Below are 461,373 nucleotides of genomic sequence, written 5' to 3'. Positions count from 1 at the left end.
AGGGCCGGGACAGGCGGGCCCCCCTGGAGGCCCCCTTCGGGGCCCTGGAGGTGGGGTCCACCTTTTACGCCCTGCCCAGGGCGGAGGCGGTCTTCCGGATCTCCGTGTCGGTCCCCAAGGGCTTCCTACTGGGGGTCAAGGCCTTCGGCCTCTTCACCCACCACCCGGTGAGGTCCCAGGCCCTGCCCGCCTGGGCCAGGCCCCAGGGGGCGGATCGGGTGCTCCGCCACATGGTTCCCCCCAGGGTCCGCCGGAGGCTCTATGCCGCCTTCCTGGAGGCGCTGGAGCCCCTCCGGTCCTCCGGAAAGCTGGGGTACCTGCTCTTCCAGTTCCCCCCATCCTTCGAGCCCTCCGGGGAGGCGCTGGACTACCTCTCCGCCATCCGGGAGCTCTCCCCCGGCTGGCCCCTGGCGGTGGAGCTGAGGAACCCCCGGTGGTTCGCCTCGGGCCCACTGGAGGGGCTGCTTGAGACCGCCCGGGATCAGAACCTGGCCCTGGTTGGAGCCGATCTTTCCCCCCATGGGGCCATGCCCTGGCACCTCACCGCCACCTGGGGTGCCATAGCCCGCCTCCACGGGAGGGGCACCGGCGGTGGACCCTTCCCCACCCCGGAGGAGCGGGGGAACTACGTGTACCCCGCCCAGGAGCTGAGGCCTTGGAGGGACCTGGCGCTGCGGCACGCCCAGCGGGTGCCCCGGGTCTTCGTCATGTTCAACAACTGCGTGGGGGGTAGCGCCCTCAAGTCCGCCCTGGCCATGGCGGGCCTCCTGGGACTGGGGGAGGGTACCCCATCCCAGACCCGGCTGGGGCTGTGAGGGGACCCCTTCCCTTCAGCCCCGGTGGGTATGATGCTAAAATGAAGGCCATCTAGCCATCGAAGGGAAGGTAAAGACCATGAAGCTCAAGAGGCGCTTCAGCTTCAGCGCCGCCCACTGGTTGCCCAGGTACAAGGGCCGGTGCGAGGCCCTGCACGGGCACACCTACTCGTTCGTGATCACCCTGGAGGGCTCCCCGGACCCGGAGGGGATGATAATGGACTTCACGGAGCTCAAGGGACTGGTGGAGGAGATGGTCCTCTCCAGGCTGGACCACTCGTGCCTCAACGACCTGCTGGAACAGCCCACCGCCGAGGCGTTGAGCCGGTGGATCTTCGAGGCCCTGGCGGACCGGCTGGAGGCCCCCAACCGACGCCTGGAGTCCGTGGAGGTCTTCGAGAGCCCCGACTGCTCCGCCCTGTTCCTCCGGGAGGACCGGCGGTGAGGGACCTCCAGTCCGAACGGGACCTGAGGGGCATAGGCCTGAACCGGGTGGGGGTCCGGGGGATCAAGCGGCCCATGGAGGTGCTATCCATGGAGGGACCCGCGCTACACACCGTGGGGCGCTTCTGCGCCTTCACCGACCTGCCGCCGGACGTGCGGGGCTCCCACATGAGCAGGATAGCCCAGCTGGTCCTCCAGTGGGACGGCCGGGTCCCCTGCCCCTCATCCGCCCGGGAGCTGCTCTCCTCCCTGTCCTCCTCCCTGGGGGCCAGCGCCTCCGAGGCGGAGGTCCGGTTCCCCTTCTTCGTCCCCAAGGCCTCGCCGGTGACCCGGATCCCCTGCCCCCTGGAGGTCCGGTGCCGGGTCCTGGCCTCCCTCCGGGGGGAGGACCTGTCCTTCCGCCTGGCGGTGAAGGTGCCGGTGAAGACCCTCTGCCCATGCTCCCGGGAGATATCCAGCTTCGGGGCCCACAACCAGCGGGCCCACGTCACCATAGAGGTGGGATCCCGGCGCATGATCTGGATCGAGGAGCTGGTGGCGGTGGCGGAGGAGAACGCCTCGTCCCCGGTCTACCCGGTGCTCAAGCGCCAGGACGAACGGTTCGTAACCGAAGGGGCCTACATGAGGCCCCGGTTCGTGGAGGACCTGGCCAGGGACTGCGCCGCCCGGCTCTTGGAGGACCCCCGGGTGGAGTCCCTCAGGGTCCGGGTGGTTAGCCACGAGAGCATCCACGACCACGACGCGGTGGCGGAGGTGATCCGGCCATGAGCCACCTGCCCAAGGTGCACCTCAAGCCCTCCGCCTCGGAGGGCATCGCAAGGCGCCATCCCTGGATCTACCGGGGGGCGGTGGCCCACTCCCAGGGGGAGATGGGGGACCTGGTGGAGGTCCTGCTGGACCGCCGCCCGGTGGCCTTCGGCCTCCTCGGCCCCTCGGACATAGCGGTCCGGATCCTGGGCTTCGGACCCGCCGAGGACCTGGGGGCGGTCCTCTCCAGGCGCCTGGCCTCCGCCGCCTCCTGGCGGATCCCCATGGCCCGCTCGAGAGGGGTCCAGGCCTTTCGGCTGGTCCACGGGGAGTCGGACGGATTGCCCGCCGCGGTGGTGGACCTCTACGGATCCACCGCGGTGCTCCAGCTGTCCCACCTGGGGTGGATCAGGAACCTGGACCTCTTCGTCCGGTGCCTCCTGGAGGCGGTGCCCTCCATCCGGTCCGTGGTGCTGAAGAACACCGGGAAGCACCTGCCCAAGGAGGGCCTCCAGGAGGACGTGCGGGTCCTCATCGGCTCCCTGGACCAGGACCTGACGGTCCCCCTGGGGCGGGTCCCCCAGCGGGTGCCGGTCCTGAAGGGCCAGAAGACCGGTCTCTACCTGGACACCCGGGACTGGGCGGAGGACCTGTCCCGCCTGCCCCTGGAGGGGGCTAGGGTGCTGGACGCCTTCTCCTACCAGGGCCACCTGTCGCTGAACCTGCTCGCCCTGGGGGCCCGGGAGGCGGTGCTGGTGGAGCAGTCCCCCCTGGCCCTCTCCAACGCCCTCTGGTCCGCCCGCGGCCTGGGACTCCAGGAGAGGGTGACCCTCCTGGAGGGCAACGCCTTCGACCTGCTCAAGGGGCTCGACCAGCGAGGGGAGAAGTTTAATTTAGTTATAATGGATCCGCCCCCCTTCGCCCCCTCCAGGCGGAACCTGGAGGGGGCCATGAGGGGCTACCGGGAGCTGATGGTGAGGGCCATCAACCTGGTCCTCTCCGGGGGCTTCGTCCTGTTCGGCTCCTGTAGCCACGCGGTGTCCCATGATGCGTTGCTGGAGCTGGCCCTGAAGGGGGCCCTGGACAGATCCGCCCAGGTGAGGGTCATCCACAGGCCCGCCCAGCCCTGGGATCACCCGGTCTCCCCCCAGGTTCCCCAGGGGGAGTACCTAAAGGGCATACTGATGGAGGTCGACAAGTAATGAAAGCTAAATTTGATCTCTCCCCCCGGGGGGTGGTGTTCGATTTCGACATGACCCTGGTGGACTCCAGCCACGCGGTGACCCACTGCCTTAACCTGCTGGCGGAGGATGAGGGCCTGAGGCCCATAACCCACCAGGACCTGATGGGCACCATAGGGTTGCCCTTCGATCTGTCCCTTCGGCGCCTCTTCGGCGGGTACGACCCCCGGTGGGTGGAGGCCTACAGGAGCCGGTACCGGCACCTGGAGCACTCCATGATAAGGCCCATAGAGGGGGCCCTCGCGGCCCTCGAGGCCCTCAAGGCCATGGGTCTAAGGCTCGGGGTGGTGTCCAACCGGAACATGGTGGGAGTGGTGGCCCAGAGGATGGGGCTCATGGAGTTGCTGGACGTGGCCATCGGGCTGGAGTCCGGCCTGCCCGCCAAGCCGGAGCCGGACATGCTGCTGGAGGCCCTGTCCAGGATGGGGATAAGCCCGGAGGAGGCCCTGTACGTGGGGGACACCGACGTGGACATGGAGTGCGCCCTGAGGGCCAAGGTGGTGCCCGTCGGGGTGGCCACCGGCCCCTTCCGCCCGGAGGAGCTCCAGTCCGCCGGGGCCCGGCTAGTGCTGGGGTCCGTGGCGGACCTGCCGGGGACCATAGGTCCCCTGGTGAAGGTTGGCTAGGGGGGAGCTCACGGGACCCAAGCGGGTGATCTACTGGCTGGTGCTGATCACCCTGGCGGTCCTCTGGGTATTCGGGTACCTGAGCTACGTGGACCACCACAAGAGGACCAATCCCAGGATAACCTGGGGGGTCCCCTGGACCGAGTGGTACCTGATCCCCGTCAAGGGGGCCCTCATATGGCAGGAGCGGGTGGTGAGGTCCCCCTCCTCCGGCCCGGTGGTCTACCCCAGGGGGGAGGGGCCCGTGAAGGTCCCCGCCGGGGCGGTGGTGGCCCGGGTGGGGGGGGTGAACGTGAAGGCCCCGGTCCAGGGGATCTTCCTGGCCCGGCTGGACCGCATGGAGGGCATCTGGCGTTACGCCTACCTCTGGGACCGGAGGGACCAGTTGCCCCCCGTGGCGCCGGAGCCGTCGCCCCCTCTCAGGACCGCCTCCCCGGGGCAGCCGGTGGGGAAGGTGATCGAGTTCCCCCAGGAGATCCGGTTCCTGGGCTACGTGCCCCTGGACGGGACGGTGCCCGAGTCCATTAAGGCTCGATCCCTGCCGGTCCGGAGGGACCGGTTCGAGGTTAACCTCTTCGGGGAGGTCCGGTTCTACGAGATCCACGGCCCCAAGGCGCTGGTCTACATGGACCTGCCATGGATGACCGAGGAGGTGGTGACTAGCCGGGTCATGGAGCTCATGGTGGAGGCGGGCCGGTTCGACGGGATCGCCATCCCCGAGAGGTCCGTGGTCCAGCGGGATGGGGTGACCGGCATATACGTGGTCCGGGGGAACATCTCCTCCTTCCGGCCCGTGGAGGGACGCCCCATAGGGGGCAACCGGTTCCTGGTGATGAAGGGCCTCTCCCTTGGGGAGGCGGTCATAGTGGACGGCCAGATGGCCAAGGAGGGAAGGGTTCAGCTGTGGTGACGTCCTTTGAGCACGTGAGGGATAACCTGGCCGCTGCCATGGAGGCCATAGAACGGGCGGCCGGCTCGGTGGGGCGGGACCCCGGGGAGGTCCGGGTGGTGGCGGTCACCAAGAACCACCCGCCCCAGGCGGTCCGGGCCGCCGCCCAGGCGGGGATTCGCATCGTGGGGGAGAACCGGGTCCAGGAGGCCATGGAGAAGCGGCGGGAGCTCCAGGACCTGGACGTCCAGTGGATCATGATAGGACACCTCCAGAGGAACAAGGTACGAAAGGCCCTGGAGACCTTCCACCAGGTCCACACGGTGGACAGCCTGGAGCTGGCCAGCTCCCTGAACCGGGTCCTGATGGAGACCCCGGACGCCCGCTGCCCGGTCCTGATGGAGGTCAACATCTCCGGCGAGGCCTCCAAGCACGGGGTGAGCCCGGACCTGGCACAGCCCCTGGGGGAGATGATACTCTCCCGGTGCGAGCGGCTGGAGCTGAGGGGGCTCTTCGGGGTGGGACCTCTGGTGGATGACCAGGCCAGGATCCGGGCCTCCTTCGCCTCCCTCCGGAGGCTCAGGGACCAGCTGGAGGCCGCCCTGGGGATCCATCTGCCGGAGCTCTCCATGGGCATGAGCTCCGACTACCCCCTGGCGGTGATGGAGGGGAGCACCATGGTCCGGCTGGGCACCTGCCTCTTCGGCCCCAGGAGGGGATTTTAAATTTGTGATTATGTTTTATAATATGGGGCCATGGGGCACTGGGTTCAAGCCCCGGCTTTAAAGACCTTAGGGAGGGAACCGGTTTGAGCTATCTTACGCCCTTAGACGTGGTGAACCAGTCGTTCAAGAGGGGTTTCAGGGGGTACGAGACCGCGGAGGTGGACGACTTCCTGGACCAGGTGGCGGAGAGCCTCCAGGCCTACATCCAGCGGAACAAGGAGCTGGAGCGGGACCTGGAGACCATGAAGGAGCAGATGGAGGAGTTCAAGGGCCTGAAGGAGTCCCTGAACGAGGCGCTGATCCTGGCCCAGCGGAGCGCGGAGGAGCGGGTCCGGGCCGCCCATCAGCAGGCGGAGGCGATCCTGGCGGATGCCAAGGCCCGGGCGGAGAAGATGATCGCCGACGCGGAGGCCCAGGTGAGCTCCCTCCGCCGGGAGATGAACCGGCTCACCCAGGTGCGTTGCCAGTACGTGGCGGAGTTCCGGGCCATGCTCTCCAAGTTCGACATGATGATCCGGGAGGAGGCCCCATCGGGCATGTGCGACCCGGAGGTCCACCGGGAGGGGGCCCCCATGGCGGACCCGCAGATCCGGGAGGCTAAGCCCCCGAAGGTGGAGCGTATCCCCATTCCCGAGGACCCCTTCAACGTCCAGGAGGCCCCCTTCGAGGTGCTGGACATCTTCGGCGACGCCCGGGAGGGACAGGGGGCCTGATCTGCTCGGATCTCCCGGTAGGGTCCCTGAAGGGTGTGGGCCCCAAACGATCCGCCGCCCTAGAGGAGGAGGGGATCCGCACATTGGGGGACCTCCTCCTCTTCCTCCCCAGGCGCTACGAGGACCTGCGCCGCCCGGTCACCCCCGCGGAGGCCCTGCCGGGCAGGAGGTGCCTGGTGGAGGGATCCGCCGGCAGACCCTCCCCCATGATGGGTCGCCGGGGCATGAGGTACCCGGTGACCGGCGGAGGGGGCACCATGTGGGTCTTCGTCTTCGGACCCCGACCCATGGTGCCCCAGCCGGGGGAGCGGGTCCTCCTCTACGGCCCGGTCCGGACCTCCCCCCTGGGACCCTGCATGGCTAACCCCAAGCTGCTGGACCGCTCATCCCCCCTCTTGGGACGCATAGTCCCCGTATACCCATCCAGCAGGGCCCTGCCCTCCTGGTGGATGAGGAACCTTATCCTGTCCGCCCTGGAGCGGACCTCCCAGGATCCCCCGGAGGACCCCATACCGGAGGAGATCCGGTTCCGCAGGTCCCTCCCGGACCTGGTGGGGTCCTTAAGGGAGATCCACTGGCCCTCCTCCGGGGCCTCTTGGCGGGAGGCCCGGCGGAGGCTTGCCTACCAGGAGCTACTCCTCCTGCAGGCCTGCTTCGCCCTCAGGCGGCGCATGAGGCCCCTGGGAGCCGCCCCCGCCGCCCCCGCCCGGGAGGCGGACGTGGAGGAGTACGCCTCCAGCCTTCCCTTCCGCCCCACCCGGTCCCAGGAGTCCTGCATGAGGGCCATAGCCCAGGCCTTCAACCGGGGCAGGTTCGACCTGTTGCTCCAGGGGGACGTGGGGTCCGGCAAGACCGCGGTGGCCCTCTTTGCCGCCCACCTGTATCTTAAGCGGGGCCGGTCGGTGCTCTTCCTCTCCCCCACGGAGATCCTGGCCCGCCAGACCTTCCAGGTGGCCCGACGGCTGCTCCCGGACTTCAAGGTGGAGCTGGTAACCGGGGACACAAGGGCGGATGCCTCACCGGGGCCGGGGCTCTACGTCGGCACCTCCGCCCTGCTCTTCCGGAAGGCCCTGGGGGAGGCATCCGCCCTGGCCATCGTGGACGAGCAGCAACGCTTCGGCGTGTCCCAGCGGGCAGCCCTCACCCGAGGGGGACGGATGAGCCTCCTCATGGTGAGCGCCACCCCCATACCCAGGACCATGGCCCTGGCCCTCTACGGGGACCTGGAGGTGCTCACCCTGGGTGAGTCCCCCCCTGGGAGGGGCCGGGTCACCACCATGTCCATGGGCCCCCGGGGGCTGGGCCGGGTGCTGGATCGGCTGGTGGGAGAGCTGGAGAGGGGAGGAAGGGCCTTCTGGGTCTGCCCCTCCCTGGAGGCGGGTCCCTCCGCCGCGGTGTCCCGTCACCGGCAGCTCTGCGAGTCCCTGGGCTGGGCGAACCCCCAGCTGGTGCACGGCCGGATGCCCTCGGAGGAGAAGGAGGCGGCGGTCCTCCGCTTCAGGGAGGGGAGCTCCCGGCTCCTGGTGGGCACCACCGTACTGGAGGTTGGGATAGATGTGCCGGACGCCACCGTGATGGTGGTGGAGGGGGCGGACATGCTGGGGCTGAGCCAGCTCCACCAGCTGCGGGGCCGGGTGGGCCGGGGAGGATCGGACGGGCTGTGCGTGCTCCTGTCGTCCCGGGAGCCGGTGCCCCAGAGGCTCAAGGCCCTGGAGGAGCTGTCCGACGGGTTCAAGGTGGCGGAGCTGGACCTGGCGGAGCGGGGGCCTGGCACCCTTCACCACCTGAGCCAGCACGGTGACATGGGGCTCAAGGTGGCGGACCTGAGCAGGGACCTGGAGCTACTGGAGGCCGCCCGGGAGGACGCGGCCAGTCTGGTGGAGGAATGGGCCATCCATGGGGAGCTCCTCCGGGAGGTTCGATGCCGCTTCCCGGGGATCATGGAGATCCTTGGGGGCGGGTGATGTTCTACAAGTCTCCCCGGTCGGTATATAATACGCAGTGAGGGGCCATGGGCCCCCGGTGATCTACGATTACGGATGGATCAGCGAACTGCACCTTGACAACCGAACAGGGGGGAATGGAATGTCGTTTGTGATGATGGCGGCGGGTGCCGCTTTGGGCGCCGCCGTGGTGTTCCTTTTGCTCCGTCATCTGGACGCCAAGAGGAACAAGGACGCGTTGAGCGAGGCGGAGCGGGTCCTCAAGGAGGCCGCCGCGTCGGCGGAGAGGTCCAAGCGGGAGATGCTCACCGAGGCCAAGGAGGAGATCCTCCGGTTGAGGCAGGAGGTGGAGCGGGAGACCAAGGAGCGGCGCAGCGAGCTTCAGCGGGCTGAGCGCCGCCTGGAGCAGAAGGAGGAGGCCCTGGACCGTCGTCTGGAGGCCCTGTCCAAGCGGGAGGAGGATCTGAAGGCCCGCCAGCGGCAGCTGGAGGAGCGGATGGAGTCCCTTTCGGAGAGGGAGTCCCAGATAACCGCCAAGCTGGAGGAGGTGGCCTCCCTGACCAGGGAGGAGGCCCGGGATTTGCTCCTCAAGCAGGTGGAGGACGAGGCGGCCCATCTGATAGGCCTGCGGCTCAAGGAGATGGAGGAGAGGGCCCGGCGGGAGTCGGACCGCAAGGCCCGGGAGATAATAGCCACCGCCATTCAGCGGTGCAGCGCGGAGCACACCTCCGAGGTGGCGGTGAGCGTGGTGCCCCTGCCCTCGGACGAGATGAAGGGTAGGATAATAGGCCGTGAGGGGCGCAACATAAGGACCTTCGAGACCCTCACGGGGGTGGACCTCATAGTGGACGACACCCCAGAGGCGGTGACCATAAGCTGCTTCGATCCGGTTCGCCGGGAGGTTGCCCGGCTGGCGTTGGAGCGGCTGGTGGCGGACGGGCGGATACACCCGGCCCGCATAGAGGAGATCATCGAGAAGGCCCAGCGGGACGTGGAGGAGGAGATCGTGGAGGCCGGGGAGGGGGCGTTGCTCCAGACGGGGATCAAGTCCATGAACCCGGAGCTTATACGGATCCTGGGGCAGCTCAAGTTCCGGTTCAGCTACGGCCAGAACGCCCTCCAGCACAGCCTGGAGGTGGCGTACCTCACGGGGATCATGGCCTCAGAGCTGGGGCTGGACGAGATCCTGGCCCGGCGGGCGGGTCTCCTTCACGACATAGGCAAGGCGGTGGACCACCAGGTGGAGGGTCCCCACGCCGCCATAGGGGCGGACCTGGCCAGGAGATATGGGGAGCCCCACGAGGTGGTGAACGCCATAGCGTCCCACCACGAGGACGAGGAGCCCACCACCATATATGCGGTGCTGGTGGCGGCGGCGGACGCCATAAGCGCCTCCAGGCCCGGGGCCCGGCGGGAGAGCCTGGACGCCTACGTCAAGAGGCTGGAGAAGCTGGAGTCCCTGGCCAAGGAGTTCTCCGGGGTCAGCAAGGCCTTTGCCATCCAGGCGGGCCGGGAGGTGCGGGTGGCGGTCTCCCCCCAGGTGACCGACGATGGGGCCATGCAGAAGCTGGCCTACGACATAGCCCGCAAGATAGAGCAGGAGATGAAGTACCCGGGCCAGATAAAGGTCACCCTCATAAGGGAGACCCGGGCGGTGGAGTACGCCAAATGATCGACCCGGGGGTCATGAGGGTCCTCTTCGTTGGGGACGTGATGGGCAAGCCGGGCCGGCGGCTTCTGCCCAGGGTCCTGAAGGACCTGGCCTCCGAGAGGGGGCCCTTCCACTTCGTTGTGGCCAACGGGGAGAACGCCGCGGCGGGGTTCGGCATTACCAGGCCGGTGGCGGAGGAGCTCTTCGCCGCCGGGGTGGACGTGATAACCGGCGGCAACCACAGCTTCGACAAGAGGGAGGCGGCGGAGATGCTGGCGGAGGACCTGAGGATACTCAGGCCCGCCAACTACCCGCCGGGGGTGCCCGGGCGGGGCAGCGGGGTCTACCGCAAGGGGGACATGTGCCTGGGGGTCCTCAACCTCCAGGGCAGGGCCCTTCAGCACCCCATAGACTGCCCCTTCCGGAGGGCCCAGGAGGAGCTGGAGGCCCTGGAGGCTCGGTGCGTCCTGGTGGACTTCCACGCGGAGACCACCAGTGAGAAGCGGGCCCTGGGGCTCTTCCTGGACGGCAGGGTATCGGCGGTGATAGGCACCCACACCCACGTCCAGACCGCCGACGAGGAGCTGCTGCCCAAGGGCACCGGTTACATAACCGACGCGGGCATGACCGGCGGCTCCGGCGGGGTGATAGGCATGAGGTACGAATCGGTGATACCCCGGTTCATCTACGGAACCCCAAGCAAGTTCGAGGTCTGCGACGAGCGCCTCAGGTTCTGCGGGGTGGTGGTGGAGATCTGCACCCACACCGGGCTGGCCCTGTCGATCCAGCGGGTGCGGATAGACCTTTAACTCCGGTTCACGTTTCGTTTTCTTCGTGTGGTCCCGGCCCCGGGCCTCGCCATGGCGAGGCCCGGGGCCTTTTTAACTGGTTTTTTACCTGATCACCCCGCCTTCGGCTTTGACATGACAATATCTAACTTGACAAAACAGGGAGAGGAGGGTTTATTTATTGCATCCATGCGACAGACTTTTCTTGAGCGGTCCTGGGGCGATTATTTAAGCTTCAGCCCGCCGAGGGGGTGGTTTGGGGGAAAGATTGCAAGTGTTTTTGGTGTTTTTGTTGTATTTTTTATTGGTTATAGGTTTTTTATTTGGAAAAAGAGGAGTGATGGTGGTGTCTACCAACGATCGTGAACAGTGGGGCAGCAGGTTGGGCTTCATAATGGCGGCGGCGGGTTCTGCTGTGGGGCTTGGTAACATATGGCGTTTCCCCTACGTGGTGGGCATGAACGGGGGCGGAGCCTTCGTTCTCATCTACCTGGCCATAGTCTTCATCATCGGCGCCTCGGTGATGCTGGCGGAGATGGCCATAGGGCGTGGTGCGGGGCTCAACGCGGTGGGCTCCTTCAAGAAGCTTGGGGGCGGCGCTTGGCCCCTGGTGGGCTGGATGGGGGTCATAGCAGGTTTCATAATCCTCTCCTTCTATGGGGTTGTGGCGGGCTGGACCATCGCCTACATGCTCAAGTCCTTCACGGGCCTCATGGAGGTGGCATCCCAGGGCAAGGCGGGGGACGCCTTCGGGGCCTTCGTCTCCAACCCCACCCAGGTGATCCTCTATCAGGCGCTCTTCATGTTCGGCACCATCTGGATCGTATTCAAGGGCATAGGTGAGGGGATCGAGAAGTACTGCAAGGTCATGATGCCCGGTCTCTTCCTCCTGTTGCTGGTGCTCATCCTGAGGGCCGTGACCCTTGACGGGGCCATGAAGGGCATCGAGTTCTACCTTAAGCCGGACTTCAGCAAGGTCACCGGAGGCACCGTCCTTTCCGCCCTGGGGCAGGGCTTCTTCTCCCTGTCGCTGGGCATGGGTTGCATGATCACCTACGGCAGCTATCTAAACAAGGATGAGGCGCTCCCCTCTGCGGCCTTTACCGTTACCTTCTTGGACACCCTGGTGGCCTTCTTGGCGGGTTTTGCCATATTCCCCGCGGTGTTCGCCTTCAACATGGAGCCCGCTGCCGGGCCGGGGCTAACCTTCATAACCCTGCCCTCGGTGTTCTCCAAGATGCCCATGGGGGCCGTCTTCTCCTTCGTGTTCTTCCTGCTCCTCTTCTTCGCCGCCATAACCTCCTCGGTGTCCCTGTTGGAGGTCTGCGTGGCCTACTTCAAGGACGAGCTGGGCTGGGACAGGGCCAAGGCCTCCTGGGTTCTGGGGCTGGTTATCTTCCTCTTGGGGGTCCCCTCCGCCCTGTCTCTGGGAGGGCACTTCCCCAAGATAGCCGGCAAGGACTTCCTGGACGCCATGGACTTCGTGGCCAGCAACCTGTTGCTCCCCTTGGGCGGCATCCTCATCTCCCTCTTCGCCGGCTGGTTCTGGCTTGACGGCTGCAAGAAGGAGATCTCCAACCAGGGGCGTCTCCCCTTCGTCTTTGAGGGCATATGGGTCTGGATCTGCCGGCTGGTCGCCCCGGTGGTGATCGCCATAGTGTTCGTCAAGGGGCTCAAGTGGTAGTACCCGCGCAGGTAAAACCCGCTGGGGGGGCTTCGGCCCCCCCTTCGTTTTGTTAAACTCCCCTCATGAGGTGTCCCCTGTGATAATATCTTCAGTGTCACAAGAAAGCGGAGGGAGATGAACACATGCTTAGGTTGATGCGACTTGGCTTTGCGGTCCTGGTCATGACGCTCCTGGCCTCCTGTGCGGGGGCCTCCACGTTCACCGACGCCATGGCCAGGTGGACCCGGTCGGTGAAGTACACCAACAAGCTGGGTTCAAGCCTGGAGGTGAGGGCCACTTACTACTCGGCGGAGTACGTGGAGGCCATGATCCAGGCGGAGGCGGACAAGAACATGTGGACCAAGGACGAGCTGGAGAACTTCAAGTACACCTTCCTAAAGAACGTGCGGGTCGGTGAGACCATACCTATCCGAATCGAGTTTGAGAACCTGGGTCCATCCATGAGGATGGCCCCCTTCGATGAGCAGGTGAGCCTGGTTATAAACGGAAAGAGCTACAGGCCGGTGGACTACGACCCCCGGTTCAACTTCAAGCTCCAGGGCAAGAGAGACGGGCTGGTCTTCTTTCCCCGGTACGATCAGAAGACCAACAAGGACCTTCTGGAGGGTGTCAGGAGCGTTAGGCTGGTCATAAACGGCGGGGTCAGCCCCATCACCGAGGGTAAGAAGATAGACTTCATCTGGGACGTGGACAAGGATAACCCCTCCAGGCTATTCCAGGGCCGGGCGGCGGCCAAGCTTGAGGCGGACCGGCTCATAAAGAGGCTGGAGGTGCTATCCAAGGAGAAGCGGGAGCTGGAGTCCAGGCTGTCGGAGTTGAGCGGGGAGATCGAGTCGGTCAACAGGAGGTTGGAGGAGCTGTCCAAGCAGTAGATTTCCTTGGGGCCCTTCGGCGGCGCTCTTTAAACTGCGGAGAGGGGAGATGCGCTTTGAAGAGGATTGCGGTGCTGACCAGCGGCGGAGACTCGCCGGGCATGAACGCGGCCATAAGGGCGGTCACCAGGACCGCCATCTACCGGGGCCTTGACGTCATAGGCTTCCGGCGAGGTTACGAGGGTCTCCTTGACGGGGATGGGATCCCCCTCACCAAGAGCTCCGTGGGGGGGATAATCCTTCGGGGGGGCACCATCCTGAGGACCGCCCGGAGCGAACGTTTCCGGCGCCCCGAGGGGGTCAACGAGGCCTACGCCAGGCTGAAGGAGTACGACATCGACGCCCTGGTGGTCATAGGGGGCGACGGTTCCTTCCGGGGGGCCTGGAGGCTTCACGAGATAGGCTTCCCGGTGGCGGGCATACCGGGCACCATCGACAACGACATAGCGGGGACCGACTACACCATCGGTTTCGACACCGCCTGCAACACCGCCCTGGAGGCGGTTCAGAAGCTGAGGGACACCGCTTCGAGCCACGACCGGCTCTTCATCGTGGAGGTCATGGGCCGGTCCGCGGGCTTCCTGGCGCTAGAGGTTGGAGTGGCCTCCGGGGCGGAGTACGTGCTGGTGCCGGAGGTGCCCTTCAAGATCGAGGACCTGTGCGAGAAGCTCCGCTACGCCCGGCAGAGGGGCAAGACCCACTCCATGATAATCCTGGCGGAGGGGGTCATGTCCGCCGGGGAGCTGGCCTCCCAGCTGAAGGACACCGGGGGTTACGAGGCCCGGATAACCGTGCTGGGGCACATCCAGCGGGGAGGGGCCCCCTCCTCCTTCGATGCGGTCCTGGCGTCCCGGATGGGGGCCGCGGCGGTGAACTCCCTCATCGAAGGCCAGAGGGGCTTCATGGTGGGGTACGTGAACGGCAAGATAGTCACCCCCCCCATGTCCACCGCCTGGGAGGAGAAGCGTCCCCTCAACGCGGAGATGATGGAGCTGGTGGACTGCCTCAGCATATGATGGATCCGATGGACCTGCGGAAATTGGGGGATCTTCTGGCCTCCGACCGGGCGGGCCGCATGGCCCCCCGGTTCTTCGACCCCTCCAGCCTCCATGGCGCCGCCCTGGCCCTCCGGGAGGCCCGGCGGGTGGTCTTGGTCACCGGCTTCATGATCCCCTCCGCCATGGCCCCCGAGACCGACGGCCCCCCGGGGGCGGTCTGGTTGGCCCGGGCCCTCCATGAGGCGGGGAAGGAGGTCAAGGTGATCACCGACCGGGGGTGCCTGGATGCGGTATCCGCCGCGGGGGCTGCCATCCGGGTGCCCCGGGAGACCTTCTCCCCCGGGCTGGTGGACCCCCTGGAGTGGGACGCCCTGGTCTACGTGGAGCGGATCGGCAGGTCCCAGGACGGCACCTACCGGAACATGCGGGGGTTGGACGTGTCCCACTGGGTGGAGCCCCTGGATCAGATAGCCTTGGATGCCCTTAGCGCCCCCCAGGGGCCCACGGTGATCGCCGTGGGGGATGGGGGCAACGAGGCGGGGATGGGGAACTACCGGGATGCCCTATCCCCCCTGGTGGGGGACTTCGCCCGTTGTCTTTCGGTGGTGGAGAGCCACCTGCCCCTGGCGGTGGACGTGTCCAACTGGGGGGCCTACGCCCTGGCGGGGCTTGCCTTCGGCCCCCGCTGGGTCCCCTCCCCGGAGGCGGAGCTGGACATGTTGGACGCCATGCTGGACCTGGGGGCGGTGGACGGCGCCAGGCTCCGGAGGACCCGGTCGGTGGACGGCTTCGACCCTCCGGTCCTGGGGGAGGTTTTAATCGGTCTCTCCAGGGCCCTGGACGGGTCCTTGGGGTAGGGGTTTAGGGGTGTTGTGAGGATCCATATTAATTAGGAGGTTTTATTGGGGATGGGCCGGTGGACCCCGGGCCGTCTTTTTATTGTAGGGAGATATTTAGTTATTTTGCTTAATTCAATCGCCCCTGCATAAGGGGGTGATTGTTTTTATTTTCCTGTAAAATTCCAGAAAGGCTTGACGTTTGAAGGCATAGGGGGTATTTATTCTAGCAATTTCATATTTTGCCACCGATCTTTGTTGTTTATTGAACGACGGGTTCTCGGAGGTGATGTGGCGTCAGCTCGGTTAGGTAGTTAAAGCAAAATCGTCTGTTTGTGTGTGTTTATTAGGCTGTTTTCTTGAATTACCTTCGTTTAAAGGGGTGGTATCCGTGTCCAGAGGGAGGGAGCAGTGGGGAAGCAAATTCGGTTTCATCATGGCCGCCGCCGGGTCCGCGGTGGGGCTGGGGAACATATGGCGGTTCCCATACCTCACCGGCGTCAGCGGCGGGGGGATCTTCGTGGTCCTGTACCTGATCCTGGTGGCCGCCATCGGCATGCCCATAATGCTGGCGGAGATGGCCATAGGCCGAGGCGGGGGGCTGAACGCTGTGGGGTCCTTCCGGAAGCTCAAGGGGGGACTCTGGCCCATGGTGGGCTGGGCCGGGGTGGTGGCCGGCTTCGTGATCCTATCCTTCTACGGGGTGGTGGCGGGTTGGACCGTGGCCTACATGTTCAAGTCCTTCGGACCCCTCATGTCCATGGCCGCCGCCGGGGGCGCCGCGGAGGCCTTCCAAACCTTCACCAACGACTACGTCCAGGTGATCGCCTACCAGGGGGCCTTCATGCTGGCCACCATATGGATAGTCTACAATGGGGTGGGGGGCGGCATCGAGCGGTACTGCAAGGTCATGATGCCCTCCCTCTACATAATCCTGGCGATCCTCATGGTCCGGTCCCTCACCCTGGAGGGGGCCATGAAGGGGGTTGAGTTCTACCTGAAGCCGGACATCTCCAAGCTCACCGCCCGGACCGTCATGGGCGCCCTGGGCCAGGCCTTCTTCTCCCTCTCAATCGGCATGGGGTGCATGATAACCTACGGCAGCTACCTTAGCGACCGGGAGTCCCTGCCCAGTTCGGTCTTCATCGTCACGGTGATGAACGTGGCGGTGGCCATCCTGGTGGGCTTCGTCATCTTCCCCGCGGTCTTCGCCTTCAACATGGAGCCCTCCTCCGGCCCAGGGCTCATCTTCGTCACCCTTCCCGCGGTCTTCGCCCGGATGCCCATGGGCTCCCTCTTCTCCTTCCTCTTCTTCACACTCCTCTTCTTCGCCGCGGTGACCTCCTCGGTGTCCCTGCTGGAGGTCTGTGTGGCCTACATGAAGGACGAGTTCCGCTGGGACAGGGGCAGGGCCGCCTGGATCATAGGGCTGGCCTGCTTCCTCCTGGGGATCCCCTCCGCCCTTTCCCTGGGGGACCACTTCCCCAGGGTGTTCGGCATGGACTTCCTGGGCGCCATGGACTTCCTATCCAGCAACGTGCTACTTCCCCTGGGGGGCATCTTCATCTCCGTCTTCGCCGGATGGAGCTGGTTCGAGGGGGCCCGGCAGGAGGTCCGCCGGGGCGGTGCGCTACCCAAGCCCCTGGAGACCTTCTGGGTCCTGGCGTGCCGGATCCTGGCCCCAATAGCGGTGGCCTGGGTCTTCGTGGGCAACTTCCGCTGATTCACCCGGGGGATGGGCTTGCCGCCCCTCCCCCCCTTTCGCCTCAATCCGCCCGGTCCTTCAGCACCCGCCCAAGGACCCCCAGGGCCACCAAGGCCCCCAACGCCCCCACCGAGGACTGGACCAGGTCGGTGACGGCCTCCACCGGCGCCGCCGCGGGGCCGTAAAGGACCCAGGCGCTGGCGGTGTAGCCCGCGATCATCACCGCCGCCCCGGCCGCAATGGCCACCGGGGGCTTGAGGCGCCTGCCCAGATGTCCCACCACTGCCCCCTCCAGCCCCTTGATCACCAAAGACAGGGGGGCCCACATGGGATACCCCAGGATCAGGTCACCCAGCGCGGCCCCAAGGCCCCCCGCCGCCATGCCGATCCGGGGCCCGAAGAGAAGGGCGGCGAGGTATATGGTCCCCTCCCCCAGGTTGAAGTAGAGCCTGTAGCCCGGCACCGGTACCGACACCATGGTCAGAGCCGTGACCGCCGCGGCGCAAAGCGCCCCCAGGGCCACCTGGTTGGATAACTTTACCGGTTCTTTCATCTTGGTGTTCCTCCCTTTGCGTTTTTGTGGTATCTTGTCCTGTATGGATTTTCCCACCGGTTCGCGCCCTTCGCCATGCACAACCGGCGGCGGTTGCGTGCCCCATCTGGCACCGTTACCCCGCCTGCCTAGGGAGGTCTGTCAATGAGGAATCTCATCCAAAGGATCCGCCAGGGTGACAGGGGAGTCCAGATCCTGTGCGTCACCGCCGGGATCCTCCTGGTCCTGAGCGTGTGGGTCTTCGGGGGCGGCGCCTTCGTGGACCGGTTGGAGGTAAGGGACGCGGTGTCCTGCCTGGACCTGGACGACTCCATGGAGCCCCAAGGCGTCTCCTCCCAGTTCCCCCCAGGCACCCGGCAGGTGTGCCTGTTCTTCCGATACAGCTCCCCCTCGGACGAGGACCTGTCCATAATATGGTCCCATCAGGGCAGGACCGTCCAGCGGGAGTCCCTCTCCCTCAAGCGGGGGGAGGGCAAGAAGGCCTTCTACCTCCTCAGGGAGGACGGTAGCCCGTTACCCAGCGGCGGTTATCGGGTGGACATGTTCTGGGGCATAAGGAAGCTGGCGGGGGTGGAGTTCTCCATCCGCTGACGCCTCTAGCGACCCGCCGGCCCCATTGGGACCGGAAATCTCGACAGAAAAGAAAAGGAGGAGATCAAGCTGAGGTTCTTTCTGGACACTGCAAACCTGGAGGAGATAAGGTCCTCCATCTCCATGGGGGTTGTGAGCGGGGTGACCACCAACCCCACCCTGGTGGCCCGGGAGGGGGTCCGGGACTTCCACTCCCATGTGAAGAAGATAGCCCAGATGGTGGACGGGCCGGTCAGCGCGGAGGTCATCTCCCTGGAGGCGGACGGCATGGTGGCCGAGGCCCGGGAGCTGGCGGCCCTGAGGGACAACGTGGTCATAAAGATACCCATGACCCCGGAGGGGATGAGGGCGGTCAAGGTGCTATCCTCCGAGGGGATCCGCACCAACGTGACATTGGTCTTCTCCCCCCAGCAGGCCCTCCTGGCCGCCGCCGCCGGCGCCTCCTACGTGAGCCCCTTCGTGGGCCGGCTGGACGACATAGGCGAGGACGGCATAGGCCTGGTCCGGGACGTGGCGGAGGTCTTCTCCATCCACGGGATCGAGACGGAGATAATAGCCGCCAGCCTCCGGCACCCCAAGCACGTGATCGACTCCGCCATGGCGGGGGCCCACATAGCCACCGTCCCCTACAAGGTCCTAACCTCCCTCTTCCATCACCCGCTGACGGACCAGGGGATAGACCGGTTCCTCAAGGACTGGCAGGAGCTGTCGAAGGCCAATGGATGAGGGGCTGAACCAGGTGATCCAGCAGGAGGCGGCCCCGTCGCCGGAGCAGCCCCTGGAGGAGTCCAGGCCCAAGGACAAGGGGGAGGACCGGAAGCGCTCCACCCAGAGGGAGCAGCCCAAGCACTCCTTCGCCAAGCTGATCCAGCTGGGGGTGTCGGAACTGCGGCGGCTGGCCAAGGAGGCCCAGGTGACCGGCTACTCGGCCATGAAGAAGGAGGAGCTGGTGCTGGCCATCATGGGGGCCCAGGCGTCATCCCAGGGGCAGCGGCTGGGGGGGGGGACGCTGGAGTGCCTCCCGGAGGGCTACGGGTTCCTCCGGGGGCCGGGGCTTCTCCCCGGGGACTCGGACATATACGTCTCCCCCTCCCAGATAAAGAAGTTCGGCCTCCGGAACGGTGACGTGGTCTGGGGGGTGGTCCGTCCCCCCAAGACCCAGGAGCACTACGAGGCCCTGGTCAGGGTGGAGACCGTCAACTACCAGGACCCGGAGCTGGCCAGGTCCAGGCCCCTCTTCGAGCACCTGACCCCCATATTCCCCGACAGCCGGCTACGACTGGAGACCACCTCCCGGGAGATCTCCACCCGGCTGATAGACCTCTTCGCCCCCATAGGCAAGGGACAGCGGGCCCTCATAGTCTCCCCCCCAAAGGCGGGGAAGACCACCCTGCTCAAGAAGATAGCCAACGCGGTGACCCAGAACCACCCGGAGGTGATCCTCATGGTGCTCCTCATCGATGAGCGCCCCGAGGAGGTCACCGACATGTCCCGGTCCATAAGGGGTGAGGTTATAGCCTCCACCTTCGACCGGCCGTCGGAGGAGCACATCCGGGTGGCCACCCTGGCGCTGGAGAAGGCCAAGAGGCTGGTGGAGGCCCGAAAGGACGTGGTGCTCCTCCTGGACTCCATAACCCGGCTGGCCAGGGCCTCCAACCTGGTGGTGGCCCCCTCGGGCAGGACCCTCTCGGGCGGCATGGACCCGGCGGCGCTCCACTTCCCCAAGCGGTTCTTCGGCGCCGCCAGGAACATAGAGGACGGGGGCAGCCTAACCATCATAGGCACCGCCCTGGTGGAGACCGGCAGCCGCATGGACGACGTGATCTACGAGGAGTTCAAGGGGACCGGAAACATGGAGATACACCTCTCCAGGAAGATATCCGAGCAGCGGATCTTCCCCGCGGTGGACATAACCAGGTCCGGCACCAGGAGGGAGGACCTGCTGATCCCCGAGGACGACCTGCAGAGGATATGGGTGCTCAGGCGGCGGATCGCCAACATGGACGAGGCGGAGGTCCTCAACCTCATCCTGGAGAAGCTGAGGAACACACCCACCAACCGGGACTTCCTGGCCACGGTCAAGATGGCCTGAGGCCCCAATGGAAGGGAGGAGATCCTTGTGAGTTTCAAACCCCGACGCAGGTGGGGGCTCGCCGCCTTCTGTCTGGCGGCGGTGTCCGCCTCCGCCGCCCTGTCCCTGGCGGCCTCCGAGAGGGCGGGGCTACTCTGGGGGAGCCTGTCGGAGGACGGGCTGGTTCCCCGAAGCGCCAGCGGGTTCGTGATGGTGGAGGTGGGATCCCCCACCCAGTCCAAGGCGGCGGAGGGGAGAGCCGACCGGTTCGGCGTGGGCCCCTTCGAGTCCCCCAGCCTGTCGGACGACGGGCTGGTGATAAGGGACGCCGATGAGGTCCGGGAGGAGAGGGAGGCGGCGGAGGCCAACAGGCCCTTCCAGCAGGTGACCGTCCAGGAGGGGGAGACCCTCTCCGCCATAGCCGCCAGGAGCGGCGTGTCCGTCAAGGACCTGGTGCGGGCCAACGAGATAAGGAACCCGGACTCCATCCAGGAGGGGCAGGTGCTCTTCGTCCCCTCCTCCCCGGAGACGGTCCTGGAGACCCTGGCCTACGTGAAGGAGCTGCATCGCAAGGAGGAGGAGGCCCAGAAGAACCCCCCGCGGGTCGGGGTGCGCTACTACACCGTGAAGGAGGGGGACTCCCTCTGGTCCATCGCCAACTCCTTCGGGCTGGACGTCAACACCCTCTTCGGGTCCAACCGGCTATCCGGGGAGCTCATAAGGCCCGGCAAATCGGTGAGGATCCCAAACCAGGACGGTATCTTCGTGAAGGTCAAGTCCGGGGACACGGTGGCCTCCCTGGCCCAGAAGTACGACGTCTACCCGGAGGCCATAAGGTCCGCCAACGGCCTTGACCTGGCAGCCAGGCTGACCGCCGGGGAGGAGATCTTCATCCCCGGGGCAAAGGTGGAGATAGACGAGGCCAAGTCCGCGTTGGTGGAGCGGCGCAGCGCCTCCGCCAGGATGATCTGGCCGGTGAACGGAAGGATAAACAGCCCCTTCGGCTGGAGGTCCGACCCATTCGGCGGCAGGAGGTCCTTCCACACCGGGCTTGACATAAAGGCCCCCCACGGGAGCGGCATAAGGGCCGCCATGTCCGGCGTGGTGGTCTACGCGGGCTGGATGAGCGGCTACGGCAAGACGGTGGTCATCCAGCACCAAAACGGCACCTCCACCCTCTACGCCCATTGTAGCGCCCTCACAGTCCCGGCGGGCCGCAGAGTCTCCCAAGGGGATATAATAGCCCGGGTGGGCAGCACCGGCCGATCCACCGGGGCGCACCTCCACTTCGAGGTCCGCGCGGAAGGGGTGCCGGTGAACCCCTTGAGGTCTCTCCGGTAGCCATCGGGGCTATTCGGGGGGTTCGACATTCGGATTAGATCGGGGGAGCGTGTTCAGAATGGCCAAATTCGTGTTCGTAACCGGCGGGGTTGTGTCCTCCCTTGGCAAGGGCATAACCGCCGCATCCCTTGGGGCCCTGCTCAAGCGGCGGGGGCTCAAGGTGTCCATAATCAAGCTGGATCCCTACATCAACGTGGATGCGGGGACCATGAACCCCTTCCAGCACGGGGAGGTGTTCGTCACCGACGACGGGGCGGAGACCGACCTGGACCTGGGACATTACGAGCGATTCATCGACGAGTCCCTGTCGGGGGCCAACAACGTCACCACCGGCAAGATCTACTCCTCGGTGATAAGGAAGGAGCGGGAGGGGCTCTACCTGGGGGCCACGGTCCAGGTGATCCCCCACATAACCAACGAGATCCAGGAGCGGGTCCTCAAGGTGGCGGAGAACCGGGACGTGGTGATCGCCGAGATAGGGGGCACCGTGGGGGACATAGAGGGTCTGCCCTTCCTTGAGTCGATCCGGCAGTTCGCCGGTCGGGTGGGCCGGGAGAACGTGCTCTACTGCCACGTGACCCTGATCCCCTACATAGGGGCCGCGGGGGAGCTGAAGACCAAGCCCACCCAGCACAGCGTCAACGAGCTCCGGCGCATAGGCATCCAGCCGGACGTTATAGTCTGCCGCAGTCAGTACCCCCTGGACCGGGACATAAGGGACAAGATAGCCCTCTTCTGCAACGTCCCCAAGGACTCGGTGGTGGAGGCCCTGGACGCGGACAGCATATACAAGGTCCCCATGGAGTTGCTCCGCCAGCGGTTCGACGAGCTGGTCCTCAGGAAGCTTGGGGTGGAGGGTTACGGTCCCCTGGACCTCACCGACTGGAACGCCTTCCTGGACGCCTCCGCCTCGGTCCAGCGGGAGGTGGAGATCGCCATGGTGGGCAAGTACACGGGCCTCAAGGACGCGTACCTGAGCGTGGTGGAGGCCCTGGGACACGCGGGCACCGCCAACGGCGTCCGGGTCAAGGTCCGGTCCGTGGAGGCGGAGGACGTGGAGGAGAAGGGTCCCGAGGCGGTCCTGGCGGGCGTGTCGGGTATCCTGGTCCCCGGCGGGTTCGGCTCCCGGGGCTTCGAGGGCAAGATCATGGCGGCCTCCTACGCCAGGACCAACGGGATCCCCTACCTGGGGCTCTGCCTTGGCATGCACGTGGCGGCGGTGGAGTTCGCCCGGAACGTGTTGGGCATAGCGGCGGCCCACAGCTCCGAGATGGACCCGGGCACGCCGAACCCGGTGATCCACCTGATGGAGGAGCAGCGCAACGTCTCCCGCCTTGGGGGCACCATGCGGCTTGGGGCCTACCCGTGCAGGCTCACCCCAGGCACCAGGGCCCAAGGGGCCTACGGGGCCGAGACGGTGATGGAGCGGCACCGGCACCGGTACGAGTTCAACAACGACTACCGGAAGCGGTTCGCCGAGGCGGGCATGACGGTGGCGGGCATATACGAGGAGAAGGACCTGGTGGAGATCCTGGAGCTCAGGGATCACCCCTGGTACGTGGGTGTCCAGTTCCACCCGGAGTTCCTCTCCCGGCCCACCAAGCCCCACCCGCTCTTCAAGGGCTTCGTGGCCGCCGCGCTGGGGCGTTAGATCCCTTGAACCCTATCTTTGGAGGTGAGATTCCATGGCCAGGATCTTCAGATCCCTTTGCCTAGCCCTGGTCCTGATGGGCACCGTGGCCGGTTTGGCCTTGGCCCAGGATGAGGCGGTCTCCACCGGCTTCACCCAGAGCCTGGAGCGGGTGGAGACGGTGCTTTACGGGGGACCCCAGGCGGGGGGCCTCTTCGAGCGGCTGGGTCGGGCGGAGAGGGACCTCTTTGGCCGGGAGCTGCCGGGTAGCCTGGTGGAGAGGCAGAACGCCCTGGTCCAGTTCCTGGACAGGGGGACCCAGGGCCAGCCGGGCTTCCTCTTCAAGCTTTCGGTGGCGGAGTGGGCCCTGTTCAAGAAGGTTAACTCCGAGAGGTTCGCCGCCTCCAGAATAGAGGCCCTGGAGCAGGTGCTGGAGGGGTCCATACAGCAGGGGCCCCTGGCCATGAGGCTGGAGCGGATGATAACCAGGCTCCTGCCCGGCGGCGTCCAGTCCGCCCTGGTGACCGTCCCGTCCGGCACGGTGATGAAGGTCACCCTGCTTCAGCCCCTCTCCGCCCGGGCCTCCAAGCCCTCGGACAGGGTCAAGCTGGAGCTGGCGGAGGACCTGGTGCTCAACAACGTGCTGGTGGCCCCCAAGGGGAGCCGGATCATGGCCCAGGTGGACAAGGTGGAGGGGCCCAGGAGCTTCGGACGCCCCTCGGAGGTGAAGCTGGCCTTCCAGCACCTGGAGACCGTGGGGGCCGAGAGGCTGCCGGTGGTGCTGGGGGAGAACGCCAAGCGGGCGGCGGACCTTGACCGGGGGACCATCGGGGCCGCCGGGGCCAGCGTGGCGGGGCTCGCCATCTTCGGACCCCTGGGGCTGGCGGGGGGCTTCCTGGTCCGGGGGGACGATAAGACCATACCGGCGGGGACCCAGTTCTACCTTGAGGCCGCCGGTGGTGCCGACACCCAGGTGTTCGGATATCCCGTAACCAACGAGATGATGCCGCTGGTGGGTGGATCCGGCGGCTCAGGAGGTGCGAAATGAAAATGAACGTTAGAAACCGCAAGCTGAAGAACCTGATCGTCACCGGGGCCCTTTTGACCGCCCTGGCCTTCCCTGCTTCGGCCTTCGACCTCTCCAGCCTCATAGGGGTGGTGGGTGGAGGCTTCCTGGTCTCCGCCGTGGCGGAGCCCCTCAACAAGTTCATAAACACCATCACCTTCAACAAGGGGCTGGAGAACCAGTCGGCCACCAAGGTGGTCCCCATAGTCTCCATCGGGGACGGCACCAGGATAGGCGCCGCCCAGGTCTCGGGGCCCAAGGGGGCCATCGACAGGACCAAGGCGGTGGCCCAGCTGGAGACCTCCTTCCAGGACAAGCTGCGGGTCAAGATCCTGGTCCCCATCGACTCCGAGAACCCCATCCAGCAGTTCCGCCGGGTCCAGGGGGTTGGCGTGTCGGCGGTCATAGACCTTAGGATATAGCCCCGGTGCGGGAGGGTTGCCCGTGTTCCGATCCCTGACCTTGCTCATGGCGGCCCTCCTGGCCCTCCCCTGGGCGGCCCTGGGGGCCCAGCCCCCGGAGGAGGCGCTGGCCCGGCAGCTCAACCGGTGGAGCGCCATAACCTGGGGGGAGGGTTGCGTGGTGTGGCTGGTCCACTACCCGGATGAGATGGTGGCCCCCTGGGCGGCCCTGGAGGCCAGGAGGGGCAGGGTTCGGCCCAAGGACCTCAAGGCCTACGAGAGGTCCTTTCGGGACAGCCTCAAGATGGACAGGTCCCGCCCGTTCCTGATGACCTTTCAGGTCTTCGGGGGCCCCCTGAAGCTCTCCCCCTTGAGGGACCACGTTGCCCTCCGGGCGGGGAACAGGACCTTCCGTCCCCTGGACTACGACCGGCGGCTGGACCAGCCCATGTCCGGCATAGTCCAGGGGCTGGTCTTCTTCCCCAGGGAGGCCAGGCCCCCCTTCGAGCTCACCGTGAAGGGCATACTCCCCTCGCCGGTGAGCCTCAAGCTCCCAACCGATGCGCCGGAGATGGGAGCGCCGGTGGTGAGGGCCCTTAAGGTCCAGGACGTGAAGCCCCAGCGGGCCCCCAAGGAGCAGGGCGGCAAGGAGGCCAAGGCCTCCCAGCCCGTGAAGCCCCAGTCCCCCAAGCCGGAGGCCCCCAAGGCCCCGCCGGAGAGGCCCCAGCCCACCAGGGCGGAGACCAAGCCCCAGGAGGCGCCGGAGACACCCAAGGTTGAGGTCCAGAGGCCCGAGGCCCCCAAGCCGGAGGCCCCCGAGAAACCCAAGGAGGATCCAAGGCGGGCCCGGGAGGAGGCGGTGAGGGCCTTCCTGGAGGCCTGGCGCAGGGAGGACGTGGACGCCGCCTACGGGATGCTCTCCTCCGCCGCCAAGAAGAGGACCGGCCGGAGGGAGTTCGGCGAGAGGCTCATGGGGCACCCCTTCCGGTGGGCCCTCAAGGAGGGCTACAAGGTGTCCATCACCGACCAGGGGGCCAAGGTTGCCGCCACCCAGCGGTTCCTGATGGTCCGTATGATCAAGGAGGAGCGGCTGAGGCTGGTGGAGGAGGGGGGGCGCTACCTGATTGACTGGTAGGATTGGTAGGATGAAGATCCTGTTGCCCCTGGCGGCCCTGCTGGCCGTGGGGGCCTTCTTCCTCTATAGGGACCTGTCCCTCCCCGAGAGGGCCAAGGAGGCGGGGACGTTGAGGTCCCTGCCGGACGTGGAGGCCCAGGGACTCTCCATCGACAGGACCATAAAGGGGGAGAGGTGGTTGATGGAGGCCCAACGGGCGGAGAAGTCCGGTGGCACCGTGAGGGTCTGGGACTTCCGGGTGAGGCGATCCTCGCCATCGGGGCGGCCGGTGATGGAACTGACCGCCCGGGAGGGGCTCTACGACGAGGATGGGACCTTCGTTAAGACCCTGGACTTCAGCGGCACCTTCCGCTCCGCCGGGAGGGACTACGTCTGCTCCGGTGGGGAGGCGGTCTACCACGTGGACCAGGACCGGTGGGATCTGGCCCGGGGTGTCAAGGTGAGCCGGGATGGGTTCACCGCCCAGGGGGATGGGGGCGTTATACACCGGGACGGACGGATCTCCCTCCGAGGCGGGATCCGGGTGACCTTGGAGGTGAGGTAGGTGTTCGTTCGTATCGTAAGGGGTTCCCTTGGGGCGTTTCTTCTGGCCGCCCTCTTCCTTCTGTGCCAGTCAATGCCCTCCTGGGCATATGAGGCGCGCCTCACCGCCGAGAGCCTGGAGGTGGACGAGCACAGCGGCCTGGCGGTGGCCCAGGGCAACGCGGTGCTGACCCACGGCCAGGTCAGGCTCTTGGCGGATAGGATAGAGTACCACCCCGACCGGGGCCTGGTGGAGGCCAGCTCCAGCGGGGGAGAGGTGACCCTCATATCCCAGGGCCGCCGCCTCCAGGGCCGCCACCTGAGGTATAACCTGGAGTCCCGCTCGGGGGTCCTGACCGGGGCCCACGGGGAGTCGGAGGGGGTCTTCGTCAGGGGATCCGACGTGGAGGTGATGACCGTCGCCGAGGCGGCATCAAGGGGGCTCACGTCCAAGAGGCTCAAGAGGGCCCAGGGGGATGAGCAGGCGGCCCTTTGGAGGGATGTGTCCGCCACCACCTGCGACCAGGAGAGGCCCCACTACGTCCTCAAGGCCCGGGAGCTGTTGGTGATACCCGGAAGGGGTACGGTGGTGAGGAGACCAAAGGTCTACCTGGGGGGGGCGCTTCTCTTCAGCTACCCCTTCGACTACGTGTTGAGGGATAGGAGTGGCCGGTCCCGGCAGGAGGACTCGTTCATGCCCTCCATCAAGTACGACTCCGACAAGGGGGTTGGGATCGGGGTCTCGGGCCCCCTCCTGTACGAGGATCTTCGGCTCTCACTTGGGGTGATCGGCTGGACTAGGGTGGACCCGGAGGGATGGGTGGACCTCCGGTGGGACCTGTGGAACCGGGGGTACCTGTTCGGCCTGCTCAACCGGGTCTACGACTCGGACTCGAAGGAGATGCTGTGGCGCCCCAGCTGGGGGGCCCGGTGGACCATGGGGCAGGTGGAGGGCTCAGTCACCTGGTCCCAGCGGGAGAGCTACAAGGTGGAGAAGAGCCTGGGCAGCACCACCACCTACTTCCGGTACCGGGAGCCGGAGGTGTCCCTCGCCGGGCCCTGGATGAGGATGGGGGACCTCATGGGGCGGCTCAGCGCCATGTACGGCCGCTACGAGGAGGGGCGCACCTCCTCCGAGCGGGCCTCCCTGGGCAGCGAGCTCCTATGGGCCCAGCGGGAAGGGGCCTTGAGGCCCAGGATCTACCTTTCCCACTGGCACCACGATTATTCGGGAGACGGGGGGTATCAGGCCGTAACCTACGGGGAGGCGGGGCTCGACTGGAGGCTAGGCTCCCTTGACATGTCCACCGTTTACGGCAGGAGGTGGGTCTTCGGCGGTTCCCCCATGGAGTGGGATCGGTACTCGGAGGCGGAGAGCCTGTACCAAACCGTGGGGTTCTACCTGGGGGATCCCGCGGGGGACTACAACTGGCGGGTATCCGTCCGGTGGGGGTACGATCTCAAAGCTTCAAGCCTGGCCCAGATGCTCTACTTGGTCTCCTACAAGCACCACTGCCTCACCTGGGACTTGATGGTGAAGGACAACCGGTCCGGCGGGGATCTTTGGTTTGGCGTCAACGTGAGGCTAAGCGATGCCCCCAGGAGCGGTTTCCAGGATGGTACCTACTATGAGCCTGTGGTGGACCAAGCGGATCAGATATATGGCGGGCTGGAGACCCAGTCTGCCTCGGAAGGCACCCCGGAGGACCCCTTCGGCGGCGGCGACTCTTCGGAAGGAAAGTGACGGATTTGAAGGTTCTGGTGGCTTATGGGGGCGACAGCCCCGAGCGGGAGGTGTCGCTCCGGTCCGGAGAGGCGGTAAAGGAGGCCCTGTCCTCCCTGGGCTGGACGGTGGAGGGGCTGGACGCGGACAGCCCCTTGAGGGTGGTGGAAAGGGCCCTCTCTGGGGCCTTCGACCTGGTCTTCGTGGCCCTTCACGGGGGCTGGGGGGAGGATGGGACGTTGCAGTGCCTGCTGGATACCCACCGGATACCCTACACGGGTCCCCGCTGGGGGGCCTGTATGGCCTGCATGGACAAGGAGATAACCCGGGGGGTCCTGCTGGCCCGGGGAGTGAGGGTGCCGGAGGGGATCCCCTTTGATGGCTCCATGGACCAGGGGGTGCTGTTGGAGCTGCTCCGGCGGTGGGGGAGGCTGGTGGTGAAGCCCTGTCGGTGCGGCAGCACCGTGGGGATCGGCATAGTGGACCACCCGTCCCGGCTGGACCGGGCCCTGGATGAGGCGTTCCGCTACGATCGTAGGCTGGTGGTGGAGCGCTTCATAGAGGGGAGGGAGCTTACCGTAGCGGTCTTCGACACTCCCGAAGGGCCGAAGGCCTTGCCAACGGTGGAGATAAGGCCCCGTAGCGGCTTCTACGACTACAGCAGCAAGTACACCAAGGGGATGACCGAGTACCTGTGTCCTGCCCCCCTATCGGAGCAGGAGGCGGAGGCGGTGGCCAGGGCGGCGGTTGAGGCCTACCGGGCCATGGGATGCTCGGTCTACTCCCGGGTGGACGTGAGGCTGGAGGAGGGGACCGGGGAACCAAGGGTGCTGGAGGTCAACACCGCTCCTGGCATGACCTCCACCAGCCTGGTGCCCAAGGCGGCCAATGCCTTCGGGTGGGACTTCCCGGAGATGCTTCGCCGCATATGCGAGGCCTCGCTGGCCCTTCAGCCCGGATCAGCTATACCTGATTAGCACGTAGGCGGCGGAGACCGCCAGGGTGGCGATGGTGACCACCGATCCGGTCTTCATGAAGCCCCTGAAGGTTATCTGGCAACCGCTCCTCTCCGCGTTGGCGGAGGCCCCAACCAGGGTCCCGTTGCCCCCCAGGCACGCCCCTAGAGCCAGGGACCACCAAAGCGGCTCGGGGGGGAAGCCCGTCAGGTGCGACACGTTCTTCACCATGGGGATCATGGCCGCCGCGTAGGGAACGTTGTCCAGTACTGAGGAGAGGAGCCCGGAGGCCCAGAGGATGGTCATGGAGAGGATATGCGGGCTTCCCCCCACGTGGCTCACCACCCCCTTGGCGGCCATCTCTATGACCCCCAGGTGGTCCACGGTGCCCACCAGCATGAAGAGGGCGGAGAAGAAGACCAGGGTGGTCCAGTCCACCTCGTGGGTTATGAGCTCCTCCACGTTCACCGGGCACGTTAGCATCGCCAGGGCGGCGCCGGTGAGGGCTATGGTGGCCGCCTCCAGGTGGAGAACCCCGTGGAGCAGGAAGGCGGCCAGCACCCCTCCCATTATGGCCAGCACCCGGGGGGTGAGCCGCCTGTCCAGCCTCTGGCGGGCATGGTTGAAGGAGGCTCCTCCCCTGGGCCGGTCCATCAGGTCCCTCCGGTAGATAACCACCACGATCCCCAGGGATAGGATGAGGCAAACAAGGCTCACCGGGGCCATGTTGAGGAGGAAGTCGTTGAAGGATAGCCGGGCGGCGGATCCGATCAGGATGTTGGGCGGATCCCCCACCAAGGTGGCGGTGCCACCTATGTTGGATGCGAAGATCATGGAGAGGGCGAAGGGCATGGGGTTCAGGTCCAGGGCGTCGCAGACCGCCAGCATTATGGGGCCCATGACCAGCACGGTGGTCACGTTGTCAAGCATGGCGGACAGGAGGGCGGTGAGGGAGGATAGCAGGACCAGCAGTCTCACCGGACTGCCGGCGCTCAAGGTTATGGCCCGGACCGCCGCCAGCTCCACCAGCCCGGTCTTCTTCACTATGCCCACCAGGATCATCATCCCCAGAAGGAGCCCTATGGTGTTGAAGTCGATGAACGAGAAGGCCTCCGACTGCTCCACCAATCCCATGATCAACATGGCGCAGATCCCCGCCATGGCGGCCGCCAGGCGATCCACCTTCTCGGAGATGATCAACCCGTAGGTACCTCCGAAGATCGCCAGGGCCACCAGCTGATCGCGTCCCATCAGTATCACCTTCATGTATTTAATTTGATGAACTCAACAAGGGAAAGCCCCCCCTTCACATAGGGAGGCTAATTTGATGCCCGTTTGTTCAGTTTAGGATACGGATATCCTCTCGATCCTGAGATGCCTGGTCCCCTTGGGGACCCGGACTATGACCTCCTCTCCCTCCGCCCGGCCGATTATGGCCTTGCCCACCGGGCTCTGGGCGGATATCCGGTTGGCCTTGGGGTCCGCCTCCTCGGAGCCCACCAGCACGTAGGTGTAGGTGTTGCCCGTGTCCAGGTCCCTCAGCTGCACCGTGGCCCCCAGGCTGACCGTGCTGGTGTCGATGTCCGAGGACTCCACCACCTTGGCCTTGCTGAGCTGGTACTCCAGCCACATGATCCGGCTCTCCAGCTTCTCCTGCTCCTCCTTGGCGGCGTGGTACTCCGCGTTCTCGCTCAAGTCACCGAAGGCCCGAGCTTCCTCCAGCTTGGAGGCTATCTCGGACCTTCCATCCCCCCTGAGGGAGGCCAACTCCTGCTTCAGCTTCTCGTAACCCTCCCGGGTCATTATCACCTGCTCTTCGCCGGAACGCTGCACAGCCATAAACCCTACCTCCAAGATAGAAAGAGTTCACCCATAAGGTCCGGGGCCCCCGGGGGCCCCATCAGATGTCGCAATATACCACAAGGAGCCGTCTTTTGAAAGGGGGCCTTCCCGTCCGTGGCGCCCACCATTTTCACCTGCACCCCCATTGACAAGGGGTCAAGCATATTGTATAAAACCTCCCAATTTAACCACCCATTGGCGTCATTCCAAAGGGTCTATAGCTAACGCGATGAAGGGAAGAGTACCGGATCGGCGGGATCACAGAGAGGGGGTCTCACGGGCTGAGAGGGCCCCCATCCAGGCCCCGGGAAGACCGTCCCGGAGCGGACGCCGAAACCCCCCCCGGGGGGATTAAGGCGTACGCGTTCCCGGCGATACCGGGATGGAGGGCCGGATCGGCTGATCCGGAACTGGAGTGGAACCGCGGCGACCCCGTCTCCTGATGACGGGGTCGCCTTGCGCATACATATAAGAGGAGGTGGCTTCATTGGGCATCCTTGGTCGTTACGGCGATTTCTTTCCCCTAACTCCCAGGACCCCCAGGCTGGACCTTGGGGAGGGCAGCACTCCCCTGGTCCCCCTGAGGGCCCTTGGGGAGGAGCTTGGGGTGGATCTCTGGGGCAAGTTCGAGGGGGCCAACCCCACCGGGTCATTCAAGGACCGGGGGATGGTCCTGGCGGTCTCCAAGGCCATGGAGGAGGGGGCCAGGGGGGTCATATGCGCCTCCACGGGGAACACCTCCGCCTCCGCCGCCGCCTACGCCGCCTGCGGGGGGCTGTCGTGCACGGTGTTGCTCCCCAGCGGCAACGTGGCCAAGGGCAAGGTGGCCCAGGCGCTCATATACGGGGCCACCGTGGCGGCGGTGAGGGGCAACTTCGACAGAGCCCTGGAGCTGGCCAGGGCCATGGCGGAGAGGCGGGGATACAGGATCGTGAACTCCGTGAACCCCTTTAGGCTCCGGGGGCAGATGTCCGGCGCCTTCGAGATCTGCGACCAGCTGGGGGACGCCCCGGACTGGCTGGCCATCCCGGTGGGCAACGCGGGCAACGTGACCGCCTACTGGGCCGGTTTCGTGGCCTACATGAGGCGCCGCCGGTCAAGCCGGGTGCCGGTCATGATGGGCTTCCAGGCCCAGGGGGCCTGCCCCATGGTGACCGGTCAGTTCACGGACCACCCGGAGACGGTGGCCACCGCCATAAGGATAGGAAGGCCGGTGAACGCCCGGAGGGCCCGCTGGGCGGTGATGATGAGCGGCGGGGCCTTCGAGGCGGTGGAGGACCGGGAGATCCTGAGGGCCCAGATGGACCTGGCCCGGTGTGGCCTCTTCGCGGAGCCCGCCTCCTGCACACCCCTAGCGGGGCTCCGCAAGCTGGCCCGGGAGGGGCGGCTACCCCGGGGGATCCGGGTGGTCATGGTGCTCACCGGCAACGGCCTGAAGGACGTGGAGACCCCATTGCGGTCCGCTGGATCGGTGGTGGAGTTGGAGGACTCCCTGGAGACCCTGGAGGGGGTGATCCCGTGAGGAGGCCCCTAATTTCCATCAAGGCCCCGGCCACCAGCGCGAACCTTGGGCCCGGGTTCGACGCGTTGGGCATGGCGCTGTCCCTGTACAACGTGTTCGACCTGATGGAGGAGTTGCCCCCCGGGCAGTTCAAGGTGGAGGTGATAGGGGAGGGGGCCCTGGAGGATCCGGTCCCGCCGGAGGAGAACCTGCTGATCAGGAGCTACCTTGGGGCCCTGGAGGCCCTGGGGGTGCCCCAGGGGGAGCGTCCAGGCCTGTGGGTTAGGTGCCACAACGCCATCCCCATGAGCCGGGGGCTCGGCAGCTCCGCCTCCGCGGTGGTGGCGGGGGTCCTCATGGGGGCGGAGCTGGCCCGGGCCAAGCCCTCGGAGGAGCTCCTGCTGGAGATCATGGTCTCCCTGGAGGGACATCCGGACAACGTGGTGCCCTGCTTAACCGGCGGCGTGGTGGTCAGCTGCGTCAGCGGTGGGGCGGTTAGGCACCTTAAGCTCCCCCAGCCCCCGGAGGACCTGCTGGCGGTGGTGGCGGTGCCGGACGTGAAGGTTAGTACCCAAGAGGCCCGGAGCGCCCTGCCCAGCCGGGTGGACTTCCACGACGCGGTCTTCAACGTGGGCCGGGCCGCCATGCTGGCCTCCGCCTGGGCCATGGGCAGGTACGACCTGCTCCGGCTCGGCATGGACGACCGGCTACATCAGCCCTACCGGGCCAAGCTATTCCCCGGTGGGGATCAGATAATGGAGCGGGTCTCGGACGTGCAGGGGTGCCTTGGGGTGGCCATAAGCGGCTCGGGCCCCAGCGTAATAGCCCTGGTGAAGGGCTCCCCCAGCCTGGTTGCCCAGGCCATGTGCGGCACCTTCCGGGAGAACGGGGTCAGGTCCAAGTTCTTCGTTCTCAGGTGCCCACCCAGGGGCGCCGAGGTCAGGCGGATAGGTGGGAGGTGAGGTCCATGGATCGGGGCCTTCCATTGACGGTGCTCAAGTTCGGAGGCAGCTCCGTGGCGGATCCCGCCAGGATGAGGGAGGTGGCCCGGCGGGTCAGGTCCGAGATGGACCGGGGCTTCCGGGTGGCGGTGGTGGTGTCCGCCATGGGGAAGACCACCGACCGGCTCATATCCCTGGCCCGGGACGTGAACGTCCGGTTAGACGGGAGGGAGCTGGATCAACTTTTGGCCACCGGGGAGCAGCAGAGCGCGGCCCTCTTGGCTCTGGCCCTCAAGGCGGAGGGGGTGATGGCCCAGTCCTTCACCGCCCCCCAGGCGGGGTTCAAGGCGGTGGGCTTTCCCATGGAGGGGAGGATCTACCGGGTGGACGCCCAGGAGGTGGAGGAGACCCTGGCAAACGGGGTGGTGCCGGTGGTGACCGGCTTCCAGGCGGTGACCGACCGGGGGGACCTGATAACCCTTGGGCGGGGGGGCTCGGACCTGTCCGCCGTGGCCCTGGCGGCGGCCCTGGGAGCCCACAGCTGCCAGATTCTCAAGGACGTGGCGGGGATAATGTCCGCGGACCCCAGGGTGGTAAGGGGGGCCAGGAAGCTGAAGGTCCTGAGCTACGAGGAGTGCATGGAGATGTCCGCCCTGGGGGCCAAGATGCTCCAGGCCAGGAGCGTGGAGATGGCCATGCGATATCAGGTGCCCCTTTACGTGGGGTCCAGCTTCACCGATGAAGAGGAGGGGACGTGGGTCATGTCGAACCCGGTTAGCGAGGGACTGGTGATAAGGGCGGTGGTGCACGACACCAACGTGGCCAAGATAACCGTGATAGGGGCACCGGACATGCCCGGCGTGGCGGCCCGGCTGTTCAGGAGCCTGGAGCGGCGGGGGATAGGGGCGGAGATGATCGTCCAGAACACCATGAGGGGGGGGCTGACGGACATGACGTTCCTGGTTAAGAAGTCCTCCCTGGACGACGCCATCGATGTGACCCAGGAGTTCTGCTCTCAGGTGGACGCCCAGGGGGTCAGCTTCGACTCCGAGGTGGCCCGGGTCTCGGTGGTGGGGGCCTGCATGGCCAACCACCCGGAGCTGCCGGTCAGGATGTTCGAGACCCTGGCGGAGGAGGGCATCAACATAGACATGATCTCCTCCAACGCCCTCTCGCTCACCTGCGTGCTGTCCGCGGACCGCTGCGAGGATGCGGTCCGGGCCCTGCACGAGGCCTTCGTGGAGGAGGCGTCCTTCTGATGCGGGTGGCGGTGCTTGGGGCCACCGGGCTCGTGGGGGGATGGATGCTCAGGGTGCTGGAGGGGAGCAGGCTTCCGGTGGAGAGGGTGATCCCCCTGGGATCCGAGAGGTCCGCGGGGAAGAGGGTCATCTTCAGGGGGGAGGAGATAGAGGTTTTCCCCGTGGAGGAGCGCCACTTCCACCGGGTGGACCTGGCCCTATTCTCCGCCGGATCCGGGCCCTCCAAGAGGTGGGTGCCGGTGGCGGCCTCAAGGGGGGCGGTGGTGGTGGACAACAGCTCCGCCTGGAGGATGGATCCCCAGGTCCCCCTGGTGGTCCCGGAGATCAACCCCCACCACCTGGGCAACCACCGGGGGATCGTGGCCAACCCCAACTGCGCCACCATCCAGGCCCTCATGACCCTCTATCCCCTTCACCGGCGATATGGCCTTCGGTACTTCTCCGCCGCCACTTACCAGTCCGTTTCGGGCACCGGCAAGCGGGCGGTGGAGGAGCTGAGGGCCGCCTCCCAGGCGTTCCTCCGGGGGGAGGATTTCTCTCCCTCGGTCTACCCCCGGGACGTGGCGTTCAACCTGCTCCCCCACATAGGCCCCTTCGACCGGGATGGAATATCCGAGGAGGAGTGGAAGATGGTGAGGGAGTCCAGGAAGATCCTGGACATGGAGGACCTCCGGGTGAGCGTCACCACCGTCCGGGTCCCCACCTTCAGCTGCCACGGGGAGGCCATAAGCGCCTCGTTCCAGGAGCCCGTGAATCCCCGGGAGGCCCGGGAACTGCTGGAGGCCTTCCCCGGCGTCCGGGTGGTGGATGACCCAGATGCGGCCCTCTACCCCACCCCCAGGGACGGGGCGGGCCTGGGGGACGTGCTGGTGGGCCGGATAAGGCCCGACACGGGGCTGGAGAACGGGCTCGCCATGTGGGTGGTGTCCGACAACCTACTCAAGGGGGCGGCGCTGAACGCGGTCCAGATCGCAGAGGCCCTCTTCGCCGGGTGATATCCGGTATCCCATGAATGGTAGAATAGGGGCGCCCCTCGGGGCGTCCTTTAAGTTTTGGGGAGGTAGATCGGATGAAGACCTTTCGTTTGGCCCTTGGGGTCCTTATCTGGGCGGCCATGGCCGCCGGGGCCCTGGCGGGGCAGGTTCAGCTCACCGCCCATCGGCTGGACTACGACCCCCGCACGGAGCGCTTCCGGGCGGAGGGGGATGTGGTGGTCCGGAAGGACCAGCTGGAGGCCCGGGGCTCCGTGGGGGAGGGGACCGTGGACGGCCATAGTTTCACCCTCCGGGGCGACGCGGTGGCGGTGTCCAGGAGGGACAACGTGACCGTAAGGGCCCAGACCATCCAGGTGAACTCCCTCAAGGGGGGCGGCTACTCCCTGTCGGCCCAGGGCAACGTCCGGGCCACCCGGGGGGACGAGACCATCACCTGCCAGAGCGCCCGCTGGGACTCGAGCGGGCGGAGCTACGTTCTGAAGGGGGCGATCAAGGGTACGTTCCTGGGTCGCCAGGTGGACGCGGACCAGGTCCAGCGGGAGGGGGCCTCCTTCTCGGGGGTGAACGTCCGGAGGTACGCGGACCTCAAGGGGGGCTTCGAGGTCTCCGCCCGGCGGGTGGATGGCACCCTGGGCCGGAACGACCAGGTGCTCTCCGCCACTGCGGAGGGGGACCTCACCTTCGTCACCCGGGACCGGGAGGGGAGGCGGACGGTCCTCACGGGAGATAGGGGGTCCTACTCCGTGGCGGACGACACCCTGACCGTATCGGGCTCCGCCAGGGCGGTTCAGGAGGGCGGCAGGACCATATCCGCCCAGCGTATGGTCTACCACATCGCCGCCCGGAGGCTGGAGGCCCAGGGGGCCATCCAGGTGACCTTCCCGGTGAGGGACGGGGGAAGCGAGGGGGAAAAGCGGTGAACGAGCCCCGGGTCGGGACGTTGAGCGTGGTCCAGGTGGCCAAGAGCTACCGGGGCCGGCGGGTGGTGGACCGGGTGTCCTTCCAGGTCCGCCGGGGCTCCGTCACCGGGCTTCTGGGGCCCAACGGGGCAGGGAAGAGCACCACCTTCTACATGACCGTGGGGCGCATAAGGCCCGACGAGGGGTCGGTGCTGATCGACCAGGAGGATGTGACCCACCTCCCCATGTATCAGCGGGCCCGGCGGGGGCTGGGCTACCTGCCCCAGGAGGCCTCCATCTTCAGGAACCTGACGGTGCGGGAGAACCTGGAGCTGGTGTTCCAGGAGCTGGGTTGGTCCCCGGGGGACTACCTGCCCCGGGTGGACCAGCTCCTGGAGGAGTTCGGCATAGGTCACATAGGGGACACCAAGGGCTACGCCCTTAGCGGCGGGGAGCGCCGGAGGGTGGAGATCGCCCGTTGCGTGGCCTTAAGGCCCTCGTTCCTCCTTCTGGACGAGCCCTTCAGCGGCATAGACCCCATAGCGGTCTACGACATCCAGCAGATGATCCTGGCCCTGAAGGAGAAGGGCTACGGGGTGCTCCTCACGGACCACAACGTCCGGGAGACCCTGAGCATAACCGACGAGACCTACCTTATCCACCAGGGCCGGGTGGTGGTCCACGGTACCCCCGATGAGGTGGCCCAGAGCGAGGTGGCCCGTAAGTTCTACCTGGGGGAGGGTTTCAGTTGGTGACCCAGCCTAACCGATCCCCCGGGGCGTCCATGTCCCGGATGGTGGGCAACGCCCTGAGGATGACGGTGGGGACCCTGGCGAGCCGGGTGTTGGGGCTGGTCCGGGAGATGATAACCGCCGCGGTCTTCGGCGCCACCCGCCAGCTGGACTCCTTCTACGTGGCCTATACCCTGGCCAACCTGGCGAGGCAGCTACTGGCCGAGGGGGCACTGTCCGCCGCATTCGTGCCGGTCTTCACCCGAGTTCTCAGGGACCGGGGGATGGACCGGGCGGCCCGCCTGGCCCGGCAGGCCTCAGCGGTGCTGATCGGATGCACCCTGGTGGCGGTGATCCTGGGGATCCTGTCCTCCGGCCAGCTGGTGTCCCTAATGGCCCCGGGCTTCTCCCCCGAGGAGCGGGCCCACACCGCCCGGGTCACCGCCGCCCTGTTCCCCTTCCTGTTCTTCATGTCCACCGCCGCCCTGGCCATGGGGGTGTTGAACAGCCTGGACAGGTTCTTCGTCCCCGCGGTGGCCCCCGCCCTGAGCAACCTGGTGTTCATCCTGTCGGTATGGGTCTGGTACCCCAAGGTGACCGTGTGGCATCTGGTGGCGGCGGTGATGATGGGTGGGGCATCCCAGATGGCCCTCCAGTGGGTCTGGAGCTATCGCTGCGGGGTGCCGCTGGCGCCGGAGCGGCCGGACCTGGAGGATCCGGACCTAAAGCGAATGCTCAAGCTGTTCCTTCCCTACGCGGCGGGGCTATCGCTGAACCAGCTGAACCCGGTCATAAGCCGGATGCTGGCGTCGTTCCTGGAGAGCGGCGCCATATCGGCGCTGAACTACGCGGACCGGGTCCTTCAGCTACCGCTTGGGCTCTTCGTGGTGGCCACCTCCCAGGCGGTGCTCCCCATGCTCTCCCGGATAGACCCGGAGGACGTGGCCTCCTTCCGGGACTTCCTGCGGGACGCCCTCCGGTTCAACCTGCTGGTGGTGCTTCCCGTGTCGGTGGGGCTTGTCCTCTTCGCCCGCCCCACGGTGCACCTTCTGTTCTACCGGGGGGCCTTTGGCCCGTGGGCCCTGGAGGCCACCTCCGGGGCCCTCAGGATGTACGGCCTGGGGCTGGTGTTCATGAGCTGCAACTCGGTGATAATGCGGGCCCTCTACGCCAGGGGCATGGCTCGGGCCGCCATGGGGGTAACGGGCGTTACGGTGGTGTCCAACCTGGTCCTGGGGGCGGTGCTCATGAGGTTCATGTCCTACTCGGGCCTGGCGCTTGGGACCTCCCTGGCCTTCCTCCTGGCGTCCATCGCCGGGGGGCTGGCCATATCCCGCCGGATGGGGCTCCCCCTGGGGCTATTGGACCTCCGGTGGGCTGTTAGGCAGGGCCTCCCCCTCCTGGCCCTTACGGTGACCCTCGGGGCCTACGGGGGCTTTCTAGGCTACCCTTACCAGGGGGGGGTTGGGGCCCGGGTTGGGTGGTTCGTCCTCTGCGGCGTCCTGGCGGTGGTGTCGTACTTCGGTTGCGCGGCCCTGGTGGGCCTTGAGGAGCTGCGGCTGCTTCGCCGCTCCGGAGGCAGAAGGGAGATGAGATAGGGTATGAGGAATCCTGGGGTGGGTTTGCGTTGGTTCGTGGCAGTGCTCTTGGCCCTACTGGTTGCTCCCTGCTCCTGGGCCATGGACGAGGAGCTGGAGCGGGTGCTTCAGTCCCAGGGGGTCCGGTTCCACGTGGAGGGGCAGGTGCTGGGGGACATGGTGATCGGGTCCCGGGGGACCGTGGAGGTGATCTGGGTCAACCGGCGCCTAGCGGAGGCCCTATCCAGGGCCCAGTTCCCGCCCCAGTGGCTGGTTGACCAGGTTCAGAAGCTGGACTCGGTACCCCGGGGGCACAGCCTCTTCGCGGTGGCGGTGAGGGCCAATAAGCCCTTCACGGTGGACCTTAACAGGCTCATAATAGGGGTCCCCCTCAGGAGAGAGCTCCTCCTCACCAGGGAGGACCGGATGCTCACCGAGCTCTCCTCCGGGGAGGAGAGCTTCTTCGGCGTCCTGGCGCCGGTGACGGTCAAGCCCGGGTCCTTCATCCCAGTGGGCTACGGGGAGGACAGGGCGGAGCTGAAGGTCTCCCGGTGAGGGCCGGGGGCGGACGGATCTATTTTCCGGAGGTGTTTGCTTTGCACGTCTATCGTTGTGTTGAGTGTGGCAGGAGGATCCAGTCGGATAAGCACCTTAGTTCCTGTCCCCACTGTCGGTGCAAGGTGCTGATCCACGAGTCGGGGGAGCGGCGCAAGTCCTGTTCCTGTGGCGGCTCCCGGTGCGGCACCTGCGGCAGTTGTTCCTGCGGATGACCATGGACTCCCCCTTTCTGGTCCTGGGGATCGAGAGCAGCTGTGATGACACCGCGGTGGCGGTACTGGAGGAGCCCAGGAGGATCCGGGCCTCGCTGGTGATGAGCCAGGTGGAGGACCACGCCCCTCACGGGGGGGTGGTCCCCGAGCTGGCCAGCCGCCGCCACCAGGAGGCCATCATGGGGCTGGTGCGCAGGTGTCTGTGGCAGGCGGGGGTCTCCAACCCCATGAGGCAGCTGTCCCTCATAGCGGTTACCGCCGGGCCGGGCCTCATGGGCTCCCTGCTGGTGGGGGTTATGGCCGCCAAGGGACTGTCCCAGGGTTGGGAGGTGCCCATCATGGGGGTGAACCACATGGAGGGGCACCTCTTCGCCAACGTGCTGGCCCACCCGGATCTCAAGCCCCCGTTCCTGTGCCTCATTGTGTCCGGGGGCCACACGGAGGTTCACCTGGTCAGGTCCTTCGGGGACTACCGGCTGCTGGGGGCCACCCGGGACGACGCGGTGGGGGAGGCCTACGACAAGGTGGCCAAGATGCTTGGGCTGGGGTACCCCGGTGGGCCGGTGATCGACCGCCTGGCCCGGGAGGGGGACCCGGACAGGTACCAGTTGCCGGTGCCCTTCAAGGGGAGCTCCCAGGTGGAGTTCAGCTTCAGCGGTCTCAAGACCGCGGTGCTCTGGCTGGTGCGTCGGGAGGGGGAGGCCCTTTCGGTGCCGGACCTTTGCGCCTCCTTTCAGAGGGCGGCGGTGGAGTCCCTGGTGTCCAAGGTGAAGCTGGCCATGAACCAGACCGGGGTCCGGACCGTGGCGGTGTCCGGGGGCGTGGCGGCCAACCGGGAGCTTCGCCGGAGGCTGGAGGACCTGGCGGGCTCCTCCGGCGGGAGGGTCCGGGTCTACCTGCCCCCCCTGGAGCTGTGTACCGACAACGCCGCCATGGTGGCCGCCGCTGGTCTTTGGGCCTACCGGCGTGGTGTCAGGGACGACCTCAGCTTCCGGGCGGACCCCTCCTGGGAGTTGAGCCGCTAAGTCAAAAAACATCAAAAAACAGAGCTTTGGCCGGTTAGGGCGGGTTATATCCGCTCTAACCGGTTTTATTTGGCGCTGATCGTTCTTGAGATGTGGGCCCCCATTGAATAGACTTTCACCTGCAAGGTTTAGCACTCGGCACATGGGAGTGCTAACACGGAACCGGGGAGCCCCGGTCCGGGATGAGGCAAAACCAAACTCCAAGGAGGAGGGATTTAGATGCAGCTTAGGCCTCTTGGCGACCGTCTGGTGGTGAAGGCGGTGGAGAAGGAGGAGATGACCAAGGGGGGCATAGTGCTTCCCGACACCGTCAAGGAGAAGCCCGTGGAGGGCGAGGTTGTGGCGGTGGGCACCGGCAGGGTTCTGGATAACGGCCAGCGCCTTCCCATGGAGGTCAAGGTGGGCAACCGGGTGATCTACAGCAAGTACTCCGGCACGGAGGTCAAGTTCGACGGCCAGGAGTACCTGATCCTGAGCGAGCGGGACGTGCTCGCCATCGTTGAGAAGTAAGCGAATCCCAAACCAGGTTTCAGGATAGAAGGAGGGCGAGTCTAGAATGCCGAAGGTTCTGCTTTTCAGGGAGGAGGCCCGCAGGGCCCTTGAGCGGGGCGTCAACAAGGTGGCGGACACGGTGGGCGTGACCCTTGGTCCCAAGGGCCGCAACGTGGTTCTGGAGAAGAAGTTCGGCTCCCCCACCATAACCAACGACGGGGTCACCATAGCCAAGGAGATAGAGCTGGAGGATCCGTTTGAGAATATGGGGGCCCAGCTCCTCAAGGAGGTGGCCTCCAAGACCAACGACGTGGCTGGTGACGGTACCACCACCGCCACCGTGCTTGCCCGGGCCATGATCCGGGAGGGCCTCAAGAACGTGGCCGCCGGCGCCAACGGCATGCTGCTCCGCCGGGGCATCGAGAAGGCGGTTGACGTGGTGGTGGAGGAGCTCAAGAAGCAGGCCATCCCCGTTAAGGAGCACTCCAAGATCGCCCAGGTGGCCTCCATCTCCGCCAACGACAAGAGGATCGGTGAGCTCATCGCCGAGGCCATGGACAAGGTCACCGAGGACGGGGTCATCACCGTGGAGGACAGCCAGACGGTGGGTACCACCCTTGAGATGGTGGAGGGCCTCCAGTTCGACAAGGGCTACGTGAGCCCCTACATGATCACCAACCCGGAGAGGATGGAGGCGGTCCTGGAGGACGCCTACATCCTGGTCCACGACGGCAAGATCAGCAACGTCAAAGACCTGCTCCCCATCCTGGAGAAGGTGGTCCAGACCGGCAAGCCTCTGCTGATCATCGCTGAGGACGTGGAGGGCGAGGCCCTGGCCACCCTGGTGGTCAACAAGCTCCGGGGCATCTTGCAGGTTGTGGCCGTCAAGGCCCCCGGCTTCGGCGAGAGGCGGAAGGCCATGCTCCAGGACATAGCCATCGTCACCGGCGCCAAGGTGATCAGTGAGGAGATCGGCATAAAGCTGGAGAACGCGGACATCTCCATGCTGGGCCGGGCCAAGAAGGTCCGGGTGGCCAAGGAGGAGACCACCATCGTGGAGGGCGCCGGGGATCCCCAGGCCATAAAGGACCGGGCCGCCCAGATCCGCAAGGAGCTGGAGGACTCCACCTCCGAGTACGACAAGGAGAAGCTCCAGGAGCGGCTCGCCAAGCTGGTGGGCGGCGTGGCGGTCATCCAGGTTGGCGCCGCCACTGAGACGGAGCAGAAGGAGCTCAAGCACCGCATCGAGGACGCCCTCAACGCCACCAGGGCGGCGGTGGAGGAGGGCATCGTCCCCGGCGGTGGCGTGGCCCTGGTCTCCTGCGCCAACGTGCTGGACGAGTTCATCTCCAAGCTGGAGGGGGACGAGAAGACCGGCGCCTCCATCGTGCGGAAGGCCCTCACCGAGCCCCTCCACCTGATAGCCACCAATGCGGGCCTGCAGGGCGACGTGGTGGTGGAGCGGGTCCGGGACCTCAAGAAGGGCCAGGGGCTCGACGCCTCCACCGGCGAGTACGTGGACATGATCGAGTCCGGGATCATCGACCCCGTGAAGGTCACCCGGAGCGCGGTCCAGAACGCGGGCTCCATCGCCGCCATGATCCTCACCACCGAGGTGCTGGTGGCGGACAAGCCGGAGAAGAAGTCCGACATGCCCAAGATGCCCGGCGGCATGGACGACTACGACTAATCCTGACCGGATCGAACCGATCCATCACCGGGGCGGGGGAATCTCCCCCGCCCCGGTTTCGTTTACCATAGCACCTGTCCTGGACTATCATTCCACCCAAGACCCGATGCTTGAACCGGGATCTGCCAAATTACGAGGTAATGGGTGAAGCCCGTGAACCATCCCATCCAGTGCCCTCCCTCCCGGTTGCCCTGATGGCCCTGCTGGTGACCTGCTCCACCGCTGATCCGCCTGCCGAATGTGGCGCCTAAAGTGATCCCAATCGGTGCCTTCCTCCTGGTTTCTAACCCCATGGCCTTCCACGCCATCGCAGGGCGTTTGGGAGGAGGACCCGGGCGGGTGCGATCCCATGACCTATCCGGTGATGCTTATCCTCTGCGCCCTGGTGGTCCTGACCGCCCTCACCGATGACCTCCTGGGCTCCCTGGTGTCCCTGTCGGTCCTGGGGGGCTCATAGCCGCCCTCCTTAGCCACCGCCTTCATCCTCCTCTGGGTGGTCTACGGCTCGGGCTTCAAGGGGGTCAGCATATTCAAGGCTCGCAAGGAGGCGTTGGCGGTCATGGGGGCCTTGTGGGGGTCGTGGCCCTGGGCCTTGGGGGCCTGATATGGGGGGAGGCTTCCTGGCGAACCTGTGGGGCCACTTCTCGAAGAGGCCGCCCTGGATCCGGGGACCTAAGTGGAAGCGGTGCTGGGAGGATGCCGGTGATGGCCCCCGTGCTCCGATCCACTAGCCCTTGGCCTAAGGGGGCTCCTGTGGCATACTCTTATGCGCTTACTTTGACATCAAGGGCCTGGTAATAGTAAAGGCCCATCGGGAAGGAAGTGTTTGGATGATCGACAGGGACACGGTGGTGGTGCTGGACTGTGGGTCCCAGTACACCCAGCTGATCGCCCGCAGGATAAGGGAGCTGGAGGTCTACAGCCAGATCCTCCCCTGGGACGCGTCAGCGGAGGAGGTCCTCTCCCTATCCCCCAAGGGGATAGTGATCTCCGGGGGGCCAATGAGCTGCGTGGAGGAGGGATCCCCCAAGCTGGACGAGCGGATCCTGAAGTCCGGTATACCCCTTCTTGGCATATGCTACGGGATGCAGCTCCTGGCCCACCAGCTGGGGGGCCAGGTGGTCAAGGCCCCCAGCGCCGAGTACGGCAGGTCCCGGGTGGACCTGGAGGGTCAGGATTCCACCCTCCTGTCCGGCCTACCCGGATCCTTCACCGCCTGGATGAGCCACTGGGACCAGGTGGAGCAGGTGCCCCCCGGAACCCGGGTCACCGCCAGGAGCGAGTCCGGGGCGGTGGCCGCCTTCGAGGGGGCCTCGGGGCGCATATCCGCCCTCCAGTTCCACCCGGAGGTGGCCCACACCCAGGGGGGGATGGACATCATCTCCAACTTCCTCTTCAAGGTCTGCGGCTGCCGCCGGAGCTGGATACTCAGCGACTGGATCGATGGGGCGGTGGAGGAGATCCGTCGAAGGGTGGGGGATGACACGGTCATATGCGGCCTCTCCGGCGGGGTGGACTCCACCGTTGCGGCGGTCCTCACCTCCAGGGCCATAGGTGACAGGCTCAAGTGCATCTTTGTGGACAACGGACTCCTCCGGAAGGACGAGGCCCGGTCGGTGATGGAGACCTACTCGTCCCTCAACCTGGACGTGAAGATGGTGGACGCCTCCCACAGGTTCCTCTCCGCCCTGGAGGGGGTGGAGGAGCCGGAGAGGAAGAGGAAGGTGATCGGTGAGGTCTTCGTCCGGGTCTTCGAGGAGGAGGCGTCCTCCATACCGGGGGCCCAGTGGCTCCTCCAGGGCACCCTCTACCCGGACGTGATAGAGAGCGGCCACCAGGGCAAGGGGGCCTCGGTGATCAAGTCCCACCACAACGTGGGGGGCCTTCCCGACTTCATGAGGCTGAAGGTGTTGGAGCCACTGCGGGACCTCTTCAAGGACGAGGTGCGGCGGATAGGCTCCCTGCTGGGGGTACCCCAGGGGTTCATCCGCAGGCACCCCTTCCCGGGTCCCGGGCTGGCGGTGCGTTGCCTGGGGGAGGTGAACCGGGAGAGGCTCCAGGTCCTTAGGGAGGCGGATCACATCCTCCAGGAGGAGTTGCTGGCCTCCGGCCTGTACGACTCCCTCTGGCAGTGCTTCTGCGTCCTGCTCCCGGTGAGGTCCGTGGGGGTCATGGGGGACGTGAGGACCTACGCGGAGACCGCGGTGATCCGGGCGGTGGAGTCCCAGGACGGCATGACCGCCGACTGGGCAAGGCTCCCCTACGACCTGCTGGACCGGGTGAGCCGCCGGATATGCAATGAGGTCCGGGGGGTAAACCGGGTTGTGATGGACGTGACCGGCAAGCCGCCGGCCACCATAGAGTGGGAGTGATGAGAGGGGTCCCGTGAGCCTCCCGGTCATAGCCGGGGCCCTGGGGGCCCTCCTGGGCATGGCGCTCGGGTGGGCCCTCCCATCCGGCTTGGCCTGGTCCAGCGGCTCAACGTGAGCCCCCTCAGGTCCATGATGGGCCGGCTTGTCGCCGCCGCGGTGGGGGCCATCTGGGGCTTCTTCATCGCCCACGGGCTCTCATCCTAGAGGGAGCCTCAGAGGGCCCTCTTCCCCTCCCAGCCCAGGTACTTGCATATCCCCTCCCGGGAGCGCTTCAGGTCCAGCAGCTTGGGCTCCCTCACTATGGACCCGTCGGGGGCCACCTTCACCAGAACCACGGGCCTCATCAGGTCCTCCCCGCCGGAGGAGACCACAACCCCCACCGACCCGTCGGACAGCTCCACCACCGAGCCCGGGGGGTATAGGCCGAAGGCAAGAAGCAAAACCCGGCTCACTTTCGGGTCGAAGTGGGTCCCCGAGTCCGTCAGGATGTTTTTCACCGCCGACCGGTAGTGGATGGGGGCCTTGTAAGACCGCTCGGCGGTCATGGCGTCGAAGGAGTCCGCCACCGCCACCACCCGGGCGAGGAAGCCGATGCTCTCCCCGGACTTGCCGTCCGGGTAGCCTATGCCGGACCAGCGCTCGTGGTGCTCCCTTATGATGGACAGGATGTCCGGGTCGTCTATGCCCACCTTCACCGCCAGCTCCTCCCCCACCACCGGGTGGGTCTTGATCACCTGGAACTCCGAGTCGGTGAGGGGACCTGGCTTGTTCAGTATCTCCAAGGGGATCTTGGCCTTGCCTAGGTCGTGCAACAGCCCCCCCAGCACCGCCTTCTCCACCAGCCGGGGGTCCATCCGGTTGACCAGGAACCCCGCTATGGCGGCGGTGTTGAAGGAGTGGATGAAGGTGTACTCGTCCCACTGCCTCACCCGGGCCACCGAGAAGAGCACCTTGGGCCTCCGGAGGATCTGCTCCACCAGCTCCCGGGCCATCTCCATCACCGGCCCCACCAGCTCGGGGGTGAGCTTGTTGTGCCTCAAGGACTCGAAGAGCCGCTTCACCTCCCGGATGGACGTCCTGGCTATCTGGGAGTCGATGATCATGTTGGAGGAGACCACGCTCTCCACAAAGGAGTCCAACGCGTCGGAGGTGACCTCGTCGGAGCGCATCACGTGCAGATGGTCGATCCCCTCGTCCTCCAGGCGCTTCAACACCTGGAGGAGGCTATCGCCCAGCAGGACGATCTTGGTCCCCTTGGGCAGGATCACTGCCCCGTCCCGGGAGATCACGTCATCCGCCACGGTGCCGCCGAAGGTGGTCAGCTCCTCTATCGGAACCCGGTAGATGTCCGGTGTCAGACGGGTCACCCCCCTTCCTTGAAAACCGTTGTTGACCATTATAGCACTGGGGCTGACTTTTCCGTAAATTTGGCCCCCGGGCCGGTTGGGTGTATCATCTTTCAACCCCAACCGATGGAGGTGTTACCGTGTTGCCCATAGTGTGCGTTTGCGGCCTCAAGGACAGCGGCAAGACCACCCTGTGCTCGGAGCTCCTCGTGCGCCTCTCCCAGAGGGGGTGCCACGTGGGGTTCATAAAGCGAACCCACGAGGAGGTGCTATCCCCCGTTTCCACCGACACTGGCAAGGCGCTCCCCATAAGCGGCTCCGCAGCCCTGTTGGGCCCCGATGGGGTCCGGTTCGAGATGGCGGGGGAGTGGGAGGTGGACCAGGTGGCTAGGCGCCTCTTCCCCACCAAGGACCTGGTGATCGTGGAGGGGGGCAAGTCCCTCCCTTTCCCCAAGGTATGGGTGGGAAAGGAGGTCCCCCAGGGGGTCCAGGGGGTATTCTTCCGGTACGACCCGGGGGACCAGGCCCAGCTGGATGAGCTGTGCGAGCGCCTCCTGGAGCTGGCCCGATCCAACCACCGGCACGCCAAGGTGATGACCCCCGGCGGCGAGGTGCCCATGAAGGGGTTCGTGGCGGACTTCCTCCGGGGGAGCCTGCTGGGGATGCTACGGGAGCTGAAGGGGGTCCGGTTCAAGCGGGGCTGGATAGGGGCCTACGTTTGGTACGACGGGGAGGAGGAGTAGGGCGTTTTCTGAATTTGCGATACCGCCTCTTCCCTTGTACGCCTCACGGGAGATGGCTATAATCAACGTCGGCTTTTGGGTCCCCTGATGGGGGCCAGGTCTGCTATTTCAAATCGCGCTGAGGAGGTCTGGGTTATGGATTACACGTGGTTAGGGTTGGTGGCCGGGACCGGAGTCCTGGCCATCCTGTTTGCGATGGTTGTCACCGGGCGTATAAACGCCTTCAAGGTGGACAACGAGAACGTGGTGCGCCTCTCCAGCATCATCCAGCGGGGGGCCATGGCGTTCCTCTATCGGGAGTACAAGGCCCTGATCCCCTTCGTGGCCATCGTGGCGGTGCTACTGGGCTACAAGCTGGGGTTGCCCAGCGCGGTGTGTTTCCTGGTGGGGGCGGTGTGTAGCGCCTCCACCGGCTACGCGGGCATGAGGGTGGCCACCAAGTCCAACGGCAAAACCGCCTTCGCCGCCACCTCGGGGATGAACGCCGCCCTCCGGGTGGCCTTCCAGGGGGGCAGCGTCATGGGGATGACCGTGGTGGGGGTTGGCGTGATCGGCATCGTGGCCATGTACGTCCTCTACGGGGATCCCAACGTGATAGCCAGCTTCGGTTTCGGCGCCAGCTCCATCGCCCTCTTCGCCAGGGTGGGGGGCGGCATCTACACCAAGGCGGCGGACGTGGGGGCCGACCTGGTGGGCAAGGTGGAGGCGGGGATCCCGGAGGATGACCCCAGGAACCCGGCGGTCATAGCGGACAACGTGGGGGACAACGTGGGGGACATCGCTGGCATGGGGGCCGATCTGTTCGAGTCCTACGTGAACTCCATCATAGCCGCCATGTCCGTGGGGGCCATGATCTACGGCACCGCCGGGGTGGCCTACCCGCTCTTCCTGGCGGCGGTGGGCATAGTGGCCTCCATCCTGGGCACCTTCTTCGTCCGGGTCAAGGAGGGGGGCGATCCCCAGCTGGCCCTCCGGATGGGGCTCATCTCCACCGGGGCCCTCATGATCCTGGGAACCTTCTTCGTCACCCGCTGGATGTTCCAGGGGGACCTTAGCCTCTTCTGGGCGGTGCTGGGCGGCGTGGCCTCCGGGGTGGCCATCGGCTACGTGACCGAGATCTACACCTCCGCCAGCTACAGGCCCGTGAAGGAGATCGCCGAGGCGTCCAACACGGGCTACGCCACCAACATCCTCTCCGGCATCGGGGTGGGGATGAAGTCCGCCGGCTGGCCGGTGGTGCTCATCTGCGCCGCCACCCTGGTGGGGGTCAAGTTCGGGGGCCTCTACGGCATCGCCTGCTCCGCGGTGGGCATGCTGGCCATAACCGGCATGGCCCTGTCGGTGGACGCCTACGGCCCCATAGCGGACAACGCGGGGGGCATCGCGGAGATGAGCGGCCTGCCCAAGACGGTCCGTAGCATCACCGACAAGCTGGACGCGGTGGGGAACACCACCGCCGCCATAGGCAAGGGGTTGGCCATCGGCTCCGCGGCCCTCACCGCCCTGGCCCTCTTCGTGGCCTACGGCCAGGCGGTCAAGCTCTCCGCCATAGACCTAAAGGACCCCCACGTGATGGTGGGCCTCTTCATCGGCGGCCTGCTCCCCTTCATCTTCAGCGCCCTCTCCATCCAGGCGGTGGGCCGGGCGGCCCAGAAGATGATCGATGAGGTGCGCCGCCAGTTCCGGGAGATCCCGGGCATCATGGAGGGCACTGCGGAGCCCCACTATGAGAGTTGTGTGGATATCTCCACCGCCGCGGCCCTCCGGGAGATGGTGGTACCGGGCCTCATGGCGGTCATAGTCCCCGTGCTGGTGGGCTACTTCCTTGGGGTCCACGCCCTGGGCGGGCTTCTCGGCGGCTCCATAGTGACCGGCGTCATGCTGGCCATCTTCATGTCCAACGCGGGCGGCGCCTGGGACAACGCCAAAAAGTACATTGAGGAGGGGCATCACGGCGGCAAGGGCACCCCGGCCCACGCGGCGGCGGTGGTGGGCGACACGGTGGGCGATCCCTTCAAGGACACCGCTGGCCCCAGCCTCAACATCCTCATAAAGCTCATGTCCGTGGTGGCCCTGGTTCTGGCTCCTCTCTTCATCTAAACGATCCGAATCGGGTCCCTTCGGCCCCCCGGCGCAGCCGCCGGGGGGCCTTTGAGGCTTTTGGGCCCCGGGGGCCCCGCACTGGGGAGGTGTGAACCCTGGACGATCCAGTTCGCGCCATAAAGGAGCGGATAGATATAGTGGACCTGGTGTCCTCTTACATCCCCTTGAGGAAGAGGGGCAGGAGCTACGTGGCCCTGTGCCCCTTCCACTCGGAGCGCACCCCGTCGTTCACCGTCTCCCGGGAGAGGCAGACCTACCATTGCTTTGGCTGCGGCAAGGGGGGGGACATTTTCTCCTTCGTCATGGAGATGGAGAACCTGCCCTTCCGGGAGGCGCTGGAGAAGCTGGCCCCCATGGCGGGGGTCCAGCTGGACTCCGGTCCCGGGAGGCGCAGGTCCCGGGACGTGCTGGAGGAGGCACTACGGTTCTTCCGGGACGCCCTTGCCTCCCGGGAGGGGGCCTACGCGGCGGCCTACCTGGAGCGCCGGCGCCTGGACCGACGGGCCCTGGAGCTCTTCGAGATAGGCTGGGCCCCCGCCTCCTGGGGGGCCCTTCGGGATCACTTGTCCTCCCTTGGGTTCTCCAGGGAGGAGATGCTGGAGGTGGGGCTTCTGGTGGAGGGCTCCAAGGGGCCCTACGACCGGTTCCGGGGTAGGGTCATCTTCCCCCTGAGGAACGAGACCGGCCGGCTGGTGGGTTTCGGGGGCCGGCTGGTGGACGGGGAGGGGGCCAAGTACGTCAACAGCCCCGAGGGACCCCTTTTCGAGAAGCGCAAGTTCCTATATCTTCTTAACATGGCGAAGCACGCCATAAGGGAGAGGGGCCGGGTGATCCTGGTGGAGGGCTACATGGACGCCATAAGGTGTCACCTTACGGGCTTCAGCGAGGCGGTGGCCTGCCTCGGGACATCCCTTACGGAGGAGCAGTGCGGGGTCATAGCCCGGCACGCGGATCGGTGCCTGATCTGCTTCGACTCGGACCTGGCAGGACAGGAGGCCACCATAAGGGGCATGTACATGCTGAACCGCCTGGGGGTTGACGTGGAGGTGGTCCGCCTCCCCCGGGGGAAGGACCCGGACGAGTTGCTCTCCCAGCCCGATGGGGCATCGGACTTCCGGCGGGCCCTGGAATCCACCCTGCCGCTGCCGGTGTTCCACGCGGAGGTTAAGGGGGGGGGAGGGTCCCTGAAGGAGACTGGGGACCTGCTTGACCAGTTGGCCACCCTCTCCCCCGCGTACCTTAAGCGGCACATGCCCCGGGTGGCGGAGGCCCTCTCCCTGCTGCCCCACGAGGTGGAGCGGGAGGTGGCCGGAAGGCGCAGCAGTAAGCCCCGGGTGGCGGAGCCCGCCAGGCGGGAGGCCAGCGTGCCCCCCTCCCGGGGGGACAGCCGGGAGGACCTCTGGGAGTGGGGGCTGTGTAGCTTGCTATGGACCAACCCTGACCTTAGGTCCAGGCAGTCTCCTGAGGCGCTCCTCCCCCTTCTGATGCGGGAGGAGGCCCGGGTCTTGGTGCTGGCCCTGCTCTGCGGCGAGAGGCCCGAGGAGCTGGAGTCCCGATGGCACAGGACCGGGGAGACGGTCTTCCTCTCCGTCCTGGCCAAGGGGGGGGCTTTCATAGATGGGCTGGGTTTGGATGATCCGTTGGGTGCGGTATTATTGAACCTGGAGCGGAACCGTGACCTGAGACGTTACGAGGCCTTGAAGGTCAAGATAGCCCGGGGGGACCAGGTCACCCAGGAGGACCTTAGGGAGTTCTTCGCTCTGGCCGCCAAGATGAAGGGAAGGGGGTAGGGCGTCCCATATGGACGACATCAACAGGAAGGAAGAGGACGTCAGGGTGGAAGGGGAGGTGGCAGCCCCGGAGGCCTCAGCGGACAACATGATGGACTACATCGAGAACGTGAGGGACCTGCTCCACGACGCCCGGGAGAAGGGGTTCGTCACCTACGATGACATAGAGAAGCACCTCCCCAAGGAGCTCCTGTCCGCCGACGTGCTGGACAACCTCTACTACAACCTTATGGAGCTGGGCATAGACGTGGTGGACGAGACGAAGGCCCAGCGGGGGGATAGCATAGGGGAGGAGGTACTCCCCCAGATATCCCCAGCGGACGACCTGGGGGACCTTGAGGACCTGCCCCTGTCGGACCCGGTCAGGATGTACCTCCGGGAGATAGGCCGGATACCCCTCCTGTCCCCCGAGGAGGAGGTGGAGCTGGCCAAGGGGGTCGAGGCGGGGGACAAGAGGGCCAAGGAGAAGCTGGTGGAGGCCAACCTGCGGCTGGTGGTCAGCATAGCCAAGAAGTACATAGGCCGGGGCATGCTCTTCCTGGACCTGATCCAGGAGGGTAACCTGGGGCTCATCCGGGCGGTGGAGAAGTTCGACTACCGCAAGGGCTACAAGTTCAGCACCTACGCCACCTGGTGGATAAGGCAGGCCATAACCAGGGCCATAGCCGACCAGGCCAGGACCATAAGGATCCCGGTCCACATGGTGGAGACCATAAACAAGCTTATCCGGATCTCCCGGGTGCTGGTCCAGCGGCTGGGGAGGGAGCCATCGGCGGAGGAGATAGCCCAGGAGATGGGGGTCACGGTGGACCGGGTGGAGGAGATCCAGAAGATAGCCCAGGAGCCGGTCTCCCTGGAGACCCCCATAGGGGAGGAGGAGGACAGTCAGCTGGGGGACTTCCTGGAGGACAAGGACCTCCCCAGTCCCGACGAGGCGGCGGCCAACCAGATCCTCCGGGAACAGCTGGAGGAGATGCTGGAGGACCTGACCGACCGGGAGAAGGAGGTGTTGCGCCTCAGGTTCGGTCTTGAGGACGGCCACTCCCACACGCTGGAGGAGGTGGGGCGCAGGTTCGGCGTGACCCGGGAGAGGATAAGACAGATAGAGGCCAAGGCCCTGAGGAAGCTGAGACACCCCAGCAGGAGCAAGCGGCTCCGGGACTTCCTGGACTAGCCGCTGGATCCGGGGGTCTCGGGCTCTCCTCGAACCCAAGAGAGGAGGGGTTACCATGGCTGGAAGGGCGATGAAGGTGTTGGAGGCCTTCGGCGGTGAGGATCGGGTGCTCACCTTGTACCTCCCGCTCGGTGGGGACGTGAAGCAGCGGATAGCCCACCTGAAGACCCGGTCCAAGAAGCTGGCGGAGGAGGTGGGGGATTGGGCCTCCCGTCCCCTGGAGGGGCTCCTGGAGGACCTGCACCTCGGCGAGGGGAGGTCCCCCCTGGGGGTGGGGCTCTTCGCCTCCCCCTCCGGAAGGTCCCTGGCGCTCCCCCTCCCGTCCCCGGTGGATGGGCAGGTGATCTCCAAGAGGCCCTGGATCCTGCCGGCCCTGGAGGCCCTATGCCCCCTCCTGGAGGCCTGGGTGGTGTGGATCCACCGGGGCAGGGGGGAGATCTTCCGTCACCATGCGGTGCTGGAGCGGGTGGAGGAGCTGTCGGAGGAGATCCCCCGCAAGGTGAGGGACGCGGGATTTCGGGGGGGCGAGGAGCGCCGGCTGGAGAGGCGGGCGGAGACGTCCCTGTCCAAATTCCTGAAGGACCTGGCCTGGCGCCTCCGGGAGCTGAACGCCGAGCGCCCCGCCGGGGAGGTGTGGGTCACCGGCTCCGAGGAGGTAATGCCCGAGGCCCTGGAGGCCCTGGGGCGGTTCAGCCTCCCGGTCCGCTCCCTTAAGGCCCCCAAGTCCCAGGAGGACCTGGAGAGGTCCGTGAGGGAGGCCATGGGGGCCCGGTTCTTTCAGGAGGCGGAGGACCTGGTGGAGAGGATCCTGGAGAGCCCGGGCCGGTCCGTCCTGGGGCTCCGGCAGGCCATCGATCAGGTGAACCGTAGGGCCCTGATGAGCCTGGTGGTGGAGGAGCGGCGGACCGTAAGGGGGGTCCGGTGCACCTCCTGCGGGGCCCTGGGGCTGGACGAGGACCAGTGCCCCCTTTGCGGCTCCGGGATGGAGGAGGAGACGGACCTGCTGGATGCCATGGCCCATAGGGCCCTGCTCAGCGGGGCGGAGGTCCTGGTGCTGGGACGCCCGTCATCGCTCAGGGAGCATGAGGGGGTTGGGGGGCTGACTAGGCTCTCCCGGTGAGCGGGGTTTGTAAAGGGTCCACCCTTTTGGTATACTTCCACGCAGATTGTTAGTGGAGGTACAAGCCTTGAGGGTGGACAAGTTTCTTAAGCTTGCCAGGATAGTGAAGCGGCGCACGGTGGCCCAGGAGATGGCGGAGGCGGGTGCGGTCCGGGTATCGGGCCGGGTGGCGAAGCCCTCAACGGAGGTGAGGGCGGGGGACCAGCTGGAGGTGGACTTCCCGTCCCGGTTCCTGCGGGTGAAGGTCCTCACCGCCGACGAGGGGGAGATCAAGCGCAAGGCCGCCGCGTTCGAGGTTCTGGAGGACAGGAAGGTCTCCAGGGAGGAGCCCTGGTGACCTTCCTTCTCTGAGGGGCTAAGGTCCCGGAATAGAAAAAATACATCGGAGGTGTTTCATCTTGAAGAGGATAGTGAACACGGACAAGGCCCCGGGGGCCATAGGACCCTACAGCCAGGGTGTGGCGGCGGGTCCCTTCTACTTCTTCTCCGGCCAGATCCCCCTGGATCCCAAGACCGGGGAGATGGTGGGGGACGATGCGGCCTCCCAGGCGGAGCGGGTGCTTGAGAACGTGAAGGCCCTCCTGGAGTCTGAGGGGATGGATTTCAGCAACGTCATCAAGACCACGGTCTTCATCACCGACATGGCCAACTTCGGGGCGGTCAACCAGGTCTACTCCCGCTACTTCACCGATCAGTACCCCGCCAGGTCCTGCGTGGCCGTGGCCGCCCTGCCTAAGGGTGCCCTGGTGGAGATAGAGGTGGTAGCCTACAAGGGCTAGGCGGGTGGCCAGGCCATGAGGGTGGCTGAGCCTACCGTCGAGCGGCTGGTGCAATACTACCGGCTCCTGGAGCAGCTCCGAGAGGAGGGCCGGCTGGTGGTCTCCTCCCATCAGATGGGGGAGATGCTGGGCATAAAGGCCAGCCAGGTCCGGAAGGACCTATCCTACTTCGGTGAGATAGGCAAGAGGGGCGTGGGTTACCACGTGGACCGGCTCTACGGCCACATAAGCAGGATCCTGGCGTCCCCCCAGATCTGGAGGATAGGCCTGGTGGGGGTGGGACACCTGGGGTATGCCCTGCTGGGTCACTCCGCCTTCCGGAGCGATAAGTTCAGGATCGACGCCCTGTTCGACGTGGATCCCGCCAAGGTGGGGCAGGAGATAAGCGGGGTGCCCTGCTTTCACCTGAACGACCTTCCAGAGGTGGTGAGGGAGAGGGACATCCAGGTGCTTATCCTCACGGTGCCCGCCTCGGCGGCCCAGGCCTGCGTGGACAAGGCGGTGGAGAGCCAGGTGGTGAAGGGGATCCTCTCCTTTGCCTCCACCGCCCTGGTGGCGCCGGAGGGCATGCTGGTCTACCGGGTGGACATATCGGTGGAGCTGGAGAAGTTGCTCTTCTTCTTGAAAGGGGGCGCGGGTGTTTAAGCCCCCAGCTGGTCGTGGTAAAATCTCTTGCGTGCGCTCCAGCGCGGGGCGCACGCAAAGTTTTTGTTCAAAAAATGCTAAGGAGGGGTTCCTTTGGGTAACCAGCAGCAGGGTCTCATGGGCATGTTGATGCCACTGGCGCTATTCGTGGTGATATTCTACTTCCTCATAATACGGCCCCAGAAGAAGAAGCAGAAGGCCCACGAGGAGATGCTGGCCTCCATAAGCAGGGGGGACAAGGTGGTGACCGCCGGGGGCTTCTTCGGCACCGTCCGGGACATCCTGGACGACAGCTTCATCATCGAGGTGGACGAGGGGGTCAAGATGCGGATCCTGAAGGGCTCCATCTCCTACAAGAGGACCCCCGAGGGGGAGAAGCCGGCTCCCAAGGCCAAGAAGGAGTCCGAGGAGAAGAAGGACTAGCCCCTATCCATATCCACCATAAGGAGGAAGATCTCATATGACCAGAAGGGACTTCTGGCGGTTGGGCCTGGTCCTGCTGGTGGCCCTGGTGGCTGCCGCGGTGGCCTTTCCGCTGGATGGTAGGATAAGGCTCGGCCTGGACCTGAAGGGCGGGGCTCAGATACTCTTGAGGGCCAAGGGGACCCCGGACAACCCCCTCACAGAGGACGGGATCCAGCGGCTGTTGGCGGTGCTGAGAAACCGGATCGACCAGTACGGGGTGGTGGAGCCCCAGATACAGCGCCAGGGAGGGGACCGGATCCTGGTCCTGCTCCCCGGGGTGGAGGATCCGGACGCGGCGCTGGATCTGATAGGCAAGACGGCGCTCCTGGAGTTCCGCTCGGTGCTCGGGGCCTCTCCGGAGTTGCCCCCGGGGCCCGAGAGGCGGAACTACGATAGCGACGAGGCCTACAACGCCGCCAAGGCCCGCTGGGAAGCCATAAAGGCCCAGGCGGACCAGGTGGCGGAGGAGATGCGCAAGTCCGCCCCGGAGGGGAGCCTGGTGGCCAAGGGGGAGGACGGCCGGTGGTACCTGCTGGGCAGGCCCTACCTGACCGGCAAGGAGCTCAAGGACGCCCGGACCAGCTTCGACCAGTTCGGTCGCCCGGTGGTGTCCCTCAAGTTCAACGACGCGGGGGCCAAGCTGTTCGACGAGGCCACCGCCCAGAACGTGGGACGCCAGATCGCCATAGTGCTCGACGGGGTGGTGGTGTCCGCCCCGGTGGTGCAGGAGAGGATAAGGGGCGGCGAGGCCCAGATATCTGGCCGGTTCACCGAGGCGGAGGCCAAGAGGCTGGCCATAATGCTCAGGGCCGGAGCCCTCCCGGTGGGGGTGGAGATCCTGGAGAACCGGTCCGTGGGGCCCACCCTGGGGGCGGACTCCATAAGCCGGGGCATAAGGGCGGGGCTCATCGGCGCTGGTTTGGTGGCCCTGTTCATGCTGGTCTTCTACGGCCTCATGGGCCTTGCGGCGGACGTGGCCCTGGCGGTGGCGGTCACCCTGGTGATGGCCGCCATGGTGCTCCTCAAGTCGACCCTAACCCTTCCCGGCATAGGGGGTATCATCCTCACCATAGGGATGGCGGTGGACGGTAACATCCTGATATACGAGAGGATCAAGGAGGAGCGCCGGGCGGGGAAGACCCTGCTGGCCGCCCTGGACGCGGGCTTCAGGAAGGCCCTCACGGTCATCCTGGACTCCAACGTAACCACCCTCATAGCGGCGGCGGTGTTGTTCTACTTCGGCACCGGACCCATACGGGGCTTCGCCGTCACCCTGAGCATCGGCGTGGTGGCGTCGGTGTTCTGCAACGTGGTGGTCACCCGGGCCATCCTGCAGATCCTCATGGGACGCCGCAGGGCGGCCCTCTAGGGAACGGAGGTCGGATCACCATGTTCAACAAGAGTAGCTTAAACATTCCGTTCATGCGCTACCGGCGAGTTGCCCTGGCGATCAGCGCGGTGGCGGTGGTGCTTAGCCTCCTGTTGGTCCTTACCCGGGGGCTCAACCTGGGGGTGGACTACACCGGCGGGGTTCTGATGCACCTGGAGCTCCCCCGGGAGGCCCAGGTGGGGGACATAAGGTCCGTGGTGTCCCCCCGTGTTTCCGGGGAGCCCATAATCCAGGCCTACGGGCCCAGGGACTTCATGCTACGCCTCAAGAGCCCCTCCGAGGCGGAGCGCAAGGCGGTGCTGTCGGTCCTTAGGGAGAGGTTTGGGGACGTGAAGGTCCTCAAGCTGGAGACCGTGGGTCCCGTGGTGGGGGCGGAGCTCAAGTCCGAGGCCATGGTAGCCCTGGCGCTGGCCCTCCTGGGCATCCTCCTCTACATGGCGTTCCGGTTCCAGTTCAGGTTCGGCGTGGCGGCGGTGCTTTCCCTGGTCCACGACGCGGCCATAATGCTGGGGGTCTACAGCCTCACCGGCCGGGAGGTGTCGGTATCCTTCATAGCCGCGGTGCTCACCGTTGTGGGTTACTCCCTCAACGACTCCATCGTGGTGCTGGACCGGATCCGGGAGAACTGGAGGGACGTGCCCAAGAAGGGCATATCCCAGGTGGTGGACGACTCAATCAACCAGACCCTCTCCAGGACCATAAACACGTCCCTCACCACCTTGCTCCCGGTGCTGGCCATGTTCTTCCTGGGGGGAGACGTGATATCCAACTTCGCCTTCGCCTTCCTGGTGGGCATAGGGGTCGGAACCTACAGCTCCATATACATAGCTGGGGCCATCCTCGCCGAGTGGTTCCTCAAGTCACCCGTCAGGTAGGCATCCGGAGGCGGACCGCCCAGGCCGAGGCCATTTTGACCTCGGCCTTTTTCATGTCCCGTGTTCCCTTGCGGTATCTGTTGGTTTATCATAGCTTCAAAGACCCGTTGGATGTTAGCATGGGAGGGGTTGTATGAAGAGCTACATATTGGCCATAGCGTTCTCCATGTTGCTGTCGGCGGTCTACGCCTTCCAGAACGGGGCGGCGGTGACGGTCAGGTTCCTGTTCCTGGAGAGGACCATGCCCCAGGGGATATGGGAGGTCCTCCTCTTCGCCGCCGGCGTGGTCCTCATGTGGATCACCTCCCTCTTCGCCCTCATGGAGGTCCGGGGGAAGCTCAAGGCCAAGGTCAAGGCCCTGGAGGAGCGGGTATCGACCCTGGAGGAGGAGAAGCGGGCGTTGATGGGCATGGGCCGATCGGTCCAGCTTGAGGAGCCGGCCCCCCTATACCAGGAGGAAGGACAGACCGGGACGGAATGATGTTCTGCGGAATAGACGAGATAGACATCACCCCCCGAAGGGAGACCCCAGGGGGGGCGATGTCGCAGTTCCTATCCGCCGTGGCGGGGATCCGGGGCTGGGGGGAGGAGGAGTTCCTATCGTGGCTCTGGGCGGACCTCCAGCAGGAGCTGGAGGCGATCCCGTTGGCGGAACCGGAGGTCCGGGCCCTGCAGGTCATATCATCCGTGAGGCCCGGGGAGCGGGTCATAATATACGGGGACTACGACGTGGACGGACTCTCCGCCACCACCCTGGCGATGGAGCTCATGCTGGCCCGGGGGGCTGCGGTGCGTTACTTCATCCCCCATCGCTTCCTGGAGGGCTACGGCTTCCACGTGAACACCGCCCGGAAGATAGCCGCCCGGGGGTGTGACCTGCTGCTGGTGGTGGACTGCGGCACCAAGGACGTGGAGGCCCTGGAGGTCATAGACCAGGCGGGGATCCCAACGGTGGTGTTCGATCACCACACCCCGGGGGATGGTCTACCCAAGGGAGTCCTGGTGAACCCGCACTGCTTCGACCTCCCCACCCCCCTCACGGCCCTCTGCGCCGCCGGGGTCCTCTGGTCATGGATATGGCGAAGCCGAATAATGGACAGGTCCTGGACCGCCGCCCGGCTGGACCTGGCCTGTCTGGCCACCGTGGCGGACTGCATGGACCTGTCGGTGCCGCTCAACCGGTGCATCGTCAAGGAGGGCCTCAAACTGATCCGCCGGAGCCCCAGGAGGGGCATAGGTGCCCTGCTGGGTAGGCTCGGGGTGGAGCCCCAGGACGTGGACGAGGAGGTCCTCTCCATGAAGCTGATCCCCTGCCTCAACGCCCCGGGCAGGCTGGACCTGGCGGAGGAGGCGGTGAGGCTCCTCTATCCCGGGGACGGATCGGTGGAGCCCCTGGTGGACCGGGTGCTGTCCCTGAACGAGGAGCGGCGCCGCCTGTCCTCCGTGATAATGAAGGACGCCCAGGGGGACCTGGACCGGCACGTCTACCACGGCAAGGACTGGCCCGTGGGGGTCCTGAGCAGCGTGGCCAGCCGGCTCTGCAACGACCGGGGCCGCCCGGTGGCCCTGGTGGCCCCCGCGGGGGATGGCCTTAGGGGTACCCTTAGGATCCCCAACGGCGCCGGCGATGCGGTGAAGATATTGAGTCGCATGTCCCACATGCTAAGCGCCTTCGGTGGACACCGCTGCGCCGCTGGGTTCTCGGTGCAGCGCCACCATTGGGAGGCGGTCAGAGAGGGGCTTGAGGCTGCATTGAGGGAGCTCCCCTCCGACCGGTGCCGGCTGGACGTGATCCACTGGCCCCTGGATCGGATAGACCAGTCCATGGAGGAGGACCTGGACGCCCTGGGCCCCTTCGGAATGGGGAACCCGGCGCCCCTCCTGTATCACCCCGGGGGCTTCCAGGTGGAGCCCATGGGGAGGACCGGCCGGGTCAGCAAGCTGCTGGCCCAGGGGAGGGAGATAGTGGCCTTCGCCTCCCCCCTGGAGCTCCAGGGGATGGAGGCCAGGGGGATAGTGTACAGGCCCAAGATGGAGGCCTGGCGGGGCAGGCGCCGACTCAAGCTGTACCTGGAGAAGGTGGTCCTGTCCTCCGGGGAGGGGGTGGACCGTTGAAGCTGGTCAATGCGCAGGGCGATCCGTCCCAGCAGGGGGGGAGCAGGGCGCTCATGGAGAGCTTCGTGGGGCGGCTACCGGAGGATCACCGGGTATCGTCGGTCCGGGTCCCCCTGCAGGAGCTCTGGACCAAGGCGTCCAAGTACCTGGACAGGCAGGATCTGATGAAGTTAGGGGAGGCGCTGGTCTTCGCCGCAAACGCCCACCGGGAGCAGCGACGCCACAGCGGCGAGCCCTACATAGTCCACTCCATCAGCGTGGCGGCCATCCTGGCCGACATGGGGCTGGACGTGGAGACCCTCTCGGCGGCGCTCCTCCACGACGTGCTGGAGGACACGGAGGTGGGCAAGGAGGAGATGCTGAGCCGGTTCGGCGAGGGGGTCCTCACCATGGTGGATGGGGTCACCAAGCTGGGCAAGCTGGCCTTCAAGTCCATGGAGGACTACCAGGCGGAGAACCTGCGGAAGATGTTCCTGGTGATGGCCAAGGACATAAGGGTGGTGCTGATAAAGCTGGCGGACCGGCTCCACAACATGAGGACCCTTCAGGCCCACCGGCGGGACAAGCAGATAACCATCGCCAAGGAGACCTTGGAGATATACGCCCCCCTGGCGCATAGGCTCGGCATATACAACGTGAAGCGGGAGCTGGAGGACCTGTGCTTCAAGATACTGGAGCCGGACATCTACTACGAGATCCGGCGCCGGGTCCGGAAGAAGCTCCCCGAGCGGGAGGCCATAATAAAGCAGGCCCTGGATGTGCTCCAGGGGAAGCTCAAGGAGGAGGGGATCGAGGCCTACCTGAGCGGCCGGCCCAAGCACTTCTACAGCATCTACGAGAAGATGAGGCGGAAGAACCTGTCCCTGGACCAGCTCTACGACCTCCTGGCCCTCCGGGTGATCGTGGGGACCGTGGCGGAGTGCTACCAGGTGCTGGGGCTGGTGCACACCATATGGAAGCCCATACCGGGCCAGTTCGACGACTACATAGCCAACCCGAAGAGCAACATGTACCAGTCGCTACACACCACCGTCCTTGGCCCCAGCGGGGAGCCGCTGGAGGTCCAGATAAGGACCTGGGAGATGCACTGGCTGGCGGAGTACGGGGTGGCGGCCCACTGGCACTACAAGGAAGGCAAACGGCGGGTAGACCAGATAGACCAGAAGCTGTCCTGGATAAGACAGGTGCTGGAGACCCAGCAGGAGGGGTCCCCGGCGGAGTTCCTGGACAGCCTCAAGACCGACGTGCTCACCTCCGAGGTGCTGGTATTCACCCCCAAGGGGGACGTGGTGTCCCTGCCCAACGGCTCCACCCCCATAGACTTCGCCTACGCGATCCATACCGAAGTGGGGCATAAGTGCGTGGGCGCCATGGTGAACGGCCGGATCGTTCCCATGGACCACAAGCTCTCCAACGGGGACATCGTCCGGGTGCTCACCTCCCCCCAGGGGAAGCCCTCCCGGGACTGGCTCAAGATAGCCCGGAGCAGCCGGACCAGGAACAAGATAAAGGCCTACTTCCGCCAGATGGACCGGGCGGACCGGGAGGAACGGGTAGAGAGGGGAAGGGACCTCCTGCAGCGGGAGCTGAACAAGCGGATCCCCTACGGGACGGTCACGGTGGACATGATCATGCCCCAGCTGAACCAGCTGGCCCACGACATGGGCTACGGGGGCGGCGAGGAGCTCATCGCCCTGGTGGGGTCCGGGAACCACACCCCCTCGGGGATCCTCTCCCGGATATCCCTCGAGAGGTTCGAGAAGGACCGGGAGAGGGAGAGGCCCCAGGAGACGGTGCCGGAGGTGACGTCCCCGCCGCCCCAGCGCAAGGAGGTGGACGCGGAGATAGTGGTGGAGGGTGCCGAGGGGGTGCTGGTCTCCCTGGCCCAGTGCTGCCGACCGGTCCCCGGGGACCCCATAGTGGGTACGGTCACCAAGAGCCGGGGCATCACGGTCCACCGCTCCGACTGCGTCAACCTCCGGGGCAAGGGGGATGACAAGCTGGTCACCGTCTTCTGGGGTAGGCCAAAGACCAAGTACACCGCCCGGATCCTCATAGAGGGCTTCGACCGGCCGGGGCTCTTCTCGGATGTCACCTCCGCCATAGGGGTGATGGACGGGTCCCTGGTGGGGGTCAAGGCCAACGTGATAGGGAACGCCAAGGCCAGGATGGCCTGCGACGTGATGGTGAACGACCTGGAGCACCTCTATCGGATAATGGGCAGGATCAGCCAGGTCAACGGGGTGTCGGGAGTGCAGCGGGGGTGAAGTGAGATGAGGGTGGTGCTTCAGCGGGTCTCAAGGGCCAGCGTGTCGGTGGACCACCAGGTGGTGGGCCAGATAGGCCCAGGGGTGTGCCTCCTGGTGGGGTTCTCCCCCAGGGACGCCATGGACCAGGTGAACTGGATGGCCGACAAGGTGGTAAACTTGAGGATCTTCGAGGACGAAAAGGGGAAGCTGAACCTGTCGCTCCTGGACGTGGAGGGGGAGGTCCTGGTGGTGTCCCAGTTCACCCTCTACGGGGACTGCGTCAAAGGGCGTCGCCCGTCCTTCACCGACGCAGCTCCGCCGGATGTGGCGGTGGAGCTGTACGACGCCTTCGTTGAGGCCCTGAGGGCCCGGGTCCCGGTGGTGAGGACCGGGGTCTTCGGGGCCCATATGGAGGTGGAGCTGGTGAACCACGGGCCGGTCACGCTGATAATCGAATCCACAGGGAGGGTTTCCGGTTGAGCATAAACTTGAGACGCTTCCCGCTGGGGGAGCTTTGGACCAACTTCTACCTGGTCTGGGATGAGGGGGGCGCCGCCTTCGGGGTGGATCCAGGGGGCAGCTGTCCCGAGGTGGTGGATTTCATCGCCCAGCGGGGTCTTAGGCTGGAGTGGGTGCTGCTGACCCACGGGCACTGGGACCACATGGGGGGCCTGGGAGACCTCAGATCCCTCTCCGCCCACGGGGTGGGGATCCATCGCCTTGACCGGGAGGCCCTGGTGGATCCCCGGGTCAACCTGTCCACCTTCCTGGGCCAGGAGGGGGCCTTCGAGCCCGCGGACCGGCTCCTGGAGGAGGGGGACCTTCTCCAGGTGGGGGCCATGGGGGTGAGGGTGATCCACACCCCGGGGCACACCAGGGGGAGCTGCTGCTTCCTGGTGGAGGCGGAGGGGGATAGGATCCTGCTCTCCGGGGATACCCTCTTTGCCCGGAGCGTGGGCAGGACCGACCTGCCCGGGGGGGACGGTGACCAGCTGGAGGGGTCCATAAGGAGGCTGTCGGAGCTGGATCGGTCCATCCGGGTCTACCCGGGGCACGGGCCGGAGACCACGTTGGGGGAGGAGAGCCTTCACAACCCCTTCTGGCCCCGGTGATCAAGTTGCCCCCGCGGGGCCTATGATGTATCCTCTTCGGGGCCCGGAGGGGCCTTGATATCCGATCCCCATCTGGGAACGTGGGGGACATACGAACTTTTCGGAGGGGTTTAGGTGTTTAGATTCTTAGGTTTCTTCAGGGAGGACGTGGGTATAGATCTGGGCACCGCCAACACGGTGGTGTACGCCTCAAGGCGCGGCATAGTCTTCAACGAGCCGTCGGTGCTGGCCACCCGGAGGTCCGGCAGGAAGGGGCAGAAGGAGATCCTTGCGGTGGGCTCCGAGGCCAAGCGGATGATCGGCAAGACCCCCGCGGGGGTGGAGACCATAAGGCCCCTGCAGCACGGGGTCATAGGGGACTTCGAGATGACCGAGACGTTGCTTAGGCACGCCATCACCAAGGCGGTGGGGGGCCGGGGGCTGTTCTCCCACGTGAGGGCCATCGTGTCGGTCCCCGCCTGCGTCACCGAGGTGGAGAAGAAGTCGGTGGTGGACGCCACCCTGAGGGCGGGGGCCAAGGAGGCCATGGTGGTGGAGGAGCCCTTGGTGGCCGCCCTGGGGGCTGGGCTCCCCATCCACGAGCCCAGGGGCAACATGATCGTGGACATCGGGGGCGGCACCAGCGAGGTGGCGGTCCTGTCCCTGGGGGGCATAGTGGTGAAGGACTCCATCCGGGTGGCGGGGGACGAGATGGACAACGCCATCGTGGACATGATGAAGCAGAACTATGCCCTGTCCATAGGCCAGACCACCGCGGAGGAGATAAAGTTCGCCTTGGGCTCCGCGGTACCGTTGGAGCAGGAGCTGGAGATGGAGGTTAAGGGGAGGGACCTGATGGACGGGCTCCCCAAGGTCATAAAGGTCAGCTCCGTGGAGGTCCGGGAGGCCCTTACCCCCATAATCGAGGGCATAGAGGAGATCCTGAGGAACGTGCTGGAGCGGACCCCACCGGAGCTGGTCAAGGACATAGTTGACCAGGGGCTGGTGCTCAGCGGTGGAGGTGCCAACCTGCGGGGGCTCAACATGAGGCTCTCGGACTCCCTCAACGTGCCGGTCCATCTGGCGGAGCAGCCCCTGTTCTCGGTGGCCCTGGGGCTCGGGAGGATGCTCAAGGACCGGAGCTTCACCACCAAGGTCTCGGTGGCCTCGGAGGTAAGCTCCTTTTAGCCCGGGATGACGGCTCATGAAGAGGTTTGAGCCCCTCTGGATCCACGGACTCATGGCCACACTGGTGGGCCTGTCGCTCACCTTGCTGAGCCTCAACCTTCCCCTTTCCAAGGCCCTGGGGGACCCCTGGTGCCAGCTACTCAGCTGGCCCGAGCGGCCCGCCCTCCAGGGCCGGTTGCTGTTTCAGGCCTTCACCGGGTGGCTCATAGAGAGGAAGAGCATGCAGGAGCGGCTCCGGGAGCTGGAGGCGGAGAACCTGGCCATGAGGAGGACCTTGAGCCTGTCGTCGGTGGAGCTTCCCCAGAGGGGGGGTGGTCTCCTCCCCGCCCTGGTGACGTTGAGGTACCCGGAGGCCTGGTGGTCCGAGGTTAGGCTGGACAAGGGGTCCGCGGACGGGGTGTCCCCCGGGGATCCGGTGCTTTCCAGCGGATACCTGGTGGGGATCGTGTCCTCGGTCAAGAGGGACCACTGCTGGGTTCGGCTGCTGACCGCCGAGGACTCCATGGTGGCGGTGGTGGTGGACCAGACCCGGGACCTGGGGGTGCTCACCGGGGACGGGATGGGCAGGATCTTCCTCAACTACCTGCCCCCTGACAGGGAGGTGAACCGGGACATGACGATCTCCACTGCCCTCATGGGGGGCAACGTGCCCCCCGGCGTGCCGGTGGGTCGCATACTCTCCAAGGACAGGGAGTCCGGGGGGTTCGTGGTCTACAACGTGGCGCTGATGGCCCACCTGACCCAGCTCTACTGGGTGGACATAATGATATCCGGTGACGGACGATGACGCTGATCATCCTTTGGCTCCTGCAGGACATGTTGCAGGCGCTCTTCATGGGGTTCTTCCTGGTGCCGGACCTTTTCTTCATAGGGTTGCTCAAGGCCTTCATAGGTCACCGGGATGTGCCCTACCAGTGGCCCGTGTGGGCCGCCCTGTTGGGCGGGGTGCTGTGGGACATGCGGTGGACCAGCGTGGTGGGGCTCACCGGGGCGATCCAGGCGGTGACCATAACCGTGGCGGGCTCCATATGGGCCAGGACCCCATCGCCGGGCAGGACCCCCCTTCTGTGGGTGGTGCTGGCCTGTTCGTCCCAGCTGGCCTTGGGGGTGGTCCGGCTGATCCTTTGGGGGGACAGTAGCGTTGCGGCCCTCAGGATGCTTCTCATCCAGCAGCTGACCGCCATGCCCCTGATACTGATCTACGCGGTGGCGGTCCTCTTCCGCGGGAGTTCCCATGATTAAGGGCTTCGAGCGGTTCTACATGGATAGGCGCCTTCGGCACCTGCAGGTCCTCATGGTGGCCCTCCTGGCCCTGCTGATAGGGGGGCTTTTTCACTTCCAGGTGCTGAAGGGTGACCAGTACGTGGAGCTGGCCTCCCGGAACCGGCTCCGGGTGATGCGCATATCCCCCCCAAGGGGGATAATAAGGGACGCCAACGGGGTCCCCCTGGCGGTGAACGTGAGGACCTTCGACCTGAAGGCCTACCCCATGGACCTGGCCAGGGACGACAACCTTAAGCGGGTGGCGGACCTCCTGTCCCGGAAGGGGATACCGGTGGACCAGGACTCCCTGGCGGAGGAGGTTGAGGAGCAGTACGTGGCCCCCTACCGGGCGGTCAGCCTGGCCAGGAACCTGACGCTGGCCCAGGTGGTGGACCTGATGGGGGAGGACCAGTTCCGGGGTCTCCTCTTCCCCATGCCGGTCTGGCGGAGGGTCTACCCCTCCGGCGAGCTGGCGGCCCACGTGGTGGGCTACGTGGGGGAGATAACCCGGGATGAGCTGGAGGACCTGGCGGACCCCCGTTACCGTGGGGGGGACATGATAGGCAAGATCGGCATCGAGGCGGTCTACGAGGAGGAGCTCCGGGGTGAAGTCGGGGAGGAGGCGGTGGAGGTGGACTCCCGGGGGCGCAAGCTGCGGGACGTCTCCCACCGGGAGCCCAAGCGGGGCAAGGACATCACCCTGACCCTGGACCTGTCCGCCCAGAGGCTGGCTTCGGAGCTGATGGCGGGCCAGCGGGGGGCGGTGGTGGCCATGGACGTGAGGGACGGATCGGTGAAGGTGCTGTTCTCCTCCCCCAGCTTCGATCCCAACCCCATATCCTGGGGCATATCCTCCAAGGAGTGGGGGGCCCTCATGGGGGACCGGCAACGGCCCATGATGAACCGGGCGGTGAGCGGCACCTATCCCCCCGCCTCCACGTTCAAGGTGGTTACTGCCATAGCGGCCCTGGAGGAGGGGGTGGTGACCCAGTCCACCACGGTCTACTGCCCCGGCAGCTTCACCCTGGGCAACAGGACCTTCAACTGCTGGAAGAAGACCGGCCATGGGACCGAGGACCTCACCAGGGCCCTTCGGGACTCCTGCGACGTATACTTCTACCAGGTGGGGGTATGGCTTGGCATAGACCGGCTCCTCAAGTGGAGCTCCATCCTGGGGGTGGGGGAGAGGACCGGGGTGGACCTGACCGGGGAGGTCCAGGGGAACATCGCGGGTCCCAAGTGGAAGAGTGCCCGGTTCAAGGAGCCCTGGTACAAGGGGGATACGGTAAACTACTCCATAGGCCAGGGGTTCTTGCTCATGACCCCCATCCAGGTGTTGAGGATATACGCCGCCATCGCCAACGGGGGCTACCTGGTCACGCCGCACCTGAACGCCGCCGCCCCCCACCTGGAGAGGGACCTCCGGATCCCTAAGTTCGGCCTTAGGGCCATGCAGAGGGGGCTGGAGGAGGTGGTGAACAGCGGGACCGGCAAGAGGGCGGCGGCCTACGGGGTCACCGTGGCTGGCAAGACCGGCACCGCCCAGAACCCCCACGGGGACGATCACGCCTGGTTCGTGGGCTACGCCCCCCGGGAGAACCCCCGGTACGTGGCGGTGGCCATAGTGGAGGCCGGGGGGCACGGGTCCTCCGCCGCGGCCCCGATAGTGGGGCAGGTGTTGGCATACCTGGTTAAGAACGATAACTCCCTGCTTAGGAGGGTATCTCCATGATCCAGCTGAAGGGTAACGGAGGTCGCCTAAGGTGCGTCATCCCGGACCAGATCCCCGATGGGGAGCTGTCCCAGGAGGTCCGGCGCCTGGCGGAGGAGGGGGAGCACATACTGAGGGGCTCCGAGCTGGTGGTGGACTTCGAGTCCCGTCGGGTCACCTTGGACCTGATGTGCCTCATAATGAGGGAGCTGGTGATCCCCCTGGAGCTCAAGGTGGTGGCCTGGAAGTCGATTCACCGGGAGAGCCTCGAGCTGCTCAAGTCCGCGGGGCTGCCGGTGGAGGAGGTCCCCGCCAGGCCCCGGTGGGAGGGGCTGTTGCCCGCCTTGAGGGTTCGGAGGTCCTTGAGGTCCGGGCAGCGGGTGGAGCACCGGGGGGACGTGATCGTGGAGGGCAACGTGAACGACGGGGCCGAGGTGGTGGCGGAGGGGCACGTGGTGGTCCTGGGGCGCCTGCAGGGGCTGGTGCACGCGGGCTCCGGCGGCGACGAGGAGGCCACCGTGTGCGCCCGGGCCTTCGAGGCCCCCCAGGTGAGGATCGGCTTCAAGGTGGGCTCCATGGGCAGGGAGGACCCCTGGTGGGGCAAGGCGGTTACTGTGGCGGTGGAGGACGGGGCCGTGGTGGTATCCCAGTGGCCATCCGCATAGATCGATTTGGGGGGATGAGGTTTGGGTAAGGTCATAGTGGTGACCTCCGGCAAGGGTGGGGTGGGCAAGACCACCACCACCGCCAACCTGGCGGTGGCCCTGGCCAAGAGGGGACGTAGGGTGGTGGCCATCGACGCGGACATAGGCCTCAGGAACCTGGACCTGGTGATGGGGCTGGAGAACCGGATAGTTTACACCCTGGTGGACGTGGTGGAGGGTACCTGTCGGCTGAACCAGGCCATGGTGAGGGACAAGCGGGTGGAGAACCTGTACATGATCCCCGCCGCCCAGACCAGGACCAAGGACGCGGTGACGGCGGAACAGATGGAGGCCCTGTGCGGGGAGCTCCGGGAGGCGTTTGACTACGTGCTGGTGGACAGCCCGGCGGGCATAGAGGCGGGATTTAGGAACGCCGCCCAGGGGGCCGACGAGGCCCTGGTGGTGACCACCCCGGAGGTGTCGGCGGTGCGGGACGCGGACCGGATAATCGGCCTCTTGGAGTCCATGGGCAAGTCGCCCCTGAGGCTGGTGGTGAACCGCATAAGGACCGAGATGGTGAAGCGTAGGGACATGATGAGCGTGGATGACGTGCTGGAGATCCTGGCCATCGACCTGATCGGGGTGGTACCCGATGACGACTCGGTGGTGACCTCCTCCAACCGGGGGGAGCCCTTGACGCTGGGGGAGAGGTCCCCGGCGGCCCAGGCCTTCCGGGACATAGCCCTTAGGTTGGAGGGGGAGGAGGTGCCCTTCGCCCCCCTTGATGACGGGGAGGGCAAGGGGATACTGGCCAAGATGAAGAAGATCTTCCTGGGTTGAGGGGAGGGGGACCATGGGCTTCATAGACAGGCTTTTCGGCGGCAGATCCCCCTCGGGCAGCACCGCCAAGGAGAGGCTGCAGCTGGTGCTGATCCACGACAGGAGCGACATCTCCCCGGAGATGATGGAGAGCCTCAGGAAGGACCTCATCTCGGTGATAAGCAAGTACATGGAGATAGACGAGAAGAAGATCGAGCTGGACCTGGAGCGGGAGGACCGGTCGGTGGCCCTGGTGGCCAGCATACCGGTGGTGAACGTGAGGCGCTGCGGCAGGTCCGGGGGGTCTAGATGTCCCTGAAATCCCCCTCCTGGAACGAGATAAGATCCACCCTGGACAGGCCCCTTGGGCTGATCACCGGGGCCCTCTTCTCCCTGGGTATGGTGGCCCTGCTCAGCGCCTCCACCGGGGTCTACAAGGCCAACTACTCCTTTCCCATAAGGCAGGCCCTTTGGGGGATGGTGGGCTTCGCCGGGTACATTTGGGTGATCAAGGTGGGCTACCGGAGGATCCTGGAGATGTCCGAGAGGATCTACGGGGCCTCCCTCCTGTTGCTGTTCTTGGTGCTGGTGATGGGTCACACCGCCAAGGGGGCCCAGAGCTGGTTCAACCTGGGGCCCGTCAGGCTTCAGCCCTCGGAGCTGGGCAAGCTGGCCCTTGGGGTCTTCATGGCCCGGCACCTGTGCAGGTTCCCCCCGGAGGACCTTAGGTCCATAGGGATGGCCCTGGGGCTCTCGGGGCTTTCGCTGGCGCTCCTGATGCTTCAGCCGGACCTGGGTAGCGCCCTGGTCTACTGCGCCATGATAGGGGCGGGGCTGTGGGCCGCCGGTATAGGTTCCCGGTACATGGGGGGGCTTGTGACATTGGGGCTGATGGCCCTACCGGTGGCCTGGGGGTTCCTCAAGCCCTACCAGAGGATGAGGCTCCTGGTGTTCATAGACCCCAAGGTGGACCCCCTGGGGGCGGGCTACAACGTGATCCAATCCAGGATAGCGGTGGGATCCGGAGGGCTCTTCGGCAAGGGCTTCATGGGGGGCACCCAGGGCAGGCTCCACTTCCTGCCGGAGCCCCACACGGACTTCATCTTCAGTGTCTTCGCCGAGGAGTTCGGCTTCGTGGGGGGCGTGGCGGCGGTGCTCCTCTTCGTAGCCCTCATATGGCGGATATTCCAGATCGCCTTCGAGGCCAGGGACCTGCGGGCCAAGGTGCTCTGCTCCATGCTGGGGGCCTGGATGTTCTTCCAGACCTTCGAGAGCATCGCCATGAGCATGGGGCTGGCGCCGGTGACCGGCCTGCCCCTGCCGCTGTTCAGCTACGGGGGCAGCTCTCTGGTGGCGGAGATGCTGGCGTTGGGATTGGTGCAGAGCGTCGCGGTGGAGTCCAGGAGGGAGAGGTTCGACCTTCCCGGGTCGTGATGGGTTCACAGATCAACTGAGAGAGTTAAACTGGGCTGGATCCGGCCGCAGCCTTTGGAGGAGATAGGATATATGCATTTCACCGATATGGACGATCCCCGATGGCCCCTTTGGGCATCGGTCAAGCGCCCCTCCCGCTACGTGGGAGGGGAATACGGTCTTTTGCCCCCCAAGGAGGGGGACGTGGTCCGGGTCTGTCTCGCCTTCCCGGACGTCTACGAGGTGGGGATGAGCTACCTGGGGTTCCAGATCTTCTACCAGTTGCTCAAGGAGAACCCCCTATCGGACGTGGAGAGGGCCTACTGTCCGTGGGTTGACATGGAGGCCGCCATGAGGGGCCAGGGCATGCCCCTGGGGTCCCTGGACACCGGACGCCCGCTCAAGGAGTTCGACGCGGTGGCCTTCACCCTCCAGTACGAGCTTTCGTACACCAACGTGCTCACCATGCTGGACCTGGGGGGCGTGCCATTGAGGTCCTCCCACCGGGGTGATGGGGACCCGCTGGTGTTGGCCGGCGGCCCCGGCGCCCTTGTGGCGGAGCCGTTGGCGGAGCACGTGGACGCGTTCCTCATAGGGGACGGGGAGGTCCTGTGGCCCCCGGTGGTGGAGGCCCTGCACGCCACCCGGGGTATGGACCGAGAGCGGCGCCTCTCCGCCCTCTCCAGGCTTGAGGGGGTCTACGTGCCCTCCCTCTGGGAGGGGCAGACGATCCGGCGGCAGATCCTCCGCCACCTGGACCGGGGCTTCATCCCCCGTAGGATGATCGTCCCCTCATGCGGGATAGTTCACGATCGGGTGGCGGTCCAGGTATTCCGGGGCTGCACCCGGGGGTGCCGCTACTGTCAGGCGGGGATGATCGATCGGCCCGTGAGGGAGCGCAGCGCCGAATCGGTGGCCCGGCAGGTGAGGGAGCTACTGGACTTCACCGGCTGGGAGGAGGTGGGGTTCCTGTCCCTGGCCACCTGTGACTGGACCCAGCTGGACCGGGTCATCCAGGAGTTGAGGCCCCTTCTCTCTGAGAGGGGGATCAAGCTGAGCCTCCCAAGCCTCAGAATGGATGCCTTCTCGGTCCAACTGGCCTCATCGCTGGAGACCATGCGCAAGGGGGGGCTTACCTTTGCCCCCGAGGCGGGGACCCAGAGGCTCCGGGACGTGATAAACAAGGGGGTCACTGACCAGGACGTGGACACCGCGGTCCGGTCCGCCTTCGAGCACGGATGGGACAGGCTCAAGCTCTACTTCATGATGGGGCTCCCCACCGAGACCCGGGAGGACCTGGAGGGCATAGGGGAGATATGTCGCCGGGTCCTCAAGATAGGCCGCTCCATGGGCAAGAGGCCGGAGCTGGCGGTCTCCCTGTCGGGTTTCGTCCCCAAGGCCCACACCCCCTTCCAGTGGGAGGCCCAGGCCTCCATGGAGGAGCTAAGGGAGAGGGGGCGGCTCGTGAAGTCCCTCCTCTCCCGGGAGAGGGCGGTCAAGCTGTCCTACCACGAGCCCGCCCAGACCTTCCTGGAGGGGGTCTTCTCCCGGGGGGACCGGCGTCTCGGGCCCGTGTTGGAGGAGGCGTGGCACCTGGGGGCCCGGTTCGACGGGTGGACCGAGACGTTCAACCTGGACAACTGGCTAGAGGCCTTCCACCGGTGCGGGGTGGACCCGGGGGCCTACACCGCCGCCAGGAGGGTGGATGAACCCCTCCCCTGGTCCCACATAGACCCGGGGGTGAGCATCCAGTTCCTCAGGATGGAGCGGGAGAGGGCCCTCGGGGGAGCCAGGACCCGGGACTGCCGGGAGGGGGGCTGCAACCTGTGCGGCTTCCACCTCAGGTCCTGTCCCATGATCGAGTCCGCCAGGGGGGGTGAGGGTCATGGGGGCTGATTTCGTGCGGGTCCGTTTCGCCTACTCCAAGAGACGGGGGGCCTGCTTCATCCCCCACGCGGAGCTACCCACCCTCTTCGCCCGGGCCATGAGGCGGGCGGGGCTCACCCTGGAGCTGACCCAGGGGTTCTCCCCCCATCCCAAGATAACGCTGGGGCCCCCCCTTCCGGTGGGGGTGGTGGGCCTCTTCGAGGTAGCGGAGGCCAGGGTGTCCGCTGACACCCTGGGGTCCTTCGAGGGGGTTGGGGGCCATCTGCCCCAGGGCTTCGGCATCGGGCCCCACGCCCCGGTGGAGGGTCCGTCCCCGGCCCTTTCCAAGCTATGCTCCGCCGGGGAGTACCTGATCGGGCTTGCGGGGGACGGTCCGCTGGAGGCCATACCGGAGGCCCTTGGCGCCTGGGACGGGGCCCACCTGCTCAGGGGGCTTGACGTCCAGGGGGGGATGGTCCGGTTCTTCATGCTGGAGCCCGACTCGGTGGGCCCCTCGGCGGTGGTGAAGCACCTCATCTCGATGGGGGTGGCATCCGCCTGGTCGGACCTGGTCTTCGTCCGGGTCAGGCTGGGGGGGTGGGACGAGTCCCGGGGCTTCCTGGACCTGCTCCCCTACGATAGCCCTTGGGAGGTGTAACCTTTGAGGCGCGGCAAGACCATCGTGGCCAACACGCTGGAGAGCGAGGAGTCCCGGGTGGCGGTCCTGGACCCGTCGGGCAGACTGTTGGACATATACATCGAGCGCATGTGGGAGCGACAGAAGGCGGGGGAGATATACAAGGCCCGGGTGGACAACGTGCTGCCCGGGATGAACGCCGCCTTCGTCAACCTGGGGGACGGGAGGAACGGGTTCCTGTACCTGGAGGACCTGGGGCGCAGCCCCCATCCGGGGGAGGAGATACTGGTCCAGGTGGCCAAGACCGCCCGGAAGGGCAAGGGGGCCCGGGTGACCCCCAAGCTCTCCCTTCCGGGGCGCTACCTGGTGTTGGTCCCCGAGGGGAAGGACGTGGGGGTCTCCAAGAGGATAGAGGACGAGGAGGAGAGGCAGCGCCTCAAGGTGCTGGGTAGGGAGGTCAGGCCCCAGGGGTTCGGGATCATCGTGAGGACCGTGGCCCAGGGGTGCCACATGGACCAGCTCAAGAGCGATGTGGAGGACCTGATGGACCTGTGGGATAGCATATGCGCCGCCGCCTCCCGGTCCCCCGCCCCCTGCCTTCTCTACCGGGACAGGGGGCTACTGGACCGGGTGCTTAGGGACGAGCTGGATCACCAGGTGGCGGAGGTGGTGGTGGACAACCCGGAGGAGCTGGACCTGGTCCGGGAGATGGTGGGACGTTTCTTCTCCCAGGGGAAGGGGCCGGAGGTGACCCTCTACCGGGGGCGGACCCCGGTCTTCGAGGTGTACGGGGTTGAGAGGGAGATGGAGCTGGCGCTGGAGCGGAAGGTGTGGCTCCCCTCCGGGGCTTACCTGGTGATAGACCAGGCTGAGGCGCTGACGGTCATAGACGTCAACACCGGCAAGTTCACCGGCTCCAAGGACCTCAAGAGCACCATCCTTAAGACCAACCTGGAGGCGGCGGAGGAGATAGCCCGGCAGCTCAGGCTTCGGGCCATAGGGGGCATCGTGGTGGTGGACTTCATCGACATGGACGACGAGTCTCACCGGCAGATTCTGCTGGAGACCACGAGGGAGCTACTAAAGGGGGACCGGCAACGGGCCAAGGTCTTTGGGGTCACCTCCCTCGGGTTGGTGGAGCTCACCAGGCGTCGCACCAGGGGGGATCTCAAGAGCGTGATGACCCGGGGCTGCCCGATGTGCGGCGGGTCCGGCTTGGTGGAGAGGGAGGACGCCTGCGCCATGAGGCTCAAGAGGGCGGTGAGGAAGATGACCGGGGACAGCCCCCCCGAGGCCTTGCTGGTGGCCGCCAACCCCCAGCTGGCCAGGCACTGCGCCGAGTACCTCCTCGCCTGGGAGGAGGAGTTCCGGTGCAGGATCCTGCTCCGGGAGGACCAGTCCCTCCAGTGGGGCCGGTTCAAGGTGGAGCACCAGGGGGCCCTGAGGCAGGCGGAGCACCGGATGAGGAGCGTCGAGGGAGGAACCTCGGTTGTACATAGGACGGATAGGGCTTAACGGCTTCAAGAGCTTCGGCGGGGTCCACGAGCTGCCGTTGGAGATGGGCATGGTGGCCATCGTGGGGCCCAACGGGAGCGGCAAGAGCAACATACTGGACGCCCTCAAGTGGACCCTGGGGGAGGGATCCCCGTCGCGGCTTCGCATAAACCGGCAGAGCGACCTGCTCTTCCAGGGATCCGCGTCCCTGCCCCCCGCCAAGGAGGCGGAGGTGTCGGTGCTGTTTAGGGGGGACGGGATGTCCACCTCCATAAGCCGCAGGGTCCAGCAGGACGGCACCACCGCGGTGTTCGTGGACGGGGTCCGAAGGACCCTGGCGGAGCTGGAGGAGGCCAAGCGGAGGATCCACATGGAGGGTGACCGGTTCGCCTTCATAGGCCAGGGGGAGGTGTCGGAGGTGATCCAGCAGCGCCCCATGGCCAGGCGGATGCTGCTGGAGTCCCTGCTGGGCATAGACTTCTACCGGAAGCGCCGGAACGAGTCATCCGACCGCCTCAAGGAGGTGTCCGAGGACCTGGGCAGGCTCATGGCCTTCTACGGAGAGCTCTCGAGCCGCCGGAGGGAGATATCCCAGGAGGTGGAGAGGGCCCGGCGGGCCCGGGAGATCCAGTCGGAGCTGGAGGGCCTCCACCGGGATCACTACTGGTGGAGGCGTAGCTCCCTGGAGGCTAGGCTTTCGGAGGTCCGGTCCGCCCTCGAGTCCTTGACGGCCCAGCGGGAGATGAGAGCCCGGTGGCTCAAGGTCTGGCGGGAGGCGGCTTCGGGCCTGGACTCCAAGGGCCGGGAGCTGGACCTGGCCCTGGGGGGCGCTAGGGCCGCCATGGAGGACCTGGAGCGCCGGATGGAGGAGTGGCGCAGGAGGTGCTTCTCCCTGGGTACCATGGTGATGGAGGCCAGGAGGTCCGGGGCGGAGGTGGCCCGGGAGAGGGACTCCCTGCTCGAGGCCCTTGCCTCCGCCCATGAGGAGTTGCGTCAGGCCACGGAGCAACTGGCCTCCGCCCAGGGGGAGGTGGAGGCCTTGAGGTCCCAGGAGGCGTCCTCCCGGGGGAGGCTCCAGGATCTGGAGGAGCGGGTCCGGTCCAACCAGTCCAGGCTTGAGAGGATCCGGCAGGAGGAGGCCAGGGCTAAGGAGGCCCTGTCATCCTCCATGGCGTCCCTCAAGGCCCTGGGGGTCCAGAGGCTGGATGCCCTTAAGGGCCTTCGGGGCCTCGAGTCCGCCCTGGAGGAGGCCCGGGGAAGGCTCATGCAGGAGAGGGCCCGGCTCGACCTGGCGGAGGAGGGGGCCCAGAGGGCCAACTCGCTCCATCGGCAGGCCTTGGCGGAGTTCCAGGCCGGTGCGGAGAGGCTCCAGTCCCTGAAGAGGCAGCTGGCCAAGGTCCGCTCCTCGGTGGACGAGCTGGAGGAGACCCTGGAGCTGCAGGTGCTGCCCAAGCCGGTGCAGGGGATAGTGTCCGCCGCCAGGCTGGGGAAGGTGAGGGCCAAACCCACGGTGCTCATGGATGCCTTCCGGTGCCCCAAGGAGATATCCGGTGCGGTGGAGGCCTTCCTGGGGGGCAGGCAGTTCTGGTTGCTGGTGGACACCCTAGAGGAGTCCGGGGAGTGCATAGCCTTCCTCAAGTCCAGGTCCCTGGGCAGGGCAACCTTCCTGCCCCTGGAGAGGTGCGTCCCCCGGCGGCCCGACCGGGCTAACCTGAGATCCGCCCCTGGGGTGGTGGGCTTCGCCATGGACCTGATAGAGGCGGATTCCCGGTACGAGAGGGCCCTTCAGCACCTGATGGGTGACCTGCTGGTGGTCCGGGACTACGACTCCGGCAAGGAGGTGGCCCGGAGCTCCTTCCGGGGCCCCATAGTCACCCTTGAGGGGGACGTGTTCCAGCCCACCGGCGCCGTGTCCGGGGGGCAGTCCAGGTCCCAGCGGAGCGCCATGGAGATCCGGTGCGCCCTGGAGGAGGGCAGGGGCAGGCTCTCGGAGTTGGAGACCAGAGTGGAGGAGGAGTCCAAGGCCCTCAAGGCCCTGGAGGAGGCGGAGTCCCGTCTGGCATCGGAGTCCCGGGAGGCCATAGCGGACCTGTCGGTGGTCAGGTCCCGGGTGGAGGAGGCCGCCTCGGAGGTCCAGCGGCTGGAGCGGGATCACCAGCGCCTGCGGGACGTGATAGAGGACCTCAACCGCCGGATGTCCCAGGAGGGCAGGAGGGTCCTGGAGCTCCGGGCCCCCAGGGATCCGGGGGAGGGGGAGGATCTGGAGGAGCTCAAGTCCCAGCTGGAGTCCCTGCGGGAGGCACACCGGGAGGCCTCCATGAGGCTGGCCCTTGGAGAGGAGCGCCTATCGGGGGCCAGGGCCCTGGTGGACCGCATGGCCGCCGAGATGGATCGGCTCAAGGGCCGCCTAGCCCAGCTGGAGGCCTCCACATCCGACCGGGACGGGCGCCTGGCCTCCGCCCTGGGGGAGCTCCGGGGGCTTGGGGTCCGGTGGCTTGAGGCCTGGAGGGAGCTCTCGGAGCTTCGGGCCCGAAGGGACCAGGTGATGGAGGCCTCCACCGATCTGCGAGGCAGGCTCGAGCGGGTTCGGGGCAGGATGGCATCCGCCATGGAGGCCCTTGGGGGGGTGGATATGGCGTTGGAGGGGCTCTCCCGGGAGGAGGGGGCCCTCTGCCGGGAGTTGGAGGAGCTCATCTCCTCCCATGAGGAGTCCTACCCCTACCCGTCGGTGGTCCCCCCCATCCAGGGGGAGGGGCTCAGGCAGAGGATCCGGGAGCTGGAGAGGGCCCTCAGGGAGATGGGGCCCGTGGACATGGGGGTGCTCTCCGAGTCCAGGTCCCTGGACGAGAGGATGGAGTTCCTGAAGGACCAGATGGAGGACCTCCGCAGGGCCATGGGGGAGCTGGAGCGGCTCATATCCGAGGCGGATCACCGGGCCCAGACGGTCTTCATGGGCTCCCTCCGAGACATAGACCACCGGTTCGACTCCCTGTTCAAGCGGCTCTTCGGGGGTGGCGAGGCCCGGCTGGAGCTGATGGAGGGTGCGGGGCCGTGGGATGCGGGGGTGGAGATAACCGCCCGCCCGCCGGGCAAGAAGCCCCAGGGCATATCCCAGCTCTCGGGGGGCGAGCAGTCGCTGACCGCGGTGGCGTTGCTCTTCGCCTCCCTGGAGGTGGCGGGCTGTCCCATGGCGGTGCTTGATGAGGTGGACGCGGCGCTGGACGAGGTGAACCTGCGGCGCTTCGCGGACCTGGCGGCGGAGAGCGCCGAGGAGAGGCAGATACTGGTGATGACCCACCGCAGGATAACCATGGAGCGGGCCCGGTTGCTGTACGGGGTTACGCTGAGGGAGCCGGGGCTATCGCAGGTGGTGGGGGTCAGGCTGGAGGACTGGGATTGAAGAGCACCTTTGACGACCTTCTATGGGGCAGGCTCCGGGCGGAGCAACCCGCCGAGGGCTTTGGTCCCCGGGTTACGGTGGACACCATCCTGCTGGGGGCCTTCGTGAGGCTCAAGGGGAACCTGAAGGCCCTGGAGGTGGGCTGCGCCCACGGGATCCTGTCCCTCATGCTGATCCAGAGGGCCCGGGCCCTGGGGGCCAATCTTAGGGTGGTGGGGATAGACATCCAGCCCCAGCTGGTGGAGATGGCGATGAGGAACCGGGACCTTCACGGGATGACGGACCAGGTCAGGTTCATCCCCATGGACCTGATGGAGCTAAAGGGGAGCTGGGAGGAGGCTCCCTTCGACCTGGTGGTGTGCAACCCACCCTACGAGGATCCGGGAAGCGGCAGGCCCAGCCCCAGGGGACCGGTGGCCCTTGCGGTCCACCGGATGAGCTTCACCCTGGAGGACCTGTTTCTCCGTTCCGGCAAGGTCCTTCGCCCCAAGGGCAGGTTCTTCATGGTCATGAGGTCCCACCGGATGGGAGAGTGCCTGGACCTCATGAGGCGGCACCGGTTGGAGCCCAAGAGGCTCAGGATGGTTCACCCGAAGCCCGGCAGGGCCGCGTCGGTTTTCCTGGTGGAGGCCATCAAGGGGGCCAGGGCGGGGCTGGTGGTGGAGAGTCCCCTGTTCATCCACGGGCCAGACGGGGAGTACACCCCGGATCTGCTCCGGGCCTACGGAACGGAGGGGTTTTAGATGCCGCTGGTTCTGGTTCCAACCCCGATAGGCAACCTGGGGGACGTGACCATAAGGGCCCTGGAGGTTCTCAGAGGGGCCCACGTGGTGGCCTGTGAGGACACCAGGCGCACGCTTAAGCTTCTTAACCACTACGGCATCTCCAAGCCCCTGATCAGCCTTCACGAGCACAACGAGGTGAGGCGCCTCGGGGTTTTGAGGGACATGCTCTCGAGGGACATGACGGTGGCGCTGGTGTCCGACGCGGGGATGCCGGGCATAAGCGATCCAGGGCACCGGGCGCTTCGGATGGCGGTGGAGGAGGGGTTTCCGGTGGACGTGCTCCCCGGCCCTTCGGCGGTGATCACCGCCTTGGTCCTGTCCGGCCTTGACCCCTCCCGGTTCACCTTCCATGGGTTCCTCAAGGGGCGGACGTCCGCCAAGGAGCGGAGCCTCCGGGAGCTGGCCCGGCGGGAGGAGACGTTGGTCTTCTACGTGTCACCCCACCACCTGGCGGAGGACCTGAAGCTGATGCTGGATGTCCTGGGGGACCGCCGGGGGGCTCTGCTCAGGGAGCTCACCAAGGTCCACCAGGAGGCGGTGAGGGGTAATCTATCGGAGATGCTGGCCCGGGCGGGGGAGATGCGGGGGGAGATGGTTCTGGTGGTGGAGGGCTTCAGGGGCTCCCAGGGGGATGAGTCCCAGGGGGAGCTCCACTGGCGCTCCCGAGGCGAGGAGCTGCTCCGGTCCGGACGTCCCCTCAAGGAGGTGGCGGAGCTGGTGTCCAAGGAGTACGGGGTTAGGAGGAACCAGGTCAAGGAGTTCCTCCTTGGGCTTTTGCGCGGTTCGGATTAGAATAGGTCGAACCACTTATTAGGGAGGTATGGTCCGTGAGCGAGAGCAGCGCCTTTTACATCACAACCCCCATATACTACGTCAACGACGTGCCCCACATAGGGCACGCCTACACCACCATAGCGGCGGACGTGCTGGCCCGGCACAACCGTATGATCGGCCGGGACACATTCTTCCTCACCGGTACGGACGAGCACGGCCAGAAGATCCAGCAGGCCGCCTCCGCCAAGGGGCTCACCGCCCAGCAGCTGGCGGACCAGACGGTGGAGAACTTCAAGCGCCTGTGGAAGGTGCTCAACATAACAAACGACGACTTCATAAGGACCACCGAGGAGCGCCACGAGCGGGTGGTGCAGCACATCTTCTCCAAGTTGTTGGAGAAGGGGGACATATACCTGGGATCCTACGAGGGCTGGTACTGTGTGCCCTGCGAGACCTACGTGCCGGAGGCCCAGATGGGGGAGGGCAACACCTGCCCGGACTGCAAGAGGCCCCTCCAGAAGATGACCGAGGAGAGCTACTTCTTCCGCATGTCCAAGTACCAGGACCGGCTACTGGAGTACTACGAGTCCCACCCGGAGGCCATCCTGCCCAAGAGCCGCTACAACGAGATCGTGAGCTTCATAAAGGGGGGCCTCAAGGACCAGTCCATCTCCAGGACCACCCTCACCTGGGGGGTGCCGGTGCCGGGGGACTCCAGGCACGTGGTCTACGTCTGGTTTGACGCGCTGATCAACTACCTTTCCGCCCTGGGCTACCCGGATGAGGGGGGCAAGTGGCGCAAGTTCTGGCCCGTGTGCCACCACCTGGTGGGGAAGGACATAATAAGGTTCCACTCGGTGGTGTGGCCCGCCCTCCTTATGGCCCTGGACCTGGAGCCCCCCAAGATGGTGTTCGCCCACGGGTGGTGGACCGTGGACGGGGACAAGATGTCCAAGTCCAAGGGTAACGTGGTGGACCCCTTCGAGATGGCGGAGCTCTACGGTCCGGACCCCTTCCGGTACTTCCTGCTCCGGGAGGTGCCCTTCGGCCTGGATGGGGACTTCTCCGAGCGGGGCCTGGTCCAGCGGATCAACTCCGACCTGGCAAACGACCTGGGCAACTTGCTCAACCGGACCCTCCAGATGATGACCAAGTACCGGGGCGGGGTTGTCCCCTCCCGGGTCTGTCCCACCAAGCTGGAGTCCTCCATCCGCGCCATGGGGGAGGATGTGACCGCCCAGGTGGACTCACTGCTGGAGAGGTTCGCCTTCGACGAGGCGTTGAAGGCCATCTGGTCCTTCATCGGCAGGGCCAACAAGTACATAGACGAGACCATGCCATGGAAGCTGGGCAACGAGGGCCGGGGGGAGGAGCTTGACCGGGTGCTGAGGACCCTCTTCGAGGCGCTGAAGCTTAGCGCCCAGCTGGTCTACCCCTTCATGCCCGACGCGGCGGCCCGCATATGGTCCCAGCTGGGCTTGGACGGCCAGGTGGGGGAGGGCCGGATCCGGTGGTCCTTCGATCCGATACCGGAGGTGCGGGTCACCAAGGGGGAGGTGCTCTTCCCCCGGATAGACGTTAAGGCCTGGGAGGAGGAGTACGCCAAGAGGCTGGCCAAGAGGGCCGGGGCGGACACGGACATGGACTACAGCGACCACGAGGAAGAGGTCACCATAGACCACTTCAAGCGGGTGGAGCTCCGGGTGGCGGAGGTCCTCTCGGCGGAGCCGGTGCCCAAGTCGGACAAGCTTTACAAGCTGGAGCTTGACCTGGGGTATGAGAAGCGGACCATCGTGTCCGGCATAAGGGACTTCTACCGGGCCGAGGAGCTGGTGGGCAAGAGGATAATCGTCATTTGCAACCTGAAGCCGTCGGTCATCCGGGGGGTGAAGAGCAACGGCATGCTCCTGGCCGCCGAGAGCCCCAGCAAGAGCAACTTCACCCTGGGGCTTTTGACCGTGGACAGGGACGTGCCGCTGGGTAGCCGGATCCACTGATCCCCAGGGGTCCACGCAGGGCCGGCGTCCTGGATGGGGCGTCGGCCCCTTTGACGTTTAGGTTTGAACGAACGGAGGTGTCCTAGTGTTCTTCGACAGCCACTGTCATTGGAATCACGAGTCCCTGGGGGTCCGCCAGCTGGAGTCGGAGGTGGGGAGGTGCGTCGCTGCGGGGGTGGCTTCCGCCCTGGTGGCGGGTTACGACCTCCCGTCCTCCCGAAGGGCCCATGGGCTGAGCCTGGAGGTGAGGGGGGTCAGCGTGGTGGCCTCCGTGGGGCTTCACCCCCACGATGCCAAGGACCTGGACCAGGGGCTCCTTGGGGAGCTGGAGGCCCTTTGCACCCACCGGGAGGTCCGGGCGGTGGGGGAGATAGGGCTGGACTTCTGGTACTGCAACTCCCCCCGGGAGGTGCAACTGGAGGCCTTTGAGGCCCAGCTGGACCTGGCCTGCCGGGTGGGGCGGCCGGTGATCCTTCACCTTAGGAGCGGCCGGGACGGGGAGGACGCATACCGCCCCGCCTTCGATCTGCTCAGGTCCTTCCTCTCCGGGCTTCCGGACCCGCCGGGGGTGCTTCACTGCTTCTCCGGAGGGGTTGACCAGGCCCGATCCGCCCTGGACATGGGGTTCCTCATATCCTTCGCGGGGCCCATCACCTATCCCAAGGCGGAGGAGAGCCGGAGGGCCTGCGCCATGGTGCCCAGGGACATGCTGCTCCTGGAGACCGATTCCCCCTACCTGGCCCCCCAGTCGGTGAGGGGGAAGAAGAACGAGCCCGCCTTCGTGGTGGAGGTGTATAGGACCGCCGCCCAGGTGAGGGGTGTGCCGCTGGAGGCGCTGGCGGCGGACGTGTGGGAGAACGGCCGAAGGCTCTTCGGACCCCTGGGGGGTGCGGACCGTGGGCTTTAGGGTGGTGGCGGAGTGTCCCGTGACCGGCGCCAGGGCGGGGGAGCTGACCACCGCCCACGGGGTCGTGAAGACCCCGGTCTTCATGCCCGTGGGGACCCAGGCCACGGTCAAGGCCATGGCCCCCTTCGAGTTGAAGGCCCTGGGGGCCCAGATAATCCTGGGGAACACGTATCACCTGTTCCTGCGGCCCGGGGAGGAGCTGGTAGAGAGGGCCGGGGGGCTGCACCGCTTCATGGGCTGGGACAGGCCCATACTGACCGACAGCGGCGGCTTCCAGGTCTTCTCCCTGGCGGAGCTGAGGACCCTCTCGGACGAGGGGGTGGTCTTCCGATCCCACCTGGACGGGAGCCGCCACGTGATGACCCCCGAGAGGGCGGTGCGGATCCAGGAGAGGCTGGGCAGCGACATCGCCATGTGTTTCGACGAGTGCGTCAAGTACCCCACCACCTACGAGTACTCCATGGGGGCGGTGAAGCGCACCCTGGCGTGGGCCAGGAGGTGTCTCGCCGCCAAGACCAGGGATGACCAGCTCCTGTTCGGCATAGTCCAGGGGAGCGTCTTCGAGGATCAGCGGATAGCCTGCGCGGAGGCCCTGATGGAGATGGACTTCCCCGGTTACTCCATCGGGGGGCTGTCGGTGGGGGAGAGCCACCAGGAGATGTACCGGATCCTGGACTGCCTCAAGGGGGTGTTGCCCAAGGGGAAGCCCAGGTACCTCATGGGGGTGGGGCATCCGTCCAACCTGCTGGAGGGCATAGCCCGGGGGGTGGACATGTTCGACTGCGTGCTACCCACCAGGAACGGCAGGAACGGGACGGTGTTCACCTCCCGGGGGAGGCTGAACGTGAAGAACCTGTCGTTGGCGGAGGACTTCACCCCCCTGGACCCGGACTGCACCTGCTACGCCTGCCGGAACTTCTCCCGGGCGTACATAAGGCACCTTTACAAGGCGGGGGAGATCCTGGCCATGAGGCTGTGCACCTGGCACAACCTGCACTTCCTGATCTCGCTGGTGGAGGGGGCCAGGAGGGCCATACTGGAGGGCACCTTCCCGGAGTACCGGGAGAGGTTCCTCCGGACCTTCGAGGGGTGAGGTTCCATGGAGAGGGAGATCACCCGGGTATTGACCCCGTCGGAGGGGGCGTTGCGGCTGGGGGCGGACCTGATCCTGTCCGGCCGGTTGGTGGCCATGCCCACCGAGACGGTCTACGGCCTGGGGGGGGATGCCACGAACCCGGAGGCGGCCCGGCGGATCTTCCAGGTTAAGGGGCGCCCCCTGGACAACCCGATAATAGTTCACGTGTCCTGCTCCGAGGAGGCCCGGGAGGTGGGCCGAATGACCCCCCTGGCGGAGGACCTGGCCCGGGCCTTCTGGCCCGGCCCCCTTACGCTGGTGGTCCCCTCCAGGGGGGTGGTGCCCCGGGAGTTCCTGGGGGGGCTGGACACGGTGGGGATCCGGTGTCCCTCTCACCCGGTGGCCCGGCGCCTCATCGAGATCAGCGGGGTCCCCATAGGGGCCCCCAGCGCCAACCGGAGCGGACGTCCCAGCCCAACCGACGCCTTGACGGTGCTGGAGGACCTGGAGGGGCTCATCCCCCTGATCCTCGACGGGGGGCCCTGTGAGGTGGGGTTGGAGTCCACCGTGGTGGACGTCACCGGTTCGGAGCCGGTGATCCTGAGGCAGGGAGGCGTTACGGAGCGGATGATCGTCCAGGCGGTGGGTCGCGTCCAGGTGGCGGCGGGGGAGGAGTTGCTCCGGCGCTCCCCGGGCACCAGGCACAGGCACTACGCCCCGGAGGTGCCGGTGCTCCTCTGGGACCGGTCGGTCCCCGTCCAGTGCCCCCCTGGGCGGGTGGGTTACGTGGGCATATCCGATCCGCCCTTCGAGGTGGCGTGGAGCGTGAGGCCCCGGGATCTCCGGGAGTACGCGTTCCTGCTCTTCAGGACCTTCCGGGAGATGGAGCGCGGAGGCGCGTCCGTCATAGTGGCGGAGTTGCCGGAGAGGGGTGAGGCCCTGGGGGACGCCATCCGGGACCGGTTGATCCGAGCTTCCGGCGGGAGGGGGCTTGCCAAGAGTCGGAGTAGGTGCTAGAATTCTCAGCGTTGTGCGGCCGGTGAGTTAGGCCAAATCCAACGAGTCGGGGTGGCGGAATTGGTAGACGCGCTGGATTCAGGATCCAGTGGGTTAGCGCCCGTGGGGGTTCGACTCCCCCCCTCGACACCATATTGAGCTTAGAGGCGCCCATAGTCGGTTGACTTTGGGCGCCTTTTTTGCTATGATATCGCGCCGTACGACTTTTGAAACACCAAAATCTGCGTAGGGAGGTCGTGCTCCCATGGCTGTAGAAGTTCCTTCCCTCATGGCGCCAAGACGGTATCTGGGCAAGCAGAAGGACCTGATCGAGCTGCCGGACCTGGTGGAGGTCCAGCGTCACTCATACGAGTGGTTCTTTCAGGCGGACGAGGACCCTAACTTCAGGAGGCTTCAGGGTCTTCAGGAGCTGTTCAAAGAGGTATTCCCCATCGAGAGCTACGACGGAAACTTCGCCCTGGAGTTCGTCCGTTACTACGTGGATCCCCCGACCATAAGCATCGAGGAGGCCCGGGAGAGGGATCTCACCTGGTCTAGGCCCATAAGGGCCACCATAAGGCTGGTGAACCGGAGCAACGGGGAGATCAAGGAGGAGGAGGTCTACCTGGGGGACTTCCCGGTGATGACCGACCGGGGCACCTTCATCATCAACGGCACCGAGCGGGTGGTGGTGAGCCAGCTGGCCCGCTCCGCCGGAGTCTACTTCTCCGCGGACCTGTCCTCCCCGGGCCAGGAGACCTACGCGGCCAAGCTGATCCCCGACCGGGGGGCCTGGTTGGAGTTCGACCTTACCCCCAGCGAGTTCCTGTCGGTTAAGATCGACAACCGGAAGAAGATCCCGGTCACCATGTTCCTCAAGGCCCTTGGGGTCCCCACGGACGACGAGCTCCTCAGGCTCTTCGGCGCCACGGTGGAGGAGGTTGACGTGGTGGAGGAGGACGTGAGGGGCATGCTCCTGGCGGAGCCCATCGTAGGGTCCGACGGGAGGGTCATCTTCCACAAGAACGACCGGATAACCAAGGAGCACCTGGACGAGCTCTGGAAGCAGGGTCGCACCCGGGTGGCGGTGTGGCGGGTGGATCACTCGGTGGCGGAGACCCTGGAGAAGGACCCCACCAGCTCCACCGATGAGGCCATGCTGGAGATCTTTCGTCGTCTGAAGCCCAACGAGCCCCCCCGGATGGAGAACGCCCGGGAGCACATGCACAGCCTCTTCTTCGACAGCCGCCGGTACAACCTGGGGCGGGTGGGCCGCTACAAGCTGAACCGGCGCCTGGGGCTCCAGGTGGACGATGAGCAGCGGTTGCTCACCGTGGAGGACGTGGTGGCCATCGTCAACGGGTTGCTCAAGCTCCGGGACGGGCTTGAGCGGGAGGACGACATCGATCACCTGGGGAACCGCCGGGTGAGGGCCATAGGGGAGCTTCTGCAGAACCAGGTTAGGATAGGGCTCCTCAGGATGGAGCGGATAGCCAAGGAGAGGATGACCACCATCCCGGACTTAAGCTCCGCCACCGCCAAGGACCTGATCAACGTGCGTCCCATAAGTGCCGCCCTGCGGGAGTTCTTCGGCTCCGGCCAGCTGTCCCAGTTCATGGATCAGACCAACCCGTTGGCGGAGCTGACCCATAGGCGGCGTCTGTCCGCCTTGGGTCCCGGCGGTCTGTCCCGGGAGAGGGCCGGGTTCGAGGCCCGGGACGTGCACTACACCCACTACGGGCGGATCTGTCCCATCGAGACCCCCGAGGGATCCAACATAGGGCTGGTCACCTCCCTGGCCACCTACGCCAAGATAAACGAGTACGGCTTCCTGGTGACCCCTCGGCGGCGGGTGGTGGACGGCCGGGTGACCGGTGAGGTGGTCTACCTGTCCGCGGACGACGAGGACGAGTACAACGTGGGCATGGCCAGCACCCCGGTGGGTGAGGATGGGAGCATCCTCATCGACGAGGTCCACGTGCGTCACCGGGGGGACATCCGGATGGTCCCCAAGGATCAGGTGGACTTCCTGGACGTCTCTCCCAAACAGATAGTGTCCGTCTCCACCGGGTTGATCCCGTTCCTCGAGCACGACGACGCCAACCGGGCCCTGATGGGGTCCAACATGCAGCGTCAGGCGGTGCCCCTGGTGAGGGCCGAGGCCCCCCTGGTGGGGACCGGCATAGAGGCCAAGATAGCCCGGGACTCCGGGTCCTGCATCCTGGCCCGTCGGTCCGGCACCGTGGAGTTCGTGGACGCGGACCGGGTGGTCATAAGGGCCGAGGACGGCACCCTGAATCAGTACCGGCTGGTCAAGTTCCGCCGGTCCAACCAGGGGACGGTGATCCACCAGAGACCCCTGGTGAGGAAGGGGGACCCGGTGAAGGCCGGGGACGTGATAGCCGACGGGCAGGCCTGCCAGGGGGGCGAGCTGGCCCTGGGTCGGAACGTGCTGGTGGCCTTCGTCTCCTGGGAGGGCTACAACTTCGAGGACGCCATCCTGCTCAGCCAGCGGGTGGTGAAGGAGGACTACTACACCTCGATCCACATAGAGGAATACGAGGTGGAGGCCCGGGACACCAAGCTGGGGCCCGAGGAGATAACCCGGGACATCCCCAACGTGGGGGACGATGCCCTGAAGAACCTGGACGAGAACGGCATAGTCCGCATAGGCGCCGAGGTCCGGGCGGGGGACATCCTGGTGGGCAAGGTGACCCCCAAGGGGGAGTCGGACCAGTCGCCGGAGGAGAGGCTCCTTCGGGCCATCTTCGGTGAGAAGGCCCGGGAGGTGAGGGACTCCTCCCTCCGGGTGCCCCACGGCGAGGGTGGCAAGGTGGTGGCCATAAAGAGGCTCAGCCGGGAGCACAACAGCGAGGACCTGAGTCCTGGGGTCAACGAGGTGGTCAAGGTCTACGTGGCCCAGTTCAGGAAGATCACCGAGGGGGACAAGATGGCGGGCCGCCACGGCAACAAGGGTGTGGTGTCCAAGATCCTGCCCGAGGAGGACATGCCCTTCCTGTCGGACGGCACCCCGGTTGACGTGGTGCTGAACCCCCTTGGGGTGCCCAGCCGAATGAACCTGGGGCAGGTGTTCGAGACCGTCATGGGCTTCGTGGCCATGCACAACGGCTGGAAGGTGGCCACCCCGGTCTTCGAGGGGGCGGACCAGGAGGAGATATTCCAGCTGGTGGACAAGATAAGGGAGAACAAGTACCCGGAGCTGACGAGGGATTGCAAGATAACCCTCTACGACGGCCGAACCGGGGAGCCCATGGACAAGAAGGTCACCGTGGGGGTCATGTACATGCTCAAGCTGATCCACCTGGTGGACGACAAGATCCACGCCCGGTCCACCGGTCCGTACAGCCTGATAACCCAGCAGCCCCTGGGAGGCAAGACCCAGTTCGGCGGTCAGCGGTTCGGTGAGATGGAGGTTTGGGCCCTGGAGGGTTACGGGGCGGCCCACATGCTCCAGGAGATCCTGACGGTCAAGTCCGACGACATCCGGGGCAGGCTCAAGACCTACGAGCGGATTGTCAAGGGGCAGAACCTGGCGAAGCCCGGGGTGCCAGAGAGCTTCCGGGTGCTCATAAAGGAGCTCCAGGGGCTTGGGGTCGACGTGGAGATAGTGTACGAGGATGGGACCGTTGGGGAGCTCGTCATGGGGGACGACGAAGACGAGCCCGGCAGGAGCAGGCCCCGGGAGGGCAGGGATCTCTTCGAGTCCGGCGTGAGCCCCGAGGACGCCTTCGGGGTCAGCGGGGAGGAGATCAGCCAGGAGGAGGCCCGGGAGGGGCTTGGGGACGTGTTCACCGTCCGGGATGCCTCCGATGACCCCTTTTTTGCGGACGATGAGGAGGGGGACGCTTAAATGGCTCACAAGGAGATAGTAGGCGTTCGGGTCAAGCTGTCCTCGCCGGAGAGGATAAGGGCCATATCCTGCGGCGAGGTGAAGAAGCCCGAGACAATAAACTACAGGACCCTCAGGCCCGAGAAGGACGGTCTCTTCTGCGAGAGGATCTTTGGTCCCACCCGTAGCTTCGAGTGCGCCTGCGGCAAGTACAAGCGCAGCGGCCCCAAGTTCAAGGGGGTGGTCTGCGACCGTTGCGGCGTGGAGGTGACCGACAACCGGGTCCGCCGGGAGCGGATGGGGCACATAGAGCTGGCGGCGCCGGTGGTGCACATATGGTACCTCAGGGGCATCCCCAGCAGGCTGTCGCTGCTGATAGGCACCTCCACCAAGGACCTGGAGCGGGTGGTCTACTTCGCCCCCAACAGGAGGCGGGAGGCGGCCTACAAGGTTGTCGTGGAGGGCCGCAGGACCGACCTGGTGCGCCGGGGGGATGTGATCTCCGCTTCGGAGGAGCGGATTCACCGGTTCTACGACTCCAAGTTCAAGGCGGAGGAGGCCTTCCGGGTTGTCCGGGTGGACGAGATTCCCGTGGCGGAGGGGGACGTGATAACCCTTCACCAGCTGGCCCGCTATCGGGCGGAGTTCGGCGACGGGATCTTCGATACCGAGAGGGCCTACCAGGTCCGGGGTGAGGAGGGGACTCGGGTGGTTCCCCAGTCCAAAGTCTCCCCGGAGGACGACGCGTCCCCCATGGAGATAAACGGCCAGGAGGCCTACGTGGTGGTGAGCGCCGTCCGGCTCCCCTTCTCCCGGAACGACGTGCTCTCCAAGGGGGAGTGCGAGCTCTACATGCAGAAGTTCCCCGGCCGGTTCCAGGCCCAGCCGGAGACGATCACCCTGGAGGATCCGTGCCACATAGTGATCGAGAAGGGGGAGTCCCCCTTCGAGCGGGGTGACATCATAACCGAGAGCGAGGAGTACCTGTGCTCCCGGTACGACAAGTCCTTCATGGCGGGCATAGGGGCCGAGGGGGTCCTGGAGCTGCTCAAGCGGATCGACCTGGACGACCTGGCCACCAGCCTCCGGGAGGAGATAGCCGAGTCCTCGGGGCAGAAGAAGCGCAAGCTGGTGAAGCGTCTCCAGGTGGTGGAGGACTTCCGGAAGAGCGACAGCCGGCCGGAGTGGATGATCCTGTCGGTCCTGCCGGTGATCCCCCCGGATCTTAGGCCCATGGTCCAGTTGGACGGGGGGCGGTTCGCTACCTCGGACCTGAACGACCTGTACCGGAAGGTGATCAACCGGAACAATCGGCTCAAGAAGCTGATGGAGCTCCGGGCGCCGGAGATCATAATCCGGAACGAGAAGAGGATGCTCCAGGAGTCGGTGGACGCCCTGATAGACAACGGCCGCCGGGGCAAGCCGGTGCCCGGTGCGGGCGGTCGGCCCTTAAAGAGCCTAACGGACCTGCTGCGGGGCAAGAAGGGCCGGTTCCGCCAGAACCTGCTGGGCAAGCGGGTGGACTATTCGGGCCGTTCGGTCATAGTCATAGGGCCGAACCTTAAGATATACCAGTGCGGTCTGCCCAAGCAGATGGCGCTGGAGCTGTTCAAGCCCTTCGTGGTGCACAAGCTGGTGGAGCGGGGGCTTGCGGCCAACGTGAAGAACGCCCGGCGCCTCATCGAGCGGGGCAAGGACGAGGTCTGGGCCATCCTGGAGGAGATAATAAAGGACCACCCGGTGTTGCTGAACCGGGCCCCCACCCTCCACAGGCTGGGCATCCAGGCCTTTGAGCCGGTGTTGATCGAGGGCAAGGCCATAAGGCTACACCCCCTGGTCTGCACCGCCTTCAACGCGGACTTCGACGGGGACCAGATGGCGGTTCACGTGCCCCTGTCGCTGGAGGCCCAGGCGGAGGCCCGGATACTGATGCTCTCCTCCAACAACCTGCTCTCCCCCTCCAGCGGGAAGCCCATAGTGACCCCCACCCAGGACATAATCCTTGGGGTCTACTACCTTACGGGGATGAAGCCGGATCTCAAGGGGGACGGCATGTACTTCAGGGACGAGGAGGACGTGTTGTCCGCCCTGGACCACGGGGTGGTGCACGTGAACGCCCGGGTGTACGTCCGAAACCGTCCCGAGTGGGGCCTTGGGGAGGACAAGTGGCTGGAGACCAGCCCCGGTCGGGTGGTCTTCAACTGCGCCATGCCTGAGAAGCTCCGGTTCATAAACCGTCAACTGGGCAAGAAGGACTTTGGCGCCCTGCTTGACCGGGCCTACGATCTGGTGGGCCAGGCGGCCATGGTGGAGATGTTGGATGGGATCAAGCAGCTGGGGTACAAGTGGTCCACCAAGAGCGGCATAAGCCTCGGTATAGGGGACGTCATAGTGCCCCCCCAGAAGGAGTCCATAGTCAGGGAGACCATGGTCCACGAGGAGGAGCTGTCCGCCCAGTACGACATGGGCATCCTTACCGAGGATGAGTACATGAGGCAGAAGGACGCCCTGTGGTCCGAGGCGGTCAAGAACATAGTGGACAAGATCGTGGACAACATGGACGTGGACAACCCGCTGAGGATAATGGTGGACTCCGGGGCCAGGGGATCCAAGAGCCAGGTGGCCCAGATGGCGGGTATCCGGGGCCTGATGGCGGACCCGTCGGGCAAGATAATCGACTACCCCATAGTGTCCAACTTCCGGGACGGGCTCAACATGTTGGAGTACTTCATATCCACCCACGGGGCCCGGAAGGGGTTGTCGGACACCGCCATGAGGACCGCCAAGTCCGGATATCTGACCAGGCGTCTGGTGGACGTGGCACAGGACCTGATAATAACCGAGGAGGACTGCGGCACCGACCGGGGGGTTGAGATGAGGCCCCTCAAGCAGGAGTCCAAGGTGGTGATCCCCCTGTCCGAGCGGGTGGCGGGTCGGGTGGCCTTGAGGGACGTGATCTTGTCGGACGGCACCTGTCTCGTCAGGGCGGGTCAGGAGATAGACCAGGAGACCGCCAAGGCGCTGGACCGGGCGGGGGTGGAGAGCGTGTGGGTGAGGAGTCCTCTCACCTGCGCTCTCAGGCACGGCATATGCAGGACCTGCTACGGCAAGGACCTGGCGACCCGTCACCGGGTGGCCATCGGCGAGGCGGTTGGAGTGGTGGCCGCCCAGTCCATAGGTGAGCCCGGCACCCAGCTGACCATGCGGACCTTCCACACCGGAGGGGTCCGGCAGTTCACCGGTGAGGACATAACCCAGGGTCTGCCCCGGATAGAGCAGCTCTTCGAGGTCCGGAAGCCCAAGAAGGCGGCGCTGATCGCCGAGCACGACGGCGTGGTGGTGGAGCGCCGGGAGGGGGAGGGCAAGAAGAAGCTGGTGGTGGCGGTCCCCCGGGAGGACGGGGGCGAGGATCGGGTGGTCTACACCCTGCCCGCCTCTCAGAACCTGTTGCCCGGCGTTGAGGAGGGGGCCCCTATCCACCGGGGTCAGGTGCTGACCGAGGGCTACATAGATCCCCAGCAGCTGCTGGAGGTGGAGGGGCTGGAGGCGGTCCAGCGGTACATACTGGACGGAATCCAGGACGTGTACCGTTCCCAGGGGGTCTCCATAAACGACAAGCACATAGAGGTGATACTCCGGAAGGTGGCGCCGGTGAACCGGGTCCGGGTCATCGAGGAGGGGGACAGCTCCTTCGTGGCGGGTGAGCTGGTCTGGAAGGAGGACCTGGAGGCGGAGAGCCGCCGGATATCGGAGCAGAACGCCAGGTTCCTGGAGGAGGCCTCGTTCCTCTGTGGCGCGGTGGTGAAGGACGCGGTGGGTTCCCTGGATGGGACCGGCATAACCCGGGACGAGGAGCTAACCATGGATAAGCTGGGGCGGCTCCTGTCTCCCGGGGTTGGTGCCTCGGAGCTGATCTGCCAGGACCGGGAGGGGCTACTTAGGGTCATCGTGGGGGAGGCCTCCTTCAAGCGGGAGCTGGAGGGGCTTGAGCTCCTGAGCGACCTGCCGGTGGCGGACGGGTGCGTCATATCCGCCGGCAGCAGGCTAACCGCCTCGGACGCCTCCCGGATAGTGGCCATGGGCCCCCAGCCGCTATTGGTGAAGGACCTCAAGGCCATGGAGGACATGGTGGGGGAGGTCTACCTGGCGGAGGACGTGACGGTGGACGGTCGGGTTCTGAGCCTTAAGGACCGGCTGTTCGATCTGGAGGTCTTCCAGGAGCTCCGGTCCCTGCCGGTGGAGTCCGTGCGGATCTGGAGGAACCCGGAGCGGCTGGACCTCTGCAAGGACGTCTACGAGTACCTGATAGGCAACTACCTGTCTCAGCGGGTGCTTAGGGTCATAACCCGGGATGGGGCGGTGACGGAGCCGCTGGACAACCGGATCAGCATGGAGATAGCTGAGGGGATCCGGTCCGGGGAGGTAGAGGCCATAGAGCTGGACGGGAACAACGTGGTCTCCCGGGAGAGGGTCCTCAAGGCGCTCCTCACCGAGAAGGTCTACGGCAAGGTTCTGCTGGAGCCCGTCAGGGACGTGGATGGGAACGTGGTGGTGCCAAGCGGCCGGGAGGTGAGCCACCAGGTCATGGATCAGATAGTGGCCGCGTGTCCCGGGGAGATGGTGGTCCGTCCGATCCTGGCCCAGGGTGAGCATCGGAGGCTGATCCAGCGGATCTCCTTCGTGAGGCGTCTTAGGGAGCTGCCCACCTGGAAGCCGGTGCTACACGGGATCACCAAGGCGGCGCTGGCCACCGACAGCTTCCTTTCCGCCGCGTCGTTCCAGCAGACCGCCCAGGTTCTGGCCTCCGCGGCGGTGCGGGGAGAGGTGGACAACCTGCTTGGACTCAAGGAGAACGTGATAATAGGTCTCCTGATCCCCTCCGGGACCGGGATAGACAAGTACCGGAAGGTCCAGGTGGTGGAGCCCAGGACCGGGGAGGGTGGTAGCGACCTCTTCGAGTCCGGGGAGTCCGCTTGACGTAGGCGGATCGAGGCTTTTAGGGAATTGCGGGCGGCCTTTCCTTGACAGGGTTGGCCGCCCGTTGCTATGATTCCTTGGTGCTTTCGCACGGGAGGGATACGTATGCCCTTAAGCGAGCTTGCTTCGGAGGATCGGGTGGTTGGGATCCGTTCCGTGATGAGGAAGCTGGAGAGGGGAGAGTTGAGGAAGGTCTTTCTCTCCCGGGATGCCGAGGCGGAGTTGGTCTTGGCGGTTGAGGAGGAGGCGTTGCGTCGCGGGGTGGACGTGGAGTGGGTGGAGGAGTCGGTCCTATTGGGCAGGGCCTGTGCCATCTCCCGTCCGGCGGCGGCGGCGGGCCTCAGGAAAAGTTAAGGGCCTCCGCACGGAGGTTTCAAAGCCTAGAAAGGAGGTAATTGTGTGCCCACTATAAGTCAGCTGATAAGGAATGGCCGGGAGGAGAAGAGGCGTCGTTCCAGCGCCCCTGCCCTTCAGGAGAACCCCCAGAGGAGGGGGGTCTGCACCCGTGTCTACACGGTGACCCCGAAGAAGCCGAACTCCGCGTTGCGGAAGGTGGCCCGTGTTCGTCTCACCAATGGGATCGAGGTGACCGCCTACATTCCCGGTGAGGGTCACAACCTGCAGGAGCACTCGGTGGTCCTGGTTCGCGGGGGTCGTGTCAAGGACCTTCCTGGTGTTCGTTACCACATCGTCCGCGGCACCCTTGACTGCGGCGGGGTGGAGAAGAGGCGGCAGGGTCGGTCCAAGTACGGTGCCCGCCGTCCTAAGTAGGGTTCTTGAGTCTAGGGAGGAGTTGCGAATATGCCTCGCAAGGGACATGTTAAGAAGCGGGTCACGTCGCCGGACCCGAAGTTTCAGAGCCAGGCGATAAGCAAGTTCATAAACTGCCTGATGATAGGCGGCAAGAAGAGCATCGCGGAGAGGATCATGTACGGTGCCCTGGACCTGGCGGCCCAGCGGCTCGGCATGGAGCCGGTGGACGTGTTCGAGAAGGCCATGGCCAACGTGCGTCCCGTGGTGGAGGTGCGTCCTCGGCGGGTTGGTGGTGCCACCTATCAGGTTCCCGTTGAGGTGGAGCCCGATCGGGCCCAGGCGCTGGCGATCCGTTGGATCATAGGTTATGCCCGGTCCCGGAAGGGGATCCCCATGGTGGAGCGTCTCGCCCGGGAGCTGTCCGACGCCTGCAAGGGCGAGGGCGGCGCGGTGAAGAAGAAGGAAGACACCCATCGTATGGCGGAGGCCAACCGGGCCTTTGCGCACTACAGGTGGTAGTGGTGTGTAGTCTGTTTATAGGAAGGACGATTCTGTGGTGACCGCAACTAACCTTCAGTCGATAAGGAACATAGGTATAGCCGCCCACATAGACGCCGGTAAGACCACCACCAGTGAGCGGATCCTCTTCTACACCGGGCGCAAGCACAAGATAGGGGAGGTTCACGAGGGCGCCGCCACCATGGACTGGATGGAGCAGGAGCGGGAGCGCGGAATCACCATCACTTCCGCCGCCACTACCTGTCAGTGGCGGGATTGCACCATCAACCTTATTGATACGCCCGGCCACGTGGACTTCACCGTGGAGGTGGAGCGCTCCATGCGGGTCCTGGATGGGGCAGTGGCGGTCTTCTGCGCCGTGGGCGGCGTGGAGCCTCAGTCGGAGACGGTTTGGCGCCAGGCGGACAAGTACCGGGTCCCCCGGATAGCCTTCGTCAACAAGATGGACCGGGTTGGGGCGGACTTCCACGCGGTGGTCTCCCAGATGAAGGAGCGTCTGGGGGCCAGGCCGGTGCCTATCCAGATGCCCATAGGGGTTGAGGACGGCTTCGTGGGCGTGGTGGACCTGGTGGAGTTCAAGGCCGCCATCTACGACGACGAGCTCGGCACCGAGTACCGCAAGGTGGAGGTGCCGGCGGAGTTGCTGGAGGAGGCCAAGATGGCCCGGGACGCCATGCTGGAGGAGCTGGCGGACTTCGACGAGAGGATAATGAACGCCTACCTGGAGGGGCAGCCCATCGAGGAGTCCTGGATCCGGGAGGCCCTGAGGGCCAACACCATAGCCCTCAACATAGTGCCGGTCCTGTGCGGTTCCGCCTTCAAGAACAAGGGGGTCCAGCTGTTGCTCGACGCGGTGGTGGACTACCTGCCCAGCCCGGTGGACATACCTCCCTGCGAGGGGATCAACCCCGATACGGGCGAGCCGGTTCTGGTCAAGGCCTCCGAGGAGGAGCCCTTCGTGGCCCTGGCGTTCAAGATAATGGTTGATCCCTACGTGGGTCGCCTGGCCTTCTGCCGGATATACTCGGGCAAGCTGGACGGCGGGTCCAGCATATACAACTCCAACACTCGCCGTCGTGAGCGGGTGGGCCGGATCCTCCGGATGCACGCCAACAAGAGGGAGGAGCTGGACTCCGCCAGCGCGGGCATGATCGTGGCCATCCCGGGGCTCAAGCAGGTTCGCACCGGGGATACCCTGTGCGTGGAGGACCGGCCGGTGGTGCTGGAGTCCCTGGAGTTCCCCGAGCCGGTCATCTCCCTGGCGGTGGAGCCCGCCAGCAAGGCGGACCAGATCAAGCTGGCCAAGGGGCTGGAGGCCCTCTCGGAGGAGGACCCCACCTTCCGGGTGCGGGTTGACGAGGAGACCGGCCAGACCATCATCCAGGGCATGGGGGAACTCCACCTGGAGATAATCGTGGATCGGCTCAAGAGGGAGTTCGGCGTGGACGTCAAGGTGGGTCGTCCCCAGGTGGCCTACCGGGAGGCGATCCGGAAGCCCGCCCGGGCCCAGGGGCGCTTCGTCCGTCAATCCGGCGGTCGGGGCCAGTACGGAGACGTGGTGCTGGAGATCGAGCCCCTGGAGGGACACAAGGGCTACGAGTTCGTGGACAAGATCGTGGGTGGCGTGGTGCCCAAGGAGTACATCCCCGCGGCCCAGAAGGGCGTGGAGGAGGCCATGAACAACGGCATCCTGGGTGGCTACCCGGTGATCGGAGTCCGGGTCTCCATCGTGGACGGGAGCTATCACGAGGTTGACTCCTCGGAGATGGCGTTTAAAATAGCAGGGTCCATGGCCTTCAAGGAGGCCATGAAGAACGCGGACCCGGTCCTCATGGAACCCATCTTCAGCGTTGAGGTGGTGACTCCGGAGGAGTACATGGGGGACGTGATCGGTGACCTTTCGTCCCGCCGCGGCAAGGTGGAGGGCATGGGAGAGAGGGGCAACGCCCGGGTGGTCAAGGCCTTCGTGCCCCTGGCGGAGATGTTCGGCTACGCCACGGACCTGAGGAGCAAGACCTCCGGAAGGGCCTCCTACACCATGGTCTTCAGCCACTACGAGGAGGTACCTCGCGAGGTGGCGGAGAAGATCCTCAAGGGGTAACAGTTTAGATTTGCCAGGGAGGTATGGGTAAGATGGCGAAGGAGAAGTTTACCAGGTCTAAGCCGCACCTGAACATAGGTACCATAGGTCACATAGACCACGGCAAGACCACGTTGACGGCGGCGATCACCAAGACGCTGTCGAAGAAGGGATACGCGGACTTCACGCCCTTTGATCAGATAGACAAGGCGCCGGAGGAGCGTGAGCGTGGGATAACCATCAACATAGCCCACGTGGAGTACCAGACGGACAACCGTCACTACGCGCACATTGACTGCCCGGGGCACGCGGACTACATCAAGAACATGATCACCGGTGCGGCTCAGATGGACGGTGCGATCCTGGTGGTGTCCGCTGCGGACGGTCCCATGCCCCAGACCCGTGAGCACGTGCTTTTGGCCCGTCAGGTGAACGTGCCCGCGCTGGTGGTGTTCATGAACAAGTGCGACATGGTGGACGATCCGGAGCTTCTGGATCTGGTGGAGATGGAGATCCGGGACCTGCTGAGCAAGTACAGCTTCCCTGGCGACGAGGTTCCCATCATTCGCGGTTCCGCGCTGAAGGCTCTTGAGGCGGATGGCGAGGACGAGTGGACCGACAAGATCTGGGAGCTCATGAAGGCCTGTGACGAGTACATTCCCACCCCTGTTCGGGAGACCGACAAGCCGTTCTTGATGCCCATCGAGGACGTGTTTACCATAACCGGTCGTGGCACGGTTGTGACCGGTCGTGTGGAGCGCGGTGTCATCAAGGCGGGAGACGAGGTTGAGATAGTGGGGATGAGGGACACCCAGAAGACGGTGGCCACCAGCCTTGAGATGTTCCGTAAGATATTGGACGACGCGGTGGCGGGAGACAACGTGGGGGTCCTTCTGCGGGGTGTAGGCAAGGACGAGGTTGAGCGGGGCCAGGTTTTGGCGAAGCCTGGCAGCATCAAGCCGCACAAGCACTTCAAGGCGGAGGTTTACGTTTTGAAGAAGGAGGAGGGTGGTCGTCACACGCCGTTCTTCTCCGGTTACAAGCCTCAGTTCTACTTCCGGACCACGGATGTTACTGGGGAGATCAAGCTTCCGGAGGGCGTGGAGATGGTCATGCCTGGGGACAACAGCCAGTTTGAGGTGAAGCTGATAGTGCCGGTGGCTCTGGAGCCGGGTCTTCGGTTTGCGGTCCGTGAGGGCGGCCGCACCGTGGGCGCCGGGGTGGTCACCGAGATTTTGGACAAGTAGGCCGTAGGGGGAGTCGTCGTGGCCAAGAACATCAGGATAAAGCTGAAGGCCTTTGATCATCGGGTCTTGGATGCTTCGGCGGTCCAGATAGCGGAGACGGCGGAGAGGACTGGAGCTCGGGTTTCGGGCCCCATTCCTCTTCCCACCCAGATAAGGAAGTTTACGATCCTGAAGTCTCCCCACAAGGACAAGGACGCCAGGGAGCAGTTTGAGCAGCGGGTGCACAAGCGGCTCATCGACATCTTGGATCCCAATCAGAAGACCATGGAGGCCCTTATGCAGTTGAACCTTCCCTCCGGGGTCGACATACAGATCAAGTTGTAGTATGGTGAGCGCTTGGGGGAAAGGAGTGGAAGTCTGAAATGAGCATGGGGATCTTGGGCCGTAAGGTCGGAATGACCCAGGTGTTCGACGCCGAGGGCAGGGCGGTCCCCGTAACCGTTGTGGAGGCGGGTCCGTGCCAGGTGGTTGAGGTGAGGACCCCGGAGAAGAACGGTTACAGCGCCGTCCAGCTGGGCTTCGGTTCCGTGAAGCCCGGATCGGTGAACAGGCCCATGAAGGGCTACTTTGCCAAGAACGGCGTGGAGCCCAAGCGTTGGCTTCGGGAGTTCCGGGTCGACGAGGGTCACGGGTACGAGAAGGGTCAGTACGTGAAGGTTGACCTTTTCTCCGAGGGGGAGACGGTCGACGTGGTGGGCGTCAGCAAGGGTAAGGGTTACGCTGGCGTCATGAAGCGGTTTGGCTTTGGTGGCGGTCCCGCCAGCCATGGTTCTTCCAAGTTCCACCGGCAGCCCGGCTCCAGCGGGGCCAACAGCTATCCGGGGCACATCTTCAAGGGGAAGACCATGCCTGGCCGCATGGGAGGGGAGAGGGTCACCGTCAAGAACCTCAAGGTGTTCGCGGTGGACGTGGAGAACAACCTCATCCTCCTTCGCGGAGCTATACCTGGGGCCAAGGACGGGCTCGTCCTCATCCGTAAGGCTGCAGATTAAGGAGGAAGGATCATGCCTCGGGTGAAGCAGGTCAACTTTAATGGAGAAGTGATAGGGGAGGTTGAGCTGAGCGAGGCGGTTTTCGGCGCTCCGGTTCACGTCCCGGCGATGCATCAGGTTGTGGTGGCTCATCTGGCCAACTGCAGGGTGGGCACCCACGATACCAAGGACCGTGGTGAGGTGAGCGGCGGTGGCAGGAAGCCCTGGAGGCAGAAGCATACCGGCCGGGCCCGTCAGGGTAGCATAAGGTCTCCCCTCTGGGTGGGTGGTGGTGTGGCTCATGGGCCCCACCCCAGGGACTATCATCAGAAGGTGAACAAGAAGGTTCGCCGTCTGGCCCTGAGGAGCGCTCTCACCCTCAAGGCCAAGGAGGACAACATGCTGGTCCTGGAGAGGTTCGAGCTGGAGGCTCCCAAGACCAAGGCCATGATATCCTTCCTTGAGCGGGTTCAGGGTGGGAAGAAGCCGCTTCTGGTGATCCACGAGCCGGATCACAACGTTAGGAAGTCGGCGAGCAACATCCCCGGCGCCATGGTTCTTCACGTGGACAGCCTCAACGTCTACGACATACTGAACCACGACCGGATGATAGTGACCGCCGAGGCGGTCAGGAAGATCGAGGAGGTGTTTGGCCGATGAACCTGGTGGCCCACGATGTGATCCTCCGTCCGGTTATAACCGAGAAGAGCAGCAGGCTCATGGAGAACAACCAGTACACCTTTGAGGTGCACCGGGATGCCAACAAGATACAGATCCGCAAGGCGGTGGAGGAGATCTTCAAGGTTAAGGTCCTGCGGGTCAACACCATCAACGTGAAGTCGAAGCCCAAGCGGCTCGGTGCTTTCTTAGGACGCTCGCGCTCGTGGAAGAAGGCCATCGTTACCCTGGCTCCAGGGGAGCGGATAGAGTTCTTCGAGGGCGCTGGAGCCTAGGCAGGAGGGAATATCAATGGGAATGAAGAGCTACAAGCCCATCACCCCCGGCCGGCGTTTCATGGTGACCCCCACCTATGAGGAGGTCACCAAGAGCACCCCGGAGAGGAGCCTCATAAGGGTTATCAAGAAGCACGCGGGGCGCAACAACACGGGCCGGATAACCATGAGGCACCGGGGCGGTGGGGCCAAGGTAAAATACCGGATAGTGGACTTCAAGCGGGACAAGCTTGGGGTGCCTGGCAAGGTGGCGGCCATCGAGTATGATCCTAACCGTTCCGCCCGGATAGCGTTGATCCACTACCTGGACGGGGAGAAGCGGTACATCCTCTGCCCCTCGGGTTTGAAGGTGGGGGACATGATCGAGGCGGGGCCCAACGCGGACATCAAGCCGGGCAACGCGCTGAAGCTCAAGGACATCCCGGTGGGCACGGTGATCCACAACATAGAGCTGGAGCCCGGTCGGGGTGGGGTGCTGGTGAGGTCCGCCGGTGCCAGTGCCCAGCTGATGGCCAAGGAGGGCAAGTACGCCTACGTCAGGATGCCCAGCGGGGAGCTTCGGCTGGTGCTTCAGGAGTGCTGCGCCACCGTGGGTCAGGTGGGCAACGAGGAGCACGAGAACGCGGTTTCCGGCAAGGCGGGCAGGACCCGTTGGATGGGCCGGAGGCCCCACGTGCGTGGTATGGTGATGAACCCGGTGGACCACCCCATGGGTGGAGGCGAGGGTCGGAGCAAGTCTAACAAGCACCCGGTCTCACCTTGGGGTACCCCGGCGAAGGGCTACAGGACCAGGAAGCCCAAGCCTTCCGACAAGTTCATCATTCGCCGCAGGGACAAGTAAGGTAGGAGGGAGTAAGGAATGGCTCGATCGCTGAAGAAGGGGCCCTACGTGGACGCCAAGCTCCTCCGCAGGATAGAGGAGATGAATGAGTCGGGCAAGAAGCGGGTTTTGAAGACCTGGGCCAGGAGGTCCAGCATAACCCCTGAGATGGTTGGGCACACCATAGCGGTGCACAACGGGCGGACCCACGTTCCCGTGTACATAAGCGATAACATGGTGGGTCATAAGCTTGGAGAGTTCGCCCCCACCCGCAAGTTCGGAGGACACGCGGGTCAGGAGCGGTCCACCAAGTCCAGGTAGGAGGTCGCAGGCTATGGAAGCGAAGGCGGTTGCTAAGCGGGTTAGGATCGCCGCGTCCAAGGTCCGCCAGGTCCTTCCCCTGATAAGGGGCAGGGAGGTTGGCGAGGCGCTGATGATACTGAAGTACACCCCCAAGAAGGGAGCTAGGGTGGTGGAGAAGGTACTCAAGAGCGCCGTGGCCAACGCGGAGCACAACTATGGCCTTGACGTGGACAAGCTGGTGGTGGTCAGGGCCAGCGCGGATCAGGGTTCTTACATGAAGAGGTTCAGGCCGGTGTCCATGGGCAGGGCTCATGCTTACCGGCACCACACCAGCCACATCACCGTGGTCGTGGCGGAACGTTAGGAGGAGGGGTGACGGTGGGCCAGAAAGTTCACCCGGTAGGGTACCGGCTAGGGGTCATATACGATTGGGAGTCTCGCTGGTATGCCGATAAGAAGACCTACGCCAAAAATCTCCACGAGGACCTGGAGCTCAGGGAGTGGATCAAGAAGCGCTGGGGTCATGCGGGCATAAGCCGAGTGGAGATCGAGCGGATAGGCAACGTGATGCGCTTTACTGTTTGGACCGCCCGGCCTGGTGTGGTTATAGGCAAGGGTGGGGCGGAGATCCAGCTGGTCCGGGACGAGCTTCAGAGGAAGACCGGCAACCGGGTGATGATCAACATTCAGGAGATCAAGAACCCGGACGCGGATGCCCAGGTGGTGTCCGAGGGGATCGCCTCGGCGCTGGAGCGTCGGGTGAGCTTCCGCCGGGCCATGAAGCAGTCCATCTTCCGGGCCATGAAGGCGGGGGCCAAGGGGATAAAGATCCAGTGCTCCGGCCGTCTTGGCGGGGCTGAGATAGCCCGGAGCGAGTGGTACCTGGAGGGGCAGCTTCCGCTGTCCACTTTGAGGGCGGACATAAGCTACGGCTACTCGGTGGCCAGGACCATCTACGGGGTCATAGGGGTGAAGGTTTGGATCTACCGCGGCGAGGTAATCGGCGGCGCCAAGGCGGAGCCCCAGGTTGCTTCCAGGGACAGGAGGTAAGGGCAAGATGCTGTCGCCTAAGAGAGTGAAGTACCGCAAGCCTCACAGGACGCCCCTGAAGGGGGTCTCCAAGGGGGCCACCTCGGTGGACTTTGGCGATTACGGCTTGCAGGCGCTGGAGAACGGGTGGATAACCGCCCGGCAGATAGAGGCGGTTCGAGTCACCCTCTCCAGGAAGATGAAGAAGGGTGGAAAGATCTGGATTCGGGTGTTCCCGGACCGTCCCGTTACCAGGAAGCCCTTGGAGACCAGGATGGGTAAGGGTAAGGGTAACGTGGAGTACTGGACCGCGGCGGTGAAGCGTGGCCGTGTCATGTTCGAGGTGGCCGGCGTGCCCCGGGAGGTAGTCATGGAGGCCTTCCGGACCGCGTCCCACAAGCTCCCCATCAAGGTCAAGATGCTGGTGCGGGAAGGGGCAGGTGAGTAGAAATGGATGCTAAGGAACTCCGCGAGCTTTCTGTGGAGGAGCTGAGGGAGAAGCACAGGCAGTACAAGGAGGAGCTGTTCAACCTGCGGTTTCAGAGCGCGGTGGGCCAGCTTTCCAACACTGCCCGCATAAGAGAGGTAAGGCGCACCATCGCGCGGGTTCTCACGGTCCTTCGGGAGAAGGAGACCGCGGGTGGTTCTGTCGGTGCGAGGAGGTAACGGTCCATGGAGGAGCGCAAGCCCTATCGTAAGGTTAGGACCGGCGTGGTGGTCAGCGACAAGATGGACAAGACCGTGGTGGTAAAGGTCTCCCGGATGTCGAAGCACGCCCTTTACGGGAAGCCGGTCCTCAGGGTTAAGAAGTACATGGCCCACGACGAGGCCAACGACTGCAGGATCGGCGACCTGGTGAAGATCGAGGAGACCAGGCCCCTGAGCCGCCACAAGCGTTGGCGGGTCGTGGAGATTTTGGAGCGGGCGCCCATCTTCGGCGCTACTGGGGAGGAATAAGCGGTGATCCAGCTGCGCACAGTTCTGAACGTGGCGGACAACTCCGGAGCGAAGAAGATAATGTGCATCCAGGTGCGTGGGGGCAGCTACCGGAAGGTTGGTTCCGTGGGCGACGTCATAGTGGCCTCTGTGAAGGAGGCGATCCCCAACAGCAACATAAGCAAGGGGGACGTGGTGAAGGCGGTTATCGTCAGGACCCGCAAGGAGGTTCGTCGGAAGGACGGCACCTACGTTAGGTTCGACGACAACGCGGCGGTCATCATCGACAACAACGGAGACCCGAAGGGGACGCGAATCTTCGGCCCCGTGGCCCGGGAGCTCAGGGAGAAGCGTTACATGAGGATAGTCTCCCTTGCTCCGGAAGTAATATAGGAGGCGAATTCCCATGGCCATGAGGATAAAGACCGGTGACAGGGTCTACGTGATATCCGGCAAGGACCGGGGCAAGGAGGGCAAGGTGCTCCGCCGCGACGTGGGGAAGGACCTTGTGGTGGTGGAGAACGTAAACATGGTCACCAAGAGCGTGAGGCCCTCTCAGAAGAACCCCCAGGGTGGCCTGGTGAAGCAGGAGGCCCCCCTTAGGGCCTGCAAGGTTATGTTGGTCTGTCCCGCCTGTGGCAAGCCCACCAGGGTGGGTCGGGCCTTCCTGGACGACGGCCGCAAGGTAAGGATCTGCAAGAAGTGCGGCGAGATAGTGGACAAGGTTTAGGGGGTGGATCGAAGATGGAACCTCGTCTTCTGAACAAGTATAGGTCCGAGGCCGTCCCCCGCCTGAGGTCGCGCTTCCAGTACGGCAACGTGATGGAGGTGCCCAAGCTCGTCAAGGTGGTCATCAACATCGGGGTCAACGAGGCCAAGCAGGACATGAAGTACATGGACGCCAGCATGAACGAGCTGGCCACCATAACGGGTCAGAGGCCCATGATGAAGAGGGCCAAGAAGTCGGTGGCGGGCTTCAAGATCCGGGAGGGGATGCCGGTGGCCTGTTGCGTGACCCTCCGGGGGGCCAGGATGTGGGAGTTCGTGGATCGGCTGATCAGCCTGGCGCTGCCCAGGATAAAGGACTTCCAGGGGGTGTCCAAGAGGGGCTTCGATGGTCGGGGCAACTACAACCTGGGTCTGAAGGAGCAGCTCATCTTCCCGGAGATAGATTACGACAAGGTCATTCGCCAGAGGGGGATGAACATCACCTTCGTGACCACCGCGAAGACCGATGAGGAAGCCCAGGCCCTTCTGACGGAGCTTGGGATGCCGTTCACCCGCTAAGGAGGTAAGGACTGAATGTCCCGTAAGTGTCTGGAGAACAAGGCCAAAGAGGAGCCTAAGTTCAAGGTGCGTCGTCACAACCGGTGCCCCATCTGCGGTCGCCCCCGGGGGTTCATGCGGTTGTTCAACATGTGCCGCTGCTGCTTCAGGAACCTGGCCCGCGAGGGGAAGATCCCCGGCGTGGTCAAGTCCAGCTGGTAGCGGTTTCGGAGGGGGGATTTGTCAATGCATCTAACTGATCCCATAGCGGACATGCTCACCCGGATAAGGAACGCCAACACGGTCTATCACGAGATGGTGGACGTTCCCATGTCCAAGGTGAAGGTGGAGATAGCCCGGATCCTGAAGGAGGAGGGCTACATAAGGAACTACAAGACCGTCACGGACGGGGAGGGTTCCTTCCCGGTGCTTCGGATCTTCCTCAACTACGGTCCCAATCGGGAGCGGGTGATCCAGGGGATCCGCAGGGTAAGCAAGCCCGGCCGGAGGATCTACGTGGGGCGCGATGAGCTTCCCAAGGTCATGGGGGGTCTGGGCATAGCGCTCATCTCCACTTCCAAGGGCATGATGACCGACGCCAGGGCCAGGCGCGAGGGCCTGGGCGGCGAGGTCGTCTGCTACGTATGGTAGGAGGGTTAATGGGATGTCTCGGATAGGTCGTAAGCCCATTCCCCTTCCCAAGGGGGTTACGGTCACGGTTAACGGGGGTGACGTGACGGTCAAGGGGCCCAAGGGTTCCCTGGACTTCAAGGTCCTCCCGGGCATATCGGTGGAGGTGAAGGAGGACCAGGTTATGGTCTCCCGCTCCAGCGACGAGAAGGCCATGAGGGCCGCCCACGGCATGACTCGGGCAATCATCAACAACATGGTGGTGGGGGTCAGCCAGGGTTTCGAGAAGCAATTGGAGATAATCGGCGTGGGTTACAGGGCTCAGATGCAGGGCAAGAACCTGGTGCTGTCCCTGGGCTTCTCCCATCCGGTTGAGGTGGTGCCCCCCGCTGGCATAGAGCTGGCCATCGACGGTCCCACCAAGATATTCGTGCGGGGCATAGATCGTCAGAAGGTGGGTCAGATGGCGGCCCAGATAAGGGGCTACCGTCCGCCTGAGCCTTACAAGGGCAAGGGGATCCGCTACGTGGGCGAGTACGTGATGCGCAAGGCCGGTAAGGCTGGAAGCAAGTAAGGCGAGGTGAAGGCCGTGATATCGGAACGTAGCAGGAACGAGATGCGCAAGATGCGGCACCGTCGGCTTCGCCGGAAGCTGGTCGGCAGCCCCGAGTGCCCGAGGCTCGCGGTTTTCGGGAGCCTGAAGCACATTTATGCCCAGATAATCGACGATCAGGCTGGTCATACCCTGGTGTCCGCCTCCACCATGGAGAAGGACCTTCGGGCGGAGCTCAAGTCCACGGGGAACCAGGACGCGGCCCGTCAGGTGGGCAAGAGGTTGGCGGAGAGGGCCCTTGCCAAGGGGATAACCACTGTGGTCTTCGACAGGGGCGGCCACATGTACCATGGCCGGGTGAAGGCCTTGGCGGAGGCCGCTCGCGAAGCGGGCCTCAAGTTCTAAGAGGGGGTACGTCCTGTGGCGATGAATAAGAGTTCGCTGTCTAAGGGGGCGGAGCTTCAGGAGCGCGTGGTGGCCATCAACCGGGTTAGCAAGGTTGTCAAGGGCGGCAAGCGCTTCAAGTTCAGCGTCCTGGTGGTGGTTGGAGACGGCATGGGCCGGGTCGGGCTCGGGCTCGGCAAGGCCAAGGAGGTCTCCGAGGCGGTTCGCAAGGGCATAGAGCACGCCAAGAAGAGCATGGTGACCCTGAAGCAGGTGGGTCACACCATCCCGCACCCGGTGACGGGCAAGCACGGGGCGGCGGAGGTGCTGCTCAAGCCCGCCTCCCCCGGTACGGGAGTTATCGCCGGTGCGGTGGTGCGGGCCATAATGGAGCTGGGTGGGGTCAAGGACGTGCTCACCAAGGTTATAGGCAGGACCTCCAACCCGATCAACGTGGCCTACGCCACCCTGGAGGGTGTCAAGGCCCTGAGGACCCCTGAGGAGGTCCTCAGGCTGAGGGGCAAGGAGCGCAAGGCCGCTTCCCAGGAGGCGTGATGAGAGATGGCTAAGCTGATCGTTACGTGGAAGAGGAGCGCCATAGGGAGGAACTACCGTCAGGGGCTCACCATAAGGGCCCTGGGGCTCAGGAAGCTGAACCAGACGGTGGTTCACCAGGATACCCCTCAGATCAGGGGGATGATCCGCAAGGTGGAGCACCTTGTGGAGTGGACCCTCGAGGAGTAAGGAGGTTTTCCAATGAGGTTGCACGATCTTTCTCCCGTTCCCGGGTCCAACAGGAAGCCCAAGAGGATCGGCTTCGGGGTGGGCAGCGGCCACGGCAAGACCGCCTGTAAGGGCACCAAGGGTCACAAGTCCCGGACCGGCGGCGGCGTCCGTCCCGGCTTTGAGGGTGGCCAGATGCCCCTGGTGCGCCGGATCCCCAAGAGGGGCTTCAGCAACGCCAGGCATCGGGTGGTCTTCCATGGGATAAACGTTGGGGATCTCAACGACAGGTTCGAGGCGGGTACCGTGGTGGATCCCGCCGCCCTGGTTGCGGTAGGGTTGCTCAGGAGGGCAGGGGTCCCCGTCAAGATACTGGGTGACGGGGAGCTCACCAAGGCCCTCACGGTCAGGGCTCACGGCTTCAGCGGCAGCGCCGTCAAGAAGATAGAGGCCGCGGGTGGCAAGACCGAGGTGATATAGGTGATCGACTCCTTCCGGGACGCGTTCCGTTTGCCGGATCTGAAGAGGAGGTTCCTCTTCCTGCTGGCGGCGCTGTTCGTGTATCGTCTCGGGGCTCACATCCCCACCCCGGGGATTGACCCCGAGGCGATGGCCCGGCTCTTCGAGCGAGGAGGCGTTCTGGGATTCTTTGATCTCTTTGCTGGGGGGGCCTTGAGCAGGTTCAGCATCTTCGCGCTGGGTGTGGTTCCCTACATAAACTCCAGCATCGTTATGCAGCTTCTGACGGTGATAGTCCCCTCCCTGGAGAGGATGCAGAAGGAGGGCGAGGAGGGCCGCAAGAGGATAACCCAGTACACCCGCTACGGCACCGTGGCCTTCGCCCTGATCCAGGCCATCGGCATGGTGTCCTGGCTCAGGGGCCTTGGGGTGTTCTACGGGGGTATCCTGGACGGGGTGCTGGCGATGGCTACGGTCACCACCGGTTCCGTGGCGGTCATGTGGCTCGGGGAGGTCATGTCAGATCACGGAATAGGCAACGGGATCTCCATGCTCATCTTCGCGGGCATCGTGGCCCGAATCCCCGGCGCCATCGCCCAGACCTTCACCATGGTCAGGATGGGGGAGATGAACATCCTGGTGGTGTTGCTGGCCCTGGCCATAATGGTGGCGGTGGTGGCGGGTTGCGTCATGCTCCAGGAGGGCCAGAGGAAGATCCCGGTCCAGTACGCCAAGCGGGTGGTGGGCAACCGGATCTACGGGGGTCAGAGCACCTACATCCCCCTTCGGGTCAACACCGCGGGGGTGATCCCCATAATCTTCGCCTCGTCGGTGCTCCTCTTCCCCTACACGGTGGCCCGGTTCTTCCCCGGGGCGGCGGCGGAGGCGGTCCAGAGGGCCTTCTCCCCCGGGAGCCCCATCTACGTGGTGCTCTACGTGGTGCTCATCGTGTTCTTCGCCTACTTCTACACCGCGGTGGTCTTCAACCCCGCGGAGCTGGCGGAGAACATGAAGAAGTACGGCGGGTTCGTGTTGGGCATCCGGCCCGGCAAGCCCACGGCGGACTACATCGAGAAGGTGATGGCCCGGATAACCCTCGGTGGGGCCCTGGCCCTGGCGGTGGTGGCCCTGGTCCCCACCGTCATGTCCGGGCTCCTGAACGTCAACACCTTCTATTTCGGCGGGACCTCGGTGCTGATCGTGGTGGGGGTGGCCCTGGATACGGTGCATCAGCTGGAGGGGCAGCTGCTCATGAGGCACTACGAGGGGATCCTGAAGCGCCGGGGGGGCAAGTCCGGCGGCCTTCTGAAGCTCTAAGGGGGTGGGGCAGGGATGAGGGTTATACTGTTGGGTCCTCCCGGGGCTGGCAAGGGCACCCAGGCGGCGGCGGTGAAGGAGCGGTACCGGATACCCCACATATCCACCGGCGACATGCTGAGGGAGCACGTCAAGGGGGGCACCGAGCTGGGCCGTAAGGCCAAGGAGTTCATGGACGGGGGCAAGCTGGTCCCGGACCAGCTGATCATCGCCATGATGGAGGACCGGCTGTCCCAGGGGGACTGTGAGAACGGCTTCCTTTTGGACGGTTTCCCCCGGACGGTCCCCCAGGCGGAGGCGCTCGATGAGCTCCTCTCCAGGATGGGGCTGCAGCTGGACGCGGTGGTCCTGTTGGAGGTGGCGGACGAGGTGGTGGTCCAGCGGCTGTCGGGCCGCCGGGTCTGTCGGTCCTGCGGAGCCATATACCACGTGTCGTTCCACCCCTCCTCCAAGGGTGACCTGTGTGAGGCCTGCGGCGGGGACCTCTACCAGAGGGACGACGACCGGGAGGACGTGATCCGCCGGAGGCTTTCGGTTTACCATGAGCAGACCTCTCCGTTGGAGGCCTACTACGATGCCAAGGGGCTTCTTCGTAGGGTGAACGGGGAGGGGGCCACCGATGCGGTTCTCAGGTGTCTAGAGGGGCTCTAGGAGGCCTTTGATGATAACCTTCAAGAGCCCGTCCGACCTGGCCCATATGAGGCGGGCCGGTGTGTTGGTGGCTGACGTCCTTAGATATCTGCGGGGTCTTATCAAACCTGGGGTTGACACCCTTAGCCTGGACAGGTTCGCGGAGGACCTGATAGTCCGGGGAGGGGGTCGGCCGGCCTTCAAGGGCTACAAGGTGCCCGGTATAAGGCGCCCGTTCCCGGGCACCATATGCGCCTCGATAAACGAAGAGGTGGTGCACGGGATCCCGTCGGCGGATCGGATCCTCCGGGAGGGGGACATCCTGAGCGTCGACGTGGGGGTTAGCGTTGACGGGTGGTACGCCGATGCGGCGTGCACCTACCCGGTGGGGGAGATATCGGACCTGAGGCGGCGTCTTCTGGAGGTTACCCTCGGGGGGCTTAAGGCCGCCATGGGGGTCCTCCGGGAGGGTGCCACGGTGGGTGACGTGGGCAGCGCGGTTGAGCGGGTGGTGAAGGGGGCCCAGATGGGGCTGGTGAGGGATTACGCGGGTCACGGCATAGGCCGGAGGCTTCATGAGGCCCCTCAGATTCCCAACTACGGCCGCCCCGGTTCGGGGATAACGTTGAAGTCCCGGATGACCATATGCGTGGAGCCCATGGTTATGACCGGCGGAGAGGCGGTCCGGAGCTGCGATGACGGCTGGACGGTGGTGACCGCCGATGGTTCCGACGCGGCCCACTTTGAGCACACCCTTCTGGTGACGCCGGATGGCTGTGAGGTCCTGACCCCATGGGAGGACTAGGGGAGGATGTCTTCGTCCCCGGCAGGTTGGTATGGGTGAAGCGAGGTGCCTGTGCGGGGCGTTGGTGCGTGGTATTGGGTAGGGACCTGGACGGCAGGGTGTTGGTGGCGGACGGTGATTGCCGTTCCGTGCTTAGGCCGAAGAGGAAGAACCCAAAGCACCTTCAGCCGTCGTCGGTGGTCATTGAGGAGGTGGCCCGCCTGGTGTCGGGGGGCGGATCCCTCAACGACGGAAGGATAGTTTCCCTGATTTCCACCCGGGTAGGGACCCTGGGGGTTTGATCTAGGAGGTTGATGGGACCGCATGTCTAAGGATGACGTAATCGAGATAAAGGGCAAGGTGGTTGAGCCCCTGCCCAACGCCATGTTCCGGGTGGAACTGGACAATGGGCACAAGATACTGGCTCACGTGTCGGGCAAGATGCGGATGCACTTCATTCGGATCCTGCCGGGGGACAAGGTTCTGGTTCAGATCTCCCCTTACGACTTGACACGAGGGCGAATAGTGTATAGATATAAATAGTTTGCCCTTAGCATGGCAGTCCCGAGTGGGCTTTCATATGTGGTTTTGAGGAGGATGTCCGGTCATGAAGGTTAGGACTTCGGTTAAGCCGATCTGTGAGTATTGCCGCATCATAAAGAGGCACGGTGTGGTGATGGTGATTTGCAGCCGGAACCCGCGGCACAAGCAGCGCCAGGGAGCGAGGAGGTAGTAGTTAGATGGCACGTATCGCAGGTGTTGACCTTCCGAGGGAGAAGCGCATAGAGATAGCTTTGACCTACATCTACGGCATAGGGCTCACCACGTCCAGGAAGATACTGGCGTCCACCGGGGTGGATCCCAACAGGAGGACCAAGGACCTGACGGACGAGGAGGCCCAGCGGATAAGGAACGAGATAGAGAACAACTACAAGGTGGAGGGTGACCTCCGTCGGGAAGTGGCGATGAACATAAAGAGGCTCATGGACATCGGCTGCTACCGGGGGCTTCGTCACCGCCTTGGTCTTCCGGTCCGGGGTCAGAGGACCAGGACCAACGCCAGGACCAGGAAGGGTCCCAAGAAGACCGTGGCTGGCAAGAAGAAGGCAGTTAAGTAGGCCTTGATCTAGGGAGGGAATAAGGCGTGGCCAAGCGAGTACAGCGCAGGAGCAAGCGCAAGGACAGGAAGCACGTTAGCTACGGGGTGGCCCATATATACTCCACCTTCAACAACACCATAGTTACCCTCACGGACAAGCAGGGTAACGCCCTTTCGTGGGCTTCGGGTGGCAACGTGGGTTTCAAGGGGACCCGCAAGTCCACCCCTTACGCGGCCCAGATGTCCGCCGCCCAGGCGGCGAAGCTGGCCCAGGAGTACGGGGTAACGGAGATAGACGTGGTGGTGAAGGGGCCTGGGCCGGGTCGGGAGTCCGCCATCCGTTCGCTTCAGGCGGCGGGGCTGCAGGTCAACCAGATAAAGGACGCCACCCCCATTCCGCACAACGGTTGCCGCCCGCCTAAGCGGCGCCGGGTGTAAGTTTCGGCACTGAAGGAGGGCCTTTGCCAGATGAGTAGGTATACCGGTCCCGTGTGCAGGCTCTGCCGCGCGGAGGGGACGAAGCTATTCCTCAAGGGAGACAGGTGTTACACCGAGAAGTGCGCCATCGCCAGGAGGAACACCCGGCCTGGTCAGCACGGAGCTCGGAAGGGCAAGACGAGCGAGTACGGGATTCGGCTCCGGGAGAAGCAGAAGTTGCGCCGCTTCTACGGGCTTAACGAGTCCCAGTTCGCCAAGATGTACGAGATGGCCACCAAGATGCCGGGGCAGACTGGCCACGACTTCCTGCAGCTTCTGGAGAGGCGGCTTGACAACGTGGTCTACCGGCTTGGCTTCGCGGTGAGCCGCCGGCAGGCCAGGGAGCTGGTCCGCCACGGTCACTTCCTGGTGAACGGCCGGAAGCTTGACGTTCCCAGCGCCCTCCTGAGGGCTGGGGACGTGGTCACCGTCCGGGAGAAGAGCCGGGACGTGGAGGTCCTCAAGCAGAACGCGGAGGTGGCCTCCCAGAGGTCCGTTCCCGGTTGGCTGGAGGTGAACCCGGAGACCATGAGCGGCCGGGTGGTTAGCTTGCCGACCCGCGATCAGATAGAGGTGCCGGTGAACGAACAGCTCGTGGTGGAGTTCTATGCCCGATAGCGAACGGAAAGGTGGGGGAGCCTTGGAGCACGATCGTCATGAGATCATCGTGGAGGAAGTCACCCCATCCCATGGCCGGGTGGTGCTGGAGCCCCTGGAGAGGGGTTACGGAACCACCCTGGGCAACGCCTTGCGGCGGGTTCTGCTCTCGTCCATACCCGGTGCCGGCATAGTGGCGGTCAGGGTCGACGGGGTGTTGCACGAGTTCAGCACCATACCGGGGGTCAGGGAGGACGTGATAGAGCTCCTCTTGAACCTGAAGCACGTGCCGGTCAGGGTCAGCGGTCCTGGGACCGACGTGAAGGTCCTGCGGCTGGAGGCGGAGGGGCCCAAGGTGGTCCGGGCGGCGGACATCCAGGGGGATGCGGACGTGGAGTTCGTGGACCCCGAGGCGGTGATCTGTACCCTGGACGAGGGGCACCGGGTGTCCATGGACCTCTACATAGAGAGGGGGGTGGGCTACGCCCCCATAGACAGGCCCAGGCCCTCGTACCTCCCGGTGGACGCCCTCTTGATCGACGCCATATTCTCTCCGGTCAAGCGGGTCAGGTACGAGGTTCAGGACGTCCGCAGCGGCCAGAGGACCGACTACGACCGGCTGGTCCTGGAGGTTTGGACCAACGGGGTGGTGTCCTTCAGGGATGCGGTGGCGGAGGCGTCGTCGATCCTGTCCGGTTACTTCCGGGGGCTCTCCACGTCCCTCTGGGGTCAGAGCAGCGCGGTGACCGCCGGGGACGAGGACTTCTTCGAGGAGAAGGACGAGGAGGATCTCCAGGAGGTTCCCGCGGTGTGTGGGGAGGACGACTCGGTCCTGTCCCGCCCCATAAAGGACCTGGAGCTCTCGGTTAGGAGCGAGAACTGCCTCCTTAGGGGGGGCATCCATCGGATAGGGGATCTGGTGTCCCGTCCCAAGGAGGAGCTCCTCAAGATAAGGAACCTAGGCAAGATCTCCCTTAGGGAGATAGAGGAAAAACTTGGGAAGTTCGGCCTGAGTCTCAAGGGGGAGGAGCCCTCCGGAGAGGCGGATCAGGCGGAGGACTTACAATCCTGAAGGAGGAATAGTATCCCATGAGACATCGCATGAGCATGCGCCGCCTGGGCCGTTACGGCTCTCACCGGCGCGCCATGTTGGGCAACCTGGCCGCTAGCCTTTTCATAGCGGGTAGGATAGAGACCACCGTCACCCGGGCCAAGGAGCTCCGGAGGGTGGCGGAGAGGCTGATAACCAAGGCCAAGTCCGGCACCTTGGCGGACCGGCGGCTGGTCATCGCCCGGATGCCCCACAAGGAGGCGGTCTTGAAGCTTTTCAACGAGATAGCTCCCAAGTTCGCCAACCGTCCCGGGGGCTACACCCGGATAGTGAAGCTTGGCAACCGGGCGGGGGACGCCTCCCCCATGGCGATAATAGAGCTGGTGGATTAATAGGTCAGAGACGGACCAGATGAGCTTAGATTTAGGGGCGGCGTGCTCGTTCCGGCAGGTCGGGTACGCCTATCCCGGATCTTCGGTGCCGGCCCTTCGGGATCTCACCTTCCAGGTGAGGGCGGGGGAGTGGCTGGCCCTCTTGGGGGCCAACGGATCCGGGAAGTCCACCGTGGCCAGGATGTGCAACGCCCTGCTGATACCCACGCAGGGCGATTGTTCTGTCTTTGGGCTGGACACTCGGGACCCCGCGAACCTTTTCGCCATAAGGTCCAAGGTGGGGCTGGTGTTCCAGAACCCGGACAACCAGATCGTGGCGTCAGTGGTGGAGGAGGACGTGGCCTTCGGACCCGAGAACTTGGGTCTCCCGCCGGAGGAGATAGAGTCCCGGGTCAGGGAGGCGCTTCTCACCGTTGGCCTCTGGGAGAGGCGCCGGAGCGCCACCTACGCCCTGTCAGGGGGGCAGAAGCAGAGGCTAGCCCTGGCGGGGGCCCTGGCCATGAACCCCTCCCTCCTGGTGCTGGACGAGGCCACCGCCATGATAGACCCCCTGGGGCGAAGGGAGTTCGTGGACACCTTAGTTAGGCTCCGTTCCGCCGGGAAGACAATACTGCAGATAACCCACCGTCTCGAGGAGATAGTGGGGGCCGACCGGGTGGTGGTCCTGAAAGGGGGCACCAAGGTGTTCGAGGGCACCCCCCTGGAGCTCTTCTCCTCCAGGAGGGACCTGGGGGCCATGGGGATCGGGGTTCCACCCCTGGTGGAGCTCCGGGAGGAGCTGTTGGAAAGGGGGCTCATCTCCCCGGAGGTGCCTCCTACGCTGGAGGCCCTGATGGGGGCGCTATGTCCATAGAGGTTTCGGAGCTTCACCATGTCTACCATAGGGGTACCCCCCTGGAGTATCACTCCTTGAGGGGGGTGTCCTTTGAACTGTCTCCCGGGGACTGGGTCTCCGTTGTGGGCCACACGGGGAGCGGCAAGTCCACCCTGGCCCAGCACCTGAACGGTCTGATCAGGCCCCAACGGGGCAGGGTGGTGGTGGACGGGATATCCACCGACGGATCCCCCAAGGAGCTGAGGGAGGTCCGCCGCCGGGTGGGGCTGGTTTTCCAGTTCCCGGAGCAGCAGCTCTTCGCGGACACGGTTTACGACGAGGTGGCCTTCGGCCCCAGGAACTGGGGCTTCCCGGAAGAGGAGGTGCGCCGTTTGGTGTTTGAGGCCCTGGAGGCGGTGGGGCTTCCTGAGTCCATGGTGGCTTCGAACCCCATGGGGCTATCGGGGGGGCAGAGGCGGAGGGTGGCCATCGCGTCGGTGATCTCATCCAACCCGGCGTATCTGGTGCTGGACGAACCCACCGCCGGATTGGACGCCCGGGGGATAGAGGAGCTGATATCCCGCCTAAACTCCCTTCGGTCCCGGGGGATCGGGGTGTGTCACATAACCCACGACCTGGAGATGGCTCTCGAACACAGCTCCAGGATCCTGGTGCTGTCCGACGGGGAGGTGGCCCTCTGGGGGACCCCATCGGAGGTGGCGGACCGGCTGGTCAGGGATCCGATCCGGGGGCTGGTGGTCCCCTCGGTGCTCCAGCTGGCCCTGGATCTCCGCCGCAGGGATCTTCCGGTGCCCCTCACCTGGGAGCCCGGGAGGCTGGCGGGGGCCATCAAGGAGATGAGAGGATGAGCATATCCGAGAAGGTGACGTTGGGGCAGTACGTGCCGGCGGACTCGCCGGTTCATTCCCTGGACCCCAGGACCAAGATCCTGTCCACGTTGGTGCTCCTGTTCGCCCTCTTCGGGGTGAGGGATCCCAGGTTCTTCCTTGGCTGGGGCGTTCTGTTGGCATTCATCGTGTTCCTATCTAGGGTGAGCCTAAGGACGGTGCTGAGGTCCGTGAGGCCCGTGCTGTGGCTTCTGGTGTTCACCGTGTTGCTTCACGCCCTCTTCACCCCCGGGGAGGCGATCCTTCGGTTTCACTTCATCAAGGTCAGCCGGGAGGGGCTTCACATGGCGGCCCTCATGGGGGTCAGGCTGGTCCTGCTGGTGGCCTTCGCGGGGCTCCTTACCCTCACCACCAGCCCCATGGAGCTGGCGGATGGGATGGAGAGCCTAATGTCCCCCCTGGCGAGGGTGAGGTTCCCGGCCCACGAGATGGCCATGATGATGACCATTGCCTTGAGGTTCATTCCCACCCTGTTGGAGGAGACGGATCGGATACTGAAGGCCCAGATATCCCGCGGGGCGGATCTGGAGGGGGGAGGGGTGGTGAAGCGCCTTCGGGCCTTCGTGCCCGTTCTGGTTCCCCTCTTCCTGATCGTCTTCCAGAGGGCGGAGGACCTGGCGCTGGCCATGGAGTCCCGGTGCTACGTGGGGGGGGTCGGCAGGACCAGGATGAGGCCCCTCCGGTGGTGCCTGGAGGACTGGGTCGCACTGGGGCTCATGTCCGTCTCTGTGGCGGGGCTGCTCTTCCTGGAGAGGGCGGTGGGGTGATGTTCCGGTACGCCGCCCAGGTGTCCTACGTGGGGAGCTGTTTCGCCGGGTTCCAGCGGCAGCCCAATCTCGTCACCGTTCAGGGGGCGCTGGAGGAGTCCCTGTCCGCCCTGGCTGGGGAGGGGGTGACCTGCACTGGCGCGGGGAGGACCGACGCGGGGGTTCACGCCCGGGGGCAGGTGGTCCACTTCGACATGCCATCCCGGTGGGATCTCGAGAGGTTGCGTCTCGCGATCCGGGCCCGGCTACCCCGGGGGCTGGAGGTGATCCGGCTGGCGGAGGTCCCGGGGGACTTTCACGCCCGGTTCGATGCCCGTTGGAGGGAGTACCGGTACCTGGTTTGGAACGCCCGGTGGTGCTACCCCCACATGGAGCCTTACGTGTGGCCCGTGAGGCGCCACCTGGACCTGGGGGTCCTCAGGGAGCTGGCGGGGATGTGTCTTGGGCGAAGGGACTTCGGCGCCTTCTGCAGGTCCGCGGACAGGCCCGATGATTCGGTTAGGACCATGATGAGGTGTTCGGTTAGGAGGTTCGGCCACCTTCTGGTCTTCACCTTCCGGGCCGACGGGTTCCTCACCAACATGATAAGGATACTGGTGGGGACCATGCTGGAGGTTGAGGCGGGGAGGATGAGCCGGGAGAGGTTCGCATCCCTCCTGGAGGGGGGCCACAGGTCTCGGGCGGGAAGGACCTGCCCGCCCCAGGGGCTGTTCTTCTGGCGGGTGGGTTACGATCCCTCCCCCTGGGGGCCCTAGGAAGTTGCGCTCCTTGGGGATAAAATAGCCCTTGGGTTCCGGCTGGGCCGGAGCGACGGAGCAGGCGGAGTTTTAAGGAGGAGTCCTTAGTGTGGGGAAAAGACATAGGCATTGACCTGGGCACCGCCACGGTGATCATATTCATAAAGGACAAGGGAGTGGTCCTCCGGGAGCCGTCGGTGGTGGCCATGGATCAAAACAATGGCAGGATCCTGGCGGTGGGTGAGGATGCCAAGCAGATGCTTGGCAGGACCCCTGGCAACGTGGTGGCGGTGCGGCCCCTCCGGGACGGGGTCATAGCGGACTACACCATGACGGAGGTCATGCTGCGGCAGTTCATAAAGAAGGTCACCAGCGGTTTCGAGAGGCTGGTCAGGCACCGGGTGATGATCTGCGTTCCCTCCGGCGCCACCGACGTGGAGAGGCGGGCGGTCCTGGAGGCCGCCATAGAGGTGGGGGCCAAGGAGGCCTACCTAATCGAGGAGCCCATGGCGGCCGCCATAGGGGCCGGGCTGGACATAGCGGAGCCCCGGGGCAACATGGTGGTGGACATAGGGGGCGGAACCACCGACATAGCGGTGATCTCCCTGGGGGGCATAGTGGTCTCCGAGTCCCTGCGGGTTGGTGGGGACAAGTTTGACGATGGGATCTCCCGGTACGTGAGGAAGCAGTTCAACCTGGCCATAGGGGAGCAGACCGCGGAGGATCTGAAGGTCAGCATAGGCACCTGTTATCCCCAGGGGGAGGATATGACCATGGACGTCCGGGGCAGGGACCTGATACAGGGGCTTCCTCGGCAGGTTAAGATAACCAGTTCGGACGTGGCCAAGGCCATAGAGGAGTCCGTTGGGGCCATAGTGGGTGGGATAAGAAGGGTTCTTGAGCTAACGCCTCCGGAGCTGGCGGCCGATATCATAGAGAGGGGGATAATCCTCACTGGAGGCGGCGCCCTGCTTAGAGGCCTTCCCCAGTTGGTGACGGAGCAGACGGAGATAAACACCATCGTGGCGGATCACCCGCTGGAGTGTGTGGCTCTCGGGACCGGCAAGGCGCTGATGGAGCTGGACAAGCTGAAGGAGTCCGGCACTGTGTTGTCCGCCTTCCGGAGGGGCCGGCACAGGTAGCCTTCGGGTTTTGAGCTTGCAGTTGGGGGGGTGAGGCCCCTTGTTCAGGGGTATTTACGCCGGAACGTCCGCCATGCTGGTCCAGGAGAAGATGCTGGACGTGGTGGGCAACAACCTGGCCAACGTGGACACCTCGGGTTTCCGGGCCAGGATCGCGGTCAACAAGTCGTTCCCCGAGGAGCTGATGGACCGGATAGAGAGGTCCATGGACCCGGTGGTCAAGGAGGGTTTCGCCCCCGGAGGGAGGATACCCATAGGGGTCCTCTCGCTGGCGAACGTTCTGCACGAGACCGCCATGAGGACCACCATGGGGGCCCTGGAGAGGACCGGTGCCCCCCTGGACCTGGCCATAGAGGGGGAGGGGTTCTTCGTCGTGCAGGACGGGGCGGGGAACACCTTCTACACCCGGTCCGGCCACTTCCAGCGGAACGAGCAGGGGCAGGTGGTGACCCACGAGGGGATGCTGCTCCTGGGGGACGGAGGTCCAATCGAGATAGGGGAGGGGACCCAGGTGCTGGTGGGGGAGGACGGACAGGTCTTCGTGGACGGAGAGGCGGTTGGGACCGTCCGGGTGGTCCGTTTCCAGACCCCTTCCAGGTTGAGGAACGTGGGCAAGTCGTTGCTGGCTGAGACCCAGGAGTCCGGGGCCCCGGAGGACGTGGAGGCCCCGAAGCTGGCGGTGGGGTTCCTGGAGAGGTCCAACGTGAACGTGGTGGAGGAGATGACCAAGATGATAGAGGCCAACCGGGCCTACGAGGCGGCGGCCAAGACGGTCACCATCCAGGACGAGCTCTCCTCCCGGCTGTCCAACTCGTTCGGCAGGCCCAGTTAAGGAGGTATAGGCTGACATGATACGCTCCCTTTGGTCCGGCGCGACCGGAATGATAGCCCAGCAGACCAACCTGGACGTGGTGAGCCACAACCTGGCCAACGTCAACACCGCGGGGTTCAAGAAGCTGAGGGCGGACTTCCAGGATCTGATGTACCAGATAGACCGGGAGCCTGGGGCCCCGGTGGAGCCCGCCTCCATGGTGCCCAACGGGATCCAGGTGGGTTTGGGTTCTAGGGTTTCGGGTACCAGCAGGATAATGGGTCAGGGTAACATGCAGGTGACCGGCAACCCCACCGATGTGGCCATAGAGGGAGATGGTTTCTTTCAGGTGACCATGCCGGATGGGACCGTGGCTTACACCCGGGACGGAGCCTGGCGGATCGACGGTAACGGCCAGATCGTTACCGCCGACGGTTACCTGTTGGAGCCCGCCGTAACGGTGCCCAACAATGCCAAGGAGATAATAATAAGCCCCACCGGCCAGGTGTCGGTGCTCCTTCCGGGGGACCAGAACCCCCAGGAGATAGGTCAGATCCAGCTGGCCCGGTTCGTGAACCCCGGTGGGTTGAAGGCCCTGGGGAAGAACCTCTTCATAGAGACCCCCGCCAGCGGGGCCCCCATAGTGGGGAACCCGGGGGAGGAGGGGCTCGGGACCACCATCCAGCGGACCCTTGAGATGGCCAACGTGCAGGTGGTGGAGGAGATGGTGAACATGATAGTGGCCCAGCGGGCCTACGAGGCCAACTCCAAGACCATAGCCACCGCGGACGAGCTCCTTAGGATAGCCAACAACCTGAGGCGTTAGGGGTAGGTCTTTGGAGCTTGGCGCCCCTTTAAGGTTTTCGATCCGGCGGGTTCCCAGGGTGGAGTTCCGCCGGCGTCGTTTTTGGTGGATCCTTATGTGGGCCCTGGCCTTCCTGGCCTCCGCTTCCGGGGCGTGGTGTGGAGAGGTGGTTATCCGGTTGGGATCCCAGCTGACCGCCCGGGACGGGGGGTGGCACCTGGGGGAGTACGTGTCCATCCAGGGTTCCCGAAGGGACGCGATGCTGGCCGGTGCGGTGTGGATCCATGTCCGGGGGGATGAGATCCGGCGGGAGGAGCTGGTTTACCTCCTATCCCCCCTCAAGGGACTTGGGGTCTCGGTGAGGCTCGAGATGCCCCGCCGGGTGCGGGTCATCTCCGGGGCCGAATCGCTGGAGGCCAGGCTGGCTAGGCTCTCCCGGTGGCCCTGGCGGGTGGAGGTCCTTGGGGATCCTTCGGGGGAGCTGGAGCTGCCCCTCGGCTTTCGGGACGGGTACCCTTTCGTGTACATGAGGGACCGTGGGCAGCGTCGGAAGGTGTCGCTTCGGTGGCATCAGCCGGTGGTGCTGGCCAGGGACGTGATGAAGCGGGGGGATGTGGTCTCCTGGGAGAGGGTGGTCCTTGGTCTGGGGGAGAAGCGTGGTTTTGAGGAGCTCCCCTCTTCGGTGGATGAGGTCCTGGGCAGGCGGGTTAGGACCCCGGTTAGGGCCTGGGCGGTGCTTCGGGGATCCTGGCTGGAGGGATCTAGCGGGGTGCTCGGGGGACAGACGGTGGAGCTGGTCTGTCGGGTGGGGGGTGTCTCAGTGAGCGCCGTGGGCCGCAGCGTTGACGGGGGCCGGGTTGGCGACCGGGTGAGGGTCATGAACGTTCAGACCCGGGCGATAGTGACCGGGGTGGTTGAGGCCCCGGGGGTTGTGAGGGTTGAGGGGGGAGACCTATGAGGCGCCTTTGGCGGTTGGTGGTTTTGGCGGCGGTCCTTGGTTTTGCCTTGACTGCCCCGTGCTTCGGCGAGTCCCTCTGGCGGGAGGGGACCGATCTCTTCGCGGACCGTCGTCCGTCCCGGGTGGGGGACATAGTGACCGTGCGGGTCAACGAGACCACGGACACCAAGGACGAGGGCAAGTCCAGCACCAGCAAGACCGACAACAGCGGAATGAACGCCGGCACCGGGATACTGGACTTCATAAAGGCCTTCTCCATCGGTGGGTCGTCCAACAGCGCGGGGAACAGCAAGACGGAGAGGAAGCACAACGTAAGCACCCAGATAAGCTGCGTGGTGACCGAGGTCCTGCCAGGGGGCAACCTGGTGATCCTGGGTCAGCGGGACGTGGTTACCCAGGAGGAGAAGCTGAAGGTGAGCTTCAGCGGGGTGATAAGGCCCGAGGACGTGGAGCCCGGGAACGTGATCTCCAGTAGCCGGGTGGCCAACGCGGAGATACGGGTGGAGGGCAAGGGGGCGGTCAGTCGGGTTCAGCGCCCCGGCATCTTCACCCAGATAATACAGGCGCTATTTTGAGTGGTGGCCGGAGGGGTGAGGGGAGTGTTCGGTAGGGTTGCCAGGTCCCTTTGTCTGGGGCTTGGATTTCTTGCGGTGTTTGTGGTTCCGGTTTTTGGGGTGGAGGTCAGGATAAAGGACCTGGTGGACGTGGAGGGGGCCAGGGCAAATCAGCTGGTGGGCATGGGGCTGGTGGTGGGCCTGGCTGGCACCGGTGACAAGGGGGACATGGCCATGAGGATGCTGTCCAACATGGCGCTCAACTTCGGCGTCAACGTGGACCCCAAGGCTGTGAAGTCCAAGAACGTGGCGGTGGTGTCCGTCACCTGCGAGCTTCCCCCCTTCGTCTCCCCCGGGCAGACGCTGGATGTGCAGGTCAGCGCCCTGGGGGACGCCAAAAGCCTTCAGGGGGGTATGCTGCTCCAGACCCCGTTGAGGGCCGCCAACGGCCGGGTGTACGCGGTGGCCCAGGGGCCCCTCTCGATCGGCGGTTTCAGCGCCGGGGGCCAGGGGGCCCAGACGGTGCGGAACTTCCAGACGGTGGCCCGGATCCCAGGGGGGGCAATAGTGGAGCAGGGGGTGGACTCCACCCTAGGGGGAGGCGGGGCCCTGGCCTTATTGCTCCGGAGGCCGGACTTCACCACCGCCACCCGGATAGCGGAGGCCATAAACCGCAAGTACGGGGGGGTGGCCCGGGCGGTGGACGCCGGTCGGGTTGAGGTGTCCGCCCCTGGGGGAGTGGGGGTGACGTCGTTCCTGGCCTCCATAGAGGGCCTTCGGGTGACCCCCGATGCGCTGGCCCGGGTGGTGGTTAACGAGAGGACCGGCACGGTGGTCATGGGCGGGGAGGTCAAGCTCTCCACCGCGGCGGTGTCCCACGGGAACCTGACGGTGAAGGTGTCCGAGAGGCCCGAGGCCAGTCAGCCCAACCCGCTGGCGGGTGGCAGGACCCAGGTGTTGCCCAGGACCGACGTGTCCGCCCAGGAGGGAGGGGGCCAGGTGGTTCTTCTTCCCGAGTCCTCCAGCGTGGCGGACCTGGTGAAGGCGCTGAACGGGGTGGGGGCCAGTCCCCGGGATCTGATACCCATACTTCAGGCGTTGGATCAGGCAGGGGCCCTTCAGGGTCAGCTGGTGATCCAGTAGGGGGGTGTTGGTTGTGAGGTCCGTGGATCGAGTGTCTTCTGGCTCTGGGGTCGCCAGGTCCCCGGAGGTGGAGGAGAAGCTGAAGAGGCTGGAGAGGGCGTGCAAGCAGTTCGAGGGGATACTGCTCTCCCAGCTGTGGAAGGACATGATGGCATCCTCCCGGCGGATCGGCGGGGAGGAGAGGAAGAGGCCCTTCGGTCCCTTGGAGGACACGGCGGTGGAGATGGCCTCCGAGGCGTTGAGCGAGTCCGGTGGGGTGGGGCTCTGGAGGGTCCTCTACGAGCAGATGAGGGGAGCAGTGGAGGGGGCCGATGGGACGGGATGAGGTCTGGTACTCTGGTGGGGTGAGGTTCCAGTGCCTGGAGTGTGGCCGCTGTTGCAGGGGGGAGAGCGGCGCCATATGGATGACCGATGAGGAGGTTCGCCGGATGGCGGAGGCGCTGGGGCTGGAGGAGGGGGAGTTCAGGTCCCGTTACATGACCACCCGGTGGGGCAGGCAGAGCCTTCGGGAGAGGGCCAACGGGGACTGCGTGATGTTGGACCCGGAGACCAACCGTTGTAGGGTCTACCCGGTGAGGCCCCTTCAGTGTTCACTCTTTCCGTTCTGGAGGTCTGTCATGCGGTCCAGGGATCGTTGGGAGGAGGAGGCCAGGAGGTGTCCCGGGATGGGGGAGGGTCGTCTCTGGAGCGTCGAGGATGTGGAGGAGAGGCTCTCCCGGAGCCCGTTCCCGGATCTGTAAACCTTTTTACACTATTTGACTGTATTAGAAACCGAAGTGGACGAAATCCCGGCTTTGAATGAAACCAAAGTCAAAATAATGGATAAAATAAAAACTAGTTTTTATTCAGAATTGTGAGTTATTTTCGGTCTTTTATTGCTTGTGTCCAGCGCACAATAGTCGTAATATTCCCCCGTAAACCGTTGGAGATCAATGCGAGGGGGAAGAGAGAATGGTTAAGTTTTCCGTGGCTCCGTCGGATGTCTTCAGGGAGATCGAGTCGGTCATGCTGAGGGACGGCTTCGACATCGTGATCGACATGGAAAGATCCTTGGGAAGCCGCATAGTGAACGCCCTGGACGGGCAGTCGTGGCTGGACTTCTACACCTTCTTCGCCTCCGCCCCCTTCGGGATGAACCATCCCAAGCTGGCCAATGAGGAGTTCAAGGAGAAGATCTTCCGGGCGGCCATAAACAAGGTGGCCAACTCGGACATCTACACGGTGGAGATGGCGGAGTTCGTCAAGACCTTCCGGGAGGTGGCCATGCCCAAGGGCTTCAACCACCTCTTCCTGATCGACTACGGCACCCTGGCGGTGGAGAACGCCTTTAAGGTGGCCATGGACTGGAAGGTTCGGAAGCTGCTGGAGGCGGGCAAGATATCCAAGGGGGATGCCATAAGCGGCAAGAGGGGCACCAAGGTGATCCACTTCCACGAGGCCTTCCACGGCCGCAGCGGCTACACCCTGTCGGTGACCAACACCCACGATCCCAACAAGTACCAGTACTTCGCCAAGTACGGCTGGCCCCGGGTCCTTAACCCCAAGATCACCTTCCCCCTGGATGACCACCTGGGGGAGGTGGAGTGGCTGGAGTCGGTGGCCATCAAGCAGATAAAGCAGGCCATGATGGACAACCCGGACGACATATGCGCCATCATAATCGAGACCATCCAGGGGGAGGGGGGCGACAACCACTTCAGGACCGAGTTCTTCAAGGCCCTGAGGGAGATCGCGGACGAGAACGACGTGCTCCTCATCTTCGACGAGGTCCAGTGCGGGATGGGCATAACCGGCAAGATGTGGGCCTTTGAGCACCACGGGGTCATGCCGGATATCTTCAGCTTCGGCAAGAAGGCCCAGGTGTGCGGCATCGTGGCGGGGCCCAGGATAGACCAGGTGAAGGACAACTGCTTCTCCGTCTCCAGCCGGATAAACTCCACCTGGGGCGGGTCGGTGGTGGACATGGTCCGGGCCACCCGTTACCTGGAGATATACCGGGACGACAGGATCCTTGACTACGTGAGCGGCGTGGCTGGTCCCGCACTGATGGAGGGCCTGGAGGGCATGAAGCGGGAGTTCCCCGGGGTGGTGTCCAACGTGAGGGGCAAGGGGCTCATGTGCGCCTGCGACCTGCCGGACACCAAGACCAGGGACGCCTTCGTCAGGGCCTGCTGGGCAAAGAGGATGCTGGTGTTGCCCTGCGGCGACCGGTCCGTCCGGTTCCGTCCGGCCCTCAACGTCCCGGTGGAGGACATCAACGAGGGGATGGAGATAAGCCGCCGGTGCCTCAAGGAGGTAATAGGAGGTTAGTGCCCCAACCGATCTCGTCCGTGACCAGGAGTTGAATCTTATATTTTCGCGCCCCCCTTGACCTCCCGTCGGGGGGGCGTAAAATTTAGGTTAGGTTGGATGACCGTCGCAAGAGAGCTCCCGGTCCGGGGATCGGGACGCCGAAGGGGCAAGGCGAGAGCCGAATCTCTCAGGCCAAAGGATTGCGGCGTGACGGCCCTCTGTAGATGGTCCGATCCGTTCGGGCCGGCCCTGGGGCAAGCGGCGGGTTGACCCCGCAGGCGAATCCCCGATGGGTAGAAGCCAGAGGAGAGTCCTTGGCGAGGGGGGTCTCCTTTGCGTTCGCCCATCTGCGTAACCAACAATCCCCTGGTGATCCGTAGAGTGCCCCGCGCCCTCTGAGTGGAGGGTCATGGCGGGGAGGTTCTCCTCGCGGCCCGAGACCGGGTGCACCGGGGCTATCGTCTCCTGTCCCACCCGCTCTACGGAAACCTTCGTCCCCATCATCAGCCCTTCAGGACCGTCCTGTTGGATGGGCCGGGGGTTGGGGTTGACTACCAATCGATCCTCCTCATGGAGGAGGCCCTGGAGGTCTATCGTCCCTTCATGGACCTCCCGGAGCCGTCCCGTTTCCCGTTTCATCAGGATCTGGCCTACGTGGATCTGAAGCTCATAGAGAACACGTTGGACGCCTACGGCCTATAGGCCCTGGGCGAGCTTCGTCATGCCCATTGAAGGGAGGTGATACACATGGTGGAGGTCAACAAGGACAACTACGAGGCGGAGGTGTTGCAGAGCTCCCTCCCGGTGGTAGTGGACTTCTGGGGTCCCTCCTGCGGTCCTTGCCTGGCCCTCATGCCCGAGGTGGTGAAGATGGGGGAGGAGTTCGAGGGGAAGGTCAAGTTCTGCAAGCTGAACGCGGCGGAGAACCGGCGCCTCTGCGCCAGCCTCAAGGTCATGGGGCTCCCCACCTTCCTCTTCTACAAGGGGGGGGAGCTGGTGGACCGGATAACCGGCGCGGAGGTCACCTTGGAGGCCATAAGGGATAGGGCCAACAAGCTGATAGGCTGAGCTTGAGGCCCCTGCCCTTCGTCAGAAGCGGAAGGGAGGGATAACATGAGGCTGGAACTGCACGAGTTTCACGTCAAGGCCCTCGAGTGGGGGGAGACCACCGCTTTCAGGGACGGCACCCTGTACGTCTCCAAGGAGGAGCTGGTGGCCCACCTGGGGGGCGATGAGCGGCTCAAGTCGGTGGACGTGGACCTGGCCCGTCCGGGGGAGAGGGTTCGCATAACCCCCGTCAAGGACGTGGTGGAGCCTCGCTGCAAGCTGGAGGGGCCCGGGGAGGTCTTCCCTGGTTTCGTCGGCGATGTGGAGACCGTGGGTAGCGGTGCCACGCTGGTGCTCAAGGGTGCCGCGGTGGTCACCTGCGGAAGGATCGTGGGCTTCCAGGAGGGCATAGTGGACATGTCCGGCCCCGGGGCGGACTACACCCCCTTCTCCAAGACCTTCAACGTGGTTTTGGTCTTCGAGCCCGCGGAGGGACTGGAGAAGCACGAGTACGAGAGCGCCTGCCGGATCGCGGGATTGAAGGCGGCCCACTTCCTGGCCACCAAGGCCAAGGAGGCTTCCGCCAAGGCGGATCAGGTGAGGTCCTTCCAGTTGCCACCCCTCCGGGAGGCCATGTCGGCCCACCCGGGGCTTCCCAAGGTGGCCTACCTCTACATGCTCCAGACTCAGGGACTCCTGCACGATACCTACGTCTACGGGGTTGACGCCAAGCGGATCATCCCCACCCTGATCCATCCCAACGAGGTGATGGACGGGGCCATCGTGTCGGGCAACTGCGTGTCCGCCTGCGACAAGAACAGCACCTACGTTCACCTCAACAACCCGGTGATCCAGGCCCTCTACGATCGTCACGGGGTGGATCTTAACTTCGTCGGGTGCATCATCACCAACGAGAACGTGACCCTGGCGGACAAGAAGCGCAGCTCCTCCTACGCCACCAAGCTGGCCGCCATGCTGGGGGTGGATGGGCTGGTGATAAGCGAGGAGGGCTTCGGCAACCCGGACACGGACCTGATCATGAACTGCCGCAAGGCGGAGACGTTGGGCATCCGGACGGTGCTCATAACCGACGAGTACGCAGGCCGGGACGGGGCCAGCCAGTCCCTGGCGGACGCCGCCAAGGAGGCGGACGCGGTGGTCACCGCCGGCAACGCCAACGCCATGATCGTGCTACCCCCCATGGACCGGGTCATCGGGTTCACCGAGTACGTGGACGTGATAGCCGGAGGCTTCGCCGGCTCCCTTCGGGAGGACGGGTCCATCGAGGTGGAGCTCCAGGCCATAACCGGGGCCACCTGCGAGCTGGGCTTTAACCGGCTCAGCGCCACCACATACTAGGCCTTACCCGGTAGATCGCACCGGGTCGTACCGGTGACGACGGAGTGGAAGGTAAACAAACAAACCAGGAGGAGGTGAAGGACATGGGAAAGCTGGCCGGAAAGAAGCTCATCCTTTTGGGTGAGCGGGACGGGGTGCCCGGGCCCGCCATGGAGGCGTGCCTCAAGGACTGCGGGGCGGAGATAGCCTTCGCGGTCACCGAGTGCTTCGTCTGAACCGCCGCTGGAGCCATGGACCTGCAGAATCAGCAGAGGGTGAAGGACATCGCCGAGAAGTTCGGTGCGGAGAACGTGGTAGTTGTCTTGGGTTCCTCCGATGCGGAGGGGGCCGAGATCTACGCGGAGACCGTCACCGCCGGCGACCCCACCTACGCGGGTCCATTGGCGGGAGTCTCGTTGGGACTCCCGGTCTATCACATATTCGACCCGGAGATCAAGTCCGAGGCGGACCCTGCTCAGTGGGAGGAGCAGGTCAGCATGATGGAGATGGTGCTGGATCCGGAGGCCTTGACCGAGGCGGTCCGGAAGATGAGGGAGGCCCACAGCCAGTACACCCTCTAGGCCCCAAGACGCTCCCGAAAGGAGGGATAGCATGGCCTACAGGATAGTTCATTACCTTAACCAGTTCTTCGGCGGCCTGGGGGGAGAGGACAAGGCGGACATAACGCCGGTCAAGAAGGACGGACCGGTGGGGCCCGGTGCGGCCCTCAAGGCCGCCCTGGGCTCCGAGGCGGAGGTGGTGGGCACCGTCATATGTGGCGACGGTTACTTTGCGGAGCACATGGACGAGGCCACCGACCAGATCCTTGAGATGATAAAGTCCTTCTCCCCCGACGGGGTGGTCCTGGGTCCCGCGTTCAACGCGGGCCGATACGGGACCGCCTGCGGCGCCGTTGGGGAGGCGGTGGCAAAGCGCCTTGGGATCCCCGTGGTGGGGGGCATGTACCCGGAGAACCCGGGGGTGGAGATGTACCGGAAGAGCTTCCCCATCGTGAGGACCTCGGACAACGCCCGGGGCATAAAGGACGCGGTGCCTGCCATGGCCCGGATAGTGCTCAAGCTCCTCAAGGGGGAGCCACTTGGCTCCCCGGAGGAGGAGGGCTACATCGAGCGGGGCATCCGGGTGAACCTCTTCCGGGATGAGGTGGGGGCTGAGCGGGCGGTGGAGATGCTGGTCCGGAAGCTCAAGGGGGAGCAGTACACCACCGAGTACCCCATGCCGGTTTTCGATCGGGTGCCCCCCGCGGCGGCCATCAAGGACCTGAAGAACGCCACCATAGCCTTGGTGACCTCCGGAGGCATAGTACCCAAGGGGAACCCGGACCACATAGAGGCCTCCAGCGCCACCAAGTACGGGGAGTACTCCATCGAGGGGGTCTCGAGCGTCACCGCCGAGGGCTACGCCACCGCCCACGGGGGGTACGACCCCACCTACGCCAACTCGGACCCCAACCGGGTCCTGCCGGTGGATGTGCTACGCCAGATGGAGTCCCAGGGGGTCTTCAAGAGGCTCTACCCCTACTTCTACACCACCGTGGGCAACGGGACCCCGGTGGCCAACGCCAAGCGCTTCGGCCAGGAGATCGCCTCCAAGCTCAAGAAGGACGGGGTTGACGCGGTGATCCTCACCTCCACCTGAGGTACCTGCACTCGTTGCGGCGCAACGATGGTGAAGGAGATAGAGCGGGCTGGCATTCCGGTGGTGCACGTGTGCACCATAGTACCCATCTCCCTGACCGTGGGGGCCAACAGGATCGTCCCGGCGGTGGCCATACCGCACCCGCTAGGGGATCCCACCAAGACCCACGAGGAGGAGGTGGCCATCAGGAGGCGCCTGGTGGAGGCGGCCTTGAGGGCCCTTCAGACCGAGGTTAGCGACCAGACGGTGTTCGCCAACAACTAGGCGCACCATCCCGGCGGCCCCTGGGGTCCCTCACCAGGACCGATGGGGCCGCCATTTTGGACCCTCTGGGTTGAAAGATAAAAATCCCTCAAAGGAGGGGGCTTGAAGATGGCTAACTGCGCGATACTTGGGACGGCCTACTGTCTTAACCATGTCCCTAACCTGGCTTACCACTACGGAAACACCCCTTGGGTCGAGAGGGAGGGCTCCGGCGAGACCGACTTCCTCCGGGACCTAAAGGGGGCCATGAGGGACCATGCCTTCGCCTGTTCCTACGCCCCCAACCAGGCCTACGTGGGGGCCATGGACCTGTGCGGGCTGGAGGGGCACCCTAAGCCCTGGTACGACAACCCGGTCCGGGAGGCCAATCGTTTCGGCCGGTACGGGGAGATAATGCCCGAGGACGAGTTCATCGGCCTCATGGACATCTGTGACGTGTTCGACCTGATCCTCCTGGAGGCAGGCTTCGCCGCGGAGGTGAGGGGGAAGCTGTCCTCCCACCCGCTGATGAAGGACCACCTGCTCAACCGCCTGGAGACGGGGCATCCGTTGGAGGAGATCCAGGGGGAGCTGACCAAGGGGGCCCTGCCCCTGTACCTGGGGGACCGGCTTGTGGGTTGTTGCCGCAAGGGGCACGAGATAGACGAGTGCCTCTCCGCCTACGTGCTGTTGGAGAACATAGCCTGCAAGGCGGGGGGCGTGCTGGCCCTTCTGCACCTGCTCAACAACACGGGGCTTTCCCCCGAGGAGGTTGACTTCGTGGTGGAGTGCTCCGAGGAGGCCTGCGGGGACATGAACCAGCGGGGCGGGGGCAACTTCGCCAAGGCGGTGGCGGAGATATGCGGCTGCGTCAACGCCAGCGGATGCGACGTCCGGGGTTTCTGCGCCGGCCCGGTTAACGCCATGATCGTGGGGGGCTCCATGGTGGCCGCCTCCGCCCGGAGGAACGTGGTGGTCTTGGCGGGGGGTGCGGTACCCAAGCTCTACATGAACAGCCGGGACCATCTCAAGAAGGGGGTTCCCCCCCTGGAGGACTGTCTGGGGAACTTCGCCATCCTGCTGGGCCCCGAGGACGGCCGCAATCCGGTGATGAGGCTGGACGCGCTGGGCAAGCATTCGGTTGGCGCCGGCGCCTCTCCCCAGGCGGTGACCACCGCCTTGGTTTACGAGCCCCTGGCCAAGCTGGGACTTGGGTTCCTGGACGTGGACAAGTACGCGGCGGAGCTTCACATCCCGGAGATAACCCTCCCCGCCGGCGCGGGGGATCCGGCGAACGCCAACTTCAAGATGATAGCCGCCCTGGCGGCCATGAAGGGGCAGATCGAGAAGGCCAAGATGAACGACTTCGTGGTGGAGCGGGGCATACCCGGCTTCGCCCACACCCAGGGACACATCCCCTCCGGGGTCCCCTTCGTGGGTCCTGCCAGGGACTGGATCCTGGAGGGCAGGATCAAGCGGGCCATGATAATAGGCAAGGGGAGCCTCTTCCTGGCCAGGATGACCAACCTGTCCGATGGGGCCTCCTTCGTGATCGAGCCCCCGTCCCCGGTGTCCCATGGGGTATCCGTCACCAAGGAAGAGGTGAAGGCCTTCATCCTGGAGGCGCTGGAGGAGGCCCTGGCCTCCCTTCGGAAGTCCTAAGGCGGGTGATGGGGAATGAACAGGCAGATAGTGGCGGAGGCCCTGGAGGAGATAATCTCCGCGGCCAAGGGGGGATCTAGGCCGGTCACGGTGGGGCTCATGGCCCGGGGCAGCGAGCTTGGCCAGGGGGAGCTGATCCGGGGGGCCATGAGGGCCATGTCCCAGGATCCGTCGCTCCGGGTGGTGATGATAGGCCCCAAGCCCGCCGAGCCGGTGGACCTCCAGTGGATCGAGACCGACGACTGCGAGGAGGCGGTCTCGTCCGCCCTTGAGGGGGCCCTGGAGGAAGGAACGATCGGGGGGGCGGTGGCGCTCCACTATCCGTTTCCCCTGGGGGTGACCACTGTAGGCATGGTGATGACCCCCGGCAGGGGGCGTCCCATGCTGATATCCACCACCACCGGAACCGCATCCCACAATCGGGTGGAGGCCATGACGCTGAACTGCATCCTGGGGAGGGCGGTGGCCCGTTGCCTTGGAATCGCTGACCCCACGGTGGGGATCCTCAACGTGGAGGGGGCCCCGTCGGCGCTGAGGGCCATCAACAGGCTTAAGGATGGGGGGTACCCGCTCCGGTTCGGGAGTAGCCTTAGGGCCGACGGGGGCTCCCTGCTCCGGGGGAACGACGTGCTGGCCGGGGCGGTGGACGTGTGCGTCTGCGACAGCCTCACCGGAAACGTGCTCACCAAGATACTGTCCGCCTTCACCACCGGTGGGGGCTACGAGGCCCTTGGCTGGGGGTACGGGCCGTCGGTGGGAATAGGCTGGGGCAAGGTGATCTCCATAATCTCCCGTGCATCGGGGGAGTCGGTGATAGCCGGGGCCCTGGGCTTCACCGCCCGGATGGTGAAGAACCGCCTGCCATCGGTGGTGGAGGAGGAGCTCTCCTTTGCCAGGACCGCTGGCCTGGACGGGGTGCTCGCCTCCCTGGGGGCCGGCAAGGGTGACGGGGCGGAGGTGACGCCCCCTCCCAAGGAACCCACCGAGGAGGAGATATCCGGGGTGGACGTCCTGGAGGTGGACGCCGCCGCCCGGGTCCTCTGGCGGGAGGGCATATACGCCGAGTCCGCCATGGGATGCACCGGCCCGGTCATAAAGGTGCCCGCCCGGCACCACCACAGGGCCACGGAGATCCTAAGGGGGGCCGGGTACCTGTAGCAAGTCCCCGGGGGCCCGGCTGGACACCGGACGAGCCGCGACGGAGGACGGCCTTCAAAGGCCGATCCCCGTCGCGGCCTTTTTTTTGAGCAGATCTAGCCCCTTAGTCTATCCAGCTGCTGAAAAATCTAAACTTAAAGTCCGCTCAGCGGGGTTTCCTAGAATGATTCTTCACATGTCCCGTGTTTTGTAAACCGGTCTTGACTTTTGGACATACGTGTCGCAAAAATAACAGAGTAGAGAATGTTGGGATTGAAGATCGGAACTGGGGGAGGGGTTGCGGGGCGAAGAGTGAGCCATAGTTCCTTGCGCGTTGGTTAAGAGAACGGAGACGGTTCCAACCACGAGGGGAGGGTGATCTTATGGAAGCCATAATGAAGCTCAACGGCATCGTGAACGGGATAGTTTGGGGTCCCTGGATGTTGGTTTTCTTCGTGGGCACCGGGGTTTACCTGACGGTGATACTGGGTTTCCCCCAGCTACGCTACTTCGGTTTCATGTTTAAGGAGGTCCTTGGCAAGATAGGCAAGAATGCCGAGGGGGAGGGCTCCATATCCTCCTTCGCCGCGTTGGCCACCGCCCTGGCCTCCACGGTGGGCACCGGCAACATCGCCGGGGTGGCCACCGCCCTTCACCTGGGGGGACCCGGGGCGCTGGTCTGGATGCTCATCTCCGCCGTATTCGGCATGACCACCAAGTTCTGTGAGGTCCTCTTGGCGGTCCGCTTCCGGGAGAAGGACGAGCTGGGGAACTGGCGGGGGGGCACCATGTACATCATCGAGAAGGCCCTGGGGATGAAGTGGCTGGCGGTGCTCTTCGCGATCTTCACCTTCTTCGCCTCCTTCGGGATCGGCAACATGGTCCAGGCCAACTCCACCGCCGAGGGGCTGTCGCTGGGCTTCGGCATCCCCCACATCTACACCGCGGTGGCCTTGGCGGTGCTCACCGCCCTGGTCATATGGGGCGGCCTGGGTAGCATAGCCAAGGTGACCACCTACCTTACCCCCATAATGGCCCTCATATACATAGTGGGCGGCCTGATGGTCATCGCCACCAACATCTCCGAGGTGCCCGCCGCCCTAGCCAACGCCATCAAGTACGCCTTCTCGGATCCCATGGCCATGCCCGGCGCCATCGCTGGATGGTCCATAAAGATTGCCATGACCAAGGGGGTGGCCCGTGGGGTCTTCTCCAACGAGGCCGGCTTGGGTTCCGCCCCGATGGTGCACGCCACTGCAGTGGTGGACCACCCGGTCCGGCAGGGAGTCTACGGCCTCTTCGAGGTATTCACCGACACCATAGTCATCTGCTCCATAACCGCCATCGCCATCTTGTCCAGTGGGGTCCTCACTGGAGAGCCGGAGCTTACCGGCGCCAGGCTGACCCTCTCGGCGTTTCAGACCGTGCTGGGCAACTTCGGGGTTATGATCCTCTCCACCGGGCTCTCCCTCTTCGCCTTCTCCACGATACTTGGGTGGTACTGGTACGGGGAGACCGCGGGGGTCTACCTCTTCGGCCCCAAGGTGACCGTTCCCTTCAAGGTCCTCTGGATCCTGTGCGTGGTGCTCGGTGCTTGGGGAGGGGCCGAGATCCTGGTCAACCTTTGGGACCTGGCGGACACGCTCAACGGTCTCATGGCTATCCCCAACATAATAGCCCTCCTGTTCCTGTCCGGTGAGATCCGCCGGCTGGTCAGGGAGTTTGACGAAAAGAGGAGAGCTGGTACCCTTTAGGCTTCAGGTCTGGCGGGGGGGCCTACGCCCCCCCGGTCCGGAAGGGGGTATTCGATATGCTCAGACCTACCCGGATGGAGGTCAGCCTCCGGGCGGTGAGGCACAACCTGGATCAGATACGCTCCTACGTTGGTGGCAGGGCCCAGGTCATGGGGGTGGTGAAGGCCAACGCCTACGGCCTGGGTGCCCGGCGGGTGGTGGAGGCCCTGAGGGCCCAGGGGGTTGTGCGGTTTGCGGTGGCGACCCCGGACGAGGCGGTGCAGCTTCGGGAGTGGGGAGTGGGTGAGCCTGTGCTGGTGCTGGGGCAGTGCCTGCCCTCCGCCGCGGGGGAGATGGTGGCCATGGACGTGACCTGCGCGGTTGGGAGCCTAGAGCTGGCCCGGGCGCTGAGCGCCGAGGCGGAGCGCCAGGGGCGGCAGGTCAAGGTGCACATCAAGGTGGACACCGGCATGGGGAGGATAGGTTTCCTCCCCGGGGAGCTGGAGGCCGCCATGGATCAGATCCTGTCAATGCGGCATCTGGACGTGGAGGGGATCTTCACCCACTTCGCCACCGCCGACGAGGCCCGGCTGGACCACGCGGAGGAACAGCTTAGACGCTTCGGGGACGCCCTGGACCGGATGCGTTGCCGGGGGGTCAGGTTCAGGCTGAGGCACGCCTGCAACAGCGCCGCCACCATAAGGATGCCCCACGGGCACCTGGACGCGGTGAGGCCCGGCATCATCCTCTACGGGATGCGCCCCTCCCCCCTGTGCCCCATGCCGTTGAACTTGGAGGTCCCCTTCGAGGTTAATACCGCGGTGGCGGCGGTCAGGGAGCTCCCCCCCATGTGGGGGATCAGCTACGGGATGAGGTACGTAACCCGGGGGAACGAGAGGATAGCGGTGCTCCCAATAGGCTACCGGGATGGCTACGCCAGGGCCCTGTCCGGCAAGGCTCAGGTGCTCATCCGTGGCAGGCGCTTCCCGGTGGTGGGCACCATATGCATGGACCAGTGCATGGTGGACGTGACCGACTGCCCGTCGGTCCAGGTGGGGGATCCGGTGGTCCTCCTGGGCCGCCAGGGGGACCAGGCCATAACCCCCGAGGAGTTCGCCTCCTGGCTCAACACCATCGTCTACGAGGTGCCGGGCATGTTCTCCGAGAGGGTCCCCAGGGTCTACGTGGATCGGGAGGGGGAGGGGCCTGGGGAGGGATGATCCCCCTTTTTGGGTAAGGATAGTGAAGCTGAGAACTAAGGGTTCAACGGGGCAAACCCCGATCAAGAGAGGAGGTAGTTGAGATGAAGATAGGGTGTCCGAAGGAGATCAAGAACCACGAGTATCGGGTAGGGTTGATTCCCGCCTCGGTGAGGACCTACGTGGCGTCGGGGCATGAGGTTTTCGTCCAGAAGGGGGCGGGGCTCGGGTCCGGCATAGCCGATGAGGAGTACGTGGCCGCCGGCGCCAAGATCCTGGATACCGCCGAGGAGGTGTGGGCCAAGGCGGACATGATAGTTAAGGTTAAGGAGCCCCTTCCCCAGGAGTATCCCCTCATGAGGGAGGGCCAGCTACTCTACACCTACTTCCACTTCGCCGCCAGCGAGGAGCTCACCAAGGCCTGCATGGAGCGCAAGATAGTTGCCCTGGCCTACGAGACCGTGGAGGACCAGGATGGCTCCCTGCCGCTTCTCAAGCCCATGAGCGAGGTGGCGGGCCGGATGGCTCCCCTGATGGGAAGCTTCTACCTGGGCAAGGCCCACGGAGGCCGGGGCCTTTTGGTCTCCGGCGTCCCCGGGGTGGCCCCCTGCAACGTGCTGGTTCTCGGGGGTGGCGTGGTGGGCCGCAACGCCGCCAGGATGGCGGCGGGCCTGGGGGCCAAGGTGACCATCCTGGACGTGAAGGCCAAGGTGCTGGAGTACCTGGACGACACAATGCCCAGCAACGTCTTCCCGGTCTACAGCGACCCGGTCACCCTGGAGGAGAACCTTAAGGAGGCGGACATGGTGATAGGGGCGGTGTTGATCCCCGGGGCCAAGGCCCCAAAGCTGGTCCGCAAGGAGCACCTCAAGATCATGAAGCCCGGGGCGGTGATGGTGGACGTGGCCATCGACCAGGGCGGGTGTTTCGAGACCTCCCACGCCACCACCCACAGCGACCCCATCTACGTGGTGGACGGCATAGTGCACTACTGCGTGGCCAACATGCCCGGCGCCTACGCCAGGACCTCTACCTTCGCCCTCAACAACGCCACCATATACTATGGCAAGATGCTGGCCGACAAGGGTTACATCCAGGCCTGCAAGGACAACCCGGGGCTCAAGAAGGGGCTCAACATGGTGATGGGCAAGGTGACCTACAAGCCCGTGGCGGAGGCCTTCGACCTGCCCTACACCCCGGTGGACGAGGTCCTCTAGTCATCCGCCTCTGGTAAACTCCCCAGTCGGGGCTTGAGGAGGGCGGGGATCCGACCCCGCCCTTTCCTTATGGGCTTTATGAGTTAAAATTACCCTTGATCCACAAAGGGAAGGAGATCACACCTTATGAAGGAGCTCAAGCGTTACCTGGAGGACATGGAGGCGGAGGATCTGCGGGCTGTGGACCTGGAGGTCCTGAGGGAGGGTGCCCGGAGGGGCAGGATCGACTCGATAATCATGACGTCCTGTGCTGCCAGCGGGCATCCGGGGGGCTCCATGTCCAGCATGGAGATGTACATGATGGCCTACGGGGCCGCCCGGGGGCTCCACCGCCCGGACGATCTGGACCGGGATAGGGTGGTCATAAGCCACGGGCACACCTCGCCGGGGGCCTACAGCGCCCTGATATTCTGGGGGATCCTGGAGAGGGACCAGGTGGTGCCCAACTTCCGCCGGGCGGGCAGTCCCTACCAGGGGCACGTGGAGAGGGAGGTGCCCGGGATAGACTGGGGAACCGGTAACCTGGGGCAGGGGCTCTCCGCCGGGGTGGGCTTCGCTTTGGCGGCCCGGCTCCGGGGTTCCTCGTCCCATGTATACGTGCTGATGGGGGACGGCGAGCAGGTTAAGGGCCAGGTGGCGGAGGCCCGGCGCATGGCCGCCAAGGAGGGGCTCTCCAACCTGACCGTCCTGGTGGACTACAACCACATCCAGATATGCGGGTCCATAGAGGACATCATGCCCGCCAACATAGAGGCCCTGTGGGCCGCCGACGGCTGGAGGGTCTTGAGGGCCCAGGGGCACGACTTCAGCTCCCTTTATCGGGCCATGAGGGAGGCCAGGTCCTCCAAGGAGCCCACGGTGATCCTCTGCGAGACCGTGATGGGCAAGGGGGTCTCCTTTATGGAGGGCATACCGGACTATCACGGCAAGGCCCTGTCGGGGGACAGACTCTCCCAGGCCCTCTCGGAGCTGGGGTCCTCCATGGATGAGTTCAATCGGATGATGGCCATGAGGAGCGGTCCCTTGCCGGTGGGGCACCATCCGGAGGTGCCGGCCCCCAACCTGGATCTGGGGGAGCCCTTCACCTACGACGCCTCCGCCAAGTCGGACAACCGTTCCGCCTTCGGCAAGACCCTGGCGGACGTGGGGGCCAGGAACTACCGGGTGCCCGGCAGGACCCCCATACTGGCCTTCGACTGCGACCTGATGGGCTCCGTCAAGCTGGACGGCTTCGCCAAGGCCTGTCCCGACGGGTTCGTGCAGGCGGGGATCCAGGAGCACTCCACCGCCACCGCCGCTGGGGCCGCCTCCGTGGCGGGGGTGGTGTCCCTCTGGGCGGACTTCGGGGTCTTCGGCCTGGACGAGGCCTACAACCAGCAGCGCCTGAACGACATAAACGGGTCATCACTCAAACTGGTTCTCACCCACGTGGGCCTCGACGTGGGTGAGGACGGCAAGACCCACCAGTGCGTGGACTATGTGGGGCTCCTGGGCAACACCTTTGGCTGGAAGGTGGTGGTCCCTGCGGACCCCAACCAGACCGATAGGGCGGTCCGATGGGCCCTGTCCCAGCGGGGCAACGTTTGCGTGGCCATGGGGAGGAGCGTGCTGCCGGTCATAACCGCCCAGGACGGGAGCCCCCTCTTCGCCGGAGACTACGCCTTCCGCTACGGGGCCATCGACCTGGTTCGGGATGGTGAGGACGGGGTCATCCTGGCCCTGGGCCCCATGACATGCCGGGCTATCAAGGCCGCCCAGGTCCTGGCCGAGCGGGGGCTGAACGTCAAGGTCCTCTGCTCCGCCTCCCCCCTGGGGATACAGCGGGAGGAGTTGCTGTCCATGATAGGCCGGGGGCCGGTCCTGACCGTGGAGGACCACAACGTCCACACCGGTCTGGGGGCCCGGGTGGCCCAGATTCTGGGGCTATCCGGTTCCTCCGTCAAGCTGAGGACCTTGGGGGTCACCCGCTACGGGGACTCCGGCTCCTCCGATGAGGTCTACGAGAGGATGGGTCTCGGGGTGGACGGGATAGTGAGCTCCTTCCTTGACCTGTTGGGGGCGAACCATGCTTAACTACGGGGATCTGGTGTTCCTATGGTCCCCCCGGAAGGGGGACTCGTTCCTCCTCAAGCTGTCCAAGGGGGCGGTCCAGGGGTCCAGGCTGGGGCAACTACGGCACGATGACTTCGTGGGGCATGATTACGGTGACGTGGTACGGAGCCACAGCGGGGAGGCCTTCGCACTGCTGAGGCCCACGTTGGGGGAGTACACCCGCAGGATAAAGAGGAACACCCAGATAGTGTTCCCCAAGGAGGCGGGGTTCGTGTTGATGCACCTCAACATAGGCCCCGGCTCCCGGGTGGTGGAGTGCGGCACCGGCTCGGGGGGGCTCACCTGCGTCTTCGCCCACTTCGTGGGGGATGAGGGGCACGTCTACACCTACGACCGGCGCCAGGAGTTCTCGGAGCTGGCCATGAGGAACGCGGAGCGGTGGGGGGTGGCGGACCGGATCTCGTTCAAGGTGCGCTCCTTGGACGAGGGGTTCGACGAGAGGGACGTGGACGCGGTATTCCTTGACCTGCCGACTCCCTGGGACTACATCGACAAGGCCCGGGAGGCCCTGGCCCCCGGTAACCGGATAGCCATCCTGGTCCCCACCTTCAACCAGATCGAGAGGACCTTGGACGCCCTCAGGGATAACCACTTCGCGGACCCCCAGGTGCTGGAGATCCTGCTCCGGTACCTCAAGACGGATCCCCGGCGGATCCGTCCCGAGGACATGATGGTGGGGCACACGGGCTACCTCATCTTCGCCAGCAAGTCCCAGGAGGGACTCTACGATGGGGTTGAACAGCGGCGCTCCAGGAGGGGGGAGGATGGGGCAGAGCTTGAGGAGACCCCCGAAGCCTAAGCTGCTTCTGCACATATGTTGCGCCCCGGATGCCACGGTGCCATGGCCCAGGCTGATGGAGGACTTTATGGTCACCGGCTACTTTTACGGGTCCAACGTGCACCCTGGGGACGAGTACCTGTTGAGGGCCCGGGCGGTGGAGGCCCTGGCCCGCCACCTGGATGGGGACGTGCTGTTCGAGCCCTACGACCCGGAGGGGTGGATGGACAGGACCCGGCGTCTTGAGGGGGAGGTGGAGGGCGGGGGCCGTTGCGGCCTCTGCTTCGCCCTCCAGTTGCTCCAGTGTGCCAAAAGGGCTGTGGCGGGGGGCTTCGACCACATGTGCACCACCTTGACCATAAGCCCTCACAAGGACCCGGCCGGGATAAACCGCATAGGGTTCGCGGTGTCCTCCCTCTTCGGGATCCGGTGGGTGGAGAGGGTGTGGCGCAAGGGGGACGGGTTCAAGAAGTCCGTTTCGGAGAGCCGGCGTCTTGGGCTCTACAGGCAGCGGTGGTGCGGCTGCCTATGGTCCATGGGAGGTGTTTGAGGTTGGCCTTGACGTGTTCGCTGGCGGGCAAGCTCCCGCCGGAGCTCCTCTCCCGGTGCGTCTTCCCCTACGGGGGCTGTAGCCGGGAGGACCTGATAATAGGCCCCTGCGTCGGGGAGGACGCGGCGGTTATAAAGTGGCCCGGTGACAGGTACCTGATCTTCACCTCAGATCCCATCGTGGGGGCCGTGAAGGGGGCGGGACGTCTGCTGGTCCGGGTCAACGCCAACGACGTGGCCGCTAAGGGTGGTGAGCCCATGTTCCTGGCGGTGACCATGATCATCCCCCCGTCCATGGGGGTGGAGGCCGCCTCGGCCATCATGGAGGAGATCCACCGGGAGTGCTGCCGCATAGGCGTGGCGGTGGCGGGGGGGCACACGGAGTTCAACGACCGGTACGACAGCCCGGTCCTCATGGGGGCCATGATAGGTTCCGCCCAGCGGGTCCTGTCCGCCTCGGAGGTGAGGCCCGGTCACCTGGTGCTGGTCACCAAGCACCTGGGCATAGAGGGGATGAGCATCCTGGCCCACGACCGGGAGGATCTGCTGGGGTTCCTCTCCGGGGAAGAGCTGGAGGAGGTCCGGTCCTGGGGGGAGCTCACCTCGGTGGTCCCCGAGGCGGCCCTCCTCAGGGATCTGGCGTCCTTCATGCACGACCCCACCGAGGGGGGCTTCCTGGGGGGCCTGGGGGAGGTGGAGAGCCTAACGGGCCTCAAGGTCCGCCTGGAGGGGGACCTACCAATTCACCCCCTGACCCGGCGGGCGGCGTCTCAACTTGGGTTTGACCCCACATGCCTAATCTCCTCCGGTAGCCTCCTGGCCTTCCTGCCCCCTAAGGGGCTGGAGGAGGCGGAGAGGAGGCTCCATCGGGCGGGGATACCCTGGTCGGTGGTGGGGGAGGTGTTGGATGAGCCCTTCAGCGGGGAGGTCAGCGTGAAGGAGGAGCTCTGGGGACTTCTTAAGAGGAACAGGAACGGAGGTTGATCCCGTGGTCTTCGACGTCTATGCCGAGAGGGTTGGGCGGCTCCTGTCCATGATGGACCGGGAGGGGTTGGACGGATTCTTCGTCCTGGTGGTGGAGGGGCTCAACTGGGAGAGCGCCTACTACCTTAGCGGGTATCGGGGTAGTAGCGCTGCCTTTCTGGTCAGCCGCCATGGGGGAGTCCTCATAACCGACGGTCGCTACCTGGCCCAGGCCAGGTCCCAGAGCCCCTTCGAGGTGGAGGACCAGGGGGGCCGGTCGTTAAACGAGGCCCTGCTGGACAGGATAAGGCGGATGGGGCTCCGCCGGGTGGGGTTCGAGGCGGACAGGATCTTCCACTCCACGTTCCTGGAGCTCCACTCCCACCTGGGGGGCTCCCTGGTGGACTGCTCCCGTTTCATGCCCGAGCTTAGGCGCACCAAGGACAGGCGGGAGGCGGACCTGATCGCCGAGGCGGCCAGGATCTGCGCCGATGCGTTCCTGGAGACCTTGAGCCTGGCGAGCCCGGGCATGACCGAGAGGGAGTTCGCCTCCATGCTGGAGCAGAAGATAGTATCCTCCGGCGCCGAGGGGGGCTGGGGGAGCCACTCCTTCATAGTGGCCTCCGGGCCAAGGAGCGCCCTGCCCCACGGGGTCCCCACCGATAGGGTCCTCTGTCAGGGGGAGTGGTTCACCGTGGACTTCGGGGCCCGCTACCAGGGCTACGTATGCGACGTCACCCGGAACGTGGCGGTCGGGTCCCTGGACCCCTGGGCAAGGGACGTCTACCAGGTGCTGGTGGCAGCCCAGGACCAGGCGGTCAGGGCCCTGATGGAGGGGGAGAGGCAGGCCTCTCAGGTGGACCAGGCGGCCCGGCGGGTCATCCAGGAGGCTGGAATGGGGGACCTGTTCTCCCACGGGCTGGGCCACGGGCTGGGGCTCGAGGTCCACGAGGCCCCCCGGGTCTCCAGCCGGAGCCAGGACGTGCTGGCCCCGGGGGATGTGATAACCGTGGAGCCCGGCATATACCTGGAGGGCAAGGGTGGGCTACGGGTGGAGGATGACTATTTGATCTCCTCCCAGGGGGTGGAGTGCCTATCCTCCCCGTTGCCCCGGGAGATGTTCGTCATCCGCTGAGGAGGTCCATTGACCTGCCATTTCTCTGATATAATGGGCTACACACAATCCCTTGCGGGGAGGTATGATACATGAAGAAGTACGTCTGCACCGTCTGCGGCTACGTTTACGACCCGGCCAACGGGGACCCGGACTCCGGAATTGCCCCGGGCACTCCCTTTGAGGAGATCCCCGACGACTGGGTCTGCCCGGTCTGCGGCGTGGGCAAGGACATGTTCGAGGAGTCCGAGTGAACCTATTCTTGTAACTTCGGGGGCGGCGGGTTCAACCCGCCGCCCCCGGCCTTATCACCTGTCCTCCGTCGCCAGCTCCTCCGCCAGTCGGAGGGCGTCCTCCTCGGCCCCGTCCTGGGTCTCCACGGTTATCACCGACTCCCCCGCCTTCAGCACCACCGAGAGCCCCCACATGGGGTGCCGCTCCACCACCGCAAGCCCCTGGGGGATCTCCACCGTCCTGTAGGTGGCGCCGAAGCCCAGGGGGGCGTCGGACCCCTCCCCATCCCTGGGACTCACGCCCCAGGAGGCGAACACCTTGCCCCGCATCACCTGGACCTGGAACCTGGTCCCTCTGGTATCCCGGTACTCCCGGCGGATCCAAAGGTTACCCTGGTCCCTCTTGGACGTGACCGGGATGGTCCTCTCCGCCGTGAGGGTGAAGTCCCCAGCGTACGCCCCGCTGGCCACCAGCAGGGTCCCCAAAGCTATCATCCATGGGATCCTCAACGGGATGCAACCCCCTTTCTTACGAAAGCCCCGGATATGATAGACTCTTATCCGTGGTGTAGCAACCTTGACGGGGAGGTAGACATGGGTACTTTCAATATAAACGTCTTCGGCTGCCAGATGAACGTGTACGACGCGGACAAGCTCCGGGCCGCCCTTCTTGGCATGGGCTGGACCCAAGGGGAGCCTGGCGGGTCGGACGTGGAGGTGTACGTCACCTGCAGCATAAGGGACAAGGCGGAGCAGAAGGTGTTGAGCGAGATAGGCCGCCACAGCCGGTCCAAGGAGCGGCCGCTGGTGGCCCTGGTGGGGTGCATGGCCCAGAGGACCGGGAGGGAGCTGGCCCGACGCTTCCCCTGGGTCAAGGTGGTGGCGGGGCCTAGGCACCTTGGAAAGGTTCCGGAGGCGCTCGAGAGGTCCATGGCGGACGGGGAGGTTCGGCTGCTCCTGGACGAGGATCCCCGGGAGGTGGACGACCTCTGCTGCACCCCCCACGTGGAGGAGGGGGCCGTGAGGGGCTACGTCACCATAGCCCACGGGTGTGATCACTTCTGCGCCTACTGCATCGTCCCCTACGTGAGGGGGCGCTTTAGGTCCCGGGACCCGGAGGGGATAGTGGAGGAGGTCCGCCAGCTGGTTGCCAGGGGCGTCCGGGAGATCACCCTCCTGGGGCAGAACGTGAACCGGTACGGGAAGGACCTGCCGGGGGGACCCCAGTTCCCCGGGCTTCTGGAGATGGTGGCCCGGGTGGAGGGCATATCCCGGGTTAGGTTCGCCACCAACCACCCGGTGGACTTCTCCAGGGAGCTGGTGGATGTGATGGTCCGCTGCGAGAAGGTGTGCCCCTCCATAAACCTGCCGGTCCAGTCCGGCAGCGACCGGGTGCTCAAGCTGATGGGCCGGGGCTACACCCGGGACGAGTACCTGTCCATGGTGGCCCTGCTGAGGGATAACCTGCCCGAGGTGGGGATAACCTCGGACCTGATCGTGGGCTTCCCAGGGGAGACCCCGGAGGACTTCGAGAAGTCCCTGTCTCTTCTGGAGGAGGTCCGGTTCGACCTGGTGCACACCGCCGCCTACTCGGTCAGGCCGGGCACCAGGGCGGAGCGGATGGAGGGGCACCTGGACGTGTCCACCAAGGCTGAGCGCCTCAACCGGGTTAACCAGCTCCAGGCCCGCATATCCCTGGAGATAAACCTGTCCAAGGTGGGCCGGGTCTACCCGGTGCTGGTGGAGGGTCCGGCGCCCAAGGGGGAAGGGATGTGGCAGGGGAGGACCCCCCAGGACAAGGTGGTCCTCTTCAAGGGGCCGTCCAAGGTGGGGGAGGAGGTGCCGGTGAGGATAACCTCCGCCCTGGCCTGGTATCTTCAGGGAGAGCTGATATAGGCTGAGAGGGGAGGGGAGCGGGCTTGAAGGTGGATCGCAGGTCCCTTTGGATCGCAGTGGGGGCCCTGGGGTGCTTCGCCCTGGCGTTTCTCCTCATGTGGGCCTTCTCCGGCCGGTTCGACACCGGTGAGGGGCGTAACGTGGCGGGGGACATGACCAGGATCACCGATCCGCCCCGGGCGTCCCGGGGGGCCCAGGAGGGAAAGCCTGATGTGGCCCAGGAGGACCAGTGGGTGGTGTACGTCACCGGGGCGGTGATCCGTCCGGGGGTGGTGAAGGTGCCCCCGGGGAGCCGGGTCTACGTGGCGGTGGAGGCCGCCGGAGGTCCCGCCGTCCGGGCGGACCTGGAGGCCATAAACATGGCGAGCCCCTTGAGCGATGGGGACCACGTTCGGGTCCCCTTCAAGGGTGAGCCCGCCGGGGCCGCCCCACCGCCCACCGCCTCAAGCCGGATGAGCTCCCATTCGGCGCCCCCGCCCCCCCAAGGGGGGGTGAGATCCCCTTCAAGTCCAGTCCCCTCCCCGGCCCCGGCCGGAAAGGTCAACGTTAACCGGGCGGGGCTCGAGGAGCTAAAGTCCCTGCCGGGGGTGGGGGACAAGACCGCTCAGGCGATAATCGACTACAGGACCGCCAACGGCCCCTTCCGGGACGTGAAGGACCTCATGAAGGTTAAGGGCATCGGCCCCAAGAAGCTGGAGAAGATGGCTCCCCTGGTGGAGGTGTCACCCTAAGGCCGTGGGCCCCCTGGCGGAGGCTCCCGCCCTGCTTCCAGCCCTATCGGTGGTCCTGGGGGCCAGCGCCGCCAGGACCCAGGTCCCCCTCTGGCCCTGCCTGGCGGCGGTGCTGGCCCTCTGGGGGGGCGCATGTCTCATACACCTCCTGGTGGCCCAAGGGGGGCCTCGGGGATTGTCATGGGTGGCCCCTTGGGTCCTGGCGTTCTCCCTTCTGGGGCTGCTCCGGGGGTACTGGGCGGTGGAGCGGCGGATAGAGCCATCGGAGGTCCGATGTCAAGGGATCGTGGTCCACGAGAGGACCTGGGGCAGGGGCCAGGCGGGGCTGGTCTCCACCCCCCTGGGGCGGCTGGTGGTGATCAGCCGGGTCCCCATCTCCGAGGGGGATCGGGTGGAGCTCTCGGGCCGGGTGGTCCCCCTGGAGCCACCGGAGGGGGACGGGTTCGATCAGGAGGTCTACTGGAGATCCCAGGGGGCCGTGGGGGCCTTCGAGGGGGGTATCTCGGTCCTCCAGGGGGAATCCGGGGTTCTCTCCAGGCTCTTGAAGATGCGGCTCCACCTGGAGCGGCGGGTGTTGCTTGAGCTGCCGCCCCTTTGCAGGGGGTACGTTGCCGCCGCCCTCTTCGGGCTCAGGGACCAGGAACTGACAGAGGCCCACCGCCGGTGGGGCACCTCCCACGTGCTGGCCGTGTCGGGTTTTCACGTGGGTCTGGTACTCCTCGGTTTCAGCCTGATCCCCCTCTTCCGGGGTCCCAGGTCCATCTGGCTCTCCATCCCACTGTGGGGCTACGTGGCGCTGGCGGGGTTCTCCGCCAGCGCGGTGAGGGCCGCCGCCATGGCCCAGGTGGGGCTTCTTGGGGTGGCCCTGGGCAGGGGCGTCAGGGGGATGGGGCTCCTGGCCTCCGGGGCCTACGGGGTATTGATGGTGAACCCTTGGCTAGGCTTTAATATTGGTTTCATGTTATCCGTGTCGAGCGTTGCGGTGCTGCTGGGCTACGGGGCCCGCCTCGGTGGGGCCGGGTACCCCCTGATCTCCGCCGCGGTCTGGTTCGCCACCTATCCCCTGGTGTCCCGGTGGTTCGGCTTCGCCCCCCTGGTGGGGCTACTGAGCAACCTGCTGGCCATGCCGTTCTTCACCGTATACCTGGGGCTCCTGATCCCCGCCTCGGCCCTGGCGCTGGCGCTTGGGGTGGACTGGCCGGTGTTGCCCCTGGAGTGGGTGGCGGAGGCCTATGGGGGCTTCATGGACCTGCTATGGAGGGCCTTCCCCCGGGTGATCCCCTACCATCCGGCCTTGGAGATGGTGTCCCTATGGGTGTTGGCCCTGGGGATCCTCCTGGGGCTTGGGTTCCGGGGGCGACGGCTCTGGGTGGCGGTGGGCCTGGTGGTGATCTCGTCCCTGGCGTTCCTATGGATGGGGGGGTATCCCCTGAATGGGGTTTAGAGGAGGAGGGTGATCTGGTTGATTCTGGTGGTGGACGTGGGCAACACCAACACGGTGATCGGGGTCTACGTGGGGGACCAGCTCCGGGGTAGCTGGAGGGTCATGTCCGAGCGGAGGACCTCCGACGAGCTGGGGCTCACCTTGACGGGTCTCATGGGGGCCGGTGGGCTGGGGGGGCACCTGGAGGGGGCCATAATATCCAGCGTGGTCCCCAGCCTGGACGGCCCCTGGCGGGAGGCCATCCGGAGGTATATGGGGGTGGAGCCCCTGGAGGTGAGCTGTCAGCTGGACCTGGGGATCCAGGTGGCCTACGGCAATCCGGCGGAGGTGGGGGCCGACAGGCTGGTGAACGCGGTGGCTGGTGTTGCCCTCTACGGGAGCCCCATCGCCATAGTGGACCTGGGGACCGCCATAACCCTGGACGTGGTGGACCGACAGGGGAGGTACCTGGGGGGGGCAATAGCCCCTGGGCTGGTGTTGAGCATGGAGACCCTGTTCTCAAGGACCGCCAAGCTGCCCCAGGTGAGCCTGGACGCCCCTGGCAGCGTCATAGGCAAGTCCACCATGGAGTCCATAAGGTCCGGTATAATATACGGTTACGCGGGCATGATCGACTCCCTGGTGGACCGGGTCTTCGTGGAGCTGAGGGAGGAGTTCCCGGTGCTGGCCACCGGCGGGCACGCCTCCGTCCTGGCGGAGCACTCCAGGCACCGGGTCACGGTGGACCCGTGGCTCACCCTCAAGGGGCTCAAGATCATATACGAGAGGAACCGTCAATGATGGTGGGCTCTCTCGGGGCCATAGGGGGGGTGCAGGTGGATGGGCCCCTGTGGTTGGCCCCCATGGCGGGGATAACCACCCCCTCGGTGAGGCTCTTTCAGCGTCGGATAGGTGTCTCCCTGGTGCACACCGAGATGGTGAGCGCCCTCGGGTTGAAGTACCGGGGGGAGAAGAGCCGCCGGATCCTGATCCCTCTGCCTGGGGAGGAGCCGGTGATCCCCCAGCTCTTCGGCCCCAGCGGGGAGGACCTGCTGGAGGGGGCCCGGATAGCCCTGGGGGAGTATCCGTTCAGGGCGGTGGAGGTAAACATGGCCTGTCCCATGCCCAAGGTGGTCAGCAAGGGAAGCGGGGCTGCCATGCTGAAGGACCCGGATCTGGCCGCCCGAGCGGTGGCGCTCCTCAAGGGACTTGGCGTGTCGGTCTGGGTGAAGGCCCGGGTCCTTCCCGGGGGATTCGAGGAGACGCTCCGGTTCTGCGGGAGGTTATTCGAGGCGGGGCTGGACCTCTTGCTTCTCCACGGGCGCACCTCTCCCCAGCGCTACGAGGGGAGGGCGGACGTGGAGCAGGTCATCCGGCTGTCCAGGGCCTTCCCGGGCAGGGTGGTGGGCTCCGGGGACGTCTTCTCCCCCGACGACGCGCTTAGGTACCTGGAGGGGGGGTGTGTGGCGGTGCTTCTCGCCCGGGGCTTCGTGAGGGACCCCCTCCTTGCGCTCCGTTGCGCCCGGAGGCTAGGTCTAAGGCCCCCGGGGGACGCGGACCTCAAGGGTGCCCTCCTGGAGCTGGGGGACATGTTGGCCAGCCACGAGGGGGAGAGGACCTGCCTCATCCTGGTGAAGCGGATGGTCGCCGGGGCCCTGAAGGGGCACCCCCACGACGCGGAGAGGAGAAACCGGGTCATGTCCTTGAAGAGCTGGGGTGATCTCAGGGAGTTCATCCTGGCTTGGCCCCTTTAGATCCCCGGTTCGCCGGTGGATAGGTGGTAAAATCGGTCTAAAAACCCCCTGCGGGGGGTGTATTTTAATTGGTGAACCCCAATATGGAAGGAGAATGTTTCGATGAGCGACGCCAGCGACCGAGGTCAGGTTCAGGGTTGCATGCCTGAGGAGGAGATATTCCGTCAGCGGAAGGAGAAGCTCTTCCGCCTTCGGGAGGAGGGGTACGACCCCTTCAGCATAGATAAGTTCGACCGTCAGCACTCGGTGGGCTACGTGCGGGAGAGGTACGATCATCTGGCCCCGGACCAGGAGGGGGAGGAGCTCCTGTCCGTGGCGGGGCGGATCATGACCTTGAGGCGTCACGGCAAGGCCTCCTTCGCCACCCTCGAGGAGGACAGCGGCAGGATCCAGCTCTACTTCCAGCTGGACCAGCTGGGGGAGGAGTCCTACGGGTTCTTCAAGAAGTGGGTGGACACCGGGGACATCCTTGGGGTCAATGGAAGGGCCTTCAGGACCCAGCGGGGGGAGCTGTCCATAAAGGTGACGGAGTTCAAGCTGCTCACCAAGGCCCTGAGGCCCCTGCCGGAGAAGTGGCATGGCCTCAAGGACCAGGAGGTGCGTTACCGGCAGCGGTACCTGGACCTGATGGTCAACCCGGAGGTGCGGGAGACCTTCAGGAAGAGGACCAGGATAATCCAGACGGTCCGTCGGGTCATGGAGTCCCACGGCACCCTGGAGGTCACCACCCCGATCCTTTCAACCCTGGCGGGGGGGGCCAACGCCAGGCCCTTCGTGACCTTCCATAACGCCCTGGGCATCCCCATGTACCTCCGGATAGCCACCGAGCTGTACCTGAAGCGGCTGGTGGTGGGAATGTTCGACCGGGTCTACGAGATAGGTCCCAACTTCAGGAACGAGGGGATAGACCTGAAGCACAACCCGGAGTTCACCGCCATGGAGGTCTACTGGGCCTACGCCAACAACGAGGACATGATGAACCTGTGCGAGGAGATCCTGGTGGCCTGCGCCGACGCGGTGGGGTCCAGGACCTTCACCTACCAGGGTAGGGAGATATGCTTCGAGCCCCCCTTCAGGCGGGCCACCATGATGGACCTTGTGAGGGAGCACACCGGCATAGACTTCGAGATCATAAGTGACGAGGAGGCCCGCCGGATCGCCCTGGAGCGGAAGGTGGTGGAGGAGCTCAAGGGGTACGAGACCCGGTATCACCTGCTGCCGGAGTTCTTCGACGCCTACGTGGAGGACAAGCTTATCCAGCCCACCTTCGTGATAGGGCATCCCACAGTCATCTCCCCCCTGGCCAAGAGGAACCCGGACAACCCGGACATAACCGACCGGTTTGAGCTGTTCGTCAACGGGTCCGAGCTGGCCAACGCCTTCAGCGAGCTCAACGACCCCCTGGACCAGCGGGAGCGGTTCCTGGAGCAGGTGAGGCAGAAGGAGGCGGGGGACGATGAGGCCCACGTGTTCGACGAGGACTTCATAAACGCCCTGGAGTACGGCCTGCCCCCAACGGGAGGCATGGGGATAGGGATAGACCGGCTGGTGATGCTCCTCACCGACTCCAAGTCCATAAGGGACGTGATCCTGTTCCCCACCATGAAGCCCAAGGCCTGAGGAGGTGGATTAGGATGGACCGCTCCGCCGCGCGCAGCAGGATGGAGGAGCTAGCGGAGCTCATACGGCACCACGACAGGCTCTACTACCAGGAGAACTCCCCGGAGATAACCGACCAGGAGTACGACGCCCTGTTCAGGGAGCTGGTGGACCTGGAGCGGTCCTTCCCGGACCTGAGGCTGCCGGACTCCCCGACCCTCAGGGTGTCCGGCTCCCCATCGGAGGCCTTCAAGCGGCTCCCCCACTCGGAGCCCATGCTGAGCCTGGACAACGCGGTGAGCCGTGAGGAGGTGTCGGACTTCCTGCGGAGGCTCTACGATGCCCTGGGGGGATCCGCCCCGGTGGTCTGCGAGCCCAAGCTGGACGGCCTGGCGGTGAGCCTCCTCTACCGGGGTGGCGTCCTGATCCGGGGGCTCACCAGGGGGGATGGCTCCGTGGGGGAGGACGTGACCTCCAACGTGATGACCATAAGGGACCTTCCCAAGCGGATAGACTACATGGGGGAGCTGGAGGTCCGGGGGGAGGTATACATGTCCCGGCGGGACTTCGCGGCGCTGAACCAACGGAGGGAGGAGGAGGGACTGCCCCCCTTCGCCAATCCCCGGAACGCCGCGGCGGGGTCCTTGAGGCAGCTGGACCCTAGGGTGACCGCCCAGAGGAACCTTAGCTGCTTCCTCTACCACGTGGTGAACCACCGGGAGGTGGGGCTCAAGACCCAGGAGGAGCTCCTCCTCTGGCTAAAGGGGCGGTCGTTCCCGGTACAGGAGGACTTCCGTCTCTGTCGGGACCCGGAGGAGGTGCTGGAGTACCTGGACGATTGGGATCGGCGGAGGCATTCGTACCCGGCGGACACCGATGGGGTGGTGATAAAGCTGGACTCCCTGGAGGGGAGGGAGGTGCTGGGCAGCACCAACCGGTCCCCCCGGTGGGCGGTGGCGTTCAAGTTTCCCCCGGAGGAGCGCCCCACCCGGGTGCTCTCCATAGAGGTTTCGGTGGGTAGGACCGGGGTGGTGACCCCCACGGCGGTGTTGGAGCCGGTTCGCCTCTCGGGCACCGAGGTGCGGCGGGCCAGCCTTCACAACTTCGACGAGCTGGCCCGGAAGGACGTCCGGGTGGGGGACACCGTATGGGTTCGCAAGGCGGGGGAGATAATCCCCGAGGTGATCCGGGTGGACCTGGGCTTGAGGCCTGAGGGGACGGCCCCCTTCGTGCCCCCGGAGGGGTGTCCCTCCTGCGGATCAAGGCTGGTCCGTCTCCCCGGGGAGGTGGCCATAAGGTGCATCAACCCCTCTTGCCCCGCCCAGATGAAGGAGCGGATCATCCACTTCGCCTCCCGGGACGGGATGGACGTTCGAGGTCTTGGGGAGAAGGTGGCCTCCCAGCTGGTGGATAGGGGGATGGTCAAGGACCTGGCGGACCTCTTCTTCCTCACCATGGAGGACTGGCTCTCCCTGGATAGGATGGGGGAGCGCTCCGCCTCCAACCTGGTGAGGGCCCTGGATGTTGCCCGGGACAGGCCCTTGAGGAAGCTGATCTACGCCCTTGGGATCCCCGGCGTTGGGGAGAGGACCGCCCAGGACCTGGCGGACCGGTTCGGCCGACTGGAGGCGCTCATGGATGCCTCGGAGGAGGAGCTGGCGTCGGTGGAGGGGGTGGGGCCGGTGGTGGCCCGGTCCGTAAGGGACTTCTTCCGCAACGACTCCACCGTGCGTCTGGTTCGAAGGCTTAGGGATGCGGGGGTCCGGATGGAGGAGCGGCCAACCGCGGGGGGGCCGTTGGAGGGTATGAGGTTCGTCTTCACTGGGGAGCTGGGATCCATGAGGCGAAAGGAGGCCCAGGACCTGGTGATCCGGTTGGGGGGCAAGGTGTCCGATTCGGTCTCCAAGGGGGTCACCGCCCTGGTGGCCGGGGAGGGGGGAGGAAGCAAGCTCTCCCGGGCCCGGGCGCTGGGGGTGCCGATCTGGAGCGAGGACCGGTTCCTGGAGCTGGTTAGGGAGCACACCGATCTTCAAGGGGGTGTAGGCGGTGAGGGTTGACGAGACGGAGGTCCGGCGGATAGCTTCCCTGGCCCATTTGAGCCTGAGCCAGGAGGAGGTGGACGCCATGGTCCATCACTTCGCCCGGATGGGGGAGCACTTCGTGGCCCTTAGGGAGGTGGAGGCACCCCTGGGGGCCACGGATCAGGAGGCGAGTCACCTGAGGGAGGATCAGGTGAGGCGCTGGAGGGATTCGGAGCTGGTCCTCATGGGGGCCCCCCGTAGGGAGGGTCACTTCTTCAAGGTCCCCAGGATAGGGGAGTAGGGGGTATAGGGCCATGGATCTTTACGAGATTCCCGCCTGGAGGATCGCCCAGGGGGTCATATCCGGGGACTTGAGGGCGGTGGATGTGTTGGAGTCCTGCTTGGAGAGGCTGGATTCCCTGGAGGGCTACATAAGGGCCTGCCTGGACGTGTATGTGGATGAGGCCCTGGAGGAGGCGGAGCGGGTGGACCGGCTCTCCCAGGAGGGGCATCACCCGGGTCCCCTGGCGGGGGTGCCGGTGCTCCTCAAGGACAACATCTGCGTCAAGGGGAGGCGCACCACCTGCGGCTCCCGGATGCTGGAGGGCTGGATATCCCCCTACGACGCCACGGTGGTCAACCTCCTGAGGCAGGCGGGGGCGGTGGTGGTGGGGAAGACCAACATGGACGAGTTCGCAATGGGTAGCTCCACCGAGAACTCCGCCTTCTTCCCCACCTCCAACCCTCACGACCTGGCCCGGGTGCCCGGGGGTAGCTCCGGGGGTAGCGCCGCGGCGGTTGCGGCGGGCTACGTCCCCTTGGCGCTGGGGAGCGACACCGGGGGCTCCATAAGACAGCCCGCCGCGTTCTGCGGCATCCACGGTCTAAAGCCCACCTACGGCATGGTGAGCCGATACGGCCTGGTGGCGTTCGCCTCCTCCCTGGACCAGATAGGGCCCATGGCCCGGGACATGGGGGACCTGGCACTGTGCATGGACGTGATAGGCCAGAGGGACCCCATGGACGCCACCTCCAGGTCCTTTGAGGGTCCCAGGTTCATAGACGTGATAAGGAACGACAGCCTGAAGGGACTGAGGGTCGGGATCCTTCGGGGCTTTGACGAGGGGCGGGTTGATCAGGAGCTCACCATGGTGTCCCTCATGGCCTCCCGGTTCTGCCTGGACGCGGGGGCCGCCGTGTCGGACGTGAAGCTTCCGGTCTCCATGGGGGCGGGGCTGGCCAGCTACTACATAATAGCCCCCGCGGAGGCCAGCTCCAACCTGGCCCGGTTCGACGGGGTCCGGTTCGGCCCCTCGGTTACGGGGGATACGCTGGGGGAGACCTACCAGATGGTCCGCTCCCAGGGCTTCGGGCCGGAGGTGAAGCGGCGGATCATGATGGGCACCTACGCGCTGAGCTCCGGGTACTACGACGAGTACTACGGTAGGGCCCAGCGGGTGAGGGAGGCCATAAGGGAGGAGTTCCGGCAGGTGTTCCGGTCGGTGGACCTGTTGATCTGTCCCCCATCCCCATGTCTTCCCTTTCTCAAGGGGGAGATGGCGGAGGATCCGGTGAGGATGTACCTGACTGATGCCTTCACCCTTCCCGCCAACCTGGCGGGGGTCCCGGCCCTTACGGTCTACGCGGGCAGGTCCAGGACGGGGCTCCCCCTGGCGGTCCAGCTGATGGCCCCGTGGGGGGAGGACCGGCGGCTGGTTATGGCCGGTGCGGTCCTGGAGAGGGCCTTCGGGGCCCCGTCGGTGGTAGGGTAGGGAGGGGATCTAGGATGAGGCGAGTGGTCATAGGTTTGGAGGTTCACGTGCAGGTGAGCACCGAGACCAAGCTGTTCTGCTCCTGCCCGGTGGACTATATAGGCGCCAGGCCTAACAGCAACGTGTGCCCCACGTGCCTTGGGCTCCCCGGGGCGCTGCCGGTGCCGAACCGGGCGGCGGTGGAGTCCGCGTACCTCACCGCCCTGGCGCTCAACTGCCAGGTGAACCTGAGGACCCGTTTCCACCGGAAGAACTACTTCTACCCGGACCTACCCAAGGGCTATCAGATAAGCCAGTACGACCTGCCCATCGGGGTGAACGGTTGGATCGACCTGGAGTCCGGCCGGAGGGTTCGGATCCAGAGGCTTCACCTGGAGGAGGACGCGGGCAAGCTGGTGCACGGCGCCTCGGACGGCCGCCTGGGGGGCTCCTCCTACTCGCTGGTGGACTACAACCGCTCCGGGGTCCCCCTGATGGAGATAGTGTCCATGCCGGACATCTGCTCCCCCGGGGATGCCCGGGAGTACGTGACCAGGCTGAGACGCCTTGTCAGGTACCTGGGGGTGTCGGACGGGGACATGGAGGACGGGTCCCTGCGGGTGGACGCCAACGTGTCCCTGGCGGAGGAGGGGGCCCCCCTGGGCACCAAGGTGGAGATAAAGAACCTGAACTCCCTTAGGGCCCTGGAGAGGGCCCTGGAGTACGAGGTGCTCCGGCAGGGGGAGGCGCTGGATCGGGGGGAGCGGATCCTGCAGGAGACCCGCCACTGGGACGACGTCCAGGGGGTCACCTTGGGCTCCAGGGGCAAGGAGGAGGCCCACGACTACCGCTACTTTCCGGACCCGGATCTGCCTCCGGTGGAGGTGTCGGAGCGGACGGTGGAGCGGATCTCCCGGTCCATGCCGGAGCTTCCCTGGGCCAAGGAGGCCAGGTTCGCTGGTGACTACGGCATAGGGGGGGACGACCTCCAGGTCCTCCTGGAGAGGCGGGACGTGGCGGAGTACTTCCAGACGGCGGTTGAGCGGGGCTGTAGGCCCCGGAGCGCCGCCACCTGGGTCAGGATGGAGCTGATCCCCAACATGGATCCCCGGGAGGGGATGGGATCCATCCACGTGCTACCCGAGGACCTTGCCCTTCTGGACATGAAGGTCATCAAGGGGGAGCTGTCCCCCGGGGCGGTGAAGCTGATCCTCAAGAGGATGCTGGACGACCGCTGTGGTGTGGAGGACGCCATCCGGCTTTGCGGCATATCGGGCCGTATCTCCGGAGAGGATCTGGCCCGGCTGGTGGACCGGGTCCTCCAGGAGAACGCCTCGGTGGTGGAGGAGATCCGGTCTGGCATGGACAAGAAGGGGGCCAAGGAGAGGTTCCTCCAGGGACAGGTGATGAGGCTCGCCAAGGGTCAGGCGGACCCCGCACAGGTGGGTTCGTTAATAAAGGAAAGGCTCACCGGAGAGTAGGTATGTAAGGTTGATAAGTTTGACTGTTTCCCGTCCGTTGCCTTAAGATAGGGAACGTGTGCTGTTCCACCCCCGGGGTGGGGCCCGGGGGGAAAAACGTTCCTCTAGGAGGCAGAAGCGATGGGGACAAGGAAACCTGAGGACATCCGGACCGTAGCGCTTTTATCCCACGGTGGAGCTGGGAAGACCTCCCTGGCGGAGGCCATGCTCTTTGATGCAGGTTTGACAACCCGGATGGGCAAGGTGGAGGACAAGAACACCGTGTCCGACTTCGACAACGAGGAGCACAAGCGTCAGATATCCATCAGCACATCGCTCCTCACGATCCCCTACAGGGGGAGCACGGTCTACGTCCTCGACACGCCGGGTTTCTCGGACTTCCAGGGGGAGCAGATATGTGCCCTGCGGGTGGTAGATTCGGCAGTCATCGTGGTGAGCGGGGTCCACGGGATAGAGGTCCAGACCCAGCGTGGCTGGGAGGGGGCGGAGGAGCAGGGGATTCCGGTGGCCTTCTTCGTCAGCAAGATGGACCGGGAGCACGCGGATTACGATAAGGTTGTGGGGGAGCTCAAAGAGTCCTTTTCGGACCGGGTAGCTCCCCTTTTCGTTCCCATAGGGCAGGAGGCCTCCTTCAAGGGGCTGGTGGACGTTCTCTCCGGGAAGGCCTACACCTACAAGGGGGACGGCAGCAAGGCCTTCAGCGAGGGGCCGGTGCCCCAGGAGCTGGAGGAGGTGGTGTCGTCCTTGAGGGATTCGCTGGTGGAGCGGATCGTGGAGGCGGACGATGAGCTGATGATGAGGTACCTGGATGGGGAGGAGATAAAGTACGAGGAGCTGGTCCCGGCGCTTCGCAAGGCGATCCGCCAGCGGCTGGTCTTCCCGGTCATCCCCGGATCCAGCACCCTGAACGTGGGTGTGTTGCAGCTCATGGACCTGCTGGTGGACGCCATGCCCTCCCCAGTGGAGATGTCCCCCCGGAAGGTCCTGGCGGCGGATGGCACCGAGAAGGAGCTGGCCCCGGACCCGTCGGGCCCCTTCTACGCCCTCTGCTTCAAGGTTATGGTGGATCCCTACGTGGGTAAGCTCTCCTTCATCCGGGTCTTCTCGGGCCGCACCACCGCCGATCAGGGGGTCTTCAACGTGAACCGGGGGGAGGAGGAGCGGGTCAGCGCCTTCCGGCTCATGAGGGGCAAGGAAGGGGAGGACGTCAAGGAGGTGGTGGTGGGGGACATCGTGGCCATCCCCAAGCTGGAGAAGGCTCAGGTGGGGGACACCCTCAGCTCCAAGGGGCAGAGCCTGAAGTTCCCCCCCATAACCTTCCCGAAGCCGGTCTACAGCGTGGCGGTGACCCCCAAGAGCCGGGCGGACGAGGACAAGCTTGGCAACGCGATCCACAAGATGCTCGACGAGGACAAGACCCTTAGCTTCGTCAAGAACCCGGAGACCGGGGACTCGGTGCTGTCCGGCATGGGGGACCTGCACATCGATATAGTCCTCTCCAAGATAAAGGACCGCTACAAGGTTGACCTGGAGACCCGGACCCCCAAGGTGCCCTACCGGGAGGCCATAAAGAAGAGCGCCAAGGCCCAGGGCAAGTACAAGAAGCAGACCGGAGGCCGGGGCCAGTACGGGGACGTCTGGTTCGAGCTCACCCCCGGGGAGAGGGGATCCGGCATCGTCTTCCTGGACAGGATCGTGGGCGGGGTGGTGCCCAAGAACTTCATCCCCGCGGCGGAGAAGGGGCTGCGGGAGGCGGCTGCCAAGGGGGTCCTGGCGGGCTACCCGGCGGTGGACTTCGTCTGCGCCCTCTACGACGGCTCCTACCACGACGTGGACTCCTCGGAGATGGCATTCAAGATCGCCGCCTCCATGGCCTTCAAGAAGGCCTTCATGGACGCCTCGCCGGTGCTCCTGGAGCCCATAATGAACGTGGAGGTCACCGTGCCGGAGGAGTGCCTGGGTGACGTTATGGGGGACTTCAACGGCCGCAGGGGCCGGATAATGGGCATAGACAGCAACGGCAAGCTACAGGTGGTCAAGGCCCAGTGCCCCCTGGCGGAGATGTTCCGTTACGCCATAATACTTCGGTCCATGACCAGCGGCAGGGGCTCCTTCACCATGGAGTTCTCCCACTACGAGGAGACCCCGGCGGAGATAGCCAAGAAGGTGATAGCCGCTGCGGCGGCGGAGAGGAAGGAAGAGGAGGAATAGCGCCGGGCCTCCTGGTGGCGGCGGCAAGCGAAATGGGGTGGGGGTCTTCTCCCCACCCCATTTTCTGTGGTTTGAGTCAGCCCCTGAAGAAGCGCCGGTCCTCCTCGAAGAAGGATCGAAGCCGCCCCTCCGCCTCCTCGGGGGAGAGGCCCTCGTGGTGCACCACGTGCTCCCACATCCTGTCGGTTACCCCCTCCACGTAGGCCACGAACTCAGGGTCCATCCTCCCCTTGGCCAGTTGGAGCACCCTGGCCTTGAAGTCTTGGGTCCTGCTATGCATTGCCCCTCTTCTCCGATATGTACCGGTCCATGGCCTCCGCCGCGTCCTTCCCGGCCCCCATGGCCAGGATAACCGTGGCGGCCCCGGTCACTATGTCGCCCCCTGCGTAGACCCCTGGAACGGAGGTGGCCCCCGTCTTGGGGTCCGCCTCGATGTATCCCCACTTGTTGAGCTTCAGCTCCGGGAAGGAGGAGAGGAGAACCCTGTTGGCCCCCTGGCCGATGGCCTCTATGGCGGTGTCCGCCTCGATTACGAACTCGCTGCCCGGCACCGGCACTGGCCTACGGCGCCCCGAGGCGTCCGGCTCCCCCAGCTCCATCCTTATGCACTTGACGCCTATCAGCTGGCCGTTCTGGTCCCCCAGGTACTCCACCGGGTTGGTGAGCCAGTTGAAGATTATTCCCTCCTCCACCGCGTGGTGGTATTCCTCTATCCTCGCCGGGAGCTCCTTAAGGGACCGGCGGTAGACCACCTGGACCTCCTGGGCCCCCAGGCGCCGGGCGGATCGGGCGGCGTCCATGGCCACGTTCCCGCCCCCAACCACCACCACCCGCTGGGACCTCTTGGTGGGGGTATCGTAGGCGGGGAACTCGTAGGCGTGCATCAGGTTTATCCTGGTCAGGTACTCGCTGGCGGAGTAGACCCCGTTGAGTGTGGTGCCCGGTATGCCCTGGAAGTGGGGGGCTCCGGCCCCAACGGCGATGTAGATCGCGTCGAACTGCTCCATCAGCTCCCGCATCTCCACGCTCTTGCCCACCACCGCGTTGGTGACCACCTGGACACCCATGGCCTTGAGGGCGTCGATCTCCATCTTGACTATGCTCTTGGGGAGGCGGAACTCCGGGATGCCGTAGACCAGGACGCCGCCGGGCTCGTGGAGCGCCTCGAAGATCACCACCTGGTAGCCCCGCTTGGCCATCTCCCCCGCCACGGTGAGCCCCGAGGGGCCGGAGCCCACCACCGCCACCCGCCCCTTATGGGGGCCCTGGGGGGGCTTTGGGTCCGTCATGTGCTGGTACTTCCAGTCCGCCACCAGCCTCTCCAGCTTGCCTATGGCCACCGGCTCGAAGCCCGGTACCCTGCCCAGGGTGCATACCCCCTCGCACTGGGTCTCCTGGGGACAGACCCGGCCGCAGACCGCCGGCAGGCTGGTGTAGGAGCAGAGGATCTCCGCCGCCCTGGGCATGTCCCCCTCCTCCACCGCCTTTATGAAGCCCGGGATGTCTATCCCCACCGGACAGCCCTTGATGCACGGGGCGTTCCTGCACTGGAGGCACCGCTTGGCCTCCTCCTGTCCCTCCTCCAGGGTGTAGCCCAGGCAAACCTCTTTGAAGTTGGAGCATCGCTCCTTGGGATCCTGCTCCCTTATGGGGGTCTTGGTCTTGGGCTTCATCAGAGCCATGATAGGTCACCCACCTCCTGCTGGTACCTCTCCATGGAGATCCTCTCCTCGTCCCTGTACTGCCGCAGCCGGTTGAGGAACTCGTCCCAGTTCACCTTGGTGCCGTCGAACTCCGGGCCGTCCACGCAGGCGAACCGGATCTTCTGGTCCACCGTCACCCGGCAGCAGCCGCACATGCCGGTCCCATCCACCATGAGGGGGTTCAGGGACACCCAGATGGGTATACCAAGCTCCTGGGCGGTGAGGGAGCAGAACTTCATCATTATCGAGGGGCCTATGGCCCAGCAGCGGTCCACCCTCTCCTCCTGGGCCACTAACCTCATGGCGTCGGTCACTAGCCCCTTCATCCCCTCGGAGCCGTCGTCGGTGGTGACGATGAGCCGGTCGGACCACTGGGCGCACTCGTCCTTCATTATCACCAGATCCGAGGTCCTTCCTCCCAGGATGGTTATGGTCCTGTTTCCCGCCTGCTTGAGGGCCCTCAGGATGGGGAACAGGGCCGCTATGCCGACCCCGCCGCCCACCATCATGACGGTCCCGTGGTTCTCGATCTCGCTGGGGGTCCCCAGGGGGCCGGAGACGTCCATGAGGTGGTCCCCCTCGTTCAGGGACGCCATGAAGGCGGTGGTCTTCCCCACCACCTGGAAGATGAGGCGGATCAGTCCCTTGTCCGAGTCGAAGTCCGCTATGGTGAGGGGGATCCTCTCCCCGGCCTCGTGGGGCCTAACCACCACGAACTGGCCGGGCCTGGCGTGGCTTGCTACCAGGGGCGCCTCCACCCATATGTCGTACTCCTTGGGGGCCATGCGCCGCTTAGACTTAATGGCGTACATTATCAACCCTCCCTAGTCTTTTGGGGGTCCTTCCCCCCGGGTCCGCTGGCCGCTGACAGGGGTAATTTTAGCAGTAGTCCCGGGGATGCGCATTGTTATCTAAAGGTTCAAGCGTTAGTTATTTTTTTCTCGTTATCCCCAGTCCGGAAGTCCGGGGGTTGAAAAGGCCTTCGGAGTGGATAGATAATACATAGCCCTCCGCTGGATCGGGGGGTATAGAACTTGTTGGGGGGCCAGTCCCTATGAGTTGGGCTTTAGACAAGGTTATAGTTTCCGGTTCCACCGCTAGGCTACCGTTGGACCTGTCCTTCGACGGGTGGGACGGCAGGGTCTTCCTGGAGATAGGGTTCGGGGACGGGGGGTACTTGGCTCATCTGGCGTCCGCCAATCCCACCGTGGCGGTGGTGGGCATGGAGGTCTGCCAGTGGTGCGTAACCAAGGCGGCCAGGAGGGTCCTCTCCATGGGGCTTCGCAACGTGAAGATCCTGAGGGGGGACGCCCGGTACCTGATGAGGATGTGCCTTGCGCGGGGTAGCCTGGACCGGGTGATCCTGAACTTCCCGTGTCCGTGGCCCAAGAAGAGGCATGCGGAGAGGCGGGTCACCAGTCCCCAGTTCGTGCGACTGCTCTCCGGGTACCTGAGGCCAATGGGGGTCTTCTGCCTGGCCACTGATGTGGATTGGTACGCGGAGAGCGCGGTGGAGTTCTTCTCCGCCGAGCCGGGGTTCCAGGTGATCGAGCGGACGGTGAACCCGGAGAGGGAGTACCTCACCAAGTACGAGAGGAAGTGGAAGAGGGAGGGGAGGGACACCTTCTCCGTCCAGGTCCGTTACGTTGGAGGCGCTCCTTCCGCGCCGGAGGAGGAGCTGAAGATATACCCCGAGGAGGATCTCTTCATGGAAGTCGGTTTCGGTCGGGAGCTGGAGGGCTCCATAAGGTCCCTCAGGGACCGCAAGGGGGGCACCGAGGGTCACATGTTTGTCTTCCGGGACGTCTTCGCCGGGGAGGACGGCTGTTTTCTGGTGTCCGCCATAACGGTGGATCAAGGGTTTGAGCAGCACTTCTACGTCCGCATATACCCCAAAGGGGGCGGCTACGGGGTGAAGCTTGACCCGGTTGGGCATCCATACAGGACCCCGGCGGTCCGGATGGCCCTTAAGGAGGCCATGGGGGCCCTGAAGGTTGGCTAGGCGGGGATCCCATCAGGCGGCGGGCAGGGCCAGGCCCACCTCCGGGAAGGTCCTCCAGGCCCTTTTCAACATCCTGGGCCCCCTGGAGGGGGTGGATTTTCTTGACCTCTTCGCTGGGAGCGGCCGGGTGTCGGTGGAGGCCGCCTCCCGGGGGGCCCGGGTCACCGCGGTTGAGGTGGACCGCCGGTGCTGTGAGGCAATGAGGACCCTAGGGGGATTCCGGGTGGTCCAGGGGGATGTGAGGCGCTTCATCCCCCGGGCTGCCAGGGAGGGGGATTCGTATGGGGTGGTCTTCGCGGATCCCCCCTACTGCATGGGCTGGGTGGAGGAGCTGTTGGAGCTGTTGCGGGGGAACCGGACCGTGGTGGCCCCTGGAGGCTTGGTGGTGTTGGAGCACAGCGTGAGGGAGCCGATCCCGGAGGGGCTTGGAGCGGACAGCCGGGTTTACGGCGAGACGGTTCTCTCCTTCGTGGATCCCTTCAGAGAGGGTGGTGGCCTTTGATAAGGGCGGTTTACCCCGGGTCCTTCGATCCCATAACCAACGGACACGTCTACATAGCCGAGAGGGCGGCGGCGTTGTTCGACGAGCTGATCGTGGCGGTGCTTCACAACCCGGAGAAGAGGGCCACCTTCAGCGTGGAGGAGCGGCAGATGATGGCCCGGGAGGCCTTAAGCCACCTGCCCACTGTGAAGGTGGACGCCTTTCAGGGGTTGCTGGTGGACTTCATGCGGCACGTTAGGAGCCGGATAATCATAAGGGGTCTTAGGGCCCTTTCGGACTTTGAGTACGAGTTCCAGCTGGCCCAGATGAACCGGCAGCTGGCGCCGGAGATCGAGACCATGTTCATCGTCACCGACGCCAAGTACTCGTACTTGTCCAGCCGGGGGGTCAAGGAGGTCTACTCCTTCGGTGGCCCCATTCAGGACATGGTCCCCCCTGGGGTCTTCAGGCGACTTCGGGAGAGGATCCCTCCAGCGGGTTTGAGGGGGACATCATGATCCTTCTCCTCCGGAAAGAGTCCACCTTTGGGTTCCCCGCCAGGATCTCCCAGAGGGTGAGAGCCCTCTCCTCCAGGGCCAGGATTCCCCTGGAGTAGCCATCCGGGGGACTGGTGAACCGGGATAGGACCGGCAGTTCTGCAGTGCTTCTCATGCGCCGCAGGAGCACCTTGCCTATATCGTTGGTGGCCAGTACCCCTATCCAGGAGGGCCCAAGCCTCTGGCAGGCCCGGTTGAACCAGTGCTGGTGGGAGAGCATCAGGTGGCAGCAGAGCCGCTGGATCCGGCTTCTGGGGTATCGGCGGCTCACCGTGGATTCCAGGAGGTCCTGGTACGACTCTGCCCCCCTGGCGGCCCGCTTCAGGCCGTTCTCGAGCCCCTCCGCCATCTCCGCGGAGCTTATCATCTGATCTTCTGGGGTGCTGAGTATCCGCCACCTGAGGAGGTCCCACCATCTGGGGTTGGAGGTGGTGACCACCCTCCCACGCCGGTCCTCCCTCTCCAGTATCCGGGCGGAGAAGGGGGGTAGCCCCCTCAGTGCCCTTTCCCGATCCCCCGCCTCCCACAGGGTCCTCACCGCGGTGGCGCTGGGTATTTGTTCGAAGTCCCTCTGGTTGTAGGCGGCGCCGATCCTCTTGACCGATATGGTCTCGATCGGGAGCTTCCGCTGGGCGATCCGCATGTGATAAGCCAGGGCCAGGATGTTGTTGGATCCCTTCAGAAAGGACCCCAACCCGGGCTCTATCTCCTCCAGAGCCCTGGAGCGGGCCTCCACGAAGGAGAAGCCCTGGTCCAGCCATCGCCGCAACCTCATCTTGAAGGAGGGGGGCTCCTGTATTAATATGGACCCGGCCTTTTTCAGCAGTTCCTTATGACCCTCCATGCCGAAGGACAAGTGGGTCACCACCCCGGTGGCGGCCAGGATGTCCACCGCCGCGGAGGCGAAGACCTGGGCCTGGTGGCAGGAGAAGGCCACGGGCAGGTGGAGGACCAGGTCCGCCCCGGCCTCCAGGGCCGCCTCGGCCCGGCTCCAGGGGTCCAGGAAGGATGGCTCTCCTCGCTGTACGAAGCAGGAGGAGAGGACCACGATTATGGGGGAACGGGGCATCATCTGTCTCGTGGCGGAGATGTGGTGCAGGTGTCCCTTGTGAAGTGGGTTATACTCTGCCACTATCCCCGCGACTGGGGTATTATATGTCAAAGGTATCACCTCCCGGCGGTAGCTGGAAGGATAGTTGCCGGCGGGTTTTCAGTCAAGCGGAGGGAGGCAGGATCGAAGTGAAGGTTTTGGTGTTGAACTGCGGGAGCTCTTCTCTCAAGTATCAGCTCATCGACATGTCCGATGAGACCCTTTTGGCCAAGGGCTTGGTGGAGAGGATCGGTCTCGATGGGGCCCGGATAAAGCACGTGAAGGTGGGTTCCGAGCCCTTCATCAAGGAGACCCATATCCCCAACCATGACGTGGCGGTGAAGCTGGTGGTGGACGCCCTTCAGGATCCTCAGCACGGGGTGGTTAAGGACCTGTCGGAGCTCTCCGCGGTGGGACACCGGGTGGTCCACGGGGGCGAGAAGTTCACCCGGTCGGTACTGGTGGACCAGGAGGTGCTGAAGGGGATCGAGGAGGTCATCCCCCTGGCGCCGCTGCACAACCCGGCGAACCTGATGGGGATCAAGGCGGTCATGCACGCCCTCCCCGGTACCCCCAACGTGGCGGTGTTCGACACCGCTTTTCACCAGACCATGCCGGCCCACGCCTACATGTACGGCATCCCCTATGAGCACTACGAGAAGGACCGGGTGCGCCGCTACGGCTTTCACGGCACCAGCCACTTCTACGTGGCCCATCGGGTGGCGGAGGCCATGGGCCGTCCCATTGAGGAGCTCAAGATAGTCACCTGTCACCTGGGCAACGGCAGCTCCATCACTGCCGTATCGGGGGGCAAGAGCGTGGACACCAGCCTGGGCTACGGCACCACCGAGGGTATACTGATGGGTACCCGGTCGGGGAACCTGGATCCGTCGGTTATGATATACCTGATGGAGAAGTACGGGGATCCCAAGGTAGTAAGCGACGTGGTTCACAAGAAGAGCGGAGTCTGCGGCATAAGCGGGGTCTCCAGCGACATGAGGGACGTGGAGGAGGCCATGGAGAAGGGCGATCAGAGGTGCAAGCTGGCCTTCGACATGCTCTGCTACGGCATAAAGAAGTACATAGGGGCCTACGCGGCCGCCATGGGTGGTATTGACGCCATCGTCTTCACCGCCGGAATCGGGGAGAACAGCGACCTGGTGCGGGAGGCGGTGTGCAAGGACCTGGAGTTCCTGGGGGTCAAGTTCGATCCCTCCAAGAACAAGGTCCGTGGCAAGGAGGCGGAGCTCACCACTCCGGATTCCAAGGTCAAGGTTTACGTGATTCCCACCAACGAGGAGCTGGTGATAGCCCGGGACACCAAGGAGCTGGCCCTGAAGGGGTAGGGGTGGTGGACTCGGAGCTTCAGTTCCCCTCCCGGGGGGGGCGGTGGCTTAAGCTTAACGCCATACCGGATGACGGGTCCCCCCTGGAGGAGGACCTGCTGGTGCGGGTGGACCCGGTGGGGGGGTACTCCTTCCCCCAGGGGGTGGTCTTTCACTTATCGGTTTCCCGGACCGGTGGGAACCTGCTCTTCAGGGTATCCCTTAGGGGGGAGGGGGCTGGGGAGTGCGCCCGTTGCCTTGCCCCCGTGGGGTTCGTCCTGGAGGGGGAGGACGTCTTCCTGGTGACCATCGGAGGAGAAGTGTCCCAGGAGGCCTTCCAAGAAGAGGATTTTTGGTGTAATCTAGACACTTGGGCCGACAAGATAGACCTGGCCCCCATGCTTTGGGAGGTCCTTGCCTCCTCTTTGCCGTCCAGGGTGGTCTGTGACGACCGGTGCCTGGGGCTTTGTCCGTTCTGCGGGGCGAACCTGAACCGGGGGCCCTGCGCGTGTGGCGGCGCACCCTTGGATCCCAGGATGGAGGCTTTGAGGATCAAGCTCCAGGAGCTTGGAGAGGAAGAACGATGACAGAGAAGGGGGTGTTTCAACATGGCCACGCCTAAGAGGCGAGTTTCCCACTCCAGGACCCACAACAGGAAGGCTCACTGGCTCGGTGCCCTAGAGGTGCCCAGCCTCACCACCTGTTCCCACTGCGGTGAGATAATCAAGACCTACCGGGCCTGCCCGGCCTGCGGATACTACCGGGGGCGCCAGGTGGTGAAGGTCTCCGAGGAGGAGTAGCCACGGGTTCGAAACTCTCCCCCGCCTATTGACGGCGGGGGAGAGTTTTTTTATACTCCCAGGTACTCTAATCAGTTCTTAGTACCAGATGACAAAGGAAGTGGTGGCCACGCGGTCCGATCACCGGCGCAGCAGGCACAAGGTCCTATCGGACCTCATAAGGTCCAACCCGTTGCTAACCGACGAGGAGTTGGCGGAGCGGCTTAAGGTGAGCGTCAGCACCGTTCGGTTGGATCGGGTGATCCTTGGCATCCCGGAGCTGCGGGAGCGCATGCGGGCCATGGCGGAGGCGGCGGGGAGCCGACTACGGTCCCTGACCCGGGACGAGGTGGTGGGTGACCTGCTGGAGCTGGAGCCCAACGTGGGGGCCCTGTCGCTTCTGGAGGCCACCCGGGAGATGGGCTTCCGGGGCACCGACCGGATCTGGGACCACTTCATATACGCCCAGGCCAGCACCCTGGCCATGGCCACCATTGGGGCCGAGATGGTCATAACCGGTAGCGCCCGGGTGAGGTACCGTCACCCCGCCTTCGTGGGGGACCGCCTCCTGGCCCGGTCCAAGGTGGGGGTAAACAAGGGCAACAAGTACGTGGTCAGCGTCAGGACCCGGGTCATGGACCGGGAGATCTTCGTGGGTCGTTTCATTGTGGTTACCATGGATCAGCCCGCCTGAGCCGCGGGTTCCGTTGGGAGGATTGCGGATGTTTTTGGCGATGGATGCCATGGGAGGGGACAGGGCCCCTCAGGAGCCTTGCCGGGGGGCGATTATGGCCTGTGAGGCGGATCCGAATCTAAACGTTATCTTGGTGGGGGATGCCCGCCGGATCGAAGAGCATCTTAGGGACGCCGCGTCGTCGGTTAGGGCCAGGATAGGGGTGGTCCACGCGGACCAGGTGGTCACCATGGACGACGCCCCCTCGGTCTCTATAAGGAAGAAGAGGAACTCCAGCCTCCGGGTGGCCATGGAGATGGTCCGCTCCGGTGAGGCCTCTGCGGTGGTCTCCGCGGGCAACACCGGGGCCATAGTGGCGGGGGGCATCCTGGTTTTGGGCCGGATCCCCGGCATAGACCGGCCGGGCCTTGGGGTGCCCATAGCCACCCTGTCGTCCCGGGTTAGCCTGCTCATAGACGTGGGGGCCACGGTCCGGTGCAAGCCCATAAACCTGGCCCAGTTCGCCCTGATGGGATCCATATACATGAGGTCTCTGGTGGGGGTGTCGGAGCCCTCGGTGGCTCTCCTCTCCAACGGTGAGGAGGAGATCAAGGGGGACGAGACGGTGATCCAGGCCCGGGAGATCCTTAAGGCCAGCTCCCTCAACTTCGTGGGCTACGTGGAGGGTAAGGACGTTCCCCTGGGCACCTCGGACGTGGTGGTGTGCGATGGCTACACGGGCAACGTGCTCCTCAAGTTCGGGGAGGGGCTGGGCGAGGGGGTGATGAACCTCATGCGGGAGGAGATATCCAGGAGCTTCCTCCCCAAGGTGGGGCTCCTGTTCATGATGCCAATGCTCAAGAAGCTTCACTACCGATTCGACTACGAGAGGCACGGGGGCACCCCCCTGCTGGGGGTGAGGGGAACGGTGATAAAGGCCCACGGGCGTTCCAAGGCCAGGGCCATAAGCAACGCCCTGATGGTGGCAAGGGACTTCGTGGCCAAGCGCGGCGTCCAGACCATAGAGGACGAACTCGCCAAGGGGGGAATATAGATGTCTAAGTTGGGCGGCTTCGGTGCGACGGTGATGGGCACCGGAATGGCCATCCCCGGCAGGGTGGTCACCAATCAGGATCTGGAGCGGATGGTGGACACCTCCGACCAGTGGATCGTGGAGCGCACCGGCATAAGGACCCGGTACGTGGCGGAGGAGGGGGTGTTGACCACCGATCTGGCGGAGGCGGCCTCCCGGGAGGCCCTTCGGAATGCGGGGGTGGCCCCGGAGGACCTGGACCTGATACTGGTGGGCACCAACTCGCCGGACACCCTCTTCCCCGCGGTGGCGGCCAAGCTTCAGGGGCGTCTTGGCGCCGTGAGGGCCGGGGCGGCGGACGTGCAGTCCGGTTGTACCGGGTCCCTCTACGCCATGGCCATGGCGGCGGGGGGCATAGCCAGCGGGGCCTTCAGACACGTGCTGGTGGTGGGGGCGGAGGTGCTGTCCAGGATGATAGACTGGACCGATAGGAACACCTGCGTCCTGTTTGGAGACGGGGCCGGGGCGGTGGTGATGGGGCCCGCCTCCTGCGGCGGAGGCCGGGTGGAGGGCTTCTCCCTCCGGGCGGACGGCACCAAGCACGACCTGATCACCTTCATGGGGGGGCTCGTGGAGCACCCCGCATCGGAGGAGACCTTGGCCGCGGGGATGCATCACGTTAAGATGAAGGGCAACGACGTGTTCAAGTTTGTCAACCGGGAGATACCCCCCTTCATAGACGGCTTCCTGGAGGAGATGGGGCTCTCCCCCGAGGAGGTGGCCCACTGGGTGTTCCACCAGGCCAATTGGAGGATAATAGATGGGGTCTTGAAGCGCATGGGGCTTCCGGAGGACCGGGCGGTGGTGAACCTGGACAGGTACGGGAACACCTCCTCCGCCTCGATATTGATGGCCCTGCACGAGGCGGTGTCCTCCGGAAGGGTGTCCAAGGGGGACCGGGTCCTGATGTCTTCCTTCGGAGCTGGCATGACCTACGGAGCATTGTTGCTCCAGTATTAGGAGGTGAAGAGCCCCTTTGATGCGGACCAACAGGGTTGTTGAGCTTACGGGGATAAGGTTCCCGGTCTTCCAGGGCGGGATGGCCTGGGTAGCGGACGCCCAGCTGGCGGCGGCGGTCAGCAATGCGGGTGGGCTTGGGATAATAGCGGCGGCCAACATGCCGCCGGAGCTGTTGGATCAGGAGCTTAGGAAGGTTCGGGAACTCACCGACGGGCCCTTTGGCCTGAACATAATGCTCCTTTCCCCCACCGCGGACGACGCCATAGAGCTGGCCGCGTCCCACCGGGTGCCGGTGATCACCACCGGGGCGGGCAAGCCCGGCAAGGTGATAGAGCGGCTGAAGCCCCTGGGGGCCAAGGTGATCCCGGTGGTGGCCTCCGCGGTCCACGCCAGGCGGGTGGAGCAGCAGGGGGCAGATGCGGTGATCGCCGAGGGGATGGAGTCCGGGGGGCACATAGGGGAGATATCCACCTTTGCCCTGGTGCCCCAGGTGGTGGACTCGGTGTCCATCCCGGTCATAGCCGCCGGGGGCATCGCGGACGGCAGGGGAGTGGCCGCCGCCTTTGCCCTGGGGGCTGAGGGGGTCCAGATGGGGACTCGGTTCGTGTGCGTCCGGGAGTGCAACGTGCACGGGGCCTACAAGGACATGATCCTCAAGGCGGGAGACAGGAGCACGGTGGTGACCGGCAGGTCCACCGGGCATCCGGTCCGGTGCCTGAAGAACAAGTTCTCCGCCAAGTTCGAGGAGATGGAGCGTTCCGGCGCCTCGGTGGAGGAGCTGGAGGCCTTCGGATCCGGTAGGCTTCGGGCCGCGGTGGTGGATGGGGACGTGGAGTGGGGGTCCGTCATGGCGGGCCAGTGCGCCGGGATGATCGACGACGTGCCCTCCGCTTCGGAGGTGATCCGCCGGATCTTCGTCCAGGCGGCGGATCAGATGGATCGGATGTCGGAGCTGGGCCGGTTCTTCCGGTCCCTCTGCATGGAGGAGGTTGGCTGATATGAGCGGTTACGCCCTTGTTTTCCCCGGCCAGGGGGCTCAGGAGGTGGGGATGGGCAGGGACTTCTACGAGGCCTACCCGGCCGCCCGGCGGGTCTTCGAGGAGGCCAACCGTGCCCTGGATTTCGACCTGACCAAGGTGATCTTTGAGGGTCCGGAGGAGGAGCTCAAAAAGACCGCCATAACCCAGCCGGCGATCCTAACCGTGTCGGTGGCGATCCTCTCCGCCGCCCGGGAGGACGCGGGGATACCCCTGGAGCCCATGTTCGTGGCGGGTCACAGCCTTGGGGAGTACACCGCCCTGGCGGCCGCGGGGGCCATCTCGGTGGCGGACGCGGTGAGGCTGGTCCACCTTAGGGGGAGCCGGATGCAAGACGCGGTGCCCCTGGGGGTTGGCGCCATGGCGGCGGTAATGGGGCTTGAGGGGGAGGCCATAAGGGAGATCTGCCAGCGGGCCTCCACCAAGGGGGTCTGTGAGATGGCCAACTACAACGCCCCGGGGCAGATAGTCATCTCCGGCGAGGCCCCGGCGGTGGAGGCCGCGGCGGAGATGCTCAAGGAGGCGGGGGCCTCCAAGGTGATCCCGTTGAAGGTGAGCGCCCCGTTCCACTGCTCCCTCATGCGTCCCGTGGCGGACCATCTGCGGGAGGCCTTCACCTCCGTCCGGTGGGGGGAGCTGAGTTGCCCGCTGGTCTCCAACGTGGACGCCAAGCCCAGGAGGGACATGGGGGAGATCCGGGAGCGGCTCCTGGAGCAGACCTACTCCCCGGTGCTCTGGCTCGACAGCATGAGGGCCATGGCGGACTCCGGCGTGGATGCCTTCATCGAGTTCGGCCCCGGCAACGTGCTCACCGGCCTTGCCAAGCGGTGTGTCAAGGGCAAGCGGGCCAAGAGCGTTTCCAAGGTGTCCGATCTGGAAGGGTTGCTTGATTTTATAAAGGGAGGAAACTAGAATGGCTTCGCACCGGAGGGTGGCCCTGGTGACCGGGGCCAGCAGGGGGATCGGCCGGGCAATAGCCATCAGGCTGGCCCAGGAGGGTTTCCGGGTGGCGGTGAACTACAACTCCTCGGAGGAGAAGGCCCTCGAGGTGGTCTCCCAGATAGAGGCCGCCGGGGGGGAGGCCAAGGCCTTCCGGGGGGACGTGAGCGACCCCCAGGCGGTGGCGGTGCTGTTCAAGGAAGTGGAGGAATCCTTGGGTTCCGTGGACGTGCTGGTAAACAACGCGGGCATAACTCGGGACGGCCTCATCCTCAGGATGAAGGAGTCTGACTGGGACGAGGTCATCAAGACCAACCTTACCTCCGCCTTTCTGTGTGTGAAGCAGGCCCTGAAGGGGATGACCAGGGCCCGTTGGGGTAGGATAATCAACGTGAGCTCCGTGGTGGGCCTGGTGGGCAACCCGGGGCAGGCCAACTACTGCGCCGCCAAGGCGGGCCTCATAGGGTTCACCAAGAGCGTGGCCCGGGAGGTGGCCAGCCGGGGGGTTACCGCCAACGTGGTGGCCCCGGGCTACATAGACACCGATATGACCAGGGTGCTTGGCGAGTCGGTCAAGGATGCCCTCATGGGGCAGATACCCCTTGGGAGGGTCGGCACGCCGGAGGACGTGGCTTCTCTGGTGGCCTTCCTGGCCTCTGACGGGGCCTCCTACATCACCGGACAGGTGATAGCCGTTGATGGCGGAATGACCATGTAGCTTGGAAGGAGGTGAAAGACATGCAGATGGAGGAACTTATGTCCCGCTTGAAGGAGATAGTTGTGGACCGTCTGAACGTGGAGGAGGACCAGATAAAGCCCGAGGCCTCCTTCGTGGAGGACCTGGGTGCGGACTCCCTGGACATCGTGGAGCTCATCATGGGCATCGAGGAGGAGTTCGACATCGAGATCCCCGACGAGGACGCGGAGAAGCTCGCCACCGTGGGTGATGCTATCAACTACGTGAAGGCCAAGCTCGGCGTCGAGGAGTAGCGTTGCGAGGGGGGATGGGTACCGCCATCCCCCATATGATTAAACAAATAACAATTAAAGAATAGATAAACCAGAACCGTATGCTGCGGGAGATAAAACCCTCGTGAAAAGGGAGTGACCTAGTTTGAGAAGAGTCGTCGTCACGGGCCTCGGAGTCGTAAGCCCCATAGGACTTGGACGAGAGACCTATTGGCGTGCCCTGGAGGAGGGCCGCAGCGGTGTTGGCACCATCTCTCTCTTCGACGCCACCGACTATGCGGTGAAGATAGCCGCGGAGGTTAAGGACTTCGACCCAGAAGATTGGATGGACAAGAAGGAGGCCCGCCGGGCGGACCGGGTCATCCACTTCGTCACCGCTGCCGCCGCCATGGCGGTTAAGGATGCGCAGCTGAACGTGCATCAGATAGATCCCTACCGCTTCGGAGTCTACATCGGGAGCGGCGAGGGGGGAATCCAGACCACCAACGATAACTACGGGATCCTCCGGGACAAGGGCCCTTCCCGGGTGAGCCCTTTCTTCGTTCCCATGATGCTCAGCAGCATGCCCGCCGCCTACGTGGCCATAACCTACGGGGCCAAGGGGCCCAACATGGCGGTGGTTACCGCCTGTGCCTCCGCCACCCACAGCATGGGTGAGGCCTACGAGACCATCCTAAGGGGCGATGCGGACGTGATGATCACCGGCGGGGCCGAGGCGGCCATCACCCCCATAGCCATGGCGGGCTTTGCAGCCCTGAAGGCCCTGTCCACCCGGAACGACGAGCCCGAGAGGGCCTCCAGGCCCTTTGACATGGGGCGCGACGGGTTCGTCATGGGGGAGGGGGCCGGGGTCCTCATCTTCGAGGAGCTGGAGCACGCCCTAAACAGGGGTGCCAACATCCTGGCGGAGGTGGTGGGCTACGGCAACACCTGCGACGCCTACCACATAACCGCCCCGGATCCCGAGGGGGATGGACCCAAGAGGGCCATGGAGATGGCCATTCGGAAGGGCAACCTGAGGCCCCAGGACGTGGATCTCATCAACGCCCACGGCACCTCCACCCCCCTGAACGACAAGATGGAGAGCGCCGCCATCCGGGCGGTCTTCGGTGACCACGCGGACAATCTGCTGGTGAACTCCACCAAGTCCATGATCGGTCACTGTCTGGGAGCCGCTGGGGCCCTGGAGGCCATTGCAGCCCTCCAGTCCATCGTGGAGGGGGTGGTGCACCCAACCCTCAACTACGAGGAACCGGACCCGGAGTGCAACGTCAACGTGGTGGGCCCCAAGGCGGTCAAGAGGGACGTGCGTTGTGTCCTGGTCAACAACTTTGGCTTCGGGGGCCACAACGCGGTGCTGGCCTTCAAGAAGTACGAGGGGTAGTTCATGCAGGACCTGGAGGCCTTCCATAGGGCTCTGGAGGAGCTGCAGGATCGGGTTGGGTATCGGTTCGCCGATACCCAACTTTTAATTGAGGCCCTGACTCACTCGTCCTTCGCCAACCAGGCCCAGCTGGGCTACTGCAACGAGAGGCTGGAGTTCCTGGGGGACTCGGTGCTGGGGCTATGTGTGGCGGAGGAGCTCTACCGGCGGCACCCCTCCGAGAGGGAGGGGCGGCTCACCAAGCTAAAGTCCACGGGGGTCTCGAGCCACAACCTGGCCCGCTCCGGCAGGGTCCTCGGGCTGGACCGGGTCCTCCGGGTGGGGAAGGCCATAAAAGGGGGGCCCTCGGAGGGCATGGTGGCGGACGCCATGGAGGCCCTGATCGGGGCGGTCTACCTGGACGGGGGGCTGGAGGCCGCCCGGGGGATCGTAAGCCGCCACGTGTCCCTTGACTCCCTGTCGTCCCAGGACCCCAAGTCGGCCCTCCAGGAGATGGCCCAGCGGCTGGGTATACCGCTGCCCAGCTACCGCCTGGTGGAGGTCCGAGGTCCGGAGCATCGGGCCACCTTCGTGGTCCAGGTGTGGCTGAAGGGGGAGCTCATGGGGGTCGGAAATGGGGGCAGCCGCCGGGAGGCGGAGTCGAAGGCGGCCTCCGCGGCCCTCAACAGGCTCCAGGGGGGCTAGGGGCGACTTTCTTGCAACCGGTTGCATAAACGGCCATTGGGGTGTAAACTACCCCTCGAAGCCTTTAAGCGGGTCCGGAGAGGCCCCAAGGCGGGGAGGGATGGGAATGATCCGGTTTGTTGAGCGGAATGAGTTGGCATGGAGGGGATCCCCTTCGGGGGTTCCCCTCCTTTTTTCATGGTTTACGGGGGTGTGAGCTTTGAAGGTCAAGGCTAGGCTCATGGACAAGGGGGATGTGGAGAGGGCCCTCAAGAGGATGGCCCACGAGGTGGTGGAGGACGCCAAGGGTTTGGAGGGGCTGATGCTGGTGGGCATCCAGCGAAGGGGGGTCTACCTGGCCCGGAGGCTTAGGGACCTAATCCTCCAGTTTGAGGGTGCCAAGGTTCCCTGTGGGGAGCTGGACATAACCCTCTACCGGGACGACCTGACCATGTTGAGCGACCAGCCCATCGTGAGGAGCACCTCCATGCCCGAGGACCCCACGGGGAAGAGGATGGTGCTGGTGGACGACGTGATATATACCGGCAGGACCGGTAGGGCGGCGCTGGACGCGGTGATGGACCTGGGAAGGCCCGCCCGGATCCGGCTGGCGGTGCTGATCGACCGGGGACACCGGGAGCTCCCCATCCAGCCGGACTTCGTGGGCAAGAACGTGCCCACCTCCAGGAGCGAGGTGGTGGAGGTGCGGCTAGAGGAGATAGACGGGAAGGACGAGGTGGTAATCTGTGACCGGGACTGACGTGAGGTGCGTTAGGTGGACCAGGCGGCACGTGCTTGACGTGGAGGGCTGGAGCAGGGACGAGATCTACATGCTCCTCGAGCAGGCCAGGCACATGGAGGACCTCCTGTCCAGGCCCATCAAGAAGGTCCCCGCCCTGCGGGGGAAGCTGGCGGTTAACCTCTTCTTCGAGAACTCCACCAGGACCCGGGTCTCCTTCGAGCTGGCGGAGAAGATGCTCTCTGCCGACGTGGTCAACTGGTCGAGCTCTGGTTCCAGCACTGCCAAGGGGGAGACCCTGAGGGACACCGCCTGGACCCTGGAGGCCATGGGGGCCGACGTGGTGGTCATAAGGCACGGGGCGGTGGGGGCTGCCTCATACCTGGCCAGCAAGCTCAAGCGGGCGGTGGTGATGAACGCCGGGGACGGGGCCCACGCCCACCCCACCCAGTGCCTGCTGGACCTCTACACCGCCTGGAAGCACCTGGGGGACCTGGAGGGGAAGCGGGTGGCCATCGTGGGGGACGTGGAGCACAGCCGGGTTGCCCGGAGCGACATCATAGGGTTCAGGACCCTGGGCTGCCAGGTGACCCTATCGGGGCCCTCCACCCTGATGCCCTTCCAAGTTGATCACCTGGGGGTCCAGTACGAGAGGGATGTCCGCAGGGCCACCGAGGGGGCGGACGTGATCTACCTGCTCAGGATCCAGCGGGAGAGGCAGCAGGACGGGCTCTTCCCCTCCGTGGACGAGTACCACCGGTTCTGGGGCGCCACGGAGGAGCTGGTGAGGGAGGTCAACCCAAAGGCGTTGGTGATGCACCCGGGCCCCATAAACCGGGGGGTTGAGATCGAGAGCGCCCTGGCGGACGGGGAGAACAGCGTGATCCTTGAGCAGGTCCGAAGCGGCGTGGCGGTCCGGATGGCCCTGCTCTACCTTTGCGCGGGAGGTGTGGCCTGATGGATTTCGTCATAAAGGGAGTCCGGGTCTTCAGCGGTGGGTCCATATCGGAGGAGCTCTGGAACGTGGGGGTCCAGGGGGGCCGAGTGGCCATGGTGTCCCGGGAACTCCCCCAGGGGCTCGATGCCCCCTCGTACGATGGGCAGGGTGGGGTCCTGGTGGCCGGGATGGTGGACATCCACTGCCACCTCCGGGAGCCTGGTTTCGAGTGGCGGGAGGACCTGAGGTCCGGATCCGCCGCGGGGGCCGCCGGGGGGTTCACCTGCCTGGTGGCCATGCCCAACACGGATCCCCCGGTGGACGTCCCCTCCGGGGTGGAGCACCTGGCCCTGAAGGGATCCTCCCTGGAGGGCGCCCGGGTGGTCCCCGCCGGTTGCGTGAGCAAGGGGCGTCGTGGGGAGGAGATGGCGGAGCTGCTAAAGATGGTTGAGGCCGGGGCGGTGCTCTTCACCGACGACGGAGCCCCGGTCAGGAGCTCATCCCTCCTGAGGCTGGCCCTCATGTACCTGCGGGGCACCGGCGTCAGGGTGATGGAGCACCCGGAGGATACTTCCCTCTCGAAGGGGGGACAGGTCCACGAGGGGCGGATAAGCGCCTTAAGCGGCCTCAAGGGGATCCCTTCCGCATCGGAGGACCTGGCGGTAATGCGGGCCATAGAGCTGGCCCGGGAGACCCGAGGGGCGGTGCACCTGACCCACCTGAGTTCCAAGCGCTCCGTGGATCTGGTTAGGAGGGCCAAGGCTGAGGGGGTGGACGTGACCTGCGACGTGACCGCCCATCACCTGACCTTCTGTGAGGAGGACGTGATGGTCTCCGGCTACTCAGGGGCGTTCAAGGTGAACCCACCCCTGCGCTCCCAGGAGGACCGGGAGGCCCTGTGGGCGGCTCTGGCGGACGGCACGGTGGATGCCATAGCCACCGACCACGCCCCATGGCACCTGGACGAGAAGGATCTGCCCTTCCAGGAGGCCTCCTTCGGGATCGCCTCCCTGGAGTGCGCCGTGCCGGCGGTGATAGACGGGGCCCTCAAGAGGGGGGTGCGGCTTGAGCGGGTCCTGGATGCCCTGTCCGTCTCCCCCCGTAGGATCGCCTCCCTGCCCCCGGTGGCCATAAGGGAGGGGGATCCGGCGGACATGACCCTGCTGGACCTCCAGATGGTGGCCCGGGTGGACTGCAGGTCCTGGAGGAGCAAGTGCAGGTTCAGCCCCTTCGACGGGGCGGTGCTCAAGGGCTGGCCGGTGATGACCGTGGTGGGCGGCCGGCTGTCCTGGGAGGCCCAGGATAGATGAGCTGCGGCTCTCACCGCTTGCCCCGGAGGATACCCGGCACGGTTACCCGGGTGGAGCTGTTCCCCCCCCAGGTGGGGATGATCTGGGTCCGGCCCCAGGAGACGATGGGGCCCTGGGGACCGGGGCAGTTCGCCATGGTCTTCCCCTCCGCCTCGAACGACCCGCTACTGGGCAGGCCCCTGGGCCTGGCGGGGCAGGTGGACGGGCAGCTGCTCTTCCTGTGCCGGGGCGTGGGGCGGGGGACCCGGATGCTCCTCTCCTCCCCGCCGGGGTCCCCGGTCCACCTGGTGGCCCCCCTGGGTAGCCCCCTGGCCCCCCTCGAGGAGTCCAAACTGATCCTCCTGGGGGGCGGGGTGGGGGTAGCGGCGCTCCTTCCCCTGGCGGACCGGGCGGATCGCCTCCTGTGGGCGGTCAGAGATGGGACCTGGGCGGGGCTCATGGACCGGTGCTCTGAGGCCCTTGGTCTGGATCGGGATCGCTTGGTCCCCGTCTTTGAGGACGGGCCCCCCGGGGAGGGGTGCAACGGGGTGGAGGCCCTATGGAGGCTCCCCATGGATCTCAAGGGGGCCACGGTGGTGGCCTGCGGGCCTTCCGGGATGCTTCGGGCGGTCTGGGAGCTGGGAAGGGAGAGGGGCTTCCGATCCCTCCTGGGGCTTGAGAGGCGGATGGCCTGCGGCTTCGGTGGATGCATGGGGTGCGCCATAGACCTTAAGGGGGGCGTGCGGGCCCGGGTATGCAAGGACGGGCCCTTCTTCTGGGGGGAGGATCTGGACCATGAGGCCTTCGACTGATCTGCTGGGCTCCGGGGTGGATGGACCGGTGAACGTGGACCTGAACGGGCTTGGGCTATCGTCGCCGGTGGTGGTGGCCTCTGGGGTGCTACCCATGGACGGGGAGGTGTGGAGCTCCATGGAGGGGGTGGGGCTCATATGTACCAAGGGGATCACCCTGGAGCCTAGGGCGGGCAACCGGGGGGAGAGGCTCGTGGAGACCCCCTCTGGGCTCCTCAACAGCATAGGGCTTGAGAACCCGGGGATTGATCGCTTCCTGGAGGCCATCCTGCCGGATCTCCTGAGGTCCCGTAGGTCCCTGGGTCTCAACGTGGCCTTCTCCTCCCTGGGGGAGCTGGAGGAGCTCATCGGCCGGATCGGGGACAGGGCCGCTTCGGTGGAGGTGCTGGAGCTGAACCTGTCGTGCCCCAACGTGGACCGGGAGGGGGCCGTATGGGGGGAGTCCCCGGAGAGGACCTTCGAGGCGGTGAGGCTGGCCCGATCCCTGTGGCCCCGTAGCGTGTGGGCTAAGCTGACCCCCCAGGCGCCGGACGTGGCGGCGGTGGCCCGGGCGGCGGAGGAGGCGGGAGCCCATTGCCTGGTGGTGGCTAATACGTGGCTCGGGGCGGAGGTGGACCTGGAGGCGGGGGCTCCGGTCTTCAAGCGGGTGGTGGCGGGCCTGTCGGGACCCGCGGTGCTGCCCCTCACGTTGAGGCTCCTCTTCCAGCTCTACCCCAAGGTGTCGGTGCCCCTGGTGGCCTGTGGGGGCATATGCTCCCCCCAGGACGCCCTGAAGGCCATGATGGCGGGCGCGTCGGCGGTCCAGGTGGGGACCCAGCTCTTCAGGGACCTGGGCTGCTGCGGAGAGATCCTTGAGGGGATCCGGTCCTTCCTTGACTCCAGGGGGCTGTCGGTTTCCCGGTTGGTGGGGTGCGCCCACAGGGCCTCCCGGTGATCCGCCGGGGTTTCCTTGAAACGTAGGAGGTATCCATATGGACGCTAGAGATAGGCTGGTTTTAGCCCTGGATCTGGAATGCCCCAGGGGCTGTCTTGAGCTACTGGACCGGGTGGGGGATAGGATCGGTCGGGTGAAGGTGGGGCCCAGGATCTTCGCCCTGGGTGGGCTTGGGTTCATCCGGGAGCTGGTGGATGGGGGATACCGGGTCTTCCTGGACCTCAAGCTTCACGACATCCCCAACACGGTGGCCCTGGCGGTGGAGGCCCTGGCGTCCCACCGGATATGGGCCCTCACGGTCCACGCCGCCGGGGGATTTGAGATGATGCGGCGGGCGGTGGAGTGCCGGGGGGACATGGACATCCTGGCGGTTACGGTGCTCACCAGCCTGGGGGAGGATGCGTGGGCCCAGGTTTCCCCCGGGTGCCCCATGGGGGACGCCATCGCGTCCCGGGCCCGGCTGGCCCATAGGGCGGGGGTACAGGGGCTAGTGTGTAGCCCCCTGGACCTGGAGATCGTGACCTCCGCCGCCCCGGGGCTTGCCACGGTGGTGCCCGGCATAAGGTTTCAGGGGGGAGAGGTCCACGATCAGGCCCGGGTCATGGGTCCCCGGGAGGCGGTGGCTTCCGGGGCGTCGTTCCTGGTGGTGGGGCGCGCCATCCTGGAGAGCCCCGACCCGGCGGGGACCATCGAGTCCATGGTGGAGATGATGGAGGTGGGGAACTGATGGGGGCTCTGCTGGCGGGGGAGGACCTGGAGAGGTTCAAGTCCATGATGGAGAGGAGCGGCGGGCACCTCAAGGGCCACTTCCTCCTTTCGTCGGGGCTTCATAGCTCCGATTACCTGCAGTGCGCCCTGTTCCTGTCCAACCCCTCCTACGCCTCCTGGGCGGGGGAGAGGCTGGCCAGGGGGGCGGAGGATCTGGGGGCCCAGGTGGTGGTATCCCCCGCCCTGGGTGGGCTGATAATAGGCCACGAGGTGGCCCGTCACCTGGGGCTGTCCTTCATATTCACCGAGAGGGAGGGGGGGATCATGAGGCTCCGTCGCTTCCCCAACCCGGGGGCAGTGAGGTTCCTGGTGGTGGAGGACGTTTTCACCACCGGCAAGTCCACCCTGGAGGTGGTGGAGGTGATGGAGGCCTTCGGTGCCCGCTGGGTGGGGGCCCTGTCGATGGTGAACCGATCCGGGACCCAGGACCTCTTCCCGGTCCCCACCAGGTCCCTTTGGGAGACCTCCTTCCCGGTGTACGATCCCGAGATCTGCCCCCTGTGTGGCGCCCATCAGCCCCTGGTGAAGCCCGGCAGCCGTTTCGTGTGATAACCTTAGGGGGTGTAGGGCCAAAACTTGCGAGGGGGTATGCTCCTTATGCTTCTGATGAGGGGTAGTGAGCCCGCTTCCTGGGTGAAGGGGTGGGTACGTCGTCAGGTCTCCGCCCTCGGTGGGTGTTGTCTTGCCTCCGTGTCGGTGTCCAGCCACGGGGCGTCGGAGGCTTACAGGAGGAACCAGATAAGGGCCTGCCAGGAGGCGGGGATCCTGGTCCGTCCGGTGGACGTGGCCCCATCTCTTGGAATCTTGGGCCTCATTGAAACCATCCGGGAGCTCAACGGGGACCGTGAGGTGGACGGGATCATCGTCCAGACCCCCTTGCCGGAGGGGTGGGACCTGTCGGAGGTCCTTCAGGCCATGGATCCCGCCAAGGACGCGGAGGGGGTTCACCCGGAGAACCTGGGGAAGCTCTTCCTGGGGGTCAAGGGGCACCCCCTGCCTTGCGCCGCCTGGGCCGCGGTGGGGCTGTTGGAGTGGTATGGGCTTTGGGACCTGTCCGGCATGGTATGTGCGGTGGTGGGGCACAGCGTGAACGTGGGGCGTCCCATCGGGGCCCTGTTGCTCCAGCGGAATGGCACGGTGCTCCAGATGCACAAGCACACCCCCCGGGATGTCCTGGAGGAGCTCGTATCCTCGTCCCAGGTGGTGATATCCGCCACCGGCGTTCCGGGCCTCATAGGTCCCGGGATGGTTCGTCCCGGCGCATGGGTGGTGGACGTGGGCACCACCCCAACCGAGAGGGGGCTCGTGGGGGACGTGGATCCCCAGTGCGCCTCGGTGGCCCACGGGTTGAGCCCCGTCCCCGGTGGCGTTGGCCCCTTGACGGTGGCCCTTCTGATGGCTAACCTGGTGCTCTTAGCTAGCAAACGAAGGAACGGAAGGCCGGTGGAGCTTGAAAGTGTCCGACAGGAAGCTTAGATGGCGGTTGCTACTGGGATTGGTCCTGGCGGTGGGGTTGTCGGGCCCCGCCGCCGCCCTTGAGGTGTGGGCCTCCTCCCCGTGGCTGACCCAGATGATGAGGTTCATGGTGGGGGTGCAGGGCAAGGTGCACCCCGTCAGGTGGTGGACCGAGGACGGTCGGGTGGTCCGGGTATCTTCCCCCCGGGGGCCGGTGATGGCCCTGGACCCCAAGGAGGCGGCGGAGGCAGGGGTTTCGAGGAGCCCTTCCCTCCGGGTCCTTTTTGATCGGCCCCTGCCCCTGGGGGAGCTCAAGGGGGAGAGCGCCTACTTCGATCCGGCGGCGCTGCCATTCATAGGTCAGCGGATCCTCCAGGTCCTGGCCACCCAGGATCCGGCCAACTACCGCTACTACCAGCGCAGGCTGGCGGAGCTCCAGGCCCGGATAGACAGCACCATGGACGTGGGCCGTCAGCTGCTCAAGGGGGTTGGGGTCCTGGATCTCACCGGATGCGCCGGCCCGTGGATAAGGTCCGCTGCCGCCACCTCCGCCCGGCCACCGGGGGACCTGTGGCGGGCCTGGGAGGGGGGGGGCCGGATGGACCTCCTCAAAGGGGCCCTGGACGCGGCGGGGCGAAAGGGTTGGGTCGTGGTGATGGACCCCTGGACCCCGTCCCCGGTGGCGTCCGTGGTGTCCGCCTCGGGGGTCCGGGTGGTCAGGCTCTCTCCCCCCAAGGGGGACGACATGTTCCTTTACTATTACGACCTGTACCTTCAGGTCTGGAACTTTGCCCGCCGCTAAACCTCCGGGGCGGAGGAGTCTATCTCCTCTTCGGTCTTGGTTATCAGCTCCTCCGCTCTGTCCAGCCCGAAGATCTTTATGGCCAGCAGGGTGCCGATCAGGACCCCCGAGTACTCCACCAAGCCCCTCCATCCAACCGCTAGCATGCCCGCCACGTTGGTGGGCACCAGAAGGCGGAAGGCGGCGGCCCCTCCCCCCTCGGCGGCGCCGCTGCCGCCAGGGGTGGGGATAAAGTAGAGGGCGAAGAGCAACAGGGCCTGCAGGAGGACGGACTTGAAGTACTCCACCGGTAGCCCCATGGCCCAGATGAGACAGGGGAGCACCGAGAGCTGGGCCATCTGCTGCAGGAAGGTGAAGATCGCCCCCAGAAGGATGTGCCCCTTGCCGTTCTGCCAGAAGGACCGCATGTTCTCGTTGTATATGTCCACCTCGGCGTTCACGTGCCGTATGATCCTCCGGAGCCTGTTGGGACCTATCAGCCCCAGCCGCTTCAGCAGCATAGTTATAACCGCCGACGTCCTCTTGACCAAGGAGGGCCTGAGCAGGCTTATGGCCACCACCGCCCAGATGGCGCACATGACGGAGGTTATGTATATGGCCAGGTCCCGGATCAGCCTCTGGCCCTGGAGGATGTTGGGGGAGAAGATCATGGCGAGGGGTATGGCCATCCCCAGGATCAGCAGGGTCATCATGGTCCTCACCAGGGTGACCGCAACCCCCTTGCCCACCGGAATCCCGTTCCTGTAGAGGAGGTATATCTGAAATGGTCCCCCGCCGCCCTGCATGGGGGTTATGGCGCACCCGAAGTAGTTTATCCAGGTCAGGGTGAGTGAGAGCCTGAGGGGTATCCGGTGGCCGCTCGCCCTGGCTATGGCGGAGAAACGCAACGCGTCGAAGAGCCATATCAGGGGCACAAGGGACGCCGCCAGGGTCAGCTTCCAACGGTCAGCCCTGAGGAGCAGGTCTATGGAGCTCCTGTCCACCGTAAGGGCTATGGTGCCTATGCTGACGCAAGAGGCCACCAGAAGGAACAGGTAGAGCCCCTTCTTGACCTTCATGTGGGGATCCTCCCTGGCGCGGCCATCAGTTGGCCGCCCGGTCGGCTTCCTCCCGGAGCTTCGCTATGTGGGGGGCCAGACGCTGGACCGTGGGAATCAGCTCCTCCCGGATCTTGAGGGCCATCTGGAGGAACTTGCCCTCCTTGAGGGGGGAGGCCACGTTCTCCAGGGCGGCCTGAAGGGCCCCGTAGTCCTCTGCCATCCCGTCCCCCTGGTCCGACGTTCCCAGCAGCATCCCGCAGTGCTGCACCACCTGAAGTACCCATCCTATGCCCTCCGTGGCCTGCTGGAACAGCTTCAGCGCCTCCTCGGTGGATCCACCCTCCAGCTTGTCCGCCACGGCGGATATGCCGTTAACCAGGATGGGGAAGTACTCCTCGGTCTGCACCAACGACTCCCTCACCAGGACCCTTATGTCCTTGGTGGTGGCCCGGACCTCTGATCCGGCGGAGGAGGCCAGAAGGGCCTCCTCGGAGATGTCGTTGCCGTCCAGTTGCCAACCCATCACCACCCGGCCCCCCATGGCGGCCCTCTCCTTTATGGCCCTCACTACCTCACCGATAGATGCGTCCACCGACCGGTTGAACTCCGCCTCATCCACGAAAAACCTCATTCCATCGTCCTCCTTAAGCGGGAGCGTTCGTACCATGACCCAACGAATTCTAACACACCGGGGATGGAGCCATATTAAATGCCAGTTAGACGATCCCCTGGGCGGTTCTGATAAAATGATCCAATGATGCGATGGCCCCTGCTTTTTGATCATATGGAGGCCTCCTTGGCGCCCCTTGGGGGTGTCCTATGGGGGGCCAACCTGGCGGTGCTGCTGGCCCTTTCGGTTCAGGAAGGGCTCCTGCTCGGGCGATCCGTGGAGGGCCCGGTGTCCTTTGAGGGCCTCCCTTGGAGGGATCTGGTGTTAGCCCCGGTGGCCTGTGCGGTGGTGTGGCTCTGTCAGCCCCTGGGCCCCGTGGGGCCGGCGCTCAGACCACCGATGCCCGCCCTATGGGTCCTGGGGGGCCTGGTGGCCCTGCATGGCCTGGCATCGGACCGTGGTAGCCCGGGTGTCACTGACCCCCTGTGGGGGCTCGTGGCGTCCCTGGCAGGCCTCCTGGTGCGTCACAACCTATGGCTGCCCGGGGAGGTCCTGGGAGTGGAGGCCATGGTTAGCTTCCCCCTGTGGGAGGTCCTCACTCCGGTTGGCGTCGTGGGGTATTGGCTATGTGCTCTGGGGGCCTATCTATCCCTGGGGGGCCTCTGTCCCGGGGACGGGGGTACGCTCCGGTGGGTGGCCTACGTATCCGCGTGCCTGGTGGTCTCCCAGTGGTTCTTCGGTGCCTGGGCCCTTGAAGTGCCAGGCTGGTACCCGTACGGGCTGGTGAACTACTGGTTCGGGGTCATCAAACTGGTGTCCTCCGCCGGGCTTGGCGTATCCATGGGGCTGATGGGATGGTCCCAGGTGGCGCTTCCCCGGTGCCATAGGATATCGCTGCTGGGGGCCCTGCTTCTGGTGCTGTCCTCCCCGCTGGTGCGGTGGTGAGCTGACGGGTGTTTGGTAAAAAATAAAAAAGCTTTGGAATGGGGGCTTTCTTGGAATGGCTAAGGTAAGGGTCATACTGACCGGGGGCACCATAGGCAGCGACAGGGGGGGAGGGGGGGCCATGCCCAGTCGGGAGGCCTCGGACTTCCTCACCGGAACGTTACGGGACCTGTTCAACGACAGGGGGGTGGAGCCGGACTTCGTTTACCCCTGGGGGCGGGGGGGGATAGACAGCTCCGACATGTCCCCCTCCGGGTGGCTTCAGCTGACCCGGGGGGTAGTGGAGGGGATCTGCTCCGGAGCCTCCGGGGCCCTGATCCTTCACGGCACGGACACCATGGCCTACTCCGCCGCGTGGCTATCCCTGTGCCTCGCTGGCTGTCCCGTGCCGGTGGTGCTCACCGGCAGCCAGTTCACCAGGAACTACATGCCCGAGGATGGGACGGTGAACCTGAAGGGGGCCGTTCAGGTCATATGCTCCAACGTGAGGGGCGTGTGGGTCTACTTCAACTGGAAGCTGATCCAGGGCAACCGGGCCCACAAGGCCAGGGCATCGCACCCCGACGCCTTCACCGCCATGGGGGGCTTCCCCCTCTTCTTCAACCCCGAGTGGGGGCTGGCTAACGAGCCGGGGATCCCCGCCGGCTCGATCGGGTGGTCCCCGGGGGAGGAGCTTCAGCTGCTGATGGGCATGTCCGGTGATCAGGTGGACCGGGTTTGCGGCGCCATCCGGTGGATCTTCACCGCCCCGGGCTCCCCGGTGTGCCTCCACGGGGGGGAGGAGATACTGGGTGTGGTGGGCTACGGGGCGGGCAACATCCCCCAGCGGGTCAAGGGGGCCATACTGGAGGCCTACGCGGGGAGGGGCAGGAAGCCCATCATACTGGCCTGCAGCCAGGCGGAGGGGGACATGAAGAACCCGTCCCAGTACGCGGCGGTGGGCATGGGGTCCCTGGCCCGGGAGGGCTTCACCGTGATGGGACAGATGGACTACCCGGTGGAGTTCGTCCACGCCCTGGCCTGTTACTCCCTGTTGCTGAGCTCCTGCGGGGCGGATCCCGTTAAGGTGATGGGCCGGTATCTCAGGTCCTACAGCTGAGGTGGCCCCGAGGGATGACGCTGCTTCGGCGCGTTTGAGGACCCGTTTCCATAAACAAATGCTGAGCGGGGGGCCCATGGGCCCCCCGCGGCGTTGACATCTTTATAACAGGCCGAAGTGGGACAGCCTCCTTCGGCACTCCTCGGGGCCCAGGAGCTCCGCGATCTCGAAGACCCCGGGGCTCACCCTCCGGCCCGACAGGACGAACCTAAGGGGCATGGCCACGTCCTTGAGGCTGACCGCGTTCGACTCCCCGAAGGACCTGGCAAGGGCCTCCATGGCGGAGGCGCTCCAGGGCTCGCACCGGAGCATCTCCTGGAAGAAGGGGCGCAACCGGGCCTTGGTCTCCTCAGTCAGGTCCGATCCGTCGTACCGATCCAGGACGCAGCGGAAGTCCACGAAATAGTCGGTGTACTCCGCCAACTCCCTGGTGGTCTTTCCCCGGGAGGTCAGAAGGGTGACGGTCCTGGCCAGGTATTCCTCCCCGTGGCCGGACGGGTCCAGCCCCATCTCGATCCAGAAGGGGCGGACGAGCCTTAGCCTCTCCATGGGATCCAGCCGCTTCAGGTGCTCCTGGTTCACGTGGTTGAGCTTGTCCATGTCGAACACCGCCGCCCGCTTGGTGACCTTGGTTATGTCGAAGACCTTGGCGGCCTCGTGCCTGGTTATGATCTCCCTGTCCGCCCCAGGGGACCAGCCCAGTAGGGCCAGGAAGTTGAAGACCCCCTCGGGGATGTATCCCAGGCCGTGGTATTCGAAGACGCTGGTGGCCCCGTGCCTCTTGGAGAGCTTCTTCTTGTCCTTGCCCAAGATCATGGGGAGGTGGGCGAAGTTGGGCACCTGCCAGCCCAGGGCTCGGTAGAGGAGGATCTGCTTAGGCGTGTTTATCACGTGGTCCTCCCCCCGGATGACCCAGTTGATGCCCATGCAGTGATCGTCCACCACCACCGCATAGTTGTAGGTGGGCATCCCATCGCTCTTGATTATCACCATGTCCTTTATGGACCCGTCCTTGTTCACCGACACGTGGTCGCTCATCACCGATATGGGACCGTAGACCGCGTCGTTGAACTCCACCTTCTCCCCGGTGGGGATCCTGAAGAGCACCGCCCCATCCTCCCGATAGGCCAGCCCCTTCTCGATCAGCTCCTCCGCGTAGCGCCCGTAGGTGTCCAGCCGCTCCGACTGCCTGTAGGGCCCGTAGGGGCCCCCCACGTCGGGGCCCTCGTCCCAGTCCAGCCCTAGCCACTTTAGCCCCTCCAGGATGGTCTTCTCGTACTCGGCGGTGGACCTCTCCCGGTCCGTGTCCTCTATCCTCAGCACGAACTTGCCCCCGGTCCTCTTGGCCCACAGCCAGTTGAACAGCGCCGTGTGGGCCCCCCCGATGTGAAGGGCCCCGGTGGGGCTGGGGGCGAACCTAACCCTTACCTCCTCGGTCATCGAAATCCTCCTCGCGTCTCGGTGGTGTGAGACCACTTAATGTAAAATGGATCAGCCGGTTCATAATTATAATGGATGTGGTGGGCCGCGCCAGGTGTCCGGCCCCCTTTCAACGGGAACGGAGGAATGGCCTTGTCGGATAGGTTTCTGCTGGTTGATGGTCACGGCCTGGCATTTCGGGCCTTCTACGCCCTGCCGGCCCTTAGCGCCCCGGACGGGACGCCGGTGAACGCGGTGCTCGGGTTCCTCAACATGCTCTACAAGGTACTGGAGGATCAGCGCCCCACCGGCTGGGCGATCTTCTTCGACCCCCCGGGTCCGGTGATCCGAAGGGAGGTGCTGGAGTCCTACAAGGCGGGGCGCCGCCCGACCCCCCAGGAGTTCAAGGTCCAGCTTCCCATCATAATTGACCTCTTGGAGGCGCTGGGGCACCCGGTGCACGTCAGGGAAGGACAGGAGGCGGACGACGTAATAGCCGCCACGGCAGTCAACCTGTCGGGTAGCGGGGAGGTGGTGATCCTCTCGGCGGACAAGGACCTGCTCCAGGTCATCTCCCCATCGGTCAAGGTGTGCCGGCCAGTGAAGGGCGTGTCGGAGTTTCGGGTCTACGATCAGGAGGCCTTCCTGGAGGAGTACCGCTTCCCCCCGGCGCTGATGGCGGACTACCTGGCCCTGACCGGCGACTCGGTGGACAACATACCCGGCGTTCCCGGCATAGGGGACAAGGGGGCCCGGGAGCTGGTCTCCTCCCTGGGGCCCCTGGAGAGCATATACGAGGCCCTTGACCGGCTGTCCCCCGCCAAGCGCAAGCGCCTGGAGGAGGGGCGGGAGCTGGCGTTCCTGAGCCGCCAGCTGGTGTTGCCGGTTCCCACCGAGTCCCTGGATGTCCGGGATCTGGTCCCTAGGGAGGCCCAGAGGGGAAGGGCCTTAAGGATACTGGAGGGGCTCGCCATGAGGCAGCTGATCCAGCGGCTGGGGCTGGATGGGGCGGACCGGGGAGCGGGCGTGGAGGTGTCCTCCACTGGCGGGGCAGTTGAGTCCTCCCTTGAGGACCTGCTGGCATCCGGAACCTTGGCCCTGGTGGGCCGATGGGAGGAGCTCCAGCGGGGATCCTCTGAGCTGGCCCTGTGGGACAAGGCGGGTGGTCTATGGCGGGGCGCCGTGGATCTGGACCGGCTGAGGCGGATTTTGGAGGCCTTTGGGGACAGGGAGCTCCTCCTCTGGGATCAGAAGGGGCTGATCTCCGCCCTGGGTGACCTGCCCCGGGGCTGCTCCGTCATGGACCTCAAGCTATGCTACTATGGCCTGCACCCGGACAGGACAGCGGTGATGGGGCGGGATCTGGTGTCCGGGGCCCTGTCGGGCCAGTGGAACCCCTGGACCCTTTGGGACCAGATCAGGTCCGATCCCCTTTGGGAGGGGGTTCGGGAGCTGGTCACCCGTGTTGACCACCCCCTGTCGGCGGTGCTGGTGGACATGGAGAGGGAGGGTATAGGGCTTGACGTGGAGGGTCTCCGGGGGCTTAGGGAGAGGCTGGAGAGGGCCTTGGGGGCCCTGGAGGAGGGTATAGCCCGGGAGGCGGGGGCCCAGGTGAACCTCCAGTCCCCCAAGCAGGTGGCCTGGCTCCTATTCGAGAGGCTTGGCCTTCCCCCGGTGAAGCGAACCAAGACCGGTCTCTCCACCGACGTGGGTGTCCTGGAGGAGCTGTCCCGGCTGCCGGAGCCCCTGGGACGGGTGCCATCCATGATCCTGGAGCACCGGGAGATAAGCAAGCTCATAACCGCCTTCGTGAACCCCTTCCTGGAGCAGGGATCCTCCGGGGTGATCCGATCCACCTTCGACCAGACCGGCACCGGGACCGGCAGGCTCTCCAGCAGGGACCCCAACGTGCAGAACCTTCCCCAGTTCGGCCACTGGGCGGTGGAGTTCCGCCGCTGCCTGGTCCCGGTGGAGGAGGGGAACGTCTTCGTGTCCGCCGACTACTCCCAGATAGAGCTTAGGGTCCTGGCGCACCTCTCGGGGGAGGAGCGGCTCATCCGGGCCTTTGAGGAAGGGGCGGACGTACACGCCAGGACCGCCTCCTGGATATATGGGGTGGATCCCCAGGCGGTGAGTCCCGAGCAGAGGAGGTTCGCCAAGGTGGTTAACTTCGGCCTGCTCTATGGCATGGGGGCCCACGGGCTGGCCCAGCGGATGGGGGTCTCCAGATCCGAGGCGGCGGAGGTGATGGAGCGATACTTCAGCGCCCTGCCGGGGGTTAGGGAGTTCACCAGGCGGATGGTGGAGCAGGCCAAGGCCAGGGGCTATGCCGCCACTCTGATGGGGCGGGTGAGGCCCCTCTCGGAGGTGTCCACCGTGGAGGGCCGGGGGGCCGGGGCCATAGACCGGGTGGCCATAAACACCCCGATCCAGGGTTCCGCGGCGGACATAGCCAGGAAGGCCATGGTGGAGCTCCACCGGGCCCTGGCGGGTGGGGATTGCCGGATGGTCCTCCAGGTTCACGACTCCATAGTCTGCAGCGTCCCGGAGGGGATGGCGTCCCGGGTGGCGGAGTTGATGAGGGAGGTCATGGAGGGGGCGGCTAGCCTGTCGGTGCCCCTGGTGGTGGAGGTGAAGACCGGCGGGACCCTGGGGGATCTTTGACAACCTAAAGGTGAAGCGCTTATCATCAAGCCCGTTTGGTGTCTCGCGTCCAGTTGGAAGTGGAAATAAAGTCTGGTTTGGGGAGGAATGTGCACCGTGATGATGCAGTATCTCAGAAACAACGTGAAGGGCATAATGATAGGTGTGGTGGTGGTTTTCATCGTATCCTGCTTCGCCGGGTACGGAATGTACGTGAGGGGCAGGGGGTCCTCCGGCGGGGACTACCCGGTGGCCAAGCTGGACGGCAAGAAGATAATGAGGTCCCAGGTGGAGATGAGGCTTCGGGAGGTGGCGGAGCAGTTCGGTGACCGGGTAACCTCCGGGGACGTGCCAATGATCCGTCGGATGATCCTGGACGACATCGTGGTGGGGATGGAGCTCACCAAGGCCGCCAAGGCGGAGGGGATAAAGGTGGCCAAGGAGGAGGTTGACCAGTACCTGGCGTCCATGCAGGCCCAGTTTCCCACCAAGGAGGCCTACGACGAGTACCTGAAGAGGTCGGGGATGACCGAGCGGGAGCTGAGGCGCAAGGTGGAGGAGAACATCGCGGTGGGTAAGCTGATGGAGAAGGTCACCGCCTCCGCCTCGGTGGACGCCGGCGAGGTGCGCAAATTCTATGACGCCACCAAGGATGCTTTCTTCAAGCGCCCCGAGGGTTACACGGTTAACGTGGTTGCCTTCCGGGGCAAGGAGGCGGCCCAGAGGGGGCGGACCAGGCTCCTCAAGGGGGAGGCCTGGGACTCGGTGATGGGGGCCATGTCCGGGGACCTGGGGAACTTCACCCCCTACGATAAGCCCATCTTCGTCTCCAAGAAGGACCTGGCGGATGACCTCAAGTCGGTAATATCCCTGAAGGTGGGGTCCTACTCCAACCTGGTTAAGGTGGGTAGCGACGATTACCTGATGGTGCTCAAGCGCTCCAACGAGAAGGAGCGGGTCATGGCCTTCGACGAGGTGAAGGAGCAGATAGAGGGGGTTCTCCTGGATCAGAAGAGGGGGCAGATGCAGCGGGCCTACGTGGCGGACCTGTTGAAGAAGGCGCCCCTGGAGATCCTGGACGAGTCCATCTTCAAGGTGGCCTCCGGGGACGAGGGCGAAAGTTCCAACAAGGGCAACTAGTCGTTCACTTGACATTACGGGGGTTCGAAAATAGAATAATCCTCGCGTGAGGCGGAAGGTGGGATGGCCGAGCTGGCTGAAGGCACTCGCCTGCTAAGCGAGTAGGGTGGCCAAAACCGCCCTCCAGGGTTCGAATCCCTGTCCCACCGCCATCGTCACACCTTGGCAGTGCGCCGGTAGCTCAACTGGATAGAGCATCGGACTACGGATCCGAAGGTTACGGGTTCAAATCCTGTCCGGCGCGCCATTGAAAAAAGGGGGAGCGGGTTTCCGCTCCCCTTTCTTCGTTTACTGCTCGGAGGGGTTCTCGAAGAAGAAGGACAGCTCCCTGCCCTGGGCGTCCAAGGACACCTTGCCCCCCTCCTGCAGGTCCCCCTTGAGGATCGCCTTGGCCAGTGGGGTCTCCACCATCCTCTGGATGGCCCTCTTGAGGGGCCTGGCCCCGTAGACCGGATCGAAGCCCTGGTGGGCTATGGCCTCCACCGCCCTTGGGGTCCACTGGAGGGTCATGTTGCGGTCCTTGAGCCTCTCCGACACCTTGCCCAGCAGCATCTCCACTATGGCGCCTATCTCCTCCTTGCCCAGGGGCTTGAAGACGATCATCTCGTCCAGCCGGTTGATGAACTCGGGCCTGAAGAGGGACTTCACCTCGTCGATGGCCCTCTTGGAGGCCTCCTCGAAGGCCATCGGGTCCGTGCACCTGGACAGGTGCTGGGATCCCACGTTGCTGGTGAGGATGATGACGCAGTTCTTGAAGTCCACGGTCTTGCCGTGGCTATCGGTGACCCGTCCGTCGTCCAGGATCTGTAGCAGGGTGTTGAACACGTCCGGGTGGGCCTTCTCCACCTCGTCGAACAGGATCACCGAGTAGGGCTTGCGCCTCACCTGCTCGGTGAGCTGTCCCCCCTCATCGTATCCCACGTAGCCGGGGGGGGCGCCGATGAGCCTGGAGACCGAGTGCTTCTCCATGTACTCGGACATGTCGATCCGGATCATGTTGTCCTCCGAGTCGAAGAGGGCCTCTGCCAGCGCCTTGGCCAACTCGGTCTTGCCCACCCCCGTGGGGCCCAGGAATAGGAAGGACCCGATGGGGCGCCGGGGGTCCTTTATGCCCGCCCGGGCCCGGAGGACCGCCTCGGATACCAGCCGGACCGCCTCGTCCTGGCCCACCACCCGCTTGTGGAGGATCTCCTCCAGGCGGAGTAGCTTGTCCCTCTCCCCCTCCTGTATCCGCGATACCGGTATGCCGGTCCATCGGCTAACGATCTCGGCGATCTCCTCCGGGGTGACCTCCTCCTTGAGGAGTCTGGTCCCCCCGAAGAGCTTCTCCAGCTCCGCCTCCTTCTGGGCCAGCTCCCGGGTTAGCTTTGGGAGCTCCCCGTGCTTTAGTTGGGCCGCCAGGTTAAGGTCGTAGGTCCGCTCCGCCTCCTCGATCCGCCGCTTGGTTTCCTCGATCCTCTCCCGGATGGCCCGGATCTCCCCGATGGCGGACTTCTCCCGCTCGTACTGGGCCCTTAGGGCGTCCGCCTCGTTCCGGGCTTCCGCCAACTCCCTGCGCAACGCCTCGAGCCGCTTGGCGCTGGCGGGGTCCGTCTCCTTGCTCAACGCCGCCTCCTCTATCTCCAGCTGCATCACCCGGCGGACCGCCTGATCCAGCTCGGCGGGCATGCTGTCTATCTCGGTCCTTATGTGGGCGCAGGCCTCGTCCACCAGGTCGATGGCCTTGTCGGGCAGGTACCGATCGGTTATGTACCGGTTGGAGAGCACCGCCGCCGCCACCAGGGCGCCGTCCTGGATCCTGACCCCGTGGTGCACCTCGAACCTCTCCTTGAGCCCCCGGAGGATGGACACCGTGTCCTCCACGTCCGGCGCCTCCACCAGCACCGGCTGGAACCGCCTCTCCAGCGCCGGGTCCTTCTCGATGTACTTTCTGTACTCGTCCAGGGTGGTGGCGCCGATGCACCGGAGCTCCCCCCGGGCCAGCATGGGCTTAAGCATGTTGCCCGCGTCCATGGCCCCCTCCGCCTTCCCGGCCCCCACCACGGTGTGAAGCTCGTCGATGAAGAGGATGATCCTGCCGTCGCTACGCTTTATCTCCGAGAGCACCGACTTGAGCCTCTCCTCGAACTCACCCCTGAACTTGGCCCCCGCTATGAGGGACCCCATGTCTAGGGCGAACACGGTCTTGTCCTTTAGCCCCTCGGGCACGTCCCCCTTTAGGATCCGCTGGGCCAGTCCCTCCGCTATGGCGGTCTTGCCCACCCCGGGCTCCCCTATGAGGACCGGGTTGTTCTTGGTCTTGCGGCTCAGTATCCGGATGACCCGCCGGATCTCCTCGTCCCGGCCTATGACCGGATCCAGCTTGCCCTCCTTGGCCATCTTGACCAGGTCCCGGCCGTACTTCTCCAGGGCCTCGTAGGTGTCCTCCGGGTCCTGGCTGGTGACCCGCTGCCCGCCTCGCACCTCCGCCAGGGCCTTAAGGAACCGCTCTCTGTCCACGTTGAAGGTCTTGAGTATCCGTTTTGAGGGCGAGTCCCCGGCCTCCTTCAGGATGGCCAGGAATAGATGCTCCACCGACACGTACTGGTCCTTCATTCCCTTGGCCTCGTCCTCCGCGTCCACCAGCAGCTTCGACATCCGCTGGGTAAGGTACACCTTGCCTCCCTCCATGCCGGGGCCCGAGACCTTGGGACGCCTGGACAGCTCCCTCTCCAGCTCCTGGACGATCCCCTGGGAGGATATCCCCTCCCTCTCCAGGATCCTGCCTATGAGGCCGTTCTCCTGGATCAGGAGGGCCAGTAGCAGGTGCTCTGGATCTATGGCCTGATGGGACCTTCGGACCGCCTCCTTCTGGGCCTCCATCAAGGCCTCCTGAGACTTGTTGGTATACCTATCTAGGTTCACGGAACCTTCCCCCTTTGACTAAAACTGACGAGCAGATTATAGCCAGTGTTTCAAGCAAGGTCAATAATCCAGTGGGGGCCGTATGGCCGCTGGGAGTGGCGGGTTACTTGAACGGAGGTGCCGGGGGGGATATAATCTAGTGTCGATTGGGGTGTAGCCAAGCGGTAAGGCAGCGGACTTTGGATCCGCCATTCGATGGTTCGAATCCATCCACCCCAGCCAGAGGTTAGCGGGGGAGCCACCGGGCTTCCCCTGTTTGTTGTGTTTCGGCCCCTTGGGGCTTTAGATCGAGCGAGAGGGTGGGATAAGGTGAACATCGGAGGGCTGATCCTGGCGGCGGGGAAGGGCACCAGGCTCAAGAGCGATACCCCAAAGGCGCTGCTCCCCATCTTGGGGGAGAGCCTGGTCTACTACTCCCTCGAGGTGCTGACCGCTGCGGGGGTGAACGGCACCGCCGTGGTGGTGGGCCACATGGGGGATAGGGTAGCGGCGGAGGTGGAGTCCTTGGGCTTCGGTGCCTCCACGGTGGTTCAGTCCCCCATGCTAGGGACCGCCCACGCGGTCCTCTGCGCCATGGACTGGTGGCGGGGATTGGATCACCTGGTGGTGGTTCCGGTGGACGTGCCCCTGTTGTCCGGCAAGACCCTGCGGGGCCTGCTGGATAGGCACCTATCGGAGGGCAACCTGTGCACACTCCTGGCCTTCGAGGCGGAGGACCCGTTCGGCTACGGCCGGGTCCTGGCGGAATCCGGATCGGTTCGCATAGTGGAGGAGAAGGACGCCACCCCGGAGGAGAGGGACGTGCGGCTCTGCAACGGCGGCGTCTACGTGTTTGACGTCAAGTCCCTGGCGGAGGTCATAGGGCGCCTGGGGAACGATAACGCCCAGGGGGAGTATTACCTGCCCGACGCGGTTCCCCTTCTGGGGAGCATGGGGCGGGTGGGGGTGCAGATCTGCGGGGAATCGGAGCTGGCGGGCATAAACGACCCGGTCCAGTACGCCGAGGTCTCCGAGGCCATGAGGGTCCGGATCCTCCGCCGTCTCATGGGGGAGGGGCTCAAGTGCACGGATCCTGGGTCCACTTGGATAGGCCCCAGGGTAAAGGTGGGGTATGATGTCTGGGTGGAGCCCAACGTGACCATCTTGGGGTACTCCGCCCTGGGGGATTCCTCGGTGGTGGGTGGCATGACCTGGATGAGGGACGTGACCCTCGGGGCCCGGTGCAGGATAATAGGGCCCAGCCGGTTGGAGAGGGCCCATCTGGGGGATGACGTCCAGGTGGGGCCCTTCGCGTTCCTGCGGGATGGGGTGGAGATGGGGGACCGGTCCCTGGTGGGTCGCTTCGTGGAGATCAAGAAGAGCCGCATAGGGGAGGGCAGCAAGGTGCCCCACCTGTCCTACGTGGGGGACGCCACCATCGGCAGGGGCACCAACATAGGGGCGGGCACCATAACCTGCAACTACGACGGGGTCAAGAAGAACCCCACGGTGATAGGGGACTGGTGCTTCATCGGCAGCGATACCATGCTGGTGGCCCCTGTTAAAATAGGCGATGAGGCCACCACCGCCGCCGGGTCGGTGATAACCCAGGACGTGCCCCCCGGTTCCCTGGGGGTAGCCAGGGCCCGGCAGAGGAACGTGGAGGGCTGGCGTCAGCGCAGCCCACAAAACAAAGCGTGAGGAAGGGTGTTGAACTATGACCGCGGGGCTTAAGGAGATAAGGGTCTTATCCGGCAGTGCGCACCCCCAGTTTGCGGAGAGCATCTGCATGAACCTGGGGGTTCCGCTGGCGGTGTGCAAGCTTTTCCGGTTCTCCGACGGGGAGATAGGGGTCTCCATCGAGGAGAGCGTGAGAGGGGCGGACGTCTACCTGGTCCAGCCTACCTGCAACCCGGTGAACGAGAACCTGATGGAGCTCCTGGTGATGATAGACGCCCTCAAGAGGGCCTCCGCCTACAGGATAAACGTGGTTACCCCCTACTTCGGTTACGCCCGTCAGGACCGGAAGACCCGATCCCGGGAGCCCATCACCGCCAAGTTGGTGGCCAACCTGCTGAGCGTGGCGGGGACCAACCGGATGATCGCCGCGGACCTTCACGCGGGACAGATCCAGGGCTTCTTCGACATACCGGTGGACCATCTGACCGGGGTGCCTCTCCTGGCATCCTACTTCAAGCGGACCCTCAAGGAGGAGATAGATCAGGAGCAGGTGGTGGTGGTATCCCCGGACATCGGCGGGGTCGTCAGGGCCCGGAGCTTCGCGGGGCACCTGAGCGCCGACCTGGCCATCGTTGACAAGAGGCGCTCCCACGAGGTGGCCAACTTCTGCGAGGTGATGGAGATAATCGGCGACGTGAGCGGAAAGGTGGCCATCCTGGTGGACGACATAGTGGACACCGCCGGCACCCTGGTCAACGCCGCCAGCGCCCTCATTGAGAAGGGGGCCAAGCGGGTCCTGGCCTGTGCCACCCATGGGGTCCTGTCCGGCCAGGCCATAGATAGGATCAAGGGATCCGTGATCGAGGAGCTGGTCCTTACGGACACCATACCTATGAGCCCCGAGAAGGCTTGTGATAAAATAACCACTCTGTCCATAGCCCCGCTCTTCGCGGAGGCCATAAGGCGGATCCACTCGGATCACTCGGTTAGCATACTGTTTCATCAGCGTCCAGTGCGCTGATTTGTGAACAGAAAATTAAAAAAGTAGGCGGGCCGGTAGCGTCCGGCCCCGTCAGAGGAGGCGGACGAGCTATGAAGGAAAGGGTTCAGGTGCAGTTCAAGTCCCGGGAGGGCCTGGGCAAGGGGGCCTGCAGGAAGCTTCGCAGCGAGGGCATGGTCCCTGCGGTGGTCTACGGGCCGGGCTATCAGTCCGGCAAGCCGGGCTTCGTGAACGAGCGGGAGGTCTACAAGGTCTGCGGCACCGACACCTGGGAGACCACGGTGATCGAGCTTAACGTGGACGGCAACCCTGAGATGGCCCTCATCCGGGAGATACAGCGGCACCCGCTTACCCGTGACATCGTTCACCTTGACTTCCTCCAGATGAAGAAGGATCACAAGGTCCGGGTCCAAGTGCCGGTCCACCTGATGAACAAGGGAATCTGCGTGGGGGTGAAGCAGGGTGGCGTGCTGGAGCAGCACCACCACGAGATCACCGTTGAGGTCTTCCCGGAGGACATCCCGGAGCGGGTGGACATCGATGTGAAGGGCCTGGAGCTGGGCGCTGAGGTCCGCATATCGGACCTCAACCTGGGGGACAGGATACATTGGGCGCTCCCCACCGACACGGTCATAGTGGCGGTCCGCTCCCCGGAGGAGGAGTCCGAGACGCAGGAGGGGGAGGCCCAGGAGGTGGAGGTCCTGGCCAAGGGCAAGGCCAAGAAGGGCGAGTAGCCCACCGGCTGGAAACCTAGATGAGACTCATTGTGGGCCTGGGCAACCCAGGCCCTCAATACGTTTGGACCAGGCACAACGTGGGGTGGCTCGCGGCGGACCACCTGGCCCAGTCCCTCGGGCTCGGCTCCCCCCGGGAGAGGTTCGACTCCCTCCTCTGGGATCGCTTCGCCCTGGATGGGGAGCCCTGTTGCCTCATGAAGCCCACCACATACATGAACTTGAGCGGCAGGGCGGTGGCCCAGGCGGTCAGGTTCTACAAGCTGGATCCCCAGGACGTGATGGTCATATACGACGACGTGGCGCTTCCCTTCGGCCGGCTCCGCATGAGGGACCGGGGTAGCGCCGGCGGACAGAAGGGGATGGGGTCCATCATAGGGGCCCTGGGCACCCTGGAGATCCCAAGGATCCGGGTTGGGGTCGGATCCCCTCCAGATCCGAGGATGGACCTGGCGGACTGGGTCCTGTCCAGGCTCTCGCCTCGGGAGGTGGCCTCCTGGCCCAAGGTGGCCCAGGGGGTCCATGAGGCCCTCTCCCTCTGGATCCGGGAGGGGGTCCAGAGGGCCATGTCCAAGGTCAACGCCAAGGGGTTCTGTCCCGTAGATGACCCGTCCGCTTGACTTTATGATCCCCCGGGGGATCGCCCGGGCCATAGGATATGGCCGGCTTCCGGTCCCCGACAGGTTCGTGGTGATCCTCCCCGGATGGTCCGATGTGGTCACCCTCTCCTCCGACTTGGCCTGCCTGGGCCGGGAGGTGTCTCCCCTGCTGCCTCCGGTGCCCCTGGGGGTGAAGGAGGGAGTTCAGGCCCACCTGCTCCACCGGGGGCGGGTGCTGGAGGATTGGATCCGTCTTGGGGGGGGGCTGATCACCTCCGCTGCTGGGGCGGTGCTGCCTGCCCTCTCCCCTTCCGGGCACTTCCAGCTCCGCAAGGGGGACCGATGCAGGTCCTCGCTCATACATTGGATATCCTCCCAGGGCTACGAGCGGGTTCCGGTGGTCTGGGCCCCGGGGCAGTGGGCCCTAAGGGGGGCCCTGGTGGACCTGTTCCCCCCGGGGGATAGGGCCATCCGGGTGGCCTTCGACGACGACCTAGTGGAGGAGATCCGGGTCTTCTCCCCCGAGACCCAGCGGGCGGTGGCCTCCCTGGACTCCTGGGAGATGGGGGGGCTCAAGGGGGGAAGGAGCCTAACCCTTCTGGACGTCCCGGTCCCCTTCGGCCTGGTGGTCTTCGAGCCCGGCCAGGTGGAGATCCAGTGCGAGTCTGCGGTCTGGCTTTGGGAGCAGATGAGGGAGGAGATCCACTCCCTTCCCGGTGCGGCGGACTGGTCCTCCCTGGCCTCGAGGGTGCAGGGGGTGATCCGGGTCTCCTCCTCCCAGGGGGATCCCTCCGCCATGCTGGAGCGGGTGCCCAACTTCGCCGGACGGCTTAAGGAGGCGGAGGGATTCGTCCTGGACATGAGGTCCAAGGGCTTCAGGACCCTATTCCTGGGCAGTACCCGGGGCTACGTGGAGTGGGCCGCCGGCTGCGGTATGGAGGTCATTCGGGGTTCCGCCTCCGAGGGGGCGTTGGACCTGTCCGAGAGGGTTCTGTACCTCTCAGAGGTGGACGTGGCGGGGGTTCGTCCCCCCTCGTCCCCGGCGGGCAAGCCCCCGGCGGACGTCTTGGACTCCCTCATATCCGGGGACCTCATGGTCCACGAGGACTACGGGGTATGCCGCTTTCTGGGGATCGAGATGATCGAGCAGGGGGGCGTCCAGCAGGACTACATAGCCCTTGAGTTCGCCCAGGGAAAGCGGTTGCTGATGCCCACCTACCGGATAGCCAGGCTCTACCGTTACGCGGGGGATCCGGCGGAGGCGGAGCTGGACTCCCTGAAGCGGGGTCGGTGGAGCCGCAGTTACCAGGAGGCCAAGGAAAAGGCCCGGGAGGCGGCGGAGCGGCTCCTCTCCGCCCAGGCCAGGCGTCACTCCGCCCGGGGCATCGCCTTCGATCCACTGGAGAGGGAGATGGAGGAGCTGAGGTCCACCTTCCCTTACCGGGAGACGGTGGATCAGGTCCGGTGCTGGGAGGAGATAAGGGCGGACATGGAGCGGCCGGTTCCCATGGACCGGCTTCTGGTGGGGGACGTGGGCTTCGGCAAGACCGAGCTGGCCCTGAGGGCCGCCTTCAAGGCCGCCATGTCGGGTTACCAGGTGGTGGTGGTGACCCCCACCACCCTCCTGGCCTCTCAACACCTGTCCACCTTTGCGTCCAGGCTATCCCCCTTCCCCCTGCGGGTGGAGGCCCTCTATCGCTTCGTCCCCCGGAGTCGCCAGGAGGAGATCCTGAATGACTTCGCGGAGGGGCGGGTGGACATCCTGATAGGCACCCACCGGATCCTGGGGGACGACGTCCGGGCCAGGAACCTGGGGCTCATCGTGCTGGACGAGGAGCATAGGTTCGGAGTGATGCAGAAGGAGAGGTGGAGGGAGCGCTTCCCCGGGGCGGACGTGCTGATGCTCTCCGCCACTCCCATCCCAAGGACCCTTCAGCTGGCCTTGGGGGGGTACAAGGACATATCGGTGATGACCACGCCACCGGTGGATCGACGGCCGGTGGTGACCGTGGTGTCCCCCTGGCAGGACGAGCTGGTGAAGGGGGCGGTGTTGAGGGAGCTCAGCCGGGGTGGGCAGGTGTTCTGGGTGCATAACCGGATACAGTCCATGCACCGGGCATTCCTGCGAGCCAAGGCCCTGCTCCCCGGGGTCCGGGTGGAGATGGCCCACGGCAGGATGAGGGACTCGGAGCTGGAGTCCCTGATGGCCCGCTTCGTGGAGGGAAGGCTGGACGTGCTGCTCTGTACCACCATAATAGAGAGCGGCCTTGACCTGCCGAGGGTTAACACCATAATAGTCGAGGACGCCCACCGGATGGGTCTGGCCCAGCTCTATCAGCTCCGGGGGAGGGTGGGTCGCAGGTCCGATCAGGCTTTCGCCCTGTTCCTCTACCCCCGGGGGGCTGAGGCGGGCAGGGCCCTAGAGAGGCTTGAGGCCATAGGGTCCCTGGAGGAGCTGGGTTCCGGCTTCCACCTGGCCATGATGGACCTGTCCATCCGGGGCGGCGGGGAGCTGTTGGGAACCGCCCAGCACGGACACGTATCCAGCCTCTCTCCAGAGCTCTACTTCCAGATGCTGGAGCGTGAGGTCACAAGGCTCAAGGGGGGAGCGGAGCTGCCCCCGGTGGAGTGGGGCTACTCCCCCTCGATCCCCGAATGGTACGTGGAGGACCAGCCCCTGAGGGTCAGGCTCTACCGTCGGCTGTTCCTCCCGATGGATGCCTCGGAGCTGGACCAGCTACGGGATGAGATGGTGGACCGGTTCGGTCCCGTGCCTCACCAGGTGGAGGAGCTGATCCTGGCGGCGCGACTAAGGGTGCTCCTGGCTGGGTTGGCGTCGGAGATCACTATAGGTAGAGATCAGGTTCAGGTCCGGTTCAGGGATTCGGCGGCGGTGCCCAAGGGGCTTCCTCCCATTTGGCGCGTCAAGGGTGTGGTGACGGTGGGGCCCGCAGGCGTCCGGGGGCTCTCGGAGCTGATCGAGGCCCTGTCCAGGTGGGTTACCGTTTGAACTGGAGGTGTTGGTTTGAGCTCCTCTCTTGGGTGCAAGGTGGAGAAGCTGGTGTCGATAATGGAACGTCTCAGGTCCCCCGGCGGCTGTCCTTGGGATCGGGAACAGACCCTGGGATCCCTCAGGAGATATATAATCGAGGAGGCCTTCGAGCTGGTGGAAGCCATAGATCAGATGGATCTTGGTGCCATCCGGGAGGAGGCGGGGGATCTGCTGTTGCAGGTGCTGTTCATATCCCAGATCGCCAAGGAGCAGGGGGACTTCAATCTGGGGGACGTGGTGGACGGGCTGGTCAACAAGTTGATTCATCGGCACCCTCACGTGTTCGGTGACGTTGAGGTGTCGTCCGCTGAGGAAGTGAGCCGCAACTGGGAGGCCATAAAGTCCCGGAAGCGGATCCAGGAGGATAGGGACGGGTCCGCCATGGCGGGGATCCCCAGGGGGTTGCCGGCCCTCTTGAGGGCCCTTAGGATCCAGGAGCGGGCCGCCAAGGTAGGGTTTGACTGGGGTCCAGGGGACCAGGGGCCGGTGCTGGATAAGATCTCCGAGGAGGTCCAGGAGGTTCTGGAGGCCCTCTCGTCCGGTGAGGTGGATCGGATGAGGGACGAGGTGGGTGACCTGCTGTTCGCGGTGGTGAACCTGGCCCGCCGGACGGGGATCGACCCCGAGGAGGCCCTCAGGGGTTCCTGTGACAAGTTTGACCGGCGATTCAGGGCCATGGAGGGCATGATCTCCAGCCCGGGGGCCATGTTGGACATGTCCCTGGAGGAGCTGGACTCCCTCTGGGAGAGGGCCAAGGAGTCGGAGGGGCGCTAGCCCCCTGATCGATAAAGACCATATGGAAGGTGTGATCCAGTTGGAGGAGCAGATCAAGAAGCTTATCGAGGAAGAGATAAGGCCCGCCCTTCAGTCCCACGGGGGCGACATAGACTTCAAGGGCTTCGACCAGGCCAGTGGGGTGGTAACCGTGGCCCTCACCGGGGCCTGTGGGACCTGCCCGTTCGCCCAGGAGACTTTGAGGGTCCAGGTGGAGCAGGTCATAAGGCGTTCGTTCCCGTCGGTGACCGCCGTCAAGCGGGAAGGCTAGATCGCATCGCATGGACGGTAGCCCTTTGAGCATCAAGGTCCCACCGTTCCCGGGGCAGGACAGGGTCCTGGAGGAGCTGGAGAGGGGCCTTTCGGTTCAGATCCTCCACCGGGGGGACTCGGTGACCATAAGGGGAGGGGAGGAGGCGATCCGGGGCGCCGCGGAGCTCCTGTCTCGCATATCCGCCCTGGGGGACGATCTCCTTCCCCTGGATCCTCACGTGCTCAGGGAGGCCATGGAGGAGGTCCGCCGGGGGGGCCCTCCCAGTTCCCTGGAGGATGCCCGTGGCCTGGTGGTATACCAGACCGCCAAGGGCCGTCAGGTGAGGCCCCACACCAAGGGTCAGAGGGATTACGTCAGGGCCCTTACGGCCAGCGACGTGACCTTCGCCATCGGCCCCGCCGGGACCGGCAAGACCTACCTGGCGGCGGCCTTCGCCCTATCGATGCTCAAGCGGGGGGCCATAAACAGGATAGTCCTGGTGAGGCCCGTGGTGGAGGCGGGGGAACGGCTGGGCTTCCTGCCCGGGGACATAATGGAGAAGGTGGAGCCCTACCTTCGTCCCCTGTACGACGCCTTTTTCGACCTCCTGAGCCCCGACAAGTTCATGAGGTTGCTGGATCGCAAGGTGATCGAGATCGTCCCCTTGGCCTACATGAGGGGGAGGACCCTGAACGACAGCTTCATAATACTCGACGAGGCCCAGAATACCACCCCGGAGCAGATGAAGATGTTTCTCACCCGGATGGGCATGGGCTCCAGGGCGGTGATAACCGGGGACGTAACCCAGGTGGACCTGCCCCAAGGTAGGGAGTCGGGGCTTGCGGGGGTGGAGGCCATATTGGGGGGCATAGAGGGGATATCCTTCGTGCGCCTCTCCGCCGCCGACGTGGTGAGGCACCCCATAGTCCAGAAGATAGTGCGGGCCTACGAGGACCATGAGGGCAAGGGGAGAGAGGCTTAAGGGATTGAGGCCCGTTGGGGGCCTCAATCCCTTGGACCCCCAGGGGGGGTGGTTTGTCCTCTTGGCGGTGACCCTCTTCGCCCTGGGGGTGCTGTCCAACTGGTGGCTGATCGAGAGGCCCCGGGGGTTCATGGTGGGGGAGCCCGCGCCGGTGACCTACAGGATCAGGACCTCCTGGCTCAGGGGGCTGGGGGTCAAGGACGTCATGTTGGGCACCGCCAAGGTTCTCCTGGAGTCCCCGGAGGACGTCCTCTCCCCTCGGCTCCTGGGGCTCATCATGTCAATGGACGGACCAAGGCGGGGCAGGATAATAACCTCCTCCGCGGCGGTGGTCGAGATGGCCGCCGCGGGCCGGCTGGACCTCTCGGACCGTCGGTCGGTGGAGGCGGCGATCTGGAGCATGGTTGACCGGCTCCAGATGGACCAGGGGGACAAAAACGTGGTCTTCCAGGTGGTCCTGGAGGTGGTGGAGTCCGCTGAGTCCGCTGGTTCGGTGGGCAGCGTCATCGCCTACGAGGGTCAGATGATAAACGACGGACTGGCCAGGCTGCTGATGTCCGAGGGTTACCGGGACAGGTCGTTCCCCTGGAAGAGATTTGCTTGGTCCCTTCTGGCGGTGATGGCCTGGTCCGCCATGAGCTGGTCCCTCTTCTCCCGATCCACGGGCGGCAGGGACGACATGAAGCCCCGGCAGTGGTGCTTCGTCCTCTCGGTGGTGATCCTCTGCTGGGGGGTGCAACTGGTGCTCTCCTTCTGGCTCATGGACCTGATGTTCCCTGCCGCCCTGGCCTCCTGGCTGTTCCTGACGTTGCCGGTGGCCCCCGCCTTCGGCCTCTCGTTGGGTTGGGGCATAGTGGGTGCCATAATATGCTTCGTCTACTTCCCCCCCCTTGCGGCGGTCCAGGTAGTCCAGGCGGTGCTCTCCTCCGGCTTGGGCTACGTGCTCCTCAAGGGCAGCACCTCACGCCTCTCCCTCCTTGGAAGGCTGGTCTCCTACTTTGCCCTGATAGCCGTGGCCTCCATTTTCGTCCGATGGGGCTTCGGGGCCCCCATGGACATGAACCTGTTCCTGACTTACGGGGTCCTGTCCCTCCTGTGCCCCAGCCTGATCCTGGCCCTGTTGCCCCTGTGGGAGAGGCTGTTCGGCGTCATCTCCCCCCTCATGCTGATGGAGCTGAGCCACCCCTCCAGCGCGCTTCTGAAGCGGCTCCAGCTGGAGGCCCCTGGCACCTACCACCACTGCCTGACGGTGGGCACCATAGCGGAGGAGGCGGCGGAGCGGCTGGGGCTGGAGGGCCTCCTGGTCAGGGCCGGGGCCTACTATCACGACATAGGCAAGCTCCGCCGGCCCAAGTTCTTCATCGAGAACCAGGTGGGGGAGAACGTGCATGACGGACTGTCCCCGTCCCTCTCCGCCCTGGTCATCCTCTCCCACGTAAAGGACGGCCTCGAGATGGCGGATCAGTACGGCCTGCCCGACTTCGTAAAGGACTTCATCTCGGAGCACCACGGCACCACCTGCCTGGCCTACTTTTACCGGAAGGCCAAGTCCATGGGCGAGGATGTCCCCATCGAGCAGTTCTCGTACCCCGGGCCGCCCCCCCGGAGCAGGGAGACCGCCCTGGTGATGCTGGCTGACTCGGTGGAGGCGGCGGCCAAATCCATGGGATCCAAGTTGGACGACCCATCGGAGCTGGAGGGGATGGTGGAGGAGGTAATAAAATCCAAGCTGGACTCCCATCAGCTCGATCAGGTGGACTTCACCATACAGGACATGAGGATCATAAGGGACTCCTTTGTGAAGACCCTGAGGTCCATGAGGCACACCCGGGCGGTCCGCCCCGTCTGAGCGGACCCTGGAGGGCCTACCATCGTTTGGATTGTGAGTGATCGTTTTGGATTTGAGGGTTTCGTTGTCCATATCGGGGTCGGTCCCCCCCCTCTTTGAGGACCTGAAGGAGACGCTGGAGGGTGCCTGGGAGAGGTTCCTCCGGGAGCATCGCTCCCTAATCCCCCACCAGGTGGAGGGGGTGGAGGTGAGCCTCTCCTTCGTGGAGCCGGAGGCCATGAGGGAGGTGAACCTCAAGTATAGGCAGGTCGACAGCTCCACCGACGTGCTCTCCTTCCCCCTTTGGGAGGAGGATGGGCGGTTCTCCCCCCCGGTGGGGTGGCGGTGGCTGCCCCTGGGGGATGTGCTGGTCTGCGTTCAGGACGTGGAGCCCCTGGGGGAGGGGGATAGGGCCCGCGGGGTGCTCCTGGTGATCCATCACGGGTTCCTTCACCTCCTTGGGTTCGATCACGGGGACGAGGAGCAGCGGCGGGAGATGTGGCTTCTGCAGGATGAGCTGATGGGCTTTACGGTATAATGTTTGAGCAAGGGTTGTTTAATTGCAAGCCCCCATGGGGGCCTAGAAAGGGAAGGGAAACAAGGTGACCGATGAAGTAGGCAGTAAATTCCTCTACATCTACCTTTTGTCTCTTTTGGCCGCGTCTTTCCTTTTCAGCGCCATGGAGACCGCCATGACCGCCGTCTCCAAGGCCCGATTGGCCGCCCTTGAGGAGGCGAACCCCCACAGGAGGCGGCACCTGTCCTGGTTGGCCTCCCACCGGCAGAGGGCCCTCACGGTGACCCTGGTGGGCAACAACCTGGTGAACATATCCGCCAGCGCCATAGCGTCCGCGGTGGCGGTGTCCCTGGTCGGGGGGGACGGGATATGGATATCGGTGCTCCTCATGACGGTGGTCATCGTGTTCTTCTGTGAGATCCTGCCCAAGGCCTCTGCCATAGCCAGGCCCGACGGCTTCCTCCTCAACCTGCTACCGGTGATACGGCTTCTCAACTTCCTCCTGTGGCCGGTCATATCCCTGGTCCAGTGGATCCTGACCTTCCTGGGTAGGACCATGGGGATCCGTTTGGATACCGCCTCCCTGGTCACCCGGGAGGAGATAGATCACATGGTGAAGGAGGGCAGCGCCAGCGGCGCCCTGGAGGAGGAGGAGAGGAAGATGATCCACGGGATCATCTCCTTTGAGGAGACCCGGGTGTCGGAGATAATGGTCCCCAGGACCGATGTGGTGGCGGTGGTGGCGGGTAGCACCGTGAGGGATGCGGTTAGGATCTTCATGGACAGCGGCCATTCCCGGATGCCCATATACGAGGGTGACATGGATCACGTGGTGGGGATCCTTTACGTCAAGGATCTTTTGCGGAACCTGACCCAGGGGGATATGGATCGGCCGGTGGAGGACTGCAAGCGGGACTGCCTGTTCGTGCCGGAGACCATGAGGATAGGGGAGCTCTTCGACAGGATGAAGAAGGCCCGGGTCCACATGGCGGTGGTGGTGGACGAGTACGGGGGCACCGCCGGGCTTGTGACCCTGGAGGACCTTCTGGAGGAGATAGTGGGGGAGATCCAGGACGAGTACGACGAGGAGATTCCCCCCATCCAGGAGGAGGGTGGGGTCTTCGTGGTTCAGGGGCACGTCCACCTGGAGGACCTGTCCGAGGCGCTGGGACACCAATTCCAGGCGGAGGACGTGGACACCGTGGCGGGTTTCGTTCTGTCCATCCTGGGGGCCTTCCCCGAGGAGGGACAGGGGATACTCTACGATGACTGGTCCATAGAGGTCACCAAGGTGCAGGGGCACAGGATAATGGAGGTAAGGTTCAGGAGGTTGGAAGATAGATTTGGGGGGGATGAGGATGATTAACCTTACGGAGGAGGAACTTGACCGGCTTTGGGAGTTGGCGTTGAAGGCCCGGGGCAGGGCATATAGCGGCTACTCCGGGTTCTCGGTGGGGGCAGCCCTTCTGTGTGATGATCGGAAGGTTTTCCTGGGTTGCAACGTGGAGAACAGTAGCTACGGTCTGACCCAGTGTGCCGAGAGGTCCGCCATATGCTCCATGGTGGCCGCCGGGAGTTCCAAGCCGGTGGCCATAGCGGTAAGGGGGCCCGAGGACGTGGACTGTTCCCCCTGTGGAGCCTGCAGGCAGGTCCTCATGGAGCACAACCCGGATATGTTGGTGCTCTTCCAATGGGGAGGGCAGAGGGTGGAGGTAAGGTGCCGGGAGCTCCTGCCCTACGGGTTCGAGCTGAAGGAGAGGGATTGATGGAGGTAGGCTTCAGGTCCGGTTGCGTGGCCCTTCTGGGCAGGCCCAACGTTGGCAAGTCGTCCCTTGCCAACGCCCTGGTGGGGGAGAAGGTGATGGCGGTCTCCCCAAAGGCTCAGACCACCAGGCACGCCATACGGGGCATAGTCCAGGGGGATGGCTACCAGATCGTCCTGGTGGACACCCCGGGGGTTCACGAGCCCCGTCACGACCTGGGGAGGTTCATGATCTCCCAGATAAGGGCCGCGCTGGAGGACGTGTGCGGCATATGCTTCGTGGTGGACGCCACCTCCAAGGGGATCTCGTCCCTGGACCGTCGGGTCCTGGAGTGGATCCAGGAGGCGGGGCGTCCCGCCCTCCTCTGCGTCAACAAGGTGGACCTGTTGGCTCGTAAGGACGACTTCTGGGACGTGGTGGCCCTTTACCAGGACCAGTACCGTTTCGATGCGGTGGTGCCCGTATCCGCCACCCAGGGAACCAACCTGGACGTGTTGAAGGAGGCCATGGTCAAGTGGCTTCCCGAGTCCCTGCCCCTCTTCCCGGAGGAGTTCCTGATAGACAGGACCGAGCGCTTCCTGGCGGAGGAGATAATAAGGGAGAAGATCTTCCTTGCGGTGGAGGAGGAGGTACCCCACTGCGTGGCGGTGGTGGTGGAGTCCTTCAAGAGCCCCGACGAGTACCCGGACAGGAAGCGCCTGGCGGTCCGGGCCTCCATCGTGGTGGAGAAGGAGGGGCAGAAAGGGATAATAATAGGGGCCAACGGCAGGATGATAAAGGCCATAAGGGAGGCCGCGGAGTCGGACATGGAGAGGGCCTTCGGGTACCCGGTGGACCTGGACCTGTGGGTGAAGGTGAGGCCCAAGTGGAGGAAGAACCCCTCCATGTTGAGGCACATGGGGTACGGTTCCTGAGCCTTGAGGTCCCTGCCGCTTCACCTTCATCGGCACCTTCCCCGGGGGGACCTGCTGGCTCACGGGGTGGTGGTCCGTCGGGAGGAGAGGGAGAGGTCCAGGCGGGTCCTCTTCCTCCTTAGGGGGCACGGGCTCATCTGGGGCACCGTTCCGTTGGGGAGCCGGTCCACCCTGGGGGCCGCCACGGAGGTCATGTCCTGGGGAGAGTTTCGCTTCCACTGCTCCGGTCGGTCGGTTGCGCTCCGGGAGGTGTCCCTGGTGGACAGCTACGTGTCCCTTAGGCATTTGCCCCTCTCCATTCGTGGGGCGGTGGACGTGCTGGAGCTGGTGGGGCATCTGCCGTGCTTCCTCCCTCAGGATGACCTGCTTACTCTGCTGTGGGGTTTCTTTTGCACCCTGAAGGAGTTGGCCCCGTCGGGGCCGGCGGAGGCCAGGTTCCTGGGGCGCTGGTTGGCCTCCGAGGGGGTATTGCCGGACCTGTCCCGCTGTTGCGAGTGCTCCTCCCCAGTTGGGGGACCGACGAGGTTGTCGGACCAGGGACCGGTCTGTTGTTGCCCCCATCGGGAGGTGTCTTTGGAGCAGCTTCGGGACCTGGGTTCCGCTGTGTATCTTCCCCATCGGAGGTTCCTTGAGTGGTGCCGGTCCAGATTTCCTGATGGGGACGCCAGGGCCTTGAGGGCCCGGTGGGAGGTTATAATCCTCTGGATGAGGGGCCTTGTCAGGGCTAACATTTTGCTAACCGGGAGGGAGACCCTTGAACTTTCAAGAGATAGTGATGAGGCTTGAGCGTTTCTGGGCAGACCAAGGCTGCGTCATACAGCAGCCCTACGACATAGAGGTGGGGGCCGGAACTATGAACCCCGCCACCACCCTCAGGGTGCTGGGGCCCGAGCCCTGGCGGGTGGCCTATGTGGAGCCCTCCAGACGCCCCACCGACGGCCGCTACGGGGAGAACCCCAATCGGCTGCAGCACTACTACCAGTATCAGGTGATAGTCCAGCCCGCCCCGGAGGACATCCAGGAGATATACCTGGAGAGCCTCAAGGCCCTGGGCATCGACCCGGCGGATCACGACATAAGGTTCGTGGAGGACGACTGGGAGTCTCCCACCATAGGGGCCTGGGGCCTGGGGTGGGAGGTGTGGCTTGATGGCATGGAGGTAACCCAGTTCACCTACTTCCAGCAGGTGGGGGGGATAGACATGGAGTCCGTGCCGGCGGAGATAACCTATGGCCTGGAGCGGATCGCCATGTTCGTCCAGAAGGTGGACAACGTCTACGACCTAAAGTGGGTTGGTGACGTGCGGTACGGGGACATCCACCATCAGGGGGAGGTGGAGCACTCCACCTACAACTTCGACGTGTCGGATCCAAAGATGCTCTTCGAGCTCTTCTCCCTGTACGAGCGGGAGGCCAAGCGGGTCCTGGAGAGCGGGCTGGTGCTCCCCGCCTACGATTACGTGCTCAAGTGTTCTCACACCTTCAACCTGCTGGACGCCAGGAGCGCCATAAGCGTCACCGAGCGGACCGGCTACATAGCTCGAGTCCGGGCGTTGGCGGGGGCCTGCTGCAGGGCCTACGCGGAGCAGAGGCGGACCATGGGTTACCCGCTCATGGGCAAGTTCGCGGATCGCAATGGATCTTTCGGGGGGGGCGAGTAGTCATGGGGAGCTTCAGGGACCTTCTCTTCGAGATAGGCACCGAGGAGATACCGGCCTCCTTCCTGGCCTTCGGGCTTGAGGAGGTCAAGCGGCTGGCTAAGGAGGAGCTGGAGGCGGCCAGCCTTCGCTACGGGGCCATAGAGTCCTATGGGACCCCTAGGAGGCTGGCGCTCTACGTTAGGGACCTGGCGGAGAGGCAGGACGACGTGGAGGAGGAGATCCGGGGGCCCATGTGGAGCCAGGCCTTCGATCCCAACGGTCACCCCACCAAGGTGGCGGTGGGCTTCGCCAAGAGCCGGGGCGTGGAGGTGGACGCCCTGGAGATGAGGGACGTGAAGGGGGTGCCCTACGCCTTCGCGGTGGTCCGCCGGGAGGGGCAGGAGACCTCCTCCCTCCTGCCGGACATATTGAGCCGGATCCTTCATCGGCTGGTGTTCCCAAAGAACATGTACTGGAGCGACCCGTCGGTCCGATTCGCCCGCCCCATCCGGTGGCTCGTGGCCCTCTGGGGGGACCAGGTGATCCCCGTCACGGTGGGCAACGTGACCAGCGGCAGGGTGAGCCGGGGACACCGTTTCCTTGGCAAGAGGGCGGTGGAGATCCGCTCCGCCGGGGAGTACCTGGACGCCCTCTACGGGGAGTTCGTCATAGCCCATCCGGGCAAGCGGCGGGAGAAGATGCTTTCCGCCATAGCCTCCCTGGAGAATGAGATGGGGGGAAAGGTGGAGCTGGACCCGGATCTGGTGGAGGAGAACTGCAACCTGGTGGAGTACCCGGTCCCCTTCTTTGGCACCTTCGACGCCTCCTTCCTGGAGATGCCCCAGGAGGTGCTCTGCACCACCATGAAGAAGCACCAGCGCTACTTCCCGGTTAGGGACTCCAAGGGCAACCTGGCCCCCTGCTTTGTGGGGGTCAGCAACAACCAGGCCACCCTGATGCAGAACGTGAGGGAGGGTAACGAGAGGGTCCTGCGGGCCCGTCTCTCCGACGCGTCCTTCTTCTGGGATGAAGACCGTAAGAAGGGGTTGGCCAGCCGGGTGGAGGCCTTGAAGAACGTGGTCTATCAGGAGAAGCTGGGGTCCGTCTACGACAAGGTCCAGAGCGTCAGATCCGTGGCCCTGTGGCTGGGTGAGCAGCTGGGCATGGTGGACAAGCTCAACCTGCTGGATCGGGCGGCGCTGCTCTCCAAGGCGGACTTGGTAACCAGCATGGTCTACGAGTTCCCGGAACTGCAGGGGGTGATGGGTAGGGAGTACGCCCGTTGTAGCGGCGAGGCGCCGGAGGTGGCGCTGGCGCTTTACGAGCAGTACTTGCCCCGGTTCGCGGGGGATAGCCTGCCCAGTCAGCCCATAGGGGCGGTGCTGGGGGTGGCGGAGAGGGCCTACACCATAGTGGCCATCCACCACGTGGGGCTGGAGCCCACCTCATCCCAGGACCCCCACGGCCTCAGGCGGGCCGCCCGATGCATAAACGAGATCCTGTGGGGGCTCGATCTTGACGTGGCGGTGGATCAGCTGTTCCTGAAGGTGGCGGAGGTGCTGGGGGCGGATCGGCCCGTGGTTGAGAAGGCCATGGAGTTCTTCCGGCAGCGGCTTTTGGTGCAGCTCCGGGAGAGGGGTTTCAGCCATGGGCTGGTTAGCCTTGGGGTGGACTGCATATGGTCCAGGCCCCTTCAGGCGCTGAAGCTCCTGGAGGTGCTGGAGGGACTCAAGGGGGAGGATTGGTTCGGGAGCCTGGTGACCGCCGCCATAAGGGTCAGGAACATCCTCCTCAAGGCCAAGGACGAGAGGATAGCCTCGGAGATGGACGGGGCGGAGGGGGTGGAGCTGGAGCTGCTGAACGAGCTTCGGGCGGTTCGCCCCTGTCTGGACGAGGCGTTGGGGGAGTTCGACTGGCATCAGGTGGCCCGGCTCCTACACCGGCTCGAGGGCCCCGTGCGGGCCTTCTTCGATGGGGTCATGGTGATGGATCAGGACCCGGAGGTGAGGGCCAGGAGGCTTGGCATCCTAAAGGAGGCCCAGGGACTCTTCGACCTGATCGGGGACTTCAGCAACCTCAAGGGGGAGGTTAAGGGATGAGCCAAGACTCGGTTGAGCTCTACGTGGTTTCGGACTTCACCGGTGAGACCGCGGAGCACGTGGCCCGGGCGGCGGTGAGCCAGTTTGGCCCCGACGCGGTGAGCCTGGTGCGGTTCCGTTACGTGAGCGACCAGGAGAAGGGGATGGAGGTCCTGAGGGCCGCGGCGGAGAGGAACGCGGTCCTGGTCTGCACCCTGGTGGACCACGGTCTGAGGCACTGGTTCGTACAGAGGGCCCTGGAGCAGGGGAACGAGGTGGTGGACATCCTTGGCCCCATCCTGGACATCCTGGGCCGCCGGCTCAACCGGAAGCCCCTGGAGACCCCGGGGCTCTTGAGGCGCATGGACGAGGAGTACTTCCGCCGGGTGAAGGCCATAGAGTTCGCCATAAGGTGCGACGACGGCAAGTCCCCGGAGATGCTTGGGGAGGCGGAGCTGGTGGTTATAGGGGTATCCAGGACCAGCAAGACGCCGCTTTCCATGTACCTGGCCCACAAGGGGATCGCCACCGCCAACGTGCCCCTGGTGCCCGAGGCGGATCCCCCGGAGGAGCTGTTCAAGGTGCCATCCGAGAGGGTGGTGGGGCTGATAATAGCCCCCGAGAAGCTGATCCAGATAAGGCGGGAGAGGTTGAAGGTCCTCGGGTTGGACGCGGACGTGTCATCCTACGCCCAGTGGGAGAGGGTGGAGGAGGAGCTTAACTTCGCCAAGTCCATAATGCGGAGGGTGGGGTGTCGAATCTTCGACGTGACCAACCGGGCCATAGAGGAGACCGCCCAGGAGATCCTGGATTACGTTGGCAAGTAGGCTTTTCTCCTGCTGTTTGAGAGAAGAATAGATAAGCTGGGGAGGTCGTTGCGATGACGGATAGGAAGTGGGTCTACCAGTACGAAGAGGGCAGGGCGGATATGAAGGGCCTTCTAGGGGGCAAGGGGGCCAACCTGGCCCAGATGTGGAACATAGGGCTCCCGGTGCCTCCGGGGTTCATCATCACCACCGAGGCTTGCAAGGCCTACTGGTCCGATCCGGAGGGGTTGATGGATTCCATATGGCCCCAGGTTAGGGATGCGGTGTCCAAGCTGGAGGAGAGGACCGGGAAGGCCTTCGGGGGCGCCGAGAATCCACTCCTGGTGTCCGTCCGGTCCGGTGCGCCCGTGTCCATGCCGGGCATGATGGACACCATCCTCAATCTGGGGCTCAACGAGGCCACGGTGGACGCGTTGGCTGCCGCGTCGGGGGATCAGCGGTTCGCCTGGGACAGCTATCGGCGGTTCATCCAGATGTTCTCCGACGTGGTGCTAGGGGTTGATATAGGGGAGTTCGAGTTCCTCCTCTCCCGGGTCAAGGGGGGGCAGGGGTGTTCCTACGACCACGAGCTGACCCACCAGTCCCTCAGGAAGCTGGTTGAAAGCTACCTCAGGCTACTGGACTCCAAGGGGATAAAGTTCCCCACCGATCCCTGGGAGCAGCTTCGCCTGGCGGTGGAGGCGGTGTTCAAGAGCTGGAACACTCCTCGGGCGGTGACCTACCGAAGCATCCACCAGATCCCCGATGACCTGGGCACCGCGGTCTGCGTGGTCTCCATGGTCTACGGCAACCTGGGGGACGACTGCGGCACCGGAGTCTGCTTCACCCGGGACCCCTCCACCGGCGAGAGGCGTCTCTACGGGGAGTTCCTGGTCAACGCCCAGGGGGAGGATGTGGTGGCGGGCATAAGGACCCCCCGCCCCATATCGGAGCTCAAGTCCACCATGCCAGAGGTCTACGAGGAGCTGGTGAAGCTCACGGAGCTCCTGGAGAGGCACTATAGGGACATGCAGGACATAGAGTTCACCGTGGAGAGGGGGCGCCTGTATCTCCTCCAGACCAGGAACGGCAAGAGGACCGCCAAGGCGGCGGTCAGGGTGGCGGTGGAGATGGTCCGGGAGGGGCTCATAACCCCCGAGGAGGCGGTCCGCCGGGTCACCCCGGACCAGGTGGAGCAGTTGCTTCATCCCCAGCTGGACCCGACCCTCAAGTTTGACGTGCTGGCCAAGGGGCTTCCCGCCTCGCCGGGGGCAGCGGTGGGCAAGGTGGTGTTCGATGCCGACGAGGCGGAGAGGATGGGCAAGGGGGGAGAGGACGTTATCCTGGTCCGTCCCGAGACCACCCCGGACGACATTCACGGTCTCTTCGCCGCCCGGGGCATACTTACCAGCCACGGGGGGATGACCAGCCACGCGGCGGTGGTGGCCCGGGGGTTGGGGAAGCCCTGCGTCTCCGGTTGTGAGGCCCTGGACATCGACCTGGCCCGAGGTGTGATGCGGGTGGGCCAGAGGGAGATAAGGAAGTACGAGGTCATAACCATAGACGGCTCCCGGGGCCTGGTGGCGCTTGGGGCGTTGCCCCTGGTGCAGCCCAGCTTCAGCGACGACTTCCGGGAGTTGCTGGATTATGCGGACGGGCTCTCCAGGCTGGAGGTCTGGGCTAACGGGGACACCCCGGAGGACGCCCAGCGGGCCCGGAGCTTCGGCGCCCGGGGCATAGGGCTCTGCAGGACGGAGCACATGTTCATGCAGGCGGACAGGCTGCCGGTGATGCAGGAGATGGTGGCATCGGTCACCAAGGAGGAGCGGATCGAGGCCCTGTCGAAGCTGAAGGTGATGCAGAAGGAGGACTTCGTAGGGATATTCAGGGCCATGGAGGGACTGCCGGTGACGGTGAGGCTCCTGGACCCGCCGCTTCACGAGTTCCTGCCCAAGGTGCCGGAGATGAGGGAGCGCCTCGAGGCCCTGGAGGCGGAGGGGAAGGGGGACGGTCCCGAGGCCCGGAAGATAAGGGTCCTGATACAGAGGGCTGAGAGCCTCAAGGAGGCGAACCCCATGTTGGGTTTCCGGGGTTGTCGGCTGGGGATCATCTACCCGGAGATATACGAGATGCAGGTGGAGGCCATCTTCGAGGCGACGGTGGAGCTCATGAGCCAGGGGGTCCAGGTCTACCCGGACATCATGATGCCCCTGGTGGGCACCAAGGAGGAGATGCGTCGCCTTAGGGAGATGGTGGACTCCAAGGCCAAGGAGTTCGAGGCCCGGCTTGGCGGTGAGATCCCCTACATGGTGGGCACCATGATAGAGGTCCCCCGGGCCGCCCTGGTGGCGGGGGAGCTGGCGGAGGATGCGGAGTTCTTCAGCTTTGGAACCAACGACCTCACCCAGACCACCTTCGGCTACTCCAGGGACGATGCGGAGGGCAAGTTCCTGGCGGAGTACGTGAGGATCCACGTGCTCCCCGACAACCCCTTCCATGTGCTGGACAGGTCCGGTGTGGGGCGCCTCATGGAGCTGGCGGTGAGGGAGGGGAGGCAGACCAGGCCCGACATCCAGATAGGCATATGCGGTGAGCACGGGGGCAACCCGAAGAGCATCGCCTTCTGTCACAAGCTTGGCCTCAAGTACGTGAGCTGCTCCCCCTTCCGGGTGCCGGTTGCCCGGCTGGCGGCGGCCCACGCGGCCTTGGGGTTGATAGACTGATCGCGGCGCTGAGGAGGGGACGGTTGATAAGGGCGATAGTGTTCGACTTCGATGGGCTGACGGTGGATACCGAGACCGCCTGGTACCAGGCCTTCAGTTCCGTACTGGCGGAGCGGGGGGTTCATCTCCCCCTGGCCCGCTTCCTTCAGGTGGTGGGGACCGACGATGGTCCCCTCCACGATTTCTTCCGGGAGGCCTTGGGGCAGGATTGTGATGTAAAGGCCATCGAGGATGCGGCGGCGGAGCGTTACAGGGAGATCATGATGGATCCAAGGCCCCGGGAGGGGGTTTTGGATTACCTGGAGGACGCGGCGGAGATGGGGCTGAAGGTTGGCATGGCGTCCAGCTCGGGGGCCTCATGGGTAGGTTCGTACCTAGACAGGCTAGGGATCGGTGGCTGCTTTCACGCGGTGGTCACCCGGGAGCAGGTCCAGCGGGTGAAGCCCGCCCCGGATCTGTACGTTAGGGCCCTGGAGCTCCTCCAGGTGGAACCCCATGAGGCCCTCGCCTTCGAGGACTCACTGAACGGTCTCCTGGCCGCCCGCCGCGCGGGGCTTAGATGCGTGGTGGTTCCCAATCGGGTGACCGAGTCGTTGCCCTTTAAGGGTCACGCCCTACGCTTGAGCTCCATGGGGGAGATGAGCCTATCCCAGGTTATAAGCGCCGTGGGGGGCTGAACGGCTGGGTGGGGTGCCGGGTATGAGGCTCATCTGTCGCCCGTTGAGGGACGGAAGGAAGATAAGTTGGGAGGGGACCTTCGGACCCCTCCGTTCTTGGGGGTGGGGCATTGAATACCGTTAGGGAGACCATTGAGGAGAGGGAGAGGCGGTGCCTGTCTCCTCGGGCCACCCTTGCCTCGAACTCCAGGGGGAGGCATGTGCCGGAGGATGAGTGCCCATTTAGGACCTGCTTTCAGCGGGACCGGGACCGGATAATCCACTCCAAAGCCTTTAGGCGGCTTAAGCACAAGACACAGGTACTCCTCCTCCCCGAAGGGGATCACGTGCGCACCCGGCTCACCCACACGTTGGAGGTATCCCAGGTGGCCCGCACCATAGCCAGGGCCCTCTCGCTGAACGAGGACCTTACGGAGGCCATAGCCTTGGGACACGACCTGGGGCACACTCCCTTTGGCCACATGGGGGAGAGGGTGCTGGATCGGCTCAGCCGCCAGAGGGGGCTCAACGGGTTTCACCATGCCTCCCAGAGCTTGAGAGTGGTGGACCACCTGGAGAGGGACGGCAGGGGGCTCAACCTCACCTGGGAGGTCAGGATGGGTATCCTCCAACACTCCAAGGGGCAGGTGGACGTATCCAAGGGTTTCAAGTTGGACTCCCCGTCCTCCCTTGAGGCGTGGGTGGTGAGGGTGTCGGACTCCATCGCGTACCTGAATCACGACCTGGATGATGCGGTTCGGGCCAAGTTTGTGACCCCCGGGGACCTTCCCTCCCGGGTCCTGGGCCTTGGGGAGAGGGTGTCGGACCGGATAGGCGCCATGGTGGAGGACGTGATCCGGAAAAGCTGGGATCGGGACCAGATAGGATTCAGCTCCGGCATGCTGGAGACCATGGAGGACATGAGGGCCTTCCTCAACCAGCGGCTTTACAGGTCCGCTAGGATCGTGGAGGAGGAGCCCAAGGTGGACCACCTGATAACCACCCTTTTCGAGCACCTGGAGGCCACCAGGCCCCAATGGGGGGCCCAGGCCATCGTGGATCACATATCGGGGATGACGGACCGGTACGCGCTGATGGCCTTCCGGCGGATTGCGATCCCGTCCCCCTGGGAGATGTCGATCTGATGGGTATGTGAAGGGGAGGAGGGCTACCCCTCCTCCCCTTCGCGTCAGTCGTCGATGTTGTACTTCTTGAGCAGCTGTTGGTACTTCTTCTCCACCTCGTTGGACGGGCTCGGGTCCGCCCTGTAGGGGTTGAAGCTGGGGTTGGGGGCCGGGGCGGGGGGAGCGGCCGCCGGCTTCTGGGGCTTGGAGAGCGGGCTGGCGGGGGCCTCGGTGGAGGTCCCCTGCCGCGGTTGCTCCTGGGCTGCCCCGTAGCGCATGGCGTACCTTCCCACGGTTGTGTCATCGTCCATGGGGGATAGGATCAGCTGGGGGCCGTTGGGGTCCGACCTGGCGGCGGCCACGCCACCTCCGTGGAGGGGGCACTGGGCGGTGGGGGCTTCCCCGGACTTTAGGGCTATGTAGGCCCCCTTGCAGCCCGGTGCGGTCAGGAAGCCGGTCTTGACGCATACCCGTACGAACTCCACGTTCACGTCCGACGGGACCTGGAAGCGCTGTGGTAGCTTGCGGACCTTGAGGACCCCCTCTATGAAATCCCGCCACACGGGAGCGGCGATCCGCCCTCCGGTGGCCTTGGCGCCCAGGGACCTGTGGTCGTCGTTTCCCGCGTAGACCACCGCCACCAGTCCCGGTATGCCTCCCACAAACCAGGCGTCCCCCCAGTCGTTGGTGGTCCCCGTCTTGCCGAAGGTCTGGTAGCCCGGGACGGCGGCGGGTCGTCCGGTGCCGAAGATGGTGACCTGTTCCAGGAGGGTCCTCATCTCGATGGCTGTTTCGGGAGATATGCCCCTCTCAAGCTGTGGGCCGTTTCGCTCCAGAACGTCTCCGGCTGGGGTCCTCACCTCCCGGATTGCGAAGGGGGATATCCGGTAGCCTCCGTTGGCGAAGGTTGCGAATGAGGCGGCCATCTCCAAGGGGGTTACGCTGGTGGAGCCCAGGGCTATGGACAGGTCGTTGGGAAGGTGGGGGGATGTGATCCCCATTGACCGGGCGGTGTCGATCACCGATTTGACCCCGATGATCTGGGCCAGCCTCACAACCGGGGTGTTGAGGGATCGGACCACCGCGTCGACCATGGACACCTCCCCATCGTAGCCCCCGTCGTAGTTCTTGGGGGACCAGCCGTTGGGGAAGTTCAGGGGGGCGTCTAGCAGGTGGTCCACCCCTCGGTAGCCGGACTCCAGGGCGGCGGCGTAGACTATGGGCTTGAAGGCGGATCCGGGCTGTCTGAAAGCCTGGACCGCCCGGTTGAACTTGCTCCTCTCGAAGTCGTGTCCCCCCACCATGGCCAAGATCTCCCCCGTATCGGGGTCTAGGGCAACCAAAGCCCCCTCGTACTTGAGCTTCGAAAAGGCCCTCTCCGCCGCCCGCTGCACGTCCAGGTCCAGTGTGGTATGGACTGTGAGGCCCCCCCGGTAGACCCGATCGGTTCCGTAGGTGGGTAGCAGGTTCTTGAAAAGAATGTAGGCCACGAAATAGGGAGCCTCGGAGGAAATGCGGCTCCGTCTAGCCTTGCCCTTCAGGCTGAGGTGGTCACTTAAGGCTTCTCGATGCTGTTCAGCGGTTATCCACCCGAGCTCCAGCATGCGGCCCAGGACGTACCTTTGGCGGGTCTTGGAGGCCGTGGGGTTCTTGATGGGGGAGTAGTACTCCGGGGCTGCGATGAGCCCCGCCAGGGTGGATGCCTCCGCCAGAGTCAGGTCCGATGGTGACTTGCCGAAGTAGAACTGAGAGGCTGAACCGATGCCGTAGGTGCCGTGCCCCATGTATATGGTGTTGACATACATTTCCAGGATCTGATCTTTGGTGTATACCCGCTCAAGCCGGAGGGATAGCACCGCCTCTTTTATCTTCCTCGATAGCCTCTTCTCGTGGGAGAGGAACATGTTTCTGGACAGCTGCTGGGTTATGGTGCTTCCCCCCTGCCTGGCTCCCCGGTGTATCAGGTCTACCAGGACTGCCCGGAGGATAGCGGTCGGACTGACACCTTGATGTTCGTAAAAGTCGCTGTCCTCCGCGGCAAGCACGGACTTGATGAACCAAGGTGAGACCTTCTCCAGGGGGACTATGGTCCTGTCCTCCTGGAATAGTTTGGCTATAAGCTTGCCGTTCCTGTCCAGGATGGAGGTGGCCTGGCTGGGCTGCTTGGAGAGGATCTCCTCGGTGGTGGGCAGGTCGGCGGACACTTCCTTGAGGAACATGGTCAGCCCCACCGACGCGGCGGCGGCGGTGAGGAGCAGGGTGAGGAGAAGGATGGATAGGAGGGTCTTGATCACCCCTCCTGGGCGAGCTCTCATGGGCATGGATGCGCCTCCCGTGATTAAAAGGGTTTGGTGTTACGCTGGAGATTATAGCACCCGGGAGGGAGGAAGATTTTTTTGCGGGGGGGGTTGCACGATCGTGGGAGACGTGATAGACTACCCCCTGTCGCCGATGGCGACCAGGAACCATGCCAACTGAATACGGCGCAACGGGTCGCAAGACGCCTTTGAGTGAGAATTGCTAGGAGAGTTTGATCCTGGCTCAGGACGAACGCTGGCGGCGTGCTTAACACATGCAAGTCGGACGGTTAGTAGGTGAAAGCTTGCTGGATCCTACTGATAGTGGCGGACGGGTGAGTAACACGTGAGAACCTGACCCAAGCAGGGGGACAACTGCTGGAAACGGCAGCTAATACCCCATAGGCGGGAGACCGTTAAAGGAGTGATCCGGCTTGGGAGGGGCTCGCGGCCTATCAGCTAGTAGGTGTGGTAATGGCGCACCTAGGCGATGACGGGTAGCCGGCCTGAGAGGGTGTACGGCCACACTGGAACTGAGATACGGTCCAGACTCCTACGGGAGGCAGCAGTGGGGAATATTGGGCAATGGGGGCAACCCTGACCCAGCGACGCCGCGTGGGGGAAGAAGTCCTTCGGGATGTAAACCTCTGTTGTGTGGGAAGAAGGATGTGACGGTACCACACGAGGAAGCCCCGGCAAACTACGTGCCAGCAGCCGCGGTAATACGTAGGGGGCGAGCGTTGTCCGGAATTACTGGGCGTAAAGAGCGCGTAGGCGGCTGGATAAGTCGGCTGTGAAAGACGTGGGCTCAACTCACGGATTGCGGTTGATACTGTCTGGCTAGAGTGCGGGAGAGGGAAGTGGAATTCCCGGTGTAGCGGTGAAATGCGTAGATATCGGGAGGAACACCAGTGGCGAAGGCGGCTTCCTGGACCGCTACTGACGCTCAAGCGCGAAAGCTGGGGGAGCGAACGGGATTAGATACCCCGGTAGTCCCAGCTGTAAACGATGGATGCTAGGTGTGGGGGTCGTATGGCCTCCGTGCCGGAGTTAACGCGATAAGCATCCCGCCTGGGGAGTACGGCCGCAAGGCTGAAACTCAAAGGAATTGACGGGGGCCCGCACAAGCGGTGGAGCACGTGGTTTAATTCGATGCAAACCGAAGCACCTCACCTGGGTTTGACATGTAGGTGGTAGGGAGATGAAAGTTGAACGACCCTGGGGTAACTCAGGGAGCCTACACAGGTGCTGCATGGCTGTCGTCAGCTCGTGTCGTGAGATGTTGGGTTAAGTCCCGCAACGAGCGCAACCCCTATTGCCAGTTGCTAACGGGAGAGCCGAGGACTCTGGCGAGACTGCCGTCGACAAGGCGGAGGAAGGTGGGGACGACGTCAAGTCATCATGGCCTTTATGCCCAGGGCGACACACGTGCTACAATGGCCGGCACAGAGGGGAGCGAGACCGCGAGGTGGAGCGAATCCCAGAAAGCCGGTCCCAGTTCGGATTGCAGTCTGCAACTCGACTGCATGAAGCCGGAATCGCTAGTAATCGCGGATCAGCCAAGCCGCGGTGAATACGTTCCCGGGCCTTGTACACACCGCCCGTCACACCACCCGAGTTGGGTGTACCCGAAGTCACCGGCCTAACCTGCGAGGGGAGGAGGTGCCTAAGGTATGCTTGGTAAGGGGGGTGAAGTCGTAACAAGGTAGCCGTACCGGAAGGTGCGGCTGGATCACCTCCTTTCTAAGGAGAATAGTTTAGCGTCTGTGTGACCCGTTGCGTCGTCGTGGGCCGATAGCTCAGGTGGTTAGAGCACACGGCTGATAACCGTGAGGTCGGAAGTTCGAATCTTCCTCGGCCCACCAGTTTTAGTTGGGGATGTAGCTCAGTGGGAGAGCGCCTGCCTTGCACGCAGGAAGTCGGCGGTTCGAATCCGCTCATCTCCACCATTTTTATGCACAATGACAGAGTCCTCTTTTGGGGTTATATGAGGAAGATGGGGTTAAGGTATTAAGGGCACGCGGGGGATGCCTAGGCGCCAGATGCCGATGAAGGACGTAGCAAGCTGCGAAAAGCCACGGGGAGGCGCAAGCGGCCGTTGATCCGTGGATTTCCGAATGGGGCAACCTGCCGGGAGTAGTTCCGGCGCCCTTTATGGGGCGGGCACTCGGCGAAGTGAAACATCTCAGTAGCCGAAGGTAGGAGAAATCGAAGAGATTCCCTGAGTAGTGGTGAGCGAAAGGGGAGCAGCCTAAACACTGTGCGTGTAAGCGTGCGGGCGTTGCGCGCGGTGGGTAGAGGGACAGGCTGAGGGCGGGCCGCATCTCGTCCGGTCAGTGAGAAAGGCTCATTGTAGCGGAACCGTGTTGGGAAAGCGGGCCGCAGAGGGTGATAGCCCCGTACGCGAAACGATGAGCTCTGGCTAAGCCTGATCCCGAGTAGGGCGGAGCACGTGGAATTCCGTCTGAATCAGGGCCGACCACGGTCTAAGGCTAAATACGTCTGGCGACCGATAGTGTATCAGTACCGAGAGGGAAAGGTGAAAAGCACCCCTGGCGGGGAGTGAAATAGACCTGAAACCGCGTGCTTACAAGCAATCGGAGCCGCGCGAGCGGTGACGGTGTGCCTCTTGGAAAATGAGCCGTCGAGTTATGGTGTGTGGCGAGGTTAAGGGCTGTTAGGTCTGTAGCCGCAGGGAAACCGAGTCTGAATAGGGCGCTAGTCGCATGCCATAGACCCGAAGCCGTACGATCTATCCATGTCCAGGTTGAAGTCCGGGTGACACCGGATGGAGGACCGAACCAGGGCCTGTTGAAAAAGGCTTGGATGAGGTGTGGATAGGAGTGAAAAGCTAATCGAGTACGGTGATAGCTGGTTCTCCCCGAAATGCATTGAGGTGCAGCCTCGACGTGGAGGTGTGACGGGGGTAGAGCTACTGGATGGGTGAGGGGGCCGATGGGTCTACCGAGCTCAACCAAACTCCGAATACCGTTACACGCAGTTGGGAGTGAGACTACGGGTGAGAAGATCCGTGGTCGAGAGGGAAAGAGCCCAGACATCCGGCTAAGGTCCCGAAGCCTGCGCTAAGTGTTACAAGGATGTGGGGGTGCTGAGACAGCCAGGAGGTTGGCTTAGAAGCAGCCATCCTTGAAAGAGTGCGTAACAGCTCACTGGTCGAGCGCTCCTGCGCCGAAAATGTGGGGGGCTAAGCGCGGCACCGAAGCCGATGCATGTGCGGTTATGCCGCACATGGGTAGGGGAGCGTTCCGTATGGGGCGAAGTCAGGCTGTGAAGTCTGGTGGACCGTACGGAAGTGAGAATGACGGCATGAGTAGCGTTAGGCAGGTGTAAACCCTGCCCGCCGGAAGCCCAAGGATTCCTGGGGAAGGTCAGTCCGCCCAGGGTTAGGCGGGACCTAAGCCGAGGCCGAGAGGCGTAGGTGATGGACAGCCGGTAGACAATCCGGCCCCGCTGGTGCGCGTTATTACCGATGGGGTGACGCAGGAGGCTATGTGCGCCGGGTGATGGAAGTCCCGGTCTAAGGATGTAGGGTGTCAGGTAGGTAAATCCGCCTGGCGTGAGCCTGAGATCTGATGGGGACTGCGGTTATACGCGGGAAGGCACAGATGCCAAGCTGCCGAGAAAAGCCTCTAGGGAGTGTTACCAGCGCCCGTACTGTAAACCGACACAGGTGGGCAAGCTGAGAAGGCAAAGGTGAACGGGAGAACCCTCGTTAAGGAACTCTGCAAGTTGACCCCGTAACTTCGGGAGAAGGGGTGCCCTGTGGCGTGAATCTGGAAGCGGAGTAAGCGCTGTGGGGTCGCAGAAACCAGGCTCAGGCGACTGTTTAATTAAAACACAGGACTCTGCTGAAGGCGCAAGCCGAGGTATAGGGTCTGACACCTGCCCGGTGCTGGAAGGTTAAGGGGAGGGGTTAGCCGTCAGGCGAAGCTCTGAACCGAAGCCCCAGTAAACGGCGGCCGTAACTATAACGGTCCTAAGGTAGCGAAATTCCTTGTCGGGTAAGTTCCGACCTGCACGAATGGTGTAACGATCTGAGCGCTGTCTCGACGAGGGACCCGGCGAAATTGTGGTACTGGTAAAGACGCCAGTTACCCGTGGTGGGACGGAAAGACCCCGTGGAGCTTTACTGTAGCCTGATATTGGGTCTTGGCAATCTCTGTACAGGATAGGTGGGAGGCGTAGAAGTCATGCCGCCAGGTGTGATGGAGCCGTCGTTGGGATACCACCCTTAGGTTGCTGGGGTTCTAACCGCTAGAGCTGAACCGCTAAGCGGGACACTGTCAGGTGGGCAGTTTGACTGGGGCGGTCGCCTCCTAAAGAGTAACGGAGGCGCGCGAAGGTCACCTCATCGCGAATGGAAATCGCGAGTTGAGCGCAAGGGTATAAGGTGGCTTAACTGTGAGAGCGACAGTTCGAGCAGAGACGAAAGTCGGTCCTAGTGATCCGGTGGTACCGAGTGGAAGGGCCATCGCTCATCGGATAAAAGCTACCCCGGGGATAACAGGCTGATCTCCCCCGAGAGTTCCCATCGACGGGGAGGTTTGGCACCTCGATGTCGGCTCGTCGCATCCTGGGGCTGGAGAAGGTCCCAAGGGTTGGTCTGTTCGCCCATTAAAGCGGTACGTGAGCTGGGTTTAGAACGTCGTGAGACAGTTCGGTCCCTATCCACCACGGGCGTAGGGGATTTGAGGGGATCTGCTCCTAGTACGAGAGGACCGGAGTGGACGAACCGCTGGTGTACCGGTTGTGGCGCCAGCTGCATAAGCCGGGTAGCCATGTTCGGATCGGATAACCGCTGAAGGCATCTAAGCGGGAAACCGGCCCCGAGATGAGATCCCCCACTGGGCAACCAGGTAAGGCATCCTGCAGATGACAGGATAGATAGGCCGGAGGTGTAAGCGGTGCGAGCCGTTGAGCTGACCGGTACTAATATGCCGAGGCCTTAACCCCATCTTCCTCATGTAACCCAATTAGGGGAACATCCAGATTTCCGGTGGCCATAGCGGAGGGGAAACACCCGGATCCATGCCGAACCCGGCAGTTAAGCCCTCCAGCGCCGATGGTACTGCGGGGGGTACCCGTGGGAGAGTAGGTCGCCGCCGGTCCTTATTGTAGCGGTGGGTCTGAGAACACATCTCAGACCCACCGCTATGTTTTTTGTCCTAACTAGCCCAAGGAGACTGCCGGGTGCATCCCCCCTATCGGGGCCGCATGCGTTTTCTATTGGGGATGACTTCCAGGAGGAGTGGAGTTATATAATTTCCGTGAAGATCCGAGATGTCTCCTTGAGGCATCTCGATTAGTAATTTATAATCAACAAATCTTCCTTCTGCTTTGGGGGTGCGTCATGACCACGGAGACCAAGCATCTTCGTTTGGGGGACATACTGATTCAGGCGGGGGTTTTGACCGAGAGCACGCTGGAGGCCGCCTTGGCGGAGCAGAAGATGAGCTCCATGCGGCTTGGGGAGATACTGGTGAAGAACGGTTGGGTGTCGGAGAAGCATTTGGCGGAGGCGTTGAGCCGACAGCTTAAGGTTCCCCTGGTGTCCCTCTCCCGCTACAGGCCCACTCCGGAGGTGCTAAAGATAGTGCCCGAGAACCTGGCCAGGCGTCTCGACGTGGTACCCTTGAGCATCCTGGAGAACGACAAGTTGCTGGTGGCCACCGCGGATCCGCTTAACGTCATGGCCCTGGACGAGCTCAAGATGGCCACCGGCAGGGAGATAGACATAAGCATCGCCACCGCGTCGGAGATAAGGCGTGCCTTCGATCAGTTCTACCGGGTGCAGGCCACCTTGGAGGAGGCCATGGTGGAGGTGATGGACGAGAAGCGAGGGGCGGAGTCCTCCCTGAACCTGGTGGATGTGAGCGCCGACGACGCCCCGGTGGTCAAGCTGGTGAACTCCATAATGGAGCAGGCGGTTAAGGAGGGCACGTCGGACATCCACATAGAGGTGTTCGAGAGGAGCGCCCGAGTCAGGTACAGGATAGACGGGGCCCTGTTCGACTCCCTGGAGTACCCTAGGAACCTTCACCCAGCGGTCTGCTCCAGGATAAAGATCATGAGCGGCATGGACATATCGGAGAGGCGTAAGCCCCAGGATGGCCGAATCCTGGTAAAGGTGGGCAACAAGAGGGTGGACCTTCGGGTGTCCTCCTTGCCGGCCCTATTCGGGGAGAAGATAGTCATGCGGCTTTTGGACCAGGAGAACGCCATGGTGGGGCTTGAGAAGCTTGGCTTCGAGCCCAACGAGAAGGCCCTCCTGGAGGACATGATATCCCTTCCTTATGGGATAATCCTGGTTACCGGTCCTACCGGGAGCGGTAAGTCCACCACCCTCTACTCCCTCCTGGAGGTGATGAACACCCCGGACGTAAACATAATCACCGTCGAGGACCCGGTGGAGTACACCATGCCGGGGATAACCCAGGTCCAGGTTAACGAGAAGGCGGGGCTCACCTTCAGCGAGACGTTGCGGTCCATACTGAGGCAGGACCCGGACAAGATAATGTTGGGAGAGATTCGGGACCAGGAGACAGCCCAGCTGGCCATAAGGGCGGCCCTCACGGGTCACCTGGTGCTCTCCACCCTTCACACCAACGACGCCCCCAGCGCGGTGGCTAGGCTTTTGGACATGGGGATACAGCCCTTCATGGTCTCCTCCGCGGTGGTGGGGGTGGTGGCCCAGCGGCTTGCTCGGCGGCTTTGCAACTTCTGCAAGCGGGAGATGGAGATTCCCCCCTCGGTGGCTCGGTCGCTGGACCTGCCGGAGGGGACCAGGGTCTTCGCCCCGGTGGGGTGCGACGAGTGCAGGAACACGGGCTATAAGGGAAGGACCGCCCTCTTCGAGATAATGATGGTGGATGAGGAGATAAAGCGGGCCATAGCGGAGGGGGCCCCGGTCTATGAGATCCGTAAGTTGGCAATATCGAAGGGCATGACAACTCTCCGAAGGGCTGGCATTAAAAAGGTTTTAGATGGTATAACTAGTATTGAGGAAATGATGACCGAGACCATGCAATAGATTCTACGGAGGTGTGACATGTCCATACCGTCGCTAAAGGTTCTCTTGTATGAGATGATAAGGCGCAACGCCAGTGACCTTCACATAAGCTCCAACAGGCCCCCCATGCTTAGGGTGGATGGTACCCTGATACCCTTCGACATCCCGGATCTGACCCCTAACGATGTGATGGAGTACGTGGGGGATCTCTTGCCCCCCGGTCGGTGGGAGGAGTTTACCCAGAACCGGGAGCTGGACTTCAGTTTCACCATGATGTCCCTGGACAGCATGCCTAGGTTCCGGGTCAACTGTTTCTTCGAGAAGGGTAACCCGGCCATCGCCATACGGTTCATCTCCACCGACATAAGGACCACCAGGCAGCTTAGGTTGCCCATGGAGATAGACCAGGTGGCGGAGAAGATGAGGGGTCTCTTCCTGGTCACCGGTCCCACCGGGTCCGGCAAGAGCACCACCCTGGCTGCGTTGGTTCACCAGATAAACATGACCCGGTCCTGCCACGTGGTCACCGTGGAGGACCCGATCGAGTACGTGTTCAAGTCCGAGCGGGCCATGATTCATCAGAGGGAGGTTGGGGACGACACCAAGTCCTTCTCCGAGGCGCTGAAGCGGGTTCTACGGCAGGACCCGGACGTGATCATGATAGGGGAGATGAGGGATCTGGAGACCATATCCTCCGCCATAACCGCCGCAGAGACGGGGCACCTGGTCTTGGCCACCCTTCACACCCCCGATGCGGCCCAGACGGTTGACCGGATAGTGGACGTGTTCCCCCCCTACCAGCAGCAGCAGGTCCGGCTCCAGCTGGCCAACATACTCATAGGCATATGTTCCCAGCAGCTGATACCCCTTGCCTCCGGCGGTCGGGTGGTGGCCACCGAGTTCCTGTGGGCCACCCCTGGGATCAGGAACTGCATAAGGGAGGGCAAGACGTCCCAGATAAAGAGCATGATGCAGACCGGCAGCGCGCTTGGGATGCACACCATGGACCAGGACCTGGTGAGGCTTCACCGGGAGGGGATCCTCACCAGGGAGATGGTGGACCAGTACTGCTTCGATCCCAAGGAGGTGGAGCACCTTCTCGGGGGGGCCATATTGGTCCGCTGAAAATTAAAAAATTGATTGCTTGACTTTTGCATTATGGGTTTTTAAAATAGCCCTAACAGGGGTTAGGCCCTCTTGGGAGGCGTGATCGTGAGGTTCGAGTACAGGGTTAGGGCTCCTCAGGGGATCGAGAGCGGGGTTTTGGAGGCCTCCTCCAGGGAGGCGGCTGTATCCCTCATAAGGGGCAAGGGCTGGGTTCCCCTGGAGATCCGGGAGGTGTCGGGTGGCGGCGGTCTGAAAAGGGGGATAACCCTGTTCAAGCCCAAGCCCAAGCTGAAGGACGTGGCTCTGGCGTTCCGTCAGCTGGCCACCATGATATCCGCCGGCATAACCGTGGCGGGGGCCTTGGGCATCATAAAGGAGCAGGTCCAGAACAGGGCCCTTGCCAAGGCGTTCGACAACGTGTCCAGGGGTGTCATGTCTGGTAGGGGGTTGGCAGACGCGATGGCGTCCGAAAGCACCTTTTCCCCCCTGGTGGTCTCCATCGTCCGGGCCGGTGAGGAGGGTGGCGTGCTGGACCTGAGCCTTCAGAGGCTGGCTACCCTGCTGGAGAAGCAGGAGGCGCTGAGGAGGAAGATATCCTCCGCCCTGGTCTACCCCATGGTGGTTCTGTGTATATGCGTGATGGTCCTGGGGATACTGGTCTTCGTTATAATTCCCCGCTTCTCTCTGGTGTTCAACCAGATGGGGATAGAGCTTCCGCTCATAACCAGGATCGTCTTTGCCTTCGCCAACGGGGCCAGGGACAATGGCCTGGTGATAATGGGCGTCCTGTTGTGTCTTGGGGTGGCCCTGGGGCTACTTAAGAAGATACCCAGCGTGGCCGCCCGTTGGGATCGGGCGAAGCTCAAGTTTCCCCTGGTTGGGGATGTGATCTACAAGGGAATAATGGCCCGGAGCTTCAGGACCTTCGGAACCTTGATATCCTCCGGCGTGCCCCTCTTGAGGTGTCTGGACATGGCATCCGACGTGGCCAACAACCAGTTCGTGGGTGGAGCTTTCAAGTCCCTGCGGGAGGGGGCGGAGAAGGGGATTCCCCTCAATGTGAAGGCCAAGAGGGACAAGCTCTTCCCCCCCATGGTGTGTCATATGGTGGCTATAGGGGAGGAGACCGGTAAGTTGGAGGAGATGTTGGAGAAGGTGGCGGACTGGTACGACATGGAACTGGAGGAGAAGATAAAGGGGCTCACGTCCGCCCTGGAGCCGATGCTGATAGTGTTCGTCGGGGGAGTGGTGGCGGTGGTGGCCATGTCCATCTTCTTCCCCATAATAAGCGCCATCCAAAGCCTCATGTAATGGGGCTATAAAAAAGGAGGAGATGTGAAATGAAGCAGGTGTTGGGTCGGTTGATGGGCAAGAAGCGGAAGGGTTTCACGCTGGTGGAGTTGCTGATCGTCATCATCATCATAGGCATCCTGGCGGGGGCCATGCTCCTGGTGGCGGGCAGCAGCACCGACAAGGCGGAGGCAACCAGGATCGTGAGCGACCTGAGGACCATCAAGAGCGCTGCCATGATGGCCTACTCGGACAAGGGTACTTGGCCTGCCAACCTGAACGATGTTAAGTCTTACATGGGCAATTCCTCGGTGGACACCTCCAAGTTCCAGCTTGATACCACCGCTAGCGGCGACGTGTACATTGGGCGCAAGCTTGATGGCGTAAGTGGCGGCATCAAGGGCAAGTTGAAGGACATGGCCCAAAAGGACAAGAACCTGTTCGGCGACCTTAATGGCAACATATACACCAACCAGGAAATCGTCTACATGCAGGTTCGCTAGGCCTTAGTGTGGGGGCGCGCGGTCCGATGAGGCGAGGGTTCTCCCTGGTGGAGGCGCTGATATCTCTGGTCATCCTGGCGGTGGTGTTGTTGGGGCTGGCCGCATCCATCATGATGTCCCACTCCATGGCCATGAGGACCTCCGAGCAGGAGAGCGTGCTTTGGCTGGCGTCGGACGCGCTGGACGCGCTGGAGCGGGGGGACTCCCCCCCCTCCAGCGTCCCCCCCTACTCCCTTTCCTACTCCTCCGGCGACGTGCCCCAGGGCCGCCGCTGGGTGGTCACCGTGACCTGGGACTCCGCGTCGGGACCCAGGTCCCTTTCTTTCGAGAGGGTGATGCCCCGTGACCCGTCACTGGCGGTCAATTAGCCTCGGATCCCGCAGGGGCTTCTCCCTGGCGGAGATCCTGATGGCGGTTCTGGTTGGCGCTGTGGCCCTGATGGGTGCGGTGGCCATGTTCTGGCTTTATATGTCCCATTATGAGCGGGTGGACCAATCCGCTCGGGCCCGAATGAGGGCCGAGGAGGCGGTGGTGCTCCTGCAGGACTGGATCCTTAACGCATCGGTCGGAGTCTCGGCGGATCGCCCCTCCGATGCGTTTCCCGGTGTCTCATCTCTGTCCTCCTGGGGGGGGATGGTGGAGGTGCTGGACCAGGGGCGCCGTCTCAGGTTCATCTACGGCGTCCCCGTTGGATCCTGTCTGGTGGCTGCCGATTTGGTGACCGTGCCCACCGGCAAGGAGACGGTGCTGACCCTATCTTCCCCCCTTCCGTCGGACATATTCGACACCTCGTCCACCATGAAGGGGTGGCTCGCCTTCCCGTCCGGCTCGTCGCCGCTTAAGATAAAGGAGATGAACGGCACTTCCGTCAAGGTGGAGAACCGGGTCTCCCAAGATGTTGTTCTTGTCCCCATGGACGAGGTCTTCGTCCTAAGGGCCGCGGACGTTCAGTTCAGGAACGGGACCATATACGTGGAGGACGTGACCCTCACCCCCTCGGAGCCCCGAACCGAGCAGGGGGCCTATGCGGACGTTCGGTTCTCCCTGTCTCCCAAGGGGGACATCCTGACCATGCACGTGCTTAGCCGGGGAGGCAAGCCCGGCAAGGGGATGCCCCAGGGTTGGCCCTCCTCCTTCGGGACAACCCTTTCGTCCGAGGACGCGGGGTCCCACTTGGTCTACGCTAGAACCTCCTGGAGGATGAGAAACCGATGATGCGCTTCAGAAGGGGCTTCGCCCTCCCCACGGTTCTCGTCATCATGCTGGTATCCCTTGGGTTGGTGGCCACCACGTTCTTCATCTCCAGCAACCTCTTCTCCACCACCCAGAGCGTGGTGCAGCAGAAGAGGCACTACATCTCCGCCCAGTACGGGGTATCCCTGGGGGAGGCGTGGCTGGTGGCCAACACCTCCGGGGACGTGTTCCCCGGCTTCGACCCCGGGGCGGATCTCAGCCCCTCGGGCATCCTGGCGGACAGGGACATAGACGGCATGTCGGTCCCCTTCGGGAACCTGATAGCCCGCTCCTCCTCCGGCTCTCCGGGAGTTCTGAAGGCCAGCCTGGACGGTGGAGAGGTGACGGTCTTCATCTACCGGGTGGATTACGATCAGATCCCATCCTATCGGAAGGACCTGCCCCCCAGGCTCAAGAGCATAGTGGAGGTTAGGACGTCGGATATCACCATAGAGCCCTCCCTTCCGGGCTCCTCCGGCGGCGTAGGGGTCCTTGGGGACGCGGGGATATTCAGGCCCCCATCCTACGTGATAAGGAGCGTGTCCAAGCGCAAGGGGTTCGCCCTGGGGGAGGATCGGTACATGGTGGTTGAAGAGGGTGTCTTGGGGAGGAGTGATTCTCCGTGATGAGACGAGAGAGATTAGCCAAGCTGGCCTTGCCTATCGTTCTGACCTTGGGGCTGGCGTTCGTGGGGGCCCGCCTGGTGACCGGTTCGGACCAGGTGGAGCTCAACCCATTCTTCAAGGAGGCCCCCAAGGGTATAGGGGAGGGGGTCTCCCCCAACGTGTTCATACTGATCGACACCAGCGCCCCCATGTTATGGTCCACTGGCGGGGACGTGAACCAGGTGCCGCCTCCCAATGGCCAGCAGTCGGGGCCGCCGGGGACCTCTCCCTACTACCAGCTCCCCAACCCGGTCCCACACAACTCGGTGGTGGGGGATCCCTATTACTATTACGAGTCCTCCGAGACCTACTGCACCTACGGGGACGGATCCCAGCCATACGGCATGACCACCGATCAGTACTACCAGTACTGGGGCAGGGATATAGATCCCTCCAACAACCGGGAGTTCGACGAGGACTGCTACGCCCAGGACAACGATTACCTGCGCTACAGGCGGGGGCAGAGGGCCAACGGCCTGGTCCCCAACGACAGCCGGGCCTTCAAGATGAAGCTGGTGCTCTGGCGCCTCATCCGATCCCCGGAGGTGATCCGGGACTCCATCGTCGGAGTGGCCACCTACTATCAGCAGGACTACTCCAACCAAGGAGCCAGCCGCTTCCCCTACGCAGACTGGTACCGGGGGATCAGCAAGAACAGGGTCTTCAAGTACCGGGAGGAGTCGTGGCCCAACGGCAGGTTCGGGTACGACAACCCCCAGTCGAACGGCCTGGGCGGCACTGGCATGACCTACTACGGTAGGAGCGTGAGGATAAGCCGGGGGGTATACATAGGCACCAACGAGACCAGCAAGAGGGCCATGTTCATAGTGCCCCCCGCCCAGCTGTACAGGAAGATAGGGGCCGGCTACCAGCCCACCCGGTTCAGGGACCAGGTTACCCAGTGGTTCAACGGCACCGAGAGCCAGAACGACCGGGAGCTCCGGTTCGACGGCAAGCGCCCCTTGGCTCAGGCCATCGCCTTCTCGGACAAGTATGCGGGGCTGGAGGGGTCCCTCCGGGACTTCTTCTGCGCCAGGGAGAACGGCAAGGCGGACGTGAACAACGTGTACACCAGCGTCAAGCCCAACTACGTATCCAGCTGGTGTCAGGGCAACTACGCCATAATACTCACCGCCGGGGGGCAGAACCGGGACAATGTGGACCCGGTGGAGGCGGTGAGGCAGCTCCAGCGGACCCGGATATCCTACAGTGGCTGGGGAATAGATCCCTCCACTGGGGCATACCGGATGTCCCAGCCGGTGAGGGTCTTCGTGGTTGGCTTCATCAACCCGAATCCTACCACCGACAAGGGCCGGGAGGCCAAGCGCACCATCGACAGGATGGCGGACGTGGGGGACGACGGGCTGGAAAACGGCTCCGCCTCCGCCTTCTACGCCAACGACGTGGGGGCTCTGATGGAGGCCTTCAAGCGGATATTCGAGACCATAAACAGCAACGTGGGCAGCGGCGGGGCCCCAACGGTGAGCCCCAAAAGCGATGGGTCCGCCAACGTCTACTCCGCCACCTTCGCGGTGATGCTGTCCAGCAAGGTCCAGCAGTGGAAGGGGGACATAGTCTGCTACGGGATCGACAAGGACGACAATCAGGTCTTCAAGTGGAGCGCGGCGGAGAAGCTCAACGCAAGGGAGCACACGGACCGTACCCTGTACGCCCTGGTGCATGGCAAGGGGCTCGAGAAGGTGTTCCACGGGGGATCCTTCTCCGATACCGGATCGTTGGCGTCCCAGATGGGGGTGTCCTCCTCCCAGGCGGAGCTGTTCCTCCGGTGGCTCATGGGGGACAGGACCGTGGAGGCGGATCAGACGGGCTTCAAGGTCAAGTGGGACGAGGACTTCGATGAGGCCTATCCGCACAAGAGGCCCAGCCAACGCTACAAGATGGGGGACGTGTACCACGGGGGAATCGTGGAGCTCGCCGTCCAGTCCTCCACGGGGAGCAAGGAGCTGGCGCTTCTGGCCCAGGACAACCTGGGGCTACTTCACGCCTTCGACGGGGAGTCCGGGGTGGAGAAGTGGGCCTTCGCCCCCCCTAACGTCCTGGAGGGCCGCCGGCTGGTGGGGCTTAAGCAGTTCGCCGGGAGCTGGATCCAGACCACGGATCAGAACCAGATCTACGCCTCGGTGCCCAGGTACATGCTGGACGGTCCTCTGATGGTGGAGAGGACCCATGACGGCAGGTACGTGCTCCTGGGCCTGCTGGGAAGGGGGGGCTGCGGGCTGTACGCCATGGACGTAACGTCCCCCTGGTCCCCCAGGTTCCTCTGGGGGGTGGAGAACCAGCTCTTCGGCTTCTCGGGCGGCACAACCATGCCCTCCATCTCCCAGAACAGGAAGATAGTGAGGTGGGATCAGACGGGCCGGACGGTTATCCCCTACGACCAGTACTCCCAGTGGGGGCAGGGTGGCTGGGGGTGGAACTACTCCCAGATGTACCTTACCACCTCCACCCCGGTGGTGGGCACCTTCCAGGGCAAGGACGTGTTTCTCATGGGCGGGGGCTACCCGGGGGCTTCGAACCTTCACCTGCCCGGGGCGGTCTTCATGACCGACCTCCTGACCGGGGAGCTGCAGAAGCTCTTCACCGAGGAGGGCATGGGGCCCGTGGTGGGCAGCCCCAAGGCCCTGAGGGTCAAGCCTGGATCCAGGGAGATAGACCTCTTCTACTTCGGGGATCTCAAATCCGCTGTGTGGCGGGCCAGCGCGGCGGCTAACTCCTTGCGCAGGATCGTCCCCGTGGGCGTCATCCCCGGAGGAAGGGGGATAGCCCATCAGCTGGGCATAGCCAGGGTCTCCGGCGCCCTCTGGGTGGCGGGTATCACCGGCCACGACGATGGGCTTGAGGACCCGGGCGGATCTCATGCCACCGCCTTCGCCTTCCCCCTGGCCAGGGCCGAGGCGGGGGGGATCCAGAACACCGGGGACCTGAGCAGGATATCCTACTCTGATCAGTCGGTGGCGGGGGGTGGGAACGGGTGGTACATGCCTCTTGAGGTCTCGGGTGTCAACGTGGAGCGTCCCACCACGCCGCCGGTGATCAAGAACGGCTACGCCATCTTCGCCACCTTCGTCCCATCCAGCGGTCAGTGTCTGGCGGGAAGCGGCAGGTTATACGCGGTGAACGTCAAGACCGGGGCCAGCGGCTGGGGGGGACAGAAGTTCAGGGAGATAGAGAACCTGAAGATAACGGGCATAACCATCCACAAGAACAAGATCCACCTGGGGGTTCAAAAGTTCTCCGAAATAGGGGATAATGCGATAAAGAAGGCCTTTGGGAGCGATGCCAAGGCACACTGGGATGGTGGTATGATAACCCTGTCCCTGCCTCCTAACGTTCCAAGGGACGAGAACAAGGTCACCAAATACGAGAGGCTGTACTGGAGGAGACGATGACCCAAGGCGGGAGGGGTGAGGCTTTTGGCGCTATGGGGTAAGACGAAGAGCCTCGGGGGGCTCTTCGTCTTTGGTGACAAGATGCAGTACCTGGCTCTGGACGGCAAGCGGGGGTCCCTTTCAGTGAAGGCCATGGTGGAGGTGGGGCTGGACATGGCCCCCACCCAGAGGGACGTTTGGTCCGATCCGGTGGCGCTAGAGGGGCACCTGCTCAAGCTGAAGAAGGAGATGGGGGGCAAGTGGCCCGGTAGTGCCGTCCTGGGCATCCAGTCCAAGGACGTTATGGTGAAGGTGGTCCAGGTCCCCCGGATGGACGAGAGGGACATGAAGGAGGCCTTCAAGTTCGAGTTCGACAAGCACTTTCCCTTCCCATCCCAGGAGGCGGTGTTCGACCTGGCCATGATCGATCATCCCCTGGACAGCGGGGGGGAGACTGCCTTTGCGGTGGCGGCCGCGTCCAGGTCCCGGCCGGTGGAGTCGTTCCTTCAGGTCTGCAACAAGGCGGGGCTGATGATCCAGTCGGTGGAGCCCAGCGCGGTGGCCATGCTTAGGGCCCTCCAGGGCCCGGATGTGCCGCCGGAGCCCTGCAACCTTTACGTCATGGCGGGCTTCCACACCTCCCTTATAGTCATAGCCTACAAGGACAACGGCATCCTCTACAGGAGCGTATCCTACGCCTTCGGCAAGGGTCGCCCGGCGGAGGACGCGTTCACCTCCTTCGCCCGGGAGATCTACTCCTCCGCCAACTACGCGGCCACCCAGTTCAAGGGGCTGAGCGTGGGGAAGATATACCTCGGGGGGTACGGCCTCCACTACGGGGAGGAGATCCGGGAGGCGGTGGCCTCCATGACCTCCATTCCGATTGAGCTAACGGATCCATGGAACGTGTGGGAGATAAAGGATCCCCCCGATGACCGGTGGGGATGGGACGTGGTCCTTGGCCTCGCCCTCCGGGGGGTGGATGGCAAGTGAAGGTTCTCTTGGATCTTAGGCCCGAGGCCTTAAAGGCCCAGCAGGCCTCCGCCGGCGGCGTGGGGATTGCCTTCGTTCCCATCCTGTTGCTGTTCCTCCTCTTCCTGGTGGGGCTGGTGAACGTGGCGTGGTCTTCATACGTGCTTTTCAACCTGTTGGCGGAGAGGGAGGACGTTAGCTACCAGCTGGCGGAGTCCCAGGCCCTGGCGGACCGGCTTGCCATACAGATAGGCGCCATGGAGAGGAGGAACAGGGCGGTCAAGGACACGGTGGACTTTCTCCTTAAGGATACGCCCTCCATAGAGGTGCTGGCCACCGTAAACGGGGCCTCCCCAAACGACTTCTTCCTCGAGAAGGTGGAGATCGCCGATGGGGCCTTCACCGTGGCGGGGGTGGGGAAGGACCAGGGTAAGGTGGTGGCCTTCGCCACCGGGCTTAATGGGCAACCGGTGTTTCAGTCCGTGTCCATGCCGGTGACGGAGGAGCGCAAGGTGGGGAAGGAAACTTGGCTTGCGCTCACCTCCAAGGGTACCTTAGCCAGTTGGAAGGATTACCTGTCCAAGGTGAAGGGAGGGGTGGGAGTTGCGAAGCCCTAAGCTTTCCTCCACCACGGCGGGGCTTATCCTGGGGGGGCTCATATTGGGGCTCGCCCAGGGGGGAGTCATCTACATGATAAAGAGGCTCTCATCCGAAGTGGCGGAGATGAAGGTCCAGAAGTCCGCCCTGGACTACTCCAATGAGCAGAAGGCGTTGAAGCTGGAGTCCCTCAAGAGGGCCGAGGCGGAGCTGAGCGGTCTGGTCGCCAAGCCGTTCAAGGACGGGGTGGACTTCTATGCGTCAATAAACAGCATCTTGAGCCAGAACGGGCTTGACAAGCCCTTGGTGTTGCCCGCATCGGTGGATCAAGGGGCGGTGTCCGCCAAGGTGACCGTCACCGGTGGATACGAGTCTCTCCTCATCACCCTGGGGAACATGCGCCGTTACCCCAAGGCGATCCGGGTTGACTCCCTTTCTATCGACGCCGCCTCGGATGACAAGGTCAAGATATCCATGTCCGTCAGCGGCCTCATGGAGGTGACCAGCGGTGACAAGTGATGCCACCCAGCCTCGGGGCCTGTTCGCCCTGATGGCTCAGCGAACCAAGGAGGGGCGCAGGGTCCGATGGCTGTTCTCCATCCTGTGTCTGGCCCTCCTGGGGGCGGAGTGCTACGGAAGCTACACGGTGTTCACCTCCTCGGCCACCACGCCGGAGACGCTGCGGAGCGCCTCACCAGAGGAGGATCAGCAGCGGGCCCTGTCGGAGGTGCCCTTCGAGAGGGCCTACATGGAGATGCGCATGTCCTCCCTGGAGACCGCCCAACTGGCCAGCGCCTCTGCCGGCAACCCCTTCAGGCGCCCCGCGGCGGCCATCGAGGTTCCCCCCATGGTGCCGTCGATTGGCCCCGATGGGGTCCCGGTGGCGCCTCCGCCGGAGGTTCAGCCCCCCATGGTCACTGTCCGGGCGGTCATGATCCTGGGCAGCAAGGCTGCGGCGGTGGCGGACATAGAGGGGGACGGACAGGCGGTGATCCTTCGTGTTGGCTCCTCCTTCGATGGGGGCAGGGGAAAGGTGCTGAACATAAGCACCTCTGGGCTAAGGTTCCGTTGGAGGGAGAGGGTGTACGATGCGGCTTTCCAGGCTAACTGATCTAATCTCATCGAGCGGCTTCAGGTCCTTTTCGCTCCTCCTTTTGGCGTTGCTGGCCTTTACCGGGCACCTGGGGGCCGCGTGGGCGGAGGTCGCCTCGTCCCAAGCCCAAGAGCAGATGGTCCCCATGATCAGGGACATAAAGTGCACCCAGGGGGGATCCCAGCTGGCCATCCTGGAGTTCATTGGAGCATCCGTAGCCAACCCGTCCAGGATCCAGGACGGGAGGGAGGGGCTCGAGGTCCTCTTTCCCCCCGCGGTCTCGGTGGACCAGGCCCTACCGAGGGAGATCCAGTTCGAGTACCCGCTGCTGAGTTCGGTCTCCCTTAGGACCACCGAAAAGGGGTTGTTGGTGGTCCTGTCCTCCCCGGTCCCGCTGAAGGTCAAGTCCCAGTACGGTGGAGGCACCAACCGGTTCGTCCTCTCCCTGGAGCCCCGGGAGCAGGCCTCCCGAATGAAGTCCGGCCGGGTGCCCACCGTGGTCCCCAGGGCGTCGGACGGCAAGGACCCGCTGTCCTTGAACGTGCCGGTGGACCTGGCGCTCAGGGAAGTGGAGCTCAAGGACGTGTTCCGAATGCTGGGGGACTTCAGCGGCTACAACATCATATGCGATCCCACGGTGCCCACCAGTCCGGTGACGCTCACGGTCCGCAAGGTGCCCATGAAGGAGGTCTTCTCCTACCTCATGAGGACCTACGACATAACCTATGCGGTGATGGGGCGGACGATACTGGTGGGGAAGGCGGACTCCCTGGCCAAGTCCCTGGGACAGGAGAAGACCAAGGCCTTCGAGATATCCTACGGGGATGTGAAGCAGATATCCGCCCAGGTGCAGACCCTGTTCGAGATAACCCGTCCCATAGCGGTGGACGAGAGGCTCCGGGTCATGTACGTGACCGGTCGCCCGGAGCAGCTGGCGGCGGTGGAGCGGTTCCTCAACGCGGCGGATCATCCGGGGAAGCAGGTGATGCTCCAGGCCCGGATCGTGGAGGTCAAGGACGACGGGGTTAGGGAGCTGGAGTCGGTGGTGAACACCGTCTACCGCTACTGGTGGCTCTCCTTCAGCAGCAAGGGCGGGGTTCTGGGCTACAGCCGGATCAACCAGGAATCGGTCTACAAGAACGATACCAACCGGGTGACCAAGCCGGGCGCCACGGACATAAGCGCCATAGCGGAGAGCGGTGGTCTCAGCCTCTTGGACGCGGGTATAAAGGCCCTTGAGAATGCGGACAAGGGCAAGACCCTGGCCAGCCCCTCCGTGGTGGTTGTGGACGGCAAGGAGGCCAAGATATCCCTCACGGAGAACATCAAGTACATCTCCGCCCGGGACCAGGCGGGGAACCCCACCTACTCGGAGGAGAAGGTGGGCCCCACCATGGAGTTCCTGCCCACCGTGGGCAGGGACGGGTTCGTCACCATAAAGATGACCCTCAAGACCGGGGAGGTCACCAAGTACATAAAGGGAGGCCTCGGGGAGGAGGTCCCCCAGACCAGCACCCGGGAGGTCACCTCCTACGTTCGGGTCCGGGATGGGGAGCCCTTCGTGGTTGGGGGGCTGTTCCGGGACAGCAACACCTTCTCCGAGTACCGGATACCGGTGCTGAGCGACATACCCCTCATTGGCGAGCTCTTCAAGTCCAGGACCAAGAAGAAGGAGCGTGGAGAGGTGGCCATGATAGTGATCCCCCACATCCTGGACGTGCCGGGATCACCGGTCAAGACGTCGGAGGTGCACCTGAGCCGCTGATGCCCCTTTGAAGTAAGGGGAAAGTTGGGTTATGATACAGGGGCGGTAGGCCCATGTCACCGATGAAAGCAATAGTTAGATATAGGAGGTTTTCGTATGGCTCAGGTAGTGGACACCAGCGATCTTCGCCCCGGGATGAAGATAAAGTGGGAGGGGGGCATGTGGACCATATTGGAGTGCTCCCATCACAAGATGGGGCGGGGGGGCGCCATAGTCAGGGGCAAGCTCCGGAACCTGGAGACCGGGGCGGCCATAGAGCAGTCCTTCAAGTCTGGGGAGCGGTTCGAGCGCATCGTCTTCGACGAGAAGCCCGCCCAGTATCAGTACCAGGAGGGGGACAACTACGTCTTCATGGACCTGGAGAGCTACGACCAGGTCTACATTCACAAGGACATCCTGGGGGACGTCACCAAGTTCCTGGTGGACAACCTGGAGGTCCAGCTGGAGATGTACGAGGGTAGGATAATGGGAATAGAGCTCCCCAACTCGGTGGTCATGAAGGTGGTGGACACCCCTCCGGGTTTCAAGGGTGACACCGCCTCCGGTGGGGGCAAGCCCGCCACCACCGAGACCGGCCTGGTGGTCACCGTGCCCTTCTTCGTGGAGAACGGGGAGGAGATCGTGGTGGACACCCGGAGCGGGGAGTATCTCGAGAGGGCCAAGAAGTAGCGCCGCCCAGCTTCACATAACCAGGGCCGTTGAGCCCGAGAGGGGGAGTGGACCGTGTCTTCACGGGAGAAGATAGCTTACCTTAAGGGGCTCATAGACGGCCTCAAGATATCCGATCCGGACATGTCCAAGGTCCTGTCGGCGGTGGTGGAGTCCCTGGATGCCTTGGCGGAGGACCTGGAGAACCAGGCGTTGGTGGTGGACGAGCAGCGGGAGGTGCTGGAGGAGATCTCCAGCTACCTGGATCAGCTTGACGAGGACATCTCCTCCCTGGAGGATCGGGTGGAGCCCTGTTGCGGTCACCACGGCCACCACGATGGCGATGACGATGAGGACGAGGACGACGAGGAGTACGTGTCGGTCTGCTGTCCCCACTGCGGCAAGGACTTCTTCTACGATCCCGATGCCTACGATGAGGACGAGGATCTCCTCTGTCCCCACTGTGGGGAGCCCTTCGACAGGTCAGAGTAGGGCTCCTGGCGGTTCCAACCTTAACGTGAGAGGGGGAGCATGCTGCTATGGATGACGCCGATAAGAGGGAGTTCATGGATGGCGCCGAGGCGGTGCCGGGCGGGGCTGGTACCGAGGGCCGGGTCAGGATATCCGAGGATGTGGTGGCCCAGATAGCGGTGAAGGCCCTGAGCGGGGTTGAGGGGGTAAAGCCCGCCAGCCCGGGGCTCATGGCCAACCTTAGGTTGGGGCGGAAGACCACCAACGGGGTCAGGATAACCCTCTCCGAGGGGGAGTTCCCGGAGGTCCAGGTGGACGCCTACGTGGCGGTCCGTTACGGGCTGAGGATCCCCGACGTGTGCTGGGACGTCCAGGAGGCCATAAAGGAGCAGGTGGAGCGCTACACCGGCTACGCGGTCCGGGCGGTCAACGTTTTCGTCCAGGGCATAACCTTCCAGGAGGATCAGGACGACGGGGGCTACGATGACGCCCCATCCTTCGTCGAGGAGGAGTGATCGACCCCGTCGCTCACCGGCCTTCCGCAGCGATGGAAGGCCGGTTTTTTGTTAGACTATTGGCCAGAACCCTTGGGGGTGAGAGCTCATGATGTATCTTTGGAGGACCAACAAGTTGGGCAAGATATGGGTAGATGGGGAGGCCATGAGGAGGACCGTGTCCACCCTGCTCCCTGGCGGCTACGTCTGTCAGGAGGCTTCCTTCTCCGGTCACTCGGACACGCTGAACCTCTTCCTGAGCGTTCCCCAGGGGGAGCCGAAGGACAAGCTGAACCGGGTTGGCAGGCTGATAGAATCCCGCCTGGCTGGATCCGCCATCAAGGTGTCCATCCACTGGACCGAGCGGGAGCCCGGCGGTGGACCTCAGCAGGTGCCCCTGTGGCGGAACCCCCTGGTTTGGGCCTCCGGGACCGCAGCCCTGGTGGCCCTGGCGCAGCTTGGCTTCCGGGGCATAGCCAAGTCGATCCTGGCCGCCGGCCTGGCCTACGGGATATCCTGGCTGGTGGTGACCGACGACGGAAGAAAGCTGGTAAATACCATAATCAAAGAGGTGAAGGATAGGCGATGACCAGGGAACTGCCCAAGAAGCGGCGGCGAGCCAGGGAGCTGGCCCTTCAGCTGGGCTATCTGATGGACATGCGGCAGGAGCTCGGGATCAATGAGGTCCTGGGCTCCTTGCCGTTGGACGAGGAGGACCCGGAGGTGCGGGACTACGCGGTGGCCCTCACATCGGGTCTATACAGGGAGCGGCAGAGGCTGGAGGGCATCCTCCGGGAGCGGCTGGTGGGCTGGCGTCCCGAGAGGATGGTGGCGGTGGATCGGGTGGCCATAAGGCTGGCCATCCTGGAGGGCTACCTGGAGAGGCTGGTCCCCTTCCCGGTGGCCATCTCAGAGGCGGTGGAGCTGGCCAAGCTATTTGGCACCGAGGACTCCGGCCGGTTCGTCAATGGGGTGCTGGGGAGGATCTTTAAGGACCTGGAGGACGTTAATGAGGAGTCCCACCCCAGTTGATGTGGACTCCCTTACGGATCGCATAAGGTCCGCCCTCACGTCCCCCCCTTTCCGGAACATCTGGGTGAGGGGGCAGCTGGAGGGGCTCAAGCGGCACACCAGCGGTCACGTCTACTTCACGCTACTTGGGGCCTCCGCCAGGATAAGCTGCGCCATGTTCAGGTCCAGCGCCGCCTCGGTCCTCCACTGGCCTGGCGATGGCCAGGAGGTGGTGGTGAACGGCAGTCTGGACCTGTACCCCCCCAGGGGGACCTACCAGGTGATAGCCTCCAAGCTGTACCACCTGGGCGTTGGTGACCGGGCCAGGCAGAAGGAGCTGGTGAGGCGCAAACTGGAGGAGGAAGGGCTGTTCGACCCCCGGCTTAAGAGGCCCGTCCCGCCGATCCCATCCCGGGTCCTGGTGGTAACCTCCCCCTCCGGGGCGGCCCTTCAGGACGTCATAAGGGTCTCGGGGGAGAGGTTCCCCCAGTGCGAGATCCTGGTGATCCCCGCCCAGGTCCAGGGTTTCGGCGCCCCCGGGTCCATAGCGGAGGCCATGAGGCGCGCCTCGAAGATCCCTGCCGGGTCCTGTGTAATGCTGGTCCGGGGGGGAGGATCCAGGGACGACCTGGATCCCTTTGACCAGGAGGAGGTGGCCCGGGCCATAAGGGCCTGCCCCTACCCGGTGGTGGTGGGTGTGGGCCATCAGGTGGACACCACCATCGCCGACCTGGCGGCGGACCTATCCGCCCCTACCCCCTCGGGGGCCGCTGAGCGGGTCTTCCCTGACAGGCGGGAGCTGGCCCGGCGGGTGGGCGGCATGCTAAAGCTGGGATCCAGCCACCTCAAGAGGCGGATAACCGCCTCCGGGGCCAGGCTGGATTCCCTGGGGAGCCGGCTCAAGAGACCCCTGGAGGGGGCGTTTAGCCGGGAGGACTTCAGGCTCCGGTCCCTTAGGTCCTCCGCCGCATCCGCCCTCCGTCTCTCCCTGGAGAGGGGCTATGGGCAGCTCAGGGACCTGTCTGGGGCCTTGGAGGCCCTATCCCCCCTTGGGGTGCTGAAGAGGGGCTACGCGGAGATCCAGGACATGAATGGTCGAAAGATCCCCTGCGCGGCGGATCTGGTCCCGGGACAGAGGGTTACCATCCTCTTCCAGGACGGATCGAGGCCCGCCCGGATCCTCGGGGACTAGTTGGAGGTGTTAGCCTTGATGCCCGATGCTTTCAAGTTCGATCCCCGGGAGGGGATCCTGGAGATCCTGGATCAGAGGGGGATCCCCTTCGAGGTATCCTATCTTAAGTGCTCTACCTCCGATCAGGTGGCGGAAGCCATAACCTCCATGGCGGTCAGGGGGGCCCCCGCTATAGGGATCGCCGCCGCCTTCGGGGTGGCCCTGGACGCCCTTCGGGGGCGGGACGTGCTGGAGGCGATCCGGGTCCTGGGAGCCACCAGGCCCACGGCGGTGAACCTCTTCTGGGCCCTGAACAGGATGAGGTCCCTGGCGGACCTGCCGGGGGATAGGATGGCGGACGCCATGGTGGAGGAGGCTTTGACCATATGGCGGGAGGACCTGGCGATAAACCGGGCCATCGGCAGGAACGGAGCGGATCTGATCCCCCATGAGGGGGTGGTGATAACCCACTGCAACACCGGATCCCTGGCCACCGGCGGCTACGGCACTGCCCTTGGGGTCATCCGGTCCGCCGCCGAGCAGGGCAAGAGGATCCGGGTCTTCGTGGATGAGACCCGGCCCCGGCTCCAGGGGGCCCGGCTCACCGCCTTCGAGCTGTTCAACCTTGGGATAGACTTCACCGTCATCTGCGACTCCATGGCCAGCTACCTCATGAGCCGGGTCAAGGTGAGCTGCGTCATCGTGGGGGCCGACCGGGTGGCGATGAACGGGGACGTGGCCAACAAGGTGGGTACCTACTCCCTGGCGGTGGGGGCCCACTATCACCGGGTGCCCTTCTACGTGGCGGCCCCCCTCTCCACCTTTGATCCCAACTGCCCCAGCGGGGATCGGATCCCCATAGAGGAGAGGGATCCAGACGAGGTCCGGTGCGTCATGGGAAGCGAGCTCTTCCCCCCCTCGTACCCGATTTGGAACCCCTCCTTCGACGTGACCCCCGGGGACCTCATATCCGGCATAGTCACTGAGCTTGGGGTCCTGCGTCCCCCTTACGAGGCCTCCTTAGCCAGGGCCCTCGATCTATGGAAAGCGAGATCCCAATCGCATAGGGGAGGGGAGTAGATTGACGTTGAAGGATCACGAGCTTCTGGCGTCGGGGGAGAGGAAGATATCCTGGGCCTGGCGCTACATGCCGGTGCTCAAGGAGCTCAAGGCCAGGCACCAGGCGGAGCGTCCCCTGGAGGGGCGAAAGCTGGCCTGTTGCCTCCACCTGGAGGCCAAGACCGCGTGCCTCCTCCTGGCCCTAAAGGACCTGGGGGCCCAGGTGTTCGCCGCGGGCAGCAACCCCCTGTCCACCCAGGACGACGTGTGCGCCGCCCTGAGGGAGCGGGGGGTCACGGTCCACAGCCGGCGGGGCATGACCGCCGATGAGTACGTGGAGAACCTTAGGCGGTGCCTTATGGAGGGACCGGACTTCATCATCGACGACGGGGCGGACATGGTCTACGTGCTCCACTCGGAGATGCCCCACCTTCTAAAGGATCTGAAGGGGGGCTGTGAGGAGACCACCACGGGGATAAAGCGCCTCAAGGCCATGCACAGGGAGGGTTTCCTCAAGATCCCCATGATCGCGGTTAACGACGCGCTGAGCAAGTACCTGTTCGACAACCGCTACGGAACCGGACAATCCGTGTGGGACGCCATCTCCCGGCTCACCAACCGGATAGTGGCGGGTAGCACGGTGGTGGTGGTGGGCTACGGCTGGTGCGGCAAGGGGGTGGCCAGGCGGGCCCAGGGGCTTGGGGCCCGGGTGGTGGTCACCGAGGTGGATCCCCACAAGGCTCTGGAGGCCCACATGGACGGCTTCTCGGTCATGCCCCTCTTGGAGGCCGCCAAGGTGGGGGACTTCTTCATAACCGTCACGGGCAACACCCGGGTCATCCGGTCCGAGCACTTCTCGGTGATGAAGGATGGGGCCATATTGGCCAATGCGGGACACTTCGACGTGGAGGTCTGCATCCCGGATCTGGAGGCCTTGAGCCGCTCGGTGGAGGAAAGCAGGCCCAACGTCAGGTCCTATCGGATGGAGGACGGCCGGGAGCTGCACCTCCTGGCGGAGGGCCGACTGGTCAACCTGGCGGGGGGCGATGGGCACCCGGTGGAGATCATGGACCTCAGCTTCTCCTCCCAGCTCCTGTCCGCCCTGTTCCTTGTGGACAACCCGATGGCCCCCGGGGTCTACCCCATGCCATTGCAGCTTGACGAGGAGATAGCCCGCCTTAAGCTGTCCAGCCTTGGGATCGCCATCGACCGGCTGACGGAGGAGCAGCGGCTCTACCTGGAGTCCTTCCGGGAGTGATGAACTTGACTAATGAGTGCCATCCGGGGGTGATCTGTTGAGGTTTCTGCTCAGGGACGTTATCCTTTGGGATTGTGAGATGACCTCCCCTGTGCGGGGGGATCTGGTGGTGGAGGATCGGGTCATAAGGGGCCCATTCGGGGTCGGCGAGGGGGAGGGGGAGCTGCTCCTTGACGGGGGAGGGCGCTTCGCGGTGATCCCCGGCTTCTTCAACGCCCACACCCATGTGGCCATGTCCCTGCTGCGGGGGTTCGGCGAGGACCTGCCCCTGATGGAGTGGCTCAATGACCGCATATGGCCCGCGGAGGCCAGGATGAGATCCGAACACGTCCTGGCGGGGACCTTATTGGCCTCGTTGGAGATGATCTCCACCGGTACGGTGGCCTTCGCGGACATGTACTTCTTTATGGATCAGGTCCTTGAGGGGGCCACCAAGGCGGGGCTCAAGGCTAACCTGTCCCGGGGGGTGGTAGGGGACGACCCGGCCAAGCTGGAGGATGGGGTGGGGCTAGTCCAAAGGCTCCAGGGGGACCGGTTCATAGGGTCCCTGGCCCCTCACGCGCCCTACACGGTCTCCCCGGACTTCCTCTCCCAGGTGGCCAGAAGGGCCCGGGAGCTCCAGGTGGGGATACATACCCACTGGCTGGAGACCCGCTGGGAGGTGGGGTACATCCGGGACGAGCTCAAGTTTGATCCGGTGGACCTGCTGATCCGGACGGGGCTGATGGAGGCCCGGTGGCTGATCCTGGCCCACGGGGTCTGGTTCGAGGAGCGGCACATGGATCAGCTGGCCCGGGACAACGTGACGGTGGTCCACAACCCCTCAAGCAACATGAAGCTGGGGAGCGGGTTCGCCCCTGTCCCGGCGATGGCCAGGAAGGGGGTCCGGGTGGCGCTTGGCACTGATGGGGCGGCTAGCAACAACCGGTTGGACATGTGGCAGGAGGTCAGGAGCGCTGCCCTGATCCACAAGGGGGTCACCGGGGACCCCACGGTGGTGTCCGCCGCGGAGGCCCTCAAGATGGCCACCAGAAACGGGGCAGTGGCCATGGGCTTCCACCGCTCGGGGCTCATCCGGGATGGCTTCTGCGCGGACCTGGTGGCGGTGGACCTGCGCAAGCCCCACTATCTGGGGGTCCAGGAGGATTCCCTACTGGGCTACCTGGTCTACGCGGGCTCCTCTGCGGACGTTCACATGGTGATGACCGATGGCCAGGTGGTCTACCGGGAGGGATGTTTCCCCCATCTTGACGCGGCGAGGATAGTTCAGAGGGCCCACCGGAGCCGATTGGAGCTGGTGGGGCGCCCCTAACGGGGCATCTAGAGTCTTTGGGGGTGTTTAGAGTTGAAATGGCGATCCGGAAACGAACTGAGGGAGATGTTCCTGTCCTTCTTTGAGGAGAAGGGCTGCGTTAGGTATCCTAGCGCTTCGCTGGTCCCCGACGATCCGTCCCTGCTCTTCACCATAGCCGGCATGGTTCCCTTCAAACCCTACTTCCTGGGTATAAAGGAGCCCAAGGAGAGGCGGGTTACCACCGCGCAGAAGTGCATAAGGACCAACGACATCGATAACGTGGGGCGCACCGCCAGGCACCACACCTTCTTTGAGATGCTGGGCAACTTCAGCTTCGGGGACTACTTCAAGGCGGAGGTGATCCCCTGGGCCTGGGAGTTTCTCACCCAGCGGGTGGGCATGGATCCTGACAGGCTCTATGTCACCGTGTTCAGGGACGACGACGAGGCGGAGTCCATCTGGATGAGCTCCGTGGGGGTCCCCAAGGATAGGATCTTTAGGATGGGGGAGGAGGACAACTTCTGGGCTGCCGGGCCGGTAGGTCCCTGCGGTCCCTGCTCGGAGATAATCTACGATCAGGGACCGGAGTTCTCCTGTGGCAAGCCCTCCTGTGGGGTTGGCTGCGACTGCGACAGGTACCTGGAGGTCTGGAACCTGGTCTTCATGCAGTACAACCGGGATGAGGCGGGCAACCTGACGCCCCTCCCGAGGAAGAACATCGATACCGGCATGGGGCTTGAGCGGCTCTCCTCGGTGGTCCAGTGGGTTAGGAGCGACTTCGAGACCGACCTCTTCAAGCCCATAATAGACCGGGCCTGTCAGATATCCGGGGTGGCCTACGGCTCCTCCCCCCAGGGGGATCTGGCGGTAAGGGTCATATCGGATCACATAAGGGCCGCGGCATTCATGGTGGCCGACGGGGTTCTGCCCTCCAACGAGGGGCCCGGCTACGTCCTGCGGCGTCTGATCCGCCGCACCATAAGGTTCGGCAGGCTCCTGGGCATCGACCGGCCCTTCCTCCTGGAGGTGCTCCCGGTGGTGGAGCAGGTGATGGGTGGGCACTACGGGGAGCTGGTGGAGCACAGGTCCACCATAAATCAGGTGCTGGAGCTGGAGGAGTCCCGGTTCCTCAGGACCCTGGAGCAGGGGTCCGCCCTCCTGGAGGAGGAGGTGCGCCGGGTCAGGTCCCGGGGGCTTTCGGTTTTCCCCGGAGAGGTGGCCTTCGAGCTTTACGATACCTACGGCTTTCCCCTGGAGCTCACCTCCGAGATGTGCCAGGAGCAGGGGCTGTCGGTGGACATCGAGGCCTTCGAGCGGGCCATGGAGAGGCAGCGGGAGTTGGCCCGGTCGGGAAGCAAGCACGCCTCCGCGGCGGTGACCAGGACCGTCTACTCCGATGTGCTCAAGGCGGGCAGAATCCGTTTCATCGGCTACGACTCCGAGGAGGGGGAGGCCCGGGTGGTGGCCCTGGTGAGGGAAGGGGAGATGATCCAGTCCGCCCGGGAGGGGGACCGGGTGGAGGTCTTCCTGGATGTGACCCCCTTCTACGGCGAGAAGGGGGGCCAGGTGGGCGACAGGGGAGAGATCCGCTGGGACGGTGGGCTGGCCCAGGTAGAGGACGCCCAGTGCCCCATGGACGGCCTGACATCCCATTTGGCCACCCTGGTCCAGGGGGAGCTGCGGGTTGGGCAGAGGGTTTTCTGCCGGGTTGACGGGGAGAGGCGGTGGCACATAAGGCGCCACCACACCGCCACCCACATCCTCCACGAGGCCCTGGGAAGGGTACTTGGGGGGCACGTAAGGCAGAGCGGATCCTGGGTGGGGGATGGGTTCTTCCGGTTCGACTTCAACCACTTCTCCCCCCTCTCCGATGAGGAGATCGCTCGGGTGGAGGACCTGGTGAACCAGGTGATACTGGAGGACCGGCGGGTCACCACTTTGGAGACCTCCATGGACTCTGCCCGGGAGATGGGGGCCAAGGCCCTGTTCGATGAGAAGTACGGCCAGGTGGTCCGGGTGGTATCGGTGGAGGGCTTCTCCACCGAGCTGTGCGGCGGCACCCACGTTTCCTCCTCGGGTCAGATAGGCCTGTTCAAGATCCAGCGGGAGGAGGGCATCGGCTCCGGCCTCAGGCGCATAACCGCCACCGCCGGTCTGGCCTCCTTGGAGGCCTACCGGAGGGCCGCAGAGGTGGTCAAGGGTGCATCCTCCGCCCTGGGGGTTGAGGCCGAGACGGTTAGGGACCGGATAATGGACCTCATGAGGGAGGTCAAGTCCCTGGAGAGGGAGCTGAGGCAGCTGAGGCTGCAGGTCAAGTCCGAGGGGCTGAAGAGGGCCCTGGAGGCCCCTCAGGAGGTGAAGGGCATCAAGGTGCTCTCCTTCCTGACCGAGGACTCCTCCCCCGATGAGCTCCGGGCCATGGGGGATTCGGTCCGGGAGATGTATCCCGATTCGGTCTGTGTGCTGATATCAAGGAACGGTGGCAAGTTCATGGTGATCGTCATGTGCTCCGATGGGGCGGTGTCCAAGGGGGTCAAGGCGGGATCCCTCATAAAGTCCCTGGGCGCCCTTTGGGGCTTCAATGCGGGGGGCAAGGCCAACACCGCCCAGGGGGGTGGTGAGTGGACCGATCGCATGGAGGGGCTCCTCCGCTCCATGGAGGAGCAGGTTTCTCAGCTGGTGTCGGAGATGGTCAGCTGATATGGATTCCTCCATGGGAAGGGTAATGGCCCTGGACCTTGGGGAGGTAAGGATAGGGGTCGCCCTGAGCGACCCCTCTCGCTCCTTCGCCTCCCCCCTGGAGGTCCTCAAGATGGAGGAGGGCTGGCCCCTCAAGGTTAAGGAGCTGGTGGAGAGGAACTCGGTGACCCTGATCGTGGTGGGGCTGCCCATAAGGACCGATGGGAGCTCCGGTCCCGAGGTCCAGCGGGTCATGGGCTGGTTGGAGGAGCTCAAGGCGGTGGTCCAGCAGGTGGAGATCGTCACGGTGGACGAGAGGTTCACCACCTCTATAGCCCAGCGGTTTCTGCTGGAGGGGGACGTCCGGCGGGAGAAGAGGAAGGGGAAAGTGGACAAGGTGGCGGCGGCGCTCATGCTTCAGGATTACCTGAACTCCAGGAGGGGGTCCTAGTTGCTTCCCAAGGGAGTGAAGGTAACACCCATGCTGGAGCAGTACCTCCACTGGAAGGAGCGGTATCCGGACTACCTACTCTTCTTCCGGATGGGGGACTTCTACGAGCTGTTCTTCGACGACGCCAAGGAGGCGTCAGCCCTACTGGACATAGCGCTCACTGCCCGAGATCCCGAGAGGGCCATCCCCATGGCGGGGGTTCCCTACCACGCGGTGGAGCAGTACCTGTCCCGGCTGGTGGAGCTGGGCAAGAAGGTGGCCATATGCGAGCAGGTCTCGGAGCCCGACGGTCGGACGTTGGTCCAGAGGCGGGTGGTCCGGCTGGTGACCCCCGGCACCTTCGTCCCCTCCGAGGGGGGTGGGGACGTCCACCTGGTGGCCTGCGTCCCCCGGGGAGAGGCATGGGACCTGGCGGTCCTCTCCCTCTCCACCGGCCTCTTCGAGGCTGGGACCGTCCCCTCCGGGGAGGTCCAGGGGGTCCTGTCCTCCTACTTTCCCACGGAGGTCCTGCTCCCCAAGGGCAAGGTGCCCGAGGACTTCCCGTGGCGGTGGGTGGAGCGGGAGGTGGACCTGTTCTCCCCCAGGGGAGCCCACGGGTTGCTGCTCAAGAGGTTTGGCCTGTCGACCCTGGAAGGACTGGGGTTCCATCCGGAGGATCACGCCCTGGGGGCCGCGGGGGCGGTCCTCCGGTACGCGGAGGAGACCCAGTTCAGGGAGCTGAGCCATCTGAGGCCCTTGCGACGCATATCTACCGGCAGGGGGCTCATGCTGGATCTCACCTCCCAGCGGAACCTGGACCTGGTTGAGCCCAAGGGGGCGTCGTTGCTGGGGGTGCTCAACTTCTGCAAGACCCCCTTGGGGAGGCGGGTCCTGAGGGAGTGGATCCTGCATCCCCTGAACGATCCGGAAGAGATAAACCTCCGGCTGGACGGGGTGGAGTTCTTCGTCAAGGACCGGGATGGGGCCCGGGCCCTGGGGGAGGCGCTCTCCTCCGTTGGCGACGTGGAGAGGGCCCTGTCCAGGCTACACCTGGGCACCGGCGGGCCCAAGGATGCGGCCCTCTGCAGGGACTTCCTGTCCGCCCTCCCCAGGGTTGAGGAGCTCACCCGCCGGACCCCTAAGGCCTGGCATCTCGATCTCTCCCCGAGGGTCCTGGCCCTGGGGGAGACGCTGGCTAAGGCCATAGAGGACCGGCCCCCCAGGGACGTATCCGACGGGGGGGTCATAAGGGGGGGCTTCGATCCCGAGTTGGACGAGCTCAGGTCCTTCCTGGGGGGACACGAGGGATGGCTGTCGTCCTTCGAGGAGAGGGAGAGGGACAGGACCGGCATAAGGGGGCTCAAGGTCCGGTACAACAAAGTCTTCGGCTACTACATAGAGGTCAGCCGGTCGAACGCGGACCGGGTTCCGGAGGACTACGAGCGGCGCCAGACCCTGGTTAACGCCGAGAGGTTTGTAACCCCGGAGCTGAAGGAGTTCGAAGCCAAGATGGCCCGGGCCTCCGAGGCGGTGATGAGCCGGGAGAGGGCCGTGTGGGAGCGGGTCCTGGCGGAGCTCTTGTCGCTCACCGGGGAGCTTCAGCGCCTGGCCCGAAGGGTAGGAGAGCTGGACTGCCTCTTCAGCCTGGGGGAGGCGGCCTTTCAGAGGGGATACGTGAGGCCCCAGGTGGACCTGGGGGATGAGCTGGTCATACGGGACGGGCGGCATCCGGTGGTGGAGGTGGCCATGGCCCCGGAGCCTTTCACCCCCAATCACATGCACCTGGACTCGGGGAGCCGGAGGATGATCCTGCTCACCGGGCCCAACATGGCGGGCAAGTCCACCTATCTGAGGATGGGGGCCCTGCTGGTCATCATGGCCCAGATGGGATCCTTCGTCCCCGCCAGCCACGCCAGGGTGGGGTGTTTCAACCGGATATACACCCGCATAGGGGCCCGGGACGACCTGGCCCGGGGGCAGAGCACCTTCATGGTGGAGATGGTGGAGACCGCCCAGATATTGAACGGCCTCACCGGCCGGAGCCTGGTGATCCTGGACGAGATAGGGAGGGGGACCTCCACCGACGACGGGATGAGCATCGCCTGGGCGGTTATGGAGTACCTTCACGAGAGGTCCGATCTGGCCCCCAAGGTGCTCTTCGCAACCCACTATCACGAGCTCACGTCCCTGGCGGAGCGGCTTCCGGGGGTTAGCAACTGGAGTGTGGCGGTCAAGGAGACGCCTAGGGGGGTGGTTTTCCTCCACCATGTGGTGCCCCGCCCGGCGGACAGGTCCTACGGGGTGGAGGTGGCCAAGCTGGCGGGCCTGCCCGAGGCGGTCCTGAGGCGCTCGAGGGAGCTCCTGGAGCTCTTCGAGGGCCGAAGGAGGAGGGATGTGGAGGGGGCCGCTGGGAAGGGGATGGTCAGACAGACCTCCCTCTTCGACCCCGGGGTGGACGGCATCCTGGAGGAGCTGGCTGCCTGCGACCCGGACAACATGACCCCGCTTCAGTGCATGGAGCGGATATACGATCTCCACAAGCGGGCGGTGGAGATACTGAGAGGTGGACGGGCATAGGAAGGATATTGGAACTGCCCCCGGAGGTCAGGGAGAAGATCGCCGCCGGGGAGGTCATAGAGAGGCCCCTCTCGGTGGTTAAGGAGCTCCTGGAGAACTCCCTGGACGCGGGAGCCAAGAGGGTGTCGGTGGCTCTTTCCCAGGGGGGGAAGACCTCCATCACCGTGGAGGACGACGGATCGGGGATCCCCTTCGAGGACCTGCCTCTGGCCCTCACCAGGCACGCCACCAGCAAGATCCGGTCCGTGGACGACCTTTACGGCATAAGGTCCCTGGGATTCCGGGGGGAGGCCCTGGCCAGCATCTGCGCGGTGAGCCGCCTGGAGATAAGGAGCCGCCGGATGGACCAGGAGCTGGGAGGGCTGATCATCGCCGAGGGTGGGGAGATCGTGTTGCACGAGAGGGTCCCCCACCCAGTGGGAACGGTGGTGAAGGTGGAGGAACTGTTCTTCAACCTCCCCGCCCGGAGAAAGTTCCTTAAGTCCCCGTCGGCGGAGGTGAGGAGGATAAGCCAGCTCCTTCAGGAGATGAGCCTGGTCAACTTCCACCGGCGAATCCAGCTCTCCTCCGACGGGAGGCGGGTCTTTGAGTCCCCCGGGTTCGAAAGCCCCAGGGATGCGGCGCGCCACCTATGGGGGTGCGATCCCAAGGAGGGGTTTATGGACCACCAGGGCCTGAGCTGCCACCTCCTGTGGAGCGGCTCCGGCGAGGGGCGCGGCAACCTCTGCTTCTTCGTAAACGGAAGGAGGATCCACGATCCGTCCCTTCGGGCGGCGATCCAGGGTGCGTCGGGGACCTTGGGAGGGGACTGGGTGGTGTTCCTCGTGGTCCCGCCGGAGGAGGTGGACGTTAACGTCCACCCCACCAAGTCGGAGGTCCGGTTCAAGCGCCCCCGGGACGTCTTCTCCCTGGTCCATCGGGGGGCCCTGTCGGTGATAGGGGGAGGTTTAGGATTGGACGGACCACCCGGGCAGCCGATCCCTCCGGCGAGGGATCGGCGGGATGAGCCGCCGCAGGTGAAGTCGCCGTCGGTGGAGGACCGGATGCCCCGGTTGGATGGGCCATCCTTTGGGGGCCCCCAAGATCCGGCTAAGAGGCTTGTTGTCGGGTCCCCCCTGGCGGAGATGGTGAGCCAGGTGAGGTACGTGGGGGAGGCTGGCAGGGGGTATCTCATCTACGAGTTCCCCCGAGGGGTCATATTCCTGGATCCCCATGCGGCGGAGGAGAGGATAACCTACGAGAAGATAGTCCGGGGATCCCAGGGGGGCACCCAGGTTTTGGCCTTCCCGGTGGAGATCCCCGAGGGGCTTGCCATGTCGCTGGAGGGGCTTTGGGGGCCGCTGGAGGATCTCGGTTTCCGGTTCGATCGAGAGGGCAGTGGGGCCATGCGGATGGTGGGGATACCCCAGCACCTGTCCTCCTTCGACGTGTCCCCCATGGAGTGGCTCCGATGGTGCTCCTCCGGGGGGGACCAGGAGGAGGGATCGGGCCGCCAGGTCAAGCTGCTGGAGAGGATGGCCAGCAGGGCGTGCAGGCGGTCCATGAAGCTGGGGGATTCGCTGGATCGGGATGGGGCCAGGAGGCTCTTCGAGGAGCTCCTCCGTTGCTCGGTCCCCCAGGCCTGCCCCCATGGCAGGTCCACCTTCTTCGTCCTCCCCTGGGAGGACATAGAATCTAGGCTTGGGAGGTAGGCCATTGAGAACCCCAGTTCCTTTGCCGGCCATAATAGGTCCCACCGCGGTGGGGAAGACGGACTTCAGCCTCATGTTGGCGGAGGCCCTGGGCGGGGAGATCATCTCCGTGGACTCCAGGCAGATATACCGCTACCTGGACGTGGGCACCGATAAGGTCTCCGCCCAGGTGAGGAGGCGGGTGATCCACCACTGCATAGACGTGGCGGACCCGGACGAGGTCTTCTCCGTGGCGGATTTTGTTCGTTCCGCCAACGGGGCGATCGAGAGGATAACCAACCGGGGCAGGGTGCCCATCCTGGTGGGGGGTACCCCCTTCTACTTCAAGGCCCTGGAGGGGGGACTGTTGTCGGACCTCCCCACCGACCGGGCCATCCGGCGGCGGATAGAGGAGGAGATGTCAGTCAAGGGCCGCCTGGCCATGCACCGGGAGCTAATGGAGGTGGACCCCGAGTCCGCCCGAAGGATAGATCCCAACGACGCACACCGGATAGCCCGGGCCCTTGAGATATACCGTCAGAGCGGCAAGCCCCCCACCTGGTGGTACAGGAACAGTCCGCCGGCTGGAGGGGGGATCCGGATGTTCTACGTGGGGCTTACCAGGCCCCGGGGGGAGCTGTACGATCGGATAGCCCAGAGGGTTCGGATCCAGTTCTCCTCTGGCTATCCGGAGGAGGTAATGTGGCTTCTGGAGAACGGCTTCCCGGAGCACATGCCGTCCATGCAGGGTTTTGGCTACAGGGAGCTGGTGGCCTGGGCCAAGGGGGAGGTGACCCTAGAGGAGGCCATGGAGCTGGACGTGAGGCGAACCAAGGCCTTCTCCCGGCGGCAGATGACCTGGTTCAGGCGGTTCTCCCCCTGCGAGTGGTACGACCTGTCCGAGATGGAGGTATCCCAAGTGCTCGAATCGGTGGTCCGTCGTCTCGAGGAGCTGTGGGAGGGGTCAGAGTGAAGGTCCTGGTGGCGAGTCCCACGGGGCTCTGTTTTGGGGTTAGAAGGGCCATAGAGGCCCTGGAGGCCACCCTGGAGGAGAGGGGGCGGGTCTACTCCCTTGGCAGCCCTATTCACAATCCCCAGGAGGTGGAGCGGCTGAAGGCCAAGGGGTTGGTGGTGGTGGACGAGATAGATCAGGTTCCCCCGGGGGTGACCCTATTTATCCGGGCCCACGGGGTGAGCCCCCAGGTCTTCCGGGAGGCGTTGAGACGCTGCGGCGAGGTGATAGACGGTACCTGTCCCTTCGTGAGGAAGGCCCAGGAGAGGGCCATGGTCCTATCGGATGAGGGCTACCCGGTGCTGATCGTGGGCGACGGGGAGCATCCGGAGGTTAAGGGGATCCTGGGCTTCGTCAACGGTTTCGCCGCGGTGGTGCCCCACCGGGGGCGGCTTGAGGAGGTCCTGGACGGGCACAGGTTCCAGAAGGTGGGAGTCCTGAGTCAGACCACCCAGAAACTGGAGGTTTTTTTCGACGTTGTTAAGGCCTTGGTGGGTATCGTTCCCGAAGTTAGAGTGTATAATACGATCTGTAGCGCCACCCTTGAGAGACAGAGGGCGGTATGTGAACTTGCGTCCTCCGTTCAGGGCATAGTGGTGATGGGTGGCAGGAACAGCGCTAACACCCGGAAGCTGTATCAGATAGCCCTAGAGTCGGGGGCCCAGGCGGTGTGGATAGAGCATCCTGACGAGCTGGATTACGGGTGGCTGGCGGACAAGGGTTCCATCGGGTTGGCGGCTGGGGGTAGCACCCCTGACTGGTTGATCCGGGAATTGATAGAAAGGCTTGAGAAACTGTAGGTCGCGAGGAGGATGGAAGGTATGGTGGACGGGTTGACGATGAACAATTCCGGTGTGTCCGAGCCGGAGCCTGAGACGATGGAGAGCATCATGGAGCAGATAGACTCCGTGAACATACATCGGGGCAGCGTGGTTGAGGGTACCGTGGTTGATGCCCGGGAGGACGGTTGGCTTGTGGACGTGGGCTACAAGTGCGAGGGCTTCCTTCCCCGGCGGGAGTGGAGCCATCGGGCCATCGTTGAGAAGGTGGGGGAGCCCCAGGTGGGGGACCGGATCCGGGTCCAGGTGACCAACGTGGGTCAGGGCGAGGAGGCCCAGCTCAACCTGAGCCGGTGGCGTTGCGAGTTCGATGAGCGGTGGAACGCCCTGGAGGAGAAGCTCGCCCAGTCGGACGTGATCGAGGTTGAGGGTATCCGCAAGGTCAAGGGAGGGCTCATTGTGGACTGCTGTGGGCTCGAGGGTTTCATTCCCATCTCCCACCTGGCGGAGGAGGGCCGGGGTATCAACCCTGCCAACCTGGTAGGAAAGACCTTCCCGGTTAAGCTGGTGGAGAAGGATCGCAGGAAGCGCCGCCTAGTGCTCTCCCGGCGCAGCATCCTTGACGAGGAGATGGCCTCCCTGCGTGAGGAGTTCTACGCCAACGTGCACGAGGGGGACATCCTGGAGGGTGAGGTCAGCAGCATAACCTCCTTCGGGGTCTTCGTGAACCTGGGGGCCATGGAGGGGCTGGTTCACATCACCGAGCTCTCCTGGCAGAGAGGTGCCAAGGCGAAGGACCTGGTCCAGAAGGGCGACAAGGTCAAGGTGAAGGTGATAGGTATAGACCGGGAGAACAACCGGGTTTCCCTGAGCCTCAAGCAGGCCCAGGAGGATCCGTGGGTGGGGGTCACCTCCCGCTGGACCGTTGGCCAGAGGACCAAGGGGGTCGTAACCAACCTGGCGGACTTTGGGGCCTTCGTGGAGATCGAGCCCGGCGTGGAGGGGCTCATCCACATCGGTGACCTTAGCTGGAGCCGGGTTAAGCACCCCAAGGAGGTCCTCAAGAAGGGCCAGGAGGTGGAGGTGGTTATCCTGGAGGTCGATGGGGACCGTCGTCGCATAGGCCTCGGCCTCAAGCAGCTCAACGATCCGTGGGCCAACGTCTCCGAGAAGTACTCCAAGGACCAGGTGGTGACCGTCAAGGTGGTTCGCCTGGCGGACTTTGGGGCCTTCGTGGAGATCGAGGACGGGGTGGAGGGGCTGATCCACATATCCCAGCTGAGCCGTCAGCGGGTCGAGAAGCCCTCGGACGTCCTTAGGGAGGGACAGGAGGTCCAGGCCAAGATCCTGGAGGTTAACCCCTCGGAGAAGAGGATCCGCCTGAGCCTGAGGGCCCTGGAGGAGCCCACCGGGGAGGAGCGTCACGAGGAGCGCCGGGAGGAGCGCCGCCGTCGCCCCGCCCGGGAGGACCATGGACACTCCAGGCAGCAGGGCTACGTGCAGCAGCAGGAGGAGTTCTCCTTCACCATAGGAGACCATCTGAACCTGAATCGGTAAGGTACGGGATGGAGGTGCCCGGGCCGGTCTTATGACCGGCCCTTCTCATCATGGAAAACAGGAAGGGTAAGGTTCTAAAGGTCCGGGTCTTCCCGGATCCGGTTCTCCGCCAGCCGGTGGAGGAGGTCCGGGACTTCGGGGAGGAGCTTTCGGACCTTTTGGCGGACATGTGGGCCACCATGTACGCCAAGGACGGGGTTGGCCTTGCGGCCCCCCAGGTGGGCATATCCAAGAGCCTGGCGGTGATAGATCACCACGGGGACCGGTACGTGGTCGTAAATCCCCAGATCCTCTCCCAGGATGGGGAGGAGGAGGGTGAGGAGGGTTGTCTCAGCTTCCCCGGCATCTTCGTGAACGTGAAGCGCCCCAGCAGGATAAGGCTTCGTTTCCAGGACGAGACCGGTGCAGTCAAGGAGATGGAGCTCCAGGGCTTCATAGCCCGTGTCTTCCTCCATGAGATAGATCACCTCAGGGGCCGGCTCCTGATCGACCACGTGTCCCCCATAAGGCGGCAGATGATAAAGACCCGGCTGGCCAAGAGGTCTGAGGATCGATGAAGTGGGCGGTGTTGAGCTCCGGCCCCTTTGGGGCCCTGTGGCTCGAGGGGCTTCTGGCGGTGGGGAGAAGGCCCCTTTGGATAATGACCAAGCCCCCCAGGCCCGCGGGGAGGGGCTACAGAGAGCGGGTTACCCCCGTGGAGGAGGTGGCCCTCTCCTTCGGCCTGACACCGGTTAGGACAAACTCCCCTGTGGATGATGTGGCCGCCCTAGCCCCTCAGGGACTGGACGTCCTCTTCGTGGTGGACTGCTCCTTCTTCATCCGGGAGCCGCTACTCAGCTTCCCCACCATGGGGTGCATCAACCTCCACCCCTCTCTGCTTCCCCAGCTTAGGGGGGCGGCTCCGATCCAGAGGGCCCTATGGATGGGTCTCGATGTGACCGGGGTCACCATGTTCCGGTTGGTGGAGGAGATGGATGCGGGGCCCATACTCATGAGGGTACCCCACCCGGTGGACCCGGACGACCACTTCGGATCCCTGCTCCCCAAGCTTGCCCGGCTTGCGTCCCGGATGACCGGTGATTTCCTTGATGCGCCGGACTCCTTCTCCCCGGTCCCCCAGGAGGGTAGCCCCTCCTACGCTCCCAGGATATCCAACCAGGAGACCCGGGTGGACTGGGGTGATGGGGCATCCCGGGTGAGGGACATGATCCGAGCCCTCTCCCCCTCCCCCTGTGCCTGGTCCACCCTTGGGGGAAGGAGGATAAGGATCCTCAAGGCCTCGGTGGACCAGTATCCGCCCATCTCTTCCCCCCCGGGGGCTCACTACGTGAGGGACTCCCTGCCCTGCGTGGTCTGCGGTGACGGTAGTGGTTTGGTCCTCCTGGAGGTGCAGCCCGAGGGCAAGCGACCCATGGAGTCCGCCAGCTGGCTCAAGGGGCTGAGGCTGTCGCCGGGGGCCGCTTGGGAGTGAGGGGGGTATTGCCTTGACGGAGCACATGAAGGAGAGGACCCTTGAGAGGGAAACCATATACACCGGCAGGGTTTTGAACCTGGTGAGGGACCGGGTGGAGTTGCCCAATGGGAAGCTGGCGTGGCGGGAGGTGGCCCAGCACCGCCCTGCGGTGGCGATCCTGCCCGTGGCTGACGATGGCCGCTTGATCCTCATCCGCCAGTATCGTCACCCGGTGGGGGAGGTCATATGGGAGGTGCCCGCCGGGCTGGTGGAGGATGGGGAGGACCTGGAGCAGGCGGCCCAGCGGGAGCTGCGGGAGGAGATAGGTTACAGGGCCCTGGAGCTTCTAAGGGGACCGTCGTTCCTCCCCTCCCCGGGCTTCTGCGACGAGGTGATCCACCTATTCCTGGCCATGGGCCTTGTCCGTGATCCCCTCGAGATGGACGATGACGAGTTCATCGGGGCTAAGTTCATGTCTAAAGCGGAGGTCCTGGAGATGATTCGTGACCGACAGGTGACGGATGGCAAGACCCTGGTGGCGGTGCTCTGGTTCCTCGGGGGGAACTGGGGTTGAGCCCTTTGGGGGAGAACGGGCCGCTGGATCCAAGGATGGAGTCCTTCCTGGAGTACCTCTCCCTTGAGAGGGCCTTCAGCCCCAACACATGTCAGGCCTACAGGAGGGATCTCTCTAAGTACGTCTCCTTCTGCGCCGAGAGGGGGCGGGATCCAGTGCCGCCGGAGGTGGACACGGTGAGCCTGTTCCTAGCTAGCCTGAGGTCCCAGGGGGCCGCCAAGAGCTCGGTTCAGCGGGCGGCGGCGTGCATAAAGTCCTTCAGCCGCTTCCTGGGCGAGGTGGGGGAGGACCCGGGGAAGGTTCCCATGTTGCCCGACAAGCCCTCCCCTATGCCGGCCATCCTGACCGAGGGGGAGGTCCTTCGCCTCCTGGAGGCCACCGCCGGAGATGCCCCCGGGGACCTGAGGGATCGGGCCATGATAGAGCTCCTCTACGGTTGCGGTTTGAGGGCCTCGGAGCTCTGTTCCCTGACCATGAAGGACCTGGACCTGTCATCCGGCACCGTCCGGGTGAGGGGGAAGGGGGACAAGGTGAGGGTCCTTCCCCTGGTGGGGGAGACCAGGTCCGCCCTGGAGCGCTACCTGAAGGTGAGGGGGACCCACCAGGGGCCGATCTTCCAGGGGGACAGAGGAGGTCCCTTTAGGCGGGAGATGCTCTGGAAGATGATCCAACGGAGGGGCCGGCAGGCGTGTATAGCCGCCTCCAGGCTTCATCCCCACATACTGAGGCACTCCTGCGCCACGCATCTGCTGAGGCGGGGGATGGACCTGAGGACCCTGCAGTGTCTGCTGGGTCACTCCTCGGTGAGGACCACCGAGGTCTACACCCACTTTGACCTGGAGCTGAGGGACGTTTACGATAGAAGTCATCCTAGAGCACAAGGGAGTTGATGTATTTGACGCCGAGGGACAAGGTTGTAGAGGCGTTGGGCGCCATAAGGAAGCTGGTCCCCGTTACCCCCGACCTGGTGATGGTGCTGGGGTCCGGGGTGGGTGACTTCGTCAGGGTGCTTGACAACCCAGTTTCGGTCCCCTACGAGGAGATCCCCTGGTGGCCCAGGTCCACCGCGCCGGGGCACGCGGGGGTCCTTCACGTTGGCAGGCTGGGGACCATCAACGTGGCGGTCCTCCAGGGGAGGGTCCACTACTACGAGGGCTACTCCATGGAGGAGGTGGTCTTCCCCGTCCGGGTCATGGGGGAGTGGGGGGCCAAGGTCTTCGTGGCCACCAACGCCTCCGGGGGCATCGACAGGTCCTACTCCCCGGGCCAGTGGGTCCTCATCGAGGATCACATAAACCTCATGGGGGCTAACCCCCTGGTGGGTCCCAACGAGGATTTCTGGGGGGTCCGTTTCCCGGACATGACCGAGGCGTACGACCGGGACCTGATGCGGCTCATGGAGAGGGCCGCATCCCGGATAGGGGTTGCGTTGGGCCGGGGGGTCTACGTAGCCATGTCGGGGCCCAGCTTCGAGACCCCGGCGGAGATTCGCATGCTATCCAAGCTGGGTGGGACCCTGGTTGGGATGTCCACCGTCCCGGAGGTGATAGCCGCCCGACACATGGGCCTCAGGGTGCTGGCCCTCTCCTGCGTGGCCAACTACGCGGCGGGGATATCCCCCAATCCACTGACCCACGAGGAGGTCCTCCGGGAGGTCTCCAGGGCCACCGGGGATCTGTGTCGGCTTTTGCCCGCCTTCTTGGAGGAGATGTCCAATGAGATTTAACGTCCTCAACTTCATAGAGGTCAAGCGGGACGGAGGGGAGCACTCGGAGGGTGAGATGAGGGCCTTCGTCCAGGGGCTCATGGACGGCTCCGTGGCGGACTACCAGGCCGCCGCGTGGCTCATGGCGGCCTTCATAAGGGGGCTCTCCATCCGAGAGATGTCCCACCTCACCGTGGCGCTGGCCCGGTCGGGGGATGTCTTCCAGTTGGATCCCTCCTGCGGCTTCTCGGTGGACAAGCACAGCACCGGCGGGGTGGGGGACAAGGTGACCCTGGTGCTGGTGCCCCTGGTGGCGTCGCTGGGGATACCGGTGGCCAAGCTCAGTGGCCGGGGCCTTGGGTTCACCGGTGGGACGGTGGACAAGCTGGAGGCCATACCGGGGATGAACGTCCACCTCACCATGGAGGCCTTCAAGGCTCAGGTGGCGGAGATAGGCTGTGCGGTGAGCGGACACTCCCTCCAACTGGCCCCCGCGGAGGGGAAGCTGTACCACCTGAGGGACGTGACCTCCACGGTCCCCTCCATGGGACTCATCGCCACCAGCATAGTCAGCAAGAAGATAGCCGGTGGGGCCAACGGCTTCGTGTTCGACGTCAAGTGGGGCCGGGGGGCCCTCATGGAGTCCTACCAAGACGCGGTGGCCCTGGGCCGGTTGCTGGTGGACCTCTCGTGGGAGCTGGGACACCCCAGCAGGGCGGTGCTGACCAGCATGGAGCAGCCATTGGGCCAGTGGGTGGGCAACTCAGCGGAGGTCCGGGAGGCAATAGAGGTCCTCTCCGGAGGTGGGCCCGAGTCCACCCGGCAGGTCTGCCTGGCCCTGGCCAGGGAGATGGTCCTGTTGGCCAACAAGGCCCAAGACCCTGAGGAGGCCATGGATCTCTGCCGCAGGGGCCTGGACGACGGATCCGCCCTGGAGAGGTTCGCCCAGATGGTGTCTCGCCAGGGGGGGGACAGTTCCATAGTGGATCCCTCCCGGTGGGATGAGCTGCTTCCCCTGGCCCCCCATGTGGTCCCCTTGGTGGCCCAGAGGTCCGGCTACGTCTCCGCCATGGACACCCGGGCCATAGGGGAGGCCCTGAGGTCCCTTGGGGGTGGCCGGATGAGGAAGGAGGACCCCATAGATCACCGGGTTTCCATAAGGATGGCCTGTGAGATTGGCCAGGAGGTACAGGCCGGGGATCCGCTGCTTCACGTGTACGGCCGCACACTGGGGTCAAGTCAGGACGTGGTGGAGATGCTCCGGGGGGCGGTGTCCATAGGGGACGAGCCGGTGGAGCCCGGTCCCCTCATGAGGGATGTCATAGCTCCCCTTGAAAGGACCGGCGAAAACTAGTAGGATTTAGTGGTTCAACCCGGAGGTGAGTCGTAGCTGGTGCTGCGCCCAGGCTTCAAACCTGGTGGGGGTCGGTAGCCGGTCCCGGTGGGTTCGATTCCCACGCGCCTCCGCCAGAGGAGATAGCCCCTTCCAGCCAGGAAAGGGGCTTATTTTTTAGGCCTTTAGGGTTAAAATGATGGGAGGATGACCGTGCCCAGGGGATTGTTCGTAACCATAGAGGGGGTAGACGGTTCGGGGAAGACCACCCAGGCCTCCAAACTGGCCTCCTGGATAGGGGACCAGCTGGGGAGGCGGGTGCTTTGGACCCGGGAGCCCGGTGGCTGGGGGGACGATGGGATTAGGGAGATGTTGCTCAAGGGGGGCTGGCAGGGTCCCTACACGGAAACGTTGCTCTTCCTGGCGGACCGGTGTGAGCACTGTGCACGGGTCATAGGCCCCGCCCTGGAGGAGGGCCGGGTGGTGATATGCGAGAGGTATCAGGACTCCACCCTGGCCTATCAGGCCTTTGGCTCCGGGCTTGGGCTTGAGGATTTGGACCGCATATCCTCCGTCCTGGCGTTGCCCCGGCCGGATGTGACCATCTGGCTGGATCTGGGCCCGGAGGAGGCGGCCCTTCGGCTGTCCTCTCGGGGAGGGATGGACGCCATAGAGAGCCGGGGCATGGACTTCTTCGCCCGGGTGAGGGACGGTTACCGGGTCCTCTGGGAGAGGGATCCCTCCCGCATAAGGAGGGTGCCCGCCGATGGGAGCCCTGAGCGGGTGTTCGAGCTTATCAAGGGGGAGTTGGTGAGGCTACTTTGTCCATGAAGGTGGACGGCCGGGGGAAGAAGAGCCCCGGTAATGAGGGCATATCGCTGGGGGGCCGAGGAGGGGGGCGCCCTAGGGCGGACTCGAGGGTTGAGCCCCCCAGTTTCATGGAGGCTATGGAGGAGGTGGAGCGGGCCAACCTCATAAGGGAGATAAGCGCCCTTGGAGAGAGCCTGTCCAAGCACCCCTCCATATCGGTCCTTAGGCGATACCGGCAGCTCATAGGGGTAGCAATAGAGATGGTCCGCCGCTCCCTGGCTTTGAAGAGGGATTTCAAGTGGAGGCGGTCCGAGAGGACCATGTTCGTCCTGATAGAGAGGACCGAGTCCGCCCTGGACGAGCTGGAGGAGCTGATTCTCCGGGAGGGGGACCGGGCCAGGGTCCTGGAGTTGATGGAGGAGATAAAGGGGTGCTTGATCTCCATACTGTCCTGAGTCAGAGCGCCGAGTGGAACCGGTTTCTGAAGATGGCGGAGGCGGACCGGTGTCATAGCCTCTGCTTCCTCGCCCCGGAGGTGGTGCAGCGGGAGCTGGCGGCGATGGTGGCCCGTTCCCTTTGGGGGGATCCGGGTGCCGGGGAGGAGGATCTCCTGTTTGCCGGCCAGCCAGGTTCACCGCCGGGCATAGAGGAGTGCCGGGCCCTGGCTTTGGAGCTGTCCATGGTGCCGGTGAGGAGGACCTTCCGGGTGGGGGTAATCCTGTCCGCCGACAGGCTTTCCCTGCCGGCGGCCAACAGCCTCCTCAAGCTCACCGAGGAGCCCCCTCCCCGGGCCAAGATGGTGCTCCTGGCTGAGAGGGACAACCTGATCCCGACCCTGAGGAGCAGGTTGGCGGTTTTCAACCTATTGCCCCTTGAGCACCGGTCGCCGGCCCCACCCCCTGTGGGGGAGGGGTGGGGGGACCTGTTGCGGCGCTGTTCTTCTCCCGGGGGCAGGGTGGATCTCGTGGCCCTCCGGGACGAGATGAACGGCTGGGTGGGCTTCCTTGTCTCCCAGGGGCGCTTCGACGAGGCCCAGCGGATCTCTCGGGTGATGGAGGTCCTGTCCACCTGCCCCCTTTCGACAAGCATGGCGGCCGACATGGCCTTCTTGACCCTTGAGGAGGGATTGGATCTTGCCTAGATATCTTGCTGTACTTGGAAAGCCCCGATACCTGGGGATCTTCGGCCTTGAGGATGAATCGGTACCCCTCTCCAAGGGGGACCGGATAATGGTATTCTCCCCCCGGGGAGAGGAGGTGGCCCTGGTGCTGGGGGTCATATCCCCCGAGAAGGAGGAGGAGCTCCGGGTGATGCGCTCCAACCAGGACATGGGGGACGGGGTCAGATCCGAGCCCCTGGTGATGGATCTGGAGTTCATCTCCCCCCTGGAGGACCAAAGCGGCCTGCCGACCCCGGAGGAGGACGAGTCGGCACTGCGGAGGGCCCGGGATATCCTGAGCTCCCATTGTCTCCCGATGAAGATAATAGACGCGGAGTACCTGCCGAACCGCAACAAGCTCTTCTTCTATTTCACCGCGGAACAGCGGGTGGACTTCCGGGCCCTGGTCAAGGACCTGGCCAAGGAGTTCAGGACCCGGATAGAGCTTCGTCAGGTGGGGGTCCGGGATGAGGCCAAGATAATAAGGGGGCTGGCCCCATGCGGGAGGCCCTGCTGTTGTAGCTACTGGCTCCACCAGTTTGCCCCCATATGCATAAAGATGGTCAAGGAGCAGAACCTGGCCCTCAACCCCACCAAGATATCCGGCCTCTGCGGCCGGCTCATGTGTTGCATGAGCTTTGAGCACAGGGCCTACCGGGAGCTCTGGGAGCACCTGCCTAACCCGGGCTCCAAGGTCAAGACCCCCAAGGGGAACTACGTGATAGTGGGGGTGGACCTCAAGAGGTCCGCGGTCCGTTGCTCCTTCCCCGGGGGGCCGGAGCTGCTGGTGCCGGTGCACCTGTTCGACCAGTTCAAGGAGACGGTGATGCGGGGGGAGGATTGGGTACCTCCCGTCTCCGCGGAGGAGCCCCACTGTGGGGCCTGCTCGCTGCAATTTGGGGATCTCCCGGGGTCGATGGAAGTTCGCCTGGAGGAGCCCAAGGAGGTCCAGGAGGACGCGCCGGTTGATCAGGTCCCCAAGGGGTCCAGTCGCCGGAGGAGGCGGCGCAAGAAGCCCAAGGGGACCGACCGAGTGGAGGCGGATTCCTCTGAGAGCGAGGCCGAGGTCCCCTCAGGGCATCCCAAGGAGGAGCCCAAGGCGGAGGGGGAGAGGAAGCCCTCGGGGAAGAGAAGGTGGAGGGGACGACGAAACAGGAAGAAGCCAGCTGGGGAGGGGGAGGCCAGTTGATCGGTTTTCTCAAGAAGGTCTTCGATAAGGTACGGGACGTAAAGAGCCGCTGGGAGTACGGCCTTCGGAACATCTTCTCCGATGAGCCCATAACCGATGAATTTTTCGAGCGGCTGGAGGAGCACCTTATAGCCGGAGACGTGGGGGTTGCCCTGGCGGAGAGGCTGGTGTCGGATCTGAAGCGGCACGCCCAGGAGAAGCGGCTTTCCAACGCCACGGAACTAAAGGAGCGCTTCGGCCAGATGCTCAAGGACATGCTGGGTGAGGGCCTGGGGGGGGCGTCCAAGGGGCTCTCCTTCAACGGGCCGGTGGGGCTGATCCTGCTCATAGGGGTCAACGGCAGCGGCAAGACCACCACCGCCGCCAAGCTGGCCAAGCTGCTTAAGGGGCAGGGTAACAACGTGGTCCTGGCCGCGGCGGACACCTTTCGGGCCGCCGCAATAGATCAGCTCAAGGTCTGGGGGGCCAGGGCGGGCGTTCGGGTGGTGGCCCAGGATCCCGGAGGCGACTCGGCGGCGGTGGTCTACGATGCCATCCAGTCCGTCAAGTCCACCGGCGGGATAGTCATAGCCGACACAGCGGGGCGCCTTCACACCAAGCACAACCTGATGGAGGAGCTGGCCAAGATCTACCGGGTGGCCAGGCGGGACGTGGGGGAGGAGGACATATTCCCCCTGTTGGTTCTCGACGCCATAACGGGGCAGAACGCCATATCCCAGGCCAGGTCCTTCAACGGCGCCATGCCCCTTAGGGGGGTGGTGCTCACTAAGTTCGACCACACCGCCAAGGGGGGGGCGGTCTTGGCCCTCTCGTCGGAGCTCAAGGTGCCGGTCCTCTACGTGGGGATAGGGGAGGGGATAGACGACATGGCCCCCTTCTCCCCCGATGACTTCGTGGAGGACCTACTGGGGGGCGGCGATAGATGACCTTCACCCTCCGGGAGGCCATCAGGGAGATCTTCCGCTCCGGTGCCGATTACCTGGGGCACCGGGGATCCGTCGGGGACCTGCTGATTCACAAGGATGAGCTGGTGCCCCTCATCGAGGCGGACGACGCCATGCCGGTTTCGGAGGTCATCTCCCGCTTCGAGTCCAGGAGGGGGCAGGGGCCCGACTCGTCGTCGCTTCGGGTCTTCTGGGTGGAGCTGCCGTCCAACCGCCCTGGTTGGGAGGACCTTCCCCCCTGGTGGGGGGTCCCGCTCCCCCTCTTCAGCCGGGGTAAGGGTCGGCTGAACCAGGAGGCGGAGCGGGTCTTCGGCTCCCTCCCCTCCCTGGTGGAGAGGCTGTCCCAGGCGGTGGACTCGGGCGAAGAGGTGGTTAGCCTGTCGGAGGATATGGTGCTCATGATGCGCCAGCTTTGCGACCAGATCTACCTAATAGAGGACGTATCCTGCGACAGCCAGTCCGCCCGGGAGATATGCCGGTGGGCATCGGTGGGGCGATCTTTGGTTGATCGGTTCCGGGCCAACGGTCTGGACGTTAGGTTTCACCAGGCGGACGAGGTCATCGACCGTCCCGGGGAGGTGATACCGTGTCTCTGGGAGGGAGAGCTGATGGGCTACGTATCGATCCCATGTCCACCCATGGAGGGGGCCCCGGATCCGGAGATCTCCCCCAAGGGGAGCTCCCGCAAGGGGGTCAGGAGGTCCAAGGTCAGGTCCCAGGATTGATTCGGCTTTCAAGTGAATTACGGGGGAGTGGTGGAATTTGATACCAAGGTATGAGACCGAGGAGATGCGAAGGATATGGTCCGACGAGAGCCGTTTCGGTGCCTGGCTCGAGGTGGAGTTGGCGGCCTGTAGGGCCTGGGCGGAGGAGGGGGCCATCCCCCGGGAGGACCTGGAGGCCATAGAGTCCAGAGCGGGTTTCGACGTGGATAGGATCCGGGAGATCGAGGAGAGGACTCAGCACGACGTGATAGCCTTCGTCAGCGCCGTGGCGGAGCGGATAGGTCCCAGCGGCCGCTACGTGCATCTGGGGCTCACCAGCAGCGACGTGGTGGACACCGCCTCGTCCCTGTTGCTCACCAGGGCTTCGGAGGTGTTGACCCGGGAGTTGGAGGGGCTCTTGTCGGTGCTGGGCCGGTTGGCGGCGGAGCACAAGTTCACTCCCTGCGCGGGTAGGACCCACGGGGTGCATGCGGAGCCCATGACCTTCGGCCTCAAGCTCCTCAACCACTACGCCCAGCTCAGGAGGGACCTGGATCGGTTGAAGGTCGCGGCGGAGGAGATGAGGGTTGGCAAGATCTCCGGTGCGGTGGGTACCTACGCCAACTGTCCTCCCCACATAGAGGCCAAGGTTTGTGCCGCCCTGGGGCTTAGGCGGGATCCGGTCTCCAACCAGATAATCCAGCGGGACAGGCACTGTGCCCTCCTGTCCGCCATGGCCATAATGGGCGGGGGACTTGAGAGGCTTGCGCTGGAGATACGGCACCTTCAGCGGACCGAGGTGCTGGAGGCTATGGAGCCCTTCAAGAAGGGACAGAAGGGTTCCAGCGCCATGCCCCACAAGAAGAACCCCATAATCTGCGAGAGGATCTGCGGCATGGCCCGGTTGCTGAGGTCCTACGCCTTGACCGCCATGGAGAACATAGCTCTCTGGCACGAGAGGGACATAAGCCACTCCTCCGCCGAGAGGGTAATATGGCCCGATGCGTTCCATCTGGCCCACTACATGATCCGGTGCGCCAGGAGGGTGCTCGAGGGGCTCCACGTGGACGTGGCCAGGATGAGGGACAACATGGACCTCACCGGGGGACTGCTCTTCAGCGGCAGGGTCCTCCTGTTCCTGGTGGAGAGGCTGAACCTTTCCCGGGAGGAGGCCTACGCCATCGTTCAGGATAACGCCATGAGGTGCTGGGAGGGGCAGGGTCGTCTTTTGGACCTGTTGGCGGCGGACGAGAGGCTAGAGGGTGTTCCCAGGGAGGAACTGGGGGAGCTCTTCCAGATGGACTTCTTCACCAGACACGTGGAGGAGATCTTCTCCCGTTTCCCCGAGATCGGCGGCTCCGAGGAGCCGTAAGCTTGTAAGGAGGTGCTTGGGTTGTCTGCTCCGGAGAGGAACATGGCGTTGGAGTTGGTGCGGGCCACCGAGGCGGCCGCCATGGCGGCGGGTCGCTGGATGGGCAGGGGGGACAAGAACGGCGCCGACAAGGCGGCGGTGGACGCCATGCGCTACATGCTCAACACGGTCCACATGGATGGGGTCGTTGTGATAGGCGAGGGGGAGAAGGATGAGGCCCCCATGCTCTTCAACGGGGAGAGGCTGGGGAGCGGGGAGCCCCCGGAGGTGGACATAGCGGTGGACCCCATAGACGGCACCAGGCTCTGCGCCGAGGGTCAGCCCAACGCGGTCAGCGTGGTGGCGGTGGCGGAGAAGGGCACCCTGTACGATCCCAGGCACATCTTCTACATGGACAAGATCGCCACCGGTCCCGAGGCGGCCCATGCGATAGACATAGAGGCGCCGGTGGAGGAGAACATAAGGAAGGTGGCGGCGGCGCTTCACAAGTCCGTGGAGGACGTTACGGTGGTGGTGCTGGATCGCCCCAGGCACGAGGACCTGATAAGGCGGATAAGGGGGATGAAGGCCCGCATAAGGCTGATCCGGGACGGTGACGTGGCGGGGGCCCTCATGACCTGCAAGGACGACAGCGGGATAGACCTCCTGCTTGGCATAGGGGGTTCCCCGGAGGCGGTCATAAGCGCCTGCGCCATAAAGTGCGTTGGGGGCAACATGCAGTGCAGGCTCTGGCCCAGGAACGACGAGGAGGCGGCCCGGTGCAGGGAGCTGGGTATGGATCTCAGCCGGGTGCTCACCTTGGACGACCTGGTGGCCAGCGACAACGTCTTCTTCGCCGCCACGGGGGTAACCGATGGGGAGTTCCTGAAGGGGGTCAAGTACCAGGGGGATAAGATAAAGACCACCTCCATGGTGATGCGCTCCAAGAGCGGCACCATACGGTACGTGGAGGCCATTCATCAGCTGGACAAGCTGGACAAGATAAGCGGCATAGACTACAAGAGCTGAGCCGGTTGGCCGGCGGCCAGAAGAGACCGGGGGCAGCGTGGGCTGCCCCCGGCTTCATTGGGAAGGGTTTAGGTTTTATGCCCCGGACCTCTTCCAGCGGGTCCCCTGGGGGGTGTCCTCCAGGACTATGCCCATGGAGGAGAGCCTATCCCTTATGGCGTCCGCCTTGGCGAAATCCCGGGCCTTCCGGGCCGCGTTCCTCTCCTCGATCAGGGCCTCCACATCTCGGTCCAGCTGGTCCTCATCGATGCCGATGACCCCCATGATGCGGTCCACGTCCCGCAGGAAGTTGGACGCCTCCTCCAGGGCCGCCAGGTCCGGGGAGTCCCCACGGGACAGGTGTGAGTTGGTGGCCCTTATGAGGCTGAAGACCGCCCCAAGGGCCTCGGCGGTGTTCAGGTCGTCGTCCATGGCCCGGTGGAAGTCATCGCGATACCGGGCTATCTGCTCCCGGAGCTCCCTCGACTCGGAGGTGGACGGCGGCGGGTTGTCCAGGGCGAAGCGGATCTGGGCCCAGCCGTTCCGCAACCTCTCCAGGGCCGCCTGGGCCTGGCGCAGGTTCTCCTCCGAGAAGTTTATGGGGGACCTGTAGTGGGCGGACAGCATGAAGAGCCTTATGACCAGGGGGGGGAACCTCTTCATCAGGTCCCTGGCGGTCATGAAGTTGCCCAGGGACTTGGACATCTTCTCCTTGTCGATCATGAGGTAACCATTGTGGACCCAGTAGCGGACGAAGGGCTTGCCGGTGGCCGCCTCGGACTGGGCTATCTCGTTCTCGTGGTGGGGGAAGACCAGGTCGCAGCCCCCCCCGTGGAAGTCTATGGTGTCCCCCAGGTGGTGCCGGCACATGGCGCTGCACTCGATGTGCCATCCGGGCCTTCCGGGCCCCCAGGGGCTATCCCAGGCGGGCTCCCCGGGCTTCTGGGCCTTCCAGAGGGCGAAGTCCAAGGGGTGCCTCTTCCGGGGGTCCACCTCCACCCTTGCGCCGGACTGGAGCTCCTCCAGGTCCTGCTTGATGAGCTTCCCGTAGGGGGGGTAGCTCATCACGTCGAAATAGACGTCCCCATCGATCTGGTAGGCGTGCCCCTTCTGGATCAGGAGCTCTATGAGCTCTATTATGTGGGGGATCTCCTCCGTGGCCTTGGGGTTCACCGTTGCCCTCCGGATCCCAAGGGCGTCCGCGTCCTGGTAGTAGGCCTCGATGAACCGGTCCGCCAGCTCCTTGACCGTGATTCCCATCTCCTGGGCCCTCTTGATCATCTTGTCGTCGATGTCGGTGAAGTTCTGGACGTAGGTAACCTGGTAGCCCAGGTGCTCCAGGTACCGCCTCATAACGTCGAAGACGATGAAGGGCCTGGCGTTCCCTATGTGGAAGTAGTCGTAGACCGTGGGGCCGCAGACGTAAAACCTCACCTTCCCCTCCTCGAGGGGGACGAAGGGTTCCTTCCGGTTGGTGAGATCGTTATACACTTCAAAGGCCAAAAGCCATACCTCCCTTGCCTCTGGGGCTGCTGTGCTATCCTATATCAGGTTACGGAAAGAAGCAAAGGGTATCCAAAGGTATCCTTAGGGGAGAGGTCCAAATGGCGGATGAGGCCCTCATGAAGCATGTCAGATCCCTGCCGGAGAGGCCCGGGGTGTACATAATGAGGGATCGGGACGGCAACGTGATATACGTGGGCAAGGCCAAGGCCTTGAGGCGCCGGGTCATGTCCTACTTTAGGCACGGGAACTTCGCCTCCCCCAGGCTTAGGAAGCTGGTGGAGACGGTCCACGACATCTCGGTCATGAGGACCGCCACCGAGGCGGAGGCGCTGATCCTGGAGGCCAGGCTGATAAGGCAGCTGAAGCCCTTCTTCAACGTGGAGCTCAAGATGTCCGAGCGGTATCCCTACATAAGGGTCACCCAGGAGCGGTTCCCCCGGGTCATGGTCACCCGGGTCAGGAAGGGGGAAGGGCTCTTCATCGGACCCTACGTGAAGGTGAGGGAGCTTCGGGAGCTGCTCAGGCTGTTGGACCGGTTCTTCCCCTTGAGGAAGTGTTCCTTCCCCATAGAGCCCCCTTACGACAGGAGGCCCTGCATATACCACGCCATAGGCAAGTGTCTTGCCCCCTGCGCTGGGCTCTGCGATGAGGGGACCTACCGACGGATGGTGGCGGAGGCGGTGATGCTCCTCCAGGGCAGGGGGGCAGACCTGGTGGAACGGCTGAAGCGTAGGATGGAGGATGCGGCGTATAATAGGCTTGCCTTCGAGGAGGCGGCCCATATAAGGGACATGATCCGGGCCATCTGGAGGGTGGGCAGGCAGGCCCCGATGGCCCAGGTGGGGGACGAGGACCCGCTCCCCATGCTGTGGGCCCTTCAGGAGAGGCTAAAATTGCCCCAGCTCCCCTGGAGGATCGAGGGGTACGACATCTCCCACCACCTTGGATCCGACACGGTTGGCTCCCGGGTGGTCTTCGAGCAGGGGCGTCCCAACAAGGCCCTCTACAGGAGGTACAACATCGAAGGTACCTTGGGGGACGACTTCAGGGCCCTGGAGCAGGTTATGAGGCGAAGGTTCACCGGGTCAGGCTCTGGGGATCTTATGCCCAACCTGATCCTCATAGATGGAGGAAGGGTCCAGTTGGAGTTCGCCCTTAGGGCCTTGGATGATATGGGGGTTAACGTGCCGATGGCGTCCCTTGCCAAGGGAGAGGAGGAGATATATTTGCCGGGGCGGGTTGACCCTCTCCGGCTGGACAGGTCCGATGGGGCCCTCCGGATGCTTCAGATGGTGAGGGACGAGGCTCACCGGTTTGCGGTCTCCTCCCACCGGGACCGGCGAGGCCGCAGGATGAGGCGGACCAGGCTTGAGGATATCCCAGGGGTTGGGAAGGCGAAGGCCTCCCAGCTGCTATCCCGCTTCGGGAGCGTGAGGAACGTGGCTTCCGCTAGCTTGGATGAGCTGGCATCCATGCGGGGCATCGGGGAGAGGCTGGCCAAGAGGATATCGGATCACCTTAAGGAGGAAGATATTTGACGAAGGTGGAGGAACGGAACCAGATGACCCGGGGAGAGGAGAGAGCTCACGGCTACTTCATGAGGATGGCCCTTAGCCTGGCAATTAGGGGGGGGACCGCGGTGAGTCCCAACCCTAAGGTGGGGTGCGTGATCGTGAAGGACGGTCAGGTGGTGGGGTGGGGCTACCACAAGAGGTACGGGGGGCCTCACGCGGAGGTGGAGGCGCTGACCATGGCGGGGGATCGGGCCCAGGGGGCCACCGCCTACGTCACCCTTGAGCCCTGCTCCCATCACGGGAAGACCCCCCCCTGTGCCCCTAGGTTGGTGGAGGCGGGGATTCGTCGGGTGGTCTACGGCATGATGGACCCCAACCCGAAGGTGAACGGTCGTGGTCTGGAGATCCTGGCCTCCGGGGGTGTGGAGGTGGTTGGCCCGGTGATGGAGGATCGATGCCGGTGGGAGAACCGGGGTTTCATCAGGAGGATGACCCTGGGGCGTCCCTGGGTGACCCTGAAGGGGGCCCTGTCGGTGGACGGCACCACCTGCCTGGAGAACGGCAAGAGCAAGTGGATAACCGGCCCGTTAGCCCGGCAGAAGGCCCATCTGTTGAGGGCCGAGCACGACGCGATCCTGGTGGGGATAAACACGGTGATCAACGATGATCCGGCGCTCAACGTACGGTCGGTGGATGGTGACTCACCAAAGAAGGTGATCCTGGACGGGGGGCTTAGGGTGCCCCTGGATGCCAAGGCCCTCAAGGACGGTGAGCGGATCGTCTTCACCTCCACCGATGCGCCTAAGGACAGGGTGGAAGCCCTCCGGGATATGGGTGTCCAGGTTTGTCCTGTCCCTAGCCAGGGAGGACTTCTGGACCTGGCCTCGGTGCTTTCCGCCCTGGGGGGGATGGGGGTCAACTCCCTTCTGGTGGAGGGGGGCCCTAGGGTGCTGGGAGCCTTCGTGGACCGGTGCCTTGGGGACATGGTGTCCCTCTTCATCTCCCCCTCCATCCTGGGTAGGGGTTTGCAGCTCTGCGAATCCTTTGAGATAGAGGGAATGGAGAACCGGGTCCATATCCGGGATCACTCCATCCGGCGGGCGGGGAACGACATTTGGTTGGAGGGGTGTCTTGCGTGTTCACCGGCCTTGTAGGAGCGGTTGGCACAGTCTTGTCCAATAGGAGGACCGGGGGGGTGTGGGAGATTTCCATCGGGGCCCCCCATGGTTTCCTGGCGGAGGTCCGGCCTGGGGACTCGGTGGCGGTCTGCGGCGTTTGTCTCACCGCCGTAAAGGTGGGGGGCGGGGCCTTCAGCGCCCAGATGATGGAGGAGACCGTGGGTCGAACCAAGCTGGGGGCTCTGAGGGGGGGCAGTAAGGTCAACCTGGAGCTCGCCATGAGGGTCAACGGTCGGCTGGATGGGCACCTGGTCCAGGGGCACGTGGACTGCGTGGGCACCGTGAGTCGTTGGGAGATGGGTGGGGAATCCCCAAAGCTGTGGATCTCGATCCCCCGGGACTTCGCCCCCCTGGTGGTCCCCAAGGGATCCGTGGCCATCGACGGGGTGAGCCTCACGGTGATAGACGCCCTTGAGGAGGCCTTCTCGGTGGGGCTGATCCCCGAGACCTTGATGCGCACCTCCCTGGGGGGGCTTAGAGTGGGGGATCCGGTTAACCTTGAGGGGGATATAATAGGCAAATACGTCTTGAGGCTCCTGGGCACCGTCTTCAATGGGGATTCGTCGGAGGGATCCCTTGGAAGGGAGGGCATAACCCTGGAGATGTTGGCGAGACATGGTTGGGACGTTGGGGGGCGTTACTGATGACCGATGAGATGAGGCAGGTCCTCAGCTCCATAGAGGACGCGATAGAGGTTATATCCCGGGGCGGGATGGTCATAGTGGTGGACGACGCCCAGCGGGAGAACGAGGGGGACCTTCTAATGGCCGCCCAGTTCTGTCAGGGGGAGCACATAAACTTCATGGCCCGGTACGGCCGGGGGCTGATATGCGCTCCGGTGGACCAGGAGATCGCCAGGAGGCTGGAGCTGAACCCCATGGTCAGCCACAACACGGACCTTCACGAGACCGCCTTCACGGTGAGCGTGGACGCTCGGGAGGGGACCACCACTGGCATATCCGCCGAGGAGAGGGCCCTGACCGCCAGGCTGCTGGCGGATCCGGAGTCCAGACCCGAGGATTTCAGGCGGCCGGGGCACCTCTTCCCCCTCATAGCCCGACGGGGTGGGGTGCTGAAGAGGGCTGGTCACACCGAGGCGGCGGTGGACCTGGCCAGGTATGCGGGGTTGCGCCCCGCAGGGGTCATATGCGAGATCATGAAGGACGATGGATCCATGGCCAGGCTCCCGGACTTGGTGGAGTTCGCCAAGGAGCATGGGTTGAAGATAATATCCATCGAGGACCTGATAGCCTATCGGAGCCGCCGGGAGAAACTGGTTGTGCGGGAGGCGGAGGTGCACCTCCCAACCGCCTACGGGGACTTCAGGGCCATCGCGTACCGGTTCGTGTTGGATGAGGACCCGGACAAGCTTCACATAGCCCTGGTCAAGGGGGACGTTCAGGGTCGATCGGGGGTTCTGGTCCGGGTTCACTCCGAGTGTTTCACCGGTGACATCCTGGGATCTCTCCGTTGCGATTGCGGTCCCCAGCTTCATAGGGCCATGGAGATGATAGAGCGGGAGGGGACGGGGGTCCTCCTCTACATGAGACAGGAGGGCAGGGGGATAGGGCTCCTGCCGAAGCTGAAGGCCTACGAGCTTCAGGAGAAGGGGCTTGACACCGTGGAGGCCAACGAGGCCTTAGGGTACGAGGCGGATCTACGGGACTACGGGGTTGGCGCCCAGATCCTGGCGGACCTGGGGCTCAAGGAGATCCGGCTGCTCACCAACAACCCCCGTAAGATCGTGGGCCTCGAGGGCTACGGGCTCAAGATCCTGGAGAGGGTCCCCATAGAGGTGGCGCCAAACCCGTACAACGAGAGGTATCTCAAGACCAAGTCCTGCAAGTTGGGGCACCATCTGCATCTTTAGCTTCTGTGTCGATACTAACCCCTTTGGAGGGATCGATTTGAGGACTTACTCAGGCAAGCTGGTAGGTAGCGGTTTGAGGTTCGCCATCGTGGTCTCCCGGTTCAACGAGCTGATCTCCTCTCGGCTCCTAGACGGGGCCAAGGATGCGCTCTTGAGGCACGATGTGAGGCATCAGGATGTGGACGTTTTCTGGGTCCCCGGGGCCTGGGAGATCCCCTTGGTGGTCAAGGAGATAGCCCTCACCGGCAAGTACGATGGCATCGTGGCGCTTGGAGCGGTGATCCGGGGGGACACCCCCCACTTCGACTATGTGTCCGCCGAGACCAGCAAGGGCATAGCCTCCGTGGGGTTGGAGCACCGGGTGCCGGTGGCGTTCGGGGTGCTCACCTGCGACAACCTGGAGCAGGCCCTGATCCGGGCGGGCAGCAAGGCGGGCAACAAGGGGGCCGAGGCGGCCCTCACCGCCCTTGAGATGGCAAGGCTCTTGGAGCAGATAAGGAAGGATCGTGGGGAAGGGGAGGAGTAGCTAGCCATGATGGACATCAAGTGGGTGAGGGATAACGTGGAGGCCGCCAGGGAGTACCTCCGGAATAGGAGGTCCGACTTTCCCCTGGACAGGCTCCTGGAGCTGGACGAGCGGCGGAGGCAGATCCTGGGCGAGGTGGAGGAGATAAAGGCCCGGAGGAACGAGGGGTCCAAGCGGGTGGGGGAGATGAAGCGCCGGGGGGAGGACGCCTCCGCCCTCATGGAGGATATGCGCTCCCTGGGGGACCGGGTTTCCCAGCTGGAGGCGGAGCTGGGCTCTGTCCAGGGGGAGCTGGACGACCTGATGCTTAGGATGCCCAACAGGCCCCACTCCACCGTTCCGGTGGGGGAGGACGAGACCTCCAACCCGGTGGTCCGCACCTGGGGTGAGCCCCGGCGGTTCGATTTCGAGCCCAGGCCGCACTGGGAGATCGGCGAGATCTTGGGGATCATGGACTTCGAGCGGGCGGTCAGGCTGGCGGAGAGCCGCTTCGTGGTGCTGAAGGGCCTTGGGGCCCGGTTGGAGAGGGCCCTGGTGCAGTACATGCTGGACCTACACACCTCCAACGGCTTCATTGAGGTCTCCCCCCCGTTCCTGGTCAGCAGCGCCACCATGACCGGCACCGGACAGCTTCCCAAGTTCTCCGAAGACCTCTACCGGTGCGCCAACGACGATCTTTGGCTCATCCCCACCGCGGAGGTGCCCCTGACCAACCTGCACTCGGGGGAGATCCTGGACGAGGACTCCCTGCCCCTGCATTACACCGCCCACACCCCCTGCTTCAGGCGGGAGGCGGGAAGCTACGGCAGGGATGTGAAGGGGATGCTGCGGGTTCATCAGTTCCCCAAGGTGGAGCTGGTTAAGATATGCCGGCCGGAGGAGAGCTACGATGAGCTGGAGAGCCTCACCGCCTCTGCTGAGTCGGTTCTGAAGGGGTTGGGCCTGCCGTACCGAGTGGTGTGCCTGTGCACCGGCGACATGGGCTTCGCCTCCAGCAAGACCTACGACATCGAGGTCTGGCTGCCCTCCCAGGGTTGCTACCGGGAGATAAGCTCCTGCAGCAACTGCGAGGATTTCCAGGCCAGGAGGATGAACACCCGGTATCGCCCCAAGGAGGGGGGCAGACCCCGATTCGTTCACACCCTGAACGGTTCCGGCATAGCGGTTGGGCGCTGCCTCTTGGCCATAGTGGAGAACTTCCAGCGGGAGGACGGGTCCATAGAGATCCCCGAGGCCCTGGTCCCCTACATGGGGGGTGTGAGGGAGATAACCCCCCCGGTTAAGCGCTAGGAGCGGGCTAGGTTTGTCCGGCCAAGACGCGTTCTGGAGCCTGCTCCTCATAGCCGCCGTGGGGATGGTTGGGGTCCTGATCCAGCGGTTCTTCAAGGGGCACCTGGCCAGGGACCAGTACTACTATGTGAAGGACATAGTGGTCCTTGGGTCCTGGGCCATGATGGGGCTCTGGTCTGGAAACGGGCTCTTGAAGTGGGTGATCGTGGCTGCCATGGGGGGGTTCTTCCTCGGTTTCTGCCAGAAGGTGCAGAGGTCCTTCGATCTTAGGCCCCTCTTCCTGCTTCTTGGGTTAGCCCTGGCTCTGTGGGGGCCCAGGATCGGGTTTCTTGGCATGCCGGGGGATGTGTTCCTCTTCCTGCCCGAGGGGGTGGCGGTGCTCCTTTCTGCCATGTGGTACTCCCTGTTCCCCCTCATCTTCCAGGAGGTGGACCAGATACCGGGCCTGGGGGGGCAGCTCCTGTTGGTGGGGTGGGGGATGATGACCCTGGGGGTCCTCACCGCTTCCTCCGGGTGGAACGAGGTTACCTACGCGTCCCTTGGGGGGCTGGTGATCATTGTGGCCTTCTGGAGCAGGTACCTTCACGTTTACGGTCGCCTGGGGGAGCACATGGCGGCCCTATGGGGGGTCCTGTTCGGGGGCCTGTCGGTCCTCGGGGTCTCCAAGGGGCTCGCCTTCTCGGTGCTCTTCATGGCCCCAGTGGGGCTCTTCCTGGTGCCCCTGGCGGAGACGTCTCTAAGGATAACCGGGGCGGTACTCATGCGGCGGGAGCTGGGGAACGTTACCCTCTACAGGGCGTTGATGAACCGGGGGATGGATCACCCCAAGGCGGTGTATCTGGTTACCACCGTCTGCCTTGCCTTTGGCATGATGGGCTTCTCCGCCCAGCGGTCCGCCAGCTACCTTCAGTTGGGGGTGCTGATGTCATCGGGGATCATGCTGGTCTTCACCTGCTTCCTGGTCTTCTTCCAGGGGGGAGAGGGCGTAAGACATCAGCGCAGGCCAAGGATCTTCGATGTCTTCGTGGACAACGTGTCGCTCAACTACGTGTTGGGCCGGATACGGGCCATGGTGGCGGGGGGCGAGAACTGCCTGATCTGTACCCTGGACGCCCTAGGTGCCTTGAGGTCCAGGGAGGATGGGACCTACCGGAAGGCGCTGAACCGGGCGGACTTCGTCCTACCCGATGGGAAGGGGCTCATGGAGGGCCTGAGGTTCCTGGGGACCCCCATCGTGGAGCGGCTTCCGGGGGTGGAGTTCGTGGATCACCTCTCCAGGTTGGCCGCCGCCGAGGGGTGGGGAGTTTACCTCCTAGGGGGTCTCCCCGGGGTGGCGGAGGAGGCGGCCCGCAAGCTGAGCGCAAGGCACCGGGGGCTTAATGTGGTTGGCGCCCGGGACGGCTACTTTTCTAAGGAGGAGGAGCCGTCGGTGGTGGAGGCAATAAAGTCCTCCGGGGCCAGGGTTCTGGTGGTGGGCCTTGGGGTTCCCAGGCAGGAGATCTGGCTAGAGGACCTTTTGAAGGGGGATGCCCCTCCTTTGAGAGGGGTGGTCGGTATAGGGGTTGGTGGAAGCCTGGATGTGATATCCGGTCGCCTCAAGAGGGCGCCCAAGGGGTGGCAGAGGATGGGGCTCGAGTGGCTCTACCGGGTCATCCAGGAGCCCTGGCGGATCCGGCGGGTCATGAGGCTACCGCTGTTCGTGCTTCTGGTGATGGCCGAGCGGTTCGGCAGGCGGCGGGAGGGTTAGAACCGGTTGTTGTGATCCGGTTGGACATTTCGATTTCGGAGGGGGATCTTTGACGTGAAGATAGACAAGCTTTTGAAGCAGGCCCAGAAGATGCAGGCCCAAATGGCCACCCTGCAGGAGGAGCTGGCCAAGATGGAGCACGAGGGCTCCTCCGGGGGGGGCATGGTGGTGGCCCGGGTGAACGGCCAGGGGGATCTGGTGTCCATAAAGATATCCCCGGAGGTGATAGACCCGGAGGACCCGGAGATGTTGGAGGACCTGGTTACCTCGGCGGTCAACGAGGCTGTGCGTCGGAGCCGGGATTTCGCCTCCGAACGGATGAGCATGTTGACCGGCGGCCTGGGTCTTGGGGGGTTCTAGTTGGCGGGGGTAGGCATACCGTCGGTAGATGGCCTGATCGAGAAGCTGAAGAGGTTGCCCGGGGTGGGTGAGAAGGGGGCCCGGCGGTTCGCCTTCTTCATCCTGGGGCAGCCCAAGGATTGGGTGGAGGATCTGTCCCGGGCCATCCGGGAGGCCCGTTGGTCCGTCAGGCCCTGTAGCGTGTGTGGGGGCCTGGCGGAGGGGGACCTGTGCCCCATATGTTCAGATCCGGCTCGTGACCGGGAGGTAATCTGCGTGGTGGAGTCCCAGGAGGACTGCGTGGCCATGGAGAGGCACCGGATCTTCAACGGAAGGTACCACGTCCTGGGGGGCAGGTACTCCCCCCTGGACGGGGAGGATATACCGTCGGAGGCGTTGGCCTCACTGCGCGATAGGGTGGAGAGAGGGGGGGTTCAGGAGGTTATCCTGGCCCTGGCCCCAAGCGTTGAGGGGGAGCTGACCGCCCTGGCGGTGAAGGAGGCCCTGGACGACCTGCCGGTCAAGGTCTCCAGGCTCTCCTCCGGTCTGCCCGTTGGGGGCAGCATAGGTTTCGCCGACAGCGCCACCCTGAAGTTGGCGTTGGAGGGCAGGCGGGGCATGTGATCTCCGCCTCGGTTTTATCTTTAGTTTAATTATTAATTTTTGGAGGGTCTAGGGATGTTCAGGATGATGAGGGGGGTAATAAGGCTCCTCCTTACCATGCTCGGAGGGGTAGTTGGGTATCAACTTGGGTTGTTCGCCATGCACGAGGGGGGTGTGGTGGGGGCTCATCTATCGGCCCATCCGGTGGCGTGGACGGTGGTTTTGATATCCGCCTTCGCCCTGGTGGGTTTCGCGGTGACCCCCCTCTTCTGGATGGGGCTTGGAAAGGTTGGACAGATCTTCGAGTCCAACCTTCAGGGGATAGGGTTTCACGAGATATTGATCGCCCTGGTGGGGCTGACCCTGGGCTTGCTCCTGGCGAACCTGATCGCCCTTCCCCTGGCGAGGATCCCGGTGATAGGGATCTACCTGGCGGTGCTCCTCAACGTGGTGTTGGGTTATCTGGGGGTTAGGCTATTGCTCAGGAGGAGGGATGACGTCTGGACCCTGTTCTCCGCCGCGGGTTCCCTTAAGGGCAAGATCTCCTTTAAGGGCAGGAAGGCGCATCAGGAGGCATCCACCTCCGGCAAGGCGGATGGTTTCGGGTTCAGGGTCCCGAAGGTGCTGGACACCAGCATACTGATAGATGGCAGGATATCGGACATCGTCTCCACCGGCTTCATCGAGGGGCCCCTCATCCTGCCCAGGTTCGTGTTATCGGAGCTTCAGGGGGTGGCGGACAGCTCGGACCCAATAAAGAGGGCCCGGGGTCGTAGGGGGCTGGACGTGGTGAACCAGATGCAGAAGGACCTGGGGGAGGACATGAGGATACTGGATGTGCCCATGAAAGACCTGGGTAGGGACGTGGTGGACGAGGCCATCGTGGCCCTGGCCAAGTCGATGGGGGGGTGGGTCCTGACCACCGATTACAACCTGAACAAGATAGCCCAGATAGAGGGGGTTCGGGTCCTCAACGTGAACGACCTATCCAACGCCTTGAAGCCCATGTTGTTGCCCGGGGAGAGCATCCGGGTGGACGTTATAAGGGAGGGCAAGGAGCCCAACCAGGGGGTTGGCTACCTGGAGGACGGCACCATGATCGTGGTGGAGGACGGCCAGCGGTACATAGGGAGCCGGGTGGAGGTGGTGGTTACCTCCATGCTCCAGACCTCGGCGGGACGTATGATCTTTGCCCGGGTGAGGAGGTAGGGCCCTTGCGCTGGTCCTTTGTTTGCGTCGCCGCCGGATCGGGAAGCCGCCTGGGGGGGGAGCCCAAGCAGTTCAGGTTACTGGGGGGGCGTCCCGTGTGGGCCTGGAGCGCGGAGGTGGCCCGCCAGCTTTGGCGGGAGGGCCTGGTGGGCGATTTCGTCCTGGTGGTTCCCCATTCCCATCCGTTGGAGGCCATTCTTGAAGAGTGGGAGGGGCCCCTTGCCCCCATGGGGTTTAGTGTGGTGGCCGGAGGTTTGAGGAGGCAGGACTCGGTCATAAGGGGTATCGCCCAGGCCCGGGGGGAGATGGTCCTGGTTCACGATGCGGCCCGGCCCCTCGTCTCCCTGGACCTTTGCCTCCGGCTGATCAGACGGGCGGAGGAGAGGGGCTCCGCGGTCCCCTTGATAGGGTGTCATGACTCGGTCCGAGCCATGTCCGATGGAGAGGTGGTGGGGTCGCTGGATCGGTCGGGGCTCATGCTGACCCAGACCCCCCAGGCCTTTCCCCGTCTTCAGCTGATGGAGGTCCTATCGCAGGGCGGGAAGTTCACCGACGAGGCGGAGGCCTGGCTGGCCTCCGGACGGAGGATCGGCTGGGTGGAGGGAGACAGGCGGGCCTTCAAGGTGACGGATCAGCTGGATTGGGAGGTGGCCAGGGCCTTGGTGGAGCCGGTGGAGTACAGATGCGGTCACGGGTACGATGTTCACCCCTTGGTGCCCGGCAGGCCCCTTATCCTGGGGGGACTTGAGATAGAGGGGGCCAATCTGGGGCTGCAGGGGCACTCAGATGCGGACGCGGTCTGTCACGCGGTGGCGGACGCCATCCTGGGGGCCGCAGGGGAGCCCGACATAGGGACCCTATTCCCCGCCTCGGACGACCGCTACAAGGGGGCCTACAGTCTGGATCTCCTGGCGGAGGCCTATCGTCGGGTGGTCCAAGGGGGTTTCCAGATCCAGTGGGTGGACGTGACGATAAATGCGCAGGTTCCCAAACTTTCAAGTTGGATTCCTCGGATAAGATCGTCAATTTCCCGGGCACTTGGGGGTTTAAAAGTGGTCAATGTTAAGGTAAAATCCGGGGAACACGTGGGATCCGTGGGCAGAGGGGAGAGCATAGTGTGTCACGCGGTGGCCACCTTGCGAAGGTCTTAGCGGGGGTATGGATCCTCTTGGGGCTTCTGCCCGCCCTGGGGTGGGCGGTGGGGCCCTCGGTGGTGGAGGAGGAGGGTAGTGGGCTCGTGTGGCGCCTCTTTGGGGAGGAGCTGTGGCGATTCCCGCCGTCGCTGGGGGACAAGGCCATGGCGGCGGCGGAGGAGCTGAACGTTGCCCTGGCCCGGGGGTTCAGCCTGTCGGACCTCAAGGTGGTGGAGTCCCAGGGGGGGTGGTCCCTGATGGTGGGGAGCTGTGGGGTGATAACCTTCTTATCCGAGGACTCGGGGTTGCTCCGGTTGCCCCCTAGGGTCACCGCCCTGTTGGTGCTCTCCAGGATCTACGACGTGCTGGGGGCCTCTTGCGGGGCGGTGGCGGAGGGGGACTCCAGGTTCCGCCTTAGGGGTGGGAGTGTGGCCACCGGCAAGATATCCTGGTACGGGGGGGAGTCCTTCGTGGGGCGCCGGTTCTCCAACGGGGAGGTCTACACCGGCAACGAGCTGGTGGCGGCCGCCAAGGATCTGCCCTTCGGGACGTTGCTGAGGATAAAGAACCCCGCTACCGGCAAGACCATAGTGGTCCGGGTGGTGGATCGTTTCAGGGAGCACAAGGGCAGGATCCTTGACGTATCCAAGGCGGCGGCGGAGATGCTGGGGTTCAAGGCCCAGGGGATAGCCAACGTCCTGGTGGAGGTGATAGGTCACGTCAAGAAGGTGGGCGGGAAGTGAGGCCCAGCTTTTTTTTATAACCTTTGGAGGTGGGTTTATGAGTTTTGAGGATCGTTTCGTTGGCTACGAGGGGTTCACGTTCGATGATGTGCTTCTGGAGCCGGCCTACAGCGAGGTGTTGCCCTATCAGGTGGACCTCAGGAGCCAATTGACCCCCAAGATAGGTCTCAACATCCCCATAGTCAGCGCCGCCATGGACACGGTGACCGAGAGCCGCCTGGCCATAGCCATGGCCCGGGAGGGTGGAATGGGGGTGATCCACCGGAACATGCCGATAGATAGGCAGGCGGCGGAGGTTGACAAGGTTAAGAGGTCCGAGTCGGGGGTCATCGTTGATCCCTTCTACCTCTACCCGCAGGACAAGATACAGGACGCGGTGGACCTCATGTCCCACTATCACATCTCCGGCGTTCCCATCGTGGACGAAAAGCTGAGGCTGGTGGGGATAATAACCAACCGGGACCTTCGGTTTGTCACCGACTACGGTCAGGCCATATCGGAGGTGATGACCAAGGATGGGCTGGTGACCGCCCCGGTGGGAACCACCCTGGACGACGCCAAGGACATACTGATGAGGCACAAGATAGAGAAGCTCCCCATAGTTGACGGGGAGGGGAAGCTCAAGGGGCTTATCACCATAAAGGACATCCAGAAGGCCAAGGAGTTCCCCAACGCCGCCAAGGACGAGCATGGCCGTCTTAGGGTTGGGGCCGCGATAGGGGTTGGCAGCGACTCTCTGGCCAGGGCGGAGGCGCTTGTGAAGGCCGGGGTGGACCTGATAGTGGTGGACACCGCCCATGGCCACTCGGTGGCGGTTTTGAACACCGTGAGGGAGCTGAGGAGCCGCTATCCGGAGCTTCAGATAGTGGGGGGTAACATAGCCACCGGCGAGGCGGCCCGGGACCTCATCGACGCCGGGGCCGACGCGGTGAAGGTTGGAATAGGGCCCGGCTCCATATGTACCACCCGGGTGGTGGCGGGCATAGGGGTGCCTCAGGTGGCGGCCATAATGAACGTGGCTCGGGTGGCCCATCAGATGGGCAGGATGGTGATAGCTGACGGGGGCATCCGCTACTCGGGGGACATAGTGAAGGCCCTTGCCGCCGGGGCGGACGTGGTGATGATAGGTTCCCTCCTGGCGGGAACCGAGGAGAGCCCCGGTGAGGTGGTCATCTCCCGGGGACGGTCCTTCAAGAGCTACAGGGGCATGGGATCCCTGGGGGCCATGAAGGAGGGCTGCAGTAAGGACCGGTACTTCCAGGAGGGGACCGTGGAGGACAAGCTGGTGCCCGAGGGCATAGAGGGGCTGGTGCCCTACAAGGGGCCCCTGTCTTCGGTGGTGTACCAGATGGCGGGGGGCATAAGGGCAGGCATGGGTTACGTGGGTGCCCCGGACATAAGGACATTGCAGACCAGGAGCCGGTTCATAAAGATAACCGCCGCCTCGGTTAAGGAGAACCACCCCCATGATGTTACAATAACCAAGGAGGCTCCCAACTACTGGCTTGAGTGAGGTGGTTATCCGTGAGGGTCTTCCACGTTCCGGAGGATTTCGAGGACGTCTACAAGGACGGCATTCTAATGTTGCCGGATCTGGAACTGGACGTGTTCGGGGAGGACGCGCTGGAGTCCCTCCCGGAGGACGACTTCGTCATGGGCCTGGATGATTGGTGGTCGGACTTCACCTCGGACATGAACCTCTAGGGGTCTTTTCTCCGTTGGGGTGGTGTAATATAATTAGACTAAGGGAGAAATCTTAGGGTGGCTGGAGAGATAGGCCTTCGTGGAGAGTGGGTTTCGTTCCCACTCTTCGTTTTTTGTATGAACTTGGTGTGCGGAGGGGTGATTGGGGTGTCCGCATCGATGGCTTTCGCGTTTAAGGATCGGATCCGCCGGCTGGTGGAGGATCTTGGGTACATATGCGTTGAGGTCAAGTTGGTTAGGGACCTGGGTGGGCAGGTGGTGAGGGTCACCATAGATTCCCCCGATGCCCCCATAGGTCATGGGGACTGCGAGGCGGTGTCCCGCAAGGTGGGGGAGCTGCTTGACGGGGAGGGGGAGGGTTTCCTCAAGGGCAGGTACTACCTGGAGGTCTCCTCGCCGGGCCCCAACAGGCCCCTGCTGAGCCTGGACGACTTCAGGCGATTCAAGGGGAGCAAGATAAGGGTCTCCACCGGGAAGGGCAAGAAGAGGACCTATTTCATAGATGACGTTTTCGATGACGGCATGGTTCGGCTGGTCCATGAGGGGGAGGAACTGGTCTGCCCCTGGGGTGATCTCAAGAACCCGCGGCTTTGTGGTTGATTCTTAGGTAAGTTTAAGTAGAAACGGGGGATTCTAGATGATACTGGGAAGGGAGTTCGGTAAGGCCCTCAAGCAGCTCGAGGCGGAGAAGGGGTTGTCGTTGGACGTCATATCCTCTAGCCTCGAGGCTGCGCTGGTGTCCGCCTACCGTAAGTTCAAGGGGGGTAATCAGAACGTCGAGGTCTTCATCGACTTCGAAAACGGTGAGATATTCTTGTCGGAGGTCAAGCAGGTGGTGAGGGAGGTCACCTGTCCGGACACGGAGATATCGGTGGAGGAGGCCCATCGCATGGGTTTCGGCGACGTGGAGGAGGGGGATGTGATCCGGATAGAGGTGTTCCCCGAGAACTTCGGCCGGATCGCTGCCCAGACCGCCAGGCAGGTGATAATACAGCGTCTGAAGGACGCGGAGCGGCAGATAATATTCGAGGAGTTCGCGGACAGGACCGGTGATCTGGTCCAGGGCACCATCTTCAAGGTGGAGGGGGACCAGATCCTGGTGCGGCTCAACGACAGGACCGAGGCCATCCTTCCCCGGGAGGAGCGGGTGCTGGGGGAGGCCTATCGGGTGGGGGACCGTTACAAGTTCTTCCTTTTGGATGTGCGGCAGACCACCAAGGGGCCCAGGATCGTGGTGTCCAGGACCCATCCGGGGCTGTTGCGCAAGCTGTTCGAGCTGGAGGTGCCGGAGATCCGGGACGGCATAATCGAGATAAAGAACGTGGTCCGGGAGGCGGGCGGCAGGTCGAAGGTGGCGGTCCAGTCCCTGGACTCCAACGTGGATCCCGTTGGGGCCTGTGTGGGTCCCAAGGGGACCAGGATAAAGTCCGTGATGGACGAGCTGGGTGGGGAGCGGGTTGATGTCATAGTTTGGAGCAGCGACCCCATAGCTTACGTGAAGAACGCCCTCTCCCCCGCCAAGGTGGTGAAGGTGGAGCCCCTGCTGGATCAGGAGAGGGCCTTGAGGGTCTTCGTGAGGCCCGATCAGCTCTCGCTTGCCATAGGCAAGGCGGGGCAGAACGTCCGGTTGGCCGCCAGGCTCACCGGCTGGAAGATAGACATAAAGGTCCTGGAGCCCGAGCGGCTTCCCACCCTGAAGGACCTGTTTGAGGACATAATAGCCGGGGCCGACGGGGAGAGGGGCTAGGCTTGCCGGAGGAGCGTAGACGCCGTCCCCGGCGTTGCGTGGGGTGCGGCGCCGAGATGCCCAAGAGGGGGCTCATAAGGGTGGTGAGGACCCCCGATGGGCGGGTTTCGTTGGACAGGACCGGCAAGATGCCCGGCCGGGGGGCCTACATATGTCCCTCCCCCTCGTGCCTTGCCATGGCGGCCAAGAAGAGGTCCCTGTCCAGGGCCCTTCGGGTGGAGGTTCCCCCGGAGGTAATGGAGGAGATAGGGGCTCTTTTGAGGGAGGCTGAAGTGGAAGGGGATGGCTGACCTTCGTCGTATAGCCGGGCTTCTGGGCCTGATGCGGAGGAGGGGGGTCGTGGTCTTCGGGCAGGATAGGGTGAGGCGTCACGTCTTGTCCTCCCCGGGGGACTGGGTGGTTCTGCTGTCCCAGGACTGCCCGGAGCGGCTGGCAGCAAAGATGAGCGCTTTGGGCTGTGTGACCCATAGGCTCGCAGGTGTTAGCGGTGCGGATCTGGGCTTGGCCCTTGGGTCCCGGGCGGTGAACGTGGTGGCGTTCCCCGCTTCGGATCCCATGGGGAGGTCCATTTGGGGGCTTTTAAAAGGGGAGAGTGATGGGCTTGAGCAAGATAAGGGTATATGAGCTGGCCAAGATGCTAGGCAAGTCGAACGGAGAGCTGATGGAGGTCCTGAAGGACCTTGGGGTTGAGGTGAAGACCCACATGAGCTCCATAGATGCGGACGTGGCCCAGATGGTGGAGGATGCGGTGAGGGGATCATCCAATGGGGTTGCCGAGACGGGGCTCAAGCGGGTGCCCTATCGTACCGGCTGTAGCGTGGGGGATGTGGCCAAGGCGCTGGGGCAGACCCCCGGCGGGGTGGTCAAGGTGCTGGTGGAGGCGGGGCTCATGGCCCCCGCATCGGCGCCGGCGGACGATAAGATCCTGTCCATCCTCTCCAGGCACTTCGGGGTGGAGTTCGTGGCGGAGGAGGCTCCGGCGGAGGGAGTCCCGTCTCGGGGGGATGGACAGGATGGGCGTGACAAGCAGCCCAAAGCTGTCAAGGCCAAGGGCAAGAAGGACAAGGGGGCCAAGCGGGAGTCCACCGGTCCGGTCTCTCGTCCTCCCATAGTCACCGTAATGGGGCACGTGGACCACGGCAAGACCACCCTGCTGGACTTCATAAGGAAGACCCGGGTGGCGGACAAGGAGGCGGGGGGCATAACTCAGCACATCGGTGCCTCGGTGGTGGATTACGAGGGCAGGCGAATAGTCTTCCTGGACACCCCTGGGCATGAGGCCTTCACCGCCATGAGGGCCCGGGGGGCCAAGGTGACCGACATAGCCATCCTGGTGGTGGCCGCCGATGATGGTGTGATGCCCCAGACGCTGGAGGCGTTGAACCATGCCAAGGCGGCGGGGGTGCCCATAATAGTGGCCATAAACAAGGTGGACAAGCCCGAGGCCCGCCCGGACCGGGTGAGGCAGCAGCTCTCGGACCATGGCCTGGTGCCCGAGGAGTGGGGGGGAGACACGGTCATGGTGGAGGTGGCCGCCAAATCCGGGTTGGGGGTCGATCAGCTTCTGGAGATGGTGCTGCTGGTGGCGGACATGGAGGAGCTGAAGGCGGATCCGTCCGCGGAGCCCCGGGGCACCGTGGTGGAGGCCAACCTGGACAAGGGCAAGGGGCCGGTGGCCACCGTGATAGTCCAGGATGGGACCCTTCGGCGGGGGCACGTGATAAGGACCGCCTCCACCTGGGGCAAGATAAGGGCCATGCTGGACCATCGGGGTAAGTTCGTGGATGAGGCTGGTCCCAGCACCCCGGTGGAGATCCTGGGCTTCGAGTCGGTCCCCCAGCCCGGCGAGGTTTTCGAGCGGGTGGCGGACGAGCGGGAGGCCCGGGAGCTTCACGAAAGGCAGCTCCAGGACAGGCGGGGGTTTGATCAGAGGCGCGAGTCCCGGTTCACCCTGGAGGAGCTCTACGAGAGGATGCAGCAGGGGAGCGCGCTGCCTCAGCTTAACCTGGTGCTCAAGTGCGACGTCCAGGGGTCCGTGGAGGCCTTCCGGTCCTCCATAATGAAGATGAGCTCCGATGAGGTGGGGATCAACATCGTCCACGAGGGGGTAGGTCGGATATCCGAGAGCGACGTGATGCTGGCCTCCGCCTCTAACGCCATAATAATAGGCTTCAACGTCAGGCCTGACGCCAACGCCAAGAAGCTGGCGGAGGCCGAGGGGGTCCAGATAAGGCTCTACAACATAATCTACGACGTGCTGGACGACGTTAAGGCCGCCCTGGAGGGCATGCTGGCCCCCACCATACGGGAGAGCACCCTGGGTCAGGCGGAGATAAGGGCGGTCTTCAAGGTCCCCAAGGTGGGCAAGATAGCGGGCTGTTACGTACAGGAGGGTCTCATAAGGAGGAACGCCAAGGTGCGCCTCATCAGGGATGGGGTTGTCATCTGGGAGGGAGCCCTCTCCACCCTCAAGAGGTTCAAGGACGACGTGCGGGAGGTCAGCGCCGGTTACGAGTGCGGCTTGAGCTTCCAGAACTTCCAGGACTTCAAGGAGGGGGACCTGGTGGAGGCCTACGAGCTGGTTAAGGAGAAGCGGCATCTGGACTAGGGGATCTGGCCGGTGACAGCCAGGGGTTGGATAGGCTACCTCAAGGTGGACCTGCTGAGCTCCTCGTTCCAGACCCTGAAGGACCGGAGGAGCTGGATAAGGTCCACCCTGGACCAGGCCAGGGGGAAGTTCAACGTCTCGGTGGGGGACCTGAGCCCCGATGGGGCCGTCACCAGGGTGACATTGTGCTTCGCCCTGGCGGGTTCCTCCTCATCCGACGTGGAGGGGCGTCTTGGGTCGTTGAGGAGCCTGGTCAGCCGTATGGCGGAGGACCATGGTCTGGAGGTTCTGGACTTTTGGGAAGAGGTCTTGTGCGATGACGACATTTAGGATAGAGCGGCTGAACAAGGAGTTCCTTAGGGAGATATCCCTGCTCCTTCAGGGACGGGTGAAGGACGACAGGGCCAAGATGGCCATCCTCACCGGGGTGTCCTGCTCCAAGGACCTCAGCGTGGCCAAGGTTTACTTCACCGTCCTGGACAGGTCCAAGGTTGAGGAGGTACGCTTGGGCCTCGAGGGGGCGTCTGGGCTGATCAGGGGGATGTTGGGCCGGGAGATGCGGCTCCGCAAGATCCCGGAGTTCCGCTTCATCTACGACGATACGGAGGATAGGGCGGGCCGGGTGGATGCCATCCTGGACAGCATAGCCCCCACCCCTGCCATGGGGAACCAAGACGACATTGAGGAGCTTGACGAGGACTGGCAGGAAGAGGAGGGGGATCCGTCTTGATCCCCTTCTCCTTGCTGGAAGCCGTCAGGGGGCTGGATGATTGGATAGTGGTGTCCCACGAGAAGCCCGACGGGGACACCTTGGGCTGTGGCAGCGCGATCTCCGCGGTGCTTGGATCGATGGGTAAGCGGGTCTGCTGGATCGGCAGGGATCCGTTGCCGAGGCTCTACTCTTTCCTTAGCGAGAGCGGGATATACTCCACCGCTCAGCCTGGGGAGGTCAGGTCCTCCCTGGGGGATGGTCCGGTTGGGTGGTTCTTCGTGGACTCCAGCGATATCACCCGGGCCATGGATCACCTGCCCAGGGGGCCTGAGGACCGGGTGGTAAACGTGGACCACCATGGGGACAACGGCCTATTTGGGGACGTCAACTGGGTGGATCCCTCCTTCGCCGCCACGGGGGAGATGCTGGCCAACCTGTTCAAGCGGGAGGGGGTCCGGGTTTCTAGCCCGGTGGCCACGGATCTATACGTGGCCATGGTGACCGACACGGGATTCTTCCGTTTCAGCTCCGTAACCCCCAGGACCCTGGAGACCGCCGCCTTCCTCCTGTCCAAGGGGGTGGACCACTCCTTTGTCGACGATGCCATAAACCGGTCCATGGACGAGCGGATTCTGCACCTTTGGGGGAAGGCGCTCTGCCGGGTCAGGAGCGCCGCCGGTGGGGCGGTGCTGGTCTCCTGGCTGGACCAGGATGACTTCGTCGAGTGCGGGTGCGATCCGTCCGCCACCGAGGGGCTGGTGAACCTGATCTTCTCCACCCCCGAGGGGCTGATGGCCGCCCTGGTGACCCGGTCCGGCGGGGACCTGTCCCGGGTCAGCCTCAGGACCCGGGGAGGGGTCAGCGCCCGGGCCATAGCCGCCCGGTTCGGTGGGGGAGGGCACGAGAGGGCCGCGGGGTTCAGACTCAAGGAATCCCCCGAGGAGGGGGCTAGGATGTTGCTTGCGGAGTTGGCCAGAGATGCGGTCCGGCTTCCTTCTGATAGATAAGGAGGAGGGGCTGAGGAGCACCGCCTGCGTGGAGGCGGTGAGGAGGTCCCTCGGCAGGGATTTCAAGGTTGGGCACGCGGGGACGTTGGACTCCGGCGCCAGCGGCCTGTTGGTGGCCCTGGTCGGCAGGGCCACCAGGCTGTCCAACCTGGTGATGTCGTTCTCAAAGGAGTACCGGGCCCTGGTCCGGCTGGGCATCCGGACCGACACGGAGGACATAACGGGACGGATATTGGACCGATGCCCGGTCCCCCGCTGGGATGCAGGGGATTTAAGCAGGGTCTTGGCCTCCTTCCTGGGTTGCCGCCTTCAGCGCCCCCCCGCCGTCTCGGCGGTCCACGTGGGGGGCAGGAGGGCCCACGAGCTGGCCCGCTCGGGAGAGGAGCCCAACATAGTCCCCCGGGAGGTCTTCGTCCGGCGCATTGAAGTGGGGGAGATGTTGGGCCCTGATGTGGTCTCCATTCGGGTTTCCTGCGGTAAGGGCACCTACGTCAGGTCCATAGCCAGGGACCTGGGGGAGAGGCTTGGAACCTGGGGCACGATAGAGCGGCTCCGGCGGACCTCGGTGGGCCCCTTCAGGGTTGAGGACGCGCTCCCGTCCGGCCAGATGGGGGAGCTCGGCACCCGGGACCTGTTGAGCAGGCTGATCCCCCTGGAGAGGCTCGGGGAGTTCCTGCCCGGTGGCCGGGTCCCTGCGGAGCTGGACGCCCTCTGCAGCAACGGAGGGGCGATCCGGATCCGGGACCTGGAGGCCTTCTCGGTTCGGGCCCCTTACGTTTCCGGCGGGTTGGTGCTGGTCAGATACTCCCGTGGCATGGGTATCTACCAGCTGGTGGGGGACGGGCGCCTGGAGTGTAGGGTCAACCTGCCCGATTGATCCCCATTGGGTTGTGGTCCGCGGGAGATGCGGGGGAGGCGTCCCATGATATGGGTCATAGGTTACTTTGACGGTTTTCACCTGGGGCATCAGGCGCTGCTTCGGGAGGCCATGAGGGCCGCTCGGGAGAGGTCCGTCGATTGGGGGGTGCTTTCCTTCACTCCTCATCCCCGGGGGGTCATATCCGGCAGGCCCATGGAGCTCCTGTTCACCCCCAGGGAGAGGGGAGTCTTGGTGGACTTCCTGGGGGTTCCGGTCCTCAAGGAACTCCCCTTCGATCGGGCGTTGGCGGACATGTCCCCCCTGGAGTTCCTCCAAATGATGGAGGCTAGGCTCTCCCCCACCGGGGTGGTGGTGGGGGGTAACTTCCGGTTCGGCAAGGGGCGCAGCGGGGATGTGGACCTGCTCAGGGATTTCTGTCATCGGAGAGGCTGGTTCTTTAAGTCCGTCAGGTGCCTGGAGCTAGGGGGGGAGCCGGTGAGCAGCACCAGGATAAGGGAGACCCTGGTGTCTGGCCGGGCGCAGGACGTGTCTGCAATGTTGGGGTATCCATTCATGATCTTGGGGCGCGTCTGCCGTGGGGATCAGCGGGGGAGGGCCATCGGTTTCCCCACTGCAAACCTATCGATACCCCATGGCAAGCTGCTCCCCGCCAGGGGTGTTTACGGCGCCCTGGCCTGGGTTGACGGTGGTTGGCACCCATCGGCGCTGAACGTGGGCTTCAATCCCACCTTCGAGGGGGTGAGGGGCATCCGGGTGGAAGCCCACCTGATGGGCTTCCAGGGGGATATTTACGGCAGGGAGATGGCGGTCTTTCCCTTGAAGATGATCCGGGAGGAGCACAAGTTCCCATCCGTGGCGCAGCTGGTGAGGCAGATGGAGATGGACGTGGAGGAGGCCCGACGGATCTGTCTGGGGTATCCGGAGGATTTCAAGGCTAAAATGAGCAAGGCACTGGGATCTGCCCTGGGTTGCGTTGAAGTGGAAGCCAAAAATTCCGTAAATTGACCCTCTCCTTGACATGGGCGGAGGTCGTGGTATCATTTTCGCCGTGGTGCGCGGGCCCATAGCTCAGCAGGATAGAGCGACGGCCTCCTAAGCCGTAGGTCGCCAGTTCGACTCTGGCTGGGCCCGCCATGATAGCAAGCCCTGACGTGGTACCCCATGTCGGGGCTTTTAGTTTGCCCTCTAATGATTGATTAATTTTTATTTTTTGATCTTTCTGTCGGGGTGATGCGTTGGGGAGGCGGTTGTGGGGGCTTTTGTTGGTGGCGTCGTTTCTGGTTCCGATCCTGCCCGTGGGATATCGGTTGGTGGTAGCGGACAGGACGGGGACGATCCTGATTCGTGCTCCGCTGTTCCTGGGACATGGGCTGTTGCTTAGGTCCGAGCACTCTCTGGAGAGGTCCATCTTGGAGGACCGGCTGGTGGTCTGCGATGGGGCCCTGTGGGTCTGGTGGAGCTTCGTTAGGACCTACAACGCGGGCATACCAACCGAGGTCCCCAAGGGGGGAGTAATGAGGGTGACCGATACCGGCACGGCCTTCATCGGGGGCAGGCGGCGTCTTCCGGATCCACTGGTGTATAGGGTTGGGGATCGGGATCTTGGTAAGAACGAAGCATGGATATATAATAAACGAGTGTGTCTTTTCAAGATTTTTCCCAAAAGAACGTTAAGCTTTAGCGTGGTTCCCAGACAGGGGTTTTAGGCGTTCCTTCAAGTGGGGGGTGGTATTTGGGGCGTCGTCAAGGGGTGTCTTCTCAAATCACATGGTAATAGGGGGGTATGATGGTGAGCGACAAGGATCTTGTGACCGATGCCGCTACGGCGGAGGGCGGCGTCATAGACATCGACGAGATAGTCAAGAAATACGACACCGAGGCCCGCTACCGGAGTCTTAAGGGTTGGCAGGCTATGTTGGTTTCCGCCATAGCGGTGGCCATGTCGGTGTTCCATTTCTACACCGCCGGGTTTGGCCTCCTGGATGCGGCCAAGCAGGGGGCGGTGCACCTTAGCTTCACCCTGGTTCTGGTCTTCCTGCTCTACCCGGTTTCAAGCAAGTCGTCAAAGGATAGGATCCCCTGGTACGACGTGCTCTTTGCCATAGGGGCCGCTTACGGCTGCATGTACATCGTGTTGAACTTTGAAGCGCTGGGGGCTAGGTCGGGGTTACCCACCACCATGGACCTGACCATGGGCTTCATGACCATGGCGCTCCTGCTGGAGGCCACCAGAAGGATATCCAACCCGGTGCTCCCAACCCTGGCGGTCCTCTCCCTGCTCTACTGTTACTTCGGCAGGAGCATGCCCTCCATACTGGCCCATCGGGGCTTCTCCATCCCAAGGATAGTGAACCACATGTACCTGGGCACCGAGGGCATCTTCGGGGTTCCCCTGGGGGTCTCGTCCACCTTCGTGTTCATGTTCATCCTCTTCGGCTCGGTATTGGAGAAGACCGGGATGGGTAGGTTCATAATCGACCTCTCCATGGCCCTGGCGGGCTGGTCTACCGGAGGCCCCGCCAAGGTGGCGGTCCTGAGCTCCGGCCTCATGGGCACCATATCTGGATCCTCGGTGGCCAACGTGTGCACCACCGGCATGTTCACCATTCCCCTCATGAAGAGCGTGGGCTACAGGCCTCACTTCGCCGGGGCGGTGGAGGCGGTGGCATCCACCGGTGGGCAGATCATGCCTCCCGTCATGGGGGCCGCGGCCTTCATAATGGCCCAGATGCTGGGGATCCCTTACATCGAGGTGGCCATAGCCGCCATAGTGCCCGCCCTCCTTTACTACGGGGGGGTCCTGGTGCAGGTGCACCTGGAGGCCACTCGGCTTGGTCTGAAGGGCATTCCCAGGGATCAGCTTCCCCCCATATGGCCCCTTCTGAGGTCCCAGGGGTTCCTGCTGATCCCCCTGGTGGTGATCATCTACTTCCTCCTGGCGGGCTACACGCCCCTGAAAGCGGCGTTCAACGGGATTGTGGTCAGCTACGTCCTGTCCTTCCTTAACAAGCAGACCATGCTCACCCCCAAGAGGCTCATGGAGGCCTTTGAGGCCGGGGCCAGGGGGGCCATAGGGGTGGCCTGTGCGTGTGCCACGGTGGGCATCGTGGTCGGCATGGCCACCCTTACCGGGCTGGCGCTGCGGGTTGCGGGCACCATAATAGCCCTCTCGGGGGGCAAGCTGCTCAGCACCCTGATCCTTGCCATGTGCTCCAGCATCCTTCTGGGGACCGGATTGCCCACTACCGCCAACTTCATAATCACCAGCATGATGGTGGCCCCGTCGCTGCTCCAGCTGGGGGTTCCCGCCCTTGCGGCCTACATGTTCGTCTTCTACTTCGGCATCGCGGCGGACCTGAGCCCCCCTGTGGCCCTTGCGGCCTACGCGGGAGCCGGCATAGCCGGATCGGATCCCATGAAGACCGGGTTCACCGCCTTCAAGCTGGCCCTGGCGGGATTCCTGGTGCCCTACATCTACGTCTACAACCCGATCCTGCTGCTCATAGACTACCATCCCCTGCCTTTCGCCCAGGCGGTGGCCACTGCGGTCATGGGGATATTCCTCCTGGGGATGTCTACCATAGGGTTCTACAAGGCCGAGATGTCCGTTCCATTCCGGGCCCTGGCCATGGCCGGAGCCTTTGGGCTCCTGATCCCCGGCACCAAGTCGGACCTTTTCGGCCTAGCGGTGCTTATAACGGTCCATCTATGGCAGACCGCCAAGGCCAAAAAGGCAAGGCCTACGGCGGGAGAGTAGGGAGACGGGCAACTAACTTTAAAGTTTGTCCCGATGGTGTATAATCTGCCCGAGCGCCCCTTGCGCTTAGCAAGGGGCGCTTCTCATAGGAAGAAGGAGGTATTTCGGGTGACCAGGGACTACAAGGACACGTTGCGGCTTCCCAAGACCGACTTCCCCATGAAGGCCAACCTGGCCCAGCGGGAGAAGGAGTTTCTGAGCTTTTGGCAGGAGAGGGGCATATACCAGAAGATGCAGGAGATCCGGGATGGGTCCCCCACCTTCATCCTTCACGATGGCCCACCCTACGCCAACGGTCACATCCATATAGGGACCGCTTTCAACAAGATCCTCAAGGACTTCATTCCTAAGTTCAAGTCCATGAGGGGATTCAGGGCCCCCTACGTTCCCGGCTGGGATACCCATGGGCTCCCGATTGAACTCAAGGTTCTCAAGGAGGACAAGGTGGACAGGGAGCAGGTTTCCCCCCTGGAGCTGAGGTCCCGTTGTGCCAAGTACGCCCTGGGCTTCGTGGACGTCCAGCGGGAGGAGTTCAAGCGCCTGGGGGTGCTTGGCGACTGGGACGATCCGTATCTGACCCTCAAGCCCGAGTACGAGGCTGCCCAGGTGGAGGCCTTCGCGGACATGCTGGAGAGGGGCCTGGTCTACAAGGGTAAGAAGCCGGTCTTCTGGTGCACCGACTGCCAGACCGCCCTGGCGGCGGCGGAGATAGAGTACGAGGACGAGTCTTCCCCCTCCATCTACGTGGCGTACCCCATGGAGTCCCTGCCCTCTGGGGTGTCCCTGGAGGGGGGGCTCCAGGACCTTTACGTGGTCATATGGACCACCACCCCCTGGACGCTCCCGGCCAGCATGGCGGTGGCCCTACATCCCCAGTATAAATACGGGGTCTTCCGGGCCCGGGACGGCAGGCGTTTCATCGTTGCCCTGGAGCGGCGGGAGGAGTTCGAGGGTGACGTGCATCTCGGCCTGGGTGAGATGGAGGCGGTCTTCACCGGAGAGCAACTGGAGGGGGCCATGGCGGTGCATCCCTTCTACCAGGATCGGAAGATCCCGCTGGTGCTGGCGGACTACGTGGTGCTGGACTCCGGTACCGGTTGCGTCCACACCGCCCCGGGACATGGGGTGGAGGACTTCGAGACCGGCGTCCGCTATGGCCTTGAGATCCTTAACCCGGTGGACAACCGGGGGGTCTTCCTCAAGGACGTTCCCCTGGTGGGGGGGCTCCCCATATCCGATGGGGCCAAGGTGATCCTGGAGATCCTGACCGAGTCCCGCCGGCTACTGTCCTCCGGGGAGATAAAGCACTCCTATCCCCACTGCTGGCGGTGCAAGCAACCGGTCATATTCCGGGCCACGGAGCAGTGGTTCGTGTCGGTCCAGGCCTTCCGGGATCAGGCCATGGACGCCATAGACACGGTCCAGTGGGTTCCCTCCTGGGGCAAGGATCGGATAGGCAACATGGTGCGGGACAGGTCCGACTGGTGCATAAGTCGCCAAAGGGTCTGGGGGGTGCCGATCCCCGCCTTCTACTGTCAGGACTGCGGAAAGCTGGTGGCGGAGCCCGCCATGGTGAGGCGGGTGGCCCAGGTGATACGCTCCGAGGGTAGCGACGCCTGGTGGGCCCGGTCGCCCATGGAGCTCCTTGGGGACCTCTGCTCCTGCCCCCACTGCGGGTCAAGCAACCTCTCCAAGGAGAGCGACATAATGGACGTGTGGTTCGATTCGGGGGTCAGTCATCTGGCGGTGCTGGAGACCCGAAAGGAGCTTGGGTGGCCCGCGGACATGTACCTGGAGGGTAGCGATCAGCACAGGGGCTGGTTCCAGACCTCCCTGCTGACCGGCATCGCCACCCGGGGCAAGGCCCCCTTCCAGCAGGTCCTAACCCACGGGTTCATCGTGGACGGCAAGGGGAGGAAGATGTCCAAGTCCCTGGGCAACGTGGTCAGCCCCCAGGAGGTGATAGACAAGTACGGGGCGGACATCCTTCGCCTCTGGGTGGCCTCCACCGACTACCGGGGGGACGTCCGCATATCCGACAGGATCCTCAAGAACCTGGTGGAGTCCTACCGGAGGATAAGGAACACCGCTCGGTTCATTCTGGGTAACCTCTCGGACTTTGACCCCGCCAAGCACCGAATCCCCCGGACGGAGATGCTCCCCTTCGACAAGTGGGCGGTGTCCCGGCTACAGGACCTGATAGAGAAGGTCACCAGGGGGTACGAGGAGTACGAGTTCCACGTGCCCTACTTCGCGGTGCACCAGTTCTGCGACAACGACATGAGCTCCCTGTATCTGGACGTTTGCAAGGATAGGCTGTACGCGGATCATCAGGACGGCATCTCCAGACGGAGCGCCCAGAGCGCCATGTGGGAGATCCTGATCTCCCTCTGCAAGATCCTCTCCCCGATCCTCAGCTTCACCTGCGAGGAGATATGGCAGTTCGCCCGGGGGCTCGATCGGTCCCTGGAGGAGAGCGTCTTCCTTTCCGACTGGCCAGTGGCGGACCGGACCGGCCTTGAGGGCGTGGACGGCAAGGCATGGGACCGGCTCTTCTCCGTCAGGGGGGCGGTTCTCCGGGCGCTGGAGCAGGCCCGTCTGGCGGACATGATCGGCAACTCCCTCGAGGCCCAGGTGGAGCTGGACCTTAAGACATATGGGGATCTGAAGGACCTCTTCCCCAGGGAGCTCATGGAGGACCTGTTCATGGTCTCGGACCTTATCCTGGCTCCCCTTTCAGAAGATGCGTTCCAGGACCAGGAGACCGGGGTGGCGGTCAAGGTATCCCACAGCCCCCATCAGAAGTGTCCCCGGTGCTGGAAGTGGAAGGAGGAAGTGGAGCGGCTTGAGGTCTGCGGAAGGTGTAAAGAGGTGTTGGATCGGCTTGGATAGCTTGGAAGACACCATCCGCCAAGTCGAAGGGGGCCCCGAGGGTGGTTTCGAGGGCCCCCTCTCCTTCCCGGTGGGGGAGGACGGGGAGGGGCACCGGCTGGACTTTGTCCTGTCCAGGGAGATAGGCGTGAGCAGGTCCTACGCGTCGAAGCTCATAAAGGAGGGGATGGTCCAGGTCTCCTGGTCCCCCAGGGTCAAGCCATCGCTGAAGGTTCGGGTTGGGGGGACGGTGACGGCTCAACTGCCCCCGTCGGAGGAGCTGGAGCTTGAGCCCCAGGACGTCCCCTTCCGGGTGGTCTATCAGGACCAGGACCTGGTGGTGGTGGACAAGCCGGCGGGGCTGGTGGTCCATCCCGCCCCGGGACACTGGAGGGGGACGCTGGTGCACGGGCTCCTTTACAGGTACCCGGACCTGATGGAGCTGAACGGGGTCAAGAGGCCCGGCATAGTCCACCGGCTGGACGCCACCACGTCGGGGCTGATGGTGGTGGCCCGGAACGGGCTTGCCATGGAGGGGCTCGTTAGGGCCTTCAAGGACAGGCGGGTGGGGAAGGTCTACCTGGCCATGGCGGCGGGTACCCTGAGAGGGGAGGGGAGCGTATCCCTGCCCATAGGAAGGGACCCGGATAACCGGAAGAGGATGGCCTGCGTCCCGTGGGGCAGAGAGGCCTTGACCCGTTACAGGGTCATCTGGAGCCGGGGGGGCTACAGCCTGGTGGCCTGCCAGATAAAGACCGGCCGGACCCACCAGATAAGGGTTCACATGAGATCCCTGGGTCACCCCCTGGTGGGGGATCGGATCTACGGAGGGCCCTGCCCGGAGGGCTTCCCCCTCGGCAGGGTGTTCCTTCACTCCTGGCGGCTGGAGTTCGATCACCCCAGGACCGGGGCCCCCATGAGCTTCATCTGTCCCCTGCCCCCGGACCTGGTCCGCTTCATAGGCCTAGTTCTTCGGGGCTCATAGGCTCCACCAGGATGCTCCTGAATACCCGGTACCTGACTCCCGCGATGCCCATCTCCGGGAGGGGGCGAAGGTTCCTCCTCTCTGTGTAGTCCACCCAGACCTTCCCCTCCCCCCGGGCGGGGCTGAACCAGGCGGCGATGGAGGCCAATAGGGCGGTCAGGTCGTCACCCATCGGGGCCTTGGGGTCCCGGGGGCGAAAGATCACGTGGGATCCCGGGATGTCCTTCACGTGGAACCAGATGTCGCTCGGTTTGGCGAGCCGGAAGGTCACCTCCCGGTTGCCCTGGGCGCTCAGCCCAACCAGTATCATCCCCTGGGGGCATTCCATTCGTCGGAGCCCTTGGTGTTCCACCTTCCGCCCCTTGCCTCCCTTTGAATGGGGGTTCTGGGTCGTCCTCTGGCGAAGGCCCTTCAGGTCCACCTCCGCTTCAATGGCGGCCAGCTCTCGGGCTCCCAGGGGGCAATGGAGCATGGCCCGCTGCTCCAGGATGGTGCCCATCTGCCCCTTAATCAAAGGTTCCCTATCTTTGGATCCCTGGTACCTCCTCACCAGCCGCCGGTAGTCCTTGAAGAGCCTCTGGGCCTCATCTATGGGATTCCCCCCCGGGGGGATCTGTATCTTCAATGGGCCCTCCACGCCGGGCCACTGCTCCACCTCCAAGGGATCTTCCACTGGCTCCCCAGGTGGCAGGCTCATGAGAACCTCCCCCATGGCCTTTAGCCTGGAGGCCTCCTCCAGCAGGGACTCGTCGGGAAGCTGGGATCGCAGCGCCTCCAATTTCCGGTCCACTATCTGGATGAGCCTCTTGCGCTTGGCGGCTAGAAGGGACCCCACCAGCTGCTGGACCGTCCACCTCCCAAGCATGCCCAGCAGGTCCCTGGCGGGCTCTGCCCCCTCCAGCGGTAATGAGGCGGGGACCGCCACCGCATCGGTCCCGGTGAAGCGTATCATCCAATCGGACGGGTTAGGGGTCCGCCGGTAGAGTAGGTCCTCCATCTCCTGGGGGGATAGCTTGGGATCCGTCGCATTTTGGATCAGATTGGAAAGGCCCCTGCTGAGCCCCGAAGAGGCTGAGCCCGTCGGAGCTGGGGGTGGGGAGTATGAGACGTGGGGGAGGAGGATCCTATCCGCGGAGTCCGGGTAGAGCCGTCTCAGGCAGTCCACCACCGAGCCGTTGGAGACAAGACATAGGTTGGGTTGGTGGGGGATCATCTCCACCATCAGCTGGAGCTCCTCCCTCACCGACGAGCTTATGGCCCGGGAGAAGCCCAGGAGCAACACCCGGTCCCGGTTGATCTGCCGAACCTCCGAGAGTCTAGCTCCAGACAGGTGCCCCCTTAGAAGGTCCACCATGGGGGGCTTTTTGGGGTACAGGGTCACCAGGTCCCGCTGTTGGTCCCTGGTCAGGGTCCCCACACAGGGCATCTGGGGCCACCAGGAGAGGAGGAGCCCCATGCGCCTTCCCCGGCAGCGGATCTCCAGCGTCACCCCCTGGGAGCATCCGTCCACCCCATCCACCACGGATCCCACCAGGTCCGCCATAGTCGTCTCCAGAAGCCTTACCACCTCAGCGCCAAGGGCCAATTGGACCACCTCCAAGGACTTGGGAATGTATCACGGAAGGATTCCCCTGGGCAAGTGCGAATGTTCGGGCAGGAAATCGATTGCGGCTGATATTAAACTGTCGCTATAGCTTGACACTGTCCATACATGTGAGTAATGTAGGTAATGTCGATAGGCGCCATCGACGACTTCATGTATCGGGGGGCAATGCTTTTGAAGACCAACGGAGTAGTCAAGTGGTTCAACGCAACCAAGGGTTACGGCTTCATCACCGCCGAGGATGGCAAGGATGTGTTCGTGCACTTCAGCGCCATCCAGCAGGAGGGCTTCAAGACCCTTGAGGAGGGGCAGAGGGTATCCTTCGAGGTCGTTGAGGGTTCCAAGGGTCCCCAGGCGGCCAACGTGGAGAAGCTCTAGGGCATAATTGATCTTGCGAAGGGGGGAGGCGAGCCTCCCCCCCTTTTTTTATGTTTTTATATAATGGGGTGGAGCTCTTGGATTGGGGCCGGTTTACTGGAAGGAATGGATCACATCCTGTCAGATTGGAGGGATCGATTTGAGCGGCGTGGATGCTTCAAGGCATCTTGTTCCGATAGATAGGCTTCGCAGGTCCACGGATCCGGCGGCTTTGGGCTTCCGGGACACCGATGAGATGGGGTGTCTAAAGGGATTGATAGGTCAGGAGCGGGCGGTTAGATCCATATCCTTTGGCCTTTCGGTGAACAGCAAGGGCTACAACCTCTTCGTGGTGGGGAACCCGGGGAGCGGCCGGACCACCTACGTCTTGGAGGAGCTGAACAACCGGGCCAAGGAGATGCCCGCGCCAGACGATTGGATCTATGTTTACAACTTCAAGAACCCCCAGGAGCCCATGGCCATAAGCCTGCCCGCCGGTATGGGGCGGGATCTGGCCAGGGACATGGAGGAGCTGTTGGAGGATCTCAAGGTGACCTTGAGCAAGGCCTTCGACAACAGCCAGTACGAGGACAGCAAGGCCCAGTTGGTCAGGGAGTTCCAGGAGCAGGTTAACGACCTGATGGAGGGGCTGAAGGATTGGGCTTCCGAGCGGGGCTTCACCATAAAGAGGACACCTCAGGGGTTCGTGAACCTCCCCATGGTGAGGGAGGTCAACGAGTCCGGGGAGTCGGTGCAGCGGGAGATGCAGCAGGATGAGTTCGAGGCCCTGGGGGAGGAGGAGCAGCAGCGTCTTCAGCGGGTATCGGAGGAGATATCCCAGAGGACCCTGGAGATCCTGAGGCAGATAAGGGAGAAGGAGAAGGCCCTTAAGGACAGGATAAGGTCCCTGGAGTCGGAGATATGCAGGAACGCCATAAAGCCCCACTTCGACGAGCTAAAGGAGTCCTACGGGGCTTACGGATCCTGTTCCCAGTGGCTCGACGACCTGGCAGAGGACGTGGTGGGCAACTTCAGCGCCTTCATCGCTGCCGGCAGGGATGAGAACGCGGAGGTGGACTTCTCCCGGTACTCGGTGAACGTCTTCGTGTCCAACGATCCGGCTCAAGGTGCTCCGGTCATCAGGGAAACGAACCCAACCTACTACAACCTGGTGGGCAAGGTGGAGTATGAGAGCCGCCAGGGGTACCTGTATACGGACTTCAAGAAGATAGTTGCGGGGGCCATACACCGGGCCAACGGGGGCTTCCTGGTCCTGGAGGCGGAGGAGCTCTTTAGGCACTTCATGTCCTGGGATGCACTGAAGCGAGTCCTGAGGACCCAGGAGCTAACCATCGAGAACCTGGGGGAGCAGTTGGGGTTCGTCCCCGTATCGTCCTTGAGGCCCTCCCCCATACCGGTGGACCTCAAGGTGGTGGTGGTGGGCACCTACTGGATCTACTATCTGCTTAACATATACGACCCGGAGTTCCAGAAGATCTTCAAGATAAAAGCCCACTTCGACTCGGACATGCCCAGGACCCTGGAGACCGAGAGGCTGCTCGCCTGTTTCGTGGCCAACTTCGTGAAGAAGGAGGGTGGGCTCCCCTTCGACGCGGAGGCGGTGGCGGAGGTGGTGGAGTGGTCATGCCGCCTGGCGGACAGCCAGGACAGGATGTCCACCCAGTTCAACAAGATAGCAGAGGTGCTGGTGGAGGCCACCGCTTGGGCCAAGATGGATGGGGCCAAGCTGGTCTCTCGACCCCACGTCCGACGGGCCATAGAGGAGAAGAACTTCCGGTCGAACCTGATCGAGGAGCGGATACGCCGGGCCTTCGAGGAGGGTTTCGTAAGGATAGACACCCAGGGTTACGCGGTGGGGCAGATAAACGGTCTCACCGTGGTTGACATGGTGGATCACGCCTTCGGGCATCCGGTCCGGATAACCGCCAACGTCTTCATGGGGCAGGAGGGCGTGGTCAACATAGAGCGGGAGGTCCGGATGACGGGGCCCATCCACAACAAGGGGCTGCTCACCCTCCAGAGTTACCTGGGGCGCAAATATGCCCAGGACATGCCCATATCCATGTCCGCCAGGATAGCCTTCGAGCAGACCTACTCGGGCATAGAGGGGGACAGCGCCTCCTCCACGGAGCTCTACTGTCTGATCTCCGCCATAGCCGGGGTCCCGCTCCGCCAGGACGTGGCGGTCACCGGATCGGTGGACCAGTTCGGCAACATCCAGCCCATAGGGGGGGTCAACGAGAAGGTGGAGGGTTTCTTCAGGTACTGCAAGGCCATGGGGCTCACGGGGACCCAGGGAGTCATTATCCCCGTCCAGAACGTGAAGAACCTGATGCTTCACCACGAGGTTCTGGAGGCGGTCAGGGATGGGAAGTTCCACATATGGGCTGTGGATCACGTGGACCAGGGGCTGGAGATACTGACCGGCATGCCCGCCGGGGTGCCCGATGAGGAGGGTAACTATCCGGAGGGGACCGTGCACCGGTTGGCCAAGGAGAAGCTCAAGCAGTGGCTGGAGAGGTTCAAGGCTCACAAGGTGGATGACAATGACCGAGGGATCAAGGAGCCCCAGGAGGAGGCCCCATCTGACCAGGGGGATCCGCAGGAGCCGGATGATCCGGACGATGATCGGTGATGGGGTGGGGCAGGAGCTGTCAGATCTGGCCCGAAGGATCTTCGACCTTTTGGAGTCCGTCTACGGCAACGAGGCCCGACTGAGCCTGGAGCCCAGCGGGGAACCCTTGGATGGGCTGATCCTGACCATCCTGTCCCAGAACACCAACGACGTTAACCGGGACCGGGCCTATGGGAACCTGAGGGCCCTCTTCCCCTCCTGGGAGTCCGTGATGGAGGCCCCAGTGGAGGACCTGGAGGGGGCCATAAGGGTGGCTGGCCTTGGGGCCAGCAAGGCCCGGCGGATAAAGGAGGTCCTATATAAGGTCAAGGAGACCTTAGGTACCCTGTCCCTGGGGGCCATGAGGTCCTGGCGGCGGGATGAGGTGGAGGCCTTCCTGTCCACCCTGCCGGGGGTAGGCCCCAAGACGGTGGCGTGTGTCCTTGTGTTCGACCTGGGGATCCCCGCCTTCCCGGTGGACACCCACGTGGGCCGCTTGAGCGTGCGGATGGGGCTGGCTCCAGGGGGAATGAAGCCCTGGGAGATCCAGCTAAGGCTAGAGAGCCTGATAGATCCGGAACGATATCTCGGGGCTCATGTGAACCTGATCTTCCATGGCCGGAGGATCTGCAAGGCCCAAAGGCCCAGATGTGGGGATTGTCCGCTGCTGGGTACCTGCCTCCAGGTTGGGTTGTAGCGATGGGGGTTAAAAGGAAGGGAGAGGGGGGATCCCCCCTCTCCCTACTTGTCTGCCGAGGCCCTTTTCAGCCTCTCTAAAACCATCTTGTAGCCCTCTGCCCCGTACTCCAGGAACTTTCTCACCCGGCTTATGGTGGCTGTGCTGGCCCCGGTCCTTTGGGCTATCTGGGGGTAGGTCATGCCCTCGGACAGTAGCCTGGCCACCTCCAGCCTCTGGGCGAAGGCCCGGATCTCCCCGATGGTGGCTACGTCCTCCAGGAAGCTATAGACCTCTTCCTCCCTCTCCAGGGCCAGAAAGGCCCTGCACAGCTGATCGGTCAACCTGTCCTTCCACCTGTCGGCCACCTTGGTCATCCCCCCTGACTATGGGCTTTAAACCAAGGATAGATGCTAACTCCAACCGTTGCAAGCAGAAATTTCAATCAAGCAATCAAGCGGTGAAGAGCTCACCCTCTCCAGCGCTCTCATTCTCGAGAATGGTCCGAAGCTCCTCCAGGGTGGACGCTAGCCTGTCCTCCGACGAGGCGAACACCTGAACTAGTTCCCCCCAGGTGCCTGGCAGCTCCACCTTGAACACCCATTCTCCCGCCCCGCTGAGGGCTTCCACCACCCCGAGGCGCTGGCTCTCCAGGAGGACGAAGGGTCCCTCTCCCCGGTAGGCCCTGAGTCCCTGGATGGCCTCCGCGCCTCGCCTGAACTCGTCCGCCAGGTATCGGCAGGAATAGGTCCTGGACTCCATCCATCCGCCGCACTGGTCCACCATGTACCTGAGGATCTCTCCCCGGGGCTGTTCCATGGAGTTGGCGGAGGGGAAGAGCCGCCCCAGCTCCTCGGAGCTGATGATGGCGTAGGCCCCGTCGAGGGCCCCCATCCCCCAGGAGAGGGAGAAGGACCTGAGCACCACCATGCCCCCCCTGCCCGCCAGGGGCAGCAGGTCCGAGGGGGATGGAACCTGGGGGGAGAAGTCCGCGTACCGCTGATCCACCACCCATAGGGACCCTCCGGTGAAACCGGTTAGCTCGGAGACCCGTTCCTCCCCCAGGGCCACCCCAGTTGGGTCGTTGGGAAGGTCAAGGTAGACCACCTTGGGCCTCAAGGAGGACCAGCGGTCCAGGAAGCCCTGGATATCCAGGGAGAGTTCCCCTTCAGGATCCTTGATCCATGGGATTTGGGTTACGTTGAAGCCCAGGTCCTGGAAGGCCTCCCGGGCCCCGCCTTCGGTCCAGGGCATCAGCACCTCACCCTCCACAAGGGATAGCCGCAGGTCTTTCATGAGATCCCGGGGGGATCGGAAGATGAGGACCCTATCTATTGGGACCTGGTGGATTTTGGCGATGGCCTCCCTAAGGGGTCCGTTGTTATCCGCTGATGGAAGGTTGAACTGGATGTCCCGCACCATCCGCCGGATCTCCTCCCGAAGGGACGGTGGAAGCTGGCGGGTTACCGCGGTTACCCCCTTGGTGAATCGATCGAAGGTCGTGGTGTTCATGGCTTCCTCCTTTTTATTTAGCATGATGAAATATCACGCAGCATTCTAGGCTAGAAGGCTATCATGGTTTATGTGGGAAGTCAAGGAGCTGGGGATATAATCATCTGCGGCGGGAGGGTCCCCGCCCTTTTGGATCTCGATGGGGGGGTCTTCTTTGATAATCGGAGTTGGGGTTGACATGTGCTCCATAGCAAGGATGAGGGGCAAGATAGGGGTCCCCGGCTTCCTCGAGAGGGTGTTCGTGGAGGAGGAGCTGGAGTACGCCATGGGGCGGCACGATCCCGCCCAGAGCCTGGCGGCCTCCTTCGCCGCCCGGGAGGCGGTGGCCAAGGCCTTCGGCATCGGACTTGCCAGGATGGGATTCAAGGGGGCTTGGGTCCGGCGGACCTCCTCGGGGCCCGTGGTCTGCCTTGATGATAAAATGGTGAAGTATGGGGAGGGGATCGGGCTTAGGTCCGTCCATCTATCGATAACCCACGAGGGGGGGATGGCGTTGGCCTTCGTGGTCTTGGAGGGGGATGGTTAGGTTGCCTATCGTCGCTTACGACCCTGATAAGGTGAGGGAGGCGGATAGGGCGGCCGTGCGGATGGGGGTCCCCGGGGGGATCCTGATGGAGAACGCGGGGGCCGCCGCCGCTTCGGTGATCTGGGATCGTTTTCGCCCCACCGGCAGGGTGGTGATCCTTTGCGGGCCTGGCAACAACGGGGGCGATGGGTTTGTGGTGGCCAGGCATCTGATGATCCGTGGGGCCGAGGTGGTGGTCCTGTCCACCTCCGTGGACAGGAGGGGAGACTCCAAGGCGGCGGAGGACATGTACCTGGCCTGTGGTGGCAGGGTCCTGGCCTCGTCGGAGGTTTCGGATCCGGAGGTGTCGGACCTCCTTGGGGGGGCATGTCTCGTGGTGGATGCCCTTCTTGGCACCGGATCAGGGGGGGAGATCCGGGGGCAGGTGGCCAGGCTGGTGGAGCTTCTCCTCGAAACCTACTCAGGGCCCCTGGTCGCCCTGGACATGCCGACCGGCTTCCACGGCAGGACCGGGGTGTCCTTGGGAGTGGGTGTCCGGGCGGATCTGACGGTCACTTTCTTGGCCCCGAAGAGCGGGGCCATGTTCACCCCCGCCTTCGATCACGTGGGGGAGATGGTGGTCTCCCCCATAGGGGTTCCCCCCCGGTTGGTCCTGCCCCAGCGAGCAGACGTGGTGGGTGTAGGCTACGAGGACCTGTCTCACATGAGGCTCCCCATGTGGCCGGGGCAGAACAAGTCCCACCGGGGTATGGTGGCGGTCTTGGGGGGATCCGGCATGTTCGGCGGAGCCCCCTTTCTGTCTGCCATGGGGGCCCTGTGCGGGGGGGCCGGATGGGTGGTCTGCGGGGTTCCCTCCCAGTGGGCTCCCACCTATGGGCACCTGGTGCCCGAGTCCATGGTGCTCCCCCTTCCGTCGGACGGGAGAGGGGATTTGACGTCCGAGGCCTGGGATGTGATCGCCTCCTCCTACGGGGATAGGATCCGGTGTCTCGTCTTGGGGCCCGGCATGGGCCGGGGGGAGGGGGCCTCTTCCCTGGTTCGCCGGGTTCTTTCCTCTTGGGATGGGCCCCTGGTGTTGGATGCGGACGGACTCAGGATCCTGGCTGATACGGGGCTCCCCCGGGAGGCCCGGTGCAGCCTCTGGATAACCCCCCACGAGGGGGAGGCGGCGTGCCTGCTTGGGACCTCCAGCCGGTGGGTGGTGGAGAACCGACGGGATGCAGCAGAGGCCCTGGCCTCTAGGTTCGGCGGCGTGGTCCTCAAGGGCCGGAACTCGGTGGTGATGAGGGGGGAGGCTTTGTCGGTGGTCTGCGCCGGGCACCCGAACCTGTCGGTTCCGGGCTCTGGAGACGTGCTGGCGGGCATTATCGGAGCCTCCATCGCAAGGATGGGGGACGTGGAGGAGGCGGTTTGTCTGGCGGTGATCCTGCACGGGGTTGCCGGGGAGCGGCTGGCCTCCTCGGGAAGGGCGGACGGGATATTGGCCCGGGAGATCGCCCATCAGGCCGCTCTGGTTTTGGGGGGGCTTGGGGATGTATAGGGAGAGGGACAGGCGCCATCGGAGGGTCGCTGACCGGGAGTCGGCCAGGCGGGCCAGGGTTAGGGGGCTCAAGTTCACCCTGCTGGGGTTCCTTTCCGCCCTGGTGGTTCTGGTGGCCATAAAGGTTAAACACCCCGTCATCTCCATCAGGTCCCCCATGATGGTGTTGGGGGCCCTGGTGGCGGGGACACTGATAATGATATCCATTGCGGCGAGGCGGGATTGATATGGGAATCGAGCATCGGTTTGAGGTAAGGGACCTGGCGGACATGGAGCGCCTCGGGAGGGCCATGGCTCATGGACTCTATCCGGGGCTAATGGTCTGTCTTGATGGGGAGCTTGGGGCGGGGAAGACCACCCTGGTTCAGGCCATTGGCAGGGGCCTGGGTATAGGTTTCATGTCCAGCCCGAGCTTCCTGATCGTCAAGGAGTACGATTCAGAGCCTCCCCTGGTTCACGTGGATCTCTACAGGCTTGAGGGACACCAGGTGGATCACCTGGCCCTGTGGGAGTACCTGGACGAGGGAAGGGTGGTGTTGGTGGAGTGGGCCAGCCGAATGGACAGGGGGCCCTACCGGGATAGGTGGGACATGGAGATCTCCATGGGGGACCACCCGGAGAGCCGGTGGATCAAGGCGTCCGCCCTCTCGCCGGATGCCTTGGCCTCCTTGGAGGTGGCGTTGGCCTCCTACCGGGAGGGGAACGATCTGGATGGGGGGCGTAAGGTTGACTAGGTTGTTGCTTTTGGACACCTCCTGCGGGCTCACCTCCGCGGGGGTGGTGGACGCGGGGGGTATCCTTGGGGAGGTCAGGTTGGACTTAGGTAGGCGACAGTCCTCCCTTTTGCCCAACGTGGTGGAGGATCTCCTCAGGCTATTGGACGTCAGCCTTCAGTCCCTGGAGGGGATAGGGGTTGTCGTGGGTCCCGGGGTCTACACGGGGCTCCGGGTGGGGGTGTGTTACGCCGCTGGCCTGGCGGAGGCCTTGGGGGTGGAGGTGTACCCGGTGTCCACCTTGGACGCCATGGCCTTCGAGCCTCCCCTATGGGATGGGCCCACGTGCGCCTTCGTGAGGGCCAAGCGGGGCTTCCTGTACGCCGCCATCTATGATGATCCGTCCTCGGGTCCCTGTTGGGGGCCGTACATGGTGGAGGCGGGGGATCTTATGGGGCGCCTGGCGGGCAGTGGGGTCCGGTTAGTGAGGGGTCCAAGGTGTGAGGAGCTGCGGCTGGAGGGGACCCCCTTCAGGTTTGAGGAGCTTAGATCCCCCTCGATTAGGGGGATGATCCGGTCCGTGGAGGCGGGGCTCTCTTCCCTGGAGTCCCCGGTGGATGTGCGGGTGATGTATCTGAGGGAGCCCGATTTCGGTCCCCCGTCTTGTCATGGCTGATAAGTGGGAGTAGTATATCTTCTATACAGCATTTTGTATTTAGATTATACGCGATTGGGAGGTGGGTAACCTAGGTTCGTTGGCTGTGGTGGGTGTTCGGCGATATCCGTTCTAACAGCTCGAGGAGGGATATGAGGCATGCACCTGATTGACCAGCATCCCATACTGAATTACCGACATGGAAGAAGGGTGAAGTTCACCTTCGACGGTAAGGAGATGGAGGGATATGAGGGGGAGCCGATAGCGGTGGCCCTTCATGCGAACGGGGTTCGTGTATATCGTATAACGCCTGAGATGAAGCGTCCCCGAGGCTTCTTCTGCGCCATAGGCAAGTGCAGCAGTTGCTTCATGGTGGTTAACGGTGTCCCCAACGTGAGGACCTGCGTCACCCCCCTTGAGGAGGGCATGGACGTCAGGACCCAGGTTGGCAAGGGCAAGGTGTCCATTTAAGGGGGCGCGATGGGCATGATGAGCACGGACGTTTTGGTCGTCGGTGGTGGCGCGGCGGGGCTATCCGCCGCGGCGGAGGCCGCCTCTTGCGGTGCCAGGGTAACGGTCTTGGAGAGCGACCTGCAGCTTGGTGGGCAGCTGATAAAGCAGACCCACAAGTTCTTCGGGAGCAAGGACGAGTACGCGGGCACCAGGGGCTACAAGATAGCCGATATCCTTCTCGACGAGATCAGATCCGCCGGAGACAGGGTTGAGGTCCACACCAACGTTACGGTTACCGGCTACTATCCCGAGAATGGCACCATAACCGCCATGAGGGGTGAGGAGGAGTACTTCCGGGTCTCCGCCAAGAAGGTGATAGTGGCCACCGGGGCCCAGGAGAGGCTGATCCCCTTCCCGAACAATGACCTGCCGGGCGTCTACGGGGCCGGGGCGGTCCAGACCCTCATGAACGTCTACGGGGTTGTCCCTGGCAAGAGGGTCCTCATGGTTGGGGCGGGCAACATAGGGCTGATCGTCAGCTATCAGCTCATGCAGGCGGGGGTTCAAGTGGCGGCGGTTGTGGAGGCCATGCCCAAGGTGGGAGGCTACTGGGTGCACGCCGCCAAGATCCGCCGGCTTGGGGTCCCAATATACCTGAGGTACAGCATAAAGGAGGCCCTCGGCAGCCAGGTGGTTGAGGGGGCCATCATCCAGGAAGTGGACGATCGCTGCTCCGGCATCGGCAACGAGAAGGAGATAGATTGCGACATCATCTGTATGGCGGTTGGCCTATCCCCGACCGTGGAGCTGTGCTGGCAGGCGGGGTGCCAGATGAAGTACGTGCCCCATCTGTGCGGTTACGTGCCCCTGCGGGACAGGACCATGAGGACCAGCCACAAGGACATCTGGGTGGCGGGGGACGCGTCCGGCATTGAGGAGGCCAGCGCCGCCATGGTGGAGGGGCGCATAGCGGGCCTGTCCGCCGCCATGAGCCTGGGGTTCAAGGGGGACCCGGGCAAGCTGGACGAGTACTGGAGCAGGCTTGGTCACCTGCGGGCCGGCGAGGTGGGGGAGAAGATCCGGGCCGGCATAAGCCAGGTTATGGTGGACGGTTGGGAGGAGTAGGCCATGACCGATAAGGAGCTTTTGTTCAACAGCGGGATCCTGGTGGAGCATCGGGAGGGGGCGGAGCTTCCCCCCATGGACCTTTGGAAGGGGAAGAAGAACGGGCTGGTGGTGATCGAGTGTCCCCAACGGATACCCTGCAACCCTTGCAACACCAGCTGTCCCACCGGTGCGGTCATTCCGTTCAAGGATATAAACGACGTTCCCAAGATAGATTACTCCAAGTGCACCGGGTGTGCCATGTGTGTGGCCAAGTGCCCGGGGTTGGCCTGCTTCGTGGTGGACCTCACCTGGGGGGATGAGGGCATGGCGTTGATGAAGCTGCCCTATGAGATGTTGCCCCGTCCTGAGAAGGGTGACCGGGTTCAGTGTCTTGACCGGGTGGGTCAGGTGGTCTTCGAGAGCACCGTTGAGGCGGTGACCGAGCCCTGGAAGGACTCCACCCTGGTGGTTCACGTGGGGGTACCGGTTGATCTGGTCGATAAGGTTCGTGCCGTGAGGGTGGTGAAGTGATATGAGCGACGTCATCAGGGCCGGCAACGTGTGCGACAACGAGGAAGTGGAGAACCGGGAGCGGGGCATAGTGATATGCCGCTGTGAGGAGGTCACCCTGGGGGAGATAAGGGACTGGATCGAGCGGGGTTACGACACCTTTGACGAGCTCAAGCGTCTCCTCCGGGTTGGCATGGGCCCCTGTCAGGGGCGGGGCTGCAGGGAGATGATACTGAGGGAGATCTCCAGGATGACCGGCAGGCCGGTGGCGGAGATCCCCGCGGGGACCATCCGTCCGCCGGTTAAGCCCGTAAAGCTTGGCATCCTAGCCTCGGGGGGTCGGGAATGATGGAGTGGAAGGATACCGCTGAAGTCGTCGTGGTTGGTGGTGGGGTCCAGGGGATGTCGGTGGCCTATAACCTGGCCAAGTTCGGCGTCAAGGACGTGGTGGTCCTGGAAAAGGGCTCCATCTGCTCCGGCTCCACCGGCCGTTGCGGTGCCGGCATAAGGGCCCAGTGGGGCACCGAGATGAATTGCCGTCTGGGGCTTGCGTCCCTGAACCTTTTCGAGCAGCTGGAGGAGGAGCTGGGGATGGACGTGGGGCTCAACCAGTGCGGCTACCTCATGGTGGCCTACAAGGAGAGCGAGTTCGAGACCCTCAAGAAGAGCATGGCCCTCCAGAACAGCTTGGGGATAAAGACCCGAGTGGTCAGCAGGGAGGAGGCCCTGGAGATATGCCCGGGCCTCTCGGCGGATGACGCGGTGGGGTTCACCTTCCACGAGCGGGACGGTCACGCGGATCCGTTTCTCACCACCTTCGCCTACCAGGAGGCGGCCAAGCGCCTTGGGGTAACGGTCCACAAGTTCACCGAGGTGACGGGGATAAGGGTCCAGGGGGATCGTATAGCGGGGGTGGAGACCAGCAAGGGGTTCATATCCACCCGGGCTGTGGTCAACTGCGCTGGTCCCTACGCCCAGTTCATCGCCGCCATGGCGGGAGTCAAGATTCCCAACTACTCGGAGCGGCACGAGATCATAATAACCGAGCCGGTGGAGTTCGGTGTCTGCCCTCCCATGCTGATGAGCTTCTCCGGTAACTACTACATCCAGCAGCGTCCCCACGGATCCATAATAGGCGGTTGCAGCCCCGAGGGGCACCCGGAGGACTTCGAGAACCGGGGCACCGCGGACTTCCTAGAGCACATGTCCAGGACCTTCGTCAAGGTACTTCCCAGGACCAAGGGTATCCGGGTTGTCCGCCAGTGGTCTGGCATGTACAACATGACTCCCGACAAGCAGCCGGAGCTGGGAGAGACGGATGTGAAGGGCTTCTACCTGTCCACCGGTTACTCGGGTCACGGGTTCATGTTTGCCCCCATCTCCGGGCAGCTGATAGCGGAGCTCTACACCAAGGGCACCACGTCCATCGATATATCCATGCTCCACTACAAGCGTTTCGAGCGGGGAGAGCTGATCCTGGAACCGGCGGTGGTCTAGGGGATCACTGGTTAAACCCGTCGGGCGTGAGGGGGCATACCCCTCACGCCTTTAATTTGGCTTAACCCTAGCGATGTTTTTTGAATTGTCTGTTTTGAGTAAGTATATTCAATATATAAACGCATTTTTTGCTTGCTAGACCTGGGAGAGGCTGGCATAATTGTGCTGTCAGAGGGCGAACTGGGCGAGGGTTTACATTTCGAGGGAAGGAAGGTGGCGCATTTGGCCAAGAAGTTCTCCGTCCTTGTGAACAAGAAATGGTGCAAGGGGTGCGGACTTTGCATCGGCATATGCCCGAAGAAGGTTTTGGAGCTGGACAGCAGGGTCAAGTGTGAGGCGGCCCGTCAGGACGACTGCATAGGGTGTCACCAGTGCGACAACATCTGCCCGGACTTCGCCATCACCGTGAAGGAGCGTGAGGACAATGCCTAGGGTCGAGTTTTGGCAGGGCAACAAGGCCATCGCCATGGGCGGCATAGCCGCCGGTTGCCGTTTCTACGGTGGCTATCCCATCACCCCCTCCACCGAGGTGGCGGAGGTAATGGCGGAGGAGCTCCCCCTGGTGGGCGGCAAGTTCATCCAGATGGAGGACGAGATCGCCGGAATAGCCGCCGCCATAGGGGCGGCGCTCACTGGCGTCAAGGCCATGACCGCCACCTCTGGCCCGGGCTTCTCCCTCAAGCAGGAGAACCTGGGTTACGCCTACATGGCGGAGATCCCCCTGGTGGTGGTGGACGTCATGCGGGGTGGCCCCTCCACCGGGCTTCCCACCAAGGTCTCCCAGGCGGACGTGATGCAGGCCCGTTGGGGCACCCACGGGGACCACGGCACCATAGCCTACGCTCCCTCCTCAGTCCAGGACAGCTTCGATCTGACCGTTAAGGCCTTCAACATGTCCGAGCGCTTCCGCCAGCCGGTCCTCATAATGACCGACGAGGTGGTGGGGCACATGAGGGAGAAGATCGTAGTCCCCGACTCGGTTGAGACCGTGGATCGCAAGCGCCCCTCCGTCCCCGCGGACCAGTTCGTCCCCTACAAGGCGGATGACGATGACGTGCCCCCCATGGCGGCCTTCGGCGATGGTTACCGTTGGCACGTGACGGGGTTGACCAGCAACGACTGGGGCTTCCCCACCAACAACGCCTCCGACATAGACAAGAAGGCCACCCGCATAATCCGCAAGGTGGACCGGTTCCGGGATGAGATAGTGGAGTACTCCTGCGAGTCCCTGGAGGACGCGGAGGTCCTGGTGGTCTCCTACGGAAGCGTCAGCCGTTCCGCCCTGAGGGCGGTCCGGGAGCTCCGGGCCAAGGGGGTCAAGGTGGGTCACTTCCGGCCCATAACCCTATGGCCCTTCCCTGACAAGGAACTTAGGAGCCTGGCCTCCAACGTAAAGAAGGTCATCGTGCCGGAGCTCAACGCGGGACAGATGGTCCTGGAGGTGGAGAGGGTAATGGGCGGAGTGGCGGAGGTCATATCCAAGACCCTCATAAACGGTGAGCTTTTCAAGCCGGCCCAGATAGCGGCCGCTGTCGAGGAGGTGGCGTAACCATGCCCCGCGAGGACGTTATGAAGTGGCTCCGCAGCCAGTTCATGCCCCACATCTGGTGCCCCGGCTGTGGACACGGTATAGTGATGCATGCCCTTCTTAGGGCCCTCAGCGATCTTCAGAAGGATCCCACCAAGACGGTCATATCCTCCGGGATAGGCTGCTCCAGCCGCCTTCCCGGTTACGTGAACGCCTGCACCCTGCACACCACCCACGGCCGTTCCCTGGCTTTCGCCACCGGAGTTAAGCTGGCCAACCCGGAACTCACGGTCGTCGACGTGATGGGTGACGGGGACTGCTCCGCCATAGGGGGTAACCACTTCATCCACGCCTGCCGCAGGAACATCGGCATAACCGCCATCGTCATGAACAACAACATCTACGGCATGACCGGTGGTCAGGCGTCCCCCACCACCCCCCATGGGGCCTATGCCTCCACCACCCCCTACGGGGCCATAGATCCCGCCTTCGATCTATGCAAGCTGGCCATCGGGGCGGGTGCCACCTACGTGGCCCGGGCCACCATAGCCCAGCCCCAGCTCTGCGAGACCCTCATCAAGAAGGCGATCCAGAACGATGGCTTTTCGGTGGTGGAGATCGTGACCCACTGCCACACCCAGTTCGGCCGGAAGAACAAGAGGAGCCGTCCCCTGGACAACTTCAACTTCTTCAAGGATCACAGTGTGATGAAGGCCAAGGCTGATACCATGTCCCCCGAGGAGCTGGAGGGAAAGATAGTGATCGGTGAGCTCCACAACGTGAAGGGTGAGGAGTACACCCACAGGTATCAGCAGCTCATAGAGCGGGTAAGGGGGTAGCGACACCATGAGCGATCGTTTCGAGATCCGTCTGGCGGGTTCCGGTGGCCAGGGGGTAATTTTGGCAGCGGTCATAGTTGGGGAGGCGGCGTCCCTCATAGAGGAGGGACTCTACGCGGTCCAGACCCAGGCGTACGGTCCCGAGGCCAGGGGAGGTGCATCCAAGTCGGAGGTGGTCATAGCCAGGACCGAGATCGACTACCCCAAGGCATCATCGCCGGATCTTCAGGTTATCCTTACCCAGAAGGCCTGCGATGAGTACTCGGCAGACACCAAGCCGGGGGGGATCGTGATCATCGACGACTTCTTCGTGACCGAGCACCCCAAGGTGGAGGCGGAGATATACCCCCTCCCCATAGTCAGGACCGCCCGAGAGGAGCTGGGCCGGGAGATAGTCACCAACATGGTGGCCCTGGGGGCTGTGGCCCGGGTCCTGGAGGTAAAGGGGCTCATGAAGCCCGAATCCATGAAGCAGGCCATCCTGAACCGGGTCCCCAAGGGTACCGAGGAGCTCAACACCAAGGCCTTCGAGGCAGGATATGGGCTGATGAAGGAGAAGAAGTAACTTAGCCCCTCAGCGTGGGTTATACTAGGCCCGTGGGAACTGCCCACGGGCCTTTTATTTTATCTTAGGCTTGCACATCATCCGCTTGGGGGTTTGGCCTTGTTTAAGGTTGGAGACGTTTTGGACCTGGATATATCCTCCACCGGGAGCTCCGGGGAGGGGGTAGGCAGGATAGGGGACTTCGTGACCTTCGTTCCCGGGGCCCTTTCGGGCGAGAGGGTGAGGGTTTCGCTGGAGACGGTTAAGAGGACCTACGCCAGGTCCAGGCTTCTGGAGGTTCTGTCTCCATCGCCGGACCGCAGGGATCCCCCGTGTCCCCTATTCGGGTGCTGCGGAGGATGCCAGCTTCAGCACGCGGACTATCCCCTTCAACTATCCATGAAGCGGAGGGTGGTCCAGGACGCTATGAGGCGCATCGGGGGCTTTGAGGACCCGCCGGTTGAGCCCTGCGAGATGTCCCCCCTTCAGTGGGGCTACCGGAACAAGGCCATAGTCCCGGTTCGCTCTCAAGGGAGGGGGTGGGGCATGGGGTTCTACCGGCCTTTCTCCCATGAGGTGGTCCCCTTGCGATCCTGTCCTGTCATGTCCGATGAGATCAACCGGGTCATGGGGCTCATAAGGGATTTCCTGGAGCCCCGGATCAGGGGAGGCCTCCTATCCCCCTATCGAGAGGGGGATAGGCCCTCTGGGTCGCTGAGGGAGGTGGTGGTGAGGCACGGGATGCGAACCGGGGAGCTGTTGGTTAGCCTGGTGATGAGGCAGGATCCCAGGGGTAGGCTCCTCTCGGACCTGGAGGGGCTGTTCCGCCTGCTGGAGGGCTTGGGCGTGGTGGGCCTTTCGGTGTTCCGCAACCGAAGGGACGCCAACTTCGTTTGGGACGGGGACTTCGCCTGGGGGATCGGAAGGGACCGGATGTGGGAGGTCCTAGGGGGTATGCGTCTCTCCTACGACGTGACGTCCTTCTTTCAGGTGAACACCCACCAGGCGGAGCGGATGTTTCAGCACGTGGTGGACCTTTTGGATGAGACTGGGGCCCGGGATGTGTTGGAGCTCTACTCCGGGGTGGGAAGCCTCACCGGCATGATCGCCGCCGGTGGGCGTCGGGTGGTGGCGGTGGAGGAGTGGCCCAGTGCCGTTGAGGGGCTCAGGGAGAACCTGCAGGTCAATGGGATCCATGGGGTTACGCCCCTTTTGGGGGCCGCCGAGGATGTGTTGGGGGACCTGGGGGGTGACTTCCAGGCGGTGGTGTTGGATCCTCCCAGGGGAGGTTGTCATCCGGAGGTTATCCGGGCCATGGTGGATGCGGCGGTGCCCCACGTGATCTACGTGTCGTGCAACCCCGCTACGTTGGCCAGGGATCTTATGCTTCTGAGCCAGGGGGGCTACGTCCTCCGGCGGGTGAGGCCCTTTGACATGTTCCCCCAGACGTGTCATGTTGAGTGCGTAACATTGATGTCAAGGGTTAAGAAATAAAGAACTAAAAAGCTTGTAAATAAAGGGTTTCCAAACATTTAGCTTTTTTACAGGCCACTCTGCCGGATGTGGCAATGTCAGGAAACCCTTATTTTTGTTGCTTGAGGGAACATATCAACCGTCCCGAAAATTAATAGTTGAGTTACCAGATTAGATAACGGCCATTTTTTTGAGGGTCGAGTAAACAGGATAGATAAAAATATTGCGCCTAATAATTTTTCAAAGTGCGCATAAGTGAAATCACAAAAATAGCTGAATTAATGACAGTTATTCAGTTATTTTAATATTAAGCAGAAACAAGATAGATGCATCAATCACTCGGAAACTATAATTATCGCTGCGAAATAGCAATAATTATAAAATAATATTGCATTATCGTTATAAATTTGCTATAATTAAACCATGGAGGAGTATTTATGAGTTCAATTGGTGATTATTTAAGATTGTTGCGGACGAAACGAAATCTAAGTTTAAATGATGTGTTTAACAGTACAGGAATAACAACTACCCGTTTAAATCGTATTGAACTTGGGCAGGTTAACGAACCTTCTCCTTTGGTGCTTAAGAAACTATCTGAACTTTATCAGGTTGACCTGATAAAGTTATATAAAATGGCAGGATACCTGGAAGATAAGGACATTGGAGAGAGAGTAGTTCCCTTCTCCAACTATGAGATTCTTGATAACGAAGAATGTGAATATATACAGAATACTATTGATTTTTTTATCAGAAAAAATCATAGGTAGATTGAGGTGTACACTATGAAATACAGATTAGGTGAACTGTTCTGCGGCCCCGGAGGACTCGCTTATGGTGCAATAAATGCCCGCAGTGCTGACGGAAAACATTTTATAGTCCATGAATGGGCTAATGACTATGATAAGGATACCTGCGAAACATACCGTTATAATATTTGCCCAGACAGGCCAGAATCGGTTTACCATGAAGATATACGCAAATTGAATATGGATAAATTAACACCGATTGATGCTTTGGCATTCGGCTTTCCATGCAATGATTTTAGCGTAGTTGGTGAGCAGAAAGGAATTAACGGAGTTTTCGGACCGTTATATTCTTATGGCGTAAAAGCTTTGAAAAAATTTCAGCCTATGTGGTTTCTTGCGGAAAATGTAGGGGGGCTTCGCAATGCAAACGATGGAAAAGCTTTTGCAAAAATATTGGATGAATTGAAAGAGACAGGATATGTAATTACGCCTCATTTATATAAATTTGAGCAGTATGGTATACCACAGGCGCGGCACCGTATTATCATTGTAGGTATTCGAAATGACATAAATGTAACTTTTAAAGTACCATCTCCGGCCCCTTATGCAAATATAGACAATACATGCCGTACCGCACTGGAAGTGCCTCCAATACCTGCGGACGCTCCTAATAATGAGAGAACAAAACAATCTAAGACGGTGATACAAAGGCTTCTTCATATTAAGCCGGGTGAAAATGCTTTTACTGCAGATTTGCCTCCTGAGCTTCAGCTAAAAGTAAAAGGCGCAAAAATTAGCCAGATTTATAAGAGATTGGATCCTGGCAAGCCAGCTTATACTGTTACTGGAAGCGGAGGGGGAGGAACGCATATATATCATTGGTCAGAGCCAAGAGCTTTAACAAACAGAGAAAGAGCCCGACTCCAAACTTTCCCGGATACGTTTGTTTTCATGGGATCAAAAGAGAGTGTCCGAAAACAGATAGGAATGGCAGTACCTTGTCAAGGTGCAAAGATTATTTTTGAAGCTATTCTTAATTGCTTTGCTGGTATAGAGTACGAAAGTATAGAACCGAATATCAACGAATGAGAAGGTGTATTTTAATGTTTAATATACCATTAATAAATCAAACGTTAATTGAACCAATATCAAGAGGAGCAGAGGAACTGTTGATTGTTTCAGGATATGCAACACCTACTATGGCTTCATGGCATATGACAAGAATTAAAGAATTGAGTATGCCATTAATCGGAATAAAGCTTATAGTAGGTATGACCAACTATGACGGGTTAACTAAAGATGTTCATGAAGGTTTTAAACAGTTGGTATATACTCAATCAAATACTGCTTTATCTAAGTTTCAATGCCAATATATTTGCCAAGGGCCTCCTGTACATAGCAAATTGTATATTTGGATGAAAAATGGTGAGCCTGTTGAAGCTTATACAGGTTCTGCGAATTATACACAGGCTGGATTCAGTTTGGGAAGACGTGAATATATTGTTCCCTGCAATGCATATGATGCTTTTTCTTATTTTTGTTCAGTAGAGCGGGATTCTATATATTGTACTCATTCGGAAGTAGAGGAAAACATTATATTACAACCAATTAATCCAGTTCTTGAAGCTGAAAACGGACATGTTCAGATTGTGAAAGGACAAGGTGTGGAACATGTAAAATTATCGCTTCTTGCCAGAGACGGTGAAACTGGCAGAAGATCAGGATTGAACTGGGGACAGCGTGAAGGGCGAGAACCCAATCAAGCATATATTCCTTTGCCTGCAGAGATAGCACGTTCAGGTTTTTTCCCGCTTCAGAAACGACATTTCTCAGTTATTACTGATGACAATAAGCATTTGATTTTGCGTGTTGAACAGCAAAATGACAAAGCAATTACAACACCAATGAATAATTCCCTTTTGGGGGAATATTTCAGAAACAGAATAGGTGTTGCGAATGGTGCGTTTGTACATAGTCATGACTTAGAGCGTTATGGAAGAACAGATGTTGATTTTTATAAACTAGATGATGAACATTTCTATATGGATTTTTCTGTGTAAAAAAATATCTGCCAAGAATTAGTATTAATGAAAAAAGATAGTTTATCTGTAAAGGAGAAAACTATTTTAATAATGATGGTGTTAGAAATATGGATAATCATACAAAAGAAATAAGAAGTTACAATATGTCGAGGATAAGAAGTAAAAATAATAAGCCTGAAGAACTCGTAAGGAAATATTTATTCAGTAAAGGGTTTCGTTACAGAAAAAACGTTAAGGCTCTTCCGGGTTGTCCTGATATTGTTTTGCCAAAGTATAAAACAGTCATTTTTATTAACGGGTGCTTTTGGCATATGCATGAAGGTTGCCCGTTTTTTGTCTGGCCAAAATCAAATGAAGAGTATTGGACAAAAAAGTTAATACGGAACAAAGAAAGAGATTATGAAAACCAAGAAAAGCTTAAGCAGATGGGATGGAAAGTAATTATTGTATGGGAGTGTGAATTAAAAAAAGAAAGATTAGACTCAAGTTTACGTATGTTATGCAATCGTATTAAAGATATTACAGTCCACTCCCCTGAGGTGGATAATTGATTAATTGTAAATACGAAGTGGATGTTGCTAATTTAGAGTAGTATTTAATAAAGGAGGACTTCTATTTATGGTAAGTAATAATATCATAAAATCAGATGAGATTGACCTTTCGATTATTGATGATAGGGAAAAAGCAGAAATTGTTTGTTTGTATTTTTCGAGATTGCATAGCAACGATGAGAGATATAAAGGAAAATGGTCAAAAACTCTTGATGCTGTAGCTAAAAGGTATGGATTTAAGTTCACTTTATTAAAAAATGATAAAGATACATATGACAAAATGTTTGATAATGGGCGCAGGGGGTGGCAATATGAATCGTTAGAAAAAAGAGGAAAGCTTTTTCAAGATGTGTACGATAAATATTCTACAATGCCAATAGAAGAACATGAAAAGTTGGTCAACAGGATTCTTGAAGAAGTTAACAATGAATTATATACCTTTTATAGCATAAAAACTAAAAATCCGCAGCAAGTCAATGCTATTCTGAATAGACAGTCTGCTATAGAAATAGATGGATTGAACATACTTAAAGATAATTTATCAATCGGTCAGCTTGTTTTCATTGTGTTGGGAGGAGATAAAGGAAGAGCAGAGGTAACATGGGAAACAGGCTTGATAGGAATTGGAGAAATAGTACAGGCGCCCTATGATGAAGGCTATGAAGAAAGAAACTATAAAATAAAGATTGATGTTAAAGTTTTGCTGGATAAACCAATAAAAAGAGAAGATTTAAAACCTTATGGTGATACTTATGATATCATTGGAATTGGACCAATTACTAAATGGGAACCAAATCAAGCTATTTCCCAAATTCCAGAGAGAAAAGCTATTGCATTAATGCGTGCTATGTTAGAATTATGTCCACAAATTGATGAGGATTTATCTTCAGTAATTGATCCAAAATTGATGGCACGCGTAAAGGGAGCCATTGTTAAACTCGTGCCCAGGGAAGTCGAATTTGGTGAAGCTATAGAGCAACCTGATTCCTTGTTGGATGAGAATAATTTTTCAGATACTATTTTTTGCAATTTTTATGAACCAAATATTGATACTATTCTGAATGAGTTTACGTTGCCCGCAAAGCCAATTATAAGCGTAAAAAATTTTATAAATGCAAATAAACACATCATAATGACTGGCCCTCCGGGAACTGGTAAAACAACCCTTGCAGAAAGATTTTGTCAAGAGGCTGTAAGGATAAATTATATAAGCGGCTATATGATGACCACAGCTATAGCAGATTGGAGTACTTTTGATACAATTGGAGGCTATATGCCTGATAAAAATGGTTCATTATCGTTTGTTGAAGGTGTTTTTCTAAAAAGCATCCGCGAAAACAAATGGCTAATAATTGATGAAATAAATCGTGCAGAAGTAGATAAAGCATTCGGACATTTTTTTACTGTTCTTTCTGGAAGAGATATAGAACTTCAGTATAAGGTGCCATTGGCCGGCAGTAAAGAAGAGAAAAATATTTCAATAAGGCATTCTGATTCACTAGAAAGTTTCTATGATGCTCGTACTGCCACTTATTTTATTGGACAGAATTGGCGAATAATTGCTACCATGAACACTTACGACAAGAATAGTTTGTTCATGCTTTCGTATGCATTTATGCGTCGTTTTGCATTTGTACATATACCAGCACCAACATACAATGAATTTGAACAGCTTATATATGATAGATTATCTGAGCATCCTGAACTTGCATCAAAGCTATTATCGATAGTAAAAGTTTCTCCTAAAAAAATGGGAGCGGCGGTAATTTTGGATATAATTGCATATCTGCAAGCATCAGATTTCAAAAATCTTGTGAATGGCATTTGTTCCTTAATTATTCCGCAGTATGAAGGCATATCATTTGCCGAAATAAAAAAGCTATATAAAGAGTTTGCAAAAGTTCTTAACTCAGAAGAAAAAGAATCATTAGAAAACTATATATGTGAGTTTTTTGACATTAATAAGAATGATCTGATGAAAGTGAAATTTGATGATTTTGATGAAGAAGATAATGCAGAGTAGGAGAAATTCATATGATTTATGAATCGGACTGCTGGAACAAAAGTATACACAATCAAATATCACAATTTACCAGTAAAATGCTTTGGCGTTTTATTCAAAATAATGCGAAAGAAAATGAAGCAGAAGAAACTGTGATAAAATTAACTGGCCTTTCAAAGAAGGATATCAGGCTTCTTGCGGATATACGTTTATTATTATCTAAAGATATAAAGCATTTAATAGAAAATATTGCACCCAAAATTATAAATAGATTGTCTAAAGATTCAATTAATATTATTGTACGTGATAGAAACCAGGTTAGAGGTAAAATTGACTGGCAGAAAACAATCAGCGTAAGAGCAGTTGCTGGGAATGATATTAGTTTGTTTGTGTATACAAAGATGTCACAAATATATGACCTTCCTGAAAATAGACTTTTTTTATTTTTAATAAAACAAGTTTTTGATAAAGCACGTCTATTTGCAGGGGATCTATTATCAAACTTAACATGGTATGCCGAAGAGGGGACTGACGACAGATGGATTAAGAAAGTAGCTATTATTGCGTCACAAACTTCAAGAATTCTTAGAAATCCATTTGTCTCAAAAATTGGGATTATGTATGAGATTAATGATAGAATAATTGAAGCAACAAAGCATTCTCGGCATAGCCATTATAGAGAGCTTGCAGAAATAGCTGAAAGATTCATCTTTTCTCAGAAAAAACCTATTGAATTTCTTAAGAAAGAATTGGACGGAAATATACTTGAACCATTGAACAAGGATACTTTATATGAAATTGCAGTACTATTTAAAACAATATTGGCATCAATTGAATTGGGATGGACTGAAAAATCAATTGGCCTTATAGGCGGAAGCAATCCAACTGCAAGTATCCTTACTAATGGAGATATTGAGTTAAGGATTTTTTTCAGAAATTACCTCGTGCAATGTCTGAAAACAGTCAATATGGCAAAATTATGTTGGAATACGGACTCAGTGAAAAACTTCGAAGACCAGATATAATACTAGAATTAACTCGTGGACTTGAGAAGAAATTCATAATAATTGAAGTTAAGCGCTCTCAAAGAAGAAGTTATTTGGTGGATGGTACATACAAATTGCTGGGATATTTAAAAGACTTTTCCGGAGTAATTAAAGAACATACTTCAATTTCTGGCGTTCTTGTAGGCTGGGATGGTATTTTGCACCATACATGTAAGGATAATGAGGAGGTTTATTTGTTAAACTGGCACAATTATGAAGAAGGGATAAAGCAAGTATTAGCCGGTATTATGCAACAGTTTGAAGTTAAGCAAGAAAATTAGGTATTTAGTATTATAAAAATGTTTACACAGAACAGCCAGTGTTACAAATATGATGAAATATCTCAGCAGTACGTGAATTGTTACTTGATTTAGTCGTTGTTTTGGAGGTGCGGTATGGCAAGTGTCAGCTCGTTCAGAGATGTTATTGCAAACATGTATTATAATGAAATCTTTGACGAATTGTCCGAGTATATTGAGGACAACCCGGATAAGCTTGAATCCAATTCATACCATGTGCAATCACCAGATGAAGCAGCATTATCCGATTTTGACATCATAATGATAGACATAACCGACTCACCAGGTAACAGTATTTTATTTGATGTAATTGTTTCCGCTGAAGTTGAAATAGCAGAAACAGTGCGAAGGAATCGCGAGACTGACGGTATAGAACAATGGTTCCGTATCTCCTGCAGAGCTGACCTTGATGACGGAATTCAGAATTTTCAAATCAAGTCAGTTTCAATATACAATAAGTACAGGGAGAACAAATTAGGCCGACTGTCTGAGTATTTAGTGCCAATTATAGAAAAGGAACAGTTTGACGATGTTGCTACTGAGTTTCTAAGTGAATTTTGCCCGGAAGCATTAAGTACTCCTATGCCCATTCCAGTAGATGAAGTAGTGAAAAGAATGGGGCTTAAGGTTGAGGAAATCCAGCTTACAAAGCATTTCACTATATTCGGTCTGGGTCAGGAAGAACGGTGAGTGGGCCATAATACACCGCTGTAGGGTGTGCGGCAAGCTTAGCTCCAACCGGATAGCGGCGGATGACAATCCGCTGAAGCTCATGTCCCTGGCCATGAGGCCTTTGGGGCAACCTCCGTTCCCTTTGGAGCACATTGAGGAATTGACCGACATGATGGGGGGAGAGGGGCGTCTGATTCGTTGATCTTTAATCGTTGTCTTGTTGACAGATTCCGTTAAACTCGGTAGAATGCCCCTCGTTGGGTGGTTAGTTCAGGGGTAGAACGCCTCCTTGACGCGGAGGAGGTCAGAGGTTCGAATCCTCTACCACCCACCATTTTTAAAGCCTTCGAGCAGATGCCGCCCAACGGGCGGCATCTGTCGTATGGGGCCCCTGAACTGTGATGCCCAGGAGCCCCAGCTGTGGTATACTGACCGTTGTCCTTTCAATCATTACTGGGGATGGGCTGGAAAGGGGTTGTGTTGATTGAAATCCGAGATAGTCTCGCAGGAGAAGAACACATTGGTGATCAAGGCGGTGGTGGACGCGGAGACCTTCTCCAAGACCGTATCCAACGCCGTGAGGGAGCTTTCCAACAAGGTCAACATTAAGGGCTTCCGGAAGGGGCACGTGCCCCGGAAGACCCTGGAGATGTTCCTCGGCAAGGGGGCCATATACGATGAGGCGGTGGAGAAGCTACTCCCCAAGCTCATGGGGGATATAATCCAGGAGTACGATCTGACCCTCATGGAAGACCCGAAAGTCAAGCTCGGTCAGGTGCAGGATGGGTCTGCCCTGGAGGTGGAGTTCACCTTCTCCCTTAGGCCCGAGGTCAAGTTCCCGGAGCTCTCCTCCGTGACCGCCAAGCGGCCGGTCTTCAAGGTTACCGATGAGATGGTGGAGGAGGAGATCCGTCGGATACTGGAGGCCAACGCCACCCACGAGCCGGTCACCGAGGATAGGCCCATCACCTCCGAGGACGTGGTGGAGGTCCTCTACAGCTCCTGGATCCTGGATGGGGAGGACCTGGGGGAGAAGCTTGAGGACTCCCAGGTTTCCAAGATCGAGCTCTTCAACCCCTCCATAAGGACCGACATCGTGGATGCCCTGGTGGGCAAGTCCGTTGGGGACGACGTGTCGGTTGACATCCAGGTGGACCCTGCCTACAACAACCCCAAGGTGGCTGGCAAGATGGTTCGCTACGCCATGTCCGTCCGGGGGATCCTCAAGGTTGTGGTGCCGGAGCTGACGGATCAGATGGCGGAGAAGGTCTCCCAAGGGGAGTGCAAGACCGCCGAGGAGCTCCGTTCCGCCATAAGGGAGGCCATGGAGAAGAGCTTTGAGCGTCGGGCCCAGGAGGCGGTGAGGGAGTCCGCCCTGGAGGAGCTCTGTGCCGCCTGCCAGGTGGACATACCGGAGGACATGCTCCAGCGGGAGAGGGATCACATGCTGGTCCACGAGAAGCAGCGGGTCACCCAGCAGCTCAAGAAGGAGTGGGACCAGTACCTGAAGGAGATGGAAACCGATGAGGCCGCTTTCGCCGCTAAGATGGAGGAGAGGGCCCGGGAGATCATCAAGCGGGAGCTGGTGCTCTGGACCCTGGCGGACAGGGAGGGCATAGATGTCTCCCCCGAGGACCTGGATGGGGAGATAAGGAAGATGTCCATGAGTGTTGGGGTCGACGAGTCCAAGTTCCGCTCCTTTCTGGCGTCCAACCGGCAGAGGCTGGACGAGATGGTGAGCTCCATAAGGAAGCGCAAAACCATGGATTGGCTCGTGTCCGCCGTCAAGGTGGAGAACTTCGACACCGATGCCAAGGCGGACGCCTAAGCGGGAGGTGGATTGATGAGCCACGGGACCATGTCGTATCTGATCCCCTACGTCATCGAACAGACCGGTCGGGGAGAGCGGTCCTACGACATATACAGTCGGCTCCTCAAGGACCGGATAATATTCATCGGTCAGGAGATAGACGATCACCTGTCCAATCTGGTGGTAGCCCAGCTCCTGTTCCTGGAGAGCGAGGACCCGGATAAGGACGTGTTCGTCTACATAAACAGCCCCGGCGGGGTGGTGACCGCTGGGCTGGCCATCTACGACACCATGCAGTACGTCAAGTGCCCCGTGTCCACCATATGCGTGGGTCAGGCGGCCAGCATGGCGGCGGTGCTCCTGTCCGCGGGGGAGAAGGGGAAAAGGATCTGCCTTCCCCACTCCAGGATAATGATCCATCAGCCCCTTGGCGGGGCCCAGGGTCAGGCGTCCGACATAGAGATCCAGGCCAAGGAGATCCTCAGGATGAAGGAGATCCTGAACTCCATCCTGTCCAATCACACCGGGCAGCCCATGGATAGGATCGCCAAGGACACCGATCGGGATTTCTTCATGTCCGCCGAGGAGGCCATGGCGTACGGCATAGTGGACAAGGTCATCGACCGGCGCTGAAACGCAGATCCCAGCCTGGCTGATCGGATCGTTCGGAGGGGGTCCTCGGGCCCTCTCCTTTTGTTGTAATATGTGTTAGGATTTAGCCTTGGCGACCGCACCTGGCGTATATCCAGGGTGGCCGAACAGTAGATTCTAGACGAAGATCGTAGAGGTGAAGATATGTTCAAGGACAACGACGACCTGGGCGGCAAGAGGAGGAGGGTTCGCTGCTCCTTCTGTGGCAAGGGACAGGATGAGGTGGCGAAGCTCATAGCCGGCCCCGGGGTTTACATATGCAACGAATGCGTCAACCTTTGCAACACCATCCTGAGCGACGAGAGCCTGTCTGCGGGGCAGGGGATAGGCGCTAAGCCCAGCCTTTCGGGGCTGGACCAGGTCCCAAGGCCCGATGAGATGAAGGCCTTCCTGGACCAGTACGTGATAGGCCAGGATCAGGCCAAGAAGGTCCTGTCCGTGGCGGTCTACAACCATTACCGACGGATAACCGCTGGCCCCAGCGATGACCAGGTGGAGCTGCCGAAGAGCAACGTCCTGTTGGTGGGACCCACCGGGTCCGGCAAGACCCTTCTAGCCCAGACCTTGGCCCGGCTGCTCAAGGTGCCCTTCGCCATAGCGGACGCCACCACCCTGACCGAGGCGGGGTACGTGGGGGAGGACGTGGAGAACATCCTGGTGAGGCTGTTGCAGGCGGCGGACTACGACGTCAAGGCGGCGGAGCGGGGGATAATCTACATCGACGAGATCGACAAGATATCCCGCAAGTCCGAGTCCCCCTCGATAACCCGGGACGTGTCCGGCGAGGGGGTCCAGCAGGCGTTGCTCCGGATCCTTGAGGGGACCGTGTCCAACGTGCCCCCCAAGGGGGGCCGTAAGCATCCCAACCAGGACTTCATCCAGGTGGACACCAAGAACATCCTGTTCATATGCGGCGGCGCCTTCGACGGCTTGGAGCCCATAATAGCCCGGAGGACCAGGAAGAAGGTCATAGGCTTCGGGGGCGACATAGCCTCCGCCAAGGACCTTGAGAAGAGGAACTCCCTCTATCGGGAGCTGGTGGCGGATGACTTCATAACCTACGGGTTCATCCCTGAGTTCGTTGGCAGGCTCCCGGTCATAGTCCCCCTGGACTCCCTGGACGAGGAGGCGCTGGTCCGGATACTCCAAGAGCCCAAGAACGCCCTGGTGAGGCAGTACCAGAGGATCTTCGAGATGGACCGGGTCAACCTGGAGTTCACCCCCGAGGCCATCCGGGCCATCGCCCGGAAGGCCATGGAGCGCAAGACCGGCGCTCGGGCCCTCAGGTCCATAATGGAGGGCATAATGCTGGACCTCATGTATGAGATGCCCTCCAAGGCGTCCCAGGTGGGCAGGGTGGTGATCGGGGAGGACGTGGTCAACGGCCAGGGGGCCCCGGTCTTCTACCCCAGGGACGATCAGGAGGTGGCCTGATGGGGAACATGGAGGGGGATATCCCTAGCCTCACCCTTCCGGTCCTCCCGGTCCGGGACATGGTCATATTCCCCGGCGTGGTGGTACCCCTGTTCGTGGGGAGGCCCAAGTCCCTTAAGGCCATAGACTTGGCGATGGACCAGGATCGCAAGATCCTGGTGGTCTCCCAGAGGGACCTTCGGGTGGAGGACCCCGGGGATGAGGACCTCTTCCGGGTCGGCACTGTGTGCACGGTGTTGCAGATGCTCAAGGTTCCGGACGGCACCCTGAAGGTGCTGATCCAGGGGGATGAGGCGGTGGACGTGGAGGAGTTCGAGTTCTCCAAGGACCTCATATCCGCCGTCTGCCGGGATCGGGACTACCTGGAGGATGAGGACCAGGAGACGGAGCCCCTGAGGCGCTCCGTGTTGGAGCAGTTTGAGCGGTACGTTGGGCTTCACCCCAAGGTGCCGTCCGAGGTTTTCGCCCCCCTGGCGGAGGAGAGTAGCCAGCGGGTGGCGGATCTGGTGGCCTCCCATTTGGTGGTGGGGGTTGCGGAGAAGCAGCAGCTCCTGGAGGCCAGGTCACTGAACCAGCGCCTCCGGGAGGAGCTGAAGCTGCTCATAAGGGAGAACGACCTCCTGGAGATGGAGCACAGCATCCAGGAGAGGGTCCGCCGGGAGATGGAGCGGGGCCATCGGGAGTACTACCTTAGGGAGCAGCTGAAGGCAATACAGGAGGAGCTGGGATCCTCGGATGGCGTGGGGGAGATAGACGAGTACCGGGCCAGGATAGAAAAGTCCAAGATGCCCAAGGAGGCCAAGGAGAAGGCCCGGTACGAGCTGGATAGGCTCTCCAAGATGCCCTCCACATCGGCAGAGGCGGCGGTCTGCAGGACCTACCTGGACTGGCTCATATCCCTCCCTTGGGCCAATCAGACCAAGGATAGGCTCGAGATAGGCCTTGCCCAGCAGGTGCTGGACGAGGACCACTATGGCCTCAAGGAAGTGAAGGACCGGATAGTGGAGTTCCTGGCGGTCCGTAAGCTTGCGGGCAACGACGTGAGGGCCCAGGTGCTCTGCTTTGTGGGTCCCCCTGGGGTTGGGAAGACCTCCCTGGCCAGATCCATAGCCAGGGCCCTGAACCGCAAGTTCGTCAACATGTCCCTCGGAGGGGTCAGGGACGAGGCGGAGATCCGAGGGCATAGGCGGACCTACGTGGGGGCCCTGCCGGGGAGGATCATACAGAAGATGCGGGTGGCGGGGGTCAAGAACCCGGTGATGCTACTGGACGAGATAGACAAGATAGGAGCCGACTTCAGGGGGGATCCCTCCGCGGCGTTGCTGGAGGTGCTGGATCCGGAGCAGAACCATGCCTTCTCGGACCACTTCCTCGAGGTCCCCTTCGACCTGAGCCGGGTCATGTTCATAACCACCGCCAACAGCCACCACACGATCCCCAAACCCTTGCTGGACAGGATGGAGCTCATAAGCATCCCGGGCTACGTGGCGGAGGAGAAGGTCCACATCGCATCCCGGCACCTTTGGCCCCGGATAGTCCGGGAGAACGGCCTATCGGACATGGGCCTGAAGCTCAGCAAGGGTACCCTGGAGAGGATAATCTCCGACTACACCCGGGAGGCGGGGGTCAGGAACCTGGATCGGCAGCTTTCCAAGATAGCCCGCAAGGTGGCCTGCGCCCGGGTGGCGGCGGAGGAGTCGGGGGCCAGCTTTGAGGCCCCCAGGATAACCACCGCCTCGCTGGTCAAGTACCTTGGAGCCCCCAAGGGGTACGACACGGTTATCCCCCAGGGGAGCGCCGTGGGGGCCGTGGTGGGCCTGGCTTGGACCGAGACTGGGGGGGACGTTCTGCTCCTGGAGGCGGCCGCCATGGCCGGCAAGGGGAAGGTGTCCTTCACCGGCAACCTGGGTGACATAATGCAGGAGTCCGTCCAGGCGGCGGTGGGCTTCCTTAGGTCCCACGCCCAGGAACTCCGCATGGACCACGTCAAGTGGGACGAGATGGACCTCCACGTCCACGTCCCAGAGGGGGCAACCCCCAAGGACGGTCCCTCCGCTGGAGTGGGGCTGGCGGTGGCCATATGTTCTGCCATCCTTAAGGTCCCGGTTAGGACCGACATGGCGGTCACCGGGGAGATAACCCTCCGGGGAGCGGTGTTGCCCGTGGGGGGCATCCGGGAGAAGTGTCTGGCAGCCAAGCGGAACCGCATCCGGGAGATGATCCTGCCCTTCGCCAACCGGGCGGATGTGGAGGACATGCCCGATTGGGCCCGAAAGGGGCTCACGTTCCATTTCATATCCTCCGCGGAGGAGGCGTTTCGCTTGCTCATAAAGGGTGACGGTTGATGCTCTGGCGGGCCCAGCTGATCGCCTGCGCCTACCGTTACGATCAGGTGCCGCCTCACCATCTGCCCGAGGTGGTGATGGTGGGGCGCTCCAACGTGGGCAAGTCGAGCCTTATAAACGCCATGATAGGCCAGAGGTTGGCCAAGGTGAGCAAGACCCCTGGCAAGACCAGGAGTGTCAACTTCTTTGAGGTCCAAGGGGATCCTCCCTTCGTCCTGGTGGACCTGCCGGGATACGGTTTCGCCGCCCGGAGTGGGGGAGAGCTGGAGCTCTGGCGGAGGCTGATCGAACGCTATTTCAGATCCTCCCGGGTCAGCCTGGTCCTCCAGCTGGTGGACTTCAGGCACGGTTTTCTAAAGAACGACAGGCAGATGGAGGAGTACCTGGCGGGGCTCCAGATCCCGGTGGGGGTGGTGTTCACAAAGCTGGACAAGGTGAGTGGTTCCCGACGCAAGTCCGCCCTGGATGCTTACGTCAAGGAGGGCTTCCGGTGTTCCATCGGGCCATTCCTGGTATCGTCGGAGACCAAGGAGGGGCTGGGGGACCTCAAGTCCGGGCTGTCCCTATGGCTCAAGGAAGGTTCCGTGCCCCGTGAGGGGCTTTGATCCCTTTTATAGAGATCGATACACAACGTTGCAAGGGGAGGCGGTTTCATGAAGGACATCTCTTTAGGCAAGAGCTACGACCCGGTCCCCATAGAGGACGGCTGGTACGGGCGGTGGATAGGGGCGGACCTGTTCAAGGCGGACCCAGAGTCCCCCAAGCCCAAGTTCGGAGTGGTGATACCTCCCCCCAACGTGACCGGTTCCCTCCATATGGGGCACGCGCTCAACAACACCCTTCAGGACATAATATGCCGCTACAAGCGGATGAGGGGCCATGAGGTCCTTTGGCTTCCCGGTACGGACCATGCGGGCATAGCCACCCAGAACGTGGTGGAGCGTCACCTGGCCTCCCAGGGCATATCCCGCCATGACCTGGGTAGGGAGGCCTTCGTGGAGAAGGTCTGGGAGTGGAAGGAGCAGTACGGTAGCCGGATAATAGGACAGCTGAAGAAGCTGGGGGCCTCCTGTGACTGGTCCAGGGAGAGGTTCACCATGGACGAGGGGCTATCCCGGGCGGTCAGGAAGGTCTTCGTGGAACTGTACAAGAAGGACCTCATCTACCGGGGCAAGTACCTCATAAACTGGTGCCCCCGGTGCAGGACTGCCTTGTCGGATCTGGAGGTGGAGCACCAGGAGAGGGACGGCAACCTCTACAAGGTGGCCTATCGCTTCGCCGATGGGGACGGGGAGCTCCACGTGATGACCACCCGGCCGGAGACCATCCTGGGGGACGTGGCCATAGCGGTCCACCCGAGGGACGAGAGGAACAGGCACCTGATAGGCCGCAAGGTGGTGGTTCCCCTGGTTGGGCGGGTCATCCCGGTCATAGAGGACAACATGGTGGACCCGGACTTCGGCACCGGTTGCGTCAAGATAACCCCCGCTCATGACCACAACGACTTCCTGGTGGGACAGAGACACGGTCTTGAGGCCATACAGGTCATAGACGACCAGGGGCTCATGACCCAGGAGGCCCTGGAGTTCGCCGGGCTCGACAGGTTCGAGGCCCGCAAGAGGGCGGTGGAGGCCCTTCGGGAGCGGGGTAACCTGGTGGAGGTGGTGGAGCACAGCCACTCGGTGGGACACTGCTACCGGTGTCAGACCGTGGTTGAACCCTACCTGTCGGAGCAGTGGTTCGTCCGGGCCAAGCCTCTGGCGGAGGTGGGGGTGAGGGCGGTCCGGGAGGGGAAGATAAAGTGGATCCCCGAGAGCTGGGTTAACGTCTACTACCAGTGGATGGAGAACATCCGGGACTGGTGCATATCCCGGCAGCTCTGGTGGGGACACCGGATACCCGCCTGGTACTGTTCCTGTGGACATGTGATCGTTGACGAGGTGGACCCCACCCACTGCCCCGAGTGCGGCTCCTCCAACCTGGTGCAGGATGAGGACGTTTTGGACACCTGGTTCTCCAGCGCCCTCTGGCCCTTCTCCACCATGGGCTGGCCCGAGGACACCAAGGAGCTAAGGAGCTTCTACCCCACGGGGCTTCTGGTAACCGGTTTCGACATCATATTCTTCTGGGTTGCCAGGATGATAATGATGGGGCTGGAGTTCATGGGGGATGTGCCGTTCCATCACGTGTACATCCACGCCCTGGTCAGGGATGAGAGGGGACAGAAGATGAGCAAGTCCAAGGGGAACGTGATCGATCCCCTGGACCTGATAGAGAAGTACGGGGCGGATGCGTTGAGGATGACCTTGGCGGCCTTGACCGTTCAGGGGAGGGACATATGCCTGTCCGCCTCCAGGGTTGAGACCTACCGCTTCTTCCTCAACAAGCTGTGGAACGCCAGCCGCTTCGCCCTCATGAACCTGGATGGAGTGGATCCGGGCTCGCCGATTGACCTCAAGAACCTGCGCATCCACGACCGGTGGATTCTGCGGAGGCTTGACCAGGTGAAGGCCCAGTTGGCGGACCTGCTGGACGGGTACTTCTTCGGCGAGTCCGCCAGGCTACTCTACGATTTCACCTGGTCCGAGCTGTGCGACTGGTACCTGGAGATGGCGAAGCCGGCCCTCCGGGGGGACGAAGGGGAGCCTAGGCGATCGGCCACCCAGAGGGTCCTCCTGGAGGTCTTCCGGGACCTTCTCAGGATGATGCATCCCTTCATCCCCTTCGTAACCGAGGAGCTGTGGCATCACTTCCCCTTCGGTGGCGGGTTCATAGTGAACGCCGGATGGCCCGATGGGACCTCTCCCCGATTTGACCAAAAGGACGCGGAGGCCATGGAGTCCATCCAGGAGATCATCCGGAGCATGAGGAACCTGAGGGCCGAGGCCTCGGTGCCGCCCCAGAAGGAGATCGAGCGGTTCATCCTGAGGGTCCGGAGCCCGGAGATCGAGGCGTCGCTGGCGGATAACCAGGACCTGGTGCGGCTTCTTACCCGATGCGGGAAGCTGGAGATGATCCCTGCGGATGCCCAATCCCCCGCCAAGAGTCTTGCCAGCGTCTTGAGGGACGTGGACGTTTTCCTGCCGGTGGAGGGCCTATGGGACATCGAGGCGGAGATACGGCGACTGTCTGAGGAGAAGAAGAAGGTGGAGGCAGAGCTGGAGAGATCCCTGGCCAAGCTGGGCAACCGATCCTTCGTGGAGCGGGCCCCCGCCGAGGTGGTGGAGAAGGAGAGGGCCTCGGTGGAGGAGAAGAGAGCCCGACTCGAGAGGATAAGGGAGAACATAGAGAGCCTGAGCCGATGATCCCCTGGGACCGGTTCGAGGAGGAGCTCTCCAGCCTGGCCAGTCCGGGAATAAGGCCCGGCCTTTCCAGACTGGCCAGGTTGCTGGACCTACTGGGGAACCCCCAGCGGAGGTTCCCCTCTATACTGGTGGTGGGTACCAACGGCAAGGGATCAACCTGCTCTGCCCTGTCCTCCTGCCTGTCCGCCGGGGGCTACCGGGTTGGGTTGTACACCAGCCCGCACCTTGAGAGTCCCGGAGAGAGGCTGAGGATAGGGGGGGAGCAGATCTCCTGCCATGAACTCTGGCCCAGGCTCGAGAGGGTGGCCCATGTGATCCAGGGGGATCCGAGGCTTTCTTCGGATCGTCCGTCCTACTTTGAGATCCTTACCGCCGTGGCCTTCTCCTACCTGGCGGACGCCTCCATCCACTTGGCGGTGATTGAGGCCGGGATGGGGGGGCGGTTGGATGCCACCAACACCCTGGGCATGGTGGAGTGTGTGGTCTGTGCCCCCATAGGTTTGGACCATCGGGAATACCTGGGGTCCACGGTTCGCCACGTGGCGGCAGAGAAGATGGCGGTCATAAGGCCCGGGAAGCCGGCGGTCTTCGCCGGGGACCCGGGGGGCGATGGTCTGGAGGAGATGTTCCTCGAGAGATGCGCCAAGGTAGGTGCCAAGCCGGTGATCCACTCAAGGGAATGTCGGGTAGAGCTACTCCAGATGTCCCTCGGTGGTTGCCGTTTCCGCCGCACCAGGGGCTCAGTAGAGGAGGAGCTGTTCATCCCCTTAGCGGGGCTTCACCAGCCTTACAACGGATCCCTGGCCCTTACCGCCCTGGAGGAGATATCGGACCGGTTCCCCCTGTCCAGGTCCGCCATGGTGGAGGGGCTATCGAAGGTTACCTGGCCCGGTCGGATGGAGTGGATCCCCTTGGATGGTTCCCGGGGAGTGATCCTGGACGGGGCCCACAACCCCCACGGCATGAGGGTCCTGGTGGATAGCCTCAAGAGGATCCAGAACCCGGAGGGAACCGCGGTGGTCTTCGCCGCCATGGGGGACAAGGATCTAGAGGGCACTTTGGGGATACTGGGGGAGCTTAAATCGCCCCTTTTCGTCACCACCGTCCCCGGCCTTGCCCGGTCCGCCACGGTGGAGGTCCTATCTTCCCTGGCGTCCAAACTGGGAATCCCCTTGGCGGGTTCCAATCCGGACCCCATGGAGGCGGTGAAGATGGCGCTGGATGTCGGCCCCACGGTGGTGGTTTGTGGCAGCCTCTTCCTGGTGGGGCACGTGAGAGGGAGGATTAGGGGAAGTTGATCACCCAAAGGGAAGATCTGGTGGCGGGGCATCGGGTGATGAGGATAGAGGAGGACGGCTCCTTCCGGGGCTGTCTTCTGCTGGATGGCCCACTGGTCGACGGGGGATCCGGGATCTCACTGGACCTTGGAGCGTTGGAGGGGTTGATAGGAGATGGATGGAGCTCCATCGCATCCCCTCGGCAGGTTCACGGGGATCGGATCCTTGCCTTCCATCATGATCTTCCGATGGATCCCGCTCCGGAGGCGGATGGGGTTATGATCTCCTGTCGGGGAGCGGTGGGGGCGATGAGGTACGCGGACTGCGTCCCGGTGCTCCTGGGAGTAAGGAGCGAGCCCTTGATCGTGGGGCTCCACTCGGGCTACTCCGGCACGGTGTTGGGGATTTGCGAGAGGGCGTTGGATGCCATGGAGGGGACGGTTACGGATTGGGGCTCCGTCTGGGCGTGGGTGGGTCCTTCCGTGTGTGGTGGCTGCTACAGCCGGAGGGTCCATGACCCCGCCACGGCGCGAGGCATGAGGGAGCTCCATTCGTCCCGCTGGAGGGTGGAGGGGGACCTGGTCTACTTCGACATAAAGGGAGCCGTGGTGGACCAGCTCAGGTCAAGGATCCCCGCTCCCAACGTGATGGTCAGCCCCCTATGCACCTTCGAGGATCCGAGCCTCCCATCCTTTCGGAGGGACCGGACAGCTAGGCGGATGGCCCTCCTTTTCGGTTTGCCTAAGGTTTAGGGAGGCCACTTTGGGCTTCATTTACGGGAGAATTAGAGCAGATGGAGGAGCTTTAGATATCTGCTTGATGGGGAGTGATCCAGTTGTCTGTTAGGGTAGGGGTAATAGGGGTTGGTCACCTGGGGTACCATCATGCCCGGATATATTCCGAGATCCTGGGGGCCACCCTGGTGGGGGTGGTGGACTCCAACGAGGACAGGGCCCAGTATGTGGGTGACACCATGGGGGTTCCCCACTTCTCGGATTTCGTTCAGTTTCTGGATACCGTGAGGCCCCATGCGGTGAGCGTGGCGGTGCCCACCAGTCTTCACTATCAGGTGGCCAGCGAGGCCCTCAAGAGGGGGATCCATGTGCTGGTGGAGAAGCCGGTGACCACCAAGGTGGAGGAGGCGGAGACGCTGCTCAAGATTGCGGCGGAGAGGGACCTGGTCTTGCAGGTGGGACACGTTGAGCGGTTCAACAGCGCGGTGCAGTACGTTAGGAGCATGATTGACTCCCCGCTTCTCATCCAGTCCAGGCGGATGGGGCCCTTCTCCCCCAGGATCAGCGACGTTGGGGTAGTGTTGGACCTCATGATCCACGACATAGATATCATCCTCTCCATGGTGAACTCCGACATAGACCGCATATCCGCCACCGGCTCGGTGGTCAGGTCCGATCACGAGGATATCGCCTGTGCTCAGATAACCTTCAAGAACGGGACCATCGCCCACGTGGTGGTCAGCCGGGTGTCGGAGAAGAGGATCCGGCAGATGGACATCATGGAGAGGGAGAGGTACATCGTGGTGGACTTCGAGTCCCAGGACGTGTCTATAAACCGGTGCATCAAGGGCGGCTCCGGCCTCGTCGAGGTGGTGGAGCACCCGGTCTACCCCAAGAAGGAGCCCCTCAAGATGGAGCTCCAGCACTTCGTGGACTGTGTGAAGGAGGGCAAGGAGCCCCTGGTGGGCATCCGGGACGGCAAGAGGGCTCTCGAGGTGTGCGTCAAGGTCCTTAGGCAGATAGAGCAGGATGCGGTGGGGATCAAGGCCCATACCGCTTGATATCCCCTGGATATCTTGGGTACTCATATTTTAATCCACACGGAAGAGCTGGGGCCCCCTCCAGCTCTTCCTGCTTGATGCCGAACCGTTATGATAGGATAGAGGCCGAGAAGGGGGTGTTAACCATGTTGATCAGGATGCCCCGGAGGAAGTCCGTCACGCTTAAGAATGTCCTCCTGGTGATCATCGTGGCATTGGCCGCCCTCATAGCGGTGATGTCCGCGGTGATCTTCACGTTGCCTCCCAAGGCCTTCCGGGACAACGTGATACTGAGGCTCATATACGAGAAACACACCAAGGCGGTGCACTGGTTCAGGAAATGAGGTGCTGTCTTTGTCGTTCTTGAGGGATGTTAGCGTTTTGAACCGTCAGGCCCTCCTGGGGCTGGTCTTCTTCCTGCTGGCCCTCCCGGTGGCCAGGGCGGTGGTCAACATATACCGGGGAAGGTGGCCCGGGGGGCCGGCGGTCCTCTTCTACCTCAGGATGTTGCTGGGTTTCCTCCTGGCGGGGGCGATCACCCTCACCTTCTACTCCTTCGTGGGGAAAGAGATCCTGCCATGAGGAGGTGGGTGGCGGTAGCGGCGGGGGTCATCATATGGGTCCTCTTGCTATGTTTGGGGGTGGGTGCCCAGGAGATGCCCAAGGCGGATCGGCGGGCATCGGAAGTCATTTTCATGATGGCTTACCGGGACCTGCTGGGCCGCAGGTATTGGAGCTCCCTGGCCAACATATCCGGTGCGCTGAAGAAGGACACGTACTTCGTGGACCTCTACTTCCTCCGGTCTGTGGTCCAGAGGAGGATGGGCAACCTGGACGACGCCGCCGCATCCTTAAGGAGCTACCTGGAGGTTAGGAGGAACGACTACCGGGGCAAGTCGATCCTCCGATCCCTGGAGGACGAGATCAGGTCTTTGAGACTGGCCCTTCGACCCAAGGCGTCCATGCTGTCCGCCACGTTCGTGGACGCCCGGGATGGCAGCGTTCTTCCCAAATTGGACAGGACCTTTATCCTGGGCATGGGGGGGGCTGGGAAGGTGAGCTCCCTGGGGGACAAGCTCTTCCTGGTGGACAGCCTGGGGGACCGGGTAGTGATCTACCGGGGAGGCAAGAGGCTGGCGTCCCTGGCCATCAAGTCTCCGGTGGCGGTGGTGCCGCTGGACTACCTCAATTGGGTGGTCCTCTCCTCCGATGGTGGGGCCTTTAGGGTGGAGGAGAACCAGTACAGCGGCGCCATATCCCAATGGCCGTACTTCAAACACGATGGGCACATCTCAGATGGGGTGGCTCTCTCCGATGGGGCCTTCGCAGTCACGGACCGGATATCCGGGAGCCTGCTGATCCTATCATCCGGGGGCCGGGTAATGGGGCAATGGCGGCCCAAGGGATCCGGGAGGTTGCCCGAGCTGGTGGCGGTGGACTCCCTGGGGAGCCGCCTGGCGGTGGCGGACCGGGGGCGCGGGATGGTCTACGTGCTGGACTGGACGGGGGGATCCTCCTTCAAGGAGGTGGCCAACGTCCGGGTCAATGGCGTCAGGGACCTAACTTGGAACCACGAGGGGGGGCTCTTCGTGGTGGCCGAGGGCGGGGCCCTGTTCAAGGTGGGTCCCCTCTGGGATGGGACCGTTACGCTGGATACGGTGGCCAGGGGGCTCAAGGATCCGTGGACCGTATGCACCTACCAGGGGGGCATCATGCTGCTAGACCAGGGAGGGCGTCAGCCCCTCTGGGGCGGCCTGATCTACAACGATGGGGCGGTCAACGGCCTTTTCGGGGTTATGGACATGGCCATAGATGAGGGGGATGTTTACAGCCTCACCATGACGTCCCGGCTCTCCCCCTTTTTCGCCTCCATAGGGGACAGGTTCCCGGTGGTCAGGGGGGTTTGGCAGAACAAGCTGGCGCTGGTGTCGGTGAGCGGCAGCAGGAGGCTGATCCCGGAGCCCCAGGTGGTGGCCTTGGAGAGCCCCGACGGGGATCCATCCCGTCTGTGGCGGGATATACGCGCCAGGGAGGAGAAGGGGATGTCCTTGCCTCAGGTCCTTCTCCTCAACTCGAACGTCCGGTTGGGGCGAAGGGACCAGGAGAGGTTGCTGGCCTACTGTCTGATGAACGGCCTCAGGCTGGATGTGGCTGCCATAGGTGTCCCATCGTCGCCGGAGCTGGACGCGGTGAGGCGCCTTACCGGAGGAAGCTTGTATTTCCGGGCAAAGCCCGCACTGACTCCCCTGGACGGGGTGGAGTGGACCTTCCGGATGCCATTGCCCAAGGTGGACGTGCCGCTGGGCAACGTGTCGGACTCCCTGGTATCCCTCTTCGTGGACGCGGAGGACTATAGCTTCAGGGAGTGGATGCCCTTCTTCCCCGCCGCCTTCCGCTAGGGCCGTTTTTGAAAGATTCAGTCGTGCTTCCCGGGGCTAATCCGGGGTTTTAGGGTATATCATGGGAGATGCGGAATTAAACTGTCCGGGGAGGCGTTTGCTTTGAACAGGCTCGTGGATGCGGCTTTGTCGGGGGATCACAGGGCCATAGCCAGGTTGATAAGCTTGGTGGAGAGTGGTGCTCCTCTGGCCGATGGGGTAATGAGGGCCATATACCCCAAGACCGGCAGGGCACACGTCATAGGGATCACCGGTAGCCCCGGGGCGGGGAAGAGCACGCTGGTGGACAAGCTGATAGGGCAGTTCCTAGACGCGGGCAAGAGCGTGGGGGTCATAGCGGTGGACCCCTCCAGCCCCTTCTCCGGGGGGGCCATCCTGGGGGATAGGCTCAGGATGCAGGGGCATGCGGTCAGCGATAAGGTTTTCATAAGGAGCATGGGCAGCCGTGGATCCCTTGGGGGGGTCAGCGGTGCCACCGGTGAGGCGGCGCTCATATTGGACGCGTGCGGCAAGGACGTGGTGATCATAGAGACCGTAGGGGTTGGCCAGTCAGAGGTGGACATCGTCAAGCTGGCGGACACGGTCTGTCTGGTCCTGGTCCCCGGCATGGGGGATGACGTTCAGATAATGAAGGCGGGGATAATGGAGATCGCCGACGTGTTCATAGTCAACAAGGCGGATAGGGATGGGGCCGACAAGGTGGTGGCGGACGTCAGGATGATGTTGGACATCTCCCCCCGGGTGGATTGGCGGCCGCCGGTGGTGAAGACCTGTGCGGAGCGGGGGGAGGGCGTAGGGGATGCGGTGAAGGCCATCGATTCCCACTGGTATCACCTGATGAGCAGTCAAGAGGGGCGCCAGCGGCGCATATCCCGGATAGAGTCTCAGGTGGAGGGAATCCTTAGAAGGGAGATCGCCGCCATGGTCAACCGGGTGTGGGAGGACAGGAAAGATCATGGGGTGCTGGAGGAACTCCTGGAGAGGCGGACGGACCCCTACAGCCTCGCGGAGGAGATCCTCGATCAGGTCCTTTCTCCCTCCCGTTGAGCGTCAGATCACTTAACGTTGTGCGAAGGGGCGGCTTTTGGCTGCCCATTTTTTATGGCATAATCCCCATGATGTGGTCTTGAAGCTTAGATAGCCCTTCCTTGAGGCTGAAGAGGAGGATAACTTGGAGATGAAGATAGCCATAGGTTCCGACCATGCGGGTTTCGTTCTAAAGGAGCACCTGATCGGTTTTGTTCGATCCAAGGGTTACCAGGTACTTGATATGGGGACTTGCTCTGCCGAGGCCCGGGTGGACTTCCCCGACTGGGGGATCAAGGTGGCGGAGGCGGTGTCCCGGGGTGAGGTGGATCGGGGAATATTGGTCTGCGGAAGCGGAATAGGCATGTCCATCGTGGCCAACAAGGTGCCCGGGGTCTATGCGGCCCTCTGCAGGGACACCACCGAGGCCAGGCTCTCTCGGGAGCACAACGACTCCAACGTGTTGGCCATAGGGGGACGCCTGGTGGGGCCCGATCTGGCGGCGGAGATGGTGGACACCTGGCTGTCCACCCAGTTCCTGGGGGGCCGATACGAGGCCAGGAACCAGAAGATAAGGGACTACGAGAGGTCGGTATACAAGGAGGAGGCCATGGGCCAAGTCCGGGCCAACGGGAGGCTCGTGGTGGTCAGTCATCCGTTGATCCAGCACAAGCTGGGGATCATAAGGGACAAGAACACCTCTTCCAAGGACTTTAGGGAGCTGGTGCAGGAGATCGCGGGCCTCATGGTCTACGAGATAACCCGGGATCTTTCGTTGGAGGAGATTGACGTCTGCACCCCCCTTGGTCCCACCAAGGCCTTCACCCTGGCGGGCAAGAAGATGGCGGTGGTGCCGGTGCTCCGGGCGGGGCTTGGCATGGTGGAGGGCATCTTGAGGCTGATCCCCAACGCCAAGGTGGGACATGTGGGACTCTACAGGGATCCCAACACTCTGGAGCCGGTGGAGTACTACTGCAAGTTGCCCGGGGACATAGAGGATCGGGACGTCTACATTGTGGACCCCATGCTGGCCACCGGCGGGTCCGCCGCGGCGGCCATAGACCTGGTCAAGCGAAAGGGGGCCAAGCGGATATCCCTGGTGGCCCTGATAGCCGCCCCCGAGGGTGTCGCCCGGGTCAAGAGCAGCCACCCGGAGGTGGACATATACACCGCCGCCCTGGACAGCCACCTGAACGACCACGGCTACATAGTCCCCGGGCTTGGCGACGCGGGGGACAGGCTCTTTGGGACCAGATAGTTACAACCCATGGGAGGTGACATTTGGAGCCACCTGCTGAGGGCCCTGGGGGCCATGTTGGGGGCCTTCGTGGCGGTTCCCCTCTCCATGGCACTGGCCAGGCGATTCCGCCTTCTGGACGTTCCCGGGGGCAGGAAGCAGCACAGCTCGGTGACCCCCCGGGGGGCTGGGATAGTGTTGTGGATGGGGCTTTTGTTGATCTTCCTGCTCTTCGGGGATGAGGGGCGCTTTGTCCCCTTCGTTGCCACCGGTGCCACGGTGGTCTTCCTTGTGGGCTACCTGGACGACATGAGCTCCCTGTCCCCATCGGTGAGGTTCCTGGTTCATCTGGCCGCCTCGTACGGGGCCATATATCCCTTGGACTTGCCCCTACTGCACCGGATTGCCTCGGTGATCTGGATAACCGGGCTGACCAACGCGTTCAACCTGGTGGATGGGATGGACGGCCTGTGCCTCTCCATGGCGCTTATCACCATGGGCTTCTGTGCGGTGACCTTCGGTCCCTTCCCGTGGGCCCTCACCGCTGGGCTGGTGCTGGGTGTCATGCTCTGGAACTTCCCCAAAGCCAAGACATTCCTGGGGGATGGAGGAAGCACTCTCCTGGGGTATCTTTGCGGGGCGCTCATCCTATGGAACGCGTGGGAACCCATGGCATCCATGGGCATATTGAGACTCATGTTGGTGCTTTTCCTACTAGGGGGGCTCCCTGTCCTGGACACCCTGGTTGTCATGACCGGCAGGATCATTAAGAGGAGGTCACCGTTTCTTCCCGATAGGACCCATGGGCATCACAGGCTTCTCGATAGGGGAATTAGAAAGGAGAAGGTGCTGGCGATTCTGGCTGCTTTCCACTGTCTGCTGCTCTTGGCAGGGGTCAAGGCTCTTGGTTCCTGGGGAGGTTGATTTGATTGATTAGGGCCATTGTCTGGAGGAGATATTATTGGATAGGCTGAAGGTGGTTTGCGTTGTAGGCACCAGGCCCGAGGCCATAAAGATGGCCCCGGTGGTGATCGCATTGAGGGAGAGGGGGAGCTTCGACGTGGTGCTCCTGGCCACGGGACAGCACTCCCAGATGCTGTACCAGGCCCTGGCCCCCTTCCAGCTCACCCCTCACGCGGACCTGGGCATAATGCGGGAGAGGCAGTCCCTGGATTACGTCACCTCCGCGGTCCTTCAGGGGGTGGGGGACTTCCTGGACGATTGCCGCCCCGCCGCGGTGCTGGTCCACGGGGACACCACCACCACCATGGCGTCCGCCCTGGCGGCCTTCTATCGGGACGTGCCGGTTGGTCATGTGGAGGCGGGGCTCCGGAGCGGCGATATGAGGCGACCATTCCCGGAGGAGATGAACCGGGTTTTCACCGATCGGATATCGTCCCTTCACTTCGCACCCACCGAAGGTGCCCGGCGGAACCTTGTAGCGGACGGCATCCGGGAGGGGAGCATCTTGGTGACGGGCAACACGGTCATAGATGCTCTCCTTTGGATGAGGGATCACGTGTCCTCCCCCTCAAAGGCCATAGGGGCTGTAGGGGACGGTCCCTTCATACTGGTTACCGCCCATCGGAGGGAGTCCTGGGGGGCCCCCTTGAGGGAGATAGCCCTGTCGGTGAGGGACCTGTTGGGCGTCAGGAGGGATCTGAAGGCCCTTATCCCCATGCACCGCAACCCGGACGTTAGGTCTGTCTGGATGGAGATATTGGGAGGGGAGGACCGGGCGGTTCTGTGTGATCCCTTGGACTACCCGGACTTCGTGTGGGCCATGGACCGGTGCCTCTTCATCCTTAGCGACAGCGGAGGGGTTCAGGAGGAGGCCTCGGGGCTTCGCAAGCGGGTGCTCATATTGAGGGACGTGACCGAGAGGCCCGAGGTTTTGGACAGCGGTTACGGTTTCCTGGTGGGCACCTCCAGGGATAGGATCGTGTCCACCGCTATGAGGGTCCTCAACGGGGAGCTTCCCGCCCCAGCAGTGGCCTCGCCGTTCGGTGACGGACGGGCCTCGGCCCGGATAGCGGAAGCCCTTGAGTCGTATTTGATCGATAGGCGTAAGAACTAGATCGGTTTGGAGGTTTTTTGATGAGTAGCGTGGATTTGGTTTCGGAGGGTAAGAAGGAGAGGCTTGTAATAAGGGGAGGGGAGCCTCTTAAAGGGGTCCTCACCGCTCAGGGTGCCAAGAACGCGGCGTTGCCGATAATGGCCTCCGCCCTCCTCTTGAGGGGCGGTAGGCTCACCATAGAGCGTGTACCCGATCTTCAGGACATCCACACCATGATGGATCTCCTGGATCACCTGGGTGTAAAGGTGGAGATGAAGGATCACCGGATGACATTGGACGTTCCGGAGGAGATCTCATGGGAGACCCCCGCCTCGCTGGTCAGGAAGATGAGGGCCTCCTCCCTGGTCTTGGGACCCTTGGTGGCCCGATGCGGCAGGGCGGTGTTGCCCCTGCCGGGGGGATGTGCCATAGGCAGCCGTCCCATAGACTTTCATGTTAAGGGGCTCGCCAAGATGGGCACCTCCTTCGAGCTCGTTCAGGGGGCCTTTCACGGCCGCACGTCGGGTCTCAAGCCCGCCAGGATATACCTGGACTTCCCATCCGTGGGGGCCACCGAGAACCTTATGATGGCCGCCTCCCTGGTTGAGGGGGAGACCATCCTGGAGAACGCCGCCCGGGAGCCCGAGGTGGTAAACCTGGCGGAAACCTTGAGGGCCATGGGGGTGGAGATAGAGGGCGAGGGTTCCGGCACCATAAAGATAAGGGGGGCAAAGGAGCTCAAGGACGCCCACGTGAGCGTGATCCCCGACAGGATAGAGGCCAGCACCTATCTCCTGGCGGGGGTGATAACCGGGGGGAAGGTGACCGTCCGCCAGATCGTTCCGGAACACATAGAGGCCCTGTGTTCCAAGTTGGAGGAGGCGGGCATATCGGTGGAGATAAAGGGAGATGACGTCACCGTGTATCCCAGTGGGAGGTATCGGGGGGTGTCGCTGAAGACCCTTCCCTATCCCGGCTTCCCAACGGACCTTCAGCCCCAGATAATGGCCGCCATGTGCTTGGCGGAGGGAACCAGCGTCATTCATGAGAGCGTGTTCGAGTCCCGTTTCCTACATGTGAGCGAGTTCAAGCGAATGGGAGCTCAGGTGGATCTGCAGGGCAACACCGCCATCGTTACCGGGGTATCCAAGCTGGTTGGTGCGGAGGTTCATGCGTCGGACCTACGGGCGGGGGCTGCCCTAGTTCTGATGGGACTGGCGGCGGAGGATGAGACGGTGGTGTGCGATCTGGAGCACATCTGGCGGGGTTACGAGGGAATAGTGGAGAAGCTGAGGGCCCTGGGTGGCAAGGTGATAGTGACCCGGGGGGAGTGACGCCCCGGTGGTTTTGGGTTAGCTGGCTTTGTGGGGGAGGGATGACCTGAATGTCTTGGATGGACGAGGTGCCGAGGAGATACCTGAGCTCCGTAGAACCCTATAGGCCCGGTAAGCCCATGGAGGAGATAACCAGAACCTACGGGCTTACGGAGGTTGTAAGGTTGTGTTCCAACGAGAACCCCTGGCCCCTTCCGCAGGCGGTGATGGAGGCCATAGCGGCCGCCAAGGATGGGATCAACAGGTACCCGGATCCGGAGGCTTACAACCTCAAGAGGGCCATAGCCAGGCATTTGGGGGTATCCCCCCTCGAGGTGGCGGTGGGAGGGGGCACCGAGGGGGTCCTATGCACCCTTTTCCAGTCGATCCTGGAGGAGGGGGATCACATCATTGTCCCCAGCCCCACCTACCCGGTCTACAAGCTGACCGCATCCGCCGCCGGTGGGGTGTGCGATCCGGTGCCGCTTTTGGAGGACTTCTCCCTGCCGGTGGATGGGGTGCTCCAGATGTGCGGTCCCAGGACCAAGGCAGTGGTGCTGTGCAACCCCAACAACCCCACGGGCAACATAGTGCCAGGCAAGGACCTCCTGAACCTGGCGGTCCGCCTGGAGGAGAGACACGTCCTCCTGATAGTGGATGAGGCCTACGCGGAGTACGTGACGGACCCCCGCTACGTGTGCGGGGCGGACCTGTTCAGGCAGGCCAGCAACGTGGTGATATTGAGGACCTTCTCCAAGATATACGGCCTTGCGGGCCTCCGGATTGGGTATGCCATAGGGCCCAAGGTGATAATCGAGGCCTTCGGTAAGGTTCGGAGGGTTTTCTCGGTCAACTCAGTTGGTCAGAGGGCAGCACTGGCCGCATTGGGGTGTGGAGACCACGTAGCCAAGGTGAGGGACATGACCATAGCGGAGAGGCGGAGGGTTCACAAGGCCCTCTCAGGCCTTGGGATCAGGGTTCACGACACCCACGCCAACTTCCTGTTGCTTGAGGTTCCAAGGGCGGAGGAGACCTACGAGGGGCTTCTGCTTAACGGGGTCATCGTTCGCCTAGGGGAGGATCTAGGGCTTAAAGGCACCCTCCGGGTCACCATAGGGCTTCCGGAGGAGAACGACAGGTTTCTATCCGAGCTGGACCGGGTGCTCAGGCGGATTGGGAGGTAACTTAGGGTGGCAGAGGACAACAGGCCCCTTCATGCGGTCTTCGCCTTCGTGGGCCCCGCTGGCACGGGCAAGAGCCAGCGGGCCCAGATGGTGGCGGCCAACCTGGGGGCGGAGTACATCATAGACGATGGCCTGGTGGTGAGACGAGGTCAGATAGTCTGTGGCAGGAGCGCCAAGACGGAGAGGAACCAGGTCAAGGCCATAAGACGGGCCATGTTCGAGTTCGAGGATCATCGGCTCGCGGTGGCATCCTTCTTTGCCCAGATCCCCCCCACGGGGATAATGATAATCGCCACCTCCGATGGGATGGCCATGAAGATAGCCTCCAGGCTTGGGTTGAGCCGTCCTCAAAGGATCGTTAGGATCGAGGAGGTTTCCACCCCGGAGGAGATAGCCAAGGCCAAGAGGGAACGCCGAGGCAAGGGGCAGCACGTTATCCCCGTGTCTCACGTTCAGGTGAGGCGGGACTTCGCCGGCAAGCTGGTTGGGCGGCTGAAGGTTCTTTGGCGGTCCCAGGGGGAGTCCTACGAGGGGGAAAAGACCATAGTTCGTCCTCCCTTTAACTTCATCGGCGCCCTACACATAGAGCCCCAGGCTGTGGGTCAGATGATAACCCACATAGCCCTTCTCACCCCCCAGGTATCCAAGGTATGTCAGGTTCGGGTCAAGCCCGGCGACGATGACCGCATATCGGTTGTCCTGGATCTTGGGTTGACTCCAGGTGGGAGGACTTTCCTTGAGGTCATCTCCCAGGTGAAGCGCAGAGTAATACTGGGCGTTCGCTACTTCACCGGAATAGAGATATCCCAGTTCGATATCAACGTCAGCGAGGTGTTTTTTTGAAAATGGATATACCGTCGTTGGGGGAACCGTTGAGTCTTGAGGATCGGTCCCTAATGTTGGAACAGATCCGCAACAGAGCCCTATCCTGTGAACGGTGTGGTCTGTGTTCCTCCAGGACCAACGTAGTTTTTGGCGAGGGGGTGCTGGAGGGGGGCCTTATGTTTGTAGGTGAGGGGCCAGGGGCGGATGAGGATCAGCAGGGGGTCCCCTTCGTGGGCAGGGCTGGTCAGCTTTTGACCCAGATCCTGTCCGCTGCGGGCATATCGAGGGATCAGGTCTACATAACCAACGTGGTCAAGTGCAGGCCCCCGGGGAATAGGGTCCCCACATACGAGGAGATGATGGCCTGCGATCAGTTCCTTCAGGCCCAGATCCTCCTGGTCCGCCCCAGGCTACTGGTCCTGCTGGGTAGCACCCCAACGAAGTGGATACTCAAAACCCAGGAGGCCATATCGAAGCTGAGGGGGCAGTGGTTTCAGTGGAGGGGAATGGAGGTTATGCCCATGTTCCACCCCAGCTACCTCCTGAGGAACCCCTCCAACAAGGTGGGCAGTCCCAAGCATCTCACCTGGGAGGACATCCAGGAGGTAAAGCGTCGCTGGGATTCCGTAAGGGGGTGATGGGTTGGGTCTCTCGCTTTCGGAGGATATGATGGACCGGGTCCCCTCCCACGTGGGGATCATAATGGACGGCAACGGCCGGTGGGCCCAGGAGAGGGGACTTCCCAGGATAATGGGTCACCATGCGGGGGTCAAGAAGGTGGAGGTGGCGGTGAGGGCCGCAAAGGATCTGGGCATAAGGTACCTTTCCCTGTACGCCTTCTCCTCCGAGAACTGGAAGAGGGGCAGGGGAGAGGTGGGGGGGCTCATGGGCCTCTTCCGCTACTACATCAAGATGAAGGTTCGGCAGTTAAGGGAGGAGGGAGGGCGTCTTCTCTTCGCCGGCAGTGCCGATGGGCTACCCGATGACGTGAGGGAGATAATGGCCTACGGGGAGCAGGAGACCCGTCACTGCTCGGACATAACCCTGGTGGTGTGCCTCAACTACGGGGGCAGGAGGGAGATCCTGGATGCGGTGGGCAAAGCCGTGAGAGATGGGGTGCAGGATCTGGACGAGGAGACCTTCCGACGGTTCCTCTACCTTCCGGACCTGCCGGATCCGGACCTGATCATCAGGACCGGTGGTGAGATGAGGATAAGCAACTTCTGGCTCTTCCAGTGTGCTTACAGTGAGCTGTACTTCTCCCCCAAGTACTGGCCCGACTTCGATCGGGATGACCTGGTGGAAGCGGTGATGGACTACGTCAGGAGGGATAGGCGTTATGGAGGTGTCAAGGTTTAAGGGTAACTTCACTGGCAACCTGGCGCTCAGGAGCGTAAGCAGCGTGGTCCTGGTGTCCGTGGTTCTGTCATCCCTCTACGTGGGGGGCTGGTATTGGCGCCTGGTGGCCTCCGCGGTGGCCATGGTCTCCCTGTGGGAGTTTTACGTGTTGCTCTCCTCCAGGTACTCCATGTCCAGGGGGATGGGGTTGCTGGCGGGGCTAACCATGTTGTGGGCCGCCTCGGTGGGGCTCAGCCTCTCCTCCATCCTGGCGGTCATATCCCTTCTTGCCTTCATGGTCCTTTTCGTCGAGGTGCTGAGGCGGCAGAACACGGGGCAGAGCGATGCCCTGGCCAACATAGGTGGCACCCTGGCGGGGGTGGCGTACGTGGTGCTGCCCTGGTGTTTCCTGATATTGCTGAGGGAGCACACCTGGGGGCGCCTCTTCGTGCTCACCATCTTCCTCTGCACCTGGTTCTGCGACGTTACCGCCTATTTCGTGGGCAGCATATGGGGAAGGTACAGCCTTTGCGACAAGGTGAGCGCCAAGAAGACCTGGGAGGGCTTCGGGGGCGGCGTATTGGGCAGCGTCTTCGCCTCGTCCCTGGTGGCGCTTATCTTCGAGTTCCCCCCCTTGCCGCTACTTCTCTTGGGCCTTCTGTGCGGCTTCGCGGGGCAGTTGGGGGATCTGGGTGAGTCGGTGCTCAAGCGAGAGGCGGGGGTCAAGGACAGCGGATCCCTGATCCCCGGGCACGGGGGTTTCCTGGACCGGTTCGACAGCATTCTGGTCAACTCCTCCCTGGCGTTCATAATCTTTGAGGTTCTGGGGAGATAGTCCAGTGAGCGGGCCTTTGAGGATCGGGATAGTGGGGGCCACCGGGAGCGTGGGCAGCTCCTTCGTCAGCGTATGCTCCCTCTTCCCAGACAGGTTCAAGGTGGTGGCGGTGGCGTCGGGTAGCAACTGGGGCAAGCTCTCGTCCCTGGCGGCGGAGCTTGGCTGCTCAGCCGCGTGCCTGGTGAAGGGGATCGGATCCGGCGGTGCATTTCAGGGACGCACCTACTGGGGGATAGGGGGCCTGCTGGACATGATCCGCAACGAGGAGGTGGACCACTGGGCGTTCCTGGCCTCCGGCACGGACTGCATACCCCATTTCGAGCTGGCGGTCAGGATGGGCATCCCGGTATCCATAGCCAACAAGGAGAGCCTGGTGGTGGCGGGTCCCTGGATACTCCCCCTGGCCAAGGAGAGGGATCAGATAAGGCCCGTTGACAGCGAGCACAGCGCCATATGGCAGTGCCTCATGGGGGAGGCTTGCCCCGAGAGGATCGTGCTCACCGCGTCCGGCGGTCCCTTCCGGGATATGCCGGTGGAGAGGCTGAGGCACGTGACCCCCGCGGAGGCCCTGGCGCACCCGGTCTGGTCCATGGGGGCTAAGATAACCGTGGATAGCGCCACCATGGCCAACAAGGGCATAGAGTGCATAGAGGCCATGAGGCTGTTTGGGCTTCCCATGGACAGGGTGGATGCGGTGATCCACCCCACCTCCCAGGTTCACGGGATGGTGCTCTTCCCCGATGGAACGTGGAAGATGCTGGTGTCCCAGGCGGACATGCGGCTTCCCGCCGCCATGGCCCTATCGTACCCAGACAGGTTGCCCATAGCAGAGGAGATACCCCCCCTGGAGCTGGGACAGCTGGATCTGTCCTTCTCCCCGGTGGACCCCCAGAGGTTTAGGGCCTTCTATCTGGCCAAGGAGGCGGGGACAAAAGACGGTCCATATCCCGCCCTGTTCGTGGGGGCCGATGAGGTGGCGGTGGAGAGCTTCCTGTTGGGCAGGATACCGTTTAACAGGATCCCCGACGTGATAGAGGAGGTAATGGGTTCCTACCGCGGGTCCGCCCCCTCGTCGGTGGGGGACTCCATCTCCCTGGTTCAGGAGGCTAAGGAGATGGCATCCCGGGCTTGTGCCAGGCTTGGAGGTCTTTGATTTGGTTTTCACACTTCTTTCGTTCCTCTTGGTGATATCCATAAGCGTGCTCATCCATGAGCTGGGGCACTTCTGGGCCGCCAGGCTCTCGGGGGTGAGGGTCAACGAGTTCTCCCTGGGCATGGGCCCCAAGGTCTTATCGGTCGAGCGGCTTGGCACCCAGTGGTCCCTGAGGGTGGTGCCCATAGGGGGCTTCGTGAAGCTGGCCGGGATGGAGGGGGATCAGACCCAAGGGGAGGATACCTTCGAGGGCAAGGGGCCCCTTGCCCGGGCCTTCATCCTCGTCAGCGGCGCCCTCTGCAACGTTCTGTTAGCCTTCGCCCTGGCCGCCATGGTGCTTCACTTTCACGGGGTTATGGACACCAGCTCCACGGTCATAGGGGAGACCATGGAGGGATATCCGGCTAGGGAGGTGGGGATCTCCCCTGGGGATAGGATAGTGGAGGTGAACGGCGTTAGGGTGGGGGACTGGGGCTCCATGGCCAAGACCATCCGCCGTCACGCCCCCTTGGGTCCCCTGTACCTTGGGATCGAACGGGAGGGCACGGTGATATACAAGACCGTGATGATTAGAAAGGACGATTCGGGGGCTTATCTGTTGGGTGTTAGACCCTCGTTGAGGCGCTACACCCCCTTGGAGGCCCTTAGAGGGGCCTACCGGTACTCGGTGAACCTGGCGTTTGGGATCGTTAAGGGCATCCTGGACTGGGCCTTGGGGCGAAACCCAGTGGAGGTGTCGGGGCCGGTGGGGATAGCGGTGGCGGCTGGGGACGTGGCCAGAAGGGGTCTCTGGGAGTTTCTGGCCTTCCTGTCGGCTTTGAACTTGCATCTGGGGCTGGTGAACCTGCTGCCCTTCCCGGCCCTTGATGGGGGCCGGCTGATCTTCGTGGCCTTCGAGCTGGTCTTCAGGAGGAGGATCCCGGAGCGCTACGAGGGAATGATCCACTACCTGGGTTTCGCCTTTTTGATGGCCCTGATGGTTTGGATAACCTGGCGGGATGTGCAGCGGATAGTGTTTGGCCTTAGGTGAGGGGGTGTTCGCTTGGCTAGCCTCAATGGGGTTAGCATAGGGGGGCTATCGGTTGGAGGCGGTGCTCCCGTGAGGGTGGAGAGCATGCTCAAGACCCCCCTGGAGGACCTGGAGGGCTGTCTTCGGGAGCTCGAGGGACTGGTTGCGGAGGGTTGTGAGCTGGTCAGGACCTCCTATCGGGACGCTGGCTTGGAGGGGTGCTTGAGGGAGCTGGTGTCAGGATCATCGATCCCAATCATGGCGGATATACACTTCGATCATCGGTTGGCCCTTAGCGCCATGGATGCGGGTTGTCAGGCCATTCGGGTCAACCCGGGCAACCTTGGGGGGAGGGACAACCTCCTGACGGTGCTCCGCCGGGCCATGGATTTGGGGGTGGTGATCCGGGTAGGGGCCAACGGGGGCTCCCTGAACAACCACCAGCTGGCCCAGAGCGGGGGCGACAGGGTAGCGGCCCTGGTGGCGGCGGTTAGGGAGCAGGTGGATCTGTGCCTTGAGATGGGGTTTGACAGGGTGGTGGTCTCCGCTAAATCCTCCAGCGTACCCGAGACGGTTAGGGCCAACCAGATCCTGGCCTCCATGTATCAGCTCCCCTTTCACGTAGGGATAACCGAGGCGGGGCCCCTGGAGGAGGGGGCTATCAAGAGCGCGGTTGGCATAGGGATCATGCTGTCCGCCGGGATAGGGGACACCGTTAGGGTTAGCCTATCGTCTGAGGGGGTCCACGAGGTGAGGGCCGCCTACCGGATATTGGGGGCCCTGGGGTTGAGACACCGGGGGATAGAGTGGATAAGCTGCCCCACCTGTGGCAGGTGCCGATTGGACGTCAAGGTCTACGTGGACAGGGTGCGGGCCGTTATGGACCGATTCAAGGGCATCCCCGACGGGTTCACCGTGGCGGTCATGGGGTGCGAGGTCAACGGCCCCAGGGAGGCCGCCTCCGCCAAGCTTGGAGTGGCGGGATCCACCTCGGGTTTCGTCGTCTTCGTGGAGGGAAGGCCCATAGGCAACTGGCCACTGGATAAGCTGGAGGAGGTCCTGTCAAAGGTGGCTAAGGACCTGGTGCCCGGGGCGGAGGAAAGGTGACGGTTTCCCCCGGGGCTATTGAAAAAACACCCCTTTGTGGTAATATTACCCAGTAAACCAACTGGACCTTGGGGTTTATTTTGCGGCTCTGAAGGTGGACTTTACAGCGGGGCTACGCTAGGGGTGTGAACTCCATGGGATCCAGTATTTAAATCAATAAGGAGGAGTAAGAAAATGGCGGTCAATCTAAGGGGTCGTCACCTTCTCAGCTTGAGGCATCACACGCCGGAGGAGATCAAGTTCCTTCTGGATCTCTCCAGGGACCTTAAGAACAAGAAGCGGGCCGGCATAAGGGGCAACCTGCTGGCGGGCAAGAACGTGGCTCTCATCTTCGAGAAGCCCTCCACCCGTACCCGTTGCGCCTTCACCGTGGCCTGCATTGACGAGGGCGGTCATCCGGAGTACCTGGGCAAGAACGACATCCAGCTGGGTCATAAGGAGGACGTGGCGGACACCGCTAGGGTGCTGGGCCGCATGTTCGACGGCATCGAGTTCCGGGGCTTCAAGCAGTCCGTGGTGGAGGAGCTGGCCAAGTACGCGGGCGTGCCGGTGTGGAACGGTCTCACCGATGAGTTCCACCCCACCCAGGTTCTGGCGGACTTCCTCACCATCCAGGAGGAGTTCGGCTACCTGAAGGGTATCAAGCTGGTCTACGTGGGCGATGGGCGCAACAACATGGCCAACTCCCTCATGATCGGTGCCGCCAAGATGGGCATGCACTTCGTGATAGCCTCTCCCAAGTCCCTCTTCCCCGCGGAGGAGCTGGTGGCGGAGTGCAAGAAGATCGCCGAGGAGTGCGGTTCCGGGGCTGTCATCGAGATAATGGAGGACCCCAAGGCGGCGGTGAAGGGGGCCCATGCGGTCTATACCGATGTCTGGGCTTCCATGGGTGAGGAGGACAAGCTGGCGGAGAGGAAGAAGATCCTCCAGCCCTATCAGGTGAACGCGGAGCTCATGGAGGCCACCGGTCGGGATGAGGCCATATTCCTCCACTGCCTGCCGGCGGTCAAGGGCTACGAGGTCACCGAGGAGGTCTTCGAGTCCCGTCGCTCCCGGGTGTTCGATGAGGCGGAGAACCGGATGCACACCATAAAGGCGGTTATGGTGTCCAGCATAGGCAACCTCTAACGGAGGTCAAACTGGGGGGAGGTGGTCGCGGCTTTTGGGCCGTGGCCGCCTCCCTCTTTCTATATTCTGAGGATCGGGGGTGAACGGTTTGTCGGAGCTAGATGTGGAGTCCTCAACCAGGATCGGGAGGCTGAGATCCCGCCTCTTATCCCTGTGTTCCATTCCCAGCAGGTCCGCATGGGGGGAAGGGGAGTCGCAAGTTATGGATTTTATAGGACGAACCCTGGATGGGTTATGCGGATCATCCAGGGGGCTCAAGGTCTTCAGGTACCCGTTGCCACTTGACCCATTCGGAAGGCATCACGTGGCGGCCCTGTGGAGGCACCCTGGAGGAGGCAGGGCCACGGTGGTCCTGGTGGCCCATGTGGATGTGGTGGACGAGAGGGACTACGGTTCCCTATCGCACCTGGCCTTCGATCCGGTGGGGTTGACCGAGGCCCTGAAGGGGTGTGAGCATCTCCCAAAGGAGGCCCGGCGGGACCTCGAACGAGGGTATCTGTTCGGCCGTGGAACGTTGGACGTGAAGGCGGGCTTGGCCATCGAGATGGTCCTGATGGAGGAGCTGGCCATGGGGACGGTGGACGTGGGGGTTAACGTTCTCTTCCTGCCGGTGGTGGACGAGGAAAGGGACTCGGTGGGGATGAGGGGAGCTGTGGGGTTCATGAGGGACCTGGCCGAGGCGGAGGGGCTGGACTACGTGGCATGTGTGAACACCGAGCCGTCCGAGCTGGGATCTAGCGGAGAGGACCTGCCCATATTCATAGGTTCGGTGGGCAAGCTGATGCCCTTCGCCCTGCTGGTGGGCAAGGGGGCCCATGTGGGGGAGCCATGGCAGGGGCTGAACGCCGCCTACCTGGCCTCCCGGGTGGTATCATCCCTGGAGGGGGTAAGCTGGAGCGCCGAGTCCCTGGGGGATCAGAAGCTGCCACCCATGACCTGCATAGGGCTTGAAATCCTGAGGGACAGCTACTCGGTTACACTCCCAGACATGGCCATGGCCTACTTCAACAAGCTGACGGTCTCCTCCGATCACCGATCCCTTCTGGACAGGTTCAAGGCGGAGGTAATGATATCCCTGAAGGAAGCGGTGGGCCACATTGCCCATGAATTCCGCCTCCTGGGCCTTCCTGAGATTCATGTGGCGAAGGGATCCCGGGTGTTTGAGGTCCGGGAGGTGATCCGGCTCGCCCAGTCCATGGGCTTCGATCCCAATGGGGCCGCATCCCGGTTGGATCCAAGGGAGGACACCCGTGGCCAGTCCGTGAGGGTTCTCCTGGAGGCCCTAAGGGTCCTTCGTCTTGAGCCACCCCTGGCGGTGGTGGGATTCCTGCCTCCCTACTATCCCCCCAAGCTGAACCGGGGGTGCGTGGAGAAGGACGCCCGCCTTCGCAAGGAGATGGAGAGGCTGGCCTCCCTCTGGTCCAGGGAGGAGGCTATAAGATACAGGGTCGAGGAGGTCTTTGGGGGAATAACGGACCTCAGCTTCCTTGGCGGCTTCGTGGGAGAGGAGGACTTCGCGGCGGTCATGGACAACATGCCCGGAGGGTCGCACCTCTACCCCATGGATTACCAGGCCATGGCCTGCCTGGACGTGCCGGTGGTCAACCTGGGCGTCAAGGGGAGAGACGCTCACAAGTGGACCGAGCGGCTTGATCTGGCCTACTCCTTCGGGGTCCTGCCGGATCTGATGATCCAGACGTTGAGAGCCCTGGGAGGATCCGCTGACTTGAGTTGACGGCAGGGGGGATTTGTGTGGCGGCTAAGGTTACGGTGGGACTGGTTCAGATGGACGTCCTATGGGGTGATCCGGAGGGCAACCTGTCCAAGTGCCGGAGGATGCTGGACTCGTTGGGGGCCTGTCAGGTGGCGTTGTTGCCCGAGCTTTGGAGCTGTTCCTATGACAACCCCAACCTGGGGCTTTATGCCCGCAGTAGCGAGGAGTGTATACACCAGGTGGCGGATTGGTGCTCCTCCAGGACCGCCTGGTGTGTGGCGGGGTCCCTGCCCTGGGAAGAGGGGGGGCTTCTATACAACCGGTCTTTCGTGATCGATCCCTCGGGATCCATAGAGGCCCATTACGATAAGGTGCACCTGTTCCCCCTCCTGGACGAGCCACTAAACTTCCATCCTGGAGGGGTACCCTTGGTGGGGAACATGGGAGAGATTCCCTACGGGGTGGTCATCTGCTACGACCTCAGGTTCCCCGAGTACTTCAGGAGGATCGCTTTGGAGGGACCTTGGGTCGTATTCATATGCGCCCAGTGGCCCGCCTCCAGGGTGGACGCCTGGAGGACCCTTTTGAGGGCCAGGGCGATCGAGAACCAGCTTTACGTGGTGGCGGTGAACCGTTGCGGGGAGGGGGGAGGGGACCTATACGGGGGCCACTCCATGGTGGTGGCCCCCGACGGTGGCGTTCTCCTGGAGCTGGGGGAGGATGAGGGGACCGCCACGGTGGAGCTGGACATGGCGATCCTGCACCGGACCAGGAAGGCCATCCGGGTCTTCGAATCCCGGCGGGTGGACCTTTACGGCTTCCCCGGTGAGGTGTAGTGGGCGGAGGTCACAGGGCGAAGTATCGGGCCACTTTCACCGCCAGCGAGGGGTCGTCCAGGGCGGAGATCAGCTGGTCCATGGAATCTATGGGCCTTCGGGAGATGATCCTCTCCGCCCTAGCCCGGCCTATGCCCGGTATGCCCTGAAGGTCGCTCAGGGAGCATCGGTTAGGGTCCATGGGCCACTGGACCGCGGATATCGACCTGGGGCCCGCCCCGGTGACCATCACGTTGACCACCTCCCCTTCGTTGAGATCCCTTGACCATATGCCGATGAGCGGTGGATAGCTGCCCAGGGGGCGGCCGAAGATCAGGTTGCCGCTCCTCTCCTCGCAGATGACGTCCTCTATTACCGTGCCCGGCGGGGCCACCCGGGAGAACATGATGGGATCCACCTCCTGCCTAACCCACTCCTTGAACCTACGGTAGGTCCGCTGGTCTATCTTGGATCCACCCATATCTCCCATGGGGGTGCCGGGAAACTCCATGGGGCGCCTTATGTTTATCCGTCTCACCATGAGCCCCTCCTCCAGGATCTGGGTAAGGAAGCGTCGGTTCTCCTCCAGGGTCTTGGACGTCTCCCCCGGCAGGCCAACTATGAAGTTGAGTCCCGGAAGCAGGGAGGGAAGCCCGTTACCCCCGGGCCTTCCTCCCCCCACCTGGTTCACCACCCTGACCGCCACCAGGGCCTGCTCAAGGGTCACCTTTAGGTTGTTCTTCCGCACCACCTCCGGGTGCAGGGACTCAAGCCCCATGGAGACCGTGTCCCCCGGGGTGTTCATCTTGGATATCACATCCAGGACCTGGGAGCTTTCCTCCGGGAAGGTGGCTATGGTCTTGGGGTTGCCGTTGTCCATGTGGAGGACCTTGAGGTCCGGGGCGGAATCCCTTATGGCCTGGTAGAGCTCCCCGATGCGGGACGGGGAGGGCCTCACCCCCCGGGGGGTAACCTGCCCTCCGTAGCCCAGCACGTTGGCGCAACGACCAAGCCGGAAGGCCTTGACGCCCATCCGGCTCAAAGCCCGCACCTCCCTGGCTATGGACTCCACTGGCCGTTCCTCCCTCAGGCCCGCCACCCCCTCCACGCAGAAGCTACATCGGCCGTCGGTTCGGTCGCAGCCCCGGGAGAGCTCCAGCTCCGCCATCACCAACGGGTAGTTGGGGTGCATCCTTACCACCTGGGCCCCCATTTCCGCCCAGAGGTCCAGCTGACCGTAATCCCTCTGGAGGGTCCCATCCACGAGGCCTCCGTCAAGCCACGATGCCAGCACCGCCTCCGGGTCCCCGGTGGCGATGCAGTCCGCCGCCAGCACCCCGGATGGGTCCAGGGCCCTGGTCCCCCCCTTTAGGGCGTAGCCGGATCGTATGGCCCCCCCCACGATCATGAAGCCCCTCCTGGGCATTTGGGAGAGCTCCGCCAGCTCCTTAAGGGTCATGGGGGATCCCCCCCTGTAGCGCCCAGGGACGGTGAGCCCGGTTATCACCACGATCACCTGGGCGCTCCTGACCTGGTGGTCTATGGGGAGTCGCCTGATCTGATCGATGGTGAAGTACTTTACGTCCAGTCCCTTGGAGTACATTACCCCGGCGCAGTATCTCACGTACGGGGAGATGTAGGGAGGAACCCCGAAGCATGCGGGTTCGTCCACATAGCCGTCTATTATCAAGCCCACTGACAATCTTCTCACCCCTTGCGCTTGGTCGGGATACACATGTTAAGATAAAAAGTCTAATTAGGCCAGGAAGAAGGTGTTGATCTTGGAGTCGGTGCCAGTTCGTTCCCCCGAGTATCTGGAGAGGGCGTTGGTGGGTTGGATCAGGAGGAAGGTGTCCGAGGCGGGGGCCCTGGGTGGGGTAGTGGGCCTTAGCGGCGGAGTTGACTCCGCGGTGGTGGCGGCGCTGCTCATGCGGGCCTTCGGACGAGGTGGATCTCTGGGGGTGTTGATGCCCTGCCACAGCATGAGTTCGGACGAGGAGGATGCCTGGCTTGTGGCCTCCGCCCTGGGGATACCAGCCCTCAAGGTGGACCTGAGCTCCCCGTTCGATTCGATGTTGGAGGCCCTTAGCCTTGGCGGGGTGGAGATGTCGCAGATGTCCAGGGCCAATATAAAGCCCCGCCTCAGGATGACCACCCTGTACGCCATAGCCCAGGGGAGAAACTTTCTGGTTTGCGGCACCGGGAACCGGGCGGAGCTCACCTACGGATACTTCACCAAGTACGGTGACTCGGGGGTCGACATCCTTCCCCTCTCCCGGCTCCTCAAGCACGAGGTCTGGGCCCTAGCGGAGTTCCTGGGGGTGCCCGAGCGGGTCATCAAGAAGCCCCCCACCGCTGGGTTGTGGGAGGGGCAGACCGACGAGGAGGAGATGGGGGTAACGTACCTTCACCTGGACCTCTTCGCTGCGGGGCTCCCGGTGTCTGAGGAGGCTCAGGAGAGGATCGAGGCGGCATTCAGACGATCCGCTCACAAGAGGATGATGCCCCCCGGTCCGGAGATGTTATAATAACCAGTTGGTCGATCCCTTTTAAATTAATTTTACGAGGTGATATTTAGTGGCAGGACATTCAAAGTGGGCTAACATAAAACATCGCAAGGCCGCTCAGGACGCAAAGAAGGGGGCGGTTTATCAGCGGCTTACCAGGGCCATAATAGCCGCCGCCAAGGCGGGGGGCGGGGATCCCAACGCCAACTTCAGGCTGAAGGTGGCCATCGAGAGGGCCAGGGCGGGCAATGTCCCCATGGACAACATAGAGAGGGCCATAAAGAGGGGCACCGGTGAGATAGAGGGGGCCATCTACGAAGAGGTCACCTATGAGGGTTACGGCCCCGCTGGGGTGGCCATACTGGTGGAGACCATGACCGACAACCGGAACAGGACCGCGGCGGAGATCCGGTCCATATTCTCCAAGGGCGGGGGATCCATTGGCGAGGCGGGTTGCGTGGCCTGGAACTTCGATCGCAAGGGGGTCATAAAGGTGGAGGCCGCGGGGGTGGACGAGGCTTCTCTGCTCGACGTGGCCGCCGAGGCTGGGGCGGAGGACATGCAGCTGGAGGGAGAAGTGTTCGAGGTCTACTGCGAGCCGTCCCTGATGAGCCAGGTGGGTCAGGCCATAAGGGAGGCGGGCTACGTGGTCTCCAACATGGAGCTGGCCATGATACCCAAGAACACCGTGGTGGTCTCCGACAAGCAGGAGGCGTCCAAGATCCTTGCCCTGATAGACAAGTTCGAGGACCACGACGACGTTCAGAACGTTTACTCCAACGTGGAGATCCCCGACGAGGTGTTGGAACAGATAGATGCCTAGGGACCTCTTATGCCTCGGCATAGATCCCGGCATAGGCACCCTGGGTTACGGTCTGGTCCGACAGCGTGGTGGTGACCTTTCGGCGGAGGGGTATGGGGCCATCCATACCCCTCCGGGCCTTTCTCTGCCGGAAAGGTTATCGTGCCTCTTCGGATCCCTTGAGGGGGAGCTTGGAGGGGTTAGGCCTGACCTGGTGGCGGTGGAGAGGCTATACTTCGGCAGGAACACCACCACCGCGGAGATGGTTTGGCAGGCCAGGGGAGTGGTCCTCCTCTTCGCCTCCCGCCTCGGGGTCCCGGTCTTGGAGCCTAAGCCTTCGGAGGTCAAGATGGCGGTCTGTGGGTACGGTGGGGCGGATAAGAGGCAGGTTCAGCTCATGGTGACCGGCCTTCTGGGGCTGAAGAGGTGCCCGTCCCCGGACGACGTGGCGGACGCCCTGGCGGTGGCCATAGCTGGACTCTCCATGTGCATCGGGGGGTATTGGGGTTGATAAGATACCTGGTTGGGGTGGTTGAGGAGCTGGTGGGGGATCTGATGGTCGTCCAGGTGGGGGGCGTCGGTGTCGAGGTGACCGGCACCCGCGCGGCCCTGGAGATGGCCTCTCCAGGGGAGTCCATAAGGCTCCCGGTCTACCTTTCCGTAAGCGACAGCGGGATATCCCTTTACGGATTTGGGGATGACCACGAGAGGAGGGTGTTCCTGCTATTGTTGCAGGCCAGTGGGGTGGGCTGCAAGATGGCCATGGGAATACTGAACTCCATGGACAAGGGCGAAGTGCTGGATGCCATAGCCTCCGGTGACGTGGCCAGGATCTCCAGGGCCCAGGGGGTTGGTCCCAAGAGGGCGGAGAGGATATGCTTTGAGCTCAAGGACAAGGTGACATCCCTAGGGATCCCCAGGGGGAATTCGGGGGCGTTGGTTTCCACCGGCTCCATATTGGAGGCCCTCATGGGGCTTGGCTTCTCCAGGGGGGAGGCCGCCATGGCGCTGGGGGAGGTGCGATCCAAGGGGGAGGATCTGCCGGAGGACCAGCTTCTCCTGAGGGCCCTTAGGGTCCTCCAGAGGAGGTGACCTTTTAGATCGTGGGATCCGACGAAAAGCTTATGCACAGGCTTCGGGAGGAGGACGATGGTGATGTGGTGGCGGGCCGAGCGTTGAGGCCCGAAAGCCTGGACTCCTTCGTGGGGCAGGAGGCCCTGAAGGAGAAGCTTAGGATATTCATAGCCGCCTCCAAGGGCCGGGGGGAGCCCCTGGATCACTGTCTCTTCTACGGGCCCCCCGGCCTTGGGAAGACCACCATGGCCAACATAATAGCCCGGGAGATGGGGGGAGATCTCAGGGTAACCACCGGCCCGGCGATTGAGAGGGCGGGTGACCTGGCAGCCATCCTGTCGAACCTTCGTCCCAAGGACGTTCTTTTCATAGACGAGATCCATCGGTTGCCATCGGTGGTGGAGGAGGTCCTCTACTCCGCCATGGAGGACTTCTGCCTTAACATAGTTATAGGCAAGGGGCCCATGGCGCGGAGCATAAAACTCCAGCTTCCTCCCTTCACCCTGGTGGGGGCCACCACCAGGCTGGGGCTTCTCACCTCTCCACTTAGGGCCCGGTTCGGCATCGTGGAGCAGATGGAGCTGTACACTCCAGAGGAGCTGACCGCCATAGTTAGGCGGGGGGCGGAGATACTCGGGATGTCCATCGAGGACGAGGCGTCCTACGAGATAGGCCGAAGGTCCCGGGGGACCCCAAGGGTGGCCCTGCGTCTTCTGAGGCGCGTGAGGGACGTGGCCTCCGTGAGCGGTGTGGCGGTTATCGACATCAAGACCGCCAAGGGGGCTTTGGACATGCTTGGGGTCGACAAGGAGGGGCTGGACGACGGGGACCGTAAGTTCCTGAGGGCCCTGGTGGAGCTGTTCGACGGAGGCCCGGTTGGCCTGTCCACCCTGGCGGCGGCTCTCAACGAGGACCCCCAGACAATAGAGGACATTTACGAACCCTTCCTCATACAGAAGGGCCTGTTGGAGAGGACCCCAAGGGGCAGGAAGGCCACCCGGGGAACCTACTCCTACCTGGGCGTTCAGCCCTCCGGGAGGTTTCAGCAACTGATCCTTTTGGAGGAGGAGTAATGGACATGTGGCACCTTGGCAGGTTGATCTTCGCGATGGGGTGTGTCCTGGCCCTGTGCGGGCTGGCGGTGATGTTGGCGTCGAAGCTGAACCTGCCTCTCGGCAGGTTGCCGGGGGATCTGGTCTTCTCCCGGAAGAACGTAACCGTCTTCGCTCCCTTTGGCACCATGCTGGTGGTTAGCCTGGTGCTGACCCTGGTGCTTAACCTCATATCCAGGATCTCGGGACGGTGATGTGAAGGCCCGCAAGTGGGCTGGTTAGGGCTGGAATGGGGTGAGTCGACACGTTGAGGCGGAGTTTATTTGTTTGGGTGGCCGTCATGGCCCTTCTGGCAATGCCCCTTGCGCCTGGTTCATCGTGGGGATACTCAAACCCCATAAGGGTCGGGGTGGCGGTTGGAGTCTCTAGGGGGGTGTTGGGCGGAAGCGGTACCGCATCGGATCCCTGGGGCTCATCGGTTCAGTTCAGCGGTCCGGTGGAGGTATCCTGCGGGGCAGATGGTCTGTTGTTCCAAGGGCGGTTTCTAAGGTTTCCGGTCCGGGTGGTGGGCTCCGAGCTGTCCTTCAACCGAGTGGGGTATCGGGGGAGCTTGGAGATCCTTGGCTCCGGGGGCTCCTTCACGGTGGTCAACGTTCTGGACCTGGAGGATTACCTGAGGGGGATAATAAAGATGGAGGCCAACCCCGCCTGGCCCATGGAGTTCCTGAAGGCCCAGGCGGTGGTGTCAAGAACCTATGCGTTGAGGAACCTGGGACGTCACCGATCCCAGGGCTTCGATCTATGTGCCGTGTCTCACTGCCAGCTCTACAGGGGAAGGAACGCGGAGGATTCAAGGACCGATCAGGCGGTGGAATCCACCAGGGGAATGGTCCTGACCTACGGTGGAGCCCTGGCGGTTACCCCCTTCCACGCGGACAGCGGCGGTCAGACCGCCGCTGCCTCCAACGTGTGGGGCGGCACGTTGCCCTATCTGGTATCCAGGCCTGAGCCGGTAAGCTACTCCAGCCCCTACTCATTCTGGAGGGTCTCCTTGTCGTCGGACCAGATAGAGAGGGCCCTTAGAAACATAAACCGTTGGGTTGGGCGGATCCTGGACATAAGGGTGCTCAGCCGGGATGGTGGAGGTCGGATAACCTCCATGGAGATACAGGGATCCAACGGAAGGACGAGGCTTTCCGGCCATGAGTTCCGGATGGCGGTGGGGAGCAAGGTGGTTCGCAGCACCAACTTCATGGTGGCCGGCACCGGCTCCGGTTCCGCCAGCCCTCCCACGACGGTTGCAGATGGGGGCGGAAACGTCGCTTTGTCTAAGGGAGATGACCTTCTGGAGATGGCAGAGCAGGGAATATTCAACCGGGACGAGATCTTCGACATGATAATGAACCCCTCGAAGAGGGAGGTGTACAGGCGAGTCGGCCAGGAGAGGGCTTCGCGCCCGACCCAGCAGGCTCCGATGCCCACCAGCGGAGCCACCCCCAGGGGGGGCGGCTTAACCTGGACGTTTGAGGGACGAGGATGGGGACATGGGGTTGGGATGTCCCAATGGGGGGCCAAGGCCCTGGCCGAGGCGGGCTGGACTTTTGAGCAAATCTTAATGTATTATTACCCCGGAACCAACATTGGGAGGCGCTGATAGGATGGTGGACTTGGATCTGGACCTGGTGGACTCGTACGATTACCACCTGCCGGAGGAGAGCATAGCCCAGAGTCCGGTGGAGCCCAGGGATTCCTCCCGTCTCATGGTCATCCGCAGGTCCGATGGGAGCGTGTGCCACAGGATCTTCAGGGACCTGGTGGACTTTCTGCGCCCTGGGGACCTACTGGTGATGAACGACACCAGGGTCATGAGGGCCCGCCTCCTGGGCAGGAAGGAAAGCGGAGGGTCGGTGGAGGTCTTCCTCCTTAGCCCCTTGGATGAGTCCAGGTCCGCATGGACCGGCATGGTGAGACCCGGTCGTAAGGTCCGTCCCGGAACGGTGGTGAGGTTCTCCGAGGACCCGGGGCATCTGGCGGTGATCCAGGAGCGGCTCCCGGACGGGCTCCGGCTGGTTCACTTTCCAGGGGAGAGCGGATGGGAGATCGCCCGGACCCTGGGGGAGGTGCCGCTTCCACCGTACATAGAGAACCGCCAGGTGGATGGGGAGAGGTATCAGACCGTATACTCCGACCCGAGCAAGGAGCTGTCCGTGGCCTCCCCCACGGCGGGGCTTCACTTCACCCGGGAGCTCCTTTCGGAGCTGGAGTCCAGGGGAGTAGGACGGACCTTCGTCACCCTAAACGTTGGGCTTGGCACCTTCAGGCCCGTTAAGGCCCAGAGGGCGTCGGACCACGTGATGCACCTTGAGACCTGCTTGGTGTCCGCTGATTCGGCCAGGATGATCCGGGAGGTGAAGGCCCGGGGAAACCGGGTGGTTGCGGTGGGGACCACGGTGGTCAGGACTCTGGAGTCCTACGCGATCAACCCCTTGGAGGGGGAGCCCTTCGAGACGGACCTTTTCATAAGGCCCGGCTTCCGGTTCAGGGTGGTGGACGCCATGATAACCAACTTTCACCTCCCCCGTAGCACCCTTCTCATGCTGGTGGCCGCCTTCGGAGGGTACGATACCGTCATGGGGGCCTATCGGGAGGCGGTGGCCAGGGGTTATCGGTTCTTCTCCTTCGGGGACGCAATGCTCTTGATCTGAACTTTACACCAATCATCTATGTGGGGTGATCCTTTTGTTGAAGTGGGCCTGCTTGATGCCCCATCCTCCGGTGCTCATACCTCAGGTGGGGATGGGAAGGGAGGTTGACGCCAGGAGGACCCTGGATGGCATAGAGAAGCTGAACCTTCTGCTTCCCAAGTTCAATAAGGACGTGGTGGTCTCCATGTCCCCCCATTTTCCCTACCTTCCGGGCAGGCTGGTGGTGGGGGCTGGGGAGAGGTACTTCGGTGACATGTCCAGGTTCGGAGCCCCCAACGTTTGCGGGGATTACAACGGGGTTCCGTCCCTGGCGTCCGAGCTCAAGGAGGCACTGGGGGATTCCGTTACGGTTGAGCTGGAGAGCAGGACCCGGGTCTTGGACCACAGCACCTTCGTCCCCCTCCTCTTGTTGCAGCGGGGGGGCAGGAGGCCCGGGGGGCTCATCCCCGCCAACCCGGTTGGCCTATCGAGGCAGTGCGCCTACGACCTGGGCAGGCGTTTGGCCGAGGTGCTGGATCAGATGGACGGAGAGTTCGGCCTTCTCTGCAGCGGGGACCTGTCGCATAGGCTGAGCCCCGGGGCCCCCGATGGCTTCTCCACCTTCGGCAGGACCTTCGATGACCTGGTGGTGGCGGCCCTCTCGTCCGGTGATCCCCGGGAGCTGTTGGCCTTGGAGGAGGAGAGGATCGCTGAGGCGGGGCAGTGCGGCCTCAACAGCGTCCTGGTGCTGATCGGTGCCTCCCGGGGTCCTATCCGGGTCCTATCCTACGAGGGCCCCTTCGGGGTGGGGTACGCGGTGGCGGTTTCCAGACCCCAGGTTCATCCCTACGTGGAGTTCGTCCGGTTCGTCCTGATGGATGCAGTGAGGGGGGCACTGCCGGACGTGAGCGCCCTCAGCCGCTTGGCGGGGGGCAGCAGGGAGATCTGGGACCGGAGGAGCGGGTGTTTCGTGTCCCTGTACGATTCCAAGGGTGATCTCCGGGGTTGCATCGGAACCGTGGAGCCCTCCAGCCTCTCCCTGGCCTTTGAGATGGCCAAGAACGCCTCGGCGGCGGCCCTGGAGGACCCAAGGTTCATGCCGGTCAAGCTGGATGAGCTACCGGATCTCAAGATATCGGTGGACGTCCTGTCCCCCCTGGAGGAGGCTCTGGTACAGGACCTGGATCCCAAGAGGTTCGGGGTGCTGGTCCGATCGGGTAACAAGAGGGGGGTCCTCCTGCCGGACCTTCCGGGGGTCAACTCCGTGGAGGAGCAGCTCGCCATAGCCAAGAGGAAGGCTGGGATCGATCAGGATGAGGACGTTCAGATCTTCAGGTTCACCGTGGAGAGGTACAAGGAGCCTTAATGGGTCCGGTGAGGCCCGATATTGGGTGAGAGAGGGGCGGCTTGGACGCTGCCTGCTCTGTTTCCATCGCTGTCTTCTTTCCGAGGGTCAGTGGGGGATATGTGGAGTTCGTGTCTTCAGTGGGGGGACCTTAAGGTCCCCCTTTTCTGGTCTCTTCTCCGCCGTGGCGGTGGATCCGGTGGAGAAGAAGCCCCTCTACCATTGGAGGCCCGGAAGCGGGATCCTCTCGCTTGGAGGGGTGGGATGCAACCTCCGATGTCCCTTCTGCCAGAATCACCCCATATCCCAGGTCCAAGGGGGATGCTTCCCCGGGGAGCTGACCCTCCTCTCCCCAGAGCAGGTGGCGGATCTGGCGGAGTCCAATGGCCTTAGGGCGGTGGCCTTCACCTACAACGAGCCCCTGATTCACATGGAGTACCTGCTGGAGGCCTCCCGGGTTTTGAAGGCCCGGGGACTTGGGGTGGTCCTGGTGACCAACGGGACCGTCTCCCCGGATCCCCTGGCGGAGCTGATGGGGCTGGTTGACGCCGCCAACGTGGACGTAAAGGCCTTCTCCCAGCGGGGTTATCAATCCATCGGTGGGGACCTGCAGTCGGTCTTGAGGACCGTGGAGTCCCTCTTCCACGGTGGCGTCCACGTGGAAGTGACCCACCTGGTGGTACCCAACTTGAGCGTGGAGGAGGAGTTTGTCCAGATGGTCCGCTGGCTAAGGGACCTCTCCCCCCTCATACCCCTCCACATATCCGCCTACCATCCCGCCTTCAAGGCCAAGGAACCTCCCTTTCCGGTGGAGCACCTAGATCGGCTGATGGAGCTCGCCCGGGAGATGCTTGCCTACGTCTACGTGGGCAACGTCCCGTGGCGGGGGAGAAACATCACGAAATGTCCAAATTGTGGGGAAGACATGATCGTACGTTTAGGCTATAATATGGTAGCTAGCTATCTAGACGTATCTGGAAATTGCGGTTCCTGTGGGTTTCCCATGGGGGTGAAGCTGTAGAGACCATTCGGAATCTACACTAATTGGGCCTAAAGGTCAAAGGTCTTTTAGGGGGTGTTTCGTGGTGGTTCAGCGGGTAGTGAAACTGGACGGTCACAGTTTGACCCTGGAGGAAGTGGTAGGGGTAGCCCGGGATGGTTGGCAGGTTACGTTGGATCCCTCTGCGGCGGCCTTCGTGGAGAGGGGATCCCAGGCGGTTAGCTCCTGGGTCGACCAGGGGAGGGTGGTCTACGGCATAACCACCGGCTTCGGCGACCTGGCTAACGTGACCATCCCGCCGGAGAGGAGCAGGGCCCTTCAGCGCAACCTCCTCATAAGCCACGCCTGCGGGGTAGGAGAGCCGTTCCCGGAGGACCTGGTGAGAGCCATAATGTTGCTCCGGATAAACACCCTCACCAGGGGCTTCTCAGGGATAAGCCTCCCCACCTTGACCCAGCTGGTCAACTACCTGAACCTGGGGATACATCCGGTTATCCCCTCTCAGGGATCCGTGGGGGCCAGCGGGGACCTGTGTCCATTGTCTCACCTGGCCATAACCCTCATTGGAGAGGGGGAGGTGTTCTTCAAGGGGCGTAGGATGCCCACCATGGAGGCTCTTAGGGAGGTATCCCTGACGCCGGTTGACCTGGGTCCCAAGGAGGGCCTGGCGCTCAATAACGGCACCACGGTGATGACCGCCATAGCGGCCCTATGCGTGGTGGACGCCCAGATGCTTTTCAAGACCGCGGACGCGGTTGCGGCGGTATCCCTGGAGGCCCTGCACGGGGTTCCCTACGCCTTCGACCGGAGGACCCACGACCTTAGGCCCCACAACGGTCAGCGGTCCGTGGCGTCCAACATGAGGAGGCTGATCGAGGGCAGCGAGATAGTGGAGAAGTACAAGGGGAACCGGGTCCAGGACGCCTACTCGCTCCGTTGCATACCCCAGGTCCACGGGGCCAGCCGGGACGCGCTGGAGTACGTCCGCCAGAAGGTGGAGATCGAGATAAACTCCGTCACCGACAACCCGCTCATATTCCCCGCCGACGGGGAGGCCATAAGCGGCGGCAACTTCCATGGCCAGCCCATTGCCATAGCCATGGACTTCTTCGGCATCGCCGCCGCGGAGATCGCCAACATATCGGAGCGGCGCATAGCCCGGCTCGTGGATCACAAGCTGTCCGGCCTTCCCCCCTTCCTCGCCAAGGACAGCGGGGTGAACAGTGGCTTCATGATCCCCCAGTACACCGCCGCCTCCATCGTGTCGGAGAACAAGGTCCTTGCCCACCCTTCGTCGGTGGACTCCATCCCCACCTCTGCCAACCAGGAGGACCACGTCTCCATGGGGACCTACGCGGCCCGGAAGGGGAGGCAGATCCTGGATAACGCCGCCAAGGTGGTCTCCATCGAGCTCCTCACCGCCGCCCAGGGGCTTGAGTTCTCTATGCCCTTGAGGCCCGGCAAGGGGACCTACGCGGCCTACTCGTCCATCCGGGAGAGGGTACCCTTCATGGAGAAGGACGAGTACATCCATCCAATGATATGTGAATCACTATCCCTGGTTTCCAGTGGTACAATCTTAAGAGCAGTGGAGTCCCAGGTGGGCCCGCTGGACTAGACCTGGTGGATCTAGTCACGATCCGTTGACCCCAGGTTTGAGAAAGGGAGGTATTCGAAGTGAGCAAGGCCCTTGTTGAGTGCGTTCCCAACTACAGTGAAGGCCGCAGGAAGGACGTCATAGAGGCCATAGTGGCCCCTTTCAAGGATCGTCCGGGGGTATACCTTTTCGACTACCGGGCCGACGAGGACCACAACCGATTGGTGGTGAGCCTGGTGGGCAACCCGGATGCGTTGCAGGATGCCTTGATAGATTCCGCCAAGATCGCCCAATCCCACATAGACATGAACTCCCACCAGGGGGCCCACCCCAGGATAGGGGCGGTGGACGTGATCCCCTTCACCCCCATATCGGGCATAACCATGGAGGAGTGCGTCCAGCTGGCCAGGAGCTTCGGGGAGCGCTACCACCAGGAGACCAAGATACCGGTCTACTACTACGAGGATGCGGCCCTGATTCCCGAGAGGAAGAAGCTGGAGGTAATCCGGAAGGGACAGTACGAGGTCCTCAAGGAGGAGGTTCGGACCAACCCGGACAGGAAGCCCGATGTGGGGCCCTCGGAGCTCCATCCAACCGCTGGCGCCACCGTCATAGGTGCCAGGAAGTTCCTGGTGGCCTTTAACGTCAACCTGGGCACCACCGATGTGGAGGTGGCCAAGAAGATAGCCTCCTACGTGAGGGCTTCCAGCGGCGGCTTCTGCCACGTCAAGGGGATAGGGCTGGCTCTGGAGGAGCGGGGCATGGTGCAGGTCAGCATGAACCTGGTCGATTACGAGAAGAACAGCCTCTACCGGGTCCTGGAGACCATAAGGATGGAGGCCAAGAGGTACGGGGTGTCGGTGGTGGAGACCGAGATATACGGGATGGTGCCCGCCGGGGCCATCCTGGAGAGCGCAGCCTACTACCTCCAGGTGGCCGGGTTCGACCCGGACCAGGTCATAGAGATGCGGCTGCTCAAGATGATGGGGGAGCAGGGTTGATGACCCTTAAGGTATTCCACAACGCCCGGATATACACCCCCCAAGGGGGATCGTCACCCCTAAAGGGAGCCCAGCAGGGCAACGTTCTGGAGATCCCCCAGGGGGCCATCATCTCCCGTGGGGGGGTAATAGAGCGGGTCGGCCCGGAGGAGGAGCTCTTGGCGGAAGCCAAGAACATGAGGGTGGATCAGTACGTGGACCTGGGGGGGCGGTGCGTGATTCCAGGCCTGGTGGATCCCCACACCCACATGTGCTTCGCCGCCCGGCGGGAGGAGGAGTTCGCCAAGCGGCTCGACGGGGTCCCCTACCTGGAGATCCTCCGATCTGGCGGGGGCATCCTGTCCTCCGTCCGGTCCGTCCGGTCCGCCTCCGACCAGGACCTGTACCAGACCACCATGGCCAATGTGGCCAGCGCCATGAGGCACGGCACCACCACGGTGGAGATCAAGAGCGGATACGGCCTTGACGCATCCTCGGAGCTAAGAATGTTGTCCGTCATCGACCGGGTCCGCAGGGACGCCCCTCTGGACGTGATGGCAACCTTCATGGGAGCCCACGCGATCCCCGAGGAGTTCAGGGGCCAACCTGAGGGGTTCGTGGATCTGCTGTGTCATGAGATGATACCCCAGGCGGCGGAGCAAGGGATCGCCCGATTCTGCGACGTGTTCTGTGAGGAGGGGGTCTTCTCGGTGGAGCAGTCCCGGCGGATCCTCGCCTGTGCCAGGTCTAACGGGTTTGAACTTAAGATCCATGCGGACGAGGTCCATGATCTGGGAGGCGCCGGATTGGCGGCGGAGCTGGGAACCCTTTCGGCGGAACACCTCCTGGCCGCCTCGGACGAGGGGTTAGCCAAGATGGCGGAGGCGGGTGTTATAGCGGTACTCCTGCCCGCCACTGCCTACAGCCTAAAGAAGCCCTATGCCAGGGCCCGCAAGATGATAGAGCTGGGAGTGCCGGTGGCGTTGGCCACGGACTGCAACCCCGGATCCTGCTTCTGCGAGTCAATGCAGTTCGTCTTCGGGCTGGCGGTGATGAAGATGGGCCTGTCGGTTTCGGAGGCCCTGGTGGGTTGTACGTTGAACGCCGCCCACGCCATAGGAATGGGGCACCTGGTGGGATCCCTGGAGGAGGGCAAGCTGGCGGACCTGGTGGTCCTGGACGGCAAGACCCCCGCCACGCTGGCGTACCACGCGGGGGTCAACTCTGCCGTGGCGGTCTACAAGAGGGGCGAGAGGGTAGCTTGATGCCCCTCCCCCGGGTGTTGATCTGAATACGGAGGTGCTTTACATGAAGCTTCAGGACATGACGGTGGCTTCCTTCGTGGCGGAGCTCGCGTCGGACTCCCCGGCCCCGGGGGGCGGGAGCGTTGCGGCCCTCTGCGGGGCCCTGGGCGGGGCCCTGTCCGCTATGGTGGCCACCCTTACGGTGGGCAAGGAGAAGTACAAGGACTCCTGGGAGGTCATGGAGAGGGTGGCGGAGGATGCCAGGGGGCTCTACGGTCGGTTCTTGGACCTGATGGAGGAGGATACCGAGGCCTTCAACGCCTTCATGGCTGCCAGGAGGATGCCCAAGGAGACCCCGGAGGAGAAGGCCTTGAGGGCCAAGGCCATGGACGAGGCATCCAGGCGGACCGCCCTGGTCCCCCTTAACACCCTTCGCCTATGTTCTCAGTTGGTCCAGGTGGCGGCGGAGGCGGCCAAATTCGGGAACCCCAATGCGGTGACCGATGCGGGGACCGCGGCCCTGCTGGCCCGGGGGGCCGCCAAGGCGGCGGCCTACAACGTGTTCATAAACCTGCCCGGCATGGACGACCAGGAGTTTGTGGAGTCCTGTAAGCGGGAGGTTAGGGAGATCCTGGACAAGGTGGAGCGGGGAGCTAAAGAGGTCGAGGACCTCCTCTCCCAGCGACTGGGGCTATAAGCTTCTGAACGTTCCAAGGGGATCGGCCTAGGTCGATCCCCTTGCTCATAGGGGGTGGGACTTTGAAGGTAAGGGTCGGAGCTATGATCCTCAAGGGGGATCGACTACTCACCATGGAGTACCTGCATCAGGGGGGAAGCCTCCTCAGCCTCCCCGGTGGCGGGGTGGACGGGGACGAGGGGCTCGATTTAGCCCTCTCGAGGGAGCTTCAGGAGGAGCTCGGGGTGAGGGCCCAGGTTGGCCCCCTGGTGTTGGTGGCCCAGGCGGCCCCCTTCGGGGCAAAGGAGGCCACCCTTCACCTGATCTTCCTGTGTGATATAGATGGTGACCCGGCCCTAAACCCCCTGGAGACCTCCGCCAACTCCATCCGGTGGGTGCCCGTGGAGGAGCTGGCGGAGGGGGATCTGATCCTATACCCAGACGTTAGACCCTACCTGATGGAGGCCATATCCTCCCGGGTGGGCGTCAGGCCCGTGAGGATCCCCGGCCGGGGGTGGCTGTGACCGGGTATCTATCAAAGTCCCCGTTGCTCGGAGAAGGAGATGTCCGCCCCAAGGTGGCATCGGTCTCCCACCAAGACCACCTTGGGGACCGGGCCCCCAAGGATGGCGGCGCTCAGGCTGGCGTTGGGAACTATGAACCGCCAGAACGAGTCCAGCGGGGCCTCCGTGAGGGAGCAGAGGATGACCTTTATTACCGCATCGTGGGATACCACGCATACGGTCTGATCCCCTTTGAAGTCCTCCATTATCCTGTCCAACGCCATCCTAACCCTGGAGGCCACGTCGAACAGGTCCTCCCCGTTCGGCATCCTGACCTTCGTGGGCTCTTCCCGCCAGAGCTTCAGCATCTTGGGCCACAGTTCCATCACCTGGTCGCACAGGAGCCCCTCCCATTCACCGTGGCTTATTTCCGTGAGCGGGTCCAGCATGTTAACCTGGGGTCCAGAGAGGTTGGCTTCCGCTATGGCCTTGGCGGTCTCCAGGGCCCGGGTCAAGGGGCTCGATATCACCCGGTCCAATCTGATCTGGGCCAGCCTGGATGCCACAGCCCGTGCCTCCCGCCTCCCGGTCTCGTTGAGGGGCACGTCCATCCTTCCCTGGAACCTGCCCTCCCTGTTCCAGTCGGTCTGACCGTGCCTTACCAGCAGGAGCCTCATCCTAAAGGTCCTCCTTCAGTGACACCGACGTGGCCCAGATGAGGTCCACGTCCTCCCTAAGGGTCTTGAGCAGGTCCTCGCTCAGGTCCTGGTCTATCTGAAGGGCCGCCAACGCCAGGCCACTGCCGTTCTTCCTGCCCAGGGCGAAGTTGGCTATGTTGACGTTGGCGCTACCAAGCATGGTACCCACCTTGCCTATGACGCCGGGCCTGTCGTGATTCTGGAAGAGGAGGATCTTGCCGGAGGGGATGAGGTCAAGCCAGTAGTCGTTTATCCTGACCACCCGCTGGCGCCCCTCCTCGGTTACGGTGCCCACGATCCTGGCGGAGCCCTTCTCGGTAACCACCGTGGCGTCTATCACGTTCCGGTAGGTGTTGGACTCTCCGGTCCCCTCCTCTATCTCTATCCCCCTCTCTCGGGCCATGAGGGGGGCAATCATATAGTTAACCTCCGCCCCGTGCCGCACCTCCAACAGTCCCTTGAGGAAGGCCACCGTGTAGGGCTTGAGCCTGAAGGGCACCTCGAAGCGGATGGGCTCGTCCTCCTCCTGGAACAGGGGGCCCCGGAGCACCACGCTACAGGACCTGATGGCCCCCCTGGTGAGGTCCGCCAGGTGGGTCCCCAGTATGCCCAGGTTCCTGGCCAGGGCCAGGAAGAGCTTCTTCTGGTCCGACAACCGATGTTTCATGAAAGGCAGGTTCACCGCATGTTCGTATGGCTCCCCTCGGAGGGCCAAGAGCAGGTTCTGGGCGGCGATCTTGGCCACCGCCGATTGGGCCTCGAAGGTGTTGGCCCCTATATGGGGGGTTAGCACAACCCTGTTCCTCACATCCTCCCGGAGCATGGGATGATCTCTCCGGATGGGCTCCTCCCCGTACACGTCCATGGCCACTCCTTGAAGCCTCCCGTCCCGAAGGGCCTCATAGCAGGCCTCCTCGTCCAGCAGGCCCCCTCTTGCGCAGTTGATTAAGTACGCCCCCCGCTTTATGGTCCTTATGCGCCGGTCGTCCAGCATTCCCTTTGTCTCGTCGGTGAGGGGCACGTGGATGGTGACCACGTCCGCGGTCGCCAGCCCGTCCTCCAGGTTCTCCACCTGGTTAACCCCCAGGTTGTCCATCTTTGACTTGGACACGTAGGGGTCGAAGGCCCAGACCTCCATCCCGAAGGCCCTGCCCCTGATGGCCACCTGGCTGCCTATCTTGCCGAGACCTATTATCAGAAGCCTCTCAGAAGCCTCTTCCCCTGGAGCTGATGTCCCATGAAGCTCTTCCTGTCCCACTGTCCCGAGAGCACGGACCCGTGGGCCTGGGGTATCTTGCGGACGAGGGACAGCATGAGCCCAAGGGTGTGGTCCGCCGCCGAAAGGGTGTTCCCCGTTGGTGCGTTTATCACCACTATGCCCCTCTTGCTGGCCTCGGTGAGGTCCACGTTATCCACCCCAACCCCCGCCCGGGCCACCACCTTCAACCGTGGCGCCCCGTTGAGGACCGCCACGTCTATGGCGGTGCCGCTCCGGGTGAGTAGCGCATCCGTGTCCTTGAGCTCCTCCATGAGCTGGTCTCGCTTGATGCCCACCTTGATCACAAGATTGACATCCGGCGCCTCGCTCAGGATCCTTAGCCCCTCCTCGTGAATCGACTCGGTTACAAGCACTTTCCACATGGATCATCCCTCCATTTCCACAAGAGCCGCCTCCATGACCCGGTCCATCTCAGGCCTCATACCCATTTCCACCATGGCCTTCCAAACCGTCCCGCAGATCATGGATAGCTCTGGCCAGCCCATGGGGGTGTAGTGGGCTATCCTGACTAGGCGGTCCTTCACATCCCCCTGGCCGGATGCCACCTGGAGCCCCATCTGGGCCAGGGACTTGCGAATCCCCTTGCAGAGCCCCTCCTCTCCCACTATGGCGGTCACCCCCGGCGACCTTAGAGATGGATCCTTGACTAGCGGGGAGAGCCCCAGGGCCTCCAGAGCGGCACACAGGCCTCGGGAGAACCTGCGCCGATCCCTCCACCAGGTTTCCTTAGGATGCGACAGGATGTCCTTTAGGGCCCTGGCCAGCTGGAAGTAGAGTGACACCGGGGGAGTGTAGGGGGTCTCCATGGCCCTCTCCCGGTGAAGCCTGTAGAGCTTTAGGTCCAGCGAGTAGGTGGGGCACGAGACCTGGGCGGCCCTCTCCCACCCCCTGGGGGATAGCCACACCATCCCCAACCCGGGGGGACACATGAGCCCCTTCTGAGATGACGTGGCCAGCCCATCTACCCTCCACTTGGACGGGAGGCAGGGGACGGCCCCAACGGAGCTGACCGCGTCTACCAGGACCAGGACGTCATCGGGGATAACCTCCGTCACCAGCTCTATGGGGTTGAGGACCCCGGTGGACGTCTCGTTGTGGGTAATGAGCACCGCCCTTGTGTCCCGGTTGGCCCTTATCGCCTGGGCTACCAGATCAGGTCCGATCCCCTCCCCCCATGGCACGTCCAGGGGGATCACATCAACGCCCCTCCTCAAGGCTATCTCCCTGAACCTATGGCCGAAGGCCCCGCACGATAGGGAGATAACCCGGTCCCCCGGGGAGAGCAGGTTCTGGCACAGAGCGTCCAATGCCCCGGTACCCGATCCGGGGAAGAGGACCGGTGGCTCCTCCACCTCCAGCAGGCGACACAGATCCGCCAATAGCTCCCGGTATAGGGCGGAGAACTGGCCGCTTCGGTGGGATATCATCCTGGTGGCCCCCTCGAGGGCCACATGGTGGGGCACTTCAACCGGTCCCGGGGTCAGAAGCATCCTGGTCAAGTTAACTACCTCCTAGGATTAAAATTTAGAGAGGGGGAGGCGTCCGCCATCCCCCTCTCCGAAGATATCCTGGTCTCTGAATCTCTAGGCTCGGCTCAACCGTCCTCTGGGGGATGCGTATGCGAAGGTCCCGTCCTCTCCGAGGGAAGAAGAGGACCAGCAACTGGAGCAACCAGAGGGAGAGGAACCGAAGTCGCGTTGGAATGGGACCACCGTGGCACCCCCTGTTCGTAAAATTTCGTTGCTTATAACACGGCCACTTCGGATGCGTCAAGGGGTAGTGATCCTTGGATATCGGCCTGTATGCCCGGAACCTGGTGTATAATTACAAACTGATTTCCCTAGATGGAGAGGAGAGGGCGTTTGAAGGGCAAGGATTGGTTGATTGTGGCGTTCGGGACCCTTCTGTTCGTGGGGTTCCTTCTGGGGCTTTACATATCGATCCCCTCCGAGCGGTGGTTCATGCCCCCGGCGGGACAGGAGGGGGTTACGGTACAGGTGAGATCCGGTAGCTCCGCCAGGGATGTGGCCAAGGCATTGGCAGACGCGGGGGTAGTGAATGACGAGAGGGAGCTCCTCAACTGGATGGTGAAGTTGAAGATAGACAGGTCCACCAGGCCCGGCACCTACACGATAGTCCCCGGTTCCCCATGGGAGGTGGCCATGCGTCTCAAGGATTCGGTGCCCTCCGGGAGGAGGGTCACCGTGATACCCGGCTACGACCGGATGGACCTCAAGAGGATCTTGGATCCCCAGGCACTGGAGAGGGCCCTGGGGGATGACCAGGCCTTCTTCCCGGAGGTGAGGCCCCTGCTGCCCAGGGGGACCTGGGACCGGCTGGCATACATAGTTCCCGAAACCTACCTGCTCAGCGGCGGGAATGAGGACGCCAGGAGCCTGGTCTACATGGGGTCCAAGCTTTGGTGGGAGAGGGTTGGTAGCCGGATCCCCTCCGGCATGTCGGCCCCAGAGGTCTTCCGGAGGGCGGTGATGGCCTCGGTGGTGGAGAGGGAGTCCAACCGGGATGACGAGAGACCCTTGGTGGCCTCGGTGTTCTTCAACAGGCTGGAGCGGGGGATGCCCCTTCAGTCTTGTGCCACGGTGGTCTATGCCTGGCGGGAGAGGGGAGAGAGGAGGACCCAGCTCACCTACGAGGACCTTAAGATCCGATCCCCCTACAATACCTACCTTAATCAGGGGTTGCCCCCGGGACCCATATGCGTCCCAAGCGTGTCATCTTGGAACGCGGCGCTGAGCCCCGCCAGCTCCAAGTTCCTGTACTTCCGCCTCCGGGGTGACGGGCGGCACGTCTTCTCCGAGACCTTTGAGGATCACGTGAGGAATGGAAGATGAGGGACAGACCGGCCGCCAAGACGAGGATGGGGCAACTGGCCCAGAGGCTCAAGACGCTCCTCCAGCTCAACGAAGGGGTCTACGATTGGCTGGCCCTGGTTGGGATCCTGCTGTCCACCTTCGCGGTGGCGTCCCTGTTCACCGGATGGACCGGACAGGTGGGACGGGTGATCCGAGAGGAGATGTTGCGGTACCTGGGCATATCGGTCCTGGTCCCCCTGGCATTCATGGGGCACCTGTCCTTCCTGCGGCTCACCGGGAGGGAAATGCCCCCCATTGGCAGATACCTGCTTGGGACCCTTTCCCTGACGGTGAGCGTCTCCCTCTTCGTAGCCATGTGGGGCAGGGCCTTCGGTTCTATGCGGGTCCTGGATCTGGCGGGGGCTTTGGGGACCAACCTGGGGGGGGGGGCCTTCAACCTCCTGGGCCCCTTCGGCTCCGTGCTACTGGGACTCCTGGCCTGCGTGGTGACCATCGGGGCCTTCAGCGGTGCCAACCCGGGGGAGATACTGGGGGAGTTACGGCAGATAGTATCCTCCAATTGGCTCGAATCCGCTCATCGTCCATCCATGGGTGGGATTGGGGGATGGCTTGGGAGGTGGGGGCGAAGGACTGGACCGGTGGATCCCGCGGCGGAGACGTTGCGGCGAGAGGACTCGCTACCCCATGAGGACCTGGGATGTGAGGAGGACGAGCTCTGCGATCCGAGTGAGCTCCTGGGGCCTAGGGACAACCCCTTCGTTGAGGACCAGGAGGTGGGGGATCCGGATCCCTTGGATCCGGTCGAGGAGCCGTCTGTGAAGCCTGGGACGTTTCCCCCTCCTTCGGAGCTCTTGGGCCCCGACGACCCGGGGGGGGATGGGGTCGATGAGGCTCAACTTCGGTCCATGGCGGAGAGGATAATCTCATCCCTCGGGGACTTCGGGGTGGAGGCAGAGTTGGGGGAGACCCAGGTGGGACCGACGGTGATCCAGTTCAGGCTACAGCTGGCCCCCGGCACCAAGGTTAGCAAGGTGGCGTCTCTGGCAAACGACCTGGCCCTGGCCCTGGCGGTGCCGAGCCTTCGGATCGAGGCCCCCATACCCGGCAAGCCCTACGTGGGCATCGAGATCCCCAACCCCAAGCGGCGGCCGGTGCCCCTGAGGCGGGTCATGGAGGCGGATCATTTCGTAAATCCCAAGGGGGAGTTGCCACTGCCCATGGGGGTCGGCATAGACGGATCCCCCATGGTGACCTTCCTGGAGGACCTGCCCCATCTGCTGGTAGCGGGTACCACCGGCTCTGGCAAGAGCGTGTTCATAAATTCCTGCATAATAGGGCTCTGTTCCTCCAGGACGCCCAGGGAGCTTAAGCTCATCCTCATCGATCCCAAGCGGGTGGAGATGGCCATATACGACAAACTACCCCACATACTCACCAGGCCGGTGGTGGACCCCAAGAAGGCGGTTCAGGCCCTGGCCTGGGCCATAAGGGAGATGGAGAGACGTTATGACCTCTTCGCCCAGAGCAAGGTGAGGAACCTGGCGTCGTACAACCGGAAGGTGCTCCCCGGGGATAGGTTGCCCAGCGTGGTTCTGGTGGTTGACGAGCTAGCGGACCTGATGATGACCGCCCCCAGGGAGGTGGAGGACTACATATGCCGCCTGGCCCAGATGGCCCGGGCAACGGGGATACACCTGGTCCTGGCCACCCAGAGGCCTTCGGTCAACGTCATAACCGGCCTCATCAAGGCGAACGTGCCCGCCCGGGTGGCCTTCTCGCTACCCAGCCAGGCGGACTCCAGGACCATCCTGGATTGCGCTGGGGCCGAAAGGCTCCTGGGCAAAGGGGACATGCTCTTCCTATCCTCCCGCTTCCCCAAGCCCATCCGGCTTCAATCCCCTTGGATAGACGAGGGGTACATATCCCGCTGGCTCGATCACCTCATCGCCACCTTCGGGGAGCCGGAGGTGATAGACATTGAGGACCAGGAGAACGGCTCCTCCACCGGGGAGGCCAACGCGGATGACCCCCTCCTGGAGGAGGCGGCCCGGATCGTCCTCTCCTCCGGGGTGGCATCCGCCAGTAGCCTCCAGAGGCGTCTTAGGGTGGGCTTCACCAGGGGAGCCAGGCTCATCGACACGTTGGAGAAGCTGGGCATAGTGGGCCCCCCCGACGGGGCCAAGCCAAGGGAGATCCTGGTGGACGAGGAGACCGCCATGGAGATACTTCGAGAGGCTAGGGGGGGCTAGGATGGAGATCCACCTACCCTCCCTGGGCTTCTCCCTTCGCAAGTGGATGGATAACGACGTCAATGGGGTGATCATGATCCTGGGGGGCAGACGGCCCTCGTCGCCCCTGATGGGGGATCTAGCGTCCCTTGGGTGGGACCTCTGGGCGGTGGACCGGGGGCTAGGCTACTGCAGGCGGTCCGGGATAATTCCCCGGGTGGCCATCGGGGACATGGACAGCGCATCCCCTTCGGACCTAAAGTGGGCATCGGACTTGGGGATAGCGATGGATCTGCACAGTCGGGACAAGGACCTCACGGACTTCCAGCTGGCTCTCAAGCTCCTGGCGGGATCCTACCACCCCCATAGCCCCATCCTGGTCACCGGATGCTTCGGTGGCCGGTTCGATCACCTGATGAGCTCCGTCATGACCTTTGCGCACAGCGATTTGAACGCCATGGGCATGGTGGATCACCGGGAGGCCATCTTCGTTCTCAGAGGCGACGAGCGGTTGGAGATGCTCTTTCATCGGGGAGCTCCGAAGGCCATATCGCTCCTGCCGGTCACCCGGTCAAGGGGGGTTACGACCCAGGGGCTCAAGTGGGAGCTATCCGGGGCGGAGCTGGAACCCAGTTTCCCCTTCTCGGTCAGCAACGAGGCCAGGTCGGATCGCATCCACGTGGGGTTGGAGAAGGGTATCTTACTGGTCTACGTGACCAGGGGATGATGGGTGATGGTTTTCTTTCGGGGAGAGCGGAGGTGAAGAAAAAAGGGCCGTCCTAGACGGCCCTGCGAACCACACCGGAACGGAGACACTTGGTGCAAACCTTGAGCTTACGGGTCTCACCACAGCCAAGGTCCACCCGCACGCTCCTTAGGTTGATGAGCCAACGGCGGCGGGTGTGGCGATTAGAGTGGCTGACCGCGTTCCCGGTCTGAGGACCCCTTCCGCAGCAATCGCAAACTCTGGACATCTATTTCCCCCCCTCCGCTTGCGGCGACAATTAAGCTTGAGCATTGTATCATGGGTTGGGCTGGGGAAGCAAGGTTTTGTTTAACTTCGACGAAGGAGGTTTTCCCACATGTCCTTTGCAGAGGACCTGGAGAGGCTTGAGGAGATAGTAAGACGTCTCGAGGGGGATCAGCTCCCACTCGAGGAGGCCTTAGGCATCTACGAGGAGGGGGTTATAATAGCTCGGAAGTGTTTCAGCTTCCTGGAGGACGCCAGGAGGAGGATAGAGATCCTATCGGACCTCTCCGCATCGAAAGGAGAGGCGACCCAGGGGGAGGATTGAGTTTGTCTGCTAGAGTTGAAGGCTTCGACTTCGATGGTTACCTGGCGAGCAGGAGATCCTGGGTGGAGGAGGCCCTGGAGCGCCTCTGCTCGTCCCGCCCCAAAAGGGTCCCTTCGAGGCTATGGTCCGCCATGGTCTACTCCCTCACCGCGGGGGGCAAGAGGCTGAGGCCGGTGTTGTGCCTCATGGCCGCCGAGGCTTTCGGATTGGAGGGCCAGCGGGTGATGCCCCTGGCGCTGGCCTTCGAGATGATCCACACCGCCTCGCTGATCCACGACGACCTGCCCTGTATGGACGACGATGATCTCCGCAGGGGCAAGCCCACGAACCACGTGGTCTTTGGGGAGGCCATGGCCCTGCTGGCGGGGGACGCCCTCCTGGCCCTGGCCTTCGAATCCGCCATAGAAGGTCTTATGGCCAACCATTTCAGCGGTGAGCTGATCTCCCTGGCGGTCATGTCCCTGGCCAAGGCAACCGGCCCAAGTGGCATATGTGGGGGCCAATCCATGGACATGGGCTTCGAGGACATGGGCCAGCTGGGGCCCGATAGACGGGTGATGGAGGTGGCCCGGAGCAAGACCGGGGTGCTCATCGCCTCATCGCTGGAGGGGGGAGCCATCATGGCCGGGGCTGACGAGGACGCCCTCTCTAATGTGAGAGGATACGGCATGGCGTTGGGGAAGGCCTTCCAGGTGGCGGACGACATCCTGGATGTGACTGGCAAGGTGGAGGAGATTGGCAAGTCGGTGGGCAAGGATCAGGCCCAGGGGAAGGTGACCTTCGTGGCGGTGCATGGACTCCAGGGGGCCCGGGAGATCCTGGAGGAGACCTCCGGGGAGGCCAAGGAATGGGCCGCCAAGCTGCCCCGTCCGGATATGTTCTGCGCCATGGTGGACAAGCTGATGAGGAGGACCAGCTGACCCATGCCATCCGACGAATTGAGGAAGAGTGGCCTGCTTTGGAGCCTGAAGGGGCCGGGGGACCTAAAGAGGCTTACCTACCCGCAGGTGGAGGAACTTTGTCTCCAGGTGAGGGAGCTCATATATCAGGTCACCACCCAGAACGGGGGGCATCTGGCCTCATCCCTGGGGGCGGTGGAGCTGGTGGTCTCCCTTTTGAGGTCATTCTCCCCCCCGGAGGACAGGATCGTCTTCGACGTGGGGCACCAGGCCTACGCTTACAAGATACTGACCGATAGAAGGGACGTGTTCCACACCCTGAGGAGGAAGGGTGGCATCGCCGGATTCCCCCGGAGGAATGAGAGTCCCTACGACGCCTTCGACGTGGGGCACAGCAGCACCTCCATATCCGTGGCCCTTGGGATGGCCAAGGCCAAGAGATATGGGCGCCAGCGGGGGCACGTGGTGGCAGTAATAGGGGACGGGGCGCTTCTTAACGGCCTTGCCTTCGAGGGGCTTAACAACGTAACGCCCCTGAAGGATAAGGTGATCATAGTTTTGAACGATAACGCCATGTCCATAAATCACCGGGTGGGTGGTATGGCGGAGCACCTGGCCAGGATATCCGCCAACGATGCCTATCAGGACATCAAGAGAAGGATGAAGGGGATCCTCTCTGAGACCCCGGGTGGGAAGATGGTGGAGGAGGCCCTGGGCAGGTGGAAGTCCAAGCTCAAGTCCCTCCTGTTGCCCCCCAACATTTTCGAGGAGATGGACATAACCTATTGGGGCCCCTTCGATGGGCACAACGTGGAGGAGATGGACCGGATATTCCACCTAGCCAAGGCCTACCCGGAGTCGCTCTTGATCCACGTGGTGACCAAGAAAGGTAAGGGGTACGGGAACGTGGAGTCAAGCCCCACCAGGTTTCACGGCGTATCCCCCAAGGGGTCCTCATCGGGGTCCTTGCCTGCCCGTCATGTCCCGGACTGGAGCTCCGCCGTGGCGTCCACCATCCGGGACATGGGCCGGGAGGACGGGGCCGTGGTGTGCGCCACCGCCGCCATGAAGGAGGGCAGCAAGCTTGGGATCTTCTCCGACGAGTTTCCTCACCGCTTCTTCGACGTGGGGATAGCGGAGTCACATCTGTTGGCCTTCGCCGCCGGCATGGCCGCCACGGGGCTAAAGCCGGTGATATCCATCTACTCCACCTTCCTCCAGAGGGCCATGGACCAGCTGGTTCACGACATATGCCTGCCAAACCTCCCGGTCCTCCTGTGCGTGGACAGGGCCGGCCTGGTTGGCGAGGATGGGGAGACCCACCAGGGATTGCTGGACCTATGTTGGGGGAGGGCGATACCCAACCTGACCGTCATGTCCCCCAGGGATGTGGCGGATCTGAGGTTCATGATGTTCGAATGGCTGAGCGATCCCCGTCCTGCCCTGCTTCGGTTTCCCAAGGGGACAGCGCCAGATTCCAAGCGCAAGACCGCCCCTTGGGGCCGGTTGGAGGTCCTACAGGAGGGGAGGGATCTGTGCCTAGTGGGGGTGGGGAGCACCGTTCAGCTGATGGAGGAGGCGGGACAGCTCTTATCCCGGGAGGGGATGGCCCCTACCCTGGTGGATTTGAGGTTCGTGAAGCCCCTGGACGAGGAGGCGGTGAGGAAGCTTCTCGGGGGCCACAGGCTCATGGTGGTGGCTGAGGAGGGGTATCGGTTCGGGGGTGTGGGGGAGCACATAGGATCCCTGGCCAATTCGATCGGTTCCCCCTGTAGGGTGCTGAATCTGGGGGTATCCGACCGGTTCGTGCCCCACGGCAAGAGGGGCGAACAGCTTCAGGAGGAGGGACTGACCCCGGAAGGGGTGGTCCGGATGATCCATGAGATCCAACTTGGTTAGGCTGGACGCCCTGCTGGTAAAGAGGGGCCTTGCCAGGTCCCGGGACGAGGCGAGGGAGCTCATCGAGACTGGCTTGGTAAGGATCGACGGCCTGGTGGCCTCCAAGGGGAGTACCATGGTGGGGACTGAGGTGAACGTATCGGTCCAAAGGGGAACGGAGGAGCGATGGGTGAGCCGTGGGGCTTACAAGCTCTTGAGGGCCCTGGAGGTGTTCCAGTTGGACCCCTTCGGCAGGATCTGCGTTGACGTGGGGGCCTCCACCGGAGGTTTCACCCAGGTGCTTCTGCGCCGGGGGGCGTCCCGGGTCTACTCGGTGGACGTGGGGTACGGCCAGATGGCTTGGGAGGTCAGGAACGACCCGAGGGTGGTGGTGATGGAGAGGACCAACGCCAGGCACCTCTCCCCGTCGCTCATACCTGAGCCCTGTCAGATGGGGGTCTGTGATGCGTCTTTCATATCCCTGAAGCTGATCATGCCCCCTATGCTATCGGTGATGGACTCCTGGTGTGACGTGGTTACCCTGGTGAAGCCCCAATTCGAAGTGGGGCGAGAGAGGGTTGGCAAGAAAGGGGTGGTGAGGGACCCCGCCCTCCACATGGAGGTGCTGGTTGACATGATCCGCTTCGTGGAGAAATTACCCGGTTGGTGGGTGGCCAACTTGACCTACTCTCCCATAAGGGGGCCCGAGGGGAACATAGAGTTCCTGATGCACGTAAGGCCCGGCTCTGCCCCGGATGGATGGGAGCTGTCAGAGGCACAGGTGGAGGAGTTGGTTCAGAGGGCCCATGGGGAGGTAACATGAGCTGTATAGGCATCCTTTTCAACACCAGTAAGCCCAAGGCGGTCAAGATAGCCCGGCGGATGTTGCCCTGGTGCGCCAACAGGGGAATCAGGGTCCTTATGCCCTCCGATGAGGCCAAGTCCCTGGGGGAGGAGGCCGCATCGGACGAGGAGTTCCTTGGCTGTAGCCAATTTGCGGTGGTCATAGGGGGTGACGGAACCTTTCTTAGGGCCGCCAGGTACACGCTGGGGAGGAACATCCCCTTGTATGGGGTAAACGTTGGGAGGCTGGGGTTCCTGGCCATAGGGAGCCCCGGCAGCGCCGAGAGGGATCTGGAGTCCATACTGAAGGGGGATTACGAGATTCAGAGGAGGGATTGCCTACGGGGGGAGGTAATCCGGGACGGCCAGGTGGCCCACCGGCTGTTCGCCCTGAACGACTTGGTGGTGACCAAGGGGTCCTTCGCCAGGTCCATCGAGCTGGAGCTGTTCATCGGGGGGCAGTTCGTGGGGCTGTTTCCGTCGGACGGGTTCATAGTTTCGACCCCCACTGGATCCACCGCCTACTCCCTGTCGGCGGGGGGACCCATAGTGCCACCCCACGTGCCATGCATGATACTGGCTCCCATATGCCCCCACACCCTCTACTCCCGTCCCATGGTGCTGGGCCCGGATGACGAGGCCTTGATATGTCCCCGCTACGAGGATAGGGAGATCCTGCTGACCCAGGACGGCCAGTTGGGGTACAGGCTGATGGCGGGGGATGCCCTAAAGGTCGCACTGGATCGGGACCACCAGGTTCACACCATATCGCTTCCGGGAAGGACCTACTACGATCTCTTGCGGGATAAGCTTCGATGGGGCAGGTGTTCCCTGGAAGGGGGAGGTGATGAAGCTTGCTGAGGGAGCTGTCGGTGAGGAACATATGCGGGATCTCCGCCGCGGACCTGGAGTTCAGGGGGAGCCTGGTGGCCATCACCGGAGAGAGCGGCTCCGGCAAGAGTAGCCTCGTGAGATCCTTAGAGCTCATGGCGGGCAAGAGGTCCACCAGCTCGGTTATAAGGTCATCGGAGAACGCCGGCTCCGTATGGGGCGTCTTCGATTTCCCCCAGGGGGCCTTGACGGTGAAGCGGGTGGTCTCATCCGAGGGCAGGAACAGGATCTTCCTGGACGATGAGCCCGCAACCCTGGCGGAGCTCCAAGAGAGGCTGGGGGACAGGGTTCAGATTCAGAGCCAGTTCTCCCACCTGTGCCTCCTCAATGAGGATAGCTTCGTTCAGCTACTGGACCAGTTCGGGGGAGAGGAGATGCAGCTCCTCAAGGGACGGATGCGCCAGGTCTACGGGGAGGCCAGGGACGCCTCCCTTCAATTGGACCAGACGCTTAGAAGGCGGGAGCAGCTCCAGAGGGATCTGGCCATGAGGGAGCCCGTGGCGGAGGAGCTGAGGAGGATAGGTCCCTTCCCAGGTTGTGTGGCCACTTGGGAGGGAGAGCTATCCCGTTTGAACCAGAAGATCCGGGAGCTGCTGGCGGTGGCGGACGCGGTGGACGACCTTTGGGACCGGGATGGGTCCGTGATGGACACGATAAAGGCCACCTTCTCCAAGCTCTCCTCCCGGCTGTCGGATTCCCAGGTTAAGGGGGCTCTCCGGGAGGAGATGAATGACCTGATGGACAGGCTATCATCGCTGGTGGACCTCCTCCGCCGGTGGGATGGCATGGATGAGATCCCTGCCCTTCGTCAACGGATGGAGGACCTGGAGTGGCGGATTGGGGAGGTCAGGGGAGCCGTAAGGAAGTTCCACCTCAAGGGCGACCTGGAGCTGAGCCGCTTCCTGGAGGAGTTCGATTCCGATAGTCGCTGGCTCCTTGAGTCGGAGGGGATCGTGGCGAGCCTTAGGGATAGGGCCAACGCCCTCAAGAAGGAGGCCATGGAGGTGGCTATGGCCATCAGGGGCCTGAGGCACCGCATGGCCTCCGAGCTGGAGGCCAAGGTGGGTGGGCACCTGGCAGACCTTGGTATGGATCACGTTAGGTTCCAGGTGGAGGTCCGGGAGTTGCGCAAGATAGGGCCAAATGGAGCCGATCAGGTCAGCTTCTTAATGTCCTCCGACGGGGGTCCCCCCACCATGTTGTCCAAGCGGGCCTCCGGGGGGGAGCTTAGCCGGATACTCCTGGCCCTCCAGTGCGCCATGTGGGGCCGATCCTCCACCAGATGCATCGTCTTCGACGAGGTGGAGGCCGGTTTGGGGGGCAGGTCTGCCCTGCTTGCGGGCCTCAAACTACGGGAGCTCTCCCGGGGATGCCAGGTCATACTGATAACCCACGAGGCCACCCTGGCCGCCATGGCGGACCAGCACATGAGGGTTCGCCGAGACGGGGACGTTACGGTGGTGGAGGATGTCACTGGAGAACATCGGGTTAAGGAGGTTGCCCGGATGCTCTCCGGCGAGTCCAAGGGGGAGGCGCTGAGGCATGCGGAGGCCCTTCTGGAGAGGTATGGATCGAAGCAATATTGACTAACATCCGCCCAAGGGGTAGAATTCTTTGGCGCTAATATCGCCTGAGGCGGGTTTCCAAGAGGGAGGACCTCACCCGACCTGCAGCGGAAGGAGAGATGTGAATGTACGCTATCGTGGAGACCGGAGGCAAGCAGTACCGGGTCAAGGAGGGGGACCGCATAAGGGTCGAGCTCCTGAAGGCGGAGGAGGGTAGCACCGTGACCCTTGATAGGGTCCTGCTAGTGTCCAGCGACGACTCGGTGAAGGTAGGTTCCCCTGTGCTTGAGGGGGCCAAGGTTACCGCCAAGGTGCTGGGCCATGGCAAGGAGGACAAGGTGGTGGTCTTCAAGTACCGCCGCAAGAAGAACTACCGCCGTTTCAGGGGGCACCGGCAGCACTACACGGATCTCCTGGTGGAGGGGATATCCCTTTAGTTTTGGCGCAAGCCGAGCGGTGTGCCCGGTTTAGACATGACGCACGTTAAGTTCATCCTGGAGGACGGCTCGCCGGTGGGTTACGTGGCGGAGGGACACTCCGGGGCGGGCACCAGGGGGAACGATGTGGTCTGTGCGGCAGTTTCGACGCTGCTTCAGGCCCTGGAGCTGGGGATGCTGGAGGTCCTCAAGGTCGATGGGCCCAAGTATGAGGTGGATCCCCGGGTTCCCATGAGGATGATGATATGGGGTAGACTGGAGGGGGAGGGGCCCCGGGTCCTGTTGGATACGGTGAGGATCTCCTTGCAGAGCCTGGCCTCGGCTCATCCTAGTCACATTGCCATTTCGGAGGTGGAGCGACGTGAGCTTCGTTTTTGATATTCAGTTTTTCGCCCATAAGAAGGGGCAGGGCAGCAGTTCCAACGGCAGGGACAGCAATCCCAAGTATCTGGGCCTCAAGAGGGCCGATGGTGAAGTCGTCAAGGCGGGCACCATCATAGTTCGTCAGCGGGGCACCAAGTATCGCCCAGGTCTCAACGTTGGCCGTGGCAAGGACGACACCCTCTTCGCTCTTGCGGATGGGGTTGTGAAGTTCCAGACCAAGGCGGACCGCAAGTTCGTTAACGTGGTTACCTGCTAGTTTGGTCTCGTTGCCCGGCGTTCGCGGGGTTGGATTTCCTGATGAGGGGCCTCTTGGCCCCTTTTCTTGTGTTTTGATAGGTCTGTGAGGTCGTGACCAAATGAAGTTCGTTGATGTGGCCACCATAAAGGTCGTGGCTGGGGCTGGCGGTAGCGGCTGCGTAAGCTTCAGGCGGGAGAAGTTCGTGCCCAAGGGGGGTCCCGACGGGGGCAACGGTGGAAGGGGAGGCAACGTATGGCTGGTGGCCAACCGCAACATTCAGACCCTGGCGGACTTCGAGTACAAGCGAATATATAGGGCGGAGGACGGGTGTCCCGGGAGCGGGGCGGGAAGAAACGGCAAATCCGGGGAGGACCTGTTCATCCAGGTTCCCTGTGGTACCGTTGTCTACGATGCGTCCTCCCGGGAGGTCTACGCGGACCTGATGGAGGAGGGGGACATGTTCCTGGCCGCCCGGGGAGGCCGGGGGGGCCGGGGGAACAGGGCCTTCGCCAGCTCGGTGAGGAAGGCGCCTCGCTTCGCGGAGAACGGGTATCCCGGGGAGGCCAGGGAGCTGATGCTGGAGCTGCGGCTCATAGCCGATCTGGGTCTGGTGGGGCTACCTAATGCGGGAAAGTCCAGCCTGCTCAAGGCGTTGAGCAACGCCAATCCGAAGATAGCCCCTTATCCGTTCACCACCATAACCCCCAACATGGGGGTCATGGCAGATCACCGGCACCGGTTGATAATAGCCGACATACCGGGCTTGATAGAGGGGGCCCACGAGAACCGGGGGCTCGGGGTGTCGTTCCTGAGGCACATACAGAGGACCCGGATGTTGCTCCACCTGCTGGACATCTCCTCCGGCGACGTGGAGGCCGTGATGGCGGACTGGCGCACCATCCGACAGGAGATGGTCAGCTTCGATCCTTCCATCCTCGAAAAGCCCTGCCTTGTGGTGGGGAACAAGATAGATCTACTTTCACCTGAGGTCCGGGGGGACATCATTGACCATCTTAGGGGGAGCTTCACCGCCGAGGGCTTCCGTTTTGCATCCATAAGCGCCATGACCGGCGAGAACCTGGAGGAGCTGATAGTTGAGCTAATCCGCTTCGCGGACGAGAACCCGAGGCCCAGGGTGCTTCCCCGGGTGACCGCTATACACGACGGGAGATCCAGGGATGACAGGGATCTTAAGGCCATGCGGCGCCATAGGGTGGAGGTGCTGAGGGAGTCCGATGGGGTATTCCGGGTGATCCACCCCCACCTGGAGGATGCGGTGCTTCGTTACAACTTCGATCACGATGAGAACCTGGTCAGGTTCTCCCGACTGCTTCGGTCGTACATGGTGGACGAGTTCCTGATCAAGGCCGGTGCCCAGGAGGGGGACACGGTCTTGATCGGAGAGATGGAGTTCGACTTCTCCCCGGACGTTCCCGCCGATGACCCTTTGGCGGATCCGGAGGCGGAGGATGAGGCCTAGGTGGGGCTTGGGCCGGTGATGTCCCTCGCCCGGCCAGCTTTTTAGGAGGCTGCGCTGTCATGATATGTGAGGTTCATGTGACGGAGCCCTCGGTGGACCAGGTTAGGATAGGGGTTATGGGGGGCACCTTCGACCCCATCCACAACGGTCACCTTTTGGCAGCGGAGGAGGCCCGGTGCAACTTCAACCTCCGGGAGGTCATCTTCGTCCCCTCCGGACATCCGCCCCATAAGGACGTCAGAAGGATCTCCTCCCCTGAGGACAGGTTCCGCATGGTCTCCTTGGCGGTTGGTGGGAACCGGTTCTTCCGGGTCTCCCGGATAGAGATGGACTCGCCGGGGCCTCACCATACGGTTGACACCATAGGCAATTTGATAAAGCAATATGGTCCGAGGGTGTCTTTTTACTTTATAACTGGAATTGACTCGGTGCTTCAGATCATGTCCTGGAAGTCCCCCCTTAGGCTGGCGGAGGTCTGCAGGTTGGTGGCGGTAAGTCGGCCGGGATATAATTTGGATAGGATACGGGATCTACCGGAGGAGGTAAGGGCCTCCGTAAGGGTGTTAGAGATACCCCTCATGGCCATCTCCAGCACAGACATACGAAATAGGGTCCGGGAGGGCAGGAGCGTTAGGTACCTGGTGCCCGACCCGGTTCACCGTTATTTGCTGGAGAGGGGCCTCTACAGATGTTAATCCATCCATCGACGGAAGGCAGGACTTGGCTGGCATGAGGATAAGGAACGTTATATTGGGATTCCTTTTGGCGGTTGTCTCTTTTGGGGCCGGGGCCTACGTGCGTTTCCACTCCACGGTTAACACCCCCATAGCCAAGATAAAGGAGACCCTCTCGGTGGACATGGGACGCAGGTTCACCGGCACCATAAACGTTCTCCTGCTAGGGGAGGACAACGTGGAGGGCTCCAGCAGGACCGACAGCATCGCACTGGCGGTGGTGGACCTGGACGGCGGAACGGTGAAGGTGATATCCCTCCCCCGGGATACCCGGGTCAGCATCCCGGGACACGGCTTCCAGAAGCTCAACCACGCCTACGCTTACGGGGGGGTGGACCTTCTCCGATCCACGGTGATGTCCAACTTCAACGTGCCGATCCACTACTATGTCCTGGTGGACTACGGCGGCTTCGCCCGGATGGTGGATGCCATTGGCGGGGTGGAGGTCTACGTTCCCAAGAGGATGAAGTACACCGACCGGGCCGGGGGGCTATACATAGACCTTCCCAAGGGGCTCCAGCACCTCAATGGGGAGAAGGCGTTGCACTTCGTCAGGTTCAGGCACGATGCGCTGGGGGACATAGGCAGGGTCCAGCGCCAGCAGGAGTTCGTGAAGGCCGTGTTGGATAAGATAAAGAGCCCAGCCATCGTGGAGGGGTTACCTCAGCTGGTCCGGGAGGCGCTTGGGATGGTCAAGACGGACATGCCCACCTCCTTGGCCCTCCAGCTTGGAGGATTTGTGAAGGACCTCGACAAGGGGAAGGTGGTGTTTACCACCCTGCCGGGGAAGCCCAGCTACATACGGGGGATAAGCTACTGGGTGGCGGACATTGAGGGCTTCAAGGACCTCTACGGCATGAGCGTGGCGGACATGGCCTCCAACCTGGCCTCATCGGATCTGGAGATGAAGTATGGGACCAGGGTGACCACCGCGGCGGAGGTGGCTAAAGTAGAGGAGGGGGCCGCCACATCTGGCAAGGCATCGTCCGGCGGGGCCGAGGAGGTGGATTTGGCATCCCTGGCCAAGTCCATAAGGACGCCGGTGGCAATACTGAACGGAACGGGTAAGAAGGGTCTAGGCCAGAGGGCTTCGGAGATGTTCCAGCGGATGGGGATAGAGGTGACCTACACGGGCAACGCCAAGCATTTCGATTACCGGGGTAGCCTGGTCTTATACCCGGAGAGGGCCACCCCGGAGATGATCCAGGCGGCCAAGAGCATGGCCAAGCTGTGCGGGATAAGGGAGTCCATGGTAAGATCCGGCAAACAGGCCATGTTCGCCAGCCTGGTTCTGGGAGGGGATTACGAGAGGATCTTCTCCAACCTGAACCAGGCCATGGCCACCATAAATCAATGACCCGATGACCGTAGATCTTTATGTAGATAAAGGGGGATTACTTTTGAGTTCAGTGGAGCCCATGGGTTCGCAGATCAGGGTCCCGGATGGAGAGGCATCGGAGTCGCTCTTCAAGAGGTACAGGGCCCTTGGCATAAGGCTTATGGACAAGCACGCCAAGGACGTAACCTTCATCGACGTGAGGAATACCCTCGGGGTGGCGGACCTCTTCGTTATAGTCACCGCTTTGAACGACGTTCACATGGACGCCCTGGAGGCGGAGGCTGAGGAGTACCTCGAGTCCCACTTCGACAGCATAAGGCGGGAGGGAGAGGACAGCAGGCGCTGGAGGCTTCTTGATGCGGGGGACGTGGTGGTTCACATCTTCTCCCGGGACGCCCGGGATTTCTACAGGATAGAGAAGATATGGGGCGACTCGGAGGTAATGACCTTCGAGGATCCGGACGCCTGACGGCAATACATTCTAGCGCAAGCTGGCCGCCGGGGGTTAACGAGGCAAGAAGGTTAAAGGTGAGGCCGGGAGGGGAGACCTCCCGGCCATTTCGTGGCTCGTTTTATGTCCTATAATATATCTTATGTTACTTGATCGGGCCCTTGAGCCCCTTGGCTCCCATGGCCCGGATGGCCTCGTCCACGATCCCAAGGAAGCTATCCACCTCGAGGGAGGCGCCCCCAACTAGCAGACCGTCCACATCTGGCTCCTTGAGTATGTCGAAGGTATTGTCCCGCTTGACGCTACCACCGTAGAGGATCCTGACCCCGTTGGCCACTTGGGGACCGAAGATCTCCTTCAGAATGCCCCTTATGTGGGCGCAGACCTCCTGGGCATCCGAGGCGCTGGCGGTCCTGCCGGTTCCTATGGCCCACACTGGCTCGTAGGCTATGGTCAGCCTCTTGGATACGAACTCCTCAGGTAACCCGTTCACCGCGGACCTCACCTGGGATCCAACCACCTGGAAGGTCCTTCCTTCCTCCCGCTCGGACAGGAGCTCGCCAACGCACACCATTGCTTTGGCTCCCGTCCCCATCACCGCTTCAACCTTCCGGCGAACGTCCTGATCGGTCTCTCCGAAGAGGGAGCGCCTCTCGCTATGTCCTATAAGAATGTAACCGCACCCCTCCTCCGCGAAGGAACCGATGCTGACCTCCCCCGTGTAGGCCCCCTTGATCTCCCAGTGGCCGTTCTGGGCCCCCACCTGTATGAGATCCGAGCTCCTGCTTATGAGGCAGCTGTGAACACAGAGGGCCGTTGGATAGATCACCACCTCCAGGAGGTCCTCCTCTATGAGATCCCTCCTGCTGGGCTCCTCCAGCCGGTCTTCCAGTTGCCTTACGAAGGACTCCGCCTCCCCCACTCCCTTATGCATCTTCCAGTTGCCCGCCACCACGTGAGGCCTGAACAACCTTAACACCCCCTCAAAATCTGATGGCCCACCCTGCGATGAGGCGGGCCATCAGGTTGAACCTAAACTTAATCCTTAATCAAGGAGGATCTCAACACCGGGCAGGCCCTTGCCCTCGAAGAACTCGAGGCTAGCCCCCCCGCCGGTGGATACGTGCCCCACCTTGTCCTCCATGTTGAAGGCCGCCACCGCGGCGGCGCTGTCCCCGCCGCCGACCACCGACACGGCCCCACCCTGGACCGCTACCGCGATGGCCTCCGCCACTTTCTTGGTGCCGTGGGCGAACTGGGGTATCTCGAAGACCCCCATGGGACCGTTCCAAAGGATGGTCTTGGCCCCCGCTATCACCTTCCCGAACGCATCGGCGGTCCCGGGGCCCACATCCAAGCCCATCTTGTCAGATGGGATCGCCCCCACCTCAACCACCGCGGGCTGCGCCTCGGGGGAGAGCTGATCCGCCACCACAACGTCGGAGGGCAGGACGATGGATATGCCCTTGGAGGACGCCTTCTCCATCATGGACCTGGCGAACTCCACCTTGTCCTCCTCGCAGAGGGACTTTCCTATCTCGTGCCCTTGAGCCTTCAGGAACGTGAAGGCCATACCCCCTCCTACAAGGATGGTCTGCACCTTGTCCAACATGTTATCGATCACGCCGATCTTGTCGGACACCTTTGCACCACCCAGGATGAGCACGAAGGGGGAGTCCGGGTTATCCCTCACCTTGCTGAGGGCGGCAATCTCCTGCTCCATCAGGTATCCCGCGTAGGTCTCCAGATGGTCCGCCACTCCCCTGGTGGAGGCGTGAGCCCGGTGGGCGGCGCTGAAGGCGTCCATCACGAACACATCGAACGGCTCCGCCAGCAACCGGGCGAACTCCGGATCGTTCTTCTCCTCCTCCGGATGGAAGCGAAGATTCTCCAGGAGGAGCATCTCCCCCTCCTCCAGCGAGGCCAGGGCATCCTTGACCGGATCACCCACGCAGTCCTCCGCCATGCGAACCTTCCAGCCGGTCAGCTTGACCAGCTCATCCCGCACCGGCCCCAGGGAGAACTCCATGTTGCGCTTGCCCTTTGGCCTGCCCAGGTGGGAGGCCATGCAGACCACCGCCCCCGCGTCCCTAAGGGCCTCTATGGTGCGCAGATGAGCCCTTATCCTCGTATCATCATAGACCCTGCCATCCTTCATGGGGACGTTGAAGTCCACCCGAAGGAGGACCCGCTTTCCCCGAACCTGATGGGCGGAAAAGGTCCTTATGGACATGGCCTACAGCCCCTTCTTCACCATGTAGTTGACCAGATCCACCACCCGGCAGCTGTACCCCCACTCGTTGTCGTACCAGGCGAGGACCTTGGCCATGTTGTCTATAACCATGGTGTGCTTGGGGGCGAATATGGAGGAATGGCTGTCCTGCACGAAGTCCATGGAGACCAGGTCCTCCGGCTCGTAGGCCAAGATCCCCTTAAGGGGCCCCTCCGCGTACTCCTTGACGGCGGCGTTTATCTCCTCCGCGGTGGCGTTCTTGGAGAGCTCCACCACCAGGTCCACCACCGATACGTCCGGGGTGGGAACCCTCAACGCGAAGCCGTTGAGCTTACCCTTGAGCTCCGGCATGACCTTGCCTATTGCCTTGGCGGCGCCGGTGCTGGTGGGGATTATGGAGAGGGCCGCGGCCCTTCCCCTGGAGAGGTTCTTGTGGGGGAAGTCCAGGGTCTTCTGGTCGTTGGTGTAGGCGTGGGCTGTGGTCATGAGCCCCTTCACTATGCCGAACCTCTCGTGAAGGACCTTTGCCACTGGGGCAAGGCAGTTGGTGGTGCAGGAGGCGTTGGACACCACGTGGTGCTTAGCCGGATCGTAGTCCCCCTCGTTGACCCCCATGACGATGGTGACGTCCTCGTCGGTGGCAGGGGCGGTTATGACCACCTTCTTGGCCCCCGCCTCCATGTGAGCCTTGGCCTTGGTGGCATCGGTGAACCGTCCGGTGGACTCGATAACCAGGTCAACCCCCATGTCCTTCCACGGGAGCTTGGTGGGGTCCGGCTCGGCCAGAGCCTTTATCCTGTGGCCGTTTATGACCAGCACGTCCCCATCCACCTCAACCTGACCGGGGAACCGACGGAAGACCGAGTCGTACTTGAAGAGGTAGGCTAGGGACGAAGGAGGGGTGAGGTCGTTGACCGCCACCACCTCGAACTCGTTGTCCTGCTTCTGGAAGAACGCCCGAAGGGACAGGCGTCCTATCCTACCGAAACCGTTGATGGCAACCTTGATCTTTCCCATTGTAGCAATCCCCCTCTTTTAGGTGTCTCCTAAGGGGAACAAACCTAAGCTCGTGTGTCTCTCGGTCTGTCCCAGGAACGCTTAAGTATTTTTGCATTAAACTGCCGTTCAGGCAACCCCCATGGGATTGAGGAGGTCCTCCTGCAGGACCCGCAGTATCTCCCCAAGGCTTGGGGCGTAGAGCACGTCCCCATGGGGCTTGTAGGGCATTATCCCGTCAAAGAACTCCGCCACCCCTCCGAGGCACCCATGCCTCATGTGGGCATTGAAGGGACGCATGAAGATCCACCCTATATCCAGCCTGTTGGGGTTGAACTTGAGGTACGCGGTGATGAAGTGCCCAAGCAGCCACGGCCACGCCATGCCCCGGAACTTGGCCTTGATCCGCTGGTCCATCCTGCCCTCCTGGCGCCCCTTGAACTTGTCGTGCTTGGGCTCCAACGTCCTGAGGCCGTAGGTGGTGTACAGCTCGTTCCAGCACACGTCAAGTACCGACCGTCCCATTACCGGGTCCAGGGGCGACGACGGCAGGGATATGGCCAATATCTGGTTGGGCCTCACCGCCGCATCCAGCGGAAGGGAAGGATCAACCCAGTCGTAGAGGTATCCCCCGTCCTTGTTCCAGAAGACCTCCCGGAAGGCGGTCCCACAGCTGTCACCCAACTTGGCGTACGAAGACGCCTTCTCCTGGTCCCCCAGGAGCTCGCACAGTTGCTCCGCAAACCTTATGGCGTTGTACCAAAGGGAGTTGAACTCCACCAGGTACCCCCGACGTCTCACCACCGGCTCCCCTTCTGTCTGGCCGTTCATCCAGTGCCTCAAAGGGCTATCGGAGTCAAGGAAGAGCAGACCCCGGTCATCCATCCTTAGGTCCAGCGCGTCGATGGGAGACCTGTGGCGGTCTATCACCTTTAGGACCCTCTCCCACAGGCCCTCCACCGAGTCGGGGTTCTCCATGGCCTCGTAGAGCTTCTGGGCCCCGTAGGCCAGCCAGAGTCCACCGTCGGCTCCATCGAACCTAAGCGATGCGCCGTCCATATCGGATGGCACCACCCAGTCGTTCTCCTCCGTCACCTTAAGCCACCTGTCCAGCACCCTGACTGCCCCATCGTGCCTGCCGGTGGAAAGCATGAGCCCCGGCAAGGATATGAAGGTCTCCCGGGAGGTCACCCTCATGGACGGATAGCCGCTGTACACCGTGGTCCCCTCCCCCGGCAGGTCCTCCACCAGGTGGGAGGAGGCCATCAGAAGGTCCCGAACTGCGCTGGTCTTGGGCTCCATTGGGACGGAGGCCAATAGCTTCTGCGCCGCCTGGAGGGTCTCCTTCTCGAGAAGACCTATCTCCCCCTTGGACATGGTACCCTGGGAGGAGGAACAGAGCACCACGTAGACCGAATTCCCTTCCTCCATGTCCAGCTGGAGGTATCCAGGGGACCACAGGTCCTCGGAGACGGGACCCTGACAGTCCTCCTCCTGCTCATATACCACCCTATCGAACCACAGGGGTTTGGAGGTCCAATCCCCGTCAGTGGAGAATATCCTGGTCTTCATGTCCCCGCCACTGACCAGCACTCCGCCCTCCGATACCTCCGCGGAGAAGTCCCGTCGCTTTAGGTCTGCGCAGGTTACCTCCCTATGGGCCATCAGGGGACGCACCTCCAGCCTCACCCTCTCCGGGGAGGCCAGTAGCTCGTACTTTACCACCGTGCACCCCTTGCCGCAGGGCATGAATATGGACTTCTTGAAGAGGGCGCTGTGAATCACGAACAGAACGCTTGGGATGGGGGATGCCTGATACTCCTGAATGTAGCGGAACCCATCGGGGTAGATGAGGTCCTTATACCTGTTGGTGGACAGCTGGTACTTCTTGCCCGCTATAAAGAGGGTCTCCTCCAGCTTGCTAACCAGCACCTGATGGGCGGAGGCAGGGCCGGGCTTCTTGACCAGCAGGCCGTGAGCCTTCCTGGTGTTGGCCCCGATCACGGTGGAGAAGCAGTAGCTACCCTTGCCGTCCGAGACCAAAAACTCCCGCCCCGCCCCCTTGTCGTAGGTGTTAACATCGGCCTTTCCCAGGTACATGGGCATCATCCCCCTTCAAAAGGTTGGCAAACATCTTCTCCAACTTTCTCCAACGGTACTCCACCGTGCTCTTGGAAACAGGGTGAGGAAGCACCTGTCCAAGCTCCCTAAGGGATAGGCTGGGGTTCTCCCTCCTGGCGCGCACCACCTCCCACAAGGGCATTGGCAGATCGTCTTCTAGGCCCATCTCCTCTATGAGCCTAACTAAACGAAGCTGGTTCTCCGACGCCTCGAGGCTCTTGGCTATATTGGCGGAGTCACAGTTGACCAGCTTGTTTGCCTTGTTTTTCATGGATCTGAGGATGGCCATGTTTTCAAGCTTCAAGATACTCTCCGATAGGCCCAAAAAACTAAGGAAGTCCACTATCTTTTGCTGATCCCGGATGATCACCTCAACCCGGCTATCCTTGACCCGTCTGGAGAAGGATATGCCCCTCGTCTTGAGTAATTTATACAACAGATCCGCTGTATTATCAAACTGTGGGATCTTGACCAGCAGGTAGTACCCCACCTTGGGCAGATACAGGGCCCCGCAACTACCCCATAGGCCCCTGAGCCACGAGGACCACTGAACATCCCCCCTGATCGCTCGCCCTCGAAGGTGCTCCACCGCTTCCTGGGGTATCTGGATCGACACTCTGGTCCTGACCTTGACGTCCCCCTTGGGGGCCATTATGAGCCTGGGAACCCAGGGGACCTCCCCCCCTTGGCTCATTAGGCTCCAAAGCTTAAGGAGACGACGGAAGACGAACCGCCTCTGGGTCCGGTATATTAACCCCGACTCCGCCTTGAGCGGGATTAAACCATCGAGTATTCCCCTCACCTCCGCGAACGGGGCGCCGCTAAGCCCTATGGCCCCCCACTCCTCCCACATGGAAAGGCTCAGGTCCTCCAAAGATCCCCCTCCTTGGCCTCCCTCGCCAGGCGAACCAATGTCTCCGCCAGCCTCTTCGGATCGTGCCTCAATAGCCCCTTCTCCGAGTCCGACCCCACCAGATCGGCCTTCACAACCGGGCAACCCCTTTGGCGAAGCACCTCTTCCTCCTCCTCGGTGGGATACACCGGGACCGCTCCCTGGTTCAGATACCTATCCAAGGCATCTTTAGGCAGCCGAGCCGAGTTGGCCACCACCGCATCGGGAAGACAACCCAGGACGCTGGATATCCAGTCCACATGATCGAGGAAACCGAAATGATCGGTCTCCCCCGGCTGGGTCATTATGTTGGACACGTAGACCTTGGGGGCCTTGGACAGCCTAACCCGATGGGACAGCCGATCCACCAGCAGGTTGGGCAACACGCTGGTGAAAAGGCTCCCGGGTCCCAGGACTATCAGGTCCGCCGAATCGATGGCCTCCATTACCTCTGGCAGGGGCTCCGGGTCCCTAGGCTCCAGCCAGAGCCTCTCTATCTGGTCCCCGTGTCTGGATATCTCCTCCTCCCCACGGATGACCCTGTCCCCCAGCTGGGCGAAGAGGGCCACGGGTTCCAGCGTGACCGGCAAAACCTGCCCCCTTATGGCCAGGAGCTTGTTCAGCTCCTTAACCGCCCTGCCGAAGTCACCGTACATCTCCGTTATCGCCAGGAGCATCAGGTTCCCAAGGCTGTGACCCCTGAGGTCCCCCCGATCGAACCGGAAGGCCAGCATTCGCTGCAGCGAGCTGTCGCTCTCCGCCAGAGCTACGATGCAGTTCCTTATGTCCCCCGGGGGCAAGACCCCCCACTCGGACCTGAGCCTCCCGGAGCTGCCCCCCTCGTCGGTAACGGTGACCACTGCGGTGAGGTTCCTGGTGAAGCCCTTTAGCCCGCTCAACAGGGTGGAAAGGCCGGTGCCACCCCCTATGGCGACTATCTTGGGCCCCAGGGACAGCCGGTGTCCGATGGCGCTGGCCATCACCTTCTGCCCCGATCCCCCCTCGGATCCCATCCCCAGGGGGATAACCCGGCTGGCACCCCAGACCGCCAGGCCTCCGGTAAGGAAACCTATTATCGCCGATATCAGTGGATCCATCAGTCCAGGCTTCCCTTGTCCACGTCCCGGTGGACCACGTCACACTTTACACCCAGGTCGATCAAGGACCGGGCCACCGCCTCCGCCACCGCCACGGACCGGTGCCTGCCTCCGGTGCACCCGATGGAGACTCTAAGGTGAAGCTTGCCGGACCTCTCGTAGAAGGGCACGAAACGGGCCAACATCTGGGCCATGGAGGACACGAACTGGTGAAATTCCGGCACCGGGTCGAAGTAGGAAACTATGCCCTGATCCATGCCGGTAAGCTCTTTGAGGTGCGGCACGTAGTTAGGGTTGGGCAGGAACCGGACGTCCCAAATGATATCCGAGTCCTGGGGCAACCCGTATTTGAACCCGAAGGAGGAGATCACCAGCTTGAATCCATCCCCCCCCAGTAGCTCCTCCAGGAGGATTCGTCGTAGCTGATGGTGGTTCATCCCGCTGGTGTCTATCACCACGTCCGCTATGCCCCTAAGGGGGGCCAGCATGGCCCTCTCCTCCCTTATGCCGTCCAGGGTGTCATCTCCCTGGGCCATCGGGTGGGCCCTCTTGGTGAGCTCGAACCTGGAGCTTATGTCTCGGTCCGACGCATCCAGGAAGATGAGCTGAACCGGCGTGCCCGCCCCCCTTATGGAGGCCAGGACCCTCTCCAGGTCGTTGAGGAGATGGCGCCCCCTCACGTCCATCACCGCCACCACCCCGGATGAGGTGGCCCCCGGATGGCCACTGAGCACCAACAGTAGTTGGGGAAGCAGCGCGGGAGGCAGGTTGTCTATGGGGTAAAACCCCTGATCCTCCAGGATCCTCAAGGCGGTGCTCTTGCCGCTGCCGGATAGACCTGTCAGGATGATCAACCGTTTAACTGTGCTAGCCAAGCTCCACCCCCCCTTGCAGTTAACCCACTAATGATGATGGTGATGGCCGCACTCGCTGGCCTTACCGGTCAGGATCTCCACCCCATGCCTAACGCAGGGCTCCACCGCCTCGAAACACTCAAGGGCACCGGACCTGCTGCCCGGGAAGGCCAGCACCAGCGTCTTGCCCACCGTCACCCCTAGTCCCCTGGACAGGAAGGCCCTGGGGGTCCCGTGTCCGCTCCTGGACCTCATGAGCTCTCCGAAACCGGGCACAACCTTGTCCGCCACCCCCAACAGGGCCTCGGGGGTCACGTCCCGGGGAGAAAGGCCGGTGCCGCCGGTGCAAAGCACCAGCTCGATGCCCATGGATGACCAGCGGAGTATCCTCTCCCTTATGGCCTCCACCTCGTCGGGCACCACGTCCCGATCCTCCACCACCGCGCCTATTCGAACCACCCGCTCCGCCAACGCGGGACCTGCGGTGTCCTCCCGCTCCCCCCTGGACCCCTTGTCGCTGACGGTCAACACCGCGGTCCTTATGGGGTCCCAGACCTGACATCTCTCGGATACGGCGATGAACCCAGGGAACAGGACCTCCAGGGATGAACCGTCCCTAACCTCGAGGATGGCTCCCCCACCGGTGGAGGCTAGAAACCGCCCCTTTGTTAGGCCCTGGACATGCGATAGGACCAGGTGGAGCAACCCCGCACCTCCATCCCCACCGGGCAAGGGCCCCGGGCCAGAGTAGACGATGCTAACCGGATCCCCGTTGCACAGGCTCTTGCCCCGATTGTCCGTGTGAAGGTAGATCATGGGGAGGTCGTTCCCATGGTCGCCTCTGTAAAGTCTAAGAACCCTGATCGTCATGGTCTATCCCCCAGCTCCTCCAGATTCACCCCGGGGGCCAACCACTGGCCGCTCTTTCCCCCGGTCTTCCTCAAAAGCCTTACGGACCTTATCTCCATCCCCTTGTCCAACGCCTTGCACATGTCGTAGAAGGCCAGGGCGGCCACGCTAACCGCCGTCAAGGCCTCCATCTCGACCCCGGTCACGTCCAGGGCGGAGACCTGCCCCCATATGACCACCTCCATGGCGTCCCGATCCAGTTGGCACCGGATCGACACGGAGGATATCTTTATGGGATGGCAGAGGGGGATCAGGCTGAAGGTCTGCTTGGCCCCCATTATCCCCGCCAGCTCCGCCACCGAGAAGGGCTCCCCCTTGGGCACCCCTCCCTCCAGTAGCGCATCCAGGATGTGGGGAGTCAGCTTGACCCTCGCCTCCGCCCAGGCGGTCCTCTGGGTCGGCGCCTTGCCCCCAACGTCAACCATCCTGGGGCGACCTTCCTCGTCAAGGTGGGTAAAAGAGCTCATCCCTATCCTCCTATCTGGGACATGTGGAGATCCCCAGTGGCCACGTCCTCCCAGCACCGGGGCTTCGAGTTAACCGTGTCGACTATGGAGGCCATTAACCCCTCCCGGTCGCCGGAGGATATGAACCGCCTAAGGTCCGTCTCCTCCTTGGCGAACAGGCAGGCCCTCATCTTGCCGGTGGCGCTAACCCTCACCCGGTTGCACCAGGCGCAGAAGTGGCTAGATACCGCGGATATGACCCCTATGCGCTGTCCGGTCTCTGGATCCCAATAGTACCTGGCGGGGCCTGCCACCTCCTCCCCGGTGGAGAAGGGAACCCACCTCCCACCCCGGTTCACCTTGGAAAGGATCTCCTCGGCGGGGACGAAGCTCTCCTTGCTCCAAACCCCGTCGTCCATGGGCATGAACTCTATGAGCCGGAGAAGGTAGTCGTTCTCCTGGCAGAAGGCCAGGATGTCACCTATCTCATCGTCGTTGAAGCCCCGTATTATGACCGTGTTAACCTTTATGGACCTGATCCCCACCTCCCTGGACGCCCTAAGGCCATCCAGTACCCTTTTAAGCTCCCCGTTCCTGGTCACGTACCGGAACTTGTCCTCCTGGATGGTATCCAAGCTTACGTTAAGGCCCGATATGCCTATCTCACCGATCTCCCTGGCGTAGAGGTCCAACAGTGCCCCATTGGTGGTTAGAGCCACCTTGAGGTTGGGCATGGAATCCCGGATCCCCCGAAGGAAGCCAAGGAAACCCCTCCTGACCAGGGGCTCCCCACCGGTGAAGCGGACCTTCCTCACCCCCATCCGATGTAACGTGTCGCACAGGAAGGACAGCTCCTCATAGGTCAACAGGTCCCGGTGGTCCAAGAGGGGGATCCCCTCCTCGGGCATGCAATAGCGACACCGGAAGTTGCACCGGTCCGTAACTGAGATCCTGACGTAGTCTATCTTCCTCTTGTACCTGTCGGTCAGGGCCATAAGTATCCCCCCATAGCCTCCACCCTGGACCTCCACTCCGGATCCTCCGCCATCTCAACCAGCGCCTCCATGGCGGGATGCCCCCGGTACCTTGACGGATAGACCAACTCGTAAGGCTCCTCCACCAGGGGTATGAAGTCCAGTCCCATCGCCATCGCGGCGCTCCTGATGCCCAGCGCCGCGTCGGCGAAACCGTTGAGCACCCTCATGGCCACGTCCCCGTGGGACACGCAGACAGAGTCGTATCCCCTTACCTGATCGGGGCTCAGCCCGTTTGAGACCAGCAGGTGATCCAGCAGGATCCTGGTCCCGGATCCGTGCTGCCTATTCGCTATCCTGACGTCCTCGCGAGCCAGGTCAGATATGTGGTGTATCCCCTTGGGGTTCCCGGGGGCCACCATCAGGCCCTGTTGACGGCGGAAAAGCAGGACCCTGGTCCAATCACCCTCCCCATCGAGGCGGTCAACGATCACGTTGTACCTGCCACTTTCGGGGTCCAACACGTGACAGGTTGCCCCGTGGGCCTCCCCGCGGCTAAGGGCCATTACCCCTCCCATGCTGCCAACCCGCCGAATCACCACTTCGCAACCCCTGCGGCGGGTCCCAAGGGCCAGCAACTGGAAGGCCGGGTCATCGGAGCCCTGGATGAGGCACCGGCGGTCCAGTTCCATCCTAACCCACGGGTAGAACCTCACTGGAGCCCCCTTTGGAAGCTCCACCGCATCCTGGGGGACCAGGATCAACCCGTCCGACTCAGCCAGGGACCAAAGGGAACTGGATCCACCTCCCAATGGGTAGACCCGTACCTCCCGATCCAAAAGGACCGCCCTCCCCTTGGCCCACTCCTCCATCCCGGGAGGGGAGGACATGGGCTGAAGAAGAGGGCACTCGTACCCACACACCCCCTTGACATCGAAGTAGGTGGCGGGGGCCCTGCCCGACAGGTGCGACAGGAAAGGAACCACCAGGGTGAATAGGATTACCATCGAGGAGGAGGGGAACCCGGGGAGCACCAGCACCGGCTTGCCGTTAACGGATGCCCCCATGGCGGGGCGACCAGGCCTCATCAGCAACCACCGGAAGATGATCCTACCCTTGAGAACCGCATGGGCCATGTCCCGCCTGCCCTTGGCGGATCCGCCGGATATGAGGACCGCGTCGTACTCCTGGGTCCCCCTCTCTATCGCCTCCTCCAGGAGGGAACGGTTGTCCCTTACGATCTCCGGGTGCACGTGAACGTGGAATCCGGCCTCCCCGAGGATCCTGGTGGCCAGTATGGAGTTGGTCTCCGGCACATCCCCGGGCTTTGAGCCCTTTGCGTAAACATCCTCCGATACGATCTCGTCTCCGGTGGGGATGAAGAGGACCCTTGGCCTGGGGATGGCCAGCACTTTGGTAACCCCTGCCCCTATGAGCAGAGAGGCCGATTGGGCGGTCAGCTCCTGCCCCTTCGACGCCAGGGGCTGACCTGCCATGACGTCCTCCCCTGGGAATCGGGTGTTCTGACCCGGATAGCAGGAGCGGAACACCTGGAGGTTCCCACCATCCTCGGAACAGTCCTCCACCATCACCACCGAGTCGCACCCCTCCGGAAGGGGGGATCCGGTGTTGACCCACTGGAAGCGTCCCGGAGTTAGGGTCACCGGCCTCTGGGGGCTCGCAAGGCCAGTGGAGGAGGACTCCACCGCGTAACCGTCCACCGCCGATACTGCAACCGCCGGAAGGTTCACCTGGGCCGATACGTCCTGGCCCAAAACAAGCCCCACCGCCTCCCTCACCGGGAAGATCCTGGGCTCCAGGGGGGGGAAGGTTCCAATAAGGGCCTGAATGGCCTCAACCCTGGACAAGTGTTCAATGGGCCTCATCGGAAGAGCCACACCTCCGCTTCGTCTCCTCGCCTCAAGGTCTCCCTGTCCTTTGGAACCCTTACCAAGCCATGGCATCGGGACAGGATTCCCGTGTACCCCGAGGCGGACATGAGGGGCTCAACCCCATCTGGGGGGACCAGGGCGGGGACGAACTCCTCAACACCGGGCTTGGCCGGAAGGTCCTTCAGAAGGGGCATGGACAGCTTGGTTGCGTTCCACCCCTCACCTCCCAACCCCATCTCCAACAGGGGGGTTAGAAAGGTGTAGAAAGACACTGCACACGAAAGGGGGTGACCGGGAAGGCCCAAAAGCAACCTATGGCCATGATGGGTAACCGCCGCCAGGAGCGGCTTACCGGGTTGTACGTTGACCCCCCTCACCAACAGCCCCGGATCCTCCGTGTGGGAGAAGATGCCCTCCAGGTGGTCCCTGACGCTGACCGAGGATCCGCCGCTTATCAAAACCATCTGGTTGTCCTCCAGGGACGACAAGAGGGAGTCCCTAATGAGAACCGGATCGTCCCTCAACACCCCTCCGTAGGACGCTTGGATGCCAATCTGCCTGAGTTGCGCCACCAGGAACCATCCGTTGACGTCGTATATGGTCCCCGGGTCCAGCGTCTCCCCCAGGGATCTCACCTCATCCCCGCTACTGAAGACCGCGGCCCTCAGGCGGAGGCATGACACCCTCTCCTCCCCTTGGGATGCCAGCAACGCAACGTGAGGCCCCTTTATCAGGGTCCCGGCTCCTATCAGAACATCCCCCACCCGAGACTCCTCACCGGAGATGACCACGTTATCCCCCCGCTGATGGGACCTCCGGACCTCCACCATATGCCCCGCCGGCGTGGTATCCTCCAACATGACCACGCAGTCCGCCCCCTTGGGCAGTATCCCACCGGTGTGTATGGGGTGTGCCCATCCGGGGTTAACCTGGAAGTCCGGCACCGCCCCCATGATCACCTCCCGCCCCAGGGAGAGATAAGAGGGTGAAGCCTCAGAGGCCCCCACCAGGTCTGCGGACCTCACCGCATAGCCGTCCCGAAGGCTACGGTCGAAGGGAGGCATGGGCATTTTCGCCCTCACGCTCTCGGATGTTATCCGGCCGAGGCACGACTCCAAGGGGATCAGCTCCCTTGGGAGGTCACCCCAGTTCAGGTGGGAGACCACCAGCTCTATGGCCCGCTGCCTATCCGCCAGGCGTTCTATGGGACACATCAGTTGCCGCCACCCCTGGCGTATATGAGCTGGATGGGCAACCCCATCTTCTGAAGCCTGGAGGACAGGGCATCCACGTCCCCCTGAGCGCCGCCCACCTGCACCCTGACCCTAAAGAAGGTCTTGCCGGACACCTCCGCCTCCTGTACCACCACCGGCAATCCGTCCTTCTTGAGCTTATCCCCCAGGGAGTCCGCCGCCGCCCTGGTGGAGAAGGCTCCAACCTGGATCATGGACACCGCCCTGTTCCCCTGAGGGACTGCGCCTTGGGCCTGCTTGCCCCCCGATGCGCCGGAGCCCTCCGTCAGCTTGGGCGACCCGGTTGAGGCCTTGGGCTCCTGCGTTGCAGTTCGCTTGGCGGACGAAGCCCCCGATGCCCTGCCTTCGTCCCCGTCGTCCACCGGGGAAGCCACCGGGACCGCCTTCTTGGCCTTCTTGGTGACCTCGGTCTTCGCCGGCTTGGGCTGCGCTGGAGCCTCTTGGACGCCGGGTTGCGAACCCTTAACGTCCGCCAGATCCGGATCCTGCTCGAAGTCCTCCACCACCGGTTCCTGGTGTGCAACCGGGCTGGTGGGCTTGACCGACTCCTGTACGGGGTCATCGTTCCCCTTGAACAGCGGCCCCGTAAGGAGATACTTGCCCCCGGCTATCAGGATCCCAACCGCCACCAGGGCGGACAGGACGATGGCCGCCTTGGACATCATGCCTCCCCCATCGCGCTTCTTGTAGCTTCTGGTAACCCTATGTCCCACATCAACACCCCCGATCCATTTTAATCCGTAGGGCGTCAACCCCATAGCCCATACGCTCCAAGGTCTGGGTGAGTCGTCCCTTCCGGTCCTCATCGGGGAGCGAGAGGCCCCCTTCAATGTCCCCCGGAAGCGCCCAAGCGATCTGGTATTCCCGCAAGGCCTCCCTGTATCCGTTGAACCGTATCTCCAACTTCCTCCGTCCACAGGCTTCAAGACAGCTTCGCCTAACCAGGTCAGACCTCCTGTCGTAGGTGCGCTTGTCTATGAAGGATGCGCCCCCCCAAGGGGTGCCTGGCTTGGGGACGAAGGCGTTCAAAGACACCACCAGGGGCAGATCGCTCTCCCGGAGGATCCGCCCACATAGGGAACCTATGGCCTCCAGATCCTGGTCCTCCTCTCCGGGAAGGCCCAGCATAAAGTAGAGCTTCAACTTCCCCATCCCCTCCCTCTTGGCCAGGAGAGCCTTCTCCACTATCATATCATCAGTGAAGTTTTTGCCGCAACTTAATCTCAGCTTCAAACTTCCCGCCTCTGGCGCCAGGGTTAGGGACCTACCTCCCCGGGAAGAGAGGGCCCTTATCATGAAGGGATCCAGGGAGTCCAAACGCAGGGAGGCGAAGGATATTCCCATGTCCATGGCCAGGATCCTTTCCACCAATTCACGCAACCCCGGGTAGTCCCCCGCCTCGGGGGTTATGAGGCCTATCCTGCCGAACCAGCCCCTGAAGGGCCCAAACTTGCGCTCCACCACCCCAACCGCCTCCTCCAGGGGTAGCCGTCTCAGAGGAGAGAAGCAATATGTCAGGGTGCAGAAGCGACACGCCCTTCTGCACCCCCGCTGGAGCTCCAGCAGTACCGAGTCGCCGAAGACCCCATTGGGGGCTATCCAAGCGCTTGAGGCATCCTCCACCGAAATGTGGTCCGACTTGGCCACCTCCAGGTTGGATGAAGGGTGATGGGGCACCAGGATGTTGGGGGTGGTCGCCAGGTCCCGGAGGACCCCCTCATGGTGGTCGGAGCGCAACGCTTGGACCAGCGGCTTAAGGGTCACCTCCCCGTCGCCCAGGACTATGAAATCACACACATCGAAGAGGGACAGGGGGTTTATGTAGGTAAGGGCCCCGCCGGCACCTATGAGGGGGTAACCGCCCCCAACCCGGTCCCTCCTCAGGGGTGGTATGCCCCCCTGCTTCAACCATTCGATGAAGGCCAGGACCTGGTTCTCGTAGGACACGCTGGCAGTTATGATGGGAAAGGATCTGATGCTCTCGTCCGAATCGAAGGATCGCAGGACGGGTCCGGGTCCCAGGAAGAACCTCTCGACCCCAACCCCCATCCTACGGAGGGCTCTAAAGACGTGATGGTAACCCAGGCTTCCGCTCCCCAGGTCGTAGTTACCCGGGTAGAGGAGGGCCCATCTAGGATGTCCCCCCCTGGGCAGGTCGTCATCCAGCCAGATCTCAGCGGACCTGTAACTGGACCAACTGGCCCAACCCTTGGCGGGTTGGGCCTTGGCTATGGCTCTTCTCACCTTGGGATGCCTCTTGCAGGGCGCCCCCTAGGACGGGCGCCTTCTCCTCCGATAGGCGGCAGGGACGTCCAGATCGTCGGTGGGGGCACCGCTACCCCGGAACAGGTCCTCCTCCACCGATGGGGAGCTGGATCCATGGGAGTGGGAGACGGGGCGGACCTCCGCCTCCTCAAGCTCGGGCTTCTGCTTGGGCCTCTCCACCGGGGAGGTCTTGGGGGGAAAGTTCCCCTTTAGGGCACCTAGCCCCATTCTGGCATCCCCATGCTGGGGCTGGCTATGGGAGAAGCCGGTGGCTATGACGATCACCTGGATCTTGTCGTCCATTTCTGGTTCCAGCACGTGTCCCCAGATTATCTGGGCGTCCTCGTCCACGAACTCCCCTATGGCGCTGGAGACCTCTAGGACCTCGTGGGTGGTCACGCTGGGGCCTCCGATTATATTGAAAAGGACCCCCTTGGCTCCCTTTATGGGGGCCTCCATAAGGGGGCTGTTTATGGCGTTCCTGGCGGCCACCGCGGCCCGGTTCTCCCCCTGGGCCTCACCTATGCCCATTATGGCGGAGCCCGCGTTGCTCATCACCGTCTTAAGGTCCGCGAAGTCCACGTTCACCAGGCCGGGCTTGAGGATGAGGCTGGTCACCCCGTCCACCGCCTGTCTCAGGACCTCGTCCGCCAGCTTGAAGGCATCGGTCAGGGAAGTCTTCTTGTCCGCCAGCTGCAAGAGCCTGTCGTTAGGGATCACTATGAGGGCGTCCACCTGTTCCTTAAGCCGCTCGATTCCGGCCAGGGCCTGGGTTATTCGCCTCTTCCCCTCGAACATGAAGGGTTTGGTGACCACCGCCACCACCAGGGCACCCGCCTCCCTGGCTATGTTGGCTATCACCGGTGATGCACCGGTCCCGGTGCCACCCCCCATGCCGGCGGTTATGAATACCATGTCGGCCCCCTCTATGGCAGAGCGGATCTCCTCCCTAGATTCCAACGCCGCCTTCTGTCCCACCTCAGGGTTGGCCCCAGCGCCAAGACCCCGGGTCAGCTCCTTGCCGAGTATTATCTTTATGTCCGCGTCGGAGAGCTCCATGTGGGCCACATCGGTGTTGGCGGAAATGAACTCCACCCCCTTGATGCCGCTCCGGATTATGTGGTTTAGGGCGTTATTACCCCCTCCACCAACACCTACAACCTTTATTATCTCCCTATAAGACCTGCCTGACCTATCTATTTGTAGCAACTCCGCCATGAAGACATCCCCCTACGAGAAGTTTGCTGACCAACTCAGAACCCGGGAAGAGCTACCGGGCGTCTAGAAGAGCTCCTCTATTGACCTCTTTATTCGCTCCAGTATCTCCCCAAAACCATGGCCCCTGCTTACTCTCTCCACCGGGCCCTTGGGCCTCTGCTCCTCGGTGACCACCCGGGAGTAACCCCCTTGACGCCTCACCAGATCCATGGAGGGCTCCATGTAGCGGAAGGGGTTCCTCTCCTTCTCCAGCATGTATCGTATTATCCCCGCGGCGGAGACGAACTCCACCCCGTTCCTGCCCGGCGGCATTCGGTCATGATCAAGGGGGAGCGACACCCGGGCGGGCATGTCCAGGAGCTCGCTGACCAAGACATCTATGTCCGCCGTCTTGGCCACCCCCCCACACATGACTACCCCTCCGGACAGGTTTGAGGGGGATACGTCAGCGATGTCCCGCTTTATGAGGACCGAGTAGAGCTCCTCCAATCGGCATCGCACCACCTCCACCACATCCATCACCCGGCAGGAGTAGCTTCTTCCGCGGACGTCGAACTCGATAACGTCCTCCGCCCCGTCTCCCCCCTCGAAGAGGGATACCTCCTTCTTTATCTCCTCCGCCTTGCTTATGGGCATCTTGAGGACCGAGGCGATGTCGTTGGTTATGTGGTCCCCCCCGACCGGTATGACCGATAGGTGCCTGGGCCGCCCATCCAGGAAGACCGCCACTCCGGTGGTACCACCCCCCACGTCCACCGCCACGGTTCCAGCCATGGCCTCCTCCTTGGAGAGCATGCCAAGCGCCGAGGCCAGGGGCTTTATAACCAGGCCACTGACCTCGAGACCCGCCCGCTCCACACAGTTGAGGACGTTCTGGAGGACCGCGGTGGGAACGATCACCGACTGAAGATCTATCTCCAATCGGACTCCGGTCATCCCCGACGGGTCATCTATACCACCGTGACCATCCAGGAAGTACTCGACCGGTATTGCGTGGAGCACGCACTGGTTGGCCGGCACAGACACCTCCGTCTGGGCCGCCTCGATGACCCGCTCCACGTCAAGCTGCATCACCGGCCTGGGGGACCTGCCCAGAGAGACCATTCCCTTGGAACGGACGCTCCGGACCTCGCTCCCGCTGAAGGCCACCGTAGCCTCCTTCAGCTCCAACCCCACCATGTTCTCCGCGTCGGATATGGCCTGGCGAACGGACCTTATGGCCTGCTCTAGGTTTACAATGAGGCCCTTGCGCATCCCGTTGGAAGGGGCGGAACCTATCCCTATTATTTGAGCCTCCCCGGTACGGCTCTCCCTCTCCGCAACAACCACCGATACCTTGGTGGTGCCCAGATCAAGCCCCACCAGCAGTTCCGGATCGCCATGAGCCGTGGAGGTAGATAATTTCTTGAACAAGAGAAGCCCCCCCCGCCAGATGTTGAAATTTAGCAAAACGTCCCCTCAGTTGCCAGACGGTTCCTTCCTCAGGATAATTTTATCCCCATAAGTGCAATCCACCAACACCGAATCCCCAGATATGACGCCCTTTCTTTGAAGCTCCGCCACCGCCGATATGGCCCTCCTGACCCCCTTGGGATCAGTGGCGTTGAACACCACCTTGAGGGCCTCTACATCCCCCGAGGCGTAGATGGCGGTGCCCAGCATGGCAGGGTCTCCGTTGTAGCTGACCTTGATCCCCCGTAGCTCCATTCCGGGGGGCCGAAGGGCACTTACCTCTTCAAGAAGGCTAACTACCCTATCGACCGGAGCTCCGCAGTGGATCACGTCCCTGTTGAGGGACGCCCCATCGATCAAAGGCTCCATGGTCCTGTCCCAAAATATTATAGGGCCCGCCGGGTATGTCATGCCCGCCACCGCTGAGTTTTGGGGCAGGGAGGCGGACCAGAGGAAACCGTCGGAGGACCAGAACCAGAGGGTCCCCCTCCACATCAACCTGGCCACCGGCCTCCTGGGGGTTACCTGCACTTTCAGCTTTCCGAAACCCCCGTAACCAACCCTGGCCACTATGGGAAACTTAGCCTCCAGCCTATCCGCCACCGACGAGGCGTTGAAGAGTGCCAGGGGCCATATCCGCCTCTCCGCGCAGGTCAAAACGGACCAGACCACCTCCTCGGGTATCGCCCCCGGGGGGTGGACCCTGACCCTCACCAGCCGCAGGAAGCCCCCGTTGGACTCGATGGCCCACAGGGAACCCGCCAGCAGGGTGATCATCAGGAGCCATCGAATAATCTTCCTGCGGGGGTGAGTCCCGCCGTCCAAATTCCTGCCCCTCTCCCTATAAGGCGCCATCCCCGATGACCTTGATCTCCAACTCCAGGTTAACCCCAAACTGGTCCCTTACCCGGGATCGACATATGTCTATCAGTTTGAGGATGTCGTCCGATGTGGCATCCCCCAGGTTTTCGATGAAGTTGGCGTGCTCCCTCGACACCATGGCTCCTCCCACCGAGAGCCCCTTGCATCCCGCCGAGTCAAGCATAAGCCCCGCACTACCCCCCGGTGGGTTCTTGAACACGCAACCGGCGGTCCTGGAGTTCTTTGGCTGCCCCTTTCGCAACGAGGCGAAGTGCCTAAGCCTCTGCCTCACCAGCCCATCACTGGAGAGGCTAAGGACTAGACCAACGGACGTAACCCAAGAGGTACCTCCGGCGAAGGGGGAGCTCCGGTAAGCAAAGGTCAGATCCCCCTTCCCCCAATCGGAGAAGGTCCCATCCACCTCCAGGGTCCTTACGAAGCTTACCAGGTCCCCTATGGACCGCCCCTGGGCTCCCGCGTTGCCCGCCACGGCGCCCCCTACAGTACCGGGGATCCCCACTGCGAACTCTAGCCCGCTGAGACGCCTCCTCACGGACCAGTTGACCAGCCGACGCAGGGGATATCCCGCCGATACCCGGATCTCCACCGAGTTTCCCCAGGACCTAACGATCTCGGGCGGGGATGGATCGTCCCTCAGGAGTATCACCCACCCATCTATCCCCCCGTCGAGGACGAGCACGTTCGAGCCCTCGCCCAAGATGAAAAGCCGATCCCCCGCATCGGAGGAGGCACGGCGAACCTCCGCCAGGGCCGACTCGGAGGTGATTGGCATCACCGCCTTGGCGATGCCACCGACCCCCCAGGTGTTCCAGAAGCGCATGGGCTCCTGAAACCTGACGGGGATGCGGGATGCCAAGCTACTTAGACACAACTGCGACCTCATGGGGCAACTTCCTTCCCTCCTCAATGGAACGGAGGATCCTCTCCCCCAGGCAGGAAATGCTGCCCGCCCCCACGGTTAGCACCACATCACCGGGAACACACGTCTCCCTCACCCTTTCCACCGCGTCCTCGAAGGAATCGCAACAGACCGGATCCCCAACCCCATCGGGGAAGCTCCCGGCGATGAGGTCCGATGAGACCCCCTCTATGGGCTCCTCGTCCGCGGGATATATGGGGAGTATGAATGACCTGTCCGCTAGGGCTAGAACGCTGGCGAAGTCCCGGTACATGGCCTGAGTCCTGGTGTAGCGATGGGGCTGAAACACCACCAGGATGCGCCTTCCCGGCAACGCCCCCCGCACGGCGGATATGGTGGCCTTTATCTCCCGGGGGTGATGACCGTAGTCGTCCAGTACGTCGATGCCATCGGCAGATCCCACCCGCTGCAACCGCCTCTTGGCCCCTCTGAAGGACTTAAGCACCTTCGCTACGGACTCAAAGGACACGCCGAAGAGGTCCGCCACCGCACAGGTGGCCAGCGCGTTGAGAACGTTGTGCTCCCCGCTGACCGAGAGGGATATGTGCCCCCTGAGCTCCCCCCTCCTGTACACGTCCGCCTCGATCCCTCCCCCCTTGAGGGGATGGACGTTAACCGCTCCCCAATCCCAGGAGGTGCCCCATCCGTATCGGATGACATGAACATCCCCGCCGGACTGGATCCCATTGAGGACCCGTTGATTTCCTCCGTCCTCGGCGCAGATGACCAGCGCTCCCCCATCCTTTATCTTCCCAACGAATCTGACGAAGGCATCGGTCACCTGATCCACGGAGGCATAGTGATCCACGTGATCCCAGTCCACGTTGGTTACCACCGCCACTTGGGGGGAGAAGAGCTCGAAGCTGCCGTCGCTCTCGTCCAGCTCAGCCACCATGACATCCCCAGATCCGAGCTTGGCGTTGCATCCTATGTCACAGAGCTCCCCCCCTATGGCAACCGTGGGGGACATGTCACACCTCTCCATGACCAGGGCCAGCATGGACGACGTGGTGGTCTTCCCATGGGTTCCCGCCACCCCTATGCCCCTTCGATGGTTGAAGATGGCGCTCAAGACCTCCGCCCGTTTGGCTATCCTTATGCCCAGCTCTCTGGCCCTCTGGATCTCCGGATGAGAATCGTCTATGGCGCTGGTGTACACCAACAGATCCGGGGAAAACCTGTCCAGGTGCTCCCCATCGTGTCCCATCAACACCTCAACACCCCGTTGGGAAAGCTTCTTTATGTAGGTGGTCCTGGCAGCGTCACAACCGGTTACGCTCAACCCCATGTCCTTGAGGAGCAACGCCAGGCCGCTCATCCCGGCCCCGCCTATGCCCATCAGGTGGATCCTTTTGCTGGCCTCTATATCTATCGGGGACGTGTGCCACAAATCAATACCTCTCCTTTCGTGTCAGAGGGAAGATATCATGTTCCATAGGTTTGAGCTGTTCTCACCAAGATCCTCCCCTCCGGGCAAGGAACCCCGCCATGGTGGGACCTTAACCTCCAGGGTTCGGATCGCGTCATGCAGGTCGGAGGTCAACGCATCCTCGTCCAGGATCATACCGTTCGCCTCTTCACAGAAAGCTCCGGCGTTATCAAACTGGTGACCACCGGAGGATTCTCGCCAGGGAATTATAACACACGGAACACCAAGTAACTTAATTTCCGTTAAGGTTGACGCTCCAGCCCGGGTTATAACCAGATCCGCCAACGAGTAGGCGGTTCCAATGTCCCAGATGTGGGGCAAAGATATGCAGTTGCCGCTCCTCTCCACATCCTTTGAGGCCCCTACCATCAAGAACGTCCAGTCCCGTAGGGAGGGGTGCGATGCGGCGCTGGCCACCCGCTGGAAAAGGGATGAGCTCCCTAGGGATCCTGCAAGCACCAAGGCCACCTTTTGACTCCTCTCCAGGCTAATACCCAGTGAAGCGGCGGCAACCGATCTCTCGCAGAGCTTGAACTCTCTTATGGGGACCCCTACGGGGCTGAAGGCCCCCTCCGGCAGGGGGCGGCAGATCCTCCATCCGGAGGCTATCTTGACCCCCAGCATGGCGGCGAACCGGGTGACCCTGCCAGCCCGGGCGTTCTGCTCATGCATTACCGATCGTATACCCATCCGCCGGGAGACCAGGAGGGCGGGAAAGGAGACGTATCCGCCAAACATGAGGCACAGGTCCGGCATGTCCCTCTTTATGCAGTCCTCGGTCTGGTGTAGGGCCCTCACTATCTGCTTGAACCTGCGGGGCATTTGCCTGAGTCCAGCGCCCAAGGGGGAGCCCTCAATGTGTATCACGTGGGGGTCCAACCCAGCCTCCCGATATATCCTCAGCTCCAGCGGTCTGGATCCGGAGATGTAGGAGATGGACACCTCCGGGTGTTCCCTGGACATCCATTCGCCAAAGGCTATGGCGGGCCATATGTGACCGCCGGTGCCCCCAGCCACTATGGTGATCCGACCTATCTTCAAGTCAATCCCCTCTTCGCTTGAGATCCCCAAGTCACTGTCCCCAATATTACACCCAACCGGAACCACATCATAACGAGGGATGTGCCGCCATAGCTCATGAACGGAAGTGGCATGCCCGTCAGTGGCATCAGCTTGGTCACCCCCGCAACGTTTACAAGGAGGGGGAGAACTATGGTGAGCCCTATACCCCAGAGGAGGGACGCCAGGAGATCGTCCTCCAGCATGAAATAGTTGCGCTTTATCCTGGTGCTCCAGAGCCAGAAGGCCCCAAGGACCCCCAAGGTGCCCACGAGCCCCATCTCTTCCCCCAGGGCGGCGAAGACGAAATCCGTGTAGGCGGCGGGGAGGTACTGGAGCTTCTGAAACCCATGCCCAAGCCCAGTGCCCCAGAGCCCCCCGTTGTGAAAGGCTATGAGCCCCTGGATGGCCTGAAACCCCGTGTCTAGGGGATCCCTGAAGGGGTCCACGAAGGCGAAGATCCGTCTCATCCGGTAGGGCTCGACCAATATCAAAATGACCAGGAGCACACCGCCGAAAAGGCCGGAGATCAGGGGAAGGCGCCATCCATGACGCTCCACGAAGAGCCCCATGGCGGTTACGTAGATTAGGATCGTGGTCCCCAGGTCGGGTTGCGCAAGCAACGGCACGGCGGAAACCACCACTAGAGCCATGGTGACCAGGAAGGATTTGACCACGTCCCTGTCGTTCTTGAAAAGCATCTTCACCATGTGTATGGTGAGGAAGAGGTACAGAACCTCCCCGGGCTGGAAGGACAGCCCCCCAAGCCTTATCCATCGCCTGGCCCCCCCTACGGTTACCCCTACCCCGGGGAGCTTGGTGGCCAGGACGCCCATCAACGACAGCACCCACAGGGGGCCACTGGACCTAAGCCACGTTTGAGGGCGCACCCTCCATCCCACAAGGAAGGCCATGAGGCCCAACCCCATCCACCTGAACTGCTTAACCCCCACCCAGAAGGGGGAGCCGCTCTCCCCGAAGATCTTTGGGGTTGTGGTGGAGGTTATGATCAGGATCCCAAGCCCGTTAAGCAGGAAGGGGATGAGCCAAAGGAGCACATCCGGCCTCTTTTTATCCCTATCATGCTCTTTTATCCTCAGATCTTCGGAGCTCACCTTTCGCTCACCCTGCCGCCGACCTCCTGTGCCAACCTACGAAAGTGATACCCCCGCTCCTTGTAATTGGGGTACTGATCCCAACTGGTGCAGGCGGGAGAGAGCAGGATCATGTCCCCCTCCTTGGTCCGCTGGAACGCCACCCGGACCGCTTCGTCCAGGCTCCCCACCCTGCTCCACCGGTTGAAGCCCGCCTTGGACAGGGCCTCCGCGATCCTATCCCCCTCCTCCCCGTACAGTACCGCGTAGGAGCACTCCTCCGATACCGTCTGAGCCAGGACCTGGTAGTCCTCCCCCTTGCCCCTTCCACCCAAAAGGATCACCTTGGTACCCCCTGGGTCGCACTTGAGGCTCCTTAGGGCGGTAACCGTGGCCGCCACGTTGGTCCCCTTGGAGTCGTCAACGAACGTGACCCCTCCGTAGCGCCCCACCAGCTCACATCGATGTGGGGGAGCCATGAACTCCCCTATTCGGCCATCCTCCCCATTTAGCGGACGGTTAAGCACCAGGTTGGCAGCGCATAGGGCCATGGCGGCGTTCTCCAGGTTGTGCCTCCCCAACAGCCTCACCTGATCGAAACGGAAGAGCTCTCGGACCGATCCGTTCATCAGTAGGAGAGCCACCTGGGCTGCATCGTCCAGGTGTACCCCCTGCTCAACCTTGTCCCAGGACAGGGGGTATAGACGAACTGAACCGCTACCCCCTCGGAGGATATCCAGGTCCGCCAGCTGAACCACTGCAAACCCATCCGGCCCGGTCCTCTCTATCAGCCTCCTCTTTGCCAGCACGTAGTTCTCGTAGGACCCGTGCCAGTCGATGTGATCCGGAGCCAGGTTGGTCACCACCCCGCCGGCGAAACTAGCCTCCTCGCACCAGTGCAACTGGAAGCTGCTTAGCTCCGCCACCACGAGGCTTGGGGTCTCACCGGAAAGGGGAACCGACCCCAACGGATTTCCTATGTTGCCCGCCACGGCGGTGCTGACCCCAGCTGCGTTAAGCACGTGTCCCAGAATGGAGGTGGTGGTGGTCTTGCCATTGCTTCCCGTGACGCCTACAACCGGGGAACCAAGGAAAGGGAAGACGAAGTCCACCTCCCCAACGGTGGGCATGCCCATGGACCGGGCCCTCTCCACCACCGGAGAGGAGGGAGAGATGCCGGAGCTCAAGACCAAGAGGTCCCCTTCGAAGACCCTATCGGTGTGCCCCCCCAGCTCAAAACCCACACCCAGCTTCTCCAGGGCGGATATCCTCTCCCTGGGCACGTTACCCCCGTCGGACACGAAAACCCGACAGCCCGCCTCCCTGGCGAGCCTAGCGAGCGCCTCTCCGCTTATCCCCGCCCCTATCACGGATACCCTCTTGTCCCTCAAATCTCCGATCTTCACCGGTTCAAACCCCTTCCACCTGGAATAGAACTAAAATATCCAGTAGATAATGGATATGAGGATCCCCATCCCTACCACGTGCACAAGCCAAAACCTGGTCACTATCCTGGTCTCTGGCCATCCGATGAGCTCGAAGTGATGATGGAGGGGACTCATCCTGAAGACCCTCCTGCCGAACCTTCTTATGGCCACTATCTGGATCGCTACGGATGTTATCTCAACCCCAAAGAGGAAACCCATGGGGAGGACAAGCAGTAGGCAGGAGGTTGACACCGCCAGCGCCAGGATCCCACCCGCCAGGAAGTGGGCCCCCCCATCCCCCATGAAGACCCGGGCAGGGTGCCCATTGTGCCAAAGGAAGGCCAGCGCGGCCCCAAATATGGACACCGCGAAGGGCATGCCGATGCTCCGGGAAAGGAAGGGCAGAAACCCGAGCATTGATATGGCCACCGCGCCAGCGGCCAACCCATCCAGCCCGTCGGTCACGTTTACCGCGTTCTGGATCCCAACGCTCAAGAAGATCAGAAGCGGGACCGCCAAGGCCGGGGACAGCGGTATCCCCGGCATGAGGCTTAACCCCCCACGGGAGACCATGAGACACCACGGAAGTGACAGGGCAACTTGGAGGAACAACTTCTGAAGGCTGCTCAGACCGTCACCGGACCGGCGGATCACCTTAAGGTAGTCATCCACAAAGCCCACCGCCGCCGCCAGGGCGGGCAGGGCGGTCAGGTTAAGGGCCTCCCGGTAGCCCAGGAGGTACATGGGAACCACGCACAGGGGGAAGATCACCCCCCCCATGGATGGGGTTCCCGCCTTGATCTGATGTCCCTCAGGACCGTACTCCTTGGCTACCTGGCGGATCTTTAGGGCCCTCATGAACCGGATCCATAGCTCCTGAAGCAGCCCTTGGCTCAGGAAGACCAGGAGGAACAGGATCACCAAACCAAGCGAGTCATGGCTAATCACCGTCCATAACCCCCTTGGCCTCCACGTATAGGTCGAGCTTGTAGCCCCTGGAGCCCTTCACCAACGTCAGGGTCCCCTCCCCGAGGTCCATGGGGACCTCAAGGGCATCCTCGAAGGAGCCAACCGGTACGACCCAGTCCGGAAGCCGATCCGATGGCCACCGATCCCCCACCAGGATGACCCTCTGAAAGCCGTTTAGACGATCTACAATCCGCCTGTGCCAGAGGGAGGAGTCCTCCCCCATCTCAAGCATGCCCCCCAAGACCGCCTGGGGTCTCATGGAGCCCCCCCGGGCCAGCTCCAAGGTGCTGTCGATGGCCCCAAACATGGACGTTGGGTTGGCATTGTAGGACTCGTCCATGAGCCACCCCCCCTCCCTGGACCTGATGGCCCTTCCCCGCCCCTTCACGGGCTTGAAACCGTAGGCCACCTCCGGGAAGAGGTCCTCCACGCCGAACCTTAGGGCCATGACCCAAGAGAGGGCCAGGGGGTAGGCACCGTGCAGGGGCCACAGTCCAGAGGAGACCTCCAGCTGCCTGTCCCCGTGATGGAGATTGAAGTTCAACCTGGGACCGTCGTCCCCCCACACTATCCGCCTATCGGATATCCTAACGTCCCCCCGACGGACCCCCACCCCCATTCTTTGGACGGTGAGGCCCCCGCCGGTGACGGCCCCCCAAAGGAGATCGTTATCAGCATTATAGGACAAAAACCTGCCCCTTTGGGATTCCAGTATCTCCAGCTTCGCCCTGAGGACCCCCTGCACATCCCGAAGCCTCTCCAGATGGGCAGGGGCCACCTCGGTTATGACCATCTCATCCGGGGGGAAGTAACTGACCAGCTTGGATATCTCACCGAAACTGCTGGTGCCGTACTCCAAAACCAGGTTATCGCACCCACGATCCATCCCCATCACGGTGGCGGACAGGCCTATGAGGGTGTTGTAGCTCTTCGGCGATCCGTGAACTTTAAACCTCCTGCCCAGGAGGGAAAGGATGACCTCCCGAGTGGTGGTCTTGCCCACCGACCCGGTTATGCCCACCACCACGGGGGACACCAACTTTAGCCAGTGGGACGCCATCTCCGCCAAGGCCAGCTCCGGATCCGGGACCGCAAGGCAACTGGCGCCGCCAAGGCCGGGCCTGATCTCCTCCAGCTTCGAGATCTCAACCAGAAGGCATCTGGCCCCCCGGGACAGCGCCTGCCCCACGAAGGCATGGCCGTCGGTCCTGTTGCCCCGTAATGCCACGAACAGGTCCCCGGATAGGACCTCCCGACTATCCAGGGCGACCCGGCGGGGCAACTCCATATCCGGTCCCACAAGGATCCCTCCAACCAGGTCCGCCGCCTGGCCTAACGTCATCCTAAAACTAGACATGCCTACCCCTTCCGGCTACCTTCTAGGCTCCCAACCGGGGAACCGCTCCTCTGCCCACCGGCGAAGCTCCGCCGAATCCTCAAAGGGGACCCGCCTATCGGAGAACAATATGAACCGCTCCGGCCCCTTGCCGGTTATGGCCACCACGTCCCCTATCTCCGCGTTATCCAGGGCGTACCGGATGGCCTCCCCCCGGTCCAGGATAACCCAATGCTGGAAACCTTCCCTGGCCCTGGCATGGCTAATGCCGGACACGATCTGGGCCGCTATGGAGGCGGGATCCTCGCTCCTGGGGTTGTCCATGGTGACCACCGCCCGATCCGCCAGCGAAGCCGCCACCGCCCCCAGCTTTGGCCGGTGAGACCCGGTCCTCTCCCCACCGTGACCGAACACCACCCATAGCTTGCCAACCGTCACGCCCCTGAGGGCCCCCAGAACCTTCTCGAGCCCATCCGGAGTGTGGGCATAGTCTATTACCCCCACCACCCGGTTGGGGAAACGGTAGGTCTCAAGCCTGCCGGGTACCTGGGGCATGCTGGCAAGTCCCCTGACCACCGCATCCCCGCCGATGCCCATGCCCATGGACAGGGCGATTACCCCCATGGCGTTCTCACCGTTGTAGGTACCTATCAGGGGAAGGGACACCTCTCGGAAGGCAAGCCTGCCCCTGGGGTCGTACACCTCGAGGGTCATGCCCTCCAGATCGTAGGATCTTATCCTACCGCACCAACACCCCTCCACGGGGGACTCGTTGGAGCCTATCACCCGGTAGCCATGCATTCTGTCCGGATGCTCCATCAGTAGGGCAGCCCCCCTGGGGTCCGAAGCGTTAGACGCCCCAACCCAACCTTCCTTCATGTAGCGGTTGAAGAGAAGCCTCTTGGCGTCGAAGTAGGCGTCCTCGGTCAAATGAAAGTCCAGATGCTCGGGGGTCAGGTTGGTGAACAGCCCACCGTCGAACTCGCAACCCTCTATCCTCCCCTGCTTAAGGCCGTGTGAGGAGGCCTCCATCACGCAGGCCTGGCAACTGTTGTCCCTCATCCTCTTGAGGAACCACTGCACGTCCGCCCCCTCGGGGGTGGTCCTGTCCGCGTGCTCAAATGTGACCCCATCACAGTAAAAAACGGTACCCAAGAGGCCGGTCCTGGTCCCCTGGGCCTCCAGGATGGACCCCATCATGTACGTGCTGGTGGTCTTGCCGTTGGTGCCGGTGATGCCTATCATCTTGAGGTCCCTAGCGGGCCAACCGTACAGGGTGGCGGCCAGGCGCCCCATGAAGGCCCTGGGATCCCTGGACACCAGCTGAGGGACTTGGACCTCAGCCAGGGGACGAGCCACACACAGGGCCACCGCTCCCCGGTCCACCGCGTCCCGGGCGAACCCATGCCCGTCCGTCCTGCCACCCGGCACACACGTGAAGATATCCCCCGGGGAGACGCTCCTGCTATCGAAGACAACCCTGTTAACCTCCACATCCATGGCCTGCCCCGATGAGATCACCTCCGTCAGGAGAGGTTCACCCTGGAGCCTATCCAACAGGTTGTTCAGCTTCATCCGACATCTCACGACCTTTCAACCATGCTAACGCTTCTTGCCATCCTTGGGCAGAAGGGATATGGACTCCACCATGGCCTTGAAGACCGGTGCCGCCAACTCACCGCCGTAATATCTACCGCCCTTAGGCTCCCCTATGACTACCAGGAGGACGTAGCGGGGGCTGTCGTAGGGCCAGAACCCAACAAATGAGGCCACGTAGTGGCCCTTCTGGTAGGTTCCACCGGTAGCCACCTGGGCGGTGCCGGTCTTGCCCGCCACCTTCTCCAGGGGCGTGTTCGCCCCCTTGCCGGTCCCCTCCACCACCACACCCCTCATGCTCTCCCGGAGGAACTTGGCCACCCCGGGGGAGAATACCGCGGACTTCACCACCCTCTTGCCCCGGTAGATTACCTCCCCCTTGTCATCCCTGACCTCCTTGACCACGTAGGGTTTCAGCAGGTGTCCTCCGTTGGCAATGGCACCTATGGCGGACACCAACTGAACGGGGGTAACCCCTACCCCCTGCCCTATGGCCACGTTGGCAGGCACCACCCCCAACCAGCGCTCCGGGGGTTGAAGCAGCCCCGCCTCCTCTCCCGCCAGGTCTATGCCGGTCCTCTGTCCCATGCCCAGGAGCTTCAATCCCTGATAGAACCTGAAAACGTGGAACCTTATGCCAACCATGGCCATGCCCACGTTGCAGGAGTTTACGATGACCCTCTTGGGATCCTCTACCCCGTGGCCTCCCCTTTTGACGTCCCGGATGACGTGATCCGCCACCCTTATGCTGCCGGAGCAAATGAACCTATCCGATTGATTCACCAACCCCTCCTCCATGGCTAGCCCCATGACCAGGGGCTTTAGGGTGGACCCGGGCTCGTATATCCGGCCGATCACGTTGTTCCTCAAGGCCTCGGGGTTTTTGAAAGAGCCCCGGTCATTCGGGTTGAAGGTGGGGTAGCTGGCCAACCCCAGGACCGCCCCATCGTTTGGGTCGATGCATATGGCAGCCCCCCAGGTGGCATTGCTGTCCCTTACCCCAACCGCCAGGTTCTCCTCCAATATCTGCTGGATCCTGGAGTCTATGGACAGGTATATGTTCCCCGAAGCGGTGTAGTCCTCGTCCGAGCTGTTGCCCACTATGTCCAGCAGCTTGCCCCGGGCGTCCCTGGCCAGAAGACGGGTCTGCTGGGGGGAGAAGAGGGTGTTGTTCCACGCCCTCTCTATGCCCGACAGCCCGTTATCGTCTATGTCGCAGAACCCCAGAAGGTGGGCCGCCAGCTGCCCATGGGGATAGACCCTAGCACTCTCCTTCAGGGAGAAGAGCCCCGGGATATCCTTGGCGGTGTAGGCCCTGGCCATCTCCAGGGGGACCTTTCGGCGAACCCAGACGAAGCGCCCCGGGAGCGATCTCTGAAAGCGCACCAGCTCCCCATCCCCGACCAGCCCCTTCAGGGCCGAAGCGTTGGCCGGATCCCAGTAGGCGGGGTCTATAAAGAAGCTCTCGGAGGGCACCGATAGGGCCAAGGGGACCCCGTTCCTGTCGAAGATCCCTCCCCGGGAGGTGCTTATGGGCACCTGGGCCCAGTACTGTTTCGATGCCTGGGCCTTGACCCTGGGGTCAGGGAAGAGGTGTAGCCGCACCAGGTTGACCCCGATCAACAAGAAGGCGGCCGCCAGGGCTATCCACTGGCTGTGCCGCCTGGGGTAACGGGACCTGCTAATCCTTGGCATGGGCCTCTCCCGCGAAGTTAAGGGTCCACCCCCACCTGCTCCTCCCGCCGCTCTCCGCTCGGAGCGCTTGGCGCTCCACCTGGGAGGGGGCCTGACCTCCATCCGCCCAAGGAAGGGCTATCTTCACGAAGTCCCTCCTGGCCTCCATCCCGAGCCTGGCCCTGGCGTTGGAGTATATCCTTTCGGGGGAAAGGAGGGAAGCCAATCTTATCTCCAATTGCACCTTCTTAGATACCTCCGCATCTATCTTGGCGTTTATATCTGAGAGACGATACTCCAAGTAGAGGGAGTACAACCTCACTCCACCGAGGGACACCGCCAAGGTTATCATTATCATGATGGCCATTATAAACGCGGGCGGTATCCGTTGGGGGCTTTCATGTCTTGGAAGGGACATGGCTACACCTCCGTCTCCTTGGCTCGCCGAAAACGAAACACCTAACCTTGGCGCTCCTTGCCCGCCGGTTCAGCTCCACCTCCTCTTCGGATGGAACCAGGGGCTTCCGCGTAAGGGGGACCCCCAGGTCCTGACCCGCCCACTCCCTCATCCGTCCCTTCACCAGCCTATCCTCCAGGGAGTGATAGGTTATGAATATGACCTTACACCCCTCGGAACCCATGGATGGGAGCTGGTCCAACAGCTCCTCCAGGGCTCCCAGCTCGTCGTTGACCTCTATCCGCAGGGCCTGAAATATCCGCCTGGCGGGGTGCCCCCTCATCTTCCTCTGGGCCGGGGCAGGGATGGCGGATCTTATGACCGACACTAGAGCCTCACAGGTCTCTATGGGCCCCTCCTTCTCCCGGTGCCTGCATATGGCCCTGGCCACCTGATAGGCGAATGGGTCCTCCCCATACCTCCGGAAGAGGGCGGCCAGCTCCGCCATGGACCAACCGTTAACGATATCCGCCGCGGTACGGGACCCCAGCCTGCCCATGTCCATCCTCATGTCCAGGGGCCCTTTGTAGTTGAACGAGAAACCCCGCTCCGGGGTGTCAACCTGCCAGGAGGATATGCCCAAATCGAAGACGAAGGCGCTAACCCGAGGAGATCCCAGGTCTGCCAGGATGCGCCCCACGTCCCTGAAGTTGCCCAACACGGTACGAACCCGGTCCCCGAAGGGGGATAGAACCTCCCGGGCTATATCAAGTATGGACTGGTCCTGGTCTATGCCTATCAAGGAGGCGCCCTGACACCTCTCCAGGATGGCCCTGGAATGCCCCCCGGCCCCCAGGGTGCCATCCACCACCAGTCCCACTTCCTCCCACGGGCGAAGCAACTCCAGGATCTTATCCAGCATAACCGGGATGTGGACCGTCACAGACCATCTACCTCCTCGACTATGGAGGGAAGCTCATCCATCAGACGGGCCCTCCTTCGGTCCCACTCTTCCCTGTCCCATATCTCAACGTGATCTCCAACTCCTATTATGTAAACGTCCCTGGTAATCTTGGCGTGCTCCCTCAAATATGAGGGGACCAGAAGCCGCCCCATTGAATCCGGCTCAACCTGCACCGCCGAAGCCATGAGCAACCTCTTGAGGTCCCGGTGGCTAGCCCTCGAGGAGGAAAGGGAGCTTAACCGGTTGAAGAGCCCCTCCCATCCGCCCAGGCCGTAGATGGACACGCAGGGATCTATGCCGACGGTGGCTATGAGCTCCTCCCCCAGCCCCTCCCTGAACCGGGACGGCAATACCACCCGCCCCTTCGAGTCCACCCGGTGCTCATGGGTCCCCACCAACAAGACATCCGATGCCTCCCTATGACACTTACTACCACTTTCTACCACCAAAAGGGACTAAAATAAAGCCTGGGCCCAAAACCCGCATGGGGCTTTGGACCCATTTTGGTAGATATATTGGACGTAATATTTGAAACGTAACCATGGTTTGGGGAGCACCCCATAAGCCGGGTTTTGTCGATGTCCAGTCATTTCTCTGGGACGTCCCTCGCGGGGCGCCTCGTGCGGCCGTACCCGGGGGTCAGCGGGCCACCTCATCCCCCCCTATTCGGCCTTGCTCCGGATGGGGCTTGCCAAGCCCGACGGTCACCCGCCGGCTGGTGGGCTCTTACCCCACCTTTTCACCCTTGCTCCCGAGGGAGCGGTATCTTCTCTGTGGCGCTATCCTTGAGCTCGCGCTCACTGGATTTTTTCCAGCATCCCGCCCTGTGGAGCCCGGACTTTCCTCTGCCTTGAGCAGCGACTGGATGTGGTACTCCCCAAACTTGGAGATTATATTACACCTGAGCGCTCCAAGTCCATCATGATCCACCGGTGATACCCTGTGGTTGCGACCGGGTCGGCTATTAAGTAAAATGATCTCAAGGATCAAGTTAAATCTACGCCGAAAGGGGTTGTTTGCCATTTCCATCGACGAAAAGCCCTACCCCGCCCCTCCCGAGTACGAGACCTTCAAGAAGAAGATACAGAGCCTCACCGGGGTGGACCTTAACGCCTACAAGTACCAGATACATAGGCGGGTTCACATGCTCATGCAGCGATGGGGGGTTTCCTCCTATGAGGACTACTACAACATCATGGCCTCCAACGAGGCCAAGCTCAGGGAGTTCCTTGATTACCTGACCATAAACGTCTCGGAGTTCTTCCGGAACCCCGCTCGCTGGTGGGATCTAAGGGACAAGGTCCTTCCATCCATATTCAAGGAGACGGGACAGAAGAAGGTCAAGCTTTGGAGCGCCGGCTGCGCCACCGGGGAGGAGCCCTACTCCCTGGCCATTCTGGCGGCGGAGACCGGGGTAGTAAACCCCCAGCCCGTCCTAGCCAGCGACATAGACCGGGGAGCCATAGCCATAGCCCAGAAGGGGATCTACCAACGGCGCCAGCTGATGAGCGCCCCGCCGGAGTGGATAAAGAAGTACTTCACCGAGCTCGACCCCAACACCCTTCAGGTCAAGCAGGAGATCAAGGATAGGGTGGTGTTCAAGCAACAGAACCTCATAAAGGACCCGTTTGACAAGAACTTCGACGTGATCCTCTGCAGGAACGTGGTGATATATTTCTCCCCCGAGACGAAGAGCCTCCTATACCGAAAGTTCTTCGAGGCCCTGCGCCCCGGGGGATACCTTATGACCGGCTCCACCGAGCAGATATTCGACTACAAGAACATCGGCTTCGAGTCCGCCGGCCCCTTCCTCTACCGGCGTCCCTTGTAACGGGACGAAAGCTCCACGTAGGAGGAGGACAGGAAAGCCAGCTTCTCCCTGTCCTTCTCCCTAACCTCCCGGACCACCTTGCCGGGGATCCCCATTACGACGCTTCCGGGGGGTATAACCGCCCCCTCGGGGACTATGGCCCCGGCAGCTATGACCGATCCCTCACCTACCACCGCCCCGTCCAGGACCGTGGCCCTCATGGCGATGAGGCAACCCCTCTTAATGGTGCAACCGTGCAGGATGGCCCCGTGACCAACCGTCACGTCCTCCTCCACCACCACCGGCAACTGATCCGTCACGTGAACTATACAGCCGTCCTGTATGTTCGACCTATCCCCTATCTCTATCCTGTTTATATCTCCCCGAAGGACCGCCCCGTGCCATACGCTGGCCCCCTTGCCTACCTTGACGTTGCCGATGAGACACGCGGTGGGGGCCACGTAGGCCTCAGGATCCACCTGGGGCATAACCCCCTCAAAGGCGAGAAGGTTCTCCCTCTCCAAGACTCAACACCTCCATCTCAAGAGTTAACCCAATAAAAGCGATGCGACCCAGGATCCCGCTCCTTGGGCCGCACGCCTTGCCATCAGTGAGACCGGACGATCTCCTTTATCCTCATGAGCCTTCCCAGGGTGGCCCTCTCCATCTCATCCAACTTCATGGAGATGTTCTTTATGGTCTCTATGAAGCTGGGTATGAGAACGTACTCCAGGGCGTTGACCCGACGACGGGTCTTCTCTATCTCCTTGGCCATGAGCCTCAAGGCCTTCTCCTCCGCTGCCATCCTTATCAGCTTGGGCAACAGGGCCTCAAACTTCTCGAGGGTGACGTCAAGGCTTCCCGAGGAGGTGAGCAGACCGTAGGTGAGCCCCGCGGCCCTCTCCGCCAGGGTATATAGGGGGATGCTGACGCTCATCACGTTCTTCCGCCTCTCCCCAACCCCCATGCCCCCCGATGAAAGGAGCAGGGCCTGTTCCAGCATGGCGGGAAGCGACTGGGCCCGGGCCAGGAGGAAGCTCTGGTAGCACCCCCGGAGCTCCCCCTCCACCTCCTCCCGGAGGACCTTCAGATCCCTGGCCCTCTGGAGGAACTCTTTGATCAGCGCATCCTGTTTGTCCTTGAGCAGCTTGTGCCCCCGCTTGGCCACCACCAGGCGCTTCTTGAGCCTGGAGAGCTCCATCCGGTTAGGGTTTACGTTCAAAGCCTTGGCCATGGGAAGGCCCCCTTAAGCTCCCTGCCCGACTTGCTCTATCTTACCCTTCGCAGCGAGCACCGGGTTCAGGTACTTCTCAATGTAGGCGTCCCTCACCCGCTTGAGCTCCTTGACGGGGATCATGGAAAGGAGGTCCCAGCCAAGCGCCAAGGTCTGCTCAATGGTCCTGTTCTCGTACTCCCCCTGCCGCACGTAACGGTCCTCGAAGGCGTCGGCGAACTTGGCGAAGGCCTTGTCCTCGTCGGTCAGGGCACCCTCTCCCAATATGACCGCCAGCTCCTTGGCCTCCTTGCCCCGGGCATAGGCGGCGAAGAGCTGGTTCATCAGGTCCGCGTGGTCCTCCCGGGTCTTCCCCTTGCCTATACCCTTGTCCTTCAGTCGAGACAGGGAGGGCATGACGTCCACCGGGGGATATATGCCCTTACGGTGAAGACCCCGGCTCAGGATTATCTGCCCCTCGGTTATGTAGCCTGTGAGGTCCGGGATCGGGTGGGTCTTGTCGTCCTCCGGCATGGTGAGGATCGGCAGCTGGGTTATGGAGCCCGACTTGCCCCTAAGACGCCCCGCCCGCTCGTACATGGTGGCCAGGTCGGTGTAAAGGTAACCCGGGTAACCACGCCTGCCAGGGACCTCCTTTCGGGCGGCGGATATCTCCCGGAGGGCCTCACAGTAGTTGGTGAGGTCCGTCAGGATGACCAGCACGTGCATGTTCTTCTCGAAGGCCAGGTACTCCGCACAGGTCAGCGCCAGACGCGGGGTGGTGATACGCTCTATGGCCGGGTCATCCGCCAGGTTCACGAACATGACGGTCCTCTCGATGGCCCCGGTCTTCCGGAAGTCGTCCATGAAGAACGTGGCCTCCTCGAAGGTGATGCCCATGGCGGCGAATACCACCGCGAAGGCCTCATGACCGCTTATGACCGTGGCCTGTCGAGCTATCTGGGCCGCCATCCGGTTGTGAGGCAGACCGCTCCCGGAGAAGATCGGCAGTTTCTGACCCCTAACCAGGGGGTTCATCCCGTCTATGGTGGATATACCGGTCTGGATGAACTCCGACGGATAGTCCCGGGAGTAGGGGTTCATGGGAAACCCGTTTATGTCCAGGGACGCCTCGGGGATTATCGGGGCACCCCCGTCTATGGGCTCCCCGCGGCCGTTGAATATCCGGCCAAGCATGTCCTTGCTGACCGGCAGGGTGAGCACCTTGCCCAGGAAACGGACCTTGGTGCTCTCGGTGTCTATACCGGTGGTCCCCTCGAAGACCTGGACCAGTGCCTTGTCGGTAGTTATCTCAAGGACCCTCCCCCGCCTCTTCTCCCCGTTGGCGAGAGATATCTCCACCAGCTCATCGTAGCGAACGTCGCTGACCTTCTCCACCACCAGGAGAGGACCCGAGAGGTCGGAGATTGTACGATACTCCTTAGGCAACATCCTCATCACCTCCACTGGCGGAAAGCTGCCCTAACACCTGCTTGATCCTATCCTCCAGCTCGTCCAGCTTGGAGATCTCCTTCTCATCCAGGTACCTCATCCTGGCTATCTCCTCCCTTATGGGAAGCTCCAGCACGTCCTTCAGCAACGCCCCCCTCTGCAGGGCCTCCATCGCCAGGTGATGGAAGGTAAGGATGTTGCGAAGCATCTTGAACTGCTTGTTCATGGAGGCGTAGGTGTCCACCTCGTGGAAGGCGTTCTGGTGCAGGAAGTCCTCACGGAGGGACTTGGCGGTCTCCAGGGTCATCCTCTCCTCCTTTGACAGGGAGTCTATACCCACCAACCGCACGATCTCCTTAAGCCTATCCTCGTCCTCCAGAAGGCCCATGGCCTCGGTCCTGTAGGCGCTCCACTCCCCGTCGTACAGGTTGTCCCAGTACTCCCCAAGCTTCTCCGCGTAGAGGGAGTAGCTGGTAAGCCAGTTTATGGCCGGGAAGTGCCGCTGATAGGCCAGGTTGGCGTCCAACCCCCAGAAGACCTTGGTGACCCGAAGGGTGTTCTGGGTGACCGGCTCGGACAGGTCTCCTCCCGGAGGCGAGACCGCCCCTATGATCGACACCGCCCCCTCTCGGCTATCGGAACCCAGGCATATGGCCCTGCCGGCCCTCTCGTAGAAGGATGCCAACCGGGTGCCCAGGTAGGCGGGGTAGCCCTCCTCGCCGGGCATCTCCTCGAGACGGCCGGATATCTCCCGAAGGGCCTCCGCCCAACGGCTAGTGGAGTCCGCCATGAGGGCCACCGAGTAGCCCATATCTCGATAGTACTCCGCTATGGTTATTCCAGTGTATATGGAGGCCTCCCGGGCCGCCACCGGCATGTTGGAGGTGTTGGCGATGAGCACGGTCCTCTTCATAAGCGGCTGGCCGGAACGGGGATCCTCCAGCTCCGGGAACTCCAGGAGCACGTCGGTCATCTCGTTGCCCCGCTCGCCACAGCCTATGTAGACCACTATCTCCGCATCGGCCCACTTGGCCAGCTGGTGCTGGATGACCGTCTTGCCGGAGCCGAAGGGGCCGGGGACGCATGCGGTTCCTCCACGAGCTATTGGGAAGAGGGTATCCACCACCCGCTGCCCGGTGCTCAAGGGGGTATCGGGCGGAAGCCGCTTGGCCACCGGGCGTGGAACACGGACCGGCCAGCGCTGCAACATACTGACCTCCCGATCGCCTTCGCTGGTGCGGATCACCGCCACAACCTCCTCCACGGTGAAGTCCCCCGCCTTGATGGAGACCACCTGGCCGGAAACCCCGTAGGGGACCAGTATGCGGTGCTCCACCAGCACGGTCTCCTTCACAACCCCGAGCACATCCCCGGAGGATACCTGATCCCCCTCCTTTACCTTGGGCTCGAAGAACCACTTCCTGTGGCGATCCACCGCCGGGACCGAGATGCCCCTGGATATGTAGGGACTCTTGGCCACCGACTCTATGCTGTTGAGCGGCCGCTGAACCCCATCGTAGAACTGCTCGATGAGTCCAGGCGCCAACTCCACGCTCAAAGGCTCGCCGGTGCTGACCACCGGCTCCCCGGGCATGAGCCCCGAGGTCTCCTCGTAAACCTGGATGGAGGCGGTATCCCCCTTGAGCTCTATGATCTCACCCACGAGCCCCATGTTGCCAACCCTCACCACGTCGTACATGCACGCTCCACCCATGCCGGACGCCACGACGAGAGGGCCCGATATCTTAGAGATATATCCCTGTACGGTCCTCTTATCTGCCACTAATATCGCCCCCAGAAAACTTTTTTAAGGTACCCTTATTGGACGGCGAATATGTCCATCCCAACCGCTCGCTCCACGCATTTCCGGATGGACTGCATCCCCAGCCCCATGGAGCCGCCTATGCCTGGCATGGGGACCACCGTGAGGTCCTCCGCGTCGTTCACCTCATCCAACACATCCCGGAACTTGGCGTAGATGGCCTCGGTGACGAAGAGGATGGCGTAGTTACCGGTCCTGAACTTCCTTATGGCATTAAGGACCTCATCGTCCCCATCCTCGGAGGACACAACCACCGTATCAAGCCCTATGGCCTGAAAGGGGAGCACGCTCTCGTAATCCCCCAACGCGCCTATCCCCTTGTGGTTACGGATATCCATGGCGCAACAGCCTCCTAACCCGCTCCTTGTCGTAATTGGTGGCCTTGGAGACGAGGATCATCCTCACGTTCTTTACCTCCATCTCCTTACCCCAAAGGAAAGCCAGGACGTTCTCCGGCGCGTCGATCCTATAGCGGTAACCGCTCCAGTACTGAGAGAAGTGGTCATCTATCGCCTTCTCTAGGAGCGGCATGGCCTCCTCCATGGACATCTGCTCCCCTATACCCGCCAGTAGCTGGCCGAAGGACGTGCAGTAGAGAAACCGTTGCCAGGAGCTGACCGGCTCGGATAGCAGGGACTGCAGATCCGAAGTGTCCAGGTTCCCTCCCACGTGAAGGAAGGAGTACACCTTCTGGGAATCGTACCCCATCCGCTTTAGCCGGAACAGGGTCCTCAGGTTCTCCGCATCCACCTTCTCCCGGATCCAGCCCCCGAGGTCCAGTCCGGAGGACTCCACCATCTGCCCCAGGAGCTGGAAATAGTACCCATCCAGCAGCACCTCCAGCTCCATAGAATCCCCGTTCTGCTCGAAGGTGGAGAAGCAACGGGACAGGACCTCACCCAACCCGTGGGGGAGCATCCGGTAGTCCTCGGACTCCACCGCCTCCAGCAACTCGTCCACTGGGATGGATCCCAAGGAAGTCATGAGGTCCCACCTGCGCCTGCCCCCACGCTTGGCCAGGATCCAGCTCTTAACCAGGACCTTGACGTTGTGGACATCGTAGTAGACCCGGTTAATGTCCACCAGGGCCACGTCGGGCACAAAACTCCGAACCTCCATGTAGGAGTCCAGAAGCGCCGCCTCAAGGGCCTCATCGAACCGATCCGACCGATGGGAGGAAAGGAACGGACCGTAGACCGTATCCCCCAGGAGCTTCAGGGAGCTGGCCAGGTCATCGCTCTCCACCAACTTGTTGATGAAGGGGGCATCCAGGAAACGATGCTCCATCGCTCGGAGGCGGGCAACCACATATCCATAAGCCCCCTGGACTGCCATACGCACCACCTCCCAATCAGCGGTCGGCAAAGAGCTGCCTCACCACTTCTGCCTCCCTCTCCTCCTGGAAAACCCTGAGCAACATCTCCCAAGTGCAGTTGGTGGATATCTTACCCCGCTCCACCACGAAGCCGCCCTTTATGGACGGATCCCTGCGGTCCGAAAGGGTTAGGGACTTGCCGTGGCGATCGTTGAAGCCCTTAAGCCAATCCTCAGTTATGAGGTCCTCCGAGGGTCCCACCACCACCACCTCGTCCCCATCCTGGACCGAGGCGAGCAGCAACCGCTCCACGAAGGGCTCCCTCTTGGCCCTATCAAGGGAGATCATCTGGTTCAGGGCCTCATCGAAGACCATGGATATGAGGCGCCTCTTGGCGTTCAGCATCTCCCGCTCCACGTCGAGCCGGGCAACCGCCTCCCTGCGCTTGGATATCTCAGGGGCCTCCTTGGCGAACCTCTCCTCGAAGGAGTGCCTTATGTCCTCTATCTCCTGCTGGGCCTTACGCCTTATCTCCTCGGCCTGTCCCCTAGCCCGCTGTAGGATGGCCTCCGCCTGTTCCCTCGCATCGGCCTCTATCTTGGCCTTAATGTCCGCCAAAGCCATGACCCAGGACCCCTCTCCCCTATCCGACCTTGACGCTGTTGAGCAGGATGATGCTCATGAGCAACGCCAGAACCGCGTAGGTCTCCACCATGGCGGGCAGGATGACCGCCTTACCTATCTCCTCGGGCCTCTTGGATATCATGAGGATGGTGGCGGCGGAGGACTTCCCCTGGAAGATGGCGGAGATGTAGCCCGCCAGGGCTATTGGCATGCAGGCGGCAAAGATGCCGAGCCCCTGCCAAACCGAGACCGCCACCGGGGCACCGCCCAGGAGGCCCGCCTTCTGAATGGCGAAGAAGGCGGTGAGAAGGCCGTATATACCCTGGGTTCCAGGAAGGGCCACCAGTATCAGCGCAAGGCCGAACTTCTTGGGATCCTCGGTCATTATCCCCGCCGCCGCCTCGTTGGCTATGCCTATCCCCTTGGCAGATCCACATCCCGCCACGCCAGCGGCGAGGGCGGCACCGAACATGGCAAGAACCGGTCCGAGCTGACTAACCATGGCCTCAATGATGGGATTCATTCTCAACATCCTCCTTTTATTCTGCGGTGTTTTTGTTACTAGCTAGGCTGGCTCGTTGGTATCCGACAGCCTAACGTAGCCGGTGGAACAGGAGAAGGGAGAGAAGGCCCTCCCGTTCGCCTCGTAGAACTTGCTGAAGAACTCCACGTACTGGAGCCTCAACGAATGGATGAAGGCCCCAAGTATGTTGGCCGCCACGCTGAACAGGTGCCCACCCACGAAGATGAGTAGCGCCAAGAGCCACCCCACGTAGGGTACACCAACCACCAGGGTGCACAGCAGGTTCACTATCATGCCTATGGCGGCGGAGGATAGTCCCAGCGCCAGGAGACGGCTGTAGCTCAACGTGTCCCCAAGGTAGGCGGTCACGTTGTAAAGGCTAAGAAGGCCTATGACCGCCCGGCTTATTATGTTCTTCCTGTCCCTACCCTGGGTGGTGACCAGCACCAGGGCCCCCACGGCGGACATGACCTTGCCCACGGTGGCCACCGCTCCCGATAGGGCACCCCCGAAGGCCCATGACACCAGCCCCACCAGGAGGACGATCCAGCTGGCCTTGTCCGCCAAGGCACCGAAGTAGTCCCCCTTCCTCAGCGAGTCCATCATGGAGATGAACAGGCCGAAGATCAGCTGAAGGAACCCAATCCCAAGGGATATGCCAAGAAAGGTTATAGGATCCTTCATGGGATCCAGGAACTGCAAAGCGTCCTTCATGGGCTTCGCGGCGCTCAGGAACGGGAAGGCATCCACCATGTTGCCGAACCAGGAACCAGTGATCGCCCCCACCAGGATGGTGGCCCCATTGCCGATGGCCAGGACCTGGAAGAACTTCCTCAGGTTGCTGCTGAGCCGATGCTTAACCAGCATGTAGGAGAACAGACCAGTGAGGATCAGCCCGTACCCTGCGTCCCCAAAGCACATGCCGAAGAACAGGAAGAAGAACGGGGCCATCATGGCGGTGGGATCCACCCCTCCGTAGGTGGGCACCCCGTACATTAGGGTTAAGGGCTCGCAAGACGCGGCCCAGCCGGGATTGGACAGAAGGGTGGGTGGAACGTCGTCTTCCTCCATCGGGACCCTCGAGAGGTCCACCAAGGACTCAAAGGGGGCCAGCACCTTCCTCAAGGCATCCTCCTTCTCCACCGGCATCCAGAACTCCCCAATCTTGGTGGAATCGGTGGAGCTGCACCTCAGGATGACCTCCTTGCGGGACCTCACTATCGAAAGGTGATCGGACACCACCAGGGCGTCGGCAAAGGCCTTGTCGGAGATCTTCCGCGCCTCATCCACCAGGGAAGAGGCCTCCGCCTCAAGCTGGTGCAGCCGGGCCCTTATCTTGGCCACCTCCTGAGAGGGGGTGGCCGCCAGGTCCTTCGGGATCTCCATCTTGGAGAAGCCGAAATCCTCCGCCACCGCCTTGAACTCCTGCAGCTGGGACCTCAGGACGATCACGGCACAGACCACCTGCCCATCGCCGCTGGAGCCCAGCCGGAAGACCTCATGGGATCCACCCATCCGGTTCTGCAAGGCCTCGGAGAAGGCGAAAAAGGCCTCCTCCCCAATGGTCCCCAGGTGCCCCTCAATCATTGAGGTGCCCTGATTGAACATGGAGAGGGGCATATCCAACCCCTCCAGGGGCAGAAGCTGGGACAGGATCCCCTTCAGACGGGACTCCTCCACCCGGATCTCCGCAAGGCGCCTCTCCAAACCCCGGATCGTCTCCGCGGTCTTTGGGAAGTTCCTGGACTCCGCCTCCCGCTCCAGAAGCTCCAGGGAGAGCTCGGGGGATCGCCCCAAGGCCTTATCCAAACCTCCAGGCTTCTGGGTGGCCAGGGGATCCATGAACCTCAAGACGAACTTGGCGTCCCCCAGTCCGTCCTCTATCTCCCGGAGCTCCCGGGAGTCGAAGCCGGGGGTGCTGCCCTCCTCCTCGGGCAGTATCCACTCGCAGAACCCGAAACGTTGGATCTCCCTGAACACCGCCTCGGCGGCGTCCGCGTGGACCGCCAGGCGGTACTTGCCCATCTCAACCAAGGCCATGAGATCTCATCACCTCTTCTACCACCCAAGAGACCACCGCCTGGACGGAACCCTTCCTGCTCTCGAAATAAGCCTCCGCCTCGCGACGTCCCTTCTCCAGCAGGCCCTGGGCAGCCAGGTCCGCCTCCCTCTCCGCCTTGGCTATCCTATCCCGATGCTCCCGATAGAAACGCTGCCAAGACTCCTTAACCGACCTGGAGGATTCCGCCTTGGCCTCCGCAACCAGCCTCGAGGCCTCCGCCCGGGCATCGGCCAGCATCCTCTGGGCCGCCTCCTCGCACTGCCTTATTTCCTGAGCCAGATTCTCACTCAACGAAGACACCCCCCCTCATGTATGTGATAAAAGGCTAGAAAAACCCAGCATGGGGATATATTAGACAACAACCAACGATGCGTCAATTGTGCAAAAAATAACGAGAACTGGATAAAAAATCTCCCCCGGACGGGGATCGATGGGCAAAAAAGAAAGGGGGAGCAAGCTCCCCCTTCGGACTCATGGAGCGGACGACGGGATTCGAACCCGCGACCCTCGGCTTGGGAAGCCGATGCTCTACCAGCTGAGCTACATCCGCGCATCACGGTGGGCATTATATCAGCCCCCCCAGATTTTGACAAGCACCCAACTGCCCAAACTGGACGGTCCCGATGAGCTCTTAGGATAAGGGATCCTAACCGATGAGGTTCCCCTGGTACCACTGGTACATGACGATCCCCGCCGCCACGCTCACGTTGAGGGAGCCGGAGGCACCCATCATGGGTATCATCAGGATGTCGTCACAGGCGGCGGAGGCCACCCGGCTTAATCCCTTTCCCTCGGATCCAACCACCAGGGCAATCCTGGGGGGCAGCCTCTCATCGAAAACCGATGCCCGCCCCTGGGCCTCCAGCCCCACCGCCCAAAGGCCCAGGTCCTCCTTCACCCTCCGGATGGCCTGGGACACGTTCCCCACCATGATCAGAGGAACCCTAAGGGCCGCGCCGGCGCTGGCCTTCACCACCACACCGGTGGGCAACGCCTCCCGTCTGGAGGGGAATAGCACGGCAGAGAACCCCGCCGCCTCGGCGGTCCTTATCATGGCCCCCAGGTTGTGGGGATCCTCCACATGGTCCACCACCAGCAACGCGAAAGCCGCCACCGGATCCGAGGCCCCCGCCAGGCGGTACAGGTCCTCCAGCTTTAGGATCCCAACAGGGGATACCCGGGCCACCACCCCCTGATGGGAGGAGGTGCCAACCATCCGATCCAGGACCTTGCCATCCACCTCCTGGAAGGGTATCCCCCGGGCCCTGCATATCTCCACTATCCTCTCCCTGACCGGATCGGACCTGCGGCGAGAGATCAGCACCTTAAGGCAGTCTCCCCCCCCCTCCAGCAGGGACATAACCGGGTTCCTCCCATATACCAAATCGTCCCCCGCGCCGCTCCCGTTGGCAATCATCAAAGATCCTCCCGCCTTCTAATCAACATATCCGCCAGAAATCCAGCCGTGTAACCCCTACCTGACGAGGCCACCTCCTCAGGTGTACCAGTCACCACCACATCCCCGCCACCGTCCCCACCCTCGGGCCCCAGGTCCACCAGGTAGTCCGCGGATGCCAGCACCTCCAGGTTGTGCTCTATTATCCATACCGTGTTCCCCTGGTCCACCAGCCGGTGGAGCAGCGTCAGGAGCTTCTTTACATCCTTGTAGTACAACCCGGTGGTGGGCTCGTCCAGCAGGTAGAGGGTGTGCCCCCTAAACCGCTTGCCCAGCTCCTCCGCCAGCTTGACCCGCTGGGCCTCTCCCCCGCTCAAGGTGGTGGCCGGCTGCCCAAGCTTTATGTAGCCCAACCCAGCCTCCTCCAGGGTGGACAGGCGGCCCGCGATCTTCGGTATGTCCTTGAATAGCTCCAGCGCCTCCTGGACCGACAGGTCAAGCACATCCGCTATGCTGAGCCCCTTGTACCGAACCTCCAGGGTCTCCCGGTTGTAGCGCCTTCCTCCACAGACCTGGCAGGTAACGTACGAGTCCGGCAGGAACAGCATGGGGACCCGGATGACCCCCTCCCCCTTGCAGGCTTCGCACCGCCCCCCCTTGACGTTGAAGCTGAACCGGCCCATCTCGTAGCCCCTCAGCTTGGCCTCCGGAAGGGATGCGAAGAACTCCCGGATTGCCGAGAAGACCCCGGTGTACGTGGCGGGGTTTGACCTGGGGGTCCTGCCTATGGGGCTCTGGTCCACCAGGATGACGTTCCTTATCCCCTGATAGCCCTCCATGGAGTCGAAGTCCCCGGGCCTCAGCCTGAAGCTCCGGTCCAGGAGCCCCTTAAGCCCCTTGTAAAGGATCTCGTACAGGAAGGTGCTCTTGCCGGAGCCGGACACGCCGGTTATGGCCCCCATCACCCTGAGCGGCAGCTCCACGTCCACGCCCTTTAGATTGTTCTCCCTGCAGCCCCTGACCAGGATGGCTCCCTGGGGTACCCTGCGCCCTCCGGGGGGGAGGACCACCCCGTCCTCCTCCCCCCGGAGGTATCTGGCGGTGGAGGAGTCCCCCTTGATGAACTGATCCTTGTAATCCATGGCCACCACAGTGCCTCCCAGCTCACCGGCCCCGGGCCCCAGCTCCATCAGGTAGTCCGCCGCCTCCATGGTTTCCCGGTCGTGCTCCACCATTATCACCGTGTTTCCCAGATCCCTTATGGCCTTGAGGCTGTCCAGGAGACGGGATGTGTCCCTAGGGTGGAGGCCTATGGTGGGCTCGTCAAGGACGTACATGACCCCCGTGAGGCTGGATCCTATCTGGGTGGCCAGTCTTATGCGCTGGGTCTCGCCACCGCTAAGGGTGTCCGCTCTCCTGCTCAAGGACAGGTAACCAGCCCCCACGTTGGAGAGAAAGGATAGCCTCTTCCTAACCTCCTCAAGGGCCACCTTGATTATCGACATCCTGGAGGGGTCTATGTCCATCCCCTGGAAGGCAGTTATGAGGCGGTCCACCGGCATCTCCGCCAGGGCGTCTATGGTGTACCCCCCAAGCCGAACCGCCAACGCCTCCCTCCTGAGACGCTTGCCACCGCAGGAGGGGCAGGGCGCCTCCTCCCGATATCGGGCCAGTTCCTCCCTCACCGAGTCCGACTCGGTCCGCTCCCAGCGGCGCTCAAGCCAGGGGATAAGCCCCTCGTATCGCCCCAGGTACTCATCCCCCTCGCCCCCGAAGGGCAGGGAAAGCCTGGTGGAAGATCCATGAAGGATGACCTCCTTGACCTCCCGGGGAAGCTGGCCATAGGGAGAGGATAGGTCCATCCTCATTGCCTTCGCCAGCCGTTCCAGCTTGGCCAGCATGTAGTGACCGTTCCTCCAGGGAAGTATCGCCCCTTGGAAGACCCCCAAGTCGGGGACAATGGCCAGATGCTCGGAGAAGAACTCGTGGCTCCCCAGGCCGGAACACTTGGGGCAGGCCCCCTTGGGGCTGTTGAAGGAGAAGAGGGCCGGATCCAGCTCGGGGACGCTCTCGCCGCACCGGGGGCAGACGTGGTTCTCCGTGAGCTCCAGGGACTGCTCCGATGCCTCGAAGAGGACGAACCCGCCGGAGAGACGAAGGGCCGCCTCTATGGCCTCAAACAGCCTGGACCTGTTATCCTCCGATAGGGTGAAGCGGTCCACCAGGACGTGGATCAGATGCCGCCTCCTCTTGTCCAGAGATATCTCCTCCTCCAGCCAGAGGAGCTCCCCGTCCACCCTCACCCGGCTGAAACCCTGGGACCTCAGGGAGTCGAAAAGGTTCCTGAACTCCCCCTTCTTGCCCCTCACCATGGGGGCGTAGACCTGCACCCGGTCTCCGCCGAACCGCAGGAAGACCAGGTCCACCATCTGATCCACCGAGTGCCTCTCCACCGGCACCTGACACGAAGGACAATAGGGCTGGCCGGCCCGGCTGAAGAGCAACCTCAGGTAGTCGTAAACCTCGGTTACGGTCCCCACCGTGGACCTGGGGTTGTGCCCGGTCCCCTTCTGCTCTATGGATATGGCGGGGGATAGACCGGTTATCTCCTCCACGTCGGGCTTGTCCTGCATCCCCAGGAACTGCCTGGCGTACGCGGAGAGGGACTCCACGTAGCGCCTCTGTCCCTCCGCATAGAGGGTATCGAACGCCAGGGAGGACTTCCCCGACCCAGACGGACCGGTGATGACCGTAAGCGAGTTCTTAGGAATATCAGCGTCTACGCCGCGAAGGTTGTGCTGCCTTGCCCCTCTTATTCGAATGAAGTTCTCCAACCTCTTCCCCTCTCCTCAACGATGCTATTCGATCCCTTATCCGGGCGGCCTCCTCGAACTCCAGCCTCTCCACCGCCCGCCACATCATCTCCTCCAGCTGATCCAGGTCCACTGAGACCTCCCGATCCTCCCGGCCCCTGGCGGAGGAGGGCTCCGATACAAGCTCCTGAGGCAGAAGGGAGCGGACCGCCTTGGAGATGGACCTGGGCTCTATGCCCATCCGGCGGTTGTACTCCTCCTGGATCCTACGACGTCTCAATGTCTCCTCCATGGCCACCCTCATGCTGTCCGTCACCTGGTCCCCGTAGAGGATCACCCGCCCCGCCATGTTCCTGGCCGCCCGGCCTATCATCTGGATGAGGGACCGGGCGGAGCGGAGGTAGCCCTCCCTGTCGGCCTCCAAAATGGCCACCAGGGACACCTCCGGCAGGTCTATACCCTCCCGGAGGAGGTTGACCCCCACAAGGGTCGAGAAGACGCCGGATCTAAGGTCCTTGAGCAACTCCGCCCGCTCGAAAGCATCGAGGTCCCCGTGGATGTACTTGACCTTGATGCCCATGCCCTCCAGATACTGGGCCAGGTCCTCGGAGGACCTCTTGGTCAGGGTGGTCACCAGGGACCTCATTCCCCGATCCTGCTCCGCCCGGAGCTCCCCTATCAGGTCCTCCACCTGGGTCCTGGCAGGCCTAACCTCCACCATGGGGTCCAGGACCCCGGTGGGGCGGATTATCTGCTCCACCACCCGCTGGCTGGTGGCCATCTCATAGTCCCCGGGGGTGGCGGAGACGAATATGACGGTCCGCATGTGCTCCTCGAACTCGTCGAACCTCAGGGGCCGGTTATCGAGGCAGGATGGCAGGCGAAAACCGTGCTCCACCAGGATCTCCTTCCTGGCCCGGTCTCCGTTGTACATCCCCCTCACCTGGGGTATGGTTATGTGGGACTCGTCTATGAAGAGCAGGTAGTCCTCCGGCAGGAAGTCCATCAAGGTGCCGGGCGGCTCTCCGGGGGCCCTACCCTCCAGGTGCCTTGAGTAGTTCTCGATGCCGGAGCAGTACCCAACCTCGGACAGCATCTCCATGTCGTACCGGGTCCTGGACTCAAGCCGCTGGGCCTCCAGAAGTTTACCCCTGGACATCAGATCCCCAAGCCTCTCCTCGAGCTCGTTCTCTATGGCTCGGATGGCCTGCCCCATCCTATCCTTGTCGGTCACATAGTGTTGGGCGGGAAACACCGCCCCATCCGATCGACGATCCAGTATCCTGCCGCTGACCGGATCCATCTCCAGTACCTGCTCGATCTGATCGTCGAAGAAGACCACCCTAAGGGCGGTGTCGCTGTAGGACGGATATATGTCCACCGTGTCACCCCTGACCCGGAAGGTGCCGGGCTCGAAGGCCATATCGTTCCTGCCGTAAAAGTTGTCCACCAGCTTGGACAGGAAGGACCTACGGTCGAAGCTGTCCCCCACCTTGAACCGGAAGATGGCATCCTCGTAGTTCTTCTTCTTGCCGAGGCCGTATATGCATGACACGCTGGCCACAACTATCACGTCCCTCCTCTCGATGAGGGCCTTGGTGGCGGACAGCCGTAGCTTCTCTATCTTCTCGTTTATGGAGGCATCCTTCTCAATGTATACGTCCTGGGCTGGCAGGTACGCCTCCGGTTGGTAGTAGTCGTAGTAGCTCACAAAGTACTGGACGGAGTTTTTGGGGAAGAACTCCTTGAACTCCGAGTAGAGCTGGGCCGCCAAGGTCTTGTTGTGGGCCAGCACCAGGGTGGGCCGCTGTAGCGCCTCTATAACGTTAGCCATGGTATAGGTCTTGCCGCTTCCGGTGACGCCCAGCAGGGTCTGTCGGGAGAGACCGGATCGAACCCCCTCCACCAGCTCCTCTATCGCCCTGGGTTGGTCCCCCGCCGGGGGCCAAGGGCTATTAAGAACGAACCTATCCAACAGGACACCTCCAAGACGGGAAGATAAGGCTCAGGACGCCCGGAAGGGCGCCCTGAGCCTTGATATCGTACCCCAAGCACCAGATCAGGCGGGTTCCATTTCCGGGGAGGGCAGGCTGCCGGGGACATCCACTTCGGCCTCCCCCTGGGGAGCCACATCCCCCCTCTGGGAGAAGGAGGGACCTCCGTTGAGGAGTTCCTCCAGCTCCTCCGCCTCGATTACCTCCCTCTCCAGGAGGAGCCTCGCAACGCTCTCCAGCTTGGCCCTGTTGGTCTCCAGGATCTCCCGGGCCTTGTCGTAGCATTGATCAACGATGCGGCGCACCTCCTGGTCTATGGCGAAGGCCACCTCCTCGCTGTAGTTCCTGTCCTCCACGATGTCCTTCCCCAGGAACACCTCGTGTTGCTTCCTGCCCAATGTCACTGGCCCCAGCTTCTCGCTCATACCGAACTCGGTCACCATCTGCCTGGCCAGTTGGGTGGCCCTCTCCAGGTCGTTCTGGGCACCGGTGGTAACGTCCCCAAACACTATGGACTCCGCCACCCTTCCACCCAAGAGGACCGAAATGCGCTGCAACAGTTCCTCCTTGGATATGAGGAAGCGGTCCTCCTCGGGGAGCTGGAGGGTGTATCCAAGGGCCTTGTGCCCCCTTGGTATTATAGATATTTTGTGAACCGGGTCGCAGCCGGGGAGCATCTTTGCCACCAACGCATGTCCAGACTCGTGGTAAGCGATTATCTCCCTCTCCTTCTTGCTTATGACCCGGGACTTTCTCTCGGGACCCGCTATGACCCTATCTATGGCCTCCTCGAACTCCGCCATGGAGAGCACGTCCTTGCCCCTCCTTCCTGCCAGGAGCGCCGCCTCGTTGACTAAGTTAGCCAGATCCGCCCCCACAAACCCCGGGGTCCTCCGGGCTATAACGTCCAGGTTCACCGTGTCGTCAAGCCTCTTGTCCCTCACGTGGACCTTTAGGATCGCCAGCCTGCCGTTCACATCCGGACGATCCACCACTATGTGACGATCGAACCTGCCGGGCCTTAAAAGGGCCGGGTCCAGGATGTCGGGACGGTTGGTGGCGGCGATGAGGATTATGCCGCTTCCCGCCTCGAAGCCATCCATCTCCACCAAAAGCTGGTTCAGCGTCTGCTCCCTCTCGTCGTGTCCGCCCCCAAGGCCAGCCCCTCGGTGACGACCCACCGCGTCGATCTCGTCTATGAATATGATGCAGGGTTGGTATCGCCGGGCCTGTTCGAAGAGGTCCCGGACCCGGGCGGCTCCAACGCCCACAAACATCTCAACGAAATCGGATCCGCTTATGCTGAAAAAGGGCACGTCCGCCTCCCCCGCCACCGCCCGGGCAAGAAGGGTCTTGCCGGTGCCCGGGGCACCAAGCAACAACACCCCCCGGGGAACCTTGGCGCCAAGACGGGCAAACCGGCCGGGGTCCTTGAGGAACTCCACCACTTCCTTGAGCTCCTCCTTGGCCTCGTCGCAACCCGCCACGTCGGTGAAGGTCACCTTCGGCCGGTTATCCAGGAAGAGCTTGGCCTTGCTCTTGGCAAAGCTCATCACCTTACTACCCCCGCCCTGCATGTTGTACAGGATGAATATCCAAGCACCTATCAGTATCAAGGTGGGGAAAAGGGACGACATCAGGTTGGCCCACCAGGGGGTCCGCTGGGGGGGCATGACCTCCACCTCAACCCCCTTATCCGCCAGCCGCTGAGCTAGCTCCCCGTTGTTCAACGAGTAGGTCCTGAACTCCCGCCCGTCCTTCGCAACGCCCTTTATGCCCACCTCGTCTATGGTCACCTTCCTGACCAGACCGGCGTCCACCGCCTTCACGAAGTCGCTGTAGGGAACCACGTCGGGCTGCTTGGTCCCCCCGTTGGGGGAGAGAAACACGTTGACCAGGCTAACCACCAGGACGATCAGCACCAGGTACAACCCCAAGTTTTTGGCTATCTTACCCAAGTTATCTCAACGCTCCTCTTCTCGAATAGTTGTCACGCGTTCAAGCCCTTGACATCAAGCCCGGACGATCAATCCTGGACGGGTCTTACGGACCATATGCTGGGCAGGTGCCGCCATCGGCCCCCCGCGTCCAGCCCGTAACCCACCACGAATGCATCGGGGATGACGAACCCCCTGAAGTTTATGGGAACCTGAACCTTTCTTCTCTCGGGCTTATCGAGCAGGGCACAGACCGAGAGGCTGGCCGGCTCCCGGTGATTGAGCACCTGCAGTAGATACGAGAGGGTTAGCCCGCTGTCCACAATGTCCTCCACTATCAGCACGTCCTTGCCTCTTATGTCGGAGTCCAGATCCTTGACTATCCGGACCACCCCGCTGGACTCGGTGGACTTGCCGTAGGAGGAGACGGACATGAAATCGAAGGAGACGTCCACGTCCTTGTCCACCGCCCTGGCCAGGTCCGACAGGAACATCACCGCCCCCTTCAGGATCCCCACCATCACCAGAGACTTCCCGCGGTAAAGCTCGCTTATATCCCTGCCAATTACCGACACTCTATCCCTTATCTGATCCTCCCGAACCAGGATGGAATCTATCTCGTACCTCACAAGTATCACCCCTGGAAGTAGGCTTGAGGAACACCTTAGCTATGATAACACACCTTCCCGGAGGACAATGGGACTCAAGCCCCGGCGCGAAGGTGCCAAGCGAGGTTAGCGCCTTGGGGATAAGCCCCCGAAGGGGACCCGGCACCAGGGGAGCATCCTCCCCCGCAGATTCCAGGATGGCCCTGGGGCTGGACGGATCCAACATCAGAGGGAACCCCCGATGTCCCATAGTCACCAGGGACTGGGCATCGAAGGCCCCCATCTTGAAGGTCACGTCCCAATCCCCCCAGGGAACGAAGACCCGCTCGACCCGCCCGGATACCAGGGGGGCCAGGTCAACCTGCCAGCGATCCATCACCTCCAGGGGCTCCCGGAGGAAGGCCACCACGGCCCTGTCCCCGACCACCCACCAGCCCCCCTTCCAGGGACAACGGAACGGTCCCTTGTCTCGGATCTTCCGAACCATCTCCTGGATCCTGATCCGGTCCAGGCTGGGGAGTCCCAGCTCCTCCCCCTGGGCCCTCAAGGCCTCCAGCAGGTCGTCCCCACGGACCGCGGAGGCCCTTTTCCTGTCCCAGCAGACCGGGGCAGGATGGAGGCGCCTTTTAAGCCAAGGCAGGATGGCCCCCCTTCGCTCCTCCACCTGACGACGCCTAGCGGCGGACTCCAGGGAGAGGAAGAATAGCCTCTCGGAGAACCGGGGGTTGAAGGCCCTCTCCACCTGGGGAATCAGCTCGAGCCTGACCTGGTTTCTCCTGTAGTCACAGCAAAGGTTGGTCTCATCCTCCACCCAGGACACCGAGCTCTCCTCAAGATAACGCCGGAGCTCCCAACGCCTCATGGCTATCACGGGCCTCACCCAGGGGCCGCGGCGCTGGGGGATACCCGCGAGTCCCCAGAGGCCGGTACCTCTAAGCAGGTTAAGCATGACCGTCTCCGCCTGGTCGTCCACCGTGTGGGCGGTAGCGATGAAGCCCGCGCCCAAGCGAGATGCCAGGTCCTCAAGGAAGGCATGGCGAACCCGCCGGGCCGCCATCTCCATGGACTCCCCCTTTATCCTATCGGTGGGCACGTGGAACCTGCCCACATGGCACCGGATCCCCCAGGACTCCGCCAAGGCGGAGACGAAATCCGCATCCCTGCCGGAGGTCTCCCTTATACCGTGATCCACGTGCCCCCAAACCTGCTCCCCGGGCCAGAATCGCTTGAGGAGCAGCGCCAGGGCCACCGAGTCACCACCACCGGAGACGGCCACCACCATCTTGGGGGAGGTCCACCAACCCTGGGTCTTGCCCGCCCAGGTAAGCCTGTCCTTCAGAGGGGCGCTTAGGCCCTCCAGAAAGGGATTAAAGTCCAACGGGTCACCACTCCAAACCTATCCCCCAACCGGGGGATAAAAAAATACCCCCCTGCGTAAGGGGGGTTAACGATCTGGTGGCGGTGACTGGAATCGAACCAGTGACACTGCGGGTATGAACCGCATGCTCTAGCCAACTGAGCTACACCGCCGTTGGTTGCGGGGGCAGGATTTGAACCTGCGACCTTCGGGTTATGAGCCCGACGAGCTTCCGGACTGCTCCACCCCGCGATCAAAACTTAGCGAAGGCAAACCGTATATCGAAGCAACTGGTTGCGGGGGCAGGATTTGAACCTGCGACCTTCGGGTTATGAGCCCGACGAGCTTCCGGACTGCTCCACCCCGCGATGCCCCTCTTGGTGCCGAGAGCGGGACTCGAACCCGCACGGGCCCCAGGCCCCAGGGATTTTAAGTCCCATGCGTCTACCAGTTCCGCCATCCCGGCCAGCGAGGAACATTATAGCACTGCGCCTCAAGTAGTCAACCCCGGGCTCCCCTGGTTTGGTGGGTTCGAAAATTTCGCAAAAGCGGTAATGTGGCGCCCTTAGGCGTACTCCCCTATGAACTCCTCCACCGCCCTTCGGATCATGTCCCTAACCCTTCTGGTCTGCTCCAACCTCTCCTCCAGGGACCCCTCCGCTGCGGCTGGATCCGGGAAGGGCCAGTGAAGACGCCTAGACACCCCGGGATAGTCGGGGCATCGGCCCGCCACGGCGGCATCACACACCGCCACCACCACGTCAAACTCCATGCCCTTCTCCAAGAGATCCAGGGCGGACTTGGAATAGTGGGACGACATGTCTATCCCGACCTCCCGCATGACCTCCTGGACAAGGGGATGTACCCCCTCCCCCGCCTCGAGTCCAGCGCTCCAGGCATCAAACCTATCCCCGCCCAGGGCCCTAAGGAAGGCCTCCCCCATTTGGCTTCTAGCAGTGTTCCTCCCGCACAGGAACAGCACCCTTATCCTGTCCATTTAGATCCCTCCACATGAGCATCGGTAGACTCATCTAGGTTGGGCAATTTTATCAGATAGCAGAGGGAGGATAGGCGTCGGCGGGTTACAACCGGGATACGAAATTCAAGCCAGTAGGAAATAAAGAAAGGGCGAGTTGCACCCGCCCTGAATGTCTGGTGGACCGTACAGGAATCGAACCTGTAACCCCCTGATTAAGAGTCAGGTGCTCTGCCAGTTGAGCTAACGGTCCAAATCGAAACTGTATATATCTGTAACCTCTGGTGCGAGAGGGGGGACTCGAACCCCCACGCCATAGGCACGGGATCCTAAGTCCCGCGTGTCTACCAGTTCCACCACTCTCGCAACGAGACCTGAGATCTTGGTGGACCGTACAGGAATCGAACCTGTAACCCCCTGATTAAGAGTCAGGTGCTCTGCCAGTTGAGCTAACGGTCCATCAACGACTACCTCATGGCGCGCCCGGCAGGATTTGAACCCGCGACCAACAGATCCGAAGTCTGCCGCTCTATCCACTGAGCTACGGGCGCCAACTCAAGGTTCGGAAAACTGGGGTGAGCGAGGGGACTTGAACCCCCAACCCCTGGAGCCACAGTCCAGTGCTCTGACCGATTGAGCTACGCTCACCACGCCACCCTACTGGCGCGCCTGAGAGGACTCGAACCTCCAACCCACGGATTAGAAGTCCGTTGCTCTGTCCAATTGAGCTACAGGCGCATGCGAACCGAATTCGCTGGAGCGGGAAACGGGATTCGAACCCGCGACCTACGGCTTGGAAGGCCGTCGCTCTAGCCAACTGAGCTATTCCCGCATCCTATTTACCCTGGTCGGGGCGAAAGGATTCGAACCTTCGACCCCCTGCTCCCAAAGCAGGTGCGCTAGCCAAACTGCGCCACGCCCCGATATCATCTAACTGGTGGAGCTGGGGGGACTCGAACCCCCGACCTTTTCCGTGCGAAGGAAACGCGCTCCCTCTGCGCTACAGCCCCAAACCACGTGGAGCATTCTAATCATCCTTCCGCCGCTTGTCAAGCGCCAACATGGGGGTATAATATAAACTGATTTCAAACTAGCCAGCTCGGGAGGGCCTGACATGTGGACCACGGAACAGGGGATAGATCGCTTAAGGGAGGCGGGCTGTAAGATCACCAGCCAGAGGATAGCCATAGTGAGAGCCCTGGAGGGCCGCAAAGACCACCCCTCCGCGGAGACCATCTATGGTGAGGTCCTGAGGCTACACCCCTCCATGTCCATAGCCACCATATACGGCACCCTTAAGATGATGGCAAAGGTCAACCTCGTAAAGGTGCTATCCATCGACGACCGGAGGGTCTACTTCGATCCCAACACGAATAACCACGGTCACTACCTCTGCGAGAAATGCGGCCGACTGTTCGACCTGGACCACATAGACGCAAGCGACCTCAAGACCATCAGGCTCTCCCCCGACGACCATTCTTCGGTCCTCCGGTTCGAGCTGTTCGCCTACGGCATCTGCTCTTCCTGCCAAGCGGGGGAAAAACTAAAAGAAAGGTACCTGGGTTAAAATTTACTATACGTTCCTTTATTAGGCCTTTAACTGTTTTCCAATTGTAAGATCCTTAACCTCCCGTGCCTCTTCTGCTAAACTTATCTGGCGGTCCACCGGGGAAGAAAATAGGATCCGCAGAGGAGGTGGGCTTCCCCTGGACGATATCAAGACTGTAACTCTGGTTCTGCCCGAGACCCTCTCCAAGGTTAGGATCCTGCTGGAGTCCATGGCCTCCGGGGCGGGCTTCCAGGTGGCGTCCTTTGAGGACTTCGCATCCATGGTGGCCTCCATGGGGCCCCAGGCCCCCGTGGCCCTATTTCTGTCCCTTGAGGATGCCAAGCCGGACGAGATATCCAACGTCATCCAGGCCATCCGAAACGCCCAAGGGGGGGAACAGTCCAAGATCCTGGCGCTACACAACGACTGGGAGAAGATGAAGGTCCGGATGACCGCCAGGTCCGCCGGATGCACCGACGTGCTCCCCATGCCTCCCACCGAGGACCAGTTCAGACAGGCCCTTGGCATGCCTCCGCTCAGCGGCCCCGGCAAGGACGCTGCGCCTCAGCCATCACCGGTTCAGGGGGCGGCGGGAACGGATCCATCGGCCCAACAGGCCAAGACAGTGCTCGTGGTGGACGATGCGTCCATAATCCGGACTGGACTCAAGTACATCCTCACCGAGATGGGGATAAAGGTTTTGGAGGCGTCCAACGGTAACGAGGCATACAACATCTTCCTCTCCAGCCCACCGGACATGCTGATCACGGATCTAATAATGCCCGGCATGGACGGCTTCGCCCTAATGAGCCGCTTCAGGGGAAACCCTGCCACCTCGAAGCGACCCATAATCGTGGTATCCAGCTACGGAGACAAGCCAAGGCTAGTTAAGGCATTGCGGTCCGGGGCCAACGACTTCATCGTAAAGCCCTTCCGTCCCGAGGTGGTCAAGGACAAGGTGAGAAGACACCTTAAGCTGTCGTGACCTCCCGGAACCTACTACAACCTACCAAGCAAAGGAGGTCATGAGATGGGTTTGAAACACCTTCCAGCACCGACGGCGATCATCGTCGGGCTGCTCTCGTTTGTCTGCCTATCGTTCACCCCAGGCCCAGCCCTCGGATCGGAGGATGAGGTCCTATTCTCCATCAGGATCCCACTGGAGGTGGGCGACACGGTCACCGTGGCCAGCCCGGACGGCAAGATCAAGCAGGTGGGGCGGGTGGTGGCCCTGCCGGATCGGACTCGTTGGCCCTCCTACACCGCCACCAAGTGGGGCAGGCCCGGCACGGTGGCGGCCTCGGCGGTAAACGCCATACACCTTCTGGTGGGTCTGGAGAACGGCAAGGGCAGGACCATGAGCCTCACCCCCGCCAACACCATAGCCCCCGCCGCTGGCCCCGGGGCCAGCGTGGTGATTGACAGCCCCGCGGGGGAGGGAATCTTCGGTGCATGGGCCCCGGCGGTGGGCAATCCAGTCTTCGTTGTGAGGCCCGGGGGCGATATCGCCCCCTTGTCGAACGGCAACCTGCCTTCACCGGGGGACACCCTGGAAATAAGTGTCACCAGCAGCTCCATGCCGTACTTGGTGGAGATCGAGAACAGGCCCGGGGGCCGGGTCTTCGCCTACTACTCCTCCTACAGGACCGAGGTGATAGGTCGGGTTTTGAGACCCGTCCAAGGGGTGGGCCGGTTCGAAGGCACCCTGTTCCAGGAGGTGGGGAGGATAAGGGCCAACCACCCGGGGGTCATAGACGTTAGCACCTCCCCGGATGGGCAGATCGGCGGTTTTCAGATCGTCCCCTGGGAGCACTCCAGGTCACCGGAGATGCTCAACCTTTGGAACATGACCCAATGGATGGTGATAGCCCCCGAGGACGGTGAGTCCCCCCTGGGGGGCACCCCTCCCCTCTTCCAGGGGGGGCTGGTCCCGGGACCCGCATCATCCGAAAGCCTCTGGGATATATGGTCCACCTACGGCAGAAGGCCCCTGGTGATGTGCCGCCTTAACGGGGGCCCCTGGGTGAGGTTGCCGGTTGCAACCGGCAGGGATGACCTGGCCCTCAAGGACCTGACTCACATCAGGATATACTTCCCGACCCACCAGGAACCCCTGTCCAACTGAGAGGGGGGCCGTACATCGGCCCCCCTCTATCTCAACCAGCTTCCCCTCTACTCCACTGTGACGCTCTTGGCCAGGTTCCTGGGCTGATCTATCTCGCAACCCCTCAACTGGGCCACGTGGTAAGCAAACTGCTGCAGGGGGATCACCGAGATGAAGGGTGAGAAGCACTCCTCACATCTGGGTATCCGGATCACCCAATCCGCCATCTGATCTATCAGATCGTCCCCATCGGAGGCCACCGCCACTATGGGAGACTTCCTAGCCCTGGCCTCCTGCACGTTAGAAAGGGTCTTCTCGTAGAGCCCGTCCTTGGGGATCACCACCATAACCGGAACGTTTGGCTCCAACAGCGCTATGGGACCGTGCTTCATCTCCCCCGCCGCATAGGCCTCCGCGTGGACGTAGGATATCTCCTTGAGCTTCAGGGCCCCCTCAAGGGCGATCGGATAGGAGAAGCCCCTACCCAGGAAAAGGAAGTCGTCGTAACCGCAGAACCTCTCCGCCGCCGCCTTGACATCCCCATCCCTCTCAAGGACCCTCTCCACCTCATAGGGTAGCTTTAGCAACCCGTAGGCCAGCCTGCTGGCCTCAACTGGATTCAGGTCCCCCCTCTCCCAGCCCAACTTCAGGGCCAGGAGGTACAGGGCCCCCAGCTGCCCCATGAAGGTCTTGGTGGCCGCCACCCCTATCTCCGGCCCCGCCTTGAGGAGCAGGAGATCGTGGACCTCCCTGGCAAGGGTGGACCCCCTTACGTTCGTTATCCCCAGGCACCTTCCACCCAAGGACCTCACCTTCCGCTGGGCCGCCAGGGTGTCCGCCGTCTCCCCCGACTGGGATACGAACACCGCCAGCGTGTCGGCACCTATCTTGACGTCCCGGTACCGGTACTCGGAGGCTATGTCCACCTTAACGTCCAACGAAGTCCACCGCTCCAGGACCCGCTCAGCCACCAGGCAGGCATAGTAGGAGGTCCCACAGGCAACCAGATTGATCCGCCTCAGGGAGCGAAGGAAATCCCCATCCCAGTGAACGTCATCCCCCAGATCCACCCCCGACTCGGATAGCCTGCCCTTCAGGGTGCTCCTGAGCACCGTGCCCTGCTCGTGGATCTCCTTGGCCATGTAGTGGGGGTACCCGTCCTTCTCCGCCATGGATACGTCCCAATCAATCCTATGGACGGGCCTCTCCACCGGCCGCCCGTCCTTATCCCATATCCTAACCGATCCGGGGCGGACCTCCGCGATATCTCCCTCCTCCAGATATATCACGTCCTTGGTGTAAGGAAGCAACGGAGGCACGTCGGAGGCACAGAACCCCTCCCCCTCCGTAAGCCCGAGGACCAGGGGGGAGCCCTTCCTGACGCAGTAGAACCCGCCGGGGTCATCCTTAGAGAGGATCACCAGCGCGTAGGAGCCCTCGAGACGCCTTCCCAGCTCGGTCAGGGATCTCAGCATGTCCCCGTCGTATATCTGGGACAGGAGCTTCACCACCACCTCGGAGTCCGTCTGGGAATAGAAGGACACCCCCCGGGACTCGAGCTGGTCCCTTATGTCCAGGTAGTTCTCCACTATCCCGTTGTGAACCAGGACGAACCTGCCGTCCTGATCCCGGTGGGGATGGGCGTTCTCACCGGTTACGCCGCCATGGGTGGCCCATCGGGTGTGCCCAACCCCAAGGGTGCCATCCAGGTTGATCCCCTCCACCCGGGACGCCAGGTCCGATACCTTGCCAACCACCTTCTCCACCCTTATGGAGAAGCCATCGTGAACCGCCATGCCCGCCGAGTCGTATCCCCTGTACTCCAACCGACGAAGCCCCTCCAAGATCACACCAACAACTTTGCGGGGCCCCACGTAACCGACCACGCCACACATGCAGTCGTTCTCCTTTCTCAACCACAAGAAACCATCGGGACTTCGCCGCCCTTTGTGCCGGGAATCGCTCCCCGGTTTTGTGGCGGCGATTGAGGGCCCATCCCGGGACCCCGGGGTATCCGCCGAAGGATCGATCAACCCCGACCTCGTCATCCCCGCAAGGGGATCAGGCGCTTAACCAAGGCCGCCAGCTGGTATATCAGATACACCCTCCTATGAAAGCCCTTAAATCACCCCCTCCGATCGGAGGACATCCATCACTATCTCCCGCAACCCCCGATCCCTCAGGGCCATGGTGACCGTGGCCTTGAGCCACCCCTCCTTGGTACCGCAGTCAAGTCGCTCTCCCTGATAGATGTACCCATAGATGGGCTCCTCCGAGAGGAGCGATTTCAGACCGTCGGTCAGCTGTATCTCTCCGCCGGAACCGGGTAAGACCCGCTCCAAGTGATCGAAGATCCGGCTGGACAGCACGTACCGTCCCATTATGGCCAACCTGCTGGGGGCATCCTTGGGATCCGGCTTCTCCACCAGGTCCCTTATCCTGAAAACCCCTCCCCCCAGGTCCTCCGCGTCAACGATGCCGTACCTGGAGGTGTCCTCCTCCGAAACCTCCTCAAGGGCAAGCACGGAGCCGCCGAACCGGAGCCTGACCTGGTCCAGCTGAGCCAGGACTGGGACATGGGAGAGGATCACGTCGTCGGGAAGTATGACGCCGAAGTGATCCCCGTTGCAACAGGTCCTTCCGCAGAGCACCGCGTGACCTAGCCCCAGGGGCTCCGACTGCCTGACATAGGAGAACCGGGCCATCTCGCTTATGCCCCTAACCATCTCCGCCAGGTCCAACTTTCCCCTGGTCTCAAGGAGCCCCTCCAGGTCCGGGGACCTGTCGAAGTAGTCCTCGATGGACCGCTTGCCCCTGCCGGTCACGAACACCACGTCCCTGCACCCGGCGCCACACGCCTCCTCCACCCCGTAGTGGATCAGGGGTCGATCTATAAGAGGCAGCATCTCCTTGGGGGTCTCCTTGGTGGCGGGAAGGAACCGGGTACCTAGACCAGCAACCGGGAAAAGGCAGTGCCTCAACGGAGCGCTAGAACATCCCATCACCTGAAACCTCCTCCTCGATCATCGGTGGGCGGAGACGTGGAACCTATCCAACACTCCCATGAAGACCTGGGAGGAGGACTCCAGGAGGGCCTCATCCCTGGCCTCCAACAGGATCCTCACCAGTGGCTCGGTGCCCGAGGGCCTCACGAACACCCGGCCCAAGGAGCCGAGGATCTCCTCCGCGGAGCTCACCGCGGTCCTGAGCAAGGGGGAATCCAGCACCTCCCCCTTGTCCCTTACCCTCATGTTTATCAGCCTCTGGGGATAGGGTTTGAACCTATCGCAGAGGGAGTCCAGGTCCTCCCCCATCTCCACGCAGGCCCGGAGGAACAGGAGGGCGGTGCAGAGCCCGTCCCCGGTTACCACCCAGGGGGACACGATCACGTGCCCCGACTGCTCACCACCCAACATGGCCCCCTCCCTCGTCATGGTCTCCAGGACGTACCTGTCACCCACGGGGCAACGGAAGAGAGCTATCCCCTCCTGACGCAGCTTCTCATCCAGGACCATGTTGCTCATCACGGTGGCCACCACACCGGATCCCAACTGTCCCCGGGCCCGAAGCCAGCGGGCCAGCACCCATAGCATCAGATCCCCGTCTATAACCCTGCCCTTGGAGTCGCAGAGGAGGGTCCTGTCCGCGTCCCCGTCAAAGGCCACGCCGAACCGGGCCTTCCTTTCCCGAACGAGGCGGGAGAGGTTCTCCATGTGCATGACCCCGCATCCGTCGTTTATGTTGTTCCCATCCGGGGCGTTGCCGGTGAAGGTCACGTCCCAACCGTCGAACACCCTGGAGGCCACCCGGCAGATGGCCCCGTTGGCGCAATCGATGACCCCCCTACCTAGCGGCTTCGCCTCGCCTGAACAGGAGACCAACCACTTGGCGTAGCCCTCCACCAGGGTGACGTCCTCCCGGTAGGATCCCATGCCAACCCCCACTGGCCTGTCCTCAAGATCCCCCTCCAGGTACGACTCTATGGCGGCCTCTTGCTCATCCGGCAACTTCCTGCCGTCGGTGCCGAAGAACTTAATGCCGTTGTACTCTGCCGGGTTGTGGGACGCGCTGACCACCGCCCCACCGTCCCCCATCCCCTGCGTCAGGGCGAAGCTCACCCCCGGGGTGGGCATCACCCCCAAGGAGATCACCGAAGCCCCCATGGACGCGACCCCCGCTGAGAGGGCCAGCTCTAGCATCTGCCCCGATATCCGGGTGTCCCTCCCCACCACCACCCTGGGGCTACTTACTCCGTTGTCCTTGAGGAACCTGACGTAGGCCATCCCAAGGCGCATGGCCATCTCGGGGGTCATGGCCCCCCGGTTGGCCACGTCTCTGACACCGTCGGTACCGAAGTAACGTCTCTCGGACAATTCAATCACTCCTAAAAACCTATCTCTTCTCCACCAGTTGGACCATCTGGGGGTCCACGGAGGAGAGTGATATGGAATCCCTCTTCACCTTCACCAGCACCGGCAGAGATATGCGGCTGGCCACCACGTTGCTGGCGTCCACGTAGGCCTCCACCAGGTCGGAGGGTAGACCATCCAGAGTCGACTGATCCGCGTTCCCCACGTCCAAGGTCACATCCACCACTTCGGGGTGGACCGACCAGGACCTACCGGGTTCAGCCCCCCTTATACTAACCGGGACCCCCTTCAGGACCTTCTTGGAGGACCTCTTGCTGAACCGGACCTGAACCTGGACCAAGCCGGTCCCCAGGACCGACACCCCCTCCACCTGGGGATCCACCGGCACCCAAGATGAGAAGTCGCCGGTGGCGCCGTCCACGTTCACCGGTGGCAACGAGATCTCCCCCACCTTGGCCAACGCCTCCTCGGGCCCGGCTAAGAGGACCGACTCGGGCTGGACCTTTACGGACTCCACCGAAAGCCCCCAATCAGGTATCCCTTCCACCGATGCCTTGACGGGCACTCGACGAACCATTTTATCAGAGCTGGCCATTAGGTCCAAAGTGACCTCCCGGGGGGATACCTCAAGATCCCGCTCAGGCTTCATTCCCTCCTTGAAAATGAGCTCCACCGGGAATACCCGCCTACCAGATGCGAAATCCTCGTAGGGTACCACCACCCGGGCGAAGTCCACCGCGGATAGCTCCTCATCGGTGCCGGTGACCGACACCCGTTTGGGGTTCACCGAAGCGGTAGATAGGTTTAAACCGTTCGGGAAGTCCCTGCCGAAGTCTATCCTCACCGGAAGGCTCCTGGACGATCTCTTCAATATCCGAACTACCACGAACTGGGGACGGAAGGACACGCTGTCCACCCCCTTGGGCAGATCGATCCTGGGGGTGAGTTGGTAGCTCCCCTGAGGAAGGCCGGAGACGTCGATGACACAGTCCAGGGCCCCCGAGTCCAGTTGGGAAAGAACCGTCATGTCGCCGAAGAGACGGGCCTCAATGGCGGTAGCGCTGGGGCTCACCACAAGGGCCTCCCCTGCCCCCACCACCCTAATGGGCAGGTTCATGGTCCTATACCCCTTTGAGCTGTGATCCCAGGATACGAAGAACCACACCGCCACGGCGATTATCAGTGATAGGATCTGAATCGACAGCCGGGAGTAAAACCACTGTTTTGCCCTTCCAGTTTTAATCTTCATCCTCCACCACCAGGTCCTCGTCATTTAGGCTCTGCCGGAAGCGATCGAAGAAGGACTTGGGTTCCTCCTTGCCGCGGAAGTAGTGTATGAGGAGCTTCCTCAACTGATCCTCCTTGAGGGGCTTGGATAGCCTACCGCTGACCGCCAAGGATACCTCCCCACGCTCCTCGGAGACCACTATGGCTATGGCGTCCGATATCTCCGTGACGCCCAGGGCCGCCCGGTGTCGGGTCCCGTACCAGCGGGACAGGTCGCTCTTCTCCGTCAACGGAAGGTAGCAGGAGGCGGCTATGACCGTTCCCCGGTCCAAAATCACCGCCCCATCGTGGAGCGGGTTCCCGGGCCAGAAGAGGGACACCAACAGCTCCTGGGAGGGTTGGGCCTTTATGGGAACCGCGGACCTCCATATCTCCTTGAGTCCCGTCTCCCGCTGAAGGACCAGCAGGGCCCCTATCCTCTCGCTGGCCAGGTAGAGGATGGCCCTCAACACTTCCTCCGCCAGGGCCTCCAGCCGCTCCTGCCCCTTCCTCATCTTCCACAGATGTCCCCTGCCAAGCTCCTCCAGGACCCGACGGAGCTCCGGCTGGAAAAGGATCGGTATGGCTATCAACATGGCCTGAAAGAGCCTGGAGAGCAACCACGTGAGGGCCTTGAGCTCCAACAGGTTCGCCATGGCGGCGGTCAACCCAAGGACCATCAGCCCCTTCAGCAACTGCACCGCCCTGGTTCCCACCACCAGGATCAGTAGCTTGTAAACTATGAAGGCGATTATGAAGATGTCCAGTACGTCTTGCCACCTGAGCTTTGGTATGAACAAACCAGCCTACCTCCAGCTTGAATCAAGGGGCCTCAAGGCCACCAGCCCCATCTAGGAACTCCTTCCTAACGTAGGGAGACGTGGCCCCCTGGAGCATGGCCCCGTAGTTTGGCCTGAACCGCAAGGTCCCCCCCAGGGACACATGGGAGGCGTCCTCCACATCGCATATCATGTGATCGCTGGAGGCCCCCAGTATTAGGACCCCATCATTCAGCGGGGTAAGCCCCTCGGGCCGGGTGTCTTGACGCCCCAACGCAAGTATGGCCCGGAGCCGTTCTCCCCTATCGACGAAGGATGGAACTTGGCCGAAGGCATCTCGGCCCAACTCACCCCTGGGAACCGATGGTTTCCTGCGCAGCTCCACCACCTGGGCAGCCAGCTCAACCCCATCCTGGCGGAGATAGGGGACGTCTCGCCCGTTGGTGGAGTCTGTTCCCAGGATGATACCCTCACCGACCCTCAGGTTGTTGACCCCTTGGGGCATCTGGCCGGTCTCCAGAAGGGGCAGGGCCAAAGTACCTCCCCCGGAGACCAGAGGGACATCGAAACCCGACTCCCGCCGGACCACCGAGGCCACATCCAACAGCTCCAGCTGATTAACCCTGGTGGCCAAAACCCCGCCGAAGCATCCCAGGTTAGTGCCAACCCCAATGACCCTAACCCAAGATAGGGAAGAACAGAAACGCCCCACATCCTCCGCCATCTGGGGCATGAAACCCTCCCTTAGATCTCCCAGATCGAACATGAGGACCACTTGAAAAACCCGTCTTTGGGCGGCACAGTGTCCCTCTATCACCTCCAGGGTCTCCAGAGAGGACACCAGGCAACCATCGGCCACCTCCAGCATCCAGGGGATCTCGCTCAACATGGGAATCCGGATAAGATACATGGGAGCATCTACCCCGGCGGCCTTCATATGGGCCAAGTTGCGGACCCGGCTGTCCCCTATGGCCTCGCAACCCCCGTCCACCATGGCCCTGGCCAGGGACGGCTCACCGCATAGCCCCTTGGTGACCCCCCAGATGGAGACTCCAACCCTTCCAGCCAGGGAGGCCACCTGGGAAGCGTTGAAGCGTACCGTCTCCAAGCAAACGGACATCACGGGAGCACAGTTCATTAGGCACACCTCCCAATCAAGGCCACCTTTAGGGATTCCCCCCTAGCCCAGCCCCATCAGCTTGTTCAAGAGGGCCAGGTCCTCCGCCACCGTCGAAGGCGGAGCCTCCACTATGGCGGGCACCGCATGAAACCTGGGGTCCGACAGGATCATCTGGAATGGGGCAAGACCGATGGTGCCGATCCCCACCCGCTGGTGCCTGTCCTTCCTGGATCCCTTGGGGTCCTTGGAATCGTTCAGATGCCAGCATCCCACCAGCCGCGTCCCCCGGTCCCCAAGAGATCTCAACAACCGGTCGTACCCACCCGGGGTCCTAAAATCATACCCGGCGGCGAACAGGTGGCAGGTATCGAGACAAAGCCCCAACCTCTCGTACCCAATTCGATGACACAGCTCGACACAGTCCTTCAGAACGAAACCAACCGACGTGCCCTGGCCCGCCGAGGGCTCCAAAAGCAACCTGACCCCAAGGGGGATTGCCTCAAGCACCTGCTGGATACCCCTCTCGAGCCATTCCATCCCCACCTGGTAGCCTGCCCCCCCGTGATGGCCCGGGTGAAAGACCAGGAGCCCTATGCCCAAATCAAGGCAACGCTGGGCCTCGTATGTCAGGGCTTCCACGCTCCTCTTCCAAAGCACCGGATCATGGGATGCCAGGTTTATCAGGTAGGAGGCATGGGACACCACCTCGACGATGCCGCTTGCCCTCCAGGCCCTGTAGAAGCGCTCCGCCACGTCCAGGGGAATCGGTGACGACATCCACTGGAGCTGGTTCTTGGTGAAGATCTGTATGGCCCTGCAGCCAAGAGAATCCCCCCGTTCGATGGCCCGCCATACCCCACCCTCTATGGATACGTGGCAGCCTAGAAGGGCCAACTCAGCTCTCCCACCAGCTTCGCCAGGTCCATCAAGACCCTGGCGGTCATGCCCCATACGGTCCCCAGGGGCGGCACTGGCAACTGGAACTCACCGTCGGGCCTCGGCGCGAACTCCCCCTTAGGGGGCACCTTCACAGGGGACAGGATGTCCACCTCCGGAGAGCTGGGGGAGAAGTAGGGGGCCCTATCGGGGGAGACGAACACCACCGGGGCCACGCTGAAACCGCTGGACAGGGCTCGCTGAGGCCTCATTAGACCCAGGGGTTCCCAGCGGCCACCGGGGGACACCTCCTCCATGGCCTCCCTCATGGCGGTATCCACCGGCCCGGGATCCAACGGATCCCGGGCGCCACCCGGGAAGGATATCTGCCCCGGGTGCCTTCGAAGAGAGGTGGAACGCCTCATCAGCAGGGTCATAAAGCCCCCATCCCCCACCCAAAGGGGAACCCAAACCGCCCCCCACAGGCGGTCCGCCGGGTAGTCACTCCACGATGGGTGGTCCCGGCATTCATCCAATCCCCCGCCGGGACCACCGCACAGGAAAGCGAAAAAGGGGGGCATGGCCCCCTCTATCCTCAGCGTAGCTTGACCCTCCCCTGGTATACGACTCCCCGGGTACCGTCCACGGTGATCAGCATTCCGTCCTGAAGAAGCTTCATGCAGTCCTTGGCGCTGACCACGCAGGGGATCCCAAGCTCCAGGGCAACGATGGCCGCGTGGCTGGTGAGGCCCCCCTCCTCGGTTATTATGGCCGCAGCCTTCTTCATGGCGGGCACGTAGTCCTTGTCGGTCTGCTCCACCACCAACACGTCCCCGGGCCTCATCTTCTCCAGGGCCTCCTTGGCGGACCGGCAACGGCACACGAAGCCCGAGGCCTCCCGCTTGATCAGGGACAGCCCCTTAACGAGGATCTGGCCTATGGTGTAAACCTGGACCATGTTGGTGGTCCCCGGTATGCCCACCGGCACACCGGCGGTTATCACCACCAGGTCTCCCTCAGAGACGAACCCCTCCTCCAGGGCGGCCGCCATGGCGGCCTCCACCGCCTCCTCCGCGTTGCTAGCCTCGTCCCTCATGACCGGGTATACCCCCCACATCAGGGCCAGCTCCCTCCAGGTGTTCTTGGATGGAGTGGCGGCCACTATGGGACACTGGGGACGGTACTTGCTCACCATCCTGGCGGTGCTTCCGCTCCTGGTGAGGGATATGATGGCCGCCGCCTTCATGTCCTCCGCTATGGTCATGGCCGCATGGCTAACCGCATCCGCCACATGGTTGGCCACCTGCACCTGCTGGTAGCGCTGCCACAGGCGCATCTCCTTCTCCGCCCGGTTAACTATGCGGCTCATGGTCTCCACCGCCTGGACCGGATACTTGCCCTTGGCGGTCTCACCGGAGAGCATCACCGCGTCCGCCCCGTCCAACACCGCGTTTGCCACGTCGTTGGCCTCCGCCCTGGTGGGGCGAGGGTTCCGTATCATGGAGTCCAGCATCTGGGTGGCCACGATGACCGGCTTCCCCTGTAGGCGGCAGATGTCCACGATCCTCTTCTGCGCCAGCGGCACGTCCTCGGTGGGCATCTCAACCCCCAGGTCACCCCGGGCCACCATCATCCCATCCACCACCTGGGCTATCTCCTCCAGGTTCTGGAACGCCTGCCGGGTCTCTATCTTGGCTATGATCTTCATGGTGCCACCCAGCTCCTCCAGAACCCGCCGAACCTGGATTATGTCGTCCCGGGTCCTAACGAAGGAGACCGCTATGTAGTCCATCCCCTTCTCAACGCCCCAGCGGATGTCCTCTATGTCCTTGGACGTGAGGGTCGGAACCGAGAGGGTAGCCTCGGGGATGTTGACACCCTTCCTCTCCCCCAGCTCGCCTCCCACCAAAACCTTGCAGGATACCCGGTCCTCGTAGACCCTCTCTACCCGGAGATGGATGGTCCCATCGTCGATGAAGACGTCCATTCCGGGAGAGACCTCAGAGGTTATGTTGGGATAGCTTATGGACACCCCCCGCTCGTCCCCATCAATCTGGGGAACCACCAGGTCGAAGGGCTTACCTTGATGTAGGATCACCGGCGCATGGTCCTTCAGGAGCCCGGTTCTTATCTCCGGACCCTTGGTATCCAGAAGGGTCGCTATGGGACGCCTTATCTCCTGCTCCACCTGACGGACCAGCTTAAGGTTGAGCTCGTGGGTCTCGTACTCCCCGTGGCTGAAATTGAAACGGGCCACGTTCATCCCCGCCTCCGCCATGGCCCGAAGTACGTCGTAATCGCTGCACGCGGGTCCCAGGGTACAAACTATCTTGACGCGCCTCAATCGCCTCACCTCCCGCTCTCTATCTTACCGTGCTTGCAGTGTATCTCGCTATGCCCCCTCACCTTTATGGCGGAGGTGTGCTCGGTGAACTGGGCTATCCAGACCTCACCACGATCGAGCTTCTCCGTGTGGGAGAACTTGGTCTCCTGCCCCCTGGTAAGCCCTATCACCGTCACACCGTCCTCCAGGGCCTTGATGACTATGTAGTCGCTCAAAACGGACGTCCTCTGCTGATTGCCTCCCTCCAAACTCACCACCCCCGCTCTCCTAGCCGAGCTAGAAGTCCAACGCCACCTGGCCAAGGAAGGCGTCCTCCAAGCTCCTCCTCAAGGAATCATCAACCCTAACCTTTATAGATCTGGACCACAGGGCCGTAATGATACCCCCTTCCTCCACATATATGAGGAGCGGGCTGGGGCCGGAGTGCCCCTTTAATTCTCTTGCAAGATCTCTAAAAAGGCCAGCCCTCTTGGACAAAACCCTCAACTTGGCCACCGGGACCTTCTCTCGGATCCACTCCCTGGCCTCCATTATCTCATCTATCAGCACCGATAACCTGCCATCGTCCTTCACCATGCCGGAGAAGACGTATATGCCGCCGGTCCTAAGCATGGGCTTAACCTTCTGCCACACCTTGGGGAAGCAGACCGCCTCCACCTTGTCGTCCCCGTCCTCCATCTCCAGTATACCCATCGGATCCCCCCGCTTGGTGTACCTCTCCCTGATCCCCGCCAGCAAGCCGGCGGTAACGGGGGCCACGTTGGAGGACCGCCAGGACCTAAGGTCCGATATCTTGCACACCAGGAAGGGGGCCAGCTCCCCTTCGACCTGCTCGAAGGGGTGTCCCGATATGTAAAGGCCCAACACCTCTCGCTCCCACTCCAACCGCTGATGGATGTCCACATCGTCCACCACATCCATCTTGGGCTCCTCCTCTTCCTCCTCGTCCCCGTCGAAGAGGCTAACCTGCTTGCTGGGATCACACCGTCGCTGGGCCATCTCCAATAGACCCTCCAGGTTATCCAGCAACATCCTGCGATTGGGGCATAGGACGTCGAAAGCCCCGGCCTTTATCAGGTTCTCAATGACACCACGGTTAACGGTCCTCAGGTCCACCCTGCAGAGGAAGTCCCAGAAGGAACGAAACGGCCCCTCGGACCTGGCCCTCAGTATGGCATCCACCGCCGAATCCCCCACTTTGGCCACCGCGGAGAGCCCGAGCCTTATGACCTCCCCCACCGCCACGAAGTCGCTCTGGGACTCGTTTATGTCCGGCGGAAGGACCGAGTACCCCAGGTTGCGAACCTCCTTTATGTACCTACCCAGGATGTCCATCCTGGAACCCACTATGCTGGACAGGTAAGAGGCCAGGAACTCCGGACCGTAGTGGGCCTTCAGATAAGCGGTTTGATAGCTTATCAGCGCGTAGGCGGCGCTGTGGGACTTGTTGAAGCCGTACTCGGCGAACTTCTCTATGCTGTTGAAGATGTCCTCCGCCATCTTGGGCTCAACCCCCCTGGCCTTGGCCCCCTCGACGAACTTGGAGCGTTGCTTCTCCATCACGTCCGCCTTCTTCTTGCCCATCGCCCGTCGGAGCAGATCCGCCTCCCCCAGGGTGTAACCCGCCAGCTCGGCGGCGCACTGCATGACCTGCTCCTGGTAGAGGATCACCCCATAGGTCTCCTTCAGGGCCTCCTCGAGGCAAGGGTGGGGGTAGGTCACCGGGCTCCTTCCGTGCTTCCTCTCGATGTAGTCGTCCACCATCCCACTGCCCAGGGGACCAGGTCGGTAAAGGGCCAGCACCGCTATCAGATCCTCGAAACAGTCAGGGCGAAGCCGCCTAAGCAGGTCCTGCATCCCCGAGGACTCGAGCTGGAATACGCCCAGAGTGTCCGCCCGCTGGAGCATGTCGAAGGTCTTGGGGTCGTCCAAAGGGATGGCCCTAAGGTCGATCTTAAGGCCCCGGTTGGCCTCCACGTTCCTCAAGGCCCCCTCTATTACCGAGAGGGTCCTCAGCCCCAGAAAGTCCATCTTCACCAGACCCAGGTGCTCAAGGGGCTCCATGGAGTACTGGGTGACCACCTGGTTCTCTCCTATCTTCCTCACCGGGACCATCTCCACCAGGGGAACCGGGGTTATGACCACCCCGGCCGCGTGCTGGGAACAGTGCCTGGCTATACCCTCTATGTGGGAGGCGGTGTCAACCAGCCTCCTGACCTTCGGATCCGAGGAGTGAACCTCTTTTAGATCCGGGGACTTCTCCAGCGCCTCCTTCAGGGACTTCACCCCATCGGGGACCAGCTTGGCCACCCGGTCCACCTCCGGGTAGGGCATGGCGAGGGCCCTTCCCACGTCCCTTATGGCCGCCTTGCTCTTCATCCTATCGAAGGTGATGATCTGGGACACCCGGTCTATGCCGTACTTCTCCACTATGTAGGCAAGGACCTCGTCCCGCCGCTTATCCGAAACGTCGGTATCTATATCCGGCATGCTTATCCTCTCCGGATTCAGAAACCGCTCGAACAGGAGCTTGTACTTTATGGGATCCAGCTCGGTTATTCCAAGACACCAGGCAACCAGGGATCCCGCGGCGGAGCCTCGCCCCGGACCTATGGGTATGCCCCTGGACTTGGCTGCGGTTATTATGTCCGCCACTATGCAGAAGTAGCCTGGGAAGCCCATCTGCTTTATTACCCCCAGCTCGTACTCCAGCCTGTCTCGGTACTCCTGGGGAATCGGCTCCCCTACCCGGGCCCTCAGCCCCTCTCGGGCCATCTTCTCAAGATGGGAATCGAGGGTCTCCCCCTCGGGAAGGGGAAACTCGGGCAACATGTAGTGACCCAGCTGAAGCTCCACGTTGCACCTCTCCGCAACCAACAGGGTGTTCCTCAACGCCTCGGGCACCTCTCCCCCCAAAAGGGACCACATCTCCTCCGGGGTCCTCAGGTAGAAGTCGTCGGAGCCGAAACGATACCTATCCGGGGTGTCCACCGTACTGTTGGTCTGGACGCAGAGAAGGACATCATGCCACGACGCATCCTCCCTCCTCAGGTAGTGGGCGTCGTTAGTGGCTATCAGAGGAAGGGAACATCGCTTGGCCAGCCTTATGAGCTCCGCGTTGGCCATGGCCTGCTCTGGTAACTGGTTGTACATTATCTCTATGAAGAAGTTGCCCTCCCCGAAGATGTCCCGGTAGAGGTTGGCCCTGCTCACCGCCCCATCAAAGTCGCCGTCCATCAGCAGCTGGGGTATCTCCCCCGCCAGGCAGGCGGATGAAGCTATTATCCCCTTGGAGTGCTGGGATAACACCCGATGATCCACCCGGGGCTTGTAGTAGAAGCCGTCGGTGTTGGCTATGGAGACCAGCTTGATGAGGTTCTTGTACCCCACCTGATCCTCCGCCCACAGAACCAGGTGGTTGTTCCTGCCCTTGCCGTCCCGGGAGTCCATGCCGTTGGGATCCACGTAGACCTCGCAACCGATGATGGGTTTGATCCCCTTGGCCACGCACTTCTCGTAGAACTCCTCGCAACCGTACATGACCCCGTGATCCGTTATCGCCACCGCCCCCATGCCCATGGAGGCCACCGTGTCCACCAGCTCACCGCACCTTATGGCCCCATCCAGAAGGCTGTACTCGCTGTGGACGTGAAGGTGCACAAACTCCACGCTCATTCCTCGTAATCCTCCTGCTGATCTTCCTCTTCACCAACGTCCCCCTGGGACCTGACGTAAAGCACCTCACCGTCAAGCCAGGACAGGGCCTCTCGGATCCCGTCGTTGTAGCCCGGTGAGTCCCCGCCTCCCTCCCGATCAGGCTCCGCCATCCTGCACCAACGCCCCGATGGCAGATCCTTGTCTTCCTTGGGAGGATCCTCCTCGCAAACACCCGGGGGCAACTCCCCCGGTGGCAACCCCAACGTGGATCGGACCGCATCCAGGATCATATCCATGGACCTCCACTGGGACAGGATGGAGGATATCAGTGGGTCCTCGGGGACCGACACGTGCACCCCTTCCTCCCCCACCAGGATACGGCAGTGGGCCGCCACGCAGGCCACCGCGGCGTTCACATCCGCCAGATGCTGGAACACCGAGAACCTCTCCCCCCCGTCCAGGGGACGCCCCTTGGGGGTTTCCGAGCCCGCCAAAGACGGTTCGCTAGGGGTATCAGGCTTATCCTCAACCGCGATGGATGGATCGATTTGACCCGGTTTGCCCTCCGTCTGGGCTACCACCACGGTTTGCGGGGCGGTCATTGCGGATCGATGAGCCTCATGGCCTGCCTTAGGCGCCCTGCTGGCGGGTGGTGAGGATCCGGCCCGTCCTAGGGCCCCGTCGATGCCGCACTGTAGCAGCCCCACGAACACATCGGACCTCATCCCCTGCCTGGTCCTGGGCATGAGCTCCGACAGGGTGGCACAGAGGACCTCAAGCACCCCCAGATCCCAATTAGGCGCCTCGGACAGCAGGAAGGCCCCTTCGGAGGAGGATATGCCAAGGGCGCTCAACACCCCCTCCCCCCATCGGCCCACGAAAAGCAGGTCCCGGAAGAGCAAGAACAAGCCCTCGGAGATCCGCTCCAGGTTGCTCCCCCCCCTCACAATCTGGGCAAGCCCCTGGAAGGCCCCAGGGGGGTCCTCCCTCAGCTGGCGGACCCATCTTTGGAGGCTCTCCCGGCTGAACCCGCCCAGGATCCCCTCCATGGCAGCGGTGGTGACCATGCCTCCCCCAACCGATATGGCCTGCTCGAGCAACGATAGGGCGTCCCTCAAGGCCCCGTCGGCGCTCCTGGCCAGTTCCCAGAGGGCCTGGT

The 461,373-nt window shown here is 62.9% G+C and carries 445 protein-coding genes, 23 tRNA genes, 3 rRNA genes, 1 other RNA gene, 1 pseudogene and 1 riboswitch (2 of these 474 running past the window's edge); of the genes and pseudogenes, 376 read left to right on the top strand and 97 right to left on the bottom strand.

The features are described from left to right. The 17 genes from TACI_RS06540 to TACI_RS06460 all read left to right on the top strand — a co-directional run. Window positions 1-815 carry the 3' portion of a DUF72 domain-containing protein gene (locus TACI_RS06540; protein ID WP_242601200.1) on the top strand. The gene continues 34 nt to the left of window position 1, outside the view, so only the last 815 of its 849 coding nucleotides appear in the window; the start codon falls outside the window, past its left edge; it ends in the stop codon at window positions 813-815. 79 nt (window positions 816-894) lie between these two features. Continuing rightward, window positions 895-1,260 (top strand): 6-carboxytetrahydropterin synthase QueD, encoded by a 366-nt coding sequence (queD, locus tag TACI_RS06535; protein ID WP_012870012.1) that lies wholly within the window; start codon window positions 895-897, stop codon window positions 1,258-1,260. After that, complete coding sequence (gene folE2 / locus TACI_RS06530) at window positions 1,257-2,027, top strand: GTP cyclohydrolase FolE2 (protein WP_012870011.1); 771 nt, start codon at window positions 1,257-1,259, stop codon at window positions 2,025-2,027. The genes queD and folE2 overlap by 4 nt, the downstream gene beginning before the upstream one ends. Then, entirely contained in the window at window positions 2,024-3,208 is a 1,185-nt protein-coding gene (locus TACI_RS06525) for a class I SAM-dependent rRNA methyltransferase (RefSeq protein ID WP_012870010.1), read from the top strand. Before folE2 ends, TACI_RS06525 begins: the two co-directional genes overlap by 4 nt. Further along, window positions 3,208-3,873, top strand: a complete 666-nt coding sequence (locus tag TACI_RS06520; protein ID WP_012870009.1) for an HAD family hydrolase — start codon at window positions 3,208-3,210, stop codon at window positions 3,871-3,873. The genes TACI_RS06525 and TACI_RS06520 overlap by 1 nt, the downstream gene beginning before the upstream one ends. Next, window positions 3,866-4,783, top strand: coding sequence for an efflux RND transporter periplasmic adaptor subunit (locus tag TACI_RS06515; RefSeq protein ID WP_012870008.1), 918 nt, complete (start codon window positions 3,866-3,868; stop codon window positions 4,781-4,783). The genes TACI_RS06520 and TACI_RS06515 overlap by 8 nt, the downstream gene beginning before the upstream one ends. Beyond that, complete coding sequence (locus tag TACI_RS06510) at window positions 4,780-5,487, top strand: YggS family pyridoxal phosphate-dependent enzyme (RefSeq protein WP_012870007.1); 708 nt, start codon at window positions 4,780-4,782, stop codon at window positions 5,485-5,487. The genes TACI_RS06515 and TACI_RS06510 overlap by 4 nt, the downstream gene beginning before the upstream one ends. 83 nt (window positions 5,488-5,570) lie before the next feature. Then, window positions 5,571-6,200 carry a DivIVA domain-containing protein gene (locus tag TACI_RS06505; RefSeq protein ID WP_012870006.1) on the top strand — a complete coding sequence of 210 codons (630 nt, stop codon included), beginning with the start codon at window positions 5,571-5,573 and terminating at the stop codon, window positions 6,198-6,200. A 35-nt stretch (window positions 6,201-6,235) separates the two neighbouring features. Then, window positions 6,236-8,164: an ATP-dependent DNA helicase RecG gene (locus TACI_RS06500; RefSeq protein ID WP_242601084.1), complete on the top strand. Its 1,929-nt coding sequence runs from the start codon at window positions 6,236-6,238 to the stop codon at window positions 8,162-8,164. Between the two features lie 121 nt (window positions 8,165-8,285). After that, the gene (gene rny / locus TACI_RS06495) at window positions 8,286-9,815 is read left to right on the top strand and encodes a ribonuclease Y (protein ID WP_012870004.1); all 1,530 of its coding nucleotides are present in this window, start codon (window positions 8,286-8,288) and stop codon (window positions 9,813-9,815) included. After that, on the top strand, window positions 9,812-10,603 hold the full coding sequence (locus TACI_RS06490; protein ID WP_012870003.1) for a TIGR00282 family metallophosphoesterase: 792 nt from the start codon (window positions 9,812-9,814) through the stop codon (window positions 10,601-10,603). Before rny ends, TACI_RS06490 begins: the two co-directional genes overlap by 4 nt. A 51-nt stretch (window positions 10,604-10,654) precedes the next feature. Next, window positions 10,655-10,948 (top strand): hypothetical protein, encoded by a 294-nt coding sequence (locus tag TACI_RS06485; RefSeq protein WP_164925186.1) that lies wholly within the window; start codon window positions 10,655-10,657, stop codon window positions 10,946-10,948. Then, complete coding sequence (locus tag TACI_RS06480; RefSeq protein WP_164925421.1) at window positions 10,923-12,266, top strand: sodium-dependent transporter; 1,344 nt, start codon at window positions 10,923-10,925, stop codon at window positions 12,264-12,266. The genes TACI_RS06485 and TACI_RS06480 overlap by 26 nt, the downstream gene beginning before the upstream one ends. Before the next feature lie 125 nt (window positions 12,267-12,391). Continuing rightward, complete coding sequence (locus tag TACI_RS06475; RefSeq protein ID WP_012870001.1) at window positions 12,392-13,141, top strand: hypothetical protein; 750 nt, start codon at window positions 12,392-12,394, stop codon at window positions 13,139-13,141. Window positions 13,142-13,197: 56 nt separating this feature from the next. Next, window positions 13,198-14,157, top strand: coding sequence for a 6-phosphofructokinase (gene pfkA, locus TACI_RS06470; RefSeq protein ID WP_012870000.1), 960 nt, complete (start codon window positions 13,198-13,200; stop codon window positions 14,155-14,157). Next, the gene (locus TACI_RS06465; protein WP_242601083.1) at window positions 14,157-14,996 is read left to right on the top strand and encodes a DUF4392 domain-containing protein; all 840 of its coding nucleotides are present in this window, start codon (window positions 14,157-14,159) and stop codon (window positions 14,994-14,996) included. Before pfkA ends, TACI_RS06465 begins: the two co-directional genes overlap by 1 nt. A 370-nt stretch (window positions 14,997-15,366) precedes the next feature. Further along, window positions 15,367-16,698 carry a sodium-dependent transporter gene (locus TACI_RS06460; protein WP_012869998.1) on the top strand — a complete coding sequence of 444 codons (1,332 nt, stop codon included), beginning with the start codon at window positions 15,367-15,369 and terminating at the stop codon, window positions 16,696-16,698. Between the two features lie 43 nt (window positions 16,699-16,741). Here TACI_RS06460 and TACI_RS06455 read toward each other — a convergent pair whose 3' ends face one another. Further along, window positions 16,742-17,233, bottom strand: coding sequence for an ECF transporter S component (locus tag TACI_RS06455; RefSeq protein ID WP_012869997.1), 492 nt, complete (start codon window positions 17,231-17,233; stop codon window positions 16,742-16,744). Between the two features lie 144 nt (window positions 17,234-17,377). Here TACI_RS06455 and TACI_RS06450 point away from each other — a divergent pair, with 144 nt between their 5' ends. From TACI_RS06450 to TACI_RS06400, 11 genes are all read left to right on the top strand, one after another. Next, window positions 17,378-17,824, top strand: coding sequence for a hypothetical protein (locus TACI_RS06450; RefSeq protein WP_012869996.1), 447 nt, complete (start codon window positions 17,378-17,380; stop codon window positions 17,822-17,824). Window positions 17,825-17,893: 69 nt separating this feature from the next. Next, a complete protein-coding gene (fsa, locus tag TACI_RS06445; RefSeq protein WP_012869995.1) occupies window positions 17,894-18,550 on the top strand; it encodes a fructose-6-phosphate aldolase in 657 nt (218 codons plus the stop codon). Beyond that, a complete protein-coding gene (rho, locus tag TACI_RS06440) occupies window positions 18,543-19,916 on the top strand; it encodes a transcription termination factor Rho (RefSeq protein ID WP_012869994.1) in 1,374 nt (457 codons plus the stop codon). Before fsa ends, rho begins: the two co-directional genes overlap by 8 nt. Before the next feature lie 27 nt (window positions 19,917-19,943). Then, window positions 19,944-21,236 carry a LysM peptidoglycan-binding domain-containing M23 family metallopeptidase gene (locus TACI_RS06435; RefSeq protein WP_012869993.1) on the top strand — a complete coding sequence of 431 codons (1,293 nt, stop codon included), beginning with the start codon at window positions 19,944-19,946 and terminating at the stop codon, window positions 21,234-21,236. Window positions 21,237-21,294: 58 nt separating this feature from the next. Then, the gene (locus TACI_RS06430) at window positions 21,295-22,887 is read left to right on the top strand and encodes a CTP synthase (RefSeq protein ID WP_012869992.1); all 1,593 of its coding nucleotides are present in this window, start codon (window positions 21,295-21,297) and stop codon (window positions 22,885-22,887) included. Window positions 22,888-22,921: 34 nt separating this feature from the next. Next, the gene (locus TACI_RS06425) at window positions 22,922-23,914 is read left to right on the top strand and encodes a hypothetical protein (RefSeq protein ID WP_012869991.1); all 993 of its coding nucleotides are present in this window, start codon (window positions 22,922-22,924) and stop codon (window positions 23,912-23,914) included. Next, window positions 23,911-24,354 (top strand): hypothetical protein, encoded by a 444-nt coding sequence (locus TACI_RS06420; RefSeq protein ID WP_012869990.1) that lies wholly within the window; start codon window positions 23,911-23,913, stop codon window positions 24,352-24,354. Before TACI_RS06425 ends, TACI_RS06420 begins: the two co-directional genes overlap by 4 nt. A gap of 22 nt (window positions 24,355-24,376) precedes the next feature. Continuing rightward, window positions 24,377-25,468, top strand: a complete 1,092-nt coding sequence (locus TACI_RS06415) for a hypothetical protein (protein ID WP_012869989.1) — start codon at window positions 24,377-24,379, stop codon at window positions 25,466-25,468. Continuing rightward, a complete protein-coding gene (locus TACI_RS06410) occupies window positions 25,458-26,012 on the top strand; it encodes a hypothetical protein (protein WP_012869988.1) in 555 nt (184 codons plus the stop codon). The genes TACI_RS06415 and TACI_RS06410 overlap by 11 nt, the downstream gene beginning before the upstream one ends. Beyond that, window positions 26,013-27,734 carry an LPS-assembly protein LptD gene (locus TACI_RS06405; protein ID WP_012869987.1) on the top strand — a complete coding sequence of 574 codons (1,722 nt, stop codon included), beginning with the start codon at window positions 26,013-26,015 and terminating at the stop codon, window positions 27,732-27,734. It begins immediately after the preceding gene. A gap of 5 nt (window positions 27,735-27,739) precedes the next feature. Next, the gene (locus TACI_RS06400) at window positions 27,740-28,690 is read left to right on the top strand and encodes a D-alanine--D-alanine ligase family protein (RefSeq protein ID WP_012869986.1); all 951 of its coding nucleotides are present in this window, start codon (window positions 27,740-27,742) and stop codon (window positions 28,688-28,690) included. Here the strand turns inward: TACI_RS06400 and TACI_RS06395 are convergent. Together TACI_RS06395 and greA are read right to left on the bottom strand one after the other, a co-directional pair. After that, a complete protein-coding gene (locus TACI_RS06395) occupies window positions 28,673-29,935 on the bottom strand; it encodes an ArsB/NhaD family transporter (RefSeq protein ID WP_242601082.1) in 1,263 nt (420 codons plus the stop codon). The genes TACI_RS06400 and TACI_RS06395 overlap by 18 nt on opposite strands. 78 nt (window positions 29,936-30,013) lie before the next feature. Further along, a complete protein-coding gene (gene greA / locus TACI_RS06390) occupies window positions 30,014-30,508 on the bottom strand; it encodes a transcription elongation factor GreA (RefSeq protein ID WP_012869984.1) in 495 nt (164 codons plus the stop codon). Window positions 30,509-30,998: 490 nt separating this feature from the next. Here greA and thrC point away from each other — a divergent pair, with 490 nt between their 5' ends. The 14 genes from thrC (at window position 30,999) to TACI_RS09435 (ending at window position 44,967) form a co-directional block, all read left to right on the top strand. Continuing rightward, window positions 30,999-32,033: a threonine synthase gene (gene thrC / locus TACI_RS06385; protein ID WP_012869983.1), complete on the top strand. Its 1,035-nt coding sequence runs from the start codon at window positions 30,999-31,001 to the stop codon at window positions 32,031-32,033. Then, entirely contained in the window at window positions 32,030-32,974 is a 945-nt protein-coding gene (gene thrB, locus TACI_RS06380; RefSeq protein ID WP_012869982.1) for a homoserine kinase, read from the top strand. Before thrC ends, thrB begins: the two co-directional genes overlap by 4 nt. A 5-nt stretch (window positions 32,975-32,979) precedes the next feature. Next, window positions 32,980-34,212, top strand: a complete 1,233-nt coding sequence (locus tag TACI_RS06375; protein WP_012869981.1) for an aspartate kinase — start codon at window positions 32,980-32,982, stop codon at window positions 34,210-34,212. Then, the gene (locus tag TACI_RS06370; protein WP_012869980.1) at window positions 34,212-35,207 is read left to right on the top strand and encodes an aspartate-semialdehyde dehydrogenase; all 996 of its coding nucleotides are present in this window, start codon (window positions 34,212-34,214) and stop codon (window positions 35,205-35,207) included. The genes TACI_RS06375 and TACI_RS06370 overlap by 1 nt, the downstream gene beginning before the upstream one ends. A gap of 74 nt (window positions 35,208-35,281) precedes the next feature. Further along, complete coding sequence (locus tag TACI_RS06365) at window positions 35,282-36,127, top strand: LptA/OstA family protein (RefSeq protein WP_012869979.1); 846 nt, start codon at window positions 35,282-35,284, stop codon at window positions 36,125-36,127. After that, window positions 36,124-36,861 carry an LPS export ABC transporter ATP-binding protein gene (gene lptB, locus TACI_RS06360; RefSeq protein WP_012869978.1) on the top strand — a complete coding sequence of 246 codons (738 nt, stop codon included), beginning with the start codon at window positions 36,124-36,126 and terminating at the stop codon, window positions 36,859-36,861. Before TACI_RS06365 ends, lptB begins: the two co-directional genes overlap by 4 nt. Further along, the gene (gene murJ / locus TACI_RS06355; protein ID WP_242601081.1) at window positions 36,858-38,435 is read left to right on the top strand and encodes a murein biosynthesis integral membrane protein MurJ; all 1,578 of its coding nucleotides are present in this window, start codon (window positions 36,858-36,860) and stop codon (window positions 38,433-38,435) included. Before lptB ends, murJ begins: the two co-directional genes overlap by 4 nt. Before the next feature lie 18 nt (window positions 38,436-38,453). Then, entirely contained in the window at window positions 38,454-38,969 is a 516-nt protein-coding gene (locus TACI_RS06350; protein ID WP_242601080.1) for a hypothetical protein, read from the top strand. A 32-nt stretch (window positions 38,970-39,001) separates the two neighbouring features. Then, entirely contained in the window at window positions 39,002-39,184 is a 183-nt protein-coding gene (locus tag TACI_RS09145) for a hypothetical protein (protein ID WP_165442276.1), read from the top strand. Continuing rightward, window positions 39,181-40,209 (top strand): tRNA (adenosine(37)-N6)-threonylcarbamoyltransferase complex transferase subunit TsaD, encoded by a 1,029-nt coding sequence (gene tsaD / locus TACI_RS06345; protein WP_012869975.1) that lies wholly within the window; start codon window positions 39,181-39,183, stop codon window positions 40,207-40,209. Before TACI_RS09145 ends, tsaD begins: the two co-directional genes overlap by 4 nt. Before the next feature lie 219 nt (window positions 40,210-40,428). Then, entirely contained in the window at window positions 40,429-40,719 is a 291-nt protein-coding gene (gene groES, locus TACI_RS06340; protein ID WP_006583188.1) for a co-chaperone GroES, read from the top strand. 46 nt (window positions 40,720-40,765) lie between these two features. After that, complete coding sequence (gene groL / locus TACI_RS06335) at window positions 40,766-42,391, top strand: chaperonin GroEL (RefSeq protein WP_012869974.1); 1,626 nt, start codon at window positions 40,766-40,768, stop codon at window positions 42,389-42,391. 830 nt (window positions 42,392-43,221) lie between these two features. Continuing rightward, complete coding sequence (gene guaA, locus TACI_RS06330) at window positions 43,222-44,763, top strand: glutamine-hydrolyzing GMP synthase (protein ID WP_012869972.1); 1,542 nt, start codon at window positions 43,222-43,224, stop codon at window positions 44,761-44,763. A 69-nt stretch (window positions 44,764-44,832) separates the two neighbouring features. Continuing rightward, window positions 44,833-44,967, top strand: coding sequence for a hypothetical protein (locus TACI_RS09435; RefSeq protein ID WP_278007106.1), 135 nt, complete (start codon window positions 44,833-44,835; stop codon window positions 44,965-44,967). A gap of 8 nt (window positions 44,968-44,975) precedes the next feature. Here TACI_RS09435 and TACI_RS06325 read toward each other — a convergent pair whose 3' ends face one another. After that, window positions 44,976-46,130: an HD-GYP domain-containing protein gene (locus tag TACI_RS06325; protein ID WP_164925184.1), complete on the bottom strand. Its 1,155-nt coding sequence runs from the start codon at window positions 46,128-46,130 to the stop codon at window positions 44,976-44,978. Window positions 46,131-46,249: 119 nt separating this feature from the next. Between TACI_RS06325 and TACI_RS06320 the strand changes: the two genes are divergently transcribed. The 103 genes from TACI_RS06320 to rd all read left to right on the top strand — a co-directional run bounded on the left by TACI_RS06320 (window position 46,250) and on the right by rd (window position 140,353). Beyond that, entirely contained in the window at window positions 46,250-46,852 is a 603-nt protein-coding gene (locus TACI_RS06320; protein WP_164925183.1) for a molybdopterin-guanine dinucleotide biosynthesis protein MobB, read from the top strand. Window positions 46,853-46,987: 135 nt separating this feature from the next. Further along, window positions 46,988-48,952 carry a sodium-translocating pyrophosphatase gene (locus TACI_RS06315; protein WP_012869969.1) on the top strand — a complete coding sequence of 655 codons (1,965 nt, stop codon included), beginning with the start codon at window positions 46,988-46,990 and terminating at the stop codon, window positions 48,950-48,952. A 98-nt stretch (window positions 48,953-49,050) separates the two neighbouring features. Then, on the top strand, window positions 49,051-50,745 hold the full coding sequence (dnaG, locus tag TACI_RS06310) for a DNA primase (RefSeq protein ID WP_012869968.1): 1,695 nt from the start codon (window positions 49,051-49,053) through the stop codon (window positions 50,743-50,745). Between the two features lie 10 nt (window positions 50,746-50,755). Then, window positions 50,756-51,919: an RNA polymerase sigma factor RpoD gene (gene rpoD, locus TACI_RS06305; protein WP_012869967.1), complete on the top strand. Its 1,164-nt coding sequence runs from the start codon at window positions 50,756-50,758 to the stop codon at window positions 51,917-51,919. Window positions 51,920-51,974: 55 nt separating this feature from the next. Continuing rightward, window positions 51,975-53,039, top strand: a complete 1,065-nt coding sequence (locus tag TACI_RS06300; RefSeq protein WP_012869966.1) for a hypothetical protein — start codon at window positions 51,975-51,977, stop codon at window positions 53,037-53,039. Window positions 53,040-53,106: 67 nt separating this feature from the next. After that, the gene (locus TACI_RS06295) at window positions 53,107-53,376 is read left to right on the top strand and encodes a S4 domain-containing protein (protein WP_012869965.1); all 270 of its coding nucleotides are present in this window, start codon (window positions 53,107-53,109) and stop codon (window positions 53,374-53,376) included. 61 nt (window positions 53,377-53,437) lie between these two features. After that, window positions 53,438-53,818: a RidA family protein gene (locus tag TACI_RS06290; RefSeq protein WP_012869964.1), complete on the top strand. Its 381-nt coding sequence runs from the start codon at window positions 53,438-53,440 to the stop codon at window positions 53,816-53,818. Between the two features lie 15 nt (window positions 53,819-53,833). Then, on the top strand, window positions 53,834-54,463 hold the full coding sequence (locus TACI_RS06285; protein ID WP_012869963.1) for a redox-sensing transcriptional repressor Rex: 630 nt from the start codon (window positions 53,834-53,836) through the stop codon (window positions 54,461-54,463). A gap of 93 nt (window positions 54,464-54,556) precedes the next feature. Then, window positions 54,557-54,886: a preprotein translocase subunit YajC gene (gene yajC / locus TACI_RS06280; protein WP_012869962.1), complete on the top strand. Its 330-nt coding sequence runs from the start codon at window positions 54,557-54,559 to the stop codon at window positions 54,884-54,886. A 37-nt stretch (window positions 54,887-54,923) separates the two neighbouring features. After that, window positions 54,924-56,297: a protein translocase subunit SecD gene (gene secD, locus TACI_RS06275; RefSeq protein ID WP_012869961.1), complete on the top strand. Its 1,374-nt coding sequence runs from the start codon at window positions 54,924-54,926 to the stop codon at window positions 56,295-56,297. A 20-nt stretch (window positions 56,298-56,317) separates the two neighbouring features. Further along, window positions 56,318-57,193, top strand: coding sequence for a protein translocase subunit SecF (gene secF / locus TACI_RS06270; protein ID WP_012869960.1), 876 nt, complete (start codon window positions 56,318-56,320; stop codon window positions 57,191-57,193). Between the two features lie 133 nt (window positions 57,194-57,326). Then, the gene (locus TACI_RS06265) at window positions 57,327-57,674 is read left to right on the top strand and encodes a LapA family protein (protein ID WP_012869959.1); all 348 of its coding nucleotides are present in this window, start codon (window positions 57,327-57,329) and stop codon (window positions 57,672-57,674) included. Between the two features lie 59 nt (window positions 57,675-57,733). Next, window positions 57,734-59,308 carry a single-stranded-DNA-specific exonuclease RecJ gene (locus TACI_RS06260; RefSeq protein ID WP_242601077.1) on the top strand — a complete coding sequence of 525 codons (1,575 nt, stop codon included), beginning with the start codon at window positions 57,734-57,736 and terminating at the stop codon, window positions 59,306-59,308. Between the two features lie 53 nt (window positions 59,309-59,361). Next, window positions 59,362-61,575 carry a RelA/SpoT family protein gene (locus tag TACI_RS06255; protein ID WP_164925414.1) on the top strand — a complete coding sequence of 738 codons (2,214 nt, stop codon included), beginning with the start codon at window positions 59,362-59,364 and terminating at the stop codon, window positions 61,573-61,575. A 6-nt stretch (window positions 61,576-61,581) separates the two neighbouring features. Beyond that, window positions 61,582-62,037, top strand: a complete 456-nt coding sequence (gene dtd, locus TACI_RS06250) for a D-aminoacyl-tRNA deacylase (RefSeq protein ID WP_012869956.1) — start codon at window positions 61,582-61,584, stop codon at window positions 62,035-62,037. Beyond that, complete coding sequence (locus tag TACI_RS06245; protein ID WP_012869955.1) at window positions 62,034-62,669, top strand: MBL fold metallo-hydrolase; 636 nt, start codon at window positions 62,034-62,036, stop codon at window positions 62,667-62,669. Before dtd ends, TACI_RS06245 begins: the two co-directional genes overlap by 4 nt. 114 nt (window positions 62,670-62,783) lie before the next feature. Continuing rightward, window positions 62,784-63,836 (top strand): rod shape-determining protein, encoded by a 1,053-nt coding sequence (gene mreB, locus TACI_RS06240; RefSeq protein ID WP_012869954.1) that lies wholly within the window; start codon window positions 62,784-62,786, stop codon window positions 63,834-63,836. A 16-nt stretch (window positions 63,837-63,852) separates the two neighbouring features. Then, window positions 63,853-64,623, top strand: coding sequence for a rod shape-determining protein MreC (locus TACI_RS06235; protein WP_012869953.1), 771 nt, complete (start codon window positions 63,853-63,855; stop codon window positions 64,621-64,623). Then, on the top strand, window positions 64,620-65,078 hold the full coding sequence (locus TACI_RS06230) for a hypothetical protein (protein ID WP_012869952.1): 459 nt from the start codon (window positions 64,620-64,622) through the stop codon (window positions 65,076-65,078). The genes TACI_RS06235 and TACI_RS06230 overlap by 4 nt, the downstream gene beginning before the upstream one ends. Then, window positions 65,071-66,831, top strand: coding sequence for a penicillin-binding protein 2 (mrdA, locus tag TACI_RS06225; RefSeq protein ID WP_012869951.1), 1,761 nt, complete (start codon window positions 65,071-65,073; stop codon window positions 66,829-66,831). Before TACI_RS06230 ends, mrdA begins: the two co-directional genes overlap by 8 nt. Further along, the gene (locus TACI_RS06220) at window positions 66,828-67,475 is read left to right on the top strand and encodes a septum site-determining protein MinC (protein ID WP_012869950.1); all 648 of its coding nucleotides are present in this window, start codon (window positions 66,828-66,830) and stop codon (window positions 67,473-67,475) included. Before mrdA ends, TACI_RS06220 begins: the two co-directional genes overlap by 4 nt. A gap of 21 nt (window positions 67,476-67,496) precedes the next feature. Then, complete coding sequence (minD, locus tag TACI_RS06215) at window positions 67,497-68,294, top strand: septum site-determining protein MinD (RefSeq protein WP_012869949.1); 798 nt, start codon at window positions 67,497-67,499, stop codon at window positions 68,292-68,294. Between the two features lie 13 nt (window positions 68,295-68,307). Next, window positions 68,308-68,592, top strand: a complete 285-nt coding sequence (gene minE / locus TACI_RS06210; RefSeq protein ID WP_012869948.1) for a cell division topological specificity factor MinE — start codon at window positions 68,308-68,310, stop codon at window positions 68,590-68,592. Further along, window positions 68,583-69,707 (top strand): rod shape-determining protein RodA, encoded by a 1,125-nt coding sequence (rodA, locus tag TACI_RS06205; RefSeq protein WP_012869947.1) that lies wholly within the window; start codon window positions 68,583-68,585, stop codon window positions 69,705-69,707. The genes minE and rodA overlap by 10 nt, the downstream gene beginning before the upstream one ends. A 72-nt stretch (window positions 69,708-69,779) precedes the next feature. Further along, window positions 69,780-71,582: a TIGR03960 family B12-binding radical SAM protein gene (locus TACI_RS06200; protein WP_012869946.1), complete on the top strand. Its 1,803-nt coding sequence runs from the start codon at window positions 69,780-69,782 to the stop codon at window positions 71,580-71,582. Beyond that, window positions 71,572-72,210, top strand: coding sequence for a TIGR03936 family radical SAM-associated protein (locus TACI_RS09430; protein WP_012869945.1), 639 nt, complete (start codon window positions 71,572-71,574; stop codon window positions 72,208-72,210). Before TACI_RS06200 ends, TACI_RS09430 begins: the two co-directional genes overlap by 11 nt. 3 nt (window positions 72,211-72,213) lie before the next feature. Then, window positions 72,214-73,704, top strand: coding sequence for an Rne/Rng family ribonuclease (locus TACI_RS06190; RefSeq protein ID WP_012869944.1), 1,491 nt, complete (start codon window positions 72,214-72,216; stop codon window positions 73,702-73,704). After that, window positions 73,679-77,083, top strand: a complete 3,405-nt coding sequence (gene smc / locus TACI_RS06185; RefSeq protein WP_012869943.1) for a chromosome segregation protein SMC — start codon at window positions 73,679-73,681, stop codon at window positions 77,081-77,083. Before TACI_RS06190 ends, smc begins: the two co-directional genes overlap by 26 nt. Then, entirely contained in the window at window positions 77,080-77,826 is a 747-nt protein-coding gene (locus tag TACI_RS06180; RefSeq protein ID WP_012869942.1) for a tRNA1(Val) (adenine(37)-N6)-methyltransferase, read from the top strand. The genes smc and TACI_RS06180 overlap by 4 nt, the downstream gene beginning before the upstream one ends. Further along, window positions 77,827-78,660, top strand: a complete 834-nt coding sequence (gene rsmI / locus TACI_RS06175; RefSeq protein ID WP_012869941.1) for a 16S rRNA (cytidine(1402)-2'-O)-methyltransferase — start codon at window positions 77,827-77,829, stop codon at window positions 78,658-78,660. It abuts the gene before it with no gap. Between the two features lie 35 nt (window positions 78,661-78,695). After that, window positions 78,696-80,639, top strand: a complete 1,944-nt coding sequence (metG, locus tag TACI_RS06170) for a methionine--tRNA ligase (protein ID WP_012869940.1) — start codon at window positions 78,696-78,698, stop codon at window positions 80,637-80,639. An 85-nt stretch (window positions 80,640-80,724) separates the two neighbouring features. Then, on the top strand, window positions 80,725-81,546 hold the full coding sequence (locus TACI_RS06165; protein WP_012869939.1) for a TatD family hydrolase: 822 nt from the start codon (window positions 80,725-80,727) through the stop codon (window positions 81,544-81,546). Beyond that, window positions 81,536-82,639 carry a tRNA guanosine(34) transglycosylase Tgt gene (tgt, locus tag TACI_RS06160; RefSeq protein WP_012869938.1) on the top strand — a complete coding sequence of 368 codons (1,104 nt, stop codon included), beginning with the start codon at window positions 81,536-81,538 and terminating at the stop codon, window positions 82,637-82,639. Before TACI_RS06165 ends, tgt begins: the two co-directional genes overlap by 11 nt. A 6-nt stretch (window positions 82,640-82,645) precedes the next feature. Further along, window positions 82,646-83,638 carry an L-threonylcarbamoyladenylate synthase gene (locus TACI_RS06155; protein WP_012869937.1) on the top strand — a complete coding sequence of 331 codons (993 nt, stop codon included), beginning with the start codon at window positions 82,646-82,648 and terminating at the stop codon, window positions 83,636-83,638. A 45-nt stretch (window positions 83,639-83,683) separates the two neighbouring features. Further along, window positions 83,684-83,770: transfer RNA gene (locus tag TACI_RS06150), tRNA-Leu, on the top strand. 112 nt (window positions 83,771-83,882) lie between these two features. Then, on the top strand, window positions 83,883-87,488 hold the full coding sequence (gene rpoB / locus TACI_RS06145) for a DNA-directed RNA polymerase subunit beta (protein WP_012869936.1): 3,606 nt from the start codon (window positions 83,883-83,885) through the stop codon (window positions 87,486-87,488). Beyond that, window positions 87,489-92,444 carry a DNA-directed RNA polymerase subunit beta' gene (gene rpoC, locus TACI_RS06140; RefSeq protein ID WP_012869935.1) on the top strand — a complete coding sequence of 1,652 codons (4,956 nt, stop codon included), beginning with the start codon at window positions 87,489-87,491 and terminating at the stop codon, window positions 92,442-92,444. Between the two features lie 105 nt (window positions 92,445-92,549). Next, complete coding sequence (locus TACI_RS06135) at window positions 92,550-92,798, top strand: ribosomal L7Ae/L30e/S12e/Gadd45 family protein (protein WP_012869934.1); 249 nt, start codon at window positions 92,550-92,552, stop codon at window positions 92,796-92,798. Between the two features lie 45 nt (window positions 92,799-92,843). After that, window positions 92,844-93,215 (top strand): 30S ribosomal protein S12, encoded by a 372-nt coding sequence (rpsL, locus tag TACI_RS06130; protein ID WP_012869933.1) that lies wholly within the window; start codon window positions 92,844-92,846, stop codon window positions 93,213-93,215. 30 nt (window positions 93,216-93,245) lie between these two features. Beyond that, on the top strand, window positions 93,246-93,716 hold the full coding sequence (gene rpsG / locus TACI_RS06125; protein WP_012869932.1) for a 30S ribosomal protein S7: 471 nt from the start codon (window positions 93,246-93,248) through the stop codon (window positions 93,714-93,716). A gap of 34 nt (window positions 93,717-93,750) precedes the next feature. Beyond that, window positions 93,751-95,817, top strand: coding sequence for an elongation factor G (gene fusA / locus TACI_RS06120; RefSeq protein WP_012869931.1), 2,067 nt, complete (start codon window positions 93,751-93,753; stop codon window positions 95,815-95,817). A gap of 32 nt (window positions 95,818-95,849) precedes the next feature. After that, a complete protein-coding gene (gene tuf, locus TACI_RS06115; protein ID WP_012869930.1) occupies window positions 95,850-97,043 on the top strand; it encodes an elongation factor Tu in 1,194 nt (397 codons plus the stop codon). A gap of 18 nt (window positions 97,044-97,061) precedes the next feature. Continuing rightward, window positions 97,062-97,367, top strand: a complete 306-nt coding sequence (gene rpsJ, locus TACI_RS06110; RefSeq protein WP_012869929.1) for a 30S ribosomal protein S10 — start codon at window positions 97,062-97,064, stop codon at window positions 97,365-97,367. Between the two features lie 38 nt (window positions 97,368-97,405). Next, window positions 97,406-98,035 (top strand): 50S ribosomal protein L3, encoded by a 630-nt coding sequence (gene rplC, locus TACI_RS06105; protein ID WP_012869928.1) that lies wholly within the window; start codon window positions 97,406-97,408, stop codon window positions 98,033-98,035. A gap of 12 nt (window positions 98,036-98,047) precedes the next feature. Continuing rightward, complete coding sequence (rplD, locus tag TACI_RS06100) at window positions 98,048-98,674, top strand: 50S ribosomal protein L4 (RefSeq protein ID WP_012869927.1); 627 nt, start codon at window positions 98,048-98,050, stop codon at window positions 98,672-98,674. After that, a complete protein-coding gene (gene rplW, locus TACI_RS06095) occupies window positions 98,671-98,967 on the top strand; it encodes a 50S ribosomal protein L23 (RefSeq protein ID WP_012869926.1) in 297 nt (98 codons plus the stop codon). Before rplD ends, rplW begins: the two co-directional genes overlap by 4 nt. A gap of 16 nt (window positions 98,968-98,983) precedes the next feature. Beyond that, entirely contained in the window at window positions 98,984-99,808 is an 825-nt protein-coding gene (rplB, locus tag TACI_RS06090; protein WP_012869925.1) for a 50S ribosomal protein L2, read from the top strand. Between the two features lie 18 nt (window positions 99,809-99,826). After that, entirely contained in the window at window positions 99,827-100,108 is a 282-nt protein-coding gene (gene rpsS / locus TACI_RS06085) for a 30S ribosomal protein S19 (protein WP_006583236.1), read from the top strand. 13 nt (window positions 100,109-100,121) lie between these two features. Next, window positions 100,122-100,454 carry a 50S ribosomal protein L22 gene (gene rplV, locus TACI_RS06080; RefSeq protein WP_012869924.1) on the top strand — a complete coding sequence of 111 codons (333 nt, stop codon included), beginning with the start codon at window positions 100,122-100,124 and terminating at the stop codon, window positions 100,452-100,454. A gap of 14 nt (window positions 100,455-100,468) precedes the next feature. Beyond that, window positions 100,469-101,140 (top strand): 30S ribosomal protein S3, encoded by a 672-nt coding sequence (gene rpsC, locus TACI_RS06075; RefSeq protein WP_012869923.1) that lies wholly within the window; start codon window positions 100,469-100,471, stop codon window positions 101,138-101,140. A 7-nt stretch (window positions 101,141-101,147) separates the two neighbouring features. Continuing rightward, window positions 101,148-101,567, top strand: coding sequence for a 50S ribosomal protein L16 (rplP, locus tag TACI_RS06070; RefSeq protein ID WP_012869922.1), 420 nt, complete (start codon window positions 101,148-101,150; stop codon window positions 101,565-101,567). A gap of 2 nt (window positions 101,568-101,569) precedes the next feature. Continuing rightward, entirely contained in the window at window positions 101,570-101,785 is a 216-nt protein-coding gene (gene rpmC, locus TACI_RS06065; protein WP_012869921.1) for a 50S ribosomal protein L29, read from the top strand. 6 nt (window positions 101,786-101,791) lie between these two features. After that, on the top strand, window positions 101,792-102,076 hold the full coding sequence (rpsQ, locus tag TACI_RS06060; protein ID WP_012869920.1) for a 30S ribosomal protein S17: 285 nt from the start codon (window positions 101,792-101,794) through the stop codon (window positions 102,074-102,076). A 3-nt stretch (window positions 102,077-102,079) separates the two neighbouring features. After that, entirely contained in the window at window positions 102,080-102,448 is a 369-nt protein-coding gene (gene rplN / locus TACI_RS06055) for a 50S ribosomal protein L14 (protein WP_012869919.1), read from the top strand. Window positions 102,449-102,461: 13 nt separating this feature from the next. Further along, entirely contained in the window at window positions 102,462-102,785 is a 324-nt protein-coding gene (gene rplX, locus TACI_RS06050; protein WP_012869918.1) for a 50S ribosomal protein L24, read from the top strand. A gap of 14 nt (window positions 102,786-102,799) precedes the next feature. Continuing rightward, window positions 102,800-103,342, top strand: coding sequence for a 50S ribosomal protein L5 (rplE, locus tag TACI_RS06045; RefSeq protein WP_012869917.1), 543 nt, complete (start codon window positions 102,800-102,802; stop codon window positions 103,340-103,342). Between the two features lie 15 nt (window positions 103,343-103,357). Further along, window positions 103,358-103,543: a type Z 30S ribosomal protein S14 gene (locus TACI_RS06040; protein ID WP_012869916.1), complete on the top strand. Its 186-nt coding sequence runs from the start codon at window positions 103,358-103,360 to the stop codon at window positions 103,541-103,543. Between the two features lie 24 nt (window positions 103,544-103,567). After that, a complete protein-coding gene (gene rpsH, locus TACI_RS06035) occupies window positions 103,568-103,972 on the top strand; it encodes a 30S ribosomal protein S8 (protein WP_164925182.1) in 405 nt (134 codons plus the stop codon). A 13-nt stretch (window positions 103,973-103,985) separates the two neighbouring features. Further along, window positions 103,986-104,525: a 50S ribosomal protein L6 gene (gene rplF / locus TACI_RS06030; RefSeq protein WP_012869914.1), complete on the top strand. Its 540-nt coding sequence runs from the start codon at window positions 103,986-103,988 to the stop codon at window positions 104,523-104,525. Window positions 104,526-104,567: 42 nt separating this feature from the next. After that, a complete protein-coding gene (gene rplR / locus TACI_RS06025) occupies window positions 104,568-104,909 on the top strand; it encodes a 50S ribosomal protein L18 (RefSeq protein ID WP_012869913.1) in 342 nt (113 codons plus the stop codon). Between the two features lie 21 nt (window positions 104,910-104,930). After that, a complete protein-coding gene (gene rpsE / locus TACI_RS06020; protein WP_164925410.1) occupies window positions 104,931-105,443 on the top strand; it encodes a 30S ribosomal protein S5 in 513 nt (170 codons plus the stop codon). Window positions 105,444-105,449: 6 nt separating this feature from the next. Continuing rightward, window positions 105,450-105,632 (top strand): 50S ribosomal protein L30, encoded by a 183-nt coding sequence (gene rpmD, locus TACI_RS06015; protein ID WP_012869911.1) that lies wholly within the window; start codon window positions 105,450-105,452, stop codon window positions 105,630-105,632. A 12-nt stretch (window positions 105,633-105,644) separates the two neighbouring features. Next, window positions 105,645-106,091, top strand: a complete 447-nt coding sequence (gene rplO / locus TACI_RS06010) for a 50S ribosomal protein L15 (protein WP_012869910.1) — start codon at window positions 105,645-105,647, stop codon at window positions 106,089-106,091. After that, the gene (gene secY, locus TACI_RS06005; RefSeq protein ID WP_012869909.1) at window positions 106,092-107,387 is read left to right on the top strand and encodes a preprotein translocase subunit SecY; all 1,296 of its coding nucleotides are present in this window, start codon (window positions 106,092-106,094) and stop codon (window positions 107,385-107,387) included. A 15-nt stretch (window positions 107,388-107,402) separates the two neighbouring features. Then, on the top strand, window positions 107,403-108,038 hold the full coding sequence (locus TACI_RS06000; protein ID WP_012869908.1) for an adenylate kinase: 636 nt from the start codon (window positions 107,403-107,405) through the stop codon (window positions 108,036-108,038). A gap of 10 nt (window positions 108,039-108,048) precedes the next feature. After that, window positions 108,049-108,822 (top strand): type I methionyl aminopeptidase, encoded by a 774-nt coding sequence (gene map / locus TACI_RS05995; RefSeq protein ID WP_012869907.1) that lies wholly within the window; start codon window positions 108,049-108,051, stop codon window positions 108,820-108,822. Beyond that, window positions 108,810-109,103 (top strand): KOW domain-containing RNA-binding protein, encoded by a 294-nt coding sequence (locus TACI_RS05990; protein WP_012869906.1) that lies wholly within the window; start codon window positions 108,810-108,812, stop codon window positions 109,101-109,103. The genes map and TACI_RS05990 overlap by 13 nt, the downstream gene beginning before the upstream one ends. Before the next feature lie 22 nt (window positions 109,104-109,125). Beyond that, a complete protein-coding gene (gene infA, locus TACI_RS05985) occupies window positions 109,126-109,344 on the top strand; it encodes a translation initiation factor IF-1 (RefSeq protein ID WP_006583256.1) in 219 nt (72 codons plus the stop codon). 64 nt (window positions 109,345-109,408) lie between these two features. Further along, window positions 109,409-109,534 (top strand): 50S ribosomal protein L36, encoded by a 126-nt coding sequence (gene rpmJ / locus TACI_RS05980; protein ID WP_006583257.1) that lies wholly within the window; start codon window positions 109,409-109,411, stop codon window positions 109,532-109,534. A gap of 7 nt (window positions 109,535-109,541) precedes the next feature. Beyond that, the gene (gene rpsM / locus TACI_RS05975; protein WP_012869905.1) at window positions 109,542-109,919 is read left to right on the top strand and encodes a 30S ribosomal protein S13; all 378 of its coding nucleotides are present in this window, start codon (window positions 109,542-109,544) and stop codon (window positions 109,917-109,919) included. Between the two features lie 26 nt (window positions 109,920-109,945). Continuing rightward, window positions 109,946-110,338, top strand: coding sequence for a 30S ribosomal protein S11 (rpsK, locus tag TACI_RS05970; RefSeq protein ID WP_012869904.1), 393 nt, complete (start codon window positions 109,946-109,948; stop codon window positions 110,336-110,338). A 30-nt stretch (window positions 110,339-110,368) separates the two neighbouring features. Beyond that, window positions 110,369-110,995 carry a 30S ribosomal protein S4 gene (gene rpsD / locus TACI_RS05965; protein ID WP_012869903.1) on the top strand — a complete coding sequence of 209 codons (627 nt, stop codon included), beginning with the start codon at window positions 110,369-110,371 and terminating at the stop codon, window positions 110,993-110,995. Window positions 110,996-111,017: 22 nt separating this feature from the next. Beyond that, window positions 111,018-112,046 carry a DNA-directed RNA polymerase subunit alpha gene (locus tag TACI_RS05960; protein WP_012869902.1) on the top strand — a complete coding sequence of 343 codons (1,029 nt, stop codon included), beginning with the start codon at window positions 111,018-111,020 and terminating at the stop codon, window positions 112,044-112,046. A gap of 17 nt (window positions 112,047-112,063) precedes the next feature. Beyond that, a complete protein-coding gene (gene rplQ, locus TACI_RS05955) occupies window positions 112,064-112,417 on the top strand; it encodes a 50S ribosomal protein L17 (protein WP_012869901.1) in 354 nt (117 codons plus the stop codon). A 19-nt stretch (window positions 112,418-112,436) separates the two neighbouring features. Further along, on the top strand, window positions 112,437-113,270 hold the full coding sequence (locus TACI_RS05950; RefSeq protein WP_012869900.1) for an energy-coupling factor transporter ATPase: 834 nt from the start codon (window positions 112,437-112,439) through the stop codon (window positions 113,268-113,270). Continuing rightward, the gene (locus TACI_RS05945) at window positions 113,261-114,100 is read left to right on the top strand and encodes an ATP-binding cassette domain-containing protein (RefSeq protein WP_012869899.1); all 840 of its coding nucleotides are present in this window, start codon (window positions 113,261-113,263) and stop codon (window positions 114,098-114,100) included. Before TACI_RS05950 ends, TACI_RS05945 begins: the two co-directional genes overlap by 10 nt. After that, complete coding sequence (locus TACI_RS05940; RefSeq protein ID WP_012869898.1) at window positions 114,097-114,906, top strand: energy-coupling factor transporter transmembrane component T family protein; 810 nt, start codon at window positions 114,097-114,099, stop codon at window positions 114,904-114,906. Before TACI_RS05945 ends, TACI_RS05940 begins: the two co-directional genes overlap by 4 nt. Beyond that, window positions 114,906-115,661: a tRNA pseudouridine(38-40) synthase TruA gene (gene truA / locus TACI_RS05935; RefSeq protein ID WP_012869897.1), complete on the top strand. Its 756-nt coding sequence runs from the start codon at window positions 114,906-114,908 to the stop codon at window positions 115,659-115,661. Before TACI_RS05940 ends, truA begins: the two co-directional genes overlap by 1 nt. An 89-nt stretch (window positions 115,662-115,750) precedes the next feature. Further along, window positions 115,751-116,785: a rod shape-determining protein gene (gene mreB / locus TACI_RS05930; RefSeq protein WP_012869896.1), complete on the top strand. Its 1,035-nt coding sequence runs from the start codon at window positions 115,751-115,753 to the stop codon at window positions 116,783-116,785. Between the two features lie 40 nt (window positions 116,786-116,825). Further along, window positions 116,826-117,617, top strand: a complete 792-nt coding sequence (flgF, locus tag TACI_RS05925; RefSeq protein ID WP_012869895.1) for a flagellar basal-body rod protein FlgF — start codon at window positions 116,826-116,828, stop codon at window positions 117,615-117,617. A 16-nt stretch (window positions 117,618-117,633) separates the two neighbouring features. Next, entirely contained in the window at window positions 117,634-118,422 is a 789-nt protein-coding gene (gene flgG / locus TACI_RS05920; protein ID WP_012869894.1) for a flagellar basal-body rod protein FlgG, read from the top strand. A 58-nt stretch (window positions 118,423-118,480) separates the two neighbouring features. Beyond that, entirely contained in the window at window positions 118,481-119,359 is an 879-nt protein-coding gene (gene flgA, locus TACI_RS05915; RefSeq protein ID WP_242601076.1) for a flagellar basal body P-ring formation chaperone FlgA, read from the top strand. Then, window positions 119,356-119,934, top strand: coding sequence for a flagellar basal body L-ring protein FlgH (locus TACI_RS05910; RefSeq protein ID WP_012869892.1), 579 nt, complete (start codon window positions 119,356-119,358; stop codon window positions 119,932-119,934). The genes flgA and TACI_RS05910 overlap by 4 nt, the downstream gene beginning before the upstream one ends. A gap of 24 nt (window positions 119,935-119,958) precedes the next feature. Beyond that, the gene (locus TACI_RS05905) at window positions 119,959-121,056 is read left to right on the top strand and encodes a flagellar basal body P-ring protein FlgI (protein ID WP_012869891.1); all 1,098 of its coding nucleotides are present in this window, start codon (window positions 119,959-119,961) and stop codon (window positions 121,054-121,056) included. 13 nt (window positions 121,057-121,069) lie between these two features. After that, window positions 121,070-121,381, top strand: coding sequence for an OPA3 family protein (locus tag TACI_RS05900; protein ID WP_164925180.1), 312 nt, complete (start codon window positions 121,070-121,072; stop codon window positions 121,379-121,381). Further along, complete coding sequence (locus TACI_RS05895) at window positions 121,368-121,796, top strand: YkgJ family cysteine cluster protein (RefSeq protein WP_012869889.1); 429 nt, start codon at window positions 121,368-121,370, stop codon at window positions 121,794-121,796. Before TACI_RS05900 ends, TACI_RS05895 begins: the two co-directional genes overlap by 14 nt. 211 nt (window positions 121,797-122,007) lie before the next feature. Next, window positions 122,008-123,366, top strand: coding sequence for an L-lysine 6-transaminase (gene lat, locus TACI_RS05890; protein WP_012869888.1), 1,359 nt, complete (start codon window positions 122,008-122,010; stop codon window positions 123,364-123,366). 99 nt (window positions 123,367-123,465) lie between these two features. Next, window positions 123,466-123,561, top strand: a riboswitch (glycine riboswitch). Between the two features lie 120 nt (window positions 123,562-123,681). After that, window positions 123,682-124,050 (top strand): GrdX family protein, encoded by a 369-nt coding sequence (locus tag TACI_RS05885; protein WP_012869887.1) that lies wholly within the window; start codon window positions 123,682-123,684, stop codon window positions 124,048-124,050. A gap of 45 nt (window positions 124,051-124,095) precedes the next feature. Continuing rightward, complete coding sequence (locus TACI_RS05880) at window positions 124,096-124,416, top strand: thioredoxin family protein (RefSeq protein ID WP_012869886.1); 321 nt, start codon at window positions 124,096-124,098, stop codon at window positions 124,414-124,416. A gap of 45 nt (window positions 124,417-124,461) precedes the next feature. Then, window positions 124,462-125,754 carry a glycine/sarcosine/betaine reductase component B subunit gene (locus TACI_RS05875; protein WP_012869885.1) on the top strand — a complete coding sequence of 431 codons (1,293 nt, stop codon included), beginning with the start codon at window positions 124,462-124,464 and terminating at the stop codon, window positions 125,752-125,754. A gap of 83 nt (window positions 125,755-125,837) precedes the next feature. Continuing rightward, window positions 125,838-126,314 carry a glycine/sarcosine/betaine reductase complex selenoprotein A gene (gene grdA / locus TACI_RS05870; protein WP_012869884.1) on the top strand — a complete coding sequence of 159 codons (477 nt, stop codon included), beginning with the start codon at window positions 125,838-125,840 and terminating at the stop codon, window positions 126,312-126,314. Between the two features lie 31 nt (window positions 126,315-126,345). Next, window positions 126,346-127,656, top strand: coding sequence for a glycine reductase complex selenoprotein B (gene grdB, locus TACI_RS05865; RefSeq protein ID WP_012869883.1), 1,311 nt, complete (start codon window positions 126,346-126,348; stop codon window positions 127,654-127,656). A 108-nt stretch (window positions 127,657-127,764) separates the two neighbouring features. Then, complete coding sequence (grdC, locus tag TACI_RS05860) at window positions 127,765-129,297, top strand: glycine/sarcosine/betaine reductase complex component C subunit beta (RefSeq protein ID WP_012869882.1); 1,533 nt, start codon at window positions 127,765-127,767, stop codon at window positions 129,295-129,297. 15 nt (window positions 129,298-129,312) lie between these two features. Continuing rightward, window positions 129,313-130,455, top strand: coding sequence for a glycine/sarcosine/betaine reductase complex component C subunit alpha (gene grdD, locus TACI_RS05855; protein ID WP_012869881.1), 1,143 nt, complete (start codon window positions 129,313-129,315; stop codon window positions 130,453-130,455). A gap of 362 nt (window positions 130,456-130,817) precedes the next feature. Beyond that, on the top strand, window positions 130,818-132,188 hold the full coding sequence (locus TACI_RS05850) for an alanine/glycine:cation symporter family protein (protein WP_012869880.1): 1,371 nt from the start codon (window positions 130,818-130,820) through the stop codon (window positions 132,186-132,188). Between the two features lie 56 nt (window positions 132,189-132,244). Next, window positions 132,245-133,387: an alanine racemase gene (gene alr / locus TACI_RS05845; RefSeq protein WP_012869879.1), complete on the top strand. Its 1,143-nt coding sequence runs from the start codon at window positions 132,245-132,247 to the stop codon at window positions 133,385-133,387. A gap of 83 nt (window positions 133,388-133,470) precedes the next feature. Continuing rightward, on the top strand, window positions 133,471-134,583 hold the full coding sequence (gene ald / locus TACI_RS05840) for an alanine dehydrogenase (RefSeq protein WP_012869878.1): 1,113 nt from the start codon (window positions 133,471-133,473) through the stop codon (window positions 134,581-134,583). A 126-nt stretch (window positions 134,584-134,709) separates the two neighbouring features. Continuing rightward, the gene (locus tag TACI_RS05835) at window positions 134,710-136,656 is read left to right on the top strand and encodes a transketolase (RefSeq protein ID WP_012869877.1); all 1,947 of its coding nucleotides are present in this window, start codon (window positions 134,710-134,712) and stop codon (window positions 136,654-136,656) included. Beyond that, a complete protein-coding gene (locus TACI_RS05830) occupies window positions 136,649-137,494 on the top strand; it encodes a tRNA (adenine-N1)-methyltransferase (RefSeq protein WP_012869876.1) in 846 nt (281 codons plus the stop codon). Before TACI_RS05835 ends, TACI_RS05830 begins: the two co-directional genes overlap by 8 nt. Next, window positions 137,460-138,023, top strand: coding sequence for an epoxyqueuosine reductase QueH (locus TACI_RS05825; protein WP_012869875.1), 564 nt, complete (start codon window positions 137,460-137,462; stop codon window positions 138,021-138,023). Before TACI_RS05830 ends, TACI_RS05825 begins: the two co-directional genes overlap by 35 nt. 2 nt (window positions 138,024-138,025) lie before the next feature. After that, window positions 138,026-139,006: an AIR synthase related protein gene (locus TACI_RS05820; RefSeq protein WP_012869874.1), complete on the top strand. Its 981-nt coding sequence runs from the start codon at window positions 138,026-138,028 to the stop codon at window positions 139,004-139,006. Window positions 139,007-139,010: 4 nt separating this feature from the next. Then, window positions 139,011-140,120, top strand: coding sequence for a M24 family metallopeptidase (locus TACI_RS05815; RefSeq protein ID WP_012869873.1), 1,110 nt, complete (start codon window positions 139,011-139,013; stop codon window positions 140,118-140,120). A gap of 71 nt (window positions 140,121-140,191) precedes the next feature. Further along, window positions 140,192-140,353 (top strand): rubredoxin, encoded by a 162-nt coding sequence (gene rd, locus TACI_RS05810; protein WP_012869872.1) that lies wholly within the window; start codon window positions 140,192-140,194, stop codon window positions 140,351-140,353. A gap of 54 nt (window positions 140,354-140,407) precedes the next feature. Here the strand turns inward: rd and TACI_RS05805 are convergent, their stop codons facing one another. Next, complete coding sequence (locus tag TACI_RS05805) at window positions 140,408-140,842, bottom strand: hypothetical protein (RefSeq protein WP_012869871.1); 435 nt, start codon at window positions 140,840-140,842, stop codon at window positions 140,408-140,410. Between the two features lie 84 nt (window positions 140,843-140,926). Here TACI_RS05805 and miaB point away from each other — a divergent pair, with 84 nt between their 5' ends. The 11 genes from miaB to fusA (TACI_RS05750) all read left to right on the top strand — a co-directional run bounded on the left by miaB (window position 140,927) and on the right by fusA (TACI_RS05750) (window position 155,199). Continuing rightward, window positions 140,927-142,228, top strand: a complete 1,302-nt coding sequence (gene miaB / locus TACI_RS05800; RefSeq protein WP_012869870.1) for a tRNA (N6-isopentenyl adenosine(37)-C2)-methylthiotransferase MiaB — start codon at window positions 140,927-140,929, stop codon at window positions 142,226-142,228. A 29-nt stretch (window positions 142,229-142,257) separates the two neighbouring features. Then, entirely contained in the window at window positions 142,258-142,959 is a 702-nt protein-coding gene (locus TACI_RS09425) for a helix-hairpin-helix domain-containing protein (RefSeq protein WP_278007117.1), read from the top strand. A gap of 4 nt (window positions 142,960-142,963) precedes the next feature. Beyond that, complete coding sequence (locus tag TACI_RS09420; RefSeq protein WP_012869868.1) at window positions 142,964-144,403, top strand: ComEC/Rec2 family competence protein; 1,440 nt, start codon at window positions 142,964-142,966, stop codon at window positions 144,401-144,403. Between the two features lie 18 nt (window positions 144,404-144,421). Then, complete coding sequence (locus TACI_RS05785) at window positions 144,422-145,183, top strand: type III pantothenate kinase (RefSeq protein WP_012869867.1); 762 nt, start codon at window positions 144,422-144,424, stop codon at window positions 145,181-145,183. Next, window positions 145,180-146,136 (top strand): tRNA dihydrouridine synthase, encoded by a 957-nt coding sequence (locus tag TACI_RS05780; protein WP_012869866.1) that lies wholly within the window; start codon window positions 145,180-145,182, stop codon window positions 146,134-146,136. Before TACI_RS05785 ends, TACI_RS05780 begins: the two co-directional genes overlap by 4 nt. 102 nt (window positions 146,137-146,238) lie before the next feature. After that, entirely contained in the window at window positions 146,239-147,756 is a 1,518-nt protein-coding gene (gene lysS / locus TACI_RS05775; RefSeq protein WP_012869865.1) for a lysine--tRNA ligase, read from the top strand. Between the two features lie 14 nt (window positions 147,757-147,770). Next, a complete protein-coding gene (gene ligA / locus TACI_RS05770) occupies window positions 147,771-149,792 on the top strand; it encodes an NAD-dependent DNA ligase LigA (protein WP_012869864.1) in 2,022 nt (673 codons plus the stop codon). Next, window positions 149,782-150,057 carry an Asp-tRNA(Asn)/Glu-tRNA(Gln) amidotransferase subunit GatC gene (gatC, locus tag TACI_RS05765; protein ID WP_012869863.1) on the top strand — a complete coding sequence of 92 codons (276 nt, stop codon included), beginning with the start codon at window positions 149,782-149,784 and terminating at the stop codon, window positions 150,055-150,057. Before ligA ends, gatC begins: the two co-directional genes overlap by 11 nt. 13 nt (window positions 150,058-150,070) lie before the next feature. After that, a complete protein-coding gene (gene gatA, locus TACI_RS05760; RefSeq protein WP_012869862.1) occupies window positions 150,071-151,528 on the top strand; it encodes an Asp-tRNA(Asn)/Glu-tRNA(Gln) amidotransferase subunit GatA in 1,458 nt (485 codons plus the stop codon). A gap of 14 nt (window positions 151,529-151,542) precedes the next feature. After that, complete coding sequence (gene gatB, locus TACI_RS05755) at window positions 151,543-152,988, top strand: Asp-tRNA(Asn)/Glu-tRNA(Gln) amidotransferase subunit GatB (protein ID WP_012869861.1); 1,446 nt, start codon at window positions 151,543-151,545, stop codon at window positions 152,986-152,988. A 120-nt stretch (window positions 152,989-153,108) separates the two neighbouring features. Continuing rightward, window positions 153,109-155,199, top strand: a complete 2,091-nt coding sequence (gene fusA, locus TACI_RS05750) for an elongation factor G (RefSeq protein WP_012869860.1) — start codon at window positions 153,109-153,111, stop codon at window positions 155,197-155,199. Window positions 155,200-155,275: 76 nt separating this feature from the next. On the opposite strand, the gene TACI_RS05745 is transcribed toward fusA (TACI_RS05750), so the two are convergent. Genes TACI_RS05745 through TACI_RS05735 form a run of 3 tightly spaced genes read right to left on the bottom strand, consistent with a single transcriptional unit; the run spans window position 155,276 to window position 157,714 of the window. Continuing rightward, on the bottom strand, window positions 155,276-155,479 hold the full coding sequence (locus TACI_RS05745; RefSeq protein WP_012869859.1) for a hypothetical protein: 204 nt from the start codon (window positions 155,477-155,479) through the stop codon (window positions 155,276-155,278). Continuing rightward, window positions 155,472-156,881, bottom strand: a complete 1,410-nt coding sequence (gltA, locus tag TACI_RS05740) for an NADPH-dependent glutamate synthase (RefSeq protein WP_012869858.1) — start codon at window positions 156,879-156,881, stop codon at window positions 155,472-155,474. Before gltA ends, TACI_RS05745 begins: the two co-directional genes overlap by 8 nt. Further along, window positions 156,872-157,714: a sulfide/dihydroorotate dehydrogenase-like FAD/NAD-binding protein gene (locus TACI_RS05735; RefSeq protein ID WP_012869857.1), complete on the bottom strand. Its 843-nt coding sequence runs from the start codon at window positions 157,712-157,714 to the stop codon at window positions 156,872-156,874. The genes gltA and TACI_RS05735 overlap by 10 nt, the downstream gene beginning before the upstream one ends. A 242-nt stretch (window positions 157,715-157,956) precedes the next feature. Between TACI_RS05735 and trmB the strand changes: the two genes are divergently transcribed. The 3 genes from trmB to coaD are packed head-to-tail and all read left to right on the top strand — an operon-like array spanning window position 157,957 to window position 159,903. Next, window positions 157,957-158,904: a tRNA (guanosine(46)-N7)-methyltransferase TrmB gene (trmB, locus tag TACI_RS05730; protein WP_012869856.1), complete on the top strand. Its 948-nt coding sequence runs from the start codon at window positions 157,957-157,959 to the stop codon at window positions 158,902-158,904. Then, window positions 158,897-159,406: an RsmD family RNA methyltransferase gene (locus tag TACI_RS05725; protein ID WP_012869855.1), complete on the top strand. Its 510-nt coding sequence runs from the start codon at window positions 158,897-158,899 to the stop codon at window positions 159,404-159,406. The genes trmB and TACI_RS05725 overlap by 8 nt, the downstream gene beginning before the upstream one ends. Beyond that, window positions 159,403-159,903 (top strand): pantetheine-phosphate adenylyltransferase, encoded by a 501-nt coding sequence (coaD, locus tag TACI_RS05720; RefSeq protein WP_012869854.1) that lies wholly within the window; start codon window positions 159,403-159,405, stop codon window positions 159,901-159,903. Before TACI_RS05725 ends, coaD begins: the two co-directional genes overlap by 4 nt. Here the strand turns inward: coaD and TACI_RS05715 are convergent. Continuing rightward, window positions 159,851-161,113, bottom strand: coding sequence for a tRNA(Met) cytidine acetate ligase (locus TACI_RS05715; protein WP_423218538.1), 1,263 nt, complete (start codon window positions 161,111-161,113; stop codon window positions 159,851-159,853). The two genes, coaD and TACI_RS05715, sit on opposite strands and share 53 nt — an antisense overlap. 68 nt (window positions 161,114-161,181) lie before the next feature. Between TACI_RS05715 and TACI_RS05710 the strand changes: the two genes are divergently transcribed. The 21 genes from TACI_RS05710 (at window position 161,182) to TACI_RS05610 (ending at window position 178,590) form a co-directional block, all read left to right on the top strand. Next, window positions 161,182-162,378 (top strand): acetate/propionate family kinase, encoded by a 1,197-nt coding sequence (locus tag TACI_RS05710; RefSeq protein WP_012869852.1) that lies wholly within the window; start codon window positions 161,182-161,184, stop codon window positions 162,376-162,378. A 2-nt stretch (window positions 162,379-162,380) separates the two neighbouring features. After that, entirely contained in the window at window positions 162,381-162,944 is a 564-nt protein-coding gene (locus TACI_RS05705; protein WP_012869851.1) for a YceD family protein, read from the top strand. A 21-nt stretch (window positions 162,945-162,965) separates the two neighbouring features. Beyond that, entirely contained in the window at window positions 162,966-163,157 is a 192-nt protein-coding gene (gene rpmF / locus TACI_RS05700; protein WP_012869850.1) for a 50S ribosomal protein L32, read from the top strand. Window positions 163,158-163,245: 88 nt separating this feature from the next. Further along, entirely contained in the window at window positions 163,246-163,830 is a 585-nt protein-coding gene (fapR, locus tag TACI_RS05695) for a transcription factor FapR (RefSeq protein ID WP_012869849.1), read from the top strand. A gap of 28 nt (window positions 163,831-163,858) precedes the next feature. After that, entirely contained in the window at window positions 163,859-164,863 is a 1,005-nt protein-coding gene (plsX, locus tag TACI_RS05690) for a phosphate acyltransferase PlsX (protein WP_012869848.1), read from the top strand. Next, the gene (locus TACI_RS05685; RefSeq protein ID WP_012869847.1) at window positions 164,864-165,862 is read left to right on the top strand and encodes a beta-ketoacyl-ACP synthase III; all 999 of its coding nucleotides are present in this window, start codon (window positions 164,864-164,866) and stop codon (window positions 165,860-165,862) included. 19 nt (window positions 165,863-165,881) lie between these two features. Next, on the top strand, window positions 165,882-166,859 hold the full coding sequence (gene fabK / locus TACI_RS05680) for an enoyl-[acyl-carrier-protein] reductase FabK (RefSeq protein WP_164925404.1): 978 nt from the start codon (window positions 165,882-165,884) through the stop codon (window positions 166,857-166,859). Between the two features lies 1 nt (window position 166,860). Next, entirely contained in the window at window positions 166,861-167,811 is a 951-nt protein-coding gene (fabD, locus tag TACI_RS05675; RefSeq protein ID WP_012869845.1) for an ACP S-malonyltransferase, read from the top strand. A 1-nt stretch (window position 167,812) separates the two neighbouring features. Beyond that, window positions 167,813-168,556 (top strand): 3-oxoacyl-[acyl-carrier-protein] reductase, encoded by a 744-nt coding sequence (gene fabG, locus TACI_RS05670; RefSeq protein WP_012869844.1) that lies wholly within the window; start codon window positions 167,813-167,815, stop codon window positions 168,554-168,556. Between the two features lie 20 nt (window positions 168,557-168,576). After that, a complete protein-coding gene (acpP, locus tag TACI_RS05665) occupies window positions 168,577-168,828 on the top strand; it encodes an acyl carrier protein (RefSeq protein ID WP_012869843.1) in 252 nt (83 codons plus the stop codon). 124 nt (window positions 168,829-168,952) lie between these two features. After that, window positions 168,953-170,191, top strand: a complete 1,239-nt coding sequence (gene fabF, locus TACI_RS05660) for a beta-ketoacyl-ACP synthase II (RefSeq protein WP_012869842.1) — start codon at window positions 168,953-168,955, stop codon at window positions 170,189-170,191. Between the two features lie 3 nt (window positions 170,192-170,194). Further along, complete coding sequence (rnc, locus tag TACI_RS05655) at window positions 170,195-170,875, top strand: ribonuclease III (RefSeq protein WP_012869841.1); 681 nt, start codon at window positions 170,195-170,197, stop codon at window positions 170,873-170,875. 199 nt (window positions 170,876-171,074) lie between these two features. Next, the gene (gene pyrR, locus TACI_RS05650; RefSeq protein ID WP_012869840.1) at window positions 171,075-171,614 is read left to right on the top strand and encodes a bifunctional pyr operon transcriptional regulator/uracil phosphoribosyltransferase PyrR; all 540 of its coding nucleotides are present in this window, start codon (window positions 171,075-171,077) and stop codon (window positions 171,612-171,614) included. A 1-nt stretch (window position 171,615) separates the two neighbouring features. After that, on the top strand, window positions 171,616-172,551 hold the full coding sequence (locus tag TACI_RS05645; protein ID WP_423218537.1) for an aspartate carbamoyltransferase catalytic subunit: 936 nt from the start codon (window positions 171,616-171,618) through the stop codon (window positions 172,549-172,551). Then, complete coding sequence (locus TACI_RS05640; RefSeq protein WP_012869838.1) at window positions 172,551-173,840, top strand: dihydroorotase; 1,290 nt, start codon at window positions 172,551-172,553, stop codon at window positions 173,838-173,840. The genes TACI_RS05645 and TACI_RS05640 overlap by 1 nt, the downstream gene beginning before the upstream one ends. Further along, window positions 173,837-174,631, top strand: a complete 795-nt coding sequence (locus TACI_RS05635; RefSeq protein WP_012869837.1) for an iron-sulfur cluster-binding protein — start codon at window positions 173,837-173,839, stop codon at window positions 174,629-174,631. The genes TACI_RS05640 and TACI_RS05635 overlap by 4 nt, the downstream gene beginning before the upstream one ends. After that, entirely contained in the window at window positions 174,615-175,565 is a 951-nt protein-coding gene (locus tag TACI_RS05630; RefSeq protein ID WP_012869836.1) for a dihydroorotate dehydrogenase, read from the top strand. Before TACI_RS05635 ends, TACI_RS05630 begins: the two co-directional genes overlap by 17 nt. 37 nt (window positions 175,566-175,602) lie before the next feature. Next, the gene (gene pyrF, locus TACI_RS05625; protein ID WP_012869835.1) at window positions 175,603-176,292 is read left to right on the top strand and encodes an orotidine-5'-phosphate decarboxylase; all 690 of its coding nucleotides are present in this window, start codon (window positions 175,603-175,605) and stop codon (window positions 176,290-176,292) included. Continuing rightward, window positions 176,292-176,882, top strand: a complete 591-nt coding sequence (gene pyrE / locus TACI_RS05620; RefSeq protein WP_012869834.1) for an orotate phosphoribosyltransferase — start codon at window positions 176,292-176,294, stop codon at window positions 176,880-176,882. The genes pyrF and pyrE overlap by 1 nt, the downstream gene beginning before the upstream one ends. A gap of 39 nt (window positions 176,883-176,921) precedes the next feature. Further along, window positions 176,922-177,809, top strand: a complete 888-nt coding sequence (locus TACI_RS05615; protein WP_341271033.1) for a bifunctional 5,10-methylenetetrahydrofolate dehydrogenase/5,10-methenyltetrahydrofolate cyclohydrolase — start codon at window positions 176,922-176,924, stop codon at window positions 177,807-177,809. After that, a complete protein-coding gene (locus TACI_RS05610; RefSeq protein ID WP_012869832.1) occupies window positions 177,790-178,590 on the top strand; it encodes a hypothetical protein in 801 nt (266 codons plus the stop codon). The genes TACI_RS05615 and TACI_RS05610 overlap by 20 nt, the downstream gene beginning before the upstream one ends. Here TACI_RS05610 and TACI_RS05605 read toward each other — a convergent pair. Both TACI_RS05605 and TACI_RS05600 read right to left on the bottom strand, forming a co-directional pair. Next, complete coding sequence (locus TACI_RS05605) at window positions 178,587-179,648, bottom strand: lysylphosphatidylglycerol synthase transmembrane domain-containing protein (protein ID WP_012869831.1); 1,062 nt, start codon at window positions 179,646-179,648, stop codon at window positions 178,587-178,589. The genes TACI_RS05610 and TACI_RS05605 overlap by 4 nt on opposite strands. Window positions 179,649-179,673: 25 nt before the next feature. Then, on the bottom strand, window positions 179,674-180,261 hold the full coding sequence (locus TACI_RS05600) for a hypothetical protein (protein ID WP_012869830.1): 588 nt from the start codon (window positions 180,259-180,261) through the stop codon (window positions 179,674-179,676). A gap of 153 nt (window positions 180,262-180,414) precedes the next feature. Here TACI_RS05600 and TACI_RS05595 point away from each other — a divergent pair, with 153 nt between their 5' ends. Beyond that, window positions 180,415-181,185 carry a hypothetical protein gene (locus tag TACI_RS05595; protein WP_164925177.1) on the top strand — a complete coding sequence of 257 codons (771 nt, stop codon included), beginning with the start codon at window positions 180,415-180,417 and terminating at the stop codon, window positions 181,183-181,185. Window positions 181,186-181,240: 55 nt separating this feature from the next. Then, window positions 181,241-182,284 (top strand): asparaginase, encoded by a 1,044-nt coding sequence (locus tag TACI_RS05590; RefSeq protein ID WP_012869828.1) that lies wholly within the window; start codon window positions 181,241-181,243, stop codon window positions 182,282-182,284. Window positions 182,285-182,386: 102 nt separating this feature from the next. Here TACI_RS05590 and gltX read toward each other — a convergent pair whose 3' ends face one another. Further along, window positions 182,387-183,724: a glutamate--tRNA ligase gene (gene gltX, locus TACI_RS05585; RefSeq protein ID WP_012869827.1), complete on the bottom strand. Its 1,338-nt coding sequence runs from the start codon at window positions 183,722-183,724 to the stop codon at window positions 182,387-182,389. A 126-nt stretch (window positions 183,725-183,850) separates the two neighbouring features. On the opposite strand from gltX, the gene TACI_RS05580 reads away from it, so the two are divergent. The 4 genes from TACI_RS05580 to TACI_RS05565 all read left to right on the top strand — a co-directional run bounded on the left by TACI_RS05580 (window position 183,851) and on the right by TACI_RS05565 (window position 187,733). Then, on the top strand, window positions 183,851-186,367 hold the full coding sequence (locus TACI_RS05580) for a DNA polymerase (RefSeq protein ID WP_164925176.1): 2,517 nt from the start codon (window positions 183,851-183,853) through the stop codon (window positions 186,365-186,367). Between the two features lie 99 nt (window positions 186,368-186,466). Then, complete coding sequence (locus TACI_RS05575) at window positions 186,467-187,486, top strand: peptidylprolyl isomerase (protein ID WP_242601196.1); 1,020 nt, start codon at window positions 186,467-186,469, stop codon at window positions 187,484-187,486. A 57-nt stretch (window positions 187,487-187,543) separates the two neighbouring features. Next, window positions 187,544-187,638: transfer RNA gene (locus tag TACI_RS05570), tRNA-Ser, on the top strand. A gap of 18 nt (window positions 187,639-187,656) precedes the next feature. After that, window positions 187,657-187,733 (top strand) — tRNA-Arg (locus TACI_RS05565). A 41-nt stretch (window positions 187,734-187,774) separates the two neighbouring features. On the opposite strand, the gene clpB is transcribed toward TACI_RS05565, so the two are convergent. After that, complete coding sequence (clpB, locus tag TACI_RS05560) at window positions 187,775-190,390, bottom strand: ATP-dependent chaperone ClpB (protein ID WP_012869824.1); 2,616 nt, start codon at window positions 190,388-190,390, stop codon at window positions 187,775-187,777. 147 nt (window positions 190,391-190,537) lie between these two features. Here clpB and TACI_RS05555 point away from each other — a divergent pair. From TACI_RS05555 to TACI_RS05455, 21 genes are all read left to right on the top strand, one after another. Further along, a tRNA-Gln gene (locus TACI_RS05555) sits at window positions 190,538-190,612 on the top strand. 87 nt (window positions 190,613-190,699) lie between these two features. Further along, window positions 190,700-192,070 (top strand): bifunctional UDP-N-acetylglucosamine diphosphorylase/glucosamine-1-phosphate N-acetyltransferase GlmU, encoded by a 1,371-nt coding sequence (gene glmU, locus TACI_RS05550; protein ID WP_012869823.1) that lies wholly within the window; start codon window positions 190,700-190,702, stop codon window positions 192,068-192,070. A 16-nt stretch (window positions 192,071-192,086) separates the two neighbouring features. Further along, on the top strand, window positions 192,087-193,070 hold the full coding sequence (locus TACI_RS05545) for a ribose-phosphate diphosphokinase (protein ID WP_012869822.1): 984 nt from the start codon (window positions 192,087-192,089) through the stop codon (window positions 193,068-193,070). Window positions 193,071-193,141: 71 nt separating this feature from the next. Next, window positions 193,142-193,783 carry a 50S ribosomal protein L25/general stress protein Ctc gene (locus TACI_RS05540; RefSeq protein WP_012869821.1) on the top strand — a complete coding sequence of 214 codons (642 nt, stop codon included), beginning with the start codon at window positions 193,142-193,144 and terminating at the stop codon, window positions 193,781-193,783. 20 nt (window positions 193,784-193,803) lie between these two features. Continuing rightward, window positions 193,804-194,403: an aminoacyl-tRNA hydrolase gene (pth, locus tag TACI_RS05535; RefSeq protein WP_012869820.1), complete on the top strand. Its 600-nt coding sequence runs from the start codon at window positions 193,804-193,806 to the stop codon at window positions 194,401-194,403. After that, window positions 194,387-197,392, top strand: a complete 3,006-nt coding sequence (locus TACI_RS05530) for a DEAD/DEAH box helicase (protein WP_164925174.1) — start codon at window positions 194,387-194,389, stop codon at window positions 197,390-197,392. The genes pth and TACI_RS05530 overlap by 17 nt, the downstream gene beginning before the upstream one ends. Before the next feature lie 15 nt (window positions 197,393-197,407). Then, a complete protein-coding gene (gene mazG / locus TACI_RS05525) occupies window positions 197,408-198,208 on the top strand; it encodes a nucleoside triphosphate pyrophosphohydrolase (protein WP_012869818.1) in 801 nt (266 codons plus the stop codon). A gap of 22 nt (window positions 198,209-198,230) precedes the next feature. Beyond that, complete coding sequence (locus TACI_RS05520) at window positions 198,231-198,479, top strand: NifU family protein (protein WP_242601074.1); 249 nt, start codon at window positions 198,231-198,233, stop codon at window positions 198,477-198,479. Window positions 198,480-198,504: 25 nt separating this feature from the next. Then, on the top strand, window positions 198,505-199,443 hold the full coding sequence (locus TACI_RS05515) for a PhoH family protein (protein WP_012869816.1): 939 nt from the start codon (window positions 198,505-198,507) through the stop codon (window positions 199,441-199,443). Between the two features lie 4 nt (window positions 199,444-199,447). Then, window positions 199,448-201,292, top strand: coding sequence for an HDIG domain-containing metalloprotein (locus tag TACI_RS05510; protein WP_242601073.1), 1,845 nt, complete (start codon window positions 199,448-199,450; stop codon window positions 201,290-201,292). Between the two features lie 52 nt (window positions 201,293-201,344). Then, entirely contained in the window at window positions 201,345-201,809 is a 465-nt protein-coding gene (ybeY, locus tag TACI_RS05505) for an rRNA maturation RNase YbeY (RefSeq protein ID WP_164925171.1), read from the top strand. Between the two features lie 64 nt (window positions 201,810-201,873). Further along, complete coding sequence (locus TACI_RS05500; RefSeq protein WP_012869813.1) at window positions 201,874-203,154, top strand: hemolysin family protein; 1,281 nt, start codon at window positions 201,874-201,876, stop codon at window positions 203,152-203,154. Continuing rightward, complete coding sequence (locus TACI_RS05495) at window positions 203,141-203,554, top strand: cytidine deaminase (protein WP_242601072.1); 414 nt, start codon at window positions 203,141-203,143, stop codon at window positions 203,552-203,554. The genes TACI_RS05500 and TACI_RS05495 overlap by 14 nt, the downstream gene beginning before the upstream one ends. Beyond that, window positions 203,554-204,465 (top strand): GTPase Era, encoded by a 912-nt coding sequence (gene era, locus TACI_RS05490; protein WP_012869811.1) that lies wholly within the window; start codon window positions 203,554-203,556, stop codon window positions 204,463-204,465. The genes TACI_RS05495 and era overlap by 1 nt, the downstream gene beginning before the upstream one ends. Window positions 204,466-204,468: 3 nt before the next feature. Beyond that, entirely contained in the window at window positions 204,469-205,251 is a 783-nt protein-coding gene (gene recO, locus TACI_RS05485) for a DNA repair protein RecO (protein ID WP_012869810.1), read from the top strand. Next, entirely contained in the window at window positions 205,220-206,125 is a 906-nt protein-coding gene (gene glyQ / locus TACI_RS05480; protein WP_012869809.1) for a glycine--tRNA ligase subunit alpha, read from the top strand. Before recO ends, glyQ begins: the two co-directional genes overlap by 32 nt. Window positions 206,126-206,127: 2 nt before the next feature. Next, the gene (gene glyS, locus TACI_RS05475) at window positions 206,128-208,203 is read left to right on the top strand and encodes a glycine--tRNA ligase subunit beta (protein ID WP_012869808.1); all 2,076 of its coding nucleotides are present in this window, start codon (window positions 206,128-206,130) and stop codon (window positions 208,201-208,203) included. Then, window positions 208,200-209,009: a pyruvate, water dikinase regulatory protein gene (locus tag TACI_RS05470; protein ID WP_012869807.1), complete on the top strand. Its 810-nt coding sequence runs from the start codon at window positions 208,200-208,202 to the stop codon at window positions 209,007-209,009. Before glyS ends, TACI_RS05470 begins: the two co-directional genes overlap by 4 nt. Window positions 209,010-209,062: 53 nt before the next feature. Further along, window positions 209,063-211,711, top strand: a complete 2,649-nt coding sequence (ppdK, locus tag TACI_RS05465; RefSeq protein WP_012869806.1) for a pyruvate, phosphate dikinase — start codon at window positions 209,063-209,065, stop codon at window positions 211,709-211,711. 23 nt (window positions 211,712-211,734) lie between these two features. Further along, complete coding sequence (locus tag TACI_RS05460) at window positions 211,735-212,388, top strand: HAD family hydrolase (protein WP_012869805.1); 654 nt, start codon at window positions 211,735-211,737, stop codon at window positions 212,386-212,388. Between the two features lie 110 nt (window positions 212,389-212,498). Next, window positions 212,499-213,512: a deoxyguanosinetriphosphate triphosphohydrolase gene (locus tag TACI_RS05455; RefSeq protein ID WP_012869804.1), complete on the top strand. Its 1,014-nt coding sequence runs from the start codon at window positions 212,499-212,501 to the stop codon at window positions 213,510-213,512. 44 nt (window positions 213,513-213,556) lie between these two features. Here TACI_RS05455 and TACI_RS05450 read toward each other — a convergent pair whose 3' ends face one another. Then, window positions 213,557-215,812, bottom strand: coding sequence for a transglycosylase domain-containing protein (locus TACI_RS05450; protein ID WP_012869803.1), 2,256 nt, complete (start codon window positions 215,810-215,812; stop codon window positions 213,557-213,559). A 197-nt stretch (window positions 215,813-216,009) separates the two neighbouring features. Here TACI_RS05450 and TACI_RS05445 point away from each other — a divergent pair. The 49 genes from TACI_RS05445 to glpX all read left to right on the top strand — a co-directional run bounded on the left by TACI_RS05445 (window position 216,010) and on the right by glpX (window position 265,793). After that, window positions 216,010-217,531, top strand: a 16S ribosomal RNA gene (locus TACI_RS05445). Window positions 217,532-217,576: 45 nt separating this feature from the next. Then, window positions 217,577-217,653, top strand: a tRNA-Ile gene (locus tag TACI_RS05440). A gap of 9 nt (window positions 217,654-217,662) precedes the next feature. After that, window positions 217,663-217,737: transfer RNA gene (locus tag TACI_RS05435), tRNA-Ala, on the top strand. Between the two features lie 51 nt (window positions 217,738-217,788). Continuing rightward, window positions 217,789-220,762 (top strand): 23S ribosomal RNA (locus TACI_RS05430). A 39-nt stretch (window positions 220,763-220,801) separates the two neighbouring features. Beyond that, window positions 220,802-220,917: ribosomal RNA gene (gene rrf / locus TACI_RS05425) — 5S ribosomal RNA — on the top strand. Together the 16S, 23S and 5S rRNA genes with 2 tRNA genes alongside form the textbook arrangement of a ribosomal RNA operon. A gap of 242 nt (window positions 220,918-221,159) precedes the next feature. Next, window positions 221,160-222,839 carry a GspE/PulE family protein gene (locus TACI_RS05420; RefSeq protein WP_012869802.1) on the top strand — a complete coding sequence of 560 codons (1,680 nt, stop codon included), beginning with the start codon at window positions 221,160-221,162 and terminating at the stop codon, window positions 222,837-222,839. An 18-nt stretch (window positions 222,840-222,857) separates the two neighbouring features. Beyond that, on the top strand, window positions 222,858-223,943 hold the full coding sequence (locus TACI_RS05415; protein WP_012869801.1) for a type IV pilus twitching motility protein PilT: 1,086 nt from the start codon (window positions 222,858-222,860) through the stop codon (window positions 223,941-223,943). Window positions 223,944-224,030: 87 nt separating this feature from the next. Continuing rightward, window positions 224,031-225,236: a type II secretion system F family protein gene (locus TACI_RS05410; RefSeq protein WP_012869800.1), complete on the top strand. Its 1,206-nt coding sequence runs from the start codon at window positions 224,031-224,033 to the stop codon at window positions 225,234-225,236. A gap of 29 nt (window positions 225,237-225,265) precedes the next feature. Further along, window positions 225,266-225,718: a prepilin-type N-terminal cleavage/methylation domain-containing protein gene (locus TACI_RS05405; protein WP_012869799.1), complete on the top strand. Its 453-nt coding sequence runs from the start codon at window positions 225,266-225,268 to the stop codon at window positions 225,716-225,718. Window positions 225,719-225,744: 26 nt separating this feature from the next. Then, window positions 225,745-226,086 carry a type IV pilus modification PilV family protein gene (locus TACI_RS05400; RefSeq protein ID WP_012869798.1) on the top strand — a complete coding sequence of 114 codons (342 nt, stop codon included), beginning with the start codon at window positions 225,745-225,747 and terminating at the stop codon, window positions 226,084-226,086. Continuing rightward, on the top strand, window positions 226,061-226,933 hold the full coding sequence (locus TACI_RS05395; protein WP_012869797.1) for a type IV pilus modification PilV family protein: 873 nt from the start codon (window positions 226,061-226,063) through the stop codon (window positions 226,931-226,933). Before TACI_RS05400 ends, TACI_RS05395 begins: the two co-directional genes overlap by 26 nt. Next, window positions 226,930-227,577 (top strand): type II secretion system protein, encoded by a 648-nt coding sequence (locus TACI_RS05390; protein ID WP_012869796.1) that lies wholly within the window; start codon window positions 226,930-226,932, stop codon window positions 227,575-227,577. Before TACI_RS05395 ends, TACI_RS05390 begins: the two co-directional genes overlap by 4 nt. Before the next feature lie 29 nt (window positions 227,578-227,606). Next, window positions 227,607-231,026, top strand: coding sequence for a pilus assembly protein (locus tag TACI_RS05385; protein WP_242601070.1), 3,420 nt, complete (start codon window positions 227,607-227,609; stop codon window positions 231,024-231,026). Window positions 231,027-231,041: 15 nt separating this feature from the next. Further along, the gene (gene pilM, locus TACI_RS05380) at window positions 231,042-231,998 is read left to right on the top strand and encodes a type IV pilus biogenesis protein PilM (RefSeq protein WP_242601069.1); all 957 of its coding nucleotides are present in this window, start codon (window positions 231,042-231,044) and stop codon (window positions 231,996-231,998) included. Further along, window positions 231,995-232,594, top strand: coding sequence for a PilN domain-containing protein (locus TACI_RS05375; protein ID WP_012869793.1), 600 nt, complete (start codon window positions 231,995-231,997; stop codon window positions 232,592-232,594). Before pilM ends, TACI_RS05375 begins: the two co-directional genes overlap by 4 nt. Then, window positions 232,581-233,093 (top strand): hypothetical protein, encoded by a 513-nt coding sequence (locus TACI_RS05370; protein ID WP_012869792.1) that lies wholly within the window; start codon window positions 232,581-232,583, stop codon window positions 233,091-233,093. Before TACI_RS05375 ends, TACI_RS05370 begins: the two co-directional genes overlap by 14 nt. Beyond that, complete coding sequence (locus TACI_RS05365) at window positions 233,083-233,685, top strand: hypothetical protein (protein WP_012869791.1); 603 nt, start codon at window positions 233,083-233,085, stop codon at window positions 233,683-233,685. The genes TACI_RS05370 and TACI_RS05365 overlap by 11 nt, the downstream gene beginning before the upstream one ends. Continuing rightward, window positions 233,663-235,432 carry a type II secretion system protein GspD gene (locus TACI_RS05360; RefSeq protein WP_012869790.1) on the top strand — a complete coding sequence of 590 codons (1,770 nt, stop codon included), beginning with the start codon at window positions 233,663-233,665 and terminating at the stop codon, window positions 235,430-235,432. Before TACI_RS05365 ends, TACI_RS05360 begins: the two co-directional genes overlap by 23 nt. 96 nt (window positions 235,433-235,528) lie before the next feature. Continuing rightward, window positions 235,529-236,101 carry an elongation factor P gene (gene efp / locus TACI_RS05355; protein ID WP_012869789.1) on the top strand — a complete coding sequence of 191 codons (573 nt, stop codon included), beginning with the start codon at window positions 235,529-235,531 and terminating at the stop codon, window positions 236,099-236,101. Between the two features lie 54 nt (window positions 236,102-236,155). Then, window positions 236,156-236,572 (top strand): CD1247 N-terminal domain-containing protein, encoded by a 417-nt coding sequence (locus TACI_RS05350; RefSeq protein WP_012869788.1) that lies wholly within the window; start codon window positions 236,156-236,158, stop codon window positions 236,570-236,572. Window positions 236,573-236,619: 47 nt separating this feature from the next. Beyond that, a complete protein-coding gene (locus TACI_RS05345) occupies window positions 236,620-237,066 on the top strand; it encodes an Asp23/Gls24 family envelope stress response protein (RefSeq protein ID WP_012869787.1) in 447 nt (148 codons plus the stop codon). An 88-nt stretch (window positions 237,067-237,154) separates the two neighbouring features. After that, complete coding sequence (locus TACI_RS05340) at window positions 237,155-237,634, top strand: hypothetical protein (RefSeq protein WP_164925169.1); 480 nt, start codon at window positions 237,155-237,157, stop codon at window positions 237,632-237,634. After that, window positions 237,631-238,077 carry a transcription antitermination factor NusB gene (nusB, locus tag TACI_RS05335; RefSeq protein ID WP_012869785.1) on the top strand — a complete coding sequence of 149 codons (447 nt, stop codon included), beginning with the start codon at window positions 237,631-237,633 and terminating at the stop codon, window positions 238,075-238,077. The genes TACI_RS05340 and nusB overlap by 4 nt, the downstream gene beginning before the upstream one ends. Then, window positions 238,055-239,248 (top strand): exodeoxyribonuclease VII large subunit, encoded by a 1,194-nt coding sequence (gene xseA, locus TACI_RS05330; RefSeq protein ID WP_012869784.1) that lies wholly within the window; start codon window positions 238,055-238,057, stop codon window positions 239,246-239,248. Before nusB ends, xseA begins: the two co-directional genes overlap by 23 nt. Window positions 239,249-239,266: 18 nt before the next feature. Next, window positions 239,267-240,307 (top strand): S-methyl-5-thioribose-1-phosphate isomerase, encoded by a 1,041-nt coding sequence (gene mtnA / locus TACI_RS05325; protein ID WP_164925400.1) that lies wholly within the window; start codon window positions 239,267-239,269, stop codon window positions 240,305-240,307. 1 nt (window position 240,308) lies between these two features. After that, entirely contained in the window at window positions 240,309-241,544 is a 1,236-nt protein-coding gene (locus TACI_RS05320; RefSeq protein ID WP_012869782.1) for an adenosylhomocysteinase, read from the top strand. 37 nt (window positions 241,545-241,581) lie between these two features. Continuing rightward, a complete protein-coding gene (locus TACI_RS05315) occupies window positions 241,582-242,856 on the top strand; it encodes an amidohydrolase (protein WP_012869781.1) in 1,275 nt (424 codons plus the stop codon). 33 nt (window positions 242,857-242,889) lie between these two features. Continuing rightward, window positions 242,890-245,538, top strand: coding sequence for an alanine--tRNA ligase (gene alaS, locus TACI_RS05310; RefSeq protein ID WP_012869780.1), 2,649 nt, complete (start codon window positions 242,890-242,892; stop codon window positions 245,536-245,538). Between the two features lies 1 nt (window position 245,539). Further along, on the top strand, window positions 245,540-245,968 hold the full coding sequence (ruvX, locus tag TACI_RS05305; RefSeq protein ID WP_012869779.1) for a Holliday junction resolvase RuvX: 429 nt from the start codon (window positions 245,540-245,542) through the stop codon (window positions 245,966-245,968). Next, window positions 245,969-248,524: a DNA mismatch repair protein MutS gene (mutS, locus tag TACI_RS05300; protein ID WP_012869778.1), complete on the top strand. Its 2,556-nt coding sequence runs from the start codon at window positions 245,969-245,971 to the stop codon at window positions 248,522-248,524. A gap of 8 nt (window positions 248,525-248,532) precedes the next feature. Next, window positions 248,533-250,215 (top strand): DNA mismatch repair endonuclease MutL, encoded by a 1,683-nt coding sequence (mutL, locus tag TACI_RS05295; RefSeq protein ID WP_012869777.1) that lies wholly within the window; start codon window positions 248,533-248,535, stop codon window positions 250,213-250,215. 4 nt (window positions 250,216-250,219) lie between these two features. Continuing rightward, window positions 250,220-251,167 (top strand): tRNA (adenosine(37)-N6)-dimethylallyltransferase MiaA, encoded by a 948-nt coding sequence (gene miaA, locus TACI_RS05290; RefSeq protein WP_012869776.1) that lies wholly within the window; start codon window positions 250,220-250,222, stop codon window positions 251,165-251,167. Next, window positions 251,164-252,006: a 4-hydroxy-3-methylbut-2-enyl diphosphate reductase gene (ispH, locus tag TACI_RS05285; RefSeq protein ID WP_012869775.1), complete on the top strand. Its 843-nt coding sequence runs from the start codon at window positions 251,164-251,166 to the stop codon at window positions 252,004-252,006. The genes miaA and ispH overlap by 4 nt, the downstream gene beginning before the upstream one ends. A 21-nt stretch (window positions 252,007-252,027) precedes the next feature. Next, a complete protein-coding gene (locus TACI_RS05280) occupies window positions 252,028-253,542 on the top strand; it encodes a S1 RNA-binding domain-containing protein (RefSeq protein ID WP_012869774.1) in 1,515 nt (504 codons plus the stop codon). A 50-nt stretch (window positions 253,543-253,592) separates the two neighbouring features. Next, window positions 253,593-254,099, top strand: a complete 507-nt coding sequence (def, locus tag TACI_RS05275; RefSeq protein ID WP_012869773.1) for a peptide deformylase — start codon at window positions 253,593-253,595, stop codon at window positions 254,097-254,099. After that, the gene (locus TACI_RS05270; RefSeq protein ID WP_012869772.1) at window positions 254,096-255,013 is read left to right on the top strand and encodes a methionyl-tRNA formyltransferase; all 918 of its coding nucleotides are present in this window, start codon (window positions 254,096-254,098) and stop codon (window positions 255,011-255,013) included. The genes def and TACI_RS05270 overlap by 4 nt, the downstream gene beginning before the upstream one ends. Before the next feature lie 13 nt (window positions 255,014-255,026). After that, on the top strand, window positions 255,027-255,569 hold the full coding sequence (locus TACI_RS05265) for an NUDIX hydrolase (RefSeq protein ID WP_012869771.1): 543 nt from the start codon (window positions 255,027-255,029) through the stop codon (window positions 255,567-255,569). Next, window positions 255,566-256,459 carry a tyrosine-type recombinase/integrase gene (locus TACI_RS05260; protein ID WP_012869770.1) on the top strand — a complete coding sequence of 298 codons (894 nt, stop codon included), beginning with the start codon at window positions 255,566-255,568 and terminating at the stop codon, window positions 256,457-256,459. Before TACI_RS05265 ends, TACI_RS05260 begins: the two co-directional genes overlap by 4 nt. A gap of 5 nt (window positions 256,460-256,464) precedes the next feature. Continuing rightward, window positions 256,465-257,295 (top strand): purine-nucleoside phosphorylase, encoded by an 831-nt coding sequence (locus TACI_RS05255; RefSeq protein ID WP_012869769.1) that lies wholly within the window; start codon window positions 256,465-256,467, stop codon window positions 257,293-257,295. Continuing rightward, window positions 257,285-258,628 (top strand): thymidine phosphorylase, encoded by a 1,344-nt coding sequence (locus TACI_RS05250; RefSeq protein WP_012869768.1) that lies wholly within the window; start codon window positions 257,285-257,287, stop codon window positions 258,626-258,628. Before TACI_RS05255 ends, TACI_RS05250 begins: the two co-directional genes overlap by 11 nt. A gap of 21 nt (window positions 258,629-258,649) precedes the next feature. Then, window positions 258,650-258,744 (top strand) — tRNA-Sec (locus TACI_RS05245). A gap of 70 nt (window positions 258,745-258,814) precedes the next feature. Further along, entirely contained in the window at window positions 258,815-259,438 is a 624-nt protein-coding gene (gene tmk / locus TACI_RS05240; RefSeq protein WP_242601067.1) for a dTMP kinase, read from the top strand. After that, window positions 259,435-259,872 (top strand): YaaR family protein, encoded by a 438-nt coding sequence (locus TACI_RS05235; RefSeq protein WP_242601066.1) that lies wholly within the window; start codon window positions 259,435-259,437, stop codon window positions 259,870-259,872. The genes tmk and TACI_RS05235 overlap by 4 nt, the downstream gene beginning before the upstream one ends. Beyond that, entirely contained in the window at window positions 259,848-260,558 is a 711-nt protein-coding gene (locus TACI_RS05230) for a hypothetical protein (protein ID WP_012869765.1), read from the top strand. Before TACI_RS05235 ends, TACI_RS05230 begins: the two co-directional genes overlap by 25 nt. Next, on the top strand, window positions 260,551-261,765 hold the full coding sequence (locus TACI_RS09415) for a PSP1 domain-containing protein (protein ID WP_012869764.1): 1,215 nt from the start codon (window positions 260,551-260,553) through the stop codon (window positions 261,763-261,765). Before TACI_RS05230 ends, TACI_RS09415 begins: the two co-directional genes overlap by 8 nt. Then, the gene (ftsY, locus tag TACI_RS05220) at window positions 261,762-262,691 is read left to right on the top strand and encodes a signal recognition particle-docking protein FtsY (protein WP_012869763.1); all 930 of its coding nucleotides are present in this window, start codon (window positions 261,762-261,764) and stop codon (window positions 262,689-262,691) included. The genes TACI_RS09415 and ftsY overlap by 4 nt, the downstream gene beginning before the upstream one ends. Continuing rightward, window positions 262,688-263,434 (top strand): hypothetical protein, encoded by a 747-nt coding sequence (locus TACI_RS05215; RefSeq protein ID WP_012869762.1) that lies wholly within the window; start codon window positions 262,688-262,690, stop codon window positions 263,432-263,434. The genes ftsY and TACI_RS05215 overlap by 4 nt, the downstream gene beginning before the upstream one ends. Before the next feature lie 37 nt (window positions 263,435-263,471). Beyond that, window positions 263,472-264,785: an adenylosuccinate lyase gene (gene purB / locus TACI_RS05210; protein WP_012869761.1), complete on the top strand. Its 1,314-nt coding sequence runs from the start codon at window positions 263,472-263,474 to the stop codon at window positions 264,783-264,785. Between the two features lie 21 nt (window positions 264,786-264,806). Then, on the top strand, window positions 264,807-265,793 hold the full coding sequence (gene glpX, locus TACI_RS05205) for a class II fructose-bisphosphatase (protein WP_012869760.1): 987 nt from the start codon (window positions 264,807-264,809) through the stop codon (window positions 265,791-265,793). Between the two features lie 75 nt (window positions 265,794-265,868). On the opposite strand, the gene cysS is transcribed toward glpX, so the two are convergent. Then, a complete protein-coding gene (gene cysS, locus TACI_RS05200) occupies window positions 265,869-267,275 on the bottom strand; it encodes a cysteine--tRNA ligase (protein ID WP_012869759.1) in 1,407 nt (468 codons plus the stop codon). Between the two features lie 101 nt (window positions 267,276-267,376). Between cysS and TACI_RS05195 the strand changes: the two genes are divergently transcribed. From TACI_RS05195 to TACI_RS05055, 29 genes and pseudogenes are all read left to right on the top strand, one after another. Next, window positions 267,377-268,816 carry an excinuclease ABC subunit UvrC gene (locus tag TACI_RS05195; protein ID WP_012869758.1) on the top strand — a complete coding sequence of 480 codons (1,440 nt, stop codon included), beginning with the start codon at window positions 267,377-267,379 and terminating at the stop codon, window positions 268,814-268,816. 5 nt (window positions 268,817-268,821) lie between these two features. Next, the gene (ribD, locus tag TACI_RS05190; protein WP_242601194.1) at window positions 268,822-269,946 is read left to right on the top strand and encodes a bifunctional diaminohydroxyphosphoribosylaminopyrimidine deaminase/5-amino-6-(5-phosphoribosylamino)uracil reductase RibD; all 1,125 of its coding nucleotides are present in this window, start codon (window positions 268,822-268,824) and stop codon (window positions 269,944-269,946) included. A gap of 41 nt (window positions 269,947-269,987) precedes the next feature. Further along, window positions 269,988-270,614 (top strand): riboflavin synthase, encoded by a 627-nt coding sequence (locus TACI_RS05185; RefSeq protein ID WP_012869756.1) that lies wholly within the window; start codon window positions 269,988-269,990, stop codon window positions 270,612-270,614. Beyond that, window positions 270,614-271,840, top strand: a complete 1,227-nt coding sequence (locus TACI_RS05180; RefSeq protein WP_012869755.1) for a bifunctional 3,4-dihydroxy-2-butanone-4-phosphate synthase/GTP cyclohydrolase II — start codon at window positions 270,614-270,616, stop codon at window positions 271,838-271,840. Before TACI_RS05185 ends, TACI_RS05180 begins: the two co-directional genes overlap by 1 nt. A 37-nt stretch (window positions 271,841-271,877) precedes the next feature. Continuing rightward, window positions 271,878-272,366, top strand: a complete 489-nt coding sequence (gene ribH / locus TACI_RS05175; RefSeq protein ID WP_012869754.1) for a 6,7-dimethyl-8-ribityllumazine synthase — start codon at window positions 271,878-271,880, stop codon at window positions 272,364-272,366. A 6-nt stretch (window positions 272,367-272,372) separates the two neighbouring features. Continuing rightward, on the top strand, window positions 272,373-273,656 hold the full coding sequence (gene serS / locus TACI_RS05170) for a serine--tRNA ligase (protein ID WP_012869753.1): 1,284 nt from the start codon (window positions 272,373-272,375) through the stop codon (window positions 273,654-273,656). A 13-nt stretch (window positions 273,657-273,669) separates the two neighbouring features. After that, complete coding sequence (locus TACI_RS05165) at window positions 273,670-275,403, top strand: WecB/TagA/CpsF family glycosyltransferase (RefSeq protein WP_012869752.1); 1,734 nt, start codon at window positions 273,670-273,672, stop codon at window positions 275,401-275,403. Between the two features lie 42 nt (window positions 275,404-275,445). Beyond that, window positions 275,446-275,763, top strand: a pseudogene (locus TACI_RS05160) (YbaB/EbfC family nucleoid-associated protein); the annotation flags it as partial. Beyond that, the gene (recR, locus tag TACI_RS05155) at window positions 275,764-276,366 is read left to right on the top strand and encodes a recombination mediator RecR (protein ID WP_012869750.1); all 603 of its coding nucleotides are present in this window, start codon (window positions 275,764-275,766) and stop codon (window positions 276,364-276,366) included. It abuts the pseudogene before it with no gap. Window positions 276,367-276,420: 54 nt separating this feature from the next. Continuing rightward, the gene (locus TACI_RS05150; RefSeq protein WP_012869749.1) at window positions 276,421-277,554 is read left to right on the top strand and encodes a PIN/TRAM domain-containing protein; all 1,134 of its coding nucleotides are present in this window, start codon (window positions 276,421-276,423) and stop codon (window positions 277,552-277,554) included. A gap of 5 nt (window positions 277,555-277,559) precedes the next feature. After that, window positions 277,560-278,705 (top strand): 2-C-methyl-D-erythritol 2,4-cyclodiphosphate synthase, encoded by a 1,146-nt coding sequence (gene ispF, locus TACI_RS05145; RefSeq protein ID WP_012869748.1) that lies wholly within the window; start codon window positions 277,560-277,562, stop codon window positions 278,703-278,705. A gap of 17 nt (window positions 278,706-278,722) precedes the next feature. Next, window positions 278,723-279,430: a septal ring lytic transglycosylase RlpA family protein gene (locus tag TACI_RS05140; RefSeq protein WP_012869747.1), complete on the top strand. Its 708-nt coding sequence runs from the start codon at window positions 278,723-278,725 to the stop codon at window positions 279,428-279,430. A 37-nt stretch (window positions 279,431-279,467) separates the two neighbouring features. After that, window positions 279,468-280,943, top strand: coding sequence for an IMP dehydrogenase (gene guaB / locus TACI_RS05135; protein ID WP_012869746.1), 1,476 nt, complete (start codon window positions 279,468-279,470; stop codon window positions 280,941-280,943). Between the two features lie 11 nt (window positions 280,944-280,954). Further along, a complete protein-coding gene (locus tag TACI_RS05130; protein ID WP_012869745.1) occupies window positions 280,955-281,134 on the top strand; it encodes a hypothetical protein in 180 nt (59 codons plus the stop codon). Window positions 281,135-281,293: 159 nt separating this feature from the next. Beyond that, the gene (locus TACI_RS05125) at window positions 281,294-281,734 is read left to right on the top strand and encodes a ribosome maturation factor RimP (RefSeq protein ID WP_242601065.1); all 441 of its coding nucleotides are present in this window, start codon (window positions 281,294-281,296) and stop codon (window positions 281,732-281,734) included. Window positions 281,735-281,771: 37 nt separating this feature from the next. Next, the gene (nusA, locus tag TACI_RS05120; RefSeq protein ID WP_012869743.1) at window positions 281,772-282,881 is read left to right on the top strand and encodes a transcription termination factor NusA; all 1,110 of its coding nucleotides are present in this window, start codon (window positions 281,772-281,774) and stop codon (window positions 282,879-282,881) included. 2 nt (window positions 282,882-282,883) lie between these two features. Then, a complete protein-coding gene (rnpM, locus tag TACI_RS05115; protein WP_012869742.1) occupies window positions 282,884-283,171 on the top strand; it encodes an RNase P modulator RnpM in 288 nt (95 codons plus the stop codon). Beyond that, on the top strand, window positions 283,164-283,505 hold the full coding sequence (locus TACI_RS05110) for a 50S ribosomal protein L7ae (protein WP_164925166.1): 342 nt from the start codon (window positions 283,164-283,166) through the stop codon (window positions 283,503-283,505). Before rnpM ends, TACI_RS05110 begins: the two co-directional genes overlap by 8 nt. Beyond that, window positions 283,477-285,489 (top strand): translation initiation factor IF-2, encoded by a 2,013-nt coding sequence (gene infB, locus TACI_RS05105; RefSeq protein WP_278007105.1) that lies wholly within the window; start codon window positions 283,477-283,479, stop codon window positions 285,487-285,489. Before TACI_RS05110 ends, infB begins: the two co-directional genes overlap by 29 nt. A 12-nt stretch (window positions 285,490-285,501) precedes the next feature. Further along, a complete protein-coding gene (locus TACI_RS05100; RefSeq protein WP_012869739.1) occupies window positions 285,502-285,819 on the top strand; it encodes a DUF503 domain-containing protein in 318 nt (105 codons plus the stop codon). After that, window positions 285,806-286,219 carry a 30S ribosome-binding factor RbfA gene (gene rbfA, locus TACI_RS05095; RefSeq protein ID WP_012869738.1) on the top strand — a complete coding sequence of 138 codons (414 nt, stop codon included), beginning with the start codon at window positions 285,806-285,808 and terminating at the stop codon, window positions 286,217-286,219. The genes TACI_RS05100 and rbfA overlap by 14 nt, the downstream gene beginning before the upstream one ends. Beyond that, window positions 286,216-287,208 (top strand): DHH family phosphoesterase, encoded by a 993-nt coding sequence (locus tag TACI_RS05090; RefSeq protein WP_012869737.1) that lies wholly within the window; start codon window positions 286,216-286,218, stop codon window positions 287,206-287,208. The genes rbfA and TACI_RS05090 overlap by 4 nt, the downstream gene beginning before the upstream one ends. Beyond that, window positions 287,180-288,085, top strand: coding sequence for a tRNA pseudouridine(55) synthase TruB (gene truB / locus TACI_RS05085; protein WP_012869736.1), 906 nt, complete (start codon window positions 287,180-287,182; stop codon window positions 288,083-288,085). The genes TACI_RS05090 and truB overlap by 29 nt, the downstream gene beginning before the upstream one ends. Window positions 288,086-288,130: 45 nt before the next feature. Next, entirely contained in the window at window positions 288,131-289,093 is a 963-nt protein-coding gene (gene ribF / locus TACI_RS05080; RefSeq protein WP_164925165.1) for a riboflavin biosynthesis protein RibF, read from the top strand. 52 nt (window positions 289,094-289,145) lie between these two features. Continuing rightward, window positions 289,146-289,222, top strand: a tRNA-Arg gene (locus TACI_RS05075). Between the two features lie 131 nt (window positions 289,223-289,353). Then, the gene (locus tag TACI_RS05070) at window positions 289,354-289,794 is read left to right on the top strand and encodes a hypothetical protein (RefSeq protein WP_242601064.1); all 441 of its coding nucleotides are present in this window, start codon (window positions 289,354-289,356) and stop codon (window positions 289,792-289,794) included. Window positions 289,795-289,874: 80 nt separating this feature from the next. Continuing rightward, a complete protein-coding gene (locus TACI_RS05065) occupies window positions 289,875-291,845 on the top strand; it encodes a TRAP transporter permease (RefSeq protein WP_012869733.1) in 1,971 nt (656 codons plus the stop codon). Between the two features lie 108 nt (window positions 291,846-291,953). Beyond that, a complete protein-coding gene (ileS, locus tag TACI_RS05060) occupies window positions 291,954-294,737 on the top strand; it encodes an isoleucine--tRNA ligase (RefSeq protein ID WP_012869732.1) in 2,784 nt (927 codons plus the stop codon). Window position 294,738: 1 nt separating this feature from the next. Further along, window positions 294,739-295,701, top strand: coding sequence for an RluA family pseudouridine synthase (locus TACI_RS05055; RefSeq protein ID WP_012869731.1), 963 nt, complete (start codon window positions 294,739-294,741; stop codon window positions 295,699-295,701). Here the strand turns inward: TACI_RS05055 and TACI_RS05050 are convergent. Then, window positions 295,673-297,286 carry an NFACT family protein gene (locus tag TACI_RS05050; RefSeq protein WP_012869730.1) on the bottom strand — a complete coding sequence of 538 codons (1,614 nt, stop codon included), beginning with the start codon at window positions 297,284-297,286 and terminating at the stop codon, window positions 295,673-295,675. The genes TACI_RS05055 and TACI_RS05050 overlap by 29 nt on opposite strands. A 192-nt stretch (window positions 297,287-297,478) precedes the next feature. Here TACI_RS05050 and TACI_RS05045 point away from each other — a divergent pair, with 192 nt between their 5' ends. The 3 genes from TACI_RS05045 (at window position 297,479) to TACI_RS05035 (ending at window position 300,993) form a co-directional block, all read left to right on the top strand. Beyond that, entirely contained in the window at window positions 297,479-297,682 is a 204-nt protein-coding gene (locus TACI_RS05045; protein ID WP_278007104.1) for a cold-shock protein, read from the top strand. Between the two features lie 139 nt (window positions 297,683-297,821). Further along, window positions 297,822-300,317 carry a Lon protease family protein gene (locus tag TACI_RS05040; RefSeq protein ID WP_012869728.1) on the top strand — a complete coding sequence of 832 codons (2,496 nt, stop codon included), beginning with the start codon at window positions 297,822-297,824 and terminating at the stop codon, window positions 300,315-300,317. Further along, window positions 300,295-300,993: an endonuclease III domain-containing protein gene (locus TACI_RS05035; RefSeq protein WP_012869727.1), complete on the top strand. Its 699-nt coding sequence runs from the start codon at window positions 300,295-300,297 to the stop codon at window positions 300,991-300,993. The genes TACI_RS05040 and TACI_RS05035 overlap by 23 nt, the downstream gene beginning before the upstream one ends. A gap of 44 nt (window positions 300,994-301,037) precedes the next feature. Here the strand turns inward: TACI_RS05035 and TACI_RS05030 are convergent, their stop codons facing one another. Further along, complete coding sequence (locus TACI_RS05030) at window positions 301,038-301,340, bottom strand: YerC/YecD family TrpR-related protein (protein WP_012869726.1); 303 nt, start codon at window positions 301,338-301,340, stop codon at window positions 301,038-301,040. 85 nt (window positions 301,341-301,425) lie between these two features. Then, window positions 301,426-302,484 carry an aminotransferase class I/II-fold pyridoxal phosphate-dependent enzyme gene (locus TACI_RS05025; RefSeq protein ID WP_012869725.1) on the bottom strand — a complete coding sequence of 353 codons (1,059 nt, stop codon included), beginning with the start codon at window positions 302,482-302,484 and terminating at the stop codon, window positions 301,426-301,428. A 154-nt stretch (window positions 302,485-302,638) separates the two neighbouring features. Here TACI_RS05025 and acpS point away from each other — a divergent pair, with 154 nt between their 5' ends. The 53 genes from acpS to TACI_RS04760 all read left to right on the top strand — a co-directional run bounded on the left by acpS (window position 302,639) and on the right by TACI_RS04760 (window position 352,983). Next, complete coding sequence (gene acpS / locus TACI_RS05020) at window positions 302,639-303,010, top strand: holo-ACP synthase (protein ID WP_012869724.1); 372 nt, start codon at window positions 302,639-302,641, stop codon at window positions 303,008-303,010. Between the two features lies 1 nt (window position 303,011). Beyond that, window positions 303,012-304,550: an NAD(P)H-hydrate epimerase gene (locus tag TACI_RS05015; RefSeq protein WP_012869723.1), complete on the top strand. Its 1,539-nt coding sequence runs from the start codon at window positions 303,012-303,014 to the stop codon at window positions 304,548-304,550. Further along, a complete protein-coding gene (locus TACI_RS05010; protein WP_012869722.1) occupies window positions 304,543-304,776 on the top strand; it encodes a hypothetical protein in 234 nt (77 codons plus the stop codon). Before TACI_RS05015 ends, TACI_RS05010 begins: the two co-directional genes overlap by 8 nt. Before the next feature lies 1 nt (window position 304,777). Next, window positions 304,778-305,284: a tRNA (adenosine(37)-N6)-threonylcarbamoyltransferase complex ATPase subunit type 1 TsaE gene (gene tsaE, locus TACI_RS05005; protein WP_012869721.1), complete on the top strand. Its 507-nt coding sequence runs from the start codon at window positions 304,778-304,780 to the stop codon at window positions 305,282-305,284. Next, complete coding sequence (tsaB, locus tag TACI_RS05000) at window positions 305,277-305,939, top strand: tRNA (adenosine(37)-N6)-threonylcarbamoyltransferase complex dimerization subunit type 1 TsaB (RefSeq protein WP_012869720.1); 663 nt, start codon at window positions 305,277-305,279, stop codon at window positions 305,937-305,939. The genes tsaE and tsaB overlap by 8 nt, the downstream gene beginning before the upstream one ends. 138 nt (window positions 305,940-306,077) lie before the next feature. Beyond that, complete coding sequence (locus TACI_RS04995; protein WP_012869719.1) at window positions 306,078-306,389, top strand: (2Fe-2S)-binding protein; 312 nt, start codon at window positions 306,078-306,080, stop codon at window positions 306,387-306,389. A 9-nt stretch (window positions 306,390-306,398) separates the two neighbouring features. Continuing rightward, a complete protein-coding gene (locus tag TACI_RS04990) occupies window positions 306,399-307,496 on the top strand; it encodes an NAD(P)/FAD-dependent oxidoreductase (RefSeq protein WP_341271032.1) in 1,098 nt (365 codons plus the stop codon). 3 nt (window positions 307,497-307,499) lie between these two features. Further along, the gene (locus tag TACI_RS04985) at window positions 307,500-308,009 is read left to right on the top strand and encodes a 4Fe-4S dicluster domain-containing protein (RefSeq protein ID WP_012869717.1); all 510 of its coding nucleotides are present in this window, start codon (window positions 307,500-307,502) and stop codon (window positions 308,007-308,009) included. Between the two features lies 1 nt (window position 308,010). Then, window positions 308,011-308,337, top strand: coding sequence for a (2Fe-2S)-binding protein (locus tag TACI_RS04980; RefSeq protein ID WP_012869716.1), 327 nt, complete (start codon window positions 308,011-308,013; stop codon window positions 308,335-308,337). Continuing rightward, entirely contained in the window at window positions 308,337-309,485 is a 1,149-nt protein-coding gene (locus TACI_RS04975) for an NAD(P)/FAD-dependent oxidoreductase (protein ID WP_164925160.1), read from the top strand. The genes TACI_RS04980 and TACI_RS04975 overlap by 1 nt, the downstream gene beginning before the upstream one ends. 222 nt (window positions 309,486-309,707) lie before the next feature. Beyond that, on the top strand, window positions 309,708-309,917 hold the full coding sequence (locus tag TACI_RS04970; RefSeq protein WP_012869714.1) for a 4Fe-4S dicluster domain-containing protein: 210 nt from the start codon (window positions 309,708-309,710) through the stop codon (window positions 309,915-309,917). After that, window positions 309,910-311,034, top strand: a complete 1,125-nt coding sequence (locus TACI_RS04965) for a 2-oxoacid:acceptor oxidoreductase subunit alpha (RefSeq protein ID WP_012869713.1) — start codon at window positions 309,910-309,912, stop codon at window positions 311,032-311,034. The genes TACI_RS04970 and TACI_RS04965 overlap by 8 nt, the downstream gene beginning before the upstream one ends. Before the next feature lie 2 nt (window positions 311,035-311,036). Beyond that, window positions 311,037-311,852 carry a 2-oxoacid:ferredoxin oxidoreductase subunit beta gene (locus TACI_RS04960; protein ID WP_012869712.1) on the top strand — a complete coding sequence of 272 codons (816 nt, stop codon included), beginning with the start codon at window positions 311,037-311,039 and terminating at the stop codon, window positions 311,850-311,852. 7 nt (window positions 311,853-311,859) lie between these two features. Next, window positions 311,860-312,417, top strand: a complete 558-nt coding sequence (locus tag TACI_RS04955; RefSeq protein WP_012869711.1) for a 2-oxoacid:acceptor oxidoreductase family protein — start codon at window positions 311,860-311,862, stop codon at window positions 312,415-312,417. Window positions 312,418-312,516: 99 nt separating this feature from the next. After that, a complete protein-coding gene (gene rlmD, locus TACI_RS04950) occupies window positions 312,517-313,890 on the top strand; it encodes a 23S rRNA (uracil(1939)-C(5))-methyltransferase RlmD (RefSeq protein WP_012869710.1) in 1,374 nt (457 codons plus the stop codon). Between the two features lie 416 nt (window positions 313,891-314,306). Beyond that, entirely contained in the window at window positions 314,307-314,636 is a 330-nt protein-coding gene (locus TACI_RS04945; RefSeq protein WP_012869709.1) for a helix-turn-helix domain-containing protein, read from the top strand. A 15-nt stretch (window positions 314,637-314,651) separates the two neighbouring features. Continuing rightward, window positions 314,652-315,704 (top strand): DNA cytosine methyltransferase, encoded by a 1,053-nt coding sequence (locus TACI_RS04940; RefSeq protein WP_012869708.1) that lies wholly within the window; start codon window positions 314,652-314,654, stop codon window positions 315,702-315,704. Then, complete coding sequence (locus tag TACI_RS04935) at window positions 315,701-316,675, top strand: restriction endonuclease PLD domain-containing protein (protein ID WP_207280501.1); 975 nt, start codon at window positions 315,701-315,703, stop codon at window positions 316,673-316,675. The genes TACI_RS04940 and TACI_RS04935 overlap by 4 nt, the downstream gene beginning before the upstream one ends. Before the next feature lie 89 nt (window positions 316,676-316,764). Then, entirely contained in the window at window positions 316,765-317,208 is a 444-nt protein-coding gene (locus TACI_RS04930; protein WP_012869706.1) for a very short patch repair endonuclease, read from the top strand. 67 nt (window positions 317,209-317,275) lie between these two features. Continuing rightward, window positions 317,276-319,231 (top strand): AAA family ATPase, encoded by a 1,956-nt coding sequence (locus TACI_RS04925; RefSeq protein ID WP_012869705.1) that lies wholly within the window; start codon window positions 317,276-317,278, stop codon window positions 319,229-319,231. A gap of 77 nt (window positions 319,232-319,308) precedes the next feature. Next, complete coding sequence (locus TACI_RS04920; protein WP_164925159.1) at window positions 319,309-320,235, top strand: hypothetical protein; 927 nt, start codon at window positions 319,309-319,311, stop codon at window positions 320,233-320,235. Further along, window positions 320,190-320,537, top strand: a complete 348-nt coding sequence (locus tag TACI_RS04915) for a hypothetical protein (protein WP_164925158.1) — start codon at window positions 320,190-320,192, stop codon at window positions 320,535-320,537. Before TACI_RS04920 ends, TACI_RS04915 begins: the two co-directional genes overlap by 46 nt. Before the next feature lie 114 nt (window positions 320,538-320,651). Further along, window positions 320,652-321,245, top strand: a complete 594-nt coding sequence (locus TACI_RS04910) for a hypothetical protein (protein WP_012869703.1) — start codon at window positions 320,652-320,654, stop codon at window positions 321,243-321,245. A gap of 25 nt (window positions 321,246-321,270) precedes the next feature. Further along, on the top strand, window positions 321,271-321,429 hold the full coding sequence (locus TACI_RS09260) for a hypothetical protein (RefSeq protein ID WP_242601061.1): 159 nt from the start codon (window positions 321,271-321,273) through the stop codon (window positions 321,427-321,429). A gap of 57 nt (window positions 321,430-321,486) precedes the next feature. Beyond that, window positions 321,487-321,561: transfer RNA gene (locus TACI_RS04900), tRNA-Val, on the top strand. Window positions 321,562-321,711: 150 nt separating this feature from the next. Then, complete coding sequence (tig, locus tag TACI_RS04895) at window positions 321,712-323,055, top strand: trigger factor (RefSeq protein WP_012869702.1); 1,344 nt, start codon at window positions 321,712-321,714, stop codon at window positions 323,053-323,055. Window positions 323,056-323,070: 15 nt separating this feature from the next. Then, window positions 323,071-323,670, top strand: a complete 600-nt coding sequence (gene clpP, locus TACI_RS04890) for an ATP-dependent Clp endopeptidase proteolytic subunit ClpP (protein WP_012869701.1) — start codon at window positions 323,071-323,073, stop codon at window positions 323,668-323,670. Window positions 323,671-323,832: 162 nt separating this feature from the next. Next, entirely contained in the window at window positions 323,833-325,122 is a 1,290-nt protein-coding gene (gene clpX / locus TACI_RS04885; RefSeq protein WP_012869700.1) for an ATP-dependent Clp protease ATP-binding subunit ClpX, read from the top strand. Further along, window positions 325,122-327,467: an endopeptidase La gene (lon, locus tag TACI_RS04880; RefSeq protein WP_012869699.1), complete on the top strand. Its 2,346-nt coding sequence runs from the start codon at window positions 325,122-325,124 to the stop codon at window positions 327,465-327,467. The genes clpX and lon overlap by 1 nt, the downstream gene beginning before the upstream one ends. Continuing rightward, window positions 327,467-328,072, top strand: a complete 606-nt coding sequence (gene yihA, locus TACI_RS04875; RefSeq protein ID WP_012869698.1) for a ribosome biogenesis GTP-binding protein YihA/YsxC — start codon at window positions 327,467-327,469, stop codon at window positions 328,070-328,072. Before lon ends, yihA begins: the two co-directional genes overlap by 1 nt. Before the next feature lie 48 nt (window positions 328,073-328,120). Beyond that, window positions 328,121-330,772, top strand: a complete 2,652-nt coding sequence (locus tag TACI_RS04870) for a valine--tRNA ligase (RefSeq protein ID WP_012869697.1) — start codon at window positions 328,121-328,123, stop codon at window positions 330,770-330,772. Then, window positions 330,769-332,070, top strand: coding sequence for a bifunctional folylpolyglutamate synthase/dihydrofolate synthase (locus TACI_RS04865; RefSeq protein WP_012869696.1), 1,302 nt, complete (start codon window positions 330,769-330,771; stop codon window positions 332,068-332,070). Before TACI_RS04870 ends, TACI_RS04865 begins: the two co-directional genes overlap by 4 nt. Continuing rightward, window positions 332,067-332,801, top strand: coding sequence for a purine nucleoside phosphorylase YfiH/LACC1 family protein (locus TACI_RS04860; protein WP_012869695.1), 735 nt, complete (start codon window positions 332,067-332,069; stop codon window positions 332,799-332,801). Before TACI_RS04865 ends, TACI_RS04860 begins: the two co-directional genes overlap by 4 nt. Before the next feature lie 77 nt (window positions 332,802-332,878). Further along, a complete protein-coding gene (locus TACI_RS04855) occupies window positions 332,879-333,844 on the top strand; it encodes a Gfo/Idh/MocA family protein (protein ID WP_164925382.1) in 966 nt (321 codons plus the stop codon). Window positions 333,845-333,969: 125 nt separating this feature from the next. Beyond that, on the top strand, window positions 333,970-334,167 hold the full coding sequence (locus tag TACI_RS04850; RefSeq protein WP_012869693.1) for a hypothetical protein: 198 nt from the start codon (window positions 333,970-333,972) through the stop codon (window positions 334,165-334,167). A gap of 10 nt (window positions 334,168-334,177) precedes the next feature. After that, the gene (locus tag TACI_RS04845) at window positions 334,178-334,405 is read left to right on the top strand and encodes a hypothetical protein (RefSeq protein ID WP_012869692.1); all 228 of its coding nucleotides are present in this window, start codon (window positions 334,178-334,180) and stop codon (window positions 334,403-334,405) included. Further along, window positions 334,402-336,222 (top strand): YncE family protein, encoded by a 1,821-nt coding sequence (locus TACI_RS04840; protein ID WP_012869691.1) that lies wholly within the window; start codon window positions 334,402-334,404, stop codon window positions 336,220-336,222. Before TACI_RS04845 ends, TACI_RS04840 begins: the two co-directional genes overlap by 4 nt. Window positions 336,223-336,324: 102 nt before the next feature. After that, the gene (meaB, locus tag TACI_RS04835) at window positions 336,325-337,269 is read left to right on the top strand and encodes a methylmalonyl Co-A mutase-associated GTPase MeaB (RefSeq protein ID WP_012869690.1); all 945 of its coding nucleotides are present in this window, start codon (window positions 336,325-336,327) and stop codon (window positions 337,267-337,269) included. A 130-nt stretch (window positions 337,270-337,399) separates the two neighbouring features. Then, window positions 337,400-338,506, top strand: coding sequence for a uracil phosphoribosyltransferase (gene upp, locus TACI_RS04830; protein ID WP_164925381.1), 1,107 nt, complete (start codon window positions 337,400-337,402; stop codon window positions 338,504-338,506). A 9-nt stretch (window positions 338,507-338,515) separates the two neighbouring features. Continuing rightward, on the top strand, window positions 338,516-339,409 hold the full coding sequence (locus TACI_RS04825; RefSeq protein WP_012869688.1) for a glycosyltransferase family 4 protein: 894 nt from the start codon (window positions 338,516-338,518) through the stop codon (window positions 339,407-339,409). Window positions 339,410-339,446: 37 nt separating this feature from the next. Next, window positions 339,447-340,562, top strand: a complete 1,116-nt coding sequence (gene wecB / locus TACI_RS04820; protein WP_012869687.1) for a non-hydrolyzing UDP-N-acetylglucosamine 2-epimerase — start codon at window positions 339,447-339,449, stop codon at window positions 340,560-340,562. Between the two features lie 20 nt (window positions 340,563-340,582). After that, window positions 340,583-341,875, top strand: a complete 1,293-nt coding sequence (murA, locus tag TACI_RS04815; protein ID WP_012869686.1) for a UDP-N-acetylglucosamine 1-carboxyvinyltransferase — start codon at window positions 340,583-340,585, stop codon at window positions 341,873-341,875. A gap of 50 nt (window positions 341,876-341,925) precedes the next feature. Beyond that, entirely contained in the window at window positions 341,926-343,038 is a 1,113-nt protein-coding gene (hisC, locus tag TACI_RS04810) for a histidinol-phosphate transaminase (protein WP_012869685.1), read from the top strand. Between the two features lie 6 nt (window positions 343,039-343,044). After that, window positions 343,045-343,881, top strand: a complete 837-nt coding sequence (locus TACI_RS04805; RefSeq protein WP_012869684.1) for a hypothetical protein — start codon at window positions 343,045-343,047, stop codon at window positions 343,879-343,881. A 53-nt stretch (window positions 343,882-343,934) separates the two neighbouring features. Then, entirely contained in the window at window positions 343,935-344,501 is a 567-nt protein-coding gene (locus tag TACI_RS04800; RefSeq protein ID WP_242601193.1) for a uracil-DNA glycosylase, read from the top strand. Between the two features lie 4 nt (window positions 344,502-344,505). Further along, window positions 344,506-345,222, top strand: coding sequence for a polyprenyl diphosphate synthase (gene uppS, locus TACI_RS04795; protein ID WP_012869682.1), 717 nt, complete (start codon window positions 344,506-344,508; stop codon window positions 345,220-345,222). Continuing rightward, window positions 345,203-346,036 (top strand): phosphatidate cytidylyltransferase, encoded by an 834-nt coding sequence (locus TACI_RS04790; protein WP_012869681.1) that lies wholly within the window; start codon window positions 345,203-345,205, stop codon window positions 346,034-346,036. The genes uppS and TACI_RS04790 overlap by 20 nt, the downstream gene beginning before the upstream one ends. A gap of 4 nt (window positions 346,037-346,040) precedes the next feature. Then, on the top strand, window positions 346,041-347,189 hold the full coding sequence (locus TACI_RS04785; protein ID WP_164925156.1) for a 1-deoxy-D-xylulose-5-phosphate reductoisomerase: 1,149 nt from the start codon (window positions 346,041-346,043) through the stop codon (window positions 347,187-347,189). Between the two features lies 1 nt (window position 347,190). Then, window positions 347,191-348,219, top strand: coding sequence for a M50 family metallopeptidase (locus TACI_RS04780; RefSeq protein WP_012869679.1), 1,029 nt, complete (start codon window positions 347,191-347,193; stop codon window positions 348,217-348,219). Window positions 348,220-348,231: 12 nt separating this feature from the next. Further along, a complete protein-coding gene (gene ispG, locus TACI_RS04775; RefSeq protein WP_012869678.1) occupies window positions 348,232-349,305 on the top strand; it encodes a (E)-4-hydroxy-3-methylbut-2-enyl-diphosphate synthase in 1,074 nt (357 codons plus the stop codon). A gap of 174 nt (window positions 349,306-349,479) precedes the next feature. Next, window positions 349,480-350,433, top strand: a complete 954-nt coding sequence (gene argF, locus TACI_RS04770) for an ornithine carbamoyltransferase (RefSeq protein WP_012869677.1) — start codon at window positions 349,480-349,482, stop codon at window positions 350,431-350,433. Window positions 350,434-350,635: 202 nt separating this feature from the next. Then, a complete protein-coding gene (locus TACI_RS04765) occupies window positions 350,636-352,168 on the top strand; it encodes a M20/M25/M40 family metallo-hydrolase (RefSeq protein WP_164925155.1) in 1,533 nt (510 codons plus the stop codon). A gap of 17 nt (window positions 352,169-352,185) precedes the next feature. Next, on the top strand, window positions 352,186-352,983 hold the full coding sequence (locus TACI_RS04760; protein ID WP_012869675.1) for a carbon-nitrogen family hydrolase: 798 nt from the start codon (window positions 352,186-352,188) through the stop codon (window positions 352,981-352,983). Between the two features lie 10 nt (window positions 352,984-352,993). On the opposite strand, the gene TACI_RS04755 is transcribed toward TACI_RS04760, so the two are convergent. Next, window positions 352,994-354,658: a radical SAM protein gene (locus TACI_RS04755; protein ID WP_242601192.1), complete on the bottom strand. Its 1,665-nt coding sequence runs from the start codon at window positions 354,656-354,658 to the stop codon at window positions 352,994-352,996. 85 nt (window positions 354,659-354,743) lie between these two features. Here TACI_RS04755 and nadE point away from each other — a divergent pair, with 85 nt between their 5' ends. The 15 genes from nadE (at window position 354,744) to TACI_RS04680 (ending at window position 368,447) form a co-directional block, all read left to right on the top strand. Next, the gene (gene nadE / locus TACI_RS04750; protein ID WP_012869673.1) at window positions 354,744-355,490 is read left to right on the top strand and encodes an NAD(+) synthase; all 747 of its coding nucleotides are present in this window, start codon (window positions 354,744-354,746) and stop codon (window positions 355,488-355,490) included. Between the two features lie 49 nt (window positions 355,491-355,539). Then, window positions 355,540-356,292 (top strand): YebC/PmpR family DNA-binding transcriptional regulator, encoded by a 753-nt coding sequence (locus tag TACI_RS04745; RefSeq protein WP_012869672.1) that lies wholly within the window; start codon window positions 355,540-355,542, stop codon window positions 356,290-356,292. After that, entirely contained in the window at window positions 356,285-356,782 is a 498-nt protein-coding gene (locus tag TACI_RS04740; RefSeq protein WP_012869671.1) for a crossover junction endodeoxyribonuclease RuvC, read from the top strand. The genes TACI_RS04745 and TACI_RS04740 overlap by 8 nt, the downstream gene beginning before the upstream one ends. Continuing rightward, window positions 356,779-357,363 carry a Holliday junction branch migration protein RuvA gene (gene ruvA, locus TACI_RS04735; RefSeq protein WP_012869670.1) on the top strand — a complete coding sequence of 195 codons (585 nt, stop codon included), beginning with the start codon at window positions 356,779-356,781 and terminating at the stop codon, window positions 357,361-357,363. The genes TACI_RS04740 and ruvA overlap by 4 nt, the downstream gene beginning before the upstream one ends. Before the next feature lie 32 nt (window positions 357,364-357,395). After that, complete coding sequence (gene ruvB, locus TACI_RS04730) at window positions 357,396-358,418, top strand: Holliday junction branch migration DNA helicase RuvB (RefSeq protein WP_164925377.1); 1,023 nt, start codon at window positions 357,396-357,398, stop codon at window positions 358,416-358,418. After that, window positions 358,418-358,651: a DUF2905 domain-containing protein gene (locus TACI_RS04725; protein WP_242601060.1), complete on the top strand. Its 234-nt coding sequence runs from the start codon at window positions 358,418-358,420 to the stop codon at window positions 358,649-358,651. The genes ruvB and TACI_RS04725 overlap by 1 nt, the downstream gene beginning before the upstream one ends. A 179-nt stretch (window positions 358,652-358,830) precedes the next feature. Beyond that, window positions 358,831-360,051 (top strand): SpoIID/LytB domain-containing protein, encoded by a 1,221-nt coding sequence (locus TACI_RS04720; protein ID WP_423218536.1) that lies wholly within the window; start codon window positions 358,831-358,833, stop codon window positions 360,049-360,051. A gap of 4 nt (window positions 360,052-360,055) precedes the next feature. Continuing rightward, entirely contained in the window at window positions 360,056-361,102 is a 1,047-nt protein-coding gene (gene queA, locus TACI_RS04715) for a tRNA preQ1(34) S-adenosylmethionine ribosyltransferase-isomerase QueA (RefSeq protein ID WP_012869666.1), read from the top strand. Between the two features lie 55 nt (window positions 361,103-361,157). Then, window positions 361,158-362,447 (top strand): AmmeMemoRadiSam system protein A, encoded by a 1,290-nt coding sequence (gene amrA / locus TACI_RS04710; RefSeq protein WP_278007116.1) that lies wholly within the window; start codon window positions 361,158-361,160, stop codon window positions 362,445-362,447. A 25-nt stretch (window positions 362,448-362,472) separates the two neighbouring features. Further along, window positions 362,473-363,447 carry an AmmeMemoRadiSam system radical SAM enzyme gene (amrS, locus tag TACI_RS04705; RefSeq protein ID WP_012869664.1) on the top strand — a complete coding sequence of 325 codons (975 nt, stop codon included), beginning with the start codon at window positions 362,473-362,475 and terminating at the stop codon, window positions 363,445-363,447. A 61-nt stretch (window positions 363,448-363,508) separates the two neighbouring features. Continuing rightward, window positions 363,509-365,044, top strand: a complete 1,536-nt coding sequence (gene hutH, locus TACI_RS04700; RefSeq protein ID WP_012869663.1) for a histidine ammonia-lyase — start codon at window positions 363,509-363,511, stop codon at window positions 365,042-365,044. A gap of 59 nt (window positions 365,045-365,103) precedes the next feature. Further along, window positions 365,104-366,024: a glutamate formimidoyltransferase gene (ftcD, locus tag TACI_RS04695; RefSeq protein WP_012869662.1), complete on the top strand. Its 921-nt coding sequence runs from the start codon at window positions 365,104-365,106 to the stop codon at window positions 366,022-366,024. Further along, on the top strand, window positions 366,024-367,268 hold the full coding sequence (gene hutI, locus TACI_RS04690) for an imidazolonepropionase (protein WP_012869661.1): 1,245 nt from the start codon (window positions 366,024-366,026) through the stop codon (window positions 367,266-367,268). Before ftcD ends, hutI begins: the two co-directional genes overlap by 1 nt. A gap of 43 nt (window positions 367,269-367,311) precedes the next feature. Next, window positions 367,312-367,944, top strand: coding sequence for a cyclodeaminase/cyclohydrolase family protein (locus tag TACI_RS04685; RefSeq protein WP_012869660.1), 633 nt, complete (start codon window positions 367,312-367,314; stop codon window positions 367,942-367,944). 62 nt (window positions 367,945-368,006) lie between these two features. Next, window positions 368,007-368,447: an NUDIX domain-containing protein gene (locus tag TACI_RS04680; protein WP_012869659.1), complete on the top strand. Its 441-nt coding sequence runs from the start codon at window positions 368,007-368,009 to the stop codon at window positions 368,445-368,447. 11 nt (window positions 368,448-368,458) lie between these two features. On the opposite strand, the gene TACI_RS04675 is transcribed toward TACI_RS04680, so the two are convergent. From TACI_RS04675 to TACI_RS04665, 4 genes are read right to left on the bottom strand one after another with little or no spacing between them, the layout of a single operon-like run. Further along, a complete protein-coding gene (locus TACI_RS04675) occupies window positions 368,459-369,103 on the bottom strand; it encodes a histidine phosphatase family protein (RefSeq protein WP_012869658.1) in 645 nt (214 codons plus the stop codon). 1 nt (window position 369,104) lies between these two features. Beyond that, entirely contained in the window at window positions 369,105-370,382 is a 1,278-nt protein-coding gene (locus TACI_RS04670; protein WP_242601057.1) for an NAD(P)-dependent oxidoreductase, read from the bottom strand. Further along, entirely contained in the window at window positions 370,319-370,765 is a 447-nt protein-coding gene (locus TACI_RS09255) for a Rossmann-fold NAD(P)-binding domain-containing protein (RefSeq protein ID WP_242601056.1), read from the bottom strand. Before TACI_RS09255 ends, TACI_RS04670 begins: the two co-directional genes overlap by 64 nt. Window positions 370,766-370,768: 3 nt before the next feature. Continuing rightward, complete coding sequence (locus TACI_RS04665) at window positions 370,769-371,893, bottom strand: pyridoxal-phosphate-dependent aminotransferase family protein (protein WP_164925375.1); 1,125 nt, start codon at window positions 371,891-371,893, stop codon at window positions 370,769-370,771. A 354-nt stretch (window positions 371,894-372,247) separates the two neighbouring features. Here TACI_RS04665 and mltG point away from each other — a divergent pair, with 354 nt between their 5' ends. The 3 genes from mltG to TACI_RS04650 are packed head-to-tail and all read left to right on the top strand — an operon-like array spanning window position 372,248 to window position 376,192. Next, a complete protein-coding gene (gene mltG / locus TACI_RS04660) occupies window positions 372,248-373,255 on the top strand; it encodes an endolytic transglycosylase MltG (RefSeq protein WP_242601055.1) in 1,008 nt (335 codons plus the stop codon). Further along, window positions 373,252-375,486, top strand: a complete 2,235-nt coding sequence (locus TACI_RS04655; protein WP_012869655.1) for an FtsK/SpoIIIE family DNA translocase — start codon at window positions 373,252-373,254, stop codon at window positions 375,484-375,486. Before mltG ends, TACI_RS04655 begins: the two co-directional genes overlap by 4 nt. A 1-nt stretch (window position 375,487) precedes the next feature. Further along, the gene (locus TACI_RS04650; protein WP_012869654.1) at window positions 375,488-376,192 is read left to right on the top strand and encodes a thiamine diphosphokinase; all 705 of its coding nucleotides are present in this window, start codon (window positions 375,488-375,490) and stop codon (window positions 376,190-376,192) included. Window positions 376,193-376,244: 52 nt separating this feature from the next. On the opposite strand, the gene rpmB is transcribed toward TACI_RS04650, so the two are convergent. Further along, window positions 376,245-376,439, bottom strand: coding sequence for a 50S ribosomal protein L28 (gene rpmB / locus TACI_RS04645; protein ID WP_012869653.1), 195 nt, complete (start codon window positions 376,437-376,439; stop codon window positions 376,245-376,247). A 108-nt stretch (window positions 376,440-376,547) separates the two neighbouring features. Here rpmB and xseB point away from each other — a divergent pair, with 108 nt between their 5' ends. The 13 genes from xseB (at window position 376,548) to rsfS (ending at window position 387,917) form a co-directional block, all read left to right on the top strand. Further along, window positions 376,548-376,760, top strand: a complete 213-nt coding sequence (gene xseB, locus TACI_RS04640; protein ID WP_012869652.1) for an exodeoxyribonuclease VII small subunit — start codon at window positions 376,548-376,550, stop codon at window positions 376,758-376,760. A gap of 2 nt (window positions 376,761-376,762) precedes the next feature. Beyond that, window positions 376,763-377,680, top strand: coding sequence for a polyprenyl synthetase family protein (locus TACI_RS04635; protein WP_012869651.1), 918 nt, complete (start codon window positions 376,763-376,765; stop codon window positions 377,678-377,680). Window positions 377,681-377,683: 3 nt separating this feature from the next. After that, entirely contained in the window at window positions 377,684-379,558 is a 1,875-nt protein-coding gene (gene dxs, locus TACI_RS04630) for a 1-deoxy-D-xylulose-5-phosphate synthase (protein WP_012869650.1), read from the top strand. Then, complete coding sequence (locus tag TACI_RS04625) at window positions 379,539-380,360, top strand: TlyA family RNA methyltransferase (RefSeq protein ID WP_164925152.1); 822 nt, start codon at window positions 379,539-379,541, stop codon at window positions 380,358-380,360. Before dxs ends, TACI_RS04625 begins: the two co-directional genes overlap by 20 nt. After that, window positions 380,357-381,241 carry an NAD(+)/NADH kinase gene (locus TACI_RS04620; RefSeq protein WP_012869648.1) on the top strand — a complete coding sequence of 295 codons (885 nt, stop codon included), beginning with the start codon at window positions 380,357-380,359 and terminating at the stop codon, window positions 381,239-381,241. The genes TACI_RS04625 and TACI_RS04620 overlap by 4 nt, the downstream gene beginning before the upstream one ends. Beyond that, the gene (locus TACI_RS04615; protein ID WP_012869647.1) at window positions 381,235-382,857 is read left to right on the top strand and encodes an AAA family ATPase; all 1,623 of its coding nucleotides are present in this window, start codon (window positions 381,235-381,237) and stop codon (window positions 382,855-382,857) included. Before TACI_RS04620 ends, TACI_RS04615 begins: the two co-directional genes overlap by 7 nt. Window positions 382,858-382,961: 104 nt before the next feature. Next, window positions 382,962-383,273, top strand: a complete 312-nt coding sequence (gene rplU / locus TACI_RS04610; protein WP_012869646.1) for a 50S ribosomal protein L21 — start codon at window positions 382,962-382,964, stop codon at window positions 383,271-383,273. Between the two features lie 36 nt (window positions 383,274-383,309). Then, window positions 383,310-383,651, top strand: coding sequence for a ribosomal-processing cysteine protease Prp (locus tag TACI_RS04605; RefSeq protein ID WP_012869645.1), 342 nt, complete (start codon window positions 383,310-383,312; stop codon window positions 383,649-383,651). After that, window positions 383,635-383,913, top strand: a complete 279-nt coding sequence (gene rpmA / locus TACI_RS04600; protein ID WP_012869644.1) for a 50S ribosomal protein L27 — start codon at window positions 383,635-383,637, stop codon at window positions 383,911-383,913. Before TACI_RS04605 ends, rpmA begins: the two co-directional genes overlap by 17 nt. Window positions 383,914-384,013: 100 nt before the next feature. Then, window positions 384,014-385,375, top strand: coding sequence for a GTPase ObgE (gene obgE / locus TACI_RS04595; RefSeq protein ID WP_012869643.1), 1,362 nt, complete (start codon window positions 384,014-384,016; stop codon window positions 385,373-385,375). Window positions 385,376-385,434: 59 nt separating this feature from the next. After that, a complete protein-coding gene (gene nadD / locus TACI_RS04590) occupies window positions 385,435-386,070 on the top strand; it encodes a nicotinate-nucleotide adenylyltransferase (RefSeq protein ID WP_012869642.1) in 636 nt (211 codons plus the stop codon). A gap of 34 nt (window positions 386,071-386,104) precedes the next feature. Continuing rightward, on the top strand, window positions 386,105-387,466 hold the full coding sequence (locus TACI_RS04585) for an LCP family protein (protein ID WP_012869641.1): 1,362 nt from the start codon (window positions 386,105-386,107) through the stop codon (window positions 387,464-387,466). A gap of 52 nt (window positions 387,467-387,518) precedes the next feature. Then, window positions 387,519-387,917, top strand: coding sequence for a ribosome silencing factor (rsfS, locus tag TACI_RS04580; protein ID WP_242601191.1), 399 nt, complete (start codon window positions 387,519-387,521; stop codon window positions 387,915-387,917). A gap of 127 nt (window positions 387,918-388,044) precedes the next feature. On the opposite strand, the gene tpiA is transcribed toward rsfS, so the two are convergent. The 30 genes from tpiA to rnpB all read right to left on the bottom strand — a co-directional run bounded on the left by tpiA (window position 388,045) and on the right by rnpB (window position 421,124). Beyond that, complete coding sequence (gene tpiA / locus TACI_RS04575) at window positions 388,045-388,878, bottom strand: triose-phosphate isomerase (protein WP_416340841.1); 834 nt, start codon at window positions 388,876-388,878, stop codon at window positions 388,045-388,047. A 66-nt stretch (window positions 388,879-388,944) separates the two neighbouring features. Continuing rightward, window positions 388,945-390,132, bottom strand: coding sequence for a phosphoglycerate kinase (locus tag TACI_RS04570; protein ID WP_012869638.1), 1,188 nt, complete (start codon window positions 390,130-390,132; stop codon window positions 388,945-388,947). A gap of 3 nt (window positions 390,133-390,135) precedes the next feature. Continuing rightward, window positions 390,136-391,149 carry a type I glyceraldehyde-3-phosphate dehydrogenase gene (gene gap, locus TACI_RS04565; protein ID WP_012869637.1) on the bottom strand — a complete coding sequence of 338 codons (1,014 nt, stop codon included), beginning with the start codon at window positions 391,147-391,149 and terminating at the stop codon, window positions 390,136-390,138. 108 nt (window positions 391,150-391,257) lie between these two features. After that, the gene (locus TACI_RS04560; RefSeq protein ID WP_012869636.1) at window positions 391,258-393,228 is read right to left on the bottom strand and encodes an amylo-alpha-1,6-glucosidase; all 1,971 of its coding nucleotides are present in this window, start codon (window positions 393,226-393,228) and stop codon (window positions 391,258-391,260) included. Beyond that, the gene (whiA, locus tag TACI_RS04555; protein ID WP_012869635.1) at window positions 393,203-394,123 is read right to left on the bottom strand and encodes a DNA-binding protein WhiA; all 921 of its coding nucleotides are present in this window, start codon (window positions 394,121-394,123) and stop codon (window positions 393,203-393,205) included. The genes TACI_RS04560 and whiA overlap by 26 nt, the downstream gene beginning before the upstream one ends. Next, window positions 394,111-395,238 carry a gluconeogenesis factor YvcK family protein gene (locus tag TACI_RS04550; RefSeq protein WP_012869634.1) on the bottom strand — a complete coding sequence of 376 codons (1,128 nt, stop codon included), beginning with the start codon at window positions 395,236-395,238 and terminating at the stop codon, window positions 394,111-394,113. The genes whiA and TACI_RS04550 overlap by 13 nt, the downstream gene beginning before the upstream one ends. Beyond that, on the bottom strand, window positions 395,238-396,113 hold the full coding sequence (rapZ, locus tag TACI_RS04545) for an RNase adapter RapZ (protein WP_012869633.1): 876 nt from the start codon (window positions 396,111-396,113) through the stop codon (window positions 395,238-395,240). The genes TACI_RS04550 and rapZ overlap by 1 nt, the downstream gene beginning before the upstream one ends. Window positions 396,114-396,140: 27 nt before the next feature. Next, window positions 396,141-396,962: a MogA/MoaB family molybdenum cofactor biosynthesis protein gene (locus TACI_RS04540; RefSeq protein ID WP_012869632.1), complete on the bottom strand. Its 822-nt coding sequence runs from the start codon at window positions 396,960-396,962 to the stop codon at window positions 396,141-396,143. Then, window positions 396,959-397,468 carry a cyclic pyranopterin monophosphate synthase MoaC gene (moaC, locus tag TACI_RS04535; RefSeq protein WP_012869631.1) on the bottom strand — a complete coding sequence of 170 codons (510 nt, stop codon included), beginning with the start codon at window positions 397,466-397,468 and terminating at the stop codon, window positions 396,959-396,961. Before moaC ends, TACI_RS04540 begins: the two co-directional genes overlap by 4 nt. A 2-nt stretch (window positions 397,469-397,470) precedes the next feature. Further along, window positions 397,471-398,442: a GTP 3',8-cyclase MoaA gene (moaA, locus tag TACI_RS04530; RefSeq protein ID WP_012869630.1), complete on the bottom strand. Its 972-nt coding sequence runs from the start codon at window positions 398,440-398,442 to the stop codon at window positions 397,471-397,473. Then, the gene (locus TACI_RS04525) at window positions 398,433-400,307 is read right to left on the bottom strand and encodes a substrate-binding domain-containing protein (RefSeq protein WP_012869629.1); all 1,875 of its coding nucleotides are present in this window, start codon (window positions 400,305-400,307) and stop codon (window positions 398,433-398,435) included. The genes moaA and TACI_RS04525 overlap by 10 nt, the downstream gene beginning before the upstream one ends. Next, window positions 400,304-401,527 (bottom strand): molybdopterin molybdotransferase MoeA, encoded by a 1,224-nt coding sequence (locus TACI_RS04520; RefSeq protein WP_012869628.1) that lies wholly within the window; start codon window positions 401,525-401,527, stop codon window positions 400,304-400,306. Before TACI_RS04520 ends, TACI_RS04525 begins: the two co-directional genes overlap by 4 nt. Beyond that, window positions 401,527-402,279, bottom strand: coding sequence for an SPOR domain-containing protein (locus TACI_RS04515; RefSeq protein WP_164925151.1), 753 nt, complete (start codon window positions 402,277-402,279; stop codon window positions 401,527-401,529). Before TACI_RS04515 ends, TACI_RS04520 begins: the two co-directional genes overlap by 1 nt. Before the next feature lies 1 nt (window position 402,280). Further along, a complete protein-coding gene (locus tag TACI_RS04510) occupies window positions 402,281-403,810 on the bottom strand; it encodes a B12-binding domain-containing radical SAM protein (RefSeq protein WP_012869626.1) in 1,530 nt (509 codons plus the stop codon). A gap of 27 nt (window positions 403,811-403,837) precedes the next feature. Beyond that, entirely contained in the window at window positions 403,838-405,049 is a 1,212-nt protein-coding gene (gene ftsZ / locus TACI_RS04505) for a cell division protein FtsZ (RefSeq protein ID WP_012869625.1), read from the bottom strand. 63 nt (window positions 405,050-405,112) lie between these two features. After that, window positions 405,113-406,462, bottom strand: a complete 1,350-nt coding sequence (ftsA, locus tag TACI_RS04500; protein WP_164925150.1) for a cell division protein FtsA — start codon at window positions 406,460-406,462, stop codon at window positions 405,113-405,115. Between the two features lie 45 nt (window positions 406,463-406,507). Then, complete coding sequence (locus tag TACI_RS04495; RefSeq protein WP_164925149.1) at window positions 406,508-407,278, bottom strand: cell division protein FtsQ/DivIB; 771 nt, start codon at window positions 407,276-407,278, stop codon at window positions 406,508-406,510. Between the two features lie 64 nt (window positions 407,279-407,342). Beyond that, window positions 407,343-408,239 carry a UDP-N-acetylmuramate dehydrogenase gene (gene murB / locus TACI_RS04490; RefSeq protein ID WP_242601158.1) on the bottom strand — a complete coding sequence of 299 codons (897 nt, stop codon included), beginning with the start codon at window positions 408,237-408,239 and terminating at the stop codon, window positions 407,343-407,345. A gap of 1 nt (window position 408,240) precedes the next feature. Continuing rightward, on the bottom strand, window positions 408,241-409,692 hold the full coding sequence (murC, locus tag TACI_RS04485) for a UDP-N-acetylmuramate--L-alanine ligase (protein ID WP_012869621.1): 1,452 nt from the start codon (window positions 409,690-409,692) through the stop codon (window positions 408,241-408,243). 21 nt (window positions 409,693-409,713) lie between these two features. Continuing rightward, complete coding sequence (locus TACI_RS04480) at window positions 409,714-410,772, bottom strand: UDP-N-acetylglucosamine--N-acetylmuramyl-(pentapeptide) pyrophosphoryl-undecaprenol N-acetylglucosamine transferase (protein WP_012869620.1); 1,059 nt, start codon at window positions 410,770-410,772, stop codon at window positions 409,714-409,716. Continuing rightward, on the bottom strand, window positions 410,769-411,905 hold the full coding sequence (locus TACI_RS04475; RefSeq protein ID WP_012869619.1) for an FtsW/RodA/SpoVE family cell cycle protein: 1,137 nt from the start codon (window positions 411,903-411,905) through the stop codon (window positions 410,769-410,771). Before TACI_RS04475 ends, TACI_RS04480 begins: the two co-directional genes overlap by 4 nt. Then, entirely contained in the window at window positions 411,902-413,290 is a 1,389-nt protein-coding gene (gene murD / locus TACI_RS04470; RefSeq protein WP_012869618.1) for a UDP-N-acetylmuramoyl-L-alanine--D-glutamate ligase, read from the bottom strand. Before murD ends, TACI_RS04475 begins: the two co-directional genes overlap by 4 nt. 30 nt (window positions 413,291-413,320) lie before the next feature. After that, a complete protein-coding gene (gene mraY / locus TACI_RS04465; RefSeq protein WP_242601190.1) occupies window positions 413,321-414,232 on the bottom strand; it encodes a phospho-N-acetylmuramoyl-pentapeptide-transferase in 912 nt (303 codons plus the stop codon). A 19-nt stretch (window positions 414,233-414,251) separates the two neighbouring features. Continuing rightward, a complete protein-coding gene (locus TACI_RS04460) occupies window positions 414,252-415,637 on the bottom strand; it encodes a UDP-N-acetylmuramoyl-tripeptide--D-alanyl-D-alanine ligase (RefSeq protein WP_012869616.1) in 1,386 nt (461 codons plus the stop codon). 15 nt (window positions 415,638-415,652) lie between these two features. After that, window positions 415,653-417,191, bottom strand: a complete 1,539-nt coding sequence (locus TACI_RS04455) for a UDP-N-acetylmuramoyl-L-alanyl-D-glutamate--2,6-diaminopimelate ligase (RefSeq protein ID WP_012869615.1) — start codon at window positions 417,189-417,191, stop codon at window positions 415,653-415,655. Window positions 417,192-417,218: 27 nt separating this feature from the next. Continuing rightward, complete coding sequence (locus tag TACI_RS04450) at window positions 417,219-418,907, bottom strand: peptidoglycan D,D-transpeptidase FtsI family protein (RefSeq protein WP_012869614.1); 1,689 nt, start codon at window positions 418,905-418,907, stop codon at window positions 417,219-417,221. Next, window positions 418,894-419,253, bottom strand: a complete 360-nt coding sequence (locus TACI_RS04445) for a hypothetical protein (protein ID WP_164925147.1) — start codon at window positions 419,251-419,253, stop codon at window positions 418,894-418,896. Before TACI_RS04445 ends, TACI_RS04450 begins: the two co-directional genes overlap by 14 nt. A 31-nt stretch (window positions 419,254-419,284) precedes the next feature. Then, window positions 419,285-420,226, bottom strand: coding sequence for a 16S rRNA (cytosine(1402)-N(4))-methyltransferase RsmH (rsmH, locus tag TACI_RS04440; RefSeq protein WP_012869612.1), 942 nt, complete (start codon window positions 420,224-420,226; stop codon window positions 419,285-419,287). Further along, window positions 420,223-420,642, bottom strand: coding sequence for a division/cell wall cluster transcriptional repressor MraZ (mraZ, locus tag TACI_RS04435; protein WP_242601189.1), 420 nt, complete (start codon window positions 420,640-420,642; stop codon window positions 420,223-420,225). Before mraZ ends, rsmH begins: the two co-directional genes overlap by 4 nt. A 151-nt stretch (window positions 420,643-420,793) precedes the next feature. Further along, window positions 420,794-421,124: RNase P RNA component class A (gene rnpB, locus TACI_RS04430), an RNA gene on the bottom strand. A gap of 135 nt (window positions 421,125-421,259) precedes the next feature. Between rnpB and TACI_RS04425 the strand changes: the two genes are divergently transcribed. Further along, complete coding sequence (locus TACI_RS04425) at window positions 421,260-422,078, top strand: CheR family methyltransferase (RefSeq protein ID WP_012869610.1); 819 nt, start codon at window positions 421,260-421,262, stop codon at window positions 422,076-422,078. On the opposite strand, the gene TACI_RS04420 is transcribed toward TACI_RS04425, so the two are convergent. The 31 genes from TACI_RS04420 to TACI_RS04270 all read right to left on the bottom strand — a co-directional run bounded on the left by TACI_RS04420 (window position 422,060) and on the right by TACI_RS04270 (window position 443,159). Next, the gene (locus tag TACI_RS04420) at window positions 422,060-422,581 is read right to left on the bottom strand and encodes a gamma carbonic anhydrase family protein (protein WP_012869609.1); all 522 of its coding nucleotides are present in this window, start codon (window positions 422,579-422,581) and stop codon (window positions 422,060-422,062) included. The two genes, TACI_RS04425 and TACI_RS04420, sit on opposite strands and share 19 nt — an antisense overlap. Window positions 422,582-422,664: 83 nt before the next feature. Further along, complete coding sequence (locus TACI_RS04415; RefSeq protein ID WP_012869608.1) at window positions 422,665-423,291, bottom strand: V-type ATP synthase subunit D; 627 nt, start codon at window positions 423,289-423,291, stop codon at window positions 422,665-422,667. Between the two features lie 12 nt (window positions 423,292-423,303). Then, window positions 423,304-424,722: a V-type ATP synthase subunit B gene (locus tag TACI_RS04410; protein ID WP_012869607.1), complete on the bottom strand. Its 1,419-nt coding sequence runs from the start codon at window positions 424,720-424,722 to the stop codon at window positions 423,304-423,306. Continuing rightward, on the bottom strand, window positions 424,712-426,505 hold the full coding sequence (locus TACI_RS04405) for a V-type ATP synthase subunit A (RefSeq protein WP_164925146.1): 1,794 nt from the start codon (window positions 426,503-426,505) through the stop codon (window positions 424,712-424,714). The genes TACI_RS04410 and TACI_RS04405 overlap by 11 nt, the downstream gene beginning before the upstream one ends. Before the next feature lie 35 nt (window positions 426,506-426,540). Continuing rightward, a complete protein-coding gene (locus TACI_RS04400) occupies window positions 426,541-426,882 on the bottom strand; it encodes a V-type ATP synthase subunit F (RefSeq protein ID WP_012869605.1) in 342 nt (113 codons plus the stop codon). Further along, the gene (locus TACI_RS04395) at window positions 426,869-427,879 is read right to left on the bottom strand and encodes a V-type ATPase subunit (RefSeq protein WP_012869604.1); all 1,011 of its coding nucleotides are present in this window, start codon (window positions 427,877-427,879) and stop codon (window positions 426,869-426,871) included. Before TACI_RS04395 ends, TACI_RS04400 begins: the two co-directional genes overlap by 14 nt. A gap of 16 nt (window positions 427,880-427,895) precedes the next feature. Continuing rightward, window positions 427,896-428,483, bottom strand: a complete 588-nt coding sequence (locus TACI_RS04390) for a V-type ATP synthase subunit E (protein WP_012869603.1) — start codon at window positions 428,481-428,483, stop codon at window positions 427,896-427,898. A 19-nt stretch (window positions 428,484-428,502) separates the two neighbouring features. Then, entirely contained in the window at window positions 428,503-429,006 is a 504-nt protein-coding gene (locus TACI_RS04385; protein WP_012869602.1) for a V-type ATP synthase subunit K, read from the bottom strand. A 42-nt stretch (window positions 429,007-429,048) separates the two neighbouring features. Continuing rightward, window positions 429,049-431,046, bottom strand: coding sequence for a V-type ATP synthase subunit I (locus tag TACI_RS04380; protein WP_164925145.1), 1,998 nt, complete (start codon window positions 431,044-431,046; stop codon window positions 429,049-429,051). Next, window positions 431,033-431,368: an ATP synthase subunit B family protein gene (locus tag TACI_RS04375; RefSeq protein WP_242601156.1), complete on the bottom strand. Its 336-nt coding sequence runs from the start codon at window positions 431,366-431,368 to the stop codon at window positions 431,033-431,035. Before TACI_RS04375 ends, TACI_RS04380 begins: the two co-directional genes overlap by 14 nt. Before the next feature lie 174 nt (window positions 431,369-431,542). Then, a tRNA-Gly gene (locus tag TACI_RS04370) sits at window positions 431,543-431,618 on the bottom strand. 96 nt (window positions 431,619-431,714) lie between these two features. Next, window positions 431,715-432,485, bottom strand: coding sequence for a 23S rRNA (guanosine(2251)-2'-O)-methyltransferase RlmB (gene rlmB / locus TACI_RS04365; RefSeq protein ID WP_012869599.1), 771 nt, complete (start codon window positions 432,483-432,485; stop codon window positions 431,715-431,717). After that, a complete protein-coding gene (uvrA, locus tag TACI_RS04360) occupies window positions 432,485-435,298 on the bottom strand; it encodes an excinuclease ABC subunit UvrA (RefSeq protein ID WP_012869598.1) in 2,814 nt (937 codons plus the stop codon). Before uvrA ends, rlmB begins: the two co-directional genes overlap by 1 nt. Further along, the gene (gene uvrB, locus TACI_RS04355) at window positions 435,237-437,252 is read right to left on the bottom strand and encodes an excinuclease ABC subunit UvrB (RefSeq protein WP_012869597.1); all 2,016 of its coding nucleotides are present in this window, start codon (window positions 437,250-437,252) and stop codon (window positions 435,237-435,239) included. The genes uvrA and uvrB overlap by 62 nt, the downstream gene beginning before the upstream one ends. A gap of 84 nt (window positions 437,253-437,336) precedes the next feature. Beyond that, window positions 437,337-439,229, bottom strand: a complete 1,893-nt coding sequence (ftsH, locus tag TACI_RS04350) for an ATP-dependent zinc metalloprotease FtsH (RefSeq protein ID WP_012869596.1) — start codon at window positions 439,227-439,229, stop codon at window positions 437,337-437,339. Window positions 439,230-439,297: 68 nt separating this feature from the next. Further along, window positions 439,298-439,837, bottom strand: a complete 540-nt coding sequence (hpt, locus tag TACI_RS04345) for a hypoxanthine phosphoribosyltransferase (RefSeq protein WP_012869595.1) — start codon at window positions 439,835-439,837, stop codon at window positions 439,298-439,300. Next, complete coding sequence (tilS, locus tag TACI_RS04340) at window positions 439,785-441,194, bottom strand: tRNA lysidine(34) synthetase TilS (protein ID WP_012869594.1); 1,410 nt, start codon at window positions 441,192-441,194, stop codon at window positions 439,785-439,787. The genes hpt and tilS overlap by 53 nt, the downstream gene beginning before the upstream one ends. A 75-nt stretch (window positions 441,195-441,269) precedes the next feature. Continuing rightward, window positions 441,270-441,346: transfer RNA gene (locus TACI_RS04335), tRNA-Met, on the bottom strand. Between the two features lie 2 nt (window positions 441,347-441,348). Continuing rightward, window positions 441,349-441,425, bottom strand: a tRNA-Met gene (locus TACI_RS04330). A gap of 39 nt (window positions 441,426-441,464) precedes the next feature. Then, window positions 441,465-441,541, bottom strand: a tRNA-Met gene (locus TACI_RS04325). 10 nt (window positions 441,542-441,551) lie between these two features. After that, a tRNA-Leu gene (locus TACI_RS04320) sits at window positions 441,552-441,639 on the bottom strand. 99 nt (window positions 441,640-441,738) lie between these two features. Next, complete coding sequence (locus TACI_RS04315; RefSeq protein WP_012869593.1) at window positions 441,739-442,170, bottom strand: arsenate reductase ArsC; 432 nt, start codon at window positions 442,168-442,170, stop codon at window positions 441,739-441,741. A 156-nt stretch (window positions 442,171-442,326) separates the two neighbouring features. After that, a tRNA-Lys gene (locus tag TACI_RS04310) sits at window positions 442,327-442,402 on the bottom strand. Between the two features lie 29 nt (window positions 442,403-442,431). Next, window positions 442,432-442,515: transfer RNA gene (locus TACI_RS04305), tRNA-Leu, on the bottom strand. Between the two features lie 17 nt (window positions 442,516-442,532). Continuing rightward, window positions 442,533-442,608: transfer RNA gene (locus TACI_RS04300), tRNA-Lys, on the bottom strand. Window positions 442,609-442,624: 16 nt separating this feature from the next. After that, window positions 442,625-442,700: transfer RNA gene (locus TACI_RS04295), tRNA-Arg, on the bottom strand. Between the two features lie 20 nt (window positions 442,701-442,720). After that, window positions 442,721-442,797: transfer RNA gene (locus TACI_RS04290), tRNA-His, on the bottom strand. 13 nt (window positions 442,798-442,810) lie between these two features. Continuing rightward, a tRNA-Arg gene (locus TACI_RS04285) sits at window positions 442,811-442,887 on the bottom strand. Between the two features lie 17 nt (window positions 442,888-442,904). Continuing rightward, window positions 442,905-442,981, bottom strand: a tRNA-Gly gene (locus TACI_RS04280). A 13-nt stretch (window positions 442,982-442,994) separates the two neighbouring features. After that, window positions 442,995-443,072 (bottom strand) — tRNA-Pro (locus TACI_RS04275). A gap of 12 nt (window positions 443,073-443,084) precedes the next feature. Continuing rightward, window positions 443,085-443,159 (bottom strand) — tRNA-Ala (locus tag TACI_RS04270). Window positions 443,160-443,263: 104 nt separating this feature from the next. Here TACI_RS04270 and TACI_RS04265 point away from each other — a divergent pair. From TACI_RS04265 to TACI_RS04255, 3 genes are all read left to right on the top strand, one after another. After that, entirely contained in the window at window positions 443,264-443,716 is a 453-nt protein-coding gene (locus TACI_RS04265) for a Fur family transcriptional regulator (protein WP_012869592.1), read from the top strand. 211 nt (window positions 443,717-443,927) lie between these two features. After that, a complete protein-coding gene (locus tag TACI_RS04260; RefSeq protein WP_012869591.1) occupies window positions 443,928-444,683 on the top strand; it encodes a response regulator in 756 nt (251 codons plus the stop codon). A gap of 45 nt (window positions 444,684-444,728) precedes the next feature. Then, entirely contained in the window at window positions 444,729-445,823 is a 1,095-nt protein-coding gene (locus TACI_RS04255; RefSeq protein ID WP_012869590.1) for a hypothetical protein, read from the top strand. A gap of 47 nt (window positions 445,824-445,870) precedes the next feature. Here TACI_RS04255 and glmS read toward each other — a convergent pair whose 3' ends face one another. The 12 genes from glmS to dnaX form a co-directional block, all read right to left on the bottom strand. Beyond that, on the bottom strand, window positions 445,871-447,697 hold the full coding sequence (gene glmS / locus TACI_RS04250) for a glutamine--fructose-6-phosphate transaminase (isomerizing) (protein ID WP_012869589.1): 1,827 nt from the start codon (window positions 447,695-447,697) through the stop codon (window positions 445,871-445,873). A 225-nt stretch (window positions 447,698-447,922) separates the two neighbouring features. Next, on the bottom strand, window positions 447,923-448,804 hold the full coding sequence (galU, locus tag TACI_RS04245) for a UTP--glucose-1-phosphate uridylyltransferase GalU (protein ID WP_012869588.1): 882 nt from the start codon (window positions 448,802-448,804) through the stop codon (window positions 447,923-447,925). A 21-nt stretch (window positions 448,805-448,825) separates the two neighbouring features. Further along, on the bottom strand, window positions 448,826-450,184 hold the full coding sequence (gene glmM, locus TACI_RS04240) for a phosphoglucosamine mutase (protein ID WP_164925144.1): 1,359 nt from the start codon (window positions 450,182-450,184) through the stop codon (window positions 448,826-448,828). A 10-nt stretch (window positions 450,185-450,194) separates the two neighbouring features. After that, complete coding sequence (locus TACI_RS04235; protein ID WP_012869586.1) at window positions 450,195-451,421, bottom strand: CdaR family protein; 1,227 nt, start codon at window positions 451,419-451,421, stop codon at window positions 450,195-450,197. Further along, the gene (cdaA, locus tag TACI_RS04230) at window positions 451,411-452,238 is read right to left on the bottom strand and encodes a diadenylate cyclase CdaA (protein WP_012869585.1); all 828 of its coding nucleotides are present in this window, start codon (window positions 452,236-452,238) and stop codon (window positions 451,411-451,413) included. Before cdaA ends, TACI_RS04235 begins: the two co-directional genes overlap by 11 nt. A gap of 22 nt (window positions 452,239-452,260) precedes the next feature. Then, window positions 452,261-453,355, bottom strand: coding sequence for an alanine racemase (locus tag TACI_RS04225; protein WP_012869584.1), 1,095 nt, complete (start codon window positions 453,353-453,355; stop codon window positions 452,261-452,263). A gap of 42 nt (window positions 453,356-453,397) precedes the next feature. Further along, the gene (locus TACI_RS04220) at window positions 453,398-454,231 is read right to left on the bottom strand and encodes a deoxyribonuclease IV (protein WP_012869583.1); all 834 of its coding nucleotides are present in this window, start codon (window positions 454,229-454,231) and stop codon (window positions 453,398-453,400) included. Continuing rightward, window positions 454,219-454,794 carry an NUDIX hydrolase gene (locus TACI_RS04215; RefSeq protein ID WP_012869582.1) on the bottom strand — a complete coding sequence of 192 codons (576 nt, stop codon included), beginning with the start codon at window positions 454,792-454,794 and terminating at the stop codon, window positions 454,219-454,221. Before TACI_RS04215 ends, TACI_RS04220 begins: the two co-directional genes overlap by 13 nt. Window positions 454,795-454,808: 14 nt before the next feature. Further along, window positions 454,809-456,557 (bottom strand): pyruvate kinase, encoded by a 1,749-nt coding sequence (gene pyk, locus TACI_RS04210; protein WP_012869581.1) that lies wholly within the window; start codon window positions 456,555-456,557, stop codon window positions 454,809-454,811. Window positions 456,558-456,562: 5 nt separating this feature from the next. Next, a complete protein-coding gene (gene mtrB, locus TACI_RS04205; protein ID WP_463673961.1) occupies window positions 456,563-456,811 on the bottom strand; it encodes a trp RNA-binding attenuation protein MtrB in 249 nt (82 codons plus the stop codon). Between the two features lie 22 nt (window positions 456,812-456,833). Continuing rightward, window positions 456,834-460,232 carry a DNA polymerase III subunit alpha gene (dnaE, locus tag TACI_RS04200; protein WP_012869579.1) on the bottom strand — a complete coding sequence of 1,133 codons (3,399 nt, stop codon included), beginning with the start codon at window positions 460,230-460,232 and terminating at the stop codon, window positions 456,834-456,836. After that, a protein-coding gene (gene dnaX, locus TACI_RS04195) for a DNA polymerase III subunit gamma/tau (RefSeq protein ID WP_012869578.1) crosses the window boundary here: on the bottom strand, window positions 460,229-461,373 show its 3' portion. Its footprint extends 598 nt past the window's final position; the window shows 1,145 of its 1,743 coding nt (coding positions 599-1,743); the start codon falls outside the window, past its right edge; the stop codon is at window positions 460,229-460,231. Before dnaX ends, dnaE begins: the two co-directional genes overlap by 4 nt.

The sequence above is a fragment of the Thermanaerovibrio acidaminovorans DSM 6589 genome, from assembly GCF_000024905.1.
GTDB lineage: Bacteria > Synergistota > Synergistia > Synergistales > Synergistaceae > Thermanaerovibrio > Thermanaerovibrio acidaminovorans.
The sequence above is the reverse complement of the archived record's forward strand: the minus strand, read 5'-3'. Positions and strand labels throughout refer to the sequence as shown.

Bases quoted from the DNA above. Each gene is read 5' to 3' on its own strand.
- queD (WP_012870012.1), top strand. From the start codon at position 895: ATGAAGCTCAAGAGGCGCTTCAGCTTCAGCGCCGCCCACTGGTTGCCC.
- TACI_RS06525 (WP_012870010.1), top strand. From the start codon at position 2,024: ATGAGCCACCTGCCCAAGGTGCACCTCAAGCCCTCCGCCTCGGAGGGC.
- TACI_RS06520 (WP_012870009.1), top strand. From the start codon at position 3,208: ATGAAAGCTAAATTTGATCTCTCCCCCCGGGGGGTGGTGTTCGATTTC.
- rny (WP_012870004.1), top strand. From the start codon at position 8,286: ATGTCGTTTGTGATGATGGCGGCGGGTGCCGCTTTGGGCGCCGCCGTG.
- TACI_RS06490 (WP_012870003.1), top strand. From the start codon at position 9,812: ATGATCGACCCGGGGGTCATGAGGGTCCTCTTCGTTGGGGACGTGATG.
- TACI_RS06485 (WP_164925186.1), top strand. From the start codon at position 10,655: ATGGCGAGGCCCGGGGCCTTTTTAACTGGTTTTTTACCTGATCACCCC.
- TACI_RS06480 (WP_164925421.1), top strand. From the start codon at position 10,923: ATGGTGGTGTCTACCAACGATCGTGAACAGTGGGGCAGCAGGTTGGGC.
- TACI_RS06475 (WP_012870001.1), top strand. From the start codon at position 12,392: ATGCTTAGGTTGATGCGACTTGGCTTTGCGGTCCTGGTCATGACGCTC.
- TACI_RS06465 (WP_242601083.1), top strand. From the start codon at position 14,157: ATGGATCCGATGGACCTGCGGAAATTGGGGGATCTTCTGGCCTCCGAC.
- TACI_RS06455 (WP_012869997.1), bottom strand. From the start codon at position 17,233: ATGAAAGAACCGGTAAAGTTATCCAACCAGGTGGCCCTGGGGGCGCTT.
- TACI_RS06450 (WP_012869996.1), top strand. From the start codon at position 17,378: ATGAGGAATCTCATCCAAAGGATCCGCCAGGGTGACAGGGGAGTCCAG.
- rho (WP_012869994.1), top strand. From the start codon at position 18,543: ATGGATGAGGGGCTGAACCAGGTGATCCAGCAGGAGGCGGCCCCGTCG.
- TACI_RS06430 (WP_012869992.1), top strand. From the start codon at position 21,295: ATGGCCAAATTCGTGTTCGTAACCGGCGGGGTTGTGTCCTCCCTTGGC.
- TACI_RS06425 (WP_012869991.1), top strand. From the start codon at position 22,922: ATGGCCAGGATCTTCAGATCCCTTTGCCTAGCCCTGGTCCTGATGGGC.
- TACI_RS06420 (WP_012869990.1), top strand. From the start codon at position 23,911: ATGAAAATGAACGTTAGAAACCGCAAGCTGAAGAACCTGATCGTCACC.
- TACI_RS06395 (WP_242601082.1), bottom strand. From the start codon at position 29,935: ATGAAGGTGATACTGATGGGACGCGATCAGCTGGTGGCCCTGGCGATC.
- greA (WP_012869984.1), bottom strand. From the start codon at position 30,508: ATGGCTGTGCAGCGTTCCGGCGAAGAGCAGGTGATAATGACCCGGGAG.
- TACI_RS06375 (WP_012869981.1), top strand. From the start codon at position 32,980: ATGGATCGGGGCCTTCCATTGACGGTGCTCAAGTTCGGAGGCAGCTCC.
- TACI_RS06370 (WP_012869980.1), top strand. From the start codon at position 34,212: ATGCGGGTGGCGGTGCTTGGGGCCACCGGGCTCGTGGGGGGATGGATG.
- TACI_RS06365 (WP_012869979.1), top strand. From the start codon at position 35,282: ATGAAGACCTTTCGTTTGGCCCTTGGGGTCCTTATCTGGGCGGCCATG.
- tsaD (WP_012869975.1), top strand. From the start codon at position 39,181: ATGACCATGGACTCCCCCTTTCTGGTCCTGGGGATCGAGAGCAGCTGT.
- groES (WP_006583188.1), top strand. From the start codon at position 40,429: ATGCAGCTTAGGCCTCTTGGCGACCGTCTGGTGGTGAAGGCGGTGGAG.
- groL (WP_012869974.1), top strand. From the start codon at position 40,766: ATGCCGAAGGTTCTGCTTTTCAGGGAGGAGGCCCGCAGGGCCCTTGAG.
- guaA (WP_012869972.1), top strand. From the start codon at position 43,222: ATGATCGACAGGGACACGGTGGTGGTGCTGGACTGTGGGTCCCAGTAC.
- TACI_RS06315 (WP_012869969.1), top strand. From the start codon at position 46,988: ATGGATTACACGTGGTTAGGGTTGGTGGCCGGGACCGGAGTCCTGGCC.
- rpoD (WP_012869967.1), top strand. From the start codon at position 50,756: ATGGACGACATCAACAGGAAGGAAGAGGACGTCAGGGTGGAAGGGGAG.
- TACI_RS06300 (WP_012869966.1), top strand. From the start codon at position 51,975: ATGGCTGGAAGGGCGATGAAGGTGTTGGAGGCCTTCGGCGGTGAGGAT.
- TACI_RS06285 (WP_012869963.1), top strand. From the start codon at position 53,834: ATGAGGGTGGCTGAGCCTACCGTCGAGCGGCTGGTGCAATACTACCGG.
- secD (WP_012869961.1), top strand. From the start codon at position 54,924: ATGACCAGAAGGGACTTCTGGCGGTTGGGCCTGGTCCTGCTGGTGGCC.
- secF (WP_012869960.1), top strand. From the start codon at position 56,318: ATGTTCAACAAGAGTAGCTTAAACATTCCGTTCATGCGCTACCGGCGA.
- TACI_RS06265 (WP_012869959.1), top strand. From the start codon at position 57,327: ATGAAGAGCTACATATTGGCCATAGCGTTCTCCATGTTGCTGTCGGCG.
- TACI_RS06260 (WP_242601077.1), top strand. From the start codon at position 57,734: ATGTCGCAGTTCCTATCCGCCGTGGCGGGGATCCGGGGCTGGGGGGAG.
- TACI_RS06255 (WP_164925414.1), top strand. From the start codon at position 59,362: ATGGAGAGCTTCGTGGGGCGGCTACCGGAGGATCACCGGGTATCGTCG.
- dtd (WP_012869956.1), top strand. From the start codon at position 61,582: ATGAGGGTGGTGCTTCAGCGGGTCTCAAGGGCCAGCGTGTCGGTGGAC.
- TACI_RS06235 (WP_012869953.1), top strand. From the start codon at position 63,853: ATGAAGAGGTTTGAGCCCCTCTGGATCCACGGACTCATGGCCACACTG.
- TACI_RS06230 (WP_012869952.1), top strand. From the start codon at position 64,620: ATGACGCTGATCATCCTTTGGCTCCTGCAGGACATGTTGCAGGCGCTC.
- mrdA (WP_012869951.1), top strand. From the start codon at position 65,071: ATGATTAAGGGCTTCGAGCGGTTCTACATGGATAGGCGCCTTCGGCAC.
- TACI_RS06220 (WP_012869950.1), top strand. From the start codon at position 66,828: ATGATCCAGCTGAAGGGTAACGGAGGTCGCCTAAGGTGCGTCATCCCG.
- minE (WP_012869948.1), top strand. From the start codon at position 68,308: ATGGGCTTCATAGACAGGCTTTTCGGCGGCAGATCCCCCTCGGGCAGC.
- rodA (WP_012869947.1), top strand. From the start codon at position 68,583: ATGTCCCTGAAATCCCCCTCCTGGAACGAGATAAGATCCACCCTGGAC.
- TACI_RS06200 (WP_012869946.1), top strand. From the start codon at position 69,780: ATGCATTTCACCGATATGGACGATCCCCGATGGCCCCTTTGGGCATCG.
- TACI_RS09430 (WP_012869945.1), top strand. From the start codon at position 71,572: ATGGGGGCTGATTTCGTGCGGGTCCGTTTCGCCTACTCCAAGAGACGG.
- rsmI (WP_012869941.1), top strand. From the start codon at position 77,827: ATGCCGCTGGTTCTGGTTCCAACCCCGATAGGCAACCTGGGGGACGTG.
- TACI_RS06155 (WP_012869937.1), top strand. From the start codon at position 82,646: ATGGAGAGGGAGATCACCCGGGTATTGACCCCGTCGGAGGGGGCGTTG.
- rpoB (WP_012869936.1), top strand. From the start codon at position 83,883: ATGGCTGTAGAAGTTCCTTCCCTCATGGCGCCAAGACGGTATCTGGGC.
- rpoC (WP_012869935.1), top strand. From the start codon at position 87,489: ATGGCTCACAAGGAGATAGTAGGCGTTCGGGTCAAGCTGTCCTCGCCG.
- TACI_RS06135 (WP_012869934.1), top strand. From the start codon at position 92,550: ATGCCCTTAAGCGAGCTTGCTTCGGAGGATCGGGTGGTTGGGATCCGT.
- rpsG (WP_012869932.1), top strand. From the start codon at position 93,246: ATGCCTCGCAAGGGACATGTTAAGAAGCGGGTCACGTCGCCGGACCCG.
- tuf (WP_012869930.1), top strand. From the start codon at position 95,850: ATGGCGAAGGAGAAGTTTACCAGGTCTAAGCCGCACCTGAACATAGGT.
- rplC (WP_012869928.1), top strand. From the start codon at position 97,406: ATGAGCATGGGGATCTTGGGCCGTAAGGTCGGAATGACCCAGGTGTTC.
- rplD (WP_012869927.1), top strand. From the start codon at position 98,048: ATGCCTCGGGTGAAGCAGGTCAACTTTAATGGAGAAGTGATAGGGGAG.
- rplW (WP_012869926.1), top strand. From the start codon at position 98,671: ATGAACCTGGTGGCCCACGATGTGATCCTCCGTCCGGTTATAACCGAG.
- rplB (WP_012869925.1), top strand. From the start codon at position 98,984: ATGGGAATGAAGAGCTACAAGCCCATCACCCCCGGCCGGCGTTTCATG.
- rpsS (WP_006583236.1), top strand. From the start codon at position 99,827: ATGGCTCGATCGCTGAAGAAGGGGCCCTACGTGGACGCCAAGCTCCTC.
- rplV (WP_012869924.1), top strand. From the start codon at position 100,122: ATGGAAGCGAAGGCGGTTGCTAAGCGGGTTAGGATCGCCGCGTCCAAG.
- rplP (WP_012869922.1), top strand. From the start codon at position 101,148: ATGCTGTCGCCTAAGAGAGTGAAGTACCGCAAGCCTCACAGGACGCCC.
- rpmC (WP_012869921.1), top strand. From the start codon at position 101,570: ATGGATGCTAAGGAACTCCGCGAGCTTTCTGTGGAGGAGCTGAGGGAG.
- rpsQ (WP_012869920.1), top strand. From the start codon at position 101,792: ATGGAGGAGCGCAAGCCCTATCGTAAGGTTAGGACCGGCGTGGTGGTC.
- rplX (WP_012869918.1), top strand. From the start codon at position 102,462: ATGGCCATGAGGATAAAGACCGGTGACAGGGTCTACGTGATATCCGGC.
- rplE (WP_012869917.1), top strand. From the start codon at position 102,800: ATGGAACCTCGTCTTCTGAACAAGTATAGGTCCGAGGCCGTCCCCCGC.
- TACI_RS06040 (WP_012869916.1), top strand. From the start codon at position 103,358: ATGTCCCGTAAGTGTCTGGAGAACAAGGCCAAAGAGGAGCCTAAGTTC.
- rpsH (WP_164925182.1), top strand. From the start codon at position 103,568: ATGCATCTAACTGATCCCATAGCGGACATGCTCACCCGGATAAGGAAC.
- rplF (WP_012869914.1), top strand. From the start codon at position 103,986: ATGTCTCGGATAGGTCGTAAGCCCATTCCCCTTCCCAAGGGGGTTACG.
- rplR (WP_012869913.1), top strand. From the start codon at position 104,568: ATGCGCAAGATGCGGCACCGTCGGCTTCGCCGGAAGCTGGTCGGCAGC.
- rpsE (WP_164925410.1), top strand. From the start codon at position 104,931: ATGAATAAGAGTTCGCTGTCTAAGGGGGCGGAGCTTCAGGAGCGCGTG.
- rpmD (WP_012869911.1), top strand. From the start codon at position 105,450: ATGGCTAAGCTGATCGTTACGTGGAAGAGGAGCGCCATAGGGAGGAAC.
- rplO (WP_012869910.1), top strand. From the start codon at position 105,645: ATGAGGTTGCACGATCTTTCTCCCGTTCCCGGGTCCAACAGGAAGCCC.
- TACI_RS06000 (WP_012869908.1), top strand. From the start codon at position 107,403: ATGAGGGTTATACTGTTGGGTCCTCCCGGGGCTGGCAAGGGCACCCAG.
- map (WP_012869907.1), top strand. From the start codon at position 108,049: ATGATAACCTTCAAGAGCCCGTCCGACCTGGCCCATATGAGGCGGGCC.
- TACI_RS05990 (WP_012869906.1), top strand. From the start codon at position 108,810: ATGGGAGGACTAGGGGAGGATGTCTTCGTCCCCGGCAGGTTGGTATGG.
- infA (WP_006583256.1), top strand. From the start codon at position 109,126: ATGTCTAAGGATGACGTAATCGAGATAAAGGGCAAGGTGGTTGAGCCC.
- rpmJ (WP_006583257.1), top strand. From the start codon at position 109,409: ATGAAGGTTAGGACTTCGGTTAAGCCGATCTGTGAGTATTGCCGCATC.
- rpsM (WP_012869905.1), top strand. From the start codon at position 109,542: ATGGCACGTATCGCAGGTGTTGACCTTCCGAGGGAGAAGCGCATAGAG.
- rpsD (WP_012869903.1), top strand. From the start codon at position 110,369: ATGAGTAGGTATACCGGTCCCGTGTGCAGGCTCTGCCGCGCGGAGGGG.
- rplQ (WP_012869901.1), top strand. From the start codon at position 112,064: ATGAGACATCGCATGAGCATGCGCCGCCTGGGCCGTTACGGCTCTCAC.
- TACI_RS05950 (WP_012869900.1), top strand. From the start codon at position 112,437: ATGAGCTTAGATTTAGGGGCGGCGTGCTCGTTCCGGCAGGTCGGGTAC.
- TACI_RS05945 (WP_012869899.1), top strand. From the start codon at position 113,261: ATGTCCATAGAGGTTTCGGAGCTTCACCATGTCTACCATAGGGGTACC.
- TACI_RS05940 (WP_012869898.1), top strand. From the start codon at position 114,097: ATGAGCATATCCGAGAAGGTGACGTTGGGGCAGTACGTGCCGGCGGAC.
- truA (WP_012869897.1), top strand. From the start codon at position 114,906: ATGTTCCGGTACGCCGCCCAGGTGTCCTACGTGGGGAGCTGTTTCGCC.
- flgG (WP_012869894.1), top strand. From the start codon at position 117,634: ATGATACGCTCCCTTTGGTCCGGCGCGACCGGAATGATAGCCCAGCAG.
- TACI_RS05910 (WP_012869892.1), top strand. From the start codon at position 119,356: ATGAGGCGCCTTTGGCGGTTGGTGGTTTTGGCGGCGGTCCTTGGTTTT.
- TACI_RS05895 (WP_012869889.1), top strand. From the start codon at position 121,368: ATGGGACGGGATGAGGTCTGGTACTCTGGTGGGGTGAGGTTCCAGTGC.
- lat (WP_012869888.1), top strand. From the start codon at position 122,008: ATGGTTAAGTTTTCCGTGGCTCCGTCGGATGTCTTCAGGGAGATCGAG.
- TACI_RS05880 (WP_012869886.1), top strand. From the start codon at position 124,096: ATGGTGGAGGTCAACAAGGACAACTACGAGGCGGAGGTGTTGCAGAGC.
- TACI_RS05875 (WP_012869885.1), top strand. From the start codon at position 124,462: ATGAGGCTGGAACTGCACGAGTTTCACGTCAAGGCCCTCGAGTGGGGG.
- grdC (WP_012869882.1), top strand. From the start codon at position 127,765: ATGGCTAACTGCGCGATACTTGGGACGGCCTACTGTCTTAACCATGTC.
- grdD (WP_012869881.1), top strand. From the start codon at position 129,313: ATGAACAGGCAGATAGTGGCGGAGGCCCTGGAGGAGATAATCTCCGCG.
- TACI_RS05850 (WP_012869880.1), top strand. From the start codon at position 130,818: ATGGAAGCCATAATGAAGCTCAACGGCATCGTGAACGGGATAGTTTGG.
- alr (WP_012869879.1), top strand. From the start codon at position 132,245: ATGCTCAGACCTACCCGGATGGAGGTCAGCCTCCGGGCGGTGAGGCAC.
- ald (WP_012869878.1), top strand. From the start codon at position 133,471: ATGAAGATAGGGTGTCCGAAGGAGATCAAGAACCACGAGTATCGGGTA.
- TACI_RS05835 (WP_012869877.1), top strand. From the start codon at position 134,710: ATGAAGGAGCTCAAGCGTTACCTGGAGGACATGGAGGCGGAGGATCTG.
- TACI_RS05830 (WP_012869876.1), top strand. From the start codon at position 136,649: ATGCTTAACTACGGGGATCTGGTGTTCCTATGGTCCCCCCGGAAGGGG.
- TACI_RS05825 (WP_012869875.1), top strand. From the start codon at position 137,460: ATGGGGCAGAGCTTGAGGAGACCCCCGAAGCCTAAGCTGCTTCTGCAC.
- rd (WP_012869872.1), top strand. From the start codon at position 140,192: ATGAAGAAGTACGTCTGCACCGTCTGCGGCTACGTTTACGACCCGGCC.
- miaB (WP_012869870.1), top strand. From the start codon at position 140,927: ATGGGTACTTTCAATATAAACGTCTTCGGCTGCCAGATGAACGTGTAC.
- TACI_RS05780 (WP_012869866.1), top strand. From the start codon at position 145,180: ATGATGGTGGGCTCTCTCGGGGCCATAGGGGGGGTGCAGGTGGATGGG.
- lysS (WP_012869865.1), top strand. From the start codon at position 146,239: ATGAGCGACGCCAGCGACCGAGGTCAGGTTCAGGGTTGCATGCCTGAG.
- ligA (WP_012869864.1), top strand. From the start codon at position 147,771: ATGGACCGCTCCGCCGCGCGCAGCAGGATGGAGGAGCTAGCGGAGCTC.
- gatA (WP_012869862.1), top strand. From the start codon at position 150,071: ATGGATCTTTACGAGATTCCCGCCTGGAGGATCGCCCAGGGGGTCATA.
- gatB (WP_012869861.1), top strand. From the start codon at position 151,543: ATGAGGCGAGTGGTCATAGGTTTGGAGGTTCACGTGCAGGTGAGCACC.
- fusA (WP_012869860.1), top strand. From the start codon at position 153,109: ATGGGGACAAGGAAACCTGAGGACATCCGGACCGTAGCGCTTTTATCC.
- TACI_RS05745 (WP_012869859.1), bottom strand. From the start codon at position 155,479: ATGCATAGCAGGACCCAAGACTTCAAGGCCAGGGTGCTCCAACTGGCC.
- gltA (WP_012869858.1), bottom strand. From the start codon at position 156,881: ATGGCTCTGATGAAGCCCAAGACCAAGACCCCCATAAGGGAGCAGGAT.
- TACI_RS05735 (WP_012869857.1), bottom strand. From the start codon at position 157,714: ATGTACGCCATTAAGTCTAAGCGGCGCATGGCCCCCAAGGAGTACGAC.
- trmB (WP_012869856.1), top strand. From the start codon at position 157,957: ATGAGTTGGGCTTTAGACAAGGTTATAGTTTCCGGTTCCACCGCTAGG.
- rpmF (WP_012869850.1), top strand. From the start codon at position 162,966: ATGGCCACGCCTAAGAGGCGAGTTTCCCACTCCAGGACCCACAACAGG.
- fapR (WP_012869849.1), top strand. From the start codon at position 163,246: ATGACAAAGGAAGTGGTGGCCACGCGGTCCGATCACCGGCGCAGCAGG.
- plsX (WP_012869848.1), top strand. From the start codon at position 163,859: ATGTTTTTGGCGATGGATGCCATGGGAGGGGACAGGGCCCCTCAGGAG.
- TACI_RS05685 (WP_012869847.1), top strand. From the start codon at position 164,864: ATGTCTAAGTTGGGCGGCTTCGGTGCGACGGTGATGGGCACCGGAATG.
- fabK (WP_164925404.1), top strand. From the start codon at position 165,882: ATGCGGACCAACAGGGTTGTTGAGCTTACGGGGATAAGGTTCCCGGTC.
- fabD (WP_012869845.1), top strand. From the start codon at position 166,861: ATGAGCGGTTACGCCCTTGTTTTCCCCGGCCAGGGGGCTCAGGAGGTG.
- fabG (WP_012869844.1), top strand. From the start codon at position 167,813: ATGGCTTCGCACCGGAGGGTGGCCCTGGTGACCGGGGCCAGCAGGGGG.
- acpP (WP_012869843.1), top strand. From the start codon at position 168,577: ATGCAGATGGAGGAACTTATGTCCCGCTTGAAGGAGATAGTTGTGGAC.
- rnc (WP_012869841.1), top strand. From the start codon at position 170,195: ATGCAGGACCTGGAGGCCTTCCATAGGGCTCTGGAGGAGCTGCAGGAT.
- TACI_RS05640 (WP_012869838.1), top strand. From the start codon at position 172,551: ATGGATTTCGTCATAAAGGGAGTCCGGGTCTTCAGCGGTGGGTCCATA.
- TACI_RS05635 (WP_012869837.1), top strand. From the start codon at position 173,837: ATGAGCTGCGGCTCTCACCGCTTGCCCCGGAGGATACCCGGCACGGTT.
- TACI_RS05630 (WP_012869836.1), top strand. From the start codon at position 174,615: ATGAGGCCTTCGACTGATCTGCTGGGCTCCGGGGTGGATGGACCGGTG.
- pyrF (WP_012869835.1), top strand. From the start codon at position 175,603: ATGGACGCTAGAGATAGGCTGGTTTTAGCCCTGGATCTGGAATGCCCC.
- pyrE (WP_012869834.1), top strand. From the start codon at position 176,292: ATGGGGGCTCTGCTGGCGGGGGAGGACCTGGAGAGGTTCAAGTCCATG.
- TACI_RS05615 (WP_341271033.1), top strand. From the start codon at position 176,922: ATGCTCCTTATGCTTCTGATGAGGGGTAGTGAGCCCGCTTCCTGGGTG.
- TACI_RS05605 (WP_012869831.1), bottom strand. From the start codon at position 179,648: ATGAAGGTCAAGAAGGGGCTCTACCTGTTCCTTCTGGTGGCCTCTTGC.
- TACI_RS05600 (WP_012869830.1), bottom strand. From the start codon at position 180,261: ATGAGGTTTTTCGTGGATGAGGCGGAGTTCAACCGGTCGGTGGACGCA.
- TACI_RS05595 (WP_164925177.1), top strand. From the start codon at position 180,415: ATGGAGGCCTCCTTGGCGCCCCTTGGGGGTGTCCTATGGGGGGCCAAC.
- TACI_RS05590 (WP_012869828.1), top strand. From the start codon at position 181,241: ATGGCTAAGGTAAGGGTCATACTGACCGGGGGCACCATAGGCAGCGAC.
- gltX (WP_012869827.1), bottom strand. From the start codon at position 183,724: ATGACCGAGGAGGTAAGGGTTAGGTTCGCCCCCAGCCCCACCGGGGCC.
- TACI_RS05580 (WP_164925176.1), top strand. From the start codon at position 183,851: ATGGCCTTGTCGGATAGGTTTCTGCTGGTTGATGGTCACGGCCTGGCA.
- TACI_RS05575 (WP_242601196.1), top strand. From the start codon at position 186,467: ATGATGCAGTATCTCAGAAACAACGTGAAGGGCATAATGATAGGTGTG.
- TACI_RS05545 (WP_012869822.1), top strand. From the start codon at position 192,087: ATGACCGCGGGGCTTAAGGAGATAAGGGTCTTATCCGGCAGTGCGCAC.
- TACI_RS05540 (WP_012869821.1), top strand. From the start codon at position 193,142: ATGAAGGAAAGGGTTCAGGTGCAGTTCAAGTCCCGGGAGGGCCTGGGC.
- pth (WP_012869820.1), top strand. From the start codon at position 193,804: ATGAGACTCATTGTGGGCCTGGGCAACCCAGGCCCTCAATACGTTTGG.
- TACI_RS05530 (WP_164925174.1), top strand. From the start codon at position 194,387: ATGACCCGTCCGCTTGACTTTATGATCCCCCGGGGGATCGCCCGGGCC.
- TACI_RS05520 (WP_242601074.1), top strand. From the start codon at position 198,231: ATGGAAGGTGTGATCCAGTTGGAGGAGCAGATCAAGAAGCTTATCGAG.
- TACI_RS05495 (WP_242601072.1), top strand. From the start codon at position 203,141: ATGAGGATGATTAACCTTACGGAGGAGGAACTTGACCGGCTTTGGGAG.
- era (WP_012869811.1), top strand. From the start codon at position 203,554: ATGGAGGTAGGCTTCAGGTCCGGTTGCGTGGCCCTTCTGGGCAGGCCC.
- glyS (WP_012869808.1), top strand. From the start codon at position 206,128: ATGGGGAGCTTCAGGGACCTTCTCTTCGAGATAGGCACCGAGGAGATA.
- TACI_RS05470 (WP_012869807.1), top strand. From the start codon at position 208,200: ATGAGCCAAGACTCGGTTGAGCTCTACGTGGTTTCGGACTTCACCGGT.
- ppdK (WP_012869806.1), top strand. From the start codon at position 209,063: ATGACGGATAGGAAGTGGGTCTACCAGTACGAAGAGGGCAGGGCGGAT.
- TACI_RS05450 (WP_012869803.1), bottom strand. From the start codon at position 215,812: ATGCCCATGAGAGCTCGCCCAGGAGGGGTGATCAAGACCCTCCTATCC.
- TACI_RS05420 (WP_012869802.1), top strand. From the start codon at position 221,160: ATGACCACGGAGACCAAGCATCTTCGTTTGGGGGACATACTGATTCAG.
- TACI_RS05415 (WP_012869801.1), top strand. From the start codon at position 222,858: ATGTCCATACCGTCGCTAAAGGTTCTCTTGTATGAGATGATAAGGCGC.
- TACI_RS05405 (WP_012869799.1), top strand. From the start codon at position 225,266: ATGAAGCAGGTGTTGGGTCGGTTGATGGGCAAGAAGCGGAAGGGTTTC.
- TACI_RS05400 (WP_012869798.1), top strand. From the start codon at position 225,745: ATGAGGCGAGGGTTCTCCCTGGTGGAGGCGCTGATATCTCTGGTCATC.
- TACI_RS05390 (WP_012869796.1), top strand. From the start codon at position 226,930: ATGATGCGCTTCAGAAGGGGCTTCGCCCTCCCCACGGTTCTCGTCATC.
- TACI_RS05360 (WP_012869790.1), top strand. From the start codon at position 233,663: ATGCGGCTTTCCAGGCTAACTGATCTAATCTCATCGAGCGGCTTCAGG.
- efp (WP_012869789.1), top strand. From the start codon at position 235,529: ATGGCTCAGGTAGTGGACACCAGCGATCTTCGCCCCGGGATGAAGATA.
- TACI_RS05345 (WP_012869787.1), top strand. From the start codon at position 236,620: ATGGATGACGCCGATAAGAGGGAGTTCATGGATGGCGCCGAGGCGGTG.
- TACI_RS05340 (WP_164925169.1), top strand. From the start codon at position 237,155: ATGATGTATCTTTGGAGGACCAACAAGTTGGGCAAGATATGGGTAGAT.
- nusB (WP_012869785.1), top strand. From the start codon at position 237,631: ATGACCAGGGAACTGCCCAAGAAGCGGCGGCGAGCCAGGGAGCTGGCC.
- xseA (WP_012869784.1), top strand. From the start codon at position 238,055: ATGAGGAGTCCCACCCCAGTTGATGTGGACTCCCTTACGGATCGCATA.
- mtnA (WP_164925400.1), top strand. From the start codon at position 239,267: ATGCCCGATGCTTTCAAGTTCGATCCCCGGGAGGGGATCCTGGAGATC.
- ruvX (WP_012869779.1), top strand. From the start codon at position 245,540: ATGGATTCCTCCATGGGAAGGGTAATGGCCCTGGACCTTGGGGAGGTA.
- TACI_RS05280 (WP_012869774.1), top strand. From the start codon at position 252,028: ATGGTGGACGGGTTGACGATGAACAATTCCGGTGTGTCCGAGCCGGAG.
- def (WP_012869773.1), top strand. From the start codon at position 253,593: ATGGAAAACAGGAAGGGTAAGGTTCTAAAGGTCCGGGTCTTCCCGGAT.
- TACI_RS05270 (WP_012869772.1), top strand. From the start codon at position 254,096: ATGAAGTGGGCGGTGTTGAGCTCCGGCCCCTTTGGGGCCCTGTGGCTC.
- TACI_RS05250 (WP_012869768.1), top strand. From the start codon at position 257,285: ATGAGATTTAACGTCCTCAACTTCATAGAGGTCAAGCGGGACGGAGGG.
- tmk (WP_242601067.1), top strand. From the start codon at position 258,815: ATGACCGTGCCCAGGGGATTGTTCGTAACCATAGAGGGGGTAGACGGT.
- TACI_RS05235 (WP_242601066.1), top strand. From the start codon at position 259,435: ATGAAGGTGGACGGCCGGGGGAAGAAGAGCCCCGGTAATGAGGGCATA.
- TACI_RS05215 (WP_012869762.1), top strand. From the start codon at position 262,688: ATGACCTTCACCCTCCGGGAGGCCATCAGGGAGATCTTCCGCTCCGGT.
- TACI_RS05195 (WP_012869758.1), top strand. From the start codon at position 267,377: ATGGCGGATGAGGCCCTCATGAAGCATGTCAGATCCCTGCCGGAGAGG.
- TACI_RS05180 (WP_012869755.1), top strand. From the start codon at position 270,614: ATGACCGATGAGATGAGGCAGGTCCTCAGCTCCATAGAGGACGCGATA.
- serS (WP_012869753.1), top strand. From the start codon at position 272,373: ATGATGGACATCAAGTGGGTGAGGGATAACGTGGAGGCCGCCAGGGAG.
- TACI_RS05150 (WP_012869749.1), top strand. From the start codon at position 276,421: ATGTTCAGGATGATGAGGGGGGTAATAAGGCTCCTCCTTACCATGCTC.
- guaB (WP_012869746.1), top strand. From the start codon at position 279,468: ATGAGTTTTGAGGATCGTTTCGTTGGCTACGAGGGGTTCACGTTCGAT.
- TACI_RS05125 (WP_242601065.1), top strand. From the start codon at position 281,294: ATGGCTTTCGCGTTTAAGGATCGGATCCGCCGGCTGGTGGAGGATCTT.
- nusA (WP_012869743.1), top strand. From the start codon at position 281,772: ATGATACTGGGAAGGGAGTTCGGTAAGGCCCTCAAGCAGCTCGAGGCG.
- TACI_RS05110 (WP_164925166.1), top strand. From the start codon at position 283,164: ATGGCTGACCTTCGTCGTATAGCCGGGCTTCTGGGCCTGATGCGGAGG.
- infB (WP_278007105.1), top strand. From the start codon at position 283,477: ATGGGCTTGAGCAAGATAAGGGTATATGAGCTGGCCAAGATGCTAGGC.
- rbfA (WP_012869738.1), top strand. From the start codon at position 285,806: ATGACGACATTTAGGATAGAGCGGCTGAACAAGGAGTTCCTTAGGGAG.
- truB (WP_012869736.1), top strand. From the start codon at position 287,180: ATGCGGTCCGGCTTCCTTCTGATAGATAAGGAGGAGGGGCTGAGGAGC.
- ribF (WP_164925165.1), top strand. From the start codon at position 288,131: ATGATATGGGTCATAGGTTACTTTGACGGTTTTCACCTGGGGCATCAG.
- TACI_RS05065 (WP_012869733.1), top strand. From the start codon at position 289,875: ATGGTGAGCGACAAGGATCTTGTGACCGATGCCGCTACGGCGGAGGGC.
- TACI_RS05035 (WP_012869727.1), top strand. From the start codon at position 300,295: ATGATCCGGACGATGATCGGTGATGGGGTGGGGCAGGAGCTGTCAGAT.
- TACI_RS05025 (WP_012869725.1), bottom strand. From the start codon at position 302,484: ATGAACACCACGACCTTCGATCGATTCACCAAGGGGGTAACCGCGGTA.
- TACI_RS05010 (WP_012869722.1), top strand. From the start codon at position 304,543: ATGTATAGGGAGAGGGACAGGCGCCATCGGAGGGTCGCTGACCGGGAG.
- tsaE (WP_012869721.1), top strand. From the start codon at position 304,778: ATGGGAATCGAGCATCGGTTTGAGGTAAGGGACCTGGCGGACATGGAG.
- TACI_RS04995 (WP_012869719.1), top strand. From the start codon at position 306,078: ATGCACCTGATTGACCAGCATCCCATACTGAATTACCGACATGGAAGA.
- TACI_RS04990 (WP_341271032.1), top strand. From the start codon at position 306,399: ATGGGCATGATGAGCACGGACGTTTTGGTCGTCGGTGGTGGCGCGGCG.
- TACI_RS04985 (WP_012869717.1), top strand. From the start codon at position 307,500: ATGACCGATAAGGAGCTTTTGTTCAACAGCGGGATCCTGGTGGAGCAT.
- TACI_RS04980 (WP_012869716.1), top strand. From the start codon at position 308,011: ATGAGCGACGTCATCAGGGCCGGCAACGTGTGCGACAACGAGGAAGTG.
- TACI_RS04975 (WP_164925160.1), top strand. From the start codon at position 308,337: ATGGAGTGGAAGGATACCGCTGAAGTCGTCGTGGTTGGTGGTGGGGTC.
- TACI_RS04965 (WP_012869713.1), top strand. From the start codon at position 309,910: ATGCCTAGGGTCGAGTTTTGGCAGGGCAACAAGGCCATCGCCATGGGC.
- TACI_RS04960 (WP_012869712.1), top strand. From the start codon at position 311,037: ATGCCCCGCGAGGACGTTATGAAGTGGCTCCGCAGCCAGTTCATGCCC.
- TACI_RS04955 (WP_012869711.1), top strand. From the start codon at position 311,860: ATGAGCGATCGTTTCGAGATCCGTCTGGCGGGTTCCGGTGGCCAGGGG.
- TACI_RS04945 (WP_012869709.1), top strand. From the start codon at position 314,307: ATGAGTTCAATTGGTGATTATTTAAGATTGTTGCGGACGAAACGAAAT.
- TACI_RS04940 (WP_012869708.1), top strand. From the start codon at position 314,652: ATGAAATACAGATTAGGTGAACTGTTCTGCGGCCCCGGAGGACTCGCT.
- TACI_RS04935 (WP_207280501.1), top strand. From the start codon at position 315,701: ATGAGAAGGTGTATTTTAATGTTTAATATACCATTAATAAATCAAACG.
- TACI_RS04930 (WP_012869706.1), top strand. From the start codon at position 316,765: ATGGATAATCATACAAAAGAAATAAGAAGTTACAATATGTCGAGGATA.
- TACI_RS04925 (WP_012869705.1), top strand. From the start codon at position 317,276: ATGGTAAGTAATAATATCATAAAATCAGATGAGATTGACCTTTCGATT.
- TACI_RS04920 (WP_164925159.1), top strand. From the start codon at position 319,309: ATGCTTTGGCGTTTTATTCAAAATAATGCGAAAGAAAATGAAGCAGAA.
- TACI_RS04915 (WP_164925158.1), top strand. From the start codon at position 320,190: ATGTTGGAATACGGACTCAGTGAAAAACTTCGAAGACCAGATATAATA.
- TACI_RS04910 (WP_012869703.1), top strand. From the start codon at position 320,652: ATGGCAAGTGTCAGCTCGTTCAGAGATGTTATTGCAAACATGTATTAT.
- clpP (WP_012869701.1), top strand. From the start codon at position 323,071: ATGAGCCACGGGACCATGTCGTATCTGATCCCCTACGTCATCGAACAG.
- clpX (WP_012869700.1), top strand. From the start codon at position 323,833: ATGTTCAAGGACAACGACGACCTGGGCGGCAAGAGGAGGAGGGTTCGC.
- lon (WP_012869699.1), top strand. From the start codon at position 325,122: ATGGGGAACATGGAGGGGGATATCCCTAGCCTCACCCTTCCGGTCCTC.
- yihA (WP_012869698.1), top strand. From the start codon at position 327,467: ATGCTCTGGCGGGCCCAGCTGATCGCCTGCGCCTACCGTTACGATCAG.
- TACI_RS04870 (WP_012869697.1), top strand. From the start codon at position 328,121: ATGAAGGACATCTCTTTAGGCAAGAGCTACGACCCGGTCCCCATAGAG.
- TACI_RS04865 (WP_012869696.1), top strand. From the start codon at position 330,769: ATGATCCCCTGGGACCGGTTCGAGGAGGAGCTCTCCAGCCTGGCCAGT.
- TACI_RS04850 (WP_012869693.1), top strand. From the start codon at position 333,970: ATGTTGATCAGGATGCCCCGGAGGAAGTCCGTCACGCTTAAGAATGTC.
- TACI_RS04840 (WP_012869691.1), top strand. From the start codon at position 334,402: ATGAGGAGGTGGGTGGCGGTAGCGGCGGGGGTCATCATATGGGTCCTC.
- upp (WP_164925381.1), top strand. From the start codon at position 337,400: ATGAAGATAGCCATAGGTTCCGACCATGCGGGTTTCGTTCTAAAGGAG.
- TACI_RS04825 (WP_012869688.1), top strand. From the start codon at position 338,516: ATGGGAGGTGACATTTGGAGCCACCTGCTGAGGGCCCTGGGGGCCATG.
- murA (WP_012869686.1), top strand. From the start codon at position 340,583: ATGAGTAGCGTGGATTTGGTTTCGGAGGGTAAGAAGGAGAGGCTTGTA.
- hisC (WP_012869685.1), top strand. From the start codon at position 341,926: ATGTCTTGGATGGACGAGGTGCCGAGGAGATACCTGAGCTCCGTAGAA.
- TACI_RS04800 (WP_242601193.1), top strand. From the start codon at position 343,935: ATGTTGGAACAGATCCGCAACAGAGCCCTATCCTGTGAACGGTGTGGT.
- TACI_RS04790 (WP_012869681.1), top strand. From the start codon at position 345,203: ATGGAGGTGTCAAGGTTTAAGGGTAACTTCACTGGCAACCTGGCGCTC.
- argF (WP_012869677.1), top strand. From the start codon at position 349,480: ATGGCGGTCAATCTAAGGGGTCGTCACCTTCTCAGCTTGAGGCATCAC.
- TACI_RS04765 (WP_164925155.1), top strand. From the start codon at position 350,636: ATGGATTTTATAGGACGAACCCTGGATGGGTTATGCGGATCATCCAGG.
- TACI_RS04740 (WP_012869671.1), top strand. From the start codon at position 356,285: ATGCCTAGGGACCTCTTATGCCTCGGCATAGATCCCGGCATAGGCACC.
- ruvB (WP_164925377.1), top strand. From the start codon at position 357,396: ATGCACAGGCTTCGGGAGGAGGACGATGGTGATGTGGTGGCGGGCCGA.
- TACI_RS04725 (WP_242601060.1), top strand. From the start codon at position 358,418: ATGGACATGTGGCACCTTGGCAGGTTGATCTTCGCGATGGGGTGTGTC.
- queA (WP_012869666.1), top strand. From the start codon at position 360,056: ATGGTGGACTTGGATCTGGACCTGGTGGACTCGTACGATTACCACCTG.
- amrA (WP_278007116.1), top strand. From the start codon at position 361,158: ATGCCCCATCCTCCGGTGCTCATACCTCAGGTGGGGATGGGAAGGGAG.
- hutI (WP_012869661.1), top strand. From the start codon at position 366,024: ATGACCCTTAAGGTATTCCACAACGCCCGGATATACACCCCCCAAGGG.
- TACI_RS04685 (WP_012869660.1), top strand. From the start codon at position 367,312: ATGAAGCTTCAGGACATGACGGTGGCTTCCTTCGTGGCGGAGCTCGCG.
- TACI_RS04675 (WP_012869658.1), bottom strand. From the start codon at position 369,103: ATGAGGCTCCTGCTGGTAAGGCACGGTCAGACCGACTGGAACAGGGAG.
- TACI_RS09255 (WP_242601056.1), bottom strand. From the start codon at position 370,765: ATGTGGAAAGTGCTTGTAACCGAGTCGATTCACGAGGAGGGGCTAAGG.
- TACI_RS04665 (WP_164925375.1), bottom strand. From the start codon at position 371,893: ATGCTTCTGACCCCGGGACCGGTTGAAGTGCCCCACCATGTGGCCCTC.
- mltG (WP_242601055.1), top strand. From the start codon at position 372,248: ATGGAGAGGAGAGGGCGTTTGAAGGGCAAGGATTGGTTGATTGTGGCG.
- TACI_RS04655 (WP_012869655.1), top strand. From the start codon at position 373,252: ATGAGGGACAGACCGGCCGCCAAGACGAGGATGGGGCAACTGGCCCAG.
- TACI_RS04650 (WP_012869654.1), top strand. From the start codon at position 375,488: ATGGAGATCCACCTACCCTCCCTGGGCTTCTCCCTTCGCAAGTGGATG.
- rpmB (WP_012869653.1), bottom strand. From the start codon at position 376,439: ATGTCCAGAGTTTGCGATTGCTGCGGAAGGGGTCCTCAGACCGGGAAC.
- xseB (WP_012869652.1), top strand. From the start codon at position 376,548: ATGTCCTTTGCAGAGGACCTGGAGAGGCTTGAGGAGATAGTAAGACGT.
- dxs (WP_012869650.1), top strand. From the start codon at position 377,684: ATGCCATCCGACGAATTGAGGAAGAGTGGCCTGCTTTGGAGCCTGAAG.
- TACI_RS04625 (WP_164925152.1), top strand. From the start codon at position 379,539: ATGAGATCCAACTTGGTTAGGCTGGACGCCCTGCTGGTAAAGAGGGGC.
- TACI_RS04620 (WP_012869648.1), top strand. From the start codon at position 380,357: ATGAGCTGTATAGGCATCCTTTTCAACACCAGTAAGCCCAAGGCGGTC.
- rplU (WP_012869646.1), top strand. From the start codon at position 382,962: ATGTACGCTATCGTGGAGACCGGAGGCAAGCAGTACCGGGTCAAGGAG.
- TACI_RS04605 (WP_012869645.1), top strand. From the start codon at position 383,310: ATGACGCACGTTAAGTTCATCCTGGAGGACGGCTCGCCGGTGGGTTAC.
- obgE (WP_012869643.1), top strand. From the start codon at position 384,014: ATGAAGTTCGTTGATGTGGCCACCATAAAGGTCGTGGCTGGGGCTGGC.
- nadD (WP_012869642.1), top strand. From the start codon at position 385,435: ATGATATGTGAGGTTCATGTGACGGAGCCCTCGGTGGACCAGGTTAGG.
- TACI_RS04585 (WP_012869641.1), top strand. From the start codon at position 386,105: ATGAGGATAAGGAACGTTATATTGGGATTCCTTTTGGCGGTTGTCTCT.
- TACI_RS04570 (WP_012869638.1), bottom strand. From the start codon at position 390,132: ATGTCCATAAGGACCTTTTCCGCCCATCAGGTTCGGGGAAAGCGGGTC.
- gap (WP_012869637.1), bottom strand. From the start codon at position 391,149: ATGGGAAAGATCAAGGTTGCCATCAACGGTTTCGGTAGGATAGGACGC.
- TACI_RS04560 (WP_012869636.1), bottom strand. From the start codon at position 393,228: ATGTACCTGGGAAAGGCCGATGTTAACACCTACGACAAGGGGGCGGGG.
- TACI_RS04550 (WP_012869634.1), bottom strand. From the start codon at position 395,238: ATGGATCCACTGATATCGGCGATAATAGGTTTCCTTACCGGAGGCCTG.
- TACI_RS04540 (WP_012869632.1), bottom strand. From the start codon at position 396,962: ATGACGATCAGGGTTCTTAGACTTTACAGAGGCGACCATGGGAACGAC.
- moaC (WP_012869631.1), bottom strand. From the start codon at position 397,468: ATGAGCTCTTTTACCCACCTTGACGAGGAAGGTCGCCCCAGGATGGTT.
- moaA (WP_012869630.1), bottom strand. From the start codon at position 398,442: ATGGCCCTGACCGACAGGTACAAGAGGAAGATAGACTACGTCAGGATC.
- TACI_RS04525 (WP_012869629.1), bottom strand. From the start codon at position 400,307: ATGAGGCCCATTGAACACTTGTCCAGGGTTGAGGCCATTCAGGCCCTT.
- TACI_RS04520 (WP_012869628.1), bottom strand. From the start codon at position 401,527: ATGTGTCCCATAGAACGCCTGGCGGATAGGCAGCGGGCCATAGAGCTG.
- ftsZ (WP_012869625.1), bottom strand. From the start codon at position 405,049: ATGGCGGAGTTGCTACAAATAGATAGGTCAGGCAGGTCTTATAGGGAG.
- TACI_RS04495 (WP_164925149.1), bottom strand. From the start codon at position 407,278: ATGATCACCCTGCTGGCGGGTTCCCTGTGGGCCATCGAGTCCAACGGG.
- TACI_RS04460 (WP_012869616.1), bottom strand. From the start codon at position 415,637: ATGTCTAGTTTTAGGATGACGTTAGGCCAGGCGGCGGACCTGGTTGGA.
- TACI_RS04455 (WP_012869615.1), bottom strand. From the start codon at position 417,191: ATGAAGCTGAACAACCTGTTGGATAGGCTCCAGGGTGAACCTCTCCTG.
- TACI_RS04450 (WP_012869614.1), bottom strand. From the start codon at position 418,907: ATGCCAAGGATTAGCAGGTCCCGTTACCCCAGGCGGCACAGCCAGTGG.
- TACI_RS04445 (WP_164925147.1), bottom strand. From the start codon at position 419,253: ATGGCCATCATGATAATGATAACCTTGGCGGTGTCCCTCGGTGGAGTG.
- TACI_RS04415 (WP_012869608.1), bottom strand. From the start codon at position 423,291: ATGGCCAAGGCTTTGAACGTAAACCCTAACCGGATGGAGCTCTCCAGG.
- TACI_RS04410 (WP_012869607.1), bottom strand. From the start codon at position 424,722: ATGTTGCCTAAGGAGTATCGTACAATCTCCGACCTCTCGGGTCCTCTC.
- TACI_RS04400 (WP_012869605.1), bottom strand. From the start codon at position 426,882: ATGGATATCCGTAACCACAAGGGGATAGGCGCGTTGGGGGATTACGAG.
- TACI_RS04395 (WP_012869604.1), bottom strand. From the start codon at position 427,879: ATGGCAGTCCAGGGGGCTTATGGATATGTGGTTGCCCGCCTCCGAGCG.
- TACI_RS04390 (WP_012869603.1), bottom strand. From the start codon at position 428,483: ATGGCTTTGGCGGACATTAAGGCCAAGATAGAGGCCGATGCGAGGGAA.
- TACI_RS04385 (WP_012869602.1), bottom strand. From the start codon at position 429,006: ATGAATCCCATCATTGAGGCCATGGTTAGTCAGCTCGGACCGGTTCTT.
- TACI_RS04380 (WP_164925145.1), bottom strand. From the start codon at position 431,046: ATGGCCTTGGTTGAGATGGGCAAGTACCGCCTGGCGGTCCACGCGGAC.
- rlmB (WP_012869599.1), bottom strand. From the start codon at position 432,485: ATGATTGCCAACGGGAGCGGCGCGGGGGACGATTTGGTATATGGGAGG.
- TACI_RS04315 (WP_012869593.1), bottom strand. From the start codon at position 442,170: ATGGACAGGATAAGGGTGCTGTTCCTGTGCGGGAGGAACACTGCTAGA.
- TACI_RS04265 (WP_012869592.1), top strand. From the start codon at position 443,264: ATGTGGACCACGGAACAGGGGATAGATCGCTTAAGGGAGGCGGGCTGT.
- TACI_RS04260 (WP_012869591.1), top strand. From the start codon at position 443,928: ATGGCCTCCGGGGCGGGCTTCCAGGTGGCGTCCTTTGAGGACTTCGCA.
- TACI_RS04255 (WP_012869590.1), top strand. From the start codon at position 444,729: ATGGGTTTGAAACACCTTCCAGCACCGACGGCGATCATCGTCGGGCTG.
- glmS (WP_012869589.1), bottom strand. From the start codon at position 447,697: ATGTGTGGCGTGGTCGGTTACGTGGGGCCCCGCAAAGTTGTTGGTGTG.
- galU (WP_012869588.1), bottom strand. From the start codon at position 448,804: ATGGGATGTTCTAGCGCTCCGTTGAGGCACTGCCTTTTCCCGGTTGCT.
- TACI_RS04235 (WP_012869586.1), bottom strand. From the start codon at position 451,421: ATGAAGATTAAAACTGGAAGGGCAAAACAGTGGTTTTACTCCCGGCTG.
- TACI_RS04225 (WP_012869584.1), bottom strand. From the start codon at position 453,355: ATGAACTGTGCTCCCGTGATGTCCGTTTGCTTGGAGACGGTACGCTTC.
- TACI_RS04215 (WP_012869582.1), bottom strand. From the start codon at position 454,794: ATGCCCCCCTTTTTCGCTTTCCTGTGCGGTGGTCCCGGCGGGGGATTG.
- dnaE (WP_012869579.1), bottom strand. From the start codon at position 460,232: ATGAGCGTGGAGTTTGTGCACCTTCACGTCCACAGCGAGTACAGCCTT.